Source organism: Citrobacter amalonaticus, assembly GCF_018323885.1.
GTDB classification, from domain to species: Bacteria; Pseudomonadota; Gammaproteobacteria; order Enterobacterales; family Enterobacteriaceae; genus Citrobacter_A; species Citrobacter_A amalonaticus.
Genome location: NZ_AP024585.1, coordinates 3626545 through 4087917 on the forward strand (window position 1 = coordinate 3626545; position 461373 = coordinate 4087917).

General features: G+C 53.0%; 419 protein-coding genes, 8 tRNA genes, 1 other RNA gene and 5 pseudogenes (2 of these 433 cut by a window edge). 195 read left to right on the top strand and 238 right to left on the bottom strand.

The window, feature by feature from the left end:
• From hycG to hycA, 7 genes are all read right to left on the bottom strand, one after another.
• On the bottom strand, window positions 1-124 hold the beginning of the coding sequence (gene hycG, locus KI228_RS17195) for a formate hydrogenlyase subunit HycG (RefSeq protein WP_042999592.1). The gene continues 644 nt to the left of window position 1, outside the view; the window shows 124 of its 768 coding nt (coding positions 1-124); it begins with the start codon at window positions 122-124; its stop codon lies off the left edge, out of view.
• Complete coding sequence (gene hycF, locus KI228_RS17200; protein WP_044255059.1) at window positions 124-666, bottom strand: formate hydrogenlyase subunit HycF; 543 nt, start codon at window positions 664-666, stop codon at window positions 124-126. Before hycF ends, hycG begins: the two co-directional genes overlap by 1 nt.
• Before the next feature lie 9 nt (window positions 667-675).
• Window positions 676-2385 (bottom strand): formate hydrogenlyase subunit HycE, encoded by a 1710-nt coding sequence (gene hycE / locus KI228_RS17205; RefSeq protein ID WP_042999590.1) that lies wholly within the window; start codon window positions 2383-2385, stop codon window positions 676-678.
• A 17-nt stretch (window positions 2386-2402) separates the two neighbouring features.
• A complete protein-coding gene (locus KI228_RS17210) occupies window positions 2403-3326 on the bottom strand; it encodes a respiratory chain complex I subunit 1 family protein (RefSeq protein WP_042999589.1) in 924 nt (307 codons plus the stop codon).
• A 2-nt stretch (window positions 3327-3328) separates the two neighbouring features.
• A complete protein-coding gene (gene hycC / locus KI228_RS17215; RefSeq protein WP_061069679.1) occupies window positions 3329-5155 on the bottom strand; it encodes a formate hydrogenlyase subunit 3 in 1827 nt (608 codons plus the stop codon).
• Window positions 5152-5763, bottom strand: coding sequence for a formate hydrogenlyase subunit HycB (gene hycB / locus KI228_RS17220; protein WP_061069678.1), 612 nt, complete (start codon window positions 5761-5763; stop codon window positions 5152-5154). The genes hycC and hycB overlap by 4 nt, the downstream gene beginning before the upstream one ends.
• A 136-nt stretch (window positions 5764-5899) precedes the next feature.
• Window positions 5900-6361, bottom strand: a complete 462-nt coding sequence (hycA, locus tag KI228_RS17225; protein ID WP_042999586.1) for a formate hydrogenlyase regulator HycA — start codon at window positions 6359-6361, stop codon at window positions 5900-5902.
• A 210-nt stretch (window positions 6362-6571) separates the two neighbouring features.
• Here hycA and hypA point away from each other — a divergent pair, with 210 nt between their 5' ends.
• From hypA to flhA, 6 genes are all read left to right on the top strand, one after another.
• Window positions 6572-6922 (top strand): hydrogenase maturation nickel metallochaperone HypA, encoded by a 351-nt coding sequence (hypA, locus tag KI228_RS17230; protein WP_042322631.1) that lies wholly within the window; start codon window positions 6572-6574, stop codon window positions 6920-6922.
• A gap of 3 nt (window positions 6923-6925) precedes the next feature.
• Complete coding sequence (gene hypB / locus KI228_RS17235; protein ID WP_042999585.1) at window positions 6926-7798, top strand: hydrogenase nickel incorporation protein HypB; 873 nt, start codon at window positions 6926-6928, stop codon at window positions 7796-7798.
• Window positions 7789-8061, top strand: a complete 273-nt coding sequence (hypC, locus tag KI228_RS17240; RefSeq protein WP_042999584.1) for a hydrogenase 3 maturation protein HypC — start codon at window positions 7789-7791, stop codon at window positions 8059-8061. Before hypB ends, hypC begins: the two co-directional genes overlap by 10 nt.
• The gene (hypD, locus tag KI228_RS17245; RefSeq protein WP_044266644.1) at window positions 8061-9182 is read left to right on the top strand and encodes a hydrogenase formation protein HypD; all 1122 of its coding nucleotides are present in this window, start codon (window positions 8061-8063) and stop codon (window positions 9180-9182) included. The genes hypC and hypD overlap by 1 nt, the downstream gene beginning before the upstream one ends.
• Window positions 9179-10189 carry a hydrogenase maturation carbamoyl dehydratase HypE gene (hypE, locus tag KI228_RS17250; protein WP_061069677.1) on the top strand — a complete coding sequence of 337 codons (1011 nt, stop codon included), beginning with the start codon at window positions 9179-9181 and terminating at the stop codon, window positions 10187-10189. Before hypD ends, hypE begins: the two co-directional genes overlap by 4 nt.
• A 225-nt stretch (window positions 10190-10414) precedes the next feature.
• Window positions 10415-12493, top strand: coding sequence for a formate hydrogenlyase transcriptional activator FlhA (gene flhA / locus KI228_RS17255; protein WP_044255048.1), 2079 nt, complete (start codon window positions 10415-10417; stop codon window positions 12491-12493).
• Window positions 12494-12570: 77 nt separating this feature from the next.
• Here the strand turns inward: flhA and KI228_RS17260 are convergent, their stop codons facing one another.
• Window positions 12571-12915 (bottom strand): nitrous oxide-stimulated promoter family protein, encoded by a 345-nt coding sequence (locus tag KI228_RS17260; RefSeq protein ID WP_042999580.1) that lies wholly within the window; start codon window positions 12913-12915, stop codon window positions 12571-12573.
• A 203-nt stretch (window positions 12916-13118) separates the two neighbouring features.
• Between KI228_RS17260 and KI228_RS17265 the strand changes: the two genes are divergently transcribed.
• From KI228_RS17265 to mutS, 5 genes are all read left to right on the top strand, one after another.
• Complete coding sequence (locus KI228_RS17265; protein WP_042999579.1) at window positions 13119-14036, top strand: metal ABC transporter substrate-binding protein; 918 nt, start codon at window positions 13119-13121, stop codon at window positions 14034-14036.
• Complete coding sequence (gene sitB, locus KI228_RS17270) at window positions 14033-14854, top strand: iron/manganese ABC transporter ATP-binding protein SitB (protein ID WP_042999578.1); 822 nt, start codon at window positions 14033-14035, stop codon at window positions 14852-14854. The genes KI228_RS17265 and sitB overlap by 4 nt, the downstream gene beginning before the upstream one ends.
• A complete protein-coding gene (sitC, locus tag KI228_RS17275; protein ID WP_042999577.1) occupies window positions 14851-15708 on the top strand; it encodes an iron/manganese ABC transporter permease subunit SitC in 858 nt (285 codons plus the stop codon). Before sitB ends, sitC begins: the two co-directional genes overlap by 4 nt.
• Window positions 15699-16547, top strand: coding sequence for an iron/manganese ABC transporter permease subunit SitD (sitD, locus tag KI228_RS17280; RefSeq protein ID WP_042999576.1), 849 nt, complete (start codon window positions 15699-15701; stop codon window positions 16545-16547). Before sitC ends, sitD begins: the two co-directional genes overlap by 10 nt.
• Before the next feature lie 147 nt (window positions 16548-16694).
• Window positions 16695-19256: a DNA mismatch repair protein MutS gene (gene mutS / locus KI228_RS17285; RefSeq protein WP_046401944.1), complete on the top strand. Its 2562-nt coding sequence runs from the start codon at window positions 16695-16697 to the stop codon at window positions 19254-19256.
• 93 nt (window positions 19257-19349) lie between these two features.
• On the opposite strand, the gene KI228_RS17290 is transcribed toward mutS, so the two are convergent.
• From KI228_RS17290 to KI228_RS17300, 3 genes are read right to left on the bottom strand one after another with little or no spacing between them, the layout of a single operon-like run.
• Window positions 19350-19586 carry a non-oxidative hydroxyarylic acid decarboxylases subunit D gene (locus KI228_RS17290; RefSeq protein ID WP_042999548.1) on the bottom strand — a complete coding sequence of 79 codons (237 nt, stop codon included), beginning with the start codon at window positions 19584-19586 and terminating at the stop codon, window positions 19350-19352.
• 10 nt (window positions 19587-19596) lie between these two features.
• Entirely contained in the window at window positions 19597-21024 is a 1428-nt protein-coding gene (locus KI228_RS17295; RefSeq protein WP_042999547.1) for a non-oxidative hydroxyarylic acid decarboxylases subunit C, read from the bottom strand.
• On the bottom strand, window positions 21024-21617 hold the full coding sequence (locus tag KI228_RS17300; protein WP_042999546.1) for a non-oxidative hydroxyarylic acid decarboxylases subunit B: 594 nt from the start codon (window positions 21615-21617) through the stop codon (window positions 21024-21026). Before KI228_RS17300 ends, KI228_RS17295 begins: the two co-directional genes overlap by 1 nt.
• Before the next feature lie 171 nt (window positions 21618-21788).
• Here KI228_RS17300 and KI228_RS17305 point away from each other — a divergent pair, with 171 nt between their 5' ends.
• Window positions 21789-22196 carry a MarR family winged helix-turn-helix transcriptional regulator gene (locus KI228_RS17305; protein WP_042999545.1) on the top strand — a complete coding sequence of 136 codons (408 nt, stop codon included), beginning with the start codon at window positions 21789-21791 and terminating at the stop codon, window positions 22194-22196.
• A gap of 119 nt (window positions 22197-22315) precedes the next feature.
• Here KI228_RS17305 and rpoS read toward each other — a convergent pair whose 3' ends face one another.
• Together rpoS and nlpD are read right to left on the bottom strand one after the other, a co-directional pair.
• A complete protein-coding gene (rpoS, locus tag KI228_RS17310) occupies window positions 22316-23308 on the bottom strand; it encodes an RNA polymerase sigma factor RpoS (RefSeq protein ID WP_000081550.1) in 993 nt (330 codons plus the stop codon).
• Between the two features lie 62 nt (window positions 23309-23370).
• Window positions 23371-24447: a murein hydrolase activator NlpD gene (gene nlpD / locus KI228_RS17315; protein ID WP_306683774.1), complete on the bottom strand. Its 1077-nt coding sequence runs from the start codon at window positions 24445-24447 to the stop codon at window positions 23371-23373.
• On the opposite strand from nlpD, the gene KI228_RS24530 reads away from it, so the two are divergent.
• Complete coding sequence (locus tag KI228_RS24530) at window positions 24380-24523, top strand: peptidase (RefSeq protein ID WP_306683750.1); 144 nt, start codon at window positions 24380-24382, stop codon at window positions 24521-24523. The genes nlpD and KI228_RS24530 overlap by 68 nt on opposite strands.
• Window positions 24524-24636: 113 nt before the next feature.
• On the opposite strand, the gene pcm is transcribed toward KI228_RS24530, so the two are convergent.
• From pcm to cysD, 10 genes are all read right to left on the bottom strand, one after another.
• Entirely contained in the window at window positions 24637-25263 is a 627-nt protein-coding gene (pcm, locus tag KI228_RS17320; RefSeq protein WP_042999543.1) for a protein-L-isoaspartate O-methyltransferase, read from the bottom strand.
• Window positions 25257-26018, bottom strand: a complete 762-nt coding sequence (surE, locus tag KI228_RS17325) for a 5'/3'-nucleotidase SurE (protein ID WP_042999542.1) — start codon at window positions 26016-26018, stop codon at window positions 25257-25259. Before surE ends, pcm begins: the two co-directional genes overlap by 7 nt.
• On the bottom strand, window positions 25999-27048 hold the full coding sequence (gene truD, locus KI228_RS17330; RefSeq protein ID WP_042999541.1) for a tRNA pseudouridine(13) synthase TruD: 1050 nt from the start codon (window positions 27046-27048) through the stop codon (window positions 25999-26001). The genes surE and truD overlap by 20 nt, the downstream gene beginning before the upstream one ends.
• On the bottom strand, window positions 27045-27524 hold the full coding sequence (gene ispF, locus KI228_RS17335; protein ID WP_042999540.1) for a 2-C-methyl-D-erythritol 2,4-cyclodiphosphate synthase: 480 nt from the start codon (window positions 27522-27524) through the stop codon (window positions 27045-27047). Before ispF ends, truD begins: the two co-directional genes overlap by 4 nt.
• Window positions 27524-28234, bottom strand: a complete 711-nt coding sequence (gene ispD / locus KI228_RS17340) for a 2-C-methyl-D-erythritol 4-phosphate cytidylyltransferase (protein ID WP_042999539.1) — start codon at window positions 28232-28234, stop codon at window positions 27524-27526. The genes ispF and ispD overlap by 1 nt, the downstream gene beginning before the upstream one ends.
• 18 nt (window positions 28235-28252) lie before the next feature.
• Complete coding sequence (gene ftsB / locus KI228_RS17345) at window positions 28253-28564, bottom strand: cell division protein FtsB (protein ID WP_042288707.1); 312 nt, start codon at window positions 28562-28564, stop codon at window positions 28253-28255.
• A gap of 183 nt (window positions 28565-28747) precedes the next feature.
• Window positions 28748-29071 (bottom strand): DUF3561 family protein, encoded by a 324-nt coding sequence (locus KI228_RS17350; protein WP_042999538.1) that lies wholly within the window; start codon window positions 29069-29071, stop codon window positions 28748-28750.
• A gap of 46 nt (window positions 29072-29117) precedes the next feature.
• Window positions 29118-29723 carry an adenylyl-sulfate kinase gene (gene cysC, locus KI228_RS17355; RefSeq protein WP_042999537.1) on the bottom strand — a complete coding sequence of 202 codons (606 nt, stop codon included), beginning with the start codon at window positions 29721-29723 and terminating at the stop codon, window positions 29118-29120.
• On the bottom strand, window positions 29723-31150 hold the full coding sequence (cysN, locus tag KI228_RS17360; protein WP_042999536.1) for a sulfate adenylyltransferase subunit CysN: 1428 nt from the start codon (window positions 31148-31150) through the stop codon (window positions 29723-29725). The genes cysC and cysN overlap by 1 nt, the downstream gene beginning before the upstream one ends.
• A gap of 9 nt (window positions 31151-31159) precedes the next feature.
• Window positions 31160-32068: a sulfate adenylyltransferase subunit CysD gene (cysD, locus tag KI228_RS17365; protein ID WP_042322572.1), complete on the bottom strand. Its 909-nt coding sequence runs from the start codon at window positions 32066-32068 to the stop codon at window positions 31160-31162.
• Window positions 32069-32341: 273 nt separating this feature from the next.
• On the opposite strand from cysD, the gene KI228_RS17370 reads away from it, so the two are divergent.
• Window positions 32342-33379: an aminopeptidase gene (locus KI228_RS17370; RefSeq protein WP_061069669.1), complete on the top strand. Its 1038-nt coding sequence runs from the start codon at window positions 32342-32344 to the stop codon at window positions 33377-33379.
• A 65-nt stretch (window positions 33380-33444) separates the two neighbouring features.
• Here the strand turns inward: KI228_RS17370 and cysH are convergent, their stop codons facing one another.
• Genes cysH through cysJ form a run of 3 tightly spaced genes read right to left on the bottom strand, consistent with a single transcriptional unit; the run spans window position 33445 to window position 37749 of the window.
• Complete coding sequence (cysH, locus tag KI228_RS17375) at window positions 33445-34179, bottom strand: phosphoadenosine phosphosulfate reductase (RefSeq protein ID WP_044255000.1); 735 nt, start codon at window positions 34177-34179, stop codon at window positions 33445-33447.
• Window positions 34180-34237: 58 nt separating this feature from the next.
• The gene (cysI, locus tag KI228_RS17380) at window positions 34238-35950 is read right to left on the bottom strand and encodes an assimilatory sulfite reductase (NADPH) hemoprotein subunit (protein WP_061069668.1); all 1713 of its coding nucleotides are present in this window, start codon (window positions 35948-35950) and stop codon (window positions 34238-34240) included.
• Window positions 35950-37749 (bottom strand): NADPH-dependent assimilatory sulfite reductase flavoprotein subunit, encoded by a 1800-nt coding sequence (gene cysJ, locus KI228_RS17385; RefSeq protein ID WP_061069667.1) that lies wholly within the window; start codon window positions 37747-37749, stop codon window positions 35950-35952. Before cysJ ends, cysI begins: the two co-directional genes overlap by 1 nt.
• 304 nt (window positions 37750-38053) lie before the next feature.
• On the opposite strand from cysJ, the gene queD reads away from it, so the two are divergent.
• The 4 genes from queD to KI228_RS17405 all read left to right on the top strand — a co-directional run bounded on the left by queD (window position 38054) and on the right by KI228_RS17405 (window position 40612).
• Complete coding sequence (queD, locus tag KI228_RS17390) at window positions 38054-38416, top strand: 6-carboxytetrahydropterin synthase QueD (RefSeq protein WP_044254982.1); 363 nt, start codon at window positions 38054-38056, stop codon at window positions 38414-38416.
• Window positions 38417-38497: 81 nt separating this feature from the next.
• The gene (locus KI228_RS17395) at window positions 38498-39769 is read left to right on the top strand and encodes an FAD-dependent oxidoreductase (protein ID WP_054176866.1); all 1272 of its coding nucleotides are present in this window, start codon (window positions 38498-38500) and stop codon (window positions 39767-39769) included.
• Entirely contained in the window at window positions 39760-40020 is a 261-nt protein-coding gene (locus KI228_RS17400) for a ferredoxin family protein (protein WP_071888367.1), read from the top strand. The genes KI228_RS17395 and KI228_RS17400 overlap by 10 nt, the downstream gene beginning before the upstream one ends.
• 16 nt (window positions 40021-40036) lie before the next feature.
• Window positions 40037-40612 (top strand): glycerol-3-phosphate responsive antiterminator, encoded by a 576-nt coding sequence (locus KI228_RS17405; RefSeq protein WP_042999529.1) that lies wholly within the window; start codon window positions 40037-40039, stop codon window positions 40610-40612.
• Here KI228_RS17405 and KI228_RS17410 read toward each other — a convergent pair.
• The 5 genes from KI228_RS17410 to KI228_RS17430 form a co-directional block, all read right to left on the bottom strand.
• Window positions 40609-41463, bottom strand: a complete 855-nt coding sequence (locus KI228_RS17410) for an electron transfer flavoprotein subunit alpha/FixB family protein (protein WP_061069666.1) — start codon at window positions 41461-41463, stop codon at window positions 40609-40611. The genes KI228_RS17405 and KI228_RS17410 overlap by 4 nt on opposite strands.
• Complete coding sequence (locus KI228_RS17415; RefSeq protein WP_058587033.1) at window positions 41460-42242, bottom strand: adenine nucleotide alpha hydrolase family protein; 783 nt, start codon at window positions 42240-42242, stop codon at window positions 41460-41462. Before KI228_RS17415 ends, KI228_RS17410 begins: the two co-directional genes overlap by 4 nt.
• Window positions 42220-43632, bottom strand: coding sequence for an MFS transporter (locus KI228_RS17420; RefSeq protein ID WP_071888366.1), 1413 nt, complete (start codon window positions 43630-43632; stop codon window positions 42220-42222). Before KI228_RS17420 ends, KI228_RS17415 begins: the two co-directional genes overlap by 23 nt.
• The gene (locus KI228_RS17425) at window positions 43629-45083 is read right to left on the bottom strand and encodes an FAD-binding oxidoreductase (RefSeq protein ID WP_044327663.1); all 1455 of its coding nucleotides are present in this window, start codon (window positions 45081-45083) and stop codon (window positions 43629-43631) included. The genes KI228_RS17420 and KI228_RS17425 overlap by 4 nt, the downstream gene beginning before the upstream one ends.
• Window positions 45084-45145: 62 nt before the next feature.
• On the bottom strand, window positions 45146-45931 hold the full coding sequence (locus KI228_RS17430; protein ID WP_042999524.1) for an SDR family oxidoreductase: 786 nt from the start codon (window positions 45929-45931) through the stop codon (window positions 45146-45148).
• 320 nt (window positions 45932-46251) lie between these two features.
• On the opposite strand from KI228_RS17430, the gene KI228_RS17435 reads away from it, so the two are divergent.
• Window positions 46252-47550 carry an MFS transporter gene (locus tag KI228_RS17435; protein ID WP_061069664.1) on the top strand — a complete coding sequence of 433 codons (1299 nt, stop codon included), beginning with the start codon at window positions 46252-46254 and terminating at the stop codon, window positions 47548-47550.
• 26 nt (window positions 47551-47576) lie between these two features.
• On the top strand, window positions 47577-49055 hold the full coding sequence (locus KI228_RS17440) for an FGGY-family carbohydrate kinase (RefSeq protein ID WP_061069663.1): 1479 nt from the start codon (window positions 47577-47579) through the stop codon (window positions 49053-49055).
• Between the two features lie 35 nt (window positions 49056-49090).
• Here the strand turns inward: KI228_RS17440 and queE are convergent, their stop codons facing one another.
• The 3 genes from queE to KI228_RS17455 form a co-directional block, all read right to left on the bottom strand.
• Window positions 49091-49762 carry a 7-carboxy-7-deazaguanine synthase QueE gene (queE, locus tag KI228_RS17445; protein ID WP_042999521.1) on the bottom strand — a complete coding sequence of 224 codons (672 nt, stop codon included), beginning with the start codon at window positions 49760-49762 and terminating at the stop codon, window positions 49091-49093.
• Between the two features lie 71 nt (window positions 49763-49833).
• Window positions 49834-50523, bottom strand: coding sequence for an N-acetylmannosamine-6-phosphate 2-epimerase (locus KI228_RS17450; protein WP_042999520.1), 690 nt, complete (start codon window positions 50521-50523; stop codon window positions 49834-49836).
• Window positions 50520-52079: a maltose/glucose-specific PTS transporter subunit IIC gene (locus KI228_RS17455; protein WP_061070656.1), complete on the bottom strand. Its 1560-nt coding sequence runs from the start codon at window positions 52077-52079 to the stop codon at window positions 50520-50522. The genes KI228_RS17450 and KI228_RS17455 overlap by 4 nt, the downstream gene beginning before the upstream one ends.
• A 165-nt stretch (window positions 52080-52244) precedes the next feature.
• On the opposite strand from KI228_RS17455, the gene KI228_RS17460 reads away from it, so the two are divergent.
• Complete coding sequence (locus KI228_RS17460; RefSeq protein ID WP_042999519.1) at window positions 52245-53069, top strand: MurR/RpiR family transcriptional regulator; 825 nt, start codon at window positions 52245-52247, stop codon at window positions 53067-53069.
• 656 nt (window positions 53070-53725) lie between these two features.
• Here KI228_RS17460 and KI228_RS17465 read toward each other — a convergent pair.
• From KI228_RS17465 to rlmD, 8 genes are all read right to left on the bottom strand, one after another.
• Window positions 53726-54073: a hypothetical protein gene (locus KI228_RS17465; protein ID WP_061069661.1), complete on the bottom strand. Its 348-nt coding sequence runs from the start codon at window positions 54071-54073 to the stop codon at window positions 53726-53728.
• Window positions 54074-54077: 4 nt separating this feature from the next.
• On the bottom strand, window positions 54078-54863 hold the full coding sequence (locus tag KI228_RS17470) for a DUF4225 domain-containing protein (RefSeq protein ID WP_054176857.1): 786 nt from the start codon (window positions 54861-54863) through the stop codon (window positions 54078-54080).
• A 12-nt stretch (window positions 54864-54875) separates the two neighbouring features.
• On the bottom strand, window positions 54876-55190 hold the full coding sequence (locus KI228_RS17475; protein ID WP_054176856.1) for a hypothetical protein: 315 nt from the start codon (window positions 55188-55190) through the stop codon (window positions 54876-54878).
• Window positions 55191-55389: 199 nt separating this feature from the next.
• Window positions 55390-56685, bottom strand: a complete 1296-nt coding sequence (gene eno / locus KI228_RS17480) for a phosphopyruvate hydratase (RefSeq protein WP_042999518.1) — start codon at window positions 56683-56685, stop codon at window positions 55390-55392.
• A gap of 89 nt (window positions 56686-56774) precedes the next feature.
• Entirely contained in the window at window positions 56775-58412 is a 1638-nt protein-coding gene (pyrG, locus tag KI228_RS17485; RefSeq protein WP_042999517.1) for a glutamine hydrolyzing CTP synthase, read from the bottom strand.
• A 350-nt stretch (window positions 58413-58762) separates the two neighbouring features.
• A complete protein-coding gene (mazG, locus tag KI228_RS17490) occupies window positions 58763-59554 on the bottom strand; it encodes a nucleoside triphosphate pyrophosphohydrolase (RefSeq protein WP_044264270.1) in 792 nt (263 codons plus the stop codon).
• Between the two features lie 60 nt (window positions 59555-59614).
• The gene (relA, locus tag KI228_RS17495) at window positions 59615-61849 is read right to left on the bottom strand and encodes a GTP diphosphokinase (protein ID WP_042999515.1); all 2235 of its coding nucleotides are present in this window, start codon (window positions 61847-61849) and stop codon (window positions 59615-59617) included.
• A gap of 51 nt (window positions 61850-61900) precedes the next feature.
• Complete coding sequence (rlmD, locus tag KI228_RS17500; RefSeq protein ID WP_044327279.1) at window positions 61901-63199, bottom strand: 23S rRNA (uracil(1939)-C(5))-methyltransferase RlmD; 1299 nt, start codon at window positions 63197-63199, stop codon at window positions 61901-61903.
• A 57-nt stretch (window positions 63200-63256) separates the two neighbouring features.
• On the opposite strand from rlmD, the gene barA reads away from it, so the two are divergent.
• A complete protein-coding gene (gene barA, locus KI228_RS17505; protein WP_042999513.1) occupies window positions 63257-66013 on the top strand; it encodes a two-component sensor histidine kinase BarA in 2757 nt (918 codons plus the stop codon).
• Between the two features lie 33 nt (window positions 66014-66046).
• Here barA and KI228_RS17510 read toward each other — a convergent pair whose 3' ends face one another.
• The 8 genes from KI228_RS17510 to syd form a co-directional block, all read right to left on the bottom strand.
• A complete protein-coding gene (locus tag KI228_RS17510) occupies window positions 66047-67189 on the bottom strand; it encodes a glycerate kinase (protein WP_061069660.1) in 1143 nt (380 codons plus the stop codon).
• An 88-nt stretch (window positions 67190-67277) separates the two neighbouring features.
• A complete protein-coding gene (gene gudD / locus KI228_RS17515; protein WP_061069659.1) occupies window positions 67278-68618 on the bottom strand; it encodes a glucarate dehydratase in 1341 nt (446 codons plus the stop codon).
• Window positions 68619-68637: 19 nt separating this feature from the next.
• Window positions 68638-69978 (bottom strand): enolase C-terminal domain-like protein, encoded by a 1341-nt coding sequence (locus tag KI228_RS17520; protein WP_141227637.1) that lies wholly within the window; start codon window positions 69976-69978, stop codon window positions 68638-68640.
• A complete protein-coding gene (gudP, locus tag KI228_RS17525) occupies window positions 69975-71333 on the bottom strand; it encodes a galactarate/glucarate/glycerate transporter GudP (protein ID WP_042999509.1) in 1359 nt (452 codons plus the stop codon). The genes KI228_RS17520 and gudP overlap by 4 nt, the downstream gene beginning before the upstream one ends.
• 482 nt (window positions 71334-71815) lie before the next feature.
• Complete coding sequence (locus KI228_RS17530; RefSeq protein WP_042999508.1) at window positions 71816-72265, bottom strand: flavodoxin; 450 nt, start codon at window positions 72263-72265, stop codon at window positions 71816-71818.
• A 6-nt stretch (window positions 72266-72271) separates the two neighbouring features.
• Window positions 72272-73066, bottom strand: a complete 795-nt coding sequence (truC, locus tag KI228_RS17535; protein WP_061069657.1) for a tRNA pseudouridine(65) synthase TruC — start codon at window positions 73064-73066, stop codon at window positions 72272-72274.
• On the bottom strand, window positions 73066-73395 hold the full coding sequence (locus KI228_RS17540) for a YqcC family protein (RefSeq protein ID WP_042999506.1): 330 nt from the start codon (window positions 73393-73395) through the stop codon (window positions 73066-73068). Before KI228_RS17540 ends, truC begins: the two co-directional genes overlap by 1 nt.
• A 637-nt stretch (window positions 73396-74032) precedes the next feature.
• Window positions 74033-74578 carry a SecY-interacting protein gene (gene syd / locus KI228_RS17545; protein WP_061069656.1) on the bottom strand — a complete coding sequence of 182 codons (546 nt, stop codon included), beginning with the start codon at window positions 74576-74578 and terminating at the stop codon, window positions 74033-74035.
• A 68-nt stretch (window positions 74579-74646) separates the two neighbouring features.
• Between syd and queF the strand changes: the two genes are divergently transcribed.
• The 5 genes from queF (at window position 74647) to xni (ending at window position 81065) form a co-directional block, all read left to right on the top strand.
• The gene (gene queF, locus KI228_RS17550) at window positions 74647-75495 is read left to right on the top strand and encodes an NADPH-dependent 7-cyano-7-deazaguanine reductase QueF (protein WP_044264277.1); all 849 of its coding nucleotides are present in this window, start codon (window positions 74647-74649) and stop codon (window positions 75493-75495) included.
• Window positions 75496-75607: 112 nt separating this feature from the next.
• Window positions 75608-76972 carry a nucleotide 5'-monophosphate nucleosidase PpnN gene (gene ppnN / locus KI228_RS17555; RefSeq protein WP_061069655.1) on the top strand — a complete coding sequence of 455 codons (1365 nt, stop codon included), beginning with the start codon at window positions 75608-75610 and terminating at the stop codon, window positions 76970-76972.
• Window positions 76973-77479: 507 nt separating this feature from the next.
• The gene (gene sdaC, locus KI228_RS17560) at window positions 77480-78769 is read left to right on the top strand and encodes an HAAAP family serine/threonine permease SdaC (RefSeq protein WP_042999502.1); all 1290 of its coding nucleotides are present in this window, start codon (window positions 77480-77482) and stop codon (window positions 78767-78769) included.
• A gap of 60 nt (window positions 78770-78829) precedes the next feature.
• Window positions 78830-80197, top strand: coding sequence for an L-serine ammonia-lyase II (gene sdaB, locus KI228_RS17565; protein WP_042999501.1), 1368 nt, complete (start codon window positions 78830-78832; stop codon window positions 80195-80197).
• A gap of 112 nt (window positions 80198-80309) precedes the next feature.
• A complete protein-coding gene (gene xni / locus KI228_RS17570; protein WP_061069654.1) occupies window positions 80310-81065 on the top strand; it encodes a flap endonuclease Xni in 756 nt (251 codons plus the stop codon).
• Window positions 81066-81129: 64 nt separating this feature from the next.
• Here xni and fucA read toward each other — a convergent pair whose 3' ends face one another.
• The 5 genes from fucA to KI228_RS17595 form a co-directional block, all read right to left on the bottom strand.
• Window positions 81130-81777, bottom strand: coding sequence for an L-fuculose-phosphate aldolase (gene fucA / locus KI228_RS17575; RefSeq protein ID WP_044264281.1), 648 nt, complete (start codon window positions 81775-81777; stop codon window positions 81130-81132).
• Window positions 81778-81834: 57 nt separating this feature from the next.
• Window positions 81835-82833, bottom strand: coding sequence for a LacI family DNA-binding transcriptional regulator (locus KI228_RS17580; protein ID WP_042999498.1), 999 nt, complete (start codon window positions 82831-82833; stop codon window positions 81835-81837).
• A gap of 142 nt (window positions 82834-82975) precedes the next feature.
• The gene (locus tag KI228_RS17585; RefSeq protein WP_042999497.1) at window positions 82976-83926 is read right to left on the bottom strand and encodes an ABC transporter substrate-binding protein; all 951 of its coding nucleotides are present in this window, start codon (window positions 83924-83926) and stop codon (window positions 82976-82978) included.
• Between the two features lie 73 nt (window positions 83927-83999).
• Complete coding sequence (locus tag KI228_RS17590; RefSeq protein WP_044254230.1) at window positions 84000-84983, bottom strand: ABC transporter permease; 984 nt, start codon at window positions 84981-84983, stop codon at window positions 84000-84002.
• A gap of 3 nt (window positions 84984-84986) precedes the next feature.
• Window positions 84987-86486 (bottom strand): sugar ABC transporter ATP-binding protein, encoded by a 1500-nt coding sequence (locus KI228_RS17595; protein ID WP_042999495.1) that lies wholly within the window; start codon window positions 86484-86486, stop codon window positions 84987-84989.
• 476 nt (window positions 86487-86962) lie between these two features.
• Here KI228_RS17595 and fucI point away from each other — a divergent pair, with 476 nt between their 5' ends.
• The 4 genes from fucI to fucR all read left to right on the top strand — a co-directional run bounded on the left by fucI (window position 86963) and on the right by fucR (window position 91428).
• Entirely contained in the window at window positions 86963-88738 is a 1776-nt protein-coding gene (gene fucI / locus KI228_RS17600) for an L-fucose isomerase (protein ID WP_061069653.1), read from the top strand.
• A gap of 105 nt (window positions 88739-88843) precedes the next feature.
• Window positions 88844-90241 (top strand): L-fuculokinase, encoded by a 1398-nt coding sequence (gene fucK / locus KI228_RS17605; RefSeq protein ID WP_061069652.1) that lies wholly within the window; start codon window positions 88844-88846, stop codon window positions 90239-90241.
• An 11-nt stretch (window positions 90242-90252) separates the two neighbouring features.
• Window positions 90253-90675, top strand: a complete 423-nt coding sequence (gene fucU, locus KI228_RS17610; RefSeq protein WP_042999492.1) for an L-fucose mutarotase — start codon at window positions 90253-90255, stop codon at window positions 90673-90675.
• A gap of 42 nt (window positions 90676-90717) precedes the next feature.
• Window positions 90718-91428, top strand: coding sequence for an L-fucose operon activator (fucR, locus tag KI228_RS17615; protein ID WP_061069651.1), 711 nt, complete (start codon window positions 90718-90720; stop codon window positions 91426-91428).
• A gap of 64 nt (window positions 91429-91492) precedes the next feature.
• Here fucR and rlmM read toward each other — a convergent pair whose 3' ends face one another.
• The 4 genes from rlmM to KI228_RS17635 all read right to left on the bottom strand — a co-directional run bounded on the left by rlmM (window position 91493) and on the right by KI228_RS17635 (window position 94495).
• Window positions 91493-92593 (bottom strand): 23S rRNA (cytidine(2498)-2'-O)-methyltransferase RlmM, encoded by a 1101-nt coding sequence (rlmM, locus tag KI228_RS17620; protein WP_042999490.1) that lies wholly within the window; start codon window positions 92591-92593, stop codon window positions 91493-91495.
• Window positions 92586-92981: a DUF423 domain-containing protein gene (locus tag KI228_RS17625; protein WP_042999489.1), complete on the bottom strand. Its 396-nt coding sequence runs from the start codon at window positions 92979-92981 to the stop codon at window positions 92586-92588. The genes rlmM and KI228_RS17625 overlap by 8 nt, the downstream gene beginning before the upstream one ends.
• 18 nt (window positions 92982-92999) lie before the next feature.
• Window positions 93000-93917, bottom strand: a complete 918-nt coding sequence (gcvA, locus tag KI228_RS17630) for a glycine cleavage system transcriptional regulator GcvA (protein WP_042999488.1) — start codon at window positions 93915-93917, stop codon at window positions 93000-93002.
• A 350-nt stretch (window positions 93918-94267) separates the two neighbouring features.
• Window positions 94268-94495: a YgdI/YgdR family lipoprotein gene (locus KI228_RS17635; RefSeq protein WP_042322452.1), complete on the bottom strand. Its 228-nt coding sequence runs from the start codon at window positions 94493-94495 to the stop codon at window positions 94268-94270.
• A 192-nt stretch (window positions 94496-94687) separates the two neighbouring features.
• Between KI228_RS17635 and csdA the strand changes: the two genes are divergently transcribed.
• Complete coding sequence (csdA, locus tag KI228_RS17640) at window positions 94688-95893, top strand: cysteine desulfurase CsdA (RefSeq protein ID WP_061069650.1); 1206 nt, start codon at window positions 94688-94690, stop codon at window positions 95891-95893.
• Window positions 95893-96339 (top strand): cysteine desulfurase sulfur acceptor subunit CsdE, encoded by a 447-nt coding sequence (gene csdE, locus KI228_RS17645; RefSeq protein WP_042999486.1) that lies wholly within the window; start codon window positions 95893-95895, stop codon window positions 96337-96339. The genes csdA and csdE overlap by 1 nt, the downstream gene beginning before the upstream one ends.
• 52 nt (window positions 96340-96391) lie before the next feature.
• Here the strand turns inward: csdE and tcdA are convergent, their stop codons facing one another.
• On the bottom strand, window positions 96392-97198 hold the full coding sequence (tcdA, locus tag KI228_RS17650) for a tRNA cyclic N6-threonylcarbamoyladenosine(37) synthase TcdA (RefSeq protein ID WP_042999485.1): 807 nt from the start codon (window positions 97196-97198) through the stop codon (window positions 96392-96394).
• 107 nt (window positions 97199-97305) lie between these two features.
• Window positions 97306-98403, bottom strand: coding sequence for a murein transglycosylase A (mltA, locus tag KI228_RS17655; protein ID WP_042999484.1), 1098 nt, complete (start codon window positions 98401-98403; stop codon window positions 97306-97308).
• Window positions 98404-98610: 207 nt separating this feature from the next.
• Between mltA and KI228_RS17660 the strand changes: the two genes are divergently transcribed.
• The 3 genes from KI228_RS17660 (at window position 98611) to KI228_RS17670 (ending at window position 98968) form a co-directional block, all read left to right on the top strand.
• Window positions 98611-98687, top strand: a tRNA-Met gene (locus tag KI228_RS17660).
• A 63-nt stretch (window positions 98688-98750) separates the two neighbouring features.
• Window positions 98751-98827: transfer RNA gene (locus KI228_RS17665), tRNA-Met, on the top strand.
• A 64-nt stretch (window positions 98828-98891) separates the two neighbouring features.
• A tRNA-Met gene (locus KI228_RS17670) sits at window positions 98892-98968 on the top strand.
• Between the two features lie 72 nt (window positions 98969-99040).
• On the opposite strand, the gene amiC is transcribed toward KI228_RS17670, so the two are convergent.
• On the bottom strand, window positions 99041-100294 hold the full coding sequence (gene amiC / locus KI228_RS17675) for an N-acetylmuramoyl-L-alanine amidase AmiC (RefSeq protein WP_042999483.1): 1254 nt from the start codon (window positions 100292-100294) through the stop codon (window positions 99041-99043).
• 234 nt (window positions 100295-100528) lie between these two features.
• Between amiC and argA the strand changes: the two genes are divergently transcribed.
• A complete protein-coding gene (argA, locus tag KI228_RS17680) occupies window positions 100529-101860 on the top strand; it encodes an amino-acid N-acetyltransferase (protein WP_042999482.1) in 1332 nt (443 codons plus the stop codon).
• Window positions 101861-101910: 50 nt separating this feature from the next.
• On the opposite strand, the gene recD is transcribed toward argA, so the two are convergent.
• The 12 genes from recD to rppH all read right to left on the bottom strand — a co-directional run bounded on the left by recD (window position 101911) and on the right by rppH (window position 120179).
• The gene (gene recD / locus KI228_RS17685; RefSeq protein ID WP_044254207.1) at window positions 101911-103728 is read right to left on the bottom strand and encodes an exodeoxyribonuclease V subunit alpha; all 1818 of its coding nucleotides are present in this window, start codon (window positions 103726-103728) and stop codon (window positions 101911-101913) included.
• Window positions 103725-107270, bottom strand: a complete 3546-nt coding sequence (gene recB / locus KI228_RS17690; RefSeq protein ID WP_104010298.1) for an exodeoxyribonuclease V subunit beta — start codon at window positions 107268-107270, stop codon at window positions 103725-103727. Before recB ends, recD begins: the two co-directional genes overlap by 4 nt.
• Entirely contained in the window at window positions 107263-110151 is a 2889-nt protein-coding gene (ptrA, locus tag KI228_RS17695) for a pitrilysin (RefSeq protein WP_141227638.1), read from the bottom strand. Before ptrA ends, recB begins: the two co-directional genes overlap by 8 nt.
• Before the next feature lie 113 nt (window positions 110152-110264).
• The gene (gene recC, locus KI228_RS17700) at window positions 110265-113633 is read right to left on the bottom strand and encodes an exodeoxyribonuclease V subunit gamma (protein WP_061069646.1); all 3369 of its coding nucleotides are present in this window, start codon (window positions 113631-113633) and stop codon (window positions 110265-110267) included.
• Between the two features lie 15 nt (window positions 113634-113648).
• Complete coding sequence (locus tag KI228_RS17705) at window positions 113649-113969, bottom strand: prepilin-type N-terminal cleavage/methylation domain-containing protein (protein ID WP_061069645.1); 321 nt, start codon at window positions 113967-113969, stop codon at window positions 113649-113651.
• Window positions 113954-114361 (bottom strand): DUF2509 family protein, encoded by a 408-nt coding sequence (locus tag KI228_RS17710; RefSeq protein WP_044264297.1) that lies wholly within the window; start codon window positions 114359-114361, stop codon window positions 113954-113956. Before KI228_RS17710 ends, KI228_RS17705 begins: the two co-directional genes overlap by 16 nt.
• A complete protein-coding gene (locus tag KI228_RS17715; protein WP_061069644.1) occupies window positions 114358-114921 on the bottom strand; it encodes a prepilin peptidase-dependent protein in 564 nt (187 codons plus the stop codon). The genes KI228_RS17710 and KI228_RS17715 overlap by 4 nt, the downstream gene beginning before the upstream one ends.
• Window positions 114912-115382 (bottom strand): prepilin peptidase-dependent protein, encoded by a 471-nt coding sequence (locus KI228_RS17720; RefSeq protein WP_044254186.1) that lies wholly within the window; start codon window positions 115380-115382, stop codon window positions 114912-114914. The genes KI228_RS17715 and KI228_RS17720 overlap by 10 nt, the downstream gene beginning before the upstream one ends.
• 182 nt (window positions 115383-115564) lie before the next feature.
• Window positions 115565-116359, bottom strand: a complete 795-nt coding sequence (gene thyA, locus KI228_RS17725) for a thymidylate synthase (protein WP_042999473.1) — start codon at window positions 116357-116359, stop codon at window positions 115565-115567.
• Window positions 116360-116365: 6 nt separating this feature from the next.
• Window positions 116366-117241, bottom strand: a complete 876-nt coding sequence (gene lgt / locus KI228_RS17730; protein ID WP_042322421.1) for a prolipoprotein diacylglyceryl transferase — start codon at window positions 117239-117241, stop codon at window positions 116366-116368.
• A 148-nt stretch (window positions 117242-117389) separates the two neighbouring features.
• Window positions 117390-119636: a phosphoenolpyruvate--protein phosphotransferase gene (ptsP, locus tag KI228_RS17735; RefSeq protein ID WP_042999472.1), complete on the bottom strand. Its 2247-nt coding sequence runs from the start codon at window positions 119634-119636 to the stop codon at window positions 117390-117392.
• Between the two features lie 12 nt (window positions 119637-119648).
• Window positions 119649-120179, bottom strand: a complete 531-nt coding sequence (rppH, locus tag KI228_RS17740; RefSeq protein WP_042999471.1) for an RNA pyrophosphohydrolase — start codon at window positions 120177-120179, stop codon at window positions 119649-119651.
• 684 nt (window positions 120180-120863) lie between these two features.
• Between rppH and mutH the strand changes: the two genes are divergently transcribed.
• The 4 genes from mutH (at window position 120864) to KI228_RS17760 (ending at window position 123840) form a co-directional block, all read left to right on the top strand.
• A complete protein-coding gene (gene mutH / locus KI228_RS17745; protein WP_061069643.1) occupies window positions 120864-121553 on the top strand; it encodes a DNA mismatch repair endonuclease MutH in 690 nt (229 codons plus the stop codon).
• A gap of 69 nt (window positions 121554-121622) precedes the next feature.
• Window positions 121623-122336 (top strand): TerC family protein, encoded by a 714-nt coding sequence (locus KI228_RS17750; protein WP_042999468.1) that lies wholly within the window; start codon window positions 121623-121625, stop codon window positions 122334-122336.
• A gap of 137 nt (window positions 122337-122473) precedes the next feature.
• The gene (ygdR, locus tag KI228_RS17755; protein ID WP_000758655.1) at window positions 122474-122692 is read left to right on the top strand and encodes a lipoprotein YgdR; all 219 of its coding nucleotides are present in this window, start codon (window positions 122474-122476) and stop codon (window positions 122690-122692) included.
• A gap of 107 nt (window positions 122693-122799) precedes the next feature.
• The gene (locus tag KI228_RS17760) at window positions 122800-123840 is read left to right on the top strand and encodes an NADP(H)-dependent aldo-keto reductase (RefSeq protein ID WP_061069642.1); all 1041 of its coding nucleotides are present in this window, start codon (window positions 122800-122802) and stop codon (window positions 123838-123840) included.
• A gap of 33 nt (window positions 123841-123873) precedes the next feature.
• On the opposite strand, the gene lplT is transcribed toward KI228_RS17760, so the two are convergent.
• Together lplT and aas are read right to left on the bottom strand one after the other, a co-directional pair.
• On the bottom strand, window positions 123874-125070 hold the full coding sequence (gene lplT, locus KI228_RS17765; RefSeq protein WP_044254177.1) for a lysophospholipid transporter LplT: 1197 nt from the start codon (window positions 125068-125070) through the stop codon (window positions 123874-123876).
• Window positions 125063-127222, bottom strand: a complete 2160-nt coding sequence (gene aas / locus KI228_RS17770; RefSeq protein WP_061069641.1) for a bifunctional acyl-ACP--phospholipid O-acyltransferase/long-chain-fatty-acid--ACP ligase — start codon at window positions 127220-127222, stop codon at window positions 125063-125065. The genes lplT and aas overlap by 8 nt, the downstream gene beginning before the upstream one ends.
• 589 nt (window positions 127223-127811) lie before the next feature.
• Here aas and galR point away from each other — a divergent pair.
• The gene (gene galR, locus KI228_RS17775) at window positions 127812-128840 is read left to right on the top strand and encodes an HTH-type transcriptional regulator GalR (RefSeq protein ID WP_042999464.1); all 1029 of its coding nucleotides are present in this window, start codon (window positions 127812-127814) and stop codon (window positions 128838-128840) included.
• A gap of 13 nt (window positions 128841-128853) precedes the next feature.
• Complete coding sequence (locus KI228_RS17780; RefSeq protein WP_044254291.1) at window positions 128854-129867, top strand: LacI family DNA-binding transcriptional regulator; 1014 nt, start codon at window positions 128854-128856, stop codon at window positions 129865-129867.
• Between the two features lie 105 nt (window positions 129868-129972).
• Here KI228_RS17780 and lysA read toward each other — a convergent pair whose 3' ends face one another.
• Entirely contained in the window at window positions 129973-131235 is a 1263-nt protein-coding gene (gene lysA / locus KI228_RS17785) for a diaminopimelate decarboxylase (RefSeq protein ID WP_061069640.1), read from the bottom strand.
• Window positions 131236-131352: 117 nt separating this feature from the next.
• Between lysA and KI228_RS17790 the strand changes: the two genes are divergently transcribed.
• Window positions 131353-132288, top strand: a complete 936-nt coding sequence (locus tag KI228_RS17790) for a LysR family transcriptional regulator (RefSeq protein ID WP_042999462.1) — start codon at window positions 131353-131355, stop codon at window positions 132286-132288.
• On the opposite strand, the gene KI228_RS17795 is transcribed toward KI228_RS17790, so the two are convergent.
• Complete coding sequence (locus KI228_RS17795; protein WP_061069639.1) at window positions 132275-132967, bottom strand: aspartate/glutamate racemase; 693 nt, start codon at window positions 132965-132967, stop codon at window positions 132275-132277. The genes KI228_RS17790 and KI228_RS17795 overlap by 14 nt on opposite strands.
• A gap of 138 nt (window positions 132968-133105) precedes the next feature.
• Here KI228_RS17795 and KI228_RS17800 point away from each other — a divergent pair, with 138 nt between their 5' ends.
• Complete coding sequence (locus KI228_RS17800) at window positions 133106-133432, top strand: cupin domain-containing protein (RefSeq protein WP_042999460.1); 327 nt, start codon at window positions 133106-133108, stop codon at window positions 133430-133432.
• Window positions 133433-133490: 58 nt separating this feature from the next.
• Here the strand turns inward: KI228_RS17800 and kduD are convergent, their stop codons facing one another.
• The 4 genes from kduD to KI228_RS17820 form a co-directional block, all read right to left on the bottom strand.
• Window positions 133491-134252 carry a 2-dehydro-3-deoxy-D-gluconate 5-dehydrogenase KduD gene (gene kduD / locus KI228_RS17805; protein WP_042288962.1) on the bottom strand — a complete coding sequence of 254 codons (762 nt, stop codon included), beginning with the start codon at window positions 134250-134252 and terminating at the stop codon, window positions 133491-133493.
• 55 nt (window positions 134253-134307) lie between these two features.
• On the bottom strand, window positions 134308-135144 hold the full coding sequence (kduI, locus tag KI228_RS17810) for a 5-dehydro-4-deoxy-D-glucuronate isomerase (RefSeq protein WP_042288966.1): 837 nt from the start codon (window positions 135142-135144) through the stop codon (window positions 134308-134310).
• A 390-nt stretch (window positions 135145-135534) separates the two neighbouring features.
• On the bottom strand, window positions 135535-136713 hold the full coding sequence (locus KI228_RS17815; RefSeq protein WP_042999458.1) for an acetyl-CoA C-acetyltransferase: 1179 nt from the start codon (window positions 136711-136713) through the stop codon (window positions 135535-135537).
• Between the two features lie 111 nt (window positions 136714-136824).
• On the bottom strand, window positions 136825-137700 hold the full coding sequence (locus KI228_RS17820) for a LysR family transcriptional regulator (RefSeq protein ID WP_044254164.1): 876 nt from the start codon (window positions 137698-137700) through the stop codon (window positions 136825-136827).
• A gap of 101 nt (window positions 137701-137801) precedes the next feature.
• Here KI228_RS17820 and KI228_RS17825 point away from each other — a divergent pair, with 101 nt between their 5' ends.
• Both KI228_RS17825 and KI228_RS17830 read left to right on the top strand, forming a co-directional pair.
• Window positions 137802-138257, top strand: coding sequence for a multidrug/biocide efflux PACE transporter (locus KI228_RS17825; protein ID WP_061069638.1), 456 nt, complete (start codon window positions 137802-137804; stop codon window positions 138255-138257).
• 141 nt (window positions 138258-138398) lie between these two features.
• Window positions 138399-139628, top strand: a complete 1230-nt coding sequence (locus tag KI228_RS17830; protein WP_044254163.1) for an amino acid permease — start codon at window positions 138399-138401, stop codon at window positions 139626-139628.
• Between the two features lie 29 nt (window positions 139629-139657).
• Here KI228_RS17830 and KI228_RS17835 read toward each other — a convergent pair whose 3' ends face one another.
• Window positions 139658-140128 (bottom strand): hypothetical protein, encoded by a 471-nt coding sequence (locus KI228_RS17835; RefSeq protein ID WP_141227640.1) that lies wholly within the window; start codon window positions 140126-140128, stop codon window positions 139658-139660.
• Window positions 140115-140909: a winged helix-turn-helix domain-containing protein gene (locus KI228_RS17840; protein WP_061069637.1), complete on the bottom strand. Its 795-nt coding sequence runs from the start codon at window positions 140907-140909 to the stop codon at window positions 140115-140117. Before KI228_RS17840 ends, KI228_RS17835 begins: the two co-directional genes overlap by 14 nt.
• A gap of 602 nt (window positions 140910-141511) precedes the next feature.
• On the opposite strand from KI228_RS17840, the gene KI228_RS17845 reads away from it, so the two are divergent.
• Window positions 141512-142213 carry a helix-turn-helix transcriptional regulator gene (locus KI228_RS17845; RefSeq protein ID WP_043001830.1) on the top strand — a complete coding sequence of 234 codons (702 nt, stop codon included), beginning with the start codon at window positions 141512-141514 and terminating at the stop codon, window positions 142211-142213.
• 20 nt (window positions 142214-142233) lie between these two features.
• On the top strand, window positions 142234-142545 hold the full coding sequence (locus KI228_RS17850; RefSeq protein WP_042999452.1) for a hypothetical protein: 312 nt from the start codon (window positions 142234-142236) through the stop codon (window positions 142543-142545).
• A gap of 27 nt (window positions 142546-142572) precedes the next feature.
• On the opposite strand, the gene rcnR is transcribed toward KI228_RS17850, so the two are convergent.
• Window positions 142573-142845 carry a Ni(II)/Co(II)-binding transcriptional repressor RcnR gene (gene rcnR, locus KI228_RS17855; protein WP_042999451.1) on the bottom strand — a complete coding sequence of 91 codons (273 nt, stop codon included), beginning with the start codon at window positions 142843-142845 and terminating at the stop codon, window positions 142573-142575.
• A 120-nt stretch (window positions 142846-142965) separates the two neighbouring features.
• Between rcnR and KI228_RS17860 the strand changes: the two genes are divergently transcribed.
• The 6 genes from KI228_RS17860 to KI228_RS17885 all read left to right on the top strand — a co-directional run bounded on the left by KI228_RS17860 (window position 142966) and on the right by KI228_RS17885 (window position 150597).
• Window positions 142966-143850 carry a nickel/cobalt efflux protein RcnA gene (locus tag KI228_RS17860; RefSeq protein ID WP_061069636.1) on the top strand — a complete coding sequence of 295 codons (885 nt, stop codon included), beginning with the start codon at window positions 142966-142968 and terminating at the stop codon, window positions 143848-143850.
• An 834-nt stretch (window positions 143851-144684) separates the two neighbouring features.
• Window positions 144685-145218 (top strand): fimbrial protein, encoded by a 534-nt coding sequence (locus tag KI228_RS17865; protein ID WP_043001829.1) that lies wholly within the window; start codon window positions 144685-144687, stop codon window positions 145216-145218.
• A gap of 52 nt (window positions 145219-145270) precedes the next feature.
• Window positions 145271-146023: a fimbria/pilus periplasmic chaperone gene (locus KI228_RS17870; protein WP_061069635.1), complete on the top strand. Its 753-nt coding sequence runs from the start codon at window positions 145271-145273 to the stop codon at window positions 146021-146023.
• On the top strand, window positions 146004-148559 hold the full coding sequence (locus KI228_RS17875; RefSeq protein WP_061069634.1) for a fimbrial outer membrane usher protein: 2556 nt from the start codon (window positions 146004-146006) through the stop codon (window positions 148557-148559). The genes KI228_RS17870 and KI228_RS17875 overlap by 20 nt, the downstream gene beginning before the upstream one ends.
• Before the next feature lie 6 nt (window positions 148560-148565).
• The gene (gene stbD / locus KI228_RS17880; RefSeq protein WP_042999447.1) at window positions 148566-149906 is read left to right on the top strand and encodes a fimbrial usher protein StbD; all 1341 of its coding nucleotides are present in this window, start codon (window positions 148566-148568) and stop codon (window positions 149904-149906) included.
• A complete protein-coding gene (locus KI228_RS17885; protein ID WP_044327785.1) occupies window positions 149872-150597 on the top strand; it encodes a fimbria/pilus periplasmic chaperone in 726 nt (241 codons plus the stop codon). Before stbD ends, KI228_RS17885 begins: the two co-directional genes overlap by 35 nt.
• A 31-nt stretch (window positions 150598-150628) precedes the next feature.
• On the opposite strand, the gene KI228_RS17890 is transcribed toward KI228_RS17885, so the two are convergent.
• Window positions 150629-150901: a GNAT family N-acetyltransferase gene (locus KI228_RS17890; protein WP_042999446.1), complete on the bottom strand. Its 273-nt coding sequence runs from the start codon at window positions 150899-150901 to the stop codon at window positions 150629-150631.
• 11 nt (window positions 150902-150912) lie between these two features.
• A complete protein-coding gene (yjdI, locus tag KI228_RS17895) occupies window positions 150913-151143 on the bottom strand; it encodes a 4Fe-4S mono-cluster protein YjdI (RefSeq protein WP_042999445.1) in 231 nt (76 codons plus the stop codon).
• Window positions 151144-151759: 616 nt separating this feature from the next.
• On the opposite strand from yjdI, the gene KI228_RS17900 reads away from it, so the two are divergent.
• Together KI228_RS17900 and KI228_RS17905 are read left to right on the top strand one after the other, a co-directional pair.
• Window positions 151760-152608, top strand: a complete 849-nt coding sequence (locus KI228_RS17900) for a winged helix-turn-helix domain-containing protein (RefSeq protein WP_061069633.1) — start codon at window positions 151760-151762, stop codon at window positions 152606-152608.
• A gap of 106 nt (window positions 152609-152714) precedes the next feature.
• Window positions 152715-153083 (top strand): hypothetical protein, encoded by a 369-nt coding sequence (locus tag KI228_RS17905; protein ID WP_224267557.1) that lies wholly within the window; start codon window positions 152715-152717, stop codon window positions 153081-153083.
• Between the two features lie 45 nt (window positions 153084-153128).
• Here KI228_RS17905 and KI228_RS17910 read toward each other — a convergent pair whose 3' ends face one another.
• Window positions 153129-153680, bottom strand: a complete 552-nt coding sequence (locus KI228_RS17910; protein WP_042999442.1) for a hypothetical protein — start codon at window positions 153678-153680, stop codon at window positions 153129-153131.
• 277 nt (window positions 153681-153957) lie between these two features.
• Here KI228_RS17910 and KI228_RS17915 point away from each other — a divergent pair, with 277 nt between their 5' ends.
• Window positions 153958-154581 (top strand): ECs1377 family protein, encoded by a 624-nt coding sequence (locus KI228_RS17915; RefSeq protein WP_042999441.1) that lies wholly within the window; start codon window positions 153958-153960, stop codon window positions 154579-154581.
• Here KI228_RS17915 and KI228_RS17920 read toward each other — a convergent pair.
• The 6 genes from KI228_RS17920 to KI228_RS17945 form a co-directional block, all read right to left on the bottom strand.
• Window positions 154578-155102, bottom strand: a complete 525-nt coding sequence (locus KI228_RS17920) for an HD domain-containing protein (RefSeq protein WP_042999440.1) — start codon at window positions 155100-155102, stop codon at window positions 154578-154580. The genes KI228_RS17915 and KI228_RS17920 overlap by 4 nt on opposite strands.
• A 123-nt stretch (window positions 155103-155225) precedes the next feature.
• Window positions 155226-156317 carry a fimbrial protein gene (locus KI228_RS17925; protein ID WP_043001827.1) on the bottom strand — a complete coding sequence of 364 codons (1092 nt, stop codon included), beginning with the start codon at window positions 156315-156317 and terminating at the stop codon, window positions 155226-155228.
• A 17-nt stretch (window positions 156318-156334) separates the two neighbouring features.
• On the bottom strand, window positions 156335-158791 hold the full coding sequence (locus KI228_RS17930; protein WP_224267597.1) for a fimbria/pilus outer membrane usher protein: 2457 nt from the start codon (window positions 158789-158791) through the stop codon (window positions 156335-156337).
• Between the two features lie 62 nt (window positions 158792-158853).
• Entirely contained in the window at window positions 158854-159519 is a 666-nt protein-coding gene (locus tag KI228_RS17935) for a fimbrial biogenesis chaperone (RefSeq protein ID WP_042999438.1), read from the bottom strand.
• A 67-nt stretch (window positions 159520-159586) separates the two neighbouring features.
• Window positions 159587-160129: a fimbrial protein gene (locus KI228_RS17940; RefSeq protein WP_042999437.1), complete on the bottom strand. Its 543-nt coding sequence runs from the start codon at window positions 160127-160129 to the stop codon at window positions 159587-159589.
• A gap of 566 nt (window positions 160130-160695) precedes the next feature.
• Window positions 160696-161271 carry an LOG family protein gene (locus tag KI228_RS17945; protein WP_061069631.1) on the bottom strand — a complete coding sequence of 192 codons (576 nt, stop codon included), beginning with the start codon at window positions 161269-161271 and terminating at the stop codon, window positions 160696-160698.
• A 788-nt stretch (window positions 161272-162059) separates the two neighbouring features.
• Between KI228_RS17945 and KI228_RS17950 the strand changes: the two genes are divergently transcribed.
• From KI228_RS17950 to KI228_RS17995, 10 genes and pseudogenes are all read left to right on the top strand, one after another.
• On the top strand, window positions 162060-162665 hold the full coding sequence (locus tag KI228_RS17950; protein WP_042999435.1) for a tyrosine-type DNA invertase: 606 nt from the start codon (window positions 162060-162062) through the stop codon (window positions 162663-162665).
• A gap of 457 nt (window positions 162666-163122) precedes the next feature.
• Window positions 163123-163732 (top strand): annotated as a pseudogene (locus tag KI228_RS17955) (tyrosine-type DNA invertase).
• Window positions 163733-164213: 481 nt separating this feature from the next.
• Entirely contained in the window at window positions 164214-164762 is a 549-nt protein-coding gene (fimA, locus tag KI228_RS17960) for a type 1 fimbrial major subunit FimA (protein ID WP_042999433.1), read from the top strand.
• Between the two features lie 68 nt (window positions 164763-164830).
• Window positions 164831-165370 (top strand): type 1 fimbrial minor subunit FimI, encoded by a 540-nt coding sequence (gene fimI, locus KI228_RS17965; protein ID WP_061069629.1) that lies wholly within the window; start codon window positions 164831-164833, stop codon window positions 165368-165370.
• Window positions 165371-165426: 56 nt separating this feature from the next.
• Complete coding sequence (locus tag KI228_RS17970) at window positions 165427-166131, top strand: fimbria/pilus periplasmic chaperone (RefSeq protein ID WP_371320509.1); 705 nt, start codon at window positions 165427-165429, stop codon at window positions 166129-166131.
• A 72-nt stretch (window positions 166132-166203) separates the two neighbouring features.
• Window positions 166204-168825 carry a fimbrial biogenesis usher protein gene (locus KI228_RS17975; protein ID WP_104010297.1) on the top strand — a complete coding sequence of 874 codons (2622 nt, stop codon included), beginning with the start codon at window positions 166204-166206 and terminating at the stop codon, window positions 168823-168825.
• A gap of 10 nt (window positions 168826-168835) precedes the next feature.
• Complete coding sequence (gene fimF / locus KI228_RS17980; protein WP_042999429.1) at window positions 168836-169363, top strand: type 1 fimbrial adaptor subunit FimF; 528 nt, start codon at window positions 168836-168838, stop codon at window positions 169361-169363.
• A gap of 12 nt (window positions 169364-169375) precedes the next feature.
• Complete coding sequence (gene fimG / locus KI228_RS17985) at window positions 169376-169876, top strand: type 1 fimbrial minor subunit FimG (protein ID WP_044254116.1); 501 nt, start codon at window positions 169376-169378, stop codon at window positions 169874-169876.
• A gap of 16 nt (window positions 169877-169892) precedes the next feature.
• The gene (locus tag KI228_RS17990) at window positions 169893-170798 is read left to right on the top strand and encodes a fimbrial protein (RefSeq protein WP_141227641.1); all 906 of its coding nucleotides are present in this window, start codon (window positions 169893-169895) and stop codon (window positions 170796-170798) included.
• A 16-nt stretch (window positions 170799-170814) separates the two neighbouring features.
• Window positions 170815-172236, top strand: coding sequence for an EAL domain-containing protein (locus tag KI228_RS17995; protein ID WP_061069627.1), 1422 nt, complete (start codon window positions 170815-170817; stop codon window positions 172234-172236).
• Here KI228_RS17995 and KI228_RS18000 read toward each other — a convergent pair.
• The 3 genes from KI228_RS18000 to KI228_RS18010 all read right to left on the bottom strand — a co-directional run bounded on the left by KI228_RS18000 (window position 172221) and on the right by KI228_RS18010 (window position 176425).
• Window positions 172221-173132: a LysR family transcriptional regulator gene (locus KI228_RS18000; protein ID WP_044327020.1), complete on the bottom strand. Its 912-nt coding sequence runs from the start codon at window positions 173130-173132 to the stop codon at window positions 172221-172223. The two genes, KI228_RS17995 and KI228_RS18000, sit on opposite strands and share 16 nt — an antisense overlap.
• A gap of 109 nt (window positions 173133-173241) precedes the next feature.
• The gene (locus KI228_RS18005; protein ID WP_061069626.1) at window positions 173242-175005 is read right to left on the bottom strand and encodes a sulfatase; all 1764 of its coding nucleotides are present in this window, start codon (window positions 175003-175005) and stop codon (window positions 173242-173244) included.
• 1 nt (window position 175006) lies between these two features.
• A complete protein-coding gene (locus KI228_RS18010) occupies window positions 175007-176425 on the bottom strand; it encodes an MFS transporter (protein ID WP_061069625.1) in 1419 nt (472 codons plus the stop codon).
• Window positions 176426-176942: 517 nt separating this feature from the next.
• On the opposite strand from KI228_RS18010, the gene KI228_RS18015 reads away from it, so the two are divergent.
• Entirely contained in the window at window positions 176943-177626 is a 684-nt protein-coding gene (locus tag KI228_RS18015; protein WP_192926969.1) for a helix-turn-helix transcriptional regulator, read from the top strand.
• A 13-nt stretch (window positions 177627-177639) separates the two neighbouring features.
• Here the strand turns inward: KI228_RS18015 and KI228_RS18020 are convergent, their stop codons facing one another.
• The 3 genes from KI228_RS18020 to KI228_RS18030 form a co-directional block, all read right to left on the bottom strand.
• Window positions 177640-178275 carry an acyl-homoserine-lactone synthase gene (locus KI228_RS18020; protein ID WP_042999420.1) on the bottom strand — a complete coding sequence of 212 codons (636 nt, stop codon included), beginning with the start codon at window positions 178273-178275 and terminating at the stop codon, window positions 177640-177642.
• 489 nt (window positions 178276-178764) lie between these two features.
• Window positions 178765-179070 carry an antibiotic biosynthesis monooxygenase family protein gene (locus KI228_RS18025; RefSeq protein WP_042999419.1) on the bottom strand — a complete coding sequence of 102 codons (306 nt, stop codon included), beginning with the start codon at window positions 179068-179070 and terminating at the stop codon, window positions 178765-178767.
• Between the two features lie 88 nt (window positions 179071-179158).
• The gene (locus KI228_RS18030; protein WP_042999418.1) at window positions 179159-180094 is read right to left on the bottom strand and encodes a LysR family transcriptional regulator; all 936 of its coding nucleotides are present in this window, start codon (window positions 180092-180094) and stop codon (window positions 179159-179161) included.
• A gap of 138 nt (window positions 180095-180232) precedes the next feature.
• On the opposite strand from KI228_RS18030, the gene KI228_RS18035 reads away from it, so the two are divergent.
• A complete protein-coding gene (locus tag KI228_RS18035) occupies window positions 180233-181663 on the top strand; it encodes an aspartate ammonia-lyase (protein WP_104010296.1) in 1431 nt (476 codons plus the stop codon).
• 111 nt (window positions 181664-181774) lie between these two features.
• Window positions 181775-183073 (top strand): anaerobic C4-dicarboxylate transporter, encoded by a 1299-nt coding sequence (locus tag KI228_RS18040; protein ID WP_061069624.1) that lies wholly within the window; start codon window positions 181775-181777, stop codon window positions 183071-183073.
• 150 nt (window positions 183074-183223) lie between these two features.
• On the opposite strand, the gene KI228_RS18045 is transcribed toward KI228_RS18040, so the two are convergent.
• From KI228_RS18045 to evgA, 7 genes are all read right to left on the bottom strand, one after another.
• Window positions 183224-184237, bottom strand: a complete 1014-nt coding sequence (locus KI228_RS18045) for a fimbrial protein (protein WP_044254094.1) — start codon at window positions 184235-184237, stop codon at window positions 183224-183226.
• 12 nt (window positions 184238-184249) lie between these two features.
• Window positions 184250-186697, bottom strand: coding sequence for a fimbria/pilus outer membrane usher protein (locus KI228_RS18050; protein ID WP_224267558.1), 2448 nt, complete (start codon window positions 186695-186697; stop codon window positions 184250-184252).
• A 65-nt stretch (window positions 186698-186762) separates the two neighbouring features.
• Window positions 186763-187440: a fimbrial biogenesis chaperone gene (locus KI228_RS18055; protein WP_042999414.1), complete on the bottom strand. Its 678-nt coding sequence runs from the start codon at window positions 187438-187440 to the stop codon at window positions 186763-186765.
• A 44-nt stretch (window positions 187441-187484) separates the two neighbouring features.
• Complete coding sequence (locus KI228_RS18060) at window positions 187485-188003, bottom strand: fimbrial protein (RefSeq protein WP_042999413.1); 519 nt, start codon at window positions 188001-188003, stop codon at window positions 187485-187487.
• Window positions 188004-188135: 132 nt separating this feature from the next.
• Complete coding sequence (locus KI228_RS18065; RefSeq protein WP_141227642.1) at window positions 188136-188645, bottom strand: helix-turn-helix transcriptional regulator; 510 nt, start codon at window positions 188643-188645, stop codon at window positions 188136-188138.
• A gap of 460 nt (window positions 188646-189105) precedes the next feature.
• Window positions 189106-192294 carry a transporter substrate-binding domain-containing protein gene (locus KI228_RS18070; protein ID WP_224267559.1) on the bottom strand — a complete coding sequence of 1063 codons (3189 nt, stop codon included), beginning with the start codon at window positions 192292-192294 and terminating at the stop codon, window positions 189106-189108.
• Entirely contained in the window at window positions 192291-192920 is a 630-nt protein-coding gene (evgA, locus tag KI228_RS18075; RefSeq protein WP_042999412.1) for an acid-sensing system DNA-binding response regulator EvgA, read from the bottom strand. The genes KI228_RS18070 and evgA overlap by 4 nt, the downstream gene beginning before the upstream one ends.
• Before the next feature lie 469 nt (window positions 192921-193389).
• On the opposite strand from evgA, the gene KI228_RS18080 reads away from it, so the two are divergent.
• The 4 genes from KI228_RS18080 to hypT all read left to right on the top strand — a co-directional run bounded on the left by KI228_RS18080 (window position 193390) and on the right by hypT (window position 196693).
• Window positions 193390-194076, top strand: coding sequence for a nucleoside recognition domain-containing protein (locus tag KI228_RS18080; RefSeq protein ID WP_042999411.1), 687 nt, complete (start codon window positions 193390-193392; stop codon window positions 194074-194076).
• Window positions 194073-194534: a YjiG family protein gene (locus KI228_RS18085; RefSeq protein ID WP_042999410.1), complete on the top strand. Its 462-nt coding sequence runs from the start codon at window positions 194073-194075 to the stop codon at window positions 194532-194534. The genes KI228_RS18080 and KI228_RS18085 overlap by 4 nt, the downstream gene beginning before the upstream one ends.
• A 13-nt stretch (window positions 194535-194547) precedes the next feature.
• Window positions 194548-195714: a beta-aspartyl-peptidase gene (iadA, locus tag KI228_RS18090; protein WP_044254084.1), complete on the top strand. Its 1167-nt coding sequence runs from the start codon at window positions 194548-194550 to the stop codon at window positions 195712-195714.
• A 70-nt stretch (window positions 195715-195784) separates the two neighbouring features.
• Entirely contained in the window at window positions 195785-196693 is a 909-nt protein-coding gene (hypT, locus tag KI228_RS18095; protein WP_042999408.1) for a hypochlorite stress DNA-binding transcriptional regulator HypT, read from the top strand.
• 7 nt (window positions 196694-196700) lie between these two features.
• Here hypT and cuyB read toward each other — a convergent pair whose 3' ends face one another.
• Window positions 196701-197435, bottom strand: coding sequence for a cysteate racemase (gene cuyB, locus KI228_RS18100; RefSeq protein ID WP_042999407.1), 735 nt, complete (start codon window positions 197433-197435; stop codon window positions 196701-196703).
• A gap of 450 nt (window positions 197436-197885) precedes the next feature.
• Between cuyB and KI228_RS18105 the strand changes: the two genes are divergently transcribed.
• The 4 genes from KI228_RS18105 to KI228_RS18120 all read left to right on the top strand — a co-directional run bounded on the left by KI228_RS18105 (window position 197886) and on the right by KI228_RS18120 (window position 202225).
• The gene (locus tag KI228_RS18105) at window positions 197886-198929 is read left to right on the top strand and encodes a TRAP transporter substrate-binding protein (protein ID WP_061069623.1); all 1044 of its coding nucleotides are present in this window, start codon (window positions 197886-197888) and stop codon (window positions 198927-198929) included.
• A 73-nt stretch (window positions 198930-199002) separates the two neighbouring features.
• Window positions 199003-200877, top strand: coding sequence for a TRAP transporter large permease (locus KI228_RS18110; RefSeq protein WP_042999405.1), 1875 nt, complete (start codon window positions 199003-199005; stop codon window positions 200875-200877).
• A gap of 117 nt (window positions 200878-200994) precedes the next feature.
• Window positions 200995-201759: an SDR family NAD(P)-dependent oxidoreductase gene (locus KI228_RS18115; protein WP_044254081.1), complete on the top strand. Its 765-nt coding sequence runs from the start codon at window positions 200995-200997 to the stop codon at window positions 201757-201759.
• A 46-nt stretch (window positions 201760-201805) separates the two neighbouring features.
• Window positions 201806-202225: an RbsD/FucU family protein gene (locus KI228_RS18120; RefSeq protein ID WP_044254078.1), complete on the top strand. Its 420-nt coding sequence runs from the start codon at window positions 201806-201808 to the stop codon at window positions 202223-202225.
• A 40-nt stretch (window positions 202226-202265) separates the two neighbouring features.
• Here the strand turns inward: KI228_RS18120 and KI228_RS18125 are convergent, their stop codons facing one another.
• Window positions 202266-203300, bottom strand: coding sequence for a LacI family DNA-binding transcriptional regulator (locus tag KI228_RS18125; RefSeq protein WP_042999402.1), 1035 nt, complete (start codon window positions 203298-203300; stop codon window positions 202266-202268).
• Between the two features lie 143 nt (window positions 203301-203443).
• Between KI228_RS18125 and KI228_RS18130 the strand changes: the two are divergent.
• The 4 genes and pseudogenes from KI228_RS18130 to KI228_RS18145 form a co-directional block, all read left to right on the top strand.
• A pseudogene (locus KI228_RS18130) lies at window positions 203444-203665 on the top strand (DDE-type integrase/transposase/recombinase); the annotation flags it as partial.
• An 804-nt stretch (window positions 203666-204469) separates the two neighbouring features.
• Entirely contained in the window at window positions 204470-204904 is a 435-nt protein-coding gene (locus KI228_RS18135; protein WP_042999400.1) for a VOC family protein, read from the top strand.
• A gap of 357 nt (window positions 204905-205261) precedes the next feature.
• Entirely contained in the window at window positions 205262-205834 is a 573-nt protein-coding gene (locus tag KI228_RS18140; protein WP_044254070.1) for a DUF1349 domain-containing protein, read from the top strand.
• A 98-nt stretch (window positions 205835-205932) separates the two neighbouring features.
• On the top strand, window positions 205933-207105 hold the full coding sequence (locus tag KI228_RS18145; RefSeq protein ID WP_061069622.1) for an MFS transporter: 1173 nt from the start codon (window positions 205933-205935) through the stop codon (window positions 207103-207105).
• Between the two features lie 235 nt (window positions 207106-207340).
• Here KI228_RS18145 and arsC read toward each other — a convergent pair whose 3' ends face one another.
• From arsC to actS, 7 genes are all read right to left on the bottom strand, one after another.
• The gene (gene arsC, locus KI228_RS18150) at window positions 207341-207766 is read right to left on the bottom strand and encodes a glutaredoxin-dependent arsenate reductase (RefSeq protein WP_042999397.1); all 426 of its coding nucleotides are present in this window, start codon (window positions 207764-207766) and stop codon (window positions 207341-207343) included.
• Between the two features lie 12 nt (window positions 207767-207778).
• Window positions 207779-209068 (bottom strand): arsenite efflux transporter membrane subunit ArsB, encoded by a 1290-nt coding sequence (gene arsB / locus KI228_RS18155; protein WP_061069621.1) that lies wholly within the window; start codon window positions 209066-209068, stop codon window positions 207779-207781.
• Window positions 209069-209115: 47 nt separating this feature from the next.
• On the bottom strand, window positions 209116-210867 hold the full coding sequence (arsA, locus tag KI228_RS18160; RefSeq protein ID WP_104010295.1) for an arsenite efflux transporter ATPase subunit ArsA: 1752 nt from the start codon (window positions 210865-210867) through the stop codon (window positions 209116-209118).
• A gap of 17 nt (window positions 210868-210884) precedes the next feature.
• Window positions 210885-211247, bottom strand: coding sequence for an arsenite efflux transporter metallochaperone ArsD (gene arsD / locus KI228_RS18165; protein WP_054176746.1), 363 nt, complete (start codon window positions 211245-211247; stop codon window positions 210885-210887).
• A gap of 47 nt (window positions 211248-211294) precedes the next feature.
• Window positions 211295-211648 (bottom strand): As(III)-sensing metalloregulatory transcriptional repressor ArsR, encoded by a 354-nt coding sequence (gene arsR / locus KI228_RS18170; RefSeq protein WP_042999394.1) that lies wholly within the window; start codon window positions 211646-211648, stop codon window positions 211295-211297.
• Between the two features lie 207 nt (window positions 211649-211855).
• A tRNA-Gly gene (locus KI228_RS18175) sits at window positions 211856-211929 on the bottom strand.
• A 79-nt stretch (window positions 211930-212008) separates the two neighbouring features.
• Window positions 212009-212746 carry an amidase activator ActS gene (gene actS, locus KI228_RS18180; protein ID WP_061069620.1) on the bottom strand — a complete coding sequence of 246 codons (738 nt, stop codon included), beginning with the start codon at window positions 212744-212746 and terminating at the stop codon, window positions 212009-212011.
• Window positions 212747-213067: 321 nt separating this feature from the next.
• Between actS and xdhA the strand changes: the two genes are divergently transcribed.
• From xdhA to xdhC, 3 genes are read left to right on the top strand one after another with little or no spacing between them, the layout of a single operon-like run.
• Window positions 213068-215365 (top strand): xanthine dehydrogenase molybdenum-binding subunit XdhA, encoded by a 2298-nt coding sequence (xdhA, locus tag KI228_RS18185; protein ID WP_061069619.1) that lies wholly within the window; start codon window positions 213068-213070, stop codon window positions 215363-215365.
• A 10-nt stretch (window positions 215366-215375) separates the two neighbouring features.
• Window positions 215376-216254, top strand: a complete 879-nt coding sequence (gene xdhB, locus KI228_RS18190) for a xanthine dehydrogenase FAD-binding subunit XdhB (protein ID WP_042999390.1) — start codon at window positions 215376-215378, stop codon at window positions 216252-216254.
• Window positions 216251-216730 carry a xanthine dehydrogenase iron sulfur-binding subunit XdhC gene (gene xdhC, locus KI228_RS18195; protein WP_042999389.1) on the top strand — a complete coding sequence of 160 codons (480 nt, stop codon included), beginning with the start codon at window positions 216251-216253 and terminating at the stop codon, window positions 216728-216730. The genes xdhB and xdhC overlap by 4 nt, the downstream gene beginning before the upstream one ends.
• A gap of 88 nt (window positions 216731-216818) precedes the next feature.
• Here xdhC and KI228_RS18200 read toward each other — a convergent pair whose 3' ends face one another.
• Entirely contained in the window at window positions 216819-218597 is a 1779-nt protein-coding gene (locus KI228_RS18200; protein WP_042999388.1) for a sigma-54 interaction domain-containing protein, read from the bottom strand.
• Between the two features lie 467 nt (window positions 218598-219064).
• On the opposite strand from KI228_RS18200, the gene ygeW reads away from it, so the two are divergent.
• From ygeW to arcC (KI228_RS18225), 5 genes are read left to right on the top strand one after another with little or no spacing between them, the layout of a single operon-like run.
• A complete protein-coding gene (gene ygeW / locus KI228_RS18205; RefSeq protein ID WP_042999387.1) occupies window positions 219065-220252 on the top strand; it encodes a knotted carbamoyltransferase YgeW in 1188 nt (395 codons plus the stop codon).
• Between the two features lie 56 nt (window positions 220253-220308).
• Entirely contained in the window at window positions 220309-221505 is a 1197-nt protein-coding gene (gene dpaL, locus KI228_RS18210) for a diaminopropionate ammonia-lyase (protein ID WP_061069618.1), read from the top strand.
• A 56-nt stretch (window positions 221506-221561) separates the two neighbouring features.
• Window positions 221562-222773 (top strand): YgeY family selenium metabolism-linked hydrolase, encoded by a 1212-nt coding sequence (locus KI228_RS18215; RefSeq protein ID WP_042999385.1) that lies wholly within the window; start codon window positions 221562-221564, stop codon window positions 222771-222773.
• Window positions 222774-222821: 48 nt separating this feature from the next.
• Window positions 222822-224228, top strand: a complete 1407-nt coding sequence (hydA, locus tag KI228_RS18220) for a dihydropyrimidinase (protein WP_044264387.1) — start codon at window positions 222822-222824, stop codon at window positions 224226-224228.
• A 13-nt stretch (window positions 224229-224241) separates the two neighbouring features.
• Window positions 224242-225174, top strand: coding sequence for a carbamate kinase (arcC, locus tag KI228_RS18225; RefSeq protein WP_042999383.1), 933 nt, complete (start codon window positions 224242-224244; stop codon window positions 225172-225174).
• Between the two features lie 90 nt (window positions 225175-225264).
• Here the strand turns inward: arcC (KI228_RS18225) and yqeB are convergent, their stop codons facing one another.
• Window positions 225265-226890: a selenium-dependent molybdenum cofactor biosynthesis protein YqeB gene (gene yqeB, locus KI228_RS18230; RefSeq protein ID WP_042999382.1), complete on the bottom strand. Its 1626-nt coding sequence runs from the start codon at window positions 226888-226890 to the stop codon at window positions 225265-225267.
• Between the two features lie 48 nt (window positions 226891-226938).
• On the bottom strand, window positions 226939-227706 hold the full coding sequence (gene yqeC / locus KI228_RS18235) for a selenium cofactor biosynthesis protein YqeC (protein ID WP_044327190.1): 768 nt from the start codon (window positions 227704-227706) through the stop codon (window positions 226939-226941).
• Between the two features lie 48 nt (window positions 227707-227754).
• Here yqeC and mocA point away from each other — a divergent pair, with 48 nt between their 5' ends.
• The 11 genes from mocA to idi all read left to right on the top strand — a co-directional run bounded on the left by mocA (window position 227755) and on the right by idi (window position 243452).
• Window positions 227755-228327, top strand: coding sequence for a molybdenum cofactor cytidylyltransferase (gene mocA / locus KI228_RS18240; RefSeq protein WP_061069617.1), 573 nt, complete (start codon window positions 227755-227757; stop codon window positions 228325-228327).
• A 378-nt stretch (window positions 228328-228705) separates the two neighbouring features.
• Window positions 228706-231810, top strand: coding sequence for a putative selenate reductase subunit YgfK (ygfK, locus tag KI228_RS18245; RefSeq protein ID WP_061069616.1), 3105 nt, complete (start codon window positions 228706-228708; stop codon window positions 231808-231810).
• Window positions 231811-231812: 2 nt separating this feature from the next.
• Window positions 231813-233141, top strand: coding sequence for a putative aminohydrolase SsnA (ssnA, locus tag KI228_RS18250; RefSeq protein ID WP_044264399.1), 1329 nt, complete (start codon window positions 231813-231815; stop codon window positions 233139-233141).
• A gap of 45 nt (window positions 233142-233186) precedes the next feature.
• A complete protein-coding gene (ygfM, locus tag KI228_RS18255) occupies window positions 233187-233966 on the top strand; it encodes a molybdopterin-dependent oxidoreductase FAD-binding subunit (RefSeq protein WP_042999377.1) in 780 nt (259 codons plus the stop codon).
• Complete coding sequence (locus tag KI228_RS18260; RefSeq protein ID WP_061069614.1) at window positions 233963-236833, top strand: molybdopterin-dependent oxidoreductase Mo/Fe-S-binding subunit; 2871 nt, start codon at window positions 233963-233965, stop codon at window positions 236831-236833. Before ygfM ends, KI228_RS18260 begins: the two co-directional genes overlap by 4 nt.
• Window positions 236834-236995: 162 nt before the next feature.
• Window positions 236996-238396 carry a nucleobase:cation symporter-2 family protein gene (locus KI228_RS18265; protein WP_042999375.1) on the top strand — a complete coding sequence of 467 codons (1401 nt, stop codon included), beginning with the start codon at window positions 236996-236998 and terminating at the stop codon, window positions 238394-238396.
• Window positions 238397-238413: 17 nt separating this feature from the next.
• Complete coding sequence (guaD, locus tag KI228_RS18270; protein WP_061069613.1) at window positions 238414-239730, top strand: guanine deaminase; 1317 nt, start codon at window positions 238414-238416, stop codon at window positions 239728-239730.
• 32 nt (window positions 239731-239762) lie between these two features.
• Window positions 239763-241130, top strand: a complete 1368-nt coding sequence (ghxQ, locus tag KI228_RS18275; protein WP_042999373.1) for a guanine/hypoxanthine transporter GhxQ — start codon at window positions 239763-239765, stop codon at window positions 241128-241130.
• 63 nt (window positions 241131-241193) lie between these two features.
• Window positions 241194-242642, top strand: a complete 1449-nt coding sequence (locus tag KI228_RS18280) for a nucleobase:cation symporter-2 family protein (protein ID WP_061069612.1) — start codon at window positions 241194-241196, stop codon at window positions 242640-242642.
• A 1-nt stretch (window position 242643) separates the two neighbouring features.
• Window positions 242644-242769 (top strand): hypothetical protein, encoded by a 126-nt coding sequence (locus KI228_RS24355; protein WP_099433739.1) that lies wholly within the window; start codon window positions 242644-242646, stop codon window positions 242767-242769.
• Between the two features lie 134 nt (window positions 242770-242903).
• Entirely contained in the window at window positions 242904-243452 is a 549-nt protein-coding gene (idi, locus tag KI228_RS18285) for an isopentenyl-diphosphate Delta-isomerase (protein WP_061069611.1), read from the top strand.
• Between the two features lie 52 nt (window positions 243453-243504).
• Here idi and lysS read toward each other — a convergent pair whose 3' ends face one another.
• The 5 genes from lysS to xerD all read right to left on the bottom strand — a co-directional run bounded on the left by lysS (window position 243505) and on the right by xerD (window position 249608).
• Complete coding sequence (gene lysS / locus KI228_RS18290) at window positions 243505-245022, bottom strand: lysine--tRNA ligase (RefSeq protein WP_042999370.1); 1518 nt, start codon at window positions 245020-245022, stop codon at window positions 243505-243507.
• A gap of 9 nt (window positions 245023-245031) precedes the next feature.
• A protein-coding gene (gene prfB / locus KI228_RS18295; protein ID WP_099433741.1) for a peptide chain release factor 2 occupies window positions 245032-246130 on the bottom strand; the annotation gives its coding sequence in 2 pieces (ribosomal slippage) (window positions 245032-246054 and window positions 246056-246130; 1098 coding nt in all).
• Window positions 246131-246235: 105 nt separating this feature from the next.
• Window positions 246236-247969, bottom strand: a complete 1734-nt coding sequence (gene recJ, locus KI228_RS18300) for a single-stranded-DNA-specific exonuclease RecJ (protein ID WP_042999369.1) — start codon at window positions 247967-247969, stop codon at window positions 246236-246238.
• 5 nt (window positions 247970-247974) lie between these two features.
• A complete protein-coding gene (gene dsbC, locus KI228_RS18305; RefSeq protein ID WP_042999368.1) occupies window positions 247975-248688 on the bottom strand; it encodes a bifunctional protein-disulfide isomerase/oxidoreductase DsbC in 714 nt (237 codons plus the stop codon).
• 23 nt (window positions 248689-248711) lie between these two features.
• Window positions 248712-249608, bottom strand: coding sequence for a site-specific tyrosine recombinase XerD (xerD, locus tag KI228_RS18310; protein ID WP_042999367.1), 897 nt, complete (start codon window positions 249606-249608; stop codon window positions 248712-248714).
• Window positions 249609-249708: 100 nt separating this feature from the next.
• Here xerD and fldB point away from each other — a divergent pair, with 100 nt between their 5' ends.
• Window positions 249709-250230, top strand: a complete 522-nt coding sequence (gene fldB, locus KI228_RS18315; RefSeq protein ID WP_042999366.1) for a flavodoxin FldB — start codon at window positions 249709-249711, stop codon at window positions 250228-250230.
• A 100-nt stretch (window positions 250231-250330) separates the two neighbouring features.
• Here fldB and KI228_RS18320 read toward each other — a convergent pair whose 3' ends face one another.
• Together KI228_RS18320 and sdhE are read right to left on the bottom strand one after the other, a co-directional pair.
• Window positions 250331-250738: a protein YgfX gene (locus KI228_RS18320; protein WP_044254016.1), complete on the bottom strand. Its 408-nt coding sequence runs from the start codon at window positions 250736-250738 to the stop codon at window positions 250331-250333.
• Window positions 250719-250985, bottom strand: coding sequence for an FAD assembly factor SdhE (gene sdhE / locus KI228_RS18325; protein WP_042322123.1), 267 nt, complete (start codon window positions 250983-250985; stop codon window positions 250719-250721). The genes KI228_RS18320 and sdhE overlap by 20 nt, the downstream gene beginning before the upstream one ends.
• 256 nt (window positions 250986-251241) lie before the next feature.
• Here sdhE and ygfZ point away from each other — a divergent pair, with 256 nt between their 5' ends.
• Window positions 251242-252222, top strand: a complete 981-nt coding sequence (gene ygfZ, locus KI228_RS18330; protein ID WP_061069610.1) for a tRNA-modifying protein YgfZ — start codon at window positions 251242-251244, stop codon at window positions 252220-252222.
• Window positions 252223-252302: 80 nt separating this feature from the next.
• Here the strand turns inward: ygfZ and trhA are convergent, their stop codons facing one another.
• On the bottom strand, window positions 252303-252962 hold the full coding sequence (gene trhA / locus KI228_RS18335) for a PAQR family membrane homeostasis protein TrhA (protein WP_044264418.1): 660 nt from the start codon (window positions 252960-252962) through the stop codon (window positions 252303-252305).
• Window positions 252963-253124: 162 nt separating this feature from the next.
• Window positions 253125-253436 carry a N(4)-acetylcytidine aminohydrolase gene (yqfB, locus tag KI228_RS18340; RefSeq protein WP_042999362.1) on the bottom strand — a complete coding sequence of 104 codons (312 nt, stop codon included), beginning with the start codon at window positions 253434-253436 and terminating at the stop codon, window positions 253125-253127.
• Between the two features lie 52 nt (window positions 253437-253488).
• Here yqfB and KI228_RS18345 point away from each other — a divergent pair, with 52 nt between their 5' ends.
• Entirely contained in the window at window positions 253489-254217 is a 729-nt protein-coding gene (locus KI228_RS18345; RefSeq protein ID WP_044264419.1) for a MurR/RpiR family transcriptional regulator, read from the top strand.
• A gap of 119 nt (window positions 254218-254336) precedes the next feature.
• Entirely contained in the window at window positions 254337-255770 is a 1434-nt protein-coding gene (gene bglA, locus KI228_RS18350; protein WP_141227643.1) for a 6-phospho-beta-glucosidase BglA, read from the top strand.
• A gap of 104 nt (window positions 255771-255874) precedes the next feature.
• Here bglA and KI228_RS18355 read toward each other — a convergent pair whose 3' ends face one another.
• The 4 genes from KI228_RS18355 to gcvT form a co-directional block, all read right to left on the bottom strand.
• A complete protein-coding gene (locus KI228_RS18355) occupies window positions 255875-256618 on the bottom strand; it encodes an SDR family oxidoreductase (protein ID WP_061069608.1) in 744 nt (247 codons plus the stop codon).
• A gap of 78 nt (window positions 256619-256696) precedes the next feature.
• Window positions 256697-259570 (bottom strand): aminomethyl-transferring glycine dehydrogenase, encoded by a 2874-nt coding sequence (gene gcvP, locus KI228_RS18360; protein ID WP_061069607.1) that lies wholly within the window; start codon window positions 259568-259570, stop codon window positions 256697-256699.
• A gap of 131 nt (window positions 259571-259701) precedes the next feature.
• Window positions 259702-260091, bottom strand: coding sequence for a glycine cleavage system protein GcvH (gene gcvH / locus KI228_RS18365; RefSeq protein WP_042999357.1), 390 nt, complete (start codon window positions 260089-260091; stop codon window positions 259702-259704).
• 25 nt (window positions 260092-260116) lie between these two features.
• The gene (gene gcvT, locus KI228_RS18370) at window positions 260117-261211 is read right to left on the bottom strand and encodes a glycine cleavage system aminomethyltransferase GcvT (protein ID WP_061069606.1); all 1095 of its coding nucleotides are present in this window, start codon (window positions 261209-261211) and stop codon (window positions 260117-260119) included.
• A 293-nt stretch (window positions 261212-261504) separates the two neighbouring features.
• On the opposite strand from gcvT, the gene KI228_RS24640 reads away from it, so the two are divergent.
• On the top strand, window positions 261505-261588 hold the full coding sequence (locus KI228_RS24640; RefSeq protein ID WP_418224869.1) for a hypothetical protein: 84 nt from the start codon (window positions 261505-261507) through the stop codon (window positions 261586-261588).
• Window positions 261589-261662: 74 nt separating this feature from the next.
• Here the strand turns inward: KI228_RS24640 and ubiI are convergent, their stop codons facing one another.
• The 4 genes from ubiI to KI228_RS18390 form a co-directional block, all read right to left on the bottom strand.
• Entirely contained in the window at window positions 261663-262865 is a 1203-nt protein-coding gene (gene ubiI, locus KI228_RS18375; protein ID WP_044253996.1) for an FAD-dependent 2-octaprenylphenol hydroxylase, read from the bottom strand.
• Window positions 262866-262953: 88 nt separating this feature from the next.
• Complete coding sequence (gene ubiH, locus KI228_RS18380) at window positions 262954-264132, bottom strand: 2-octaprenyl-6-methoxyphenyl hydroxylase (protein ID WP_042999354.1); 1179 nt, start codon at window positions 264130-264132, stop codon at window positions 262954-262956.
• Complete coding sequence (gene pepP, locus KI228_RS18385; protein ID WP_042999353.1) at window positions 264129-265445, bottom strand: Xaa-Pro aminopeptidase; 1317 nt, start codon at window positions 265443-265445, stop codon at window positions 264129-264131. Before pepP ends, ubiH begins: the two co-directional genes overlap by 4 nt.
• A 31-nt stretch (window positions 265446-265476) precedes the next feature.
• A complete protein-coding gene (locus KI228_RS18390; protein ID WP_125339144.1) occupies window positions 265477-266055 on the bottom strand; it encodes a YecA/YgfB family protein in 579 nt (192 codons plus the stop codon).
• A 166-nt stretch (window positions 266056-266221) separates the two neighbouring features.
• Between KI228_RS18390 and zapA the strand changes: the two genes are divergently transcribed.
• From zapA to KI228_RS18405, 3 genes are all read left to right on the top strand, one after another.
• Window positions 266222-266551, top strand: coding sequence for a cell division protein ZapA (zapA, locus tag KI228_RS18395; RefSeq protein ID WP_042999351.1), 330 nt, complete (start codon window positions 266222-266224; stop codon window positions 266549-266551).
• A 42-nt stretch (window positions 266552-266593) separates the two neighbouring features.
• Window positions 266594-266777, top strand: a non-coding RNA gene (ssrS, locus tag KI228_RS18400) — 6S RNA.
• A 20-nt stretch (window positions 266778-266797) separates the two neighbouring features.
• Window positions 266798-267394, top strand: a complete 597-nt coding sequence (locus KI228_RS18405) for a 5-formyltetrahydrofolate cyclo-ligase (RefSeq protein ID WP_044253985.1) — start codon at window positions 266798-266800, stop codon at window positions 267392-267394.
• Between the two features lie 395 nt (window positions 267395-267789).
• Here the strand turns inward: KI228_RS18405 and serA are convergent, their stop codons facing one another.
• A complete protein-coding gene (gene serA, locus KI228_RS18410; protein ID WP_042999349.1) occupies window positions 267790-269022 on the bottom strand; it encodes a phosphoglycerate dehydrogenase in 1233 nt (410 codons plus the stop codon).
• A 266-nt stretch (window positions 269023-269288) separates the two neighbouring features.
• The gene (gene rpiA / locus KI228_RS18415) at window positions 269289-269948 is read right to left on the bottom strand and encodes a ribose-5-phosphate isomerase RpiA (RefSeq protein WP_042322083.1); all 660 of its coding nucleotides are present in this window, start codon (window positions 269946-269948) and stop codon (window positions 269289-269291) included.
• Between the two features lie 159 nt (window positions 269949-270107).
• Here rpiA and argP point away from each other — a divergent pair, with 159 nt between their 5' ends.
• Complete coding sequence (gene argP / locus KI228_RS18420) at window positions 270108-271001, top strand: DNA-binding transcriptional regulator ArgP (protein ID WP_042322080.1); 894 nt, start codon at window positions 270108-270110, stop codon at window positions 270999-271001.
• 7 nt (window positions 271002-271008) lie between these two features.
• Here the strand turns inward: argP and KI228_RS18425 are convergent, their stop codons facing one another.
• The 4 genes from KI228_RS18425 to serB all read right to left on the bottom strand — a co-directional run bounded on the left by KI228_RS18425 (window position 271009) and on the right by serB (window position 275624).
• Complete coding sequence (locus KI228_RS18425) at window positions 271009-271908, bottom strand: LysR family transcriptional regulator (RefSeq protein WP_042999348.1); 900 nt, start codon at window positions 271906-271908, stop codon at window positions 271009-271011.
• 21 nt (window positions 271909-271929) lie between these two features.
• Window positions 271930-273162 (bottom strand): multifunctional transcriptional regulator/nicotinamide-nucleotide adenylyltransferase/ribosylnicotinamide kinase NadR, encoded by a 1233-nt coding sequence (gene nadR, locus KI228_RS18430; protein WP_042999347.1) that lies wholly within the window; start codon window positions 273160-273162, stop codon window positions 271930-271932.
• Window positions 273163-273183: 21 nt separating this feature from the next.
• Window positions 273184-274566: a DNA repair protein RadA gene (gene radA, locus KI228_RS18435; protein ID WP_044253979.1), complete on the bottom strand. Its 1383-nt coding sequence runs from the start codon at window positions 274564-274566 to the stop codon at window positions 273184-273186.
• An 89-nt stretch (window positions 274567-274655) separates the two neighbouring features.
• Complete coding sequence (gene serB / locus KI228_RS18440; protein WP_042999345.1) at window positions 274656-275624, bottom strand: phosphoserine phosphatase; 969 nt, start codon at window positions 275622-275624, stop codon at window positions 274656-274658.
• A 117-nt stretch (window positions 275625-275741) separates the two neighbouring features.
• Between serB and KI228_RS18445 the strand changes: the two genes are divergently transcribed.
• Window positions 275742-276410: a YtjB family periplasmic protein gene (locus KI228_RS18445; protein ID WP_042999344.1), complete on the top strand. Its 669-nt coding sequence runs from the start codon at window positions 275742-275744 to the stop codon at window positions 276408-276410.
• A 1-nt stretch (window position 276411) separates the two neighbouring features.
• Window positions 276412-277428 (top strand): lipoate--protein ligase, encoded by a 1017-nt coding sequence (gene lplA / locus KI228_RS18450; protein WP_061069605.1) that lies wholly within the window; start codon window positions 276412-276414, stop codon window positions 277426-277428.
• A gap of 82 nt (window positions 277429-277510) precedes the next feature.
• Here lplA and deoD read toward each other — a convergent pair whose 3' ends face one another.
• The 4 genes from deoD to deoC all read right to left on the bottom strand — a co-directional run bounded on the left by deoD (window position 277511) and on the right by deoC (window position 281912).
• Window positions 277511-278230: a purine-nucleoside phosphorylase gene (deoD, locus tag KI228_RS18455; protein ID WP_061069604.1), complete on the bottom strand. Its 720-nt coding sequence runs from the start codon at window positions 278228-278230 to the stop codon at window positions 277511-277513.
• A gap of 198 nt (window positions 278231-278428) precedes the next feature.
• Complete coding sequence (deoB, locus tag KI228_RS18460; protein ID WP_061069603.1) at window positions 278429-279652, bottom strand: phosphopentomutase; 1224 nt, start codon at window positions 279650-279652, stop codon at window positions 278429-278431.
• 51 nt (window positions 279653-279703) lie between these two features.
• Entirely contained in the window at window positions 279704-281026 is a 1323-nt protein-coding gene (gene deoA, locus KI228_RS18465; RefSeq protein ID WP_061069602.1) for a thymidine phosphorylase, read from the bottom strand.
• A gap of 106 nt (window positions 281027-281132) precedes the next feature.
• Window positions 281133-281912, bottom strand: coding sequence for a deoxyribose-phosphate aldolase (gene deoC / locus KI228_RS18470; RefSeq protein WP_042999340.1), 780 nt, complete (start codon window positions 281910-281912; stop codon window positions 281133-281135).
• 261 nt (window positions 281913-282173) lie between these two features.
• On the opposite strand from deoC, the gene KI228_RS18475 reads away from it, so the two are divergent.
• Together KI228_RS18475 and KI228_RS18480 are read left to right on the top strand one after the other, a co-directional pair.
• Complete coding sequence (locus tag KI228_RS18475; protein ID WP_061069601.1) at window positions 282174-283724, top strand: YjjI family glycine radical enzyme; 1551 nt, start codon at window positions 282174-282176, stop codon at window positions 283722-283724.
• Window positions 283696-284559 carry a YjjW family glycine radical enzyme activase gene (locus tag KI228_RS18480; protein ID WP_061069600.1) on the top strand — a complete coding sequence of 288 codons (864 nt, stop codon included), beginning with the start codon at window positions 283696-283698 and terminating at the stop codon, window positions 284557-284559. The genes KI228_RS18475 and KI228_RS18480 overlap by 29 nt, the downstream gene beginning before the upstream one ends.
• On the opposite strand, the gene KI228_RS18485 is transcribed toward KI228_RS18480, so the two are convergent.
• The 8 genes from KI228_RS18485 to KI228_RS18520 all read right to left on the bottom strand — a co-directional run bounded on the left by KI228_RS18485 (window position 284548) and on the right by KI228_RS18520 (window position 291049).
• Complete coding sequence (locus tag KI228_RS18485; protein WP_044264440.1) at window positions 284548-285330, bottom strand: metal-dependent hydrolase; 783 nt, start codon at window positions 285328-285330, stop codon at window positions 284548-284550. The two genes, KI228_RS18480 and KI228_RS18485, sit on opposite strands and share 12 nt — an antisense overlap.
• Window positions 285327-286400 carry a patatin-like phospholipase family protein gene (locus KI228_RS18490; protein ID WP_042999336.1) on the bottom strand — a complete coding sequence of 358 codons (1074 nt, stop codon included), beginning with the start codon at window positions 286398-286400 and terminating at the stop codon, window positions 285327-285329. Before KI228_RS18490 ends, KI228_RS18485 begins: the two co-directional genes overlap by 4 nt.
• A gap of 121 nt (window positions 286401-286521) precedes the next feature.
• Window positions 286522-286683 carry a DUF1328 domain-containing protein gene (locus KI228_RS18495; RefSeq protein WP_003019081.1) on the bottom strand — a complete coding sequence of 54 codons (162 nt, stop codon included), beginning with the start codon at window positions 286681-286683 and terminating at the stop codon, window positions 286522-286524.
• A gap of 131 nt (window positions 286684-286814) precedes the next feature.
• Window positions 286815-287432: a molecular chaperone OsmY gene (gene osmY / locus KI228_RS18500; RefSeq protein WP_042999335.1), complete on the bottom strand. Its 618-nt coding sequence runs from the start codon at window positions 287430-287432 to the stop codon at window positions 286815-286817.
• A gap of 414 nt (window positions 287433-287846) precedes the next feature.
• Complete coding sequence (gene prfC / locus KI228_RS18505) at window positions 287847-289436, bottom strand: peptide chain release factor 3 (RefSeq protein WP_044327055.1); 1590 nt, start codon at window positions 289434-289436, stop codon at window positions 287847-287849.
• A 92-nt stretch (window positions 289437-289528) separates the two neighbouring features.
• On the bottom strand, window positions 289529-290206 hold the full coding sequence (gene yjjG, locus KI228_RS18510; RefSeq protein ID WP_044264694.1) for a pyrimidine 5'-nucleotidase: 678 nt from the start codon (window positions 290204-290206) through the stop codon (window positions 289529-289531).
• 14 nt (window positions 290207-290220) lie between these two features.
• Window positions 290221-290667 (bottom strand): ribosomal protein S18-alanine N-acetyltransferase, encoded by a 447-nt coding sequence (gene rimI / locus KI228_RS18515; protein WP_042322031.1) that lies wholly within the window; start codon window positions 290665-290667, stop codon window positions 290221-290223.
• Window positions 290636-291049 (bottom strand): DNA polymerase III subunit psi, encoded by a 414-nt coding sequence (locus KI228_RS18520; RefSeq protein WP_042999333.1) that lies wholly within the window; start codon window positions 291047-291049, stop codon window positions 290636-290638. Before KI228_RS18520 ends, rimI begins: the two co-directional genes overlap by 32 nt.
• Window positions 291050-291151: 102 nt before the next feature.
• Between KI228_RS18520 and rsmC the strand changes: the two genes are divergently transcribed.
• The 4 genes from rsmC (at window position 291152) to KI228_RS18540 (ending at window position 292800) form a co-directional block, all read left to right on the top strand.
• A complete protein-coding gene (gene rsmC, locus KI228_RS18525) occupies window positions 291152-292183 on the top strand; it encodes a 16S rRNA (guanine(1207)-N(2))-methyltransferase RsmC (protein ID WP_061069599.1) in 1032 nt (343 codons plus the stop codon).
• Between the two features lie 297 nt (window positions 292184-292480).
• Window positions 292481-292567: transfer RNA gene (locus KI228_RS18530), tRNA-Leu, on the top strand.
• A 28-nt stretch (window positions 292568-292595) separates the two neighbouring features.
• Window positions 292596-292682: transfer RNA gene (locus KI228_RS18535), tRNA-Leu, on the top strand.
• Window positions 292683-292713: 31 nt separating this feature from the next.
• Window positions 292714-292800 (top strand) — tRNA-Leu (locus KI228_RS18540).
• A 25-nt stretch (window positions 292801-292825) separates the two neighbouring features.
• Here KI228_RS18540 and KI228_RS18545 read toward each other — a convergent pair.
• Entirely contained in the window at window positions 292826-293062 is a 237-nt protein-coding gene (locus tag KI228_RS18545) for a DUF1435 domain-containing protein (protein ID WP_081097260.1), read from the bottom strand.
• A gap of 244 nt (window positions 293063-293306) precedes the next feature.
• Here KI228_RS18545 and KI228_RS18550 point away from each other — a divergent pair, with 244 nt between their 5' ends.
• Window positions 293307-294371: a GGDEF domain-containing protein gene (locus KI228_RS18550; RefSeq protein ID WP_042999330.1), complete on the top strand. Its 1065-nt coding sequence runs from the start codon at window positions 293307-293309 to the stop codon at window positions 294369-294371.
• Between the two features lie 112 nt (window positions 294372-294483).
• Window positions 294484-295272: a siderophore-iron reductase FhuF gene (fhuF, locus tag KI228_RS18555; protein ID WP_042999329.1), complete on the top strand. Its 789-nt coding sequence runs from the start codon at window positions 294484-294486 to the stop codon at window positions 295270-295272.
• Between the two features lie 28 nt (window positions 295273-295300).
• On the opposite strand, the gene KI228_RS18560 is transcribed toward fhuF, so the two are convergent.
• Entirely contained in the window at window positions 295301-296647 is a 1347-nt protein-coding gene (locus tag KI228_RS18560) for a PTS sugar transporter subunit IIC (RefSeq protein ID WP_044264447.1), read from the bottom strand.
• A gap of 235 nt (window positions 296648-296882) precedes the next feature.
• Between KI228_RS18560 and KI228_RS18565 the strand changes: the two genes are divergently transcribed.
• Window positions 296883-297341, top strand: coding sequence for a YbaK/EbsC family protein (locus tag KI228_RS18565; protein ID WP_061069597.1), 459 nt, complete (start codon window positions 296883-296885; stop codon window positions 297339-297341).
• Between the two features lie 26 nt (window positions 297342-297367).
• Here the strand turns inward: KI228_RS18565 and bglJ are convergent, their stop codons facing one another.
• From bglJ to pobA, 4 genes are all read right to left on the bottom strand, one after another.
• Entirely contained in the window at window positions 297368-298000 is a 633-nt protein-coding gene (bglJ, locus tag KI228_RS18570; RefSeq protein ID WP_054176773.1) for a DNA-binding transcriptional activator BglJ, read from the bottom strand.
• Window positions 297961-298683, bottom strand: a complete 723-nt coding sequence (locus tag KI228_RS18575; protein WP_042999325.1) for a helix-turn-helix transcriptional regulator — start codon at window positions 298681-298683, stop codon at window positions 297961-297963. The genes bglJ and KI228_RS18575 overlap by 40 nt, the downstream gene beginning before the upstream one ends.
• 274 nt (window positions 298684-298957) lie before the next feature.
• Window positions 298958-299833 (bottom strand): helix-turn-helix domain-containing protein, encoded by an 876-nt coding sequence (locus tag KI228_RS18580; RefSeq protein ID WP_042999324.1) that lies wholly within the window; start codon window positions 299831-299833, stop codon window positions 298958-298960.
• 12 nt (window positions 299834-299845) lie between these two features.
• Entirely contained in the window at window positions 299846-301033 is a 1188-nt protein-coding gene (gene pobA / locus KI228_RS18585) for a 4-hydroxybenzoate 3-monooxygenase (RefSeq protein WP_044328939.1), read from the bottom strand.
• 295 nt (window positions 301034-301328) lie between these two features.
• On the opposite strand from pobA, the gene KI228_RS18590 reads away from it, so the two are divergent.
• The 6 genes from KI228_RS18590 (at window position 301329) to opgB (ending at window position 307061) form a co-directional block, all read left to right on the top strand.
• Window positions 301329-302105, top strand: coding sequence for a threonine/serine exporter family protein (locus tag KI228_RS18590; RefSeq protein WP_042999322.1), 777 nt, complete (start codon window positions 301329-301331; stop codon window positions 302103-302105).
• Window positions 302096-302569: a threonine/serine exporter gene (locus KI228_RS18595; protein WP_042999321.1), complete on the top strand. Its 474-nt coding sequence runs from the start codon at window positions 302096-302098 to the stop codon at window positions 302567-302569. Before KI228_RS18590 ends, KI228_RS18595 begins: the two co-directional genes overlap by 10 nt.
• Before the next feature lie 96 nt (window positions 302570-302665).
• Window positions 302666-303205, top strand: a complete 540-nt coding sequence (gene dnaT, locus KI228_RS18600; RefSeq protein ID WP_042999320.1) for a primosomal protein DnaT — start codon at window positions 302666-302668, stop codon at window positions 303203-303205.
• Between the two features lie 2 nt (window positions 303206-303207).
• Complete coding sequence (dnaC, locus tag KI228_RS18605) at window positions 303208-303945, top strand: replicative helicase loader DnaC (RefSeq protein ID WP_042321989.1); 738 nt, start codon at window positions 303208-303210, stop codon at window positions 303943-303945.
• 60 nt (window positions 303946-304005) lie between these two features.
• The gene (locus KI228_RS18610; protein WP_042999319.1) at window positions 304006-304497 is read left to right on the top strand and encodes a YjjA family protein; all 492 of its coding nucleotides are present in this window, start codon (window positions 304006-304008) and stop codon (window positions 304495-304497) included.
• Window positions 304498-304769: 272 nt separating this feature from the next.
• The gene (gene opgB, locus KI228_RS18615) at window positions 304770-307061 is read left to right on the top strand and encodes a phosphatidylglycerol--membrane-oligosaccharide glycerophosphotransferase (protein ID WP_061069596.1); all 2292 of its coding nucleotides are present in this window, start codon (window positions 304770-304772) and stop codon (window positions 307059-307061) included.
• 57 nt (window positions 307062-307118) lie between these two features.
• On the opposite strand, the gene KI228_RS18620 is transcribed toward opgB, so the two are convergent.
• A complete protein-coding gene (locus tag KI228_RS18620) occupies window positions 307119-308141 on the bottom strand; it encodes a zinc-binding alcohol dehydrogenase family protein (protein WP_061069595.1) in 1023 nt (340 codons plus the stop codon).
• A 139-nt stretch (window positions 308142-308280) separates the two neighbouring features.
• Between KI228_RS18620 and KI228_RS18625 the strand changes: the two genes are divergently transcribed.
• The 5 genes from KI228_RS18625 to KI228_RS18645 all read left to right on the top strand — a co-directional run bounded on the left by KI228_RS18625 (window position 308281) and on the right by KI228_RS18645 (window position 312751).
• Window positions 308281-309186 (top strand): GntR family transcriptional regulator, encoded by a 906-nt coding sequence (locus KI228_RS18625; RefSeq protein WP_042999316.1) that lies wholly within the window; start codon window positions 308281-308283, stop codon window positions 309184-309186.
• A 171-nt stretch (window positions 309187-309357) separates the two neighbouring features.
• Entirely contained in the window at window positions 309358-310329 is a 972-nt protein-coding gene (locus tag KI228_RS18630) for a C4-dicarboxylate TRAP transporter substrate-binding protein (RefSeq protein WP_042999315.1), read from the top strand.
• Between the two features lie 66 nt (window positions 310330-310395).
• Window positions 310396-310869 (top strand): TRAP transporter small permease, encoded by a 474-nt coding sequence (locus KI228_RS18635; RefSeq protein WP_042999314.1) that lies wholly within the window; start codon window positions 310396-310398, stop codon window positions 310867-310869.
• Complete coding sequence (locus KI228_RS18640; protein ID WP_044253891.1) at window positions 310866-312137, top strand: TRAP transporter large permease; 1272 nt, start codon at window positions 310866-310868, stop codon at window positions 312135-312137. Before KI228_RS18635 ends, KI228_RS18640 begins: the two co-directional genes overlap by 4 nt.
• 98 nt (window positions 312138-312235) lie before the next feature.
• Window positions 312236-312751, top strand: coding sequence for a GNAT family N-acetyltransferase (locus KI228_RS18645; RefSeq protein ID WP_042999312.1), 516 nt, complete (start codon window positions 312236-312238; stop codon window positions 312749-312751).
• Here KI228_RS18645 and tsr read toward each other — a convergent pair.
• Complete coding sequence (tsr, locus tag KI228_RS18650) at window positions 312748-314412, bottom strand: methyl-accepting chemotaxis protein (protein ID WP_042999311.1); 1665 nt, start codon at window positions 314410-314412, stop codon at window positions 312748-312750. The genes KI228_RS18645 and tsr overlap by 4 nt on opposite strands.
• 165 nt (window positions 314413-314577) lie before the next feature.
• Window positions 314578-315585 (bottom strand): Ldh family oxidoreductase, encoded by a 1008-nt coding sequence (locus tag KI228_RS18655; RefSeq protein WP_061069594.1) that lies wholly within the window; start codon window positions 315583-315585, stop codon window positions 314578-314580.
• Window positions 315586-315881: 296 nt separating this feature from the next.
• On the opposite strand from KI228_RS18655, the gene btsT reads away from it, so the two are divergent.
• From btsT to yjiA, 3 genes are all read left to right on the top strand, one after another.
• Window positions 315882-318032, top strand: a complete 2151-nt coding sequence (gene btsT / locus KI228_RS18660; protein ID WP_042321961.1) for a pyruvate/proton symporter BtsT — start codon at window positions 315882-315884, stop codon at window positions 318030-318032.
• Window positions 318033-318139: 107 nt separating this feature from the next.
• Entirely contained in the window at window positions 318140-318343 is a 204-nt protein-coding gene (locus KI228_RS18665; protein ID WP_024130742.1) for a YbdD/YjiX family protein, read from the top strand.
• Window positions 318344-318355: 12 nt separating this feature from the next.
• Window positions 318356-319315, top strand: a complete 960-nt coding sequence (gene yjiA / locus KI228_RS18670; protein WP_061069593.1) for a GTPase — start codon at window positions 318356-318358, stop codon at window positions 319313-319315.
• A 93-nt stretch (window positions 319316-319408) separates the two neighbouring features.
• On the opposite strand, the gene KI228_RS18675 is transcribed toward yjiA, so the two are convergent.
• From KI228_RS18675 to KI228_RS18690, 4 genes are all read right to left on the bottom strand, one after another.
• Entirely contained in the window at window positions 319409-320473 is a 1065-nt protein-coding gene (locus tag KI228_RS18675; RefSeq protein ID WP_061069592.1) for a DUF2955 domain-containing protein, read from the bottom strand.
• A complete protein-coding gene (locus KI228_RS18680; protein ID WP_042999306.1) occupies window positions 320463-321530 on the bottom strand; it encodes an HlyD family secretion protein in 1068 nt (355 codons plus the stop codon). Before KI228_RS18680 ends, KI228_RS18675 begins: the two co-directional genes overlap by 11 nt.
• A gap of 5 nt (window positions 321531-321535) precedes the next feature.
• On the bottom strand, window positions 321536-322000 hold the full coding sequence (locus tag KI228_RS18685; protein WP_042999305.1) for a MarR family winged helix-turn-helix transcriptional regulator: 465 nt from the start codon (window positions 321998-322000) through the stop codon (window positions 321536-321538).
• A 149-nt stretch (window positions 322001-322149) separates the two neighbouring features.
• Window positions 322150-322314 (bottom strand): DUF1127 domain-containing protein, encoded by a 165-nt coding sequence (locus tag KI228_RS18690; RefSeq protein ID WP_071888362.1) that lies wholly within the window; start codon window positions 322312-322314, stop codon window positions 322150-322152.
• A 176-nt stretch (window positions 322315-322490) separates the two neighbouring features.
• Between KI228_RS18690 and KI228_RS18695 the strand changes: the two genes are divergently transcribed.
• The 4 genes from KI228_RS18695 to mdtM all read left to right on the top strand — a co-directional run bounded on the left by KI228_RS18695 (window position 322491) and on the right by mdtM (window position 327102).
• Entirely contained in the window at window positions 322491-323903 is a 1413-nt protein-coding gene (locus tag KI228_RS18695) for an aminotransferase-like domain-containing protein (RefSeq protein ID WP_061069591.1), read from the top strand.
• Window positions 323904-324038: 135 nt separating this feature from the next.
• A complete protein-coding gene (locus tag KI228_RS18700) occupies window positions 324039-324854 on the top strand; it encodes an AraC family ligand binding domain-containing protein (protein ID WP_061069590.1) in 816 nt (271 codons plus the stop codon).
• A 48-nt stretch (window positions 324855-324902) separates the two neighbouring features.
• On the top strand, window positions 324903-325544 hold the full coding sequence (locus KI228_RS18705; RefSeq protein WP_054176780.1) for a LysE family translocator: 642 nt from the start codon (window positions 324903-324905) through the stop codon (window positions 325542-325544).
• Between the two features lie 325 nt (window positions 325545-325869).
• Window positions 325870-327102, top strand: a complete 1233-nt coding sequence (gene mdtM, locus KI228_RS18710) for a multidrug efflux MFS transporter MdtM (RefSeq protein ID WP_099433781.1) — start codon at window positions 325870-325872, stop codon at window positions 327100-327102.
• 30 nt (window positions 327103-327132) lie between these two features.
• Here the strand turns inward: mdtM and metC are convergent, their stop codons facing one another.
• Both metC and KI228_RS18720 read right to left on the bottom strand, forming a co-directional pair.
• On the bottom strand, window positions 327133-328323 hold the full coding sequence (gene metC / locus KI228_RS18715) for a cystathionine beta-lyase (protein ID WP_042999301.1): 1191 nt from the start codon (window positions 328321-328323) through the stop codon (window positions 327133-327135).
• Between the two features lie 25 nt (window positions 328324-328348).
• Window positions 328349-329587 carry a dicarboxylate/amino acid:cation symporter gene (locus tag KI228_RS18720; RefSeq protein WP_044253866.1) on the bottom strand — a complete coding sequence of 413 codons (1239 nt, stop codon included), beginning with the start codon at window positions 329585-329587 and terminating at the stop codon, window positions 328349-328351.
• A 224-nt stretch (window positions 329588-329811) separates the two neighbouring features.
• Between KI228_RS18720 and KI228_RS18725 the strand changes: the two genes are divergently transcribed.
• From KI228_RS18725 to KI228_RS18760, 8 genes are all read left to right on the top strand, one after another.
• Window positions 329812-330738, top strand: coding sequence for a LysR family transcriptional regulator (locus KI228_RS18725; RefSeq protein WP_044264488.1), 927 nt, complete (start codon window positions 329812-329814; stop codon window positions 330736-330738).
• Between the two features lie 50 nt (window positions 330739-330788).
• Window positions 330789-332072 carry a DUF445 domain-containing protein gene (locus KI228_RS18730; protein ID WP_061069589.1) on the top strand — a complete coding sequence of 428 codons (1284 nt, stop codon included), beginning with the start codon at window positions 330789-330791 and terminating at the stop codon, window positions 332070-332072.
• 9 nt (window positions 332073-332081) lie between these two features.
• Window positions 332082-332321 carry a DUF2164 domain-containing protein gene (locus KI228_RS18735; RefSeq protein WP_054176782.1) on the top strand — a complete coding sequence of 80 codons (240 nt, stop codon included), beginning with the start codon at window positions 332082-332084 and terminating at the stop codon, window positions 332319-332321.
• A gap of 96 nt (window positions 332322-332417) precedes the next feature.
• Window positions 332418-333569, top strand: a complete 1152-nt coding sequence (locus tag KI228_RS18740; protein WP_042999296.1) for a double-cubane-cluster-containing anaerobic reductase — start codon at window positions 332418-332420, stop codon at window positions 333567-333569.
• Between the two features lie 9 nt (window positions 333570-333578).
• On the top strand, window positions 333579-334346 hold the full coding sequence (gene yjiL, locus KI228_RS18745; RefSeq protein ID WP_042999295.1) for a putative 2-hydroxyacyl-CoA dehydratase activator YjiL: 768 nt from the start codon (window positions 333579-333581) through the stop codon (window positions 334344-334346).
• Window positions 334343-334618, top strand: coding sequence for a putative Se/S carrier protein (locus KI228_RS18750; protein WP_042999294.1), 276 nt, complete (start codon window positions 334343-334345; stop codon window positions 334616-334618). Before yjiL ends, KI228_RS18750 begins: the two co-directional genes overlap by 4 nt.
• Before the next feature lie 194 nt (window positions 334619-334812).
• Window positions 334813-335577: an SdiA-regulated domain-containing protein gene (locus KI228_RS18755; RefSeq protein ID WP_044264496.1), complete on the top strand. Its 765-nt coding sequence runs from the start codon at window positions 334813-334815 to the stop codon at window positions 335575-335577.
• A gap of 78 nt (window positions 335578-335655) precedes the next feature.
• Window positions 335656-336855 carry an MFS transporter gene (locus KI228_RS18760; protein ID WP_061069588.1) on the top strand — a complete coding sequence of 400 codons (1200 nt, stop codon included), beginning with the start codon at window positions 335656-335658 and terminating at the stop codon, window positions 336853-336855.
• On the opposite strand, the gene KI228_RS18765 is transcribed toward KI228_RS18760, so the two are convergent.
• From KI228_RS18765 to KI228_RS18790, 6 genes are all read right to left on the bottom strand, one after another.
• Entirely contained in the window at window positions 336839-337063 is a 225-nt protein-coding gene (locus KI228_RS18765; protein ID WP_042999291.1) for a hypothetical protein, read from the bottom strand. The two genes, KI228_RS18760 and KI228_RS18765, sit on opposite strands and share 17 nt — an antisense overlap.
• A gap of 20 nt (window positions 337064-337083) precedes the next feature.
• On the bottom strand, window positions 337084-337284 hold the full coding sequence (locus KI228_RS18770) for a hypothetical protein (RefSeq protein ID WP_042999290.1): 201 nt from the start codon (window positions 337282-337284) through the stop codon (window positions 337084-337086).
• A gap of 618 nt (window positions 337285-337902) precedes the next feature.
• On the bottom strand, window positions 337903-338322 hold the full coding sequence (locus KI228_RS18775; protein ID WP_042999289.1) for a hypothetical protein: 420 nt from the start codon (window positions 338320-338322) through the stop codon (window positions 337903-337905).
• Between the two features lie 235 nt (window positions 338323-338557).
• Window positions 338558-339907, bottom strand: a complete 1350-nt coding sequence (locus KI228_RS18780) for an MFS transporter (protein ID WP_044253848.1) — start codon at window positions 339905-339907, stop codon at window positions 338558-338560.
• Window positions 339908-339927: 20 nt separating this feature from the next.
• A complete protein-coding gene (locus KI228_RS18785) occupies window positions 339928-340845 on the bottom strand; it encodes a hydroxymethylglutaryl-CoA lyase (RefSeq protein ID WP_141227647.1) in 918 nt (305 codons plus the stop codon).
• 11 nt (window positions 340846-340856) lie between these two features.
• On the bottom strand, window positions 340857-342053 hold the full coding sequence (locus KI228_RS18790) for a CaiB/BaiF CoA transferase family protein (RefSeq protein WP_044253842.1): 1197 nt from the start codon (window positions 342051-342053) through the stop codon (window positions 340857-340859).
• A gap of 236 nt (window positions 342054-342289) precedes the next feature.
• On the opposite strand from KI228_RS18790, the gene KI228_RS18795 reads away from it, so the two are divergent.
• Window positions 342290-344203, top strand: coding sequence for a sigma-54-dependent Fis family transcriptional regulator (locus KI228_RS18795; protein WP_044253839.1), 1914 nt, complete (start codon window positions 342290-342292; stop codon window positions 344201-344203).
• Window positions 344204-344251: 48 nt separating this feature from the next.
• Here KI228_RS18795 and KI228_RS18800 read toward each other — a convergent pair whose 3' ends face one another.
• Window positions 344252-344887 carry an HNH endonuclease gene (locus KI228_RS18800; RefSeq protein WP_046401429.1) on the bottom strand — a complete coding sequence of 212 codons (636 nt, stop codon included), beginning with the start codon at window positions 344885-344887 and terminating at the stop codon, window positions 344252-344254.
• A 141-nt stretch (window positions 344888-345028) separates the two neighbouring features.
• On the opposite strand from KI228_RS18800, the gene KI228_RS18805 reads away from it, so the two are divergent.
• The 3 genes and pseudogenes from KI228_RS18805 to KI228_RS18815 form a co-directional block, all read left to right on the top strand.
• On the top strand, window positions 345029-345901 hold the full coding sequence (locus KI228_RS18805; RefSeq protein WP_061069586.1) for a phosphorothioated DNA-binding restriction endonuclease: 873 nt from the start codon (window positions 345029-345031) through the stop codon (window positions 345899-345901).
• 195 nt (window positions 345902-346096) lie between these two features.
• The gene (locus KI228_RS18810) at window positions 346097-346813 is read left to right on the top strand and encodes an SLATT domain-containing protein (RefSeq protein ID WP_052443875.1); all 717 of its coding nucleotides are present in this window, start codon (window positions 346097-346099) and stop codon (window positions 346811-346813) included.
• A 207-nt stretch (window positions 346814-347020) separates the two neighbouring features.
• Window positions 347021-347206, top strand: a pseudogene (locus KI228_RS18815) (helix-turn-helix domain-containing protein); the annotation flags it as partial.
• Between the two features lie 250 nt (window positions 347207-347456).
• Here KI228_RS18815 and KI228_RS18820 read toward each other — a convergent pair.
• A complete protein-coding gene (locus KI228_RS18820) occupies window positions 347457-348461 on the bottom strand; it encodes an IS110-like element IS5075 family transposase (RefSeq protein ID WP_000427614.1) in 1005 nt (334 codons plus the stop codon).
• A gap of 66 nt (window positions 348462-348527) precedes the next feature.
• On the opposite strand from KI228_RS18820, the pseudogene KI228_RS18825 reads away from it, so the two are divergent.
• Window positions 348528-349109, top strand: a pseudogene (locus KI228_RS18825) (IclR family transcriptional regulator); the annotation flags it as partial.
• 12 nt (window positions 349110-349121) lie between these two features.
• Here the strand turns inward: KI228_RS18825 and KI228_RS18830 are convergent.
• The 6 genes from KI228_RS18830 to lsrR form a co-directional block, all read right to left on the bottom strand.
• Complete coding sequence (locus KI228_RS18830; protein WP_141227649.1) at window positions 349122-350738, bottom strand: glycoside hydrolase family 43 protein; 1617 nt, start codon at window positions 350736-350738, stop codon at window positions 349122-349124.
• Between the two features lie 10 nt (window positions 350739-350748).
• A complete protein-coding gene (locus KI228_RS18835; RefSeq protein WP_042999279.1) occupies window positions 350749-352128 on the bottom strand; it encodes a glycoside-pentoside-hexuronide (GPH):cation symporter in 1380 nt (459 codons plus the stop codon).
• Between the two features lie 329 nt (window positions 352129-352457).
• Window positions 352458-354425 (bottom strand): YjhG/YagF family D-xylonate dehydratase, encoded by a 1968-nt coding sequence (locus tag KI228_RS18840; RefSeq protein WP_044256827.1) that lies wholly within the window; start codon window positions 354423-354425, stop codon window positions 352458-352460.
• Window positions 354426-354670: 245 nt separating this feature from the next.
• Window positions 354671-355021, bottom strand: a complete 351-nt coding sequence (locus tag KI228_RS18845) for a cupin domain-containing protein (RefSeq protein ID WP_042999277.1) — start codon at window positions 355019-355021, stop codon at window positions 354671-354673.
• A gap of 12 nt (window positions 355022-355033) precedes the next feature.
• Window positions 355034-356626 carry an autoinducer-2 kinase gene (gene lsrK / locus KI228_RS18850; protein ID WP_061069584.1) on the bottom strand — a complete coding sequence of 531 codons (1593 nt, stop codon included), beginning with the start codon at window positions 356624-356626 and terminating at the stop codon, window positions 355034-355036.
• 108 nt (window positions 356627-356734) lie between these two features.
• Entirely contained in the window at window positions 356735-357691 is a 957-nt protein-coding gene (gene lsrR / locus KI228_RS18855; RefSeq protein ID WP_043001820.1) for a transcriptional regulator LsrR, read from the bottom strand.
• A gap of 249 nt (window positions 357692-357940) precedes the next feature.
• Between lsrR and lsrA the strand changes: the two genes are divergently transcribed.
• The 7 genes from lsrA to KI228_RS18890 are packed head-to-tail and all read left to right on the top strand — an operon-like array spanning window position 357941 to window position 364581.
• Complete coding sequence (lsrA, locus tag KI228_RS18860) at window positions 357941-359494, top strand: autoinducer 2 ABC transporter ATP-binding protein LsrA (protein ID WP_042999275.1); 1554 nt, start codon at window positions 357941-357943, stop codon at window positions 359492-359494.
• Window positions 359488-360534 (top strand): autoinducer 2 ABC transporter permease LsrC, encoded by a 1047-nt coding sequence (lsrC, locus tag KI228_RS18865; RefSeq protein WP_044256831.1) that lies wholly within the window; start codon window positions 359488-359490, stop codon window positions 360532-360534. Before lsrA ends, lsrC begins: the two co-directional genes overlap by 7 nt.
• The gene (gene lsrD / locus KI228_RS18870) at window positions 360534-361532 is read left to right on the top strand and encodes an autoinducer 2 ABC transporter permease LsrD (protein WP_061069583.1); all 999 of its coding nucleotides are present in this window, start codon (window positions 360534-360536) and stop codon (window positions 361530-361532) included. The genes lsrC and lsrD overlap by 1 nt, the downstream gene beginning before the upstream one ends.
• Before the next feature lie 26 nt (window positions 361533-361558).
• Window positions 361559-362581, top strand: coding sequence for an autoinducer 2 ABC transporter substrate-binding protein LsrB (lsrB, locus tag KI228_RS18875; RefSeq protein WP_000155278.1), 1023 nt, complete (start codon window positions 361559-361561; stop codon window positions 362579-362581).
• A gap of 28 nt (window positions 362582-362609) precedes the next feature.
• Window positions 362610-363485: a 3-hydroxy-5-phosphonooxypentane-2,4-dione thiolase gene (lsrF, locus tag KI228_RS18880; protein ID WP_000774153.1), complete on the top strand. Its 876-nt coding sequence runs from the start codon at window positions 362610-362612 to the stop codon at window positions 363483-363485.
• Window positions 363486-363533: 48 nt separating this feature from the next.
• On the top strand, window positions 363534-363824 hold the full coding sequence (gene lsrG, locus KI228_RS18885) for a (4S)-4-hydroxy-5-phosphonooxypentane-2,3-dione isomerase (RefSeq protein WP_044264508.1): 291 nt from the start codon (window positions 363534-363536) through the stop codon (window positions 363822-363824).
• A gap of 10 nt (window positions 363825-363834) precedes the next feature.
• Window positions 363835-364581, top strand: coding sequence for a beta/alpha barrel domain-containing protein (locus tag KI228_RS18890; protein ID WP_061069582.1), 747 nt, complete (start codon window positions 363835-363837; stop codon window positions 364579-364581).
• Between the two features lie 535 nt (window positions 364582-365116).
• Here the strand turns inward: KI228_RS18890 and KI228_RS18895 are convergent.
• From KI228_RS18895 to KI228_RS18960, 14 genes are all read right to left on the bottom strand, one after another.
• Window positions 365117-365602 (bottom strand): GNAT family N-acetyltransferase, encoded by a 486-nt coding sequence (locus KI228_RS18895; RefSeq protein WP_097485888.1) that lies wholly within the window; start codon window positions 365600-365602, stop codon window positions 365117-365119.
• Between the two features lie 266 nt (window positions 365603-365868).
• The gene (locus KI228_RS18900; RefSeq protein WP_141227650.1) at window positions 365869-366201 is read right to left on the bottom strand and encodes a TA system toxin CbtA family protein; all 333 of its coding nucleotides are present in this window, start codon (window positions 366199-366201) and stop codon (window positions 365869-365871) included.
• Window positions 366202-366220: 19 nt separating this feature from the next.
• Window positions 366221-366538 carry a type IV toxin-antitoxin system YeeU family antitoxin gene (locus KI228_RS18905; RefSeq protein WP_097485886.1) on the bottom strand — a complete coding sequence of 106 codons (318 nt, stop codon included), beginning with the start codon at window positions 366536-366538 and terminating at the stop codon, window positions 366221-366223.
• An 18-nt stretch (window positions 366539-366556) separates the two neighbouring features.
• A complete protein-coding gene (locus tag KI228_RS18910) occupies window positions 366557-366778 on the bottom strand; it encodes a DUF987 domain-containing protein (RefSeq protein WP_097485885.1) in 222 nt (73 codons plus the stop codon).
• Between the two features lie 8 nt (window positions 366779-366786).
• Complete coding sequence (radC, locus tag KI228_RS18915) at window positions 366787-367269, bottom strand: RadC family protein (protein WP_141227651.1); 483 nt, start codon at window positions 367267-367269, stop codon at window positions 366787-366789.
• Between the two features lie 8 nt (window positions 367270-367277).
• Window positions 367278-367736, bottom strand: a complete 459-nt coding sequence (locus KI228_RS18920; RefSeq protein ID WP_097485883.1) for an antirestriction protein — start codon at window positions 367734-367736, stop codon at window positions 367278-367280.
• Window positions 367737-367821: 85 nt separating this feature from the next.
• Window positions 367822-368058 (bottom strand): DUF905 domain-containing protein, encoded by a 237-nt coding sequence (locus tag KI228_RS18925; protein ID WP_025760300.1) that lies wholly within the window; start codon window positions 368056-368058, stop codon window positions 367822-367824.
• A 77-nt stretch (window positions 368059-368135) separates the two neighbouring features.
• The gene (locus KI228_RS18930) at window positions 368136-368546 is read right to left on the bottom strand and encodes a hypothetical protein (RefSeq protein ID WP_039556163.1); all 411 of its coding nucleotides are present in this window, start codon (window positions 368544-368546) and stop codon (window positions 368136-368138) included.
• Between the two features lie 66 nt (window positions 368547-368612).
• Complete coding sequence (locus KI228_RS18935; protein WP_141227652.1) at window positions 368613-369050, bottom strand: hypothetical protein; 438 nt, start codon at window positions 369048-369050, stop codon at window positions 368613-368615.
• Window positions 369051-369091: 41 nt separating this feature from the next.
• Entirely contained in the window at window positions 369092-369628 is a 537-nt protein-coding gene (locus KI228_RS18940) for a DUF4339 domain-containing protein (protein ID WP_032686431.1), read from the bottom strand.
• A gap of 25 nt (window positions 369629-369653) precedes the next feature.
• Window positions 369654-370364 carry a DeoR family transcriptional regulator gene (locus KI228_RS18945; protein ID WP_025760296.1) on the bottom strand — a complete coding sequence of 237 codons (711 nt, stop codon included), beginning with the start codon at window positions 370362-370364 and terminating at the stop codon, window positions 369654-369656.
• Window positions 370365-370572: 208 nt separating this feature from the next.
• The gene (locus KI228_RS18950) at window positions 370573-371397 is read right to left on the bottom strand and encodes a DUF932 domain-containing protein (RefSeq protein WP_097485882.1); all 825 of its coding nucleotides are present in this window, start codon (window positions 371395-371397) and stop codon (window positions 370573-370575) included.
• A 95-nt stretch (window positions 371398-371492) separates the two neighbouring features.
• Entirely contained in the window at window positions 371493-372356 is an 864-nt protein-coding gene (locus KI228_RS18955) for a GTPase family protein (protein ID WP_212807508.1), read from the bottom strand.
• Window positions 372357-372454: 98 nt separating this feature from the next.
• Window positions 372455-373387: a hypothetical protein gene (locus KI228_RS18960; RefSeq protein ID WP_224267560.1), complete on the bottom strand. Its 933-nt coding sequence runs from the start codon at window positions 373385-373387 to the stop codon at window positions 372455-372457.
• Window positions 373388-373831: 444 nt separating this feature from the next.
• Between KI228_RS18960 and KI228_RS18965 the strand changes: the two genes are divergently transcribed.
• The 5 genes from KI228_RS18965 (at window position 373832) to KI228_RS18985 (ending at window position 380920) form a co-directional block, all read left to right on the top strand.
• A complete protein-coding gene (locus KI228_RS18965; RefSeq protein WP_141227654.1) occupies window positions 373832-374419 on the top strand; it encodes an inovirus-type Gp2 protein in 588 nt (195 codons plus the stop codon).
• A 98-nt stretch (window positions 374420-374517) separates the two neighbouring features.
• Window positions 374518-374724: a helix-turn-helix transcriptional regulator gene (locus KI228_RS18970; RefSeq protein ID WP_212807510.1), complete on the top strand. Its 207-nt coding sequence runs from the start codon at window positions 374518-374520 to the stop codon at window positions 374722-374724.
• A 1148-nt stretch (window positions 374725-375872) separates the two neighbouring features.
• Window positions 375873-376763 (top strand): DUF4007 family protein, encoded by an 891-nt coding sequence (locus KI228_RS18975; protein WP_000929962.1) that lies wholly within the window; start codon window positions 375873-375875, stop codon window positions 376761-376763.
• Window positions 376756-380088: an ATP-binding protein gene (locus tag KI228_RS18980; RefSeq protein WP_212807512.1), complete on the top strand. Its 3333-nt coding sequence runs from the start codon at window positions 376756-376758 to the stop codon at window positions 380086-380088. Before KI228_RS18975 ends, KI228_RS18980 begins: the two co-directional genes overlap by 8 nt.
• Window positions 380081-380920, top strand: coding sequence for a phosphoadenosine phosphosulfate reductase family protein (locus tag KI228_RS18985; protein WP_000136568.1), 840 nt, complete (start codon window positions 380081-380083; stop codon window positions 380918-380920). Before KI228_RS18980 ends, KI228_RS18985 begins: the two co-directional genes overlap by 8 nt.
• A gap of 148 nt (window positions 380921-381068) precedes the next feature.
• Here KI228_RS18985 and KI228_RS18990 read toward each other — a convergent pair whose 3' ends face one another.
• The 4 genes from KI228_RS18990 to KI228_RS19005 form a co-directional block, all read right to left on the bottom strand.
• A complete protein-coding gene (locus KI228_RS18990) occupies window positions 381069-382913 on the bottom strand; it encodes a hypothetical protein (RefSeq protein WP_212807514.1) in 1845 nt (614 codons plus the stop codon).
• A 2-nt stretch (window positions 382914-382915) separates the two neighbouring features.
• Window positions 382916-385300, bottom strand: a complete 2385-nt coding sequence (locus tag KI228_RS18995) for a sensor histidine kinase (protein ID WP_212807516.1) — start codon at window positions 385298-385300, stop codon at window positions 382916-382918.
• A 268-nt stretch (window positions 385301-385568) separates the two neighbouring features.
• The gene (locus KI228_RS19000) at window positions 385569-386822 is read right to left on the bottom strand and encodes a tyrosine-type recombinase/integrase (protein WP_212807519.1); all 1254 of its coding nucleotides are present in this window, start codon (window positions 386820-386822) and stop codon (window positions 385569-385571) included.
• A gap of 199 nt (window positions 386823-387021) precedes the next feature.
• Window positions 387022-387106, bottom strand: a tRNA-Leu gene (locus tag KI228_RS19005).
• A 201-nt stretch (window positions 387107-387307) separates the two neighbouring features.
• Between KI228_RS19005 and ahr the strand changes: the two genes are divergently transcribed.
• Window positions 387308-388327, top strand: coding sequence for an NADPH-dependent aldehyde reductase Ahr (gene ahr / locus KI228_RS19010; protein ID WP_042999265.1), 1020 nt, complete (start codon window positions 387308-387310; stop codon window positions 388325-388327).
• A gap of 24 nt (window positions 388328-388351) precedes the next feature.
• Here the strand turns inward: ahr and idnK are convergent, their stop codons facing one another.
• On the bottom strand, window positions 388352-388894 hold the full coding sequence (gene idnK / locus KI228_RS19015; protein ID WP_042999264.1) for a gluconokinase: 543 nt from the start codon (window positions 388892-388894) through the stop codon (window positions 388352-388354).
• Between the two features lie 217 nt (window positions 388895-389111).
• Here idnK and idnD point away from each other — a divergent pair, with 217 nt between their 5' ends.
• The 5 genes from idnD (at window position 389112) to KI228_RS19040 (ending at window position 394951) form a co-directional block, all read left to right on the top strand.
• Window positions 389112-390155 carry an L-idonate 5-dehydrogenase gene (gene idnD, locus KI228_RS19020; RefSeq protein ID WP_042999263.1) on the top strand — a complete coding sequence of 348 codons (1044 nt, stop codon included), beginning with the start codon at window positions 389112-389114 and terminating at the stop codon, window positions 390153-390155.
• 11 nt (window positions 390156-390166) lie between these two features.
• Window positions 390167-390931 (top strand): gluconate 5-dehydrogenase, encoded by a 765-nt coding sequence (gene idnO, locus KI228_RS19025; protein WP_044327256.1) that lies wholly within the window; start codon window positions 390167-390169, stop codon window positions 390929-390931.
• Between the two features lie 63 nt (window positions 390932-390994).
• Window positions 390995-392314 (top strand): gnt-II system L-idonate transporter, encoded by a 1320-nt coding sequence (gene idnT / locus KI228_RS19030; RefSeq protein ID WP_042999261.1) that lies wholly within the window; start codon window positions 390995-390997, stop codon window positions 392312-392314.
• A 57-nt stretch (window positions 392315-392371) separates the two neighbouring features.
• A complete protein-coding gene (gene idnR, locus KI228_RS19035) occupies window positions 392372-393370 on the top strand; it encodes a DNA-binding transcriptional regulator IdnR (protein ID WP_042999260.1) in 999 nt (332 codons plus the stop codon).
• Window positions 393371-393448: 78 nt separating this feature from the next.
• A complete protein-coding gene (locus KI228_RS19040; RefSeq protein WP_090048283.1) occupies window positions 393449-394951 on the top strand; it encodes a helicase HerA-like C-terminal domain-containing protein in 1503 nt (500 codons plus the stop codon).
• A 63-nt stretch (window positions 394952-395014) separates the two neighbouring features.
• On the opposite strand, the gene lptG is transcribed toward KI228_RS19040, so the two are convergent.
• The 3 genes from lptG to ytgA form a co-directional block, all read right to left on the bottom strand.
• Window positions 395015-396097 (bottom strand): LPS export ABC transporter permease LptG, encoded by a 1083-nt coding sequence (gene lptG, locus KI228_RS19045; protein ID WP_061069579.1) that lies wholly within the window; start codon window positions 396095-396097, stop codon window positions 395015-395017.
• Window positions 396097-397197: an LPS export ABC transporter permease LptF gene (gene lptF, locus KI228_RS19050; RefSeq protein ID WP_042999257.1), complete on the bottom strand. Its 1101-nt coding sequence runs from the start codon at window positions 397195-397197 to the stop codon at window positions 396097-396099. Before lptF ends, lptG begins: the two co-directional genes overlap by 1 nt.
• Before the next feature lie 62 nt (window positions 397198-397259).
• Window positions 397260-397310 carry a protein YtgA gene (ytgA, locus tag KI228_RS19055; protein WP_211180521.1) on the bottom strand — a complete coding sequence of 17 codons (51 nt, stop codon included), beginning with the start codon at window positions 397308-397310 and terminating at the stop codon, window positions 397260-397262.
• 153 nt (window positions 397311-397463) lie between these two features.
• Here ytgA and pepA point away from each other — a divergent pair, with 153 nt between their 5' ends.
• From pepA to KI228_RS19070, 3 genes are all read left to right on the top strand, one after another.
• The gene (gene pepA / locus KI228_RS19060) at window positions 397464-398975 is read left to right on the top strand and encodes a leucyl aminopeptidase (protein ID WP_044253264.1); all 1512 of its coding nucleotides are present in this window, start codon (window positions 397464-397466) and stop codon (window positions 398973-398975) included.
• A 99-nt stretch (window positions 398976-399074) separates the two neighbouring features.
• Complete coding sequence (gene holC / locus KI228_RS19065) at window positions 399075-399518, top strand: DNA polymerase III subunit chi (protein ID WP_042999255.1); 444 nt, start codon at window positions 399075-399077, stop codon at window positions 399516-399518.
• Complete coding sequence (locus KI228_RS19070; protein WP_042999254.1) at window positions 399518-402373, top strand: valine--tRNA ligase; 2856 nt, start codon at window positions 399518-399520, stop codon at window positions 402371-402373. The genes holC and KI228_RS19070 overlap by 1 nt, the downstream gene beginning before the upstream one ends.
• Window positions 402374-402427: 54 nt before the next feature.
• Here the strand turns inward: KI228_RS19070 and KI228_RS19075 are convergent, their stop codons facing one another.
• A complete protein-coding gene (locus KI228_RS19075) occupies window positions 402428-403627 on the bottom strand; it encodes a YjgN family protein (protein WP_061069578.1) in 1200 nt (399 codons plus the stop codon).
• A 190-nt stretch (window positions 403628-403817) separates the two neighbouring features.
• Here KI228_RS19075 and KI228_RS19080 point away from each other — a divergent pair, with 190 nt between their 5' ends.
• Entirely contained in the window at window positions 403818-404315 is a 498-nt protein-coding gene (locus KI228_RS19080; protein WP_044264657.1) for a GNAT family N-acetyltransferase, read from the top strand.
• Window positions 404316-404321: 6 nt separating this feature from the next.
• On the opposite strand, the gene KI228_RS19085 is transcribed toward KI228_RS19080, so the two are convergent.
• The 3 genes from KI228_RS19085 to rraB all read right to left on the bottom strand — a co-directional run bounded on the left by KI228_RS19085 (window position 404322) and on the right by rraB (window position 406491).
• On the bottom strand, window positions 404322-405152 hold the full coding sequence (locus tag KI228_RS19085; protein ID WP_044253257.1) for a hypothetical protein: 831 nt from the start codon (window positions 405150-405152) through the stop codon (window positions 404322-404324).
• 87 nt (window positions 405153-405239) lie between these two features.
• The gene (gene miaE / locus KI228_RS19090) at window positions 405240-406004 is read right to left on the bottom strand and encodes a tRNA isopentenyl-2-thiomethyl-A-37 hydroxylase MiaE (RefSeq protein ID WP_042999250.1); all 765 of its coding nucleotides are present in this window, start codon (window positions 406002-406004) and stop codon (window positions 405240-405242) included.
• Window positions 406005-406065: 61 nt separating this feature from the next.
• A complete protein-coding gene (gene rraB / locus KI228_RS19095; protein WP_042999249.1) occupies window positions 406066-406491 on the bottom strand; it encodes a ribonuclease E inhibitor RraB in 426 nt (141 codons plus the stop codon).
• Window positions 406492-406589: 98 nt separating this feature from the next.
• Between rraB and argL the strand changes: the two genes are divergently transcribed.
• Both argL and argF (KI228_RS19100) read left to right on the top strand, forming a co-directional pair.
• On the top strand, window positions 406590-406685 hold the full coding sequence (gene argL, locus KI228_RS24645; RefSeq protein ID WP_371192323.1) for a putative translational regulatory protein ArgL: 96 nt from the start codon (window positions 406590-406592) through the stop codon (window positions 406683-406685).
• A complete protein-coding gene (gene argF / locus KI228_RS19100; RefSeq protein ID WP_061069577.1) occupies window positions 406655-407659 on the top strand; it encodes an ornithine carbamoyltransferase in 1005 nt (334 codons plus the stop codon). Before argL ends, argF (KI228_RS19100) begins: the two co-directional genes overlap by 31 nt.
• 95 nt (window positions 407660-407754) lie before the next feature.
• Here the strand turns inward: argF (KI228_RS19100) and KI228_RS19105 are convergent, their stop codons facing one another.
• The 3 genes from KI228_RS19105 to KI228_RS19115 form a co-directional block, all read right to left on the bottom strand.
• Window positions 407755-410202, bottom strand: coding sequence for a molybdopterin guanine dinucleotide-containing S/N-oxide reductase (locus tag KI228_RS19105; RefSeq protein ID WP_046401402.1), 2448 nt, complete (start codon window positions 410200-410202; stop codon window positions 407755-407757).
• Between the two features lie 27 nt (window positions 410203-410229).
• Window positions 410230-411330, bottom strand: coding sequence for a NapC/NirT family cytochrome c (locus KI228_RS19110; protein ID WP_042999247.1), 1101 nt, complete (start codon window positions 411328-411330; stop codon window positions 410230-410232).
• A gap of 470 nt (window positions 411331-411800) precedes the next feature.
• Window positions 411801-412253 (bottom strand): YhcH/YjgK/YiaL family protein, encoded by a 453-nt coding sequence (locus tag KI228_RS19115; RefSeq protein ID WP_061069576.1) that lies wholly within the window; start codon window positions 412251-412253, stop codon window positions 411801-411803.
• 677 nt (window positions 412254-412930) lie between these two features.
• Here KI228_RS19115 and arcA point away from each other — a divergent pair.
• The 10 genes and pseudogenes from arcA (at window position 412931) to ridA (ending at window position 421718) form a co-directional block, all read left to right on the top strand.
• Entirely contained in the window at window positions 412931-414151 is a 1221-nt protein-coding gene (arcA, locus tag KI228_RS19120; protein WP_042999245.1) for an arginine deiminase, read from the top strand.
• A 10-nt stretch (window positions 414152-414161) separates the two neighbouring features.
• Window positions 414162-415094, top strand: coding sequence for a carbamate kinase (gene arcC, locus KI228_RS19125; protein WP_061069575.1), 933 nt, complete (start codon window positions 414162-414164; stop codon window positions 415092-415094).
• 110 nt (window positions 415095-415204) lie between these two features.
• Complete coding sequence (gene argF, locus KI228_RS19130; RefSeq protein ID WP_044264666.1) at window positions 415205-416221, top strand: ornithine carbamoyltransferase; 1017 nt, start codon at window positions 415205-415207, stop codon at window positions 416219-416221.
• A gap of 65 nt (window positions 416222-416286) precedes the next feature.
• Entirely contained in the window at window positions 416287-417366 is a 1080-nt protein-coding gene (locus tag KI228_RS19135) for an alanine/ornithine racemase family PLP-dependent enzyme (RefSeq protein WP_042999242.1), read from the top strand.
• 34 nt (window positions 417367-417400) lie between these two features.
• A complete protein-coding gene (arcD, locus tag KI228_RS19140; RefSeq protein WP_042999241.1) occupies window positions 417401-418876 on the top strand; it encodes an arginine-ornithine antiporter in 1476 nt (491 codons plus the stop codon).
• Between the two features lie 251 nt (window positions 418877-419127).
• Window positions 419128-419607 carry an arginine repressor gene (locus KI228_RS19145; protein WP_043001817.1) on the top strand — a complete coding sequence of 160 codons (480 nt, stop codon included), beginning with the start codon at window positions 419128-419130 and terminating at the stop codon, window positions 419605-419607.
• A gap of 98 nt (window positions 419608-419705) precedes the next feature.
• A pseudogene (gene pyrL / locus KI228_RS19150) lies at window positions 419706-419841 on the top strand (pyr operon leader peptide).
• Window positions 419842-419843: 2 nt separating this feature from the next.
• Window positions 419844-420779 carry an aspartate carbamoyltransferase gene (gene pyrB, locus KI228_RS19155; RefSeq protein ID WP_042999240.1) on the top strand — a complete coding sequence of 312 codons (936 nt, stop codon included), beginning with the start codon at window positions 419844-419846 and terminating at the stop codon, window positions 420777-420779.
• Between the two features lie 14 nt (window positions 420780-420793).
• Complete coding sequence (gene pyrI / locus KI228_RS19160) at window positions 420794-421255, top strand: aspartate carbamoyltransferase regulatory subunit (RefSeq protein ID WP_042999239.1); 462 nt, start codon at window positions 420794-420796, stop codon at window positions 421253-421255.
• A gap of 76 nt (window positions 421256-421331) precedes the next feature.
• On the top strand, window positions 421332-421718 hold the full coding sequence (ridA, locus tag KI228_RS19165) for a 2-iminobutanoate/2-iminopropanoate deaminase (protein ID WP_042999238.1): 387 nt from the start codon (window positions 421332-421334) through the stop codon (window positions 421716-421718).
• A 52-nt stretch (window positions 421719-421770) separates the two neighbouring features.
• Here the strand turns inward: ridA and KI228_RS19170 are convergent, their stop codons facing one another.
• From KI228_RS19170 to mgtA, 5 genes are all read right to left on the bottom strand, one after another.
• Window positions 421771-423057: a TRAP transporter large permease gene (locus KI228_RS19170; protein WP_042999236.1), complete on the bottom strand. Its 1287-nt coding sequence runs from the start codon at window positions 423055-423057 to the stop codon at window positions 421771-421773.
• A gap of 30 nt (window positions 423058-423087) precedes the next feature.
• Window positions 423088-423597 carry a TRAP transporter small permease gene (locus KI228_RS19175; RefSeq protein WP_042999235.1) on the bottom strand — a complete coding sequence of 170 codons (510 nt, stop codon included), beginning with the start codon at window positions 423595-423597 and terminating at the stop codon, window positions 423088-423090.
• A 61-nt stretch (window positions 423598-423658) separates the two neighbouring features.
• Window positions 423659-424636: a TRAP transporter substrate-binding protein gene (locus KI228_RS19180; RefSeq protein ID WP_042999234.1), complete on the bottom strand. Its 978-nt coding sequence runs from the start codon at window positions 424634-424636 to the stop codon at window positions 423659-423661.
• 183 nt (window positions 424637-424819) lie between these two features.
• Window positions 424820-424984, bottom strand: a complete 165-nt coding sequence (locus tag KI228_RS19185) for a hypothetical protein (protein WP_155985524.1) — start codon at window positions 424982-424984, stop codon at window positions 424820-424822.
• Between the two features lie 8 nt (window positions 424985-424992).
• Complete coding sequence (gene mgtA, locus KI228_RS19190) at window positions 424993-427701, bottom strand: magnesium-translocating P-type ATPase (protein ID WP_141227655.1); 2709 nt, start codon at window positions 427699-427701, stop codon at window positions 424993-424995.
• A 466-nt stretch (window positions 427702-428167) separates the two neighbouring features.
• On the opposite strand from mgtA, the gene treR reads away from it, so the two are divergent.
• The 5 genes from treR (at window position 428168) to nrdG (ending at window position 435651) form a co-directional block, all read left to right on the top strand.
• Entirely contained in the window at window positions 428168-429115 is a 948-nt protein-coding gene (gene treR / locus KI228_RS19195) for a trehalose operon repressor TreR (protein ID WP_042999232.1), read from the top strand.
• A gap of 144 nt (window positions 429116-429259) precedes the next feature.
• Entirely contained in the window at window positions 429260-430678 is a 1419-nt protein-coding gene (treB, locus tag KI228_RS19200) for a PTS trehalose transporter subunit IIBC (protein WP_061069573.1), read from the top strand.
• Window positions 430679-430725: 47 nt separating this feature from the next.
• Window positions 430726-432384, top strand: coding sequence for an alpha,alpha-phosphotrehalase (treC, locus tag KI228_RS19205; protein ID WP_061069572.1), 1659 nt, complete (start codon window positions 430726-430728; stop codon window positions 432382-432384).
• Between the two features lie 404 nt (window positions 432385-432788).
• On the top strand, window positions 432789-434927 hold the full coding sequence (nrdD, locus tag KI228_RS19210) for an anaerobic ribonucleoside-triphosphate reductase (protein WP_212807521.1): 2139 nt from the start codon (window positions 432789-432791) through the stop codon (window positions 434925-434927).
• A 259-nt stretch (window positions 434928-435186) separates the two neighbouring features.
• A complete protein-coding gene (nrdG, locus tag KI228_RS19215) occupies window positions 435187-435651 on the top strand; it encodes an anaerobic ribonucleoside-triphosphate reductase-activating protein (protein ID WP_054177073.1) in 465 nt (154 codons plus the stop codon).
• 47 nt (window positions 435652-435698) lie between these two features.
• On the opposite strand, the gene KI228_RS19220 is transcribed toward nrdG, so the two are convergent.
• The 12 genes from KI228_RS19220 to pmbA all read right to left on the bottom strand — a co-directional run bounded on the left by KI228_RS19220 (window position 435699) and on the right by pmbA (window position 445874).
• Window positions 435699-437609, bottom strand: coding sequence for a BglG family transcription antiterminator (locus KI228_RS19220; RefSeq protein ID WP_061069571.1), 1911 nt, complete (start codon window positions 437607-437609; stop codon window positions 435699-435701).
• 16 nt (window positions 437610-437625) lie between these two features.
• On the bottom strand, window positions 437626-438366 hold the full coding sequence (dagF, locus tag KI228_RS19225; protein WP_061069570.1) for a 2-dehydro-3-deoxy-phosphogluconate aldolase: 741 nt from the start codon (window positions 438364-438366) through the stop codon (window positions 437626-437628).
• Window positions 438363-439481, bottom strand: coding sequence for a DgaE family pyridoxal phosphate-dependent ammonia lyase (locus KI228_RS19230; protein WP_061069569.1), 1119 nt, complete (start codon window positions 439479-439481; stop codon window positions 438363-438365). The genes dagF and KI228_RS19230 overlap by 4 nt, the downstream gene beginning before the upstream one ends.
• A complete protein-coding gene (locus KI228_RS19235) occupies window positions 439465-440598 on the bottom strand; it encodes an amidohydrolase/deacetylase family metallohydrolase (RefSeq protein ID WP_061069568.1) in 1134 nt (377 codons plus the stop codon). The genes KI228_RS19230 and KI228_RS19235 overlap by 17 nt, the downstream gene beginning before the upstream one ends.
• A 97-nt stretch (window positions 440599-440695) precedes the next feature.
• Window positions 440696-441340: a DUF4310 family protein gene (locus KI228_RS19240; protein ID WP_042999222.1), complete on the bottom strand. Its 645-nt coding sequence runs from the start codon at window positions 441338-441340 to the stop codon at window positions 440696-440698.
• An 11-nt stretch (window positions 441341-441351) separates the two neighbouring features.
• Window positions 441352-442128 carry a DUF4311 domain-containing protein gene (locus KI228_RS19245; protein ID WP_042321636.1) on the bottom strand — a complete coding sequence of 259 codons (777 nt, stop codon included), beginning with the start codon at window positions 442126-442128 and terminating at the stop codon, window positions 441352-441354.
• A 22-nt stretch (window positions 442129-442150) separates the two neighbouring features.
• A complete protein-coding gene (locus KI228_RS19250; protein ID WP_042321633.1) occupies window positions 442151-442450 on the bottom strand; it encodes a DUF4312 family protein in 300 nt (99 codons plus the stop codon).
• Between the two features lie 2 nt (window positions 442451-442452).
• On the bottom strand, window positions 442453-442815 hold the full coding sequence (locus tag KI228_RS19255) for an SFCGS family glycine-rich protein (protein ID WP_012134368.1): 363 nt from the start codon (window positions 442813-442815) through the stop codon (window positions 442453-442455).
• Between the two features lie 11 nt (window positions 442816-442826).
• Complete coding sequence (locus KI228_RS19260) at window positions 442827-443165, bottom strand: glycine dehydrogenase (RefSeq protein ID WP_061069567.1); 339 nt, start codon at window positions 443163-443165, stop codon at window positions 442827-442829.
• Window positions 443166-443470: 305 nt separating this feature from the next.
• Window positions 443471-443971 (bottom strand): DUF2726 domain-containing protein, encoded by a 501-nt coding sequence (locus tag KI228_RS19265; RefSeq protein WP_141227656.1) that lies wholly within the window; start codon window positions 443969-443971, stop codon window positions 443471-443473.
• A gap of 110 nt (window positions 443972-444081) precedes the next feature.
• Window positions 444082-444468 (bottom strand): cytochrome b562, encoded by a 387-nt coding sequence (gene cybC, locus KI228_RS19270; protein ID WP_042999219.1) that lies wholly within the window; start codon window positions 444466-444468, stop codon window positions 444082-444084.
• A 53-nt stretch (window positions 444469-444521) separates the two neighbouring features.
• On the bottom strand, window positions 444522-445874 hold the full coding sequence (pmbA, locus tag KI228_RS19275; RefSeq protein WP_061069565.1) for a metalloprotease PmbA: 1353 nt from the start codon (window positions 445872-445874) through the stop codon (window positions 444522-444524).
• 95 nt (window positions 445875-445969) lie between these two features.
• On the opposite strand from pmbA, the gene yjgA reads away from it, so the two are divergent.
• Complete coding sequence (gene yjgA, locus KI228_RS19280) at window positions 445970-446521, top strand: ribosome biogenesis factor YjgA (protein WP_042999217.1); 552 nt, start codon at window positions 445970-445972, stop codon at window positions 446519-446521.
• A gap of 64 nt (window positions 446522-446585) precedes the next feature.
• On the opposite strand, the gene KI228_RS19285 is transcribed toward yjgA, so the two are convergent.
• Together KI228_RS19285 and mpl are read right to left on the bottom strand one after the other, a co-directional pair.
• Window positions 446586-447949, bottom strand: a protein-coding gene (locus tag KI228_RS19285) for an IS3 family transposase (protein WP_099433379.1) whose coding sequence is annotated in 2 segments (ribosomal slippage) — window positions 446586-447481 and window positions 447481-447949 — 1365 coding nt in all. Because the reading frame shifts where the segments join, the coding sequence is not laid out codon by codon here.
• A gap of 74 nt (window positions 447950-448023) precedes the next feature.
• Window positions 448024-449403: a UDP-N-acetylmuramate:L-alanyl-gamma-D-glutamyl-meso-diaminopimelate ligase gene (gene mpl, locus KI228_RS19290; RefSeq protein ID WP_042999216.1), complete on the bottom strand. Its 1380-nt coding sequence runs from the start codon at window positions 449401-449403 to the stop codon at window positions 448024-448026.
• 175 nt (window positions 449404-449578) lie between these two features.
• Between mpl and fbp the strand changes: the two genes are divergently transcribed.
• On the top strand, window positions 449579-450577 hold the full coding sequence (gene fbp / locus KI228_RS19295; protein ID WP_042999215.1) for a class 1 fructose-bisphosphatase: 999 nt from the start codon (window positions 449579-449581) through the stop codon (window positions 450575-450577).
• A gap of 74 nt (window positions 450578-450651) precedes the next feature.
• Here fbp and KI228_RS19300 read toward each other — a convergent pair whose 3' ends face one another.
• From KI228_RS19300 to ytfQ, 5 genes are all read right to left on the bottom strand, one after another.
• Window positions 450652-451764 carry a methyl-accepting chemotaxis protein gene (locus KI228_RS19300; protein ID WP_072200586.1) on the bottom strand — a complete coding sequence of 371 codons (1113 nt, stop codon included), beginning with the start codon at window positions 451762-451764 and terminating at the stop codon, window positions 450652-450654.
• 81 nt (window positions 451765-451845) lie between these two features.
• A complete protein-coding gene (yjfF, locus tag KI228_RS19305; protein WP_042999214.1) occupies window positions 451846-452847 on the bottom strand; it encodes a galactofuranose ABC transporter, permease protein YjfF in 1002 nt (333 codons plus the stop codon).
• Window positions 452834-453856, bottom strand: a complete 1023-nt coding sequence (gene ytfT, locus KI228_RS19310; RefSeq protein WP_042999213.1) for a galactofuranose ABC transporter, ATP-binding protein YtfT — start codon at window positions 453854-453856, stop codon at window positions 452834-452836. Before ytfT ends, yjfF begins: the two co-directional genes overlap by 14 nt.
• 13 nt (window positions 453857-453869) lie before the next feature.
• Window positions 453870-455372 carry a galactofuranose ABC transporter, ATP-binding protein YtfR gene (ytfR, locus tag KI228_RS19315; protein ID WP_042999212.1) on the bottom strand — a complete coding sequence of 501 codons (1503 nt, stop codon included), beginning with the start codon at window positions 455370-455372 and terminating at the stop codon, window positions 453870-453872.
• Window positions 455373-455517: 145 nt separating this feature from the next.
• Window positions 455518-456474 (bottom strand): galactofuranose ABC transporter substrate-binding protein YtfQ, encoded by a 957-nt coding sequence (gene ytfQ, locus KI228_RS19320; protein WP_042999211.1) that lies wholly within the window; start codon window positions 456472-456474, stop codon window positions 455518-455520.
• A gap of 307 nt (window positions 456475-456781) precedes the next feature.
• On the opposite strand from ytfQ, the gene ppa reads away from it, so the two are divergent.
• Window positions 456782-457312 carry an inorganic diphosphatase gene (ppa, locus tag KI228_RS19325; RefSeq protein ID WP_042999210.1) on the top strand — a complete coding sequence of 177 codons (531 nt, stop codon included), beginning with the start codon at window positions 456782-456784 and terminating at the stop codon, window positions 457310-457312.
• Window positions 457313-457477: 165 nt separating this feature from the next.
• Here ppa and KI228_RS19330 read toward each other — a convergent pair whose 3' ends face one another.
• Together KI228_RS19330 and tamB are read right to left on the bottom strand one after the other, a co-directional pair.
• Window positions 457478-457822 (bottom strand): gamma-glutamylcyclotransferase family protein, encoded by a 345-nt coding sequence (locus KI228_RS19330; protein WP_042999209.1) that lies wholly within the window; start codon window positions 457820-457822, stop codon window positions 457478-457480.
• Window positions 457823-457824: 2 nt separating this feature from the next.
• Window positions 457825-461373: the 3' portion of an autotransporter assembly complex protein TamB gene (gene tamB / locus KI228_RS19335; protein ID WP_061069564.1), read on the bottom strand. It continues 231 nt past the right edge of the window; only the last 3549 of its 3780 coding nucleotides appear in the window; the start codon falls outside the window, past its right edge — the gene reads right to left on this strand; it ends in the stop codon at window positions 457825-457827.

The window sequence follows — 461373 nt, forward strand, 5'->3', positions numbered from 1 at the left end:
GGTAAACATAGGCTGAACGCTTGATGTTTTTCAGTAATGACGCCTTCATGCTGGCGATGGACTCATCCACCGTCATCGGTACCGGAATACCGTTTGCGTCACGCGGACCTAATAAATGGCTCATCAGCTGGCCTCTTTCATATGGCGAGTCAGTTCAATTCGGTCGGACGGCACCAGGCACTTCTGACGTTTGCAGTCCGGGCAGGTCTCAAAGCTTTCGCGGTGATGCTCCGCGCGGCTGTCGCCGTTGTGCTTAAGCAGCGCAATGGCGTAATCAATCTCTTTCTGAACAGCGAAAGGACGATGGCATACGCGGCAGTTGCACAGCGCAAAACGGGACTGCTGGAGGAAATCCTCTTTCTTCCACACCGCCAGTTCATACTCCTGCGAAAGCTTGATCGCCGCCGTCGGGCACACTTCTTCGCAGCGGGCGCAGAAAATGCAGCGCCCGAGGTTGAACTGCCAGGCCAGTTCGCCGCTGGCCAGATCCGTTTCCACCGTCAACGCATTTGACGGGCAGGCATTCACGCAGGCCGCGCAGCCAATGCACTGCTGCGGATTGTGCTCCGGCTTACCGCGGAAGTTTTTATCAACCGCAATCGGCTCCAGCGGATAAGACGAAGTCGGCGCGCCGGTTTTGATGACTTTTTTGATAAAGGTAAACATGGCGATTCCTTATTTCAGCGGCGAGTTTTTACGCTCAATGCTGTAGCGCTCAAGTTCTTTGTATGGCACGACTTTGCTCTTCTTCTTACGCACATCCACCACGGTCATGCGGTCAGTACAGGAGTAGCAAGGGTCAAGGCTACCGATAATCAGCGGTGCATCAGAAACGGTGTTGCCGCGCAGCATGTAACGCAGGGTCGGCCAGTTAGCGTAAGTCGCCGCACGACAGCGCCAACGATACAGCTTCTGGTTGTCGCCGGTCATGCTCCAGTGAATATCGTCACCGCGTGGTGCTTCGGAAAAGCCCAGCGCAAAGCGATGCGGAATGTAGGTGAAGCCTTCCACCATCAGCGGACCGCCGGGCAGGTTGTCCAGACCGAAGTCGATCATATTCAGTGCGGTGTACACTTCGTTGATACGCACTTTCAGACGCGAGATCACATCGCAGCCCTGTTCGCTGTGAACCGTCATCGGCAGCAGACCGTAACCGACAAACGGGTGATCGGCGCGGGTGTCACGAGCGTGACCGCTGGCGCGAACCATCGGCCCAACGTTACTGAAATCACGCGCAATCTCTGGATCCAGACGACCAATTCCCACGGTGCGCTGTTCCATGTTCGGCGTACTGAGCAGCATATCCACCAGTTCCTGCACGTCGCGACGCATCTGCTGCGCCAGTTGACGGGTCTGGATCATGTCCTCTTTCAGCAGATCGCGACGAATCCCGCCGATCAGGTTCAGACCGTAAGTCTTACGCGCCCCGGTCAGGATCTCCGCCATCTTCATGGAGGTTTCGCGTACGCGGAAGAACTGCATAAAACCGGAGTCAAAACCGGTGAAGTGACAGGCCAGACCGAGGTTCAGCAGATGGGAGTGCAGACGCTCCACCTCCAGCAGAATGGCGCGGATCATCTGCGCGCGTTCCGGCACCACGATGCCCATCGCGTTTTCAACGGAGGTGGTATACGCGGTGCTGTGGGCGAAGCCGCAGATCCCGCAAACGCGATCCGACAGGAAGGTGACTTCGTTGTAGCCCATCCGGGTTTCCGCCAGTTTTTCCATGCCGCGATGGACATAGAACAGGCGGTAATCAGCGTCGATAATATTTTCGCCATCAACAAACAGGCGGAAGTGTCCCGGTTCATCCGAAGTGACGTGCAGCGGGCCAATCGGCACCACGTTATTTTTCTTGTCACCCAGTTCATTGATGAACTCGTAGGTTTCCGCATCGGTGGTCGGTGCCGGGCGCTGACGATAATCCATGCTGTCTTTACGCAACGGATAGAGTTCGTCCGGCCAGTCATCCGGCAGCACCAGACGGCGTTCGTCCGGCAGACCGACCGGGATCAGACCGTACATGTCGCGCACTTCGCGCTCGCCCCAGACGGCAGCCGGCACGCGCGGCGTAACGGACGGGAATTCCAGCTTATTGGCATCAACTTCAACACGTACCGTGATCCAGCATTTGGTACCCTGCTCCATCGACAGCACGTAGTACACCGCGTAATGACCACACAGCTGGCGTTCATCATTGCCAAACAGCACCGAGAGCCATCCGCCCTGCTTGTAGTAGAGGAATTCGACCACTTCCGGCAGATAGTTGACCTTCACGGTGATGGTCAGTTGATCCCGGGTCTGCCAGGCTTCGTCCAGCACCACGCCAGGAAACGCCTGGTGCAGTGCGGCAAGGTATTGTTGACCAACTTTTTCTTCAGACATGCTCAAACTCTCTTAAATCACGCCACCAGCAAGGAGACGAACGCTAAAAACGCAAACCCAAAACCGGCCCAGGTCACGCGTGAGGTGGCGCAAAAACGCAGACGCGCCATGCTGTTTTCAAACAGGGCAATAACCAGTACGCCGACAAGCAGCTTGATGATGGCGATCACCAGCGCAAGCAACAGTCCACCTGCGCTGAACGTTTCCATCTGTCCCCACGGCAGGAACACGCCGACAAACATTTGCAGTACTACCAGCTGTTTCAGGCTAATGCCCCACTTCAGCACCGCAAAACCGCTGCCGCTGTATTCGGTCAGCGGCCCTTCCTGCAATTCCTGCTCCGCTTCCGCCAAATCGAACGGCAGTTTGCCCATTTCGATAAATGTGGCGAACGCACAGGCGCACAGTGCCAAAATCAGCGGAATGCTGCGGGCTGCTGGCCAGTGATAGATCGTATCGGTGATATTGCTGATATGGGTGGAACCCGCAACCTGCGCAGCGACCCACAGTCCCAGCAGCAGGATCGGCTCCACCAGCACGCCGAGCATCGCTTCACGACTGGCACCGATCGCTGTGAACGGGCTGCCGGTATCAAGTCCCGCGATAGAAAAGAAGAAACGGGCAATAGCGAACAGATAAATCAACGTGATCAAATCGCCCAGTTGCGGCAGCGGTGAACCCACGGTTACCACCGGCAGCGCGGTAGCGATGGTCAGCATAACGCCCACCATCACAAACGGCGTCAGACGAAAGACCCAGCCAGCATCCGCTGGCGCGACGCTCTGACGGCCCAGCAGTTTGAGCAGGTCGCGATACTCCTGCAATACACCAGGACCGCGGCGATTGTGCAGACGGGCACGCGCCACGCGGGTCACGCCGGATAGCAGCGGCGCAGCGGCAAATAACACCAGCGCCTGAATTAACGGATATAAAACACTCATTCTCAGGCTCCTCGTGAAACCACAATCACCACCAGCACGGCCAGTTCGATCAGCGCCAGGCGGCGGAACAGCACCGGTACCGCCGCGCTTTGCCAACCCGGAACCCACGCTACCGGATTGAGCCACTTACGCAGTTTGAGAACCGGTGCAAAGGCTTCCTTCACTGGCATCGCGAAACCGTGCGCGGTAATGACCATCGACTGCTCGTGATCGTAACCGCAGACCCATGCCGTCCCGCGAGAACGCGATGGCAGACGGTTGCCTTTGAACATCGCCATGATGATGAATGGCAGCAGCGGACAGGCAATCAGCAACAGCGTGATCATGGGTTGCGATACGGTGGTATTGGCGGTTTCCAGCGGCAACGGTACGGCAGTCGCCAGCAGCGGCAACAGCCACGGCGCGGCAACCCCGCCGAGTACGCAACAAATCGCCAGCGCCACGACGCTGATGCCCATCAGGAGAGGCGCACAGCAGGCGTTTTCCGCCTCTTTCGTGCGCGGCGCGCCGAGGAAGGTCACGCCATACACTTTCGCCATACACATCACCGCCAGCGCACCGGTAATCGCCAGTCCGACCGCCAGTAGTGGCCCCAGCAGACGACCAATAAACGCGCCGCTGTTGCCCAGTTTGAAGAAGGACTGGTAGATCACCCACTCGCCAGCAAATCCGTTCAGCGGCGGCAGTGCAGCCATCGCCATCAGCCCCACCAGCATCGCAATGGAAATGACCGGCATGCGTTTACCGATGCCGCCCAGTTTTTCGATATCGCGATGTCCGGTACGAAACCAGATGCTGCCCGCGCCAAGAAACAGCACGCTTTTGAACAGGCTGTGGTTCACCAGGTGATAGAGACCACCGGTCAGGCCCAGCGCAATCAGCGTCGGTTGTTTGAGAGCAATCCCGGTCACGCCTGCGCCGAGACCGAGCAGGATAATGCCGATGTTTTCCAGCGTGTGATACGCCAGCAGGCGCTGAATATTGTGCTCCATCAACGCATACAGACCGCCGACAAACGCGGTGATCATGCCGAGAACCAGCAGTAACACACCCCACCACAACGGCGCATTACCGCCAATCAGCGATAACGAGAGAATGCCCAGTAGACCGACCTTCATCACCACGGTGGAGAACAGGGCCGCCGCTGGAGCGCTGGCGTTCGCGTGAGCCTGCGGCACCCATCCGTGCAGCGGAATAATCCCGGCCAGCAGACCAAAGCCCGCCACGCCAAGCAGCCAGATGTCAGCGCCCAGCGGCAGTTCCTGAGTGCGCAGATCGAGGAGACGCAACTCAAGGGTGCCATAGCGCTGCCACACCAGATAACAGGCGATCGCCAGCAGCAACGTACCGAGACGCCCCAGCGCAAACCACAGCTTGCCTTCTTTGCTGCATCCGGTCAGGAACACCGCACACAGCGCCATGATTTCCGCCATCACCACCAGCGTGCCGAGATTGCTGGCGGCAACTGCGCACACCGCCGCCGCCATCAGCAGATTCACCAGCAGACCGTTGGCCCTGACCTGCGGATGGCGATGCCAGTCGATGTTGTACAAACTGACAAACAGTCCGCACAGCCCCAGCGTAATCAGCCAGATGGCATTCAGTGGGGTGATTTGCACGCTGTGACCGATAAACGGCATCACGCCGCGCACCGCGACAGCGTTGATGAGCACGGAGAAACCCGCCGCGGCAGTACACAAGCACCCCACCGCGCCGCCCACGCCAGCAACCCAGCCGCTAAGCGCTTTATGAAAAGAGAACAGAAATGCCAGGACGGCGGCGGCGGCAAACCAGGCCACACCGCTGATGATCAGTGAAATTGCGCTCATTTTGCCTCCCCACTCTGAGCCTGCTGAAACAAGGAGAGATCGCCGAAGTCAGTATTGAAAGTCAGCTCACGTTTCCGTTTACTGGCGCGGGCGATGTCCATGTTGTTCACAAGATGCAGAGCTTTCGTCGGACACATCCGTACGCAGGCCGGGCCTTGTTCATCGAAACTGCACAGATCGCATTTCAACGCGATGGCACGCACGCCCGGAACCCAGTCCAGCAGCGTACTGATGCGAGCCGGTGCCGGTGGCGCTGGTGGTGCTTTAGGCGTATTGGCGTTGGCCGGGATATGCAGCGGACGGCTGCCGGAAAATTCGATCGCACCAAACGGACAGGCAATGCCGCACAGTTTGCAGCTCACGCACAGGCTTTCATTAAGCTGTACGGCGCCATCCACCCGGTTAATGGCGTTAACCGGACACACGGTGGCGCAAGGGGCATCTTCACAGTGGTGGCAAAGCTGCGGCGCAGATTCTTTTTCATTCAGCATCACTTTCAGGCGCGGCATAGACTGTAGGCCGTGCTGGCGATGCGTCTCTGAACAGGCGGCCTCGCAGGTGTGGCAGCCGATACAGAGCGTGGAGTCAGCAATTACAAAACGATTCACCAGGCATTCCTCAGGTGATAGTCATTTTTGACGAAAACATGCCGATGAAATGTCATTTTCGACACTGTTCGACACGTCTGTCCCTTAAAGCGTCGTGACAACCCATGAGACGACGTCACGACGTAAAACGCTGGGGTCAGGCCGCCGGATTTTGTCTCGCCACCAGTTGGCTCAGATTGATCGGCGACCCGCTTTCAACAGCGGCATACAGTCGGTCATAAACGCTGGCGATTTTATCGAGATAGTGTTCCAGCACCTGCTCACGCTCACGGTTGCTGACCCGCTCGTCCACTTTGCCATCAATGCTCAATTGCGCCTGTGCAATCAGTTGCTTATCTTCGCCATCTTTTGTTTCGACGTAATACTCAATGGTGTGGCTGTTGAAGCCTTCCGCCATCGTGACGGTGATGCGAAAGTGTTCGAACAGTACGAAACAGAGATCTTTATCCGGCGCGCAGCTCATCGCATGGTGCAGACGCGCTTTCGACAGGGTGATCCCCTGAACCAGCGAATTGCAGTAAATATGCCACTGGTCCTGTAGGCGACGATGCCGCTGCGCGATGTAATCGGCTTTTTCGCTTATTTCCCAAATAGTCATGTCAGGTTACCCGTTTAACAGAGATAGCCTGCCATAAGCATTTTCCATGCCAGTTTTTAACTATTTGTTTTTTCATGAATTTAATAATAAAAGACGGCTGTCGACGCCCGAATGACATGTCATTTCGTCATCATCGTCATCGACAAATGCCCCCAACTTTCAGGCTGGCATAGTTATTGCTTATCACTGCCCATCATATCGGGAGGCACTATGCACGAAATTACCCTTTGCCAGCGGGCACTGGAATTGATCGAACAACAGGCCGTCGCGCACGGCGCAAAACGGATAACTGGGGTCTGGCTCAAAATTGGCGCATTTTCTTGCGTAGAAACCAGCGCTCTCTCCTTTTGTTTTGATCTGGTATGCCGTGGCACCGTTGCGGAAGGTTGTAAACTGCACCTCGAGGAACAAGAAGCCGAATGCTGGTGTGAATCCTGTCAGCAATACGTCACCTTACTGACCCAACGCGTACGCCGTTGCCCGCAATGCAATAGCGACACGCTGCAAATCGTGGCCGATGACGGATTACAGATTCGACGAATAGAAATAGATCAGGAGTGAGCGATGTGTACAACATGCGGTTGCGCTGAAGGCAACCTTTATATAGAGGGTGATGAGCATAACCCTCATTCCGCGTTTCGCAGCGCGCCTTTTGCCCCGGCAGCTCGCCCGGCGCTGAATATTACCGGCATAAAAACGTCCGAATTCACCCCGAGCCAGACGGAAGAAGGCGATCTGCACTACGGTCACGGTGAAGCCGGCACCCACGCGCCAGGCATGAGCCAGCGGCGTATGCTGGAAGTAGAAATCGACGTGCTGGATAAAAACAACCGTCTGGCCGAGCGCAACCGCGCCCGCTTCGCCGCGCGCCAACAGTTGGTGCTCAACCTCGTCTCCAGCCCAGGATCCGGTAAAACCACTCTGCTTACCGAAACGCTGATGAAGCTGAAAGACAGCGTCCCGTGCGCCGTCATTGAAGGCGACCAGCAGACGGTCAACGACGCCGCGCGCATTCGCGCCACGGGCACTCCGGCCATTCAGGTCAACACCGGCAAAGGCTGTCACCTCGATGCGCAGATGATTGCCGATGCCGCGCCGCGTCTGCCGCTGGAAGACCACGGCATTCTGTTTATCGAAAACGTCGGCAACCTCGTCTGCCCGGCGAGTTTTGATCTCGGCGAACGCCATAAAGTGGCGGTGCTTTCTGTCACCGAAGGCGAAGACAAGCCGCTGAAATACCCGCATATGTTCGCCGCCGCCTCGCTGATGCTGCTCAACAAAGTCGACCTGCTACCGTACCTGAATTTCGACGTTGAGAAGTGCATTGCCAGTGCCCGGGAAGTTAATCCGGATATCGAGATCATCCTGATTTCCGCCACCAGCGGCGAAGGAATGGATCAGTGGCTGAACTGGCTGGAGGCACAGCGATGTGCATAGGCGTTCCCGGCCAAATCCGCACTATCGAAGGTAACCTGGCGAAAGTCGACGTTTGCGGCATTCAGCGCGACGTCGATCTGACGCTGGTCGGCAGTTGTGATGAGCACGGCGAACCTCGTCTGGGCCAGTGGGTACTGGTCCACGTCGGTTTTGCCATGAGCGTGATTAACGAAGCCGAAGCGCGCGACACGCTCGATGCGCTCCAGAACATGTTTGATGTTGAGCCGGACGTCGGCGCTTTGCTGTATGGCGAGGAAAAATAATGCGTTTTGTTGACGAATACCGCGCGCCGGAACAGGTGATGCAACTGATTGAACACCTGCGTGAACGTGCCGCGCATCTGCCGTATACCGCTGAACGTCCGCTGCGCATTATGGAAGTCTGCGGCGGCCATACGCATGCGATCTTCAAATTTGGTCTCGACCAGTTGCTCCCTGATAACGTGGAGTTTATCCACGGCCCGGGTTGTCCGGTCTGCGTACTGCCGATGGGACGTATCGACAGTTGCGTTGAAATTGCCAGCCATCCGGAGGTGATTTTCTGTACCTTTGGCGACGCCATGCGCGTGCCGGGGAAACAAGGTTCGCTGTTGCAGGCGAAAGCGCGCGGTGCGGACATTCGCATCGTCTACTCGCCGATGGATGCGCTCAAACTGGCGCAGGAAAACCCAACGCGTAAAGTCGTGTTTTTCGGCCTCGGCTTTGAAACGACCATGCCGACCACCGCCATTACCCTGCAACAGGCAAAACTGCGCGACGTGCAGAATTTTTACTTCTTCTGTCAGCACATCACGCTCATTCCGACCCTGCGCAGCCTGCTGGAACAGCCCGATAACGGCATCGACGCGTTTCTCGCGCCAGGTCACGTCAGTATGGTGATCGGTACCGACGCCTATCATTTTATTGCCAGTGAGTTTCATCGTCCGCTGGTGGTCGCTGGATTCGAACCCCTTGATCTACTGCAAGGCGTCGTGATGCTGGTTGAGCAGAAAATAGCGGCCCACAGCCAGGTCGAAAACCAGTATCGCCGCGTGGTGCCAGACGCCGGCAACCTGTTGGCGCAACAGGCTATTGCCGACGTATTTTGCGTCACCGGCGACAGCGAGTGGCGCGGCCTGGGGGTGATTGAATCCTCCGGCGTGCATCTGACGCCTGACTATCAGCGTTTTGATGCCGAAGCGCATTTCCGACCGGCACCTCAGCAGGTTTACGACGACCCGCGCGCCCGCTGCGGCGACGTGCTGACCGGGAAATGTAAACCGCATCAGTGCCCGTTGTTTGGCAAAACCTGTAATCCAGAGACCGCCTTCGGCGCACTGATGGTCTCTTCAGAAGGCGCATGCGCCGCCTGGTATCAGTATCGTCAGCAGGAGTGTGAAGCATGAACAGCGTACAACTCGCCCACGGTAGCGGCGGTCAGGTCATGCAGCAACTGATTAACAGTCTGTTTATGGAAGCCTTCGCTAACCCGTGGCTGGCGGAGCAGGAAGATCAGGCGCGGCTTGAACTGGCGCAACTGGTCGCTGAAGGCGATCGGCTGGCATTCTCCACCGACAGCTACGTCATTGACCCACTGTTTTTCCCCGGCGGCAACATCGGCAAGCTGGCGATCTGCGGTACCGCCAATGACGTCGCCGTCAGCGGCGCAATTCCACGCTATCTCTCCTGCGGCTTTATCCTCGAAGAAGGACTGCCGATGGAGACGCTGAAAAGCGTGGTAAACAGCATGGCCGCCACCGCGCGTGAGGCCAATATCGCGATTGTGACCGGCGATACAAAAGTTGTTCAACGTGGCGCAGCGGACAAATTGTTCATCAACACTGCAGGCATGGGGGCGATTCCAGCCAATATTCACTGGGGTGCACAAACCCTGGCAGCGGGCGACGTGCTGCTGGTCAGCGGTACGCTGGGCGATCACGGCGCCACTATTCTTAATCTGCGTGAACAGTTAGGGCTGGATGGCGAACTGGTCAGCGACTGCGCGGTATTAACGCCGCTAATTCAGTCGTTGCGCGATATTTCCGGCGTGAAAGCCCTGCGCGACGCGACGCGTGGCGGCGTGAACGCGGTCGCCCATGAGTTTGCCGCCGCCTGCGGTTTTGGCATTGAGCTGTCCGAATCCGCACTTCCCGTGAAACCTGCCGTTCGTGGAGTATGTGAACTACTGGGTCTGGATGCGCTTAACTTCGCAAACGAAGGCAAGCTGGTCATTGCCGTTGAACGTCAGGCGGCCGGGCAGGTGCTGGCGGCGTTGCATGCCCATCCGTTGGGGCGCGATGCGGCACTGATTGGCGAAGTGGTCGAACGTAAAGGTGTGCGTCTGGCCGGTCTTTACGGCGTGAAGCGCACGCTGGATTTACCGCATGCAGAACCGCTGCCGCGGATCTGTTAAGTCCGTCATTATGCCGGATGGCGGCGTCGCCTTATCCAGCCTACACAATCGGTTGAACCGTTGGTCGAATAAGGCGTTTTCGCCGTTATTCAACTCACACAAACTGTTCGAACCGTAGGCCGGATAAGGCGTTTTTTGTCGACACCCAGCGGAAGTCGAGTGTCTATACCTATAATTTAATTTCTTTTTTTGCACCGCGCAGCGGTACTTTCCTGGAAAAGCAATATGTCGTATACACCGATGAGCGATCTCGGGCAGCAAGGATTGTTCGACATCACTCGCACATTGTTACAGCAGCCCGACCTGCAATCGCTAAGCGAGGCGCTTTCGCAACTGGTAAAGCGCTCGGCGCTTGCCGACAGCGCGGCGATTGTGTTGTGGCAAGCGCAGACACAGCGGGCGTCCTGGTACGCCACGCGCGATAACGGCAAACCCGTCATCTACGAAGATGAAACCGTGCTGGCCCACGGCCCGATCCGCCGTATTCTCTCTCGCCCCGATGCCCTGCACTGCAATTATCACGAGTTTTCAGAAACCTGGCCGCAACTGGCTGCTGGCGGCCTTTACCCGCCATTCGGCCACTACTGCCTGCTGCCGCTGGCGGCGGATGGCCGCATTTTTGGCGGCTGCGAATTTATCCGCAACGACGATCGCCCCTGGAGCGAAAAAGAGTACGAGCGTCTGCAAACCTTCACCCAGATTGTCGGCGTGGTGGCAGAGCAAATTCAGTGCAGGGTCACGAACAACGTCGATTACGATCTCTTGTGCCGCGAACGCGACAACTTTCGTATTCTGGTCGCCATCACTAACGCCGTACTCTCCCGGCTCGACATGGATGAGCTGGTAAGTGAAGTCGCCAAAGAGATCCATCACTATTTCAACATCGACGACATCAGCATTGTCCTGCGTAGCCACCGTAAAAATAAGCTCAGCATTTACTCCACTCACTACCTCGATGAAAATCATCCCGCACACGAACAAAGCGAAGTCGATGAAGCTGGCACTCTGACGGAACGGGTGTTTAAAAGCAAAGAGATGCTGCTGATAAACCTGAACGAACGGGACGCGCTGGCCCCCTATGAACGCATGCTGTTCGATACGTGGGGCAACCAGATTCAGACGCTGTGCCTGCTACCGCTGATGTCGGGCAACACCATGCTCGGCGTACTCAAGCTGGCGCAGTGTGAAGAAAAAGTGTTTACCACCGCCAACCTGAACCTGCTGCGCCAGATTGCCGGGCGCGTCGCCATCGCCGTGGACAACGCCCTCGCCTATCAGGAAATCCATCGGCTGAAAGAGCGGCTGGTGGATGAAAACCTGGCGCTTACCGAACAGCTCAACAATGTCGACAGCGAGTTTGGTGAAATCATCGGGCGCAGCGATGCGATGTACAGCGTGCTCAAGCAGGTCGAGATGGTGGCCCAGAGCGACAGCACTGTGCTGATCCTCGGTGAAACCGGCACCGGGAAAGAGCTGATTGCCCGCGCAATCCACAATCTGAGTGGGCGTAACGCACGCCGGATGGTGAAGATGAACTGCGCCGCCATGCCCGCTGGCCTGCTGGAAAGTGACCTGTTCGGTCACGAACGCGGCGCCTTCACCGGTGCCAGTGCGCAGCGCATTGGCCGCTTTGAGCTGGCGGATAAAAGTTCTTTGTTCCTGGATGAAGTGGGCGACATGCCGCTGGAATTACAGCCTAAGCTTTTGCGCGTCTTACAGGAACAGGAATTTGAGCGTCTGGGCAGCAATAAGCTGATCCAGACCGACGTGCGTCTGATCGCCGCCACCAACCGTGACCTGAAAAAAATGGTCGAGGATCGCGAGTTTCGTAGCGATCTCTACTACCGCCTCAACGTTTTTCCGATCCGACTTCCGCCGCTGCGCGAACGCCCGGAAGATATCCCCCTGCTGGTGAAAGCATTCACCTTTAAAATCGCTCGCCGCCTGGGGCGTAACATCGACAGTATCCCAGCGGAAACCCTGCGCATCCTCAGCAATATGGAATGGCCGGGTAATGTGCGCGAACTGGAGAACGTGGTGGAGCGCGCCGTTCTGCTGACGCGAGGAAGCGTGCTGCAACTCTCGCTGCCGGATATCGGCATGCTCTCACCTGGTGAACCACCCGTCGCGACCGAAGTCGCCCAGGAAGGGGAAGACGAGTATCAGCTCATCCTGCGGGTGCTGAAAGAGACCAATGGTGTGGTTGCAGGCCCGAAAGGCGCAGCTCAGCGGCTGGGTCTTAAGCGTACCACGCTGCTTTCACGCATGAAGCGTTTAGGTATTGATAAAGACGCGCTGGTTTGAGGCACGCGTTGCTGGATGTCGGGTGGGCAATTATCCGTAGGCCGGATTAAGGCGAAGCCGCCATCCGGCATTTCGCTTCACTTCTTACGCGAGTATTTTTCCGGCAGTTCCGGCACGGGACGTTTATCGTCGATGAGATGACGAACGGTCAGGATGGGATGACGCCAGAGCATTCTCGGCCCCGCCCAGCGCATAATCTGCTTCATCTCTTCACGCTTCGCTGGCTGATAACAGTGTACGGGACACTGTTTACAGGCCGGTTTATCCTCGCCAAAGACGCACTTATCCAGACGTTTTTGCGCATAGGCAAACAGCGCGTCGTAGTGTTCCGGCTCATCAGATGCCTGCGGACACTGGCTCTCGTACAGCGCGATCATTTTTTTAATCGTCAGTTTTTCGCGAGCAATGCGCTTGCCGGACATGATGCGCCCTCCACTACATTAAGGTGTATTTATTCTACAACTTAAATTCTCGCAACACTATCATCCAAAGGTGACACTCCCCCGCCCACACCTCAAATAAGAATTATTTTCATTTAATACTATCTTTATACATGCCTTGTGCTATATAACATAGCAAAGGCTATATTCGATGAATAATTAACCACTTTTTTATAAGGGATACTATGTCGCACCTCTCCCGTCTGACCTCTTCTCTGCTGGCGGCTGTACTGGCCATCTGCATGCTGTCACCGGCTTATGCCAAAGAGAAGCTCAATGTCGTTACCACCTTCACGATCATTGCGGACATGGCGCAAAACGTGGCGGGTGAGGCGGCCAACGTCAGTTCGATCACCAAACCCGGCGCGGAAATTCATGAGTATCAACCCACTCCGGGCGACATTAAGCGAGCGCAGGGGGCGCAATTGATCCTCTCTAACGGTCTGAATCTGGAGCTGTGGTTTGCCCGCTTCTACCAGAATTTGTCGGGTGTGCCGGAAGTGACGGTGTCTGACGGGGTGAAACCCATGGGCATCAGCGAAGGACCGTATAACGGGAAACCCAACCCTCACGCCTGGATGTCGGCGGAAAACGCGATGATCTACGTCGACAATATTCGCGACGCGCTGACGAAATACGATCCGGATAACGCCGCGATTTACCAGAAAAATGCCGAACGTTATAAAGCGCAAATTCACCAGACGCTGGCCCCTCTCCATGCCGCGCTGGCAAAAATCCCTGCCGATAAACGCTGGCTGGTCACCAGCGAAGGAGCGTTCTCTTATCTTGCCCGCGATAACGATCTGCAAGAGCTGTATCTCTGGCCGATCAATGCCGATCAGCAGGGAACGCCCAAACAGGTACGTAAAGTGATCGATGCGATCAGAGCGCATCAGATCCCCACCGTATTCAGCGAAAGCACCGTATCAGATAAACCGGCCCGTCAGGTCGCGCGGGAATCCGGCGCACATTACGGCGGCGTGCTGTACGTCGATTCCCTGAGCGCCGCCGATGGCCCCGTTCCCACCTATCTCGATCTGCTACGCGTCACCACCGAGACCATCGTCAGTGGTATCAATGACGGTTTGAGGAGTCAGAAATGAGTCAATCTGCGATTACCGTGAATCAGGTGACGGTGACGTATCGCAATGGTCATACCGCACTACGCGATGCCACCTTTCAGGTACCGGGCGGTTCGATTGCCGCGCTGGTAGGAGTCAACGGGTCGGGAAAATCAACGTTGTTCAAAGCACTGATGGGTTTTGTCCGCCTGGCCGACGGCGACATTTCCATCCTGCAACAGCCGGTGAATCACGCGCTGAAGCAGAATCTGATTGCCTACGTCCCACAGTCCGAAGAGGTTGACTGGTCATTTCCGGTGCTGGTGGAAGACGTCGTGATGATGGGCCGCTACGGACATATGGGCTGGCTACGTCGTCCGAAGGCTCAGGATCATGCCAGTGTTGACGCTGCGCTGGCGCGGGTGGATATGCTGGAATACCGCCACCGGCAGATTGGCGAGCTTTCTGGCGGGCAGAAAAAACGCGTCTTCCTCGCCAGGGCCATTGCCCAGGATGGCCAGGTCATTCTGCTGGATGAGCCTTTTACCGGCGTCGATGTCAAAACCGAAGCGCGCATTATTGCGCTGCTACGCGAGTTGCGCGATGAGGGGCGCACGATGCTGGTCTCCACCCACAATCTCGGGTCAGTCACCGAATTCTGTGATTATACGGTGATGATCAAAGGCACCGTGCTGGCGAGCGGCCCGACCGAAACCACTTTTACCGCCGACAACCTTGAACTGGCGTTCAGCGGCGTCCTGCGTCACGTCGCGCTCAGCGGCGGCGAAGAACACATCATTACCGACGACGAACGCCCGTTTATCTCCCGACGAGCGGCAGGCTGCGGAGAGTCATCATGAACTGGCTGACAGAACCCTTTGGTTATCAGTACATGCTCAACGCGATGTGGGTATCGGCGATGGTTGGCGGACTGTGCGCCTTTCTCTCCTGCTATTTAATGCTTAAAGGCTGGTCGTTGATTGGCGATGCGCTGTCGCACTCCATCGTGCCAGGCGTTGCCGGTGCCTACATGCTCGGCTTGCCCTTCTCTCTCGGTGCCTTTCTCTCCGGTGGCCTGGCAGCAGGCAGTATGCTTTTTCTGAACCAGCGCTCACGGCTTAAAGAAGATGCCATTATTGGCCTGATCTTCTCGTCATTCTTTGGCATCGGGCTGTTTATGGTGTCGCTCAACCCGATGTCGGTGAATATTCAGACCATCATTCTCGGCAACGTACTGGCCATCGCGCCGGAAGACATTGTGCAACTGGCGATTATCGGCACGGTTTCCCTGCTCATCCTGCTGCTGAAGTGGAAGGATCTGATGGTCACTTTTTTCGATGAAAACCACGCCCGCTCCATTGGCCTGCACCCGGCCCGTCTGAAGCTGCTGTTTTTCACTCTGTTATCGGTGTCCACCGTCGCCGCGCTGCAAACCGTGGGGGCATTTCTGGTGATCTGCCTGGTCGTGACGCCCGGTGCCACCGCCTGGCTGCTGACTGACCGCTTTCCACGCCTTCTTATGATCGCCGTTGCGATCGGCAGTGTGACCAGTTTTTTCGGCGCCTGGCTCAGCTACTGGCTGGACGGGGCGACCGGCGGGATCATTGTGGTGCTACAAACCGTATTATTCCTGCTGGCGTTCGTTTTTGCCCCCAAACACGGCCTGCTGGCAAACCGCCGTCGCGCACGACGTAAGGAGTCATCATGTTTCTGAGCACTCTGCTGGAACCCTTTCAGTTCGACTTTATGGTCAACGCGCTGGCCGTCTCCGCTCTTGTGGCGATTCCCTGTGCGTTACTGTCGGTATTTCTGGTGCTCAAAGGCTGGGCGCTCATGGGCGATGCCATGAGTCATGCGGTTTTTCCGGGAATTGTGCTGGCTTATATCGTCGGTATTCCACTGGCTATTGGCGCGTTTATTGCGGGCCTATTCTGCGCAGTCGCGACCGGATATCTTGATGACAACAGCCGCATCAAACGCGACACCATCATGGGGATCGTCTTCTCCGGGATGTTTGGCGCCGGACTGGTACTCTATGTCTCTATCCAGTCAGAGGTTCACCTCGATCATATTCTGTTCGGCGACATGCTAGGGATTTCGCTGAGCGATATTGGGCAAACGGCCTTCATTGTACTGGGTATCGCCCTGATCATTGCATTCAAGTGGAAAGATTTGCTGCTGCACGCCTTCGATCCGCATCAGGCGAAAGCCTGCGGCCTTAACACGACTTTGCTGCATTACGGACTGCTGTGCATGATTGCGCTGACCATTGTGGCGACGCTGAAATCGGTGGGGATCATTTTGTCAATCTCCCTGCTGATCGCCCCAGGCGCGATTGCCATTTTACTCACCCGCCGGTTTGCTCATGCGCTGTTGCTGGCAACGGGTCTGTCGGTGGTTACCTCATTTTTAGGTGTGTATCTGTCATTCTTCCTCGACAGCGCACCCGCTCCCACGATCGTCGTGCTGTTCACCATTCTCTTTATCGCGGCGTTTGTTTTTGCCGCATTACGCGACCGACATTCGGAATTGCGACAACAACAATCGGTGTAAAATTCTGAAACGGAAGAAGGATCGAGAAGTCGGCGATCCTGACTTTCCCTGAAATGCGTATCTCCGCTATCATGTGTCCCTTATGTGATAACAACGAAAACTAAAAGTATCGCAACCCATTTACATTCAGGGACTGGACACAACTCCATGAGTACAATCGATAATCTCGACGCCCACACCCCCATGATGCAGCAGTATCTCAAGCTGAAGGCCCAACACCCGGAGATTCTGCTTTTCTATCGCATGGGCGACTTTTACGAACTCTTTTACGACGATGCAAAACGGGCGTCGCAGTTGCTCGACATTTCGCTGACGAAGCGCGGTGCGTCTGCGGGCGAGCCCATCCCGATGGCGGGTATTCCCCATCATGCGGTCGAAAACTACCTCGCCAAGCTGGTCAATCAGGGTGAATCCGTCGCCATTTGCGAGCAAATTGGCGACCCGGCCACCAGTAAAGGGCCGGTTGAGCGTAAAGTCGTGCGTATTGTCACGCCGGGCACCATCAGTGATGAAGCCCTGCTACAGGAGCGCCAGGACAATTTGCTCGCCGCCATCTGGCAGGACAGTAAAGGCTACGGTTATGCCACGCTGGACATCAGCTCCGGGCGTTTTCGTCTGAGCGAACCCGCCGATCGCGAAACAATGGCCGCCGAACTGCAACGGACCAACCCGGCGGAACTGCTGTACGCCGAAGATTTCGCGGAGATGGCTCTGATTGAAGGTCGTCGAGGATTACGTCGTCGCCCGCTGTGGGAATTTGAAATTGATACTGCACGTCAGCAGTTGAATTTGCAGTTTGGTACCCGCGATCTAATTGGCTTTGGCGTTGAAAACGCGCCGCGCGGACTTTGCGCCGCTGGCTGCCTGTTGCAGTACGTCAAGGATACCCAGCGCACTTCCCTGCCGCATATTCGCTCTATCACCATGGAGCGGCAGCAGGACAGCATCATCATGGATGCCGCGACGCGCCGCAATCTGGAGATCACCCAGAATCTGGCCGGGGGCATGGAGAACACGCTGGCCGCCGTGCTCGACTGCACCGTGACGCCGATGGGCAGCCGTATGCTCAAACGCTGGCTGCATATGCCGGTACGTGATACGAAAATCCTGACAGAACGTCAGCAAACCATTGGTTCATTACAGGATGCAACCAGTGAACTGCAGCCCGTGCTGCGCCAGGTGGGCGATCTGGAACGTATTCTTGCGCGTCTGGCACTGCGTACCGCGCGTCCGCGCGATCTCGCTCGCATGCGCCACGCTTTCCAGCAACTGCCGGAACTGCGTGCGCAACTGGAATCGGTGGACAGCGCCCCTGTACAAATGCTGCGCGAGAAAATGGGCGAATTCGCCGAACTGCGGGAACTGCTGGAACGTGCAGTCGTTGACGCTCCCCCGGTTCTCGTTCGTGATGGTGGTGTTATTGCGCCGGGCTACAACGAAGAGCTTGATGAGTGGCGCGCCCTGGCAGACGGTGCGACCGACTATCTCGACAGGCTGGAAATCCGTGAGCGCGAGCGTACCGGGCTGGACACGCTGAAAGTCGGCTTTAACGCGGTGCACGGTTATTACATCCAGATTAGCCGTGGGCAGAGCCACCTCGCACCAATCAACTACGTCCGTCGCCAGACGCTGAAAAACGCCGAGCGCTACATCATTCCGGAACTCAAAGAGTACGAAGATAAGGTTCTGACTTCCAAGGGCAAAGCGCTGGCGCTGGAAAAACAGCTCTATGACGAACTGTTCGACCTGCTGCTACCGCATCTGGCGGATCTACAACAGAGCGCCAGTGCACTGGCGGAACTCGATGTACTGGTGAATCTGGCCGAACGCGCGTACACGCTGAACTACACCTGCCCAACCTTCAGCGATAAACCGGGTATTCGTATTACCGAGGGCCGCCATCCGGTGGTGGAACAGGTCCTGAATGAGCCGTTTATCGCCAACCCGCTCGACCTCTCACCACAGCGCAGAATGCTGATCATTACCGGACCAAACATGGGCGGTAAAAGTACCTACATGCGCCAGACCGCGCTGATTGCCCTGCTGGCCTATATTGGCAGCTACGTACCGGCGCAGAAGGTGGAAATTGGTCCTGTCGATCGTATCTTTACCCGTGTAGGTGCAGCGGACGATCTGGCCTCCGGGCGCTCCACCTTCATGGTAGAGATGACCGAAACGGCCAACATTCTGCACAACGCCACTGAGAACAGCCTGGTGCTAATGGATGAGATTGGCCGCGGGACATCCACTTACGATGGCCTGTCGCTGGCGTGGGCATGTGCGGAAAATCTGGCGAATAAGATCAAAGCGCTGACGCTGTTCGCGACGCACTACTTCGAGCTGACACAGTTGCCGGAAAAAATGGAAGGCGTTGCCAACGTCCATCTCGACGCGTTAGAGCACGGCGATACCATTGCCTTTATGCATAGCGTGCAGGACGGTGCGGCCAGTAAGAGCTACGGCCTGGCGGTCGCAGCGCTGGCGGGCGTTCCGAAAGAGGTGATCAAACGTGCGCGACAGAAACTGCGCGAACTGGAGAGCATTTCACCCAACGCGGCGGCAACACAGGTGGATGGCACCCAGATGTCGCTGCTGTCCGTTCCCGAAGAGACCTCTCCTGCCGTTGAAGCACTGGAAAATCTCGACCCGGATTCGCTAACGCCCCGTCAGGCGCTGGAGTGGATCTATCGGCTGAAGAGTCTGGTGTAAGAAAAAGGCCCGATGCCGCTTTGCGTATCGGGCCACATATTAACGGTACTTTTCCCAGGTCGGATAAGGCCTCAGCCGCCATCCGGCACTCCGTCAGCGCTTATCTTCTGTCAGCAGCGGCGGAATAGTGGGTACCATCGGCGCCTCATCGATATCTTTCTGCGTCATACGAAACGCCTGCGGGTAGTGTTCGCGGCTGGTACGACGTAGCGGCTCCGTATCACGCCAGGTGTACAGGCAATGTTGGCACTGATACACCGTCCAGACGCCTTTCACTGGCGAGGTCGCCATCACTTCAATATGTTCATCAGCACAACGTGGGCAAATCATCTGAGGCTCCTTATTTACGGTTGGCCAGCATGGCAGTCAGCTTTTCAGCCCAGGCTTTGGTTTCCGGGAGATCGCACACCGGCTGGCTATAGTGACCACGGTTATCCGGCGCAACGGGCGTGGTGGCGTCGATAATCAGCTTATCGGTGATCCCCGCCGGACTTGAGCCCGGATCCAGTTCCAGTACTGACATATTCGGTAGCTGAACCAGATCCCCCGCCGGGTTGACTTTCGACGACAGCGCCCACATCACCTGCGGCAGGTTGAACGGATCGACATCTTCATCCACCATAATTACCATCTTCACGTAACCCAGCCCGTGTGGCGTGGTCATCGCACGCAATCCCACCGCTCGCGCAAAACCACCGTAGCGTTTTTTGGTCGAGATAATCGCCAGCAGGCCGTGGGTATACATGGCGTTAACCGCCTGCACTTCCGGGAACTCCGCTTTTAGTTGCTGATACAGCGGAACGCAGGTGGCCGGCCCCATCAAATAGTCGATTTCTGTCCACGGCATACCGAGATAAAGGGATTCAAAAATCGGTTTACTGCGATACGACACCTTATCAATACGCACAACCGTCATATTGCGACCACCGGAATAGTGGCCGGTAAACTCGCCAAACGGGCCTTCAATTTCACGTTTGCGGCTTTCAATCACCCCTTCCAGGATCACCTCCGATCCCCACGGCACATCAAACCCGGTCAACGGCGCAGTGGCGATGGGATACGGGCTTTCGCGCAGCGCCCCTGCCATTTCATATTCGGACTGATCGTACTTCAGCGGTGTCGCCCCCATCAGCGTGATGATCGGATCGTTACCCAGGGTGATGGCGATCGGCAGATCCTCGCCGCGCTCTTCCGCCTTATGCAGATGCAGCGCGATATCATGCATCGGTACCGGTTGCAGGCCCAGCTTACGCTTGCCCTTCACTTCCATTCGGTAGATACCGACGTTCTGCTTGCCGAAGTTGTCCGGGTCGAGCGGATCGCGGGAGACTACGCAGGCTTTATCCAGGTAAAATCCGCCATCGCCGTCGTTCAGGCGAAACAGCGGCAGAATATCGAACAGGTTAATCGCTTCGCCATCGACACTGTTTTCCGCCCATGCCGGATTCGCGCGGCGTTCCGGGGTGACCGGGAACTTATCCCAGCGACGAATAAACTCATCTATCTGCTTTTTCACTGGCGTATTCGGCGGTAAGCCCAATGAAATGGCATGATTTTGCCAGGAGCCGATGGTATTCATCGCCACACGCGCGTCGGTAAAACCACGAATATTATCGAACCATAGCGCCGGTGCGCCGTCGCCAATACGGCCAGTGGCGTTGGCAGCCGCGGCCAGATCCGGCTCCGCATTCACCTCTTCACTGATTTTCAGCAATTGTCCCTGGTCGTCGAGCGCCTGCAAAAAGCTGCGCAAATCATCAAATGCCATTATTCATTCTCCTGTGAAAAATTCTGTGCCTGCGCTAATCCCTGCCAGCGACGCGCATGCGGGTGCTCCAGCGCAAACTGGTCCAGTACGCGGGCCACGATGTGTTGCGTAATATCATCAACGGACTGTGGATGGTTATAGAAAGCAGGCATGGGCGGCACCATCGCCACGCCCATGTGTGAAAGCGCGAGCATGTTTTCGAGATGCACCGTACTGAGCGGCATTTCACGCGGCACCAGCACCAACTTGCGCCCTTCTTTCAGCACCACGTCGGCAGCGCGTCCCACCAGACCGTCGGCGTAGCCTGCGCGTATTCCAGCCAGGGTTTTCATGCTGCAAGGAATAACGATCATGCCGTCGGTACGAAACGAACCTGACGAGATGGTCGCCGCCTGATCCGCCGGGCTGTGGCAAAAATCGGCCAGTCCGGCAACGTCGCGCGCACGGTATGGCGTTTCCAGTTCAATGGTGGTTTTGGCCCATTTCGACATCACCAGATGCGTTTCCACATCCGGCATCTTCCGCAGCGCCTGCAACAGTGCTACACCCAGCGGCGCTCCCGTTGCCCCAGTCATCCCCACAATCAGTCTCATTCATCACTCCACAAATTGTTCGTATACGAACATTTAATATAAATTACCCCTGTAAAACAGCGACGACAATAGCGCCCGTTTTTTTCCGCACGTATTGCTTAAGATTTCCTCGTTAAAAAACGCGGTGTTACCCGTTATGATAGGAGACATGATTTTTAGCCTGGAGTTTTCATGGAGTTACGGAATAAAGCGTTTCACCTGTTACGCCAGCTGTTCCAACAACATACGGCGCGTTGGCAGCATGCGTTGCCGGATCTGACTAAACCACAGTACGCGGTGATGCGTGCCATTGCGGAACGTCCCGGCATTGAACAGGTTAATCTGATGGAGGCCGCCGTCAGTACCAAAGCGACGCTGGCAGAAATGCTAAGCCGAATGGAAAAACGTGGGCTGGTGAGGCGTGAAAACGATCCGCTGGATAAACGTCGCCGCTTCGTTTATCTGACCCCTGAAGGAGAAGCCTTGCTGAAGGTAAGCATGCCGTTGGGAAATCGGGTGGATGAGGAATTTCTGGGACGGTTGAATGACGAGGAACGCGCGCAATTCGCCCTGCTAATCAAGAAAATGATGCCTGATTAACAAACCTGAGTAAGCATGAAAATGCTCCCGTCTGCCTTCACCCGCAAAAACACAGCGTAGTCAGCCAGAAAGAAGAAGGCCAGCCTCAAAGAGGCTGGCCTTTCTTGTTAGAACGGTGCTTACTCGCGGAAGAGCGCTTCGATATTCAGCCCTTGAGTCTGCAGAATTTCACGCAGACGGCGAAGGCCTTCAACCTGAATCTGACGAACACGTTCACGAGTCAGACCGATTTCGCGGCCCACATCTTCCAGTGTTGCAGCTTCATAACCCAGCAGACCAAAACGACGTGCCAGCACTTCACGCTGTTTGGCGTTCAGTTCGAACAGCCATTTGACGATGCTCTGTTTCATATCATCATCTTGCGTGGTGTCTTCCGGACCGTTCTCTTTCTCATCGGCCAGGATATCCAGCAACGCTTTTTCGGAATCGCCACCCAACGGGGTGTCTACCGAGGTAATGCGCTCGTTTAGACGAAGCATACGGCTAACGTCATCAACCGGTTTATCCAGCTGTTCTGCAATTTCTTCCGCGCTCGGTTCGTGGTCCAGTTTATGGGACAACTCACGCGCGGTACGCAGATAAACGTTCAGCTCTTTAACGATGTGGATCGGCAGTCGAATGGTACGGGTTTGGTTCATGATAGCCCGTTCAATCGTCTGGCGAATCCACCAGGTTGCGTATGTGGAGAAGCGGAACCCACGTTCCGGGTCAAACTTCTCGACGGCACGGATAAGCCCCAGATTGCCCTCTTCAATCAGATCCAGCAACGCCAGACCACGATTGCCATAACGGCGGGCAATTTTCACCACCAGACGCAGGTTACTTTCAATCATCCGACGGCGTGAGGCGACATCTCCACGCAGTGCGCGACGCGCAAAATACACTTCTTCTTCGGCCGTTAACAGTGGCGAATAACCAATCTCACCAAGGTAAAGCTGAGTCGCGTCCAACACACGCTGTGTGGCCCCCTGCGATAACAGCTCTTCTTCAGCCAAATCGTTATCACTGGGTTCCTCTTCAACTAAGGCTTTTTCGTCAAAAACCTCAACTCCGTTCTCATCAAACTCCGCGTCTTCATTTAAATCATGAACTTTCAGCGTATTCTGACTCATAAGGTGGCTCCTACCCGTGATCCCTTGACGGAACTAGCAAGTGTCAGCCTGGTTCCGTCGCTTTATCGCTGCGGTAAATAACGCAGCGGGTTTACGGATTTCCCCTTGTAACGAATTTCAAAATGCAAACGTGTAGAACTGGTTCCGGTGCTACCCATCGTCGCTATTTTTTGTCCTGCCTTCACTTCTTGTTGTTCCCGGACCAGCATTGTATCGTTATGAGCGTAGGCACTCAGGTAATCATCGTTGTGTTTGATGATAATAAGATTACCGTAACCGCGCAGTGCGTTACCGGCATAGACCACGCGCCCATCGGCGGTCGCGATAATAGCCTGTCCCTTACTGCCTGCAATGTCGATCCCTTTATTGCCCCCCTCGGAAGCCCCAAAGTTCTCGATCACTTTGCCGTCAGTCGGCCAGCGCCATGTGGAGATTGGCGAACTGGTAGACGAACTGCTTGCTGTCGATTCGGTTGCGCTAACTGCTGGAGCCGTTACAGGTGCTGTGACCACAGTCCCAGCAGGCTTGTTGTTCGGCAACATTTTGTTAGCACTTTGTTCACCTGAATCCTCAGAATACGTAATTGTCGGTTTCGACGCAACAGCGATGGCGGAATTTTGTGCAGGTCTGGTCACAACTCCTTGCTCTGCCGCGTCGGCCTGAGTTATCGCATTACCGCCGGTAATTGGCGCACCCGATGCGTTACCCACCTGCAGCGTTTGTCCGACATTCAGAGCATACGGGGCCTGAACGTTGTTGCGTTGCGCCAGGTCACGAAAATCGTTCCCGGTGATCCAGGCGATATAAAAAAGCGTATCGCCTTTTTTAACGGTGTACGTACTGCCACCGCTGTAGCTACCTTTCGGAATATTCCCATACTGGCGATTGTAGACAATACGTCCGTTTTCCATCTGCACGGGTTGCTCGGCGACGGGCTGAACATGCGTCGGTTGTGTCGTCGGACGTTGCACCGGTTGAATTTGCGGTGTCTGCGGAGCGGACGTCGTCGTCCCCATCTTCGGCGGCGGCGTAATCAGCATGCCAGAACTGGTATTCGTCGGAGCATTACCATTGATTGAGCTTACCGGCGCCGGTGGATTCGATGAATTTGAACAACCCGCCAGCCATAGCGAAACCAGTGACAGTGCCGCAATGCGGCTAACGGTGAATTTTGGGCTTCCCGCGCTCATTTATCCCCCAGGAAAAATTGGTTAACAACCAGTGACGTATAATCGTGCAGACAGCAAATGGGCACTGGAAAATGTGACCACGATACGCTGACCAGTTCCAAAAACTCCAGGAAAATTCCAGGTATTCGGAACCGCTTTTTACGCGAGTTCCCCTTTAACTAAGGGAACGAAACGTACCGCCTCCACGGTGTCGATAATAAATTCGCCGCCCCGACGACGCACCCGTTTCAGAAACTGATGCTCGTCACCCACGGGCAAGACGAGAATGCCGCCTTCATCCAGTTGCGTCATCAACGCGGTCGGGATTTCCGGTGGTGCTGCCGTCACAATAATAGCGTCAAATGGCGCGCGTGCCTGCCAGCCTTGCCAGCCATCACCGTGACGAGTTGAAACATTGTGTAAATCGAGTTGTTTCAGACGGCGACGCGCCTGCCATTGCAAACTTTTAATACGTTCGACGGAACAAACCTGCTGTACCAGGTGCGCCAGTATCGCCGTCTGATACCCGGAACCCGTGCCAATTTCCAGCACACGCGACTGCGGCGTCAGTTCGAGGAGTTCGGTCATTCGCGCCACCATGTACGGCTGCGAAATCGTCTGCCCCTGACCTATCGGCAACGCGATATTGTCCCAGGCTTTATGTTCAAACGCTTCATCAATAAATTTCTCACGCGGCACCGCGGCCAGGGCATTAAGCACCTGCTCATCGCGAATCCCCTGTGCGCGCAGTTGATCAAGAAGCGTTTGTACGCGTCTGCTTACCATTGCGTGCCAACTCCCACGCTCTCTAACCAGTCGGAAACCACATCATGCGCGCTGTGCGCGGTTAAATCTACATGCAACGGCGTAATGGACACGTAACCGTCGTCCACTGCCGCAAAATCGGTATCAGGCCCGGCGTCGCATTTGTCGCCCGGTGGGCCAATCCAGTACAGCGTGTTGCCGCGCGGATCTTCCTGTGGGATCACTTTGTCTGCGGGATGACGACTGCCGCAACGCGTCACGCGAATGCCTTTGATCTGCTCCAACGGTAAATCGGGCACGTTGATATTGAGGATCCGCCCGGTACGCAGCGGTTCACGCCGCAGGGCGCGTAAGATCCGACAGGTGATGGCCGCTGCGGTCTCATAATGCTGGTGCCCGTCTAACGACACGGCAAGCGCCGGAAAGCCAAGATGTCGCCCTTCCATTGCCGCCGCGACGGTGCCGGAATAGATAACGTCATCCCCCAGGTTGGGGCCGGCATTAATTCCCGAGACCACGATGTCCGGACGCGGGCGCATGAGTGCATTGACGCCCAAGTATACGCAGTCAGTGGGTGTGCCCATCTGCACGGCGATATCGCCGTTCTCGAAAGTAAACGTCCGGAGAGAGGATTCAAGCGTCAGCGAATTTGACGCACCACTGCGGTTCCGATCCGGGGCGACGACCTGTACATCAGCAAACTCCCGCAGGGCTTTCGCCAGCGTTTGTATACCGGGCGCGTGAACCCCATCATCGTTACTCAGCAATATGCGCATAATCACCCATTGTGTTGATCAGTTCCCTCACAACGCTGGTGGCGAAGCTCCCCGCCGGCAGCCAAAAACGTAACTCGACGGTGACATCATCCCACCAGTTCCAGCTTAATTGCTGCGGATAGAGCAGCATCGCTCTTCGCGACGCCTCAACTTTTTCACGCAGCAGCAGCGACTGCAACGCGGTCTCCTCGGCAATCGCGGACTGTTCGAACGCCAGCGCATCCCGCTGGGTTCCCCACTCGCCGCTGCCGGGAAGCGAAGCCGTCACCATCAGTTCTTTTTCATCGACACGATGCTGTAATTCCGCCCGTTCTTCTTGCGTGGCGACAAACCAGCTTCCGCGTCCCGCTAATTGTAGCGCATCGCCGTCAACAACTTGATTAAAGTCTGTTTTTTTCAGACGCTCGCTGACAATTTGATTAAACAACGCACTGCGGGCCGCCGACAACCAAAAACTGCGTTTATTGCGATCCCTGACCGGTGCATCGCTTTGCGCCCAGCGCAGCGCACCTTGCAGATTGCTGCCGCCGATACCAAAACGCTGAGCGCCGAAATAGTTCGGTACGCCGCCAGCGTTTATCGCTTGCAGACGGGATTCCACTTCATCACGATGACTGATTTCCCGTAGCACCAGCGTGAACGCATTGCCTTTCAGCGCGCCTAAACGTAGCTTGCGTTTGTGACGCGCATATTCCAGCACCTTGCAGCCTTCAAGCTGGAAAGCGCTCAGGTTGGGCATCTCTTTGCCTGGTACACGCGCGCACAGCCACTGTTCGGTGACCGCATGCTTATCCTTTTGCCCGGCAAAACTCACTTCACGGGCATGAATTTTCAGAAACTTCGCCAGCGCGTCAGCCACAAAACGGGTGTTGCAGCCGTTTTTAAGAATACGCACCAGAATGTGTTCACCTTCGCCATCGGGTTCGAAACCTAAATCTTCGACCACCACAAAATCTTCCGGACTGGCTTTCAGCAGACCGAAGCCTTGCGGCTTACCGTGGAGATACGTGAGATTTTCAAACTCTGTCATTTCGCGGCCTTAATGAGTAACGCCACCGCTTCGCAGGCAATCCCTTCCCCACGCCCGGTAAAACCGAGTTTTTCCGTGGTGGTGGCCTTCACGTTCACATCATCCATGTGACAACCGAGGTCTTCAGCAATAAACACACGCATTTGCGGGATGTGCGGCAGCATCTTCGGCGCCTGAGCAATAATGGTCACATCGACGTTGCCCAGGGTGTAACCTTTTGCCTGGATCCGACGCCAGGCTTCACGCAACAGCTCACGGCTGTCTGCGCCTTTAAACGCCGGATCGGTATCCGGAAACAGCTTGCCAATGTCACCCAGTGCCGCCGCGCCAAGCAGCGCGTCGGTGAGCGCATGCAGCGCAACATCGCCATCAGAATGCGCCAGCAGCCCCTTTTCATAGGGAATACGCACACCACCAACGATAATGGGGCCTTCCCCGCCAAAGGCGTGTACGTCAAAACCGTGTCCGATTCGCATTATGCTTTCTCCTGGTGAATTATTTGGGTCAGGTAAAATTCAGCCAGCGCTAAATCTTCCGGACGGGTTACTTTGATATTATCAGCCCGTCCTTCAACAAGCTGTGGATGGAAGCCACAATATTCCAGCGCCGAGGCTTCATCGGTGATCGTCGCCCCTTCATTCAGTGCGCGTGTCAGGCAGTCATGCAGCAGCTCGCGAGGGAAAAATTGCGGCGTCAGCGCGTGCCATAAATCGTTACGTTCGACCGTATGGGCGATGGCGGTTTTGCCCGGCTCTGCGCGTTTCATCGTGTCGCGCACCGGTGCGGCAAGGATCCCGCCAGTGCGACTGGTTTCGCTAAGCGCCAGCAGACGTGCTAAATCATCCTGATGTAAGCAGGGACGCGCCGCATCATGCACCAGCACCCATTCGGCGTCTCCGGCGGTCTGCAATCCGGCCAGCACAGAGTCTGCACGTTCATTTCCCCCGTCCACGACGGTAATTTGCGGATGCTGCGCCAGAGGGAGCTGGGCAAAGCGGCTGTCGCCAGGGCTTATCGCGATGATCACGCGAGTCACCCGGGGATGCGCCAGCAGCGCAAAGACCGAGTGTTCGAGAATGGTTTTATTGCCGATCGAGAGATATTGCTTCGGACATTCCGTTTGCATACGGCGGCCAAATCCGGCCGCCGGCACCACGGCGCAAACATCCAATAAAGTGGCTGCCATGTGATTTCCTGGGCTGGTTTAACGAGTATTTTGCCCCGCAGTTTGCGCGCGTTTAGACGCGTCGGGCACCAGGCGATAAAACGTTTCGCCCGGCTTAGTCATGCTGAGTTCGTTGCGTGCACGCTCCTCGATAGCCTCCTGACCGCCATTGAGATCGTCAATTTCGGCAAACAGCTGATCGTTACGTGCTTTAAGTTTGGCGTTCGTCGCCTGCTGCGCCGCCACGTCATCATTGACGCGACTGTAATCATGTATGCCGTTCTTACCGAACCACAGTGAATACTGTAGCCAGACCAGTAAAGCCAGCAACAGCAGCGTTAGTTTACCCATCCTGCCCCCTGAAAAACGGCATCATCCTCCCATACTTCCGCAAACGACACGACGTTTGCAGACGGGAAAGCCGCAACAACGCGGGCAAATGTACCACAATTGCCCTTTATAACGTATACCCAGAACCCTGAGAACATCATCTCATTGTTAGTTACGGTTTGAATTATGGACAGCCGTCGCGCTTTAGCCCAGCAACCACATAAACAGTGCGCCGAACATTGCGCAAACGGTCAGCAGCGTTGCGACAATGCTGTAGCGCAATTTGCCGTTGAGCAGGGAATGCAGCGCGATACCCACAACCACCGCAACGGGCATCAACGCCAGGAAGAAAGGCCAGGTGTAGATAAAGAAAAATAACGTGTTTGGGCCATACACCAGAAAGGGGATCCCCAACGCCAGCAGCCATGACGCGAAGCCCACCACCGCGCCCGGCAGCGACCAGGTGGTTTCGTCATCAGTAGCAAACGCGTCTGTCGTTGTGAGTGTGATGTTCTGGCTATTGCGCATAGTGAATCCTGTAACCTTGACTGACCGTACACAGCGGTCAGGTGTCTCAGGATCTGATAATATCGCTCTGTCTGAGCAGGTCTAATAATTGGGCGACCAAATTTGTTACTAATTGTTCGCCATTGAGATGAACCTCTGGCGATTCAGGCGCTTCGTAAACGGAATCAATTCCGGTGAAGTTGCGCAATTCGCCAGCCCGCGCTTTTTTGTATAATCCTTTTGGATCGCGGGCTTCACAGATTTCCAGTGGCGTATCCACGAACACTTCAATAAAGCGCCCCTCACCGACGCGTTCGCGCACCATTTGCCGCTCTGCACGGTGCGGAGAAATAAACGCCGTCAGTACCACCAATCCCGCATCCACCATCAGGTTTGCGACTTCGCCCACGCGACGGATGTTCTCTTTCCGGTCGGCATCACTGAACCCCAGATCGCTACACAGGCCGTGGCGAACGTTATCGCCATCCAGCAAATAGGTACTGACGCCCAGTTGATGCAGCGCCTCTTCCAGCGCCCCGGCGACGGTCGACTTACCGGACCCGGAAAGCCCGGTAAACCACAGCACAACACCACGATGACCGTGGTGTTGCTCACGCTGTTGCGGCGTGACGGGATGAGCATGCCAGACGACGTTTTCGTCATGCAGCGCCATTATTTTCCTCCCAGCAGATCGCGAGCACCCCAGTGCGGGAAGTGACGACGTACCAGCGCATTCAGTTCCAGCTCAAAGGCGCTGAATTCTGATGGCGTAGCGGTCTCCTGCACAATCGGTTCGCGGACCATACCGGCACCGACGGTGACATTGCTCAGACGATCGATAAAGATCAGCCCGCCGGTCACCGGGTTTTGCTGATAGGTATCCAGCACCAGCGGCTCATCAAAGGTCAGATTCACCAGACCAATACCGTTCAGCGGCAGAGTGTCTACCTCACGCTGCGTCAGATTGTTGATATCTACCTGATACTGAACATGATCAACGCGCGCACGGGTCTTTTTACCAGCGATTTTGATTTCGTAACTCTGCCCCGGTGCCAGTGGCTGTTCCGCCATCCAGACAACGTCAACGGCGGCGCTCTGTACGGCAGGTAAACTCTCCTCCGCCGCCAGCAGCAGATCGCCGCGGCTGATATCAATCTCGTCTTTCAGGACGAGGGTAATGGCTTCTCCGGCAAAGGCTTCGTCCAGATCGCCATCAAAGGTGACGATCCGCGCCACGCTGGATTCCACACCGGACGGCAGCACCTTCACGCGCTGCCCTACCTTGACGCGCCCGGAAGCCAGCGTGCCGGAATAACCGCGGAAATCGAGGTTTGGACGGTTTACGTACTGCACCGGGAAGCGCATTGGCTGACTGTCGACCACGCGCTGGATCTCAACTGTCTCCAGCACTTCAAGTAAGGTCGGGCCGCTGTACCATGGCATGCTGACGCTCTGGGAGGCGACGTTGTCACCCTCCAGCGCGGAGAGCGGGACAAAGCGGATATCCAGATTCCCCGGCAACTGTTCGGCAAAGGTCAGATAATCTTCACGAATACGCGCAAAGGTTTCTTCGCTGTAATCGACCAGATCCATTTTGTTGATCGCCACCACCAGGTGTTTGATCCCCAGCAGTGTTGAAATAAAGCTGTGACGACGCGTCTGATCCAGCACGCCTTTACGGGCGTCGATCAGCAGGATCGCCAGATCGCAGGTAGACGCGCCGGTCGCCATATTGCGGGTATATTGCTCATGCCCAGGGGTATCGGCAATGATAAATTTGCGCTTCTCAGTGGAGAAATAACGATACGCCACGTCGATAGTAATCCCCTGCTCACGCTCGGCCTGCAGCCCATCCACCAGCAACGCCAGATCCAGTTTTTCACCCTGCGTACCGTGACGTTTGCTGTCGTTATGCAACGATGAAAGCTGATCCTCATAAATCTGCCGCGTGTCGTGCAACAGGCGACCGATCAGGGTGCTTTTGCCGTCATCCACGCTACCGCAGGTTAAAAAGCGCAGCAGACTTTTATGTTGTTGGGCAACCATCCAGGCTTCGACGCCGCCTTCATTAGCGATTTGTTGGGCAAGTGTGGTGTTCATGGCGGCTCCTTAGAAATACCCCTGACGTTTCTTCAGCTCCATAGAGCCCGCCTGGTCGCGGTCAATCACGCGGCCCTGACGTTCACTGGTGGTAGAGACCAGCATCTCTTCAATAATTTCCGGCAGCGTTTGTGCGTTTGACTCGACGGCGCCGGTCAGCGGCCAGCAGCCGAGGGTACGGAAACGCACCATCCGTTTTTTGATCATTTCGCCAGGCTGCAGGTCGATGCGATCGTCATCAATCATCATCAACATGCCGTCGCGCTCCAGCACCGGGCGCTCCGCCGCCAGATACAGTGGGACGATCTCGATGTTTTCCAGCCAGATGTACTGCCAGATATCCTGTTCCGTCCAGTTGGACAGGGGGAAGACGCGGATACTTTCGCCTTTGTTAATCTGCCCGTTGTAGTTGTGCCACAGTTCAGGACGCTGGTTTTTCGGGTCCCAGCGATGAAAGCGGTCGCGGAAGGAGTAAATGCGCTCTTTCGCCCGCGATTTTTCTTCATCGCGGCGCGCACCGCCAAAGGCGGCATCAAAACCGTATTTGTTCAGCGCCTGCTTCAACCCTTCGGTTTTCATAATGTCAGTGTGTTTGGCGCTGCCGTGGACAAAGGGATTGATACCCATCGCCACACCTTCCGGATTTTTATGTACCAGCAGCTCGCAGCCGTACGCTTTGGCAGTACGATCGCGGAATTCATACATCTCGCGGAACTTCCAGCCGGTATCGACATGCAGCAGCGGGAACGGCAGCGATCCCGGGTAGAACGCCTTACGGGCAAGATGCAGCATGACGCTGGAATCTTTACCGATGGAGTACAGCATTACCGGGTTCGAAAATTCTGCTGCCACCTCGCGAATGATGTGGATGCTTTCGGCCTCCAGCTGTCGCAGGTGGGTGAGTCGTTTTTGGTCCATAACCGTTCCTTTACAATACCGCGAATGTCGAGCGCGTCAGATAACCCGACTATAGGGAGCGCAAGAGAACGAATGAAATTACGAATTGGAATGAGTAGTTCCTCAAAGGAATAACGATCTGGCAAAGCAAATATCAAAAAGTGCTTAACCCACCGGAATTCGGGCATTTAAGAGCAAATGAAATTGTTTTAGCGAAGTCACCGTTTCATACTAGATGGGTTAAAATTTTTGCTTTGTATTCAGGGCTCCCCCGCTGGCTATTAAGGATTCACTATGTTTTCCGCAACGCGCCGTCTTTCCGCCCTCCTGGCGCTCGGCGTATGCTTTATTATCCCCGCTCAGGCGTCATCGCCAAAACCGGGCGAATTTGCAACAACGCAGACCCGTCATATTGCGACCGTTTTCCCGGGAAGGATGACCGGCTCGCCGGCAGAAATGTTATCTGCCGACTATTTACGCCAGCAGTTTGAGCAGATGGGCTATCGCAGTGATATTCGCACGTTCAACAGTCGCTATATTTATACCGCCAAAAATAACCGCAAAAACTGGCATAACGTCACCGGCAGTACCGTTATTGCCGCCCACGAAGGCAAAGCCCCGCAGCAGATTATTATCATGGCGCACCTGGATACCTACGCGCCGCAAAGTGATGCCGACACTGACGCGAATCTTGGCGGGCTCACTCTGCAAGGGGTGGATGATAACGCCGCTGGTCTGGGCGTTATGCTCGAACTGGCAGAACGCCTGAAAGATGTGCCGACGGAATACGGTATTCGCTTTATTGCAACCAGCGGCGAGGAAGAGGGAAAACTGGGGGCTGAAAACCTGCTGAAGCGCATGAGCGCGGCGGAGAAGAAAAACACGCTGCTGGTGATTAATCTCGATAACCTGATCGTCGGCGACAAACTGTATTTTAATAGCGGGCAGAGCACGCCGGAAGCGGTGCGTAAATTAACCCGCGACCGGGCATTAGCGATTGCGCGTCATCATGGCATTACCGCCACCACTAATCCAGGCCTGAATAAGGACTATCCCAAAGGCACCGGTTGCTGCAATGACGCAGAGGTTTTCGATAAAGCGGGAATTTCGGTGCTATCCGTTGAGGCAACGAACTGGAATCTTGGCAAGAAAGATGGTTACCAACAGCGCGCCAAAACCGCCTCTTTCCCGACAGGAAATAGCTGGCACGATGTACGTCTGGATAATCAACAACACATTGATAAAGCCCTGCCCGGACGCATTGAACATCGCAACCGCGACGTAATGCGCATTATGCTGCCGCTCATAAAAGAATTAGCGAAAGCGAGCTAATCATAAGGCCGGATAAGGCAATGCCCTTATCCGGCCATACTGTCGGACCGCTGAAGGGGGTTGTTTCACCCTTCGTGCAGCCCGCACTCGCGCTTCAGGCCAAAGAAGCGGGTCTCTTCTTCTGCCATGCCGGGTTCCCATTTCCGCGTGGTGTGCGTATCGCCGACGGAAAGATAGCCCTGATCCCACAGCGGATGGTATTTCAGCCCATGCTTTTGCAGGTATTGATAAACCGTTCGGTTATCCCAGTCGATAATCGGCAGCACTTTAAAGACCCCACGCTGGATAGCCAGCACGGGCAGATGCGCACGGCTGCCGGACTGTTCGCGCCGCAGTCCCGCAAACCAGGTTTGCGCGTTCAGTTCCTGCAACGCCCGGTTCATCGGTTCGACTTTGTTGATCTCATTGTATTTCTCAATGCCTTCAACGCCCTGCTCCCACAGCTTACCGTAGCGCGCTTCCTGCCAGGCGGGGCTTTCATTCGCCCGGTAGACCTTCAGGTTCAGCCTGAGTTTGTCCGTTAACTCATCAATAAACTGGTAAGTTTCCGGGAACAGATAGCCGGTATCGGTCAGGATCACCGGGATATCCGGGCGGATCTGATTGACCAGATGCAGGCTGACTGCCGCCTGAATCCCAAAGCTTGATGAGAGGACGTATTCGCCAGGCAAATTCTCCAGCGCCCACGCCACACGCCCCTCAGCGTCACGTTTTTCCAGTTGGCTGTTGGTTTCAGCCAGCGCCATCACGCGCTCTACCTTCGGCAATGCATTAAGCGCGTTTAGATCGAGTACGGACATAAGAACCTCGTTTGCCTGTTTTGCCGGGTGGCACTGCGTTTGCCCGGCAAAGGATGGGTTATTCCCAGAAATCCCGTGCGGGATCGAGCACCGGGCGAATAATGCCCGCACGCACCGTAAAGTCGCCGAAGCCTTCACCCGCTTCGCGCTCTTTCGCCCAGCGCCCAATCAGTTCGTCCAGCGAGTCGAGAATTTCTGGTTCGGTGATATTCTCTTTAAACATCCGCGGGATACGCGTGCCGATTCGGTTACCGCCGAGATGCAGGTTATAGCGGCCAGGCGCTTTCCCGACCAGACCGACTTCCGCCAGCATCGCGCGACCGCAGCCGTTCGGGCAGCCTGTTACACGCATAACGATGTGTTCATCGCTCACGTTATGCTTCGCCATCAGGCCATCAATCTTGTCGATAAACGTCGGCAGGAAACGTTCGGCCTCCGCCATCGCCAGCGGACAGGTCGGGAACGACACGCAGGCCATGGAGTTTTCACGCTGTGGCGTCACGGTGTTCATAAGACCGCTCTCTTGCGCGATCTTCTCTATCTTCGCTTTCTGGCTTTCCGGTACGCCAGCGATGATCAGATTCTGGTTCGCAGTAATACGGAACTCGCCTTTATGGATTTTCGAAATCTCCAGCAGGCCCGTTTTCAGCGGACGTCCCGGATAATCGAGAATACGGCCATTTTCGATAAACAGCGTCAGATGCCATTTATTGTCTATGCCTTTCACCCAGCCAATCCGATCGCCGCGCCCGGTGAATTCATACGGACGAATCGGCTCAAATTTAATGCCTGCACGACGTTCCACTTCCGCTTTGAACGTCTCAACCCCTACGCGTTCCAGCGTGTATTTGGTTTTCGCATTCTTACGATCGGTACGGTTGCCCCAGTCACGCTGGGTGGTGACCACCGCCTCCGCCACGGCCAGCGTATGCTCGAGCGGCAGATAACCAAATTCGCTGGCCGTACGGGCATAGGTTTTCTTGTTACCGTGCTCGATAGAAAGACCGCCACCCACCAGCAGGTTAAAGCCAATCAGCTTGCCGTTTTCGGCAATCGCCACGAAGTTCATGTCGTTGGCGTGCAGATCGATGTCGTTCTGCGGTGGGATCACGACCGTGGTTTTAAACTTACGCGGCAGATAAGTCTGACCGAGGATCGGCTCCTCGTCCGTGGTCGCGACTTTTTCCTGATCGAGCCAAATCTCCGCATAAGCGCGCGTGCGCGGCAGCAGGTGCTCGGAGATCTTCTTTGCCCACTCGTAGGCTTCGGCATGCAGCTCGGACTCATACGGGTTCGAGGTGCACAGCACGTTACGGTTCATATCATTGGCTGTCGCCAGCGCGTCCAGCCCCACGGAGTGCAGCATCTGGTGCACCGGCTTCACGTTCTTCTTCAGAATCCCGTGAAACTGAAACGTCTGACGGTTGGTCAGGCGAATGCTGCCGTAAATCGTGTTCTCGGCGGCAAATTTATCAATCGCCTGCCACTGTTTGGTGGTGATAACGCCCCCCGGCAGACGGCAGCGAAGTAACATCGCGTGACGCGGCTCCAGCTTCTGCTCGGCACGCTCGGCGCGGATATCGCGGTCATCCTGCTGGTACATCCCGTGAAAACGGATCAGCAGGAAGTTGTCACCTTTAAAACCGCCGGTGAGACCGTCATTTAAATCTTCAGCAATAGTGCCGCGCAGATAGTTGCTTTCCAGCTTCATACGCTCGGCGTCGGTCAGTTTACCTTCGACCACCAGGGGTCCTGGATGTTTATCGCTCATTAGTAGACATCTCGCTGATAACGGCGCTCAACGCGCAGCTCACTTAAAAATTCATCCGCTGATTCCGCGTCCATCGCGCCGAATTCAGCAATCACGTCCAGCAATGCCTGCTCAACGTCCTTCGCCATGCGATTGGCGTCGCCGCAGACATAAATGTGGGCACCGTCATTGATCCAGCGCCACAGCTCTGCGCCCTGTTCGCGCAGTTTGTCTTGTACGTAGACTTTTTCTTTTTGGTCTCGTGACCAGGCGAGATCGATACGGCTCAGTACGCCTTCTTTGACGTAACGCTGCCATTCCACCTGGTAGAGGAAATCTTCAGTAAAGTGCGGGTTGCCAAAGAACAGCCAGTTTTTACCGGATGCTCCCTCAGCAGCGCGCTGTTGCATAAAGGCGCGAAACGGCGCGATGCCTGTCCCTGGACCAATCATGATCACCGGGGTTTCAGGGTTCGTCGGCAGACGGAAGTTATCGTTATGTTCGATGAATACACGCACTTCGCCATCTTCTTCGACGCGATCGGCGAGGAAGCTGGATGCGCCACCAGCACGCGCGCGGCCTTCCACTTCATAACGCACCGCCCCTACGGTGATGTGCACTTCGCTCTCCACTTCGGCCTGTGAAGACGCAATGGAGTACAGACGCGGCGTTAGCGGACGCAACAGATCGACTAACGCTTGTGCATCCAGTTGTGCGGGCGAGAAGCGCAGCATATCGACAACAGGCGTCGTGGTGGCGTAATGCTGCAACTGTGCCTTATCACCGACCAGCGGCAACAACGATTCACTGCGCGTTAAGGTGGCATAGTTTTCAACGATATTGGCGGTATTTACGGTCAGTTCAACATGCCACTGTAGCGCTTCGGACAGCGGGAGAGATTTGCCATTGACCGTAACGGGCTCATCGCCTTTCAGCCAGACCAGTTCTACGATTTCTTTCACCAGCGCCGGATCGTTTTGATACCAGACACCCAGCGCATCGCCAGGCTGGTAGCGCAGACCCGAATCACCGAGATCGATTTCAATATGGCGAACATCTTTCTCTGAATCGCGTCCGGTGATTTTTTGATTCACGGACAACGTGGCGCTCAGCGGCGCTTCTTTGGTATACGGGCTGGTGTGGATCTCATTTACCGCTCCGCTGGCAACTGACTGAACCGGAGTCGCAACCGGCGCTCGTGATTTCAATACCTCAACCACACGAGCACGCCATTCGGCGGCGGCGGCCTGGTATTCCACATCGGCGTCAACGCGATCCAACAAACGCTCACCGCCGAGTTCCGCCAGCTTGCTGTCAAAATCTTTGCCCGACTGGCAGAAAAATTCATATGACGTGTCACCCAGACCAAAAATGGCAAAGGCGGTGTTTTCGAGCTTGGGGGCTTTTTTAGAGAACAGGAACTTATGCAGCGCGACCGCTTCTTCCGGGGGTTCGCCTTCTCCCTGCGTAGACGTGACGATAACCAGCAACTTTTCATTGGCGATTTGTTTGAATTTGTAGTCGCCTGCGTTAACCAGCGTGACGCTGAGTTTTGCTGCCAACAGATCATCACGCAGCGCTTCCGCCACACGACGCGCATTGCCCGTTTGTGATGCAGAGATTAGCGTGATGCCCGGCATTTCCGCCACGGGAGCGGGTGTTGCAACGGCTGCGCCAGGTTGCTGATTCAGCGTACCCCAGAAATAGCCAGAAACCCATGCAAGCTGCGTGGGCGTAAGATCGGTGGTGGCCGCCTGGAGGCGTGCCAGCTGCTCCGGGTTCAGCGGAAGCAAAGCGGAAGGTGGGGCCTGTGTCGTCATGCGTCGTTATGTTCCAGTAAGCAAAGCGGATTTAAGCAATAAAACCCAAACTGAAGATAAGGGTAACGGCGGTGATAGTAACAATTAAAGAAGGGATGGAAATAACAAATAACCAAATGAACTAACCTGTTTTAGCTATAGTTATTAACGACAAAAACGATTAAATAACCACATGATATATAAATAATTATTTAATATTTGCCATCAATATGTGGCATTCTGCTGCGCAGCGCCCTTTTAACTAATGCTAAAAATTGTACTTTACGGTACCCTACGGCGTTTTTTGCATTCTTGAGAGTCAATAATGTCCACCACCTTGTTTAAAGATTTCACCTTCGAAGCCGCTCACCGCCTGCCACACGTACCGGAAGGGCATAAATGTGGCCGCCTGCATGGTCACTCATTTATGGTGCGTCTTGAAATTACCGGTGAAGTCTGCCCGCATACCGGTTGGATCATGGATTTTGCCGAGTTAAAAGCCGCATTTAAGCCGACGTATGACAGGCTTGATCATTACTACCTGAACGATATTCCCGGTCTCGAAAACCCGACCAGCGAAGTACTGGCGAAATGGATTTGGGATCAGGTCAAACCGGCAGTTCCTCTGCTGAGCGCGGTGATGGTGAAAGAGACCTGTACGGCGGGCTGTGTCTATCGCGGCGAGTGATTCCAGCGGATGTGCTGAGGGTCAATATTCTTTAACTAACATTCTGTTAGGGTTATGTGCTCTGGATATCTGGAGCACGATATGTCTGACGATTTTGATATTATTATCATCGGTGCAGGAATAGCAGGCACCGCGTGTGCTTTACGCTGTGCACGCGCCGGGCTATCGGTTCTGCTTCTTGAACGCGGCGAGTTACCTGGCAGTAAAAACCTTTCGGGTGGACGTCTGTACTGTCATGCTCTTACCGAACTCCTTCCCGATGCCCATCTGTCAGCCCCACTTGAACGCCGCATTACCCAGGAAAATCTCACGCTGTTAACTCGTCACGGTGCGACAACCTACACCAGTCTTCGTCCGGAGGGAGATTCGTGGAGTTTACTACGTGCCCGTTTCGATCCGTGGTTCGTCGCCCAGGCGGAAGCGGAAGGTGTGCAATTTGTCAGCGGCATAACGGTTGATGCGTTACTTATTGAAGCGGGTAGAGTCTGCGGCGTCATTGCCGATGATGAAACGCTTCGCGGCCGTTATGTCGTTCTCGCGGAAGGGGCAAATAGTGTTCTGGCTGAACGCTATGGTTTTCAGCCACGACCATCAACAACCGCAATGGCGCTGGGAATGAAAGAGACCCTGGCGCTGGATCAACAGATTCTTGAAGAGCGTTTCCGGTTATCTGCACAAGAAGGCGCCGCAATGCTGTTCAGTGGAGAAGTGTGTGGCGCTCTGCCCGGCGGTGCGTTTCTTTACACCAATAAAGAAACGCTCTCTTTTGGTGTTGTATGTCCGCTCTCTACGCTTGCTCAAAGCGACATACCGGCAGTCGAACTGCTGGAAAGGCTCAAATTGCATCCGGCGCTACATCCGTTGCTCAAAGGGAGTGAAACGCTGGAGTATGGCGCTCATCTGGTGCCGGAAGGGGGATTACACAGCCTGCCCGTACAGTACGCGGGAGAAGGCTGGCTGTTAGTGGGAGATGCGCTGCGCAGTTGCGTCAATACGGGTTTCTCCGTACGCGGGATGGATATGGCACTCATCGGCGCGCAGGCCGCCTCCCAAACACTCATCAACGCTTGTCTGAAATGCGCGCCGCAAAACCTGTTTCCAGCCTATCATCACGCTATTCAGCGTAGTCTGTTGTGGGACGTTATGCACCGCTATCGCGAGATGCCCACGCTATTGCAGCGTCAGGGATGGTATAACCAGTGGCCCGCGCTGATGGACGATATTTCTCGTGAGATTTGGCACCAGGGCGAGCGCCCGGTCGCCCCTCTGCGCCAGATTGTCTGGCGTCATTTTCGTCGTCACGGCCTGCGTCACCTGGCAGGCGATATTATCAGGAGCTTACGATGCCTGTAGCCCACAACGTCTGGCACCCTCCCGGCATGTCTCCTATTGTTCCTGCTAACCGTGTCGATTGCGACGTTGCAGAACGGCTGATCACATCTTGCCCGGCAGGACTTTTTTCCCTTACGCCGGAAGGAGAACTGCGGGTCGATTTTCGTGGTTGTCTGGAATGCGGAACCTGTCGACTTCTGTGTGATGAAAAAACGCTACAACAGTGGCGCTACCCACCGTCGGGTTTTGGCATCATTTACCGCTTTGGTTAAATAATAAGGATAATCTATGCCTCTGTTACACCTGCTCCGACAGAATCCAGTAATTGCCGCCGTAAAAGACAACGCCAGTCTGCAACTCGCCATCGATTCTGAATGTCAGTTCATTTCTGTTCTGTACGGCAACATCTGTACTATCAGTAACATCGTGAAGAAAATTAAGAACGCCGGGAAATACGCATTTATCCACGTAGACCTGCTGGAAGGGGCATCAAATAAAGAGGTGGTCATTCAGTTTCTGAAACTGGTTACCGAAGCGGACGGAATCATCAGTACTAAAGCGGCAATGCTGAAAGCTGCACGGGCGGAGGGTTTTTTCTGCATCCATCGCCTGTTTATCGTTGACTCCATCTCTTTTCATAGCATCGATAAACAGGTGGCACAATCAAACCCGGACTGTATTGAAATTCTGCCGGGGTGCATGCCAAAAGTGCTGGGATGGGTAACGGAAAAAATACGCCAGCCGCTGATTGCCGGTGGCCTGGTATGTGATGAAGAAGATGCCCGCAATGCGATGAAAGCAGGAGTTGCGGCGCTTTCCACCACTAACACCGATGTCTGGACGTTAGCCAAAAAGCTGAATTAGGTTTCGACGAAGGCTGCCAACGCCTCCAGCACCGGTAGCCAGTCATCGACAACGCCGACATCAGCCTGGAAGAAAACCGGGGCATTGGGATCACTATTTATCGCCACGACAAACTGGCTGTGGCGAACTCCGGCCATCAACGCCGCCGCACCAGAGGCCCCCGAGATAATACAGACATCCGGTGAGAGTAAATGCCCGGAGATCCCAATCACACGTTCAGCGTCATACCCGCCATTCATCACCCGTGCGCGGCTGTACCCTACTTCGGCTTTCATCGACTGTGCCAGAGCGAAAATGGCCTTTTCGTTCACGTCACGGTTTCCCTGACCGACAACCAGCACGTATTGAGCCTGTAACAGAGGATGAGTGCTGACCTTTTCTATGGTTTCCACCGTTTCCAGCCAGCCCGGACGCGCCATAAGCTCAAGCTGGCGTTCAATCATTGTGGGCAGAGGATCATGCGAAACGCGCTCTTCAGCCTGTCGCGCCAGTGATAGACATAACGGGGATGCGGCAATTTTCAACGTAGCGTTTAACGCATTGCCCCAGTGGGATTTAGTGACCAGACCTTGTTGCGCATCCAGCGTTCTCACCTGACAAATACTGCCGCCACCCAGTCGCCAGGCCAGTCGTGTTGCCAACTCATCGCCAAGTGGACTGGCCGCAAAGACCAGGACATCGGCAGGTGTCAGTAACCACTGGGCTTCCAGTGTATCCAGTACCTGATCTGCGACATCCGGCACCGGATCGATAATCCAACGCTCTAGTTCTGCCGAACCTGGTCCATTTTCAATGATCCAGTCAGTCAATGCGCCGCATTCGCCAGACGCCGACACCATCACTATCTTCATGGTTTCATCCTTTGGCGTAAGTAGTCTTGCCACAAAATCCCTGCTTTTTCCTGTGCCGTTGCACCGTCAATAAGGGTAGCGCGACGGCATTGTTCCGGTCGCGTCAACAACTGACACTCCCTGACAGGTACTTCATCGCAAGAGATTGTCTGACGAATTATTTCGGCTTTTGCTGCCGCCAGACGCTGACGCATACCCGGTACGGGGAGCGCAACCTCACCACATTGTCTGACCGCAATCACCGCAGGAAGCCGTACCCGACATCGGCGAACGCGAGTCGCGGTTCTCTGCTCAAGGACGATAAAAGGTGGTTCAAACGTAAAACGCTCAACCATGGTAAAGCAAGGCCACGCCAGCATTTCAGCCACCAGAAACGGTGTCTGCCCGTTCTGCCCTTCACTACTCTGGCAGCCTGTCACGATCACGTCAGCATTGTGCTTACGCTGCCAGTCTGCAATCTGCCTGGCGATAAATTCCGGCGCAAAGCGCAAATCGCCTTTTGTCTCTAACAACACGGACCGGTCAAAACCCAGCGCGATAAAATAGCGCAACCAGTGTAGCGAACGTTCATCACCAATACTGAGTGCTGTCAACTTCATCTCACACCCTTTATGGCGTTGGGCTAACAACAACGCGGCAGCCGCCTGCTCATCTGCCCCCGGAGAACAACGCAACAACGACGTATCCGGCCCGCAGGTCTCTTTTGTCGCAGCCTGCCAGTCCTTTTCCGCCAGCATGCTGGGATCCGGTTCTGACTTAAACGCTAACAGAATGTTCATTCACACCTCCCTGTTTTTTGTCCCCGTTCCCCGCTGCCACCAACGGTAATGCTTTCGTTTCAGGCGCCCATAGCCAGGTCACGACAAACCCTGTCAGTAATACGCCAGCCAGCAGCAGCAACGTGACTTGCATTCCCCATTGAGCCAGCGTCCAGGGTAACAGTCCGGTACTGATTGCCGCACCAAGGCGGCTCATAGCCGTCGCAAATCCCACCCCCAGAGATCGAATATCCGTCGGGAAACTCTCTGCCGGCAGGATCCCCACCAGATTACTGACGGCCGATATGGCTGTACTGAACAGCACAAACAGCAACAGCGTCAGCGGGCTAGCAGACGGTAAAAAAGCCATCACAATAAGCGTTACGGCAAGCAGGAGAAAACTCCCGAGAAGGAACCGTCTGTGCGCCAGTAAATGCGTCAATACAAGCCCCAGCAATGCGCCGAAAATTAATAGCATGTTCAGTAACAAACTGGCTGTCAGTGCATTTTCAAGACCGAGGGTCTCAGCAATGGTCGGCAGCCAGGTATAAATAACAAACCACGGGATCACCAGACAGACAAAAAATACGCTGTTAAAAACGGTTCGCCGCCAATAGCGGGCACAAAAAAGGGTCTTAATATGCTTGCTGGATGCGGCGGCTATCTCATCACCGAGCAGCACATGTGGGCCAAAATAGCGATGTACCACAGCATGAGCTTCAGTAAAGCGCCCCTGGCGCAGCAGCCAACGCGGTGATTCCGGCGTTCCCCAACGTAACAGTGTAATCAAGAGCGCTGGCAGCGCCGCCGAGGCGAGCAGCCAACGCCAGGCTTCCGGACTGTCAGAAATAAAATGATGCCCCATCACACTTGCCAGCACGTAACCAATAGTCCATACCACGCTGAACGCGCCCAGCAAAACCCCCCGATGGCGACGTGGAGAAAACTCTGCCAGCAGGGTATGCCCCACGGAATAATCCCCCCCGAGTCCAATGCCTACCAGGATGCGTAATACGATGAGCTGCTCCGGCATCGTCGCAAAAAACTGTAAAAAAGAGGCAATGGTGATAAGGACAAAACTAAAGGTAAATATCTTTTGCCGCCCGATGTAATCAGACACCCAGCCCAACACCAGACTGCCAAGAAAAAGCCCAAGTAATGCCGAGCCACCGATCATCCCGGCCATAAGCGGCGTTAACTGCATGGCAGGAGTCAACTGGATAATGGCGTAACCCACGACGCCCAGAACATATCCGTCAGTCAGATGGGCGCCAAACGTGAGTGCAGCAATACGGCAGTGAAAACCATTAAGCGGTAAATCATCCATACGCACCGGTGAAGTGTTCATATCTACCCCTTCATTGTCCGGTAAAGTAACGGCTTCCCGAATGAGAAGCCGTTTATTCTTTATTTCTCAATCGGGTAGATCGTCCCCGCGTTCATAATGCCGTTTGGATCAAACTGGCGTTTGAGACCTTCCAGCAGCACCCATGCGCTCCCATGTTCCAGCTTGCTCCAGTGGACACGGTGCTTACCAATGCCGTGATGATGCACCATTGAGCCACCGAGACGGATCGTCTCCTCGCAGATGATCTTGTTAAGGGGGTTATGGTACTTATCAATCTCCTCTTCTGGCTTGCAGTCCACTACGTTGTAGTCATAAACGAAGTACATATTGGTACCGTTGATATAACTGTGGGAAGAGTGACCACCCAGCATGGTGATGTCATCCGAATGCGGGAACTCATCGCGGATACGATTAATCACATTTTCATAGATTTGATGGATACAGCTCCAACTGCCGGAAACCTCAGTCGTAAAGCCCATATTGCCCGTTTTTAAGATCTGTACACGTTCAGCCGCCACTTTTTCCGGGCCCCAGTTGAGATGATTAAACCAGTGCTCAATCAGCTTACTGTCCACGCGAGTACACTGCGGATAACGCGCTACAATCTCCGCTATACCTTCACCCGTTGCCTTTGCCATCCGAGGATTCCCCTCAGCCATAAAGATCAGCACGCATTTGCCGTCGGCAAAATGGGTAAAATGTTGAGTGCCATCCTCTGCGTCGTACAGACGCGCAATGGAGGGACGATAACCTTCGACCATCACTTCACGCAGGATGTTAAAACCGGTTTTCATGTCATCCAGAATGTAACCGTAGTAAAGGTTGTTCTCCGGCGTGAACTTAAATATTTTCACCGTAACTTCAGTGATATAGCACAACGCACCTTCATTACCGATGATAATGTGGCGGATATCCGGCCCAGCCGCCCGCCGCGGCACGTTCTTAATACGGGTTACCGTGCCATCCGCCAGCACAGCTTCCAGACCAACCACCATGTCCTCAATGGCACCATACAGTGTAGAGAACTGCCCGATACTACGGGTCGCCACCAGTCCCCCCATCTGTGCCAGCGGTTTAGACTGTGGAGAATGCCCGGTGGTATAACCCTTTTCACGCAGCGCGTTTTCCAGAATCTCAAGCGGAACGCCGCACTGTGCCGTCGCCTGCATGTTCTCAATGTCGATACTCAAGATTTGGTTCATGCCAGCACCGTCCAGCACCACGGAATTTTTAACTACGGTTTCCAGCCCTCCTTCCGTTGCCGAGGCACCAGTGCGAGGTACTCCGTTGATTTTATGTTGATTCATAAACGCCAGAACGCGGGAAACGTCTCCTGTGGACTCCAACTTCACCACGGCAGCAGGAATGGGTAGCGTATAAACACCGTGAATATCCGCATATTTACGAAAACGGTCAATACTGTTTTTCTTTAACACGGTTTCATCGGTGATTACGCGTTCGGACCCGACAATTTCTTTTAACTGGTCAACAATCGCTTCTCGAGATAAAGACATAGTCATACCTTCCTGATAATTAACTTGGAATAATTAATAAAAACAGAAACCACCTGACAAAATTAGCGAACTAAATAACCGCCATCGACAACAAGTAAATGACCGTTTACGTAATTTGAAGCCTGACTGGCAAGAAAAATCGCCGCCCCCATTAGGTCCTGGGTATCACCCCAACGATTGGCAGGGATATGATCCAGTACGCGCTGATTTGTTTCAGGATTACTCCGGGTCGCTAACGTAATATCTGTCGCATAATATCCAGGTGCGATACCGTTAACCTGAATATTATATTGACCCAGTTCATCGCAATACGCTTTAGTAAATCCAGCAAGGGCATGCTTGGTTGCCGCATAAGCCGGAGACCACTGACCACCAAGCCAGGAGAACAAAGAACAAATGTTAATAATTTTACCGCTATTTTGTGGAATCATAATTTTCGCGGCTTCATAACTCAGCTCAAACGCCGCCGTCAGGTTAACATCAATCATGGGATCCCAATCGGCACGACCAAAATCCAGGACCTTATTCAGCTTACAAATTCCCGCATTGTTTACCAAAATATCAACGGTACCAAAACGCTCGCAGCAGGCGGCGATAATCTTCTGAGGTGCTCCTTTTTCGGTAATATCCACCTGCATAAACTCCACTTCAACACCTTGTTTTTCAATTATTTCCTTCGTTTCACCGCTATCTTTTACAAAGCTTGGTATGAACAGGTTCGCGCCAGCTTTCGCCAGTGCCATTGCGAAAGCCTGACCCAAACCGCTGTTCCCGCCCGTTACAATCGCCGTTTTTCCTTTCAGAGAGAAAAAATCCATTGAAAATGCGTTGAGTGATTCGATCGACATAGGTAAGCTCCAAATTTCTTAAGGCAAAAAAAAAGAAAGGTAACTTCCCCCGCGTGAGGGAAGTTACCTTTCTCATTATCTCTGGTAACTGGAATGAATTTTTAGCACAGTGACAAAATACCTAATGTGATCATTCTCACAGAAGCCTCTTTCATTTTGTTATTATGGTTAAAAACAAGAACCGTGATTATTCTCACACTATATTACTCCCTTCCGTGCTATTCCTAATTGTAATTACTAGAGACCTGAGAAAAGTAATCCTCCTGCAAAGGCGGTTTACTTTTCTCTTTTTTTTTGTCTACGCAAAATGGGAATTCGATATGCAACATAACTCATATCGCCGTTGGATAACGCTCGCTATTATTAGTTTTAGCGGCGGCGTCAGTTTTGACCTGGCTTATTTACGCTATATATATCAAATCCCCATGGCAAAATTCATGGGATTTAGCAATACCGAGATTGGATTAATAATGAGTACATTTGGTATTGCCGCTATTATCCTATATGCCCCCAGCGGCGTCATTGCTGATAAATTCTCTCATCGTAAAATGATTACCTCCGCAATGATTATTACTGGATTGCTCGGTTTAGTGATGATGACGTACCCGCCATTGTGGGTCATGCTCTTTATCCAGGTCGCCTTTGCCGTCACCACAATTTTGATGCTGTGGTCAGTCTCGATCAAAGCCGCGTCATTGCTGGGAGATCACAGTGAACAAGGGAAAATTATGGGCTGGATGGAAGGACTGCGAGGGGTTGGCGTCATGTCTCTGGCAGTCTTTACCATGTGGGTCTTCTCCCGTTTTGCGCCGGATGACAGCAACAGCCTGAAAGCCGTGATCCTGATTTACAGCGTGGTTTATATCCTGTTAGGGATTCTGTGCTGGTTCTTTGTCAGCGACGGTCCCCAGCACATTGACAGCGTAAAAGAAGAAAAAAAGGCGTTCGAGTTCAGCGATATTCTGACGGTTCTGCGAATCAGTACAACCTGGTACTGCAGTATGGTCATTTTTGGCGTTTTTACTATCTATGCCATCCTCAGTTATTCCACAAATTATCTGACTGAAATGTATGGCATGTCACTGGTCGCTGCGAGCTATATGGGGATCGTCATCAACAAAATTTTCCGTGCTTTCTGCGGGCCTTTGGGTGGCATTATCACCACCTACAGCAAAATAAAGTCACCGACGCGCGTGATCCAATTGCTCTCAATAGTGGGCGCTCTCGCCCTGATAGCGTTGCTGATAACCAATTCAAACCCGCAATCTGTCGTTATGGGGATCGGTCTTATTCTATTACTGGGATTCACCTGCTATGCCTCACGTGGACTTTACTGGGCCTGTCCAGGGGAAGCCAGAACGCCGCCTTACATCATGGGAACCACTGTGGGCATCTGCTCGGTTATTGGTTTTCTTCCTGATGTCTTTGTCTATCCAATTGTGGGTCACTGGCAGGATACGCTTCCTGCAGCAGAGGCCTATCGCAATATGTGGTTGATGGGGCTGGCCGCCTTGTGCACGGTAATCCTCTTTACTTTCTTACTGTTTCGTAAAATTCGAACCACCCATACCAGACCGGAAAAAATGACATCACTGACCGCAGAAATCTCCGGCGAGTGAAAACGGAAAACGAAAGGAGCATGATAATGTCGAAAAAATACATCATTGGAATTGATGGGGGAAGCCAGAGTACCAAGGTGGTGATGTACGATCTGGAGGGAAACGTCGTTTGTGAAGGGAAAGGCGTTTTGCAACCGATGTATACTCCCGATGCTGATACCGCGGAACATCCGGATGATGATTTATGGACCTCTTTATGTCTTGCCGGCAAAGACTTAATGAATCAATTCTCGGGTGACAAAAAAGACATTGTCGGAATTGGTCTGGGGTCCATACGCTGCTGTCGCGCCCTACTCAAAGCCGATGGAACGCCAGCAGTCCCGCTGATTAGTTGGCAGGATGCACGCGTAACGCGCCCCTATGAGCATACCAACCCGGATGTCGCTTACGTCACCTCATTTTCAGGTTATCTGGCGCATCGCTTAACTGGCGAGTTTAAAGACAATATTGCCAACTACTTTGGGCAATGGCCGGTGGATTACACCACCTGGTCATGGAGTGATGATGATGAAGTGATTAAGAAATTCAATATTCCGCGCAAAATGCTATTTGATGTCCAGATGCCAGGCACTCTGCTTGGTCATCTGAAAACCGATACCGCACAGGTGACAGGATTTCCGGCTGGATTGCCCGTCATCTGTACGACCAGCGATAAACCAGTCGAAGCCCTTGGCGCAGGTTTACTGGACGATGAAACGGCAGTGATTTCGTTGGGTACCTATATTGCCCTCATGATGAATGGCAAGGCGCTTCCCAACGATCCGTCCGCCTATTGGCCGATTATGTCTTCCATTCCGGAAACCCTGCTCTATGAAGGTTATGGCATCCGCAAGGGGATGTGGACGGTCAGTTGGTTGCGCGACATGTTAGGTGAATCATTAATCCAGGATGCTAAAAATCAGGGGCTCTCACCTGAGGACCTTTTGAATAAGAAAGCCGCATGCGTGCCGCCAGGCTGTAATGGCCTGATGACCGTGCTGGACTGGCTGACTAATCCCTGGGAACCGTACAAACGCGGGATCATGATTGGCTTTGATTCCAGTATGGATTACGCGTGGATTTACCGATCTATTCTGGAGAGCATTGCGCTGACGCTTAAAAACAACTACGACAATATGTGCAATGAAATGAACCACTTTGCTAAACATGTGATCATCACCGGTGGCGGTTCAAACAGCGATCTGTTTATGCAGATCTTTGCTGATGTGTTCAACCTTCCTGCCCGCCGAAACGTCATTAACGGCTGTGCCAGCCTGGGAGCAGCCATTAACACGGCGGTGGGGCTTGATCTTTATCCGTCCTATCAGAAAGCGGTTGAGAATATGGTACGGGTGAAAGATGTGTTTATCCCGATTCCTGAACATGCAGCACGCTATGAAGCCATGAACAAAGGGATCTTCCGGGAATTAACAAAACATACCGATCCGATTCTGAAAAAATCGTATGAAGTGTTCCACGGCGATTTAAGTAAGGTGGACGCAATACAAAGCTGGTCAAACGCTTAAGGTCAAAAAAGCCGGATTATGTATCCGGCTTTTTATCAGGCAATATTCAGATACTTGTGCGTCTGCATCGACAGGCGCCAGTTGCGCGCGATACAGGTATCAATGCACAGGCGTGTGGCATCCTCTTTCTGGCTGATAGGTTGCAGCGCAATCACCCGCGGTTTGTCGTCGCTCAGCGTGGCGAGCAGTTCGTCCAGCGCTTCAATGTCACGCACGCGCCCGACCGGATGTTTAATCTCATTCGCGCGTTCCAGCGCCTGAGACAGAACGTCATAACCACCGCGCATGTTCACCTTCGGAGACACGGTCACCCAGGTATTTGGCGTGCAGCGCACTTCGTGTGTACCGCTGGTTTCTATCTGGCAGCTAAAACCGTTCTTTTCCAGCAAATCTGTGAGGGGCATCAGGTCATGAATACACGGTTCACCGCCGGTGATCACCACATGACGCGCGGTGTAGCCTTGTCGGCCAATCACCGCCAGCAGATCTTCACTGCTTGCCGCGCCCCATTTATCACTCTCTTTGGTTTTCGCCAGGATGCTGTACAGGGAGACTTCCCGATCCTCAAGCTTATCCCAGGTGTGTTTGGTATCGCACCAGGCACAGCCAACCGGGCATCCCTGTAAACGAATAAAAATGGCGGGGACGCCGGTAAAGTAACCCTCACCTTGCAGGGTCTGGAACATCTCGTTAATCGGGTACTGCATAGCGCTCTCAATATGGGGATAAACGATAATTATCGCAGATCCCCACCAAAGTATCATGCCCCATCGGTGCTTTACGAGGCGATCGCCGCGATAAAGCGTGCCGTTATCTGTTGCGGACGAGTGATTGCCCCGCCAACCACCACGGTGTGAGCGCCTAATGCCAGGCAGCGTGCGGCGCGTTCCGGGGTATCGACGTTCCCTTCCGCCACGACCGGAACGCTGACCGCAGCCAACACTTCACGTAAGAATCCGCAGTCATTTTCCACCAGCACATGCCCGGCGGTTTCTGCGGTATAGCCGTAAAGCGTAGTGCCCACACAGTCAAAACCCAGACGCTCGGCTGTCACTGCCTCGTCTACGGTGGCTATATCCGCCATCAGTAGTACGGACGGGTAGCGAGCACGGATCTGCGTGACCAACTCTTCCAGCGTTTGCCCACCGGGGCGCGGCCGCGCAGTGGCATCCAGAGCAATAATTTCCGGCTCAACGGTCATCAGCTCATCCACTTCCTGGAGAGTGGCCGTGATAAATACCTCACTGCCAGGGTAATCGCGTTTGATAATCCCAATCACCGGCAGGGAGACGCACTCTTTGATAGCACGAATGTCCACCACGCTGTTCGCACGGATACCTGCCGCACCGCCTTGTGCTGCCGCCAGCGCCATACGAGACATAATAAACGGACTGTGCAGAGGCTCATTTTCCAGCGCCTGACAGGAGACGATTAATTTACCTTTCAGGGGATCCAGTACAGTTTTCATGACGATAACATCTCTTCGACTTCGTTTTTAATGATGGTGACATGCGGGCCATAAATCACCTGAACACCGTTGCCGCGAATAATCACGCCACGGGCTCCGGTCGCTTTCAGCGCCGCTTCATCTACTTTGCTGCTCTCTTTCACCGTCACGCGTAAGCGCGTGGCGCAACAGTCCACCTCTTCCAAATTCTCTTTGCCTCCCAGCCCAGCGATGACTGCCACTGCGCGTTTACTTTGAGACAAGCCGGATTCAACCGGGGCTGCGTTCTCACGGCCCGGCGTCAGCCAGCCAAAGCGGGTGATCAAATAGCGGAAAGTGAAGTAGTAGAGGAAGAACCACGGTATTCCCACCATGGGGACATACATCCAGTTGGTTTTAGCTTCTCCCTGTAACACGCCGAAGAGGAGGAAATCGATAAGCCCACCTGAAAAGGTTTGCCCAATCGTGATATGTAAAATATGGGCGATCATAAACGCCAGACCATCGAAGAAGGCGTGAATGACATATAACACAGGCGCGACAAACAGGAAGGAGAACTCAATAGGCTCAGTGATTCCCGTCAGGAAAGAGGTCAGGGCGGCCGACAGAAGCAGTCCGGCGACAACCTTTCTGTTCTCCGGCTTTGCGGTGTGGTACATCGCCAGACATGCGCCAAGCAGACCAAACATCATGGTGATAAAGCGACCGGACATAAAGCGCGCGGTACCCGCATAGAACTGCTGCGTATTCGGATCGGCAAGTTGGGCAAAGAAAATCCGCTGCGTACCTTCCACCAACTGGCCGTTGACGATTTCGCTGCCGCCCAGCGCCGTCGTCCAGAACGGCAAATAAAAGATATGGTGTAAACCCAGTGGGCCAAGCATACGCAGGATGAAGCCGTACAATAGCGTCCCCAGATAGCCCGTCGCATCCACCAGACCGCCCAGTCCAAAAATGAGTTTCTGGAAATGCGGCCACACCACCGTCATAACCGCACCCACTACAATCGCGGCAAGGGAGCTGATAATCGGTACAAAACGCGAACCGCTAAAAAAACCGAGGAACTGAGGTAGTGAGACTTTATTGAAACGGCTATGCAACGCGCAGGTGACAAGACCCATCACCACACCACCAAACACGCCTGTTTCCAGCGTCTGAATACCAAGCGTCATCCCCTGGCCAACAGCACCGGGGTTCTCTTGCGCCAGCGTTCCGTTGAGCGTTAATAAGGCGTTGATGGTGGCGTTCATCACCAGAAATGCCAGCAATGCCGCAAGCCCGGCAGTGCCTTTATCTGTTTTCGCCAGCCCCACGGCGACACCGACCGCAAAGAGTACCGACAGATTGGCAAACACAATGGAACCTGCGCTGGTCATGATCGTGAAGATGGCCTGCAGCCAGTCGACATCTAAAAACGGATAAGCCGTCAATGTGTTTGGATTGGACAACGCGCCACCAATCCCTAACAACAGCCCTGCTGCGGGCAATACCGCAATCGGCAGCATGAAGGATTTGCCAAACCGCTGCGCTTTTTCAAACCATCCCCCGGATGAGGCGCCGCTAAACATTTGCATCATTTTTTCATCTCCTCGATTATTGATGAAAATTTTTACCATATTAATTTTTATAAATGAAAATTATCATCAAAATCCAGGAAGCCGATCATACTTTTTTAAAATGTCTGGCATCTCTCCCCTGCTTTCCGCCACACTATCAACAGATAAACGCATTAAGGATTTTGCATGTCTGAAAATGAAAACCTGCTGCTGAGATTGCGGCAGAGCGTTGATGGATACAGCCGAACACAACAGAAGCTAGGCGAGTTTGTACTCAGCGATCCGGCAAAAGTGGTCTACCTGACGATTACCGAACTGGCGCGTGAAAGCGGCACCAGCGAGGCTAGCGTCACACGTCTGTGTCGAACGCTAGGGTGTAAGGGCTATAACGAATTCAAAATGGCGCTGGCACTCGATCTCCGACAAGGACAGTCTGTCGAGCACAGCGGCGATGAGATTGACAATGTGGTCAATGAATCCGTCCAGGCGCTGCAGGACACAGCAAAATTACTCGACAGGACCTTACTGGAAGCCGCCGCGCTTGCACTGCATCAGGCTCAGTCAGTGCAGATTTATGGCGTAGCAGCCAGTGCCATTCTGGGGGAGTATTTACATTACAAACTCCTGCGTCTGGGTAAACCCGCACAATTGTTCAGCGATATGCACCGTGCTGCCATGAACGCCACAACGCTTAGTAAAAACACGCTCGTAGTGGCAATTTCCAGTTCAGGCTCCACGCGCGATCTGCTGCATGTTGTAAAGCTAGCGTGTAAACAAGGTGTGCGCGTAGTGGCGCTGAGTAATACGCCGCGCAGCCCGTTAGCATCGCTTAGTGATATTCAACTGGTCGCAGCCAAACCAGAAGGTCCGTTGAGTGCCGGCGCGCTAAACGCCAAGGTGGGTGTGATGCTGTTGATAGAACTGCTCACCACATCGCTAATCGCACTGGATGAAAAGTACAGCGATGTAAGCCAGAAAACAGCCAGCGCGACCCTGCCGCTACTGCTTTAAAGACATAAAAAACCCGCCGAAGCGGGTTTTTACGTTAAGAATTAAAGAACAGGCTTACAAATAATCATGGTGGGGACGCCGGTAAAATCCCCTCTTCTTGCAGAGGCTGGAACATCTCCTGAATGTATCCTGTTGGCGTTCTCAGTATGAAGATAAGCAATAATTTTCACAGATTCCGGAAACGGTCATGCACTGCGCTTGTGTAAGGTAAGATTTACCTGTTTGCCGCAAAACATATATCGAGCTTAGTTCCTCTACCGCTTACCCATTAGCTTAATCTGTAACTTGATGCTCCAAACCAGATTGATAAAGAAAGGGTTAAAAAAGACTGACATCAAGGCTAAGAGGAGGCAGCAAAGTATAAACACTATAAATAGCTCAACCCCTCCCATTGTTGCAGGAAAAAGCATGGAGAAAAATAACGCGCCACCCCATGCATAGTACTTCCAGGCATGGAGAAAAAAAGCGTGGCTTACGCTGATGTTTTTCTTTCTCGCTAACTTAAGCAAGAAACGAATGTTTTTTCTTTCATCCCAGCATTCACGAGTATTGTCTTTATGTCTTTATGTCGTTATTCATAACAACCATCAATTAAAATAATTAGAACATACAAAAATACTATCCAGTGTCTCATTAAAGTAACACCAGACAATCATTTAAAGCCCTCGTAATTTGATATAAACTTTCCAAATCTTAAAGTAATTTTTATGAAGCCGACAGGTTAACTCGATAACAAAAAATAACAACCCAAATATTAAAAAAAACGCCCATAACTCATTGAAATCTTTTTGTGCAATTGAAAAGGTAAAAAATGACATGACAAAAAGCAAGATAATATCAACTTTAATGACACTTGCATCAGTTAATAAATAAGCCTTTTGTAAGCTTATCTTATTTTCATTAGCAACGCGGATAAGTTTCTGTGTTTTATACTCACTTAAACCCGCAAGTCTAATACTCTCAGTTAAAGCCTTATCATTTTGATCATATATTTTGAAGAACATGGCTTTATTCCCTCAAATCGGACCAGTTAGTGCTTTCTCCACCAAGAAGTTGATAAATAGTGAATCCACTAGCTGCATCACCGGTTAACTCATTAGCCCCCCCAACAGCTCCAAGGGTTCTCCAGTTCCGAATATAGTCTTCCTGTATATAGCGGAATAATTTCCACGAATCTGTCCTCAGCGTCAGCGTTGAAACCGAGCCTAAAGAAAGAACAAGATCTCCCGTTGAAAAAGCAATATCACCAACCTTATCATCCCCACCCAATAGCTTTGCTGCCTGACGGTAGGCATACCGCAAAGGCATTTTCTTAGGGTCATCATGATATAATAAATAATAACCATTTTCCCAAACATTCTCGCTTCCCTGCATCATTAAAGGAATCCCATAACTTTTACAGGCAGCACCAAGGCTTGCTTTACATAAACCAAAACCACCGATTGTTTGCATTGCCCCACTAACAAATCCGATTTGTTTTAATGCTATAGTAAGAGTAGAATGCCTTTCTCTTTCACGCTCAGCTATTACATATAATTTAACACTCCCCATTCTCAAGTTCATATGATACTTAATTAAAGAATTATGATATTCACGTAGTCTATCCATTGTTCTACCGAAATCCAATTTCCCGTATCGATATTCATCAAGGCAACCTGATGTAAATCTACGTTCCTCTATCATATATTTTGTACGTATAGCTGAATCATGAATATATTGAAAGCCGATATCATAGACAAGCCGGTCAATCCTTTCTTTTTCACGTTGCAAATTCATTAATCCATAACTACTCAAAATAACCTCCTGTTATTTACCGAGCAACTTATATTGAATCTTAATACTCCAAAGTAAATTTATGACAAACGGTGTATAGAAGAGTGAAATGAAAGCTACAGCGATACAAAAGAGAACGTTTACTATAAAGAACTCTATTCCCTCAGAAAGTGATGCGAAAATTACTGACAATAGTAAGGCTATACTCCAGGCGTAATATGTCCAGGCATAAAGAAAAAATGCCCGACTTAAGCTGATATTTTTTACTTTCGCCTGTTTCATCAGGATAGTAGCATCTTTCCTTTTCATGCCCGCTTTCGCCAGCATCTCTTCCAATTCATTATCCATTCAATATTTCCATCATTTGTTGATGATAAATATAAAAAATATATACAAGCAATAATCACACCTTTAAATTACTCTTCGTAAAATAATAGCAAAGTGACAAAGATCAAATCGTTTATTAAAATATTCAATCAAGAATAAATTACAGACATAAAAAACCCGCCGAAGCGGGTTTCTTAGAGTGTAAAGCGACAGTAATAAATTACTGACCTTTGATCTCTTTACGACCGTTGTACGGTGCTTTTTCACCCAGCGCTTCTTCGATACGAATCAGCTGGTTGTATTTAGCAACGCGGTCAGAACGGCTCATAGAACCCGTTTTGATCTGGCCTGCAGCAGTACCCACAGCCAGGTCAGCGATGGTAGCATCTTCAGTTTCACCGGAACGGTGAGAGATCACAGCTGTGTAGCCAGCGTCTTTCGCCATCTTGATTGCAGCCAGCGTTTCGGTCAGAGAACCGATCTGGTTGAATTTGATCAGGATGGAGTTAACGATGCCTTTTTCGATACCTTCTTTCAGGATCTTGGTGTTGGTTACGAACAGGTCGTCACCAACCAGCTGGATTTTGTCGCCCAATACTTTGGTCTGGTATGCAAAACCATCCCAGTCAGACTCGTCCAGACCGTCTTCGATAGAAACGATCGGATACTGTTTGGTCAGGTCTTCCAGGAAGTGAGTGAATTCTTCAGAGGTGAACGCTTTGTTGCCTTCGCCAGCCAGAACGTATTTACCGTCTTTGTAGAATTCAGATGCTGCGCAGTCCATCGCCAGAGTGATGTCTTTGCCCAGCTCGTAGCCAGCAGCTTTAACCGCTTCAGCAATGACAGCCAGCGCTTCAGCGTTGGAGCCCAGGTTCGGCGCATAGCCACCTTCGTCACCCACAGCAGTGTTCATGCCTTTCGCTTTCAGCACTTTAGCCAGGTTGTGGAACACTTCAGAACCCATACGTACGGCTTCTTTCAGGGTTTTCGCGCCAACTGGCTGAATCATGAATTCCTGGATGTCGACGTTGTTGTCAGCGTGCTCACCACCGTTGATGATGTTCATCATCGGAACCGGCATGGAGTATTTGCCCGGAGTACCATTCAGCTCAGCGATGTGCTCGTACAGCGGCATGCCTTTAGCAGCAGCAGCAGCTTTGGCGTTAGCCAGAGACACAGCCAGGATGGCGTTCGCGCCGAAGTTGGATTTGTTTTCAGTACCGTCCAGATCGATCATGATCTTGTCGATGCCAGCCTGATCTTTGGCATCTTTGCCAAGGATAGCCTGAGCGATCGGGCCGTTAACCGCGCCAACAGCTTTCAGTACGCCTTTACCCATGAAGCGGGCTTTGTCGCCATCGCGCAGTTCCAGCGCTTCGCGGGAGCCTGTAGAAGCACCTGACGGAGCTGCTGCCATACCGACGAAACCACCTTCCAGGTGTACTTCGGCTTCAACAGTCGGGTTACCACGGGAGTCGATGATTTCACGACCGATGACTTTAACGATTTTGGACATTAGGTTTTCCTCAGTACAAGTTAAACTAAAACTCCAGACAAACAACGCGTACCTTTGGTACGCGTTGCCGTTCTAACTTTTTTTACTTCTTACTTCGCCTGACGCTTCTGATGCTCGCTGGCGGCTTTCACAAAGCCAGCAAACAGCGGATGTCCATCACGTGGCGTGGAAGTAAATTCCGGATGGAACTGACAGGCCACGAACCACGGATGATTCGGTACCTCAATGATCTCGACCAACTGATCATCACCGGAACGGCCTGCAACACGCAGACCCGCAGCTTCAATCTGTTTCAACAGCATATTGTTGACTTCGTAACGATGGCGATGACGTTCAACAATAGTCGGCGTGCCGTACAACTGACGGACCAGACTATCGTCGCCAAGCTGACACTGCTGCGCGCCAAGACGCATGGTGCCACCCAGATCGCTCTTCTCGGTACGGACTTCAACGTTACCGTCTTCGTCACGCCATTCGGTAATCAGCGCCACAACCGGGTACTTACAGTCTGGCACAAATTCCGTCGAGTTGGCGTTGTCCATACCGGCGACATTACGCGCAAACTCAATCAACGCAACCTGCATACCCAGGCAAATGCCCAGATAAGGAATATTGTTCTCACGCGCATAGCGTGCAGTCGCGATCTTGCCTTCTACGCCACGGTAGCCGAAGCCGCCAGGGATCAGGATAGCGTCCAAATCTTTCAGGATTTCGACACCGCGCGTTTCAACATCCTGCGAATCAATCAGCTTGATGTTGACGGTCACGCGATTTTTCAGACCGCCGTGTTTCAGCGCTTCAATCACGGATTTATAGGCATCCGGCAGTTCAATGTACTTGCCGACCATCCCAATCGTGACTTCGCCTGCCGGGTTCGCTTCTTCGTAAATTACCTGTTCCCATTCGGCCAGGTTAGCTTCCGGACACTCTAAGCTGAATCGTTTACAAATATAATCGTCCAGGCCCTGTGATTTCAACATGCCTGGAATTTTATAGATGGAATCGACATCTTTCAGAGAAATCACCGCTTTTTCCGGAACGTTACAGAACAATGCAATTTTCGCACGTTCGTTTGCCGGGACAGCGCGGTCAGAGCGGCAAATCAGGATATCTGGCTGGATACCGATAGAGAGCAGCTCTTTTACAGAGTGCTGCGTCGGTTTTGTTTTCACTTCACCTGCCGCTGCCATGTACGGAACCAGCGTCAGATGCATAAACAGTGTGTGTTCACGGCCAATTTCAACGGCCATCTGGCGAATCGCTTCAAGGAACGGCAGAGATTCGATATCACCAACGGTACCGCCGATTTCGACCAGCACAACGTCATGGCCTTCGCCGCCTTCCAGCACGCGTTCTTTAATGGCATTGGTGATGTGCGGGATAACCTGTACGGTCGCGCCCAGATAGTCGCCACGGCGCTCTTTGCGCAGAACGTCAGAGTAAATACGACCCGTGGTGAAGTTGTTGCGGCGGCTCATTTTGGTGCGAATGAAACGCTCGTAGTGACCCAGGTCCAGGTCGGTTTCAGCGCCGTCTTCAGTAACGAACACTTCCCCGTGTTGGATTGGGCTCATGGTGCCTGGATCGACGTTGATATACGGATCCAGTTTCATGATGGTCACGTTGAGGCCACGGGCTTCAAGAATGGCTGCGAGGGAGGCTGCGGCAATGCCTTTACCCAGAGAGGATACGACCCCGCCGGTCACAAAAATATAGTTCGTTGTCATGCTGAACCTGAGAAGTTAGGGTGAAACGATGGAATAACCAGGACGGGAAAGTAGTATACCCGAACATGACGTACGCCACAAACTTTCATTATCCCCTCTCCTTCGTTCTTCAAGCCGCACCGGTGTTGGCTTCCTTCACTCACCCCAGTCACATAGCATTTCTATGTTTCTGGGGATTCTTTCAGTCGCCGCCGTGTTGCGACTCGAATAACTCGAAGAAGCAGTATACACGGTGTCTCATCAACATAACGGGAAGAGAAAATAGCCTCTTTGAAGTAAATGTTTTTGACGCAAATCAAGCGCTTGTTATTTAAAAAATCACACAAAACGCCCTTGACCGCGCAATTCCCTTAGAGATCAATTTCCTGCCGTTTTACCTGTTGCCAGACTTCTTCCATCGTTTCCAGGTCAACACCGGTCATTTCCAGGCCGCGCGCCGCCACAATCCGTTCGACCTCACGAAAACGCCGCTCGAACTTTTCGTTGGCTTTTTGCAGAGCGGTCTCCGCTTTGGTGCCTAAATGACGGGCCATATTGACGGTGGCAAACAGCAAATCGCCCATTTCCTCTTCCAGTTTAGCCTGGTCGACAACGACCTGCCGGGCCTCGTGCATGACCTCGTCGATCTCTTCATACACCTTATCGACCACTGGTCCCAGCGTCGTCCAGTCAAAACCGACATTCGAACAGCGCTTCTGGATTTTCTGCGCCCGCATTAGCGCTGGTAAACTGCGCGGAATATCATCGAGGGCAGAATGCTGCGCTTTTTGCGCTCGTTCGCCGGTTTTGATTTGTTCCCAGCGGGCCAGCACTTCAGTGCTGTTGTTGACCTGGGCATCCGCAAAAACATGCGGGTGGCGACGCTCGAGTTTGTCACTGATGGCGGCACAAATATCATTGAAATCAAAGCGCCCTTCTTCCTGGGCTATTTGTGCGTAAAACACGACCTGAAACAGTAGATCGCCCAGCTCACCGCGCAGATCGTCAAAATCCTCACGGGAAATCGCGTCGAGCACTTCGTAGGTTTCTTCAAGGGTGTAAGGGGCGAGCGTGACGAAAGTCTGTTCGTTATCCCACGGACAGCCGGTTTTCGGGTCGCGCAGGCGTTGCATGATGCCAAGCAGGCGGTCAATTTGGGTCATTGGAACATCCTGAAAACACAGGCCCGATAAGCGAGGCGCCACCGGGCCTGGAAAGTAAAATTAATTGCCGTGCAAACGACGCGCGTCAATCACATCAGGTACCTGATTCAGCTTGCTGAGCACGCGTCCCAGCACCTGCAGGTTGTAGATTTCAATTGTCATATCGATAGTAGCAAGCTGTTGTTTGGTATCGCTACGACTGGCAACGCCGAGCACATTGACCTTCTCGTTCGCCAGAATCGTCGTGATATCACGCAATAAACCGCTGCGATCGTTGGCCTGTACGCGCACTACCAGCGAGTATCCCGCCGAATAGCTTTCACCCCACACGGCGTCCACAAGGCGTTCCGGCGCATGCGCACGCAGTTCGACCAGTTGCTCACAGTCCGCCCGATGGACGGAAATCCCGCGGCCCTGGGTAATAAACCCAACAATCTCATCGCCTGGAATCGGCTGGCAGCAACGGGCAATGTGATGCATCAAATTACCTACGCCTTCCACAACAACACGCCCATCGTCTTTACGCCGGTTCTGCGGCGCATGCGTTTTCTGCTGAAGCTGTTTCAGCGCGGCGGCGTCTTCTTCGGCGGCGCTCGGTTTGTTGAACTGCGATTGCAGGAAGTTCACCATCTGGTTCAGACGGATATCGCCCCCGCCAATCGCCGCCAGCAGTTCCTCCAGCTCGTTGAAGTTGTAGCGCGGCAGCAGATGCTTTTCCGCTTCTTTCAGGCTGATCCCTAAATGCGACAGCTCGTCATCCAGAATCTGCCGTCCGGCAAGGATGTTCTTATCGCGGTCCTGTTTACGGAACCAGGCGTGGATTTTCGAGCGCCCACGGCTGGTCGTCACATAGCCCAGATTCGGATTCAGCCAGTCGCGGCTCGGGTTCGGCTGTTTCTGGGTGATGATTTCGATCTGATCGCCCATCTGCAACTGATAGGTAAACGGCACGATGCGCCCACCGATTTTCGCCCCAATACAACGGTGCCCCACATCACTGTGAATGTGATACGCAAAGTCGAGCGGCGTAGAGCCCGCGGGCAGATCCACAACATCGCCTTTCGGCGTAAAGACGTAGACCCGATCGTCAAACACCTGACTGCGCACTTCGTCGAGCATTTCGCCAGAGTCCGCCATCTCTTCCTGCCAGGCGATCAGCTTACGCAGCCAGGCAATGCGGTCCTCATGGCCGGAACGCGCCCCGCCTGCGGCTGCGCCTTCTTTATACTTCCAGTGCGCGGCGACGCCCAGCTCAGCGTCCTCATGCATTTGTTTAGTACGAATCTGGATCTCTACCGTTTTGCCGCCGGGCCCCAACACCACGGTGTGAATCGACTGATAGCCATTCGGTTTCGGGTTGGCGACATAGTCGTCAAACTCATCCGGCAGATGGCGATAGTGCGTGTGGACAATGCCCAGCGCGGCGTAGCAGTCCTGCAAGCGCTCGGCGACGATACGCACGGCGCGCACGTCAAACAGCTCATCAAATGCCAGATGCTTTTTCTGCATTTTTCGCCAGATGCTGTAGATGTGTTTCGGGCGTCCATACACTTCCGCCTTTACGCCTTCCGTTTTCATCTCTGAGCGCAAATGACTCACGAACTCTTCAATGTAGTGCTCACGATCGATACGCCGTTCATGCAGCAGTTTGGCAATGCGTTTGTACTCGGCAGGATGCAGATAGCGGAAGCAATAATCTTCCAGCTCCCATTTCAGCTGACCGATACCTAATCGGTTCGCCAGCGGCGCATAGATGTTAGTGCACTCTTTTGCCGCCAACACGCGCTCATCTTCCGGCGCGTCTTTCACCTCGCGCAGATGGGCGATTCGTTCAGCAAGTTTGATGACCACACAGCGGAAATCGTCGACCATCGCCAGCAGCATGCGCCGCACGTTGTCGACCTGCTCGGAGGAGACGGAATCGGTATGGGTCGCTTTCAACTGGCGAATGGCCGCCATGTCACGCACGCCATGAATCAGATTGACGATAGACTTACCTACGCTTTCCTGCAGGGTATCTTCGCTAACGACATTGGCATCTGCCAGAGGGAACAGCAGCGCTGCCCGCAGCGTGTCGATATCCATACTGAGTGTCGAGAGGATTTCCACCATCTCCACGCCACGCCACAGCAGCAGTTCCGCATCCGGATGCCCCTGTGTCTGTTGCAGGCAATACGCCCAGGTTTCGGCTAAGCGTTCACATGACTGCTGGCTCGTGATCCCAAGACTTTCGATCCACTTTTTCGGGTCAAATTCCCCAGCTTTGTTTAGATGCGCACTTCTTACCGCAACCATTGTCCTCTCCTTAAGGGACGTGACCTGTCGAAGTCGACAAGTCGTGATTCATTATGAATGCTCAAACAATACCATCGATTCCAGGTGTCCCGTGTGGGGGAACATGTCAAGCATCGCCAGCCGTTGTATTTGATATCCTGCGCGTAATAACGCCTCACTATCCCGCGCCAGCGTGGCAGGATTACAGGATACATAAACAATGCGGCCAGGCTGCAATTTTATAATATGTTGCATCACGCCCGCAGCCCCTGCGCGCGCAGGGTCGAGCAAGATTTTATCAAAACCGTTTTTGGCCCACGGCTGTCGGGTAACATCCTCTTCAAGATTTTCATGAAAGAATGTCACATTGTGTAATCCATTTTGTTGTGCATTTTCGCGCCCTTTTTCCACCAGCGCAGGCACGCCTTCCACCCCGACAACGCTTGCCGCCCGGGTTGCCAACGGGAGTGTGAAATTGCCCATCCCGCAGAAGAGATCCAGCACGCGATCGCCAGGCTGTACGTCCAGCCATTCCAGCGCGCTGGCCACCATTTTCTGGTTCACCCCTGCATTGACCTGAATAAAATCACGCGGACTGAAGTTTAAGCGTAGCCCGTTTGATTCATACCAGGGCGTCTGACCAGAAACCGTTTCCAGTATCTCGCTTTGCGGTGCCAGATACAGAGACAGTCCCTTTGAATGCGAAAAGCGTTCCAGTTTTTCGTTATCCGCGCGACTTAACGGCGCGGTATGGCGCAGAATCATCAGCGTACCGCTGTCTGCCTGCACCAGTTCAACATGTCCCAGATGGCGAATTCCCTGCAGGCTGCCAAGGCATGCCCTGAGATCGGGCAGCAATGCTTCAAGTTGGGGCACCAGAATGGGGCACTGTCTGACATCAACGATGTCACTGGACGCTGACTTGCGAAATCCCATCTGGAACTGCTGGGTCTTGGGTTGGAAGTTGAGACTTAAACGTGCGCGACGGCGATAGCCCCACGGCGCATCGGCGATCACCTCGGTGACATCGTTATTCATCAGGCGTGACAGCGCGGCGCTTTTACTGCGCTGCTGCAGTTCGATACTCGCGTGCTGTTGCTGACAGCCGCCGCAAATGCCAAAGTGCGGACAGCGCGGCGTGACGCGATCCGGGCTATCATTCAAACGGCGCTTAACCTGAGCTTTCGCGTACTGTTTTTTATCTTCAGTGATCGCCACGTCCGCACTTTCCTGCGGCAACAATCCGGGGATAAACAACGTTTTTCCGTTGTGTCGCGCAACGCCCTGACCAAAAGAATCGAGGTCATTGACGGTAACGGTTATGATCTGGCGCGTCGTCACGCGCCGTTTTGCAGAGTAGAATTGCGCCATCGACGAGAATATTCTCAATTTAACAGTGTGACCCTAATTGTCCCATAACGGAACTCCATGACCAACTACAGCCTGCGCGCTCGCATGATGATTCTGATCCTGGCCCCGACCGTGCTTATCGGTTTACTGCTCAGTATCTTTTTCGTTGTGCATCGCTACCACGACTTGCAGCGTCAACTGGAAGATGCCGGTGCCAGTATCATCGAGCCTCTCGCGGTCTCTACCGAATACGGTATGAACCTGCAAAACCGCGAATCCATCGGCCAGCTCATTAGCGTTTTGCATCGCCGCCACTCAGAGATTGTGCGGGCGATTTCGGTCTACGACGAGAACAATCACCTCTTCGTCACCTCGAATTTCAATCTCAATCCGTCGGAAATGCAACTGCCTCCGGGCTCACCGTTTCCGCGCCGACTGAGCGTTGAGGGTCAGGGCGATATTTTAATCCTGCGCACGCCGATCATTTCAGAAAGCTATTCGCTTGACGAATCCCCGGCCACTGATGCAAAAAACGCGGGTAATATGTTGGGATATGTGGCGCTTGAACTCGATCTCAAGTCGGTCCGCTTACAACAGTATAAAGAAATCTTCATTTCTTCCGTCATGATGCTGTTTTGTATCGGCATTGCGCTGATCTTTGGCTGGCGTCTGATGCGCGATGTGACAGGGCCGATTCGCAACATGGTCAATACGGTTGACCGCATCCGCCGGGGGCAACTCGACAGCCGCGTGGAGGGCTTTATGCTCGGCGAGCTGGATGTGTTGAAAAACGGCATTAACTCAATGGCCATGTCGCTCGCAGCCTATCACGAAGAGATGCAGCACAATATCGATCAGGCGACCTCCGATTTGCGTGAAACGCTCGAGCAGATGGAGATCCAAAACGTCGAGCTGGATCTCGCGAAAAAGCGTGCGCAGGAAGCCGCCCGCATCAAGTCTGAATTTTTGGCCAACATGTCCCATGAGCTGCGTACCCCGCTGAACGGCGTGATCGGCTTTACGCGCCTGACGCTGAAAACCGAGCTGAATACCACCCAGCGCGACCACCTGAATACCATCGAGCGTTCGGCAAATAACCTGCTGGCAATCATCAACGACGTTCTCGATTTCTCTAAGCTGGAAGCGGGTAAACTTATTCTCGAAAGCATTCCCTTTGCCCTGCGCAATACGCTCGATGAAGTGGTGACGCTGCTGGCACATTCATCGCACGACAAAGGGCTGGAGCTGACGCTCAATATTAAGAATGACGTACCGGATAACGTGATTGGCGACCCGCTGCGTTTGCAGCAGGTCATCACTAATCTGGTCGGTAACGCGATTAAATTCACCGAGAGCGGCAACATCGACATTCTGGTGGAAAAGCGTTCGCTGAGTAACACCAAAGTGCAGATCGAAGTGCAGATCCGCGATACCGGCATCGGTATCCCCGAGCGCGACCAGTCACGCCTGTTCCAGGCTTTCCGTCAGGCCGATGCCAGTATTTCCCGTCGCCACGGCGGTACCGGACTGGGGCTGGTGATCACGCAGAAGCTGGTTAACGAGATGGGCGGCGATATCTCCTTCCACAGCCAGCCGAATCGCGGCTCAACCTTCTGGTTCCACATCAATCTCGATCTGAATCCGAATGTGATTAAGGATGGCCCGGCGACCACCTGCCTGGTGGGTAAACGTATTGCCTACATCGAGCCAAATGCCGCCGCCGCGCAGTGTACGCTGGATATTCTTAGCGAAACGCCGCTGGAGGTGATTTATAGCCCAACGTTTTCCGCACTGGCCGTTGAGCACTACGACTTTATGCTGCTTGGCGTTGCCGTCACCTTCAAAGAGCCGCTGACAATGCAGCACGAGCGGCTGATTCAGGCAACCAAAATGACCGAATTCCTGATGCTGGCGCTGCCGTGCCACGCTCAGGTGAACGCCGAGAAACTCAAACAGGACGGTGTGGCAAGTTGTCTGCTAAAACCCCTGACCTCCACGCGTCTGCTGCCCGCGCTGGTGGATTTGTGTCGTCAGAATCACCCCGAAAGCGCGCTGGTCTCAGACGAAAGCAAAATTGCCATGACGGTTATGGCGGTTGATGATAATCCAGCCAACCTGAAGCTGATTGGCGCACTGCTGGACGATCTGGTTCAACATGTTGAGCTGTGTGATAGCGGCCAACAGGCGGTCGATCGCGCGAAGCAGATGCAGTTTGATCTGATCCTGATGGATATTCAGATGCCGGACATGGATGGCATTCGGGCTTGCGAACTGATCCACCAGCTTCCTCATCAACAGCAAACCCCGGTGATCGCCGTCACCGCGCACGCGATGGCAGGCCAGAAAGAGAAATTGCTGAGTGCCGGAATGAATGACTATCTGGCAAAACCGATCGAAGAAGAGAAGTTGTTTAATCTGCTGCAACGCTACAAACCTGGCGCAAGTGTTCCGACACGCCGGCTTAGCGCTGAACCGATCGAACCGGTTTTCAACCCAAATGCCACGCTGGACTGGCAACTGGCGCTACGCCAGGCCGCCGGAAAACCCGATCTGGCACGCGATATGCTGCAAATGCTGATCGATTTTCTGCCGGAAGTGCGTAATAAAATCGAAGAGCAGTTGGTAGGGGAAAATCCACAAGGATTAATCGATTTGATTCATAAGCTGCATGGCAGTTGCGGTTATAGCGGCGTACCGCGCATGAAGAATTTGTGTCAATTGCTGGAAAGCCAGTTACGCGAAGGGACGCCAGAAGAAGATCTGGAACCCGAGTTTCTGGAACTGCTGGACGAGATGGATAACGTGGCGCGTGAAGCGCGAAAATGGCTGTTGTAGGCCGGACAGGCAGCGCGCCATCCGGCCTGTCGATCAGCGTAGCGTCTGTCCCATTTTGAGCGTCGCCGCGACGTTGCGCGCGGTCATGCGCACGTTCTCTGCGGCGTTCTTCAACGCATCGTCCAGCGTACAGATGGTATAAATCACGCTAAAGACGGCATCCAGCCCATGTTCATGGACGATGCCGACATCGGCCGTCAGGCTACCGGCAATACCGATCACCGGTTTGTGGTAGCGCTTTGCCACCTTCGCCACCCCTACCGGAACTTTACCGTGGATCGTCTGGCTATCCATGCGCCCTTCGCCGGTCACCACCAGATCGGCATCCGCAACGCATGCATCCAGTTGTAGCGCATCGGTGACTATCTCAATTCCGCGTCGCAGTTGCGCACCGCAAAACGCATACAGCGCCGCGCCCATCCCGCCTGCCGCACCGCCGCCAGCCAGTTCAAGGACATCCACCTCCAGATCGCGGGTGATAATCTGCGCATAATGCACCAGTGCTGTATCCAGACGATCGATCGTCTCTGCCGTAGCCCCTTTCTGTGGACCAAACACCGCTGACGCCCCCTCTTTACCGGTCAGCGGGTTAGTCACATCACACGCGACTTCAATACGGCATGCGGCAAGACGCGGATCCAACTGGCTGATATCGATCCGTGTAAGCGCATCGAGCGCTGCTCCGCCCTTACCAATTTCATTCTGCCGGGCATCGAGCAATTTTGCCCCCAACGCCTGCACCATGCCCGCACCGCCGTCGTTGGTCGCACTGCCGCCGAGCCCGATAATAATATGATCTACGCCAGCATCCAGCGCATGACGAATCAACTCCCCGGTTCCCCAGGAGGTTGTCTTTAATGGATCGCGTAACGCGACAGGCACCTGCTCCAGGCCGCTGGCTGCCGCCATCTCAATGAAAGCCGTGCGCTCGTCGCCGGATAAGCCGAAAAACGCGGTGACGGTTTTCCCCAGCGGACCCGTGACGTCGACATCAACAATGCGTCCCGCCGTCGCCGCCACCATGGCTTCAACCGTTCCTTCACCGCCATCAGCAACCGGAAGTTTTACATAATCCGCATCGGGCCAGATTTCACGAAAACCTTGCTCAATGGCGTTCGCCACCTCGAGAGCACTCAAACTTTCCTTATACGAGTCCGGTGCGATCACTATTTTCATAAGCCGTCCTTACGCATGTTGACTCAGCTAAGCATACACCCGGTTTACCAATAAAAAATAACCGGTCCTTTTGGGACCGGTCGACATCTTAACGAACCATGCACGGACGTTTGTTATCGAACGTCCAGTTCGGGATCAGATACTGCATCCCCATCGCGTCATCACGCGCGCCCAGACCATGCTTCTGATACAGCTCGTGAGCTTTCATTACCTGGTCCATATCCAGTTCAACGCCCAGACCCGGTTTCGCCGGTACCTGCACCATACCGCCTTTAATTTCAAACGGCGCTTTGGTCAGACGCTGGTTGCCTTCCTGCCAGATCCAGTGAGTGTCGATCGCCGTGATCTTGCCCGGTGCCGCCGCAGCCACATGGGTAAACATCGCCAACGAAATGTCAAAATGGTTATTGGAGTGTGAACCCCAGGTCAGACCGAACTCATGGCACATCTGCGCGACGCGCACAGAACCCTGCATCGTCCAGAAGTGCGGGTCAGCCAGCGGGATATCCACCGACTGTAATGACAGCGTATGGCCCATCTGACGCCAGTCGGTGGCGATCATATTGGTCGCGGTCGGCAGACCAGTGGCGCGACGGAACTCCGCCATCACCTCACGGCCCGAGAAGCCCTGCTCAGCACCACACGGATCTTCCGCGTAGGCCAGCGAACCTTTCAGGTATTTACCGATTTTGATCGCTTCATTCAGTGACCAGGCACCGTTAGGATCCAGCGTGACGCGCGCCTGTGGGAAGCGTTTTGCCAGCGCCACAATCGACTCCGCCTCTTCTTCCCCAGCCAGCACGCCGCCTTTCAGTTTGAAGTCATTGAAACCGTATTTTTCATACGCCGCTTCTGCCAGACGGACGACCGCATCGGGTGTCATCGCTTCTTCATGACGCAGACGATACCAGTCGCATTGCTCATCCGGTTGGCTCTGATACGGCAGCGGTGTGGCTTTGCGGTTACCGACGAAGAACAGATAGCCGAGCATTTCTACTTCGCTACGCTGTTGACCGTCCCCCAGCAAAGACGCCACGTTTACGCCCAGATGCTGTCCCAGCAGATCCAGCAGCGCAGCTTCAATGCCGGTGACTACGTGGATGGTGGTACGCAGGTCAAACGTTTGCAGACCGCGGCCGCCTGAGTCACGATCGGCAAAAGTATTGCGCACCGCATTCAGCACGTTTTTGTACTCACCAAGCTGTTTACCCACCACCAGCGGGATCGCGTCTTCCAGCGTCTTACGGATTTTTTCGCCACCGGGGATTTCACCCACGCCAGTATGACCGGAATTATCTTTGATAATCACAATATTACGCGTGAAGAACGGGGCATGCGCTCCGCTCAGGTTCATCAGCATACTGTCGTGGCCCGCAACCGGAATAACCTGTATTGCCGTTACAACAGGAGTAGTAAATTGTGCGTTCATTGTTGAGTCCTTATACAAGTCAGTGACGGCCGAAAACGGGACGTTTACGGTCAAAAGTCCAGCCGGGGATCAGATACTGCATCGGACCGGCGTCATTTCGCGCACCGCCTGGCAGTTTTTTGTAAGCGTCATGCGCCTTCTGCACCTGATCCCAATCCAGTTCAACACCCAGTCCAGGCGCGTGAGGGACAGCAATTTTTCCGTTTTTAATCTCAAGAGGATTTTTCGTCAGGCGGCAATCGCCCTCCTGCCAGATCCAGTGCGTGTCGATGGCGGTCGGTTTACCCGGCGCTGCCGCGCCAACGTGGGTAAACATCGCCAGTGAAATATCGAAGTGGTTGTTAGAGTGGCAGCCCCAGGTCAGCCCCCAGTCGTCGCACAACTGTGCCACACGTACCGCACCGGAAAGCGTCCAGAAATGCGGATCGGCAAGCGGGATATCGACGGCATTCAGCATCACCGCATGACCCATTTCGCGCCAGTTAGTGGCGATCATGTTCGTCGCCACCGGCAATCCCGTGGCGCGACGGAATTCGGCCATCACTTCGCGCCCGGAAAAGCCCTGCTCGGCGCCACACGGATCTTCTGCGTAAGTGAGCACATCGTTCAACCCTTTGCACAGCGTGATCGCCTCTTCAAGCAGCCAGGCACCGTTGGGATCAACGGTAATACGCGCATCCGGGAATCGCTTTTTCAGCGCGCGAGCGGTATCGATCTCTTGCTCACCTGGCAGCACGCCGCCTTTGAGTTTGAAATCTTTAAAACCGTAGCGATCCTGCGAGGCTTCCGCCAGACGCACCACGGCATCGCTGTTGAGTGCTTCCTGATGGCGCAGGTGATACCAGTCGTGGTTGCTCGGTGTGGTCTCCAGATAAGGCAGATCGGTTTTGGTTCTGTCGCCCACGTAGAAAAGATAACCCAGCACGGTCACTGCATCACGCTGCTTGCCTGGCCCTAACAGTTCGCAGACCGGCACGTTGAGCGCCTTGCCCAGCATATCAAGCAGCGCGGCTTCCAGCGCGGCCACCGCATTGACACGCAGTTCGAATGTCCAGGCACCTTTGCCAAAAGTATCAAAGTCAGCGGCCTGATTGCCTTTGTGGACCTGCTGGACCACTTTATTCAGTCGGGCCACTTCCTGACCGAGCACCATCGGAATGGCATCAACCAGCGTCTGGTAGATAACCTCTCCGCCCGGCGCTTCACCGACGCCGGTGTTCCCGGCGTTATCGGTTAGTACCACGATATTGCGGGTAAAATACGCGTTATGCGCACCGCCAATGTTGAGGAGCATACTGTCATGTCCGGCGACCGGAATGACCTTCATGTCCGTGATAACGGGGCTGGATTGTGTCGTCATGATAGTTGTCCTGCGACCGGTTTCAGTTCGATACGTTTAATATCCCCCACCAGCACCAGGTAGCTCAGTACCGCGATCAACGCATGCACGCCCACATAAATCAGCGCACCGTTGAAGGAGCCGGTCGTGCCAACGATGTAGCCAATGGCAATGGGTGTCACGATGCCAGAGATGTTGCCGAACATGTTGAACAGACCCCCGCTCAGGCCGCTGATCTCTTTCGGCGCTGTATCAGCCATCACCGCCCAGCCCAGGGCACCGATGCCCTTACCAAAGAACGCCAGCGCCATGAAACCGATGATCATCCACTCGACGTTGACGTAGTTACAGAACACCATCACCATCGACAACAACATCCCCATCACGATAGGCGTTTTACGCGCAATGTTCAGTGAGCCGGTCCGACGCATCAGCCAGTCGGAGATAATGCCGCCCAGCACCCCGCCGATAAATCCACACACCGCAGGAACCGAGGCCACAAAGCCCGCTTTCAGGATCGACATACCGCGAGCCTGTACCAGATAAACCGGGAACCAGGTGATAAAGAAGTAGGTCAGCGCGTTAATGCAGTACTGACCGATATACACACCGATCATCATGCGGGAACCCAGCAACTGCTTGACCTGTCCCCATTTCACGCTGAGCGGCACTTTGGCTTTGGTGTCTTTCTGATCCATGTTGATCAGCGCACCGCCTTCTGCAATGTATTCCAGCTCTTTCTTGTTCACGCCCGGATGCTGGTTTGGCTCGTGGATCACTTTCAGCCAGATAAAGCTGATGACAATCCCAAGGCCGCCCATAAAGAAGAACACATGCGACCAACCCACTTCGTGCGTCAGCCAGCCCATGATTGGGGCAAAAATAACGGTGGCAAAGTACTGCGCAGAGTTAAAGATTGCGACCGCCGTTCCCCTCTCCTGTGCCGGGAACCAGGCCGCGACGATGCGACTGTTGCCGGGGAAGGACGGCGCTTCCGCCAGACCGACGAGGAAGCGCAAGGTAAACAGCGCGACGATAATGCCGAATCCGCTGAAGATATCGACGAAGCCCTGTAACAGGGTAAACATGGACCAAATGAAGATGGACCAGAAGTAAACGCGTTTGGAACCAAAACGGTCCAGCAGCCAGCCGCCCGGGATCTGCCCGATAACGTAGGCCCATGAGAACGCAGAGAAAACGTAACCCATACCGACCGGATCCAGACCAATATCTTTGGCCATCTCCGAACCGGCAATGGATAAGGTGGCGCGGTCGCCATAGTTGAAGGAGGTGACGATAAACAACATCACCACTATCCAGTAGCGGGCATTGGTGCGTTTTTCCGCACCGCTCGCAGCCTGACTTAATGAACTCATTGTTGCACTCCTGAATTTTCGCGTTAGTCACGCTCACTCTGAACAGCACAACTGGTAGGGGATCAGAGGTGACGTTTCGTGTTTTTTATTGCAGCTTTTATTAGGTCGTTCACCTTGCTAACTGCATTTTTTATAACTGGCAGGAGAAGTATAAAAAGCACCCGGTTCTTGCTCACCGTGCAAGAACCCAACATTTAGGTGATGTATCACTTATGTTTATGGCAAAAGCCCAGGGTGATGGAAGCGACTTCACGGAATTGAAAACCTGTAACGGAAATCGCGTGGGACTTACGTGGAAAAGGCAGGAGTGTGAAACAGGTCGCTTGACCCTATGAAAACGCCCCTAAAAACCCTTCTATGTTGAGGGTATTTAGGGGCGTTTGCCCGAGGCTAACTCGATTCAGTATGGGTAGCATAGCATCAGGTTGTTCCCGTGCCTGGCACCATAAGAGAGCCCCTCCCGGTAGGGGGAGGGTTCACTCTCAGGATAAGAGTGTGCCCCAATGTTCAACCCAGGGATTGGATTCGCTTTCGGGCTCCGGGTGCTCACTGGCATCAATCAGCAACATTTCCCCCACGCGCTGCGCGCTTTGCTCCTGTAACAGGGCATCAAACTGTTTACCGCCATTACAGAAATTGACGTAGCTGCTGTCGCCTAACGCAATCACGCCGTAACGCAGATTTGGCTGGAAACCCAGTTGGTCTTTGATTCCCTGAAACAACGGCACAATGCTGTCAGGTAAATCGCCCTGCCCGGTCGTTGAGGTGACCACCAGCGCGATTTTATCCTGATATTTCTGCCAGTCCGTCAGTTCAGGATCTTCAAAAACAGTCGCATTGTGCCCCTGGGCCGTCAGGATCGCTTCGGCCTCTTCGGCCACCAGTAGCGCGTTACCGTACATTGTCCCGACAAAAATCCCGATTTCCGCCATGCTTAATTACTCCCTGAATGAAGAACGTATGCGTTCATCCTGACCTGCTGGCTCACTTAACTCAACCCTTTCATTATCAGGGAGAAGTCCCTGCCAGCCAAACTGTGATAGCGCCTGCATCCAGACCGTATCCAGCCCGGCATGAATCGTCAACGGTTCACCGGTAAACGGATGAGTCAGCGAAAGCTGGCTGGCATGCAGCATCAGTCGGTTGCAGCCAAAATGTTCCGCTGCACTGCGGTTCTGCCGCAAATCGCCATGCTTGCTGTCGCCAATAATCGGATGGCGCAGGTGCGCCAGATGACGTCTGAGCTGATGCTTGCGTCCCGTTTGCGGATCCAGTTCCACCAGTCCGTAACGAGTCGTCGGATAACGCCCGGTTGCCACGGGCATTTCAACGGTGGCGAGGCCATGGTAATGAGTTACCGCAGGCTGTGGGTCTTTGTTTTCGCGGGCAAACTTGTCGGCGATTTTATCCAGTTCCTCCACCAGCGGATAATCGAGTACCGCCTCTTCCATTAACCAACCACGGACAATGGCGTGATAGCGCTTATGGATCTGGTGTTGCTCAAACTGCTGCGCGAGACGGCGTCCGGCTTCACTGGATAAGCCCATCAGCAGGACGCCGGATGTTGGTCTGTCGAGGCGATGCGCGGTAAACACATGCTGACCAATCTGGTCACGCACGGTCTGCATCACCACCACTTTTTCGTCTCGATCCAGCCAGCTGCGGTGCACCAGCCAGCCGGAAGGCTTGTTGACCGCAACCAGCCATTCATCCTGATACAGAATTTCCAGCATCAGGATTTATCTTGCGCAAAAAGCGCATCCAGCGCCTGCAACGCCTCCAGCAGGATTTCGCGCTGCGGATGATCGGCGGTCAGCGCCATTTCGTAATAAGGTGCGACGGCAAACGCCTCGGGCAGCGGTTGCGCACTGTCCAGTAGCGCATGCATGCGGGGGATAAGGACCCATTGCAGCCACTCAATGGGTTCCATCGTATCCATACAAAACGGTTGGGTGCTGGTAAACAGGTGGGCTTCGGGTTCATCCATCCGCCAGTGTTGATGCTCACGCAGCAACGCTTCAAGTGCATGAAGCTGCTGACGCACACGGTCATGAGTCGTCATGAAAGTCACCTCAATGATGAAAAATCTGGCGCGAAGGATACCACCAGTAAAATGAGAAGCAAAAAAAGGGAGCACTGTAAAAACAGTGCTCCCGGTTCGTTTCGCAGCATTCCAGCTACTTTTTGTGCTCCCTGCTCATCCGTGACAACTTTTCCTCTGGTCTTGCGACCTGTTGTTCATCCTGAACATTTTGCATCCTGCTCACACCACCCCGATGTGATTACTTCATCCTGAAGCATCCTGGCCATCCTGACCCACCGACTATCCTGACCGGCTCTCGTTCTCCTTCCTGGAGGTGTCCTTTAACGCATTCCCGCGTTATCCTCTTCACTTCATCCTGAAGCCTTTCCCTGTAACACCGTCCTGGTGTGTCCTGCTGAAGTGTCATCATCCTGATGTTCACTTCGTTGTGCGACTCCCTGTCGACGTACATAGAATCGCCTTTTTCACGCCGTCTTACAAGATGCTTACAGGCAATGCCTTAAGGAAAATTTCATATGAAAGTTGACATAAAATCATTAACTCGATGATTTATTAGGTTATTAGCCATTTTTACTTCGTGATATCTTCATTTACTACCTGGCGATCTCCTACAGGGCTTGTAAGAGATCTCTCACATATTCATGAGTGAAATGGATTACAGAAGAGGATTAAGGTGCGTAAGGAAATCCGCAAGAGTAGGGGCCAGGACGGAACGATTACGGGTTCCCAGCGTTTCTTTGATCACTTCCCCCGACAGATTGCAGAGCGAAATGACCTCCAGTTCATTGTCCAGTGTGGCAATAAAAAGGGTCGGCGACAGTTTCAAACGTTTCTGCGTCACCAGATGACCAATCAGGTTCTCCTGAACCCGTCTGAAATCATCCACGCTCCAGGTTTGCAACAGCGTCAGCGTTTCGCTGCCTGACTGCGCGCGCATATCCCCGGCAAACTGCGTGGTATAAAATGCGTGAAGCGCAGGTTGTACCACAATATCGAAGGCGCGTTCAACCGCGTTTACATTCTGTTCACCTTCAAACGGCTGCGGTTGCCAGTACACAGCATCACGGGTAGTCGAGATAATGCAGGGAGAAGGCACGCCATACAGTTCTTCGCTCATCGGCCAACTGCCGTTTTTTGCATGCCATGCGTCACAGTAACGCGCCGTAAAATCCTTCAGGGCTAAAGCTGTCTGTTCGTCCACCGGTTTCTCTCTTCATAAAAGCCAGGATACACTTGGCGCATAGTGTATCTGGTTTATGACGGTGAAACATGTCTTCTTATGAAAACCATCAGGCTCTTGATGGCCTGACGCTCGGTAAATCAACGGATTACCGGGATATTTACGACCCCAGCCTGTTACAGGGCGTGCCTCGCAGTCTGAATCGCGACCCGCTGGGTCTAAAAGCTGACAGCCTGCCGTTTCACGGTGCCGATATCTGGACGCTGTATGAACTGTCATGGCTGAATGCCAGGGGATTACCACAGGTGGCGGTGGGTCATGTGGAACTGGATTACACCAGCCTCAATCTGATTGAATCCAAAAGCTTTAAGCTGTATCTGAACAGTTTTAACCAGACGCGGTTTGACTCCTGGGAAGCGGTACAACAGACGCTGGAAAACGATTTGCGCGCCTGTGCTGAAGGGAAAGTGACCGTTGCGCTATACCGTCTCGATGAGCTGGAAGGACAGCCGGTCGCGCATTTTCACGGCACCTGCATTGATGATCAGGACATTGACATCGATAACTACCAGTTCACTACCGATTATCTGCAGTCCGCCACCAGCGGTGAAAAAGTGGTAGAAGAGACGCTGGTGAGTCATCTGTTGAAATCAAACTGTCTGATCACCCATCAGCCGGACTGGGGCTCCATACAAATTCAGTATCGCGGACGCAAGATCGATCGCGAAAAACTACTCCGTTATCTGATCTCTTTCCGCCATCATAACGAGTTTCACGAGCAGTGCGTAGAACGCATTTTCAACGACCTGCTACGCTTCTGTCAGCCGGAAAAACTGAGCGTTTATGCACGCTATACGCGCCGTGGTGGTCTGGATATTAACCCATGGCGGAGCAACACCGACTTCGTTCCGGCAACCGGCAGATTAGTTCGACAGTGAATTATTTCACAATTTTGCGGGTCGGATTCCACGCGTAAGGTTGTGAAAGGTCATAAGCCAGGGCTATTGTACTCTACAGGGAATGACGTTTTGCGTCCCATAAGGAGTTTACTTGATTACACATATTAGCCCGCTTGGCTCAATGGACATGTTGTCGCAACTGGAAGTCGATATGCTTAAACGCACGGCCAGCAGCGACCTGTATCAACTGTTTCGTAACTGTTCGCTTGCCGTTTTAAACTCCGGCAGTCTGACTGACAACAGCAAAGAGCTGCTGTCCCGCTTTGAAAGTTTCGACATTAACGTGCTGCGTCGCGAACGCGGCGTGAAGCTGGAACTGATCAACCCGCCAGAAGATGCCTTCGTCGATGGCCGTATCATTCGCGCACTGCAGGCGAACTTGTTTGCCGTGCTGCGCGATATTCTGTTTGTTAACGGGCAGATTCATAACGCGGGCCGTTTCCAGCATCTGGATCTCGAAAGCTCCGTGCACATTACTAACCTGGTGTTCTCTATTTTGCGTAATGCCAGAGCGCTGCACGTGGGCGAAGCGCCAAACATGGTGGTTTGCTGGGGCGGCCACTCGATTAATGAAAACGAATACCTGTACGCCCGACGCGTCGGGACACAGTTAGGTCTGCGCGAACTGAACATCTGTACCGGTTGCGGGCCTGGCGCAATGGAAGCGCCGATGAAAGGTGCCGCGGTGGGCCATGCGCAACAGCGTTATAAAGACAGCCGTTTTATTGGGATGACTGAGCCGTCGATTATCGCCGCTGAACCACCGAACCCGCTGGTTAACGAACTGATCATTATGCCGGACATTGAAAAACGTCTGGAAGCCTTCGTGCGTATCGCCCACGGCATTATCATCTTCCCGGGCGGTGTCGGTACAGCGGAAGAGTTACTGTATCTGTTGGGGATCCTGATGAATCCGGCGAACAAAGATCAGGTTCTACCGCTCATCCTCACCGGCCCGAAAGAGAGCGCTGATTACTTCCGCGTGCTGGATGAGTTCATCGTGCATACGCTGGGAGAAGCCGCGCGCACGCATTACCGCATTATCATTGATGACGCAGCAGAAGTGGCGCGCCTGATGAAAAAAGCGATGCCGCTGGTGAAAGAGAACCGTCGTGATACCGGTGATGCCTACAGCTTCAACTGGTCGATTCGTATCACGCCGGATCTGCAAATGCCGTTCGAACCGTCCCACGAGAACATGGCCAACCTGAAGCTGTACCCTGACCAACCGGTTGAGGTACTGGCGGCAGACCTGCGTCGCGCCTTCTCCGGCATTGTAGCGGGTAACGTTAAGGAAGTGGGTATCCGCGCCATTGAAGAGTTTGGGCCATACAAAATCCACGGCGACAGTGAAATGATGCGTCGCATGGACGATCTCCTGCAAGGTTTTGTTGCGCAGCACCGTATGAAGCTGCCAGGCACCGCCTATATCCCCTGCTACGAAATTTGCGGCTGACGCGAAAAGCGTTTCATGGACCGGGAGCGGCGAATGGCCCTTCCGGTTTTTCTATAATTACCAATGAGATAATACGTTCACTTTATTAAGCCTGCTAATACATCATACAAAAAATATCGCTACGCAAACGATTACCTCGCTAATGCAACCGCGTTTTATCATCCATAATTTAAATTAGTCACCACAAACCACTATAAAGGTCGCTTTTTACAACGTAACCTCCGCATCTGTCTGGCAATCCTTTCTGTCAATATGTTGTTAATGCTAGCCTTCGCACGCGTAAATTCGCTGTGATGATTTTTTAACAGACCAATGATCCAAAAATATCCACATTAGAAGTGGATTATTGCATTTGAGATCGCGATCACTGATAGATTCATTAGTTAAATGTATCTTTCTGCCCGCAAATTACTACGGTTAAAAATTTTATAAAAATCGTCGCTGCAAGAATTTCGTTTTACGGTCAGGAACATTTTCCTGATTTTTAGCTTCCTCCAGGAGAAATAGATGGAAACCATTCAAACCAGCACAATTGCTTCGACTGAATCACGAAGCGCATGGCGCAAGACCGATACCATGTGGATGCTGGGCCTTTATGGCACGGCTATCGGTGCGGGCGTATTGTTCCTGCCAATCAACGCAGGTGTCGGTGGGATGATCCCACTGATCATCATGGCAATCCTCGCCTTCCCGATGACCTTCTTCGCCCACCGTGGTCTGACTCGCTTTGTGCTGTCCGGCAAAAATCCGGGTGAAGACATCACAGAAGTAGTTGAAGAGCACTTTGGTATCGGCGCGGGTAAACTGATTACCCTGCTGTACTTCTTCGCGATTTACCCGATTCTGTTGGTCTATAGTGTCGCGATCACCAACACGGTTGAGAGCTTCCTGACTCACCAGTTATCCATCACCCCGCCACCGCGTGCGATCCTGTCGCTGATCCTGATTGTCGGGATGATGACTATCGTTCGCTTCGGTGAGCAGATGATCGTGAAGGCAATGAGCATCCTGGTGTTCCCGTTTGTCGCTGCACTGATGCTGCTGGCACTGTACCTGATCCCACAGTGGAGCGGTGCTGCGCTGGAAACCCTGTCCTTTGATTCTGCGGCTACGACTGGCAACGGTCTGTGGATGACCCTGTGGCTGGCGATTCCGGTGATGGTGTTCTCTTTCAACCACTCTCCGATTATCTCTTCTTTCGCGGTAGCGAAGCGTGAAGAGTACGGCGACGCGGCAGAGAAAAAATGCTCGAAGATTCTGGCATTCGCTCACATCATGATGGTGCTGACGGTGATGTTCTTCGTCTTCAGTTGCGTACTGAGTCTGACTCCGGCGGATCTGGCGGCAGCGAAAGAGCAGAACATCTCGATTCTGTCTTACCTGGCAAACCACTTTAATGCGCCGATCATCGCCTGGATGGCACCGATCATCGCAATGATTGCTATCACCAAATCCTTCCTCGGCCACTACCTGGGCGCGCGTGAAGGTTTCAACGGGATGGTCATCAAATCTCTGCGTGGTAAAGGCAAGTCTATCGAAATCAACAAACTGAACCGCATCACTGCGCTGTTCATGCTGGTAACGACCTGGATTGTCGCCACCCTGAACCCGAGCATCCTCGGTATGATTGAAACCCTGGGTGGTCCAATCATCGCGATGATCCTGTTCCTGATGCCGATGTACGCAATCCAGAAAGTACCGGCAATGCGTAAATACAGCGGTCACATCAGCAACGTGTTTGTTGTCGTGATGGGTCTGATTGCTATCTCCGCGATTTTCTACTCCCTGTTCAGCTAAGTTGTTTAGCGCCGCTTTCGGGCGGCGCTTCCTCCCTGATATAACCGCAATGGATGCCCTATGATTAGCGTATTCGATATTTTCAAAATCGGCATTGGCCCTTCCAGTTCACACACCGTTGGACCAATGAAAGCTGGCAAACAATTCACGGATGATCTGATTGCCCGCCATATTCTGACGGATGTCACCCGCGTGGTGGTGGATGTGTATGGCTCCCTGTCGCTGACGGGTAAAGGCCACCACACCGATATCGCGATTATCATGGGTCTGGCGGGAAATCTGCCGGATACCGTCGACATCGACGCCATCCCGGGCTTCATCCAGGATGTGAACACCCACGGGCGACTGCTGCTGGCGAACGGTCAGCATGAAGTTGAATTCCCGGTTGATAAGTGCATGAATTTCCATGCCGATAACCTGTCTCTGCACGAGAACGGGATGCGCATTACCGCGCTGGCGGGCGATAACGTCCTCTACAGCCAGACTTATTACTCCATTGGCGGTGGTTTCATCGTTGATGAAGAACATTTCGGTTTACCGAACAGTGCGCCGGTCAACGTACCGTATCCGTACAAATCGGCTGCCGATTTGCAAAAACACTGTCAGGAAACCGGACTTTCCCTTTCCGGTCTGATGATGCAAAACGAACTGGCATTACACAGCAAAGAAGAGCTGGAACAGCACTTTGCTAACGTCTGGGAGGTAATGCGCAGCGGCATTGAGCGCGGCATCACCACCGAGGGCGTTCTGCCTGGAAAACTGCGCGTTCCCCGCCGTGCGGCTGCGCTGCGTCGTATGCTGGTGAGCAGCGACAAAACCACCACCGATCCGATGGCGGTCGTTGACTGGATCAACATGTTCGCTCTGGCGGTAAACGAAGAGAACGCCGCTGGCGGACGCGTGGTTACTGCACCGACGAACGGCGCCTGTGGTATCGTGCCAGCCGTGCTCGCCTACTACGACAAATTCATCCGCGAAGTGAACGCTAACTCGCTGGCTCGCTACATGCTGGTCGCCAGTGCGATTGGCTCACTGTACAAGATGAATGCCTCCATTTCCGGCGCGGAAGTGGGCTGTCAGGGCGAAGTCGGTGTGGCCTGCTCGATGGCGGCGGCCGGTCTGGCAGAACTGCTGGGCGGCAGTCCGATGCAGGTGTGTATTGCTGCGGAAATCGGTATGGAACACAACCTCGGTCTGACCTGCGATCCAGTTGCAGGACAGGTTCAGGTACCGTGCATTGAGCGTAACGCCATTGCATCCGTCAAGGCGGTCAACGCAGCACGTATGGCCCTGCGCCGTACCAGCGAACCTCGCGTTTGTCTCGATAAAGTCATCGAAACCATGTACGAAACCGGTAAAGACATGAACGCCAAGTACCGCGAAACCTCTCGCGGCGGCCTGGCCATGAAGATTGTCACCTGCGATTAATCGTGCACTCAGAGGCCTCATTTTGCGAGGCCTCCTCCCGTTTTAGCCTCCTGCAATAGCCTGCTTCCGTCCTGAATGTTACCCTACACGCTGACTGGTAAGGGAGAACACCGTGGCTGTCCATCTGCTCATCGTCGATGCACTCAATTTAATTCGCCGGATCCATGCCGTTCAGGGTTCGCCCTGTGTGGAGACCTGTCTGCACGCGCTTGACCAGCTGATTGTCCACAGCCAGCCCACCCACGCCGTGGCGGTGTTTGATGATGAAGCGCGTAACAGTGGATGGCGTCACCAGCGTCTTCCGGACTACAAAGCCGGTCGTCCACCGATGCCGGATGAACTGCACAATGAAATGCCCGCCCTGCGCACGGCCTTTGAACAGCGTGGCGTCGCGTGTTGGGTGTCGAGCGGCAATGAAGCCGATGATTTGGCGGCAACCCTGGCGGTAAAAGTCACACAAGCGGGCCACCAGGCGACTATCGTGTCGACTGACAAAGGCTATTGCCAGTTGCTCTCTCCGACGTTACGCATTCGCGATTACTTTCAGAAACGCTGGCTGGATGCGCCGTTCATTGAAAAAGAGTTTGGCGTTCAACCGCAGCAGTTGCCGGATTACTGGGGACTGGCGGGGATCAGCAGTTCAAAAGTACCCGGCGTCGCCGGTATTGGCCCGAAAAGCACCACCCAACTGTTGGTGCAGTTTCAGACGCTGGAAGGTCTCTACGCACATCTGGATGAAGTGCCGGTAAAATGGCGTAAGAAGCTGGAGGCTCACCGGGAGATGGCATTCTTATGCCGTGATATCGCACGGTTGCAAACCGATTTGCAGCTTGACGGAAACCTGCAACAGTTGCGTCTGGCACGATAGCATTGCGGGCCGGATGGCGCAGACCGTCCGACCCGGCACACAAACCACGACGACTCTGCACCGCTTATTCTTCGATACGTAATCCGTAGGTTTTAAACTTCTCGAGCACTACGGCGATTTCTTCATCGGATAACACCGGCACCGGATCCATCACCGCCAGCGTCTTCATATAGAGTTGCGCCAGCACTTCCACCTCGTGCGCCAGCCACAGTGCCTTTTGCAGGTTCTCCTCGCAGGCAATTAAACCGTGGTGTTGCAGCAGCGTGGCTTTGCGATTTTTCAGCGCCACGACCACATGTTCTGAGAGTTCGCGAGTGCCAAAAGTGGCGTAGGGCGCGCAGGGAATGGAATTCCCTCCCGCCGCCGCAATCATATAGTGGATGGCCGGGATCGGCCGGTTGAGAATAGACACTGCGGTACAATGAATGGCGTGGTTATGCACAACAGCATTCGCTTCCGGGCGAGTCTGATAAGCCGCCAGATGAAAGCGCCATTCGCTGGACGGTAATTTCCCCTCTTCGTATTTGCCGTCGTTATCCACGTAGACAATCATCTGTTCGGTCATTCGTTCATAAGGAATGCCGCTCGGGGTAATCAACATACCGTCCTGATAACGCGCGCTCACATTTCCCGCCGTCCCCTGGTTTAATCCCAGGCGCGTCATTTCAAGACAGGTTTCAATAATTTCTCGAGATAAACGAGTTCTTTCCATCTCAGTTCTCCGGGGTACTCGGTTCAATGACTGATAACACTCTTTTTGTCGCGCGTATTATTTTTGTCTTAAGCGCTTAATTAATTTCATTTCAACTTTTACCGTCTCATGAACAGGGCGATCTTCGATGGCGTTGAGCATCATTGTGAACGCTTTTTCCGCCCAGGCGTTCTCATCCTGCTGCATTGACCACACGTTATTGGACAAGAATCCCAGCATCGGGTGTTCGTCAAACGTACCGATATTGATCTCGGGCGGAATAACGCCAAAACGGTCACGAATGGCTCTTACTGCCCCTTCCAGCACCGGTAATGACGAGGCGATAAACGCCTGCGGACATCCTGCTTCGTCGATCAAAGCCTGCATGATCTGGTATCCCCCTTCCGGGGTGTTCACCGGCCCTTCGCGCACCCAGTCACGATGATGAATCCCTTTTTTACTGAGCGCATTCAGGTAACCCGTCAGACGGTCGCTGATACTGGGCAAACCGGTATCGCCCACCAGAAACCAGACCGGTAACTTTTCAGCATCCAGCAAACTTTGGGTTAAATGTTCACCGCCTGAAATATTGTGACTTTCCACCAGCGCGTTATCCGTGTATTTAAAATCACGGTCCAGCAATACCATCGGTTTTCTCACCTGACGTAAATGATGCTGCTGGTTTTCTAACGTTGACGGGACAATAAAAAGACCGTCCACATTACGGGCAATTAAAGCCTTGGTGATTTTGTTTTCGTAATCGACATCATCATAAGTACAGCTAATCATCAGCTGATAACCGGATCGGCGGCAGCGCTGCTCGAGTTTCTCTGCCAATGTGGCAAAGAAGACGTTAGAAATATTGGGAACAATCAGGCCAAGCGTATCCGTTTTATTCAGCTTCAGGCTGCGGGCGGAATGGTTAATCACATAACCATATCGCTCAACATATTCATTAATACGCGTTTGCGTTTTGAGGCTGATTCGATACTGTTCAGCTTTTCCGTTTAGCACCAGTCTCACGGTTGTCACCGATAAATTCAGGTCGCTGGCTATCTGTTCTACTGTTTTAGCCATGTATGTGCCCCAGTCACCGTCCAAGCGTCAATTGACAATCATAAAATCATTTTACACTTTTGTCTTACCGCATCAGTCGGTTAAGCGCACGCCGTTGATCTCACCTGGTAAGCGGGGGGCGAAGATACCGCCCCCTGCCGGTTTATTTCTTACCGAAAGGATGTAACAACTTGTCTATTTCCGGCGTATTGATGTTCTGGGCGCTCACAAATTTCACCGGGATATCGATCTCTTTCGCGACCGTTTGCCCGGACAGTGCCGCATTCAGGGTTTTAATCCCCTGGTAACCAATCTGATAAGCATCCTGGACGACAAAGCCCTGGATCACACCGGTGTTCAGGAAGTGAATAATCGCTTCGGTACTGTCAAAACCAATGACTTTCACTTTCCCTTTGAGATTCTGACTGTCGATAGCGTTGGCGACGCCCAGCGTTGAGCCTTCATTGGTGCCATAAATCCCGGCCAGATCGGGGTTGGCCTGAATCATATCAATGGTCTTATCCATCGCTTTTTGTGGATCGCCATCACTGTACTGTACGGGCAGCACCTTGATATCCGGATACTTTTCCTTCATGCGGGCAATGAACCCTTCCGAGCGTTCAATCGCTGACGACGTCCCGGCGACATGAGCGATAATGCCGACTTTACCTTTATTATTCACTTGCGCCGCCAGCGCGTCCGCCGCTTCAGCGCCCGCTTTGCGGTTATTGGTCGCCACGAAGCTAACCGGAATATCCGAGTTTACGCCGGAGTCAAAGGTGACAACCTTAATACCACGCGAATTCGCCGTTTCCACCAGAGGAGCAAGCGCATTGGCATCCAGCGCCGCCAGCAGCAGACCGTTCGGCTTTTGCGCCATGGCGTTTTCAACCAGCTGAATTTGTTCCGCAATCTGAGTTTCGTCCGCAGGTCCGACATAGCTGGTTTTATCGCCCAACTCTTTCGCTGCTGCTTCCGTGCCCATTTTCACGGTTTGCCAGAATTCATGCTGGAAGCCTTTACTGATGACCGGAAGGTTCAAATCTTTCGCTAACGCACTGGAAGTGATGCACGCCAGCAGGGATAACGCATAGACAAAATGCCTGGTTTTCATTGTTGTACTCCGTTGTGAGTGTGTCACCCTTAACGTCAGGGTCAGTGTTCCCCGTGACTGCCGGGAGCGTAAATCAACGAATCTTTTTGCGTAACGTATCGAGGTAGACAGCGGCGACGACCACAATGCCCATCGCGACCATTTGCCAGAACTGAGAGACCCCCATCAGGTTCAGGCCGTTTTTCAATACGCTCATAATGAATGCACCGATGATGGTGCCGCCGATAGTGCCAATTCCGCCCATCAGACTGGTGCCGCCGATCACGACTGCGGCAATGGCTTCCAGTTCATAACCGACGCCGACCGTTGGCTGACCGGAGTTTAGACGCGAGGCCAGAATCACCCCGGCAATGCCGGTCAGCAGGCCGCAGAAGGCATAGACAAAGATTTTGACGCGCTGAACGTTGATCCCGGAAAGGTGCGCCGCCACTTCATTACTGCCCACGGCATAGACATAGCGACCAATTACCGTTTTCTTGAGGATGTAGCCGGCGACCAGCGCCACAATCACCAGATAGAACACGGGATACGGCAGCACATCGAATAAACGCCCCTGCGCCAGCAATTTGAAGGTGGGATAATCGGCGAAATAGATAGCGCGCCCATCCGTCATCACCATGTTCATTCCCCGGACGGACATCATCAGACCCAGCGTGGCGATGAACGGGGGAATCGTCATTTTGGTCACCAGCAGACCATTCACGTAGCCACACAACCCTCCGGCCAGCACGCCTGCCAAAATACAGACCGGCAACGGCAATCCGAGCGTCGCGCAGATGCCGACCGCAACGCCGGAAAACGCCACCACCGATCCTAAAGAGAGGTCGATCCCTGCGGTGATAATCACAAACGTTACGCCAATGGCCATAATGCCGATAACCGACGTTTGCAGCGCAATTGTCATAATATTTTCGGTATTAAAGAAAAACGGCGAACTGAAACTGAAAAAGACAACCAGGATAATCAAACTAAAAAGCGGTGCAAGGCGCATTAAAAGTTCTTTATTAATTTTTATTTTCTTATTATTGCTGTCTGAAGAGGTTACAGAGATGGTCATGATTTAATCCTCTAACGTCGCATATTGCATGATTTTTTCTTGTGTGGCGTTATCAGCAGTTAATTCTCCGGTAATACGACCACTGCGCATAACTAAGATACGATCGCACATACCCAGCACCTCCGGTAATTCCGAAGAAATCATAATGATCGATTTCCCTTTTGCCACGAGGCGATTCATTAATTCATAGATTTCCAGCTTAGCGCCGACATCAATTCCACGTGTAGGTTCATCAAAAATAAGAATATCGGTATCTTTGCACACCCAACGGGCAATAATAATTTTTTGCTGATTTCCCCCACTCAAATTCAGGGCCGCCTGTTCAAGGTGTGGCGTTTTGATTCTGAGCGTCCTGACCTGCTCTTCACTCGTTTGCTGGCAGCGTTTCGAATCAACGTGACCAAAACGGTCGGCATATTCAGGGTAATTTCCCAACATAATATTGCGCTCAACGGACAGATTAAGCGCCAGTCCCTCTTTTTTACGGTCTTCGGTTAAATAGCTAATGCCTTGCGCAATGGCGTCAGAAATCCCCTTTATCACAATGGTCTTACCGTTCAACTTAATGGTTCCACTGTCGATGGGGTCGGCGCCAAAAATGGCGCGCGCCAGCTCCGTACGCCCGGCGCCCATCAACCCGGCAAAACCCAGTATCTCGCCCCGGTTCAACGTAAAGTCGATGTTATTGAGCACGCCTTTGCGCGTGAGGCCGTTAACCTCCAGCACCGGTTCCTGATGCGTCCGCGCTTCCCGGCGAGGATAGATATTCCCCAGTTCGCGCCCGACCATCATCGCAATCAGCTCACTGATCTTCACGGTTTCATAATCAACGGTATCAATGTATTGACCGTCGCGCATAACCGTCGCTCGATCGGCAATCAGCGCTAACTCTTCCAGGCGATGCGAGATGTAGACAATCCCGGTCCCCTGCGCTTTAAGCAGGCGGGTCACCTGGAATAAGCTTTCTATTTCTGTTTCCGTCAGCGCCGCGGTGGGTTCGTCCATAATCAGGATTTTGGCATTGACGGATATCGCTTTCGCGATCTCCACCATCTGCTGTTGCGCCACGGTCAGGTCTGACACCAACGTTTCTGGCGAAATATTCAGGTTTAATTTCTGCAAAATCTCGGTTGCCGCCTGTCGCTGCTGTTTTTCATCCAGCCGCCAACGGTTATTTTTACAAAACTCTCTGCCGATAAAGATATTCTCTTCCACGGTTAATTCAGGAAAGAGATTAAATTCCTGATGAATAATGGTAATCCCGGCATTCTGCGCGCTGAGCGGATCGCTGAATGACACAGGCTTCCCCTCAAATATAATATCCCCTTCATCCGGTTGATAAACACCGGACAAAATTTTCATCAGCGTGGATTTGCCTGCACCATTTTCACCTAATAGCGCATGCACTTCGCCCTTGCGAAGAGTAAAGTTCACATTACTCAACGCTAATACGCCGGGAAAGCGTTTGGTAATATGATTCATCTGTAAAAATGTTTCGGACATTGCTGCTTTCCTCAATAATCAGAAACTGCAGGCAGTGAATCAGGCGAAGTGCATTCTCAGGGAGCGAGTGTCACCATGAATGTGAATACTTCCTGAAAACACGTTTACGTCACGTCGATATGTTGCCAGATATTGCTAACTCGAGTTAGCGAATTGCCCTTTAAAGCTATTTTAGCCACCAAAAATAGCCAAATCATTTGGGTTAAAACTGTGATACCGCACAGACATTTATTTATAAGCATCTGATTTTAAATATTTTACTAAATTTGACTGTCATTTAATTATTTGATGCAGATCGAATTTTAACCACTTCTCGTGAAGCCCCTCACAATCCCATCAGAAAAAAGTTGTGTAAAAAACACGCCAATACCTAAGCTAACTCGAGTTAGCAAATTTACCTGTTTCAGCCGACTGCTGCGGTGGTGCCCTGTCATCCACCTGAGCAGCACGCCTATACGTGAAATGAGGAACCCCGAATGAAGAAGATCAGCCTGCCGAAAATTGGTATTCGTCCGGTTATTGATGGACGCCGAATGGGCGTTCGTGAATCTCTGGAAGCACAGACGATGAATATGGCAAAGGCCACTGCCGCCCTGCTGACAGAAAAACTGCGCTACGCCTGTGGCACCCCGGTTGACTGCGTTATTGCCGACACCTGTATTGCCGGAATGGCAGAATCCGCCGCCTGTGAGGAAAAGTTCAGTAGTCAAAACGTCGGCCTGACAATCACCGTAACACCGTGCTGGTGCTACGGTAGCGAAACCATCGATATGGATCCCCTGCGCCCGAAAGCCATCTGGGGCTTTAACGGTACCGAACGTCCGGGCGCGGTCTACCTGGCTGCCGCGCTGGCAGCGCATAGCCAAAAAGGGATCCCAGCGTTCTCCATCTACGGCCAGGATGTACAGGATGCCGGAGATACATCGATCCCAGCCGACGTTGAGGAAAAACTGCTGCGATTCGCCCGGGCAGGGCTCGCCGTCGCCAGCATGAAGGGAAAAAGCTACCTTTCGCTGGGCGGGGTGTCGATGGGGATCGCTGGTTCCATCGTCGATCATCATTTCTTTGAGTCCTGGCTGGGGATGAAGGTCCAGTCCGTCGATATGACCGAACTGCGCCGCCGCATCGATCAAAAAATCTATGACGAAGCCGAGCTGGAAATGGCGTTGGCGTGGGCGGATAAACACTTCCGCTACGGTGAAGATAAAAACGCGAAGCAATATCAACGCAACGCCGAACAGAGCCGGGCCATCCTGCGGGAAAGCCTGCTGATGGCAATGTGCATTCGCGACATGATGCAAGGAAATCCTAAGCTCGCGGAGATGGGACGCGTGGAGGAGTCACTCGGTTATAACGCGATTGCCGCAGGCTTCCAGGGACAGCGTCACTGGACCGATCAATATCCCAACGGTGATACCGCCGAAGCGCTACTGAACAGTTCTTTTGACTGGAACGGTGTACGCGAACCGTTTGTTGTCGCCACCGAAAACGACAGTCTGAACGGCGTAGCCATGCTGCTGGGACATCAGTTGACCGGCACCGCGCAGGTCTTTGCCGATGTGCGTACCTACTGGTCACCAGAAGCGGTTGAACGCGTGACCGGTCAGCCGCTGACCGGACGGGCAGAACACGGCATTATCCATCTGATCAACTCCGGTTCCGCCGCGCTGGATGGCACCTGTAAACAGCGTGACAGCGAAGGAAAACCGACGATGAAACCACACTGGGAGATCACGCAGCAGGAGGCTGACGCCTGCCTCGCGGCAACCGAGTGGTGTCCGGCAATCCATGAATATTTTCGCGGCGGCGGTTATTCATCACGCTTCCTGACCGAAGGCGGCGTGCCGTTCACTATGACCCGCGTGAACATCATCAACGGCCTGGGACCAGTGCTGCAAATTGCGGAAGGCTGGAGCGTCGAGCTACCAAAAGAGGTCCATGACACCCTCGACAAACGCACCGACTCCAGTTGGCCTACCACCTGGTTTGCGCCACGTCTTACCAGCAAAGGACCGTTCTCCGACGTCTATTCCGTGATGGCGAACTGGGGGGCAAACCACGGCGTGCTGACCGTCGGCCACGTCGGCGCAGACTTCATCACCCTCGCCGCGATGCTGCGCATTCCAGTCTGCATGCACAATGTGGAAGAGGCGAAAATTTACCGCCCTTCCGCCTGGGCCGCACACGGGATGGATACAGAAGGCCAGGACTACCGCGCCTGTCAGAACTACGGGCCACTGTATAAACGTTAAGGATCGCGCAACTGCCTGATGGCGACGCTGGCACATCTTATCTGGTCTACGGGGAATGACTCGTGGGCCGGATAAGCACAGCGCCATCCGGCAACGGGAGTCATTATGAAAAATGAAATCATCCTGGTTCTCGACTGTGGCGCGACCAACGTGCGGGCCATTGCCGTAGATCGTCAGGGACACATCGTTGCTCGTGCGGCGGTTGCTAATGCCAGCGAGGTAGCCACGGAAAACACCGCCTGGCATCAGTGGTCGCTGGACGCCATCCTGCAACGTTTCGCACAGTGCTGCCGGACACTGTCGGCTGAACTTTCGGCCTTTCAGATCCGCGCTATCACCGTCACCACCTTTGGCGTTGACGGCGCGCTGGTCGATGAAGACGGCGAATTGCTCTACCCAATCATCAGTTGGAAATGCCCGCGCACTGCCGCGATAATGGAAAATATCAGCCGCTTTATGCCGCCGCGTCAGTTGCAGACGCTTTCCGGCGTCGGCGCATTCAGCTTCAACACCTTATATAAGCTGATTTGGCTTAAAGAAAATCACCCGCAACGGCTGGATCAAGCGCACGCCTGGCTGTTTATCTCCTCACTCATTACTCATCGCCTGACCGGCGAATTCACCACTGACATCACCATGGCGGGCACCAGCCAAATGCTGGATATTCAGCAGCGGGATTTCAGCGCCGATATCTTGCAGGCCGCAGGGTTGCCGAGACGGCTCTTCCCGCGACTCGTGGAAGCCGGTGAACTGGTAGGTTCGTTGCGGCCCGCAATGGCAACGATGCTCGGTCTCCCACCGGGAATTCCCGTGATCTCTGCCGGACACGATACCCAGTTCGCGCTGTTTGGCGCCGGTGCGGGGCAAGATGAGCCAGTTCTCTCTTCCGGCACGTGGGAAATCCTGATGGTGCGTAGCGCCAGAGTCAATACAGCGTTACTGAGCAGTCATGCCGGTTCAACCTGTGAACTGGACAGCCAGCCGGGGCTTTACAATCCAGGGATGCAATGGCTTGCCTCCGGCATCCTTGAATGGGTGCGCAAGCTGCTGTGGACACCCGAAACCCCGTGGCAAACCTTGATTGCGGAAGCGAAAGCGGTTCCCGCCGGGGCCGATGGCGTGCGGATGCAGTGCGAGCTGCTTTCCTCTGTGGATGCAGGCTGGCGTGGCGTCACCCTGAATACCACCCGCGGTCATTTCTATCGCGCGGCGCTGGAAGGATTAACGGACCAGTTGCGACATAACCTGCATACGCTGGAAAAAATTGGCCAGTTCAACGCCACAGAACTGCTGCTGGTCGGAGGTGGGAGTCGCAATACGCTATGGAATCAGATTAAGGCCAACACCCTGGAGATCCCCATCAAAGTGCTGGATGACGCAGAAACCACCGTTGCCGGCGCGGCGATGTACGGCTGGTACGGTATCGGTGCGTTTTCCAGCCCGCAACAGGCCAGAGAACAAGTGCGCTACCAGTACCGTTATTTCTATCCCGAAACACTGTAAAGGAATCTCGCATGCTTAAAACGATTTCTCCCCTCATTTCGCCGGAGTTACTTAAAGTACTGGCGCAAATGGGACACGGCGATGAGATTATTTTCTCAGACGCGCACTTCCCGGCGCACAGCATGGGACCGCAGGTGATCCGTGCGGATGGTCTCAGCGTCAGCGACTTACTGCGAGCCGTGATCCCGCTGTTTGAACTCGACAGCTATGCGCCACCGCTGGTGATGATGGCTGCCGTCGAGGGCGATACCCTTGACCCGCACGTTGAAACACGCTATCGCGAAGCGCTTTCCCTACAGGCGCCATGCCCGGAGATCGCGCGAATCGATCGTTTCGCCTTCTACGCCCGTGCACAAAAGGCCTTTGCCATTGTTATCACCGGCGAGTGCGCAAAGTACGGGAATATTCTTTTAAAAAAAGGGGTAACCCCGTAATCTCAATCGCGGTCAGGGCATTTGATTGAGAGGTGAGAAGAGATGAAAGCGGCACGCCAGCAGACGATTGTGGATCTGCTCAGTCAGCATAAAAGCCTGACCACCGAAGCACTGGCCGTTCAGCTCAACGTCAGTAAAGAGACGATCCGCCGCGATCTCAGTGAACTACAGGAACAAGGGAAGGTTCTGCGCAACCACGGGCGCGTTAAAAGAATCGCCCGGGAAAACCCGGACAGTGGCGATCCCTTCCATATACGGCTGAAGAGCCATTACGCGCACAAAGCCGATATTGCCCGAAAGGCGCTGAGCTGGATTGAAGAAGGGATGGTGATTGCGCTGGATGCCAGCTCCACCTGCTGGTATCTGGCGCGGCAACTACCGGATATCAATATACAGGTTTTCACCAACAGCCAGCCGATTTGTCAGGAGCTCGGCAAACGCCAACAACTTCAGCTCATCAGTTCTGGTGGCCGGCTGGAGCGCAAACACGGCTGCTACGTCAACCCCGCACTCATTTCACAACTCAAATTTCTTGATATCGATCTGTTCATTTTTTCCTGCGAAGGGATCGACCGTCACGGCGCACTGTGGGATTCCAGCACCTTCAACGCGGATTTCAAATCAGTCCTGCTGAAACGCGCGTCACAGTCGTTATTGCTGATCGACAAAAGCAAATTCAATCGTTCCGGAGAAGCCCGACTCGGTCATCTGGATGACGTAACGCATATTGTGTCGGACACGCCGCAGTCATAACCACTAACGGGAATGGGTTGCAGACCTGATGAACATCAGTGCATCAGATCTGCAACGGCGCGAGCTAGCGCTCGTCGCGACGTCCGCCTACGGCGGCCCACAGGCGACGCACGTGCACCGTCACTTCTTCACGGTCGTGGTACAACTGCCGCGCCTGAATTTGCGCATTCACGCCATGCTCATCAAGCTGCGCCTGGAGATAGGCCAGATTCTGCGAGACCTCTTCGTAGCGTTTTTTCATTGGCAACTTGAGGTTAAAGATAGTTTCCCGGCACCAGCCGTTGACCAACCACTGCGCCATCAACGCCGCCACTTTCGCCGGCTTCTCAACCATATCGCACACCATCCACGAGATGTTGTTGCGGTTGGGGCGATACTTAAAGCCGTCTTCGCGCAGCCAGGTAACCTGTCCGGTATCCATCAGACTTTGCGCCATCGGGCCGTTATCGACCGAATACACCCACATATTGCGTTTGACCAGTTGATAGGTCCAGCCGCCGGGGCAGGCACCTAAATCCACCGCGTACATCCCGTTTGCCAGACGCTCATCCCACTCATCTTGCGGAATAAACACGTGCAACGCTTCTTCCAGCTTCAGCGTCGAGCGGCTGGGCGCATCGGCCGGGAACTTCAGGCGCGGAATGCCCATATAGTACGGCGAGTTATTACTGGCATACGAGTAACCGGTATAGCAGCAGCCTGGCGCGATAAAAAAGACGTGCACCACCGGGCGCTTCGGCGTCTCATAATTCGTCAGCACGCCAGCCTCGCGCAGGGCGGCTCGCAGCGGCACCGTGAATTTGCGACAGAACTTCATCAGCTCTTTACTTTCGTTCGTATCCGCCACTTCCACGCGCAGATCGCCACCCTTTTCCACCACGCCCTGCAACATGCCGACAATCGGCGTAATGCGATCTTCCGGCGGCAAGTGCTGGAGCAACTCGCCGACCACAAACCACTGGCGGGCAAAAATCAGCGAACTGAATGGCAGCTCGCTGATAATTTTTTCGGCGTCTTCGGCCTGATAGCACTCATAGATGACATAGCCTGCATTTTCTTTGACGCGGGCAAAACCGAAATACTCCCGACGCCCTGCTTTATCGGTGATTTCTGCGGCACACTCTTTTTCAAAGCCCGGGCGACACAACAACACAACCTTATTCATGAACTACGCCCTTACGCTTCAAACGGATAGCGCCGATTAACATCAGCACCCAACCTGCCAGGAAGCTGACGCCGCCGACAGGGGTAACAAACGCCCACAGGCGCAGATGAGACAGTGCCAGGCAATACAGGCTGCCGCTAAACAGCACCGTTCCTAGCGCGAGGAAAACGCTACTCCAGTAAAACCAGATGCTGATCCGGCGTTGCATCGCAACCGACAGCCCGAATATCGCCAGCGTATGAAACGCCTGATATTGCAGGCCGGTCTGGATCCAGCTCATTTCAACCACACCGAGGGTTTTGCTCAGGACATGCGCACCGAAAGCCCCCAGAGCGACATAAATAAAGCCGCTGATAGCGGCAAAAATCAGCATAAAACGGCTGGTCATGGTAATACCCTACGTAAGTTATTGTTCGTAACGAAAGCGGAATTTCTCTTGTTCCGTGGCCGCTTTCGCCAGTATCCACTGACGGAAGGCGGCTATTTTACCCAGTTCTGCCTGACTGTCATGACAAACCAGATAAAATGCGTTTTTACTGACCAGTACATCATTAAACGGGCAGACCAGTCGCCCCGCTTCAATTTCTGACTGCGCCATCACGTTATTCGCCAGCGCTACGCCCTGTCCGTGGATAGCGGCCTGCAGCACCATCGCGCTGTGGCTAAAGATAGGGCCCTGCTGGACGTTGATGTGATTTAACCCTAGCTGTCGCGTGTAAGTTTGCCAGTCACGACGTGAGGCATCATGTAGCAAAGTATGCGAAGCCAAATCCTCTGGCGATTTCAGGGGCTTATCGCCCGTCAACAGCAACGGCGAACACACCGGCAACAGATATTCGGCGTACAATTTCTCTACGCGCAGTCCAGGCCAGTTACCGCGACCATAAAAAATCGCCACGTCAACATCGTCCGCCAGTTTGTCTTCCTGACGGTCCACGGCCTGGATTCTGACGTCAATTCCCGGATAAGCTGAGTTAAAGCTAGAGAGTCGGGGCACCAGCCACTGAATCGCAAAACTGGGCAATAAACTGACCGTCAACGCCCCCTTTGCACTTCGCGCCTGAAGTTTACGCGTCGCTTCGGTTAATTGCGAAAAAATCTCTTTTATGTCGAGAAAGTAGCTCTGTCCTTCTTCAGTAAGAAGAAGAGAACGGTTGCGTCGGCGAAACAGCTTAAGCCCCAAAAAATCCTCAAGTGACTTGATTTGGTGGCTTACTGCGGCCTGCGTCACAAAAAGCTCTTCTGCTGCGCGGGTGAAGCTCAGATGCCGTGCGGCGGCATCAAAAACACGTAATGCGTTCAGAGGTGGAAGTCGTTTTGACATGGCTTTTAAACTTTGATGTTAAAAGAATTTAATAATTAAGCTACACTGTGTAACCTATTAGTTTTTTTAATCTGAGCCATTATAATTTGTCCGTTGAGGAACTACCAGCAAATACCTATAGTGGCGGCACTTCCTGAGCCGGAACGAAAAGTTTTATCGGAATGCGTGTTCTGGTGGGCTTTTGGCTTACGGTTGTGATGTTGTGTTGTTGTGTTTGCAATTGGTCTGCGATTCAGACCACGGTAGCAACGCTACCCTTTTTCACTTCCTGTACATTTACCCTGTCTGTCCATAGTGATTAATGTAGCACCGCCAATTTGCGGTGCTTTTTTTTACCTACTCTCTACCGACTACTGATCCAACTCGACCATCTCTTTCACATCAGTACGATTGATCTGCTGTTTGTTGCCATTAGCGTCCTTGTACGAAATCATCCCGGTTTCATCATCGGTTTTCGGCTTACCGTCCGCAACGATGCTACGCCCGTCATTGGTGTGCATCACGTAGTTCGGACCGGAACAGGCGCTCAGGGCAAAAGTCAGCATACATGCGGAAATAATTGCGGCAGTCTTTTTCATCTTCTTCTCCTTAAAGCTGTTTATGCTATTAAAAACGTACTCCGTAACAGGCAAAAAGATTTGCCTAACATAATTCAGCATAAGCTACTGGTCTGATTTCGCCACAACATCCAGAAGATTCCTGGTGACCGTACACTTCTTGAATCAACGACCAATTTGCGCCACGATCGGATTACTGAACCGAGGAATACCATGAACGCTTTCAATCCCGCGCAGTTTCGCGCGCAATTTCCGGCACTCGCTGACGCGGGCGTCTATCTGGATAGCGCCGCGACGGCCCTTAAACCGCAGGCCGTCATCGAGGCGACCCGGCAGTTCTATAGCCTGAGCGCTGGCAACGTCCATCGCAGCCAGTTCGCCGAAGCCCAGCGCCTGACCGCGCGCTATGAGGCCGCACGGGAAAAAGTGGCGCATTTGCTGAATGCGCCAGATGACAAAACCATCGTCTGGACCCGGGGCACGACGGAGGCCATCAATATGGTGGCGCAGAGTTATGCCCGCCCTCGCCTGCAACCGGGCGATGAAATCATCGTCAGCGTCGCGGAGCATCACGCGAATCTCGTGCCGTGGCTGATGCTCGCAGAGCAAACTGGGGCGAAAGTGGTCAAGCTGCCGCTCAATGCCCAGCACCTGCCTGACGTTGAACGTCTGCAGACAATCATCACCCCGCGCAGCCGAATTCTCGCGCTGGGGCAGATGTCGAACGTGACCGGCGGCTGCCCGGACTTAGCCCGTGCCATTACCCTCGCCCATGCCGCGGGCATGGTAGTGATGGTGGATGGCGCGCAAGGAGCCGTCCATTTCCCGGTGGATGTCCAGGCGCTCGACATCGATTTCTACGCCTTCTCAGGCCATAAGCTGTACGGTCCAACCGGTATCGGCGTGCTTTACGGCAAACCGGCGCTGCTGGAGGCCATGTCGCCATGGCTCGGTGGCGGTAAGATGATCAACGACGTCAGTTTCGAGGGCTTCACTACCCTGGCCGCACCGTGGAAGCTCGAAGCAGGTACCCCTAACGTCGCTGGCGTGATTGGCATGAGCGCCGCGCTGGAATGGCTAGCCGATGTTGATATCGCCCAGGCGGAAAGCTGGAGTCGGGGGCTAGCTACACTGGCGGAAGAGGCGCTGGCCCAGCGTCCGGGATTTCGCTCATTTCGCTGTCAGGACTCCAGTCTGCTGGCCTTTGATTTTGCTGGCGTTCATCATAGCGATATGGTCACCCTGCTGGCGGAATATGGTATTGCGCTACGTGCCGGTCAGCACTGCGCGCAGCCGCTGCTGGCTGAACTTGGCGTCTCGGGTACGCTACGTGCCTCATTCGCACCGTATAATACCCAAAGTGATGTGGATGCGTTGATCAACGCCGTTGATCGCGCCCTGGAAATACTGGTGGATTAATGACTAGCCCAATGTTTGCCGGACACCCGTTTGGCACAACCGTAACCGAAGAGACGTTGCGTCATACCTTTATCCCGCTGACCCAGTGGGAAGACAAATATCGACAGCTGATTTTGCTCGGTAAACAGCTGCCGGCACTGCCCGACGATCTCAAAGCGCAGGCTAAAGAGATCGCGGGCTGCGAAAATCGCGTCTGGCTGGGATATACGCGCTCTGAAAAGGGCACTTTACACTTTTTCGGCGACAGTGAAGGTCGCATCGTGCGCGGACTGCTGGCGGTATTACTGACCGCCGCAGAAGGGAAAACCGCAGCGGAACTGCTGGCCCATTCGCCGCTGGCCTTGTTTGATGAACTGGGATTACGCACGCAGCTCAGCGCGTCGCGCAGTCAGGGGCTGGAGGCACTCAATGAAGCGATCGTCGAAGCGGCTCACGCTGCCGGATGACGACGCAGGCTCGTCTTCCGGCCTGCGACGCATTGCCCCGCGCAAGAGAATCTCAGCCCTGACGCGCCGCTTTTGCCATCATCTTTTTTAACGCATGGGATACTGCTACAAAACCGAACGTGGCGGTAACCATCGTTGCCGCACCGAACCCCGACGCACAGTCCATTCGTTTGGGTCCTTCCGCCGTCGCCTTCATGGCGCACACACTGCCATCAGACTGCGGATACACCAGCGCTTCCGTTGAAAACACGCAGTCGACGCCGAGTTTGCCTTTGCTGTTTTTCACGACGCCAAAATCGCTTTTCAATCGTTCGCGCAGTTTCGCCGCCAGCGGATCCTGAATCGTTTTCGCCAGGTCAACAACCTGAATCTGCGTCGGGTCAATCTGCCCACCCGCGCCGCCGGTGGTCACCAGCGGGATCTTATTGCGCCGACAGTACGCAATCAGCGCCGCTTTTGGCCGCACGCTGTCAATGGCGTCAATCACATAGCTAAAGCCTGCGCTCATGTATTCTGTGACGTTATCCGGCGTCACAAAATCATCGACTACCGTCACCCGGCACTCGGGGTTAATCTGGCGGATACGCTCAGCCATCACCTCGGCTTTCGCCAGCCCAACAGTGTCGCGCAGAGCATGGATCTGGCGGTTGGTGTTGGTCACGCACACGTCATCCATATCGATGAGCGTAATCGCGCCAATCCCGGTTCGCGCCAGAGCTTCTGCCGCCCAGGAACCGACGCCGCCGATCCCAACCACGCAGACATGCGCATCGGCAAACAATTGCAGGGCTTTTTCACCATACAGACGCGCGGTGCCGCCAAAACGCTGACGCCAGGCATCACTGATAACCACAGACATAACACCTCAAATTCATTAATATCGAACGGTATGACTGCCTGATGGCGGCTGCGCCTTATCAGGCCTACCCGATGATGTAGACGGATAAGCGAAGCGCCATCCGACAACTAGCCGCTGAACACGTTACCTGCGCCCGGTGCGCTCTTCAGCACCCACACGCGACCATAGTGATTGTACCAGCCTGCGCGGTGTCCGGCGTCTGGCCCGATGCCCTGGTAAATGTCAAAGTGCTGGCCTTTAATTGCCCCGCCGACATCCAGCGCCACCATCAGGCGCAGTTCATACTGCCCGTTAAATTTCCCGTTGTTGTCCAGCAGCGGGACTTCGGCGAGCAGCGTGGTGCCTGCCGGAATAATACTGCGGTCAGACGCCACCGACGCGCGACCAATCAGCGGTACAGCACTGGCACCTTTCACCGGGGCAAAAGATTGCGGTTTAAAGAAGACGAATGACGGATTCTGCTCCAGCAGCTCACGCACTTCTGCTTCGCTGTGGGTTTCGCCCCAGTGGCGAATCGCCTGCATCGACATATCTTCTTTCTTCACTTCGCCTCGATCGATCAGTACTTTGCCGATGCTGCGATAGGCATGCCCGTTTTTCCCGGCATAGCTAAAGAAGTTCAACGGGGAGCCGTCGCCAAAATCGATATAGCCGCTACCCTGGACGTCCATGATGAAGTTATCCATCAGAGAGTTGCTGTACGCCAGAATGTAGTTCTCGCTCAGTGCGCCCGCGTAAATCTCCGCGCGAGACGGCAAGCGTCCCCGTTTCGGCGGCATGCGATAGATTGGGTACTGGAATTCGCCCTGACGCGTATGGCGCGCCTGAATCACCGGCGTGTAGTAACCGGTAAACTGCACGTTGCCGTAGTTATCGGCACCTTCCATCTGCCAGGCGTCGAGACCAAACTGGCGCATGGTGCGCGTATCGCCGCCAGAGCGCAGCCAGTCCTGCACCGCGTTATAAACGTTGCTTTGATTGCCGTACAGACGCGGAGAAGCACTGCGGATCTGATTGACCTGCTCGGCAAAATCGCCGGCGTTGATCGGTGCGCCGATGGCATCCGGCTGGTTCACCAGTGAGAAAGGCTGGGTAAACTTCCCGTCTTTATACTGCTGTCCGCGATCGGTTGGTTTAGAGGAACAGGCAGCCAGCATTGCAACCACCGCGCCCATGAGAAGGTAACTTACCCAACGTCCTTTCATTGTTCTCTTCTTTTAGCTGTAAATCATGCGTCATGAAGATAACAAACCCGGCCCGCTAATGAAACGAGCACCGCTGCCCAGACGCAAATTTTGCACATTATTTAAACTGAAATGCCTTGTTTTTGTTCATTTTCATCCCGAAACCGTGATCCAGGTGAAAAAAGGGTTGCATGAAAATGTTAGCAGAGTATAGTGCGCATCCACGGACGCGGGGTGGAGCAGCCTGGTAGCTCGTCGGGCTCATAACCCGAAGGTCGTCGGTTCAAATCCGGCCCCCGCAACCAATTAAAATTTGATGCAGTACATGCTTCTGCAAAGCAGCTTAAAATGCGCAGCAGAATGGCGGACGCGGGGTGGAGCAGCCTGGTAGCTCGTCGGGCTCATAACCCGAAGGTCGTCGGTTCAAATCCGGCCCCCGCAACCAATCAAATTTTGATGCAGTATCTAATTCTGCAAAGCAGTTTAAAAATGCGAAGCAGGAAGACGGACGCGGGGTGGAGCAGCCTGGTAGCTCGTCGGGCTCATAACCCGAAGGTCGTCGGTTCAAATCCGGCCCCCGCAACCAATACTAAACACCTTAACGGGTGTTTTTTTGTATCTGCGGTTCGTAAAAAAAGCGCTTTTCAGCGCTTTTTTATTATCCCCTTCTCGCCAGCGTCGCCCCATCGGCGAAGTACGCTTTGATCCCAGCCAGAATCGACTCTGCCACTTCCTGCTGGAAGGTGGCTGTTTTCAGCTTTCGCTCTTCTTCGATGTTACTGATAAACGCCGTTTCAACGAGAATCGACGGGATATCCGGCGCTTTCAGCACCGCAAACCCGGCCTGTTCCACCTGATTTTTATGCAGATTGTTAATCCTGCCGAGTTTGTTAAGCACCGCTTTACCAAACTTCAGGCTGTCGGCGATGGTCAGCGATTGCACCATATCGAACATGGTGTGGTCGACGTAGCGGTCGCCGCTTTTGCTCACGCCGCCGATCAAATCCGAGGCGTTCTGCGTTTGCGCCAGATATTTCGCCGCCGTACTGGTCGCCCCTTTGGTCGACAGCGCAAACACGGACGAACCGCTGGGCTGGCGACTGGTGAACGCATCCGCATGAATCGAGACAAACAGGTCGGCCCGCTGCTTCTGGGCTTTCGCCACTCGCACCTTGAGCGGAATGAAAATATCTTCATTTCGCGTCATATAAACCTTCATATTGCCTTCTTTCTCGATTAACGCGCGCAGCCGACGGGCAATCTGCAACACCACATCTTTCTCACGCGTCTTGTATTTACCGACAGCGCCTGAATCCTCACCGCCATGCCCTGGATCGAGCATGATCACGATCGGGCGATCGCGTCCCGCTTTACCCGGCTGAGGCCCACTCTGCGCGGGCGGTACCTGCTTATCAAGATCGCCTTTGTTGTAATCTTCCAGCAGCGCCAGCAGCGGATCCTGCATATCCTGCGCATTGGCCGGATAGAGATCCATAACCAGACGCTCTTTAAAACCCGCCACCGGTGCCAGCGCGAACAGCTGTGGTTTCACATTTTGCTTCAGTTCGAACACCATACGCACGGTCTGCGGATCGAACTGTCCCACGCGTGCCGACTTAATGTAAGGATCGTCGGGGCGAATTTGCGCCGCCATGCCTTTCAGCACGGAATTCAGGTTCACACCTTCAATATCCACCACCACGCGTTCAGGATTGCTCAGCGCAAACTGCTTGTACTTCAGCTGTTGATTCGATTCCACCGTCACACGGGTGTAACTGGATGCTGGCCAAATACGAACCGCAATGACCTGACTGACCGCAGCCAGACCGACCTGACTGACGCTCAATAGCCACATGGCGCCCGCCCCTTGCAGTAAACGACGGCGGCTAATAGGTGGATTGGATCCTGACATGCTTCTCCCGAGCAAAATAAAACGTATTGGTGATGAGATAGTAAACGTCTAAATTGACCGGAAACTTTAACGAATGACGCATAATCTGTCATCTATAAAAGGGTAAACATTCTTATTGTATTCACGGTATTACTGAGAAAAAACTTTGTCAGGGTCAAAATTTGCACTTGCGCGCGGCGGAAAAACAGAATAAAAATACACTAATTACGAATAATCATGCAATGAGGATATGCCGTGGTGAAGGAGCGTAGAACCGAACTGGTACAGGGATTCCGCCACTCTGTTCCCTATATCAATACCCATCGGGGAAAAACGTTTGTCATTATGCTCGGCGGCGAAGCCATTGAGCATGAAAACTTTTCCAGCATCGTCAATGACATTGGGCTTCTTCACAGCCTCGGCATTCGCCTGGTCGTGGTTTATGGCGCGCGTCCGCAAATTGACGCCAACCTCGCCACTCATCACCATGAGCCGATGTATCACAAAAATACCCGCGTCACCGACGCCAAAACGCTGGAGCTGGTAAAGCAGGCGGCGGGAACGTTGCAACTGGATATCACCGCTCGCCTGTCGATGAGCCTGAACAATACGCCGCTACAGGGGGCGCATATCAACGTGGTCAGCGGCAACTTTATCATTGCGCAGCCGCTGGGCGTCGATGACGGCGTAGATTACTGCCACAGCGGACGTATCCGTCGCATCGATGAAGAGGCGATCCATCGTCAACTGGACAGCGGCGCCATTGTGCTGATGGGCCCCGTTGCGGTGTCTGTCACTGGCGAAAGCTTTAACCTGACTTCAGAAGAGATCGCCACGCAACTGGCGATTAAACTGAAAGCCGAAAAGATGATCGGGTTCTGTTCTTCGCAAGGGGTGACCAACGACGACGGTGATATCGTCTCCGAACTGTTCCCGAACGAGGCCCAGGCGCGCGTAGAAGCACAAGAAGAAAAAGGCGATTACAACTCGGGTACCGTACGCTTTCTGCGTGGCGCGGTGAAAGCCTGTCGCAGCGGCGTCCGTCGTTGTCACCTGATCAGTTATCAGGAAGATGGCGCACTGTTGCAGGAGCTGTTTTCGCGCGACGGTATCGGGACACAAATTGTGATGGAAAGCGCCGAGCAGATCCGCCGCGCCACCATTAACGATATCGGCGGGATCCTGGAGCTGATCCGCCCGCTGGAACAGCAGGGCATTCTGGTGCGTCGTTCACGCGAACAACTGGAAATGGAGATCGACAAGTTCACCATTATCCAGCGCGATAATATGACCATTGCCTGTGCCGCACTGTACCCCTTCCCGGAAGAAAAAATCGGCGAAATGGCCTGCGTGGCTGTCCATCCGGACTACCGCAGTTCTTCTAGGGGAGAAGTGCTACTGGAGCGGATCGCCGCCCAGGCGAAGCAGATTGGCCTGAGCAAGCTGTTCGTCCTGACGACCCGCAGCATTCACTGGTTCCAGGAACGCGGCTTCACGCCGGTGGATATCGACCTGCTGCCCGAAAGCAAGAAAGAGATGTACAACTATCAGCGGAAATCCAAAGTCCTGATGGCGGATCTGGGGTAGTGGTTATCGCATTGCCGGATAGCGACGCAAACGGCTTATCCGGCAACCTCTCATTTAAACAACGTCGACAGCCCACTGCGTCGTTCGGTTCGGGTGGCAATCGCACTGCCAAGTATGCGTTCATCGGCATATAACGACAGGCGGCGACGTGCGCGGGTCACGGCGGTATACACCAGTTCCCGTGTCACCACCGGCGCGCGCTGCGTGGGTAACACCAGCGCGGCATGATCGAACTCCGAGCCCTGAGATTTGTGCACCGTCATTGCCCAGGTCGTTTCATGCTCCGGCAGGCGGCTGGGCTGCACAGACTTAATACTGCCATCCGGCATCGCAAACCAGACCCTTAATCCTTGCCCACGATCGAGCGCCACACCGATATCGCCGTTAAACAAGCCCAGCGCGCTGTCGTTACGGGCAATCATCACTGGCCGTCCTTCATACCAGCGGGAATGTGGCAGGCGATGAATTTTGCGCTTTTGCTGCATAGCCAGTTCGATACGTTCATTCAGTCCGCTCACGCCAAACGGCCCTTCGCGCAGCGCGCACAGCAGTTGGAACTCATTGAATGCCTGAATGATTAATGCAGGCTCCGCGCGCGCCTGAAGCAGTTGCAGATAGTGTCCATAACCTGCCAGTGCGTTTTCAAGCATGGCGGTGTAATCTTCACTGCTCTCCAGCGTCCGTTTATCGATATCGCTGAAGCCTTGCAGGAAAATGTCGTTTATCGCCGCCTTATCGCCACGGTTAATCGCCGCCGCCAGTTGCCCGATGCCGGAATCGCTGCCAAAACGGTAGCTCTTTTGCAGCAGACAGAGGCTGTCCCGTAGCGTGGCGGCGTCTTCTCCAGCACCTGCCGGAACGGGCATCCCCGTCAGGCGAGCCAGTTGCTGTGCCCGTTCAGGGGTATAGCCCGCATTCACCCAGGCACAGATATCCCCCAGCACCGCCCCCGCCTCGACCGAAGCAAGCTGATCGCGATCGCCAAGGAAAATGATACGCCCGTGCGACGGCAATGCGTCGATCAAGCGCGACATCATCGGCAGGTCGATCATAGACGCCTCATCCACCACCAGCACATCCAGATGTAGCGGGTTGCCCGCGTGATGGCGTAAACGCTGACTGCCGGGTTGCGCGCCCAGCAACCGGTGCAGCGTGCTGGCATCATCCGGGATACGTTTCTTTTGTTCATCCGTCAGCGGCAACTGACGCAGCGCCTTGCCTAAGGACTCCGTCAAACGCGCCGCTGCTTTACCCGTCGGCGCCGCCAGGCGAATACGGCAACGCTCGCCTTCCGCCATCTGGATCAGCGCCGCCAACAGCCTGGCCACGGTGGTTGTTTTCCCCGTTCCCGGCCCGCCTGAAATCACCGAAATACGGCGGGTCAGCGCGACCGCCGCGGCGACTTTTTGCCAGTTGATTTCGTTTGTCGTCGGGAACAGCGCTTCCAGCGTTTGCGTCAGCAAGGTTTCATCCACCTCAATGGGTCGATTCACCTCGCTAAAGAAATGAGCAACGGTACGTTCGTTGCACCACATCCGGTTCAGATACAAACGGTCGCCATAAAGGACCATCGGCGATGGCCGCTCTCCATGACTGACGGCGTCGGAAGCGAGCAGGCATTCTTCCCAGTTCTCGGGTTCGCCAATGTCGCTAAGGCATGAAGAATAGAAAGGGGGATTATCCGCGTTCAGCGCCAGTTGAGAAAGCGGTAAACAGACGTGCCCTTCTCCGGCATCCCGGCTGAGTAACGCCGCTGCCAGCGTCACGGCAGGTTCATGTTCGCCGGTCACCGCCAGCGCGAATTGCACATCCAGCGGGCGCAGTTGCTTCTGCCCGACGGCCTCAAGTAATCGCTTCTGTAGCGTCATGATGCCTCCTCCAGCGCCACCCCGGCAAACATCTCGTCCATCCGGGTAATCAACTCACCCGCCGGGCGTGTGGTGTAAATCCCCTGCTGCGGCTGTTTGCTGTCCACGCCGCGCAGGAACAGATAAATCACGCCGCCAAAATGGCGCTCGTAGTCGTAATCTGCGATGCGATGGCGCAGATACCGGTGCAGCGCGAGGGTATAGAGCTGATACTGCAAATCATAGCGATGCGCCTGCATGGCCGCCGCCATCGCCTCTGGGGTGTAAGCGGCGCTGTTTTCTCCCAGCCAGTTCGATTTGTAATCCAGCAGGTAATAGCGCCCGTTGTGACGAAATACCAGATCGATAAAGCCCTTCATCATCCCGCGAACCTGGGTGAACTCCAGTGGCGGACAGCCCGCCGAGAGCGGGTCAAACTGGCGGATCAGCGCATCCAGGTTTTCCGCAATAAGCGGTTGGCTAATGGGCAGATAAAACTCCATCTCGACCTGTTTTTCACGCGCAGAAAGCTGGCTCAGACTGACGCCAGTCTCATTGAGTGGCGCATGGAGAATCGCCGTCACCCACGCGGTGATGACCGGTTCCCAGTCGGCATCGTAGCCACCAAGCTCCAGTTTTTCCTGCACCCAGGCAGCCTCAACCGGCTGGATAAAATCGAGATCTTCAAACAGGCTGTGTAAAAATGTTCCTGGCGATGCGCCGCGTGGGAACTGGTGCGGCGTCAGTTCCGGCTCCTCAACCACTTCACCCACGCCTGTCGCATCGATATCCAGTCGCGGCATCAGATCCTGTGCAATGCCGTGACCACGCTGTTGCAGGCCGGAATAGCTGGTCACCCGCCAGTTGTCGCCCGGCGTTCGTTGTACCCGTCGGGCATTCAGAGACGCCTCGCTCGCAACGGTGCCAGGCAACGGCTCCATACTGACCGCGTCCGGGATACGACAGACGATGTTCTCATCGCAAACTGCGTCTATCGCCGAGCGTAGCCCGACGGCATCCATCGGTTCGCCTTTTTGCAGCAGACGCCCCAGCGCGCTCTGATGCACATCGGTATCGCCCTTTTTATCGCCCCGACGACGAACCAGAGGTGCGACACCCAGACTGCAGTGCCAGACTGAACGCGTCAGCGCCACGTACAGTAAACGCAAATCTTCCGCCAGCCTTTCGGCTTCCGCCAGCGCCACGCTTTCGTCCGCCTCGCTCAGATCCAGAACTGCTTCAAACGAGTTGCGGTCGTGATAAAACGCCTGATCCTGCACGCGGAAATTAGTGATAAACGGCAGCCAGACCAGCGGATACTCCAGCCCTTTTGACTTGTGGATGGTGACGATCTGCACCAGATGGCTGTCGCTTTCCAGACGCATTTGCTGGCTGGAAGCATTGCTGTCAGGCTCAAGAATATGCTGCGAGAGCCAGCGCACCAGCGCATGCTCGCTTTCCAGTTGCGAAGCGGCCTCCTGCAATAGCTCACTGATGTGCAAAATATCGGTCAGGCGACGCTCACCTCCCGCCGTTGCCAGCAGGTTCTCCGCAATCTGTCGCGCTGACATCAGCGCACGCAGCATCGGCATCACGCCACGTTTTTGCCAGATTTGACGGTAGCCGACAAACTCGTCAACCACCCGATCCCAGGCGTTTTCATTGCCATTGAGCATGTCAATGTCGCGCGCGTTCAACCCCATCATTGAGGCCGCCAGCGCGCTGCGTAGCGTATTTTCTTTTTCCGGCGCCATCACCGCCTGTAATAGCCAGAGCATCTCCTGCGCTTCCAGCGTTTCAAACACGCTGTCGCGGTTGGAAAGATAGACGGACGGAATCGCCAGTTGTGTCAGAGCATCGCGTACCTGCGCCGCTTCCTGGCGGCTACGCACCAGCACGCTGATATCCGCCGCGCTCACCGGACGCGCGTCGTGGCCGCTGATAAGCATCGCCTCTCCGCGCAACCCGGCCTTCAGCCAGTCGCGGATCTGCGCAGCACACACCTGCGCCATATAGCTTTGATAATCGCCTATTCCGCAGCTTTCTCCTTCCATCAACCACATCGTCATTGCGGGCTGAGTTTCGCCGTAAAATTCAAAACGCAGCGACTGGTTTTTTTCAGCGTATTTCACCGGCTGGAACGGGATCTCGCGGAACATGAAGGCGTCATCCATCAGGCCGAACAGCCTGTTGACGCTGTTCACCATGCCTGGCGCGGAACGCCAGTTGGTGTCGAGGGTATAGTGCGCGCTGACCTCACTGCGGGCCTTCATATAGGTAAAAATATCCGCGCCGCGAAACGCATAAATCGCCTGCTTCGGGTCGCCAATCAGTAGCAGCGCGGTGTCTGGCTGATGCTGCCAGATGCGGCGGAAAATACGGTATTGCTGCGGATCGGTATCCTGGAACTCATCGATCATTGCTACCGGGAAGCGGGTACGGATCGCCGCCGCCAGCGCATCGCCGCTTTCACTGCGCAGCGCGCTATCCAGTCGGCTGAGCATATCGTCAAACCCCAGCTCACCCCGGCGGCGTTTTTCTTTCGCCACCGTTTCACGGATCTCCACCAGCGCGCGGGTGATCATCAGATCTCTGAGCGTCAGCGGTTCCGCCAGTAATTCATCAATCGCGACAAACAGCGGATGCTGCGGCACAACGCCGCCTTCTTTGGTTCTGTCCTCAAGGAAACGCTGAGAGAATTTCTCCAGTGCCTCTGGCAACTGGTAGCTTTGCGTTGCGGACTGCGCCCAGGCGCTGATCTTCTCAATCCATTTGCCCTGGTTGCCACGGTTAAATTTACGCCGGTCGATGCCTGAGGCTTCCATCAATCCCTCAAGTTCACCCACCGCATCACACCATTGTTGCTTAAGCGCATTGATTCGCTGCACGATCTGCTGATGACGGGACGCCAGCGTTTCGTCATCCGGCGGTGGCGCTTTGATAACCGGCGCTTCCCCTTGCAGGTAACGGTTAATATCCGCCAGCAGCGCCTGCGGCCCTTTCCACGTTTCAAACACCACCTGGGCAATTTCACGCGGCAGGGGGTAACAGTGACGGCGCCAGAAGTCCGCACAGGCCTGATAGCGCAGCAGCGATTCATCCTCGATCAGCTGTTGTTCAAATAACATGCCGGATTCGAAGGCATTCAGGCTCAGCATGCGCTGACAAAAACCGTGGATGGTGAATACCGCCGCCTCATCCATCTGTCTTTCGGCGAGCAGCAGCCACTGCGCCGCCTGCTTTTTATCGTCGATTTCATCCAGCAGACGGGCATAAAGGGGGTTGTCAGTCGATTCGCGCAGGCAGGCGATACGCAGCTCATGAATATTACTGCGGATACGCCCGCGCAACTCTTCGGTGGCGGCCTCAGTAAAGGTTACCACCAGCAGTTCTTCAACGGTCAGGGGACGGGGAAAGGCGGAAGACCCGCCGAGCCCGAGGAGCAGGCGCAGATAGAGCGCCGCGATAGTAAAGGTTTTGCCGGTGCCCGCAGAGGCTTCAATCAGGCGCTCGCCCGTGAGGGGCAAGCGCAGGGGATCAAGGGACTCGGCGACATCATTCATTCTGTTCTCTCACCAGGGGCAAAGTTTGCTGCAACGCGCTGACGTTGTCCCACACTTTCCAGCCTTCCGGGTGCACATAGTGCGGCTTCCCGTTTTGGCCGCCGGAAATCTGCGACAGTACCGCCATGCCTTGCGGCTCGACCACCGCCTGATGGAAGAAATCAGCAAGCTTTTGCGGCGTCAGCTGTTTTATCTGAGCCACAATTTTATCACGTGAATCGAAACGCATATTGCCGCGATCGAAATCTTTGCTTAATTTCGACGCTTCTTCGCCCAGCGTTTGCGGTGCCTGCAACATCTGCGCGACGATCGCCTGTTTAATCTGGGCGAACTCTTCCGGTTTCATGGCCCGCAGTTTTGCTTCCGCCGTGGGGAAAAACGCCTTGTAGCGTTCCCAGAGATACGGCGGCTGTTTATCGCTGCTTTGCAGCAGGAAACCCATTCCCCACTGGCGTCCGACGCTCATCGGGAAGGCAAACACCGCATACCCTAACTGCTCTTCCGTTCGCAGTTGATTGTAGAACCACGGCTGGACAATCTGGCCCAGCATGGCGCTGTAGGCCGAGCTGGCATACTCGTCATAACCGGCAGGGACAAAGACTGCCGCCAGCGCAGAGTCGGTACTGCTGCCCGCTTTTTCAAAAATGACAGACTGCTTCTTATCCACCAGCACATCTTTGTTGCGACACCATTCGGAACCGTTCGCCCCCAGCTGTTTCTGGATATCCCGCGCCATCGTCGTGACCTGCGCTTCGCTCATGTTGCCAACCGCCAGAAACTCCGGACGAGCGCCCGTTTTCAATGCATCACGGTAGGCCATCACCTCTTTCAGGGTGATCGACGGCAGCAGTGCACGCCGTTCGTCACGGGAGAAATAAGGCACCTGAGAGATCATCTGCACCGGCATAATTGCCTGCTCGTAGGCTTTCCCCTTTTCGGCAGAATCCATCATCTGGCTATACCAGGATTTCGCCTGCTCAAGCTGTTCTTCAGTTGCGGTATAGCTGAAATAACCTGCAAGCAATGCCTGGAAAAGTTGCGGCAGACGCTGCGTATAGCCATCAGCATTGAGCATTAAGCCATTGTTGGCGTTGGTTGAGATACCGATGCCGCCCACCGCCGCCTGGTTACTTAACTGATCGAGCGCAATTCCCGCCAGATAATCGTTCAGCGCAAACATGACCTGGTTTCTGGCGCTGTCCATCGCCTGCGGATTACGCAGAATGACGCTCACGTCCGCTTTCGGTTCGCTGGCGAAATACTGGCTCGGGGTGTATACCACGCGCAAATTAGGCTCATCGACAATCAGCGCCGGACGGTCGTATTTCTTTTCCGGCTTGATCAGCGTGAAATCGTCAGGAATGTAAGGGTTCAGTTCCGGCAGAGACAGGGCTATCTCCTGCGCTTTCGTCTGCCAGTCGCTGAACGTCTGCTCGCTGATTTTATTGACCTGATAAGGAGCATCAACAAAGTAAGCGGTCTTGTTGTGCGGTTCTTTTGGGCTGATGTACCAGATTCGCGCATTTTGCGGCGTCATCATCTCCAGACGCGCCTGAATGGCTTTCGCATCGTATTGATCAGCAATGTTCACTGCGTCCAGAGTATGCGCCACCGGCACGCGGATCATGGTATCCGCCAGCCATTCGACGTAATCCATATCACGGGTGATCGACGGGTAACGGAAGTCCAGATCAAGCACATGCGACAGCTCGTCAAAGTAGCGTTTATCGACGCCCTTTTCGCGTAACAGATTGAGATAGCTGAAAATAGCCGCAACCACTTCTTCGCGGTTCGCCAGCCCTTTGTCGGTCAGGGTAGCGGAAATGGCTAACACACCGCTGTTGCCGTTGACTACCGGATCGGAGTCCGCGCGAATACCTTCCACCAGCCCTTGTTTTTGCAGCCAGTCAGAAAGCGTACCCGGGCTACGGTTACCGATCAGATAGGTGATCAGTTCATCGGTTTTACTACGAAACTGCGCACTATTGTTGTCGATTCGGAACTCAACGCGCAGCACTTTACGCGGCAGCGCAGGTACGTAATGGATGATAACGCCCTTCTGCGCATCAGTGACGACCGGAACGGTAATTTCCGGCTTCTCGATATTCTTGTTGGGCACTCGCCCAAAGGTCTCTGCAGCAATCTTTGCCAGTTCCGGCAATGGCTTATTGCTGTAGATAACCGCTTTCATCAGATTGGCGGAGTAATACTTGCTGTGAAAATCGCGCAACGCCTGTTGCACCGGATTACCCGGTTTGTCGCTTAAGGTTTCCAGGTTGCCGCCGGAAAAACGTGAACCGGGGTGAGCCGGGTTGATGGTTTCCGCGCTCACCTGCGCCATTCGCATCCCGTCACGGGTACGCGCCATCGTCAGCTCAGCGTTTACTGCATTGCGCTCACGCTCGGCATATTTTTTATCCAGTAACGGTTCAGCAATGGCATCGGCCAGGCGGTCAACGGCACCAGTAAGCGCGTCGTTTTCCACTTCCAGATAGAACGCCGTGCGGTACGGCGCAGTGCTGGCATTGTGGCTGCCGCCATGCAATTTGAGGTATTCCGCAAGGCTATCGGCCTGTGGGTACTTTTTCGATCCCATCAGACACATGTGTTCAAGATAATGTGCCAGCCCCTGATGCGCATCGGGATCTTCCAGAGACCCCACGGGCACCACCAGCGCAGAAAGCGATTTCACCGCCTGCGGGTCGGATACCAGTAATACCACCAAACCATTATCGAGACGGACGGCCAGATACTGGCGGGTATCTTTGTCGCTTTTACGGATGGTTTCCGCAATGGGCTGCCAACCGGTATCTGCCTGACTTAAAGGCGCCCAAAAGGCGACCAACAACAGTAACGCTTTGAACCAGGTGCTGCGGGGCATTCAAGAACCTCATCATTAACTTTCTTTCTGCGCAAAGACACATTGGATGCTTCTCTGAGCAGGGCAACGCATCATAAAGGAAGCATCAAAATTGCGCAATTTTTATACAACCATCACGACTGATTAAATCTGAAAAGCGGAAGCAGGTAACGTTGTGACTGCAAAATAATGGCCTCAAAGGTTTCAGAGTCCAGTTGTCGCCACAGGCGCTGATACCAGATATCCTCGCCTTCGCCACGCACAACCATGTTGCCTTCGTAAGCCTGCATAAACTTCACGCGGGCTTTTTGACGCGTATCATCGTCATCTAACATGGCATCATTTGCCGCGTCATAACAGGTTTTTATCCACGCGCCGCCGCTTTCCGGTAGCACCAGCAGCGGTGTGGACATCCCTTCGCGATATCCGTCAATCAGTTGCGCCAGATACCCCAATGCCTGCTCTTGCTCCAGCGGTGGGAAGCGCCACTCTCCGTCTTTTCGCAAAAACAGCCGGCTTTCACCTTTTCCTCCGCAGGCACAATAGACAAGGTGTTCGAGCCAAAGTTGCACGCCTTGTGAAATGCTGATTAACGAAGGCCGCCAGCGCAACAGACCATCTTCTTGCACCTGCGGCAGCCAGCCCGTCAACTGTACGCCATTGCAGTGCAGATCAACCTCCAGGCTTTGGCTCGGCTGACGACAAGCCACGATCCTGTCCGCCAGCGTCTGCATTTCCTGATGCTGAGCTTCCCAGAGGATATCGCCATAGGCCCCATACGGCAGATCCCCCGCCGCACGGAAGCGACGGAACAGACGTTCGGCATCATCCTGTTCAACCAGCGTATTCAGTAACTGCTGGTTGAGCTGATAACGGGTCAGCCCTTCCAGGGTAAACGGTTCGGTGTCCGGGATCTCACGCTCTTCGGAGCGGAAATTAACCTGCAGACGCTGCTGGAAAAACGCCCGCACCGGATGCGCCCAGAAGCGCTGCAGCGTTTCCAGACTCAGCGTCTCTGGCATATCAAAGGCTAACGGCTGCACAAAATCGCTATGGGCTTCTCCACGACGGCTTGCCGCCGGTAGCCATTCGCTGGCGTAGCTCTGCTGTTCACCGGGCAGGAAGTTTTGCGCATCGAACGGCATACGGGTATGCAGGCGGGCGATATGCGCTTTCACCCGTTTCTCGCTCTCATCGCTGGTTAACGCGTCGTCACCCGGCAGGTAGTGGCTTTGTCCGATGTAATCGAGCAGCTCCTGCACCAGCACGGAAGGAAACCGTTCGCTGTTATCCTGGATCGAGCGCCCGATATAGCTGATGTAAAGCGACTGCTGGGCAGAAATTAAGGCTTCAAGGAACAGATAACGATCATCATCACGACGACTGCGATCCCCACGCATTGGTTTCTGGCTCATGAGATCAAAACCGAGCGGCGCAAGCTGGCGCGGATAAACACCGTCGTTCATTCCCAGCAGACAGACCACTTTGAAAGGAATGGAGCGCATCGGCATCAGCGTACAGATGTTTACCGGCCCGGCTAAAAAGCGCTGACTAATTCGCTCCTGATCCAACCGCTTCGCCAGTTCATCGCGCAACAGGGATAGCGGAACCGCATCACCATACTTAGCCTCTATACCTTCGGCGATGATCGCCTGCCACTGCTGCTCAATCAGCGTCATGGCCGCCTCGGTTTCAGCGTCAGGCAGGAAGAAATCGTTGAGCATCTCGCGGCACACTGGCAGCCACTCTTCCAGTGGACGTTCCTGTGCCAGGCCACGACGCCAGAGATTAAGCTGCATCAGTAACGACGCCAGATGCCCTACCAGTTCGGCGATGAGTCCGCTGGACTCATCGTAAGGCAGAACGGACTGCCACTCGCCCTGCGCACTTTCCATGGCATAGCCCAGCAGCATGCGCGTCAGGCCAAACTGCCACGTATGCTGTCCCGTTGTCGGAAGTTCCAGTTCGCGCACGTTGTCGTCATCAATACCCCAGCGAATGCCCGATTCATTGACCCACAACCGCAAGTAACGCAATCCTTCTTCGCTGATATTGAAGCGTGCCGCCAGCACCGGGACATCCAGCAGCGCCAGCACGTCCTCAGAAACAAAACGGCTGTCAGGCAATGACAGCAGGCTGATGAACGCCTGCAACACCGGATGTGACTGACGCGCCCGACGATCGGAAATCGCATAAGGTAGATAACGCTCCGCAGGGGCGCTGCCAAAGACGGCCTGAATAAACGGGCTATAGCTGTCGATATCCGCCACCATCACGATGATGTCACGCGGGGTGAGCGTTGGGTCTGCCTCCAGCATTGCCAGAAGACGATCGTGGAGGGCTTCAACTTCACGCTGGGGGCTATGACAGACATGGAAGGTGACGCTGGTGTCGTTTGGATCAAGGCGTCGCTTATTGTCACTGCGGGAATACTCTTCCAGACTCACGCCCGCCACTGCGCGGTTTTCCAGCTCAAGGATATCGGCCTGGATGTTATGCAGCAGGTTATCCGGCGTAATGTCGACAAACGCATCCAGCTCCTGGCTGTTTTCCAGTTCGGAGAGCAGATAAATATAGTCGCGCCCCAGTTTCCCCCACGAGGCCAACATCGGGTTACCGACATCCTGTTCGCCATCGCCGTTAAACAAACTTTCGGCATTCGAATTGTCACGAAACAGCGGTAAATGACGGTCTTCAAAACTGTGTCGCCGCTGACGTGCCAGCAGTTTTGCCAGATACGCCGGATCTTTAATATCGCCCCAGTAGTAGCGGCAGGGATTGGTGAAGAGCAGATGAATCTCGATATGTTTACCGAGCGCCTGCAGTGCCTGTAGGTATACCGGTGGCAGCGCGGAGATCCCGCAGATAAACACACGAGAAGGAAGTCCTGGCGGGCAGCGTTCAGCATTTTCGAGAGTCTGGATAAACCGTTGATAGAGATTGGCACGATGCCAACGCGGTTGTCCCAGCGCATCGGTATATTCCACCAACGCTTTCCATAGCGGCGCCTGCCAGCTTTGCGCCTCTCCTAACCCGTCGACCATTCGCCCCGCTTCCCACTGGGTTAGCCATTCCGGTCGGTACACCAGATACTGATCGAAAAGATCCGCCGCGCGCGACGACAACTGAAACAACTTACGTTTATCCGTATCGTCCGTCAGATAGTGGCGTAGTAACGCGAAATCATCATGATCCAGCAGTTGCGGGAGCAGCGTCATCAACTTCCAGCTCATGCTTTGTTTGCTGAAAGCACTCTCTTTGGGGATCTCCGGCAGTACGCGGACGAACATTTCCCAGATAAAACTTGCCGGGAGTGGGAATTCTATGTTGGCGGCGATACCAAATTTCTGCGAAAGGGTCATCTGTAGCCACTGCGCCATCCCGGTACTCTGTACCAGAATCATTTCCGGCTCAAAAGGATCGTCCAGCCGCTCGCGCTCGACGATGAACTCCATCAATGCTTCCAGCACATCCAGACGATTTGAGTGGTAGACCCTTAACATAGAGACTCCTGGCAACTAACGGTTTGGGCAGTGCAGGCGCGTCATTTTCCCCTGCCTGCCCTGAGGTGAAGATAGCGTAACGCTGATGCTGACACATCCCGCCTGCATTGTCTGCATCCGGTTAACCTGCCAGTTAACAGGTGGCGAAAACGAACGCAGTTGCGTCTGCTGCCAGCCCTGACGCCAGAGTTGCAGGTACTGGCTCCTGATGAAAAAACCGTTCATTAGCGCGCGCTGGTATCCGGAAAGCGCCGTCACCACCATCACCATAAGAACCATTGCCAGTATCACCTCTGGCAGGCTAAATCCGCACTGGCGGCTCAGGGGAGCTGGCATAGCGCGACCTCCCGTAGCGGACAGAAATCGCTCCAGCCATGAAGAGAAAAGACGACGTTTTCCTCCTGTTGCTCGCCTTCTCGCCATAGGGAGGTTCCCTGATAGCTGGCAATAAGCAAAGCGCGACTGTTGGCGAGTCTGCGCAGGCAGACGGGGACATTGGCCTCCCCGTAGTACCGACACGGTTTATCCGAGCTTATCGACCATGGCTGCATCCTGCCCCACTCCATGGCTGACTGTACGACAGCCTGGCGTTGCAGAGCCTGACTTTCTATCGTCACCCGTGAAGCAAAACTGCTCTGCTGCTGGTTAACGCCCTGCAACAGTAAGCTGCCGAGGACCAACAGCAGCAGAACCAGCGCCAGAGAGGAGACGCCCCGTTCGTGGTTCATAAATTAAACCCGGTAACGCTGTAGCGTGCATCGACCACGGTTTGCGGATCCCTCCGGCTAATGCCGCGCAGATGTATGGTCAATTCGGGCGTAAAGCCCGCGATATCCTGAGGCACAACCTCAAATGCCGTAATGTGTACGACGTCAGGATCGGTCATTTTATCCCATCCTTTTCCACTGCACGTTTTCGCGCCGCGCTGCGTCTCCAGCACGTTATCATTCAGGCGAAACCCGGTTTGTTCAGCTTCCTTTACCGGCTCGCTTTCCCAGACGCCATTCGCGTTGGCGTCCCACTGAACGATGACACACTGTCCCGCGTTGGTAATGTTTACTCCATCACCACTACAGCTACCGTGGCAATATCCTGCGCGTTGGAGGTGTTTCGCAATGGTGTACACCCGCTGCCACATGTCATCCTCCAGCGCGAGTCTGCGGGTCTGCTGCAAAATATCGCGCTGTAATGCCGGTAAAAAACGGGCGGCTCCCAGCAACAGTACGCTGCTGATCGCCATTGCAATCAGCACCTCAAGCAGAGAGAAACCGCGTTCACTCACCGACAACCCTGGGTATCGTCGCGCTCGCACAAGCGGATGCGTCCCCACGGTGAAACCACTACCCGCCATTCGCCTGTCGCATTTTTCAGACGGATATTCCCCGGCCACGCGGTATTGCGCTGACCATAAAACGTCAGTGAAGCCGTAATCCCGACGAGCTCGACATCGTGCCAGAGCGGCACAAAAACGAGCGCCGAGCGCGGCGTACAGGTATTTCGTGAGGCTGTCGAACTGACAAGACACCATGACGCGTCCTCCCTGATGGCGGTAATGATGTGATCGCGGTTATGCCAGTTGGCATCTTCCCGTAGCTGCAGCAAGAAATCGCGCAACTGACAGGCGGTCTGCCAGAGATGTTGCTGTTGCTGCCACTGCTGCCAACCATAGAGTCCTGTTGCACTCAGGCTGATAATAATAAGCATCGCGACCAGCGTTTCAATGAGCGTATAGCCCTGCTGTGTATTCATGGCGGCAGTATGACGCGTCGGGAGGTTAACACGAGGCGAGAATTCAGGTTTTTCGGCGCGTTACGAAAGAAATTTACTCTGTTACAGCAGGTTGCATCATTTCAGGAACCTGCGCCGAAAAACCAAAATTTGGGTAAAAAAAACCGACGCGCAAAGGCGTCGGTTATGACAGGATAAAGCCGTCAGATAGCAACCGGCGCTTTTATCCCCGGATGCGGGTCGTAACCCTCGATTTCAAAATCTTCGAAGCGATAATCGAAGAGGGAATCAGGTTTACGTTTAATCACCAGTTTCGGCAGTGCGCGCGGTTCGCGAGTCAGTTGCAGATGCGTCTGCTCCATGTGGTTGCTGTACAGATGCGTGTCACCACCGGTCCAGACGAAATCGCCGACCTCCAGATCGCACTGCTGCGCCATCATATGCACCAGCAACGCATAGCTGGCGATGTTAAACGGCAGGCCGAGGAACACATCGCAGGAGCGCTGATACAGCTGGCAAGAGAGTTTGCCATCCGCGACATAGAACTGGAAGAACGCGTGGCATGGTGCCAGCGCCATTTTGTCCAGTTCGCCGACGTTCCACGCCGAAACGATAATACGGCGCGAATCAGGATCATTTTTCAACTGGTTCAGTACCGTCGTGATCTGATCAATGTGGCGACCGTCCGGCGTTGGCCAGGCGCGCCACTGTTTGCCATACACCGGGCCCAGGTTGCCATTTTCATCCGCCCATTCGTCCCAGATGGTGACGTTATTGTCGTGCAGATAGGCCACGTTGGTGTCACCTTGCAGAAACCACAGCAGCTCGTGGATGATGGAGCGCAAGTGGCAACGTTTTGTCGTCACCAGCGGGAATCCTTCCTGCAGGTTAAAACGCATCTGATGACCAAAAATGGAAAGCGTTCCGGTTCCGGTACGGTCGTTTTTCTGTGTGCCTTCATCCAGCACTTTTTGCATCAGTTCTAAATACTGTTTCATGGTTCCTCAGGAAACGTGTTGCTGTGGGCGACGGCGATAGGCCCAAACCATCATGATCACACCAGCGACAATCATCGGAATCGAGAGGATCTGTCCCATGCTGATGTACTGTACCCATTCACCGGTGAACTGCTGATCCGGCTGACGGAAGAATTCAACAATGATACGAAACGCGCCGTAACCAATCAAAAACAGCCCGGAGACTGACCCCATCGGACGCGGTTTACGAATAAACAGGTTAAGAATGATAAACAGCACTACGCCTTCCAGCGCCATCTCATAGAGCTGAGACGCATGGCGCGGTAAAGAGCCGTAGGTATCAAAAATAGATTGCCATTGCGGGTTGGTTTGCAGCAGCAGAATGTCTTCAGTGCGCGACCCGGGAAACAGCATGGCGTAAGAGAAATTCGGGTCGACACGGCCCCACAGTTCGCCATTGATAAAGTTGCCCAGACGCCCGGCCCCCAGCCCAAAGGGGATCAGCGGCGCAATAAAATCAGAGACCTGGAAGAAACTGCGCTTCGTGCGTTTGGCGAAGATAATCATCACCAGAATCACACCAATCAGCCCACCGTGGAAGGACATACCTCCGTCCCAGACGCGGAACAGGTACAGCGGATTATCCAGGAACAGCGGGAAGTTATAGAACAGTACATAGCCAATACGCCCCCCGAGGAAGACCCCGAGGAAACCTGCATAAAGTAAGTTTTCGACTTCATTTTTGGTCCAGCCACTGCCCGGACGGTTGGCTCGGCGCGTCGCCAGCCACATCGCGAAAATAAAGCCGACCAGATACATTAAACCGTACCAGTGAAGTGCGACGGGTCCAATTGAGAAAATGACCGGATCGAATTCCGGAAAATGCAGATAGCTACTGGTCATCTGTCACCACAAGTTCTTGTTATTTCGCTGAAAAATTTCAGCAAGCGATATGCGCACCCACTACTTACAGGCGCTCCAAAGGAGCGAATGATAGCATACGAGGTTCTGTGAGGCTGTCGGGAAGATGTAAAAGATCTGTATAGCGCTTTTACAACCCCCCTCGAATCAGGCCGCCCATGCCGCGACGCTCCATAAACGCTGCCACCTGATGGCGCACTTCCGTTGCCAGTTGTGCCTCAAGGCTGCGTTGGGCAAGGATTTTTGCCTCTTCGTAATCAATGCGACGCAGCAGGTATTTTACGCGCGCCACAGAACGACCGTTCATTGAAAGATGGCGAAAACCCAGTCCAATCAGGATGGTGACGCACATCGGATCGCCCGCCATTTCGCCACATACGCGCAGGTCGATATCGCTACGCTCAGCTTCCTGCGCAATCATCGACAGCGCGCGTAGCATTCCTGGATGCAAACTGTCATAAATGCTGGCAACGCGCGTATTGTTGCGATCCACCGCCAGCACGTACTGGGTCAGATCGTTAGTCCCGACGGAGACAAAATCGATACGACTCGCCAGATTCGGCAGCATAAAGACCATCGACGGTACTTCCAGCATGATGCCGATACGCGGTTTCGGGATCGCGTACCCAATCATCTCTTCCACTTCGCGGCCCGCACGTTCAATCAGGCGGCGCGCTTCATCCACCTCATCGATACTGGTTACCATCGGCAGCAGAATACTCAGGTTGCCCGTCGCCGCATTGGCGCGCAGCATCGCCCGCACCTGGACAAGGAAGATTTCCGGCTGATCGAGCGTAATGCGGATGCCTCGCCAGCCCAGGCAGGGATTCTCCTCGCTGATTGGCATGTACGGCAGCTGTTTGTCCGCGCCAACGTCCAGCGTTCGTAACGTCACCGGCTTGTCATTAAACATCTGCAACATGCCCTGGTACTGCGCCACCTGCTCTTCTTCCGAAGGGAAACCGCTTTGCAGCATGAAGGGAATTTCGGTGCGATACAGGCCAATGCCGTCGATACGACTGCCCAGCTTTTCTTCATGTTCCGGGCTGAGTCCCGCGTTCAGCATTACTTTGATCCGCTCACCGCTTTTCAGCTGTGCGGGTAAATTGACGTCATCTTCCGCCAGTCGGCTGAGCTCGTTCTCTTCGCTGATAAGCCGCTGATATTCCTGGATCAATACCGGTTCAGGATCGACCAGCAGCTCACCGCGGTAGCCATCCACCACCAACGTACGCCGGTGCAGCACCGATGGCTGAATATCGGCGCCCATCACGGTGGGAATCCCCATGGCACGGACCATGATCGCGGCATGGGAGTTGGCCGCCCCGTCGCGGACAACAACGCCCGCCAGCCGGTCCTGCGGCATTTCCGCCAGCGTGGTGGCCGAGAGTTCATCAGCCACCAGCACGAAGCGTTCTGGCCAGGCATTTGGCCCTTGTATGGAATCATCGAGATGGAACAGCAGGCGTTGGCCCAGCGCACGCAGGTCGCCTGCACGTTCTTTGAGATAGTTGTCGCTCAGCGCGGCAAACTGTTCGGCAAACTTTTCGATGATCGTTTTGACCGCCCATTCGGCCACAGACCCTTTATCCACTTCGGCAAACAGCTCGCGTCGCAGGCGGGCATCGGAAAGCAGGTGCGAATAGAGATCGAATATCGCGGCGGTCTCTTTCTGCGCCCCAGCGGCAAACCGCTTGCTGTAACGGCGAAACTCATTTGCCGCCTCTTCCAGCGCACCGGTCAGGCGCTCACGCTCCAGAGCGGGATCCAGCGTCGAGGCCTGATACACCTGCTCCATCAGCGGTAGCGTCGCATCCTGCCAGCCTTCGGCAATCGCCACGCCCGGCGCCGCCGGTAGCGCACGAATTCGCGTCTGGCGATACTGGCCGAACAGGGCGGTAAGCTGAGATTGTGACAGAATCGCTGCCATCTGCGTGGCAAGTGTCACCAGGAAAGATTCTTCGCTTTCATCGTACTGGCGCAGTTCGCGCTGCTGTACAACGAGGACGCCCAGCAGTTGACGACGCTGAATGATCGGCACCCCGAGGAAGGCACGGAAGCGTTCTTCTTTTACCGAGGGGATGTATTTAAAACTGGGGTGTTTTTGCGCATCAGCGAGGTTGATAGGTTCCGCCAGCCTGCCAACCAGGCCGACGATACCTTCATCAAATGCGAGTGCGACAGTACGACCGCGCGGTTTTTTAAGCCCCCGCGTCGCCATGAGGTAATAACAACGCCGGTCATGATCGGCCAGATAAACCGAGCAGACCTCTGTATCCATCGCAAGACAGATGTCAGTAACCAGAATATTCAGCGCTTCATTAAGACGCGGAGCACTGGCCACCTTTTCGACTATTTCGCGCAGGCGGGTGAGCATAATTTGCGTGGCTTAACCTCTTTTACGTCGATAAGCAGGTGTATTTTGCGGTTTTGGCGTCGCTTCCTGAAGCGCCATCACAACACTTGCGAACTCTTTCATCACCCTGCGGTAGACATCGCGTTTAAATGAAACCACTTGCCGGACCGGATACCAGTAACTTACCCAACGCCAGCCGTCAAACTCAGGAGTGCTGCTGGTTTGCATATTGATTTCCGCGTCCCCGCTCATCAACTGCAAAAGAAACCACTTTTGTTTCTGGCCGATACACACCGGCTTTGTATCCCAACGCACCAAACGTTTCGGTAACTTGTAACGCAACCAGTTGCGAGTAGAGGCAAGGATTCGCACATCTTTACGGCTTAACCCTACTTCTTCAAACAGTTCCCGGTACATCGCCTGTTCTGCTGATTCTCCTGGATTTATCCCACCCTGTGGGAACTGCCAGGAGTGCTGACCAAACCGCCGGGCCCACATCACTTGCCCCTGACGATTACAAATTACGATACCTACATTTGGGCGGTAGCCATCGTCATCAATCACCGGACTACCTCAACATAAACCTTATATGAGAATGATTGTTTCACACTCCTGACAGACGGTAAACCACTGAGTTACGGCGGTGTGCATCTAATAACAATTGAATAACTCACAGTTAATGACAAAGTTATGAACAGACACTCACCCATTCGGGCGATTTTATTCACCTTTTCTGTGGATAGAGTTGTGAAGAAGTACGGAATTACTCCGGGAAAACCCGGAACAGTCTGAATAAACGGACAAGAGGGTGAAAAAAATATTTTCTTTTATTCATGGGGTTACTGGCTCGTTTTAGCGATAACCAGGCAAAAAGGTGATAGCCATCACACTGACGATCCTCAGGCTGATGAAAGATCGAACAGCGCCGACTTTATCCACAGATTGTGCCAATAAGTTAAACACAAATTGTGTGAAAATTCGATTTTTGTCGCACGTCAAGGCTGTAAATGGAAACAGTAGTCGGGGTTTTTCACAGTTATCCCATCTTTCTGTGGATAACATGGTGTAAGATCCTGTTTAAATTCAGTGACCAGAAATGGAAAACCTATTTTTATGTTGCGCAACACGTGACGTCAGAAACTAAAAACCAATATAAATCATGACATTGAATATGACATGTGGAAAACGATAAACTTCTTTCTCACGGTATAAAATCCTTGTTCATTTTTTCACCTAAGGTGTAACGCCATGTCCGGACTCCATCCTTTACGCTTTCCACCGGAATCTGAAGCCCTTCTGCTCCAGCAAGCGCAGCAGCTTTCGGGCTATTCGCTGGGCGAACTGGCGGCGATGGCAGGTATTGTTGCGCCGAAAGATCTCAAGCGGGACAAAGGCTGGATCGGCGTATTACTGGAACTCTGGTTGGGGGCCAGCGCCGGAAGTAAGCCTGAACAGGATTTCGCCGCATTAGGCGTCGAATTGAAAACCATTCCTGTGGATAGCCTCGGCCGGCCGCTTGAAACCACCTTTGTCTGCGTTGCACCGCTGACCGGAAACAGCGGCGTGACGTGGGAAACCAGTCACGTACGACACAAACTGAAGCGGGTACTGTGGATCCCGGTAGAAGGCGAACGCAGCATTCCCCTCTCGCAGCGGCGGGTGGGATCGCCAGTACTGTGGAGCCCTGATGAAGAAGAAGACCGTCAGTTACGGCTCGACTGGGAAGAATTAATGGACATGATTGTGCTCGGTCAGGTTGAACGTATCACTGCCCGCCATGGCGAATTTTTACAACTACGACCGAAGGCGGCAAACGCCAAAGCGCTCACCGAGGCGATCGGCGCCCAGGGCGAGCCAATACTGACGTTGCCGCGTGGTTTTTACCTGAAAAAGAACTTCACGCGCGCCCTGCTGGAACGCCACTTTTTGTTACAGTAGCGTTAGACTTTCGCCTTGTGTCCGGGAAGCATATAATTAGCGTTTCTTTTTTTGGCAGGACTTTGTTCAATGTTATTTGCATGGATAACCGATCCTAACGCCTGGCTTGCGCTCGGTACGCTGACGCTGCTGGAGATCGTGCTTGGGATCGATAATATTATTTTCCTCTCACTGGTGGTTGCAAAACTCCCGACTGCGCAACGTGCGCACGCCCGTCGTCTCGGTCTCGCAGCGGCGATGATCATGCGACTGGCGCTGCTGGCCTCCATCGCCTGGGTGACCCGGCTGACCAATCCGCTGTTCGAGGTGTTTGGTGAAGCCATTTCCGCCCGCGACCTGATCCTTCTGCTCGGCGGATTGTTCCTGATCTGGAAAGCGAGTAAGGAGATCCACGAATCCATTGAAGGTGAAGAAGAAGGGGTGAACATGCGCGTCAGCTCCTTTCTGGGGGCCATCGTGCAGATCATGCTGCTCGACATTATCTTCAGTCTGGACTCGGTGATCACGGCGGTTGGCTTGTCCGATCATCTGTTCATCATGATGGCGGCGGTGGTAATTGCCGTTGGCGTAATGATGTTTGCGGCGCGTCCTATAGGCGAGTTTGTCGACAGGCACCCGTCCGTGAAGATGCTGGCGCTGTCGTTTCTGATTCTGGTGGGCTTCACCCTGATCCTGGAAAGCTTCGACGTTCACGTGCCGAAGGGTTACATCTATTTCGCCATGTTCTTCTCGATTGCGGTTGAGAGCCTGAACTTGTTGCGAAACAAAAAGAACCCGCTGTAATTGTCCTTTTCGCTCCCTGCGGGGAGCGAACCTCTCCCCTTTTCTCCTCTCAGATTAAGATTTTCCTGCTTTTCCTGCCCACAACTTCAGGTTATTACTAGACTGTTATCAGACGCAGGCCACGTGAGGATAAATGGATGAAAAAATGGGCAGTGATAATTTCCGCAGTAGGACTGGCTTTTGCTGTTTCCGGTTGTAGCAGCGATTATGTCATGGCGACCAAAGATGGTCGGATGATCCTGACCGACGGGAAACCCGAAATTGATGACGATACCGGTCTGGTGAGCTACCACGACCAGCAGGGCAACGCCATGCAAATTAACCGCGACGACGTTTCTCAAATCATTGAACGTTGAAGATTGAGGTCAGCCGCGCTGCTGGCCTTAACAATTTTTCTTCCCTTTTTCCCTTCCCTCAGCCATTTTTATAATCCTTATGTCGTGATTATAAAAAGGAAACGGCTATGCAATATCACCGTATACCCCACAGCTCGCTTGAAGTCAGTACACTGGGGCTGGGCACAATGACGTTTGGTGAACAAAATAGCGAAGCCGACGCACATGCACAGCTCAACTATGCCGTCGCCAACGGCATTAACCTGATCGACGTGGCCGAAATGTACCCGGTCCCGCCACGCCCGGAAACCCAGGGGCTTACCGAAACTTACATCGGAAACTGGCTGGCCAAATATGGCAATCGAGAAAAGCTGATTGTCGCCTCCAAAGTGAGCGGCCCGTCGCGCAATAATGACAACAGTATTCGCCCGAATCAGGCACTGGATCGTAAAAACATTCGTGAAGCGCTGCACGACAGCCTGAAACGTCTGCAAACCGATTATCTGGACCTTTACCAGGTTCACTGGCCGCAGCGCCCTACCAACTGTTTTGGCAAACTCGGCTATAGCTGGAGCGACGCCGCGCCGGTGGTGTCGCTACTGGATACGCTGGATGCGCTGGCCGAGTTCCAGCGGGCGGGCAAAATCCGCTACATTGGCGTCTCGAATGAAACGGCCTTTGGCGTGATGCGTTATCTGCATCTGGCGGATAAGCATGATCTGCCGCGCATTGTCACCATCCAGAACCCTTACAGCCTGGTCAACCGCAGCTTTGAAGTGGGGCTGGCGGAAGTGAGCCAGTATGAAGGCGTCGAACTGCTGGCCTATTCCTGCCTGGGATTTGGCACGCTGACCGGTAAATACCTGAATGGCGCGAAACCTGCCGGTGCGCGCAATACACTGTTTAGCCGCTTTACCCGCTACAGCGGCGAGCAGACGCAAAAAGCCGTGGCGGCGTATGTCGATATCGCCAGACGGCATAACCTTGATCCGGCGCAGATGGCGCTGGCATTCGTTCGTCGTCAACCGTTTGTTGCCAGTACACTGCTGGGCGCCACCACCATGGAACAGCTGAAAACCAACGTCGAGAGTCTGCATCTCGAATTAAGCGAAGAGGTGTTGGCAGAGATTGAAGCGGTGCATCAGGTTTACACCTATCCTGCACCGTAACAGAAGCGCGCCGGAGGAATTCCGGCGCGTTGATTATGCCTGGCGGCGCTGCCAGATCCACAGCGCCGCTATTGCCAGCGCAAACAGACCGCCAAAACCGATACCCACGGCGACAACCGGAATTCCTACCCACACCGCCAGCGAGTAGAGCCCCAGCATCAACAGCATCGCGCTGTTCTCACCGAGGTTCTGTACCGCGATCGCATTACCCGCCCCGACGCTCTTTTTACCGCGCTCCTGCAACAATGCATTCAGCGGCACGACAAAGAAACCGCCCAGCACACCGATCAGCATCAGTAGCGCATAGGCAGGCAACAGCGCGTGTTGCAGAGAGAAAATCAGCACCACGACGCCAATCAGGATCCCTGCTGGCATACAACGCACCACGGTATCCAGCGTGACCAGTCTGGCAGCAGCTCCGGCCCCGGCCACAATACCGATCGCGACCATCGCGTTCAGGTAGGTTGGCGTGGCGTTATCGGTAATGCCTAACGCCACCGGTACCCACAGGACCAGCAGAAAACGCAGCGTGACTCCCGCCCCCCAGAACAGACTGGTGCCCACCAGCGAAAAACGCGTTTCGCCGTTGCGCCACAGTGAAACGCAGGCACAAAAGAAACTGCGTGTCATTTTCATCAGATGCCAGGACTGCCCAGGACGAGCAGCAGCCAGCTTGGGAATAGACAGATTCGCCACCACCGCTCCGGCGTAGGCCAGCGCACAGACAACCAGCGCGGCAATAACATGCCAGTCGGCCAGCACGCCGCCCGCCACCGAGCCAAGCAGGATCGCCGCAATCGTGGATGCTTCCATCAGGCCGTTCGCTTTCACCAGCTTATCGCCGGTCGTCAGTTCCCCCAGAATGCCGTATTTGGCCGGCGAGTAAGCCGCCGCGCCAATCCCCACCAGCGTATAGCCGATAAACGGATTGAAGCCAAAACAGATCGTTGCCGCCCCCAGCAGTTTCAGGCCGTTGGCGAACATCATCACCCGGCCTTTGGCAAAGCTGTCAGCGATCTGCCCCACAAACGGCGCAAACAGGATGTACGCGCCCACAAACACCATTTGCAGAATCGGCTGACTCCAGTCCGGATAGAACTGTTCCTTCAGCAGCGCCAGCGTGGCAAACAACAGGGCGTTATCGCCAAACGCAGAGAGAAACTGCGCCGCGATAACCGACATCATTCCTTTCGACCAGACAGAGGTATTGGTATGTACTGACTCAGGCATTTTGTTTTTCCGGATCATCAACCCAACTTTTCAGCATCACGAAATCCGGCTTACCGCTGCCGAGTAACGGGAGTTGCTTCAGGTAACGGATATCGCGCGGCACCGCCAGTTCTGGCACGCCGTGCGAACGGGCATACTGCTGTAATACATCACGCGTCAGCTCGCTATCGGTGGTAAAGAGCACCAGTGCTTCGCCTTTGCTGGCATCGCTCTTGATCGCCGTCGCGTGCATTTTTTCCGGCGACACGCCGAGCGCCAGTTGCTCAACCATCTCCAGAGAGACCATTTCACCGGCAATTTTCGCAAAGCGTTTGGCGCGTCCCTGAATTTGCACGAATCCTTGCTCATCAAAGCGCACGATATCGCCGGTGTCATACCAGCCGCGCTCCAGTTCCCCGGCGGCGTTTTCCGCCACCGGCACCTCCAGTACGCCCGGTTTTTCCACGCGCAGATAACCGTTCATGATGTTTGGCCCTTTCAACTGCAAACGACCGCCCTCTTCAATACCCGGGATCGCCAGCAGACGCGCGTCCATGCCGGGCAGGATCCGCCCGACGGTACCAGGCTTCGCCGCCATCGGGACGTTAATCGAAACCACGGGCGCACACTCCGTTACGCCATAGCCTTCGAGAATCCGCAGACCAAACTTATCCTGCCAGAGCTGTTTTGTACTCTCCTGGAGTTTCTCCGCTCCCGCCACCACATAGCGCAGACGATAGAAATCATACGGATTGGCAAAACGCGCATAGTTGCCGAGGAACGTGGAGGTACCGAACAGCACCGTGCAGTTCCGGTCATAAACCAGTTCCGGCACAATGCGGTAATGCAGCGGGCTGGGATAGAGGAACACGTCAGCGCCGGTGAGCAGCGGCGTAAAAAGCCCTACCGTCAGACCGAACGAGTGAAACAGCGGCAGTGCCGACATAAAACGGTCATTGGCGGTGAAGTCAGCAATGGTTTTTATCTGCTCGACGTTAGCCAGCAGGCTTTTGTGGCTATGCACCACCCCCTTGGGATGACCTTCGGAACCCGAGGTAAAGAGGATCACCGCCGCCTCTTCCGGCTGCTGCTTGACCTGCGCCCGATGCGGCATCAGCAGGTGCGCAAAGATCCACAGTTTGTCCGCCGTGGTCACATCGGCTTTGAGATCTTCCAGATAGACCCAGCGAACCTGCGTCAGTTGCTCCGGCAGGTGCCAGAGTTTGCCTTTATCCAGGAACTGGCGGGAGGTAAAAATGGTTTTGATTTCCGCAGCGGTGATAGCGCTGGTCAGCCCTTTGACGCCCGCCGTGTAGTTCATCATTGCCGGGATACGACGGCGAGACACCGCGCCGAAAATCACCGCCGCGCTGATCGCGGCATTGGGCAACATCAGGCCAATTTTTTCGCCTTCCGCGCTATATTTTTCCAGAATACGCCCGACAAAAAGCGTCTTAGTGAGCAACTGTCGGTAGCTGTCCGGCTTGAAGTTGATGTCTTCGATACAGTGCTTGCCCGCGCCATAACGGTACATCGCCGCCAGCAGCGATTCATACAGCGTTTCGCGCGGACGCACCGCCATCCGTGCTTCCATCATTTTCTGATGCAGCATTTCACCGGCGATTTTACGGCGATCGCGCGCGCGCGGCGCATCGGGCATAGGCAGATGGGTTGGTGGTAAAACATGCAGGTGGATCCGCGGGAAGAAGCGGCGTTTCACCAGCCCTTTCAGGCGGCTGAAATGGGTGAGTTCTGCACCTTCAATCCGTACCGGTACCAGCGTCGCGCCAGATTTCGCGGCGACAAATCCGGCGCCGTCGTAGATTTTCATCAGCGAGCCGCTCACCGAAATGCGCCCCTCCGGGAAAATCACCACCGGGCGACCCTGCTCAATCAGTCGAACCAGATGTTTAATCGCCATCGGCTTCGTTGGGTCGAGCGGCACAAAATCGATCAGCGAGGTTAACCAGCGCATGTACCACTGTTGACTAATCGAGGTGTAAACCGCAAACACCGGACGTACCGGTAGAAATAGCGCCAGCAGAATGCCGTCGATAAACGAGACATGGTTGGGGGTGATTAAGACGCGTTCTCCCCGCAACGCCTGCATATCCCCCGTCACGCGTACCCGATAGAGCACGCGGCACAGGTTACGGAAAAAGCTAAATAACATTTCAACTCCCTTTGCGCACGATTCGGTAAAATAATGGTGGCAGATTACACGAACAAGGCAACAGGAGCGACAGTAAACTCGGGGCGAAAAAAAACCTGCGCATCCGCGCAGGTTGGTGCAAGAGACAAGGTACGAAGAGCGTACCGAATAATCTCACCAATCAATACCTCTGGGATCTTGATTGTGGTCTGTGCATGACCGCTTCGCCAGCGCGAAAACGCAAAGGAATGAAGGGAAATGCAACCAGTTGTGTAAATTCTCGCTTACTGTTACAGATTGCCGAAATAGTAAAAAAAAACCTGCGCGACTGCGCAGGTTGGTGTAATTCGTGTGCTCAACCCGAAAGTTGACTTCACCTATCAATACCTCTGGGATCTCAACTTTATCAAGCTGCCAGGAAGCGTCGCCAGCGAACAATCGCAACAGCCCTTCGCAAAGTGTAACTAATGGTTTGCATCATTCGATTTTTGGCGTAATTCCAAGGATTTTGCTCACATTTGCCGCGTCGCAACAGGCAATCTGCTTGAACCAGCAGCCGTTTTCCGTAACACTGACAGAATGTAAGCGTTTACCCACAATAGGTACTGTCATGGCGACCATAAAGGATGTAGCCCGACTGGCTGGTGTATCAGTCGCCACCGTTTCCCGCGTCATCAATGATTCCCCCAAAGCCAGCGAGGCGTCGCGCCTGGCGGTGGCCAGTGCGATGGAGTCGCTCAGCTACCATCCCAATGCGAATGCGCGCGCGCTCGCACAGCAGTCCACCGAAACGATTGGTCTGGTGGTTGGCGATGTTTCTGACCCTTTTTTCGGCGCGATGGTGAAAGCCGTCGAACAGGTCTCCTATAACACCGGCAATTTTTTACTGATTGGCAACGGCTACCATAATGAAAAAAAAGAGCGTCAGGCAATCGAGCAGCTTATTCGTCACCGCTGCGCGGCGCTCGTCGTTCACGCCAAGATGATCCCGGATGCCGACCTGGCATCATTAATGAAGCAAATGCCCGGCATGGTGCTAATCAACCGGATCCTGCCCGGTTTCGAACAGCGCTGTGTGGCGCTGGATGACCGCTACGGCGCCTGGCTGGCGACCCGTCATCTGATCCAACAGGGCCACACGCGCATTGGCTACCTTTGCTCGAATCACTCTATTTCGGATGCGGAAGATCGTCTCAAAGGCTATTACGATGCTCTGGAAGAGAGCCATCTCCCGGTCAACGATCGCCTTGTGACGTTTGGCGAACCGGACGAAAGCGGCGGTGAGCAGGCGATGACCGAACTGTTAGGCCGCGGCAGAAACTTCACCGCGGTGGCCTGTTATAACGACTCCATGGCCGCTGGCGCGATGGGCGTGCTAAATGATAATGGTGTGGACGTCCCGGCAGAGATCTCGCTGATAGGCTTTGATGACGTGCTGGTTTCGCGCTACGTTCGTCCGCGCCTGACTACCGTGCGTTATCCTGTCGTGACGATGGCGACACAGGCCGCAGAACTGGCGCTCGCGCTGGCGGAAAAGCGCCCGCTGCCGGATGTCACCCATGTTTTCAGCCCTACCCTGGTCCGTCGCCATTCCGTGACGACGCCAGCGGAGCCGGGCAATGCGTCATCAAACGAGTAATCAGGATCGCGTCATGATAACAATGCTGGATGTTTCCCGTCGTGCCGGTGTCTCGAAAGCCACCGTTTCTCGTGTGCTGAACGGCACCGGTCAGGTCAAAGAAAGTACGCGTCAGAAAGTGTTTAAGGCGATGCAGGCGCTGGATTATCGTCCGAACTTTCTGGCCCGCTCGCTGGCGAACCGAACCAGCAACAGCATTGGGCTGGTTGTGTCGACCTTTGATGGCTTCTACTTTGGCCGCCTGCTACAGCAGGCCTCGCGGCAGACTGAATCTCACGGCAAGCAGTTGATTGTGACCGATGGTCACGATACGCCGGAGCGCGAACAAGAAGCGGTGCAGATGCTGGCCGATCGGCAGTGCGACGCCATCATTCTCTACACCCGTTACATGAGCGAAAAAGCGATCCTCGCGCTGGCGGATTCGATCACGATGCCGTTGATTATCATTAACCGCGATGTCAGCCTGGCCCGCGAACGCGCCATCTTTTTTGAACAGGAAGACGCGGCATTTCAGGCGGTGGATTACCTGATTTCGCAAGGACATCGCGAGATAGCCTGTATTACCGTACCGGGACACACCCCGACCGGGAAGTCGCGTCTGATGGGCTATCGCAAGGCACTGGAAAAAAACGGTATCGACTGGGATCCGGCGAAGGTGAAATATGGTGATTCCAGCATGACGCGCGGCTATGACGCCTGTAATGAACTGTTGCAGGAAGGGGTAACGTTCAGCGCCCTGTTTGCCTGTAACGACGACATGGCGCTGGGTGCGTCGAAAGCCCTGCACCAGGCCGGGCTTAACATTCCGCAAGATGTGTCGCTGTTTGGGTTTGACGATGCGCCGAGTGCAAAATGGCTTGAACCGGGATTGTCGACGGTTTATCTCCCCATCGACACGATGATCACCACAGCCATCGATCAGGCGATCCGCATGGTCAATGGCGAAGAAATTGAACCGATCCCGCCCTTTACCGGCACGCTGGTGTTGCGTGATTCGGTCACCACCGGGCCGTATTTTAAGGCATAAATCGTAACGCTATCTGCGCGACGCAAGGCCTGATGGCACTTCGCTTATCAGGCCTGCAGACGACGGTAACTCCGCAGCTCGGATAAGCCGCCGCCCGACAAGAAATCAAAACACTTCCAGCGCCAACAGCTCTTCAATGGTCTGGCGACGGCGAATCAGTCGCGCCTGACCGTTGTCAAATAATACTTCCGGCAGCAGCGGACGGCTATTGTAGTTCGACGACATTGAGGCGCCGTAGGCGCCGGTATCATGCAACACCAGATAATCGCCCGGCACCACCGCTGGCAGCGCGCGGGTTTCCACCTTGCCGCCCTCCTGCTGGGTAAAGACGTCGCCGGATTCACACAGCGGTCCTGCGACGACCGTGTCGACCCGCGGCGCGTTCTCCAGTGAACGACCATCCGCCGCCAGCGCGGTAATATGGTGATAACTGCCATACATTGCCGGGCGTATCAGATCGTTAAAGCCCGCATCCACCAGCACAAAATGACGACTGCCCATCTGCTTCACGCTGCGTACCTGAGTGACCAGCACGCCTGACTGAGCGACGAGAAAACGTCCTGGCTCAATTTCCAGCTTTACGTGATGCCCCAGATGACGGGCGATATGCTCGCGCGCGGCATTCCACAGACCAAAGTAATGCCGGGTATCCACCGCCTCTTCGTCATCGTGATAAGGGATCGACAGACCGCCGCCGGCGGAGATCGCCTCCAGATCCTGGCCGAAATCCACCACCTGACGCACCATCGCGCCGCACACTTGCTCCAGATGACCATAGTCAACACCTGAACCAATATGCATGTGGATACCCACCAGCTTCAGTTGATGGCGCTGCATCACCGCCAGCGCCTGCGGCAAATCGGTATGCCAGATACCGTGTTTGCTGTTTTCGCCGCCGGTATTGGTTTTCTGGCTGTGGCCGTGACCAAAGCCCGGATTAACGCGCAGCCAGACGCGATGGCCCGGAGAGACCTGTCCAAGCTGATCGAGCATATCAACGGAACCGGCGTTGACCGGAATGCGTAATTCGCTGACGCGGGCCAGGGTGGCGTTATCAATCACATCGGCAGTAAATACGATGTCATCCGGATGCGTTTGCGGATCATATCCCGCCGCCAGCGCACGCTCAATTTCGCCTAACGATACGGAGTCCACTTTGACGCCCTGTTCACGCATTAAGCGCAGAATATGAATATTGGAACAGGCCTTCTGCGCGAAGCGCACCACATCAAACTGTTGCAGTGCCGCAATCTGACGACGGATGATCTGCGCGTCGTAAACCCAGACCGGGCAACCAAATTCGGCTGGCAACCTGAGCAGGTTTTCCGCGGTGAGATCGGTATCGGTGCAATACAGTGAATGAGGCATAACAGGCTCCGGACATGACGTTTTTTATGATTACGCCACAGTACGAAGAGAATAAAAAATATCGTTTTATACCGACTCTATGCAAAAATGATATGGTTTTAATCCTGCGAGGTGATGATGGCTGCCGTTAACTTACGTCATATTGAAATCTTTCATGCGGTCATGACCGCCGGAAACCTGACCGAAGCCGCGCGGTTGCTGCATACGTCACAGCCCACCGTCAGCCGTGAACTGGCGCGCTTTGAAAAAGTGCTGGGATTAACCTTGTTCGAACGTACGCGCGGTCGCCTGCATCCGACGGTTCAGGGATTGCGTCTGTTCGAAGAAGTCCAGCGATCCTGGTACGGGCTGGACAGGATCGTCAGCGCAGCGGAAAGCCTGCGGGAGTTTCGCCAGGGGGAACTGTCGATAGTCTGCCTGCCGGTCTTTTCGCAGTCGCTGCTGCCCACGTTGATTCAGCCGTTTCTCGCCCGCTATCCGGACGTCAGCCTGAATATTGTCCCGCAGGAGTCACCCCTGCTTGAAGAGTGGCTTTCTGCCCAGCGCCACGATCTGGGGTTGACGGAAACACTGCACACGCCTGCCGGTACTGAACGTACGGAGCTCTTCTCGCTTGATGAAGTCTGCGTGCTGCCGCCGGGGCATCCGCTGGCGGAAAAGTCAGTATTAACGCCGCAGGATTTTCAGGGGGAGAATTACATCAGCCTGTCGCGCACGGACAGTTATCGGCAACTACTGGACACCCTGTTTAATGAGCACGACGTTAAACGGCGGATGGTGGTGGAGACTCACAGCGCGGCGTCAGTGTGCGCCATGGTGCGCGCCGGAGCCGGTCTTTCGGTGGTAAACCCGTTCACCGCTCTGGATTATGCGGCGAGCGGCGTAGTAGTGCGCCGTTTCAGTATTTCCGTGCCGTTTACCGTCAGCCTGGTGCGTCCCATCCATCGACCCGCCTCCGCGCTGGTCGAGGCCTTCAGCCATCATCTGCAAACCCGCCATCACCTCCTGGTGACAGCGCTGGAGCAGATCCTCGGGCCGGTTACGACAGCATAAACGTCACGGCGTCTGCGGCATGGATCGCGGCGGTGTCAAACACCGGGATCGGGCTACGCTCCACCGGCACCAACAGACCAATCTCCGTGCAGCCAAAAATGACGCCCTCAGCCCCCTGTGCCGCCAGGGCTTCAATCACTTCCACATAGTACTGACGTGACGCTTCGGTAAACTGTCCGAGGCAAAGCTCATCAAAGATGACCCGGTTGATCATCGCCCGCGCATCCGCATCGGGTATCAGGCACTCAATGGCAAACTGCTGTTCCAGGCGGCCGCGATAAAAATCCTGCTCCATCGTGTAACGCGTTCCCAACAGCGCAACCCGGCGCATTCCCTGCGCGGAGATGACGCGCCCGGTCGCATCAGCAATGTGTAAAAAAGGCAGCGAGCAGCGCGATTCAATGGCCTCCGCCACTTTGTGCATCGTGTTGGTACATAAGACGATCCCTTCCGCCCCCGCCTGCTGCAGCCCGATCGCGGCCTGCGCAAGAATGTCTCCGGCTTTATCCCACTCACCGCGACTCTGGCACGCTTCGATCTCGTGGAAGTCAACGCTGTGCAACAGCAGACTCGCAGAATGAAGCCCACCCAGTTGTTGTTTGATCCCTTCGTTAATTAACCGGTAGTACGGGATGGTCGATTCCCAACTCATCCCGCCTAACAAGCCGATCGTCTTCATTACCTGCTCCTTCATCAGTGATTTACAGCAGTGAAGCAAACTTGTGATCAAGTTTCCAGTTCATTTGATCTCCCATTTTCTTTGCCACGCACCTGAGTTAGCTTTAATGAAACATTGTTTCAAACAATAGGATCCCACATGTTTGTTTTCCATAACGAGACGACGCTTGACGATCTGGGTAATGGCGTCACTCGCCGTATCCTCGCGCATAACGGCAAACTGATGGCTGTCGAGGTTAACTTTGAGCAAGGGGCGATTGGCCCGCTGCATCACCATCCACATGAACAACTGACCTACGTGTTATCCGGTGAATTTGAATTTACTATCGGTGACGAGAAGCAGGTGGTACGCGCGGGGGATACGTTGTATAAGCAGCCAAATATTGTTCACGGCTGTGTCTGCCTGAAGCCGGGAACACTGCTGGATACCTTTACGCCGGTTCGCGAAGATTTTCTCAACGCCTGATTTCATCAATAAAAAAACCCTGCGCGAAGGCAGGGTTTTGTCAGCAAGCGGGCGCGAATTAACGTGCCAGCCAGCCACCGTCAACCGCCACGGTATAGCCGTTGATGTAATCAGATGCGCTGGAGGCCAGGAAGACCACCGGCCCCATCAGATCGCTCGGCAGACCCCAACGTCCTGCCGGGATACGGTCGAGGATTTCAGCGCTACGCTGCTCATCGGCGCGCAGTTGCTGGGTATTGTTGGTCGCCATGTAACCCGGTGCGATCGCGTTGACGTTGATGTTGTGCTTCGCCCACTCGTTCGCCATCAGACGGGTCACCCCCATTACGCCACTTTTGGAAGCCGTGTAAGACGGGACGCGGATACCGCCCTGGAAGGAGAGCATGGAGGCGATATTGATGATTTTGCCGCCGTTACCCTGTGCGATGAAGTGTTTGGCCGCCGCCTGCGACATAAAGAACACGCTCTTGATGTTCAGGTTCATCACGTCATCCCAGTCTTTTTCGCTGAAATTGATCGCGTCTTCGCGGCGGATCAGACCCGCGTTGTTGACCAGAATATCGATATGGCCGAACTCAGCAACCGCACGCTCCAGCAGTGCCGGGATCCCGTCGATCTGACGCAGATCGGCGGTCAGACTCAAAAAACGACGGCCCAGAGCGGTCACACGCTCAATGGTTTCGGTCGGTTCAACGATGTTAATCCCGACGATATCGCAGCCCGCTTCCGCCAGACCGAGCGCCATGCCCTGGCCCAGACCGGTATCACAACCGGTCACGACAGCGACTTTACCTTCGAGAGAGAATGCATTCAAAATCATTGTAAATCCTTAGTTTTTCATACCTGTCACGGACAGGCGTTATGAGCGCCCGCGACTAACGCAGATCTTTCACCGCAACGTGGTCCATATCATCAAAGACCTGGTTTTCACCGACCATGCCCCAGATGAAGGTATAGGCTTTGGTGCCCACCCCGGAATGGATCGACCAGCTTGGCGAAATGACGGCCTGCTCGTTATGCATAACGATATGACGCGTTTCCTGAGGCTGCCCCATCATATGGAAGACACAGGTGTCTTCTTCCATATTGAAATAGAAGTACACTTCCATACGGCGTTCATGGGTGTGGCACGGCATGGTGTTCCACAGGTTGCCCGGTGCCAGTTCGGTAAGGCCCATACTCAGTTGGCAGGTTTCCAGTACATCCGGCACGAAATATTTATTGATGGTGCGACGGTTGCTGGTGAGATTGTCACCTAATGTCACAGGCGCGACATCAGCAGGCGTCACTTTTTTGGTGGGATACGTGGTATGCGCCGGTGCGCAGTTATAATAGAACTTGGCTGGCGTTGCGCTATCGACGCTGGCGAAAACCACTTCTTTCGCCCCTTTGCCAACATACAGCGCATCGCGGTGGCCGATCTCATAACATTGACCGTCGACGGTGATAGTGCCCGCGCCGCCGATGTTGATCACACCCAGTTCTCGACGTTCCAGAAAATAGGTTACGCCAAGCTGTTTACCGACTTCACCGCCAACGGAGACCGTTTTTGCCACCGGCATAATGCCACCGACGATGATGCGGTCAATGTGGCTGTAAACCATCGTGTATTCGTCAGCCACGAACACTTTCTCAACCAAAAACTCCTTGCGTAGCCCCTGGGTATCCAGTGTTTTGGCGTGCGCGCTGTGAATACTTTGTCTTACGTCCACATTTACCTCCAGTGATGTACTGAGCGGGAATCCCTCAACGGAGAGCGAAACGCTGTTCCGTTTTACGTTATGCGCCCATGATAGTCTTCCGGGGATTCGTTTTCAATTACAAATAAAACATCGTTTCACTTTTTCTGCATCTTATTATCAAAAGTGTAATTCCGATCACGATCGATTCATTCCGTGATTAAGAGCAGGAGGAAAATGGTATAGAAAAACAATGAAATAGGCGTTATCCCTGAGTTTTCGACGCCCTGACTTGCGGGTAAACGGCTGTCAGTTCATTCGCTTAACGCGAAAATAAGAAGGAAGGAGAAACAAAACGCAGCCATGCCGCCACGATTATCGTGCGGCATAACGGGGGGAGTGAAGAGGAGAGAAAAAGAGGCGTTAATCGCGCTCAATGGCTAACGCCACGCCTTGCCCGCCGCCAATGCACAGCGTTGCCAGACCTTTGCGGGCATTACGTTTGACCATTTCGTGAACCAGAGAAACCAGAATACGACAGCCGGACGCGCCAATCGGGTGACCAAGGGCAATCGCGCCGCCGTTGACGTTCACCCGTCGCTCGTCCCATTCCAGCATTTTGCCGACCGAAAGCGCCTGGGCGGCAAACGCCTCATTTGCTTCAATGAGATCCACATCGGCCAGTTGCCAGCCGACCCGCTCCAGACAACGGCGAGTGGCATACACAGGGGCGATCCCCATCAACGCAGGATCCACGCCGACGCTGGCAAAGGCGCGGATGCGCGCCAGCACAGGCAGGTTCAACTCCAGCGCTTTGGACTCGCTCATCATCATTACCGCTGCCGCGCCATCATTTATAGAAGAGGCATTGCCGGCGGTTACCGACCCCTGCAGTTCAAACGCCGGATCCAGACGCGCCAGGCCTTCTGCGCTGGCATCCGTACGCGGCTGCTCATCGGTATCAATGATCACGGTTTGCCCATTACGCTGGGTGGTGACCGGGACGATTTCCGCTTTAAAGCGACCAGCATCGATGGCCGCGCGTGCCTTTTGCTGTGAACTGAGCGCATACGCATCCTGCAGTTCCCGACTGATGCCATATTCACGCGCCAGATTCTCTGCGGTCACACCCATATGGTAATCATTGAAGGCATCCCACAGGCCGTCGTGTACCAGGCTGTCGACGAGCTGGCTGTTGCCCAGTTGCGCGCCGGTTCGGCTGTCGGTGAGTACATGTGGCGCACGGCTCATGTTCTCTTGCCCACCGGCAATCACAATATCCGCTTCACCGCACTGGATCGCCTGCGTGGCAAGATGCAGCGCTTTCAGCCCCGAGCCGCAGACGTCGTTAATGGTGATAGCAGAAACCGTGTTCGGTAATCCCCCTTTGATCGCTGACTGACGCGCCGGGTTTTGTCCCGCCCCCGCCGTCAACACCTGTCCGAGGATCACTTCATCAACGGCATGCGCATTCACGCCGCTGCCTTCAATCAACGCTTTGACCACCATACTGCCCAGTTCAACGGCAGAATGACGCGCCAGCGTCCCCTGAAAACAACCAATTGGCGTACGCAACGCCCCGACGATCACCACCTCTTTCATTACGACCTCAGCGCAAAATAACACCGCAATAGTAGAGGATTGTTAAAAATAGTTATCCTGATTGTTTAAGAAAGGTGAGTTTTATCACAAAGGAAATCGTTATCACGCCTCTCAGCCCGGGACACTGCCTTGCTGTAAATGGTATCTCAGCCAACTCCCTGCCACACCGGGCGGGGATTTTTTGTTCCAGAGCAGATCGATGGCGATCGCTTTCGGCCATCCCGGGACAGCCAGTTGCACCAGCGGTTTTTCCGCCGCAAACTCCTCCACCAGTGCACACGGAAGCGCGCACCAGCCAAACCCCTGTACCGCCATACTCAACAACAACAAATAGTTCGGCGCAGACCAGACCGGGCCGCGGGCAAGCTGGGCACCATGGTCGATATAGGTGTTAAGGCGCAATTCACGCCAGGTATGCAGTTGATCCCATTGCAGTTTCTTCTCTTTCGCCAGCGGATGGGACGCGGCAACGTAAAGTCCCATCCACGTTTGCATCGGCAAGCGCGTCGCACCGATATCGGTGGGATAGTGGTCTCTGGCTTCAATCAAACCAACCTGCGCCCGCTCTTTTTGCAGCAGATCGATAACGTCCACATCCTCACCAATCAGACATTCAAATTCGGTATGTGGAAACTGGCGATCAAACTGCACCATCAGTTCCTCCAGCACGTCGGGGTGTAACGTGTCGGAGAGCACAAACGTCAGACGCGCTTCGGTTTCGCCAGCCAGCGAAAGCGCCACCTCATCGAGACGTTCGCTGGCCGACAGAATCGCCTGAACGTAACCAAGTACTTTCTTGCCTTCTTCCGTTAGCACCGGCTGACGCGAAGAGCGGTCAAAAAGCGAAACGCCAAGATCGGCTTCAAGGTGAGCGATCGCCGTGCTAATGGTGGACTGACTTTTCCGCAGTCTGCGTGCCGCCGCCGAGAACGAGCCACAGGAAACGGTCTCGACAAATGCGGTTAAGGCTTCAGGTGAGTAACGCATGAACTATCTACTTTATCGATGGATACTATCTTTTAGATATCACATAAAACGATAAAATTCCCCCTATTCCGTTATCCGGGCGTTTTCAAGAAAGGTAAGTTATGCAACACAATGCAGTTCAACGTCGTTCATTACTGGAGCGTGTCTTTCACGCCGTCTGTTTTGAAGGGATCGCTACGGCGATCCTGGCTCCCACCACGGCCTGGTTGATGCAACGATCGGTGCTGGAAATGGGCGGACTGACAATCCTGCTGGCGACCACGGCGATGATCTGGAACATCATCTACAACGCGCTGTTTGACCGTTTCTGGCCTTCACATCTGGTGACACGAACGGCGAAAGTGCGTGCGTTTCACGCGCTGGGGTTTGAAAGCGGCTTTATCGTCATCGGCGTGAGTATCGTGGCGTATGTACTGAACGTTAGCCTGATACAGGCCTTTACGCTGGAGATCGGCTTCTTCCTGTTCTTCCTGCCCTACACCATGTTCTATAACTGGGCTTATGACACGTTGCGCGTACGCTTTGTGAGGCGTCGCGAACCGCGCGTGACTGCCTGATAACTCACATTTTTGCCGGAATCCGCGCGGTTCCGGCAAGACCTGTTGCCCCCCTTCTCCCGTTCAGTCCTCACGCCCACCCGCTCATTTATGGTAAATTGCGCTTCTTTTTGTTTATTTTATAGTTGATACGTTCAAGAAATGTCGAAAATTTGGTCAAAAGAAGAGACGCTCTGGAGCTTTGCGTTATATGGAACTGCCGTGGGCGCAGGAACCCTGTTTCTCCCCATCCAGCTTGGCTCCGCGGGCGCGATTGTCCTGTTTGTCACCGCTCTGGTCGCCTGGCCTCTCACATACTGGCCGCATAAAGCGTTATGTCAGTTCATTCTCTCGTCGAAAACCTCTGCGGGAGAAGGGATCACCGGTGCAGTGACGCACTATTACGGTAAGAAGATCGGCAGCCTGATTACCACGCTGTACTTTATTGCCTTTTTCGTGGTGGTTCTGATTTATGCCGTCGCCATCACCAACTCCCTGACAGAACAGCTCGCCCGCTATCTTGAGATTAGCCTCGGCATCCGCATGGGAGTCAGCCTTGGCGTGGTATTGATCCTGAACCTGATTTTCCTGATGGGCCGCCATGCGACCATACGAGTGATGGGCTTTTTGGTGTTCCCGCTGATCGCTTACTTCCTGTTTCTCTCGCTATATCTGACCGGCAGTTGGCAACCCTCTTTGCTTACCGGACAAATGGCGTTCGATCAGCACACGCTGCATCAGGTATGGATATCAATTCCGGTGATGGTTTTTGCTTTTAGCCATACGCCTATTATCTCTACGTTTGCCATCGACAGACGTGAGAAATATGGTGAGCTGGCCATGGGTAAATGCAAAAAAATCATGAAGGTAGCGTATCTTATCATCTGCTTAAGCGTGCTGTTCTTCGTCTTTAGCTGCCTGCTGTCGATTCCGACATCGTACATCGAAGCCGCTAAAAATGAAGGTGTCACCATTCTTTCGGCCTTATCCATGATGCCTGCCGCCCCGGCGTGGCTCTCGATTTCAGGTATCATCGTCGCCGTGGTGGCGATGTCGAAATCCTTTCTCGGCACCTACTTTGGCGTCATCGAAGGGGCAACCGAGGTGGTCAAAACTGGTCTGCAACAGGTTGGGGTGAAGAAAAGCCGGGCCTTTAACCGCGCCCTGTCGATCATGATGGTATCGACCATCACCTTTATTATCTGCTGCATCAATCCGAATGCGATCTCGATGATTTACGCCATCAGCGGGCCGCTCATTGCCATGATTTTGTTCATTATGCCGACCCTGTCGACATACCTGATCCCGGCGTTAAAACCGCACCGTTCGTTCGGCAATCTGGTCACCCTGATTGTCGGCCTGCTGTGCGTGTCCGTGATGTTCCTTGGCTAATACTGGCGTAAACGGCTCGTCCGGGCCGTTTACTCACTACTGCGGCATAACAACGAGGGGGCGCCTACCGTCGTAAAGGCCCACCCTTCCCGATAGCGTTTAATCGATAGCGAGAAAGAAGCGCGCTCAGTGAGATAAAGCGCAGGCAACGAACGGTATCCTTTGTTCACCTCTAAATTGTCGCTCGGAAACCGCACGAGGTTATTGGTGCTGATAATATAGTTGTCACGAACCTTATAATAGGTGAAATACACAATCCGGCTAATTTTAAATTTTTTATTTTGCGGCGTATGCAAATCACCGGTAATCGTGGCGATCCCCTGATTATTTTGCATTTGATAGGCTACATCTCCCCGAAACTCCTCATTATTAATTTCCCATACCACACGCCCCTCGCAATCAATATTATTTTTGCTTTTATGTGCATACCAGAACCCCACACCGGCCAGGGTTACTATTACCACCAATACAATGAAGATAACTATTTTAGTTTTTATCATTAATTGAATACCAGGTCGTACATTTTGTTAGAGGATGTTCCCTTATATCCAACTGACAAGCAATTGCCGCAATATTCTTCGCGCTGCTCATTCCCGAGAGATAGACATAGTTATGATTCTGACAGATATCCGGGTGTCTCGTCAGGAATACCGTATAGCGAGTATTAAAGGTACTTTTGCTTTTCATTAACAGGGTACAGGATGAAAAGGAGACAGAGTCAACAATGGCATAGGAAGAGAACAGCGATTCGGCCGTCGGATATAAAAAGCCAAAAGAAACGCTGACACCGATCAGCAACGCCGACAGTAAAATAGCCCCCATCTTTAGCGTTGTTCTTGAAGGCCGTAATTTAAGCGCTACCGCTGTCAGAGCAGGCCATACAGGCTCCTCCCTGCTCTCGCTCTCTTCCACATTTTCAACCGATTCCGTCTCCGTACGTTGAATCTCTGCGGTGATCATCATACCCCGCCGGGCGACGGTTCTAATCAGGTCGCGCGGCAACCCAACCTCCGATAATGCATTTCTGAGCATGAGCACCGTCTGATATAACGTATTGACGGAGGTGATAGTGTTTTTATCACCCCAGCCAATCTTTACGAGCTGGGCTTGCGGAATAACAACCCCACAATTTGTAAGGAGATATAAAAGGATGAAACTCGCAGGGTTTTGAAGAATGACAGTTTTTTGCGTATTTTTATTCGTCAGACTTCTGTCACCCGGGTGAAAGTCAACCAGGTTATTAATTGTGTATACTGTAGTGTGTGTGTACTTCTCAAACACTGTGTGCGTTCTCGCATTTACATGATGAATGTCATGCTACAAAAATCTTATACAGAGATCACTAAATATATAATAGATATGTTTGGACGCTCATAACCTACAAACAAAAATTCTTATAAATCAATACACTTCAATCTGAAAAAGATCAGGTGTTCTTAATTAAGACCATTTTAGGTGCGTTATCACTCAGCACTCATTATTATAGTTTCACGTTTAAAAAGCGGACAAACAGATAAATAGCATTACTTAATAAAAGACAATAGCATTGTTACAATTTTTTCAGAGAATTTAACATAAGATCAACTTTTTGCCATTAATGCCATTTAGCGATAAAACTTAAACATTTTTGCAATATAGATTTTCCTGGTGGTTGTTACAAAATTCCTGGAGGCTTTTTTTCATGCTTCCTCAACGGAACAATGACCCCGCCAGAAACCTGAATTGATACAGAGGGAAAACCCTTAAAAAATTCGTGATTAAGAATAATAGCAATAAATAAAATTTCGGATTTCCTCTCTATCAAAGTTGCATTTTGTAGAGTATTGACATGTTTTAAAACGGATGAAATTATGAAATCATCTACGGATAGGGAGGCTCTCAATATGGGGCTGGACGTTAAATTAAAGAATTTGACATGCAGCAGTTGCACCTTGCATTGTAAAATAATGCCCGAAAAATCACCCCGCTTACAGTATTGCGCCAATGCCTGTTTTTGCATGTGGCCAGAAGAAAGCATTTATTTTAATAAAGGGGTCATTGAAGGTATTTTAAATCACAATCACAACGCCAGACTTAGTGGTTATATTTTTGTGGATTTCTCTATTAGCTTTTTACGCCTGTTTTTGGATAAAGAGTGGATAGAATATCTCGCAAGCACTCGCATGGGCATTATTTTGATTAGCGATCGCAACATGCAGTCGCTCGCCAACTACTGGCGCAAAAATCATCCTGCTGTTTCCGCTATCATTTACCATGATGACGGACTGGATGTCGCCAATGAGAAGATCAGGCAGGTGTTTATCGGACGGCATTTGTCGTTCACCAAGGGGAATACGTTGACGCAGATGGAGTTCACCATTCTGGGCCACATGGTTGCAGGCAGTAATCCGCACCAGATCGCTCAACTGTTGAACATGGATATCCGCAGCATCTACGCCTACAAGCAACGAATTGAAAAAAGAATGGGTGGACGAATCAATTCGTTGTTTATTCACTCTCATGCGGTTTCTGGCGATAAGTCGTCTTATCCGCTGTTGCTCAAAGAGATGGATGGTACAGCAGTGCATTTGCAAAGACGCAGATGAGTCCGACAACAGGGAACGAAATGGACAAGGATTATAAAGTGGGATACTACGAAGAAGAAACGCGCGCGCTGAGTGCAGTACTGTTATCACTGTTTACGGCCCGTGCCGAGATAGCTTTCGGTGAGCTGGAGTGCTCTCTGCAAAAACTCGCCTTCCCGCCTGCTGTTCGCAGGTTGTGTGAAGAGGCGTTGCAAAGTCATAGTGAAGACGAAGCCGATCGGACGAATGCCCGGGCAGTTTGCTGCCTGCTGCATGCACTGGAATCGATCAGTGGCTATAAGCACGTTGAGCGCTATATCGCCCAGCGGAATCAGGCGGTCGTATATTGCTAAGACACCGAGTCGGGACAGCGTTCCCGACTATTTTATATAGGAGTCCAGAACTTTCAGTACCACGTCCAGATCTTCTTCCCGCTTCTCTTCATCACTCTGATGGACGATATGCTCGGTCAGATGCCCTTTAATCACTTCTCGCATTAAACCATTCACGGCTCCGCGTATTGCGGCGATCTGTTGCAACACAGCGGCGCACTCATGGGGTTCATCGAGCATTTTTTTCAGCGCAACCACCTGCCCCTGAATTTTGCTGGTTCGGGCTTTAAGCTTCTGTTTATCCCGGATTGTGTGTGACATCGCAACACCTCCTTAACATAAAACGTGGTGAATTATAGCATTACGCATCTACTGGGGGGTAGTATTTAGTACTGGGGGGGAGTAGAATCGGGCGAAGACAAGCAACTAAGAATCATTATCATGGGTGAATTTTCAACACTTCTTCAGCAAGGCAACGCGTGGTTTTTCATTCCCAGCGCGATTCTTCTCGGCGTGCTGCATGGACTGGAACCCGGTCACTCGAAAACGATGATGGCAGCATTTATCATCGCCATTAAAGGAACCATTAAGCAGGCGGTGATGCTGGGACTGGCGGCAACGCTCTCCCATACCGCCGTGGTCTGGCTGATCGCCCTCGGTGGCATGTACATCAGTCGGGCGTTTACCGCAGAATCTGTGGAGCCCTGGCTGCAACTGATTTCCGCGTTTATTATTCTGGGCACCGCAACCTGGATGTTCTGGCGGACATGGCAGGGTGAGCGAAACTGGCTCACCGCCACGCAGCATGATCACCACCATGACCACCATGATCATGCGCATCACGATCATCATGACCACCACGAACACCACGAACACCACGATCACGACCATCATCATGACCACTGCGATCTGGCGGGACTGACTGAGGGGTCGAAAGCATATCAGGATGCCCATGAACGCGCGCATGCCAGCGATATTCAACGCCGCTTTCACGACAAAGAGGTGACCAATGGGCAAATCTTATTGTTCGGTCTGACCGGCGGACTGATCCCCTGTCCAGCCGCGATTACCGTACTGCTGATTTGTATCCAGTTAAAGGCCTTCACGCTCGGCGCAACAATGGTGCTCTGCTTTAGCCTGGGGCTGGCGATTACGCTGGTGGCCGTCGGCGTGGGCGCAGCAGTCAGCGTCCATCAGGTCGCTAAACGCTGGAGTGGATTCAATGCTCTGGCAAGAAAAGCGCCTTATTTTTCCAGCCTGCTGATCGGTCTGGTCGGTCTGTATATGGGAATTCATGGCTACATGGGGATTGCTCACACCTCCTGAACACATATTTCTGACGCACAGCGCCTGCCGCTGTGCTCACTTCCCTTTCCAAAAAACCATCCATTTAGTTGCGAGCTGTAACTATTTGCTCGATAAATATTTCCTTGCATCACCATAAGGCACACCACGTTGGGCTGAAAATCCCTTGTCAGTGACCATTTTCAGGGCTGGTTCTTCCTGTTTATTGCGATGAAAATGAGGAAAGCATCTCAATATCAATTACAGAGCAAAAATTTTTTTCCCATTTTTTGATGTCAAACAACCCGCTATTATTGGAACCCATCTTACTTAGCTTCCAAAAGAAGACAGGTAATCACATAAAATTCTTATCCCGGCATAGCATCATAAAAATGGTTAGCACGGTTAATCATTCATTTTTCCTTATGCATTAAATGTGAATTATCTTAACCTGGCAATCAATTAAGTCGTAATACGTTTTACGTCCGGCTCAACACTTCAATATTAATCATCTAATAATCTAAAATTCCTAAAGAAGTTAACGCCGATCTATTTCCAAATTTCAATAGCCCCAACCTATCACCGGTATTCCATCTGTTCGTTTTAAACGATTTTCCTCTCCAGGAATTTTCCGGCTAATATTCTCACAGACAAATTAATTTATTCATTCGGGTGAAATGAATCTCGCTACGAGAATAAAATCATGGTGTTGAAGATATTCTCAGCACAAAAAAACTCACCTTTAAGAAAATTACCAATAATTTTATTTTGTCTTCATTCCCGCACAGAGCCATCACGATAAATGTCCCTGCGCATGGAAGAACCCTGACTCACAGGGTAAATCAACACGACTGATAAAAAATGGAGTTTTATATTATGACCTTAAATCGTGCCTTCCTTTCGGCGCTGATGGCTTCTGCGCTTTTTTCCACGAATGCACTGGCCTCTGACAATACCATTACGTTTATGGGCGAAGTGAGTGATGAGACCTGTTCAATATCGGTAAACGGCTCTGATGCTTCTCCGGTGGTATTACTGCCGACCGTGACGGCTACCGAACTGAATGCCAATCAGGTGGCTGGCGCAACGACATTTGATGTCGGTGTGAGCAACTGTACCGGCTCGTCTTCTGGCGTGCAGATCTCGACGGTCTTCGTGGGTAACAACATCAGTTCTGCTACCGGAAACCTTGGCAGCACAGGTTCTGCGACGAATGTAGAGATCCAAATTCTCGATACCAGTGATGCCGAAATTGATTTCCGCAGCGCCTTTACCGGCACCGGCGACCTCTCTCTCGCGGCTAACCAGACCTCAGCGAGCGCGACCTATAAAGCCCAGTATTACAGCGCCGGCGCGGCCACGACCGGTACAGTACTGGCTTCACTGCAATACGCCGTTTCTTATCAGTAAACGTCGTTCTGGCGGGAATGTACTCCCGCCATCCACATTCAGGGAAAATACTATGCGAACCTCTCATCGTCATCGCACGCTTATTTCAGGCTGCCTGTTTCTTTTTTTAGCCGCATGCTGTAGCCATGCCAATGCCAGTATTACGATGACAGGAACGCGTATCATTTATGATGGTGCGGCGAAATCGACTGATGTGCATCTAAAAAATAAAGATGCCATTCCTTATGTTGTCCAGAGCTGGTTCGATAACGGTAATATGGCCGATGGCCCGGAAAAGTCTGCGCAGGTTCCGTTTATTGCCACGCCTCCGGCATTTCGCATTCAGCCAGGCGAAGGACAAATCATTCGTATTGTTTACACTCAAGGAAAAAAATTACCACAGGACCGGGAGTCACTGGTCTATTTTAATTTCATGCAAATTCCTCCCGCCAATGCCGGACAATCAGCGAGCCAAACCGAAAAACAAAATAGCCTGCTGATTATGTTGCGCAATCGGGTCAAACTTTTTTATCGCCCGGCAGGACTGGTCGGCGATCCGCAAAAAATGCTGGAGAATCTGCAGGTCAAACGGATTAACGGAAATAAAGAACTGGCGATAAGTATTAAGAACAATCAGCCTTATTTCGTTACGGTCGCGGCCCTGCAACCTGGCGGGTCGTCGCAAATCCAGCACCCTAAAAATGACATGATCTCGCCTTTTGCCAGCGAAACGTTTCACTTTCCGCGAACCGCTGACGCGCAGCGCGTACGCATTACCTTGATCAACGATCAGGGAGCACGCATCAGTGCCGACTATCCGCTGTAACACCGTCGTCGCGCCCCTGATCGGCCTGGCGTTAGTTCCGGCGACGGCGTGTGCGGAATACTACTTTGACCCGGCGCTTTTGCAGGGTTCTGATTTTGGTAAGTCACTGGATCTGGATCGTTTTAATCAGCGGGACAACGCCCTTCCGACAGGCGACTATGTGCTCGACGTATATCTTAACAACCAGTTGATTCGTCGCCAGGCATCGATCGCCCTGGTCAAACCCGAAGGCGACAAAACTGATGTGCAACCCTGCCTGTCACCGGAACTGATTGCCCTCAGCGCCATACGTACGACGCAAAATGTAACCCCTAACATCTGTCTGCCGATCGACGCTCTGGGCCCGAAAATCAGCTGGGAGGTGGATTTAAGCTCGCTGCGCCTGAACATGGTGGTTCCCCAGGCGGGGCTGTTACATTCGCCACGAGGATTCATCCCGGTCTCCGAATGGGACGCCGGGGAAACCGCGCTGTTTCTGCGCCACAATACCAACTTTTACCACACCGAAAACACAGACAGCCATCTGCGCTATGACTATCTGTGGAGCAACATCAATGCTGGCTTCAACCTTGGCCTGTGGCAGGTTCGCCATCAGGGCAACCTGCGCTACGCCGATGACAATCAGACGGGAAGACACTACAAATACAATGCGGTTGCCACCTCGGTACAACGGCCTTTGCCGCAACTGGACAGCATCATTGCCTTCGGCGACAACTACACCAACAGCAGTCTGTTTGGCAATCTCTCATTCAATGGCGTCAAGCTCAGCACTGACCAACGCATGTGGCCACAGGGTAAACGAGGCTATGCCCCGGAAGTGCGCGGCGTCGCCACCACGACGGCCCGTGTGGTTGTACGCCAGCAGGGAAAAGTGATTTACGAAACTACCGTCGCGCCCGGCGCCTTCGTGATTAACGATCTGTACAACACCCGCGGCCAGGGCGATCTGACGGTGGATGTCGTTGAAGCAAACGGACAAGTTTCGCGCTTCACCGTCCCCTATTCCGCCGTACCGGACTCGATTCGTCCCGGTAACTGGAATTACGAACTGGCGATGGGTTACGTTCGTCAGTACTACAGTGTAGAAAATAAGTTTATTGAAGGTGTACTGCAGCGCGGGATGAGCAACGTGCTGACGGCCAACATGGGTTCACGACTGGCAGATAATTATCAGGCCTTCCTCGCCGGCGGCGTGCTGGCAACCTCCGTCGGCGCATTCGGTTTGAACACGGTTTTTTCCAGCGCTCATGTAGAAAATAACGAAAAACAACAAGGCTGGCGCGTCGAGGCAAGCTACAGTAAAACCTTCACCACCGGCACCAACCTGGTCCTCGCGGCCTATCGCTATTCCACCAGCGGCTATCGCGATCTGCAGGACGTACTCGGCGTACGTCGCCAGGAGAAAAACGGCACCCTCTACTACTCTGATACGCTCAATCAGCGGAACAACTTCTCGGCGACCGTCAGCCAGCCGATGGGTGACTGGGGCATGCTGAGCTTTACCGGCAGCACCTCGGATTACTATAACAACGCCTCACGTATCACCCAGTTGCAACTCGGTTACAGTAATAGCTGGCGTGACATCAGCTTCAATATCAGCGCCGCACGCCAGCGGAGTACCTACTCCAGCCGCTACTTCAACAGCGTCAACGATCGCGATTTTGATAACGAAAACCAGCGAAAATACACGGAAAACACCGTATCGCTAGGGATTTCGATTCCATTCGACTTTGGTTCCAGCCGCTCGCAAATCAACTTCGACATGAACCGCAGTCGCGACAGCCGGACGGCCACGGTTGGGATGAGCGGGACGACGGGTGAAAAGAGTTCTACCTCGTGGGCGCTCTACAGCGGCATTGAGCACAACAACGACAGTGGCGACAGCTCGACCTGGGGCGGAAATATTGAACATCGCACCTCCGTCGGCGCCTTTCGCGCTTATGCCTCCCGGGGCGACAGTTATCAGCAGTATGGACTGGGGATGTCCGGTACGCTGGTCGCCCATCGCGGTGGGATTACCGCCGGTCCGTATACCAGCGACACCTTCGCACTGGTGGAGGCTCCCGGTGCACGCGGAGCCGAGATTCGTAATGGGCAGGGCGCGACGGTGGACCGTTTCGGTTACGCGATCCTCCCGTCATTAACGCCCTACCGCTATAACACCATTAGTCTCGACAGCCAGAATATGGCCGATGACGTCGAACTTCAGGGCGGCAGCAAGCGGCTGGTCCCCTATGCGGGCGCAATTTCTCGCGTAACGTTTAAGACCACTCACGGGAAAGCAACGTTGATTAACACCACTCTGCCCGATAGCAGCCAGCCACCGATGGGCGCGGACGTCACGGACAGCAATGGCGAAGCCGTGGGCATCATGGGCCAGGGCGGGCAAATCTACGCCCGACTCGCCGCTCAGTCCGGCGTGCTGTTCGTTAAGTGGGGTAAAACCGCCGCCCAGCAGTGCCAGGTCTGGTATCAATTGCCAACGACGCGCGACGCGCCGCTGTACCAACTTACGCTACCTTGTCGCCAGGAGTGATGGCTGATGAAATTATCCTCTTTTTTCCCGCTGCTGTTAGTTGGCGTCGTACTGGCACAGCCGGCATGGTCTGCCTGTAAAAGGGTAACCTCTGCCAACGATCTGTCTCAGACAGCGAAAGATGCCGGTTACATCGGCGCCAGCTGGGGAGGCGTTGGCGATAGCGAAGTCAAAGGCAAACTGGGGTTGCCTGGCGTTATCACCTTAAGCAGCGGCACCGGATTTCAAACGGAAGGCACACTGCTCGCCAGTTCGACGGCCAGCTTTGTGCCTAATGGCCGCACCCAGGGCGTCAACGCCAATCAGATCTATTTTCGCTGCGACGTCGCCGAAATCGGCAAGGTGTATGAGTATTACGCCACCAACGGCGATGATGCCTGGGGCGGCAGAGAAGCGGTTGCCGGGATTGAAGGCGCTTACTACACCTACGTCAAAAACGTGGCGCTCAGACTGACGAACCTGAAAACCGGGCAATACTATTCGCGCTACTGGCAAACACGCCTCATCCCTGAAAGCGAGATGTTCAATGACGGGACCTACATTTACATCCCGGGCAGCGCCTTCAGCGATGTTTTCGTTGAGCTGTTTCGGGTTGATGACGCATCAAAAGGGGTGAACGGTTCAAACCGCTATGGTTATACCTACGCCGGGCCGGCTGGCTATATCGCCTTCCACGGCGGCGGCATGAGCTCCGGGCTGTTTGACGGTGCTGACAGCAGAACCAACTACGACGGCTGGGGCGCCATGCAGTGGCCTGGCGGCTGGACGCTCACCAGCCAGAGTTACTTTGTGCGCGGCGCCGCCTGTCGAATCGATGACTATCCCGCTATTGTTCGTCTGCCGCCGATCAGCGTCGGTGAGCTGAGCGGCGGCGGCACAGCGCAGACCCCGTTTAACATTACCGTCGAATGCGAAACCGGCGCGATTTCCGGCACCGCGGTCTCGACAACCAGCAAAGCGAACGTGGCGATGGGTTTTCTGGTGAATAATCAGACGGCAGCGAATGCGGCAAATCAGTTAGGGCTTAAGACCGGATCGGGAGCCTGGACCTGGCTGCTCGATAACCACTATGGCGTCAGCGGCGTGGCGTCCGGCGTGGGCATTCGCATCTACAGCGAAAAACTGGGCGGTAGCGCTATCAACCTGCTGCCAAATCTGACGTCAACCGCCACGGGCAACGCCGGGGGATGGTACGGCTATGCCGATTTAACCAGTAAAACTTCAACAAGCGGTTCGACCGAATTGTATAACGGGGAATTCACCGCCTCGCTGGAAGCCATTCCAGGCGAAGCCATAACAGCAGGATCGGTTTATGCACAACTTCAGGTGGTGGTTAGTTTTCAGTAGCGCGTTGCTGTTGAACGTTCTGCCGTTCTCCGCTCATGCGGTGGTGAATAGCGAAGTGACCCGGGTAATTTTTAATGCTGGTGACAAAAGCGCTTCGCTGGCGCTGATCAATTCCCCGCAGCAGCCAGCCCTGGTTCAGGTCTGGACCGATACGGGTAATCCCTCGAGCCAGCCCAATGAGGAGACGACGCCCGTCATCGTACTACCGCCGGTATTTAAAATGCAGCCCGGCGAACTGCGCAGCATTACGCTGCAACTGACCGACACCTCGGTACTGCCGCGCGATCGCGAAGCGCTTTACTGGCTGAACGTGTATCAGATCCCGCCCATGACGCAGACCGACGCCCAGGTGGCGCAGAAAGTGGTTCTGCCGTTACGCATCCGTATGAAGGTGTTCATTCGCCCGAAAGGCGTCGGTGCGCTTAAGGAAAGCGATGCGGAGAAGCTGCACGTGATATACGCCGGGGCGCAAAATCAGTTGCAGTTAACCAACCCCACCCCGTGGCATATCACGCTGGCCGGAATAAGCTGTGAGTCCGGCAGTGCAAGCGGCATCATGATTGCGCCGCTGACGACGGTATCGGTCCCGCTACAGGGACAAGGAGCACCATGTTCATCGGTCCGCTATGACGTCATTAACGACCAGGGTACCCTGTGGCATTACAATAAAGCCGTCTCGCGTCTCCCGTAGCGGACGGCTTACGCGCCTTGCCCGGCATATTTCAGGCCCGAATATCGTCATACTCGCGAGTTTTATCAAACTCGTGTTTGGCAAACGGGCAAAGAGGAATAACTTTACGTTTTTCGCGGCGCATTTTCTCCACGACTTTCGCCACCAGCTGTTTTCCCACCCCCTGACCTTTCAGGCTGGCATCGACATCGGTATGCTCAATAATGCTTAAATGCTCACCGGTTGGAACAAAAACAATTTCAGCGACCTGATTCCCCTGATCATTATTGACATAGAATTTATTGTGACCTTCCAGTATTTCCATTTTCCCCTCGCTTATTTACGACGATATTGTAGCGCCCCGCTTGGGCAAGTATCGATAACGTTGATCACCGTTGAGACATCTACTTCATCAGGCATAATCCACGGCTTACGTTTCAGATTGAAAAGTCTGGCGCTACCGCGTACACAATTCCCAGAGTGCTGACAAATTGCTGTATTGAAGTAGACATCGATTTTCTCACCGGTATAGACGCGATAACCCGCATCCTCAAGTTGCTTATCCATGACATTGCCTCATTTTTTGTTTATCCCTTAAGCATAGCGCGTGAATATCACCCGCCACCACTTTAATGTTAGATGAGTAAATACTCATCCGTTCCTTATGTTTAAGCATAAAAAACCAATTATAGTGGCATTTAAGATTTTATATTATGCATTTAATGATATTTAAGGTTATTCGCTCTAATTGACTATTTAACATCAGGTCGGCATAATAAATCTTTCAAATGACTCATTAAAAAAATCTGTTTTTATTCAAGAATACTCATTAAAAATAGTGAGTTACAGAAAAGTATACCTGTCTGATACCGAATCTTAAATCACGACGTTGAAACAGATTTCAACGCCACTTTGTTGATAATCAGGCCATAATTTCTCCGGAATGCGGCATTGGGATGTTTAAATGATTACAGTAGCTGATTATTCATTGCGGCAGAATCCACCGACCTTGTTAATAAATTGCTTTGTTTTATATGCACTTATGTGAAACTTCAGAACAAAAACATTAGTTTCATAAATTAAACGACTTACTGAACTCATTTATACTATACGTAATAGTATGTTCAGAATTTTCTACAATTAAGTCTCTACTGTTTATAACTTTCGAACACCGTGAACCCATATGTACTGGATTATTAACGATAATATTGAATTCAGACCAGACAGTAAAAAGTTAATTTCTGTCACTAACCCAGAAATTAACGTGGTTTTGACAACGCCTGCCAGTCGTTGTCTGCTTTTGCTGCTTGACGCTTCACCGGACGTCGTCACTCAGCAGGAATTTTTTAAAAAGGTATGGGAAGATGAAGGCATGCTGGTGCCTGCCAACACCCTTTACCAAAATATTTCTATTGTCCGTCGAGGCTTACGCGCCGTTGGCGAGACTGACCGGATCCTCGTCGCCACAGTCCCGCGCAAAGGTTTCCAAATCGACAAAAGCGTTAAAATTACTCGCGTTGCTGCGGTTCAGGAGGCTGAAGTGGCCCCTGATTCTCTGCAGGGTGAAGATGAACTGGATGTGGAGTACCGCACTGAGGCGGATCCCGCGCTTACGCCAGAAGAAATCGCCCCTCCTGCCCGTGCGATGACGGTAAGTAAGAGCAGCAGATTGCCGCTCTTCGTTGGCATTCTCGGCATGGTAGCGGCATTTTTTATTGGCGCTATCGGCATGAACTATTTCTGGCACTTTAGCGATACGAAGCCATTCTTCGCTGATTACACCTTCGTCGAGCAAGACAAAGGCTGTCGTTTCTATACCAAAGATGACAGCCACGATAACAAAAACAGCTTTGCACACTTTAAGGCGCTGATTCTGGGTTCTGGACTCGATTGCGAAAAGTACCCCTGGGTGTACTTCCCGCTATCACAAACGTCGCCAGGCTTAGCGGTTCTTGTCTGCCGCCAGAACTACCTGAAATCAGCCATTCCAGGTTGTATTACACTCTCTTTTCGTGGAGTAGGAAGTGAGTAAAAGAACAGTCATAACGATGAGTGCCATATTTTTACTCGCGGGTGTGCTCATCAGCGCGTTATACAATTTTTTAATGTCAAAACATTACGATAAACAGGAATGTTCGATGTCGCTGGTGGTGTTTCATAAAAACGCCCGCGCAAATATCACGCTGAACTACATGTATTCGCTGAAAAACCAGAACGGCATCGTGGCCGTCAGCGGAACCTATATTGAAGATAACAAATTGAAAGGGCGCATCAGACGAGATGTGGCCTATAACTGGACAGAAAATCAGGATTCGTATCACTTACATTCAAGCAGAATCAACAAGTTCGAAATTATCGAAACGTTGCCGGATGATCTGTTAGCCGATATTCTGCCTGATTTTTACGTCTACCCCGATAAAGATGTGAGTTACTCCATTCTCAATCAGGGTGTTCACGGGTTCCTGTTCACCATCGGGAAACGTCCCCTGCTCTATTGCGCCCGATAAACGGGAGAAAACCGTCAGCTCTGTGCTCAACAGGGCTGACGCGTTTTAAAGAAACATACTCTCTTCGAGTAAATTCTCTTTGATCAGCAGTAGATCGTGAACCCGGTGCCCACCTAATTTCTTACACGCAAGGTTGCGATAGGTGTATACCCGTTTCGGCGGTAGCGCCAATGATTCGGCAATCAGGTTAATATCTTTACCCAACAGCGATTCACAAATAATCCTTTTTTCAACACGATTGAGAACATGATTCCTGATAGCCTGGCGTTTTTCCATACCGACCAGACGCGTAATGATCATCATCAGCGATAGCAGAGACTGCTGTGCGCTGACAATCACATCGGCATCCAGGACCAATGCACTCCGCTCTGAGTCCAGTATAACCAGCAACTTACATTTTTTGTTGAGTCTGGAGATTTCTTTAGCACAACATTTGTTGAACAAATTAAGATGCAAAATCACGGTATCGTCGAATGTGAGTCTTTCAACAGGTAAATGAGGCATGGTTTCTTTCACGATTTCCAGGTTGGCCTCTTTTGCCAATAAGACAATACCCTCCTGCAAATAGTTATCATTACTTATAATATATATCGCCATCGCTTTATTTCCGTATTAATAATTTAACTCACAGGTCGTTTCCGTTCTTCTATATCCAGCTTTAGCGAGACATGTAAAAAATTATATTGATAAGCTTACGAATAATACAATTAAATAGTCTTAACTGGTGTGACATTTATAACTTATTGATAATGTGCATTTTAATTAAATTTCTTAAACACTCTTAAGTAGACAATTATTCGTTTGTCTCTGTATTCTGTCTCTTTCTCTATGTTATGTTGTGCCATTAGCGAACGGGCGGATGGGATGGAAAAAAATGACCAGGCGTATCGATTACCTGATTGAAAAATATCATTTCACTGAAATCAACGAGTCGCCGCGCATTGCCAGCCAATGGAAAGAGGTTCTGGCGGAGTGCCAACAAGAGAATGCCGGTGTTGAAGAACGACTGCGTATTGCGCTGCTTAATGTCGATTACGTAACCAGCTTTGAACTGCCCTTCCGTTTGCTCCTCACCCGTACTCCGCAACTGATCGACAAGCTGCGGAAAGAATTTGCCCTCACCCAGAAAAATGTGCTGATTAATGATAAACGCCGTGGCCAGGTTTACAGCATCAATGCCGATCTCAGTCGCGTCCCCGATGCCTTTCGCTATCGTCTGTCGTCGCGTATCCGCCGTATGGATGAGGAAACCATTACCACGGCACCCTATCAGCAGGTTGCCAGTCAGACAAAGCATCCCGAGGAACGGCTTCGCCTGGCACTGGAGAGTGGTTTGCAGGTTAACGCCCTGGATGGACTGTTCTGGCTGGGGATCCAGCGTATTGCCGCCGATATTCAGCGACTCCGCGCGTCAGGCATGCCGATTCTGGCGTCAGATGTCGAGGTGTTCGATTCACTGACCGGCACGCGCCGAACCGTGACGGCATACCATCTTTAACCGGTTGTCAGTTCCTGAAAGCGGGATAAAAAAAGCGCGCGCGCCTCTCGTGGCATCAGTGGCGTGACGGTCAACCGCGTCGTGGGCGAGATCCCTGCCAGCATCGGCCAGTCATTACCGGGATCCAGATTGAGATCGCGCCGCTCGGTTGCCAGCATCATCAGGTCCACCTGTTTAATCACCTTGCTCGGGGTGAGAGGAAGATCGAAACGCTGACGAATGGCGTTATCCAGCCGCGCTTCAATCTCTTTGTACGCGGGAAGCAAGCGCTTTAACGGTGAGGGAAGATCCAGACAATAGGCCTCAGCGGCATCGTGCAGCAGCGCTTCAAGCGCGAACTCAGGTGGCGTTAACTGGCTGCACAGAACCCCGTGTTGGGCGACACTGTAAAATTCAGGCACATGTCCGGCAAAGCGACAGAGGTGCGAAAGGGCGACCGCAATATCTTCAATCACAATATGCTCCGGTCGAATATCACCGTAATCGATGTGTTGCCCGGTAATGGTGGCGATAAATTTCATCCGTTCTCCTGCTTCCTTGCCGTTCTTGCCCACGTCGGGCGCCTGGGTAGCCATAAAGAAACTACGTTTTTATATTCACTACGTAAATATTTTTCACCCCTTACCGCACGCTTTTATGGCTTCTTAGTTATATTCCAGCACAAAGGTGGCAGTGCCATTTGCCCGTCCCGCGGTGACCGTCGATCCTGTCTGCACCATCTGTGCCATAAAATTGACCGGCACTGCCGTTGCGGCGCTGGAAGCGGGAACTTTCTGTACCACTGGCAGATTTGCGGGCTCATTCAGCGTCACCGATGTTCCCTTTACCGGCCCGTTACCGCCATTATCGCCATAGCGGATCCGGATCCCGACGCCGTCCGCACCACCGGGAAAGTGCGTAATATCCAGCGTATCCGTCGCCCCGGTCGTCGCCGGGGTCGCGAAGAAACCAATACGGATATCCGTGGGTGTAGCGCAATACACAGGGATGCTAAACGGCACCGCCGAACCGCCAGAGGTACCCGGGCCTTTGAAATCGCTCCGGTTCGCTTTGCCCAGATCGACAAAAATACTGGCGCGGGTGACGCTACAGCTACCGCGACTGCCGATGTCCACGTTCATCGCCGCAAGATCGAGAATCACCGGCCTGCTGACCTGATCGCCATTTCCCCCCGCATTCGGGTACGTCATCGACAGGTTCCCGACATTTGCCAGCGTGTTGGCGAAAGCATGATTATTACTTACCAGTTGAATATCAGCGGTTTTATAGAAGGTCACCCACGCTTTCACCTCCACTTCCCGTTGCGTCAGCATTGACGGGCTCTCTGTGCTGTCGCAAACCGTAACCGACCGACTGCCCACTGACTCCAGGAAATGGATCGGCCCCCCGTCGCACTGGAAACTGAGTGAGTAGCCGATCCCGGGCAAGGCCGAATTGAACACCGCATGTCCGTCAATTATCTGCCCACCCTGGGTATTCAACTGCTGATAGACGATTTTTTTCCACGACGATGTCGTCCCTTGCCGATCGCAGGTAAAGCGAATCCCCCCACCGTTCACCGGCATAATACTGCTCATCTGAGTATTGACCCGCAGCGTCGGCAGATATTTGATGTTTTGAAAGTTCAGGGTCATTTGTCCGGTATTACCCTGACAGGTTTCGGCCTGAACGTACTGGCTAAACAGGCTCGCTACCAGCAGCATTAACCCGCAAATAAGACGAAAAACCCCTGACATCGTCAGTTCCTCATGATTCATAAACATTGTCCCGCCACCTCTTTCACCGGGTTCCGGTCCTGTGCATCCGCTATCCGGAAATGCAGTACGCACTGGCGGCTCACGCCCGCGTCGTCCCATTTCACCGCAAGAGTGCCTGCCGTCGGCACCCCGCTCAGGTAGACCTGCCCGCGTTCGGCCACCATCGCGCTGGCGGTACCGCCATCACCGACCAGCCGGGCGCTGGCACCAAAAGGCACCACATCCTGATTGCGGCGAAGCGTGAACAGTACGCGGTTGCCGATATGCGTCTGGTAATGTGCTTCCACCACTGCGCCGCCGCCAGGGATCACCGTCGCCCCCTGCAACTCGACATCCGCATCATCCGGTAACGTTTGGGCATCCAGCGCGATCACGTTTTTGTGATAGGGCGTAAGCGTGGGCACCACGGCATAACCACGCCAGTCGGTATGAACATTGTTTGCGTTCTGAATCGCGACGTTCGCCGCGCCCGGCGCGCGAACAATGGCGAAGCTGTCACCGACGTTCTGTCCGAGCGTGATGCCGTGCGGATGTACCACCAGAGCGCCAGACGCCCCCCAGGTCATCTGGCTGCTGTCGCGATCGCGGCGATACCCCAGTTGCGTCGTCCCATATCCACCGTGATAGTCCAGCGATGCGCTGCTGTTGCTACCCTGCCCCTGATTTGCAATCCCCTGCTGTACCGAATAGTAGAGGTTTTGGTTCTGCGGCAGCGCACCGTATATCCCCACCTGTTGCGAGGTGTAGCCGTGATTATCGGAAGAGGTGTTGTAGCTTACGGTGCTGTCTGACCACGCGCCGCCCAGCGGCAGCGTGACGTTCAATGACCATGAGCGATCCGGCGTGCTGTGTCCTGTCGTTTTGGTGTAGAAATAGCCGACGCTCCAGGCAACACGCTTCCAGGTACTGTAAAATCCGGCGTGCAGGGTTTGATCGCGATCCGCGTTATGCCAGTAGTCCTGCGAATACGCTGACAGCGAAAGCGTACCCACCCCTCCCAGCGCCTGATTAACGGAAATCTCTTCGCGACTGCGTTTGCTCCATGTCTGACCGTAGCGGCTTTCCAGCATCGCGGCTTCGCTAAAATCGTAATATCCGCTGGAAGAGTAACGATAGCTGGCCAGACTGAACGAGGTCCCCGTTTGCGCAACGCTTTTCTGGTACTGCGCGCGCAGCGAATGACCGGTATAACGCTTACCTGAAGGCGTCGTGGTCGCCGCCCAGGTCGTATCCAACCCCAGCGCGCCCAGCAGGCCAAAACCACGCCCCAGCCCTGCCGCGACGGCATGATAATCTTCAGCCAGCTGCGAACCGCCATAGAAGGTGAACTCAGCGGGCAGACCATAAAAAAGCGTTCCCTGCATAAACGTCGGCGAACGACTGCGTTGCGAGGTCGAGTGGTAGCGCCCGGCGCTCAGGCTGAATCTGGCGCGTCCTTCACGCAGCATAAATGGCACCGCAGCAAACGGCTGTGTCCAGCGCCGCTCAGAACCATCGCTCTCTTTAACAGTGACCTCCAGGTCGCCGCTCTGGGCGGTGGGATAGAGATCCTGAATGGCAAATGCCCCCGGCGACACGTAGGTTTCATAAATCACATAGCCGTGCTGCGCGATGGTTAATTTCGCATTACTGTGCGCCACGCCGCGCACAATCGGAGCAAAGCCGTTCATGCTGTCCGGTTGCATTTCGTCATCAGACATCAGCTGCACACCGCGAAATTGCACGCTGTCAAAGACGTCGCCACGGGTGTAAGTATCCCCCATTCGCAGCTGACTTTTCAGTGAGACAATATCGCGCTGCAGGTAAGTACTTTGCGAGTCCCAGCGTCGGGTTTTATCGTACTGCATCGACGAGATGTTACGCAGGCGCCATGCGCCGAGGTTAACGCCACTGCGCAGGTTCAGATAACTGGAACGCCCGTCATCCGTTGACTGCCGGGTCTGTGAGCCGGAAAAAGTGTAATCGACGAAGGCGGCCGGAATGCCGTCATCCCAACGCGCGGGATCGACATAACCGTGGCTTTGCACGTTCATCGCCGCCTGCGGAATGCTCAGATTCAGACGCTGAGTGGAGAAATCAAACTGGCTGCGGGCATCGGGAATGTAGCGTTCGATATCGGTGAAAGTGCCTCCATCAGGCAACTGACTGAAGGTGGTAAACGCGCTGACGTTAACCCCGTATTCCGCCAGTTGCGAAGGGGTGAGCACCGGTTTCAGTTGTCCATTCTCCTCGACAAACGTCACATTCTGCTGTGTGACCTCCTGTTCGTTGAGCCAGACACTGACCGGGTACGTTCCGGGCTGCTGTCCGCCCGCTTTGGCAAAATAGCGCAGGTCCGCCAGTTTCTGTTGCGGATCGCGTAATTCCAGCGCGGCAGGATCAAAATAGTCATCCGCCCACGCCTGACGCTGATCGCAAAACAGCAGTAAAACGCCAGGGATGATCGTCAGCAGTAGCGTCGCGCTATCCGCCGATAACAGGACGGTTCTCTTTTTCACGGGAAGGTTGCCTGACATCACTGTTGCGCGGAGTCGGTCACGCCGCCAAAATCATTGATTGCCCGCCATGTCACCGGGCCGCTGCCGTTGATCGTCCAGCGACGCGTGCTCAGCGGGGCGATCATCCCCGGCTCGGCAAGCGCTTTGCCGCCCACGGTCAGGGAGAACAAGGAGATGTGATACGGCGTCGGGTTGTTCGCCACCAGTTGGTTTCCCTGCACGGTAAAGGTCAACTGCGTCCAGGCGTCTTTTGCCTCGCCTTTCAGCCCCTGCGGGCGATAAAAAAGTTTGAAGCGAGACTTCACGTTAATCTGCAGTTTATTGGCGTCCTCTTTTTGCGTCGGGGCGATACTTTTAATGTTCAGCCAGAACATGGACTCCCGATCGGCAGGCAATGCGCCCCCCGTAAACGTAATACGCAGGACGTTTTGCTGTTCCGGCTCAAGACGAAACAGCGGCGGCGTGACCACGAACGGCACTGGCCGCTTATCCTCTGCGTTCGCGTTTTCCACCCATGATTGCACCAGATACGGCGTCTGCGTGTCGGCATTCGTCACCGTCATGGTGGCTTCGCGCTTCCCTTCCTGATAAACAACACGGGTTCCACCCATGACAATGCCTGCCTGCGCGGTAGCGCTCAGCAGAATTAACGATGCCGTCATTGCGGCGATAAACTGTTTCATGAAGTGTGACCATCAGGAAAAGAAGAAAAAAGCGTTGAGCAGACCGGAAGCCTGCTCAGAGTGTCGATCAGTTGTATACCATCAGGAAGTCAGCAGTGCCGTTAGCGCTGCCCGCTGTCACATTCGTGGTCGTGGAAACATAATCGGCCATAAATTTCAGGTCGGCTTTATTTGATACCACATTCGCAGCGGCAGACACTGAGCCCAGCGTAATTGGCGTAGGCGCGCTACCGGCGTTATATAATTTGATACCGACACCTGTTGCGATGGAGCTGGAATTCAATGCCAGCAGTGCGGGATTATTCGCATCTGTCACCCCCGTAAATAACACGGCCACCGTTTTCACCGACGCCGGACAATTATCTACGCTGATGGTAAAAGGCGTTTTCGTGGTTTCCACCCCTGTACCGGTAAAAAAGGTTTTTGCCCATCGACCTAAATCCACGGTGGGATGTTTTGACCCCGTAGTGACATTACAGGAACTGTCGACAATCTCACCGGAAAATTCCACTGTACCACCGGTCCCCTGCACCCCAGAAACCGCTGACAGCGCGACACCAGACGCCATTGCGCTGACCAGAAACGCGGCTATACGAATTTGACTCTTCATTATCTCGCTCATTTAAACGTATTATTAATGTTTACTTTCGCCAATACAAAAATTGTTCTGGCGTTTCTCCCTTCGCATGCTCCTGCTGATAATATTCACAATCCCGTCGTGATAATACGAGGTTTTACTTGCTGTGGTAATGCGGCAAAGACAAAACATGGCCTTTTAATAAAAACTTGCATCGCTGCCATGTTAGCCGTGATTAAAATAATATTTTTCTATGTTACCAATTGCAATACCACTGAATTTTCTCCAACACCGTAAGATAAAAGTCTACATTAATATTCGCGGCCATTTTTTTATTAACTGTATCAACATCCCCTGGGGCAACGGTTAAAATAAACATAATGGCAACATATAGAGAGAAAAGAGATCATTTTCTGGGCTTTTTTTTGCCCGACGGGCATCTGGCCTAAGTGAAATTAAGAATATTCCTGGGGGGAAGGCGCCCTTTTAACCATCGATATGAATCCGGCGTAAAAATGCCCCCGGAAGGCCATAGCCTGGGCGGGGGCATGTCAGTGACAGGTGTCATCCTCTGCTCTTCAGGAGCACAATGAGTCGTCTTATTTCTGGGTCACGGTCCACTTGGAGGTCGGCGGCGTATATGTCGAAAAATATTCAACAATTTCCGACAACGAATCGGAGAAAAACAGCATATCCACGTAGCTCTGCTTCATAAAACCTTCATCGGCCATTTTCTGTACCATGACCTGCAGCGGTTGATAAAAATTGTTCATGTTATAAAACGCACAGGGCTTGTGGTGGATGCCTAATTGTCCCCACGTCCACTGCTCAAAAATCTCTTCCAACGTGCCTGCCCCGCCGGGTAAGGCGATGAAAGCAGAAGACAATGCCGCCATGCGATCTTTACGCTGGTGCATGTTCTCAACGACCTGCAAATCAGTCAGCCCGGTATGCGCAATTTCACGTTCAACCAAAGACACGGGCATCACCCCCGTCACGTGCCCGCCGTGTCGCAGGGCGGAATCCGCCACGGCCCCCATCAATCCGACCCGGCCACCGCCATAAACAATGCCCAGCCCGGCCTGAGCCAGATAGGTTCCGGCTTCGCGCGCGGCCTGCATATAAACCGAAGAATGGCCTTCAGATGAACCGCAAAAAATACCGATAGACTTCATATAATTTCCTTTGGGAATTACTTAATCCGTAAATCTTCATTCACTCAATGTCGAAACAGCATAATGCAAAGGGGCTCAATACACTATGTGAGATCGGCCAGATGAAAGTACTGACCAGGTGATTTCCAGTAATTACCAGAACGATACGCATAAACGCCTTAGATGAATAAGAGTAGTTTCAGGCGTTATTATTCCCTCGCTCGCATTTTATTTGTCGCAAAACATTTCATCACTTAAAGACAGGCTAATTTCAGCCACACGCCCTCATCCGCCAAATATACCCGTACTAATGCAATTTCTGCGGGTTAACGGGAATCAATCTGCTCACGGCTAAATACCAGATCCCGCCTCTAAAGCGGTTATATGACTTATTATTGCTATTCTCACCGTGTTTTTTGCAGTATTGTTTACTCATTGTTGTAGTTCTACAGTGAATGCTAGCGAGGTTGCCATGTCGTTTTTCGTCCTTAGCAAAGCCTTTTGCTCATCATTCGGGGTATTCCGGAATGGGCTCGATCGTAGAACAGCAATAACGTTTATTGATTCAGTAAGATAAGCAAAAACACAAGACCAGAGGAGGCACCCAGTCGATAATGTCACGACGTTATGACGAAACAACATACAGCCATTTTCATTATCCGCTCACGTCCTTCTGTAGCGAAGCAACGTTGCATACGATTAGCGCCTACCGTGCAGTACAAATAAATCATGAGTTAAAACCGGATAAGACCATTGGATTAATGGAAATCAGCAGAACGCTTGCGCACCTGCAATCAAAAGGGAACCTAATGAAAAATAACGCCGATAATAAGAAGAGGAATTTCCTGACTCAAAATGAAATAGAGTCACTTCTCAAAGCAGCAAACACGGGACCACACGCTGCCCGCAATTACTGTCTGACCTTATTGTGTTTTATTCATGGATTTCGTGCCAGTGAAATCTGTCGCCTGCAAATATCAGATATTGATATTAAATCTCGATGTATTTATATTCACCGCCTGAAAAAAGGTTTTTCGACAACACATCCATTATTAAGAGAAGAAATTCAGGCGTTAAAAAACTGGCTGACTATACGAACTGACTATCCTCATGCCAACAGTGAGTGGCTATTTTTATCAAGAAAAGGAAACCCTCTTTCTCGCCAACAGTTTTATCAAATCATTTCAGCCTCGGGCGATCACGCTGGGCTCCCGCTTGAAATTCATCCGCATATGCTTCGTCACTCATGCGGTTTTGCATTAGCCAATATGGGGATCGACACCCGTCTCATCCAGGATTACCTGGGACACCGTAACATTCGCCATACCGTCTGGTACACCGCCAGTAACGCTGGTCGATTTTACGGTATCTGGGATGACGCTAAACTCAAACAGCATAATGCTATTTCACTGTGACAGATACAACACCATGGATGGTGTTAAAACCACGATAAACAAAGCATTAATAATATTTAACCATATATTTATTATGCTTATTGTTCACTTCCATCCTTATTTGCAGCAGAATTAAACAGTTTTATTATATCCATGTAATGAATCAGGATACTTTTTTCAACATGACCTTTTCGTCAAACAAACCTTCGCCACCTTCTCACCCTCTGTAACTATTTTTCGTTTAAATTTATACACCTGACTTTGTCTACAACAGCCGCTATTGTCGCACCTGATAAAATCAATAAAAATAAGACTTATCACGTGGTAATAATAGCTACGTATGTAAAAGTGATGTAATCACCAACGGTGATTAATCCCTCAAATATAATATGCCTTTAACATCGTGGATTATTTTTTAATCGCATGATGTTTTCTACAGGTGTTCATTAACAGAAACATATTTCAGGAGTAATGCATTGTGAATCGACGTCGTTATCTTACTGGCAAAGAAGTACAAGCCATGATGCAGGCTGCCCGACATGGCGCAACCGGAGAGCGAGATTATTGTCTTATTTTGCTGGCGTTCCGTCACGGCATGCGCATCAGTGAACTCCTCGATTTGCATTATCGCGACCTCGATCTCAACGAGGGACGAATCAATGTCCGTCGACTGAAAAACGGGTTTTCCACCATTCATCCACTGCGTTTTGATGAGCGTGAGGCCGTTGAACGCTGGAGTCAGGAACGCGCAGGCTGGAGAGGCGCAGGCCGCACTGACGCCGTGTTTATCTCCCGCCGGGGGACACCGCTTTCTCGCCAGCAGGCATATCGCATTATTCGGGCTGCGGGGGTTGATGCTGGAACCGTTACCCATACTCACCCCCATATGCTCCGTCACGCCTGCGGTTATGAACTTGCCGAACGGGGGGCCGATACGCGACTGATTCAGGATTATCTTGGCCATCGAAATATTCGCCATACCGTCCGTTATACCGCCAGCAACGCCGCACGTTTCGCCGGATTATGGGAGAGAAGCAGCCTGTTAGAGGTCATTTCGCAGGAGAAAAAGAAATAAGCTAACGGATTGATATAAAAAGGAAAGTCTTTACCTGAACAGGTCAATTGGGGCCAAACTGTTTATATCATAAAAAGAATTAGTAAAGCTTTGCAACTAACAAGTTAGGAATTATCGATAAACACTCTTTATCTCATTGATTAGAATAGTATTACCTCCAACATTTTTTCACATTTACCACCGCCGTTTACGCGCTTTCACCATTTCTCCACCTGACTCCTGCACCATTTCAGTCATCTACATAAAACTATTTTTCAGTTTTTTATATCAAAAAATTGCAACAATAAGAAACAAAAAACCAATAAGAAAGAAATAATATGCCATTTAAAGCCGTTTATACCAACGAGTCAAAATGGCCCCAATTGACTCATTCATTGGGTAAAAACTGTGCAGAACCGGCAGTCGCCCCATTCGGCTGAAATATGGAATGCCTGGTAGGCACAACGACTGGCCATTTCGGTTCGTGATATCGACATTGTTTAAAGGAAAACAGCATGAAAATTAAAACACTGGCTATCGTTGCTATGTCAGCCCTGTCCCTGACCTCCGCGGCGGCTCTGGCCGATACCACCACGGTAAACGGCGGTACAGTGCATTTTAAAGGAGAAGTCGTTAACGCAGCCTGCGCCGTCGACGCCGGTTCAGTCGAACAAACCGTTCAGCTTGGTCAGGTTCGTTCGGCAAAACTGGCTACTGCGGGCAGCACCAGTTCTGCGGTCGGTTTCAACATTCAGCTTGATGATTGTGATACCAGCGTGTCAACCAAAGCCTCTGTCGCGTTTTCTGGCACGGCCGTTGATACCACCAACAACACCGTACTGGCACTGCAGGGCTCTGCTGCCGGTAGTGCCACTAACGTTGGCGTCCAGATCCTCGACAACAAAGGCACCCCACTGGCGCTGGACGGCGCAACCTTTAGCGCAGCAACAACCCTGAACGATGGCACGAATATCATCCCGTTCCAGGCACGTTACTACGCCACGGGCGCCGCAACTGCCGGTACCGCTAACGCAGACGCCACCTTCAAAGTTCAATACGAGTAATTCATCACGCATGGATGCACCAGGGGCCAGGAAGGCCTGTTATCCGTAATGGGACTGAGGTGATAACGATGCAAAGGATGAAATCAGGTCTGCTGATGCTTTTACTTCCCGCCTGCGCGCTGGCCGGCAACAAGTGGAACGTGACGTTACCTGGCGGAAACATGCGTTTCCAGGGGGTCATTATTGCCGAATCTTGCCGCGTTGAAGCTGGCGATCGCCAGATGACCGTGCAAATGGGTCAGATCAGCAGCAATCGATTTCATGCGCCAGGGGAGGATATCAATCCGGTTTCTTTCGATATTCAGCTTCAGGAGTGCAGTACCGCCGTAAGTCAACGCGTCGGCGTGGCATTTCATGGCGTCGCGGATGGTAAAAACCCTGACGTTCTCTCCGTAGGAGAAGGTCCGGGGATCGCCAGCGGTATCGGGATAGCGTTATTTGATAAAGAGGGTAGCCAATTCCCACTTAACGGCCCACCGACGAGCTGGGCACGGCTTTACTCCGGGCCAACCACACTGCATTTCGTTGCGAAATACCGTTCTACCGGACGTCAGGTCACCGGTGGGGTCGCGAATGCACAAGCCTGGTTCTCTTTGACCTACCAGTAACAACCCCGCAGAGATAGCAAATACAGGAAACGACGGTGAATACAGCAAGGATAAACATGAAAAAAACACGCACCATGATGCGCAACCTGCTGGGCGGGATGCTGATGATAGCCGTCATGGGATTATTCACACCGGCTGAAGCTGGCGTTGCGCTGGGGGCAATACGGGTGATTTATCCGGCGGGTCAAAAACAGGTTCAACTGGCGGTCACCAATAATGATGACAGCAGCACGTATCTGATCCAGTCCTGGGTAGAAAATGCCGAGGGCGTCAAAGACGGACGTTTTGTGGTCACACCACCGCTGTTTGCCATGCAGGGAAAAAAGGAGAACACCTTACGCATCCTTGATGCAACCAACAATCAGTTACCACAGGACCGCGAGAGTCTGTTCTGGATGAACGTCAAAGCCATTCCGTCGATGGACAAATCCAGGCTCAGCGATAACACCCTGCAACTGGCCATTATTAGCCGTATCAAGCTGTATTACCGTCCAGCCGGTCTCGCGCTGCCGCCAGATCAGGCCGCAGAAAAACTCACTTTCCGCCGCAGCGCAGGCACGCTCACATTGATCAACCCAACGCCGTACTACCTGACGGTGACCGAACTCAATGCCGGCACCCGGGTACTGGAAAATGCCCTCGTGCCTCCCCTGGGTGAGGCCCGCGTGAAGTTGCCAGCCGATGCGGGCAGCGAGATTACTTATAAAACCATTAATGACTATGGCGCACTCACGCCGCGCATGAAAGGCGCACTGCGATAACGAACAGGGAATCCGCGTGATCCCTGAATAAAAAAAGAACTGACAGCCGGGCGATTTTGAACCGGAGGGACTATGTCATATCTGAAACCTGGACTCGTCCACAGGCGGCGTTATGCACCACTTTTGTCAGGCGCAATGGCGCAGATCCCCTTTGCCTTTTTGCTTGCCTCACACACATTTTCCGCGCAGGCAGAACTCTATTTTAACCCGCGCTTTCTGGCGGACGATCCGGCTGCCGTCGCGGATCTTTCCGGTTTTGAAAAGGGACATGAGCTCCCCCCCGGCACGTATCGCGTCGATATTTATCTGAACGAGGGGTTTATGACCACCCGCGACGTCACTTTTCATGCCAGCGACAACCACCGCGAACTAACCCCGTGCCTGACGCGTGAACAGCTCGCCACAATGGGGCTGAACACCGCTGCCGTCAGTGGAATGAACGTGTTGGCAGCGGATGCCTGTGTCCCGTTAACGGAAATGATCCCTGACGCCACCACCCGTTTAGATGTGGGTCAGCAGCGGTTGTATTTGACGATTCCTCAGGCCTTTATGGGAAATCAGGCTCGCGGTTATATCCCGCCGGAACGCTGGGATCATGGGATTACCGCCGGGCTACTGAATTACAACTTCACCGGCAACAATGTCCAGAACGACGTCGGCGGCAGCAGCAACTACGCCTACTTAAACCTGCAAAGTGGCCTTAATCTGGGCGCGTGGCGTCTGCGCGACAATACCACCTGGAGCTACAGCAGCGGCGGGAGTGCCTCGAGCAATGAAAACAAATGGCAGCACGTTAATACCTGGCTGGAAAGAGACATCACGCCGTTGCGCTCACGCCTGACACTCGGCGACAGCTATACCAACGGCGATGTCTTTGACGGCATTAACTTCCGCGGCGCGCAACTCGCATCTGATGACAATATGCTGCCGGACAGCCAGAAAGGCTTTGCCCCGGTGATCCATGGGATTGCGCGCGGGACGGCACAGGTCTCCATCAAACAGAATGGCTATGAGATCTATCACAGCACGGTACCGCCTGGCCCCTTCAGCATTAGCGACCTGTATGCCGCGGGTAACGGCGGCGATCTACAGGTTACCATCAAGGAAGCCGACGGGAGCAGCCAGAACTTCACCGTTCCTTACTCCTCAGTCCCGGTATTGCAACGTGAAGGCCATACCCGCTATGCCGTCTCCGCCGGAGAGTACCGTAGCGGTAACGATCAGCAGGAAGAACCGACCTTTTTTCAGAGCACCATACTCCACGGCCTCCCGGCTGGCTGGACCTTGTACGGCGGTACACAACTGGCAGACCGCTACCGCGCCTTCAATCTGGGGGTGGGGAAAAACATGGGGGTGCTGGGGGCGCTGTCGGTGGACATCACTCAGGCCAATGCCACTCTGCCCGATGACAGCAAACATCAGGGACAGTCGGTGCGTTTCCTCTATAACAAATCACTCAGCGACGTTGGCACGAATATCCAACTGGTGGGCTATCGCTACTCCACACGCGGATATTTTAGCTTTGCCGATACCACTTACCGTCGGATGAGCGGCCATGACGTCGAAACGCAGGATGGCGTGATTCAGGTTCAGCCGAAATTCACGGACTACTACAACCTCGCCTATAACAAGCGCGGCAAAGTGCAGGTGAGCCTGACCCAGCAGTTAGGCCGCACCGCCACGCTCTATCTGAGCGGAAGCCACCAGACTTACTGGGGCACCGACAGCGCTGATGAACAATTGCAGGCCGGTCTGAATACCGCCATCGGCGATATCAACTGGACGCTGAGCTACAGCCTGACCAAAAACGCCTGGCAGGATGGTCGCGACCAGATGCTGGCTATTAACGTCAATATTCCTTTCAGCCACTGGCTGCGCTCGGACAGTCAGTCCGTCTGGCGACACGCCAGCGCCAGCTACAGCATGTCGAATGACCTCAACGGTCGAATGACCAACCTGGCGGGGCTGTATGGCACCGTGCTGGAAGACAATAACCTCAGCTACAGCGTGCAAACCGGCTATGCGGGCGGTGGTGAAGGTAACAGCAGCAGCACTGGCTATGCCACGCTGAACTATCGCGGCGGTTCTGGCAATGCCAACGTCGGTTACAGCCGTAGCGACGGACTCAAACAGTTCTATTACGGGATGAGCGGCGGCGTGCTGGCACATGCTAATGGCGTCACGCTGAGCCAACCACTCAATGACACGGTTGTGCTGATTAAGGCTCCCGGCGCTGAGGGCGCGAAAGTGGAAAACCAGACCGGAGTACGCACTGACTGGCGTGGCTATGCGGTGCTGCCTTACGCCACCGAGTACCGGGAAAACCGGGTGGCGCTGGATACCAATACGCTCGCCGATAACGTTGATCTGGATGAGGCAGTGGTCAACGTCGTCCCCACGCACGGCGCGATCGTCCGGGCGGAATTTAACGCCTACGTCGGGATGAAACTGCTGATGACGCTCATCCATAACGGCAAGCCGGTGCCGTTCGGCGCAATGGTAACCGCCGACAGCAGCCAAAGCAGCAGCATCGTCGCCGATAACGGTCAGGTTTATCTGAGCGGTATGCCGCTGGCAGGCAAGGTTCGGGTGAAATGGGGTGACGGCGCAAACGCCAGCTGTGTGGCGGAGTACCGCTTATCCGCAGAAAACCAACAACAGTTGCTCAGCCAGCTCACGGCGCAATGCCGCTAAGGACAAGATGATGAACAAACGTCTTTATCTGCTGGGTGCCATCTTCTCGCTGGTCAGCGCCAGTGCGTTCGCCGCCGACAGCACAATCACGATCAGCGGATATGTCAGGGATAACGCCTGCGCCGTGGCGGGCGAATCGAAAGATTTTACCGTCGATTTGCTGGATAACGCCGCTAAACAGTTCAGCCATATCGGCGCCACCACGCCTGTCGTCCCGTTTCGTATTGTGCTTTCTCCCTGCGGCACGTCGGTCACGGCGGTAAAAGTCGGTTTTATCGGTATTGCCGACAACGATAACACCCGCTTATTGAAACTCGACAGCGGAACATCGGCGGCGGCAGGAATGGGAATCGAGATCCTCAACGGCCAGCAAACGACACTGCCGCTGAATGCCGGGTCCGCCACCCTTCCGTGGACGACCCTGACGCCCGGTCAGACCAATACGCTTAACTTTTATGCCCGCCTGATGGCAACGCAGCTCCCCGTCACGCCGGGACACGTCAATGCAACAGCGACATTCACTCTTGAATTTCAGTAAGCGGAGGCTTTGATGAAATGGTTTCAACCCCGGTGGCTACTGACAGTCATCCTTGCCGCTTCTGCTGTTGTGCAGGCGGCTGACGTGACCATTACCGTGAACGGGAAAGTGGTCGCCAAGCCGTGCACGGTGTCGACCACCACTGCCACCGTCGAACTGGGCGATCTCTACACCTTCAGTCTGGTCAATGCCGGTTCCTCCTCCGCGTGGCACAGCGTGGCGCTTGAGCTAAGCAATTGTCCGGTGGGCACCTCGCGCGTCACCGCCAGCTTCAGCGGTACCGCCGACAGCACGGGCTACTACAAAAACCAGGGGACTGCCGGAAATATCCAGCTTGAACTCCAGGATGACAGCGGTAACAGACTGAACACCGGCGCGACAAAATCAGTGGTGGTGGATGACGCCTCGCAATCCGCCCGTTTTCCTTTGCAGGTCAGGGCGTTATCGGTCAACGGCGGCGCAACCCAGGGCACGATCCAGGCGGTGATTAACGTGACCTATACCTATGCATGACCAGGAGAGTATGTTGATGAAAAGAGTCGTAACCCTGTTGACGACACTGTTGCTGATGGGCTGGTCAATCAATGCCTGGTCCTTTGCGTGCAAAACCGCCAGCGGCGCGACCATTCCCATTGGCGGTGGTAGCGCGAACGTCTACGTTGATCTCTCGCCTGCGGTTAACGTCGGGCAAAACCTGGTGGTCGACCTCTCAACGCAGATTTTTTGTCATAACGATTATCCCGAAACCATCACTGACTATGTCACCCTTCAGCAGGGGTCCGCTTACGGCGGCGTGTTATCGAGTTTTTCCGGCTCCGTAAGATACAACGGCTCCAGCTACCCGTTTCCGACCACCAGCGAAACCGCACGGATGATCTATGACTCGAGAGTCGATAAGCCGTGGCCGACCGTCCTGTATCTGACGCCAATCAGCTCTGCGGGCGGCGTCGCAATCAGTGCAGGAACGCTTATTGCTAAACTCATTCTCCGCCAGACCAACAACAAAAGCAGCGATGACTTTCAGTTCGTCTGGAGCATTTATGCGAACAATAGTGTGGTCATTCCGACTGGCGGCTGCGATGTCTCCTCCCGCAACGTCACGGTTACGCTGCCGGACTATCCGGGCTCCGCCCCCGTTCCGCTGACGGTCTACTGCGCGCAGAGCCAAAATCTGACGTATTACCTCTCCGGCACCACCGCAGATTCCGCCAATTCGATCTTTACCAATACCGCGTCGTCTTCGCCCGCGAAGGGCATCGGTGTTCAGCTCACGCGCAACGGTACCATCGTCCCCGCCAACAGCACCGTGTCATTAGGCACGGTCGGCACCTCTGCCGTGAGCCTCGGCTTAACGGCTAACTACGCGCGAACCAGCGGACAAGTGACGGCAGGCAATGTTCAGTCAATCATTGGGGTGACGTTTGTTTATCAGTGATGTGGGAAAGCCGGGGATGGACTACATTTTGTCCCCCTGCCCCTGTGCCGCCGAAGGTCTCGCGAGGATGATGACGCCAGACCGCCAGCGTCTGGTGCTGCTTAATTCGCCGTCGCTGGATATCTCAACGCTTCCTGCACTGGCGTCAGCACGCCGGATCGTGGTGTTTCTTCCTGACGATCCCCTTTGGCTGCTCACCACGTTGCAGCAGGCGGCGCTTCTGCTGGAACAGGCCGCTGTCCCCCTGCCGATGCTTATCCTCAGCCGCTGTCCTGACCGTTGGTTGTGGCACACGCTGGAGCATCTTGTGACGCGTCGCCGTCTGCTGACGGAAATCCGGGCCGTCGCCTCGGATTTACCGACACGTTGCATTGCCGCGCTATTGCGCGGGCACGGGTTGCAGGATGTCCCTCCTTTGGGCCAATGCGCAGATAACCAGACGTTGATTTATGGCAAGCCGACAATCGGCCTCAGCAAACCGGAGCTCAACGCCATTGTGGATTTGCTGCACGGATACAACATCCCTGAACGGGCGCAACAGCGAGGCATAAGCCAAAAAACCCTTTATAATCAGAGAACTTCAGGACTTAAAAAAATGGCGGAACATTTCCCGCAACTGGCGACACACTTTCCCGGCAACCCAGAAACGCGGCTGAACAGAAGCGGTAGCGATGCGTTATCCGCCTTCGAACGTGAATTCGTCCATGCCATCCGTTGCCGGCAACTCTTTCCGGTGTTTCAACCGATTGTGGATAGCCACCACCGTTTACAAGGGATGGAAATACTCTCACGCTGGCGGCGCGAGGGTACGGTCCTGCAACCCGGCGCATTTTTGCCACAAATACGTGCTGAATACGCCTGGCAGGTGCTGACCGCATTTGTTTTGCAGGAAGCGATACAGAAAATCAACCAGCATCCCGGGGAGTTTTATTTCTCACTTAATGTCCCTGCCGCCCTCGCCAGCCATGAATGCCTTCCACGAATGCTGGAAGCGGCGAAACAGCAACTGGTGTCGCCACAGCAAACGGACAGACTGGTGCTGGAATTTGCTGAGACCATCGAGTTCAGTCAAAGGGGAAAAACCGCCGCGAACATCGACAAATTAAAACGGCTCGGCTTTCGGATTATGCTCGATGACTGTTTCTCACAAGGTAGCGTGATGTTTCCGGTCAGGCAGATCCAGTTTAACGAATATAAGCTGGATATGTGTATTATCAATGAGATGCAACGCGATCCACACGCGCTGGCGCTGATAAAAAGCCTGAACTATTACTGTATGCTGACCGGTAGTCGCTGCGTTGCCGAAGGGGTCGACAGTGAAGAGAAATTTACGATATTGAAAGCATTAGGTATCGATCGCTTTCAGGGATATCTCATCTCCCCGCCGGTAGGCGGGAATATGCTTGAACGGTTTGTGGACCGCTACATATCATTCTGATCAAACATGCTTTTTGACGAAATGATGGTCTCAATAAATTTTTTCTTATGGTCATACTTCAGCACATCGTCTATGTACATGATGCCGGTATCAAAAGAGGGAATGTTCTTCGCCAGATTGAGGCGACGCAGACCACGGTGACGCGCTTCGGCTTCCAGATGTATGGAAAGCGCCAGAATGCATTGCGTCTGTTTCGCCAGCGCAATAGCATTCGATACCGAACAGACTTCAAATCTGACCTTTTCTGGCGAAATAGGACAAAGCAAAGGATCGTTAAACTCTTCGTTTTCCGATTCATGCTTAAGAATGACCCACTCACAGTGATTAAGCTGCGCTTCGGTAATCTGCGGCACATACGCAAGCGGATGATCGCTCGCGCAATACAGGACAAACCGGGTCGTGAAGATGGGAAGGTAATTTATTGCCGCAATTCTGTTTTCCGCAGCGGGTATCGCCCCTAACGCAAGATCGCATTCGCCTTTCAGTAAATGCTGTTGCCCCAGTGCAGTATTACTGTTTTTGATCACCATCCGGATTTGCGGATACAGCCTCACATAGTCCTTCATCAGATGAAATAAGACGCCATGACTCCACGCGTGCCCGCACTCGATCACCAGTTGCTGTCTGTGGCTATGCTTTATCGCATCAATACTGAGTAAAGCCTGCTGGTAATTGCGATCCAGCAGGCAGGCATGCTGATACAGGCTTTCGCCATAAACCGTTAAGGAAATCTTTTTCCCCTCACGGAACAACAAAGGGATCCCCAACTCCGACTCGAGTCGTTGCATATTTTGGGTTAGGGTCGGTTGAGAGATAAACAGACTTTCCGCCGCCGAGGTAAAGGTCTTTTTATCCACCAGCACTTTGAACTGAAAAATTAATTTGTGTAAATACATTCGCCTCACCACGGTTTCCGGGATTGATAATGCCTGCCTGATGCGTAGCGATGAAAATAGACGGGAGCCCCGGCAAAATCGGGCTCCCGGATGAGTGAGGCATGCAGACTCAGTAGGGTTTATTGAACAGTCCGTATAGTGCCGACTCATAATCACCGCTGTCATACAGCGCTTTCACCGCCTGCTTGGTGATGCTACGCTGCCCGGAGATCGTTGCCAGATCCTGAAGGAATTTATCCCCTCCGGGGCAGGCCGCTATCTCAAGGAGCAATGCCCGGGTATCCGGATGCATATCAAGGCAGGCAAGAGAGCCTAAATACTGCTGCATCACCCGTTTGCGCATTTCATGTTCCTGTCGCACGAACTCCGCGTCAATACGCGCGTCGTCGACGGGGATCCCCAGACGCCGCCATTCATCTTCCGGAGCCTGCGCCTCACGCATTGCCTGCGACAGTTTGCGGATAAACAGCGCTTCACGTTCAGGATCGCAGAGCGGATGCTCCTGCTTCGCATCGTGAGCTAAATCGAACAGCAAATTGCCGTGCGCATAAGAACTGTAAAAACCGGCGGAACCCGGGATTTTCAGCACCGGCGTCTGGTGGGTGAAGACAAAACCAGGATGCAGAGTGGCTTCCTGCAATTCAGCGAGATTAAACATCCTGCGCATGCGCATCGGCATCAGCGTGTACTCGTATAGCGGGGTATTTTCCGGCGACTGGCTCCCTCTCATATAGACATAGCGACCATCGGTGATCGACACATGCGCGCCGAAATAGCCAAAAATAGCCTCTGATTTAATCGGCATTTGTCGCGCTATGACCGGAGACAATGCCTTGCCTGTCATGTTGTGCGTTTTCTCAATGCCAAACGCCTCCAGCAACGTCACCGCCAGATCGTGCATCTGCGCCAGTTGGGTTCGCGACTCGCCAGCCCGTCGACTTCTGGGATCCCAAATAAAGAAGGGGACATGCGCAATCTCGTTATACACCGGCATAACGCTTTTCCCCGACCACTCTTTTTCACCAAACATAAAACCGTGGTCGGTATTCACAATAAGCATTGTGTCCTGCCACAGATGATGTGCGTCGAAAAAGTCCAGCACCTGGCCAAGATATTCATCGCACATCAACATCAGCGCCTGATAATGCTTTTCACCGTTCACCACTTTCTGCGGATTATTGATCCTCTCTGTCGAACTGTATTCCGGCCAGTCGTCAGGGTTATTGACCAGTTCAGGATCGACCATGCGCTTGAAGCGATCCGGCACATAAAAGGGCTCATGCGGATCAAAACTCTCTATTTGCAATAACCAGTTATCCTGCTGATAGTTTTCCGCCAGGAAAGCCAGCCCGGCCTGATAACAGCGCGCCTGCGGGAAATCTTTCTCTTCACGAATATAACTGCGGTTAATCTGATCGTGCTCGATCATATTACGGCGCAGCGGTTCGGCGTTTTTCCATGAATCCAGTTCACGGGCGCCGTCGAAGCCAATCTTCGCTTTCCAGAGATCCCCCTCCTGTCCGCGCATAAACTCATAACTGCTGTAGCGATTATGGTAGGTCGCCCCGCCATCTTCCCAGTAGTGCTGATGGTCGGTAATTAAATGGCAATAGACGCCGTGCTTTTTAATGATTTCAAAAATAGAGTCATCAAAGGGTTCCAGCGGCCCCCAACTGCGATGCAGGAAATTCAACCGTCCGGTATGCAAATCGCGTCGGGCTGGCATGCAGGGCATTGAGCCAACATAGAAATTATCAAAACGAACGGTTTTCCCCTCCAGTCGTTTAAAATTAGGCAGAGGAAATGCGTCGGCCTGATAAGCCGGGAGCTTATTACGACGCAGGGTATCAAACATCAGCATAACAACTTTCATATTACTCTCCATCCCCGAGCAGTTTCATGCAGATCGCCTGATGTTTTTTTTTGTTCAGGGTATAAAAAATCATCGAAAACAGTGACAGGAGTTGCCCGCAAACCGGCGTCAGGACCATCAAAATAAGCAATCCATGTAATGTTCCCGCCGTTTGCGCCTGCGCGCCGGGTAGATAACCAATAAGATCAAGGACGCCGCCCAGCACAAAGGCACCCAGCGCAGAACCAAATTTGTTGGAGAACGTTAATGTGGAGGAGGCAATTCCGGCGGCATTCTTTTTCGTTTTCCAGCGTAATTCATCCGCGCAATCAGTGACCATCATCCAGGTAATCAGCGACCCGCCCTGACAAAACGCCATCACGCAGGCGAGAAGTATCAAAGTAAAGGTGACATTTTCAGGCGAGAAGGTGAGCCAGAGTATCAGCGAGGGAACCATGGCAATAAAACAGATGATCACAAATGCCGTTTTATTTCCATAGCGAGATACTAACCACTTAACCAGCAGATATATTGATGCGCCAAACAGCATATTCAGTAATGCTCCCGTCGCAACCAGCTTTGTATTGTGGAGAACCCACGTATAAAACTGAACGGTCACCCCGGCGGTAATCGCTAAGGACAGCGTGTTCGCCGAAGAGGCCAACGCCAGGCATCCCAGTGAACGACTACGAAAAGCCAGCGACAGCTGTTTGAAAACGGCCACCACAATATTCTGCTGTTCGCCCGACGGGTCGGTCTGTAATCCCTTTTCATCGTGCACAATACGTTGCCAGTTATCCTGTCTGCGGGCGCCGTAAGCGCAAATCCAGAATCCCAGCGTGGTCACAACCCCAAATAAAATGCCGAGGTAGTGATAGCTATGAAAATCAACCACCACATTGCCCGTCGCATCCCGGGTCTGGCTGAATGCAGATAAAATATAAATGCCGCCCGCGCTGACGATAAACTGGGCGATAATCCCGGTAAATTGCTTGAATAACACAATATTACTGCGTTCATTGACCTTGTCTGTAATGTAGGCCGTTAATGAGTGGTACGGGATATTCGACACGGTAGAGACAAGGGAGTAGAGCATATAAACGCAGGCGATATAAACCACCCTGCCCGTCGCGGAGAAATCCGGAGAGGCAAAAACCATCCAGGTTGTAAAACCCAGTACCGGTGCTGATGTGATTATCCAGAAGCGGTATTTACCCAGTCGCGTCCGGGTTCTGTCACCCATCGCGCCCATCACCGGATCGATAAACGCATCAATCCCCCGTGCGGCAAGCGTGATGGCGCCCACCGTGGCCGGATTCACACCATAGACATCAGAAGCATAGGTAATAAAGAAAACCAGCATCGCGTAAAAACTGAGGTTGGAGGCAAATCCGCCCCCCATCGCGTAGCAGAGTTTGTCAGAGACCGTCAGACGTTCCATTTTATTGTCCTTGTATTTTGTATGGCCTCCTTATTGTTAAAAAAGAGAGACTCGGGACGACAATTGTTTGCATCCTGAACCTATAGTAAAAACCTATAATCCCCCGCGCCTGCGCATCGCGTGGGTAAATAATATTTTGTAATTATTCAGTTTTTATTCCGCAGCCGTAACCGGCATTGATTAAACGCGCCGCTGGACAATATTCATATTTGTGACCCTGGTTCAATTTCCGCCACCGACAGTACGGGTGGCGCAATGGCCTGACATTGGCCCACACTCTGTTTTTACGCTCCTCTGTTCGTGATGTCTGGCATCCGATTGTGCCGCTCGGCTCAACGAACCTTCGGGGCCAACTTGACGGTCATGCCGTGAACCTCAGTCCTGGCGTTTTTATACACAATTTGACATAAGGGCAGGAAATATCGACTGTTGTGGGGTAAGTCCATTTTGTCAGGTAACGAGGCAGGCTATACTCTTTCAAACACTCATCTCAGAGGCAGCAACTGGCGTGAAGGATATGTATTACAACGATGAAGGGATCAATGCGTTAATCCAGAATGAACTGAATGCGTTCATTAAGGACTACAAAAATACGATCTACGCATATGCGATTATGAACAAGAAAGATCCCTCGCAAATGCAGATTATCAATAATAATCCTGAGTGGTTTAACATCTATCTTGAAAGAAAATACCAGTTTATTGACCCTGTTATTATTAGGGCTTTAAGCAGTGTTGAAGATTTTTTCTGGGAGAACAAGGTGCTGCTGGCGAACGGTTATAACCTGACGCGCATTTTCAGTGAAAGTTCTGAACACAATATTTATCAGGGTCAGACGTTTCCCCTGCATGACTATCTGAATAATCTTGTCGTATTATCCATCATCAGCCAGAAGGATTCGGGGATAGAGATGGAAGCCTGCCGCGCGCACTTCATGCATTTTCTCATTCAGTTACATCAAAAGACCCTTAATCTTTACAGTAAAGTGCATCAGAAAAAGAACGTTTTTTTGTCACCGCGCGAACGACAAATTTTGAAGTGGGTTAGTGCGGGTAAAACCTATGCCGAAGTCTCGGTTATATTGTCAATTGCAGAGCGAACCGTGAAATTTCATATGAGCAATGCAATGAAAAAGCTGGGCGTAAACAACGCCAGGCATGCGGTAAAACTTGGAATGGAGCTCAGATTACTGGATAACTGAACTCCGTGCGGGATTACAGACGGCGAAGTTGTTGAAGTATCTCGCGGAGCCAGTGGCTGGCCTTATCTTTGCTGATGATGCTCTCAATTGCGCTCTCACTCGCCGGCATAAAAATATAGTAGATAGTTTCACCTTTCTCAGAAAGTCCTTTCTGAATCACGTCAATTTTCCAGTTCGCATGACGGAAAATGGCATACATACCGCGACTGGCAACGGCGAACATGCCCCGATACTGTTTCTTCATGCAATAGACGATCATTGCCAGAAACAGTGCCTTACTGGCGGGCATCCCACGAAGGTTTCCGCAATCACGTCTCTCTTTATCTAAAAACAGGCGGCTCACTTCACAGCAGGGAATATCCGTAGGGAGCGTAATATTATCGAAGTACTCATGGAATATTTCGCTGATCATCGTCGGTTGCGTGGCATCGATAAATCGGGCGCCGCACAGGATTTCTCCCTCATGCATCCCTAACAGGTAAGTCGTGTTTTCGTTATCAAATTGATCCTTTTCCAGGCCATCAGTACATTCTACTTTCCAGTTGAGCCGCTCACGAAATGTTCGGTTTCTCAGGCGGTAGAGTTCAGTGGCAAAACCTGACGGCAACTCATCGCGATCAAGCAAAAAAAACTCAACAAAAGAGTTCATTTATTCATTCCTGATAATAACATTCCGAAATTATTATCCCCTGTCTTTTAGGACAGCTTTTTTTCAGGTCGGGTCTTCCTTATACTTAAAAAATACCTGACTAATAGCGCTCGCGGCACATACTAGTCAGGCGGTCAAAGACCAACGTAACACCAGGGATAAATCCACCCGAGATTATCTAACATTTAGACTCCCGGGTACAGAATGCAATAAGCACTTAATCAATAAAAAACTATTAAAACACGACAAATATCAAATATTTTACCTTATTATATTGCCCCTTGTATTTTCAAGGGGTAATATTTAAGGTTGAGTTAACTATTAAGCTCAATGCTGTTCCTCGCTCGATCACATCCTTTTACATCACGCGCCATTTTCTCTTTCTGTCCCTCTACCTCCATCCTTATTTCTCTCTTGTAAGAAAATAGTCCTGTTTGCAAAGATTGCGTGAGATCAGCGGAAGTTACGCTTCCGTAAGATGGTCGAATTTTATCCTTCCGATGAATAATCTCGCAGAACGTGCGCAACGCGGATGCGGTAAAAAGAGAATATCGACTCCCGGCCTTCCCTTTGCGCTGCCCGGTGTTTCATGTTGCTCTTCCACACCGCGACGGCGTCTTCACTCTCCCACCAGGAAAGCGATAAAATCTTCCCTTCCGTACTCAGGCTTTTGAAACGCTCAATCGAAATGAAGCCCTCAATATTAACAAGTTCGTTCCTGAGTTCAGCGGCAAGCTGTAAATATCGCTCCTGCTGAGTCGGTACTGCATCCGCTTCAAAAATCACCGCTATCATAACAATCTCCTGGGTTAGCATTTCCGCTACTTTAGCGGTAAGTACCGGGCAATACTTCGCTGAAGACCGAATCATGCCTGGTTAGGGATCATGACGGCACATCCGCATTGAGCTTACTGTAGAACCCCTGTTCCAGTTTCGTTTCCAGTATTGACTGGACCTCAATCGCCAGGTTTTTATAGAACTCAGACAGTTCATCATCCTTACAGAGCAGGACAATTTTGCGGCGTTCTTTGCGATTGTTGATCCGGATGATCTTCAGCGAGTCAGTAAAGGCGGGAAGTGTGGTAATAAACAGCGGCGTGGTCAGCGTCCATCCGTAGCCGCAGGAAATTAATTTCAGAATGTCATCAGCATTATCCATTTCAAACTGGATAGACGGAGACAGGTTATTCCATTTCAGCCAGTTGAGCGTCTGGATGCCGGTCGGCGTATTGCGGGTATAGGCGATGTAGTCCCTGTTTTTACACAACTCTTCCAGCCGCGTTTCCGGCCAGGCTTTGGGACAAACGCACAGAAACTCCTCTTCAATCAGCGGGTACATTCTGACATTAGGCGGCATCTCGGTATGCAGCATCGTGATGGCCAGGTTAATGCTGCCCGTATTCAGCGCGGAAAGCAGCCCCGATGCTGTACCGGTAACCTGGAAAATATGTTTCACCTGCGGTTGCAGGAAGGTCAGGATATCCAGGCCGATAGATTTACCGATCGAATCCACAAAGCCGATTTTCAAATGTGAAATATGCCCGTGACTGATCGCGTTGATATGTTCCTGCAGATAAACACCGCTATCGATAATCTTTTTTCCCAGCGGGTACAGCGCCTGCCCGGCTATCGTCATCTGAATGGGTCGCTGTGAACGGTTAATCACTTCAGTCTTTAAGCCATTTTCCAGATTCGCGATCTGCTGAGAAATCGAGGATTGAGTCAGGTTGAGTTTCTTTGCCGCAGCGGTAAATGACCCCGTCTCAATGACTGCTAAAAACGCCTGTAACTGCTTAAAATCGAAGTTAATATCCTTCATTACCGCCTCTACTATTACATTTTTTAATAATGAGTATTTATCTTTTCAATGCTTTTTTTTCTTTGAGCCACTTCAAATTATCTGTACTGCCAGCCAATTAAGGTAGCGATACACCTTAATACAGGAAGAGACATAACGATGCGTGAAGAAAAGGATCTATTAGGAACGTTAATGGTGCCGGAGGAAGCCTACTACGGTATTCAAACGCAACGGGCGGTACTGAATTTTTCAGTTTCGGGGAAAACGGCCGGGGACATTCCGCATTTCCTGTGGTCAATCGCCGCGATAAAACAGGCGGCTGCTCAGGCCAACGCGCAAATTGGCGCGTTGGATCAGCAGAAAGCCGCCGTCATCGTGACGGCGTCGCAGGAGGTGATGAACGGCGATTTTGACGCCCATTTCCCGATTGATATTTTTCAGGGCGGCGGCGGCACCTCGACCAATATGAACATGAATGAAGTGGTGGCTAACCGCGCGAATGAACTGCTCACCGGCGTACGGGGATATGATGCGATTCACCCAAATACGCACGTTAATATGGGACAGTCGACCAACGACGTCATTCCTGCGGCGATGAAAATGACCAGTCGCACGAATATCAGGCATTTGCTGGTGCAACTGGAAAAACTGGAAGCCGTACTGGCGGCTAAAAGCCGTGAGTTTGCCGACAAAGTGAAATTAGGCCGCACCTGCTTACAGGATGCGGTGCCAATGACGTTTGGCCAACAGTTTGGCGCCTATCGCACACAGGTCAACCGGCTTAGGGAAAAACTGGCCGAGGTCAACGAGGAGGCGCTGTATTTACCCCTGGGAGCGACGGCGATTGGTACGGGGTTGTCCACCCATGAGGGATATCTTCCGGCGGTGTATCAATGGCTGGAGACCCTCACTGGCGAGCCATATCGCCCGGAAGCGGATTTTTTCGATGGTCTGCAACACGGTGACTTCTATATTGAATTCTCCGCACAGCTCAAGAAAATCGCCGCCTTTCTCTCTAAAATGGCGACCGATTTTCGTATTCAGGGTTCAGGGCCGCGCGCTGGTTTTAATGAAATTTTAGTCCCTGCCGTGCAACCGGGTTCGTCCATCATGCCGGGCAAAATTAACCCGGTCATGCCCGAACTGATGAATCAAATTGCGTATCAGGTTATCGGTAATGACGTCACGGTAACCATGGCGGTTGAGGGCGGCGAGCTTGACCTGAACGTGTGGGAACCGGTGTTGCTAAAGGCGCTCTTCGAATCCTGCTCGTTACTGAGCCGGGGGATACCGCTGTTCATCGATAAATGTCTGAAAGATATCGCGATAAATGAAGAAGTGAGTGCTCGCTACGCAGAGGAGAGTACGGCGCTGGCCACCGTCGTGGCAACCCTGTTTGGCTATCAGATGGGATCGCGAATTGCAAAAACCGCGTATCAACAGCAGTGCAGCGTAAAGCAGGTCGTGCTGGCAGAAAAACTGCTGACACCGGAACAGGCGGATTATCTGCTTGATCCGATGAATATGACCGATCCGCAAAAGAGTACGGCAGCGATTAAACGTTATCAAACAGAAATGAATATGTCGTAATCATCTGTTATCGAGAAATAAGCGTTAACTGTAGGTAATGAATATTCCCTATTCATTACCTCACCCTCTCGTTGCCGATAAATAAAATATAACAAAGAGCAGGTTAATTATATGGTGATATTACATGTCGTTTTATTACTGGGAACCATCATGCTTGCCGCCCGCTGGGGCGGAATTGGCGTCGGGTTTGCCGGCGGGATCGGATTAGCGATTTCGGTATTTATTTTTGGCGTTCCGGCAGGTTCTCCACCTGTCGACGTAATGCTGATTATTCTGTCTACCATTGTGGCGCTCTCAGCCATGCAACAGGCCGGCGGAATGGATTATCTCGTCACCCTGACCGAAAAATTACTGCGCCATAATCCCGGCTATCTTAATATTCTTGCCCCCACCGTAACGTTTATTCTGACGGTACTGTCCGGTACTGGTTATACCGCCATGTCGGTGATGAACGTGATTCAGGAAGTGGCGAAAGACAACGGTATCCGACCCAGCCAGCCGTTAAGCTCTGCGGTTGTGGCTTCGCAACTCGGGATTACCGCCTCCCCGATCTCTGCCGCCACGGCGATTATGTACGGCACCGTTGAGGTGATGGGCGTGAGCTTCGGCGACGCAATGCTGATTATCCTGCCCACCGCGTTATTTGCCATGCTGATCGCGGCGTACATTGCCAGCAGACAAGGTGCCAAACTGGCCGACGATCCTGTGTGTCAAAAAATCATGCAGGAAAATAAAATTGTGCTGAATAAACAGGCCAGCCGCCCTATTCCCGCCGGAGCAAAATCCTCAGTCGCCATATTCCTGGTGGGAGTGGTCTTCGTGGTCTGTATGCTGCTGTTTAAATCCCTGATTGGGCATACCATTAATTCCCGCGACTTAATCATTATTACGATGTTTGTCGTGTCCACGATCATTATTTTCACCTGCAAGCTGGACATGAAAGAGCTGAAGAACTCACCGATATTTAAATCCGGCGCGGAATCACTGGTGGTTGTATTAGGGATTGTCTGGCTTAGCAGCACGCTGATCGGTGCCCATATCGATGAGATCAAAATGGAAGCCAGCGACATATTACGCGCCTGGCCGTTCTTACTGGCGGCGATATTTTTCTGTACCAGCGCCATGCTGTTTAGCCAGGGGGCAACCAGCGCATTGCTGATGCCTATCGCCGCCTCCATCGGAATTAGCCCGGAGGCAATATTAGCCAGTTTTGTCGCGGTCAGCGCACTTTATATCACGAATATTTACCCGACAACCGCGTTTGCGATAGCCACTGATGATACGGGTTCATTTCTCAGTTCGCGCTGGAATGGCTCAAAGATCGTTAATCACCCCTTCTTCCTGCCGGGATGTTTATCGATTATCTTCTCGGTACCATTTGGCTTTTTACTGGCACAGATGATTTTGTAATGGCGAAGACAGAACAGACCTGCCGTTGGCGGCTTTCTCTATCCCCCACGACATCACCAACGTAACCGTATTAAATATGTCGTGATGAACAGCAGAACAGGTTGAGGTTAATCTGTTCTGCTATTCATCCATATGTTAGTTATTCGGCAACTACTGGTATGTCATCGTAAAAGACAGTACGCCATTAGCCGTCCCTGTGGTGATGTGATCGCCCGTCTGGTAGTAACGCGCCTTAAGCGGGACCGTGAAACCGCCCCCTGTGCTCGATGTCCCAGCCGCCACATCGGAGCCCAACCTCATTGGCTGGTTGTTATAAAGCAGTTGGATCCCGACCCCTGTGGCGGCGTTACTCCCGCTGGTCGTATTGATGACGCCTTTCGTTGCGTCATTAATATCGCCTTCCATCCTGACGCTGACGGCGGTTCCGGCATTGCAGGTCATCGGCAAATTGAATGACTGGGTATATGTCTCTCCCGGCGTCGTTCCTTTGCCATTAAAGGCGTTTTTATCAACCTCTTTCATATCGACAGGGATGGATGCCGTGGTCAGTTTGCAGGCTGGCGTGGTCACCGTGAACGCATTGATATTGACTGCGGCTTCTGGGGATTGCCAGAGCAGCGAGTTATTCAGCAATATCAACGACCCCACCATTCTTGCCGATATCGTACCAGAACCGGTCTCCGTCGCCGTTTTATAAAATGTCACCGTGACCGAACCATTCAATCCGGGACTTATCATTCCCGTGGTATTTTGACAAAGCCTGGCGGTGTTAATATCGCCCCGAATCGTATTCGCCCCCGTTACGGCGGCATTCCCTCCGGCACACTTTGCCGTCGAGCCGGAAATCGCATAGCCAATACCGTCAACGTTGGTTTTATAGACCCGTACCCCATTGACCATCGAATCGAAGGTACCTATCGCCTTTACGCCAAATGTTTGATTGGAAATAACCCCGTCCGCTGAATCAAAACAACTGAACGCATTCACTGTCGGCGTCATCATCTGCGTACCAATAACGGCCCCCACCGGCAGATCCCTGGAGATAGTGATATTCTGCGGCGATAAGGTTGTTGATGGCGTGACCGTCGAACAATCCCACGCCAGCGTAGTCCGTGAAAACAGTCCCAGAGCTACCCACAATAAACTCACTATAATTCGATTCATCTTACTCTCCACTTACCTGCACTCCGCGGTGACGTTATGCGTTTTGTCAGAAGCCTGCGCAATCTGATAATGTGCCAGACAACTTTCCCCAGCCCAGTTCACCACCACGGAGCCTTTTTCCGGTGCGCCGCTAAACCAGACTCGCTGACGATCGTCAACAATCCCTTCTGGTGTATTGTCGCGATGGTTAATTGTGGCCGTCGCCCCAAACGGAATCGTTTTGCCCGTCAATTGCAGCAGGATTCGGTAGCCGGTAACGGTCGGGAAATCGGCCAGGGTCAGCGCGCCTTTTGTTGGTACGACGGTCTGCGTGTCATTCAACACATCCGTATTGTTGTTCAACCTGTCGGTATTTAGCGTCAGACTGTTCTGTCGATATGGCGCAACGTACGGCACAACGGCAAAACCTTTACTGTCTGTGTAAATGCCGCTGTTATTCGCCACTTTCACATCAGCGGCATTCTCGGCCTTCACCAACGCCATTGTCTCGCCAAGAGGTTGAGTCGCGGAGACGCCATACGGATGAACCACCAGTCCCCCCATTGCGCCAACCGAGACCTGACGATTATCGCGAGAGTAGTTATAACCAAGCTGATATTCACCATGCCGGCCCTTAGAATTCGCCGACGCACTGCCCGTCACATCTGCACCCTTACTGTTGTATCCCTGCTGTACGTTCCAGTTCAGATTGTTGTCTTCCAGCGCGGTACCGGACAGCCCAACCTGTGAAGTGGCGTCGCCTTTTTTATTCGCGTTTGCCGATAGCGTCATCCAACTGTTTGGCAAGAAACGTGAGAACGGAATCTGCATCGTAAAAGAGACGATATGATCGTTGTCGTTGTGCCAGGGACCACGGGAATAGCTATAGTTCAGGCCATAATTAATATTGTTAATACTGGTGTTGTAACCCAGACTGACGTTACGCTCGGTATCACCGCCCCAATAGTCCTGGTGCCAGGCCGAAAGGTTGATATTCCCGAAATCGCCAAGCTGCTGGTTCAATGTCACCTGTGCCTTACTGCGTTTGTTACGCTGATAACGCCAGTCATTGCCTTCCAGAACGTTATCGCTCGCCATCCGGTATTTATTGACATCACCATTCGCTTCCTGAAAATCATGAAAGCCGGAAGAGGAATACCGATATCCCATCAGACTCAGCGAGGTGCCCGTTGATGAAAAATCTTTGGCATACTGCGCGCGAAGCGAGATACCACCTTCCGTTTTGCCTGGCATCTGCGTATGAGCAAAGGTAGTGTCAAAAGAGAACGAACCGAAATCGCCCAATCCTTTGCCGATACCAATAGCCCCGGCCTGGTAATCTCTCGACGCCAGCGTGCCGCCATATATTGTGGTGTCCCACGGCAACCCGTAGCTCATTGTGGTCTGAAGAAAATCCGGTTCTTTATCTGTACTGTTTGATGCACGATATTTTCCCACTGCCAGAGCATATTTAAACTGGCCCTCACGCTGCATGATCGGCACAGCCGAAAATGGCTGAATAAACTGATGCACCGAACCATCTGCCTCACGCATAACCACGGTAAGATCACCGCTGGCAGCAGTAGGATAGAGATCATCAATCACAAACGGGCCTGGCGGAACATAAGACTGCCAGATAATATTCCCGCCCTGACGAATGGTGACTTGTGCGTTACTTTGCGCAATGCCACGGACTACAGGCGCAAACCCCCGAACGCTTTCCGGCAACATGGTGTCATCCGAATAAATTTGCGCGCCACGGAAGTGAACACTGTCGAATACACCAGACTGCGTATAACCATCCCCCATACTGAACTGGCTTTTCAGCACTTTAATATCACGCTCCAGTGACGTGCTGAGGGTATTCCAGCGCCCGTCCCCTTCGTTATTGTTATATGTCGAGTAATTACGCAACCGCCAGGGACCGACGTTAATCCCACTACGCAGGTTTAGATAGCTGTCATTACGCGAATCTCCCTTGCCATGGCTGTTGGCAGCAGAGAAGTTATAATTCAGGAACAGCATATTCAGTCCATCGTCCCACTGTTCCGGTGCAACGGAGCCGCGTGGATCGCGCTGCATATATTCTTGCGGCACCGAAATATCCAGACGCATCCCATCAAACTGAAAATTGAGTTGGCTCCCGGGGAGTAACGCACCAATATTATCGATGGTCGCGGAATCCTCCATACTCATCCAATCAGGCTGTGCGTTACGCTTCACACCCCATTTCACGAAATCGGCGTAGGTTAAGGATGGTGCCAATTCACTCTCTTTACCCAGAAAGCTGATATCACGAGATTCGATATAATTTCCGTTCAGATAGACATCAATGTGATAAATACCGGGAACCTGTCCGTCAGTTTTGCTGAAACGGGAGATATCAATATCACGTGGAATATTCCCTCGGGTTTCAATGAGATCGGGTGAAAAATAATCCTCAGCCAACACGGTTGATGCTTGTGTAAACAGATAGACCATGACTGATAATTTCGTTAACGTTGCAAAACCTGAAACCGTATTGAGCTGGAGCATAAGCATTTAACCTACATTTTAACTTTTTGTTCAGTCGTGACGCCTCCAAAATCATTAATCGCACGCCACGATACGTCACCGCCGTTTATCCCCGATAGGGGTAGCGTGACGGTTTGAAATGGTAATACCATTGGAGGCTTAGTGATCGTCTTGCCGTTCACCTTTATTTCATTGAGCGACACGCTATAAGGCGTTGGATTATTTACAGTTAATTTCCCACCCTCACGTGAAAAAATTAACTGCTGGTATGCCAATGACGGATCGCCTTTTAACCCGGTGGGACGATAAAACAGCTTCATTTTGCTTTTTACCGCGATCAACAATTCATTTTTCGCATCCGGTGAGGATGAGGGAATCGCTTTGATATTCAGCCAGTAAACGCTTTCTCTGTCGGTTGGTAAGTTATTTTCAGCCAACATGACGCGAACAGAGTTCTGCGCATTTGGATTTAATTTAAACAAAGGTGGTGTAGTAGTGAATTCGCTACCACTCTCATCACCATTTTCACTTTTACTCACCCATGACTGAATTAAATACGGTTTATTGTCCGGATTTTTAACACTGATTGCAGCCTGACTGGCATTACCATTATAAATAAGACGAGTACCGCCTATTTCAACACCACTAATTGCCGCTGTTGAGATAAATATCATCCCTATAGCAACCGTGTTATATAATTGCTGAAACATGAGAATTCCTGCTTAATTACTCAGGGCCACGAGTGGCCCTGCTTTTACTGATAAGTTACGGTGAAAGAGGTTGACGACTTGGCCGACCCTGCTCCGACAACGCCTGTGGCCATATATTTCGCGAAATAGGTCAACGTATTGTCGATGTCTTCCTGCAATGCCACGCTAGCCGAAGAAGTACCGACCGGGATCAATGTCGCGCTGTCCTGTTCATAAATAGCGACGCCAACATTTGTCGCAGTCTGACCTGTGGTCAACGCCAGAATCGAAGGGTTAGTCGTATTGGTGGTACCGTCAAATCGAACACTGGCGCTGGTTACACTTGCCGGACAGGATTTCAGCACAATGTTGAAGCGCTTAGCGGCAGCTGTTGCACCACTTCCACCAGAAAATGCCGCCGTTGAAACGGTTCCAAGCTCAACGGGTTGTGAAATCGCGGAAGGATCCACCACACACGCCGTTCCCGTAATGGTTCCGTTAAAGTTAATTACGCCATCGGCTGCATATGTCGCCTGTAGAGCAGACAGCGATAAAATCGCAGAAATCAGTGCTAATTTTTTCATATCGTAAAATCCTGATAATTAAGTTAATATTTAATTAAAAGCGTTGATGTTAAAAACAATTATTTCTGCACTCACCTCCTCTGCATATTCTCGTTTCCCGACATTAACGCAACAATTTATGTAAGGTCAGGCTCATGAACACATGGGTTTGCACATTCTTATTCGCGCGATATTTCGATACAGAGATACACGATTACCGAGTTGAAGTTTAAATATCAGACTGCGACGGTGTGCATAGAATGTCTTCATCGACATGCCCAATAACTCACCAATCTCATTCGCCTCCATTCCTTTTTGTATACAATCAAGAACTTCACTTTCCCGGAATGAAAGCGTGTATTTCACCCGATAAGCATACCTGGAGTCATTGACAAACAGGCATGAGAGGATTTCATTTATCCGGCGTCTCTTATCAATGAAAGTTATATCTCTCAAATGGCATAACGCGTAGTAGTCGAGATCATTGGTGATAAATGCAATGATCTTCCTGCCAGGAAACAAATACTCTGTACTCCGTTGAAGGAGCGACTCATCGACATCGACTATAGTGTAATTTTCATCAATTAACTCCGGCGTTAACAACGCACTTATGCCGACAATAAAAAAATAATCATCAGAAAAAACGGAGTCTGACAATTTCATAGAACTTCCCTTTTCGACACTTCCTGCTTGCTGTTTTAACGTCTGTAAGTCGCCACATGTTTCGCTGTAAAATTTACAGAAAATAATTCAGCATGACATCACAAAAGTCGTGGATTTCGTAAGAAAACATAAAAACGATCGTTTCTACTAACTTTTTACTTTCAAAAGAACAACGATCCACACCTGGCTATTTTTATCAAAACAAAAACCCAGAATATGCAACAAAAAACAGAATTAAACACTAGCTATATGGATAGGTTTAGTTTAATGATTCAGGCAGGTTTGATAGTTGAAACTTGTAATAAACCAAAACATGGATTTTTCTTAGGAAATATACCAGGTTTAATTAACTAATTTTATTCTGTTGGAACAGGGCTTATTTTACCTGGTTAACACAGGAGCAACATCAGCGGTGCCTTATTATTCTGTCAGGCACCACCTACACGTGTAGGAAGGGAAATTAAGGTGTGAATTTCTCGATTGCCTGCTCCAGCTCGTCCAGTAGTGTCTGGATATACTCAAGCTCAGCAGGCAGTTCGGTGACAGTCATTGCGTCCGGGAGTTTATCCTCCAGAGACTGTGAAGCCTTCATTAAAGTCTCAACCCCCAATAACTGAGCAGTCCCGTTAATGCGATGAATATGATGTTTAACCAGACGATAATCACCAGACTCACTGGCGTTATAAGCCGCCGTTAAATCACAGCGATTTTCTTCCTGCGCATCTTTTAATGCGCGAAGCATCAATGCCCGATTCCCTTGCGCCAGCATCGCCAGTCTTTCGAGATCAAATGCCGTGTCGTGGGTATCACTGACGCCGGAGAGTAAATGAGAGAGTTGTGACAACGTGATGGGTTTGAAAAGACAAGCATTCATGCCCGCCGACAGACAACGTTCGCGCTCGTGCTCCTGCGCCGTTGCCGTGAGCCCCCAGATGACAAGCGTCGTATTACTTTTTCTGACCTGGCGGGCAAGCTCAATACCATCCATAACCGGCATATTGAGATCGGTAATCAACAAGTCATAATTTCCTTGCTGAAGATAATGCAATGCAATCTCGCCATTGTCGGCTTCATCAGCGATGATACCCAGCGTCATAAGCTGACGTTTCAAAAGTAATCGGCTGAAAGGAAGGTCATCCGCGATTAATACCCGGAGTGTTGTTCCTTGCAATACTGGCAGAGGCGCGTCAACGTCCGCAACGGTAGGCGTGATATCAAACGACGTCTGGACTGGCAGGCTCAACGTAACGGTCGTCCCCCGATTCACCTCACTTTGCAGTTCGATTGTCCCTCCCATTTGCCTCATTAATCCCCGACTAATGGCTAATCCGAGCCCCGAACCGCGGTGATGTTCTCCCGCTATTCCCTGGCTAAAGGCGGTGAATAAACGACGTTGTTCTTCTTCGCTCATTCCCGGCCCAGAATCACGCACCGAGATCACCAGCGTTTGCTCATGCTTGACCGCAGAAATTCGCACATCACCACGTTCGGTAAATTTCACCGCGTTACCGATAATATTGGTGAGAACCTGCCCCAGTAATTGGGGATCCAGTCGCATCGCCTCGCGTGCCTCTAAACGAGAATCGTAACGTAGCGCGATCCCTTTTTGCGCCGCCAGCGCGCTGAATAATGCAATGCTGTCTTGTATCAGGCTGTCCGGATATTTCCACTGGGGAACGGTCTCTAATAAGCCCGATTCGATCTTCTCCAGATCGAGGATCTCGCCAATAAGTTTTAATAACGAACGTGAGGCCTGGGCCGCCTGGTCCACTGATGCTTTATCTTCCGGGCTAAACTTCGCAGGAGAAAATTGCAGGAGTTCAAGAAATCCCATAATGGCACTTACCGGGGTTCGTATCTCATGGCTCATGTGAGAAAGAAATTCCCGCTTCTCTTCATTGGCCCTGAGAGCCCGGTTTCGTTCCTCTTGCAGTAAGCGTTGAGAACGTTTTCTGATACGAACTTCCCGCACCAGATAGACTGCCCATAACAAGGTGCTGAGTACCAGTAACGACGCTAAGGTAGCCACCAGATAAAAAGGCCTGTTATATAATTCCCAGGTATCTATTTTGACATCCGGCAGACGAATCCATTTACTGACGATCTGCAGGACCTCTTTTTGCGGAATATCATCTAACGCTTTATCCAGAATTTGCCGTAACTCCGGCTCAGAGCGGGGCACCGCGAAACTGATTGCCGCGGGTTCTTCTCCGGTAAGCGGTATCCAGGAAAGCTGATCGGGATAGTAATGCTCGCTCAGATAACGCGCGGTCAGCTGATTCGAAATGGCGGCATCCACTTTTCCTGTTGCGACCAGATTCAATGCCACGCTGGAATTTTCCACCTCTTCCCACACAATGCCTGAATATTTCGCCTTCAGTGTGGCCAGTAAAGTGTGATCGGCGCTGATTGCAACATGGTTACCGGGCCGCAGCGCATGCTCTTTACTTTCCTCTTTTCTGATCACGGCCACGAACTGTGTGGTGATAAATGGATGCGTAAAAGAGAGATAATCTTCTCGGCTGAGATCATAGGTAGCTGCCTGCACAATATGCCAGTTACCTTTCTTCATCTCTGCGACCATCTCTTTATTCGATTTGACGACCACCGTCTCAAACTGAATACCCGTTTGTAAGCCAATCAAATTAAGGACATCGCCAACAATACCCCGCGTTTGCTGGCTTCCATCAACCATCGTGTAAGGGGCAAACCAGGGATTGATAATCACACGGAGTGTTTTGTGATTATTTAACCACTGCTTTTCGCGTGGCGTCAGGTCCAGAGGTTCAATCAGGAAGGAGAGATTGCCTTTATCAATCATCGACTGGGCAATTTGCCCATGGATGTTTTCATCAATTGCGCTAAGGGTATTGTTCACAATTTCCCGCAGCCGTTGCTGTGCGGGCAAAAATAAAAAGTAGCTCTTTCTCTGTGGCGCAGGCCAATACTTCACCGTTGTCAGCGCAAGACTGAACTCCTGGGAAAGCCAGGTGCTGGTCGTGAGTGAATCGCCGAAAAACCAGGCATTGCGCCCATTATTAACAGAATTCAGCGCTTCCTGGTAACTGCCATAGTTATCGATCTCGGCATCGGGAAAGGACTGGCGGATAAAATCGACATCTGGATAGTGATTAACAATCGCTACCCCCGTACGTTGTGCGCTCTGCAATGGCGCCATAACGTTGCCAAGAGAGGTGACTAAATTGGGCCAGGAATGAATCAGTGGCAGAGAAACCTGAACACTTGCTTCACGCCAGGATTGACTCTCCAGCCCGGTCAATACCATATCGACCTCTCCCTTTTTTAACGCCTCAACAGCGTCAGCCTGATCCGGATACGCCATCACACTTATTCGTGTATTAAGGGAATGTTGAATCAATGCCAGATAATCAGCATTCATTCCCCGATAACGTCCAGTCAGCGTTGTCATAACAAGCGGCGGCTGAACGGGCTCATAAACGGCGACTCTGAGACTTTTTTTCTGCTGCAACCAGCGTTTGTCATCCTCACTCAAATAAACCGGTACAGGCGATATATAATTGAATCCTGATAGTTCCAGCTCAACGGGAAGTCTTAGTTGTGCGTAAACAGCACGCCCGCCGATGGATAAAATAATGAGCACCGCCATCAGCCATTTATTTATCATCATGTCAGCTTATTCTGATGAGCAAACGAGAGCAGTTCGATTAATGATTTACAGCCGAGTTTTTCCATGAGCCGCGTTTTATAAGTACTGACGGTTTTACCACTAATATGCATCGCCTCACCAATTTGCGAATTGTCCAGACCGTTAAGCACATGCCCCATAACTTTCATCTCTTGTGTCGAAAGGGATTCCAGACGCTGCGCATCGGTGAGGATTTCGGAGGCTTCTTCGGAGAAAAATGGAAAATAGGTATACCCATTCTGTGCGGCATTAATGGCCGCCAGGATATTATCCATGTTCTGCTTTTTACTGATAAACGCGTTCGCTCCCGCCTGTGCACAGCGCTTGCTGAAGTAACGATCGTTTTTCGCTGAGACGACCACTAACACGCCGTGATAGTGATTCGCTCTGAGTTTCTCCACCAGCTCTACCCCATTGACGCCGGGGATCTCAACGTCAATAACCACAATATCCGCAGTCGTTTTTAGCAAACTCTTCAGCGCAATCGCCCCGTCCTCATACTCTCCGAGAACCGTAACGCGATCTTTCTCCAGTACACCACGAATAGCCATACGCGCCAGAGGATGGTCGTCCACGATAATTGCCGTGCGGGAACGCATTCCACTCATAATTCCCCCAAAGATCGTGATGTTCTAAACACGCTATGTCATTAATAATAGCGTAAACGATACGGTAGATTACCCTCTACATTAACCTTTGTCGTGCGGAGTACTTCACTGTTCTCATCACTTCCCCCACCCTGGCTGTATATATTTCACTGGATACTCACTCATATGCGATCGTGATGACTGAGGCTATTGCACATCATGAAGCGATGTTCTGAATGTTTAAAACCATGCCGTTGAATCCACTATCCTTACAAAAATGGAAAAGAAATTATCTGGCAATGTTAAAACGAGGCAGAAATTGGCGGGTCGTTTTAATCCTGATATTTCTGTCACCCTATGCAAGAAACGCATAGCGCGAAACATTCTGGCATTTTCCCCATATCCCTATGGCTGGTAAGGTCATTGAGTTCGGGCCACTTCTGGCCTGTCGCAACAAACACACATTATCAAAAAAATAACGGGGTTCGCTATGGCGCAACAAGGGGAACAGGCGGCGCTGCCGCTTGCAACAGAAAAGGTCGGACTTAAGGGATATCTGGCATTTTTTCTGACCATCATTTTCTTTTCCGGCGTATTTTCCGGAACGGAAGGTTGGTGGCGTGTTTTTGATTTTAGCGTGCTGAACGGTTCGTTTGGCCAGATCGCGAATGGCGCGGCACAAACGACCGTCACCTTCCGGGGCGCGGGCGGTACGGGCGCAAAAGATGGTTTTCTTTTCGCGCTCGAACTTGCGCCGTCAGTCATTTTGTCACTGGGCATTATTTCTATCACCGACGGTCTTGGCGGATTGCGTGCGGCGCAACAACTGATGACGCCGATCCTGAAGCCGCTGTTGGGCATTCCGGGCATCTGCTCGCTGGCGCTTATCGCTAACTTACAAAATACCGATGCGGCTGCAGGTATGACGAAAGAACTGGCGCAGGATGGTGAAATCACCGAGCGCGATAAAGTCATTTTTGCCGCATACCAGACCAGCGGCAGCGCGATTATTACCAACTATTTTTCCTCAGGCGTTGCCGTCTTCGCGTTTCTGGGAACGTCTGTTATCGTCCCGCTGGCCGTGATTCTGGTGTTTAAATTTGTCGGCGCCAACCTGCTACGTATCTGGATCAACTTTGAAGAACGCCGTAACCCAACGCAAGGAGCACAAGCATGACCACTCAGGTACGCAAAAATGTCATGGACATGTTTATCGACGGTGCCCGCCGCGGCTTTACAATTGCCACCACTAACCTGCTGCCAAACGTGGTGATGGCGTTCGTCATTATTCAGGCGCTGAAAATCACCGGTTTACTTGACTGGGTTGGACACATTTGTCAGCCCGTCATGGCACTTTGGGGACTTCCTGGTGAAGCCGCCACCGTGCTGTTAGCGTCGCTGATGAGTATGGGCGGCGCGGTAGGCGTTTCCGCCAGTCTGCTCACTGCAGGAGCATTAAATGGTCACGACGTCACGGTTCTGCTCCCGGCGATATACCTGATGGGTAACCCGGTACAAAACGTGGGTCGCTGCCTCGGTACCGCCGAAGTGAACGCCAAATATTACCCCCACATCATTGCGGTATGTGCCATCAACGCATTACTGTCGATCTGGGTTATGCAGCTTATTGTTTAAAAAGGGAATTATCATGCCTGATTTATCCTTCGCAGAATTTACGTTACTGCAAGGTGCGCACCTTTATACCCCTGAAGATCAGGGGATTTGCGACGTGTTTCTCGCCAACGGCAAGATTATTGCCGTTGCACGCGATATCTCGCCTCACATTGTGCCGGATTGTAAGGTTATCAATCTCCAGGGACGGATCCTGTGTCCTGGCTTTATCGATCAGCATGTACACCTGATTGGTGGCGGTGGTGAAGCGGGCCCCACGACCCGAACACCAGAAGTCAGACTGAGCAGACTGACCGAAGCCGGGGTCACGACCGTCATTGGTTTGCTCGGCACCGACTCCGTAACCCGTCATCCGGAATCACTGCTGGCGAAAACCCGGGCGCTGAATGAAGAAGGGATCACCGCCTGGATGCTAACCGGCGCTTATCATGTCCCTTCACCGACGATCACCGGTTCCGTCGAAAAAGATGTGGCGCTGATCGATCGCGTTATCGGCGTAAAATGCGCCGTCTCTGACCACCGCTCTGCCGCGCCTGGCGATTATCAACTGGCAAACATGGCAGCAGAATCTCGTGTGGGTGGCCTGCTGGGCGGCAAACCGGGTGTCAGCGTGTTCCATATGGGCGACAGTAAAAAGGGGCTCAAACCGCTGTACGACATTCTCGAAAATAGCGATGTGCCGATGAGTAAGCTGCTTCCCACCCACGTAAACCGCAATGAGGCGTTGTTCGAAGAAGCACTGGCCTTTGCGCTCAAGGGCGGCACCATCGACATCACCAGCGGTATCCCCGATCCGGTTGCACCGGCTGAGGGGGTTGCTCGCGCAGTCAAAGCCGGTGTACCGCTTGCCCGGATAACGGTCAGTTCTGATGGTAATGGTAGTCAGCCGTTGTTTGATGATGCCGGAAAACTCACCGGAATTGGCGTGGCGGGCTTCGAGAGCTTGCTTGAAACCGTACAATCGCTAATCAACGATTACGGATTTACCCTGACCGACGCACTGCGTCCGCTGACGACCAGTGTGGCTACCTTTCTTAACCTGTCCACTAAAGGCGAAATCGCCCCCGGTAAGGATGCCGACCTGCTGGTGATGACGCCGGAATTGTGTATTGAGCAGGTTTATGCTCACGGCAAACGCATGGTGGTTGACGGGAAAGCCTGCGTGAAGGGTACTTTCGAGTAAGCGCAATCGGTTGTCAGCCGTGTGAATGCCCGTAAAATGGCGCAGACAGACGGCTGACAGGTGATGATAAATGGATGTGAGTGGTGCAGGTTTGTATAACATTGAAACGAAATGGCTTTATGACTTTCTGACGCTGGAAAAGTGCCGAAACTTCTCCCAGGCCGCGATTATTCGTAATGTCTCGCAACCCGCCTTCAGCCGTCGTATTCGCGCCCTGGAAAACGCGGTCGGGGTTGAATTGTTCAATCGTCAGGTCTCGCCGCTGCAACTCTCCGAACAGGGCAAAATCTTTCACTCTCAGATACGTCATCTGCTACAACAGCTGGAAAGTAACCTGGCTGAACTCCGTGGCGGCAGCGATTTCACACTGCGTAAAATTAAGATTGCCGCTGCGCACTCCCTTTCACTGGGGCTGTTACCCGGTATCGTCAGCCAGATGCCAACCCAGTTTACCTGGTCGGTTGAGGCGATCGATGTCGATCAGGCGGTCGATATGTTGCGGGAGGGGCAAAGTGACTTTATCTTCTCTTATTATGACGAAAACCTGCTCCAGCCACCGTTTGCCAATATTCACTTGTTTGAGTCACAACTGTTTCCCGTCTGTGCAAGCGATGAAAACGGAAAACCGCGATACACACTCGACCAACCCGCGTTCCCGTTGCTCAACTATAGCCAGAACTCCTATATGGGGCGGCTTATCAACCGAACGTTAACCCGCTATACCGAGCTGAGTTTCAGTACATTTTTTGTCTCTTCGATGAGTGAATTGCTTAAGCAGGTTGCGCTGGACGGTTGTGGAATCGCCTGGCTCCCGGAGTATGCGATTCGTCAGGAGATTCGTAATCGACAGCTCATTGTGCTGAACCAGGACGAGCTGATTATTCCTATTCAGGCTTATGCTTACCGGATGGATACGCGGATGACGCCCCTGGCGGAGCGGTTCTGGAAAGAACTGCACCATCTGCATACTGTCCCCTGAGCGCAATTTAAACGCAGGCAACCTGCTGCACAGGCTCATCCATCTGCGTATCTGGCCATGACTCATACCAGCGAATGGCGGCGTGTACCAGAGACGCGGTTGAGTCAATAAACCGGCACCCAAAATTGCTCTCATGCCCGGCCACAATTAACGGGATCTCAGTGCAGCCCATAATAATGATCTGCGCGCCATGGGAAATCAGTCGCTCAATTTGTGGAAACAGCAACCTTTGCGCGGTGGCTTTATCTCCGCTCTTCAATGCGTAAATTGCCTGCATCACCTGCGCCTGCCCCGCCTCTTCCGGCTGAATCAGTGAGAGCCCCTGCGCAGTCATTTTTTTCTGGTATAACCCTGTCGCAAGCGTGGCGTTTGTTGCCAGCAGGCCGACGCGAGTCACGCCGGGAGGAATCTCACTCAGCGTGGCATCCAGAATGCTGATCATTTCCGCCTTTGCCACTGCCCGTAAATCATCAAACCAGTAGTGTGCAGTGTTACAGGGTATGACGATACACTCAGCCCCTGCATCTTCCAGCATATGCAGATAACGCTCCAGATAGTGCAAGGGAGAGGGGCCGCCAGAAAGCAGACAGGCTGTACGATCGGGAATGTCCGGAATTGAGCTAACGATGAGCGGGATATGCTGCTGATCGCAGTTGGCGCTGCGCAATTCAACAAATTTTTCCAGCATGTCCGCCGTTGCTGCGGGCCCCATGCCGCCCAGAATCCCAATGGTATGTTTCATCATCTGCACCGTGCTTTCTCTGTCATTTCAATTGACACTATCACCTTGATGCTTATGTAAAAAATGCCATTTTCTAAGCAGCTATGCGTAAAAGTTATCACCTGACAGACGCGAATCGGTTTACACAGACTGCTGTCTGCGCTCCCGGGCACCAACGACGTACCGGTTTCTGGAGCCTGCCTCACTAAACAGTGACTAAACAGCGAACACCCCGTTTCGGTTTTGTAACACGCGCCCGGAAATTAGCGATACCCGCCACAAAATTCACATATCACTCATCTTGATGAAAGGAAGCATATTGCATTTGCACAGTGAGTCGGATAGCGTCTGTAACGTTACACTAAAACGTTACAGAAAACAGAATCAGTGACTTTTTCGTTAAACCAACTGGCTGCGTCCACCTTGCCAGATGGCGTTATCACGACCTCTACACTGTGAGAAAGGATAATCATGATGAAAACAACCCCGTTTCGTTCAGCCAGACGTTTTCTGGCACTCGCTTGCCTCAGTAGCGCCCTGATTGCAGGCAGTGTGCTGAGCGCTTCAGCACAGGCAGCAATCAATTTTCGTGTTTACTCGTCTCTGCCAGGAGATGACTCCTCTGCGCACTATATTTGGTTCAACCGCTTCCAGGAAAACCTTAATAAAAACGAGAAGTTAAAAGGACAGATTAAGCTTAATTACTTTGCCAACGCTATGCTGGGAAAAGAAGCCGATGCAACACAGCAGGTCCGTATCGGCGCCATTAACATGATGATTTCAGGGACCTCAATCTGGGCCACGCTGGTGCCGGAAGTCGGTGTGCTGGATCTGGGGTATCTGTTTAAAGACTATGACCAGGTCGGGAAAGCGCTGGACGGCAAAGCCGGTGAGCAGCTTTCTAAACTGATGATGGATAAAGCAAACGTAATGGTGCTGGGCTATGGCTATAACCTTGGCGCGCGCAACGTGTACACCAAAAAGGCAATTGAAAAGCCGGAGGATTTAAAGAATCTGAAAATCCGCGTACTGCCGGTGCCTAACTTTATCGCCACGCTGAATCACATGGGGGCGGTGGCCATTCCCATGCCGGGCGGGGAAGTCTATTCCAGCCTGCAAATGGGCGTGATCGATGGTGTCGAACATGATGCCCCCACCATCTATGCCAGCAAATATTATGAAATCATCAAAAATGGCACGCTGACCCGCCATAGCTATAACCCGCTGATGATTGCCATGAACAAGAAGAGCTTCGAGCAGATCCCAGAGTCATTACGTGCCGACGTGCTGGCCGCAGCGAAAGAGGCCACGGAATACGAACGCCAGCAGGCCAGCCAGAAAGAACTGGAAGCGATTAAAAACCTGGAGGCGAAAGGCGTCACTTTCCTGGAAACCGATCGCGCGTTCTTCGCACAGGCCGTACAGCCTGTCTGGAAAGCCTTCCTGGATAAATACCCGGATCTGAAACCGATGGTGGACGAGATCAGCGCCGCCGCGCCGAGCGACAAACCATAAGCCGAGCATCGTCGGCCTGTGGCGTTTAGCGGGTCGGCGATGTTGCCCACACAAACCATGAAAGGAGTTCATCATGGCTGATATCCCGATGAAAACAAAGGATGAAAAGTCTTTGTTGACGCTGTTGGGGCGGCTGAGTCGATTTCTGACCACGTTAACGTCCTGGGCCGGAGCGCTGGTGCTGTTTATCAACGTGCTGGTGGTATTTGCTTCGGTGATCTGGCGCTACGCCCTGCATTCACCGATCCACTGGGCGGAAGAAGTGGCGCGAGCGTTGATGATTGCGCTGGTCTTTTTTGGCGTCGCCACCTCAACCGGCCGAGGCGGACACATTGGCGTCGATCTGTTCTTACGCTTCCTGCCTGAAAGCGTTCGCCCTTACGTTGTTCATGCCAGCCGCTGGATCCTGTTTCTGGTCTCCGTTGGACTGGTCGTTTCCAGTTACGATCTGGTGCAGGCCGCGCGACTGCAAACCACCGAGACGGGCCTGCCGCAGACCATTTACGTGATTCCGGTATTAATCGGTTCCGTGGTGATGATGGTGGCTGCGCTGGAACATGCGCTGCATGAACGCGCAAAAGTGGTGTTGCTTAGCGGCGCAGGGATCATTGTGCTGGCGGCGCTGGGTTATCTGAAACTGTCGCTGATGGCCGATCCGGCCAGCGCGGCGGCGGGCCTGATGCTGATTTGCTTCGTGCTTGGCATTCTGGCCGGTGTGCCAATCGCCTTCACACTCGGCATGTCGGCAATGGTCTTTTTTATCTGCGACCCTTCCCTGCCGTTTGTCTTTTTCTCCCAGCAGGTAGCGGCGGGCGTTGACCACTTTGTTCTGTTGGCGATTCCGTTCTTCTTGCTCGCCGGTGCGGCAATGGAAATCAACGGCATGTCCACGCGTCTGGTCGAACTGATTGTGCGTGGTATGGGACGCTTTCGCGGCGGTCTGAACATGACCACCGTACTGTCGATGGCCTTTTTCTCAGGCATCTCCGGTTCCAAACTGGCGGATGTGGCCGCCGTCGGCGGAGTGTTAATGCCTGCGGTACGTCGCGCGAAGCAGGACAGCGAAGAAGCCGCCGGGGTATTTGCCGCCTCCGCGGTAATGGCGGAAACCATTCCACCCTGCGTGAACCTGATCGTGATGGGCTTTGTCGCCAATATTTCCATCGGCGCGTTGTTTATCGCAGGCCTCATCCCTGCAGCTTGCCTGTTGGTGCTGTTAATGGTCGCCGCCAACCGTTTCGGCGGGAAAATTAACGTCAGCGAAGCCTATCCGGTATTACGCCCGCGGACTCAGCTTTACCTCGGTGCCGCTGTCGGTCTGGTCATGATCTTCATGATTGGCCGCGGGGTCATGATGGGGATCGCCACCTCCACGGAAATTTCCGCCTTCGCAGTGATCTACGCCATTGTGGTGGGTCGCCTGGCGTTTGGTGAGCTGACGCTGAAAGCCACAGTGAAAATGTTCGTTGATATTGCGGCAATGTCCGGCGTCTTGCTGTTCATCGTGGCCTGTGCGACCAGCCTTTCTTATGCCCTGACCATTCAAATGATCCCACAACAGATCGCTGAACTGCTGGTTGGCATTGGCATGGAGCAAGGGGCCTGGCTGTTCCTGATATTGACCATTGTTATTCTGATCATCTTTGGCGCGGTTCTCGAAGGTGCGCCTGCGCTGATCATTTTCGCCCCGATTCTGGTGCCAATAGCCATTCAGCTTGGCTTTAACCCGCTGCACTTTGGCATTGTGATGATCATGGCGATGGGCTTTGGTCTGTTCTCACCGCCGATCGGCCTGGGTCTCTATACCACCTGCGCCATTTGTGGCGTGGAGATGAAGCACGTCATCAAACCGATGGCGAAATATCTGGCGGTGGTTTTTGTCGGCATCATTATTGTCGCCATGGCGCCACCATTAACCACCTGGCTGCCCGGACTGGCCGGCTACTGATAATGAAGTCCTGTATTTGCCACGCTCAGGTGGCAGGGATATCCACGCACAAAAAACGGTAAAACGATGTCACGTCATTACCTGATGCCGTTTAAATATGAATAATGGGAGTATGAAATGGGATTATTAACGGGTAAAAAAGCGTTTATTACAGGTGCAGAACAAGGCATTGGTAAAGAGAGCGCGAAAAAACTGATTGAGGCGGGATGCGATATTTATATTCATTATTTCAGTGGCGAAGAAGGCCCACGGGAATTAATGGCGCTCGCCGAACAGCAAGGCTGTCGCGCGGCCTGTGGTTTCGCCGATTTAACCGATGAAGAAGACGCAGCCCGCTGTGTGGCACAGGCAGCGGAATTCCTCGGCGGTATCGATATTCTGATCAATAACGTTGGCGGCATTATTGCCCGCAAATGGCTGGGTGAGATTGAGCCACATTTCTGGCGCACGGTGATCGACGTCAATATGACGACGATGCTGAATGTCACTCAGCAGGCATTACCGTGGCTGAAGGCCGCGCCAGACGGCGCCAGTATTGTTAACCTGGCCTCCCTGGCCGGGCGCTCTGGCGGCCATGCGGGTTCTCTGGTCTACTCCACCACCAAAGGCGCGGTGCTGACCTGGACTCGCTCGCTTGCCGCGGAGCTCGGTGAACACGGCATCCGCGTCAATGCCGTTGCGCCGGGACTGATTCTCGGCACGCGTTTTCATAATCAGCATACCACACAGGCCTCTGCCGACCAGACAATCCAGGCCATTCCTCTGGGACGCGCGGGCACCCCGGAAGATGTGGCAAGGGTCATCTGTTTCCTCGCTTCTGAATATGATGGCTTCGTTTCCGGTGCCACCATCGATATTAACGGCGGTATTTACCGGGCATAAAAATGCGGCGGGCGATAATGCCCGCCAGTTTTAAAAGGTATGACATATGATCAAGTCAGATATTATTCATCCTGATTTATTACAGGCGCTGGCACAGTGCGGACACAAGGCGAATATTTTAATCACCGATGCCAATTACTCTTTTCTAACCAATACTTCTGCGCAGGCACGGATTATCTGGCTTAATTTCACTCCAGGGATGATCGGGAGCGTCGTCATTCTGGAGAAAATCCTTGGCTATATTAATGTGGAAAAAGCCACGTTAATGGCAAGCCCGGCGGATTTTGATAATACGGTCGAGCGTGAATACCGTGGCATGCTTTCTGAGGCGATCGAGGTTGAACATGTTGAACGTAACGCGTTTTATTCGCTGGCCAAATCGTCTGACACGCTCCTGGTCATCGCCTCCGGCGAAACCCGCCGCTTCGCCAATATTCTGCTGACCGTAGCCCCAACGCTGGTATGACAGAGCGAGAAGAACGTATCGTTCTTCTCGTGCCTCGCCGCTACTGTACCGATTGTCGGGAAACCAGCGACGGAGGGAACAGAAACTCCTCTGGCGGAATGGCCGGATTTTCAGTCCGCTCGATCAACCGCTCCACCATCACTTCTGCCATCTCCCGAAGCGGCGGCATGATGGACGTCAGGCCAGGGAAAACCAGTCCGGAGAGTGGAATATTGTCGATGCCCACAATAGAGATCTGTTCCGGCACATGGATCCCGGCCTGATGCAGACCAGCCATCAGCCCAATGCCCAACGCATCGTTGATCGCGACAATACCATCCGGGAACACCGGCTGCTGGCTGATTTTTAACGCCAGCGCCCGCCCGAGTTCTGTCATTTCTGTGTCGCCATAGGCCGCCATGGCCTGGCCTTCAACGATCATTCCTTCCCGATAAAGCCCGTGGTCTTGCACCGCGCGGAGAAAGCCCTCAATTTTGTGCGCACGGCTGGGGGTCATCCCTTCCACCGTGGCAAACGCGAGGCGACGGCACCCCTGTGCAATCAGGTGTTCTGCTGCCATTCGACCGGCCTCAATGTTATCCATTGATACACTGTCCAGCGCAAAATGACCCGACTGAGCACGCACAGGCATACGGCCATCATAGTTCACCATCACCATGCCCTGCTCTGCCGCTTGCGCAAAATGCGCTTTTTCAATATCGCAGGCGGCAACGATAATCCCGCGGACGCCGTGGGAAAACATGTCGTCCAGAAAGGCTTCTTCTTCTTCAATTTGTCGGTAGGTATTTCCAATCAGCACCCGCAGTTGGCGCTTTTTGGCGGCCAGATCGACTTCACGGGCCAGGGCAGCAAAGCTGGGATTCACAATGGACGGCACCAGCAAACCAATCATTTTGGCCTGACCGGTCTTGAGCTGTTGCGCCACCCGGTTTGGAAAGTAATTCAGCGTCTGCATGCTCTGCTGGATACGCGCCAGGGTTTCAGCCCGCATTTGATCGGTCCGACCGTTGAGCACATTGGATACCGTACTGACGGAAACGCCAGCATGCTTTGCGACATCACGAATATTCGCCATACATCTCCTTTGCGGCAATCGATGAATGGCGGAAGACACTCATACCCGGCATCGCCATCCTCTCAGGAATTATGAACTACAACGGTTTAGTGTAACGTTACAGACGGAGCTGTCAATGCAATGTATCAGGCATAATTAAGCAAGTGAACCACTCGCTGGCACTGGATGCGCTGCTGATTGCAGTCTGGCGACATAAACCTGACGACGAGGTTATCGTGCACTCAGACCAGGGCAGCCAGTACGACAGTGGCGACTGGCGGCGGTTCTGTTGGACCAATAACCTGGCCTCCAGTATGAGCCGACGTAGTAACTGCTGGGATAATGCGGTGTTCAAATCGTTCTTCAGTACGCTGAAAAAAGAACGCCGTTATTCGTTAAGTGATAACTTTCAGATACAGTGCCGGTTAATCACGCTACTTAAACCCGGGAATCCCCTGACCGGGGTGTGATTGCATTGTGGCACATCAGAAGGAATTATTTCTCCAGTTCTCATGAACGCATGTCAATTAGCAGGACTGGATAGTCCTGCTCGGTTTATTATTTGAGTACGTATTATTTGATCGGCATTGTTTAAATAAACGCTAAACAACCACTCATTTAACATGGAGATACTGCTTTTATCCGTTAAGCTGTTCTGGCTAACAAACGAACAGCACTCCTGGAGGAAGCTGTCGACTCGAAATGGAAAACTTTTGACCACCCGTGGCCTTTTTTCCTACCGTCCCAACCGTTATGTTAGCCCCATGACAACTGGCCTTGCTCACAGTGACCTGGTTTGTGGAATAACTCTTGTTTTCATTGCTTAGCCGCCTGCGCAGGCGGCTCTTTTTCAAGGAGGTAGCATGCCACTCAATAAAATGAAGCGTCATGCCATACTCCATACGCTCTCTATACCTGAACGTAAACTGCGCCCCCTAAAATGGCTTGCTCTCATCTCATCTCTGCTATTTATTTTACAACTGGCAATTGAGAGCCTGCTCTTAAGCGAATAGCAGAATAGTAATTCCTGTCCAAAGACTCAATCTGGAATGATTTTCTGATACCTGTCGGGTACAGAGCACAAATATTAACGTATTTTTTCAGCAATATAAGTTATACGTAGGGTTGTACCTTTGTTCAATTTCACAGATACAGGCCTGACTGACAGAGTGTGAATAAGGAAATGAGCCGTGGAAAACTATACGCTTCATCGTGGCAGACTTATCGACCATATCCAGCTCGTGGTAAACAACTTTGACGCAAGCAAAGCATTTTACACTGCTGTGCTGGCGGAACTTAAGATCCCCCTGGTTATCACAGATGACGATTATATCTGGGCTGACGAACTGGTCATTTCATCGGTAAAAAGTTCGGGGGCTGGAGGGGTGCCTACAGGACGGCACCATCTGGCCTTTCAGGCCACAGACCGTGAATCGGTGGACGCATTTTACCGCGCAGCGCTAAATCATGGCGGACGTGATAACGGCGCCCCCGCCGAACGAACCTACCATCCCGGATACTATGCCGCTTTTGTTCTGGATCCGGACGGTAACAATATTGAAGCTGTTTACCATGGTGAGGGCGATCGCAGTGCCCGCTCTGTAGAAATCAGCTTCACTGTCTGAGAAAACAGGGAGCATATTTTCCCCCTGTAGCTCCCGAAAACCGCAATGTAGAGCTTTATCTATGACCGTTATTCCGGTATCAGCTAAAGACTCGTTTGTCTGACTGATCAATGATAACCCGGTGGCAATAGCCATCGTAACCCACAGAATGGACAAAGCGCGTCTGACCGAATTTGGTGTGCTGCCCGAGTACCGGAGCCAGGGACTGGCAAAACAATGCTGATGTATCTATGCCAGAAATGCTGGCACCATTATTTACTGCGGCGGGTTATCAGGCTGAACCGTTATGCCAGTTTGAGATGGAACTGACATTTTAAACTATCGTTATGCTGCATTCCGGATGACAGGAGAACAATGATGAGTTGCAAGTTTGAATGGATCAATGAGCCCGCTAAATGGCACTACGGGAATAATACCCTGTCGGTAATCACTGATGATCACACCGATTTCTGGCGTCATACCTGGTACGGGTTTGAGCGTTTTTCAGGTCATATCTACGCCACTGACGTAACAGATGATTTTACTTTTCAGGTCAGGATCCGCGCAGACTTCACCACACTCTATGACCAGGCCGGAATTATGATTCTCTCTGACGAACAGCACTGGCTCAAAGCTGGCATCGAATTTAACGATGGAGCACCTGCAATCGGGAGTGTACTCACGCAGGGATATTCCGACTGGGCTACAGGACTCTTTCCCGGGGATCCGAAGGAATTCTGGCTGCGTCTGACCCGTAAAAAAGATGCGTTACGATTGCAGTACTCGTCAGATGGACAACACTGGCCATTACTTCGCTTATGTTATTTTCCCATGGGCCCAGTAAGAACGGGCGTCATGTGTTGTACACCTCAGCGCCAGGGGTTGGAGGTAGAATTTCTTGATCTCAGACTGACTCCTGCGATGGATAAAGAACTGCACGATCTGAGCTGATAAATATCAAGGAATTATAGAAAACGGAGAACCCGTTCGTGAAGCCATTTTCGGGACGCCTTAGCAGGTATGGCAGCGTTCTATTATTTCCACTGGCGATGGTCATCTACGATTTTTCAGCCTATCTGACCACGGATCTCATCCAGCCGGGCATCATCCACATCATCCGTGAGCTTCAGGCTGATATCACTCTCGCGCCTGCCTCTGTCAGTCTTTATATGGCCGGAGGTCTGGCGCTCCAGTGGCTCCTCGGTCCTCTCTCTGACCGGATTGGTCGCCGTCCCGTCCTGCTCACTGGTGCAATGATCTTTGCCCTGGCCTGTCTGGGCATGATGTTTGTCACCACGATCGAGCAATATTTTATTGCCCGTTTTATACAGGGAACCAGTATTTGCTTCATCTCCACCGTTGGTTATGTGTCAATACAGGAGGCCTTTGATGAAAAGGATTCCATCCGTATCATGGCTGCTCTGGCCTCAATCGTATTGCTTGCGCCTGTCATCGGCCCACTGGCTGGAGCAGCTCTGATGTCCTTTATGCACTGGAAGCTGTTATTTGCGATCATCGGAGGGATGAGTCTGATGGCCTGGGTCATGTTGATGATTAAAATGCCGGAGACAGTCAAACGTCAGGGCCAGGGGTTTCATCCTGGAGATGTATTATCCGATTTTATCAGCGCCTTCAGACATCCGGTGGTACTGACGGGTGCCCTGGCCCTGTCGTTCGGTAACCTGCCGATGATTACCTGGGTCGCGCTCTCTCCGGTGATCCTGATTGAGGATGGCGGGATGTCACCCGGTATGTATGCCTGGACTCAGGTACCTGTATTTGGCGGGGTGATTATTGCCAGCATCATCGTCGCGAATTTTATCAAAGACCCCACTTCACCGCGCTTTATCTGGCGTACCGTTCCAATTCTACTAAGCGGGCTGTGTATCCTTCTGCTTGGTAATCTGGGTTGGCCGCATGTCTGGTTATGGTCGGTGATGGGAATAAGTATTTATGCCCTCGGGATAGGAATGCTGTATCCCGTCCTGTTCCGTTTTGCGCTTTTTTCTCATTCCCTGCCTAAAGGCACCGTATCAGCAACCATTAACATTATTGCATTAAGTTTTATGGCGACCTCAGTAGAGCTGGCCCGCTGGTTCTATTTTCAGGCTGGTGGCAGGATAGCTTTCCATTTTCTGGCGATGGTGGCAGGAATTATCGTCATGATACTGGTTTTTCGTTTGTTAAAACTACGCCAGCAACATCTGAATCAGACCGTCTGAGAATATGAGTTACGGCTCTGCCAGCAAAATTGGCAGGCTAATGATGGGGCTACGGCCCCATGTCCTGCATGGTACAGGTCGCTTCGAAACCGAACCTCCGGATGGTTTCAAACATGGCCACAGACTTGACACTGTTTTGCTGCAAATGAAACTTGGTGAAGGAATAGTGCTCTGCCAGAAGATTCGGGTCTTATGCTCTGAGGCAGGAATAAGGGAGCATCTGCCCCCTTCATCTTTATTTCAATCGCTTACCTGTTTCATCAACGACTTTCTCGCCATCTTCCTTAGCGAAAGCCGCTTTCTGAGCATCTGGAAGGATATCCAGAACCACCTCGGAAGGACGACACAGTTTAGTTCCCAGTGGCGTCACCACAATCGGACGGTTAATCAGGATCGGATGCTGCAACATAAAGTCTATTATCTGGTTGTCAGTAAACTTATCTTCGGCAAGCCCCAGTTCTTCATAAGGCTCGACGTTTTTACGCAGCAAAGCCCGGACGGAAATGCCCATATCCGCAATGAGTTTGACCAGCTCATCGCGAGACGGTGGAGTTTCAAGGTAATGAATAACGGTCGGTTCATTACCGCTGTTGCGGATCATCTCAAGCGTGTTACGCGACGTACCGCAGGCCGGGTTGTGATATATGGTGATGTTGCTCATATAAGTATCTCATTACAAAGTGAAAGAGAGACGTAGCGCCAGCGCCGCCAGCGTTACAAACAGCACAGGCAGAGTCATAATAATCCCGGTGCGGAAATAGTATCCCCACGTGATGGTCATATTCTTCTGTGAAAGTACATGCAGCCAGAGCAGCGTTGCAAGGCTACCAATAGGTGTAATTTTCGGCCCCAGATCGCAGCCAATCACGTTAGCGTAGATCATCGCCTCTTTAATAACGCCGGTTGCAGTGCTTCCCTCGATAGAGAGCGCGCCAACCAGCACCGTAGGCATGTTGTTCATAATGGAAGACAGGATTGCTGTCAGGAAGCCAGTCCCCAGCGTCGCGACCCAGAGTCCTTTATCCGCCAGTACGTTCAGCACACCTGAAAGGTATTCGGTTAGTCCGGCGTTGCGCAGACCGTAGACCACCAGGTACATCCCCAGTGAGAAGATGACGATCTGCCAGGGTGCGCCACGCAGCACTTTGCCGGTGTTAATGGCATGGCCTCGTTTCGCCACAGTAAACAGTATTACCGCCCCAACTGCAGCAATGGTGCTAACGGGAATCCCGAGTGGCTCGAGGACAAAGAACCCAACCAGCAGAAGAATCAACACTATCCAGCCAGTTCTGAAGGTTGCCAGATCTTTAATCGCCTTTGTCGGTGCCTTAAGGAGAGCCCGATCGTAAGTCGGCGGGATATCCTTGCGGAAGAACAGATGCAGCATCACCAGCGTGGCAACAATGGCGGCAATATCCACCGGCACCATCACCGATGCATATTCAGTGAAGCCCAGACCAAAGAAGTCCGCCGAGACGATATTCACCAGGTTCGACACGATAAGCGGCAGGCTGGCAGTATCGGCAATAAACCCGGCAGCCATGACGAATGCCAGTGTCGTACCTTTACTGAACCCTAATGCAAGCAGCATGGCAATGACTATCGGCGTCAGAATCAGTGCCGCGCCATCGTTGGCAAACAGTGCCGCCACCGCTGCGCCGAGCAGGACGATATAAGTAAAGAGCAAACGGCCACGACCATTACCCCAACGTGAAACATGCAGTGCCGCCCATTCGAAAAAACCAGATTCATCGAGCAGCAGGCTGATAATAATTACGGCAATAAAGGTTGCCGTCGCGTTCCAGACGATATTCCACACCACCGGAATATCGCTTACATGCACAACGCCAGAAATCAAAGCCAGTCCTGCGCCCAGCGTCGCGCTCCAGCCGATCCCTAAACCCTTAGGCTGCCAGATAACCAAAACAATGGTCAGGACAAAAATAACGCCTGCCAGTAACATACATCCTCCTGACAGGGCGACTTTGCCGCCCTGTATATGCAAAAAAATTAACTCATCAACTCTCTGAGCTTTTCAATACCGGCGGGCTCTGACGCCAATACTGGAACGAGCGCTATACGGTCAGTGTGCTGATTCTTAACAGCCTCAATCTGAGGCAGTTCCTGATGAGCGCGCTGGCAAAGCAACGGAGAACGCGTATCCGCAATGGAAAGGCTGTTATTGATAATCCAGCCCCACGGATGAATTCCCGCTCTTTCAAGATCAGCCTGCAGGTTTGCCGCTTCCAGCACCGGTGTGGTTTCAGGAAGCGTAACCAGCAGAACTTTGGTTCTATCCGGGTCCTGAAGCTGCATCATGGGGGTAGTAAAATGACCTTTACTCCCCATTTTTTTGGCAATCTCTCGGTGGTAAGCCCCGGTCGCATCCAGCAGTAACAGCGTGTGTCCGGTAGGGGCGGTATCCATAACAACAAAGCGCTTACCCGCTTCACGAATCACGCGGGAGAAGGCCTGAAACACGGCAATTTCTTCAGTACAGGGAGAGCGTAAATCCTCTTCCAGTAGCCGTTTCCCTGCTTCGTCCAGATCTCTTCCCTTCGTCTCAAGAACATGCTGGCGATAGCGTTCGGTTTCATCGTGAGGGTTGATGCGGCTGACCTGCAGGTTTTTGAGGCTGCCGTTCAGCGTTGTACTCAGGTGCGCAGCAGGATCAGAGGTCGTGAGATGCACGTCAAATCCCATGTCTGCCAGCCTGACGGCGATGGCAGCAGCCATCGTGGTTTTCCCTACGCCACCTTTGCCCATCAGCATAATCAGGCCGTGTTCACTGCGAGCGATATCATCGACCAGGCCAGAGAGCGATAAGTTTTCAGGCGTGTACAGGACGTTCGTTACCGGGAGCGGTAATGCCTCAGAACGGGTATCCAGCAGTCCCTTCAATGCTGAAACACCAACCATATTGACTGGCTGTAGTAATAGGGTATCTGTCGGTAGCTCAGATAAACCGGCAGGAAGATTTGCCAGTGCCTCCTGCTCACGTTGCCATATCGCAGCGGCCAGGGCGTCATATTCAGTTTCGGCTTTAGGCAGCACACCATTAATCACCAGATACTGGTTTTTCAGGCCAATTGCAGCCAGTTCTTCATGGGTGCGTGCGACTTCCTGCAGCGTAGATTTTTGCAGTCGTGCAACCAGAACCAGGCGGGTACGTTCAGGATCGGATAACGCGTCTACCGCATGAGCATACTGCTCACGCTGCTTTTCCAGCCCGGCCATTGGGCCAAGACAGGAAGCACCATCCGGGTTGCTTTCAATAAAGCTACTCCAGGCTCCGGGAAGCTGGAGAAGGCGAATCGTGTGGCCCGTCGGCGCTGTATCAAAAATAATGTGATCGAAGCGGGTCAGCAGGGAAGCGTCTGTCAATAAGCCGGTGAACTCATCAAACGCCGCAATCTCAGTGGTACAGGCTCCTGAAAGCTGCTCGCTGATACTGTTAACAACGTCATCAGGCAGAAGACCTTTGATAGGATCAACAATTCTGGCGCGGTATTGTTGGGCGGCTTCCTGCGGGTCGATCTCCAGAGCGGAAAGTCCAGGAACTGCTGCCACAGGGCGAATGGTGTTACCGATAGCCTGATCGAATACCTGACCGACATTGGAAGCCGGATCGGTACTGACCAGCAAAACCCGCTTCCCCTGTTCGGCAAGGCGGATTGCCGTCGCGCAGGAAATGGACGTTTTTCCTACACCTCCCTTACCGGTAAAAAACAGGTAAGGCGGGATATTCTGTAAGAATTTCATATGTCCTCCTGACATACTCAGCAACAGGAAGTTTTACCACCACAGCAGCTGGTGGGCGCTAACCCAACCTTCTCCAGCGGAATGCCTAACCAGCGAGCCAGCTCAGCGCGTTTTGGGTATCGCCCTGCCATCACCGTTTCGCCGTCCAACAGCAGTAGCGGAAGCCCTTCTGCTCCAGATGCTTCGAGGAATGCTTTCGCTTTCTCGTTCTGAACAAAGCTCATGGGCTGCTGCGCCAGGTTGTAACGTTCAACCTGTACGCCACGTCCTTTCAGCCACTGCACATCCGCAGAGAAATCAACCAGAACTTGATCAACATCTGAACCACAAACGCCGGTACTGCAGCACATCGCAGGATCAAACACGGTTAACGTTTTCATCTTTAACACCTCACATCCGTAAAAACATATATGTACAGGCAAATTTTTTAGATACAAACAGCCTTACCACTGCCAGAGCAGTTTGCTGATGCCAGCTTACGGGCGATGGCCTGTACGTCGTCCTGTTGGCTTAACCAGGCCTGCTCAATCACCTGAGCGGCCCAGGAAGGAATATGCGGGGATAAACGGTAGTGAACCCACTTGCCCTGTTTGCGATCCAGCAATAGTCCACTTTCCCGGAGCATTGCCAGATGGCGGGAGATCTTGGGCTGTGACTGTTCCAGCGCCGTACAGAGATCGCACACGCACAGCTCTCCCATCTCTCTGAGCAGCAACACAATGCCCAAGCGGGTTTCATCGGAGAGGTTTTTGAAGAGTTGTAGAGATGATAATTGTGGCATAAGTCCCCCCGGCTATTGTTTCGCAATATCTCGCTGTAACCGTACAGTGTCAAATTATATTTGAATTTCCATATATGAATAAAGCAAGACTTCTCACTGACCCTGTGAGGGTTATACCGTCGGTTACAGTAAGGAACTCAGCAAGGAGGCTTTAAGCTATTTCCCTTTGGATTCAGTAAACTGGAGAGTTTTAAGTATGAAGTGTCATGGAGCGGGCGAAGGGAATCGAACCCTCGTATAGAGCTTGGGAAGCTCTCGTTCTACCATTGAACTACGCCCGCTTTGGAGTGCGTAAGGCATTATAAACCTTACGCTCTTATTGGCAAGGGACAGACCAGCTGACTGGCGATTAATTCACCGTCAGCACTTCGGTTTGCTGCCCTGCGGCGGCAGGTAACGCAGCGGGTCGATGGCCGTCGCACGGTAGCGAATCTGGAAGTGCAACCGCACCGAAGCCGCATCAGTACTGCCCATCGTGGCGATTTTCTGTCCCGCCTTCACGCTTTGCCCGTTATTCACCAGCATCGTGTCGTTGTGAGCGTAGGCGGTAATGTAATCTTCACTGTGTTTGATCATAATGAGATTACCGTAGCCCCGCAGTTGGTTGCCCACGTAGACCACCTTCCCTGCCCCGGCGGCATAAACCGGCGTACCGCGGGCAGCGGAAATGTCGATCCCCTTATTCCCTCCATCCGCAGTGGAATAAGGCAGGATCACCTTACCGCTGGCAGGCCACTGCCAACAACGTTGCCCTACCGGTGGCCAGGACGATTGCGGCACGGAAGAAGACGGTCTCGCGGAGGCTGTTTTGGTAGACGCCTTTTTAGTGGATTTCGATGAGGCCGTTTTCGAACCACCGAGCTTCAGCTTTTGCCCAACTTCAATGGTGTACGGCGGCGAAATGCCGTTCAGACGCGCAAGGTCTTTGACGCTGGTGCCTGTCGTGCGTGAAATACGGTAAAGGGTATCTCCCCGTTTGACGGTATAAACGGCGCCAGAATCAGACGATTTGCTCCCCGAGCAGCCCACGACAAGCAATCCCGCACAAAGCAGCATGGCAATACCCAGGCTATTTTTCTTCAGGCGTCCTGCGCTCAAAACCGTTCCTCGCAATATTCACAGACGCCATATGATAGCAGCCATAATCCGGATGCCAAATTTATTGAATCGGTAAGTCCCCTCATGGACCGCCTGATAAACGCTATCACCGCCACTTACCGTGTATCACAATGAGTTGATTAAACTCATAATGATACGCAAAGTGCTCATCGTCAAAGGTCGGATCCCTCTCCCGACAGACCATATTATTATCTCCGTCACACTTCCCTTTTCTCACGGCGCAACTTTGCGCTTCTGGCGTAATTCTTGCCTGATTTAACGGTTGTTCAGGAACCGAATTGTTAAATCAAGGGGACGTTTATGGATGCGCGGGAAGCAACCGCTACCGGAGAGTCATGCATGCGCGTGGATGCCATCGCTAAAGTGACCGGGCGGGCTCGATATACTGATGATTACATGATGGCGGGCATGTGTTATGCCAAATACGTTCGCAGTCCGATTGCCCACGGTTACGCCACCAGCATCAACTGTGATGAGGCGAAAAGCCTGCCCGGTGTACTGGCCGTGTTTACCTGGGAAGATGTACCGGATATTCCCTTCGCCACGGCAGGGCACGCCTGGACGCTGGATGAGAACAAACGTGACACCGCCGACCGTTTTCTGTTGACCCGCCACGTACGCCATCATGGCGATGCGGTCGCGATTGTTGTGGCAAGGGACGCGTTAACCGCAGAGAAAGCGGCCTTACTGGTGAATGTGGAATGGGAAAAACTCCCGGTGATCACCACGCCAGAAGCAGCTCTGGCGGATGATGCTGTCTCTATTCACCCAGGCGGTAATTTGCTCAATCGCAGTGAAATGACCACCGGGAATGTCCAGCAGACCATTGATGCCGCTGATTACCAACTCCAGGGACATTACCAGACGCCGGTGATTCAACATTGCCATATGGAAAGCGTCACTTCATTGGCCTGGATGGAAGATGACTCGCGAATCTCCATCGTCTCCAGCACGCAGATCCCACACATCGTACGCCGGGTCGTGGGCCAGGCATTGGGCATTCCGTGGTCATGCGTGCGGGTTATCAAACCTTACGTCGGCGGCGGATTTGGAAACAAGCAGGATGTGCTGGAAGAACCCATGGCCGCTTTCCTGACGCGCAAACTGGGCGGTATTCCAGTGAAAGTCTCTCTCAGCCGTGAAGAATGTTTTCTCGCTTCCCGTACCCGCCATGCGTTCACGATGGATGGACAGATAGGGCTCAATCGCGACGGCACGTTGCAAGGCTATCGTCTGGATGTTCTGTCAAATACTGGCGCTTACGCCTCACACGGGCACTCCATCGCCTCGGCGGGCGGCAACAAAGTGGCCTATCTCTATCCCCGTAGCGCATACGCTTACCGTTCCACCACCTGCTATACCAATCTTCCTTCCGCTGGCGCGATGCGCGGCTACGGCGCGCCGCAGGTGATCTTTGCCGTAGAATCGATGCTGGATGACGCCGCAACGGCGCTGGGTCTCGATCCGGTCGAGGTTCGGTTGCGCAATGCGGCCTGCGAAGGCGACACGAACCCGATTACCGGCAAACGCATCTACAGCGCGGGGCTCCCGGAATGCCTGCAAAAAGGCCGCGCGCTGTTTGAGTGGGACGCCCGTCGCGCTGAATGTCTGCACCAGCAAGGCAACATCCGCCGGGGCGTCGGCGTCGCCTGTTTTAGTTATACCTCCAACACCTGGCCGGTCGGCGTGGAGATCGCTGGTGCCCGTCTGCTGATGAATCAGGACGGAACGATCAACGTGCAGAGCGGAGCCACGGAAATCGGTCAGGGGGCGGATACCGTTTTCTCACAGATGGTGGCGGAAACTCTCGGCGTACCGGTCAGCGATGTGCACGTTATTTCCACCCAGGATACCGACATTACCCCCTTCGACCCTGGCGCCTTCGCCTCTCGCCAAAGCTATGTCACCGCACCGGCACTGCGCAAGGCAGCACTTCAACTGCGCGATAAGATCCTTCTTCACGCTGCCGACATGCTGCATCAGTCCGTCATGAGCCTGACGCTGACGGCAGGCCACATCGTCCTTATCGATCGCCCGGACTCACCGTTACTGTCCTTAAAAGAGCTGGCGATGGATGCGTTTTATCATCCGGAGCGCGGCGGTCAGTTGTCTGCGGAATGCTCGGTGAAAACCACCACTAACCCACCGGCGTTTGGCTGCACGTTTGTCGATCTGAGCGTCGATATCGCCCTGTGCAAGGTCACCATCAACCGCATCCTCAATGTCCACGATTCCGGCCATATTCTGAACCCTCAACTGGCGGAAGGTCAGGTGCATGGCGGGATGGGAATGGGCATTGGCTGGTCGCTGTTTGAAGAGATGATCATCGATGGGGAAAGTGGTCTGGTGCGTAACCCGAATCTCCTTGATTACAAAATGCCGACCATGCCTGACCTGCCGCAACTGGAGAGCGCATTCGTTGAAACGCAGGAGCCGCAGTCGGCGTATGGACATAAATCCCTCGGCGAGCCGCCCATTATTCCTGTTGCTGCCGCCATTCGTAACGCAGTGAAAATGGCCACAGGCGTTGCAATTGATACGTTGCCACTGACGCCAAAACGGTTATATGCGGAGTTCCACCAGGCTGGCTTGATTTGAGGATATGATCATGTTTGACTTTGCTTCTTATCATCGCGCTTCAGACATTGCCGAGGCTGTCAGCCTGCTGGCGCGCTATCCGCAGGCGAAACTGCTCGCCGGCGGAACCGACGTACTGATCCAACTTCATCATCACAATGCGCGTTACCGTCATATCGTCGATATCCATGATCTGCCCGAATTACGAGGCATTACCCTGTCGAAGGAAGAAAGGCTGCGTATCGGTTCCGCCACCACCTTTAGCGAGATTATCGAGCATCCCGTCGCGCAACGACATCTGCCAGCCCTGTGTGCGGCAGCTACCTCCATCGCCGGACCGCAAATCCGTAATGTCGCGACCTACGGCGGGAATATCTGTAATGGCGCAACCAGCGCAGACTCGGCGACGCCAACGCTGATTTATGACGCCACGCTTGAGATCGCCTCGCCAAAAGGGGTGCGTTTTACCAGCATCAACGGTTTTCACACCGGCCCCGGAAAAGTTGCTCTCGAGCAAGATGAAATCCTTGTCGCCTTTCATTTCCCGCCGCAGCCGAGAGCACATACCGGCAGCGCGCATTTTAAATATGCCATGCGCGATGCGATGGACATCTCGACCATTGGTTGTGCGGCACGATGCCAACTGGATAACGGCGGTTTTAAAGAACTTCGTCTGGCATTCGGCGTTGCGGCTCCGACGCCAGTTCGCTGTCAGCATGCGGAGAGCGTGGCGCAAAATGCGCCATTGACCCACCAGACGCTGGACGCGATCGCCGAATCCGTTCTGCAGGACGTCGCCCCGCGATCTTCCTGGCGGGCAAGTAAGGAATTTCGTCTGCATCTCATCCAGACGATGACCCGGAAAGTGGTTACTGAAGCCGTTGTCGCGGCGGGAGGAAAGCTGCAATGAATGACACTAACCGAATCACGCTGGAATGCGTCATTAATGATCACCCTTTTCAGCTCAGCATCATGCCGGGGATGCCGCTCTCTGAACTCCTGCGCGAACAAGGGTTGTTGAGCGTCAAACAGGGATGCTGTGTCGGTGAATGCGGAGCCTGTACGGTGCTGGTTGACGGTACGGCCATCGACAGTTGCCTGTACCTTGCCGCGTGGGCAGCAGGAAAACAGATCCGTACCCTGGAAGGTGAATCGGCTGGCAGTCAGCTCTCGCGTGTTCAGATGGCTTATGCGACATCCGGTGCCGTGCAGTGTGGTTTTTGCACGCCGGGTCTGATTATGGCGACCACCGCATTGCTGGCAAAACCGCGTGAAAAACCATTAACCATTCTGGAGATCCGTCGTGGTCTGGCGGGGAATTTGTGCCGTTGTACTGGCTATCAGATGATTGTCGATACCGTCCAGCGCTGCACTGAGCCTGAATAATTAACACCGCATCCTTCAGGCTGCCTCCGGGTCAGTAGCGTTCACATACTCGCCCCCTGATGCAACCTGAACGCGGTTGTGCGTTGAGTTATGCGTTCAGCAGCTCGTACTTTTTAATTTTGCGATAAAGCGTGGCAATCCCAATGCCTAACTCATCCGCCACCTGTTTTTTGTTGGAGTGGCGAGATAGCGCTTCGCGAATCATCTGCTTTTCCATCTCTTCCAGCGCGGTTCCGCCGGTATCCTCAGACAGCAACTGCGCCGCATGAGCGACCGCTCCAACGGATTCCGGCGCTTTACCGTTGTTGATCAGATTTGGCGGTAAAAGCGTACTGTCGATCACCTCGCCTGAAGGGACCACGTTGACCAGATATTCCATCAGGTTGCTTAATTCACGCAGATTTCCTGGCCACTGATGGTGTCTGAGCAGGGTCACTACATCCGGTGCAATCCCCGGATAGACCAGCCCTAAACGGCGAGTATGCAGATGCAGGAAATAGTGCACCAGTAGCTCAATATCGTCCTGTCGTTCACGTAGCGGGGGCAGAGTCAGTGGGATGACGTTCAGTCGATAGAACAGATCTTCGCGGAATTTGCCTTCGGCGATAAACTGCCCGAGGTTCTGATTGGTAGCTGAAATAATGCGGATGTCGACCTGAACCGGACTGCTCGCGCCAAGCGGCAACACTTCCCTCGCTTCAATCGCCCTGAGCAGTTTAGCCTGTAGCATCAAGGGCATATCGCCAATTTCATCGAGAAACAGCGTTCCACTGTTTGCCGCCTGTATCAGGCCCGTTTTCCCATTGGCGGAGGCGCCGGTGAATGCGCCTTTAACATAGCCAAACAGTTCACTTTCCAGCAACTGCTCCGGTATCGCCGCGCAGTTGATGGCGATAAACGGTTTATTGCGTCGATCGCTGAGTTTGTGAATGGCGCGCGCGACCACCTCTTTTCCGGTGCCGCTCTCCCCCACAATCATGACGCTGGACGGACTGGGGGCAATACGGCCGATCAGCCGCTTAAGCTGGCGCATAACCCGGCATTCACCCACCAGTTGTTCAATATGCGGTTCATCGGTGGCAATCGATACAGAGGAACTGGTATGCGACTGATGGAAGGCCATCAGGAATAACTGCCGTCCCTGCACATGATGCAACTGACCAATGATCAGTTCACTTTTATCATCCCAGGAGACGATATGCTGCATATGCCCGTGCGTGAAATTACTTTCAAACGTTAATGGCCGAAACCTGACCGACTTTCCCACCATATTATTCTGCACCGCACCAAGAATTTTTAACGCGGTTTGATTCGCGAACTGTACGCGGTTGTCTTCATCAATGACCAATACACCTTGATCCATATTCTCGATCATTGTCGAAAATATTTTACTGATGTTGTCACTCCCACTCTGATCTTCAAGAAGTTTTGAAACAAAAATAGTGGATATATGGCGAACATAGTCTGAAAACTCGCGCAGGTTGTCATTGATATGTTCCTGCTGTTCATGCGTTACGGCAATCAAACTGATCACTCCTACACAGCGGTCCTGCAGAATGACGGGGGTTCCCAGAAAAGCCTTCTCGCGACAGTTATCTTTGCTATCGCAGCCTTCACAGAGCGGGTCAAAGCGGGAATGCGTCACAACCTTTTCTTTTTTACTTTCCAGTACATAGCGCAACAGTCTGGAGTTACCGCTCAACGGGCGTCCGAGGTATTTCCCGTAAGCGCCGGTTCCCGCGACGCGGCAGAGGTTATCATCGACGATCTCAACTTCGAGTTGCAAAACGCTGGCAAGCATTCTGGCGAAACGCTGAATGGTAGGTTGAATCTGCATCAAAATGGACTGCGTTGTTGCAAGCACCATAGTCTTACCTTCCGGAATCACTTAAATGATTGATCATTGAAGACATTGATGGTTCGTAGAATATAAGGATACTAACTCAGACAAAATTTGCTTTGATAAAAACACAGGCTCTTTATCATTTTATAATGAAAATATGCAAGAGAAATCACATTTCTATATCAATATGAGAATCAGCGCAGTGAGTTTATCAAACTGACGGTATTTACTCTTCTTCCGGGTATTATTCTGTCAGTCAGTTCATTGACACATTGCGTTATTTATTAAGCCAAACGTTTTCGTATATTCATGACGAATTACAGATAGCTTTATTTTGTGATCAGTGCCACATATTGCCTGATGATTTCCTATTTATCCGCCGTCGGATTCATTTTGGCACGCTTATTGTTAGTCCCTGGTATATCGGTGATGCCGCTTGTCATTACCGCGAATAAGCCACCTTGCCGTCATTCCACTACCAGGACCTTACCATGAAAACTGTTAATGAGCTGATAAAGGATATCAATTCGCTGACCTCACACCTTCACGAGAAGGATTTTTTGCTTACGTGGGAACAGACGCCGGATGAACTGAAACAAGTCCTGGACGTCGCTGCTGCGCTGAAGATGCTGCGTGCCGAAAACATCGCGACCAAAGTCTTCAATAGTGGATTAGGGATTTCCGTTTTCCGCGATAACTCCACCCGTACCCGCTTTTCTTACGCGTCCGCCCTTAACCTGCTCGGCCTGGCTCAGCAGGATCTGGACGAAGGAAAATCACAAATCGCACACGGCGAAACCGTCCGCGAAACGGCCAATATGATCTCCTTCTGCGCCGACGCCATTGGTATTCGCGACGACATGTATCTTGGTGCGGGCAACGCCTATATGCGTGAAGTCGGCGCCGCGCTGGATGACGGCTACAAACAGGGCGTGCTGCCGCAGCGTCCGGCGTTAGTTAACCTGCAATGCGATATCGACCATCCAACACAGGCGATGGCGGATTTGGCCTGGCTACGTGAACATTTTGGTTCGCTGGAAAACCTTAAGGGTAAAAAAATCGCCATGACCTGGGCCTACTCACCCAGCTACGGCAAACCCCTCTCTGTGCCACAAGGCATTATCGGTCTGATGACCCGCTTCGGTATGGACGTCACCCTGGCGCATCCGGAAGGATATGACCTGATCCCGGACGTGATTGAAGTGGCGAAAAACAACGCGAACGCGTCCGGCGGCAGCTTCCGCCAGGTCACCAGCATGGAAGAAGCCTTCAAAGATGCCGACATCGTCTATCCGAAATCATGGGCGCCTTACAAAGTGATGGAAGAACGTACCGAACTTCTGCGCGCCAACGATCACGCGGCCCTGAAAGAGCTGGAAAGACAGTGTCTTGAGCAAAACGCAAAGCATAAAAACTGGCACTGCACTGAAGAAATGATGCAACTCACCCGCGACGGCGAAGCGCTGTATATGCACTGCCTGCCCGCGGATATCAGCGGCGTCTCCTGCAAAGAAGGGGAAGTCACCGACGCCGTATTCGAAAAATACCGCATCGCAACGTACAAAGAAGCCAGTTGGAAGCCCTACATCATCGCCGCGATGATCCTCTCCCGCAAATATCCGAAGCCTGGCGTACTGCTGGAGCAGTTGTTGAAAGAAGCGCAACCACGCGTGAAATAACCCCCTGAGCCGACCTGCCGGTCGGCTCTCCTTTCCGGAGGCCAAAAGGATAGGATATGTCCGTTTTCTCACTGAAGATCGATATTGCCGATAACCGCTTTTACAACGGTGAAACATCGCCCCTTTTTTCGCAAAAACAGGCCAAAGTGGCTCGCCAGTTCCATCAAAAGATCGCGGGCTACCACCCAACGCCGCTCTGTGCGCTGGATGACCTCGCCCAACTGTTTGGCGTGAAAAAAATCCTCGTCAAAGATGAGTCAAAACGCTTTGGACTGAACGCGTTCAAGATGCTCGGCGGGGCTTTTGCCATCGCCTGCCTGTTGTGTGAGAAATATCATCTTGATATTGAGACGCTCTCTTTCGAACAGCTCAAAAACGCCATCGGCGAAAAAATGACGTTTGCCACCACCACCGACGGTAACCACGGTCGCGGTATTGCCTGGGCGGCACAACAACTCGGACAACATGCGGTGGTTTACATGCCGAAAGGCTCAGCGCAAGAACGCGTGGACGCCATTCTCAACCTCGGCGCGGAGTGCATTGTCACCGACATGAACTATGACGATACCGTTCGTCTGACCATGCAGCACGCCCAACAAAACGGCTGGGAAGTGGTGCAGGACACCGCCTGGGAAGGTTACACCAAAATCCCCACCTGGATTATGCAGGGCTACGCCACGCTGGCCGATGAGGCCGTTGAGCAAATGCGCTCCCTGGACGTCACACCGACCCACGTGCTGTTACAGGCTGGCGTTGGCGCCATGGCGGGCGGCGTGCTGGGCTATCTGGTCGACGTCTATGGCCCGCAAAACCTGCACAGCATTATCGTCGAACCGGACAAAGCGGACTGTATTTATCGTTCCGGCGTGAAAGGCGACATCGTCAACGTTGGGGGAGATATGGCAACCATCATGGCCGGTCTGGCCTGTGGTGAACCTAACCCGCTCGGCTGGGAAATTCTGCGCAACTGCGCCACCCAATTTATCTCCTGCCAGGACAGCGTCGCCGCGCTGGGCATGCGCGTGCTGGGTAATCCTTTTGGCAGCGACCCACGGGTGATCTCCGGCGAGTCCGGCGCCGTAGGATTGGGCGTTCTGGCTGCCGTCCATCATCACCCACAGCGCCAGGCCCTGATGGACAAACTGGCGTTAGATAAAGATGCCGTTGTGCTGGTCATCAGTACCGAAGGCGATACCGATGTGAAGCACTACCGGGAAGTGGTCTGGGAAGGCAAACATCCGGTCGCACTGTAACCCCCTATTGGAAAACGCTCCCCAGGAGATTCGGGAGCGAACACTGGAGAAAAGTCATGGCTAAGCACATTCCTTTTAAACTGATTCTTGAAAAAGCAAACGACTACAAAGAAGACATGACGCGTTTCCTGCGCGACATGGTCGCCATTCCCAGCGAAAGCTGCGATGAAAAACGGGTTATCCATCGCATCAAACAAGAAATGGAGAAAGTCGGTTTCGATAAAGTCGAGATCGACCCGATGGGCAACATTCTGGGATACATCGGCCATGGCCCGCGCCTGGTCGCAATGGACGCGCATATCGACACGGTCGGTATCGGCAACATCAACAACTGGAATTTTGATCCCTATGAAGGGATGGAGACCGATGAACTGATCGGTGGACGCGGCACATCTGACCAGGAAGGCGGCATGGCGTCCATGGTTTACGCCGGGAAGATCATTAAAGATCTCGGTCTGGAAGATGAGTACACGCTGCTGGTCACCGGCACGGTACAGGAAGAGGACTGCGATGGTCTGTGCTGGCAGTACATCATTGAGCAATCCGGTATCCGTCCGGAGTTTGTTGTCAGTACCGAGCCGACTGATTGCCAGGTTTATCGTGGACAGCGCGGGCGCATGGAAATACGCATTGATGTGCAGGGAGTCAGTTGTCACGGTTCCGCCCCGGAACGCGGCGATAACGCCATTTTTAAAATGGGACCAATCCTCAACGAGTTACAGGAATTGTCACAACATCTGGCTTATGACGAATTCCTCGGTAAAGGGACCTTAACCGTTTCCGAAATCTTCTTCACCTCGCCAAGCCGCTGCGCCGTGGCGGACAGTTGCGCCGTCTCCATCGACCGTCGTCTGACCTGGGGTGAAACCTGGGAAGGCGCGCTGGAAGAGATTCGCGCCCTGCCGGCTGTAAAAAAAGCCAATGCGGTGGTCTCGATGTACAACTATGACCGCCCTTCCTGGACCGGGCTGGTTTACCCGACCGAATGCTACTTCCCAACCTGGAAAGTGGAAGAAGATCACTTCACCGTCAAAGCGCTGGTCAATGCCTATGAAGGTCTGTTCGGCAAAGCACCGGTGGTCGACAAGTGGACGTTCTCCACCAACGGCGTATCGATTATGGGACGTCACGGTATTCCGGTGATCGGTTTTGGTCCGGGTAAAGAACCCGAAGCCCACGCGCCAAATGAAAAAACCTGGAAATCACATCTGGTGACCTGCGCCGCGATGTACGCTGCCATTCCACTGTCCTGGCTGGCAACGAAATAACGATCCATCTGTCTCCCCCGGTTTACCGGGGGATTTCTGGAGTGTGCTATGCGCGTATTGATTAAAAATGGCATTGTCGTTAACGCCGACGGACAGGCTAAACAGGACCTGCTGATTGAGAACGGTATCGTTCGTCAACGGGATGCGGAGATTACGCCGCCCCCTTCGTGTGAAGTGATTGATGCTGCGGGATGTTACGTTTTTCCCGGCGGCGTGGATGTACATACGCATTTCAATATCGACACCGGCCTCGCCCGTAGCTGTGATGATTTTTTTACCGGCACCCGCGCCGCGGCGTGTGGCGGTACAACAACCATTATTGACCATATGGGATTTGGCCCGTCAGGCTGTCGCCTGCGCCATCAACTGGAAGTCTACCAGGGGTACGCCGCGCACAAAGCGGCGATCGACTACAGTTTCCATGGCGTCATTCAGCACGTCAATCATGCCATCCTCGACGAGATCCCGATGATGGTGGAAGAAGGCATCAGCAGCTTCAAGCTCTATCTGACCTACCAGTACAAACTCAACGATGATGAAACCTTGCAGGTGCTGCGCCGTTTGCACAAGTCCGGCGCGCTGACCACCGTCCACCCGGAAAACGACGCCGCCATCGCCAGTAAACGGGCCGAATTCATTGCCGCTGGCTTAACGTCGCCACGCTATCACGCCCTGAGCAGACCGCTGGAATGTGAAGCCGAAGCCATCGCCCGGATGATTAACCTTGCGCAGTTAGCGGGAAACGCGCCGTTGTATATCGTCCACCTGTCCAATGGCCTGGGATTGGACTATTTACGCCTGGCGAAAGCGAATCATCAGCCCGTGTGGATAGAGACCTGTCCGCAATATCTGCTGCTGGATGAACGCCGTTATGACGGGGAAGACGGCCTGAACTTCATTCTCAGCCCGCCGTTACGCAATGTACGCGAGCAGGACAAGCTCTGGTGCGGCATCAGTGACGGCGCCATTGACGTGGTGGCGACTGACCACTGCACCTTCTCAATGGCGCAGCGCCAGCAGATCTCAGGCGGCGATTTCAGCCGCTGCCCGAATGGTTTGCCCGGCGTGGAAAACCGCCTGCAACTGCTCTTTTCTGAAGGTGTGATGAGCGGGCGAATTACCCCTGAACGCTTTGTCGCGTTAACCAGCGCGACGCCTGCCAGGCTGTTCGGCGTGTGGCCGCAGAAGGGGCAACTGGCACCTGGCGCTGATGGCGATGTGGTGATTATCGATCCCCGCCAGAGCCAGACGATCCATCATGCTCACCTGCACGATAACGCTGATTATTCGCCCTGGGAGGGGTTCCGCTGTCAGGGTGCGATTGTCAGAACGCTGTCGCGTGGCGAAACGATCTTCTGCGATGGCGTCTTTACAGGGAAAGCAGGCCGGGGCCGCTTCTTACGACGTAAGCCGTTTACCCCGCCCGGCGTGGGTGAAACAGATAACTGTGTATGATAAGTGAGGAAAAATGAGGAAGAAAATTGTTCTCGCGCTGGGTGGTAACGCGTTGGGTGAGGATCTGGCCGGACAGATGCAGGCCGTCAAAATCACCGCGCAGGCCATTGTGGATCTCATTGCGCAGGGTCATGAGGTTATCGTGACTCATGGTAACGGGCCGCAGGTGGGTATGATCAACCAGGCATTCGAAGCCGCGGCAAAAACAGAGGCGCACTCGCCAATGCTACCGATGTCCGTCTGCGTGGCATTGAGCCAGGGCTATATCGGTTACGATCTGCAAAACGCGCTGCGCGAAGAATTGCTCTCACGCGGGATGCACAAACCTGTCGCCACACTGGTGACGCAGGTAGAAGTCGACGCCCACGATCCTGCGTTTCTGAACCCCACCAAACCCATCGGTTCATTCTTCACACAGCAGGAAGCGGAACAGCTGGAAAAACAAGGTTATACGCTTAGAGAAGATGCCGGACGTGGTTATCGTCGTGTCGTGGCCTCGCCTAAGCCGGTGGACATCATTGAGAAAGAAACCGTTAAGGCGCTGGTTGAGGCCGGACAGGTGGTTATTACCGTGGGCGGAGGCGGTATTCCGGTGATTCGCGAAGGCAACCATCTGCGGGGGGCCAGCGCGGTGATCGATAAGGACTGGGCCAGTGCCCGCCTGGCAGAGATGATCGACGCGGATATGCTCATCATCCTGACGGCGGTCGAAAAAGTGGCTATTAACTTCGGTAAAGAAAATGAGCAATGGCTGGATCGCCTGTCGTTGAGCGATGCGGAACGCTTTATCAGCGAAGGGCATTTCGCTAAAGGTTCTATGTTGCCGAAAGTGGAGGCCGCAGCGTCGTTCGCCCGCTCCCGCCCCGGTCGGGAAGCCTTGATCACGGTGCTCAGTAAAGCGAAAGAAGGGATTGAGGGAAAAACCGGAACGGTTATCTGCCAGTAATATGATGCGTTTTATTCGCCGGGGGCGCTTTGCGTACCCGGCCTGGCGCCTCCCAGGCCGGATAAACATAGCGCCATGTGGCCATTCGCATTACGCCACTTCAAGCACCTCATTTGTTGACTTCACTCCCTGATGCATCAGCATCATGAGCGCTTCCAGCACTCCGCCGCCTATCGCTCTCGCTTTATCAGAGACGCTGGTAAAATCCGCCGTCTCGCCGCGCGGGTCGATATCGCCGATTTTAAAACCGCCCACCACCGCCAGCCCGTCACTTAACAGGCCGCGCACCATCCCCGACAGCGGTGCCATGATTTCGTTTTCGCCAATCCAGGCAATCACCTCGCCCTCTTCTACCAGATCGCCTAATTTCACTCTGGCGCGCATGATGCCTGCGGCGGGTGCACGAATCACCCGTCGTGCGGTATGCCCCATGATATTGCCGGGTATCCCGGTATTTTCCTGTGCACAACCGGCGTAAATCACCTGACCCAGCCAGTGTCCACGATTTGTTTCAATCACCGCATGGCAGTCTTCACCCGCAGTAAACCCAGGCCCCAACGCAATGGTCACAGGAGCCATATCTTTTCGCGTACCCAGATTTTGTTTTGCCAGAATCGCATCCACTACGCAGACGGGTTTCAGTGCGTCAATCAGCGAACCGGCTGGATCGACCAGAATCGGGATAAAACCACGCTCGGCTAACGCCGCCGCTTCTGCTGACGAGGTGGCCAGTCTTGCCGTCACGCCTTCCACGATCATTTCACCATCAAAGACGGCCTGCGCGAACGCAACGCTGCGGCGAATGACGGTCGGTTTCTCCACTTCCAGCATGATCACTTTGAAACCGGCATGGAACAATCGCAGCGCCACGCCGCTGGCGATATCTCCCGCGCCACGAATCACCACCCGCTGATGGCCGGACGGATGCGCGGTGCGCATCATCAGTCCACCAGGCGCATTATTTTTAACCTGTAAGATCTCCGCCAACACGCTGACCGCAATCTCCTGCGGCGTTTCAGCACCAATGTTGTAACCCACCGGCGCATGCAGGCGGGCAATGTGCTCTTCACCGACGCCCTTCTCCCGTAACTGACGCATAAACAACTGCACTTTACGACGGCTTGCCAGCAAACCCAGCCACGCGACGGGTTGCTCGATCAATTTGTCCAGCGCTTCCCGATCCTGATTGTTCGTCGCGATAAGCACAAAGTTGTCCGGACGGATCTCCAGCGCATCCACTGCCGCGGTAAAAGAATCGGCATGTAACAACTGTACCGAGGGAGGAAAAGCGTCCGGGTTAACGCTTTCGCGATAAACATCCGCTACGGCAATATCAAACCCTAACAGCGCTGCCCCCTGGGCAATCGCCCGGTTGACATGCCCGCCGCCGATTAACACCAGTCGCGGGCGCAGGCCGTGCACGCTAATAAAAACCGACATCGCGCCGCCGCAGTCCGAGCCAACGGCATCGGCGCCGTTGCGGGCCATCCGGCCATGAAACATACGCGGCTTTCTTTCCTGTAACGCCAGCAGCGCTTCGTCGATCACCTTGCGCTCCACCATGCCTCCGCCGATAGTCCCGACGATAGACCCATCCTGATGTACCAGCATCTGTGCCGAATGGCGGGGCGTGGACCCCCGGCTATCGACAATCTGCGCCAGCGCAAATGGGCGGTTTTGCTCTTCAAGTTTTGCAGCCTCTGTGAAAATATTCATACAGACCTCAATGGATATCTTTTCAGGAACCCGGTGTTCCCGGCGTCGCTATCTCACAAATCTGCGCGTGATTGCAGGCGTTTCCTGTGCATTCCCCAGCCAGATAGCCTGCACATCACCGTCTGACAACAGTTGGATGAGCTCGCGTTCATCAATGGCATTCTCAGATTGAGAAAAACGATTGAGAAACCAGACGCGTCGACTGGCTGGCGGGGCATTTTTGAATGCTCCCTGTGGATGCTGAACCAGGCGAACCAGCGCCTTCAGCGATAAGGGGGATCCCTCCGTCAGGCCTGTCATCCCGGCGAACGGCGACCAACGATGCACCTGCTCTGCCCCCACGCGTTTCCCCAGCAGGTGTCCACCCATCACGGCAATCACGCAGCAACTGCTTTCAGGTATGCAAGGTTCGTGCTCATCTGGCGCTTTAAGCGGCATTCCGCGTGCGCCGTCTGCCTCGACGAGAACCACGTCACATTCCGATCGTCTGGCTAAGGCATCGATGGCGTCGGGTGAGAAACCACGTGCTTTTCCCAATGGCGCTTTCCACGACCGAAAGCAGGTGATGATGGGTTGCATTAACACGTGATACGGCAACCCGGCGGGCTCCCGACAGAAAAGGGTCGGCCAGGAGTGGTCAGGCAGAAACATATGCGTCGTCGTGGTGATGAATACCCGTCGACCTGATAACTGAAAGAGATGAGCGAGCCAGAAAAGCGTACTGGTTTTCCCACCCGCACCGACAATTGAAATAACCGTTGGCCGTTTCTGTGCACCTAAATCAAAGAATAAAGAAGCATGCCCCGGTATACTCATAAGCCTCTCTGAAGTGACATAACATCTAATAGACATTATGGAATCGCCATGCCTGTCGTCGACTGTATAATTACTGCTGCTGGGTTATCATCCAGAATGGGAAAATGGAAAATGATGTTACCCTGGCACGCAGGAACAATTCTTGATGCAAGTATCAAAAACGCGCTGCAATTTTGTAACCGGGTGATATTAGTTTCCGGTTACCGCGCCACGGAGATACATAATCGCTATGCGAATCAGCCTAATATTATTATTACGTACAATCCGGATTATGCTCAGGGTTTATTTACGTCAATTAAGGTTGGCGCTGCCGCCGTGAACAGCGGGCACTGCTTCATCACGCACGGTGACATGCCTGAACTGAATAACGATATTTTCCGTAAAATCTGGGCGTTACGTAACGATAACGCACTTATCCCTTGCTATCAGGGCCAGCCCGGCCATCCTGTATTACTTTCCAAAAAATGCCTGTTGCAGGCCATCTCACAACCGGATGTCAGCAATATGCGTCAGGCATTGCTGCGCGGAAAACATAATCTTATTGAAATAAACGATGCCCGAATCACTCTGGATATTGATACACCAGAGGATTTTATCAATGCGCAGAATCGACACAGATAAATAGGAAATACGGAGTTAAACGATTGCGTTCAAATATTTCCCGATTCATTTTTCACTTATCATAATGATAAGCGATCGCCATTTTTGAGAAAACAGAATGCGATGATGAAATACCTTATCGCCATACCTCTCCCGGCTGATTTTCATTCTCATTTAGCGTTTGTGAGATATTTCACAAAGCAGACTTAAGATTAGAAGCGCCTCACAAAATTATATTTTTATGGCTCTGCTTTGTGAGTAGTGGTGCGAATGTTGCTCTATTTCTCCAAACCGCCGGCTTTATCAGTCCCGGTCAACCAATGACATCTATGAACACGCGCACCTTCCGGTTGTCTTGCCACGACCTGAAGAAAGCCGAGTAAAGCTAAGGAGAGGGGTATGGGGGATATAATGCGTCCGATTCCGTTTGAGGAACTTTTGACGCGCCTATTTGATGAATATCAGCAGCAGCGCTCGATCTTTGGTATTCCTGAGCAGCAGTTCTATTCACCGGAAAAAGGCAAATCGATAAGCGTATTTGGTGAAACCTGTGCCACCCCCGTCGGCCCCGCCGCCGGCCCGCACACCCAGCTCGCACAAAATATCATCACCTCCTGGCTGACTGGCGGTCGGTTTATTGAACTCAAAACAGTGCAAATTCTCGATCGGCTCGAACTGGAAAAACCCTGTATTGATGCGGAAGATGAGTGCTTCAATACCGAATGGTCGACGGAATTTACCCTGCTGAAAGCATGGGATGAGTATCTTAAAGCCTGGTTCGCCCTGCATTTACTGGAGCAACTGCTGCAACCTTCAGGTAGCGATACCGGTAAATCGTTCATTTTTAATATGAGCGTCGGCTATAACCTCGACGGCATCAAGCAACCGCCCATGCAGGCGTTCATCGACAGCATGATGGACGCATCCGCGCACCCTAAATTTGTGCAGTACCGCGACACGCTACAGCGATGGCTGCATGATGAAACATTCCTCGCGCGCCACGGGTTGAACGCACATCGGGAACGTCTACAGGCGCTGCCGGGACGCATTCCCACAAAACTGGTGCAGGGCGTCACGCTGTCCACGATGCACGGCTGCCCACCGCACGAAATCGAAGCCATCTGCCGCTATATGCTGGAAGAAAAAGGGCTGAATACCTTTGTGAAGCTGAATCCGACGCTGCTGGGCTATTCACGCGTACGTGAAATTCTGGACAGCTGTGGCTTCGGTTATATCGGCTTAAAAGAAGAGTCATTTGAGCACGATCTGAAGCTCACCCAGGCGCTGGAAATGTTGCAGCGCCTGATGGCGCTGGCAAAAGAAAAGTCGCTGGGTTTTGGCGTAAAACTCACCAACACCCTGGGCACCGTCAATAATAAAGGTGCGCTTCCCGGCGAAGAGATGTATATGTCTGGCCGGGCGCTGTTCCCGCTCTCAATCAACGTGGCGGCCGTGCTTTCCCGGGCCTTCGACGGCCAATTGCCCATCTCCTATTCCGGCGGCGCCAGCCAGTTGACCATCCGCGATATCTTTGACACCGGCATTCGTCCGATCACCATGGCGACCGACCTGTTAAAGCCAGGCGGTTACCTCCGACTCAGCGCCTGTATGCGTGAGCTGGAGTCTTCAGATGCGTGGGGAATGGAACATGTCGATGTCGAACGACTGAATCGACTGGCGGAAGAGGCCGTCACGATGGCCTATACCCAAAAACACTGGAAACCTGAAGAGCGCATTGACGTGGCCGGCGGCTTGCCGCTGACCGACTGCTACGTCGCCCCGTGTATTACGGCCTGCGCCATCAAACAGGACATTCCGGAGTATATTCGCCTGCTGGGCGAGCAGCGTTATGCCGACGCGCTGGAACTGATTTATCAGCGAAACGCCCTCCCGGCAATCACCGGTCATATCTGCGATCATCAGTGTCAGTACAACTGTACCCGTCTGGACTATGACAGCGCTTTGAACATCCGTGAACTGAAAAAAGTGGCGCTGGAAAAGGGGTGGGATGAATACAAACAGCGCTGGCACAAACCCGCAGGCTCAGGCTCTCGTCATCCGGTTGCAGTCATCGGTGCGGGCCCGGCCGGGCTTGCGGCCGGTTACTTCCTTGCCCGGGCAGGACACCCGGTGACGCTATTTGAACGCGAAGCCAACGCGGGCGGCGTGGTGAAAAATATCATTCCTCAGTTCCGTATTCCGGCAGAACTCATCCAGCACGATATCGATTTTGTCGCCGATCACGGCGTGAAGTTCGAATATGGCTGTGCGCCTGATCTGACCGTACAGAGCCTGAAAGAAAAGGGGTTCCACTACGTTCTGATCGCAACCGGTACGGATAAAAACAGCGGCGTGAAGCTCGACGGCGATAACCCCAACATCTGGAAATCGCTTCCCTTCCTGCGTGAATACAATCAGGGAACTGCGTTGACGCTCGGTAAGCATGTGGCGATCGTCGGCGCGGGCAACACGGCGATGGACTGTGCCCGTGCGGCACTGCGCGTGCCGGGTGTGGAGAAAGTCACCGTGGTCTACCGCCGTTCGTTGCAGGAGATGCCCGCCTGGCGTGAAGAGTATGAAGAAGCCCTGCACGATGGGGTTGAGTTCCGTTTTCTCAACAACCCTGAACGTTTTGATGCGGATGGTACACTCACCCTGCGCGTCATGACGCTCGGAGAGCCGGATGAGAAAGGACGGCGCCGCCCGGTTGAAACCGACGAAACGCTGACGCTGCACATCGATAGTCTGATTACCGCCATTGGTGAACAGCAGGATACCGAAGCACTGAATGCAATGGGTGTTCCGCTTGACAGCAAAGGCTGGCCAGAGGTGAATCACAACGGCGAAACCCGCCTCACCGACGTGTTCATGATTGGCGACGTCCAGCGTGGTCCATCATCCATTGTTGCCGCCATCGGCTCTGCGCGTCGGGCCACGGATACCATCCTCTGGCGGGAAAATATCCGCTCCCACCATGGCGATAAACGCTGGAATAACGTCAGCCCCGCTGAAATCTATCAGCGTAAAGGCGAGATCGCGGTCGCGAAGGTCGATAAAGATGACCGTGACGCCTTTGTCGCCCAGGAAGCGGCCCGCTGCCTTGAATGCAACTATGTCTGCAGCAAATGCGTGGATGTCTGTCCGAACCGCGCCAATGTGTCAATTCCCGTGCCGGGATTCCAGAATCGCTTCCAGACGCTACATCTGGATGCTTACTGCAACGAATGCGGTAACTGCGCTCAATTCTGTCCGTGGCAGGGCAAGCCGTATAAAGACAAAGTCACGCTCTTTAGCCTGCCGCAGGATTTCGACAACAGCAGTAACCCGGGCTTCCTGGTGGAAGACGATCGGGTCAGGGTCCGGCTGAATGACCAAAGCTGGGTATTAAACATCAGCCATGATGGGCAGTTCGCCAGCATCCCGCCGGAACTGGATGACATGTGCCGCGTCATTAGCTATGTCCACCAGCATCACCATTACCTGTTAGGCCGCGTGGAGGTGTAATCATGTTGATTCTGAAAAATGTCACCGCCGTACAACTTCATCCGGCCAGCGTGCGTGAAGGGGTGGATATTGCAATCGACAAAGACGTTATTGTTGAGGTGGGTGACGCCCTGACGCAGCGCTATCCGCAAGCGCAATGGAAAGAGATGCATGGGCGAATCGTGATGCCAGGCCTGGTCTGTGCGCATAACCACTTCTACTCCGGTTTATCGCGCGGGATCCAGGCCAATATCGCCCCCAGCCCGGACTTTATCTCAACGTTGAAAAACCTGTGGTGGCGCCTGGACCGGGCGCTGGACGAAGAGTCGCTCTACTACAGCGGACTAATTTGCTCGCTGGAGGCGATTAAGAGCGGATGCTCTGCGGTTATCGATCACCATGCTTCACCAGGCTACATCCAGGGCTCGCTCTCTACGCTGCGTTCAGCCTTTTTAAAAGTCGGTCTGCGGGCAATGACCTGCTTTGAAACCACCGACCGTAACGAAGGTATCAAAGAGCTACAGGCAGGCGTCGAAGAGAATATTCGCTTCGCCCGTCAGATAGACCATGCGCGAGAGAGCGGTAGCGAGCCGTACCTGGTGGAAGCGCACATTGGCGCGCATGCCCCCTTTACCGTGCCCGATGCCGGTCTGGAGATGCTACGCGAGGCCATCAACGCGACCGGGCGCGGGCTGCACATCCATGCGGCGGAAGACCGCTACGATGTCTCCCACAGTCATCATCTGTACGGTAAAGACCTGCTGGTCAGGTTGGCGGAATATGGGCTCATTGACCGTAAAACGCTGGTCGCACACGGCTTGTACTTGTCTGCGGAAGATATCGCCCTGCTGAATCAGCAAGATGCCTTCCTGGTACACAATGCCCGCTCCAACATGAACAACCATGTGGGCTATAACCACCATCTTACCCATATTCGCAATTTGGCGCTGGGGACGGACGGTATCGGCTCCGACATGCTTGAAGAGATGAAATTTGCCTTCTTCAAACATCGCGACGCGGGCGGTCCTCTGTGGCCTGACAGCTTTGCGAAAGCTCTGGCGAACGGCAACGAACTGTTGCACCGCAACTTCGGAGAAAACTTTGGCCAACTGGAAGCCGGTTATAAAGCCGATTTAACCCTCCTCGACTATTCGTCGCCGACGCCGCTGATTGCTGAAAACGTTGCCGGGCATATCGCTTTCGGTCTCGGTTCAGGCAGCGTGCACAGCGTGATGGTGAATGGCGTGATGGTGTATGAAGACCGTCAGTTTACTTTCGATACCGATTCCATTTATGCGCAGGCCCGAAAAGCCGCCGCCAACATGTGGCGGCGAATGGATGCGCTGGCATAGCCCATACCCTCTCCTGAACGGGAGAGGGAGTGATGAGGAATGATGATGATTGAACAATTTTTCAGGCCCGACTCCGTTGACCAGGCGCTGGAACTCAAGCGCCGCTATCAGGAGGACGCCGTCTGGTTTGCCGGGGGCAGCAAACTTAACGCCACGCCAACGCGTACCGATAAGCGGATTGCCATTTCATTGCAGGATCTGGAACTGGAGTGGATTGACTGGGACAATGGCGCATTGCGTATTGGGGCGATGACTCGCCTGCAACCGTTGCATGACGCCCGCTATCTCCCGGCGGCACTGCGTGAGGCGATAGGCTTTATCTACTCCCGCCATCTTCGCAACCAGTCGACCCTCGGCGGCGAGATTGCCGCGCAACAGCAAGAGTCCGTGTTACTCCCCGTCCTGCTGGCGCTGGACGCCCAGTTGGTGTGTGGTGATGGCGAAACTCTGTCGCTGGAAAGCTATCTCGCCGATCCACGCGATCGCCTGCTCACCGAAATTATCATTAAAGATCCCTTCCGCCCTTGCGCCACGCGCAAAGTGAGCCGTTCACAGGCCGGATTAACCGTCGTGACGGCGGCGGTCGCGTTGACTGAGCACGGTGGCATGTGCATCGCGCTGGACGGCGTGGCGGACAAAGCACTGCGCCTGCGTGACGTGGAAACACAAACGCGAGAAGGTACGGAACTGGAACAGGCGGTCGCAAACGCCCTGTTCCCACAGGATGATATTCGGGGCAGCGCGGCCTATAAGCGCTATATCACCGGCGTGGTTGTCGCCGATCTGTATGCCGACTGTCTGATGGCCGGGGAGGACGTTGTATGATGATTCACTTCACATTGAACGGCATGGCCCGTGAAATGAAGATTAACCCGGGCGAAAACGTACAGAAGCTGCTGTTTAGCCTCGGCATGCACTCCGTGCGCAACAGTGATGACGGATTCGGTTTCGCCGGTTCGGACGCGATTCTCTACAACGGTCGCATCGTCAATGCCTCATTACTGATTGCCGCGCAGTTGGATCACGCGGAGATTCGCACCAGCGAATCACTCGGTCAATGGAATGCGTTGAGCCTGGTACAACAGGCGATGGTGGATGTCGGCGTCGTGCAGTCCGGTTATAACGATCCGGCCGCCGCATTGATCATCACCGATCTGCTGGAACGAATCGCGAATCCTACCCGTGAAGAGATTGACGATGCGTTGTCCGGCCTGTTCAGTCGTGATGCGGGTTGGCAGCAATATTATCAGGTGATCGAACTGGCGGTGGCGCGTAAAAACGATCCGCAAGCCCGTATGACTGTCGCCCCCACTTTCCGCGACGATCTCGCGGTGATTGGTAAACCCTGGCCAAAAACCGATGCGGCCAAAATGGTCCAGGCCAAACCCTGCTATGTGGAAGACCGTATCACCCCAGACGCCTGCGTAATTAAAATGCTGCGCAGTCCGCACGCCCATGCGTTGATCACTCATCTCGACGTCAGCAAAGCCGAAGCATTGCCCGGCGTGGTTCACGTGATCACCCACCGCAACTGCCCGGATATCTATTATACGCCCGGCGGGCAGAGCGCGCCTGAACCCTCCCCGCTTGACCGCCGCATGTTCGGCAAAAAAATGCGCCATGTCGGCGATCGTGTTGCCGCCGTGGTTGCAGAGAGCGAAGAGATTGCGCTGGCCGCGCTCGAACTCATTGATGTGAAATATGATGTGCTTAAGCCGGTATTGTCGATAGACGAAGCCATGGCAGACGATGCACCCGTCGTACACGATGAACCGGTAGTGTACGTTGCAGGCGCGCCACAGACACTGGAAGAAGATAACCGCCATGCCGCCCAACGTGGCGAGCACATGGTCATCAACTTCCCGATTGGTTCACGCCCGCGGAAAAATATCGCCGCCAGCATTCATGGTCATATCGGCGATATGGAGAAAGGGTTTGCCGAAGCGGATGTGGTCATCGAGCGCACTTATCACTCCACACAGGCGCAGCAGTGTCCGGCAGAGCCTCACATCTGTTTTACGCGCATGGACGGCGATCGCCTGATCATTCACGCCTCAACTCAGGTACCGTGGCACCTTCGCCGCCAGGTTGCCCGTCTCGTTGGCATGAAGCAGCACAAAGTCCACGTCATTAAGGAACGCGTCGGCGGCGGCTTTGGTTCTAAACAGGACATCCTGCTGGAAGAAGTCTGCGCATGGGCGACCTGCGTGACCGGACGCCCGGTCTATTTCCGCTATACCCGTGAAGAGGAGTTTATTGCCAATACCTCCCGTCACGTTGCAAAAGTCACGGTCAAACTTGGCGCGAAGAAAGATGGTCGCCTGACGGCGGTCAAAATGGACTTCCGCGCCAATACTGGCCCATATGGCAACCATTCGTTGACCGTGCCGAGCAACGGCCCGGCGCTCTCGTTACCGCTGTACCCCTGCGACAACGTCGATTTCCAGGTCACCACCTACTACAGCAATATCTGTCCGACGGGGGCGTATCAGGGCTATGGCGCGCCGAAAGGCACCTTTGCGATGACGATGGCGTTAGCCGAACTTGCCGAACAACTGCACATTGATCAACTGGAGATCATCGAACGCAATCGGGTTCACGAGGGACAGGAACTGAAAATTCTCGGCGCGATCGGTGAAGGGAAAGCGCCAACCTCCGTTCCTTCCGCCGCCAGTTGCGCACTGGAAGCGATCCTGCGTCAGGGACGGAAGATGATCGACTGGTCGTCGCCCAAACCACAGGACGGTGACTGGCGTACCGGTCGCGGGGTCGCCATTATTATGCAGAAATCAGGGATCCCGGACATCGATCAGGCGAACTGCATGATCAAACTGGAGTCCGATGGCACTTTCATCGTCCACTCCGGCGGCGCAGATATTGGCACCGGGCTGGATACGGTTGTCACTAAACTGACGGCGGAAGTGCTGCACTGTGCGCCAGAGGAAGTGCATGTCATTTCCGGCGATACTGACCATGCACTCTTCGACAAAGGCGCTTACGCCTCATCCGGCACCTGCTTCTCGGGGAACGCGGCGCGTAAGGCAGCAGAAAACCTGCGTGAGAAAATCCTCTTTCATGGAGCGCAGATGCTGGGTGAACCCGTTGCTGACGTTCAACTGGTAGCACCTGGCGTTGTACGCGGCAAGCAGGGCGAAGTGAGTTACGCTGAGATCGCGCACAAAGCGGAGACGGGAACTGGTTTTGGCACGCTGGTCGCCACGGCCAGTTACATCACCGCAGACTTCGCATTTCCGTATGGGGCGAACTTCGCCGAAGTCGCGGTGAATACCCGAACCGGCGAAATCCGTCTCGACAAGTTCTACGCACTGCTGGACTGTGGCACACCGGTCAACCCGGAACTCGCACTCGGGCAAATCTACGGGGCGTCAATGCGGGCCATTGGCCATAGTCTGAGCGAAGAGATCCTCTATGATGCCGAAGGCCATCCGCTGACCCGCGATCTGCGCAGTTACGGTGCGCCAAAAATTGGCGACATCCCTCGGGATTTTCGTGCCGTTCTGGTGCCAAGCGACGATAAGGTTGGCCCCTTTGGTGCCAAATCGATCTCTGAAATTGGCGTTAACGGCGCGGCACCGGCCATTGCCACCGCTATTCATGATGCCTGTGGCGTATGGTTACGCGAATGGCATTTCACACCGGAGAAAATACTGACCGCGCTGGAAAAAATGTAACAACGTGGGCCGCTCAGGCGGCCCGCTCACATGACTCAATAACGATTAAATGCCGTCTGCGGAAATGAGATAAGCCGTTCTCAGGGCAACCTGCGCCTCAAATTCGCAGAATTTAATTCTGCTGATTCAGATGATCAAATTTACTTATTAAGGAGTGAAGGGATGTCTGATATATCACGTGCAGGCTCAGATCTGATTTACGAACTGGAGGATCGCCCTCCCTTTCATCAGTCTATTATCGGCGCGATCACCCACCTGCTGGCCATCTTTGTCCCCATGGTCACGCCCGCATTAATTGTTGGCACCGCGCTACAGCTCTCAACGGAAACCACCGCCTATCTGGTCTCAATGGCGATGATTGCATCTGGCATCGGCACCTGGCTGCAGGTCAATCGCTATGGCATGGTCGGTTCCGGCTTACTCTCGATTCAGTCGGTCAACTTTTCGTTTGTCACGGTAATGATTGCACTGGGCAGCGGGATGAAAAACGATGGATTCCACGAAGAGTTGATCATGTCATCGCTGCTTGGCGTTTCATTTGTCGGGGCATTTCTGGTGGTGGGATCGTCTTTCATTTTGCCTTACTTGCGCAGGGTCATCACGCCGACCGTCAGCGGCATTGTGGTGCTGATGATTGGCCTGAGCCTGATTAAAGTCGGGATTATCGATTTTGGCGGCGGCTTTGCGGCGAAAAGCAGCGGCACCTACGGAAATTACGAGAATATCGGCGTCGGGTTGCTGGTGCTGATCGTGGTGATCGGTTTTAACTGCTGCCGCAGTCCGTTACTGAGAATGGGCGGCATCGCGATCGGGCTGTGCGTGGGTTATATCGTCTCTTTGTGCCTGGGCATGGTGGATTTCAGCAGTATGCGCAATCTGCCGTGGGTCACCATCCCGACCCCTTTTAAGTACGGTTTCCAGTTCAACTTTCATCACTTTCTGGTGGTGGGGACCATTTATCTGCTCAGCGTGCTGGAAGCCGTCGGCGACATTACCGCGACCGCGATGGTGTCCAGACGCCCCATTCAGGGAGATGAATACCAGTCACGCCTGAAGGGCGGCGTGCTGGCCGATGGGCTGGTCTCCGTTATTGCCTCTGCGGTAGGTTCACTGCCATTGACGACCTTTGCGCAAAACAACGGCGTTATCCAGATGACCGGCGTCGCCTCTCGCTATATCGGCCGCACCATCGCCGTCATGCTGGTGCTGCTTGGACTGTTTCCCATGATTGGCGGCTTCTTTACCACTATTCCTTCGGCGGTGCTGGGGGGGGCGATGACGCTAATGTTCTCGATGATCGCAATCGCCGGGATCCGCATCATCATCACGAACGGGCTTAAGCGCCGTGAAACGCTGATTGTTGCCACCTCGTTGGGACTGGGGCTGGGCGTCTCCTATGACCCGGAAATATTCAAAATCCTGCCGGCCTCAATTTATGTGTTGGTGGAAAACCCCATCTGCGCGGGCGGTCTGACCGCCATTCTACTGAATATCATTCTCCCAGGAGGCTACCGGCCTGAAGAAGTGCTGCCGGGCATCGTCTCCCCGGAGGAAACGGATTAACGGTAAAGGAGTTTACGATGTCTGGAGAACACACGTTGAAAGCGGTACGCGGCAGCTTTATTGATGTCATCCGCACCGTTGAAAACCCGGAAGAGATCGCCTCAGCGCTGCGATTTTTGGAAGACGGATTGCTGCTGATTCGCCAGGGAAAAGTCGAATGGTTTGGTGAGTGGGAAGCAGGAAAACAGCGGATCCCTGATGCCATCCGTGTCCGTGACTATCGCGGAAAACTGGTCGTGCCGGGATTCGTTGATACGCATATCCACTACCCCCAGAGCGAAATGGTCGGTGCCTATGGCGAGCAGTTGCTGGAATGGCTGAATAAGCACACCTTCCCGACCGAAAGACGCTATGAGGATCTGGAATACGCGCGCGAGATGTCAGCTTTTTTCATCAAGCAACTGTTGCGTAACGGCACCACCAGCGCGTTGGTTTTTGGCACGGTGCATCCGCAGTCCGTGGATGCGCTATTTGAAGCCGCCAGCCATATCAATATGCGCATGATCGCCGGCAAAGTGATGATGGATCGTAACGCGCCGGATTACCTTCTGGACGACGCCGAGAGCAGCTACCTGCAAAGTAAGGCGTTGATTGAGCGCTGGCATAAAAATGGCCGCCTGCTGTATGCCATCACGCCGCGCTTCGCCCCGACCTCGTCACCGCAACAGATGGCGATGGCGCAGCGTCTGCGGGAAGAATATCCCGATACCTGGGTACATACCCATCTCTCTGAAAACAAAGACGAAATTGCCTGGGTTAAAGAACTCTATCCTGAACATGACGGCTATCTGGATGTGTACCACCAGTACGGGCTGACCGGCAAAAATTGCGTCTTCGCCCACTGTGTCCATCTGGAAGAGAAAGAGTGGGATCGCCTGAGCGAAACCCACTCCAGCATCGCCTTTTGTCCGACCTCAAACCTCTACCTCGGCAGCGGTTTGTTCAATCTGCAAAAAGCCTGGAGGAAGAAGATCAACGTCGGTATGGGAACCGATATCGGCGCCGGTACCACCTTCAACATGCTGCAAACGCTGAACGAAGCCTACAAAGTGGTGCAACTACAGGGGTACCGACTCTCGGCATACGAAGCCTTTTACCTGGCGACGCTCGGCGGCGCGAAAGCGCTGGGCCTCGACGATCTGATTGGTAACTTTATGCCGGGCAAAGAGGCGGACTTTGTGGTGCTGGAACCGACAGCGACGCCGCTGCAACAACTGCGCTATGACAACTCAACATCCCTGGTCGACAAATTGTTCGTGATGATGACGCTGGGCGACGATCGCTCAATTTACCGCACTTACGTCGACGGACGTCTGGTGTACGAACGGACCTGACAGAACGCTAACATCCTGCTGAGGACATCATTATGTCTGGAGATATTCTGCAAACCCCCGGCGCGTCGAAACCACGCAGCGCGCTGGATAATTACTTCAAGATTACGGCGCGTGGCAGTACCGTGCGTCAGGAAATACTGGCCGGGTTGACCACCTTTCTGGCGATGGTCTATTCGGTCATAGTCGTGCCCGGAATGCTGGGGAAAGCGGGATTCCCACCCGCCGCCGTCTTTGTCGCCACCTGCCTCGTCGCAGGCTTCGGCTCGCTGTTGATGGGCCTGTGGGCCAACCTGCCGATGGCGATTGGCTGTGCTATTTCGCTGACCGCCTTCACCGCATTCAGCCTGGTGCTGGGACAACACATTTCGATTCCTGTCGCCCTCGGCGCGGTTTTCCTGATGGGGGTCATTTTTACCGCTATCTCGGTCACCGGCGTCCGGACCTGGATCTTACGAAACTTACCCATGGGTATCGCGCATGGCACAGGGATTGGCATCGGGTTGTTCCTGTTGCTGATCGCGGCGAACGGCGTCGGTATGGTGATTAAAAACCCGTTGGAAGGGCTTCCGGTGGCACTCGGCGCATTTACCTCTTTTCCGGTTCTGATGAGTCTGCTGGGTCTGGCGGTCATCTTCGGGCTGGAGAAATGCCGCGTCCCTGGCGGGATCCTGCTGGTGATTATCGCCATCTCGATTATCGGATTGATATTTGACCCTGCCGTTAAATATCACGGCCTGGTCGCCATGCCCAGCCTGAGCGGTGAAGACGGTAAGTCTCTGATTTTCAGTCTTGATATCATGGGCGCCTTACAGCCTGCGGTGCTGCCCAGCGTACTGGCGCTGGTGATGACGGCGGTATTTGATGCTACCGGCACCATCCGCGCCGTCGCCGGACAAGCGAATCTGCTGGATAAAGACAACCAAATCATCAACGGCGGTAAAGCGTTGACCAGCGACTCCATCAGCTCCGTATTCTCCGGTCTGGTGGGCGCAGCGCCAGCCGCCGTCTATATTGAATCCGCTGCGGGAACCGCCGCCGGTGGAAAAACAGGACTGACCGCCGCCATCGTCGGCTGTTTGTTCTTGCTTATCCTGTTCTTATCGCCTCTCTCTTACCTCATACCCGGCTATGCGACGGCGCCTGCGCTGATGTACGTCGGCTTACTGATGCTCAGTAATGTCTCAAAACTGGATTTCAATGACTTCATCGATGCGATGGCTGGTCTGGTCTGCGCGGTCTTTATCGTCCTGACCTGCAATATCGTCACCGGCATTATGCTCGGTTTCGTGACGCTGGTTGTCGGTCGCGTTTTTGCCCGGGAATGGCAGAAGCTGAACATCGGTACCGTCATTATTACCGTCGCGCTGGTGGCGTTCTACGCCGGCGGATGGGCTATTTAAGCGAGGCTCCGCGCCAACGCGCGCGGAGCTGTTCTATCGGCCTCGCCATTCAGGAGAAAACGCATGAGCGCCATAGATTCCCAACTTCCCTCACCGTCGGGGCAAGGCCGCGCCACCGATGAGGTCGACCGTATATTATCGCCTGGCAAGCTGGTCGTACTCGGTCTGCAACATGTGCTGGTCATGTACGCAGGCGCGGTCGCTGTACCGCTGATGATTGGCGACAGACTCGGCCTCAGCAAAGAAGCTATTGCGCTGTTAATCAGCTCGGATCTCTTCTGCTGCGGGATCGTGACCCTGCTGCAATGTATTGGCATCGGTCGCTTTATGGGGATTCGCCTGCCCGTGATTATGTCGGTGACGTTTGCCGCGGTGACGCCGATGATTGCGATTGGCATCAATCCGGATATCGGTCTGTTGGGCATTTTTGGCTCAACCATTGCCGCTGGCGCGATCACCACACTCTTAGCGCCGCTTGTCGGTCGCCTGATGCCCTTATTTCCACCGCTGGTAACGGGCGTGGTGATCACCTCGATTGGTCTGAGCATTATTCAGGTGGGCGTTGACTGGGCTGCAGGCGGAAAAGGTAATCCTGAGTATGGGAATCCGGTCTATTTAGGGATTTCATTTGCGGTCTTAATCTTTATTTTATTAATCACCCGATTTGCCAAAGGCTTCATGTCCAACGTCGCGGTCCTGCTGGGGATCATCTTTGGCTTTGCGTTGTCATGGATGATGAATGAAGTGAATTTGTCAGGCCTGCACGATGCCTCGTGGTTCGCGATTGTCACCCCCATGGCCTTCGGCACCCCTGTCTTTGATCCGGTGTCGATTCTGACCATGACGGCTGTGTTAATCATTGTGTTTATTGAATCGATGGGGATGTTCCTGGCGCTCGGCGAAATCGTCGGTCGCAAACTCTCATCGCAGGATATCATTCGCGGCCTGCGCGTGGATGGCGTCGGGACAATGATTGGCGGAGTATTTAACAGCTTTCCCCACACCTCATTTTCCCAAAACGTTGGCCTGGTCAGCGTCACGCGCGTGCACAGTCGATGGGTCTGCATCGCTTCCGGCGTCATCTTAATTTTGTTTGGCATGGTGCCGAAAATGGCGGTTCTGGTCGCCTCCATTCCGCAGTTCGTCCTCGGCGGCGCGGGTCTGGTGATGTTTGGTATGGTACTGGCAACCGGGATCCGCATTCTCTCGCGCTGCAATTACACCACAAACCGTTACAACCTCTACATTGTGGCCATCAGCCTGGGCGTCGGCATGACGCCGACGTTATCGCATGACTTTTTTTCTCGCCTGCCTGCCGTTCTCCAGCCGCTCCTGCATAGCGGCATTATGCTGGCCACCTTCAGTGCTGTCGTACTGAATCTGTTTTTCAATGGCTACCACCACCATACCGGGCTGGTGCAGGAATCCGTCTCGGATAAAAACCTGAAGGTCAGAACGGTTCGAATGTGGTTACTGATGCGCAAGTTGAAAAAAAATCAGCAGGATGAATAGTATGAATCTCTTTTGGCGCTGCCTGATTACCTTGCTGTTGCTCATGCTGATGTCGATACCCGCCATTTCTGACGGCATTGCGCTGGGTATCGAAAGTCGCTTCCGGTTTATGCTGCTGTTTTTCTAAAATCACGCCCCGCTCCCGACATCCGTACCGCAAGATGCGGATGTCACATTCCTGTGTTAAACGCTCCCGGCGTTAATCATTTCATCGTGAGATCTCATATACTGGTGTGCGCTTGAGATTGACAGTGAGACATTATGCGACAGGAACACGTCATTTTACTGGATGCACAGGACACCCCTTCCGGCACGCTGGAAAAATATACCGCCCACACCGTTAACACACCATTGCATCTCGCCTTCTCCTCCTGGCTGTTCAATACAGAGGGACAGCTGTTGGTGACTCGCCGTTCGCTGGAAAAAAAAGCGTGGCCAGGCGTCTGGACTAACTCGGTCTGCGGCCACCCTCAACAAGGTGAAAGTCACGAAGAGGCTGTTATCCGCCGCTGTCGTTATGAGCTGGGCGTAGAGATTGCCAGTCTGACTCCCGTCTACCCGGCATTTCGCTATCGCGCGACCGATCCCAGTGGGATCGTCGAGAATGAGGTCTGCCCGGTCTATGCAGCACGGGTGACCAGTGAACTGCAGGTCAATCGCGATGAGGTGATGGATTATCAGTGGAGCGATCTGGAGGCGGTTTTACGCGGAATTGACGCGACGCCGTGGGCTTTCAGTCCGTGGATGGTGATGCAGGCGTCAAACGATACGGCGCGAGCGTCACTCCTTAACTTTAGCCGTCAGCAATAAAAAACCCCGGCATGTCAGCCGGGGATTTTTTTATTAGCCGTCGCCGTGAAGCTTATTTGACCGGACGCATCGCCGGGAACAGGATCACGTCGCGGATGGTGTGGCTGTTGGTGAACAGCATCACCATACGGTCGATACCAATACCCAGACCCGCGGTCGGCGGCAGACCATGCTCCAGCGCGGTAACGTAGTCTTCGTCGAAGAACATCGCTTCGTCGTCGCCCGCCGCTTTCGCGTCAACCTGATCCTGGAAGCGCTGCGCCTGATCTTCCGCATCGTTCAGCTCGCTAAAGCCGTTACCGATCTCACGACCGCCGATGAAGAACTCAAAGCGATCGGTGATTTCCGGGTTCTCGTCATTACGACGCGCCAGCGGAGACACTTCTGCCGGGTATTCGGTAATGAACGTCGGCTGAATCAGATGCGCTTCGGCCACTTCTTCGAAAATTTCCGTCACGATACGGCCCAGACCCCAGCTCTTCTCGACCTTGATACCAATGGATTCAGCAATCGCTTTGGCGGAGTCGAAGTTATCCAGTTCAGCCATTTCCGTTTCCGGACGGTATTTCTTAATAGCCTCGCGCATAGTCAGTTTTTCGAACGGTTTGCCGAAGTCGAACACTTCATCGCCGTAAGGCACTTCCGTTTTACCCAACACGTCCTGCGCCAGCGTACGGAACAGAGACTCGGTCAGTTCGATCAGATCTTTATAGTCCGCATAGGCCATGTAGAGTTCCATCATGGTGAACTCTGGGTTATGACGCACGGAGATCCCTTCGTTACGGAAGTTACGGTTGATTTCGAATACGCGCTCGAAGCCGCCAACCACCAGACGCTTCAGGTACAGTTCCGGCGCAATACGCAGGTACATGTCCAGATCCAGCGCATTGTGATGGGTGATAAACGGACGCGCAGACGCACCGCCTGGGATCACCTGCATCATCGGGGTCTCAACTTCCATAAAGCCGCGACCGACCATGAACTGGCGGATGCCTGCCAGGATCTGAGAACGCACTTTAAAGGTGTTGCGGGATTCATCGTTAGAGATGAGATCCAGATAGCGCTGACGATAACGCGCTTCCTGATCCTGCAAACCGTGGAATTTATCCGGCAGCGGACGCAGCGCTTTGGTCAACAGACGCAATTCGGTGCAGTGGATAGACAGTTCGCCGGTTTTGGTTTTGAACAGCTTTCCTTTGGCGCCGAGGATGTCGCCGAGATCCCATTTTTTGAACTGCTCGTTGTAAACACCTTCCGGCAGATCGTCACGGGCAACGTACAGCTGAATGCGGCCACCCACGTCCTGCAACGTCACAAAGGACGCTTTCCCCATGATACGACGGGTCATCATGCGGCCTGCAACGGACACCTCGATGTTCAGCGCTTCCAGCTCTTCGTTCTCTTTCGCATCGAAGTCAGTATGCAGTTGGTCTGAGGTGTGATCGCGACGGAAATCGTTCGGGAAGGCGATACCCTGCTCACGCAGGCCAGCCAGTTTCTCACGACGCGTTTTCAGTTCGTTATTAAGATCGGCTACCGCGTCAGCGCCCTGTGCGTGTTGTTCAGACATGTTGGTTCCTCATAACCCTGCTTTCAAACTTGCTTCGATAAATTGATCCAGGCTGCCATCCAGCACCGCCTGCGTGTTGCGGGTTTCAACCCCGGTACGCAAGTCTTTAATGCGGGAGTCATCAAGGACGTAAGAACGGATCTGGCTTCCCCAGCCGATGTCGGATTTAGTGTCTTCCATCGCCTGCTTCTCAGCGTTTTTCTTCTGCATTTCCAGTTCATAAAGCTTCGCTTTCATCTGCTTCATGGCCTGGTCTTTATTCTTGTGCTGGGAGCGGTCGTTCTGGCACTGCGTCACAATCCCGGTCGGGATGTGGGTAATACGCACCGCGGATTCCGTACGGTTAACGTGCTGACCGCCCGCACCAGATGCGCGATACACGTCGATACGCAGGTCCGCCGGGTTGATTTCGATATCAATATCGTCATCCACTTCCGGGTAAACGAACGCGGAGCTAAACGAGGTATGGCGACGACCACCGGAGTCGAACGGGCTCTTACGCACCAGACGGTGAACGCCGGTTTCCGTACGCAGCCAGCCGTAGGCATATTCGCCAGAAATCTTAATGGTCACGGACTTGATCCCGGCCACTTCCCCTTCTGACTCTTCAATAATTTCGGTCTTGAAGCCGCGTGCTTCTGCCCAGCGCAAATACATACGCTCCAGCATGCTTGCCCAGTCCTGCGCTTCAGTACCGCCGGAACCGGCCTGGATATCGAGGTAGCAATCGGCGCTGTCATATTCGCCGGAGAACATACGGCGGAACTCCAGTTGCGCTAGTTTTTCGTCAAGCGTATCGAGTTCAGCAACGGCTTCGTTAAAGGTTTCTTCGTCGTCGGCTTCTACAGCCAAATCCAGCAGGCCGGAAACATCTTCCAGACCCTGAGACATTTGGTCGAGGGTGTCGACAATCGCTTCAAGCGAGGAACGTTCCTTACCCAGCGCCTGTGCGCGTTCGGGTTCGTTCCAGACGTCAGGCTGTTCCAGCTCGGCGTTTACTTCTTCCAGACGCTCTTTCTTGGCATCATAGTCAAAGATACCCCCTAAGAACGTCAGAGCGCTCCGTGAGGTCCTGAATGCGGTTTTTTACCGGATTAATTTCAAACATGGTCTGATTTCTTTTATTGGACTTGTCAAAATGCGGTGATAAGAGCGGGATTGTACCCAATCCACGCGCTTATTTATAGAGAATAGTGACGGGAAATTGGTCAGATTACACGGGCCAGATATTATCGATGATGATCTGCAAACTGCGGTTGCCGCGAAATTCGTTAATATCCAGTTTGTAGGCCAGCTCGACTTCGCGCACGCCGTTATCCGGCCAGCAGGCAGTGTCGACGTTAAAGGCGATGCCGTCTAACAGCGGTCCTCCGCCAACGGGTTCGACCATCACTTTCAAATGTCGCTCGCCAACCAGACGCTGCTGAAGCAGGCGAAAACGCCCGTCAAACAGCGGTTCCGGGAACATTTGCCCCCACGGACCGGCATCACGCAGCAGTTGCGCAACCTCCATCGTCATCTCCGCGGCGCTGAGCGGGCCGTCAGAGACCACTTCCCCCTGTAACAGCGAGGGATCCAGCCATTCCGTGACCAGCTCGCCAAAACGCTGCTGGAACAGGTCGAATTTTGCCTCTTCCAGCGACAGTCCCGCCGCCATCGCATGGCCGCCGAATTTAATCATCAACCCCGGATGCAACGTATCCAGCCGCTCCAGCGCATCACGCATGTGCAGTCCCTGAATGGAACGTCCGGAGCCTTTTAGCGTGCCATCGCCAGCCGGTGCGAAAGCGATCACCGGGCGGTGAAAACGCTCTTTAATGCGCGAGGCGAGGATCCCGACCACCCCCTGATGCCACTCAGGATGATACATCGCCAGACCTCCGGGCAGCGTTTCGCGACTGCGTTCCAGCTTCTCGCACAGGGTCAGCGCTTCCGCCTGCATTCCCTGTTCAATCTCTTTACGGGTCTGGTTTAACGCATCCAGTTCGTTAGCCAGTACCCGCGCTTCGCCAATGTTATCGCACAACAGCAGCGCCACGCCGACGGACATATCATCCAGCCGACCCGCCGCATTCAGACGCGGGCCAAGCGCAAACCCTAAATCGCTGGCGGCGAGTTTTTGCGCATCACGGTTGGACACTTCCAGCAACGCTTTGATCCCCGGACGGCATTTCCCGGCACGAATGCGGCTTAAGCCCTGCCAGGTGAGGATTCGGTTGTTGGCATCCAGCGGCACCACGTCCGCCACAGTGCCCAGCGCGACCAGATCGAGCAGATCCGCCAGGTTTGGCGGCGCAATGCCGCGTTCGTCAAACCAGCCTTTGTCGCGCAGGAAGGTACGCAGGGCGAGCATCAGGTAAAACGCCACGCCCACACCGGCCAGCGATTTCGAGGGGAAATCACAATCGGGCAGATTCGGGTTGATGATGGCTTCGGCGGCGGGCAGCGTCTCGCCCGGCAGGTGGTGATCGGTGACCACGACCGGGATCCCCAGCGCCCTGGCGTGATCCACACCGGCATGGGAAGAGATACCGTTATCGACGGTGACGATCAGCTGCGCGCCACGCGCATGGGCCTGATCGACCACTTCCGGACTTAAGCCGTAACCATCCTCAAAGCGGTTTGGCACGAGGTAGCTGATGTTATCGCAGCCCAGAGCGCGCATACCCAGCACGCTCAGGGCGGTACTGGTCGCCCCATCCGCATCGAAATCGCCGACAACAATGATGCGCGTCCCCTCGCGAAAGGCGTTATAGAGAATTTCGACCGCTTTTTCGACGCCGCTCAGTTGCTGCCATGGCAGCATGCCTTTGACGCTGCGCTCAAGATCCTGAGCACTGCGTACGCCACGACTGGCATACAGGCGACGTAGCAGCGGCGAAAGGTCGGCAGGCAGTTCTACCGACTCATCGACTTCCCGCCGACGAAGTTGTATCTGTTGTTTCACGCGAATTACTTACCACTGGTCTGTTTTTGGTGCTCGTCAAGAAACGCTTTCATCTCTTTCGGTCCCTGATAGCCTGGCACGACATAGCCGTTGCTCAGCACAATCGCCGGTGTACCGCTTACGCCAAACTGTACGCCCAGCGCATAGTGATCCGCGATGTTCACCTCGCAGGTCGCCGCTTTCACGCCTTTGCCTGCCATCGCGTCGTCAAACGCTTTGGCTTTGTCTTGCGCGCACCAGATTGACTTCATATCCTGCTCGGCCTGACTATCCAGTCCCTGACGCGGGAAGGCGAGATAGCGCACGGTAATGCCCAGCGCATTGTAGTCCTTCATCTCTTCATGCAGCTTGTGGCAGTAGCCGCAGGTGATATCGGTAAAGACGGTAATGACGTGTTTTTCCTGCGGCGCCTTATAGACGATCATTTCGTTTTCCAGCGCGTTCAGATGCTTCATCAGCAGCTGGTTGGTCACGTTGACTGGCGTCGCGCCGCTGACATCGTACATTGGCCCCTGAATGATGTGTTTACCGTCTTCTGTCACATACAGCACGCCGCTGTTGGTCAGCACCGTTTTCATCCCGGCAACCGGGGCGGGTTGAATATCCGTGCTCTGCACGCCCAGTTTCGTCAGAGACTGACGGATCGCGGCGTCGTCGGCGTGTGCCAGGCCGGAAAACGCAGTGGTCAGCAGGGTAAACAGCATTAAACCTTTTTTCATAACCTTTCCTGTTCGCTCAGCATTCACGCTCTTGGGTGATGCTGTTGATGAAGTTGACGCAGGCGCGCTGTCGCAACATGAGTATAAATCTGCGTGGTGGAGAGATCGCTGTGACCCAGCAACATCTGCACCACGCGTAAATCGGCGCCATGATTGAGCAAATGCGTGGCAAATGCGTGGCGTAAAACGTGCGGCGACAGCTTTTCACTGTCGATTCCCGCTAAGACGGCATAGTGCTTAATGCGGTGCCAGAAGGTCTGGCGCGTCATCTGCTGCGCGCGCTGGCTGGGAAACAGCACGTCAATCGATACGCCGTTCAGCAGCCACGGACGCCCATGTTCCAGATACGTCTCCAGCCAGTACACCGCCTCTTCGCCCAATGGCACGAGACGCTCTTTATTGCCTTTACCAATCACCCGCACTACGCCCTGACGCAAGCTGACATCGCTCATCGTCAGTCCGACCAGTTCAGACACGCGCAGTCCAGTGGCATATAAAATCTCAAGCATGGCTTTATCGCGTAACTCCAGCGGTTGGTCAACCACGGGAGCTTGTAATAACCGTTCTACTTGCGCTTCACTGAGATCCTTCGGCAGACGCTGCGGGAGCTTGGGCGATGCCAGCGTCGCGCTTGGATCGTCGGTGCGAATTTTCTCGCGGTAAAGATGCTGGAATAGCCGCCGCACCGCGCTCAGCAGTCGTGCGGTACTGGTAGCTTTATACCCACCGTCCATCCGCTCGGCCAGCAAGGCCTGCAGATCGTCACTTTGCGCGGTTTCCAGCGACACCTGACGGTGCGCGAGCCACTCCACCAGCATGGTCAGATCGCGGCGATAGGCGCTCAGCGTATTTTCCGCCAGATTTTTCTCCAGCCAGAGCGCATCAAGGAATTGTTCGATGCGCGCAAGATCCTGTTCCACATCTGCTCCTTTGATTCTGCAGTCTGCCATTATGACTCAATGATACGGGTTTCTGGTACACTACGCGCAAAGTCATAGCAAGTATTGAGACGTTTACGCGATGAATATTGGTCTTTTTTACGGTTCCAGCACCTGCTACACCGAGATGGCTGCGGAGAAAATTCGTGACATCATCGGCCCGGAACTGGTGACGCTGCATAATCTGAAAGATGATGCCCCGGCCCTGATGGAGCAGTACGATGTGCTGATCTTAGGCATTCCCACCTGGGATTTCGGTGAAATTCAGGAGGACTGGGAAGCCGTCTGGGATCAACTGGACGAACTCAACCTCGAAGGCAAAATTGTCGCGCTTTACGGTATGGGCGACCAGTTAGGCTACGGCGAGTGGTTCCTTGACGCGTTGGGCATGTTGCATGACAAACTGTCGACCAAAGGCGTCAAATTCGTCGGTTACTGGCCTACCGAAGGCTACGAGTTCACCAGCCCTAAACCGGTCATTGCCGATGGGCAGTTGTTCGTCGGTCTCGCACTGGATGAAACCAATCAATACGATCTCAGCGATGAGCGTATTCAGGCGTGGTGCGAGCAGATTCTCGGTGAAATGGCCGAGCACTATTCCTGATAACCGTTTTGCCGGATGATGGCGTGAACGCCTTATCCGGCCTACATGACACACCGCATAGTAGACCTTAAAGCTGCCCGCCATCAGGCATTCGTCGGCGCTACCCTTGCGTCGACGGTTGCATCATCAGGCGGCGTAAATCCCGCCATTCCGCCTTATCCATACTGTCAGCCGCGAGCCACAAATGCTGGCGTTTACCGGTTTCAGAGCGCAAGCGCAGCATCATGCCGGTTTTGATCATCCACGGTGCACTGACGATAAGCCAGTCCTGCCCCTGCCAGCGGAGTCGTCCATCCATCAGAAGTTTGACCTCTCCCTGACGGGCGTTAATTCGCCGCTGGCTGCGGACACAGTCAAACACCACCAGCGAAAGCAGTATCAACCACAGCGGCGTGTAGCTCAGCGGCCATGGCATTAATAGAATCGCCGCGGCCACCAGCCCATGCAGAAGGAGTGATAGCCACTGTGCGCGCCATGAGACGCGGAGATCAGATTGCCACAGGACCACGATCCCGATTCCGTGTCTGGATGAGTCGTACCATCTGCTCCAGTTCAGCATCTGCCGGTTTACCGTGATTCATCAACCAGTTGAATAAATCCGGGTCATCACACTCCAGCAGGCGGATAAAAATACGTTTTTCATCATCACTCAACGTGTCGTATTCATGTTCGAAAAACGGCATGATGGAAATATCGAGTTCACGCATACCGCGTCGGCATGCCCAGTGAATACGTGCTTTATTGTTAATATCCATGTTCTTCTTCCTGTCTCACTCAAATGAACTACCCGGCTATTGTAACGTGTTTTTCATCCTGTTTTGCGGGAATATCCATAACCACAAGCGCGATCGCTAATTAAATCCCCAATAAGTCAATGGGTTCATGTTTTCTGGATGCCGCCTCGCAATCTGTAAGATAAGGCACAAATGGGACTATCAAAGCGCTTGCATTGGGCCATAGCTCTTTTACCATTAGTCATTATCACTGCGTTAAGCAAATCAGGACATTTTTATGGCATTTACTCCATTTCCACCTCGTCAACCCTCAGCTTCAGCGCGTTTGCCCTTGACGCTGATGACGTTAGATGACTGGGCGCTGGCCACGATTACCGGGGCTGACAGCGAGAAGTATATCCAGGGTCAGGTGACAGCTGACGTGAGTCAACTGACTGAACACCAACACGTCCTGGCCGCCCACTGCGACGCTAAAGGAAAAATGTGGAGCAACCTGCGGCTGTTCCGCGACGGCGACGGTTTTGCCTGGATTGAACGCCGTAGTCTGCGTGATGCGCAGGTGGGCGAACTGAAAAAATACGCTGTGTTCTCGAAAGTGACGATTGCCCCAGACGACGAACGCGTACTGCTCGGGGTGGCAGGTTTCCAGGCGCGTGCCGCACTGGTGAATCTGTTCAGCGAACTGCCCGACAGCGAAAAGCCTGTCACGCATGAAGGAGCGACGACCCTGCTGTGGTTTGAACATCCGGTAGAACGCTTCCTGTTGGTTACCGATGTGGCAACCGCGGAAACCGTAACCGAAAAACTGCGTGGTGAAGCCGAACTGAATAACAGTCAGCAATGGCTGGCGCTGGATATCGAGGCCGGTCTGCCGGTGATTGATTCAGCAAACAGCGCGCAGTTTATCCCGCAGGCGACTAATCTCCAGGCGCTGGGCGGTATCAGCTTTAAGAAAGGCTGTTATACCGGTCAGGAGATGGTGGCACGAGCGAAATTCCGCGGGGCGAACAAACGCGCGTTATGGTCTCTGGCGGGTAAGGCCAGTCGTGTACCGGAAGCGGGTGACGATCTTGAAATGAAAATGGGTGAGAACTGGCGTCGTACTGGCACCGTCCTCGCGGCAGTGCAACTGGATGACGGTCAGCTACGGGTACAGGTGGTGATGAACAACGATATGGAGGCCGACAGCGTATTCCGCGTGCGCGACGATGCCAACACGTTGCACATCGAACCGCTGCCCTATTCACTGGAAGAGTAATTCATCAGCACTTGATGTCGCTTCGCTTATCCGGTCTACGGGGAAAAGTCGTAGTCCGGATAAGACGGTAAAGCATCACATCACGCCTGTCCTACGTACAAATAGATGGCCAGAAAGTGGCATACGCTGCCGCCCAGCACAAACCCGTGCCAGATAGCATGGTTGTAGGGAATACGCTTACTGACGTAGAAAATCACTCCCAGCGAATAGACCACGCCGCCTACGGCCAGTAGCGTTACGCCGCCCGCCGCCAGTTTGATCGCCAGTTGATACACCACAATCAGTGACAGCCACCCCATCGTCAGATAGGTCACCAGCGACAGCACTTTAAACCGGTGGGCTATCGTCAGTTTGAATAAAATGCCGAGCAGCGCCAGACTCCAGATAACGATCATTAGCCCACGCGCCAGCGGTGAATTTAGCCCAACCAGCAGAAACGGCGTATAGGTCCCGGCAATGAGCAGGTAAATCGCACAGTGGTCGAATTTTTTCAGCCAGATCTTCGCCCGCTGATGTGGTATCGCGTGATACAGGGTCGACGCCAGAAACAGCAAAATCATGCTGCCGCCGTACAGGCTGTAACTGGTAATCGCTGTCGCACTGGCATTCATGTCCACCGCCTGCACCAGCAACAACACCAGACCGACGATACCAAACACCAGCCCAATACCATGACTGATGCTGTTGGCGATTTCCTCTGCCAGTGAATATCCTTGCGCGATTAATGGCTTCTGGACCATAACTTACTCCGGAGAAACGAACTTGTTCGTGATTGCGCCTCTAGCGTAACTGAGAATGGTTCCAGTGAACACCTGTTAGCTAAAATAAATATCATTTTAAAACTAATCGTTATAAATCAAAATGTTGAAACGAATTTTTCAACTAACAGTTGTTCATTTAATTCAAAGGCATTTAAAATCAATCACATAAAACTGTGACTGATTCGGGTAAATCTCGCCAATCACCCGCTTCAGTTCCTCCAGCGTCATGTTTTCCTGTTGTGCATGTTTTTCCGTCAACGTGTCGAGCGTGACGGTTGACGTTCCCAGCACCTCAATTGTGCAAAAATAGCCATCGTCCTCGAAACGCCCTACCCGCAGAATGTCACCGGTCCTGAAGTGAGATTCTGACTCATCACGAATAGTGATCGTTTTACGCCCTGCCAGAATGTCGTCCTGGAAACGCTGAAAAAAAGTGATGTCATTTGGCTGCATGTTATTATTCCCTTTAGGTAAAATCTGATGAGTGAGTATTGCCATAGTGAGTATGTTCTCCCACGCTGCCATCGCCAGTCTCAACAACATTGAGATGTTGGTCTACAACTATGTCATCAAGAACCGTGACAAAGTCATGTACATGACCATTCGGGAGCTGGCTGAAGCGGCGGGTGTATCGACCACCACCGTGTTGCGTTTCTGTCGCAAGCTTAACTGTGAAGGCTACTCTGAATTTCGCGTACGCTTTAAATTATATTTAGAGCAGAACGAACCGCAACAGGCTAATTTTGGCGCCAGCGAAATTATCAGTTTCTTTAAAGGCGTAAATAACGATGAATTTGATCAATTACTCGATCAGGCTGTAGAGATTATTTTATCGTCCGAGCGCATTATATTTGTCGGTGCCGGTACCTCAGGTGCCCTGGCGAAATATGGCGCGCGTTTTTTCTCAAACGTCGGGAAATTCAGCAACCACATTGATGATCCTTATTTCCCGGTGACGAACGATATGGCACGTAATGCGCTGGCGATTGTGTTATCGGTCTCTGGCGAAACCGAAGAGATCCTGCGCTTTGCCAGCCAGTTCAGCCTGCATAACTGCAAAGTGCTTTCGATTACCAGCCATGAACACTCGCGCCTCGCCAAACTGGCGGACTTTAATCTCTCCTGGCATGTGCCGCAAACCCGCATTGCTGGCGTGTACGATATCACCACGCAAATTCCCGTTATTTATATTCTCGAATCCCTTGGCCGAAAGCTGGCGAAAAAAATAGCGTAAAAAAACAGACTGTTTTTTGGCGGTAACAAATTACCGTTTCGCTATTTTGTTATATCGTGACATTTACCTTCCCTTTGTTAGACTCAAATCAGTTTGTATTAATTTGAGATGACGCAACGATGAAAAAACTCACCTTACCAAAAGATTTTCTCTGGGGCGGCGCGGTTGCTGCACATCAGGTTGAAGGCGGCTGGAACAAAGGCGGTAAAGGACCGAGCATTTGTGACGTTCTGACCGGCGGCGCGCATGGCGTACCCCGTGAAATCACTCAGCAGGTGGTGCCGGATAAATATTACCCAAACCACGAAGCGGTCGATTTTTATGGTCACTATAAAGAAGACATCAAGCTGTTTGCCGAAATGGGCTTTAAATGCTTCCGCACGTCCATCGCCTGGACCCGAATCTTCCCACAAGGTGACGAAACACAGCCAAATGAAGAAGGGCTGAAATTCTACGACGACATGTTTGATGAATTGCTCAAGTACAATATCGAACCGGTCATTACCCTTTCTCACTTTGAAATGCCGTTGCACCTGGTTCAGCAGTACGGCGGCTGGACTCACCGCAAGGTCGTTGATTTCTTTGTTCGTTTTGCCGAAGTGGTGTTTGAACGCTATAAGCATAAGGTCAAATACTGGATGACCTTCAACGAAATCAACAACCAGCGCAACTGGCGTGCGCCGCTGTTTGGCTATTGCTGCTCTGGCGTTGTTTATACCGAGCACGAAAACCCGGAAGAGACCATGTACCAGGTGCTGCACCACCAGTTTGTTGCCAGCGCGTTAGCCGTGAAGGCGGCGCGTCGCATCAATCCGGAGATGAAGGTGGGCTGTATGCTGGCGATGGTCGCGCTGTATCCGTTCTCCTGCAAGCCAGAAGACGTCATGTTCGCCCAGGAATCCATGCGCGAGCGTTATGTTTTCACTGACGTTCAGTTGCGCGGTTACTACCCGTCCTATGTCCTCAACGAGTGGGAGCGTCGCGGCTTTAACATTAAAATGGAAGACGGCGATACCACGATTCTGCGTGAAGGTACCTGCGATTACCTCGGCTTCAGTTACTACATGACCAACGCAGTGAAGGCCGAAGGCGGCAGTGGCGATGCCATTTCGGGGTTCGAAGGCAGCGTACCGAATCCGCACGTCAAAGCCTCCGACTGGGGCTGGCAGATTGACCCGGTGGGTCTACGCTACTCGCTGTGCGAACTGTATGAACGTTACCAGAAACCGTTGTTCATCGTTGAAAACGGCTTTGGCGCTTACGATAAAGTAGAAGACGATGGCAGCATTAACGACGACTACCGCATTGACTATCTGCGCGCCCATATCGAAGAGATGATGAAGGCGGTCACGTATGACGGTGTGGATCTGATGGGTTACACGCCATGGGGCTGTATCGACTGCGTCTCTTTCACCACCGGCCAGTACAGCAAACGTTATGGCTTTATCTATGTGAACAAGCACGACGACGGCACGGGTGACATGTCCCGTTCACGCAAGAAGAGTTTCGACTGGTACAAAGCCGTGATCGCCAGCAACGGCGAGGTGCTGTGAGCTTTTGCCGGATGACGGTGTAAACGCCTTATCCGGCCTACATGCTCTTTCGGGAAAGGGAATATAAGCCGGATATCGCGCAGCGTTATCCGGCAAACATTACATTACTTCCCGCCCGCCAGTTCCAGAAAACTGCCCGTGACATACGACGCTTTCTCGCTCAGCAGCCAGGCTATGGCCTGCGCCACCTCTTCCGGCTGTCCGCCGCGCTGCATAGGTAACATCGACTTCACGCGATCCACCCGTCCAGGCTCGCCACCGGAGGCGTGGATTTCGGTGTAAATTAACCCCGGACGTACACCGTTGACCCGTATACCCTGCGCCGCCACCTCCAGCGCCAGTCCCGTCGTCAGAGAATCGACAGCCCCTTTCGACGCCGCATAGTCAACATATTCCCCCGGCGCGCCCAGCCGCGACGCCGCTGACGACACGTTCACAATCGCCCCGCCGTGACCGCCGTGTTTGTGCGACATCCGCTTGACCGCTTCGCGACAGCAGAGGAAATACCCCGTCACGTTGGTCGCTAACACGCGGTTAATCCGCTCGGCAGAGAGGTTTTCGATTGTACTTTGTTCAAACAAAATTCCGGCATTATTGACCAGCGCCACCAGCGGCTCATTTTCACGGTCGATCGATTCGAACATCGCCACGACCTGCGCTTCGTCACTGATATCTGCACGCAGGGTAAACGCGTTCCCGCCGGCGGCGACTATCTTATTCACCACCTCGGTGGCAGCCCGAATATTATGATGAAAATTAACGGCAATCGTGTAACCCTCATCTGCCAGCTGCAACGCGGTCGCGCGCCCAATGCCACGACTGCCGCCGGTAACCAGTGCGATTCCCATAGCGTTCTCCCGATATGAAAAAGCCGGGTGGCGGCTTCGCCTTACCCGGCCTACAAATGATTTACTACCGTGGCAAAATTACTGGTATTCGCTCATCGGCACGCAGGAGCAGAACAGGTTACGGTCGCCATAAACGTCATCAAGACGCTTCACGGTTGGCCAGTACTTGTTCGCTACACCCGCCGGGAAGACCGCCACTTCACGGCTGTAACCGTGATTCCACTCTGCTACCAGCTCGTTTTGGGTATGCGGCGCGTTAACCAGTGGGTTATCTTCCAGCGTCCATTCACCGCTCTGCACGCGATCGATTTCCGCACGAATCGCCAGCATCGCGTTGATAAAGCGATCCAGTTCCACTTTGCTTTCTGATTCCGTTGGCTCAACCATCAGCGTACCCGCGACCGGGAACGACATGGTCGGCGCATGGAAGCCGTAGTCGATCAGGCGTTTGGCAATATCCAGTTCACTGATACCGGTCGCTTCTTTCAGCGGACGGATGTCGAGAATACACTCGTGCGCCACGCGACCATCGCGGCCGGTATACAGAACCGGGAATGCGTCTTTCAGACGGCTGGCAATGTAGTTGGCATTCAGAATTGCCACCTGACTTGCCTGCTTCAGTCCTTCGGCGCCCATCATGCGGATGTACATCCAACTGATTGGCAGAATTGATGCGCTGCCGAACGGTGCGGCAGACACCGCGCCCTGACGGGTCAGCATCCCTTCAATCTGCACCACACTGTGGCCTGGTACAAACGGCGCAAGGTGCGATTTCACGCCAATCGGTCCCATGCCTGGGCCACCGCCGCCGTGCGGAATGCAGAAGGTTTTGTGCAGGTTCAGGTGCGAAACGTCAGCGCCGATAAATCCCGGCGAGGTGATACCCACCTGAGCATTCATATTTGCGCCGTCGAGATAAACCTGACCACCGAATTGATGCACGATCTCGCACACTTCGCGGATCGTCTCTTCGTAAACGCCGTGGGTAGACGGATAGGTCACCATGATGCAAGAGAGATTTTCGCCCGCCTGAGCGGCTTTTTCACGCAGATCGCCAAGATCGATATTCCCGTTCTTATCACAGGCCACGACCACTACCTGCATCCCCGCCATCTGTGCGGAAGCCGGGTTAGTCCCGTGCGCAGAGGCCGGGATCAGGCAGATATCGCGATGCCCTTCATTGCGGCTTTCGTGATAATGGCGGATCGCCAGCAGACCGGCGTATTCCCCTTGTGCACCAGAGTTCGGCTGCATACAGACGGCGTCGTAACCGGTCAGTTTGACCAGCCAGTCAGAAAGCTGACCAATCATCTGATGGTAGCCTTCCGCCTGTTCTGGCGGGCAGAACGGATGCAGTTCGGCAAATTCCGGCCAGGTAATTGGGATCATTTCCGCTGCCGCATTCAGCTTCATGGTGCAGGAACCCAGCGGGATCATCGCCTGATTCAGCGCCAGATCTTTGCGCTCCAGCGAGTGCATGTAGCGCATCATCTCAGTTTCACTGTGATAGCGATTGAATACCGGGTGGCTCAGGATGGCGTCATCACGCAGCATACTTTCCTGAATTGAACGACTGTCGTGCGCCACCTCTTTGTCCAGGGTGTCGATGTTCAGACCGTGGCCGTCACCCAGCAGAACCGTAAACAACTGCAAGACATTTTCACGGGTGGTGGTTTCGTCAAGCGTAATGCCGACTGCGTTATGGATATCACTGCGCAGGTTGATTTCTGCCGCTTGCGCACGCGCCAGCACTGCGGCTTTGTCCGCCACTTCCACGCACAGTGTGTCAAAATAGTGGGCATGACGCAGTTTCAGCCCTTTTTGTTGCATGCCCACGGCCAGGATATCGGTCAGACGGTGGATACGATTCGCAATGCGTTTCAGGCCAACCGGGCCATGATACACGGCATACAGACTGGCGATGTTTGCCAGCAGTACCTGTGAGGTACAAATGTTGGAGTTCGCTTTCTCGCGGCGAATATGCTGCTCACGCGTCTGCATCGCCATACGCAGCGCGGTATTGCCCGCCGCATCTTTCGATACGCCGATAATACGACCCGGCATGGAGCGTTTGAATTCATCTTTTGCTGCAAAAAATGCCGCGTGTGGACCGCCATAGCCCATCGGTACGCCAAAGCGTTGCGCAGAGCCGAAAACAATGTCCGCGCCCTGTTTGCCCGGCGCGGTCAGCAGCACCAGCGCCATAAAATCGGCAGCAACGCTGACGATCACTTTGCGTGATTTCAGTTCGCTAATCAGCGTGCTGTAGTCGTGGACTTCACCGGTGGTACCCACCTGCTGTAACAGCACGCCGAACACATCCTGGTGATCCAGTACTTTCGCCGCATCATCCACAATCACGTCAAAACCAAAAGTTTCCGCACGCGTACGCACAACGTCCAGCGTTTGTGGATGCACATCTGCGGCAACAAAGAAACGGTTCGCGTTTTTCAGTTTGCTGACGCGCTTCGCCATTGCCATCGCTTCTGCAGCCGCAGTGGCTTCATCGAGCAGCGAAGCGGAAGCCATGTCCAGACCGGTCAGATCCAGTGTCACCTGTTGGAAGTTCAGCAGTGCTTCCAGGCGGCCCTGAGACACTTCCGGCTGATAAGGCGTATAGGCGGTGTACCAGCCCGGGTTTTCCAGCATGTTACGCAGGATAACCGGTGGCAGTTGCACGGCGGTATAACCCATGCCGATGTATGACGTGAAGCGCTTGTTACGCCCGGCGATGGCCTTTAATTCTGCCAGCGCGGCGTATTCGGTCGCCGCCTCGCCCACCTGCGGCGGGGTTGCGAGCTGAATGTCTTTCGGCACAATCTGGCCGATCAGCGCGTTTAACGACCCGGCACCAACGGCATTCAGCATCTCTTGCTGTTGCGTGGCGTCCGGTCCGATGTGGCGTTCAATGAAAGCGCCGCTGTTTTCAAGCTGGCTTAACGTCTGTGTCATGGGCGATGGTTCCTGAAACGTGCAGTGAATCGTGATTGTCTCTGTCTGCGAGCCCGGTGGCGCTAACGCTTACCGGGCCTACGCATGCCTTCCAGGCCGGATAAGCGCAGCGCCATCCGGCAAAGGCAGATTTACTCGTCTTCTAACAATGCTTCGTACGCAGTGGCATCCAGCAGCGAGTCCAGTTCGCTCTCATCACTGGCTTTGATTTTGAAAATCCAGCCATCGGCGTACGGCTCGCTGTTCACCAGTTCCGGGGAGTCGCTCAGGGCATCGTTAACGGCCACGATCTCACCGCCGATCGGCGCATAGATATCAGAAGCGGCTTTGACCGATTCGGCAACCGCGCAGTCATCACCCGCACTCACGGTCGTGCCGACTTCCGGCAGGTCAACAAAAACCATGTCGCCCAACAGTTCCTGAGCGTGTTCGGTAATGCCAACGGTGTAAGAGCCGTCAGCTTCTTTGCGCAGCCATTCGTGTTCTTTACTGTATTTCAGTTCTGCTGGTACGTTGCTCATCAATCAATCTCCAGAAAAGGATGAATCACGCGACGGCTTTGCCGTTACGCACAAAAACAGGTTTAGTGACTTTTACCGGCATTTCGCGGTTGCGAATCTGCACAATGGCCGTTTCGCCAATGCCCGCTGGTACGCGCGCCAACGCAATACTGTAGCCCAGCGTCGGAGAGAAGGTACCGCTCGTGATAACGCCTTCCAGTTGATTACCCTGGGCGTCAGTGAAACGTACCGGCAGTTCGTTACGCAGCACACCTTTTTCGGTCATGACCAGGCCAACCAACTGTTCGTGGCCTTTTTCACGCTGCGCTTCCAGTGCTTCACGACCGATAAAGTCGCGATCGGCGGGTTCCCAGGCAACAGTCCAGCCCATATTAGCCGCCAGTGGAGTGATCCCCTCATCCATCTCCTGGCCATACAGGTTCATACCCGCTTCCAGACGCAGCGTATCGCGCGCGCCCAGACCACACGGTTTCACCCCCGCTTCCACCAGCGCACGCCAGAAATCCGCCGCCTTTTCATTCGGCATCGCAATCTCATAGCCCACTTCACCGGTATAACCGGTCGTGGCGATAAACAGGTCGCCGGCCTGCACGCCGAAGAACGGTTTCATGCCTTCAACGGCTTTGCGCTGCTCATCAGTAAACAGAGATGCCGCCTTCGCCTGCGCGTCAGGCCCCTGCACCGCGATCAGCGACAGGTCATCACGCACGGTAATGTCGATGGCATAAGGTTCAGCGTGTTGGGTAATCCAGGAGAGGTCTTTTTCGCGAGTGGCGGAGTTAACAACGAGGCGGAAGAAGTCTTCGGTAAAGTAATAGACAATCAGGTCATCTATCACGCCGCCCGAGGCGTTAAGCATACCGGAATAAAGCGCCTTGCCGGTTTTCGTGAGCTTTGCCACATCGTTCGCCAGCAGATAACGCAAGAACTCCCGAGTGCGACTGCCGCGTAGATCGACGATGGTCATGTGCGACACATCAAACATTCCGGCATCGGTGCGAACCGCATGGTGTTCATCGAGCTGAGAACCATAATGCAGCGGCATCATCCAGCCGTGGAAATCGACCATGCGTGCGCCGCATAGCGTGTGTTGTTCGTACAAAGGCGTCTGTTGAGCCATCTTGTCCTCATTGAATAAGCGGGGCTGACCACCCTTTCGCAGCGAAAATTGTCGCCACGAAACCCGGCATCGACGTCACTCCTGGACTCCGACGCAAACGTTCTCTTTGCCCCTGAACTTACCACCGAAATCCACGCTAAACCATAAAACAAAATTAACCATCACATTAGCTTATGACCAAAAACCGCCAAAACACCATCAGCATAAAAAACCATTGAAAAGGCCATTAATACAGATAAATGATAAGCACTCATCCATAACAGCCGCACATATCAATATTAAACGCTAAAAAAATGTCAAAACTGGCGTTGCGAGAAAATCATGACATTAGAAAATATAATGCGAAAAGAAGAGTGAAATTAGTTTATTTCAAATGAGGGAAGCCTCCCGGCGAAGACGCCGGGAGAAGGAAATGTGACGGGTTTCAAATTCTTTAAAAAGAGGGGAATGCTTAGCGAAGCCACTCAGGCAGATCGTTTAATCCCATTGCCTGACGGAGAAGTTGCGGTTTAACGCCAGGGAGCGTATCAGCCAGTTTCAGCCCTATATCACGCAGCAGTTTTTTCGCCGGATTCGTCCCCGCAAACAGCTCGCGGAATCCCTGCATGCCCGCGAGCATCATCGCGGCGCTGTGCTTACGGCTACGCTCATAGCGACGCAAATAAAGGTACTGACCGATATCTTTACCCTGACGATGCAGACGTTTGAGTTCATCCACCAGTTCTGCTGCATCCATAAAACCGAGATTTACGCCCTGTCCGGCCAGCGGATGGATAGTATGCGCAGCGTCGCCCACCAGCGCCAGACGATGCGCGGCAAACTGACGCGCATAGCGTCCTGTCAGTGGAAACACCTGGCGGTCGCTTTCCACCTGACACAGCCCCAGACGATTATCAAACGCGATGTTCAGCGCCTGATTAAATTGCTCATCGCTAAGCTGCTGCATCCGTTCAGCCGCTTCCGGCGCAAGCGACCAGACGATGGAGCACAAATGCGGATCGCTGAGCGGCAAAAACGCCAGAATGCCTTCACCGTGAAACGCCTGACGGGCAACAGCACCGTGCGCTTCTTCGGTGCGAATAGTCGCGACCAGCGCATGATGGCGGTAATCCCAGAAGGTCAGCGGAATGTCTGCCTTATTGCGTAGCCACGAATTCGCCCCATCGGCGCCAATCACCAGACGCGCGGTGAGCATTGCGCCATCTTTCAGCGTCAGGAAGGCTTCGTTTTCCCCCCACGCCACCTGCTGCAATTCGGCAGGCGCCATCAGCGTGATATCGGAGGATTGCTGCGCTTTTTGCCACAGCGCGTAATGGATCACGGCGTTCTCTACGATATGGCCCAGATGGCTGTAGCCCATGCTTTGGTCATCAAATTCAATGCGGCCAAAGCTGTCCTTATCCCACACTTCCATCCCGTGATAACAACTGGCGCGACGAGCCACAATGTCTGACCAGACGCCCAGACGGGTAAGCAGTTTTTCACTGGCGGCATTGATTGCCGACACGCGAAGCGCAGGATCGGCATCCATCGCCAACGGCTGCGGTTCGCGCTGTTCGAGCACAGCGACACGTAAACCGCTGCCCTGTAACCCGCACGCGACAGCCAGGCCAACCATGCCTCCACCCACGATTGCTACATCAACACTTTGCACTGTTTACTCCTGGAAATCGGAAACCGCCATCGGGCGTCATGTTCGTATAAATACCGGATGGCGCTTCGCTTATCCGGTCTGGAGATGTTTACCGCGCCACCCAGCCTAACGTCCGCTGCGCAAACGCATTGCGGGCGGGAGGGCATAATTCCATGGTCATCAGTCCCATGTTGCGCCCAACAACCAGCGGCGCCCAGCGGTTGGCAAACAGATGGACCAGACTGTCCGTCACGCCGACCGTAGCCTGGCGATCCTCCTGACGACGCTGTTGATAGTGCGAGAGCACGGCGTAATCACCGACGTCCCTGCCCGTTGCCTGCGCTTCAGTCAGCGTTTCGGCGAGGCTCATGACATCGCGCAGTCCGAGGTTGAACCCCTGCCCTGCAATCGGATGCAGCGTCTGCGCGGCGTTACCCACCAGCACGGTACGGTGCGTGAATGCCTTCGCCGCCGTGGTGAGCGACAGCGGATACGCGCTCCGTTTGCCTGCGTGCGTGATTTTCCCCAACCGCCAGCCAAATGCCGTCTGGAGTTCGCGACAGAAACGTTCATCTGACCAGCTCAGAATCTCCTCACGGTGTTCCAGCGGATGGCACCACACCAGCGAACTGCGCCCTTCAGACATCGGCAGCATCGCCAATGGTCCATGCGCCGTAAACCGTTCAAACGCGCGGCCATTATGTGCAACGGCGGTTGAGACGTTAGCGATCACCGCCAACTGCTCATAGGGTTCCTGTTGCCAGTCAACGCCGCAGGCGGTGGCCAGCGCTGAACGGGTACCATCCGCTGCCACCAGAACGCGTCCGACGATCGTTTCGCCCGTCTCCAGCGTGACATTCACCTGGTCTTCGGTACGCGACACGCTGGCAACCCGATCCGGGCAGTGCAACGTGACGCCAGGCGCTTTTCGCAGCAGAGCAAACAGGCGTAACCCCACGTCATGCAGCTCAACCACCTGACCCAGCGCCGGAATGCGATAGTCCTCAGCGTGGAGCGTCACAAAACCGGCATGACCCCGATCGCTGACGTGGACGGTATTGATCGCGGTGGCGCAGTCGGCAATTGCCTGCCAGACGCCAATGCGTGCCAGTTGTTGGCAGGTCCCCGCCGCGAGCGCAATCGCCCGGGCATCAAACCCGGGATGACTGTCCGCTTCGGGGGCAGTCGCTTCAATCAGATGAACCGGCAGCATCCCCTGACTCAACCGGGAAATCGCCAGCGCCAGCGTCGCGCCCACCATGCCACCGCCAACAATGATCACGCTCATGCCTTTTTCGCCGCCGCCATTAACGCTTCAATCTCATCCGCCTTTTTGACGACGCCAGCGGTCAGATTTTCGTTGCCGTTTTCGGTGATCAGAATGTCATCCTCAATACGGATCCCGATCCCCCGATACGCTTCCGGGACATCGGCATCAGGCGCAATATACAGCCCTGGTTCAACGGTAATCACCATTCCTGGCTTCAGGATGCGGGAACGATCCTGCTCATATTCGCCGACATCATGGACATCCAGCCCCAGCCAGTGGCTCAAACCGTGCATAAAGAACGGACGATGCGCATTATCGGCGATCAGTTGATCCACTTCGCCCTGCAAAATACCCAGCTTCACCAGCCCGGTAATCATAATGCGCACGACTTCGCCGGTGACTTCCTGAATCGAGGTGCCCGGACGGTACAGACGCAGGCTGGTTTCCAGTGATTCCAGGACGATGTCGTAGATTTCACGTTGCGCCGGGGTAAATTTGCCATTCACCGGGAACGTTCGGGTGATATCCCCGGCATAGCCCTGGTATTCACAACCTGCATCAATCAGCACCAAATCGCCGTCGCGCAGTTCACTTTCATTTTCGGTGTAATGCAGAATACAGCCATTTTCACCGCTGCCCACAATGGTGTTGTAGGACGGATAGCGTGCGCCGTGGCGAGTAAATTCGTGGTGAATTTCGCCTTCCAGGTGATACTCAAACATCCCCGGACGGCATTTCTCCATCGCCCGGGTATGCGCGAGTGCCGTAATTTCTCCGGCGCGACGCATCACCGCAATCTCTTCAGGCGACTTAAACAGGCGCATTTCATGCACCATCGGCCGCCAGTCGATCAGGGTCGACGGCGCTTTCAGGTTCTGGCGTGAGCCTTTGCGCAGTTTTTCCAGCGCGGTGAAGACAATCTCATCCGCATACGCATATTCGCCCTGCGCGTGATACACCACGTCCAGACCGTTAAGTAGTTGAAAAAGCTGTTGATTAATTTCGCTGAAGGCCAGCGCGCGATCCACCGCCAGTTTTTCCGGCGCGGCATCTTGCCCCAGACGTCGACCAAACCAGATTTCTGCAGTCAGATCGCGAACGCGGTTGAACAACACGCTGTGGTTATGGGTATCGTCGCTTTTAATCAGTACCAGAACGGCCTCCGGTTCGTTAAAACCGGTGAAATACCAGAAATCGCTGCTCTGGCGATACGGGTATTCACTGTCCGCGCTGCGCGTTACTTCCGGCGCGGCAAAAATCAGCGCGGCGCTGCCTGGCTGCATTTGCGCAAGCAGTGCCTGGCGACGACGTTGGTATTCCTGCGGTGTCATGACGTGGTGGCCTCCATTATCGTTTTACTTTTTAGTGTAGGGTCGGTTTACGCACTTCCGGTGCGGTCGGCGGCTGACGAGTGAAGGTATCGTGGCACAGCAGCGCCGCGACACGCACATACTCGATGATCTCTTCGAGCGACATCTCCAGCTCTTCCTGATCTTCCTCTTCGTCATAGCCGAGCTGCGCGATGTTGCGCAAATCGTCGATAGCTTCGCCCGTTTCTCCGGTCACTTTATCAAGCTTCGGCTGCGTGACGCCGAGGCCAAGCAGGAAGTGATTAACCCATCCCGCCAGTGCGTCTGCACGATCGAAAACGCTCACGTCATCGCCTTCAGGCAGATAAAGCTGAAAAAGGAAACCATCATCTTCCAGCGCGTCGCTGGTCGCGGAGTGCATTTTACGCAGCGCCTGAGCCAGTTCATGACCGAAGGCCAGCCCTTCGTTCGTCAGGTCGTGAAGCAGCGGCTGCCAGGAGCTGTCGTTATTACCACCGCAAATCATCCCGCTGATCAAACCGTGCATTTCCGCTGGGGTCAGTCCGGCCCCTTGTTGGTTCAAATACTGGTTCATTTCACTGTAACCAGGCATTTCGTTCTGTATAGACATAAGCATTCGTCATCAAAGGGAGGATATTCATGGTATGCTACCACTTTGGACCCTGGTGAACCAGAATAGGGCTTGTATCTTCACACCAGGGTAGCTATAGTGTCGCCCCTTCGCGGACCCAGGGTCTGGAGACGAAGGCAGCACAGTCAATCAGCAGGAAGGTGGCATGTCTGCACAACCCGTCGATATCCAAATATTTGGCCGTTCACTGCGAGTGAATTGCCCGCCTGAACAAAGGGATGCGTTGAATCAGGCTGCGGACGATCTGAATCAGCGGTTGCAAGATCTGAAAGTTCGCACTAGAGTCACAAATACTGAGCAACTGGTATTCATTGCTGCACTGAATATTAGCTACGAACTGGCTCAGGAAAAAGCGAAGACCCGCGACTACGCGGCGAGCATGGAACAACGTATTCGGATGCTCCAACAGACCATTGAACAGGCACTGCTTGATCAGGGTCGCATAACCGAAAAAACGAACCAAAACTTTGAATAACACTTTTCGGTTTACTATGGTAGAGTGACCGTGAAGACAAAAATTTCTCTGAGATGTTTGCAAGCGGGCCAGTCCCCTGAGCCGATATTTCATACCACAAGAATGTGGCGATCCATGGTTGGTGAGCATGCTCGGTCCGTCCGAGAAGCCTTAAAACTGTGACGACGCATTCACCTTGAACCAAGGGTTCAAGGGTTACAGCCTGCGGCGGCATCTCGGAGATTCTCCTTCTACCTGGCGACAGCCATGACATTACTTTCTGAACTCCCTTTATCACGACAAACCATTCGCCAGATGATTAGGCAACGTCGTCGTGCGCTCACACTTTCGCAGCAAATCACCTTCGGTCAGCAGGCCGCAACACGCATGCTTGCATACCCTCCCGTAGTGATGGCGCACACGGTCGCCGTGTTTTTGTCATTTGATGGCGAACTCGATACTCAGCCCCTAATCGAACAACTCTGGCACGCGGGAAAACGCGTCTATCTCCCGGTCCTGCACCCTTTCAGCCCCGGTAATTTGCTGTTTCTGCACTATCACCCGCACAGTGAACTGATCACTAATCGGCTGAAGATTCAGGAACCTAAACTCGACGTTCGTGATGTTCTGCCGCTTTCGCAACTGGACGTGCTGGTCACGCCACTGGTGGCGTTTGATGAGTACGGTCAGCGTTTAGGGATGGGTGGCGGATTCTACGATCGCACCTTGCAAAACTGGCAACAGCATGGTCTGACGCCCGTAGGGTATGCCCACGACTGTCAGCGTGTGGAGAAATTGCCGGCAGAAGAGTGGGATGTCCCCTTACCGGCCGTCGTAACGCCGTCAAAAGTGTGGGAATGGTAAGCGCTTCTTTGCTGATTGACACCGCCGTTTTTTTGACCTAAATTTCCTCGGTAAGGGTGAGGGAGGCGAACCTCCCTCCTGCGTTTTCGCTGTTAATATGCTGGCCAGGCGATGATTAACAGGATAAGCAGCATGATGACATAACTCATCATCGTCCCTTTCCTTTTTAGAGCCCCTGCTTCGGTAGGGGCTTTCCCGTTTCAGCGCTGTGCTGCGCCTCTATCGTAAATTCCTTTTGTTGATGTACAACGCGTAGCGAAGCCTTTAATCATCAATTGCGGCAAGGCTCGAAAACAGGATGTATGCGTTACAACAAGGGATGACGATGTCGGGAAAACGAAGGGAGAAAGGAAGAAATGACGGGCAGACTCAGCGCCTGCCCGCATCGGTAAGAATCAGTACAACAGGCGCGCGCGAATAGTGCCCGGAATGGCCTTCATCGCCAACAGCGCTTTCTCGGCGACTGCTTCATCCGCTTCAATGTCGATAACGACATAACCCATTTGCGCCGACGTTTGCAGATACTGCGCGGCAATGTTGACGCCCTGCTCGGCAAAAATCTGGTTCAGGGAAGTCAGCACGCCAGGACGGTTTTCATGGATGTGCATCAGACGACGCCCGCCGTGGAGCGGCAGCGACACTTCCGGGAAGTTAACCGCAGAAAGCGTAGAGCCGTTATCAGAATACTTCGCCAGTTTACCTGCCACTTCCAGACCAATGTTTTCTTGCGCTTCCTGAGTGGAACCTCCGATATGCGGCGTCAGAATCACGTTATCAAAGTCGCAAAGCGGTGAAGTGAACGGATCGCTGTTGGTTGCCGGCTCGGTCGGGAACACGTCGATTGCCGCCCCTGCCAGGTGTTTGGTCGCCAGCGCATCGCACAGCGCGGGAATATCTACCACGGTGCCACGTGCGGCGTTGATCAGCAGCGAGCCAGGCTTCATCAGCGCGATCTCTTTCGCGCCCATCATGTTCTTCGTTGAGGCGTTTTCCGGCACGTGCAGGCTGACCACGTCGCTCATGTTGAGCAGTTCAGACAGATGCTGAACCTGAGTGGCGTTACCCAGCGGCAGCTTGTTTTCAATATCGTAGAAGTAAACGTGCATCCCCAGCGATTCCGCCAGAATACCCAACTGAGTCCCGATGTGGCCATAGCCAATAATGCCGAGTCTTTTACCACGTGCTTCAAACGAACCGGCAGCCAGTTTATTCCACACACCGCGGTGCGCTTTGGCGTTTGCTTCCGGTACGCCGCGCAGCAGCAGTAGCAGCTCACCAATCACCAACTCCGCCACGGAACGGGTGTTAGAGAACGGCGCGTTAAACACCGGAATACCGCGCTTTGCTGCCGCCTTCAGGTCTACCTGGTTGGTGCCGATACAGAAACAACCGATAGCGACCAGTTTTTCCGCCGCGTTGATCACCTCTTCTGTCAGATGGGTACGGGATCGCAGGCCAATGAAGTGGGCATCACGGATGGACTCTTTCAGCTCTTCAGCATCCAGTGCCCCTTTGTGAAATTCGATGTTGGTATAACCTGCTGCCCGAAGGCTATCCAGCGCCTTTTGATGCACGCCTTCAACCAGCAGAAATTTAATCTTGTCTTTCTCCAGCGATACCTTTGCCATTTCCCGACCCTGTCTTTTTATGCAATCTGATATTGTGTGTGTGGATTTGATCCGCCTTTCAACATATCAAAAATAATTATTGCGGCAATATGAACGTTTGCGTCGCTCTGTTGAGGAACGTTCATTCAGTGGCAAATGCCAGAGGAAAATGCTGGGGATAAGTTTTTCTTTGGAGAAATCAGCAGGGCAAGATTCAAAACGTGATACATGTCACCAAATTTGCCCTGCAAAAAAATTTTAACCGGGGAAGCGCTCCCCTGGTCAGATCATTTCACGATGGTTTTGACGCCGTCAGCGGTCCCGATTAACGCCACATCCGCGCCACGGTTAGCAAACAGGCCGACAGTCACCACGCCGGGAATAGCGTTAATGGCATTTTCCATCGCCACCGGATCGAGGATCTCCATGCCGTGCACATCAAGGATCACGTTACCGTTGTCAGTCACCACGCCCTGACGGTATTCCGGACGACCGCCCAGTTTGACTAACTGGCGGGCCACTGCGCTGCGCGCCATTGGGATAACCTCAACCGGCAGCGGGAAGTTACCCAGAATATCCACTTCCTTGGACGCGTCGGCGATACAGATAAATTTCTTCGCCACGGAGGCAATGATTTTTTCACGGGTCAGCGCCGCGCCGCCGCCTTTAATCATCTGCATGTGACCGTTAATTTCGTCCGCGCCATCAACGTAAACGCCAAGGCTGTCCACTTCGTTGAGATCAAACACAGGGATGCCGAGGCTTTTGAGTTTTTCGGTTGAGGCATCCGAGCTGGAAACCGCGCCTTCAATCTGACCTTTCATGGTGCCCAGCGCGTCAATAAAGTGCGCGGCTGTTGAACCGGTACCTACCCCTACAATGGTGCCGGGCTGTACATACTGAAGTGCCGCCCATCCTACTGCTTTTTTCAGTTCATCCTGCGTCATGATTGTCTCGCCTTTGTGGAGAAAAATTCACGCGCATTATAGACCATTGCGCGGAAAAATCTTCCCGACCCGCTCGCAGGCTGCGGATTTCGTCTTTACCCAATGCAAATTTATGTCATAGTGCAGAACAAGCAAAAATTTCAGGAGTGTGTCAGATCAATGAAACGTCCGGACTACAGAACACTACAAGCACTGGATGCCGTTATACGTGAACGCGGGTTTGAGCGCGCGGCGCAAAAGCTGTGCATCACCCAATCTGCCGTTTCGCAACGCATCAAGCAGCTTGAGAATATGTTCGGACAACCGCTGCTGGTCCGCACCGTTCCGCCGCGTCCGACCGAGCAGGGGCAAAAACTGTTGGCGCTGCTTCGTCAGGTCGAACTGCTGGAAGAGGAATGGCTGGGCGATGAGCAGACCGGCTCCACGCCGTTGCTGCTGTCGCTGGCGGTTAACGCCGACAGTCTGGCGACCTGGCTGTTACCGGCTCTGGCGCCGGTACTGGCTGACTCCCCTATTCGTCTTAACCTGCAGGTGGAAGATGAAACCCGCACCCAGGAACGTCTGCGTCGCGGCGAAGTGGTAGGCGCGGTGAGTATTCAGCATCAGGCGCTGCCCAGTTGTCTGGTGGATAAACTCGGCGCGCTCGACTATCTGTTTGTGGGTTCCAAAGCGTTTGCTGAACGCTACTTCCCGAACGGTGTCACCCGCTCCGCGCTGCTGAAAGCGCCTGCGGTGGCGTTTGACCATCTGGACGATATGCACCAGGCCTTCCTGCAACAGAACTTTGATCTGCCGCCGGGCAGCGTTCCATGCCACATCGTCAACTCTTCGGAAGCCTTTGTGCAACTGGCGCGTCAGGGCACCACCTGCTGTATGATCCCGCACCTGCAGATTGAAAAAGAGCTGCAAAGCGGTGAACTGATCGATCTCACGCCAGGCCTGTTTCAGCGCCGGATGCTCTACTGGCATCGGTTTGCGCCTGAAAGCCGCATGATGCGCAACGTCACCGACGCGCTGCTGGCCTACGGTCACAAGGTGCTGCGTCAGGACTGAGCCGGTCTCATTCTGCGGTGTAGAAGTGTCTGAGCTCATCGAACTGCATGGCAAATTCGATGTAGCTCATCAGCGCGGGAGAGTTCAGCTTACGGCTGGGATACACCAGCCAGAGATCGTTTCCCGCCACTGTCCATGGCGCCAGTACCGGTATCAGAGCGCCCTTTTCGATTTTATCTTCCAGCATAAACGCCGGCAGCAGTGTGATCCCCGCCCCTGCGATGGCGCTTTCGCGGGCATAGACCAAATTATCCGTCAGATGCACCCGCTCAGGCATGTACTGATAGTCTTCATCACCGCGATGAAATAACCACTCAGCCCAGGCTTTGTGCGCGATGCAATGGTGTTCGACCAGTTGACGGGGATGGTTCAACGGCGCATAACGTGACAGATAATCGGGCGAGGCCAGCAAATAGCGCGGGCAATGGCCAATCATACGTCCGATCAGCGAGGAATCCTGCGGCTTACCAGTGCGCAACGCGACGTCAAAACCGCTGTCCACCAAATCCAGCAGTTCATCGGAGATACTGACCTCAAGATAAACATCGGGGTAGCGTTGCTGGAACTGCGTGTTCAGGCGCGCGAGCAGTGTCGCGCCAATGCCTGCCGGCGACGTGATGCGCAATCGTCCGCTGGGGTTGTCGCGCAGGCGCTGAACCGCATAATCGGCGCGTTCGCTGGCAGCGAGTATTTCCCGGCAGTGCACCAGATAGTGTTCACCGGCGTAGGTCAGGTTCAGTTTGCGGGTGGTACGGTTGATCAGGCGAATGCCAACGTGCTGCTCAAGCTGGCTGATACGCTGACTGACGCTCGACTTCGGCAGCCCCGCCTTTTGCGCGGCGACGGTAAAGCTGCCGTGTTCGGCGACCAGGGCAAACAGCGCCATATCCTGCAAGTGCTTAAACATCGCGTTCACCCCTGGCGAGGATCACCCCTGCTCACCCATCATCTCTTTGACCAGCTCGACGCAACGCAGGAAACGGCCATCGTAATCCGCCTCTTCGACATGCACGAAGTCGATATTGTTTTCGCGCAACATCTCCACCAGCAGCGTCTGAAATTCTTTGCGATCCACTGAACTACCGAGGCTGCGCAGACCGTCCGCCACCCACGGCGTGTTATTTTCCAGCAGGATCACCAGGTCAAAGCGGTATTCATCGATCAACGCCTGCACAAACGGATGTTCTCGCCCTTCGTACTTTTTGCAGAAGGCCTGAGTCGTGACGAAGTCGGTGTCGACAAACGCCACTTTATTGGCGTACTTCACTGCAAAATCAATGTACTGCGCGTGGCCCAGCGCGATTTTATCGTAGTCAGAATATTGTAGCGCCATCTCATCCCCCCCGAGGTGAGAGAAGACATAATCCCGGCCATACTCCCACGCACTGGTGGTATTGAAGATATTCGCCAGCTTATTGACCAGCGTCGATTTCCCACTCGATTCTCCGCCCAGCACCGCCACGGTACGCACGAAGAACGGCTTCACTTCGGTAGGAATATATTCCCAGTAGCGGAAGGGGTTTTCACGGATTTGCGCGCCGCTGATGCTCATAAAGGTCCGTTTCGGGTCGATAAGCACCGTTTCGATACCCAGATGTTCCAGGTACTGCGGGGCATCGGCTTCCTCTGAGGTATAGATCCAGTTTGGCGCAATCCCCTTCTCCGCCATAAACGCTTTGATGCCCTTACTCCAGACGTCCCAGCCGTGCGGATACGGCTCCATCCCCTCTTCGTTGAAGGCATGAATGCGGATATTTTTCTGATATTTGAACGTTTGTAACAGCCAGCGCAGACGATCCGGCACGGTCGGTTGCTGGGACATGGCGCTGTCTTCAAACAGCGCGCGGTCGCGCGTATCGTCATAGCCCATGATGATATGCAACTCGTCCACCTGGCTACAGGCGCGCTGAATCAGATAGATATGACCGGTGTGCAGCGGATAAAATTTGCCGAACACCACACCGATATTTTTCTGCTGCCGGGGAAACTCCAGCCCCAGAAAACGGTGCAACGCCTCCAGCTTTTGCGCGCTGGGGCTTTTGATCTTGGCATTGAGAAGTTGGCTGAGATAGCCCTTGGTCATTCCACTGGCATCCGCCACTTGTTGCAGGGTACAGCCCTTTTGCTTGATCGCGGTTTTCAGATAATCAAATGACGACATGGGTAACCTCCGTTTCACTCATTATAAGTCGTCAAACACGTTTAACGCATCCGCCAGCTTCTTGACACCAAAAACCTGCATCCCTTCCGGCGGTTTTTTCGGCACGTTAGCTGCCGGAACAATTGCGCGACGGAAACCATGTTTTGCGGCCTCGGAAATACGCTCCTGACCGCTGGGCACCGGGCGAATCTCTCCTGCCAGCCCCACTTCGCCAAACACTACCAGGTCCTGCGGCAGCGGCCTGTCGCGCAGGCTGGAGACCATCGCCAGCAGCAGCGCCAGATCCGCGCTGGTCTCTGTGACTTTGACGCCGCCCACCACGTTAACGAACACGTCCTGATCGGCCATTTGCAGACCGCCGTGACGGTGCAACACCGCCAGCAGAATCGCCAGACGGTTCTGCTCCAGCCCCACCGCGACGCGACGCGGGTTGGCCATCATCGAGTGATCGACCAGCGCCTGGATCTCCACCAGCAGCGGTCGCGTCCCTTCCCAGACCACCATCACCGAACTGCCGGAGGTGACTTCATCGCCACGACTCAGGAAGATCGCCGAAGGGTTGCTCACTTCGCGTAGTCCCTGTTCGGTCATCGCGAAGACCCCTAACTCATTCACCGCGCCAAAACGGTTTTTGTGGCTGCGCAGGGTACGAAAACGGGAATCGGCATCGCCATCCAGCAATACCGAGCAGTCGATGCAGTGCTCAAGCACTTTTGGCCCGGCCAGCGAGCCGTCTTTGGTCACGTGGCCCACCATCACAATCGCCACGCCGCGCGTCTTGGCAAAGCGCGTCAGGTAGGCCGCCGTCTCACGCACCTGCGCCACGCTGCCGGGTGATGACTGGATATCCGCCATGTGCATAACCTGAATGGAGTCGATCACCATCAGCTTCGGCTGCTCTTCTTCTGCAATCAGGCAAATCTGCTCAATACTGGTTTCCGAAAGCATGTTGAGATTGTTGGTCGGCAAACCGAGACGGTGCGCGCGCATTGCCACCTGCTGCAGGGACTCTTCCCCGGTGACGTACAGGGTTTTCATCTGCTCCGCGAGCTTGCACAGCGTCTGCAATAACAGCGTGGATTTACCCGCGCCGGGGTTACCGCCAATCAGAATCGCACTGCCGGGAACGACGCCGCCGCCCAGCACGCGGTCAAACTCTTTAAAACCGGTGGAAAAACGCGGCAGCTCTTCCAGGCTGATATCGGAAAGCTTCTGAACCTTTGCAACGCCAGCGCTCCCGGCATAACCACTCAGTCGCTCATTACGCGCCACCGTCGGCGATGCAGCCAGGCGCACCTCGGTGATGGTGTTCCAGGCATGACAGGCGCTGCATTGCCCCTGCCAGCGCGGATAATCCGCCCCGCATTCATTACATACAAAGGCGCGTTTTGGAGCTTTTGCCACGGTTTACCTCGTTATCTCTGTACCGCCTGTGTGCCGGATGGCGGCGGCGCCTTACCCGGCCTACACCTTAATACCAGCCGGTATCTCAATTATTTCTGGTTCATGCTGCCGGAGAGAATGCAGAACACCCCCATCAGGTCAGCGTGACGGATAGTAATCTCCGTCTTTTCATTCACTTTCGGCTTGGCATGGTACGCAATCCCCAGCCCCGCCGTTTTGATCATCGGCAGATCGTTGGCGCCATCGCCAATCGCCACGGTCTGCGCGATCGGGATTTCATATTCCTGCGCCAGTCGGGTCAGCGTTTTGGCCTTATACTGCGCATCGACGATATCGCCAATCACGTTGCCGGTAAATTTACCGTCCATGATCTCCAGTTCATTCGCCACTGCCGCCGTTAGCCGCAGTTTCTCACGCAGATATTCGGCAAAGAAGGTAAAGCCGCCGGAGGCGATTGCCACCTTCCAGCCCAGTGTTTCCAGCTTCAGCACCAGTTGCGTCAGGCCTGGCATCAGCGGCAGACTTTCACGTACCTGATGCAAAATATTGGCATCCGCGCCTTTCAGCGTCGCCACACGACTGCGCAGGCTGGCGGTGAAGTCGAGTTCGCCGCGCATCGCCCGTTCGGTCACTTCCGCGACCCTTTCGCCGGTACCGGCCAGTTTGGCGATCTCATCAATGCACTCGATCTGAATCGCGGTGGAGTCCATGTCCATCACCAACAGGCCAGGAGTACGCAAATGCGGGATTTTCCCCAACGGCGCAACGTCTAATTGCGCATCATGCGCCAGTTTCGTCGCGCGAGGCGTGAGCGAACCGGCAAGGCGAATGACCTGATAGTCCTCGACACACCACGCCGCGACAATCACCATCGCCGCGCCCAGTTTGCTCTGGTACTGAGTGAGACGTTGTTTATCCAGCCCGCGTCCGTACAGCAGCCAGCCGCTACGTCCAGCGTGGTAATCCAGTGGCATCACCTCGTCACCACTCAAAGAAAGGGGCAAACCTGGCCATAAAGAGACATCTTCAGGCAAATCGCACCAGGTAATGTTAGGCATTAAAGCTCCTGTAAAATCGTTCGGGCCGGGAAGGTTCACGGGGAAAATAACGCATGAGGCTACCCTGTAACCATCGCTTCTGGCAACATTAAGCCTCAAATTTTCAGCAGGTGGAATATGGCTCGCGCAAAACTGAAATTCCGACTTCATCGTGCAGTGATTGTATTGTTCTGTCTCGCACTGCTTGTTGCGCTCATGCAGGGCGCCTCCTGGTTCAGTCAAAATCACCAGAGACAGCGTAATCCGCAGCTTGAAGAGTTGGCGCGCACGCTGGCGCACCAGGTCACGCTGAACATCGCGCCGCTGATGCGTACCGAAACGCCTGACGAAAAACGCATCAAGACGATTCTGCAGCAGTTAACGAAGGAAAGCCGCATACTTGATGCCGGCGTTTATGATGAACAAGGCGATATGATTGCCCGCGCAGGCGAAAGCGTAAATGTGCGCGACCGTCTGGCGCTGGACGGTAAAAAAGCCGGCGGCTACTTCAACCAGCAGATTGTTGAACCCATCCAGGGGAAAAATGGCCCACTGGGCTATCTGCGCCTGACGCTGGATACGCATACCTTAGCCACTGAAGCCCGGCAGGTGGACAACACTACTAACATTTTACGCCTGATGCTGCTGCTTTCACTGGCCATCGGCGTGGTGCTGACCCGCACTCTGCTGCAGGGTAAACGAACCCGCTGGCAGCAATCGCCCTTCCTGCTCACCGCCAACAAGTCGGTGCCGGAAGAGGAAGAGAGCGAGAAAAAAGAGTCATTCGTTACAGGAAAGGAAAACTGACATGTCGACACTTCGCCTGCTTATTTCTGACTCTTATGACCCCTGGTTTAACCTGGCGGTCGAAGAGTGTATTTTTCGTCAGATGCCCGCCACTCAGCGCGTGCTGTTTTTGTGGCGCAATGCCGATACGGTCGTCATTGGGCGTGCGCAAAACCCGTGGAAAGAGTGCAATACGCGGCGGATGGAAGAGGACAACGTGCGCCTGGCGCGCCGCAGCAGCGGCGGTGGCGCGGTCTTCCACGATCTCGGCAATACCTGTTTCACCTTTATGGCCGGGAAGCCGGAATACGATAAGACCATCTCGACGTCAATTGTCCTGAATGCGCTTAACGCACTGGGCGTGACGGCTGAAGCTTCAGGACGTAACGATCTGGTGGTGAAAACGGCGGATGGCGACCGTAAGGTTTCTGGCTCAGCCTACCGCGAAACCAAAGATCGCGGTTTTCATCACGGCACACTATTGTTGAACGCCGATCTCAGCCGACTGGCAAACTACCTGAATCCAGACAAAAAGAAACTGGCGGCCAAAGGCATTACCTCTGTACGCTCGCGCGTGGCGAATCTCACCGAACTGTTGCCGGCCATCACCCATGACCAGGTGTGTGCGGCGGTAACCGAGGCCTTTTTTGCCCACTACGGCGAACGCGTTGAAGCGGAGGTAATCTCCCCGGACAACACGCCCGATCTGCCGAACTTTGCCGAAACCTTCGCCCGCCAGAGCAGTTGGGAGTGGAACTTCGGGCAGGCACCAGCCTTCTCGCATCTGCTGGATGAACGTTTTACCTGGGGAGGCGTCGAACTGCACTTTGACGTTGAGAAAGGGCATATCACCCGTGCGCAGGTGTTTACGGACAGTCTCAATCCGGCACCGCTAGAAGCGCTGGCCGCACGTCTTGAGGGCTGCCTGTATCGTGCCACTGTCGTACAGCAGGAGTGCGAATCTTTGCCGAGGGATTTTCCGGAGCAGGAAAAAGAGTTGCGGGAATTGTCAGCGTGGATTGCACAGGCGGTGCGCTAATAAAAAGCCCGCTGGCACTGCTCAGCGGGCCTGGAAAACCGTAGGCCGGGTAAGGCGAAGCCGCCCCCCGGCACACCAGGTCTTACGCTTTATCGCCCAGCAGAACGGATTCCAGCGCGATTTTAATCATGTCGTTGAACGTGGTTTGACGTTCAGCCGCCGTCGTCTGCTCGTGCGTACGGATGTGGTCAGACACGGTGCAGATAGTCAGTGCTTTCGCGCCAAATTCTGCCGCCACGCCGTAGATACCCGCCGCTTCCATTTCCACGCCCAGGATGCCGTATTTTTCCATCACGTCGAACATTTCGCCGTCCGGAGAGTAGAACAGATCCGCAGAGAACAGGTTGCCAACGCGTGCGTCCACACCCAGTGCTTTTGCCGCGTCAACCGCGTCACGTACCATGCTGAAATCAGCAATCGCGGCAAAATCATGGTCTTTGAAACGAATGCGGTTCACTTTGGAATCGGTGCAGGCACCCATACCAATTACCACGTCACGCAGTTTTACGTCCGGACGCACAGCACCACAGGACCCTACGCGAATGATTTTCTTCACGCCGAAATCGGTGATCAGCTCTTTGGTGTAGATGGAGCAGGACGGGATACCCATACCGTGACCCATGACGGAGATCTTACGGCCTTTGTAAGTCCCGGTGAAACCTAACATGCCGCGAACGTTGTTTACTTCGCGTACATCTTCAAGGAAAGTTTCCGCAATGTGTTTTGCGCGCAGCGGGTCGCCCGGCATCAAAACGACGTCAGCGAAATCACCCATTTCTGCATTAATGTGAGGAGTTGCCATCTTCAGTTCCTTTTGTATTGTTGTTTTTGCCTGATGCCGGCTATGCCTTATCAGGCCTACAAAACGTATTCAAATACCCTAAGGATTTCGCGTTGTAGGAAGGCGACGAATTCGTGAATCCCCGGGAGCATAGATTAACTATGTGACCGGGGTGAGCGAATGAAGTCAACGCATCTACAGCGCGAAAGACAACGGGTATTACAGCATGTTTTTACCGTATTCCATTGGCGACGTGCCAAAGTACGAAGCGAGAGTCTGACCTATATCCGCAAAAGTTTCGCGGTGGCCTAACGAGCCCGGTGTTACTTTCGGGCCGTACACCAGCACCGGAATGTGTTCACGGGTGTGATCGGTACCGGTCCAGCTCGGATCGCAGCCATGGTCAGCGGTCAGGATCAGAATGTCATCTTCACCCACCAGCTCCATCAGCTCCGGCAGACGGCGGTCGAACAATTCCAGACCGGCCGCATAACCGGCGATATCACGGCGGTGGCCCCAGGAGGAGTCGAAGTCAACGAAGTTAGTGAAGACAATCGTCTTGTCACCCGCTTCTTTCATCTCTTTAATAGTGGCGTCAAACAGCGCGTCCAGGCCGGTGGCTTTCACTTTTTTAGTGATGCCGCAGTTGGCGTAGATGTCCGCGATTTTACCGACGGAAACTACGTGGCCGTCTTTCTCATCAACCAGTTTCTGCAACACGGTCGGCGCTGGCGGTTCAACGGCCAGATCGTGACGGTTGCCGGTACGCTGGAAGTTACCCGCTTTGTCGCCAATGAACGGACGCGCGATGACGCGACCGATGTTGTAACCGCCTTCGGTCAGCTCTTCACGGGCGATCTCGCACAGCTCGTAAAGTTTATCCAGGCCAAACGTCTCTTCATGGCAGGCAATCTGGAACACGGAATCCGCGGAGGTATAGAAAATCGGTTTGCCGGTTTTCATATGCTCTTCGCCCAACTGGTCCAGAATCACCGTACCGGAAGAGTGGCAGTTACCGAGATAGCCCGGCAGGTTCGCACGTTTGACCAGTTTATCCAGCAGTTCCTGCGGGAAGCTGTTTTCGTGGTCGCTGAAATAACCCCAGTCAAACAGAACCGGCACACCGGCGATTTCCCAGTGGCCAGACGGCGTATCTTTACCGGAAGAGAGCTCATGCGCCCAGGCGTATGCGCCAATCACTTGTGCGTTAGCGTCCATACCGGCTGCGATTTTACCGGTAGACCCTTCATGCGCTTTCACCAGACCCAGGCGGGTCAGATTTGGCAGATTCAGTGGGCCTTTACGCCCTTTGTCAGCCTCGCCTTTGGCACAGGCTTCAGCGATATGCCCCATGGTGTCGGAACCGACGTCGCCAAAGCGATCCGCGTCTTCCGTCGCACCAATACCAAAGGAGTCCAGCACCATAATAAATGCACGTTTCATCTTGTTCTCCATTCATCTGCGCTGCAAAAAAGCGATCAGATCAGTATATAGCTATTCGGTGATACGACGATAGACCGTTGGTGTGCTTTCAGGCGCTTTATCGTCAAGGATAATTGCCGCTTTGACGGCTTTCGCCGCGTCCTGCCAGCTGGCTTCATCTTTCGCGTGGATCACCGCCAGCGGACGCTGCCCGTCTACGCTGTCGCCAAGACGCGCCACATCGGTAAAGCCGACGCTGTAATCAATGGTATCCGACGCCTGGCGACGACCGCCACCCATCGACACCACCGCCATACCCAGCGCACGCGTATCCATCGCGCTGACGAACCCTTCGCTATCAGCGTAAACCGCTTTACTGAGCATTGCCGTCGGCAGGTATTTCGCGTAGTTCTCCACGAAGTCGGTCGGGCCTTTCTGGGCGGCAACCATCCGACCAAAGATCTCAGCGGCTTTACCGTTATCCAGCACCGCCTGCAATTTCGCCCGCGCGTCAGCGTCGTCTTTCGCCAGATTGCCGGAGATCAGCATTTCAACACACAGCGCCATCGTCACATCGAACAGGCGTGGGTTGCGGTATTCGCCGGTCAGGAACTGCACCGCTTCGCGTACTTCCACCGCGTTACCCGCGCTGGACGCCAGTACCTGGTTCATGTCGGTCAGCAGCGCGGTGGTGCGCACGCCAGCACCGTTCGCCACGCCCACAATCGCTTCCGCCAGCGCTTCAGAGAGCTCATAGGTCGGCATAAACGCGCCGCTGCCGACTTTCACATCCATAACCAGCGCATCCAGCCCTTCCGCCAGTTTTTTCGCCAGAATGGAGCCGGTGATAAGCGGAATGGAATCCACCGTTGCAGTAATATCGCGGGTGGCATAAAAACGTTTGTCCGCCGGTGCGAGCGAGCTGGTTTGCCCGATGATCGCCACACCCACGTCCTTAATGATTTCGCGGAAACGGTTGTCGTCCGGGAAGATGTCGAATCCCGGAATAGCTTCCAGTTTATCGAGCGTACCGCCGGTATGACCCAGCCCGCGACCTGAAATCATCGGAATGTAGCCGCCACAGGCTGCGACCATTGGGCCGAGCATCAGCGACGTCACGTCGCCCACACCGCCGGTGGAGTGTTTATCCACGATCGGGCCGTTCAGATTCAGGCTCTTCCAGTCCAGGACGGTTCCTGAATCCCGCATTGCCATGGTCAGCGAAACGCGTTCTGGCATCGTCATATCGTGGAAGAAAATGGTCATCGCCAGGGCGGCGATCTGCCCTTCTGAAATGGTATTGTCACGAATACCATTGATAAAGAAACGAATTTCTTCATCGCTCAACGCATGACCATCACGTTTTTTACGAATAATTTCTTGTGCGAGAAACACGATAACCTCCCGATTAGGGCCGGGTAAGCCATGTGCTCCCCGGCGAGTCGTATTGATGCCGGATGGCGGCTAACGCCTTATCCGGCCTACGATGGGCAATTCAAATTTAGTAACTGCTTGCGCTCTTACCATCGCCGTGACCCAGCGCTTTCAGCAGGCTTGCCAGCAAGCTGGATGCCCCAAAGCGATAGTGACGAGAATCCGCCCAGTCCGCGCCGAACAGTTCATCAGCGATAGCCAGGAACTGCTGAGCATCTTCGGCGGTGCGCACGCCGCCCGCAGGTTTGAAGCCCACGGTTTTGGATACGCCCATATCGCGGATCACTTCCATCATGATGCGAGCACTTTCCGGCGTGGCGTTTACGGGTACCTTACCGGTAGAGGTTTTAATGAAATCCGCACCTGCTTTGATAGAGATTTCAGAGGCCTTACGAATAAGCTGCTCTTCTTTCAGCTCACCGGTTTCGATGATCACTTTCAGCAGCACGTTTGCCGTCGCGCACGCGTCTTTACAGGCTTTCACCAGATCGAAGCCGACCTGCTCGTTACCAGCCATCAGCGCACGGTACGGGAAGACCACGTCCACTTCATCCGCCCCGTAAGCAATCGCCGCGCGGGTTTCCGCCAGCGCGATCTCAATATCGTCGTTGCCATGCGGGAAGTTAGTCACCGTCGCAATACGGATATCCGGGGTGCCCTGCTCTTTCAGCGTTTTACGCGCAATCGGGATAAAACGCGGATAGATGCAGACTGCTGCCGTGTTGCCAACCGGAGTTTTCGCCTGATGACACAGGGCGATCACTTTTTCATTGGTGTCGTCGTCATTCAGGGTGGTCAGGTCCATCAGTTTCAGTGCGCGCAGGCTGCTTGCAGTTAAATCGCTCATAACATTCTCCAACGGCGTCGCCGTATAAAATTCTCACCTTGCGAGTCTGTTAGTATTCTAACATCGACTCACCGTTACACTTCGATATACATCACAGTTAATGAAAACTACGTACAAATTTGCATTACTGTAATGAGATCAGCTTCAAAAAATAGTCCTTTTCTGTCGATTTCTTCTCCACTCAGGCGCATCAGGATCAAAGTGCTGACAGCACATCTTTCTACAATGACGTTATGATCTTCGGCCTATAAAGGAATTACGATGCCTACGACCCATGAAACCGCGCTGCAACAACGTTGCCAGCAAATCGTCACCAGCTCACTCCTCAGTCCGGAACAGAAACGTCATTTTCTCGCGCTGGAAGCAGAGAACAACCTGCCTTACCCTTCACTGCCCGCCGGGGCGCGCCAGGCGCTGGACGACGGGGTTATCTGCGATATGTTCGAAGGTCACGCACCGTATAAACCGCGCTATGTGCTTCCCGATTACGCGCGTTTTCTGGCCAACGGTTCAGCCTGGCTGGAACTGGAAGGGGCGAAAGATCTGGACGATGCACTGTCTCTGTTGACCATTCTGTATCACCACGTGCCTTCCGTCACATCGATGCCGGTTTACCTGGGGCAACTGGATACGCTGCTGCAACCATATGTGAAAATTCTAACACAAGAAGCGATCGATATTCGAATAAAACGTTTCTGGCGGTATCTCGACAGAACGCTGCCTGACGCTTTTATGCACGCCAACATTGGCCCGGCAGATACCCCCATCACCCGGGCTATTTTACGCGCCGACGCAGAGTTAAAGCAGGTTGCGCCTAATCTGACGTTCATCTACGACCCGGAAATCACCCCCGATGATCTGCTGCTGGAAGTGGCAAAAAACATCTGTGAATGCAGCAAGCCGCATATTTCCAATGGGCCGGTAAATGATAAAATTTTCACAAAAGGTCACTATGGTATCGTCAGCTGTTACAACTCTCTGCCGCTTGCCGGTGGCGGCAGCACGCTGGTTCGTCTCAATCTGAAAGCCATTGCCGAGCGCAGCACTTCTGTCTATGACTTCTTTAACCGCACACTGCCGTACTATTGTCAGCAGCAAATTGCCATCATCGATGCGCGATGTGAGTTCCTCTATGAAAAATCACATTTCTTTGAGAATAGCTTCCTGGTGCAGGAAGGTCTGATCGATCCACAACGTTTTGTGCCGATGTTCGGTATGTACGGCCTGGCGGAGGCGGTTAACCTGTTGTGCGAAAAAGCGGGTATGAATGCGCGCTACGGCAAAGATGAGACGGCGAACGATCTGGGCTATCGCATCAGCGCCCAGCTTGCGGATTTTGTCGAGAACACGCCGGTGAAATATGGCTGGCAGCAGCGCGCCATGCTGCATGCCCAGTCGGGGATCAGTTCAGATATTGGCACTACGCCGGGCGCACGTTTGCCCTATGGCGATGAACCGGATCCGATCACCCACCTGCAAACCGTCGCACCGCACCACTCGCATTATCAGTCCGGTATCAGCGACATTCTGACGCTCGATGAGACCATCAAGCGTAACCCGCAGGCGCTGGTGCAACTCTGTCTGGGCGCGTTCAAAGCGGGAATGCGCGAGTTTACCGCCAACGTCAGCGGCAACGATCTGGTCCGCGTTACCGGGTACATGGTGCGCCTGTCGGATCTGGAAAAATACCGCGCCGAAGGATCGCGGACCAATACCACCTGGCTGGGGGAAGAGGCCGCACGCAATACGCATATTCTGGAACGCCAACCTCGTGTCGTCAGTCATGAACAGCAGATGCGCTTCAGTCAGTAAGGTTATCCCGTTCTCCTGCGTGGATGGGCCGGGCAGTCGTCTGGCCCTCTTTCTGCAAGGGTGCAATCTGCGCTGTAAGAATTGCCATAACCCGTGGACCATGGGACGCTGCAACGACTGCGGCGAATGCGTTCCGCAGTGCCCGCACCAGGCGCTGAGTTTCAGTGACGGGAATGTTGTCTGGCATGCCGAGGCCTGCAAACAGTGTGATACCTGTTTGCAGATGTGCCCGCAGCAGGCAACGCCGATGGCGCAAACAATGAGCGTGGACGAGGTATTGCGCCAGATCCGCAAAGCATCATTGTTCATTGAGGGTGTCACCGTCAGCGGCGGCGAAGCCACGACGCAGTTGCCTTTCGTTGTGGATTTGTTTACGGCGATTAAGGCCGACCCGCAGCTCCGGTCTCTGACTTGTCTGGTCGACAGCAATGGGCTGTTGAGCGAAACCGGCTGGCAGAAACTGCTACCGGTTTGCGATGGTGTGATGCTCGATCTCAAAGCCTGGGATAGTGAGTGCCACATCGCACTCACCGGTCGGGATAACGCGCAGATCAAGCGCAGTATTACGCTGTTGGCGCAGCGAGGAAAGCTGGCAGAACTGCGCCTGCTGGTCATCCCCGGGCAGGTGGATTATCTGCTGCACATTGATTCACTCGCCGCATTCATCGGACAACTGGGAAATGTCCCGCTACGACTGAATGCCTTTCATGCGCACGGGGTATACGGTGAGGCAAAATCCTGGCCAAGCGCGACGCCACAAGAGGTGGAGACGCTGGCGCAGGCATTACGGGAACGCGGCGTGACTGAGCTTATCTTCCCTGCGCTATATCTCTAGAGTAAATAATGCTGTCGTATTGCGATACAGCGCCTCAGCGATCGCCTCTGCGGGTTCCGGGCGCAGTTCGCATAACACATCGAACACTCTCGCAGCCTGTTCCGGGCGATTTGGCTGCCCCTGAAAACCATTCAACGGCATATCCGGCGCGTCGGTCTCCAGCAGCAGCGCCTCCAGCGGCAATCGTGCCATCACGTCACGGGTTTTACTGGCGCGCGGATAGGTAATCGTCCCGCCCACCCCGATTTTGTAGCCCAGTTGCACAAAACGTTCTGCCTGCTGCAGGCTGCCAGCAAAACCATGTACCACCCCGGTACGCGGCAAATCCTGGCGCTTAAGGTGCATCGCCAGCGTGTCATGCGTACGTCGGGAATGCAGGATCACCGGTAAATCGTAGCGTTTTGCTAACCGCAACTGGGCTTCCAGAAACCGTTCCTGCTTCGCGAACTGCGGATCGTCGCGATACCGATCCAGGCCTATCTCACCAACAGCGACCACCTTTGCCGGACGCTGTTCCAGCGCCTGTCGCAGCCGTTCGAGATGCTCTTCCGTATGCTGTTCAATCACAATCGGATGTAAACCGAGCGCGGCATAGAGAGGCGAAAAGCGTTCCGCCAGCGCCTGCACGCGGGCAAAGTTTTCCGCTGCGGTGGCCGGAATGATGATCTTCTCAATGCCCGCCTCACCCGCGAGTTGCAGGCTGTGGGTTTCATCCCCGGTAAAAGGCGGAAAATCAAAGTGACAGTGGGTATCGATAAAGCGAAAACTCACGCCAGATCCTCATTGCTGAATGTCGTATCGTTAGCCTGCGGCGCATCGCTCACCACCGCCGCATGGGTATCGTTGGCCACCGGTGCTGGTGGAACCACCACTGGCGTCGGCGTGACGATTTGCGGCAGATGGCGTGATAACGGCGGTTCCGCTGCCAGTAGTTTTCCCACGGTCGCCAGGAAGTAGCGCCCACACAGCCGCCCGGTTTTATAATCTTCCCGCAATGCCGGAATCCGGCTTCCCAGCGCCATACTTTTTAGCGGCTTCGGCGGGTAGATTTCAAAGATCTTCAGCTTGCCCGGCGGTTTTTCAATGAATCGCTGAATTTCCGTATAGCTGGCTTCGTGGTGTTGAACCAGATTGAGCAGCGGCTGCAGGCTGCTTTCGCCCAGCCAGCGCTCCATCCGCTTGAACCACTGCGGGGTGTAATACATTTGCGAAGGCACCGTTCGAATCACCACCAGCGTTTTCGCCCCCTGCTTCACAGCCTCACGCACCGGAATGGCATCGCTGATCCCACCATCCAGGTAATTGATCCCCTCCAGCGATACGCCACTACGATAGAACCCAGGGATCGCGCTGGACGCCCGGATCAGATCGAGCCAGTTTTGCGTATTGGGAGAGAAATAGTACGGCGTGTAGTCATCACCCCGACAGGCGCACATGTAAAACGATTTCCCGGTTTCGAACAGGCGCGAGGCGGTATCCATCTGTAACGGCATCTGACTGGCCGTAGATTCCACCAGCCAGTCGAGATCGATCAGATTCCCACCGCGCACGAAGCGTACCGGGTCAAAGAATTCCCGTCTGGTGGTATAGCGCATGATGACTTTGCGCCCGTAGCCGGGTTGGTTGCACAGATAGGCCGACAGGTTTTGCGCCCCCGCCGAGGTGCCGTAATAGAGATCGAACGGATTAAACTGCGCGCGCATGAACTCGTCCAGTACACCTGCGGTAAAGATGCCACGCTGCCCGCCGCCCTCGCAGACCAACGCCAGGCGACCCGGTTTGAACCTTCTTAATGACAACGGCGCAATATTGCCGAGCGTGACGGGTATACGCTGCCCCACCTCTGCCTTCCTGTTTCTTATTACGTAATGTGCCAAAATAACGCAAATAGACGGCGGCTAAAACCGAAAAAGCCAGTCCACTGGACTGGCTTGACAGCAAAATCATTGTACGCCTTACGCGCTAGGGCCGCTTACGCCCTGTAAACAGGCTGACCAGGAAGAGAATAATCCCGACGACGAAGACAATTTTCGCCGCGCCCGCTGCCGTACCGGCCAGTCCACCAAATCCCAGAGCGGCGGCAATTAACGCGATAACCAGAAATATAATGCCCCAACGAAACATACGCTTCTCCTTTACCATAGTTAATGTCGACCGCTTGATATGAGCGCTCAGGCTGCTCATTCACGCTATTGTTTGTGTAGTGCTAGTGCTCATGACGTCCTCCGACCGGGGCCGGAGGAGAAAACGAAGACTTACTGCGCTTTCAGATCGTTTTTGACGCTTTTTACGCCATCAACGGCTTTCGCGATGCTCTCAGCGCGCTCGATTTGCGCCTGGGAATCCACGGTGCCGGAAAGCTGGACCACACCATCGGTCGTTTCTACTTTCACTTTGCGAGAAGGAACGATGTCATCCGCCAGCAGTTTCGCTTTGATCTCACTGGTGGTTGCCGTATCGCCGGCATAGCCTTTCACGGAGTCTGATTTGCTGTCGCGCACGTGGAGTTTGTCGCTGACGGAGGTTACGCCTTCAACACCTTTCGCCACGGTCACGGCCGCTTCCGCCTGCGCCTGGCTTTCGACGAAGCCGCTCAGCGTCACGACTTTCTGCTCGGTTTTGACGGAAATATCGGTGCTCTTAATGTTTTCATGATCCACCAGTGCCGCTTTCACTTTGGCGGTAATGGCGCTGTCATCCATGAAATTACCGACTTTATTCATAGAGCTATCGACTTTCTGCCCTGCGCTTTCTACACCGGATTGCGCTTTATCCATTGTGGTGTTTTCTGCATACGCAGAACCCGTTGCCACAGCGGAGGTCAACATCACGGCCAGCAGAGTTTTAGAAATCTTCAGTCTTGTCATAGTCATCGATTTTTTCCTGTATGGTTTGCTCATAATTTGAGCTCAGGCAACATAAGGTTGCATTGCTGAATGTGGTGAAAAATTCACCCAGCTCAGAAGTCAATGGCGGCGGTCACAATCACGCAACAGAAAAGGTGATGATGATACGCTGACAGGTGCTCCTCTGAGTCAGTTATTAATATCGTGACCACACCAGACATTAGCTTTAACTACTTAGATTCACGAGTTGAACGGTATTTAAAGCCAATGTTTATGTCATCACTTTGTTAAATATAGATCACAATTTTGAAAAAGCGCGGAGGATTGCATAAAAAACAGGCAGTCATAAGCAAAACAGAGGGATTTAAGAACATTCCGCAAGGGGATAATAAGGCTGGAAAAGTCGCAGGGCGCAGCGGTAGCCGCGCCCTGAAGGGGTAATTAGTGTTCGCGCGTCTTACGGAACTGAACGTCTGGATAACGCTCTTGCGTCAGGTTGAGGTTCACCATCGTCGGTGCGATGTAGGTCAGGTTATCACCGCCATCCAGAGCCAGTTGAACTTCATTCTTACGTTTAAACTCTTCGAATTTCTTCGCATCAGCGCATTCCACCCAGCGTGCCGTCGCCACGTTGACAGATTCATAAATGGCTTCAACGTTGTACTCGCTCTTCAGACGGGCAACAACCACGTCGAACTGCAGTACCCCGACCGCGCCCACAATCAGATCGTTATTGGCGATCGGGCGGAACACCTGTACCGCACCTTCTTCGGAAAGCTGTACCAGCCCCTTCAGCAACTGTTTCTGCTTCAGCGGATCTTTCAGGCGAATACGACGGAACAGTTCCGGCGCGAAGTTCGGTATACCGGTGAACTTCATCATTTCACCCTGGGTGAAAGTATCGCCAATCTGGATTGTACCGTGGTTGTGCAGACCGAGGATATCGCCCGGGTAAGCCTCTTCTACATGCGAACGGTCACCGGCCATAAAGGTCAGCGCGTCAGAGATCACCACGTCTTTGCCGATACGGACCTGACGCATCTTCATGCCTTTTTCGTACTTGCCGGAAACAACGCGCATGAATGCCACGCGGTCACGGTGTTTCGGATCCATGTTGGCCTGAATTTTAAAGACAAAGCCAGTGAACTTCTCTTCTTCCGCTTCCACCACGCGCGTATCGGTCTTGCGTGGCATTGGCGCTGGCGCCCACTCCACCAGACCATCCAGCATGTGGTCAACGCCGAAGTTACCCAGTGCGGTACCAAAGAAGACCGGGGTAATTTCGCCCGCCAGGAACAGCTCTTTATCAAACTCGTTAGAGGCGCCCTTCACCAGTTCCAGTTCGTCACGCAACTGCTGCGCCAGATCCTCGCCAACGGCCGCGTCGAGATCCGGGTTATCCAGACCTTTAACGATGCGCACTTCCTGAATGGTATGGCCTTTACCCGTCTGATACAGATAGGTTTCATCTTTATAGAGGTGATAAACCCCTTTGAACAGCTTGCCGCAGCCAATCGGCCAGGTGATCGGCGCACAGCCGATTTTCAGCTCGTTCTCAACTTCGTCCAGCAACTCCATCGGGTCACGGATGTCGCGGTCGAGTTTGTTCATAAAAGTCAGGATAGGCGTATCGCGCAGACGGGTGACTTCCATCAGCTTACGGGTACGATCCTCGACGCCTTTCGCGGCGTCGATCACCATCAGACAGCAGTCCACTGCCGTCAGGGTACGATAGGTATCTTCGGAGAAGTCTTCGTGCCCCGGGGTGTCCAGCAGGTTAACCAGGCAGTTGTGATACGGAAATTGCATCACGGAGGTGGTAATGGAGATCCCACGCTGCTTTTCCATTTCCATCCAGTCTGATTTCGCATGCTGGCTGGAACCACGGCCTTTTACCGTACCGGCAGTCTGGATCGCCTGTCCGAACAGCAACACCTTCTCAGTGATAGTCGTTTTACCCGCATCCGGGTGAGAAATAATGGCAAAAGTGCGGCGCTTGGCCACCTCCTGCAAATAAGGAGACAACGTCATAGTTCATTCTTCTTGAGTAAACGCGGCATCGCACCGCGCATGTTGAATACGAAAAATTGCGGCTATTTTACCCATCAGCGGGGGGGAGGCAATCAGTGTTTACACAGGAGCAGCTCCAGTTCGTGTAATGACGATACGGTCCAGGTCGGCTCGATGCCTTCGGGCTGCTCGCGATGATGCGCATTCAGCCAGCAGGTAGAAAGCCCGGCGTTGATGCCGCCAAGAATATCGGACGCGGCGGTATCTCCAACCATCAGCACCCGATCACGATCGGGATTGCCCGCCTGCGCCAGGGCGTAATCAAAAATCTTCGGATCCGGCTTCGCCACGCCTACTTCTTCAGAAATGACCAGCAAATCAAAGTAGTCGCGTAGTCCCGTGCGCTCCAGGCGGATCTGCTGTAAGGAGGTGAAACCGTTGGTAATAATGCCAATTTTGGCTTTGCCGCGTATCGCATTGAGCAGCGAAACGGCCCCTGGCAGCGGCGCGCAAATTTCGGCCATCGCGTTCATAAAGGCATCGTTAAGCGAGCCCGGTTCCACCTTTAACCGTTCTGCCCAGCTCTGGAAGCGAGCATGCTGAAGCTGTAATGAGGTGATCGCGCCGTTCTGATAATCCACCCATAGCGGTTTATTCACGGCCTGGTAGTCCTGAAAATCCTCAGCGGTAAAGGTGATGCTGTAGTCGAGAAACATCCGCTGTAAGCCAGTAAACGAGTCAAACGTGAACAGCGTTTCGTCGGCATCAAAGAAAATCCAGTCCCACTTCATCATTACACCTTCTTTTACATACTGATTGGCAGTGCCATTATGATGGCGTCCTCACGACCGTCAGCGGTCGGATAATAATTGCGGCGAATCGTTGCCTCGTTGAAGCCTAAGCTTTCATACAGTGCGATGGCGGCAACGTTGGAAGCGCGAACCTCCAGCCACAGCGTCAGGACGCCGCGTTTTTCTAATTCATCAATGAGATGTTCCAGCAGCGCTTTCCCTAATCCCCGGCGCTGAAAATCGGGATCAACGGCAATGTTGAACAGCGTAGCTTCATCCAGCACTACCTGCGTAATGGCAAACGCCGCCATTCTCCCCTCTACCGTCAATTGATAGTTGAGATAACGCTCCCCCTGATTACTGGCAAACGTGTGCTCACTCCAGGGAAACGCATGGGCGCGCTTTTCAATCTGAAACGCGGCGGGTAAATCACTCTGACTGAGGGAAGAAATCGTGTTCATGTGTGCAGATTTGTTGCCATAGTGCGGCGCGTGCCGTTGGGTTTACCCGCAATTCATCAAATGCCGGCGTTGCAATCTGCGCGCCTTCCAGCGTCAGCGGCGCATCTGTACCCAGTCGCCAGCTGTTGCAGCGGCTGCCCTGCGGCAGCATCGCGACGCGTTCGGGCGTCACCTGCAATACCTGATCGGGGCTCAGCGTTAAGGCTCGCAGAATGTCACTGACCAGAGGTTCTGTCAGCGGCGGCAGTGTTTCACCGACCATCACCAGACGGACGTGCGCAGGAATGGAAATCGCGATCTCTCCCTGCAACGCGCCGGGGCGACGCAGCGACCACTGGGTAATGCCCAGTTGCTGTAACTGCCAGTCTCGTCGGGTTGTCATAGCGAATCGCTCCTGTATTCAGGGGCGCAAATATAGCAAATTAGTCGAATAGACGCCATCAAACGTCTATAATCGCCCGCTGTATGAATTAAGGAGTTTTCCATGTCTGCTTTTACCCCGGCAAGTGAAGTCTTGCTGCGCCACAGTGATGATTTCGAACAAAGCCGTATTCTGTTTGCCGGAGACTTGCAGGATGACCTGCCCGCGCGCTTTGAAAGCGCAGACCGCCGCGTGCATACCCAACAGTTCCACCACTGGCAGGTGCTGAGCCGCCAGATGGGCGACAACGCACGTTTCAGCCTTGTCGCACAAGCGCAAGACGTTGCCGACTGTGACACCTTTATCTATTACTGGCCGAAAAACAAGCCGGAAGCCCAGTTCCAGTTGATGAATATTCTGTCGCTGCTTTCTGTGGGAACCGACATTTTCGTAGTCGGTGAAAACCGCAGTGGCGTACGTAGCGCCGAGCAAATGCTGGCGGAATATGCCCCGCTGAACAAAATTGACAGCGCGCGTCGTTGCGGCCTGTATCATGGTCGTCTGGAAACGCAGCCGATGTTTGATGCCGATAAATTCTGGGGCGAGTACCACGTTGATGGGCTGACGATCAAAACCTTGCCTGGCGTCTTCAGCCGCGATGGTCTGGATGTCGGCAGCCAGTTACTGCTCTCCACGCTGACACCACACACTAAAGGTAAAGTGCTGGACGTCGGCTGTGGCGCAGGTGTACTTTCTGTCGCGCTGGCCAGTCACTCGCCGAAAGTGCGTTTAACGCTCTGCGACGTCGCCGCGCCGGCGGTGGAAGCCAGTCGCGCCACCCTGGCGGCGAACGGCATTGAGGGTGAAGTCTTTGCCAGCAACGTCTTCTCTGAAGTGACGGGACGCTTTGATATGATCATCTCTAACCCACCGTTCCATGACGGCATGCAAACCAGCCTTGATGCCGCACAATCTCTGATTCGCGGTGCCGTACGTCATCTGAACAGTGGCGGTGAACTGCGCATAGTTGCTAACGCCTTCCTGCCGTATCCGCAGGTACTGGATGAGACCTTTGGCTTCCACGAGGTCATCGCCCAGACCGGACGCTTCAAAGTGTATCGTACGGTCATGACCCGCCAGGCGAAAAAAGCCTAGTCGCGATAACGGCCATGCGAATGGCCGTTGAGAGGGATGACAAACCTCATCCCGATACCGGACAAGCAGAGAACACCTCATTAAAAACAAGGAAAATCAACTCATTGATTTTCGGCTGATAACCACAAAGAAGGAAAAACCACGTTTTTTCCTTCTTTGTCAGCAGTCTGAACGGCCATGTGAATGGCCGTTTTTGCAGCAATCACCGCTATCCTACGTAATTAACTATTGACGAAAAACTGAAAACCACTAGAATGCGCCTCCGTGGTAGCGATTCTTTTTAAGAATCGATGGTATGCGAAGGTGGCGGAATTGGTAGACGCGCTAGCTTCAGGTGTTAGTGTCCTTACGGACGTGGGGGTTCAAGTCCCCCCCCTCGCACCATAAACCACGTTGATATTGCTCGCACTGGGCGAAGGTGGCGGAATTGGTAGACGCGCTAGCTTCAGGTGTTAGTGTTCTTACGGACGTGGGGGTTCAAGTCCCCCCCCTCGCACCAACGAGGCGATATCAAAAAGTAAGATAACTGTGCGAAGGTGGCGGAATTGGTAGACGCGCTAGCTTCAGGTGTTAGTGTCCTTACGGACGTGGGGGTTCAAGTCCCCCCCCTCGCACCAATTATCTTACCTTCCTCTCCAAAATTCATCCCTGATTCCAGTTCATCATCACCAGCATCATTCCGCCGATCAACACAACACATGATGGTAACAATACAAAGTGCCGCAAATGTTTGTGATAAAGCATAGCTGGTGTCAGCAGTAACCCGAATACAATAATGGTCTTCCATGCCCCGAGAGAAAGATCGGCAAACGCCAGCCCGGCAATCAAGATCCCCGGCAGCAAGACTCCCCATCCACTGCCCAGCGCCCGTTGCAACATGGTTTCACCTCTCATACCAATAATGATAACCAATATCATATGATAAATTTTCTCATTTGTCAGTAATCCATAGACCACTTACATGAGCTTTACTTAAGTAATGATGACACGAATTATTTAAGGTGATAAATTGCACAGCGGTAAACATAGAGACACAATAATCTGAACTTAAGCGAGCATCTTCTCGCCCATTATTTGTGTGACCTGAACAGTGTAATTGTTAGATAAATAATGACGTTAAGATATGACTGCACAATCCTGGCAAACTCTGCGCACGAAAAAATACCAACTCTCTCTGCGACTCTTTTTGTTTCTCAACGCTGTTTCCGCGTTGTTTGCCGTAGCCTTTCCGATCTTTCCCAGTAAAACCATCTCCACACCAGGATCTCTCATCCTTGTGCTGAGCACTGCGTTACTGACATGGCATGTAAAGTATGCGAAGAAGCGGATTAATCTCCATGCTATCTCGCTACTCTTTGGTGGGTTATGGGCAGCGCACATTACGCTGAAATACCTGGCTCAGCAGAATCCTGACTATTCTTTTTTACTGGTTGCACTGCTAACGGTGTTATTTATTGGCTCAATTGCTTTTGCCAATAATATCATCGCTTTCACCCTTCATTCGCTGCCATCCTTATTCGTCTGTTTATGGCTAAACGGCCACGAACATGGCCTGCAGTTACTCTTTTTTATGGCCCTGCCCATGGCCGGTATCGCGATTCAGCATGTGATTCAAAAGCGCTATGACGACTTCGCCCAGCAACTGATGTTCAAACTGCTCGCCGAAAAAGAGACACTGACTGACCTGAGCATGCTTGACCCATTAACGGGTCTGTACAATCGGCGGGGACTCCAGCATAAGCTGAAAGCCGTGCTGGAACTCGACACGCATGAACATTACGTTTTACTGATCGACATCGACCATTTCAAAGCCTACAACGATCACTATGGGCATATGATGGGCGATCAGGCGCTGATCCGCGTTTCTGCTGCGATCCGCAACGCTGTGCGTTCACGTGATGTCGTCGCCCGGTTTGGGGGGGAAGAGTTTATGGTGTTATTGACGGCGATCGACCCACAAACCGCCCGCACGGTAGCGGAACGTATCCGACAGAATGTTTACGATCTCAAAATTCCCCATATGTTCAATGAAAGCGTCGCAACTCACGTCACGATCAGTATCGGTATTGCGCCTCTGGTGGGGAGCGATGTCGAAGGAGCCATTCTTCATGCCGATCAGGCGCTCTATAAAGCTAAGGATTTGGGCCGTAACCATATTTTAGTCAGTGACGATCCGGGTATCGCCTGACGCACGATGACGCATTCGTGCGCCGTTAAACGTCAGCTGACAAAGATCTTGCTATCGGTTATCGCTATCGTTAGGATTGGCAATCATTATCATTTAGATTACTATCCAGACTATGGCCTATCGTTCCGCACCGATCATTGACGATGTCATCTGGCGAACGCATCTCCAGCCACAGATGCCCTCGCTGGCCGAAGCCGTACGCGCAACCATAGCCCAGACGCGTGAGCATCTGCTGGATTTTATCCGTCTGGATGAACCCGCACCACAAAGTGCGATGACGCTGGCACAATGGTGTCGCCCCAGCGAGCTTCAGTCTCTGCTGGCAATTTACTCCGATCATATTTATCGCAACCATCCCACGCAGTCGCGCGAAAATAAGCCGCTAATCTCGCTGTGGGCGCAGTGGTACATCGGTCTGATGGTACCTCCCCTCATGCTAGCCCTGCTCACGCAGGAAACAGCCATTGATGTCTCGCCCGAACATATCCACGTTGAGTTTCACGAAACCGGGCGTGCTGCGTGCTTCTGGATCGACGTACATCAGGATCAACTGGCGACAACGCAATCCCCGCAGGCACGCATGGAAACGCTGGTTAAGCAGGCGCTGACGCCGGTCATCCAGGCACTAGAGGCGACCGGAGAGATCAACGGCAAACTTATCTGGAGCAATACCGGCTATCTGATTAACTGGTATCTCACTGAAATGAAACCGCTGCTGGGTGAAACATTGTTGAATACGCTGCGCCAGACCTGCTTCTTTGAAAAGCAGTTGTCCTGTGGGGCTGACAACCCGCTCTGGCGTACGGTCGTCCCTCGTGAAGGCGTCTTGGTACGCAGAACATGCTGTCAGCGTTATCGTCTGCCGGACGTTCAGCAGTGTGGTGACTGTACGCTGAAGTAGTCAGGGAGCGTTCGCCCCCTGATGATAACTACGCAATCTGCTCGTTTTCCGCGTCTGAACGTTGTGCCTCTTCCGCCTCTTGTTCCAGCAGTTGCTTCTCGTACACTTTAAAGAACGGGAAGTAGATGACGGCTGAAACGATTGCCAGAAGCACCACCAGAATTGCAGCACGATAATCCCAGCCTAATGCCCACGCGGCTCCGACTGGCGCTGGCGCAGTCCATGGCACAACCGAAATTACACGACCAATCAGATCCAGTTTCATCGCCGCCCATGCCAGCACGGCGTTCACCATCGGCGCTAACAGGAAAGGAATAAAGAACACCGGATTCATAACAATTGGCGTACCGAAAATCACCGGCTCGTTGATGTTAAAGATACTGGGTACTACGCTCAGCCGGCCAATTGAGCGCAGATGTACGGAACGACTGCGCAGATAGCAAATCACCAGCCCCATCGTCGCACCCGACCCGCCAATCACGATGAAGAACGTCCAGAACGCCTCCATGAAAATATGCGGTAACGCTGCCCCCTGCGCCAGCGCTGTCTGGTTCATACCCAGGTTGGTCAGCCAGAACATTTGCAGCATCCCGGAGACGATCGCCGCACCATGAATACCGGCAAACCACAACAGATGACCAATCAGTACCGCCAGTAAAATCGCTGGCAGAGAATCGGCAGCGGATACCAGCGGTTTGAAGATGGACATAATGGCTTGTGGGATGAGCATGTCAAACTGTGCCTGAATCAGCAGGCTGAGTGGGTACAATGTCAACACCACCACCAGCACCGGGATCAGCAGATCGAATGAGTTTTTGATCATCGGCGGGACCTGATCGGGTAAACGAATGCCGATGTTATGCGCTTTCAGAAAGCGCATCATTTCTACGCAGTAAAGCGCCACCAGAATCGCCGTAAAAATCCCCGTTCCGCCGAGGCTGTCCACCGGCAGAGTGCCTTTTGTTTTAGGCGCGGCGACCAGTAAGAACGCCATGATAGAGAGCATGGCGCACATGAACGGGTCCAACTGATATGACTTGACGTAATGTTTGCCCAGGTTATAGGCAATGGCGGCACAGATGTAGATCGACATGATCCCCATGGTCATATCAAAGGGGGTCAGGATCTGCCCTTCAAACTGCTTCGCCAGATCCAGCCAGGTCCGGGCAAAGCCCCAGGTGGTATCGGGTGAAAACGGAGGATAGGCAAATACCAACAGAAACGATCCGACAATCATAAATGGCATCGCAGAGATAAAGCCGTCACGGATAGCCATAACATGACGCTGTGAAGAAATGCGCCCGGCAATCGGGCTGACATAGTTTTCAACAAACCGGAAAATCACATTAAAGACTGCATGGTTGGTAGATTTCATAAGTGGCTCTTTTTATGTGATACAGAGGAAGTGACAGCTCCAGTATTAATCGCTCTTTCGAGGACTGCAACCGGTTACGGTAACCGGTTTCCGTGAATGTGAAGAGGATCGAAAAATCGCCCATGTTGCTGGTTTGTTACATTAAAATATTTACAGTACTGGAAGACTTATGCCAAATTACGCCAGCAGTTTTCTGAAGCGTTGAGGACTGTAGAAATGGTGTCAGGAGAATCAAATGAGTCTGCAATCGGTACGGCAATTTTTAGCCGAACATGCCCAGGATATTGAAATCATTGAATTAAATCAAAGCACCGCGACGGTTGAGCTGGCGGCAAAAGCGCATAACGTACAGCCCGGACAGATAGCGAAGACCCTTTCGTTGAAGGTTAAGGACGCCATCATCCTGGTCGTCGCCAAAGGCGATGCAAGACTGGACAATAAAAAACTCAAAAGCACTTTCGGTGCCAAAGCCCGTATGCTGAGCAGTGATGAAGTCGTCAACGCGACGGGACATCCCATTGGCGGGGTTTGTCCTTTCGGGCTGGAAACCCCGTTGCCTGTTTATTGTGACGTCTCTTTACGATCGTTCACCGAAGTCCTTCCGGCCGCCGGTGCCACTCATAGCGCAGTGCGTATTACGCCAGAGCGCATGGCTGAGCTGACTTCCGCCACCTGGGTTGATGTGTGCCAGTAAACATCAACCCTTTGCTTTCGCGGCGATTAAAGCAGAATATCCGCCGCATGCAGTAAACTGGCGTCAGAATTGACGCCCAGTTTCGACATCACATTAAACTTGTGCGCCCGGATGGTTTTAATATTTCGCGCCAGTTCTGTCGCGATTTGCGGCATTGAATAACCGCAGGACATGAAGCGCAAAATCTCACGCTCTGTCGGGCTCAGCATACGACTCTGATTGAGATACCAGAGATTGCTGTTACTTTCGCTGATCCGCCGCGTACCGCCTAGCGCAGTAAATAACGCCTCCTGCAGCGCGGGGAGCGAAGCGGCTTTGCTCAGTACGCCATCCAACGGTAAGGGCGACAGTGCGTTGATTAAACGCGCTTCAACATCATCATCCGCGATCACCAGGCGACGCATGCCGGGATAATTTTCAGCCAGTTCGATCAGACTCATCAACCCCACCCGCCTGTCTTTTCTGATCGAGGAGAGAGAGAAAATAATGGCAGAAAAAGCAGTCGTACCCATCGCCTGTTGAAAATCATCCAGCGTCAAATAGAGGTGTAATTTATATTGGCTATCAAACGTTGCGTTAAATAAACTCTGAATACCAATACCACTCATAACACATTTTTCTATGAGTGCGACATTTCGCGTACAGTTTCTATTTTCCATTCTGCTGTCTCTCCATATACTGAAGGTAAATTCAGCTCCCTGGCTCCCTGAGAACTGTTAATCCATGCGTACATTTCCGCATTGCTGTGTATTGATAATCGGCGCATCGCGCTATTTTTTTGGGCGCTGATGGTTTTGTTACTTTTTTTAAGTAATGCCGCAATCTGATTAATCCCCCAACCTTTCCCCAGCAGGCGCAGTACTTTTCGCTCTGATAGCGTTAAAAGAATGGCGTGAGAACCAAATTCCAGAGGTTCTAATTCTGGGGGTGACAACAGCATTTTGCTGATTCGGTCAGGGCTGCTGTGTCCCGAGCGGATAGTACTTACCAGACTCTCAATCGGTTCGACATCAGACAGCAGCGTACTGGAGGGGCGCATCAACAATTCGACCGCCTGCGCGTAATACGCGCGCGACACCATGAAAACCCAGTGGATATCACGGTATTGAGAAAGAAGTGCGTAGAATCGCTCGCAGACAGTGCGCGGGTGATGGCAGTCACCGGTTAAATCCACGATCACCAATTCCGTCCGACGCAGTTGTAGTGGCGTGAGTTCTTCTACGACACTACAGATGGTGAGTTCATACTCCGGGAAATGCAGTTGCATAACCCCGTGGAGTCCCGCTTGTATCACGGGAACTTTACTGATGACAATTCCGTTTTTGCAGCATCCTGGCAACATATATCCTCCATATTCATATGCTTTTATCTTTCTGTTATTAATGAATCGCATTTGAATTAACACATACAATTATGCAATACAAAAAACAAAACAATAGACAATATGAATTGTTTATCCCTGGTGTTTTAACGTTAATTCCGTAAAATGCGGTTATACAACTATCACGGGGTATAATACAAGTCGATATTGTCGATAGATACGTCGCATTCCAGAACAGGATATTAAACATTCTTATTTTATATATGAATTTTTTATTTATCCAAATTTGGACAAGCTATTTATTCTTAATATATTCCCGGTATGCCTTCGGAGACAACGCGGCGTGTTTTTTAAAGAAGCGGGAAAAATAGGTAACATCGCTGAATCCCAGATAGTCGGAGATCTGGCTTACCGTCATGCTGGTATATTGCAGGCTACGTTTGGCTTCGAGCATCAACCGCTGATGCAAAACGCTTAATGCACTGCAATGATGAAATTCACGGCATAACTGATTCAGGTAATTTGCGGAAAGCCCGATTCGATGCGCGTATTCTGCCAGGGGAAGATGTTCGCGATAGTGGCTCTCAATCTGCCGGGCAAAAAGGCGTATTGCGCTACGCCGGCGCGCCAGGGTGTCATTCGGTGGCTGAACCGGCAGACGCTGCCGACGAAGCCAGACCAGCAGCGCGCTCAGCAATGAAAACAGCATCATTTCCCGCGCCTCGTTATCCGTCTGATACTCCCTCTGCAAGGCGGAAAACAACGTGCGGATGTGGCTGCGAGACTGAGCCACCGGCACGCACTGAGGGGTAGTGAGCAATGACAACGGCTGTGGGAACTGAGACTCCAGGCGGCCAATCAGCGGTAACGCCAGAGAAAGAACGTAACCTTGCGTCCCGGGGGAAAAGCGAAAACCGTGGACACAAAGCGCAGGGACGACCTGAATACAGGCATCACGCATCACCGTCGTCTGCCCCTCGATTTCAATCGTTGCCTCCCCCCGATGCAAGTAGAGCAACTGGACGATCTCCGCATGCTGATGCACCCGAATATGCCACTCATATAAACTGCTGCGCTGATGAATTGATTCGCAGTGCAGCAGGTCGGGAGTGGGCCATCCCTGGTGTTCACCATACAATTTAAAAACAGGGACAATGTCAGCCGGTGGCATCATTTTTCCTCATTACTCACCAATCTTTTCGTAAGGCAGTCCGACATAGTTCTCCGCGATTGTCGTCAGTCCCGCTTGCGAGCCCAGATAGTACTGACGGTCCGCCTCCTGCATCTTGCGATCAAAATCGCTCTTTCCCTGAAAATCATGCAGCAGATGGGTCATAAACCAGCTGAAACGCTCCCCCTTCCATACCCGGTTCAGGGCCAGTCGGGAATAGGTCGCCAGCAGGTCGTTACGCCCGTACTGATAGTACTGCGTCAAAATACGCCATAAATAATTCACATCGGACGCAGCCAGATTCAGTCCCTTTGCACCGGTCGGCGGCACGATATGCGCCGCATCACCAACCAGAAAGAGCTTGCCATATTGCATCGGTTCCACCACGTAGCTACGTAATGGTGCGATACTCTTTTCAAGTGAGTGACCAGTCACTAACTTCATGGCCAGTTCATCAGGCAGACGCCGTTTCAGCTCGCCCCAGAAACGCTCATCGCTCCAGGAGTCCACCTGCTCGCTGAGCGGGACCTGCAAATAGTAGCGACTTCGTGTTAGTGAGCGCTGACTACAAAGTACAAATCCGCGCTCATGATGCGCATAAATCAACTCCGGATTGACTGGCGGCGTATCGGCCAGCAGCCCCAGCCAACCAAACGGCCAGATGCTTTCGTATTCGCGAATGACATCACGCGGAATACTTTGTCGGGAAACGCCGTGGAATCCATCACACCCGGCAATGAAGTCGCACTCAATGCGGCACTTCTCCCCTTCTTTCTCAAACGTGACAAAAGGACGGTCACTTTTAGCATCGTGAATGTCTACCTGCTGAACGCCATAAATCGTAGGCGCACCACAGTCGCTACGCGCTTGCATCAGGTCCCGTGTGACTTCCGTTTGTCCGTAGACCATCACGCTTTTGCCGCCGGTCAATTCACTCAGCGCGACGGGAATGCGTTTGCCATCAAAAATAAACTCAACGCCATGATGTACGAGACCTTCGCTGTCCATGCGCTGCGCCACACCAGCTTCCCGCAAAAGCGAAACCGTCCCACTCTCGAGGATCCCCGCCCGGATGCGCCCCAGCACATACTCCGGCGTCTGACGTTCAATGATGAGTGTGCGGATCCCCACCTTATGCAGTAATTGTCCCAGTAGCAGGCCGGAAGGTCCTGCCCCAATAATTGCGACCTGAGTTTTCATCACATTCCTCATCTGCATCGTTGATTATTTGTTTAATCAATGTTGAATAAAAGTTTCAAATTGCATTTTTGATAAGCAGACACAGAAAAAGAAGGGCTAAATGCGGTTAAAAATTGCACTTTTCACCGATTTAGCAAAACTGTGGCGCAGTTCAAATTCCGACCGCCGTAGAGCGGGTTCTTTTTTCAACAGAAAGATTGATCTCAGCCGGAGCCAAAAAACGCGCACTTCGTGATACAAAGATGTCTTTCGTCATTCGACAGTACGTAACGCGTCTTTTCAGCCAGGGCGAGTCATGCAAGAAGAGCAGTCATTACAGCGAACGGTTACACGGTTATGCATTCAGTGTGGGCTTTTTTTACTGCAACACGGCGCGGAGAGCGCGTTGGTTGATGAACTCTCTACCCGACTTGGGCTGGCATTGGGGATGGACAGCGTCGAAAGCGCTATCTCCTCCAATGCTATCGTTCTGACCACTATTAAAGATGGGCAATGCCTGACCTCCACGCGAAAAAACCAGGATCGCGGCATTAATATGCATGTGGTCACTGAGGTTCAGCACATCGTCATTCTCGCCGAACATAAGCTGCTGGATTACAAAGGCGTCGAGAAACGTTTCAGCCAGGTCAGGCCCCTGCGCTATCCGCGCTGGCTGGTCGCGTTGATGGTCGGTCTCTCCTGCGCCTGCTTCTGTAAGCTGAATAACGGCGGTTGGGACGGCGCGGTGATTACCTTTTTTGCCAGCATGGTGGCGATGTATATTCGTCAAATCCTGGCGCATCGCCATTTGCATCCACAGATCAACTTTTGCGTCACGGCTTTTGTCGCGACCACCATTTCCGGTCTGATGTTACACCTTCCCGCCTTTAGCCAGACGCCCACGGTGGCGATGGCCGCCAGCGTCCTGCTGCTGGTTCCCGGTTTTCCGCTGATCAACGCGGTGGCGGATATGTTTAAAGGACACATCAATACCGGCCTGGCGCGCTGGGCGATCGCCAGCTTGCTGACGCTCGCAACCTGCGTGGGCGTGGTCATGGCGCTGACACTTTGGGGGCTTCGCGGATGGGTATAATCGATTTCATTCTCGCGCTGATGCAGGACATGCTGCTTTCCGCGATCCCGGCACTGGGGTTTGCGATGGTCTTTAACGTCCCCCACCGCGCCCTGCCCTGGTGCGCGCTGCTCGGTGCGCTCGGTCACGGTTCGCGTATGGTGATGATGACCGCCGGGTTTAATATTGAATGGTCAACGTTTGTTGCCTCGCTGCTTGTCGGCAGCATCGGCATCCAATGGTCGCGCTGGTATCTGGCGCATCCCAAAGTGTTTACCGTTGCGGCGGTGATCCCGATGTTCCCCGGAATTTCAGCCTACACGGCAATGATCTCTGCGGTGAAAATCGGCCACTTCGGCTACAGCGAACCGTTGATGATTACGCTGCTGACCAATTTCCTGAAAGCCTCGTCGATTGTGGGCGCGCTTTCGATCGGACTCTCCGTGCCCGGCCTGTGGCTCTACCGAAAACGCCCACGCGTTTAATCGCCGCGGCAGGCGCATCCCTGCCGCTCCTCCTCATCGGTGTGTTACTATAGAAGCAGTGTCCCTTCTCGGTTGTAGTCGGTATTGAGAAACGTTATGTCATCCAGAATTTTGACCCCGGACGTCATTGGTATTGACGCCTTATTACACGATCACCAGACGGTGCTGGCGAAGTCTGAAGCTGGTGCGGTGGCGGTGTTTGCCAATAACGCTCCGGCCTTTTATGCGCTGACCCCCGCACGCCTGGCGCAACTGCTGGCGCTCGAAGAAAAGCTCGCCCGTCCTGGGAGCGATGTGACGCTGGATGCACAATTTTATGAAGAACCGCAACCGGTGCCGGTCGCCGTACCGCTGGGGAAATTCGCCATGTATCCCGCCTGGCAGCCGGATGCCGACTTTCAGCGTCAGGCCGCACTGTGGGGCGTGGCGTTAAGAGAGCCGGTCACCACCGAAGAGCTGGCCTCGTTCGTCGCCTACTGGCAAGCGGAAGGCAAAGTGTTTCATCACGTGCAGTGGCAACAAAAACTGGCGCGCAGCGTCCAGATCGGCCGCGCGAGCAACGGCGGTTTGCCGAAACGTGATGTGAATACGGTCAGCGAACCAGATAACCAAATTCCACCGGGCTTTAGAGGTTAACCATGAAAAACGTTGGCGATCTGATGAAACGTCTGCAAAAAATGATGCCCGCCCATATCGAACCGGCGTTTAAAACGGGTGAAGAACTACTGGCATGGCAGAAAGAGCAAGGCGAAATTCGCGCCGCCGCACTGGCTCGCGAAAATCGGGCGATGAAAATGCAGCGCACTTTCAACCGTTCCGGCATCCGTCCGTTACATCAAAACTGCTCGTTCGATAACTATCATGTGGAATGCGAAGGCCAGATGAATGCGCTAAGCAAAGCTCGTCAGTACGTGGAAGAGTTCGATGGCAACATCGCCAGTTTTATCTTCTCCGGCAAACCGGGGACGGGGAAAAACCACCTCGCCGCGGCAATCTGCAACGAGCTGCTGCTGCGCGGAAAGTCGGTACTGATAATCACCGTGGCGGACATCATGTCGGCGATGAAAGAGACGTTCAGCAATCGCCAAACCAGTGAAGAGCAGTTGCTCAACGATTTGAGCAATGTTGATCTGCTGGTCATTGATGAGATCGGCGTGCAAACCGAATCGCGCTATGAAAAGGTGATCATCAACCAGATCGTCGATCGTCGTTCCTCTTCAAAACGCCCGACCGGCATGCTCACTAACAGTAACATGGAAGAAATGACCAAACTGCTGGGTGAACGCGTGATGGATCGCATGCGACTGGGCAATAGCCTGTGGGTGATCTTCAACTGGGACAGTTTTCGCAGTCGGGTAACCGGCAAAGAGTATTAAGACCATTCTTAGACTGAGCGGCGCTATACTCCGACCAGGGTTTATACACGAGTAATCACAATGAAAACGACAAAACGTTTGCTGTGCTGCGTAATCGCGGCCAGTGCCTGCTTCGCCGCCAATACTTTCGCCGCCTCCTGGCAAGACTCGCTCTCCAGCGCCGCCAGCGAACTGAGCAAGCAGAGTACCACCTCATCGCAAAGCGGCACCTCGCTCTCTTCCCTGACCAGCCTGCTGAACGGCGGCAACCAGGCGCTGAGTGCGAACAATATGAATAACGCCGCCGGGATTTTGCAATACTGCGCGAAGCAGAAGCTGGCGTCCGTTACCGATGCGGAAAATGTGAAAAATCAGGTACTGGATAAGCTTGGCCTCGGCGCTACCGAGCAAAAGCAGGACACCAACTATCTGGACGGCATTCAGGGTCTGCTCAATACCAAAGACGGTCAGCAGCTTAACCTGAACAATATCGGCAGCACGCCGCTCGCAGAAAAGGTGAAAACCAAAGCCTGCGACCTGGTACTCAAACAGGGTATGAACTTTATTTCCTGATCCCCGACGCCGCGTTTTGGTCGTTTTCCGCCAGTCGCGGCGCTTCTCCCCCCTTTTCGCCCTTCTTTCATGCTCATCCCAGGCATGGCGGGAAGTGACGGCGATCAAAAAAGCCTCTTTCTAAACCAATTCTGAATAACAAGGTAATTAAATGTCACTAGAATTGCAGCTAAGTGACAACCCCATTACATTGTACTTTCTGTAAACGCTAATCTGCCAGTCGAAGGCCTGGTTTAAAGCCTAATCACAAGGCTATTTGTGAGGATCGTCCGTTGTCTGAGTTACTCTCCATCGCGCTGTTTCTTGCCTCTGTATTGATTTATGCCTGCAAAGCGGGTCGCAACACCTGGTGGTTTATCGCTACCCTGACGGTGCTGGGACTTTTTGTGATTCTGAATATCACGCTTTTCGCCAGCGACTATTTCACCGGTGATGGAATTAACGATGCCGTACTCTACACGTTGACGAACAGTCTGACAGGGGCCGGTGTCGGCAAATACATTCTGCCGGGCATCGGCATTGCATTAGCGCTCGTGGCGGTCTTTGGCACGCTGGGCTGGGTGCTGCGTCGTCGTCGCCATCATCCCCACCATTTTGGTTACAGCCTGCTGGCACTGCTGTTGGCGCTGGGCTCCGTCGATGCCAGCCCGGCATTTCGTCAGATCAGCGAACTGGTTAAATCCCAGACCCGAGAGGGCGATCCCGATTTCGCGGCCTACTATAAAGAACCGGCGAAAAGCATCCCCAACCCGAAACTGAATCTGGTGTACATCTACGGTGAAAGCCTAGAGCGTACCTATTTCGACAATGAGGCCTTCCCGGAACTCACCCCGGAACTCGGCGCGTTGAAAAACGAAGGTATGGATTTCAGCCACACCCAGCAGTTACCGGGTACAGACTACACCATCGCCGGAATGGTCGCTTCCCAGTGCGGTATTCCCCTGTTCGCGCCGTTTGAAGGCAACGCGTCAGCGTCAGTCTCCAGCTTCTTCCCGCAAAATATCTGCCTCGGGGATATCCTGAAAAACTCCGGCTATCAAAACCACTTTGTGCAAGGGGCAAACCTGCGTTTTGCCGGGAAAGACGTGTTCCTGAAGTCCCACGGCTTCGATTATCTGTATGGCGCCGAAGAGTTAAAAAGCGTCGTCGCCGATCCGAATTACCGCAATGACTGGGGCTTCTATGACGATACGGTACTGGATGAAGCGTGGAAGAAGTTCGAAGAGCTCTCCCGTTCCGGCCAGCGTTTTTCGTTGTTTACCCTGACCGTTGATACCCATCATCCGGATGGCTTTATCTCACGTGCCTGTCAGCGAAAACGCTATGATTTCGACGGTAAACCTAACCAGTCTTTTAGCGCCGTCAGCTGTAGCCAGGAAAATATCGCGGCATTTATCAATAAAATCAAAGCATCACCGTGGTTTAAAGATACGGTGATCGTGGTCTCTTCGGACCATCTGGCGATGAACAACAGCGCATGGAAATACCTGAACAAACAGGACCGCAACAATCTGTTTTTCGTGATTCGTGGCGACAAGCCTCAGCAGGAGACGCTGGCGGTCAAACGTAACACCATGGATAACGGCGCCACGGTGCTGGATATTCTCGGCGGCGATAACTTTATTGGCCTGGGGCGTAGTAGCCTGTCAGGTCAGTCGATGTCGGAAGTGTTCCTCAACAGCAAAGAAAAGATCCTCGCCATGAAGCCGGACATCATTCGCCTGTGGAACTTCCCGAAAGAGATGAAAGATTTCACCGTCGACCGGGATAAAAATATGATCGCCTTCTCCGGCAGCCATTTCCGTCTGCCGCTGCTGCTGCGGGTGTCGGATAAGCGCGTCGAGCCACTGCCGGAAAGTGAATACTCCGCTCCGCTGCGCTACCAGCTTGCCGACTTTGCCCCACGCGATAACTTCGTCTGGGTCGATCGCTGCTACAAGATGGGCCAGTTGTGGTCACCGGAACTGGCGCTCTCAACCGACTGGTGTGTCTCGCAGGGGCAGCTTGGCGGCGAGCAAATCGTCCAGCATGTTGATAAAGCGCAGTGGAAAGGTAGGACGGCCTTTAAAGACACAATGATCGACATGGAACGCTATAAAGGCAACGTCGATACCCTGAAAATTGTCGACAACGACATCCGCTATAAAGCCGACAGCTTTATCTTCAACGTGGCAGGCGCGCCGGAAGAGGTGAAGCAGTTCAGCGGGATTTCTCGTCCGGAATCCTGGGGACGCTGGTCTAACGCGCAACTGGCAGAAGAAGTGAAGATCGAGTACAAACAGCCGCTGCCGAAAAAATTCGATCTGGTGATCACCGCGAAAGCCTTCGGCGACAATGCGAATCGCCCCATTCCGGTGCGCGTAGGCAAGGAAGAGCAGACGCTGGTGCTAGGTCACGATGTCACCACCACCACGCTGCATTTCGACAACCCGACAGAGGCCGATACGCTGGTGATTGTCCCGCCCGATCCGGTCCCGACCAACGAAGGCAACATCCTCGGTCACTCACCGCGTAAGCTGGGGATCGGAATGGTTGAAATCAAAGTGGTCAGCGCTCAGGGCTGACCACTGACAATAAAAAAAACAGCGCCCAACACCACTCCGGGCGCTGCATGGCAATCGTCAGAACGTAATCACTCCTTTGATCAACGTCCGGTTGTTAATCACATCCTGTTCGAAGATCTCCGCAAGCTGGCTGAACGGATAGCGATGCGTAAGCATCATTTCAGCGCTCAGTTTGCCTTCTGCCATCAGTCGTCCCACTTTCGCAAAATCCTCCGGCGTGGCGTTACGACTGCCCATCATGGTGGTCTCTTTCTTGTGAAATTCCGGGTCAGAGAACTGCAAGTCGCCTTTAAACAGCCCGACAAAAACGATGGTGCCGCCGTGGCGGATCAAGTTAACGCTATTGTTCATGGCATGCGGGTTCCCCGTCGCATCGAGCACTTTCTGCGCCAGTGAACCGCCAAACAGCGCGCGCAGTTGAGCCTCAAAATCTGCCGCAGAGGGATCCACTACCGGCAGGTCAAGACGAGAAGCAACGTGTTCGCGACGTGCAGCGCTGGTATCGGCCACCACCACCTGCGCCCCTTCTGCTTTGGCAATGGCCGCCGCGCCGATCCCAATCGGTCCGGCTCCAACGACCAATACCTGCTCACCGGGGGCGATAGCGGCACGGCGTACCGCATGCGCGCTAATCGCGTAAGGCTCGATCAACGCCGCAGCCTGAGGATCAATCCCCTCCGCCAACAGCAGATTGGTCGCCGGCACGCTGAGATACTCGCTAAACCCCCCGTCCTGATGCACGCCGATCACCGAGATCTTCTCGCAGCAGTTCGTTCGTCCTCCCAGGCACGCCGGACACTGCTGACAGGCGACATACGGGATCACCGCTACCTGTTGACCCACTTTAAACTGCGTCACCTTCTCGCCGAGCGTCACAATATCCCCACATATTTCATGGCCTAGCACGCGCGGATAACTAAAAAAAGGTTGATTACCTCCCCAGGCATGAATATCGGTTCCGCAAATACCGACAGACTTAATTTTAATTAGCGCTTCCTGTTTATCCGGAATTGGAATTTCGCGTTTCTCATGAATTAATTTTTTGGGTTCCTGGCAAATCAACATATTCATTGTGGACATCGTTATGCGCTCCTGTTTCTTTGTTGCTTCAGATATTGATGAAAATAGAAATAGCCGCGTAACGAGAAAGCTAATTTGTGAAACTCTGCGCATTAAAATGTTTTAAATCGGGTTTTAATGCAGTCAAAAGGAGATCCCGATGAGCCGTTCGCAAAATTTACGTCACAATGTTATTAACCAGGTGATCGATGATATGGCGCGCGGCCACCTTCCTTCACCGTTGCCGTCGCAAAGCGCCTTAGCTGAGATGTACAACATCAGCCGTACCACCGTGCGCCACATGCTGAACCACCTCAGCGAGTGCGGCGTGCTGACTCTGGTCGGCAACGACCACGTCATTACCCGAAGCCCCGAACATGATGATGGTTTTGCCTGTACCACCGCCTCCATGGCCGAGCAGAACCGTATTTTTGAGCAGGCGTTTTATACGATGATTAACCAACGCCAGCTTCGCGCTGGCGAGACGTTCTCTGAACTTCAACTGGCCAGAGCGGCTGGGGTCAGCCCGGTGGTGGTACGAGAATACCTTTTAAAATTTGGACGTTACGATCTCATCCAGAGCGAGAAACGCGGCCAATGGAGCATGAAAAAGTTCGATCAGTCCTATGCAGAACAGCTTTTTGAGCTGCGTGAGATGCTGGAAACCCATGCGCTACAGCATTTTCTCAATCTGCCGGATGACGATCCGCGCTGGCTGCAGGCCAAAATGCTGCTGGAACGCCACCGTACGCTGCGCGACAGCGTCGGCAGCGACTTCCGTATGTTCTCCCTGCTGGACCGTGATTTTCACGCACTGCTGCTCTCCGCTGCCGATAATATATTTTTCAATCAATCACTTGAGATTATTTCAGTAATCTTCCATTTCCATTACCAGTGGGATGAGCGCGATCTTAAACAACGCAATATCATCGCCATTGATGAGCACATGACCATCCTCAGCGCGCTGATTTGCCGCAGCGATCTCGATGCGCTCCTTGCACTGCGTAACCACCTGAATACGGCGAAGCAATCGATGATTCGCTCTATTCGACAAGAAAACGAGTAAATTAAAAACACATTAAAAACAACAAACCTTTAGCAAGAGCACGATTTCATACAACACATACAGCACCATGATGACTTTCTGCTTACTTTCTGATTAGGCAGGATTCACTCTGAATTTTTTCGCCAGTAAAAAAGTTGGTTTTATTCGTTGACCCCTGGGAGCAAGTAGAAAATGAACAAGATAATAGCCGTGCTGATTACTGTTTGTACTTTTTTTCTGCCATTCACCATTCAGGCTAAACCGCTTTCTATTAAAGTCGCATATGAGAATAATCCAGGTGAGCCATTAGATGTGGTGATGCGCTACTGGGCTGACATTCTGAATAAAAAAAGTAATGGAGAAATAACCCTGGTTCTCTATCCCAGCTCACAGCTAGGGTCAAAACAAGATGTGACTGAACAAGCCATGATGGGAATGAACGTCATCACGCTCACCGACGTGGCTTTCCTTGCCGATTATGAACCTGATTTAGGTATTTTGTTTGGACCTTATCTGACTGACGATCCGCAAAAACTCTTCAAAATCTATGAGAGCGACTGGTTCCGTCAAAAAAATGAAGACCTGAAGAAAAAAGGGATTCATGTGGTGATGAACAATTATCTGTACGGCACCCGTCAGATTATTTCTAAAAAACCGATTCGCAAAGTGGAAGATCTGGCGGGGATGAAAATCCGCGTACCAAATAACGTCATGCAAATTAAAGCCATTCAGGCAATGGGCGCCACGCCAACCCCTATGCCGCTGGGTGAAGTTTACCCTGCACTGACTCAGGGCGTTATTGATGGCGTTGAAAACCCGATTTCTGTTCTGCAAGGGCAAAAATTGTTTGAGCAGGCGAAATATCTGTCGATGGTCAATTACCTGACCAACACCTCGGTATGGATTGGTGGCGAAGCCTTTTTCAGTACGCTCTCTCCTGAGCAGCTGGAATTGATTCACTCAACGGGTTATGAAGCGGGTCTCTATAGCCAAAAATTAACGATTGAACGCGACGCCGAAATGCTGAAGGCCATGGAAGCGGAAGGCGTCGAAGTAATTTACCCGGATACTGAAGCATTCCGCCAGAAAGCTCGCGACGTGTACACGCAATTCCCTGAGTGGACGCCGGGTTTGTATGAAACCATTCAACAGCAACTGCAATAAATACAGGCCCAGATCGCCCTAAACCTTTTTCTCTCAAGGCCAGGGCGACTCTCTGAAGGAGGATTAATGCGTTTCTTTGGCAAGCTTGTAGAACTGAGCGCAGCACTGGCACTGTTTATCCTGGTGATAATGACCATTGCCGCCGTATTCATGCGCTATTTTGTCGGACAGCCCATTCAATGGACCGAGGAAATGTCCGGACTGCTGATGATTTGGGTAGTGATGTTGGGGGGCGTGGTGGCTGAGCGCGACCGGGCGCATCTGACGATTCCTTTTGTCGTCGATATGCTCCCGCATAAAATCAAACGCATTATTGCCTCGCTGGTTGCCGTGCTGTCCATCGGATTGCTGGTTTATATGGCCTGGCTGGGTTATCGACTGGCGGAAATGGCGCAGTACAAGGTCACGCAAATCTTAAAAGTGTCCTGGTTCTGGATTGATGTCGCCGTTCCGGTCGGTACCCTGGCAACGGCAGCGTACACGCTCTACTGGTTAATTAATGACGTTAAACAGGCCGATGTCGGTGAGGAAAAACAATGAGCTGGTTATTAATTATTCCACTAATGATCGTGTGCTTATTTCTGAATATTCGTGTTTATCTGGCAATGTTTATCGGCATTATTGCCTATTTCCTCTTCTTTTCCACGGTTCCGATTGAAATTGCGGTTCAGCGGTTGATTGCGCCAACCCAAAGCCCATCCCTGCTGGCAATACCCTTCTTTATCTTGTTGGGTACGCTGATGAGTTATACCGGTATTGCAGAACGTATCCTGCAGGTGGCGAATATTCTGGTCGGTAAAATGCGGGGTGGACTCGGTGTCGCTAATATTCTGGTCAGTACCATGATGGGAGGGGTCAGCGCCTCAAACCTGGCCGACGCAGCGATGCTGTCACGCATGATGGTCCCCGAGATGGAGCGTAAAGGCTACAACCGCGCCTTTGCAGCGGCGATCACCGCCGGGGGATCGCTTGTCACCCCGATTATCCCACCGGGAATTGCCCTGATTATTTATGGGCTGGTGGCAGACGTCTCCATCGGGAAAATGTTCATGGCTGGTCTGATTCCGGGCCTGCTCTGTGCGGTGTTGTTAATGTTTACGGTTTATCTGGTTGCCCGTAAAACCAACGCTAAGCCCTCACGCGACACCTGGCCTACCGGTAAGGAAGCGCTCTTCTCGCTTGGGCAGGCATGGCCCGCTCTGTTTTTGATTTTTGCCGTCGTCGGGGGGATTCGCGCCAACATCTTCACCCCAACAGAAGCCGGTGCGGCAGCGGTACTCATTGTGTTGATTATCGGTTTCTTCATTTATCGTCAAATGACTCTCGGCCATGTCGTGAAAGCGCTGGGAGAAACGGCACGGGCAACGGCATCGGTCATGTTAGTCATCATGGCAAGTGCCGCGCTCGGTTGGATCTTCTCAATGGAACATGCTGGCGTCGCGGTGGCGAACTTTGTCACGACGCTGACAGAAAACAAATACATATTCCTGTTAATTATCAATATTCTTTTGCTAACACTGGGGATGTTTCTTGAAGGGAATGCCATTCTGCTGATTCTGGTTCCCTTGCTTAAACCTGTCGTGGCGCATTTTGGAATCGACCCGGTACACTTCGGTATCATCATGATTTTCAACCTTTCTATTGGCGCCTTCACGCCGCCGGTTGGCACCGTCATGTTACTGGTCTGCAATATTACGCAGGTTTCCGTCGGTCAGTTTTTCCGCCAGTCTCTACCGTTACTGGGTACCTTGTTACTCATGCTGATGTTGGTGACCTACATACCGGCTATTTCGTTATTTCTCGTCTAACCTGTTAATCCCATAGTGTCCCCGCTCGCGGGGACTTTTCCCTGTGACCGGACAGCGCGTTATACTGCCCTCATTGTCACCTTATTCCCGGTATCGTTATGCACATTACGGTTCGCCCCACTACACTGGCAGACGCTGCCGTTCTGCCTGCGATTGAACGCTCAGCAGGACAGCGTTTTTTAACGGTGCCTGCGCTGGCATGGATCGCGGACGATCACATTGTTAGTGCGGAACTGCACCGTGAATATGCCGCTAAAGGATTGAGTTGGCTGGCGCTGGTTGACGATCGGCCCGTTGGATTTCTGCTGGGCGAAGCGATGGAGACGTCGCTGTATATTGCCGAATTTTCGCTGCATCTGGCGTGGCAGGGTAAAGGCATTGGCCGCCAGTTAATCAACACCGTCGCGCAATGGGCGTGTGAGCAGGGCTTTACCTCCCTGACGCTCACCACGTTTCGCCATGTTGCCTGGAACGCACCGCTGTATCAACATCTGGGATTTGAAATACTGGAAGAGAACGCGTTGCCGGCGGCATTACGCCAGAAGCGAGAGGAAGAAACGGCGCATGGCATCCCTTTTGAATCGCGTTGTGCCATGCGCCTGATGCTTAATTAAAACGTTTCCCAGTTATCCCCGGTTTCCGCTACAGCGGCTTTACGCGGTTGAACCGTTGTGGAAACGGACTTCACGCTGGCAACGTCACGCGCACGCTGCTGTTCCTGCTGGATACGAAACACGGCGACGGCCTGCGTCAGACGGCTGGCCTGCTCTTCCAGCGCCGCAGCGGCGGCGGCTGACTCTTCCACCAGCGAGGCGTTCTGCTGAGTTACGCGATCCATTTCCGCCACGGCCAGACCGACCTGGTCAATCCCACGGCTTTGCTCATCGGAAGCCGACGCGATTTCGCCCATGATGTCGGTCACGCGGGTTACCGCATTCACAATCTCATCCATGGTTTCACCGGCGCTTTCTACCAGCGTAGAACCGACGTCAACACGGCTCACGGAGTCTTCAATCAGGCTCTTGATCTCGCGCGCTGCCTGCGCACTGCGCTGCGCGAGGTTACGTACTTCACCGGCAACCACCGCAAAGCCGCGTCCCTGTTCACCTGCACGTGCCGCTTCGACCGCTGCGTTCAGCGCCAGAATGTTGGTCTGGAAGGCAATGCCGTCGATCACGCTGATAATGTCAGCAATTTTCTGTGAACTGGAGGCGATATCGCGCATGGTTTGCACCACGTTATCCACCACTTTTCCGCCTTTTTGCGCCGTTTCGGACGCGCTCAGCGCCAGATGGCTGGCCTGACGGGCGTTTTCGGCGTTCTGCTTAACGGTCGCCGTCAACTCTTCCATGCTCGCCGCCGTCTCTTCCAGAGAGGCCGCCTGCTGCTCGGTACGGGAAGAGAGATCGTTGTTACCCATCGCGATTTCGCTGGCGCCGCTGTAAATGGCGTTCGCGCCGTTACGCACATCGCCCACGGTACGCACCAGTTCACCCTGCATGTGGCGCAGGCTTTCCGCCAGTTGGCCCATTTCATTGGTGCCTTCTACATCAATCCGCTTCACCAGATCGCCGCTGGCAATGTGACGAATGCTCGCGATCAGGCGGTTCATTGGCGCGATCAGCGACAGTTTGATGCCAAACCAGACGGCAATAATGACCACCAGCACCGCTAACAACACGCTGCCCAGAACCCACATCGCCTGGCTGTAAGAGCTGTTGTTGTCCTCTACCGCCAGGTCATACAGACGGTCGTTCTGTTGCAAGTAGTTCACATACTGCTTCTCAAAACCATCCTGATACCCCTGGGTTGGCTGATCGAAAAACTCGTTGATTTTCCCGGCCCCCAGCAACTGGATCAGTTCGGCTAACGCGTTGTGATAGATATCGTAATTGCGTTTAATTTCCGCCGATGCCGCTTCACTTTGACGTGGGTCACGCGGTAACGCTTCATAGTCCGCCCAGTTTTTCTCCGCCTGTTTCAAAGAGGCGCTGGCAATCTGCATCAGCTCCGCAACGGTCGCGCCGCTGCCGATATTGTTCTGATCCATCATGTAGCGGATACCCGCACGGTTAAGGGTGTTACGCGTTTGCAGCAGAGCCACCCAACTGCCGTTCAGCGTAGACTGCTGCTGGCGAATAGTTTGCAGAACGGTGAAATTCTCTTTGTCATTTTTCAATGCGTTAAAGAACAAACCGCCCGAAGTGAGTTGTAAAAGGCCAAATAAAGCCAGAACCAGCAATAAGCTGGTCACAATCTTGATACGTTTTAACATGTTTTCTCTTTCCGCTAGACAGATACTCTGGTTGTCGGCCTGGAACGAGAAAACTTTATGCAATCGCGAGGGGTATCACAGGAAATTTGTTCAATTAACTGGCAAAAAATGCGATTACCCTCTACCCGAACGGGAATCAGGCGAGGATGCCTCGCCCGTTCTGCCTTATCTCAGTGCGGAAATGTCCTCAAACAGGGAACGGGTAATCGTCACCCCTTCCAGCAACGATTTCTCACGCGAACTGAAGCGTCTTTCTCCTGGTAAGCGTGCGCCTTGCTCTTGCATTGCGGCAAACAGGGTTTCGGCGCGATCCAGATGATGATGCGCCTCATCCCCGAGGAACCGGGACGGGTCAAGTGCCAGAATCAGCTCGCCGCCGTATGGCAGACCGCCTGCCCCCTCATCCCAGGCCAGCGATTCCGCACTGGTCATATCACCGATGAGCGGCCCTGCCAGCAGTTCAACCATTGCCGCAAACGCCGAGCCCTTGTGTCCGCCAAAGGTCAGCATCGCGCCATTTAATACCGCCTGCGGATCGGTTGACGGTCGCCCTTCGCTGTCGATACCCCACCCTTCCGGAATCGCTTTTCCAGCTCGCAGATGCAACTGGATCTCGCCGCGCGCCGCCGCGCTGGTCGCCATATCAAAAATGTAAGGCGGTTTGCCTTTGCGCGGCCAGCCAAACGCGATGGGATTAGTGCCAAACAGCGGACGCGTACCGCCTGACGGTGCGACCCAGGCGTGACTTGGCGTACAGGCGTAGCCCACCAGTCCGGCGTCCGTCAGAGGTTCAATATCTGCAAATAATGCGGAAAAGTGAACGCAGCGGTTGATCGCCAGCGCCGCAATTCCGCATGCGCTGGCTTTACTGATGAGCAACGGCAGCGCCTGTTCATAGGCCACCAGCGAGAACGCGCCGCCAGCATCTGCTTTGACGATAGCGGGCGCCTGATCGAAAATCTGCGGACGGGCATCAGCGGAGACTTTTCCTTTACGCAGGGTCTCGACGATCCCCAGCAAGCGCCATAACCCGTGAGACACGCAGCCGTCGCGCTCGCCCGCCGTCACATTGCGCGCGATAGCATCCGCATGTTCCGCGCTAAAGCCGTTGCTGCTCAGCACCTCACGCGCCAGCGTGTAAGCCTCAGATAAAGTGAGGTTTACTGTTTCCATGTTGTTCTCCTTATGATGTTGTCGGCAATAAGCGTAGTCGGTATTCACCCTTCGTTGGCGGATTTTTCTTTGTGATCTCAGTCACATAATATTTACCGCCCGGCGATCCTCTTTACCGCTTACTGACACTTCTGACCGCTTAACTCACCATTTGACCGCTCACTTATTTACCTTACTTTACACGCGCGACTCTCTGGCAAGATCGTCACCAACATAGCAGTCAAATTACCTCTTCAAACGCAACCCAAACCAAACGGCTTCGGCCAATTATTCATCTTATAAAACCAGGTTTTACTATGGATACGAAAAAGATATTCAAGCACATACCCTGGGTGATCCTCGGGATCATCGGGGCATTCTGCCTCTCGGTTGTCGCCTTACGCCGGGGTGAACACGTCAGCGCCCTGTGGATCGTGGTCGCTTCCGTGTCGGTATATCTGGTGGCTTACCGCTACTACAGCCTGTACATCGCCCAGAAGGTGATGAAGCTCGACCCTACACGTTCGACACCTGCGGTCATCAATAACGATGGCCTGAACTACGTTCCGACCAACCGCTATGTCCTGTTCGGACACCACTTTGCCGCAATCGCGGGCGCTGGTCCGCTGGTCGGTCCGGTTCTGGCAGCGCAGATGGGTTACCTGCCTGGTACCCTGTGGCTGTTGGCGGGTGTGGTGCTGGCGGGTGCGGTCCAGGACTTCATGGTGCTGTTTATCTCTTCTCGCCGTAACGGCGCGTCGCTTGGCGAGATGATTAAAGAAGAGATGGGCTCCGTGCCGGGGACCATTGCCCTGTTTGGCTGCTTCTTAATTATGATCATCATCCTCGCGGTACTGGCGCTGATCGTCGTAAAAGCGCTGGCAGAAAGCCCGTGGGGGGTCTTCACCGTTTGCTCCACCGTACCTATCGCGCTGTTCATGGGGATCTACATGCGCTTCCTGCGTCCGGGGCGTGTGGGTGAAGTGTCGGTGATTGGTATTGTTCTGCTGGTCGCGTCTATTTACTTCGGCGGCGTGATTGCTCACGACCCGTACTGGGGCCCGGCGCTGACCTTTAAAGACACCACCATTACCTTTGCACTGATCGGCTATGCGTTCGTTTCTGCACTGCTGCCAGTATGGCTGATCCTCGCTCCACGCGACTATCTGGCCACCTTCCTGAAAATCGGCGTGATCGTCGGCCTGGCGCTGGGTATCGTGATCCTCAACCCAGAGCTGAAAATGCCGGCCATGACCCAGTACATCGATGGTACCGGTCCGCTGTGGAAAGGTGCGCTGTTCCCGTTCCTGTTCATTACCATCGCCTGTGGTGCGGTCTCTGGCTTCCACGCCCTGATCTCTTCCGGTACCACGCCGAAACTGCTGGCCTGTGAAACAGACGCCCGCTTCATCGGTTACGGCGCGATGCTGATGGAATCCTTCGTGGCGATCATGGCGCTGGTTGCGGCGTCCATTATCGAACCGGGCCTCTACTTTGCGATGAACACCCCGCCGGCAGGCCTGGGCATTACCATGCCGAACCTGCATGAAATGGGGGGTGAGAACGCGCCGCTGATTATGGCACAGTTGAAAGACGTGACCGCGCATGCGGCGGCAACCGTCAGTTCCTGGGGCTTCGTGATTTCGCCAGAGCAGATCCTGCAAACGGCGAAAGACATCGGCGAACCGTCCGTTCTGAACCGTGCTGGTGGTGCACCGACGCTGGCGGTAGGTATCGCGCACGTGTTCCACAAAGTGTTGCCGATGGCGGACATGGGCTTCTGGTACCACTTCGGTATTCTGTTTGAAGCGCTGTTCATCCTGACCGCGCTGGATGCCGGTACCCGTTCTGGTCGCTTTATGTTGCAAGACCTGCTGGGTAACTTCGTTCCGTTCCTGAAGAAAACCGACTCTCTGGTTGCCGGTATCATCGGTACGGCGGGCTGCGTGGGTCTGTGGGGTTACCTGCTGTATCAGGGCGTGGTCGATCCGCTGGGCGGCGTGAAGAGCCTGTGGCCTCTGTTCGGTATCTCTAACCAGATGCTGGCAGCCGTGGCGCTGGTTCTGGGTACCGTGGTACTGATTAAAATGCAGCGCACCAAATACATCTGGGTGACCGTTATCCCGGCAGTATGGCTGCTGATCTGCACCACCTGGGCGCTGGGCCTGAAACTGTTCAGCTCCAACCCGCAGATGGAAGGCTTCTTCTACATGGCTAACCAGTACAAAGAGAAGATTGCCAACGGCGGCGAACTGACCGCACAACAGATTGCTAACATGAATCACATCGTTGTGAACAACTACACCAACGCCGGCCTGAGTATTCTGTTCCTGGTGGTGGTGTACAGCATCATCTTCTATGGTTTCAAAACCTGGATGAATGTGCGCAACGTCGACAAGCGTACCGATAAAGAAACACCGTACGTTCCGATTCCTGAAGGCGGCGTGAAGACCTCTTCACATCACTAAGCTGATGCCGGGTAACGCTTCGCGTACCCGGCCTACAAAATGCTTTAAGCGTAGGCCGGATAAGGCGAAAGCCGTCATCCGGCTTTAATCATTCACGAGGCGGCACAATGTTTGGTAACTTAGGTCAGGCAAAAAAATATCTCGGCCAGGCGGCAAAGATGTTGATTGGTATTCCAGACTACGACAACTATGTCGAGCATATGCAAACCAACCATCCGGACAAGCCGTACATGAGCTATGAAGAATTCTTCCGCGAGCGCCAGCAGGCGCGCTACGGCGGCGACGGTAAAGGCGGCATGCGCTGCTGTTAGAAGGAGAAGTGAATGACCCCGATTGCAGTCACCCTACTCACCGGTTTTCTTGGCGCAGGTAAAACCACCCTGCTACGCCACATCCTCAACGAAGAACACGGCTACAAGATTGCCGTTATCGAAAACGAATTCGGCGAAGTGTCCGTGGACGATCAGCTAATTGGCGATCGCGCCACGCAGATCAAAACCCTGACCAACGGCTGTATTTGCTGTACACGCTCCAACGAGCTGGAAGACGCGCTGTTAGACCTGCTCGATAACCTCGATAAGGGCGCCATCAATTTTGATCGTCTGGTGATCGAGTGCACCGGCATGGCCGACCCCGGCCCGATTATTCAAACCTTTTTCTCCCACGACGTGATTTGTCAGCGCTATCTGCTGGACGGCGTGATTGCGCTGGTTGATTCGGTCCATGCCGATGAGCAAATGAACCAGTTCACCATTGCGCAGTCGCAGGTCGGCTATGCTGATCGCATTCTGCTGACTAAAACCGACGTCGCTGGCGAAAGTGAAAAGCTTCGCGAACGTCTGGCGCGCATCAACGCCCGCGCCCCGGTGTATACCGTTACGCACGGCGATATCGATCTTTCTCTGCTATTCGACACCAATGGCTTTATGCTGGAAGAGAACGTCGTCAGCGCCAAACCGCGCTTTCACTTTATCGCCGACAAGCAGAACGATATCTCTTCCATTGTGGTGGAACTGGATTACCCTGTGGATATCGGCGACGTCTCCCGCGTGATGGAAAACCTGCTGCTGGAATCCGCCGAAAAACTGCTGCGTTACAAAGGTATGCTGTGGATTGAAGGCGAACCGAACCGTCTGCTGTTCCAGGGGGTGCAACGCCTGTACAGTGCCGACTGGGACCGCCCGTGGGGCGACGAACAACCGCACAGCACGCTGGTGTTTATCGGCATTCAGTTGCCGGAAGACGACATCAGAGCCGCCTTTGCGGGGCTGAAGAAGTCGTGATTCCCGTGCCCGATGGCGCTACGCTTATCGGGCGCCCTACCCCGTAGGCCGGATAAGGCAAAGCCGCCATCCGGCATTGGCTCGATAATCCCCTTATCCCTCCACCACAAATCGCGTCGCCGCAAAGCAGTTCAGTATTCGGTGGACCAGAAAGACCATCGTCAGCGTTGCCAGCAGCGCGACGGTGACTGAGGTGATGCGGTACAAATCGCTGAACACCAGGTCGCTGTTCGGGTGCAGGTTCTGGCCGAACATAATACCGATTGTGGTGATGCTGGCGAACCCCACGCCTGCGCCCACTTTTTCCATGACGTGCAGACGGGCGCTAAAAGCCAATCCGAGACCGATCAGCGGCATCATTAACAGCATGTGATTACTGAAATCATAAATCAGCAACTGCACCACCAGAATATAGAGACAGGCCAGTACCACACCGACGACGCGCCAGAGGGAACTCAGGACCGCGCCGCGATAGTGCATCGGAAAGAGGATCAAAATCCCCGCCATCAGCGCTGACAGCGAATCGCTCAGATCGCAAATCTGGAAGATCACAAAGATCATCGTCGCCACGGTGCCGGAAAGCAGCGATTCGTGGCGAATGCGGGCGTCGTCTTTCTCAATGCGCGGCGGCGAGTTACGCGGTTCCACATCGGGGATCAAATAGTGCAGCAGCGCACTCAGCGCTACCGCCATCACGCAGGCTTCCATGTTGGAAAACATCAGCGTGTGCCAGTCTGTGGTGGGATAGCTCATAAAATTGAGCATCGTACTCTGGCAGACCACACCCATTGACCCCAGCAGAAACAGCGGCCCCTTGCTCATAAAGCGAAAGCGCATCACGTAAAGGCCAAACACCACCAGCGTCATGATCACTGGCCATTGCGAGAGATAACCGACAATCAATACCATTTCGACGCAGTTCACCGCCGCACTGAACACAAACTGCCGCGCTACGTGGCGGTTAAACACCGGTACCAGCGACATCAGCATCAACGGATAGACCACGAAGAAAACGCCGTACTGGACGTTGTAAAAGGTCGAAATACTGAGCGCGATCGTCCCGGCAACGGCTATCCGCAGAGTCTGGCGAAAGTCGTTGGCTGTATAGACGATGTTGTCATGTGGCGTGAATACGCGCGCCAGGGTGTTAATAGACATAATGCAGCCAACTGACCAGGCGGATTTGCGCGCCAGCAAAAGTTCGGGCAAAGGGGCCTTCGCTGTTATACAACTGCACCGTGGCGCGGGCACCGGTCGGTAACGGTTTGTCCAGTGGTTCACTCAGCGTCACGTGAATACGCATCCGCTGCGCATCGCGCACCCAACGGGTGGATTGCTCTGGCTGCGACAGTTGACCGTTGACCTCTTCCTGTCCGGCGAGGATCCCCGCATCGCTGCTGGTCACACGCGCACGGAACACTTTACCCGGCATGGCATCAAACACCACGGCGGCATCGGTATTGACGCGGGTATGGCGCAGGCTCTTCTCGCGGAAATCGGCCACGATATCCGTCTGATTACTGACCAGCGCCAGCAGTGGCGTGGCGGCGGTAGCGTAAAGCCCGGCGTTAAGCTGGAGATTACTCACCGTTCCGTCCGTCTCTGCGCGCACTTTTGTCCATGCCAGATTCAACTGCGCCTCTTCCAGCGCGTTGCGATACTTTTGCAGCGTCACGTTATGGCTGTCTTCGCGCTCGCCGCGTTGGATCAGCAGATTCTGGATGTTGGCATGCAGCGCGGTTACCGACTGTTCGCTGGTCTGCCAGGTCGTCCGCACCCTGTCGAGATCCGCCTGCGAGACGTTTTGCATCGCGCTTAGCCGCTGATAACGATCGAACGTCAGTTTGTCATTACGCGCCGTATATTCAGCAGTACGCAGGTTGGCGCGGGCAGAAGCAATCTGTGCATCCAGTTGCTGATTGCTCAGTCTGGCCTGCGCAAAGGCGATTTGCGCGGCCTCGACTTTGTTGATAAATGGCGTGGGATCCAGCTCGTAAAGCAGATCGCCTTTTTTTACCGTGCTGTTGTTCTGCACGTAGACGTGCGAAACATACCCGGAAACGCGTGCTGAAACCGGCGTAACTGTACGCATCACCGTGGAATCTGGCGTCAGCGGGATCCAAATATCGGCAACGATAAACCAGGCGAATATGGCAAGGAAAGCGGCAATACTCACCCTTACCCAACGGGCAAATTTTTGTTCTGGGGTCATCATAGTTTTTAGTGTTGATTATCTTCTTCGCGGATTGTCCGCAGATTGCAGGCGATTACATTTAAGGTGGCGCTGAAGGAAGCGAGATCTGCTTCAGGAATGGTACGCGTGACGCGACATTGATAGGCTTCAATCATCCGGTTCAACTCTACCAGCCGGGCACGGCCTTCCGCAGTTAGCATTAGCAGACGGATGCGTTTGTCATAAGGCGATGTGGAACGCACCAGATAGCCCTGATTTTCCAGTTGTGTGAGCGTGCGCATCAGCGGTGGCAGTTCAATACCCTGCACCTGTGCCAGTTCACTGACCGAAACGTTATCGCCCAGTTGATACAGTTGCATCAGCACCGTCCAGCTGGACTGGGTCAGGCCGGTATCGGTAATAGCCGCATCAATAATGGCCCGCCATTGACGCACGACCATCGCCATACGCATCCCCAACGGGCGGCGGGCAAACAGCTCATCTTCAGTCATGTCTCTTTCCTCTCTAAGCGAAAGGAAAATAATACTTATCAGGATAAGTATCAAGAAACACACTGTCTGTAAGCATGAATTGATAAATTTTATGAATGTAACAAAGGCCGGACGGGTTCAACCTCCAGCCTCTGACTGCTACAGTCACGCTATTCAATCTGATCCCGGCGTAATCCCAGATCCTTGAGTCGCTCATCACTCATCTGTTGCAGGATCCGTCGGGTTTGCGCCTGCAGATGCCATTTTTTAAACGCTCGCCAGATCAGGACAAAACCAATAAACGGCTGCTTTGCTTTGTTTTCATGAAATTCCATACTCCACCCCCTCTCATACCAGAGCCTGTATTCTGGCGGTTTTCGAGTGGATCGATACAGATTCAAAAACAGCTTTTATTTAACATACAGATTCGCTAATACTGTCTCTGCATCGCACATTTTGCACCTGTCTGTACTGGTTTTTACATCTGTATGGCATCTTCGAGGGATACAGCATGACGCGTTACCAACATCTGGCCAACCTGCTGACCGAGCGTATTGAACAAGGGCTGTATCGTCACGGAGAGAAATTGCCGTCAGTACGCAGTCTGAGTCAGGAGCACGGTGTCAGTATCAGCACCGTACAGCAGGCGTATCAGGTACTGGAATCATTGCAGCTCATTACGCCGCAGCCCCGTTCAGGCTACTTCGTCGCGCCTCAGAAAGCGCTGCCGCCGGTCCCGCCGATGTCGCGTCCGGTACAGCGTCCGGTTGAGATTACCCAATGGGAGCAGGTACTGAACATGCTGGAAGGCCATCACGACCAATCGGTTATCCCGCTTAGCAGCGGTATTCCGGATGTTAGCCAACCCAGCCTGAAACCGCTCTGGCGCGAACTCAGTCGCGTAGCACAACACAATCTGAGTGCGGTTCTGGGCTACGATGAACTGGCTGGCAGCCTCGCACTACGCCAGCAAATCGCCCGGCTGATGCTGGATGGCGGATCGGTGGTTAACGCCGACGATCTGGTGATCACCAGCGGCAGTCAAAGCGGCATGTCACTGGCCCTGCTGGCCGTCTGCCAGCCAGGAGACATTGTCGCTGTGGAATCCCCGGCTTATTACGGCACCATGCAATTGCTGCGCGGTTTAGGGATCAAAGTGATTGAGATCCCGACCGATCCGGATACCGGCATCAGTATTGAAGCGCTGGAGCTGGCGCTTGAACAGTGGCCGATCAAAGGCGTTATCCTGGTGCCCAATTGCAATAACCCGCTCGGTTTTATCATGCCGGACACCCGTAAGCGGGCGGTGCTGGCGCTCGCTCAACGCTACGACATTGTGATTTTCGAGGATGATGTTTACGGTGAACTGGCGACAGAGTATCCCCGCCCCAGAACCATTCACTCCAGGGATATCGACGGTCGGGTTATCCTTTGCAGTTCATTCACCAAATCGGTCGCCCCTGGCCTGCGCGTCGGCTGGGTCGCTCCGGGTCGTTATCACGACAAATTACTGCATATGAAGTATGCGGTTATTGGCACCAACGTTCCCGCCACACAACTGGCGGCTGCGACGTTTGTCCAGGAAGGACACTATCACCGCCACGTCCGGCGAATGCGGCAGATTTATCAGCGTAATATGGAGATTTATACCTGCTGGGCGCGGGAATACTTTCCTTGTGGGATCTGCGTAACGCGACCAAAAGGCGGTTTTATGCTGTGGGTCGAATTGCCGGAACAAGTGGATATGGTTTGCGTTGCCAAACAGCTTTGCCGCCTGAAAATTCAGGTCGCGCCGGGCTCACTGTTTTCCGCATCAGGGAAATACCGCAACTGCGTGCGCATAAACTGTGCGCTTCCGCCCAACGAGAAGCACCGGGACGTGATGCAGAAGCTGGGCGAGGCGATCAAAGTCGCGATGGAGTAAACATTCGACTTACCGGACGGCCTGAACGCGACACAGCGTATTCAGTGAATCACACTCTGCAGCTCTTCTGCGGAAAGTCCGGTAAGTCTTTGTACCGTGATATAACAAAGCATGACTATGCCGGAGGCACTAATTGTGACCCACACCCGAGATATTCCACAATCGTTCTGGCGCGATGAGCGACTTGCATGGCTGGAGCTGCGCAGCACCTGGCGCAGCCATCAGGCCTATAAGCGCCATCATCATCCGCAGCTCTCCATTGGGGCCATTCTGGAAGGTGAAACCTGCTGTGTCAGCGATGGCAAAGAATACCGTTTGCAGGCAGGCGATCTGATTGTGATCCCACCGCATGTGCCGCACAGCTGTAATCCGGTCGATGGACAGTGTCGCAGCTACCATATGCTCTACCTGGACGCGGACTGGTGTGTTGCCCAGTTGCCCGAACAGACAATCCCTGCACCGTTTTTCGCCCCGAACCCGGTGATCCGCGATCCACAACGCTTTCAGCGCTTTCTCGACCTTGTGGCGTTAATGGAGAAACAACAAACCGCGCCGCTTATCGATGCCGTCCGTCTCCTGCTGCGCGCACTCCCCTTGCAGTCAGGAAATCCGCCGCGCACGCGAGCGACCAGTCAGTCTCTGAAAGCGCGGCTGCACAACAATTTGCTCTCTCCACCGTCGCTAGATGATATCGCGCAAGAGTTCGGCATGCGCAAAGAGACGCTGATTCGCACCTTTAAGCAGGACACCGGTCTGACGCCGGGCAGCTATCTGAACATCGCGCGGATCGATTTTGCCAGGACGCGACTGCGCGCCGGAGACGATATCGCCGACGTCGGTTATCAGAGTGGTTTTGCCGACCAGAGCCATTTCCACCGCACCTTTGTCAGCTATACCGCCGCCACACCGCGTCAGTATGCGCGGGGGCGATCAATATCAGACAATAATTAGCGTTTCACCGGGCGTAGCGTGAACTCAGGTTTGCACACTGAGGTCACTATGGAACCGTTGTCTGTACTCTTTCCCCCTGCCTTTCCCGCCCTGGCGCTGGCTCACTTTGTGGCGCTGCTCAGCCCCGGACCGGATTTCTTTTTACTGGTGGGCTACGCCGTTCGCTATCGACTGCGCGGCAGTGCCGGGCTGTGCCTGGGGATCGCCACCGGTAACGGCATTTATATCCTTCTGGCGATTGCCGGCTGGGGGATCCTCCGTCAGCTTCCCCAGCTCTTCACGTTGATCGCACTGTTGGGCGCACTTTATTTACTGTGGATCGGCAGCCTGCTGCTACGCAGTCGTCCGCAAACGCTGACGGGCGCAGATGCCCAGTCCACGCGTCCGGGATTGGGCAAACAAGTGCTGCTGGGGCTGGGTTCGTCGCTGCTCAACCCGAAAAATGCCTTGTTCTATCTGGCGCTGATGACCGCCCTGCTTGGCCCGTCAGTGACGCTGGTGCAGCAGGCCGTCAGCGGGATCTGGATGACCAGCGTCGTACTGTGCTGGGATCTGTTGATTGTGATGGGGATTGGCCTGCCGTTTATCCAGCGACGGCTAAGCCACGGGATCGTGTGGATCGAACGTCTCGCCGGGGTCGTGTTGATCGCCTTTGGCTGCGGGATCGTCTGGCGCTTTCTCTTCCCGTAGCTCATTGAGATACTGAATGAATTCAGCCCATTCTATTGACTAACATCAAATTATAATGACACTTAAGGTGTATATTTTCCGTTCAACTTACTTTTCTCGAGGTGTGATGTGCTGATAACCATCTGTAATCGCTACACATTCTGACAAGCGTCAGAATGTGTTCCCCTGTCTTTGATTCTCATGGGCAGTGCTTTTGATTACATGAAATTCAGTACATCCGCAGTCTGCTGTTCTCTCTTTTCTGCCTGATGTCCCTGTGACAGTATTGAATTTCGTTGTTCCCGTTAAGGGGTTCTCCACATGGAGTTCGTTTTGTATGCAATGGATTATTGAGTTTTTCAAGCGGCACGCCACGACGCTGTTCTTTCCGATGGCGCTGATTCTGTACGATTTTGCCGCCTATCTGTCGACGGACCTGATTCAACCGGGCATCATCAACGTCGTGCGGGAGTTTGATGCCGATGTCAGTCTGGCGCCGGCGGCGGTCAGTCTCTATCTCGCCGGAGGGATGGCGCTGCAATGGCTGCTGGGGCCGCTTTCCGACCGGATCGGTCGTCGTCCGGTATTGGTCACGGGGGCGCTCATTTTTTCCCTCGCCTGTACCGCCACGCTGTTCACCACTTCAATGACACAGTTTCTGATCGCGCGCGTGGTGCAGGGCACCAGCATCTGCTTTATCGCGACGGTCGGCTACGTCACGGTGCAGGAAGCGTTCGGACAAACGAAAGCTATCAAGCTGATGGCAATCATCACCTCTATCGTGCTGGTAGCGCCGATCATTGGCCCGCTTTCCGGCGCGGCGCTGATGCACTTCGTCCACTGGAAGGTGCTGTTCGCCATTATTGCGGTAATGGGTTTTATCGCCTTTATGGGCCTGTTGCTGGCGATGCCGGAGACGGTCCAGCGCGGCGCGGTGCCGTTTAGTGCGATCAGCGTCGTACGCGATTTTCGCGATGTCTTTCGCAACCGCGTGTTCCTCTTTGGCGTCGCCACGATCTCGCTAAGTTACATCCCAATGATGAGTTGGGTCGCCGTTTCCCCGGTGATCCTGATCGACGCGGGTGGCATGACGTCCTCCCAGTTCGCCTGGGTGCAGGTTCCGGTGTTCGGTGCGGTCATCGTCGCCAACATGGTCGTTGCTCGTTTTGTAAAAGATCCGACCAACCCGCGCTTTATCTGGCGTGCGGTGCCCATTCAGCTCAGCGGCCTGTTTGTACTGATCGCCGGGAACCTGCTCTGGCCTCACGTGTGGCTGTGGTCGGTGTTGGGCACCAGTCTGTATGCGTTTGGCATTGGGCTAATCTTCCCGACGCTGTTCCGCTTCACGCTGTTTACCAACAACCTGCCGAAAGGAACCGTGTCGGCCTCGCTGAACATGGTCATTCTGGCGGTGATGGCCGTTTCCGTCGAAATCGGTCGCGGACTGTGGTTTAACGGCGGCCGGATCCCGTTTCACCTGCTGGCAGTCATTGCGGGAGTGGCGGTGGTATTCACGTTGAAAGGGTTGTTAACGCGGGTACGCCAGTATCACGCAACGGAACTGGCAACAGAGAAGTAAAATCAGGCCCCGCCATGCGGGGCCGTTTTTTTAAGCAATGCGGGCAAATCCGGCTTCAAGGTCGGCAATCAAATCGCCGACATCTTCCAGGCCGATATGCACCCTCACCAGCGTCCCGCTGAAATCAACCTCACCGGCCGGGCGAATGCTGTTCAACTCTTCCGGTTGGTTCGCCAGAATCAACGACTCAAATCCGCCCCATGAGTAAGCCATGTGGAACAGCGAGAAGTTATCGAGGAAGTTCGCTAACTGTTCATCCGTCAGTCGCTTTTTCAGCACGAACGAGAACAAACCAGAACTGCCGCTGAAATCACGCGTGAAGTATTCGTGGCCCGGACATTCCGGCAGTGCCGGATGATTCACCCGCGCCACTTCTGCGCGTGCCGACAGCCAACGGGCAATCTGAATGCTACTCTCCTGATGCTGCTTCAGACGCACCGACAGCGTACGCAGGCCGCGACTGCCGTTATACGCGGTATCGGCATCCAGCGTTTGCCCCATCAGATACGAGTTTTCACGCAATTGGTCCCAGCAACGGGCGTTGGATACCGCCGTTCCCAGCATGCCGTCAGAGTGACCAATCGTGTATTTGGTGCCTGCCTGAATCGAGATATCCACGCCGTAGTCCAGCGCCTTAAACAACACACCAGCCGCCCAGGTGTTGTCGATCATAATGACGATCTCCGGGTTCACCGCACGAATAGCCTTCACCATTCCCGGCACATCCTGTACTTCCATGGTGATCGAGCTCGGTGATTCAAGGAACACCACTTTGGTTTCTGGGCGGATCAGATCGACAATTCCGGCGCCGATCATCGGATCGTAGTATGTCGTTTCGACGTTGAATTTGCTCAGGATCTTATTGCAGAAATCCTGTGTTGGTTCATATGCCGCCCCGGTCATCAGCAGATGATCGCCACGTTGTACAAACGCGAGGATCGCGTTTGTCACCGCCGCCGCACCGCACGGATAGAGCGCACAGCCGACGCCGCCTTCCAGTTCGCTCATCGCTTTCTGAAACGCGAAGTGGGTATAAGTGCCGCGACGACCATAAAACAACTCACCGTTTGCGCGATTGGCGGTGGCGAATTTTTTGTCCTTCACGGTATCAAACACCAGCGAAGAGGCGCGCTGGATAACCGGGTTTACCGCGCCCTGGGTATAGCGTTTATCGCGTCCGGCGATGACCAACTGGGTTTCGAGTTTCACTGAATCTTTCATAACCTTCTTATCCTTAATCCGTGCGTTAAACCTCGGCGGCCGTCGCCGTCGCATTCATCTCTGCATTCACCGACTTTTTCCCGGAGAAGCGTTCTACAATTTGTGCCGCATTCAAATCATGAATCACGTTAATTAGCGTCGCCGGGGCATCGGTAATGGTGCCCAGCACCACCAACATCGGAATGGTTTCCATCGGCAGTCCCAGCGTGGTGACGATAAAGATCTCCCCAAGGAACGCCCCGCCCGGTACGCCGCCGACGATAATCGCGGAAAGCACGGCGATCAGCATGGTCAGGAAGAAGGTTTCCGTGGTGAATGGGATCCCCAGCACCGAGTAAATAAAGACGATCTTCAGCGCCGCAATCATCGCCACGCCGCCTTTGTTCAGGTTGACCAGCAGTGGGATCGAGACATCCACAATTTCCGGGTTAATCCCCATCGCTTTGCCCGCGCGCAGCGTCACCGGCAGCGTGCCCAGCGAAGAACAGGTACCCAGCGCCGTGACAGAAGGCTCAATGGCGTGACGCCAGAAGGCCTTCACCGCCGGTACGCCGCCGCCAATGTAAGAGTAGAGAATAGAGCCGAAAATGTAGTAAGCCAGCGTGGCAACCATGAACAGACCAATTGCCCGGGCAAAGGTGAGCAGCAGTCCGGAATCCTGGCTGGCCATCGTCGCCGCAAAGTAGCAACCGAGCCCCAGCGGCGCGACCTTCATGATGATCGACACGATCTTCATAATGACGGTGTTGGCATCGTCCAGCAGCGAGGCAATACGTTTACCCGCCTGTTCTGACTGACCAATCGCGATCCCGGCAATGATCGCCATCACGATCAGCGCGAGAATATTCGACTTAGAAAACAGACCAATAAAGTCGTTGGTGGTGATCATGCTGACAAAATCCATCTTGCCGCTGCCCGCCTGCACGGACTGCGAGAGATCGATAGTGACCCCCTGCGCCGGGTTGTACCACAGGGCTAACGCCACGATACCGGCCGCCGGAATAAACGCCATCGCGATGGAAACGATAAAGATAATCGCCATAATTCGCCCTAAGCGTTTCAGGTCGGTCATACTGGCGATAGAGGACATTACGCTGATTCCCACCAGCGGAACGATAATCATAAATAACAGGTTCAGGAAAATCTGACCTATCGGCTGGAGTTTACTGGCAAACGCGGGGGCTAAAATCCCTAATAAACCACCTGCCACCAGAGCAAGTAATAAAATAATTGACGATTTGTAGGGTTCGAGTCGTGTCCACATAATCGGTACCTTTTATAAGAATGGAATTAAATGAGAGTAAATTCACAATTTGGCGACGTTCTGTTTTTGCCTCCTTACTATTTGTGACGCACCTCACTTAAGTTGTTATTTTTTCATTTTGTGCGTATGTCGTTTCCTGTGATTCAATAGTTACATGTTTCAAAACCCAATGTAACGGCCTATTCGTACCGTTTTTGCAAATCACTTGTGAGCAAAAGGAAACAATGAGCGCACCCATTTCTCTCAAGCACTTAGAGTTTTTTGTCCGGATTGTGGACTGCGGAGGTTTATCTGAAGCCGCGGTGCAACTTAACGTGTCACCGTCCGCGGTCAGTAAAAGTCTGGCGGCAATGGAAGATACGCTGGGGACAACATTAATTAAGCGCACGACCCGCAGTATTACGCTGACCGACGCCGGGCAATATTTGTTTAACCGGGCCAATAAATTACTGAAAGAATTTGATGAAACGCTTAATACTACCTCTGGTTATTATCATAATCCGCAAGGTGAATTACGCATTACCTGTTCGATTGCCTTCGGCTATTCCCGACTGGTCAATCTGGTGGACAAATATCGCACCCAATACCCGGATGTGAACCTGTATATCGATCTCAACGATAACTTCGTCAATCTGAACGACACGGATTTCGATATCGCCCTGCGCATCTCCACCGCCCCGCCGCAAAACTATGCCACGCGTAAACTGGTGCCGATCCGCTGGGCGTACTGCGCCTCCCCCGGTTACCTCGCGAAGAAAGGGATGCCGCTGCGTCGTACCGATCTGGTCGATCACGATTGTCTGGTTTATCCTGGCCTGACCCCGGTTCTGAAGGTTGCCGACGAGCAGGATCGCCTGCATCAGCTAAAACTGCATATGCCGATCCAGGCCAACAGCAGCCTGGTCCTGCTGAAGTCGGTGCTGGAAGATCAGGGCGTGGCCTATCTGCCGACCTATCTGATTGGCGATCATATCCAGAAAGAGGAGATCACCCCGCTGATGCTCGACGGCACGATCGCCTGCGAAACGCACACCCTTTACGCGCTCTATTTCCCCAGCAAATACAGCAATCCGAAGGTGCGTTCGTTTATTGATTTTTTGGTCGCGGAGTTAGGGACACTGCCAGCGTGGGACAACTGGATCCCCGGCTGATCCCCGGTTGTTTTTGCACGATCCCTCCGTCTGGCTCTATCCTTAAGCGTATGAATAAAATTGCTGAACTCAAACGCGCCAAACTGCTGGCGCTTTCGTTACTGCTGATCGCGGCCACTACGTTCGTCATCACCCTCTTCCTGCCGCCTGGTTTTTGGGTCAGCGGGATCAAAGCCATTGCCGAGGCGGCGATGGTCGGTGCCCTGGCGGACTGGTTCGCGGTGGTGGCGCTGTTTCGCCGCGTCCCTCTCCCGTTCATTTCGCGGCACACGGCGATTATTCCCCGCAATAAGGACCGCATCGGCGAGAATCTGGGGCAGTTTGTGCAGGAGAAATTCCTCGACACCCAGTCCCTGGTTGCGCTGATCCGCCGCCATGAACCCGCGCTGCTGATTGGCAACTGGTTCAGCCAGCCGGAAAACGCCCAGCGGGTCGGACAGCATCTGTTGCAGATCATGAGCGGCTTTCTGGAACTGACCGACGATGCCCGTATCCAGCGCCTGCTAAAACGGGCGGTGCATAAGGCGATTGATAAGGTCGATCTCTCCGGCACCAGCGCCCTGATGCTGGAAAGCATGACCAAAAACGATCGCCATCAGGTTCTGCTCGATACGCTGATCGCCCAGTTGATATCCCTCCTCCAGCGCGACAGTTCGAGGACCTTTATCGCCCGGCAAATCGTCCACTGGCTGGAGACCGAGCATCCGCTGAAGGCTAAAATTCTGCCTACCGAATGGTTGGGCGAGCACAGCGCGGAGCTGGTATCGGAAGCGGTGAACTCGCTGCTCGACGACATCAGCCACGATCGCGCGCATCAAATCCGCCACGCCTTCGATCGCGCCACGTTCAGGCTTATCGACAAACTGAAAAACGATCCGGAGATGGCGAACCGGGCGGAAAGCATCAAAGATTACCTGAAAGAAGATGAAGCCTTTAACCGCTACCTCGGCGAGCTGTGGGCGGATTTACGTCAGTGGCTGAAGCAGGATATCAACGCCGACGATTCCAGGGTGAAGCAGCGAATCGCCCATGCCGGACAGTGGTTTGGCGAAACGCTGATCGCCGACGATGCGCTGCGCGCTTCGCTCAACGGCCATCTGGAGCAGGCCGCCCATCGGGTGGCGCCGGAGTTTGCCGCCTTCCTGACCCGCCACATCAGCGATACGGTGAAAAGCTGGGATGCCCGCGATATGTCGCGGCAGATTGAACTTAACATCGGGAAAGATTTACAGTTTATCCGCGTCAACGGCACGCTGGTGGGCGGGACGATCGGGCTGGTCTTATACCTGTTATCGCAACTTCCCTCACTGCTGCCCGCACTGTCCACTTTTTAAGGAGAAAAAATGGCTGACATTACCCTTTCCCCGACGCAGCGCGACGGTCTGCGCGATGCGCTCAGAGACTACTGCCGCGATCATTTCGAACTGGAGCTGGAACAGTTCGACGCTGAGTTTTTTATTGATTTCATTAGCGAAAAACTAGGGCCTGTGTACTACAACGCGGGCATTGAGGAGGCGATTCGCACGCATCTGGCCTGGAGCGAGCGCATCCAGGAAGAGATGGATCTGAAGAAGATTTTATAATGCCTTACCTGGCGGGAGATCAATAAACCCATAACATTGACATGGTTATAATGCGAGCACTTTTAACATCTCCCGTGTCACGGGGAAGGAAAATCCATGTCGCTTATCACCGATCTGCCCGCCATTTTCGACCAGTTCTCTGAAGCCCGCCAGAAAGGCTTTCTCACCGTGATGGATCTCAAAGAGCAGGGTATCCCGCTGGTGGGAACCTATTGCACCTTCATGCCGCAGGAGATCCCGATGGCGGCGGGTGCGGTGGTGGTCTCGCTGTGCTCAACGTCGGATGAAACCATCGAAGAAGCCGAAAAAGATCTACCGCGCAACCTCTGCCCGCTGATCAAAAGCAGCTACGGCTTCGGCAAAACCGACAAATGCCCCTATTTCTACTTTTCCGACCTGGTAGTGGGTGAAACCACCTGCGATGGCAAAAAGAAAATGTATGAATATATGGCGGAGTTCAAAGCCGTTCACGTCATGCAGTTGCCAAACAGCAGCCAGGATGCCGCCTCACGCGCGCTGTGGAAAGCAGAAATTCTGCGTCTGCAACAGGCTGTGGAAGCACGCTTTGGGACGCCGGTTACCGAAGCGGCACTGCGTGACGCCATTGTCCTCAAAAACCGTGAGCGTCGTGCACTGGCGAATTTCTATCGTCTCGGGCAGCTTAATCCCCCTGCATTGAGCGGCAGCGATATCCTGAAAGTGGTGTACGGCGCGACCTTCCGCTTTGATAAAGAAGCCCTTATCGACGAACTGAACAGCATGGCTGAACGCGTGCGCCAGGCATGGCAGGATGGTAAACGACTGGACGCCCGTCCGCGTATTCTGATCACCGGCTGTCCGATCGGCGGCGCGGCAGAAAAAGTGGTGCGCGCCATTGAGGAAAACGGCGGTTGGGTGGTGGGATACGAAAACTGTACCGGCGCGAAGGCGACCGAGCAGTGCGTCGCGGAAACTGGTGACGTATACGAGGCGCTCACCGACAAATATCTCGCCATCGGCTGTTCGTGCATCTCTCCAAACGATCAGCGCCTGACGCTGCTCAGCCAGATGGTGGAAGAGTACCATGCAGACGGCGTGGTGGACGTGATTTTGCAGGCCTGTCATACCTATGCCGTTGAATCACTGGCAATTAAGCGCCATGTTCGCCAGCAACACAACATTCCTTATATCGCCATTGAAACCGACTACTCTACCTCGGATGTCGGCCAGCTCAGCACCCGCGTCGCGGCCTTTATTGAAATGCTGTGAGGAGCAGGCGTGACGTATTCGATAGGAATTGATTCCGGCTCGACGGCGACCAAAGGCATTTTACTCACCGGCGGTGTGATTGAGCGCCGTTTCCTGTGCCCGACGCCATTCCGCCCTGCCGATGCCATCCGCGAGGCCTGGGAGGTTCTCGCGGAAGGTCTGGAAACGCGCCCCTACCTGACCTTAACCGGCTATGGCCGCCAGCTGGTTGATTTTGCCGACAAGCAGGTGACGGAAATCTCCTGTCACGGACTGGGTGCGCGGCTGCTCGCACCTGCCACCCGCACGGTCATTGACATCGGTGGACAGGATAGCAAGGTGATCCAACTGGATGACGATGGTAACCTCACCGACTTTCTGATGAATGACAAATGCGCGGCGGGCACCGGGCGCTTTCTGGAGGTCATTTCACGCACCCTGGGCGCCAGCGTGGAGCAACTCGATACCATTACCGCTGGCGTTGCGCCGCACGCCATCAGCAGTATGTGCACCGTTTTTGCCGAATCCGAAGTGATTAGCCTACGCTCTGCGGGTATCGCCCCGGAAGCGATCCTCGCGGGGGTGATCAATGCCATGGCGCGACGCAGCGCCAATTTCATTGGTCGACTCTCTTCAGAAGGGCCACTGCTGTTTACCGGCGGCGTCAGCCACTGCGCAGCGTTTGCCCGGATGCTGGAAGGCCATGTCGGTATCCCGGTAAACACCCACCCGGACGCGCAGTTTGCCGGCGCCATCGGCGCGGCGCTGATCGGCCAGCGGCAGAGAACGCGCGGATGACGGAATACCTGTTTTTATTTCATTCGACGGTTGGCGTGATCCAGACCCGCAAAGCGTTGCAGGCCGCAGGCGTGACCTTTCGGGTCGCCGACATACCCCGCCAGTTGCGCGGGGGCTGCGGACTGTGCGTCTACCTGCATTGCCAGCCTGGTGAACAAGATCGGTGGGTGATCCCCGGTCACACCGAATCAATCTACCGCCTTGAGCAGGGCGACTGGCAATGTGTGGCAACCTTCGACGCGCCAGCACGTTGCCCCGCGAAACCACGATAAATGTCACTATGCAATTATCACCCGTTTAAGGATTCATTAAGATTAATCTTTATACTTTCTCCCTTAATGTCTTTGATTTTATTTAAGGAAGAATAATGAGATTGTCCGCCCGATATCTGAATTCACCTCTGCGAATCATGCTTCTTCTTACTTTACTCATTGCGGGGGCGAGTTATGTCATATCGGGTAACGCCATGCCCGACAATGACAATAACTCCCTTGCCGATTATCGCGCGACGATAGACGCTAAACAGATCGCGGGCGTGAAAAAAAATGTCTCCTCACTCACCTGGTCCGATAAAACGAATACGTTGTTCAGCACAATCAATAAACCCGCCGCGATTATTGAATTAACCCGCCAGGGTCAACTGCTGCGTACCATCCCACTCGATTTTATTCGCGATCTGGAGACGATCGAGTTCATTGGTAACGACACATTTGTCATCAGCGATGAAAGTGACTATTCCATCTACGTGATTACCCTCAATGCGCAGTCACAGGTCAACATCATCAAAAAGTTAACGCTTAATCTGTATGAAACCCCGACCAACGACGGTTTTGAGGGCCTCGCCTGGTCACGTGAAAAAGAGACATTCTGGTTTTTTAAAGAAAAGAGACCGATTGGGATCTATAAAGTGACGGGGCTGCTCAATAATGACAATCTGACCATCAGTAAAGACCATGCGCTGCAACAACAGCTAGGTGTGCAGGATATTTCAGGCGCGGAGTTTAATCCGCAGCGGAACAGCCTGCTGATCCTATCTCACGAATCACGAGTGCTCAAAGAGGTCAGAACCGACGGCAACGTTCTCGGCGTCATGCCGCTAACCGAAGGTCACCACGGGTTGGCGCACACCATACAGCAGGCTGAAGGGATCGCGATGGATAACCAGGGGACGCTGTTTATCGTGGCAGAGCCCAACCTGTTTTACCGCTTCACGTCTAAGAGCGCACAATAATACCGCCATCGCCTTACCCATTTGTTATAAATTTGTTACTCTCGCATTTCGCTCACGACAAATAACAATGGGTACGGCATGAGCCAGCAACCGCATATCGCAGACCGGTATTCACTGCGCACCGCCCTTTTCGGGATGATGGTCCTCGCGCTGGGCATGGGAATTGGCCGTTTTCTCTATACCCCAATGCTGCCCGTACTGCTGGCTGAGGGGCGCTTCACGTTTTCCGAACTGTCGTGGATAGCCAGCGTCAACTATGCGGGATACCTGGTCGGCAGCCTGTTGTTCTCGTTCGGGCTTTTTCATCTGCCGGGACGTTTACGCCCTATGCTGTTGAGTTCAGCGGTGGCGACCGGCGCACTGATCCTCGCGATGGCGCTATTCTCCAATCCCATGGTGGTGATGCTGGTGCGCTTTTTGGCGGGAGTCGCCAGCGCCGGGATGCTGATCTTTGGCTCCACGCTGGTGCTACAACATACCCGCAATCCTTTTGTCATTGCCTCGCTGTTTTCTGGCGTCGGCGTCGGGATTGCGCTGGGTAACGAGTACGTGATTGCTGGTCTGCACTTTGCGCTCTCCTCCCACGCGCTGTGGATCGGGGCGGTGGCCTTCTCGGCCGTCCTGGCGATGTTGCTGGTGCTGCTGCTTCCGTCCCACGCCCACACGCTGCCTGCCGCCACCCAGGCAAAAAGTGACCCACAGCCGATGCGCTGGTGGCTATTGGCGCTGCTCTACGGACTGGCAGGATTCGGTTACATCATCGTTGCCACCTATTTACCGCTTATGGCGAAAGGGGCGGGTTCTCCACTGCTGACGGTTCATCTGTGGACGTTGGTCGGTGTCTCAATTGTGCCGGGCTGCTTCGCCTGGCTGTGGGCCGCGAAACGCTGGGGAGTGCTGCAATGCCTGACGGCAAACCTGGTGATTCAGGGGGCCTGTGTGATCCTGACGCTGGCCAGCGGCTCTCCGCTGTTGCTGGTGCTGAGCAGCGTGGGGTTCGGCGCAACGTTTATGGGCACCACCTCGCTGGTCATGACCCTCGCGCGACAGCTTATTGTGCCGGGAAACCTCAACCTGCTCGGGTTTGTGACGCTGACCTACGGTATCGGCCAGATTCTGGGTCCGCTGTTAACCACGCTGTTAGGCAGTGGCACGCAGGCGATTACCGATGCCACGCTGTGCGGCGCGCTGGCGTTATTTATCGCCGCGACGATCAGCGCCCTGCAATTCTATAAACAAAAGCGTTTGTTGGCGTGCCGCATCAAAGACATGCGCTGACCATAATGCGGGGGACCTGGTGGATCCACTCCAGTAATTCGTAAAGCAGCGAAGCCGTGACGATTTTACTGGTTGTCGCGGTTGACCAGGGAAAGAGCGTTACGCTGAGTTCCCACGTCATGAGCGAGACGGTTGTCACGACCAGGGTCAGTCCTAATGCGGTGACGGTAATACACGCCATGGCGCGCCAGAGAGGTAAAAACATCATCCTGTAAAATCCGCCCGCACTTATTCACGGCCGCCTTCATTGGCGGTGCGATGCAGCATGAGCGCTTCGGCAATAATGTCCTGTTTGCTTTTACGCGTTTCTAACGCCAACGCCCGAACGTAGTCCCATAGCGTCGTCTCAACACGGGCGCTTAACAGCACCATATCTTTAGAACGGGTTCCCCTGGCTTTACGGGTATCGGGATAATCGCGGGAAGGCATCGTCGGCTCCTGAAGGCTATGTCGTCTTAACTGGGGAGGAATATGCAGTTGGTCGAATAACAAGTCAACGTACAAAATTTCAGCAGCCGGGTGATAGAAATGTTAAGAAAACGCCTTAAAATGGAACGCTGTTTCAAGTGAAAGATAGCCCGTAGCAGGCTAATGATGTCAGGGTTTATTTACATGTTCTGATTAATTCAGTGCATTTCAGCCCCTGCGCTTCCGGCAAAACATTCACCACGATTATTGAAAATTCCTATGCGCCAATAAGTTACTTCCAGAATAAATGTTTACTTTGAAGGCAATAACTGGCTTTTTTAGAGAGAGTTACGACGATCTCTTTCAATAATTTTCGCTAACGTCACTTCTTTTCTTTGTTATCAGACGTCTTACCACCGCCACCATAAACGCAATAAAGGTAAACAAGTCGTAAATAAGGACATTTTTTAACGACGCAAATTAAGTGCGTATCAATTGACATGGATCAATTTTAAAAGCTGAATTTTGCCAGCTTTTGGTAAGAATCTGATGAAGCGCACAAATACCGACTGCTTTTGTACACTAAATTTTACGCCACCAGACATGCCTGTCATCCGCGGGTGATATTGACTTTACTTTTCATCGCCACACTTCCAGCACGACGGAACCAAAGTTATTCCAGTACATCCCCGACATATCATTTGCAAACACCACTAACTCACCGCTGCGGGGCGCAATCCAGCCATTATTGAGCCGGGTGCCGTCGCCAATCACAAACATGGTATCGGTTGATTTATCAATAGTACCAATCAGGGTAAACCAGGTCGCAGATTCGTGGCGGCAACGCAGCCAGAGTCGGGCAAAATTCAAATAGCCGACGGTGTAACCGTTCGCGTCACAATAATGCCCCATATCGCACCACTTTCCGGTGACATGAAAGAAATACCTGACGCCCTGCTCAACAAACAGCTCCGTTTCAACCCATTTATCGCGTGAGCGAATTTGAGTTCGCTTCACCCGTCGTGAAGCCAGTGGCGGAACGCACATTCGATCAACCATACATCATCACCTTTGCGCAAACACAGTTATGCAGGCCGCCCGGATAAAACGATGACGAACAGGAGGGGTAACACTAATTTTTATGAACTCTGCGGCCGCGCTCCATAACAGGAAAGTTGTAATCAGCGCGTGCCGTTTCATACCTTTCATTGACCTGACGCGATAGCGCCTACAGATGCGCCGTTCAACGTGCGGGTAAGCAGTCCACGCGCTTACCCGCACAGTATCCTACGGGTTACCGGTAGTTGACCTTCATATTTTTCGACAACGGTTCAATGACCGTGGAGACCAGAATAAAGCACAGAACACAGAACCCGGTCATCGCCATGAATACCGCATCCCAGTTGTAAGCATCCAGAATAATACCCACGATCAGCGGCATACACATGCCACCCAGTTGCCCGCCCATGTTGATCACGCTGTAAGCGATCGGATAAATGTCTTTATTCGCCCGCCCCATCGCGTAGACCGAGTAAGCCGAATAGCCCAGCGACAGCATCAGCCCCAGCAGGAACAGCATCAGCGACAGAACGATTTTGCTTTCTGGCGCATAAACCAGCGAGTACATGGTGAAGATCGTCGCCCCGGCACTGAGCAACATCAGCGGTTTACGACGCTTGTTCAGCACCCGGTCAGAAAGCACGCCGCCGATAAAGTTGCCCATGACCGTCCCGAGGAACGGCGCCGCCGCCAGTGCGGCAGAACTCGTCAGATCGAATCCGCGTTCGGTGATCAGATACTTGGGCAGCCATGACATCAGCACGCTGACAATCCCCACCATCGAGAAGTATCCCAGCGCGACGCCATAAATATCCCAGCAGCGGAAGACCTGTTTTGAACAGGAGAGTTCTTCAACCTGCTTTGTGCGAATTAGCTTGTCGAGCCAGCAGTAATTGAACTCAGGAACGGCCGGTGCGGCGGCTTCCTGAGTCGTCGCCGGAAGCTGTTCTTCGCGGATGTAAGCGACCTCTTGCTCATTCACGAAGCGGCTCTCTTCCGGCTTATTGCGAACCATCAGATACCAGAAGATCGCCAACAGCAAGCCCGGAATGGCAAAGAAGACAAAGATATAGCGCCATCCCCAGACGGTGATGATCCAGGCGCACAGCGGCGGGACGATCAGTGGACCAAACTTGGATCCTGCCAGAAACAGCCCGGTTGCCGTCCCTTTTTCCTTCGGGGGAAACCACTGGTTGATAGTCACCGTCGAGCCAATAACCACCGGTGACTCACAGACGCCCACCATAAAACGCAGGATCTTCAGCAGGAAAATGTTATTCACCATTCCCATCAACCCCGTAAATACGGAGGTTAATAACATCCCCATCGCAAATGCATTACGCATGCCGAACTTCTTAATCAAGTACCCGGCAGGAATTTGAAAAAACGCATAGCCGGCAAAGAACAGGCTGATTAACAGTCCTGCCATGGTATTTGAGATTTGAAATTCTTCCTGAATAAACGGAATAGCAAAGCCGATATTTGCGCGATCGGCGTTAGCTACGGTGTAGGTTACAAAAATAAAACTCATGACCCACCATCTGTAATGGGTCATCTTCGGCTTCCCGATATTATTATTCATCATGTCTGTTTCCGTATCAGAGGTCAGATTTTTTCGCTGCAAAAATCAAATTCACTGTAGGTTCTGGCTCGCGAAAGACTGCTCAACAACGTCGGTTCAATCGTGCTGCGGATCAGGTTTGCGATATCCAGCAGGTCAGGCAGTGAGATACCGGTATCGAACCCCATTCGGTTAAACATATTCACCGCATCCTCGGTGGCGGCATTACCGGCGGCCCCAGGCGCAAACGGGCACCCGCCCAGTCCACCGACAGCGGTCTCAAAGCGCGTTATGCCCGACTGAACGCCAGCAAACATACAGGCCAGTGCCATACCGTGGGTGTTATGCAGATGCAAACCAATGTCCATTTTGGGGAATTTCTGCTGGATCCCGCGCAGTACAGATAATGTCTGAGTCGGATTGGCGACGCCGATGGTGTCGCACAGGGTTACCGCCGAAATCCCGAGATCATCGGCAAACTTGATCATATCCATCAGCGTTTCACGACTGGTCTCGCCAATAAACGGGCAGCCAAATACCGTCGCCAGCGACAGCGTAATAGTCATATTCGGGAACGTGTGGCGAATTTTATAAAGATCCTCCAGCGACTCGGCATGCGTCCGGTTAATGTTGGCCTTGTTATGCGCCGGACTGACCGAAACCACATAGTTAATATTTTTAATACCGGCCTCACTGGCGAGACTGGCCCCCTTCACGTTCGGTACTAACACTGACGGAATAATATGCGGATGCGTGTTCAGAACATGCTGAATAACCTCACGGGCATCACTCATTTGTGGAATCGCCTTAGGACTAACCATCGAGGTGATTTCCATCGCGCCGATCCCCGACTCGACCAGACGATCGATAATTTTTATTTTTAAATCGGTAGGAATAAACGCTTTGATGTTCTGAAAACCATCTCTTGGCCCGACTTCAGTAATCTGGATAAATGTCGACATGGCAGAACCCCTTACAGAATGCCGGAACGAATAAGCTGCTCAATTTTTTCATCTGAATAGCCCAGACGTTCTTTAAGCACTTCGTAATTATGTTGACCAAGCGTGGGCGCAGGCATTCTGATGGTCGCCTTGTTGTTCGTGAATTTAACCTGATTGCCGGTCATGGTAATTTTCCCGGCGACGGGGTGTTCAATATCGACAAACATTTCGCGGGCACCAGCAATATGCGGATCCTGAGTCACGCGGTCGATGGTATTGATCGGCGCAGAAGGTATACCGGCATCCAGTAGCATCGACACGATGGTGTCGATATCTAAATCGCGGGTCCAGCATTCGATAATGTCTTTCAGCTCGGCGTGATGAGCAACGCGGTCGAGGTTAGATTTAAATTTCTCATCTTCCAGCGCGCTGATTTGCAGAACGTTTTTCAGCAGGCCATATAATTTGTCGTTGCCGCAGGCAATAATGACGTAACCGTCACGCGCCTGGAAAGAGTCATACGGATAAATCGCTTCATAGCGGTTACCAATACGTGTCGGAATACGTCCTGTATTAAGGTAAATAATGTTGATAATTTCCAGCGACGACACCATCGAATCGACCAGCGCAATATCCACTTTTTCGCCGACACCGGTTTTCAGGCGGTTGACGTAAGCGGCAAGCACGCCAATAGCGCAACTCATCCCCCCGACCACATCCGCAATAGCAGTCCCGGTGCGCGTAGGCGGCGTATCAGGCCAACCGGTGGTGCTCATCAGTCCGCTCATGGCCTGGCCGATGATGTCGTAACCCGCGCGTTTCGAATACGGGCCGGTATGACCAAAGCCGGAAACGGCGCCGTAAATAATCGCCGGATTCACCTTACGCAAATCCTCATAGCCAAGTCCCAGTTTTTCCATCACACCCGGACGGTAGTTTTCCAGAACCACATCGCTGTCGCGAACTAAATCGAGAAATATCTGCCGACCTTCTTCAGATTTAAGATTCAGCGTCATTCCGCGCTTATTGCGGTTTAAATTCATAAAGTAGGCGCTTTCGCCATTAATTTGCGGCGCGTTGGCCCGCGAATCATCCCCTTTCCCCGGCAATTCGATTTTAATCACATCCGCGCCGAAATCCGCCAGCATCATTCCGCAATAAGGGCCAGCCAGCACCCGGGTTAAATCCAGCACACGAACACCGCTTAAAACACCAGACTGTTTGTTCATTCCTTCCCTCACTTTTTTATTAGATAGAGCACAAGGCCGCTTGCCTTATAGATTGTCTAATCCAATATGTGTGCCAGGAATGAATAAATCGGAAGTATTTAATCTAACCAAATGAAACAAATAGATTTATTGCATTTTGCTATTTATCTGAGAGAAAGAAAAATGGCTTTCAATTTTGAAATTCATAACAGTTGTGATATTGGTTTGTGATAGCCACAAATTTTCCATGGTGATTTATGTCACATAAAACGTTACCGAATCTGGCCTTAATAACCCCCTATCCGGCACTGGCAGCCGTGGTGACTGAGCAGTGCGCCGGTATTTTTAACTGCCATGTTTTTCACGGAAGCCTGGAAAAAGCCGCGGGGATTGCGCGAAATCTCGACCCTGATTTTTATGACATCATTATCAGCCGTGGCGGTACGGCGGACTATATCGATCGCGTAACCAAAATTCCGGTAGTACGTATTCTCACGTCCGCGCTGGATTTGCTTAAATCGCTCACACCACTGAAAAAACATCCGCATAAAATCGCCTTTTTCAATTATCAGAACTATTTATCTGACGTAAATCTGGTGGCAACCGCACTGGAAGTGGAGATAGAAGAATTTATCTTTTTATCGCATGCCGATATGGTGGATAAACTCAAAAAATGCCGTGCACGTAATTTCCAGACGGTGGCGGGAGGATTACCGGTTTCAGACACGGCGGAACACTATGAGATGCACGGGATTCTGATCGAAAATGGTCTGGAATCGGTGAACAGCGCGCTGCGCGAAGCGATGGCAATCGTGGAGACGACCCGCCGCAAGCAACAGGATATGGCGCGACTGGAGATCATTCTCTCCTCAATTACGGAAGGGATCATCGTCACCAACGAAAATAACGAGATCCAGATCTTCAATAAATCCGCCGAGAACATATTTGGCCTGATGGCCTCGCAGGTGATTGGCAAACCGGTGGATACGGTCATTAAAAATACGCGGATTAACCAGGTATTGCTGACAAAATCCCCCGAGATCCGGGAGATTATGGATCTGGACAATACCTCCATCATTACCAGCCGGGTGCCAATATTTCGTGGTACGCAGTGTATTGGGGTGGTGTGTTCGTTTACCGATACGCCGCAAATCCAAAAAGTGGAGCGGATTATTCGCGGCAAGCTGATGAAAAAAGGCTTCACTGCCCGTTACCGGTTTGAGCATATCCTCACGCAAAATAAACACATGGAGTCGGTCATTCATCTGGCAAAAATTTATGCCAATACCCACTCCCCGGTGATGATTTATGGGGAATCCGGCACCGGTAAAGAGCTATTCGCGCAGAGTATTCATAACCAGAGTAAACGCCACCGGGGTCCATTTGTCGCCATTAACTGCGCCGCCATTCCGGAAACCCTGCTGGAAAGCGAACTGTTTGGCTATGAAGGGGGCTCTTTTACCGGCGCGCGGCGCGAAGGAAAAGAAGGTCTGATAGAACTGGCGCATCAGGGAACCTTATTTCTCGATGAAATTGGTGAACTGCCACTGCCTATTCAGAGCCGCCTGTTACGCGTCTTACAGGAATACGAAATTATGCGTGTGGGGGGAAAGGATATTATTCCTGTCGATGTGCGGATTATCGGCGCCACTAACCGATCGCTGGAAAAAATGGCGGAGGAAGGCTCGTTTCGCGGCGATCTCTACTACCGGTTGAACGTCTTACCGCTAATGGTGCCTCCGCTACGGGAAAGAGACGGCGACGTCCGTTTTCTGGCTGAGCACTTCCTCGAAAAATCGGGCTGCGGGCATAAACTGGCGCAGTTCATCGCCCTGTTTTCCACTTACAACTGGCCGGGAAACGTGCGTGAACTGAATTTTATCATTGAACGACTGGCACTATTATCGGCCGGATTTCCGGACGCTTCGCTGTTTGAGATATTAAATCTGACCGGTTTTAACGCGCTTAAATCCTGCAACGCGTCACAGACAAATGGGAGGATCGTCGCGGATCTGAGTAAAGGACAACTGAAAGTCATCATTAAAGATCTCGAGCGACAGATTATTGCGTTCTACATGGATCTTTTTGAACAGGATCAAGAGAAAGTCGCCGCCCATCTGGGGATCAGCAAAATGAGTTTATGGCGAAAATATAATCAGATGGACCGCTAAGGGAGGGCAACGACGCAATGCCGGTCGCCTGCTGAGTCCAATATTATTTCAACTCATTCGTTGCTTTAATTCTTCTGGGGTCAATGGCGGATTATGTCGGTGTAACATCGCATGGCAATTCGGGCAAACTGGTATCAGATCGTCAATGGGATCCAGATGATAATCCTCTTTAATCGCCGAAAGCGGTACCAGATGGTGAATATGGATAAACCCCTTGCCGATTTCGCCGTATACCTTTGACATGTCGAGGCCGCACACCTTGCATTGATAGCCATGATACTCAAGCGCTTTCTGCCGAGCATTGCGATCGCGTTCATAACGATTCACCACCACCTGCGTAGCCGCTCCTTCCACATAGTCGATTTGCGATGTTAGCTCATCGGGGAAAAGGGTATCGCTGACAGTTGCAGCCCCCTTTTCTCCCTGCACGATGTGAAATCCTTGCTCAATCAACAAACGCACGCATTTCGATTTGATACCTCCCGAGAAATCCTGCGGCGTGAATGTTTTCCCGGTCATCAACGTTGCCGCGATCCCCACGATCGCTTTTGAAGGATAGCGGCGGCCATCAAACACTACCTCATAGCGTCGAGCCTCTTTGAAAAGATGAGGGAACCCGTCATCGTAGGCTCGAATGGCTTTAATAATGTATTTCCGTGGCAATCGATCGGGTAATTCATTCATTTGATATGATCCATGTAATCCGGGGCTTTGCTTGTCTCATTGGCAAGACTCCGTGACCCCACCAGTGTATCCCTCCTTCACCGCTTGATCAGGCCGTATTTTGCGAGCATCATCGCAATTATTTCTCGAGTAATGAAATCAATGGGTTCCATTCAGATGCTGCAACAGGCAATTGCCGACATGACGATCTGGCGCAAAGGCGAGCAGCGCGCGCCGCATAAGCCATTACTGCTGTTATACGTACTGGCGGGTTATCAGCAAGGTCATGGGCGTCTGTTTGATTATGCTTCGGAAGTTCGCGATAACCTACGTAGCCTATTGGAGCGATTTGGCCCCCAACGCGCCCAGTACCGACCGGACATGCCCTTCTGGCGTTTACAGGGAGACGGTTTCTGGCAACTGCAAAACGCGGAGCGCTGTTCCACATTTGGCAGTAGCCGACAACCTCCCGCTGGTGAACTGGTTGAATTTAACGTTGCTGGCGGCTTTGATAAGCAACATTACGACCATCTGATAAAAAGTAAGAAACTGATTAATTCACTCGCCCGACAAATCCTCGAAGCCCATTTTACCGAAAGTATTCAGGAAGAACTCGCCGATGAACTGGGATTTGAACTCCAGTTGCTTCGTAAACAGCGCGATCCCCTGTTCCGCCAGCAGGTACTGCGAGCCTACAACTATGAATGCGCCATTTGCGGCTACAACATGCGGCACGACAATACCTCTGTCGCGCTGGAAGCTGCCCATATCAAATGGAAGCAGTACGGTGGTCCTTGCGAAATTCCGAATGGTCTGGCCCTCTGCGCAATCCATCATAAAGCTTTTGATAAGGGATCCATTGGATTAGATGAGAATATGCGAGTACAGGTTTCAGAAGCGGTTAACGGTAGCGGGATCGTCGGCAGGCTGTTTTGGGATTTTCAGGGGAAGATCATTTCTCTACCGCAGGTAAAAGCATACTACCCGCAGGACGAATTCGTGGATTGGCATAGGAGAGAGGTGTTCAGGAGATGATAAAGATCAGGCTTGCTCAGGCAACATTAGAACTTTCAGTAGCCATGACAAAAAATAGGGTATGATACTTTCGTTTAACTAGCGTTAGATTAGGTCAAACTCTTTTATCATATATCTCACAAGTGGTCTTTCTATAAGGCTAACATCATTGAAAAGCACAAAAATTACCCTTTTCACAGCATAGAGTTAATATTTATGAATGAGAAAAAAATCATTGAAATTGCGAATCTGGAAAATGATTGTAAAATTGGCAAGGACAGGCACTTTATTGCTGCCGACAGAAAAAACAAATGGCGAATCTATCTGGGTTTATTTGCCGTCGTAGGCTCCGCTGTAATATCATCTGGAATAGGCAAGAGCATATTAGAATTACTAAATTCTTATCTTCAAATAGAACATTGGGCCTCCTGGGATACGGCTTTGAGTCATATTCTTCCATTATTAGTTGGTATTTCAACTGCAATTATCGGTTTTCTTGGTTTAGAGAAACAAACGGCACAACATCGATATGTCGGCAATGCCTATATTGAAATATCCAGGAAAGCAAGATCTCTTTTAAATGAAATCAATAAAAACAATTATAATGAGAAAATAAAAGAATACGAACCTTTATTAGAAAAATATCTGGAGATAAACAAAGAGGGTGAGTCATGTCCGACGAATAATAGCGACTCATTCAAAGCGATGAGTATGAATGCTTACCGACGCAATGCCATCAAAGGAAAACTAGCCGAGATGGAAAAGGATATTATAAAATTTAGCACCAAGAAAAAACGTACGACATTAAAGCTAAGTACTATTGTAAGTGTGAATATAAAGATAAAAATCGCCTACGTATTATGGTCATTAAAAATCATCAGGAAAAGAGATTATTTACGCTATGTGAAATGCTATCTGACATTATCCTGTTAATCTCATCGTACAACGGGCGATTAAGCCCGTTCTCAATCAAACCGGTGCAGGTCGCCCACACAGAACGATTCATCAACTCAGCGTGCCCTGTAACACCTGCACTTATCTGCCCTGAAACTGCATCATGCCAGCGTGTCCGGCATTGCTTTTCACCCTCGAAAATAGTACGGTCACACAAGAAGAATTCTTCGTGGACGGTGGAAAATTATGCCAATAATTCAGTCTGTTGAACGTGCTTTGCAGATCCTCGACTTGTTTAATGAACAGGCTACGGAACTCAAAATCACCGAGATAAGCAAACTGATGGGATTGAGCAAAAGTACCCTCCACTCTCTTCTTAAAACGCTTCAGTTGCATGGCTATATCGATCAGAACCCGGAAAACGGAATCTATGGTCACTCCCGTTTTTGCAACACCGATTTTGACGACAAGTTGGCTTGCTTGAATCTATCCGGCGTCTGAATGGGATTTTATTCCCGCGCCTCGATGAGTTCCGCGCCTGATGAACCTCCAGAAAATATACGGCTTCAATGAGCCTTTCCGTTTTACAGGTTCCTCAACAGGCCGGTGGGCCGTTAGTATCATCAATATCAGTATTCGCAAAACCAGATGAATGATTGTTTAAACTGGTGTATTTCTGCCTTTATGCTTCGTAAGTTTGCTGTCGCGCCGTCAGTGCCCAGGCTATTCTGGCCAGCTTGTTTGCCAGAGCACAGGTGACGACAAAGTTGCTTTTCCGACACAACAACTCCCTGACCCAGTCGGCCAACTTGCCAGACTGGTGTTCCAGTTTTTGTATGAATACCCTGGCACACTGAACCAACAAAGTTCGGATCTTTTTGTTGCCCCGCTTGCTAATCCCTAACAATGTCGTCCGACCTCCCGTGCTGTACTGTCGGGGTACCAGCCCTGTTGCCGCCGCAAAGTCACGGCTGCTGGCGTACTGCTTCCCGTCGCCAATCTCAGTTGAAATAGTACTGGCAGTCAGCGTTCCAACGCAGGGAATACTCAGCAAGCGCTGTCCAACCTCATCTTCGTCCAACTTTCGTTTCAACTGAGATTCCAGATCTTTAATCTGCTCAACAAGATAGTGATAATGCTGTTGTAATTTCAGCAGTAACTGGCTGAGATAAAGAGGCAAACTACTGTCCTCAAGAAGGGTACTCAGTCGACTAATAACGGCAGCACCTCGCGGAACGCTGATACCAAATTCCAGCAGAAAAGCATGCATCTGATTAGTTGTTTTCACCTTATCCTGAACCAGGGATTCACGGACACGATGCAGAGCTCGCATTGCCTGCTGAGATTCGGTTCTGGGCTGCACGAAACGCATAGATGGACGTGATGCTGCTTCACAGATAGCTTCAGCATCAACGAAGTCATTTTTGTTGCTTTTAACGAATGGGCGGACAAATTGCGGTGATATCAGCTTTGGAAAATGCCCTAACTCTGCCAGCTTGCGTGCCATAAAGTGAGAACCGCCACAGGCTTCCATCGCGATGGTTGTTGCCGGGCATGTCGCCAGAAATTCGATTAGCTTTGGTCGGGTGAATTTTTTACGGTAAACGGCCTTCCCACGATGATCCTGACAATGAATATGGAAAGAGTTCTTACCCAGATCGATACCAATAAGCGCAATGTTTTCCATGATGGTTCTCCGAATGAAAGCCTGTCCTCAGCATAGTACTGGGAAGGAGGGAGTGACCATCTCATTAAATACCGTCTGGGAATGAAACTGGTCGAGCGTGGCCACTTTGTCGTTGGCACAATGGATATTCGCCAGAAGGCAAAAAGCTGGTTGATCCGGCTCTCGCAGGAAACGGGACAAACCACCCATTTGGGTATTCTGGACGGCAACGAAGGCGTCTATATTGAGAAAATAGAAGGTAAGCAGGCTGCCATCGCTTATTCACGAATTGGTCGCCGCTTGCCTGTTCACGCCACGGCTATCGGTAAGGTATTGCTTGCCTGGCTGGATGAGGAAGAACTTGCTGCGGTGTTGGAGGGGTATCAGTTCAATGGCTTTACCCCCGCCACCCTTACCGATCGCGCCTCGCTACTTGCCGCGCTGAAAGAAACCCGCCATAACCAGTATGCGATGGATAACGAAGAGAATGAGCCCGGCGTGCGCTGCGTCGCGGTACCGGTCTGGAATCATGAATCACGGGTTATCGCAGCCCTTAGCCTCTCCACTCTCACTTCTCGCGTAAACGACGCCGAGCTGGCCGCCTGGCGTCAGAAACTGATGGATGCCGGGCTGGGGCTGTCGATAACGCTGGGCTATCGTCAACCCTGACCCTGTGTCTCGCTAAACTTTCGGTTGATAAGAGAAGGTGGCGAAATCGGCGTAGCAGCCGTCGCCGCTAATATCCTCACAGTGCAAACCAACAAATGCCCCGGTAAAGAAGCCTCTGCCGCCAATATAGTCATCCGACAGTTTCCACGCCTCAAACGTTAGCGGAATGGTCTGCCACTGGCCACCGTCAAATGAATAGCTATAGCGGTATTCCAGATTGTCCACATCCACTCGCAGCCAGACGTTTTCCGCATTCTCCGGCACCAGAATCGGATTATCGTAAAGATGCCAGTGCGCCACGTTGTGATCGAGTTGAATAATCTTCAACGTTCGTCCGCGCCCCTCTTCCCAGTCCATAAAGCAGTACGTCCAGTTTTTACTGTTGTAGTAACAGGTTAGCCCCGCACTTTGTTGGAAGTAGCGCGGGGAAAAGGCCATCTGCGTTTCAGCACGAAAACAGAAATGCTGCCAACGGCGAGCGACCGTTGACTGGGTAAAGGTGGAGTTCAGCGAATCATTGCCATACAGACGTAAAAATCCAGGTCGGGCGGTCAGCGAGCCAAGCTGGTCATCAAACGGAATACGTAGGGTCTGCAATTCCGGATCGAGCCTTTCACTGTCAAAATCCGTTCGCCACGCTCCCGTTCCAACGCTAGCCTGCTCTGTCATACGTGGCCCCGGCACCGTCAGCGCCGCGTGTTTGCCCCCTTCAACATAGGGCCAACCGTCACGCCACTCGATACGCGCAATCCCTGTCTCACGCCCGAGCGGACAGTATCCCCGCCCGCCTGCCGCTAATCGCGGAATTCCCGGAAGATGTAACGGACGGCTGGTCAAATACGCCAGATACCATTCGCCGGTATGGGTCTCCAGCAGTGAACCGTGACCACTCTTCTGTAGGGGGTTTTCCGGCAGATGCCAACTGGTCATCATCGTCACATCGGGATGCAGTTCGTACGGCCCATCAATATTTTTTGCCCGCAATACCACCACGGCATGTTCGTAACTGGTTCCCCCTTCCGCCACCATCAGATAGTAATAGCCCTCGCGACGATAAATATGCGCCCCTTCGGTATAGCCCAATGGAGTACCCGTAAAGAGCGTTGAACGCTGCGGCGAAAGGGTTTGCGTGTCAGCAAAAAACTCCTGCAACACAATGGTGTTATGAGGATTACTGTGATGACGCGGCCCCCACGGGCGATAGATGTAATACTTTCGTCCATCCGCATCGTGAAAGAGTGAAGGGTCAAACCCGCCGTTGCCCATTGGCACAGGCGCGCTCCACGGCCCTTCAATAGATGGCGCGGTAACTAGGAAGTTACGGCCATTTTTCCACGGCGAATCAACGATTTTTACGTCGGTATACAGCAACCAGAATTTGCCATCGGCATAGCTCAGGCAAGGCGCCCAGATGCCGCCAGAATCCGGATTGCCTTTCATATCCAGCAGCGCCACGCTGTCGAGCGGAGTACTGACCAGAGACCAGTGTTTCAGGTCGCGAGAATGATAAATTCGCACACCGGGAAACCATTCAAAGGTTGAGGTGGCGATATAGTAATCCTCGCCCACACGACACAGAGACGGGTCCGGGTTGAAGCCGGTCAGGATCGGGTTTTCAATCTGATACATGGTTCTCTCCTCAGTTCACTGCCACAGCGGCATCGGCAGGTTTGCTCTCAGGCTGCGCGGTGCGCTGACGTTGCAGCTGCTGGCTGATCTCTTCCACACGCTTGCTGCTCAGTTTGTAGAACGAAAGCAGTGTGAACATACCGACGTAAAGCACGACCGGTACGATGCAGAAGAGGATTTTGATGGTCATCAGGACGTTATCTGGCTGCACGGCGTTGCTTGCCGAGTAGCTGGAGAAGGCAAGGATCCAGCCCACCAGCGCGCCGCCAATGGCCAGACCGATTTTCAGGCTGAAAAGATAGGTAGAGAATACCAGGCCATCAAGGCGACGCCCACTTCGGCTCTCTTCATAATCCACCACATCGGAGGCCATCAACCATTGCAGCGGTGTGGTGGTATTGAAGACAAACAGGAACACAATATTCAGCGCAAATATCAGCGCGATATTGTCTGACGGAATAAAGAAAATACTCAGGCTGATCAGTGAATAAATGCCGATGATCCACTTAAACGACGTCACGCGATCGAATCGGCCAAGCAGACGAGACGAACAAAGAGAACCAAACATCGTCGCCAGGCTGCCATAGAGCAGAAATTGCGTTGCCAGCTCAGGATGGTCCATCACGTATTTGACAAAATAGAGCGTTGCGCCGCCGCGAACCACGTTCGAACCGGTTGCCATCATTTTAAAGGCGCACATAATTCGCCACTGGCTATTCCCCATCAGCAATTTAAGGTCTTTCTTAACCGATGATTCAGGTTGAATCTCGAACGTATAACGCTCTTTCGTTGTAAAGAAACACACGAACAGCAGCACTACGCCACAAATACCCAATACACACATCGCGCCGAAATAGCCGACCTGTTCATCCCCCTGGCCAATAATTTTTACCAACGGCAGGGCAATGCCGCTAATGGCTAATGAACCGGCAGCGGCCAGGAAAAAACGCCACGATTGTAAAGCATGACGCTCTTTTGGATCAGCGGTAATGGCGCCGGGCATGGCACAATAAGGGACATTCACAAAGGTATAAACCAGCGTCAATAAAATATAGGTGACGCAGGCATAAATGATTTTGCCCTGAGCGGAGAAATCAGGCGTATAAAACGTTAATACGCAGACAATACCAAACGGGATCGCTCCCCACAACAAATAGGGACGAAACTGGCCGTAGCGGGTACGCGTTCGGTCAACCATTAACCCCATTAATGGATCGGTTATCGCATCCAGCACGCGTGAAATCAGGAATAATGTGCCCATTACGCCTGCCGACAAACCAAAAACATCGGTATAAAAGTAGGCCAGTAAAAACATCGTGGCCTGCCAGACGAAACCGCAGGCGGTGTCCCCCAGTCCATAACCAATTTTATCTTTCATTGTTAACTGCATTTCTACCTCCAGAGAATATGAGAGAAATACGTTCCGAATGACCGGGACCTACAAAATTAAATATCTGAACGTGAACTTTGTGAGGAATACACCCTTTATCCGTATGCTTACCAGATGATGCTTACGAGGAAGATTGTAGAGAGGGATTCGATGAGACAACAATTGTCATATTTGCTTTAGCGGTTATGTATTTTAACTTCTGTGATAACGATGCACTTTTCAAGAAAATAAAAAAAAGACATCCTCCCGTGAAGGATAATATATTTCAGGACAATATTATTCGTCGCCGAAAATAGTGTTCCGGCGACTGATTAATTAATTTTAATTATTCAAAGCCCAAGTGCTTTTTTCCCGGCGTTAATCACCTCAATAATTTTATCCGTATCGTAGATGCATCCTTTCCAGGTTCCACCGCTTACCGCCTGCAATGCAGCCCACAGTCGGGTGTCGTCAGGCAGATAGTCATGGGGCTTCAGGTCGGGATGTAACTCGCGCTCCGCCAGAACTGTCGCGCCCTCTTCCGGCGTCAGTCGTGCTTGTGCGCTGCCGATAAAGTTCACGCTTCCTTTCAATGACAAGCGATCGACCACAATTTCAATCACATCCCCCGTGCGCAATTTGCCGATCGGCCCTCCCGCGAGCGCTTCCGGCGCAACGTGCCCCAGGCAAGCGCCGGTGGATACGCCGGAAAAACGGGCATCGGTAATGAGCGATACGGTTTTTCCCCATGAGATATGCTTCAGCGCCGAAGTGAGCTGGTAAGTCTCCTCCATGCCAGTGCCGGATGGCCCACCGCCGATAATCACCATGATATCGCCCTGCTGGATCTGCCCCTGTTTGATGGCTTTGATCGCCGCCTCTTCCGAGACAAATACGCGCGCCTTGCCCGTATGGCGATAAACACCGTCATCATCCACCACAGACGAGTCGATCGCCGTCGCTTTGATCACTGACCCTTCTGGCGCGATATTACCCACCGGGAACGCCACTGTGGAGGTCATCCCTTTCGCTTTTGCCCCTTCCGGCGACAGGATCACGTCATCAGGATCCACACCGTCCTGATCGCGCAGGCACTGACGGAATTTCGCCCGACGTTCGGCGTGCTCCCACCAGTCGAGGTTTTCACCGAGTGTTTGCCCGGTTACCGTCATCACATCTTCATGCAGTAGTCCCAGTCGACGCAGGTGCAGCATCACCTCCGGCACGCCCCCCGCCAGGAATGCACGCACCGTCGGGTGATAATCCGGGCCGTTGGGCAACACGCTGACCAGGCGCGGCACTTTGCGGTTGATCGCGCTCCACTGCGCCACATCCGGCAGGCGGCATCTGGCGGCATGGGCGATCGCCGGTATATGCAGCAGCAGATTCGTCGAGCCTCCGAAGGCCGCATGCACCACCATCGCATTCTCTATCGCTTTGTCGGTGAGGATGTCGCGGGCAGTAATCCCTTTTTCATCCAGCGCCATCACTGCCCGCGCCGATTGACGCGCAATCTCCAGCCACACGTCCTGGCCCGACGGCGCCAGCGCTGAGTGCGGCAGCGCCAGTCCTAACGCTTCCGCCACTACCTGTGATGTCCCTGCGGTCCCCAGGAACTGGCATCCACCGCCGGGCGACGCGCAGGCGCGACACCCCAGTTCGGATGCCTCTTTCAAACTCAACTCATTATTAGCGTAACGAGCACCGATGGTTTGTACCTTTCCGGCATCTTCGCCGAAGGTGGGCGGTAATGTCGCCCCGCCCGGTACGAGGATCACCGGCAGATCGTGCATTGACGCCAGCGCAATCATCGTTGCGGGCAACCCCTTATCACAGGTCGCCACGCCAATGACCGCCCGCCGTGTCGGTAGCGAACGAATCAAACGGCGAAAGACAATCGCCGCGTCGTTACGATAAGGCAGCGAATCAAACATGCCGTGCGTCCCCTGCGAACGACCGTCACACGGATCGCTGACAAATGCCGCGAAAGGAATGCCACTGAGACGGGTAATTTCCTTTGCCGCCGCCGACATTTGCAGGCCAATCTCCCAGTGCCCGGTGTGATAACCGAGAGCAATAGGGCGGCCATCTGAGTGGCGAATACCACCCTGCGTACCAATCAATAACACTTCTCTGCCCGTGAGTTTGTTAGCATCCCAGCCCATTCCGGCATTTTGCGTCATGCCGAAAAGGTTACCGCTGGGAGACTCCAGTAACATTTGCGGCGTCAGCGGCAATGCCCCCTGGGGGCCGGCAGCGTGGGTTTTCACCGCATAGAACGGTTCATCCTGCGGCGTAAAAATGGTGTTGATAGACATTGTCACACTCTCCCGAGCGTCGGGGTTCAGGTCGCTCCATTATTGTTCTACATTATAGAACAACGTTCTTATTTATAGATTAACTGTAATGCAGGCCATGCGTAGAGGTAAATCAGAGAGAGGAGCAGGCTGTGCGTTTTTTAGCCTTGATCACAAAACGGTAAGCAACGAAATGTAACGAGAAGGTTACGCTAACGAAATGGTCGGACAGCCACTGACTATCCGACCGTTGATGATCCCGAAAGCTAATACCCGGCAGGCTCAACCGGATGACTGTCACCCGGTATATGAGGCGATTTCACAAAGACCCCTTTCCACGGCACTTCCCCTTTGTTCACCAGAAAATGCGCTTCACCGGGATCGCAGTGCATCACATCCCCGGAGCCTAATGTGTAGGGTTCACCGTTCAGGTACAGCGTCACTTCGCCTGCCAGGGTATAAAAAATTTCACAGGCTTCGATGTGGCGATGGTTGGGAAAAGACTGACCGGGCTGGAGCATGACGACGCCCATATCACACACCGGGCCACGAATGAGGTATTTCGGGCCACTGTCGCCAAAACGGTACTCATGCTGCGCTTCATTCGATTTAATCATGACGATCTCCTGTTATAAACCCGGCGCTTTCCACAAAGAGGTCGTCAACCCGTGATCGACCAGACCTAACTGTTCCTGATATACCGCCTGCCATTTCTCGCGCGATTCCCGATAAAGCGCATGTTTCTCCTTGTCCGGAACATGCTCCCGCTCCCAGCGCACCAGTCGTTCGCCCGTTTCAGCCATGGATGACCAGATCCCGGCCCCCACGCCAGCGGCAATCGCACAGCCCAGCGCCGTCGCCTCTTTGACGACCGGAACGTTGACCGTCAGCCCTGACACATCCGCCAGAATCTGGCTCCAGAGTTTGCCCTTCGAGCCTCCCCCGGCAAACACCAGCGACGTGGGGTGGATCCCGGTGAAATCGGCGATCTGCTGCAAATTGCAGGTCGAGACAATGGCCGCATTCTCTTCCAGCGCGCGAAACAGCGTGGCCTTATTGCATTTTTCCGGGTCGATGGACAGATTGATGAATGAGGGGGCCGCGTGATACCAGCTCTTGAAACGCATCCGGTCGGAGAAAATCGGCATCACGCCCCATGCCCCTGCCGGTACCCGGGAAGCCATCTCCTCCAGCAGTGTGTAAGTGTCGACGCCCAGGCGCTCGGCGATCAGCTTTTCTTCGGCACAGAAGGCATCACGGAACCAGCGCATCGTCAGGCCGGTAAAAAAGCTGATCGATTCGGTTTGTACCATTCCCGGAATGACGTGTGGATTAACCCGCACGTTCATATCAGGATCAACAATCGGCGCAGGTAAATTCACGACCTGCTGCCAGAATGTGCCGCCCAGTACGGCGGTTTGCGCCGGACGGACAACCCCAAGGCCGAGACAGCCCAACTGCACATCACCACCGCCCACCACCACCGGCGTGCCGGCTTTCAGCCCGCACAGGGTAGCGGCCTGAGCCGTCACCCTACCCAGCAGCGTGCCGGTCTCTTTGACCGGCGAGAGAATATCCGACCGCAGTCCGGCCATTTGCAGTAGTGAGGGTTTCCAGTCGCGCGTTTTGAGATCCAGCAGGCCCGTGGTTCCGGCATTGGAAGGATCGACCGCCAGCTCGCCGCTGAGCATATAGGCCATCCAGTCGCTGATCATCGTGACCGTCGAGGCGCGACGATAGATGTCCGAACGATGGTGCGCCAGCCAGAGCAGACGCGGAATGGCACTCAACGCCAGCGTCTGGCCGGTGCTGCGATAGACTTCGCTTTCGAAGGTGTAGTCGTGGATCTCTTTAAGCTCGCTGACTTCCCGTGCCGCTCTGGCATCCACGTTGGCACAGGCCCAGACCGGCGTTCCCTCTGCGTCATAGACCACAATGCCTTCGCGCATCGAACAGGCGGAAACGGCAGCTATTGCTTCCGGCGCAATACCGGCGATATGCAGTGCCTGGCGAATGCAATCACAGGCCAGTTGCCAGTTTTTTCCCAGATCAAATTCCATCGAGCCGGGCACATCCGGTACGGCAAGGTGTCGCCATTCCGCTTGTCCCACCGCAATTTGTTTGCCTTCCAGGTCGAAAATCACGGCGCGGACGCTGCCAGTTCCGGCGTCCAGTGCCATCAGGTAATGTTCTGAGTCAGAGAGGGTACAGAGTCGGGCCATCGTTTTAGTCCTCGGCTTATTATATCTGTCAGGTCGTCAATGCTTTCTCCACGGTACAAACGGAAATTCTGTTACTCCCCTGCCGTACGCCTGCACGACAGATACGCATTACTGTCCGCTGACAATGGCGGCGGCAGTTTCCTGGTCGGTGACCAATGCGTTGATATAGCCCCCTTTCATCGCGGCGGCGATCGCTTCCGCTTTATTCACGCCCCCGGCGACGCCAATCACGGTCGGGATCGTCTTCAGGGTATTGAGGGTTAACCCAATCAGTTCATCGTGAATCTTCATCTCCGGGATCACCTGCCCTTCACCATCGAAGAAGTAACCCAGAATGTCGCCCACCGCGCCTTTGCGGCCAATCATCAGTTGTTCACCCTTCGTGATATAGCCTGAGCGAATAATGGTGGCCTCATCTTTCTGGTTGATAGCGCCGATACCGACAATGGCCGCATCGGCTGCCTGGGCGGCCAGCAGGACATCCTGGACGCTATTTTCATTTTTTAACGTCCGGGCAATCTCCGCAGAAGAGGCGCGAAGCGGCGCCGGAATAATACTGACCGGACAGGCCGCGTTGAGTTGTCCAATCCCGGTCATGTAAGGCCCCACGCCACCCGACAGCGTCACCAGGCGAATTTGCTGAGCAGAAATAAACCCGCTGAGCCGTTTTAAGGTATTCATGGTCGCTTCGCCGAAGCCCGCCGCCAGAATCTGCTGTGGCTGGAGTGACTCCATCAACATATGCGCAGCGCCGATCCCCAGGCGAACACATGCATCCGCGCCGGGAAGTCCCGGGATGACCCGCACATTATTCAGGTCAAAGCGACGACGTAATTCGGTTTCATATTCCAGACAGCCTTCAAAGCGAGAATTAATCTGTACGCGAATAATCCCGGACTGATGCCCCTTTTCCAGCAGGCGCGACACCTTAAGCCGCGTCAACCCCAGTCTGTTGCTGATGTCGCTTTGCGTCATACCGTCGTGGTAATAGAACCACGCAATACGTGCCACCAGCTCTTCTTCACACATCCCTTGCTCGGAAATCATCGGGTCATTAATAGTCATCATTCTGTCTTCACTTTGAACATATCGAATTTCTGAACACAATTGTTCATTCATTGGTCGTTAATAACTGTGATTAAACCCACAATTCAGTGGCTTTCGTTTGAACAAATTTAATATTGACGATCATTTTAGCATGAAACGTGATCTATTCGTCGGTTTTATGAGCAGTTAGGTCATAAGGTTATGAACAATTCGAATCGCACAATACATTTGTTCAACCTGATTCTACCCAGGCCGAACGGAGGTGGCATGCAAATGAGTCAAGAAAAGATCGCCCCACTACTCAGCGCGCAGTCTGTCTGCAAGCAGTATTCCGGCGTCAACGTCCTGAAAGGGATTGATTTTGTCTTACGCAAAGGCGAAGTCCATGCGCTCCTGGGCGGGAATGGCGCCGGGAAATCCACGCTGATGAAAATCATCGCCGGCATTACCCCTGCGGATAGCGGAATCATTGAGATTGAGGGAGCCCGCTGTACAAAACTGACGCCCATTCTGGCGCATCAGTTAGGCATCTACCTTGTCCCGCAAGAGCCTCTGCTCTTCCCCAGCCTGACGGTAAAGGAGAATATTCTCTTTGGTCTGCCCAAACACCAGAGCTCGGCGCAAAAAATGGCGGCGATGCTGACCGCGCTGGGCTGCCAGTTTGATATCAACAGCCCGGCGGGTTCACTGGATGTGGCCGACCGGCAAATGGTCGAAATCATGCGCGGACTGATGCGCGATTCACGAATTTTGATCCTCGATGAACCCACCGCCTCACTGACGCCTGCGGAAACCGATCGTTTATTCAGCCGCCTGCGTGAATTGCTGAGCACTGGCGTAGGGATCGTCTTTATCTCCCACAAGCTGCCAGAGATACGCCAGATAGCGGATTACATTAGCGTGATGCGGGACGGCATCATTGCGCTATCCGGAAAAACAGCGGATCTAACCACGGACGAGATTATCCAGGCCATCACGCCTGCCTCACGCACCAACGCGCTGAGCGCGACGCAAAAACTGTGGCTGGAATTGCCCGGCAACCGTCCGCAGCACGAGGCGGGCACGCCGGTGTTGAGTCTTGAGAATGTGACCGGCGAAGGGTTTATGAACGTCAGTTTCGAGGTCCGCGCCGGGGAAATTTTAGGGCTGGCCGGTCTGGTCGGCGCCGGACGTACCGAACTTGCCGAAACGCTTTACGGGCTACGACCGCTACGGGCCGGAAGCATCGTACTCGGCGGCAAGGATATCTCCTCACTTTCCACCCGCGAACGTCTACAGCACGGTCTGGTGTATTTGCCGGAGGACCGGCAATCGTCAGGGCTGAATCTGGATGCCTCGCTGGCGTGGAATGTTTGCGCATTAACCCACAACCACAGCGGTTTCTGGGCTAATCCGGCCAAAGACAGCGCCACGCTCGAACGCTATCGCCGCGCGCTTAATATCAAGCTCAACGATCCTGAACAGCCTGCCCGCACGCTCTCTGGCGGTAATCAGCAAAAAATCCTGATCGCCAAATGCCTTGAAGCCTCGCCGCAGGTGCTGATCGTGGATGAGCCGACGCGCGGTGTGGACGTCTCGGCGCGTAATGACATCTATCAGTTGCTCCGCAGTATTGCCGCCCAGAACGTCGCGGTGCTGTTCATCTCTTCTGATCTGGAGGAGATAGAACAGATGGCCGATCGCGTTTACGTCATGCACCAGGGAGAAACGGGCAACGATGCTCTGCAAGGCGACGAGATTAATGTCGACACCATCATGCACGTGGCGTTCGGCGACCGCACGTCAGGGGCTACACCACATTCCGGGGAGGCACCATGCTGAAATTTATCCAGAATAACCGCGAGGCCACCGCCCTGTTAGCCGTGCTGCTGCTGTTCGTGCTGCCAGGGATGCTGGACAGCCAGTACCTCAGCGTTCAGACGCTGACAATGATTTTCAGCAGCGCCCAAATCCTCATGCTGCTGGCGATGGGCGCCACGCTGGTGATGCTGACCCGCAACATCGACGTGTCGGTCGGCTCAATCACCGGGATGTGCGCGGTACTGCTGGGGCTGTTGCTGAACGCGGGATATCCCTTGCCGGTGGCCTGCGTGGCGACGCTACTGCTGGGACTGCTGGCAGGATTTATCAACGGCGTGCTGGTCGCCTGGCTGAAGATCCCGGCGATTGTCGCCACGCTGGGCACGCTTGGCTTGTATCGCGGCGTCATGCTGCTGTGGACGGGCGGTAAATGGATTGAAGGATTACCGGCACAACTTAAGCAACTCTCCGCCCCGGTTTTCCTCGGTATCTCCGCCATTGGCTGGCTGACCCTGCTGCTGATGTTGCTGATGGCCTGGCTGCTGGCAAAAACCGCTTTTGGTCGCTGTTTTTATGCCACCGGGGATAATTTACAGGGCGCGCGGCAACTGGGCGTGCGTACCGAAGCCATTCGGATTCTGGCCTTTTCGCTCAATGGCTGCATGGCAGCGCTGGCCGGGATCGTCTTTGCCTCACAGATTGGCTTTATCCCGAATCAGACGGGAACCGGGCTGGAAATGAAAGCCATTGCCGCCTGCGTGCTGGGGGGCATCAGCCTGCTGGGCGGTTCCGGGACGATCATTGGTGCCGTGCTCGGTGCCTATTTCCTGACGCAAATCGACAGCGTACTGGTCCTGCTGCGCATTCCGGCGTGGTGGAATGACTTTATTGCCGGTCTGGTCCTGCTGGCGGTGCTGGTATTTGACGGCCGGTTGCGCTGCGCGCTGGAACGCAATATCCGTCGGCAAAAATATGCCCGCTTCACGCCGCCGCCCCAACCGCGTCCGTCGGCAAAAAACACCGACTCTGTGCGCACTGCCAAAAAACGTGAGGTTGCCTGATGACTCGTTTACATCGTTACGGCTGGGAACTGGCGCTCGCCGCGCTACTGGTGATTGAAATTCTGGGATTCGGCGCCCTGAACCCACGCCTGTTGGATCTGAACGTCCTGCTGTTCAGCACCAGCGACTTTATCTGCATTGGCATTGTCGCCCTGCCTTTAACCATGGTGATCGTCAGCGGCGGGATCGACATCTCCTTTGGCTCGACGATGGGGTTGTGCGCCATCGCGCTGGGCGTGATGTTCCAGGGCGGCGTACCGCTGCCGCTGGCCATTCTTCTGACGCTCGCGCTGGGCACGCTGTGCGGACTGATCAACGCCGGACTGATTATCTACACCGGTGTGAACCCGCTGGTCATCACCCTGGGAACGTTATACCTGTTCGGCGGCAGCGCACTGCTGTTGTCGGGGATGGCGGGAGCGACCGGTTATGAAGGTATCGGCGGCTTCCCGCAGGGCTTCACCGATTTTGCCAATCTCGATGTGCTGGGTCTGCCCGTCCCCCTGATCTTCTTTCTCGTCAGCGTGATCTTTTTCTGGTTGCTGATGCACCGGACCCACGCCGGACGCAATGTCTTCCTGATTGGGCAGAGCCCCCGCGTGGCGCTGTATAGCGCTATCCCGGTGAACCGGACGCTGTACGCGCTGTACGCGATGACCGGCTTTGCGTCGGCGGTCGCGGCGGTGCTGCTGGTCTCTTACTTTGGCTCTGCACGTTCCGATCTGGGTGCCTCTTTCCTGATGCCAGCTATTACAGCGGTCGTCCTGGGCGGCGCCAATATCTACGGCGGCTCCGGGTCAATTCTCGGTACCGCCATCGCCGCGCTGTTGGTGGGCTATCTGCAGCAGGGATTGCAGATGGCTGGCGTGCCCAATCAGGTATCCAGCGCCCTCTCCGGCGCATTGCTAATTGTCGTTGTCGTAGGTCGTTCTGTCAGCCTGCATCGTCAGCAAATCAAAGACTGGCTGGCGCGTCGTCGCGCTATCCGGCAGGCCTAAAACCCATTGCCATAAAGGAAAAGTACATGACTATTCAGAGCATTAAAAAAATTGCCGTAATCAGTACCCTTAGCCTGGCGGCGTTCACTCTCAACGCTTATGCCGCAGAGCGAATCGCGTTTATCCCAAAACTGGTTGGCGTGGGATTCTTTACCAGCGGCGGTAACGGCGCCCTCGAGGCAGGCAAAGAGCTGGGCGTCGATGTCACCTACGATGGCCCGACGGAGCCCAGCGTGTCCGGCCAGGTTCAGCTCATCAATAACTTCGTCAACCAAGGGTATAACGCCATTGTGGTGTCCGCCGTATCGCCTGATGGCTTATGCCCGGCGTTAAAGCGTGCCATGCAGCGAGGCGTGAAGGTGCTGACCTGGGATTCTGACACCAAACCGGAATGCCGGTCGTACTACATCAACCAGGGCACTCCTGCCCAGTTAGGCGGCATGCTGGTCGATATGGCCGCAAATCAGGTCAAAAAAGAGAAAGCCAAAGTGGCCTTCTTCTACTCCAGTCCGACCGTGACCGATCAAAACCAGTGGGTAAAAGAAGCGAAAGACAAGATCGCCAAAGATCATCCTGGCTGGGAAGTCGTCACCACGCAGTTTGGTTATAACGACGCCACCAAATCGCTGCAAACCGCAGAAGGCATTATTAAGGCTTATGCCGATCTCGACGCCATCATCGCGCCGGATGCCAACGCCCTTCCCGCCGCCGCTCAGGCTGCTGAAAACCTGAAAAACACCAGCGTGGCGATTGTCGGCTTCAGCACGCCAAACGTGATGCGCCCTTATGTTGAGCGCGGCACGGTGAAAGAGTTTGGCCTCTGGGACGTGGTCCAGCAGGGCAAGATCTCCGTGTACGTGGCTGACGCGCTGCTGAAAAAAGGCGACATGAATACCGGCGACAAGCTGGACATTCCGGGCGTGGGCCAGGTTGAAGTCTCGCCGAACAGCGTACAGGGCTACAGCTATGAGGCGAAAGGCAACGGCATTGTGCTGCTGCCTGAGCGCGTGGTGTTCACCAAAGAGAATATCGATAAGTACGATTTTTGAGTTTCATTCCTTAACCGTGGAGTAAAAAATGGCTGATTTAGATGACATCAAAGATGGTAAGGATTTCCATACCGATACGCCGCAACGCAATACCCCATTCACATTAAAGGGGTGCGGCGCACTTGACTGGGGGATGCAGTCCCGACTGTCACGCATTTTTAATCCTGAGACGGGAAGAACGGTCATGCTCGCGTTTGACCACGGCTATTTTCAGGGGCCGACGACGGGACTGGAACGTATCGATATCAATATCGCCCCTCTGTTCCCGCTCGCCGATGTGCTGATGTGCACACGCGGTATCCTGCGCAGTGTGGTACCGCCCGCCACCAACAAACCGGTAGTCCTGCGCGCCTCGGGCGCTAACTCGATTCTCACCGAGTTAAGCAATGAGGCGGTTGCGCTCTCCATCGATGACGCGGTTCGTCTCAACAGCTGCGCCGTGGCGGCACAGGTGTATATCGGCAGTGAGTATGAGCACCAGTCGATCAAAAATATCATTCAGTTGATTGATGCCGGTATCAAGGTCGGCATGCCGACGATGGCGGTAACTGGCGTGGGGAAAGACATGGTGCGCGATCAGCGCTACTTCTCGCTCGCCACGCGTATCGCCGCAGAGATGGGCGCGCAGATCATCAAAACCTACTACGTCGATAAAGGTTTTGAGCGCATCGCCGCAGGCTGCCCGGTTCCGATTGTTATCGCCGGTGGTAAAAAATTACCGGAACGCGAAGCGCTTGAGATGTGCTGGCAGGCCATCGACCAGGGCGCATCCGGTGTCGATATGGGACGTAACATCTTCCAGTCCGAACACCCTGTCGCCATGATGAAGGCCGTCCACGCGGTGGTACATCGTAATGAAACCGCAGACCGCGCGTATGAACTCTATCTGAGCGAGAAAAACTAAGAAGTCATGGGCCTGCCAGGCAGGCCCATGCGTTTCAAGGAGAACAGTATGCATGTCACTCTGGTGGAAATTAACGTCCACGACGATAAAGTCGATGAATTTATCGACGTCTTTCGCCTCAATCATCTGGGATCGGTGCGTGAAGAGGGAAATCTCCGCTTCGACGTGTTACAGGATCCGGAAGTGAAGAGCCGCTTTTATATTTATGAAGCCTATAAGGATGAAGCCGCCGTTGCGTTCCATAAAACCACGCCCCACTACCTTGCCTGCGTGGAAAAACTGGAATCGCTGATGAGCTGCCCCCGAAAAAAACGCGTCTTCAACGGATTGATGCCATAAGGATCTCAAAATGAACCGTCCCTTTTCCGGGTTGAATCGCGCAGAGTGCGTCTCGTTAATGAAGCGTTACCCGTTAAGCATCGGTATTCTTGCCGGCCAGTGGCTCAAACTCGGTGAGTACCTGCAAACGCTTCGCGCGCTTGAACAACCCGTTCTTCACCTGGATCTGATGGACGGGCATTTTTGCCCTCAGTTCACCGTCGGTCCCTGGGCTATCACGCAATTACCAGCGCAGATAATTAAGGATGTTCACCTGATGGTGGATAATCCCTGGCCCGTCGTGCAGGCAAGCGTAAAGGCGGGAGCACACTGCGTCACGTTGCAGGTAGAAAACTCGCCGCATCTGCACCATATGCTCCACTGGCTGGGTGAGCAAAATGCGGAAGTCTCCGGCGGCACAATGCCGGTGTTGCGAGGGGTCAGTCTGTGCCCGGCGACACCGCTGGAACACATTCTGCCGGTCATTGAAGACGTTGAAATCGTACAAATTCTGGCGGTCAATCCGGGCTACGGGAGCAAGCTCAGCAAGCCTGCCTTACTCAGGCGCATCGCTCAGGTTGTCGCATTACTCAATGCGTCCGGGAAGCGGGATTCCATTCTGCTGGCCGTCGACGGTTCGCTAGCACTGGAAGAACTGCCGGAGATAATCGCCAGCGGCGTCGATCGCGTAGTATCCGGCAGCGCCCTCTTCAAAAACGATGCGTTGAATGAAAACATCACTCACTGGCTAACGACGATACATTCAGCAAAGGGGTGATGAGGGGGTCTGCTGGATGGGGCGTTTTTGGGCAGTACCTTGATGAATTCGGTGAAGTTCGTAGACATGGATGAGGATGGTTATGATTGAAAGAGAAATCTTGCGTGGCGCGGATTTAAGGTACAAAAACTGCTTTTGAGGGCTTTATATTTAGATTTGGTGCGAAGGCCGGACTCGAATTTCAACGTTAACCAACTGAAATATAGATAATTAATCATTAAAAAATAATTTACATATACTCATTTATATACTCATCGTTTTTGCTATAAAAATTAATGAAGTAATAAATCAGCGTTTTCTCCTCAAGGTCTGTAACGATAACACCTAAAGGTCTTAACTCAACCCGTTAGCTCGCTTCCCTTCCAGTAAAGTATACTCTTTTAATAAAATTACCTTATTTTATAATAAGTTATATTTGATGGCATTTGAAATGCCTACCATAACGACATGTCAGAATCAAATCTCGAATTAATGAGATTTGATTCTGATTGCTACTCAATAGAACAAACTTATTTCAGCCTTATGATTAATATCATCATTTGAATTTAAGATAAAGCCCTAAATAATTTCCGTGTATTGCGCTTTTCCATGGTTTTCCATATAGCTTAAAACCATTTCTTTCTAATATATGTACCATTCCTGGGTTTTCAGTGATCTCAGTTGATGCCATTAAATTTCCCTTTCCAAAAGATTCTAGCAAAATCGCGACTACATTCCGAGCCAGTCCTTTACCTTCAAATTTTGGGACGGTGTAGATATAACCCAGCTCCCAATCAAATTCTGGCTCAAGTGAAATTAAATCAGCTTTATTAGCCGAAAAATCCGATACAGTTTTACATTTAATTGCACCAATAGCAGCAAGCTCATCATTGTAGAAAGCAAAACATATCGCCATGCACCGATCCGCTTTTGTAGCCAGATCACCTTGAACCTTTCCTTGAGCTTTTAGCATTTCTGCAAAAGCCTCTCTATGGGAGTTAGTGATTCTGTCCTTTACAACAACCTGGTATACAACTTCCATTTAACGCCTCCTTTATCAGTTTTTAAAAATGTGTTTCTTCCGAGCGTAATCTGATACCTGTGTAATGCTGATAATGCCACCCGCATCCCGCATCCCGCATCCCGCATCCCGCATCCCGCATCCCGCGTTGAAAGATGTCTAATTTTGTTTATAAAAAGCAAGTACACCAGCTATGTCGGTGACAACGCATGATGGACTAAGAAACAAGGAGTAGGGATATGGTGAGTCAAGTGAAGTTAGAAAGATAGTTGATAATATTTAATGAACTAGGTTATTACGATTTCATTACAATAATCCAGTTCTCTTTTCGCTCGGAGTATATCGATACCCCGAAGGTATGGTGATTGTTCATGACAACTAAACCCCTTACGATCGATGCGAACCAGTTCGTACTTTTCCACCAGAAAATTGACCGCATCGGCCAGAGTGATACCAGCATCGATATGTCCCTTAATAACAGTTTCATCACTGAATGGCGTGTCGTTTAGCGTCAGGCCATAGTGTTGATCCAACAGGCGTGTCAGTAACATTTGCCAGACAGCCACGGGCGACAGACAGGGCTTCGTCGCCCGCGAAATTGTAGCAGGTAGAGTTTTCATGCTTGCTCTCGTGAATTAGTTAGCGTTGAGTGGGATAAACAGCGATGTATACGTAGCCGCAACTGCCAAGGGTATCGGCTTCGCAGGTAAAACCGTCGAGGTACAGGGTGACTCTGTGGGCATGACGAGGATTCAGTTCACCAGTGGTCAGCATCGATTCCATCTGGCTGATAAAGTGCGGGAATGTTTCATCCAGCTTCCGGCATTCAGCGTCACTGAATTTACCAGTAATACTGGCCCGGTCAGCCAGATAGTACAGCCGGTTGCCCTCCTGTACCAGACGGGCTCCCAGACGCGGCGTGGTATCCCGCTGCAGGCCCCATGTAATGTTGCTCATTTTTAACCACCTTTATTGTCAGTTCAGAGTGATACTCATCAGACAGGCATATAGCCCGTTGCGGTCCTGGCGGCGTTCGGCGTATACCGCCAGCACGCCGGGAATGTCAGGAACGACCTTACCGGTGTAATGACAGACACTGCCGTACCACTCGTATCTGCCGGTGCAGTATCGAAAAATGCGGGAGGCCGGATGCTGACGGTAAATCGTCATCGCCCGGCGTTTACTGATAATTTTCATGTCATACCTCAAAGCAGACCATGTTCAGCGAACGACAATATCTGCGTACCACCGACGATGAGGTGGTCAGGCACTCGGATATCAACGAGCTGAAGCGCCTGCACCAGACGCTGCGTTATGATCTTATCTGCCCGGCTGGGCATGGTGTCGCCGGAGGGGTGGTTATGCGCCAGAATCACGGCTGCTGCATTGAAATACAGGGCGCGTTTGACCACCTCACGGGGATGAACCTCGGTGCTGCTGATGGAACCGGCAAACAGGGTTTCGTGGGCAATTAACTGGTTCTGCTGGTTAAGATACAGCACCATAAACTCTTCGCGCTCCAGTCCCGCCATTTTCAGTTTCAGCCAGTCACGGGCAGCCTGAGTGGAAGTGAATGCCACGCCTGTTTCGCGCAGGTGTCGGTCAAGCAGCGTTAAGGCGCGTTTTACCGTGCGTTGTGCGGTTAGTGGTAGTGCCGGAGTCAGTGGGATAAGTGACTGTTCCATCATGAGTATCCTTAATCAATAATGCGCAGAATGGCGCTGGATTCAGGGTGCTGCAGGGCATAGTCCCGCAAGCGATAATAGTGTGCGGTCATTGCGTCACATTCTGTACGACAGGCGTGATGGCTGTATTCAATCAGGCAAACAGCGATACCTGCGGCTTCTGCGCTCATTTCCGCACCATTGCCGTTCATGCCGTTGAGCAGATGCCATTTATCGTCACTGTCAGCATCAGGGGCCATAAACGCGCCGCCATTACTGAGCGTGTAAAAGGACCAGATACCGCCGTTGTACTCATCACAGAAGCGGTCCATCCAGGTGAAAATACGGGGTTCCAGCGATATCCACTGCGGGATATCGCCAAAGTACAGCGGCCAGAAATCGAGACGCTGTTCGTCAGGCACTGGTGTTGCAGTGAGGTCAAATTGAGGTTCATTAGCGGACATCAATTCGCATTGAGTTAGTGTCGTCATGGATATTCTCCGTCAATAAAAACGCCAGCAACGATGGCTGGCGTATGGGAAATACAGGATATGCAGGGATGGTGAATGGGTGTGATCAGCAGGAGGATGCTCTGAGCATGCCTGACTTGCGGATATAGCGATTAAGCCCTTCACCGGCATCCGGTTCAAAGCACCACGCCCGCCAGATCATTCGACCTTCAGGGTCGCGAACCACCAGACGGAAGTGGCTACCCTGGTCGTCTTCAATGCTGATGTTGTGATACCGGCGGGTAACCGCTTCGGCCTGCTGTCGGGTAAAAGGTCCCGGTGGCAGCATGTGAGATTCAGGCATTCGGTGTACCTTAAAAGCAAAAGCCCCTGACGCAGACGCGTCAGGGGCTATGGGAGTATTCAGGTATGGGGTGATTATCAGTAACCGGTTTGTACCTTATACAGCCGCAGGGTTTTACTGCCCCGGACAATTTTCACATACAGGGCATTATCTTTTGTGCCGCGCACAAACCCGGCCTGCACATCGCCCTTACAGTCACCACCGTCGTAAGGAATATTGACGCCGGTCTGGCGCACCAGGTCGATAATCCCAAAGCTTAAGTCCTCACAGGCCGGGCCCGGCAGGTCCTGAATCAGGGCAAATTTATGGTCATCGCTGACACCGGTCAGTGAGCACATGGAGGTGTTGATGTCGTTTCCCTGGCACCAGTATTCCTGGCCGGGATTGTCTTTATCCATAAGGCTTGCCGGAAGCTGAGCGGCACCGGCACTGAATGCGGCAAGTGACAGAATGAGGGCGGGTACAGCAGAGGTCAGTATTTTCAGCATGGTCTTCGTCCTGAATTAATCCAGCCCGCAGTTGGGCAAAATAAGAGTGGCTGATATCGGGTGTTATCAGAAGCGCCGGTAGCGAAACAGCTCTTTGCCCTGGTAAAGTGCCACCAGGTCGTCATATTCCGGCTTCTTCTGGTTGGGCTTAAAGGTCACTACCGTGCCCGGACGGCACAGATCTTTTACGGTGAGACCGAATTTCTTATCCGGAGTAATGGTGAATCCCTTCGACACATCGTTGCGCATGATAGTTATCCAGCCCCACAGGCCGCCTTCGCAGTCTTTAAAAGGTGCTGAACGCACCGTGACCATCCCGCCCTGACGGTCAACAGACATGGCTTCGCATTTTCCGGTAACCTGACGATGCGCATCACACCAGAAAATATTCCCGTTGTTGTCATTGACGACTGCAGGTAGCGTCCGGTTATAGGGCTGGGCCTGAGCCCCTACACAAAGCAGAAGGCTGCCGGAAATGCCCAGTATTTTAATCAGCGTTTTCATTACGTTTGTCCTTAACAGAGAAAGTATCAGGTAGCGGTGATTCAGGCCCATACGGTCAGGGCCAGCATCACAAGCCATACCCAGAAGTAAGCCGGTTTCTGACCGAGAGTTTTCGCCCGACGCCACAAATAGAACGGCACCAGCCAGGCCAGTTTGCCGAACATGGTTGTATCCACTCCGGCCTTACGCAGGCGTCGTTCATCGAGATACCCCAGAGCGATATTGAGCAGCAGCGTGATAAACCAGTACTGCCCGCCCGAGACAGCCTCATATGCCTCGTCAAAAGACATTCCGTTCAGCCCTGCAGTCCACAGCTCGAGCGCATAACCAATGAAGGGAGCAAATGCCAGCGTCCACACAACGCCACCCGGAATGCGGTTGCCCGGCAGCGCTGGTGGTGTGGTGCTGTGGAGCAGCGCAGAAGCCAGCGGGGTGGCGGAGACCGGCTGCCAGTCCGGCATGCCCTGTCGCCACACCAGCGTGGCAGCAGTGAGTTCACCGCGTGCAATCAGGCCAGTGATGTCGTCTTCGGTCACATTGTCGTGACGTATGCCATTTTTCTCGTAATGCCAGGTCATTGTTTTTCCTTCTTAACAGAGGTAATTAAATCAGTGTATTGCCCTGCTCCTCCTCAGAGGGCCCATGAGACAGGACTTCGCGAATACAGCTGAAGTGCGGAAGAGCCCGAATAAAGCCCGCCTGTGTGGTTAACTGGCTGAGACGTTTTCGCGGGGTAAAAGTGGTGTTCAGGACTGTCACCGCATGGATGGTCGCCAGAGGGTGCACAGTGATATGCCCGTTAAGTTCACCGGTGAGGTACCAGCAGCCGTCGAGTGATATCAGGCGGTACGGAGCCAGCCCGTCACAGCGCTCTCCCTCGGCCAGCAGGAGTACCCGCTGGCAGGCGGTAATGGCACTGACGAGACGGTAGAACACCAGTGAGATGGCCGGTGACACAGACTGTGGCGGCTGCCATACCAGACACGGCATCCCTCCTGCAGTGAGCAGCATGCCCGCCAGACGCCGGTCCAGTCCCGGAAAAATATCGGCCAGTCCTGCCCGGTGAGCAAAGGTCAGCGCATCCAGCTCGCCCTGTACGCCTCCACCGGTACTGCGCAGGCGGCATTGCCCCCGTCGATACTCAAGGTCGAGGTACATCAGCCGTTCGCGAAAATCCCGTCGCAGGGTACGGACTGACACACCAAACTCTGCAGCCAGCCGCGCCATGTTCAGCGTTTCACCGGCAACCAGGCGGCTGATTATCAGTGACAGCCTGACAGCCAGCCGGTCATGACGGCGATCTGCCTGTGTCATCTTAAATCTCCGTAATAATTAACTGACTGAATATGAAATGATTCTAAAGAGGGGGGCGGACAGGGTATGGACACAGAATGAACTATTTTTCATCAGCCACCGGAGGCAGGGCCGACGCGGCACACCGTGAAATGCGGTGATAAAACACTCAATCCAATGGGGGTAAAACGGACAGGGAGTGTCCTTTCTCAACATACTGATAACAAGCTCAGGACTGAAACCCACTCAACATCGCTTCTGCCATCACCCAGAGAGCCCGGTTGAGCTTCACATCTCCGTCGATACCACGCACGGCGCGGGTATGCGTTCGCCCACCTTTTGCACTCCGGCCAGTGAGCCCGCCCTTAATCAGGTTCTCCTGAATACGCTGGTATGTGGTCCACAGATCATTGCTCTCATCCAGCCAGCGGCGCGGGGAGAGTATCTGAGATGCTGTCACCGGCTGGTGGTCCTCTCCGAAACGGTACGTCAGTGCAGCCTGTGCCAGAGCCCGTTGTGCAGGTGGCGGCAACATCAGCGACTGCATGGCATCCCGCTTCTCTTCCACACGGTCAAAAATCCCCAGCACTTCATACGCCCCCTCAATCACCTGACTAACCACATCTCCTTTGTGCGGCACCCGCACCTCGCCAAACGACTCACCGCAGACGAGTCCGTTCTGGCATACCGCACGGAATAATCCCGGCAGCATCTGATACGAGCTGGTGCCGTCATGAGAGTTGAGCAGAATGATTTCCGGGACTTGCTTGCCGGTAATTTGCCCCACCCGACGCAAGCGCAGCATGTGCTTTGTGTGCTCGCGGCGACCTGGATCACGCACTCTGGTCTGACAGGCAAAGAAGGGCTGGAAGCCTTCGCGCTGCAGGTTTTCAAGAACGGTAATGGTTGGTATCCAGGTATACCGTGCGCTGCGTGACGCGTGCTTATCCTCACTGAACACACTGGGCACCACCCGAAACAACTCTTCATGAGTTAACGGACGGTCACGACGAATAAGGTTTGCTGCGCCAAAGCGCGAAGCCAGACGGGTCATAAGCAGACTCCTCATGATGGAAAAAGAAAGACAAAAAAGCCCCGTCGCATAGTCGCGGCAGGGCTAAGGAAACAACGAGTTAAGGGGTTAAGTATTCAGAAGAAAAAACTCCAGACAGCACGGGCGACCGATACCACGATGTCGCGTACAGACTGGATGACTGTCCGAACCGGGGCCGGTATCAGGGACATGGAACTTACTGTATCCAATACCGAGCCGACCGTTTCACCAAAATCGTCACGGGCTTTTTTATTTACAACAACGGTACGAAGTGGAGCACTAAGCTGTACTGCCACCGGACTACTGGCCTCCCGTGGCAGGCAACGAATCATCCGTTCAGCCATCACCTGCAGCCCCCACTGCAAACGTATCGACACCGCACAGACAGGGTTTACAGGTTGGAATAACTCATGCAATAAACAGATTTTGCGGCTGATATTTTGTTTCTGCTCTGTAGACAACTTTTCACCACCGCAGGTGGGTTCAACCTTGTCGGACTGACTGATAACAAACAACACCTTACGCCGGTATGTCTCACCAATCACCTCCCGGTAAAAATGTTCATCCACCGCCAGCGCTCGATCATCGGCCTTGATCAACCACAGCACCAGGTCGAGCCGAGGAAGTTGTTCACGGTAGAGTGCGGCATATTCAGCATCCCGTAGTTCGGACTCCCCAACACCGGGTAGGTCCATAATAGTCATAGTGCGTTTGCCGAGCTGCAGGCGAAACTGCAGTGGTTTTCGAGTACATGCCGCCACATTACTGACCGGTGATATATCCCCAGCAAACAGGGTATTGCACAGGCTACTCTTTCCTGTCCCGGTTTTGCCCATAATGCCTATCACCGGCTCATAGTGAGTAAGCTGATTTATCTGCTGCAGAATGCGTTCAGTGACCCATTGGGGCAGGCCGGAAAGCGGTTGCTGCAGTGAGTGCAGACCGTCAAATTGTTTCATTACTGCTCCTCTGAAAAAGAATACAAAAACGGCAGAACCTCGTGGTTCTGCCGTTAATGGGGTGTGTTCAGAGTGATAATATATATCTGTGATCTTTTTTAATTTTCCCAACTTTTCAGTTTAGCTTTTGCGTATGCATCATTGATCAGCATCTCAATCAATTCATTGATTTTCATTTCATTTTGACTTGCCAGATAATCAAGTTGTCTCTTACTGCCTTTGCTAATATAGGTATTGAGAACCTTTTTGTTTGCAACACTATCTCTGAATTTTTTCTGACCCCATGCTTTTTTTGTTTTTATAATAAACAATTCACCTTCAGCATCGGATTTATTCTCAACCCATTGGTCAAATATTGAGTGAACTTTCAGATTCAAATTTTTTTCAAACCAAAAATCCACATTACCATTAATCATTTTGTTCTTATCGAAGTAAGACATCACCCACTGATAATCTGCCAGGTATTTAGCATCATATCTGGTTGATGAGAACCAGAACGGATTGCCAAATTTTTTCTGGATACGGAGCCAAGAATTCCTCAAACGCTCTAAGGTGGAACGGATATTATTAAAGCTTGATACACGACATTGATAGTCTATCAAAAGAATTAACCCGTCATAATTTACGCCAGTCTTATCAGAATCAAGGCTCCATTCAGGTAAAGTGATATCAAGAAGAGAGGGGGTGTTATTATTTGTATATATCCTATATTCAGCATAAATATAATTAGCAACAAATGATAACGAACGCTCACAATCAATCCATTCAAGTTCACTAAAAGGTATTAACTTACCCTCAATCTCTCGTTTACTCTTTTCAAAGAAATCCTCCTCGCAACTATATTTTACCATTTCTTTTTTATTCATGTAGTTAATGCAAGACTCTTTGAAAAGATTGGCATCATTTATTCTTTCCATTAATTCACGAGACTCATCAACATGCATTAATGCTGAGCTAAAGATTTCCCAATAAAGCCATAAATTTACTCTTTTCGTCCAGAGACTGGTCACTCGCCTTTCTGCACTCATCATAACCTCAAACGTAACAATAATCGTAGAAAAAATCGTAGCACTCTACGTAGTAGAGTACGTTATTTTTTTGTTATCACAAGCCTTTCAACGTGTACCTCATGACTGGATGTTAATGACACCGGAGAAACTTTGACGTACATCATGTAGAACGTTTACTTGAAACACAAAAAATTGGCTATGTGACACTCCCTGACGGCTGTCACGGATAGCAGGCAATATAAATGTAAAAGCCAAAGGGAAACTGTGGAGTGCCATCAGGTTAAAAAATAATTAAGGTTAATTGGTATTATAGAGAGTAGATCTCAATTTATAACCATCTAACATCCCAACCACAGGATGATAAATATGCGTCAAAAGTGATTAAAACCTGCTTTACAAGTATCCTTTAAGAGACAAAAAAACAGATGTGCCAATTCCTTTGAACTCATCCAAAGGAACAGAGCAATGCAAAAACATTACCCACATCTAAAGAAAATCACCCCTAATGACTTTCTGCTGAATATGATCAATCACCATCTTAATCAGATTCTGGCATGTCACTCCAAAATACTGGCGTTCCGAATGGATTTTGATTACCAGCGAGGTACTAACAGATTTATTCGTAATTCATCATTTGAGATACAGGATGACCTCAGAGAACTCACTCAGGCGATGATGAACCTTCCAGGCGTCACTGGTATTTTTTGGGTACTGGAATGGACATCAGAAGGAGTAGTTCATGCCCATGCGATTTTCTATCTTAATGCTCAGGAACATCAGAAGTCATTCCCATTCATTTTACAGGCCGAAGAAATGTGGCTAGAGATTACCCATGGTGAAGGCAAGTCTCAGCGATGCAAGCCAAATGAATATCATCGTGACAATATTAACAACGTTGTTGAATATCACAATAGTGAAGCCTTAAACAGCTTGAGACGTATAGCGAGTTATCTGACAAAAGAAGACCAGAAATATGGCTATCCGATCTGGGGATGCAATGAGGTTCCACCACCTGCAAGACAGGGAAGGCCCAGAAAATATATACCAGGCTAATACTATTTTTTACGGCACTACCGGTACCTATGCCGGAGCGGGAAGTAACAATAATAAGACCTTCTCCGGTTTCCATTCAGATACCGGAGAATAAAATCATGACTATTCAAATTTCCCTTCTCGAAGACCAATTCATCGATATGGCATTCATTACGCAACTCACCCAATTGACCGATAAATGGTTTTATAAACTGATTAAAGACGGTAAATTTCCAAAACCGACCAAGTTTGGCCGCAGTTCCCGTTGGCGTAAAAGTGAAGTCGAAGCCTGGCTGCAGGCTCGAATCGACGAATCGCACATCTAGAAAACTTATCTTCTAAATATACTTTCCTGACTGACAGCCCCTTTTTCTACTAATAGCATAGATATGCACCAATCTGCCATTCAGCATTTAGGGATCATTCACTATGAAAGAAACTAAGACGCGACATGGCAGTTTACTGAACTATTATCAGCGTCAGCTAAATGGGTTCACAAAACTCTCAATCGTAAATGGAATATGCAACCTAAACATCCAGGCAATCTTCAACTTCGAAATCCACTGCGTAAAACACAAACATTCATTTGAAAATTAAGGATAATTCCCTCATTTTCATCCGATGCTGGAAGGGGCTCGCTAAGCGAATGTCAATGTTGGATCAGCGCTCAACGTTGAAAGCATTTATCATAATTTTTCGCCTATTTTATTTACCTACAACATGGCGCAAGATAATCAAGCTCTGTTGTTACGATTTAATGCTGAGGCTCCACTGGGAAGTGGCTTACGGACAAAAGTATAAAATCATATTCTTAGGTAAGTGGACTTTAGGAGGAGAAGCTACTACTGAGAAGTTTAATGAACAAATACGAGTCTTTTGCTGCTGGGAGCTAATATGAACAAAAAATAGCTGTTCCCACTTACATTAAATATTTAGTAATTGTAAACTCCAAACGTATCATTTGAGACAGATAAGTTATGAAAGGAACATTGTTCATAAAATATTCACGCAAAAAAGTATGGAAATGGCTAAAAAATGAGCTAAAATTCGGAATGGCAATACACTTCATTCATTGCCGCATAGTACATCAACATTAACTCATTGATAAAAATCAGATTTTAAGATTAGCTCATGGTTAAAAACTGGTCACTAAGAAATCATAAACTTAAGTGCGTTTCCCACTCTTAGCATTTCTCACACCACTGATTGATAAGTATCCGTTTGAAACTAACTGTTCCTTTCTGTGTGAAACGGTAGAACATGCCAGCTCAGGCCTGTTAAAAATCCCGATGCATGAGAAGATATAGACAGTTCCCCTCCGCAATAAAAAACAATTAACAATATGTATTTTAACGAAAAAAATAAAAAAAAACCGCTACGCCACCCCAATGATGTCCAAAAGCCGCCACTGGTGAAACTCTCCAGTTCCTGTACAATCAGCTTATACAAAGTTGTTATCGCATTAGGATAAGTCATGGCTCACTTTTCAGGTCACGAGACCTTCCCACTAAGACAAATGTGGTTAAAAAAAACCTGCAGTTATGCAGCGCCGGATGGTTCTATTGACAAATCGGTTTTTTCGAATGATGAGGCCATTGCCAAATTTGGTGTAGGCAAAAACATGGTCGCATCAATCAAGCATTGGGCACTCGCCTGTGAAGTAATGCGAGAAGAGGATGGTAAATTCAAACTTACAGAATTTGCTATTAAAATATTTAGCGAACATGGGCTTGATCCTTATTCAGAGCATCCCTCGACAGCATGGCTTAGCCATTGGAAGCTTTCAGGAAAAGGAGAACGCTCGACAACTTGGTACTGGTTATTTAACCATGTTGTTTCTTCATCTTTTACACAAGAAGACCTCCGGGCTCTTTTAGCTGACTATGCTACGCAATGTTGTCCTGGGAGAAAACTATCACCAATGACACTTTCTCGAGATATTGAGACATGTTTGCGTAGTTATGCACCGCGGTCGAGTGGAACCACTCCTGAAGACTTTGCCGAACCTATGCTTGGTGAATTAGGTTTACTAGCTGAAGAAAAAAAAGGACACTTTTCATTTCGTCGAGGTCCAAAGATTACTTTGTCTGATGGTGTATTTGCTTATGCTCTGATCGATTATTGGGAGCGTAAGGCCCTAAATCTCAGCTCATTATCCTTCGAAACAATTGCATATGGGGACGGTTCTCCGGGTAGAGTATTTAAGCTCGATGAAGACTCTATTGCAGAACGATTATTCGCATTAGAAGAGTTAACTGAAGGTTCATTTATATGGACTGATACAGCTGGTTTACGCCAGGTTCATCGTAAAACATCAGAAACAGAAGTAATTAAATTGAACATGCTTGGAAAGGCTTATGACTAAACATAATAAAAACCTTCTTTCAGAACAGGTTCGCATTGCGAGACAATACCAACGTTCCATCCGTATTGATGCTGATCTTGGCCGCGAAGATGCGCTTGATGGATATGTATGCAATGGCACGGCACAAAGCGTTCTTGAAAACATGTCCAAGCAGGTTCTGAATAGCCAACAGCGAGCTTTCACATGGACTGGTCCGTATGGAAGTGGGAAATCATCATTAGCGTTAGTTCTTGCAAGTTCATTATCACCTAACAAAGCTCTACGTGAAAAAGCAAGGTCATTGTTAAATGTCGATTCACAAAGTGATTTTGATAAAGCATTCCAAGTTAAAAAAGGATGGTTAATACTTCCAGTTATTGGCCGCAGAGGTAGCATAATCCAACAAATTTCGCAAACTCTCAATAATGTTTGTGGTAGTGATAAAGATTATAAAAAATCAGCATCATTACTTATTAAACACATATGCAGTGCTGCAGATGAAGCGAAGTTAGATGGTACCTTGCTTATCATTGACGAGCTAGGTAAGTTCCTTGAAGCATCAGCTTTAGGAAATGGCGATGATATTTATTTTTACCAAGAGCTTGCTGAATCTGCAGCACGTACAAATGGTAAAGTCATTATCTTAGGTATATTACATCAATCTTTTGGACAATATGCTGTTCGACTTGGACTTGAAACTCGTGAAGAGTGGACTAAAATCCAAGGCCGTTATGCTGATATTCCCTTAGTTGCAGGGAGTGATGAAGTTGTTGAACTTATAGGTAAAGCGCTAGATGTTAAAAAAAGACCCAAATACACTCAAAAAGTAGCGCAAGTAGTCGCGGATGCTATTTATGATCGACGCCCAATGGTTGGAAAGCAATATGATTATGCATTATCCAAGTGTTGGCCTTTACACCCGGTAATGGCTGCTTTATTAGGACCTATATCAAAACGTCAGTTTGGACAGAACGAGCGTTCAACTTTTGGTTTTCTCTCGTCCTCTGAACCTTTCGGGTTTCAAAACTATCTCAATCTAACCACATTTGAAGAGGCTACTTGGTATCTTCCCTCAAACTATTTCGATTACTTAAGAGCAAATCTTGAACAATTAATTTTGGCCTCTAATGATGGACATCGTTGGGCACAAGCGGTAGACGCTGTAGAACGTGCGGAGGCAAAATCTGATAATATATTGCATATTGATTTAATTAAATGTATTGCAATACTTGACCTTTTCAAAGATGGTTCAGGATTGACCGCTGAAACAAGCATACTAGAATCATTATTCTTGAATACTTCTATTGAAAATATTAGATCCGCACTCGAAGATCTTTCTAAATGGCGTGTTATCATATTCAAAAAACATACCGGGGCATGGTCTGTTTTTGAAGGAAGTGATTTTAATATTGACCAAGCCGTTGCACAATCACGTGCAACCATGCTTGGAACAGATTTTAGTCAACTGAATAAAATTGCTAATCTTTATCCTGTAATTGCAAAAAGGCATTACCATCAAACTGGTACTTTTCGCTGGATGAATATTGCACTTTGTCACCTTAACGAGGTAAAAAAATATTCAGAAGAGTTCCAGCCACGTAACGGAGAGTTTGGATTATTTCTTCTGGCACTTCCTGAAAGAAATGTAAATGAAGAACAAGCTAAAATAATTTGTGCTGATGCTTCTCGTTCAAAGCCATGGCCCATTGTTGCCGGGATTCCACATAACTACCTGCGCATAGAAGATTTAGGTGCCGAACTCCTAGCACTTCAAATAGTCCAAACTAAACGTGGACATGAATTACAAGGTGATGCTGTTGCACGAAGAGAAGTCCAAGCAAGGATAAGTGCAACGCAATCAACATTAGAAGAACAGTTAGCAGAGGCATTAGCGACTGCGGAATGGTGTATAGATACTGCTCAGGCGGAACCTAAAGGTACTTTATCATCAATTGCATCCTCTCTTGCAGATAATATTTACTACAAAGCTCCAAGGTTATGGAGTGAATTAGTTAATCGTGATAATTTATCCAGCAATAGCGTAAAAGCCAGGAAAGAATTGTTATATCGAATGCTAGAAAATGAGGGTGAACTCCATCTTGGAATTGAGGGATATCCTGCCTCACGCGGCCTATATGAAACGATTCTCCATCGTACCGGCTTGTATGCGAAGCATCATGATGGGTATTATCATTTTCTTCCTGCGGTCAGCGACAAGCATTCGTCGTTTTATGGTCTTTGGAAGAAAACGCATGATTTCATTAAAAATAAAAATCAAATGATATCAGTATCTGATATTCATACCCTTTGGGCTAAACCTCCATTTGGTTTAAAAAAAGGTGTTATACCGATAATATTTATGGCCTTCCTTCTGGCATCTAAAAGTAATATTGCCATTTATAAAGATGGATTATTTATTCCTACTTTTACTGATGCAGATATTGATGAATACTTGCAGGATGAAAAACGTTTTTCCTTGCGGTGGATTGTAATTGATGATGAAAAACAAAAGATTCTAGTAGGAATTGGTAAACTTCTTGATTCTATTGGTCTCATGTCTAATTCAGCTGAACCGTTAGAAGCTGCCAGAAGTTTAGTTGCCATGATTGTTGGACTCCCAAATTGGACACAAAGGACGGCGAGACTTTCATCTAATGCGAAGAAGGTACGAGATACACTATTAAAAGCTAGCGATCCTCATAAAGTTTTATTTATTGATTTAGCCGCGGCTCTAAATGTAGAAAGTGGGAAAAATTATGTTGATGCATTACAGGCTCCAGTAAAAGAACTTTGGAGTGCCTATGACAAACTCTTAGACCAATTTGCATCAAGAATGCTAAAAGCTCTGAATGCTAATAAAGATGACTTATCTACACTACGAAAACGTGCTGAAACGTTATCCGGTATCACTGGCGAACTTCGGCAAGATGCCTTTTCAACACGTTTAGCTACGTACGATGGTAGTCATTATTCTATAGAAGGTATACTCAGCCTAGCTGCAAACAAGCCTCCAAGAGACTGGAATGATCGAGATATTGATTTAGCACTTATGGAAATAGCCAATTTTGCACTGCGGTTTCGCCAATCCGAAGCATTAGTATCGATCCAAGGACGAAAACCATCAAGCGAGGCATTTGCAGTGGTTATTGGAGCTGGTTCAGAAATGAAAACATTCAAACACGAATTCAGTATACCTGAGCAATTCAACCATCAGATTGACAACCTCGCCGGTGAGTTAATTAGAACATTATCTGGAAAAGGATTAAACCCAGATATTATAATGGCTGCATTAGGTAAAGCTTGTATTAAAATCGCTCAGCATGATGTTGAGGTTAAGAATGACTGAAAAGCATGTACTTGGTATTTCTGGGGGTAAAGACAGTGCTGCACTTGCTGTTTTCATGCGCCAGACACGCCCCGAGTTAGATATCGACTATTTCTTTACTGATACAGGTAAAGAATTACCTGAAGTCTATGAGTTTTTGGGGCGATTAGAAGGATTTTTAGGCAAACCGATTGCCAGACTAAACCCTAGACGTGGTTTTGATTTCTGGTTACGTGAATATAATCATTTTCTACCCTCGCCGCAGACTCGTTGGTGTACTCGTCAGTTAAAACTCGCGCCCTTCGAACAGTGGGTTCGTCCGATGCTTAATGCTGGTGATAAAGTTACAAGCTATGTAGCAATAAGAGCAGACGAAGATTACCGTGAAGGATATAGTTCGAAAAATGCGAATTTAACTATTAGTTTACCATTTAGAGATGCCGGAATAGATCGGAAAGGTGTTATGGATATTCTTGACTCATCAGGAGTTGGTCTTCCAAAATATTATGAATGGCGATCACGTAGCGGCTGTACTTTTTGCTTCTTCCAACAAAAGATTGAGTGGGTAAGATTAAAAGAGCGTCACCCAGAGGCATTTGAAGAAGCTAAACGATATGAAAAAAATGCAATTGAACATGGTTCTCCCTTTACCTGGACTAAAGGTGAATCACTAGAGTCACTTGAGGAGCCTGAAAGAATTGCTCAAATTGTCACTGATTTTGAAAAGCGGCAAGCCAGACTCAAAGCGAAAAAAATCATTAACCCACTACGCCCTGGTGAGACTCTCATTGATATTGATGAAATTTATGGGGAAGATGAAGGCGGAGGCTCATGCGCAATTTGCCATAAATAAAAAGAAGGGGTAAATTAATCTGGTCTATATTTTATAGTACAATTTCCCCTTATCATTTAACATAAATGGATATCAATGTGAGCTAATAAAAAAATAATTAGCTCACATTGAGAAAATAATACACCTGATAAATTAGCAATAAATCAAATCACTTATGCCATAGAGCTATTACCACTTTATTTTGATTAACATCACGATTTAAAAAATCATTATCATTAATAGCCCTACGAAGTGATTCTATATTCTCCGGCTTTTCAGCACAATAAATCAAAATACCTTCTTCTTGGTTTTTTGAACCAGGCTTTAGCTGCATTCCCATATATAATTTCAGAGATATTTTATTAATACTATTAGGAAAATCTCTTTGAAGCTTTATCATGCTATCTTTATCGATATGTACTTCGTCAGGTTTACCACGATTCATCGCATGACCAGAAATAGTCGTACCCCCGATTTTATCACTTGGAGCGCTGTTATTTAATTTGTTTATGAATAAAGCTTTACCATCAAGACACCAGCTACTTAGCCTTTTTTGAAGACCAACCCTTAAAGTTCGAGAACTATATAAAGCAGCTATACTTTGAGCTTGGTCTAGACGAAGCTCTCCAGTAATTGACCAGCCATTATAAAACGTTTGAGCAAAATCAAATATTGAGGGCGTTTGAACATTACGTACATCCCAACACAAAACCTCACTACCTGCATCAGATAATGATGTGTTCAAATACACTAATGATTGCCCATTCTCACGTCCAACTGGCCGAGCATAGGAACCACTAATAAGCAAGAGAGATACCGAATTTAAATTATCCTCTTTTGTTTGTGCAAGATCACACGCTTGAGTTAAATTAAGCCATCTTTTATCATCTGGTGATTTTAGTACCATTCCAAATCTCAGATTTTTCTGAATCCACTTTGCTCTGTCTTTAGGGTCTTTAAACTCTGTCATGCTAGGGGTATTTCCCCCACGCCATTCCATACTCCTCATTAGTGTTCTAATTGCCGCCCTCGAATCACCAATTTCAGTAACAGGCGCAATTACGTTGTTAGCTCTATGTTTTATTAATGATTCACCTAAAACACCTAATGATTTTCTTATACCAGAGCATTCTTCTAGAGCCGTTAATAATTGTCTACTTAGGCATTCTTCAACATAGCGGCAAAAATCATCATTATCAGATGTTGCAGCTTCATGGAGAATATCCATTGCCTGAAGATCAAGCTCCCATAATCTTTTAGCTTGTTCTTGTGCAGCATGTTGAAAACCACTTATTGTTTCAGTAACAAATTTTTCTACTGCATCGACAAATTGTCGATCTGAAGATAACTGGAACAAAGCAGAGCGCCAGTATACTAAATCATCATCAGACATTGGTTTGCTCATGATTCTCATTCTTGAGCTTGAAGTTCTTATCTCGGGACGAATATTCCTGAATTCTGCTTTTAACTCTGCCTCATAAGTCGACATCAGAATAACTTGTAAAGGCTTTGGTGCCTTTTCATGAGTTGAGAGTATTTTTTTGATAAAAGGTAAAGTATGCTTGGAGGAATTTTTTACCAAGAAGTAATCTATCACTAAAAGATCATAAAACTCTTCATTAGGTATTTCAGGGCTAAAATAATAATGAATATTATCCTCTAAAATGCCAGCTTCCAGTAGTAATTGTTTAACACGTCTAATTGGCTTGGCGTTATCATAACGAAATTCGATAATTTTATTTGCCGCATTTTTTAGACGCTCAGGAGCTTTTTCTCTAATTGATTTATTTGAAAGAGGTTGAGCAAGATCTTCTATTTCGTCAAGATCATAGCCTTCAGATGCTAGTAGTTCATGGTAACTTTCACAATCAGGATCGGATGGATCACCAAGCAAACTGGCAATATCATTGTCTATAGTATTCAGATCGTCCATAGTAATTAAATCGGACAAATCGTCGTCAACGATCGCTACTTTTAAAATTTTTGATTCAGTAAATGACTTTTGAATATCCATAATCATTCCTTTGGAAGCTCCAAGACAAAACCTCTATATCGGCCATCCTCATCAGCAGAGTCCAACAAAAGCCTCGCATCATGATAGGTAGCCACTTCAGCTGCAATGAAAAGACCCAAACCCTGCCCTTTAGGTCGCATTGTAAATCCTGCAGTGAAAATTCTGTCTTTATCTGCAGGAGAAATACCTGGCCCATTATCACGCAAAGTTAATGTCCTAGATTCTGCATCTAGTTCTAAAGTAATACGACGATCACTTCTCCCCCCCTGCTGAACCCAATAAACCGAGTTTGTAATTAAATTCTCAATTGCAAGGCTAACAAAACCACGTACCATATTTACTTCGACAGGTTGAGTATCATCAGCTCCAGAGATTTTGAATTCTGGAATTATATTATGCCGTTCAAAGCGAGCTCCATACCCTTCTAATATAGTATTCAGCAATGCTGACAAATTAAATATTTCTTTGCGATGCCTTCCAGAAGGTGTTAAAGGATCTAACTGTCGAAGTCGCGTATTGATCGCTTTAATTTCCGAATCTAGCTTCGTTAATAAAGCTTTAGTACCAGGAGACTCATCTTTAGATAACTTTTGTAACAGCTGTCGAGTGTGGCCTGTTGTCCTAGTGAGCTCATGTAGTACACCAGACATTACGGTTCCAACACCAGCAAGTTCAAGAATATCCTCACGTCTCTCTGTTGCTAGTTTGCTAGCCTCTTCAAAACGAGTTACTTCATTTTTTATAAAGTGTAAATTATTTGCGATTGATTGTACTGATTCTTGAACATCTGCGGGAACCTTAGACCTTATAGATGTGAGTCCTTGCTCAGCTTGCAGTATCCGAGCGCGTATAGTTGCAGGAGCGCTTTCAACTATATCATTTAGACGTGCTTTCTTCTCTTCTTGCCCTTCATGACCGATGTAGCGACGAAGTTCATCAATAGCAAATTTCGACAGCATATCTCTTACAAGATTGGATTCTGGTGATTCAATCAATCCTTCTCTATTAGATCTATCAACCAAACCGGGATTTTCTTTTCTTGAAATCTCTAACGCACCGACAGTCTGAATACGGTTTACAGCAAAACCTCCTCTCTTAAGAGCAGAACTATCTAGTCCCAGCCAGTCTTCGCCGGTTGATTGTCCAGAAAATCCAATGCGAAAACCATCTCGATATATTGCTATTCCTCCACACCATAAATCTAATTCGGCCTTCGCTGCTTTCCAGTTACCATGCAAAGTAGCTTGCTGGCGTAACCGTTCTCTATTAAACCATCTAATAGTAGCTCTTACGGGGCCAATTTTCTTAAGTGCTTCAAAATTAACATTTAAAACATGTGTTACTTCTTCTATTGTTCTATTAGTATTTTCAGGTTCATTTCCACGTTGGTAGTCAGTCAAACTCGTACGGAGAATAACTTCAGGTGTATCACCAATCCCGTTTGGGTCAAACCAGAGCTCCATATCAGCCTGAACTAAATCTGTTAACACTTTCTTCATACCTTCGATAGGTATTCGAGTTCCTCCATTAATATGAACATCTATTGGAAAGCCTACAGTTCTATTCTTTTTATTTTTTTTTGTGTTATCGGAGCTACCTTCATCCAATGACATCACAAATGGGTTTTGTAACCTTCTAAAAAAATCACCCACGAGCTTTTCGCGAACTTTTTCTTCAGTCCAAGAGCTTTTAAGTGCTGTTATCTTTATTACAGTCCCTGAAGGTGTTGGCCTTGGACAAGTGGTCGGTTTTATTTCAAATTCAATATCGGTGATTATTTTTTCAGGATCGTCAAACATTCGCCAGTCGAATTCAATTTCATGGGCACTACCTTGTTCAACCCAAGATGTAACGTTGGCAATATCCCCAAGTCTCATCATTGCTAAACGTCCAATACCTTTATTGCCTAGGATTTTTCTATTTAAGTCTTTTGTACTTTCAGAGTTTACTTTAGAGGGAGTGCCTATTGCCAAAAATACCGTTTCAAGTGTCGCTAAATCCATTCCACAACCAGAATCTTCGATTGTTATATAGTTTATCGACTCGACTATTTTTTTTGCTTCATCCTTGCTAGAATCTGAAGTTAAGTTTAGCAACAACTCTTCTACTTGGGCTGCAATAGAAGGTTCAGAAACACTTTCAATTAACATTTTCTTTATATGAAAAATATCATCTTGAAGAGCTTCCTCTTTTTTACTATTGTCGAGTATTGCAAGGCAGTCATCTATTAACGAATGCGAAATAGGTATGAATACATTTATCCTAACCCGTTTAGATTCGGCATCAAAAGCATTCTTAACAAGTTCATTTATAGCAACTTCATCTGAGGTAATCAGTTCCGCCCCTAAATGAATTAATGTTCTCGCAGCTACCGAAAAATTTGCCATTATCTCTTATCCTTGAATAAAATTTATGGGTGCTACTTAATATCAATGAGAGAGAAAACCTATGGATTCAGGACTTATGGAACAAACTCGCCAACGATTAGGACGGTTATCATTCCAGTAAGCATCAAAGCAGGACCTTTTAAAAGGCCCCATCTTTAAGTCGAGTGAGTGTAGATTACTTGAATTTTCTACTCATCTAGACCTGCCAGCCACTAAAAACCCGCGATAAAGTAGTATTCTCTCTTATCTATAACCTCATTACCATAGCTCATTTCTCCTTGGCAAAATCAAATGGGCTGACGCCCTTCACCCGATTTACATCAAGAAAATCTGCCCACCACTGCAGCATCATTTTACGCTCATCCAAGTGTTGAGCCTTATGAATGTAAGCAGCACGTACAGAGTTATGCTCCATATGGCTCATCTGCCTTTCAACAGCGTCCCTAGACCACAGCCCTGATTCAATCAACGAGCTACATGCCATGGTCCTGAAGCCATGACCGCAAACCTCAATCTTAGTGTCATATCCCATCACGCGCAGCGCCTTGTTCACTGTATTTTCACTCATCGGTTTACAAGGATTGTGATCTCCAACGAAAACAAAATCGCGCTCGCCACTAAGCTTATGAACCTGTTTAAGGATTGCCAGTGCCTGACGAGAAAGCGGCACTAAATGAGGAGTACGCATTTTCGAGCCACGTTCCGAATACTTCACTCCTTCAATAGCTTCTCGTTCTGCCGGGATTGTCCACATTGCCCTTTCAAAATCGATCTCTGGCCAACGGGCAAAGCGCAACTCACTGGAACGAATAAAGATTAATAACGTGAGCTCAACAGCCAGACGGGTTAAAGGTCGTCCGGAGTAGCTATCAATTCGCTGGAGTAGTTCAGGTAAGCGTTTCAGTTCAAGTGCTGGTCGATGGACACGATTACTTGAAGCAACTGCCCCAGCCATCTCCTGAGCAGGATTGTAATCGATCAAACCGCTTTGCACTGCATAACGCATAATCGCATTGGTACGCTGCTGAAGACGCGAAGCCACTTCAAGACGCCCTGTAGCCTCAACTACTTTGATAGGGACAAGGAGATCGCGCGTACTAAAACTATCAATACTCCGCTTCCCAATTGCTGGGAACAAATTATCTTCCAGGCTCTTCAGCACCCGTCGGCTATGTTCTTCTGTCCATTTTTTATTTACTGCGTGCCACTCTCTGGCAACTGACTCAAAGGTAATAGCCTCTTTCGTCTGCTCTTCTTTCACTGCACGTTTGTGTTCACGGGGATCGATGCCTGCAGCAACAAGTTTTCTGGCCTCTTCCCTTTTTTGACGAGCATCAGCCAGTGACGTTTCAGGATAAACCCCAAATGCCATCAGGTGCTGCTTACCACCAAAGCGAAAGCGGAACCGCCAGTATTTTGAGCCGTTAGGGTGAATGAGCAAAAACATGCCATCCCCATCGGCAAGGGTATACTCCTTTTCCTGTGGTTTTGCAGAACGCACTTTGATATCTGTCAGAGCCATAAAAGTTCTCCTTCCATGTGCCGCTGTGAGTATACAACCATTATCGAACCAGCATATATACTCGGTTCTATACTCACAAGCGACTTGATGTGGGTTGACTCAGATTGACTTCTGTTGAAAGGAAAATCGAGGAAAGCCTTGCGGATACTGGATTTCAGGCACAAAAAAAGACGTCCGTTGACGTCTATTGATGTTCCGATGGTGCCGAAGGCCGGACTCGAACCGGCACGTATTTCTACGGTTGATTTTGAATCAACTGCGTCTACCGATTTCGCCACTTCGGCACTGAAGAGGTATGCGGAAAACGTTGTGGATTATACCTGTAGCACGCAACCATGCAAGCGCTAGCGTGTGTCTTCTCCGTTAAGTGTCGAAAAAATCAGCATACATCCATCCCGCGCTCTTCTTAATCCCCCCTTCTGCAAAGCGACGCCGTTTCCCATGCTCTACACTTTTCTGTTCAACACCACACTGAGGGAAACACGATGTCGATGATTAAAAGCTATGCCGCAAAAGAGGCGGGTAGCGAACTCGAACTCTTTGAATACGATGCAGGCGAACTCAAGCCGGAGGATGTCGAGGTGCAGGTCGATTACTGCGGTATCTGCCATTCCGATTTGTCGATGATCGACAACGAGTGGGGATTCTCTCAGTATCCACTGGTTGCCGGACATGAGGTGATTGGTCGCGTGGCCGCCCTCGGTAGCGCGGCGCAGGCGAAAGGCCTGAAGATCGGCCAGCGCGTGGGGATTGGCTGGACGGCGCGCAGCTGTGGTCACTGCGATGCTTGTATCAGCGGTAATCAGATCAACTGCCTGGAAGGAGCGGTGCCCACCATTCTTAATCGTGGCGGCTTTGCCGAGAAGCTGCGCGCAGACTGGCAGTGGGTGATCCCGCTTCCAGAAAGCATCGATAGTGAATCCGCCGGTCCGCTGCTGTGCGGCGGTATCACGGTGTTTAAACCGCTGCTAATGCACCACGTCACTGCCACGAGCCGCGTTGGGGTGATCGGTATTGGCGGACTGGGACATATCGCTATCAAGCTGTTGCATGCAATGGGATGTGAAGTCACCGCGTTCAGCTCTAACCCGGCGAAAGAGAAAGAAGTGCTGGCGATGGGTGCCGATAAAGTGGTGAACAGCCGCGATCCGCAGGCATTAACGGCGCTGGCAGGCCAGTTCGATCTCATTATCAACACCGTCAATGTCGATCTCGACTGGCAACCCTACTTCGAAGCGCTGGCTTACGGCGGCAACTTCCATACCGTCGGCGCGGTACTGAAGCCGCTGCCGGTCCCTGCCTTCACGCTGATTGCCGGCGATCGCAGCGTCTCCGGTTCGGCGACTGGTACACCGTATGAACTGCGTAAGCTGATGAAGTTTGCCGGACGCAGCAAAGTCTCGCCAACCACCGAACTGTTCCCGATGTCGAAAATCAACGAGGCAATCCAGCACGTGCGCGACGGTAAAGCCCGCTACCGTGTGGTGCTGAAAGCCGATTTCTGACAGTCTGACTCAGTGCCTCTCAACTCAGAGTGAGGTGCTGAGTCGCTCTCGTGCCTGGCGAAACGCCAGAACCGCCTGTTGGCACTGCGCCGTCACATTCTCAATGTCATGATTAATGTCGATACGCGCAATATCGGCTTCCTCCGCCAATGGACACTCCAGCGCCTCAAACTGACTTTTCAGCAAACCGACCGGCATAAAATGCCCTGCCCGACGTTGCATCCGTTCCAGGATAATATCGTAGTCGCCATCCAGCCAGAGAAAATGCACGTTAGGACTGCCCTTACGTAAAAAATCGCGATACTGCTTTTTTAATGATGAGCACACAATAAACCCGGTCTCATTCTTTTTATACAGACTATAAGATGCATCATTTAAGCGTTCTAACCACGGCAGTCTGTCTTCGTCGGTTAATGGTATTCCCTGGGACATTTTATCAATGTTTTTGGCAGGATGGAGATCGTCACCATCAATAAACTTCGCCGATAATAATGCCGCCACCTTACTACCAATTAACGATTTACCACTTCCTGAAACGCCCATCAAAATATAGCTTTCCCCGGCCATGTAAAACCCTCTGCGTCATATTTCATGGCGCGATATTACGCCTGCACAATCGGCAATTTCACGCTTTTTTGTTTCCATAGATGAGAATTATAAAGCGCATCACGTTATGCGTAACATTGTAGTGTAACAATTTTCCAGTGTGATCTAACTCACAAATAAGGACAATTAAAACCGCTTAAATGCACCGGAGATGAAGACCTGACCCAGTGAGGCATTTATGGAAGTGAAAACTCAATCCTGCGTTGTCGCGGGTAAGCGCTCTGTTGCCGTAACACAACAGAATATCGAATGGAATAATAAAGGCACGCTCGTAAAAATAACCCGCGGAGGAATTTGCGGCTCCGACTTACATTATTATCAGGAAGGTAAAGTCGGTAATTTTACCGTCAAAGCACCGATGATTTTAGGCCATGAAGTTATTGGTAAAGTGGTCCATAGCGATTCAGAAACATTACGCGAAGGGCAGTCGATTGCCATTAATCCGTCTAAACCATGCGGTCATTGTAAATACTGTCTTCAACATGAAGAAAACCAGTGCACTGAAATGCGCTTTTTTGGCAGTGCGATGTATTTTCCGCACGTCGACGGCGGCTTTACCCAGTTTAAAACGGTCGATACCGCCCAGTGTATTCCTTACCCGGAACAGGCGGACGAAAAGGTCATGGCCTTTGCTGAACCGCTGGCCGTTGCCATCCATGCTGCGCATGAGGCTGGCGATCTCCAGGGTAAGAAAGTGTTTATCTCCGGCGTCGGCCCCATCGGTTGCCTGATCGTCAGCGCGGTGAAAACGCTGGGTGCAGCGGAAGTGGTCTGTGCCGATGTCAGCCCCCGTTCGCTATCGCTGGCTCAACAAATGGGCGCGGATACGCTGGTTAATCCCCAGCATGACGCGCTCGACCAGTGGAAAACGGAGAAGGGCTATTTCGATATCAGTTTCGAGGTCTCCGGTCATCCCTCCTCCATTACCACCTGTCTGGAAGTCACCCGCGCAAAAGGGGTGATGGTGCAGGTTGGTATGGGTGGTGCCGTTCCGGACTTCCCGATGATGATGCTGATCGGCAAAGAGATCGCCCTGAAAGGCTCGTTCCGCTTTACCACTGAATTTAACACCGCAGTCTCCTGGCTGGCGCATAACGTTATCGATCCGCTGCCGCTACTGAGTGCGGAATATCCGTTTACCGACCTGGAACAGGCGCTGATTTTCGCCAGCGACAAAACCCAGGCGGCGAAAGTTCAGCTCGTCTTTGAGAATGAAAAATAAGGAATAACATCATGAACGATCTTTTTTCACTGGCAGGTAAAAATATTCTGATCACCGGTTCCGCCCAGGGGATCGGTTATTTGCTGGCAACGGGTCTTGGCAAGTATGGCGCGCAGATTATCGTTAACGATATTACGTCAGAACGGGCTGAGGCTGCCGTCGCAAAGCTACAGCAAGAAGGGATCCGCGCCGTTGCCGCTCCTTTTAACGTGACGCATAAACAGGATATTGACGCCGCAATTGATCATATCGAAAAAGATATTGGCCCGATTGATGTGCTGGTCAATAACGCCGGGATCCAGCGCCGTCACCCATTTACCGAATTCCCTGAGCAGGAATGGAACGACGTGATCGCCGTTAACCAGACCGCCGTGTTCCTCGTCTCCCAGGCGGTAACCCGCCGAATGGTGGAGCGCCAGGCCGGGAAAGTGATCAACATCTGCTCAATGCAAAGTGAACTGGGTCGCGACACCATCACCCCGTACGCCGCCTCGAAAGGTGCGGTGAAGATGCTGACTCGCGGTATGTGCGTTGAACTGGCGCGCCATAACATCCAGGTTAACGGCATCGCACCGGGGTACTTCAAAACGGAAATGACCAAAGCGCTGGTGGAAGATGAAGCCTTCACCTCATGGTTATGCAAACGTACCCCTGCCGCCCGCTGGGGCGATCCGCAGGAGCTGATTGGCGCGGCGGTATTCCTCTCCTCCAAAGCCTCGGACTTCGTCAACGGACACCTGCTGTTCGTCGACGGCGGCATGCTGGTCGCAGTGTAACCACTGAACAACCCTACGCAGCGCGCCAGCGCTGCCTTTTTGGCACACATAAGAGATAAGATTATGCCATTAATCATAATTGCGGCAGGCGTCGCGCTGCTTCTGGTCCTGATGATTGGCTTTAAAGTCAATGGCTTCATCGCCCTGGTCCTGGTCGCAGCCGTCGTGGGATTCGCCGAAGGGATGGACGCACAGGCCGTTTTACATTCCATTCAAAACGGGATCGGCGGCACGCTCGGCGGGCTGGCGATGATCCTCGGTTTTGGCGCAATGTTGGGAAAATTGATTTCTGATACGGGGGCCGCGCAGCGCATCGCGACCACCCTGATCGGGACGTTTGGTAAAAAGCGCGTACAGTGGGCGCTGGTCGTCACCGGACTGGTCGTTGGGCTGGCGATGTTCTTCGAAGTCGGCTTTGTACTGCTGCTGCCGTTGGTATTTACGGTGGTGGCCTCATCCGGTTTGCCGCTGCTGTATGTCGGCGTGCCGATGGTCGCTGCCCTTTCGGTCACCCACTGCTTCCTGCCGCCGCATCCGGGACCGACAGCCATTGCGACGATTTTTGAAGCCAGCCTCGGCACTACGTTGCTGTACGGGTTTATTATCACCATTCCTACGGTGATTGTCGCAGGTCCACTGTTTTCAAAACTGCTGACCCGCTTTGAAAAAGCGCCGCCGGAAGGGTTGTTTAACCCGCACCTGTTCACCGAAGAGGAGATGCCGTCCTTCTGGAACAGTATCTTTGCGGCGGTGATCCCCGTCATACTGATGGCCGTTGCCGCCGTGTGCGAAATTACACTGCCCAAAACCAACTCGGTACGGGTATTCTTTGAGTTTATCGGGAACCCTGCCGTCGCGCTGTTTATCGCCATCGTGCTGGCGATTTTCACTCTCGGCCGACGCAATGGCAGGACGATTGAACAGATCATGGATATCGTCGGTGACTCTATCGGTGCCATCGCCATGATTGTGTTTATCATCGCCGGTGGCGGCGCGTTTAAACAGGTTCTGGTGGACAGCGGCGTGGGTCAGTATATCTCACACCTGATGACCGGCACCTCGTTGTCGCCACTGCTGATGTGCTGGACAGTGGCCGCGTTACTGCGTATTGCACTGGGATCGGCGACCGTCGCCGCGATCACGACCGCTGGCGTGGTATTGCCGATCATTAACGTCACCCATGCCGATCCGGCGTTGATGGTGTTGGCGACCGGGGCCGGTAGCGTAATCGCTTCGCACGTAAACGATCCGGGATTCTGGCTGTTCAAGGGCTACTTTAACCTCAGCGTCGGTGAAACGCTGCGGACGTGGACCGTGATGGAAACGCTGATTTCAATCATGGGACTGCTGGGCGTGCTGGCACTGAATGCGGTTCTGCATTAAGGCGTGATTAACCACCGGGGGGCGATGTCGCCGCCGCTCCCCGGTACCGGAGAGAAGATGAGGAACCACAGAATTTCTTTGCAGGACATCGCCACGCTCGCGGGCGTAACCAAAATGACGGTGAGCCGCTATATCCGCTCGCCGAAAAAGGTCGCAAAGGAAACTGGCGAGCGTATCGCGCAGATCATGGAGGAGATCAACTACATCCCGAACCGTGCGCCAGCCATGTTGCTGAACGCGCAAAGCTACACGCTTGGCGTGCTCATTCCCTCCTTTCAGAACCAGCTCTTCGCCGACATTCTTGCCGGTATCGAATCGGTGACATCCGACCATAACTACCAGACGCTGATTGCCAACTACAACTACGATCGTGAGTCGGAAGAAGAGTCGGTGATCAATCTGCTCTCCTACAATATCGACGGCATCATTCTTTCCGAGAAGTATCACACCCTGCGCACGGTGAAATTCCTGCGCTCGGCGGCCATTCCCATTATCGAGCTAATGGATATTCAGGGCGATCGGCTGGATATGGAAGTCGGGTTTGATAACCGCCAGGCGGCATTTGATATGGTCAGCACCATGCTGGATAAACGCCAGCGGCGCAAAATTCTTTATCTCGGCTCGAAAGACGATATCCGTGATGAACAGCGTTTTCGCGGTTACTGCGATGCGATGACGCGGCGAGGCCTGACGCCGCTGCGCGTGAACCCGAAAGCGATCTCGTCGATTCGTCTGGGCATGCAACTGATGCGCGACGCGCTGATTGCCCACCCGGATTTAGACGGTGTGTTTTGCACCAATGATGATATTGCGATGGGCGCGCTGCTGTTTTGCCGGGAACGCGACCTGTCCGTGCCGGAACAGGTCTCCATTGCCGGTTTCCACGGTCTGGAGATGGGCCGACAGATGATCCCAAGTCTTGCCAGCGTCATCACCCCCCGCTTTGACATTGGCCGCATGGCGGCGCAGATGTTGCTGAGCAAAATCAAGAACAACGACCACAACCACAATACGATCGATTTGGGATACCAGATTTACCACGGCAATACGCTATAAGTGATTTTCTCTCCCCGGCGCATATTCTCTTGCACTCACATTGCCTATACTCGACGCAGGATAAATGGAGGAAATCTCATGAGCTCACCCCTGCTGATTGCCCGCACGCCAGACACTGAACTGTTTTTACTCCCCGGGATGGCGAACCGCCACGGGCTGATTACCGGGGCGACCGGGACCGGGAAAACCGTCACGCTACAGAAGCTGGCCGAGTCGCTGTCGGAAATTGGCGTACCGGTTTTTATGGCCGATGTAAAAGGTGACTTAACGGGCATCGCTGCCGAAGGCCAGGCTTCCGAAAAACTGCTCGCCAGACTGAAAAATATCGGCATTACCGACTGGCAACCGCACAGCAATCCGGTGGTACTGTGGGACATCTTCGGCGAAAAAGGTCATCCGGTTCGCGCCACGGTCTCAGACCTCGGGCCGCTGCTGCTGGCGCGTCTGCTGAACCTCAACGAGGTGCAGTCCGGCGTGCTGAACATTATCTTCCGTATTGCCGATGACCAGGGTCTGTTGCTGCTGGATTTCAAAGATCTGCGGGCCATCACGCAATACATCGGCGATAACGCTAAATCCTTCCAGAATCAGTATGGCAACATCAGCAGCGCTTCAGTCGGAGCGATCCAGCGTGGGCTGCTGACGCTTGAACAGCAAGGTGCGACGCACTTCTTTGGCGAGCCGATGCTCGACATCAAAGACTGGATGCGGACCGATGCCAGTGGCAAAGGGATCATCAATATTCTCAGCGCCGAGAAGCTCTACCAGATGCCAAAACTCTACGCAGCCAGCCTGCTGTGGATGCTCTCCGAGCTTTACGAGCAACTGCCGGAAGCAGGCGATCTGGAAAAACCGAAGCTGGTCTTCTTTTTCGACGAAGCGCATCTGCTGTTCAACGACGCCCCGCAGGTGCTGTTGGATAAAATTGAACAGGTGATCCGTCTGATCCGCTCGAAAGGGGTTGGCGTCTGGTTTGTTTCGCAAAACCCGGCGGATATTCCGGATAACGTCCTCGGTCAGTTGGGCAACCGCGTTCAGCATGCCCTGCGCGCCTTTACGCCGAAAGATCAGAAGGCGGTGAAAACCGCCGCGCAGACCATGCGCGCCAATCCGGCGTTTGATACAGAGAAAGCGATTCAGGAACTGGGCACCGGTGAAGCACTGGTTTCATTCCTCGATGCCAAAGGCAGTCCATCGGTCGTCGAGCGGGCAATGGTGATCGCCCCGTGCTCACGGATGGGACCGGTGACGGATGATGAGCGCAATGGGCTTATCAACCACTCTCCGGTTTATGGCAAATATGAAGACGACCTGGATCGTGAATCCGCGTTTGAAATGCTGCAAAAAAGTGTCAAGGCGACGACCGAAGCGCAAAGTAACCCGACGGCGAAAGGCAAAGAGGTGGCGGTTGACGACGGGATCCTCGGCGGGCTGAAGGATATCCTCTTCGGCAGTACCGGACCGCGCGGTGGCAAGCGCGATGGCGTAGTGCAGAGCGTGGCAAAAAGCGCAGCGCGTCAGGTCACCAATCAGCTCATTCGCGGGATGTTAGGCAGCCTGATGGGCGGCAGAAAACGCTAGTACCAAGGATAAGCGCAGCGCCATCAGGCACTGCGCTTTACGTTGCCGGATGGCGGCGAACGATTATGACTTACGCATCATCAGCCAGAGACTGATCAAGAAGAACGAGGCGCTCGGCAGCAGGGCGCCGATAATCGGCGGAATACCGTACACCAGCGTCAACGGGCCAAAGATCTGGTCCAGCACGTAGAAAACAAAACCAAAGCTTATCCCCGTCACCACCCGCACACCCATTGGCACGCTACGCAGCGGACCAAAGATGAACGACAGCGCCATCAGCATCATCACCGCAACGGACAGCGGCTGGAAGACTTTGCTCCACATATTGAGCTGGTAGCGCCCGGCCTCCTGGCCGCTCGACTTCAGGTATTTCACATAGTTGTGCAGACCGCTGATAGAGAGCGCATCCGGGTCCAGCGCCACCACGCCCAGTTTGTCTGGCGTGAGGTTGGTTTTCCAGGTACTGCTCACCATTTGCGAACCGGTGATCTGCTTCGGATCGGTCAGATTCGACTCATCCACCTGCGACAGACGCCAGACCTTCTGTTCCGGGTCAAACTTCGCCAACGCAGCATAGCGCACGGATTGCAGACGACGCTGATCGTTGAAGGCATAAATGCTGATGCCGCCTAACTCTTCGTCACCTTTCACTCGTTCGATGTAAACAAAGTTATTGCCGTCTTTCGCCCACAGCCCCTGCTGGGTGGAAAGCAGCGAACCGCCGTACATCGCCTGCGCACGGTAATTACGCGCCATCTGCTCGCCCTGCGGCGCAACCCACTCGCCGATGGCCATGGTCAGCAGCACCAGTGGGATCGCGGTTTTCATCACCGAGAACGCAACCTGCATACGGGTAAAACCCGACGCCTGCATCACGACCAGCTCGCTGCGCTGCGCCAGCATCCCGAGTCCCAATAGCGCACCAAGCAATGCCGCCATCGGGAAGAAAATCTGCACATCTTTCGGCACGCTGAGCAGGGTGTACATCCCCGCGCCCAACGCGTCGTAGCTCCCCTGCCCGGCTTTTTTCAGCTGGTCGACGAACTTGATGATGCCGGAAAGCGACACCAGCATGAATAACGTCATCATGATGGTGGTGAAAATGGTTTTACCGATATAGCGGTCAAGGACACCAAATGGCTGCATCACACCGCTCCTTTACGCGAAAAACGGGCGCGCAGACGGCGCACCGGCACTGTATCCCACAGGTTAAGACCCACCGCCAGCGCCAGATACAGCAGGTTGACCACCCACATCCAGATAACCGGGTCCAACTTTCCTTTCCCGCCATTGGATTTCAGGGAGGTCTGGATCAGGAAGAACATCAAATAGAGCAGCATCGCGGGCAGCATCGACAGCACGCGGCCCTGACGCGGGTTGACCACGCTCAGCGGGACGACCATCAGCGCCATCATAAATACGGTGAATACCAACGTGATACGCCAGTGCAGTTCCGCACGGGCGCGATCGGTATCAGTGGACCACAGCGTGCGCATGTCCATCTGGTCGGTGTCGTTCGGATCCAGCGCCACCGCCTGGTGACCGATAATCGCCTGATAGTCCTGGAAGTCGGTAATACGGAAATCACGCAGCAGTGCGGTGCCTTCAAAGCGGGTGCCTTTGTTCAGCGTGACCACCTGCGAACCGTCGCGCATCTGCGACAGATGTCCGGAATCGGCGACCACCACAGAAGGACGGGCGTTACCTTTCGGGCGAATTTGTGCGAGGAACACATCCTTGAAATCGCTACCGTCAACGCTTTCAATAAACAGTACCGAGCTGCCATTGGTGGCCTGCTGGAACTGCCCCTGCGCCAGTGCGGCCATACCGGGGTTGGCTTTCGCTTCGGCCAGCACTTCATCCTGATGTTTTGACGACCACGGCCCCGCCCACATGACGTTAACGGCGGCGATGATCCCGGTGAACAACGCCAGGATCATGGCGGCTTTCACCAGCACGGCCTTGCTCAGACCGCAGGCGTGCATCACCGTAATTTCACTTTCGGTATACAGTTTGCCCAGCGTCATCAACAGTCCGAGGAACAGGCTGAGCGGCAGGATAAGCTGCGCCATTTCAGGCACGCCGAGGCCCAGCAGCGAGAGCACCAGATTTGCCGGAATGTCACCGTCAACCGCTGCGCCGAGGATCCTCACTAACTTTTGACAAAAGAAGATCAAAAGCAGAATGAAGAGGATGGCAAGCTGGCTTTTGAGCGTCTCCCGCACCAGATATCTTATGATTATCACTTTAAATACGCCCGTAAAAACTCGTCTTTTGCAGGAATTTAGCTTGTTTCATGGCTTAAACGTCATTTATTCTCTTGAGTCGTCGAAATCGTCGCTAAAATTATTATACTCAGCGGATTCGCCACTCAGAACGCGTTCTGATGTGCCAATGCCGTAATAACGTTAAGATTAACACGAAGTCACCGCAACTGCGGATATGAGTTACGAAAGCTTGCAATTCTAACCGCAGGCGCCGCCGTTGTCTTTAAGATTCAGGAGCGTAGTGCATGGAGTTTAGTGTAAAAAGCGGTAGCCCGGAGAAACAGCGGAGTGCCTGCATCGTCGTGGGCGTCTTTGAACCACGCCGCCTTTCTCCGGTTGCAGAACAGCTCGATAAAATCAGCGACGGGTACATCAGTGCCCTGTTGCGTCGTGGCGAACTGGAAGGCAAACCGGGTCAGACCCTGTTGTTACACCATGTCCCCAACGTACTTTCCGAGCGTATCCTCCTCATCGGTTGTGGCAAAGAACGCGAGCTGGATGAACGTCAGTATAAGCAGGTGATTCAGAAAACTATCAACACTCTGAATGATACCGGCTCAATGGAAGCCGTCTGCTTCCTGACCGAACTGCACGTCAAAGGCCGCAACAACTACTGGAAAGTGCGTCAGGCTGTCGAGACGGCCAAAGAGACGCTGTACAGCTTCGATCAACTGAAAACCACCAAAAGCGAGCCGCGCCGCCCGCTGCGTAAAATGGTCTTCAATGTGCCGACCCGCCGTGAGCTGACCAGCGGCGAGCGTGCGATTCAGCACGGTCTGGCCATTGCTGCCGGCATTAAGGCCGCGAAAGATCTCGGCAACATGCCGCCGAACATCTGTAACGCCGCCTATTTAGCCTCTCAGGCGCGCCAGTTAGCTGACAGCTACAGCAAGAATGTGGTCACCCGCGTCATCGGCGAACAGCAGATGAAAGAGCTGGGAATGCACGCATACCTCGCCGTCGGTCACGGTTCGCAGAATGAATCGCTGATGTCAGTGATTGAGTACAAAGGCAGTCCGTCCGAAGACGTGCGTCCGATTGTGTTGGTCGGTAAAGGGCTCACCTTTGACTCCGGCGGTATCTCCATCAAGCCAGCTGAAGGCATGGACGAGATGAAGTACGACATGTGCGGTGCGGCGGCAGTGTATGGCGTAATGCGCATGGTGGCGGAGCTTCAGTTGCCAATCAACGTCATCGGCGTGCTGGCAGGCTGTGAAAACATGCCAGGTGGTCGCGCCTATCGTCCGGGCGACGTACTGACGACCATGTCCGGTCAGACGGTTGAAGTGCTGAACACCGATGCCGAAGGCCGTCTGGTACTCTGCGACGTCTTAACCTACGTTGAGCGTTTCGAGCCAGAAGCGGTAATCGACGTGGCGACCCTGACGGGCGCCTGCGTGATTGCGCTGGGCCACCACATTACCGGTCTGATGTCGAACCATAACCCGCTGGCGCACGAGCTGATCGGCGCGTCCGAACAAGCGGGCGACCGCGCATGGCGTCTGCCGCTGGGTGATGAGTATCAGGAACAGCTGGAATCCAACTTCGCGGATATGGCGAATATCGGCGGCCGTCCTGGCGGCGCAATCACCGCAGGCTGTTTCCTGTCGCGCTTTACTCGCAAGTACAACTGGGCGCACCTCGACATCGCCGGTACCGCATGGCGTTCCGGGAAAGCCAAAGGCGCAACCGGTCGTCCGGTGGCGCTGTTGTCGCAGTTCCTGCTCAATCGTGCCGGTTTTTCTGGCGAAGAGTAAGTTTGAAATTGCCCCGTAGGCCGGATAAGCGCAGCGCCATCCGGCCTACGGTGTGCAATAAGACAACGCATTTAAATCCACCACAAGAAGCCCCATATCATGAGAAACGCAACGTTCTATCTTCTGGACAACGACACACAACACGATGGCCTTAGCGCCGTCGAGCAACTGGTGTGTGAGATTGCCGCAGAACGTTGGCGCAGCGGCAAACGCGTGTTGATTGCCTGCGAAGACGAAAAACAGGCGATTCGCCTGGATGAGGCGCTATGGGCCAGACCGGCTGACCGTTTCGTCCCGCACAATCTGGCCGGTGAAGGGCCGCGTGGCGGTGCGCCGGTAGAAATCGCCTGGCCGGAAAAACGCAACAGCAGTCCGCGCGATCTGCTCATCAGCCTGCGCGTTGGCTTTGCAGATTTTGCCACCGCTTTCACAGAAGTGATAGACTTCGTCCCTTACGAAGATTCTCTGAAACAATCGGCACGCGAACGCTACAAAGCCTACCGCGTGGCTGGTTTTAACCTGAATACGGCAACCTGGAAATAATGGAAAAGACATACAACCCCCAAGATATCGAACAGCCGCTTTACGAGCACTGGGAAAAGCAGGGCTATTTCAAGCCTAACGGCGATGAAAGCAAAGAGTCCTTCTGCATCATGATCCCGCCGCCGAACGTCACCGGCAGTTTGCATATGGGTCATGCTTTCCAGCAAACCATCATGGATACGCTGATCCGCTATCAGCGCATGCAGGGGAAAAATACCCTGTGGCAGGTCGGGACCGACCACGCCGGTATCGCGACCCAGATGGTGGTTGAGCGTAAAATTGCCGCTGAAGAAGGAAAAACCCGCCACGACTACGGTCGCGATGCCTTTATCGATAAAATCTGGCAGTGGAAAGCGGAATCCGGTGGCACCATCACCCGTCAGATGCGTCGGCTCGGCAACTCCGTGGACTGGGAGCGCGAGCGCTTCACCATGGACGAAGGTCTTTCCAATGCCGTGAAAGAAGTCTTTGTCCGCCTGTACAAAGAAGATCTGATTTACCGTGGCAAACGCCTGGTGAACTGGGATCCAAAACTGCGCACCGCCATTTCCGATCTGGAAGTGGAAAACCGCGAGTCTAAAGGCTCGATGTGGCACATCCGCTACCCGCTGGCCGACGGCGCAAAAACGGCTGACGGCAAAGATTACCTGGTGGTGGCGACCACCCGTCCGGAAACCCTGCTGGGCGATACCGGCGTGGCCGTTAACCCGGAAGATCCGCGTTATAAAGATCTGATTGGCAAATTCGTGGTGTTGCCGCTGGTGAACCGCCGCATTCCGATCGTCGGTGATGAACACGCCGACATGGAAAAAGGCACCGGCTGCGTGAAAATCACCCCGGCGCACGACTTTAACGACTACGAAGTCGGTCGTCGTCATGCCCTGCCAATGATCAACATCTTCACCTTTGATGGAGATATCCGCGAAACGGCGGAAGTGTACGACACCAAAGGCAATGAGTCCGACGTCTACTCCAACGAAATTCCGGCGGAATTCCAGAAACTGGAGCGCTTCGCCGCACGTAAAGCGGTGGTTGCGGCGATCGACGCGCTGGGCCTGCTGGAAGAAATTAAACCGCACGACCTGACCGTCCCGTACGGCGACCGTGGCGGCGTGGTCATCGAACCGATGCTGACCGACCAGTGGTACGTCCGTGCCGATGTACTGGCAAAACCGGCGGTAGAAGCCGTTGAGAACGGCGACATTCAGTTCGTGCCGAAGCAGTACGAAAACATGTATTTCTCCTGGATGCGCGATATTCAGGACTGGTGTATTTCCCGTCAGCTGTGGTGGGGTCACCGTATTCCGGCATGGTACGACAACGACGGTAACGTCTATGTGGGTCGCAACGAAGACGAAGTGCGTAAGGAAAACAACCTGAGCGCAGACGTTGCCCTGCGTCAGGACGACGACGTGCTGGATACCTGGTTCTCCTCCGCGCTGTGGACCTTCTCCACCCTCGGCTGGCCGGAAAACACCGACGCGCTGCGTCAGTTCCACCCAACCAGCGTGATGGTTTCCGGCTTTGACATCATCTTCTTCTGGATTGCCCGCATGATCATGATGACCATGCACTTCATCAAAGATGAAAATGGCAAGCCGCAGGTTCCGTTCAAAACCGTCTACATGACCGGTCTGATCCGCGACGACGAGGGCCAGAAGATGTCCAAGTCCAAGGGTAACGTAATTGACCCGCTGGATATGGTCGACGGTATTTCGTTACCGGAACTGCTGGAAAAACGTACCGGCAACATGATGCAGCCACAACTGGCTGAAAAAATTGCCAAACGTACCGAAAAACAGTTCCCGGACGGCATTGAACCGCACGGCACCGATGCCCTGCGTTTCACCCTCGCCGCGCTGGCTTCGACCGGTCGCGACATCAACTGGGACATGAAGCGCCTGGAAGGTTACCGTAACTTCTGTAACAAGCTGTGGAACGCCAGCCGTTTTGTGCTGATGAACACCGAAGAACAGGATTGCGGATTCAACGGCGGCGAGATGACACTGTCGCTGGCGGACCGCTGGATCCTCGCGGAATTCAACCAGACCACCAAAGCGTACCGTGAAGCACTGGATAACTTCCGCTTCGATATCGCCGCGGGCATTTTGTATGAGTTTACCTGGAACCAGTTCTGTGACTGGTACCTGGAGCTGACCAAACCGGTCATGACCGGCGGAACGGAAGCTGAACTGCGTGGCACCCGCCATACGCTGGTGACCGTGCTGGAAGGTCTGCTGCGCCTGGCGCACCCGATCATCCCGTTTATCACTGAAACCATCTGGCAGCGTGTGAAAGTGATTGCCGGCATTACCGCTGACACCATCATGCTGCAGCCGTTCCCGGAATATAACGCCGCACAGGTTGATGAAGCCGCACTCGCGGACACCGAATGGCTGAAGCAGGCGATCGTTGCCGTACGTAACATCCGTGCGGAAATGAACATTGCGCCGGGCAAACCGCTTGAGCTGCTGCTGCGGGGTTGCAGCGATGACGCGATGCGTCGCGTAAACGACAACCGCAGCTTCCTGCTGAACCTGGCGCGTCTGGAAAGCATCACCGTACTGCCTGCTGATGACAAGGGTCCGGTCTCCGTGACTAAAATCATCGACGGCGCCGAACTGCTGATCCCGATGGCGGGTCTCATCAATAAAGACGATGAACTGGCGCGTCTGGCGAAAGAAGTGGCGAAAATCGAAGGCGAAATTAGCCGTATCGAAAACAAACTCGCTAACGAAGGCTTTGTGGCGCGTGCGCCGGAAGCGGTGATCGCCAAAGAGCGTGAGAAGCTGGAAGGTTATGCCGAGGCGAAAGCGAAACTGATTGAGCAGCAGGCGGTTATCGCCGCGCTGTAATCGCGGAAAGCGATAATGTATAAAGGCCGGAGCTTGCTCCGGCCTTTTTTATCACTACATAAAATTGAGCGTCGGCATCACGCCGCGTGAGAGTCGCGATACCAGACCGTTATCCACGCGCTCATCGCTGTCAGCAAGTGGTAACGTATCGAGATCGCCCACCACGTACGTATTTTTCGCCAGCCAGGTAATCAGCCACATGCGCAGCAGTGGATACGCCAGCCCACCAGTGATAGCAGAAATCACATATAACCCCCCCAGGCGATAAACCATGCCATGGAAAGTCAGCGTGGAACGAAAACGAATGTGTCCGTCGGCGAGTTGCAGGTTATTCAGAAAGTGATTACGAAACGCCACAATCAAATAACTCATTGAAATGGCAATGCCCAGATAATAGATAATCTGGCTTATCACAATCTGTCGTTGATATTCGATGAGGATTAACGCTTCAATTTCCTCTTCCGCCATCCCCGTCACATCGAGTTCGTATATCGATTTAAACAGAGCAATCGCGATAAAACCGACCACGGCGAGAAAAGGCAGCAGCGCTGCCATGGCCAGAATCGCGGATTTAATACAATGCCAGACATTTATCTGCACAGAGAATGCGTGGACACCAAAGCGGCCGCCATCCCCCACCATCCTCATCAACCGACTGTACGTCACCCCGCTGACCACTCCCACGCCGGCAAGGCCCGTCAGCCCCAGCACGATTACCGTGAAAATCACTTCTCCCGGGCTTTCTGTTGGACACACCTGTAGCAGGCAAAATATCACCACCCCCAGCGCCATAAGCAACAGCATGGGCAGACACAGAATATTCCAGAATGCCTTAAGCGCAGAGAAACGAAAACCAAAACGGATACTATTTAACGAGGTCTTCACTGCCTGATATTGCAGATTTTTCATCACCAGGACAGGTATTGCTAAGATCAGTGCTACCAGTAAGGCCGCGCCAATGAAAAAATATTCCATGCTTATCAATGTCATGCCTGCAATATAAATCACCAGCAGCATAAACCAGCTCAGGAACACATCGCCACCTGTCACCTTCCAGCTAAACGGCTGTCCATTTAAGGTCATATTGGAATAAATATAGCGACGGCATTTCATTAATGCCCACGGCAGGTAAATTCCTAATGTCACCAGTACCAGCAACGAATTGACCAGACAAATAAGAAAATAACTTCCGCCATCGCCACGAAATTCAAAAGCGTGTGATGGTGCCTCTTCTTTTATAAGATATTCCTGCATAATAAATCCCTGTCGTTAATCATCCTTAAAAATACACATTATTAGCAGGCAATAGAAATACCAGCCAATAGAGATATTACCTTATTATCTGCATAAATAACATCCACCCGCTATGTTATAAGGTGCTTGCATCACCTGGCCGGGGATGCTATTAGTTCAAATTATTAGTATTGTTTAACCGGGTAGTAAAATGAATGTTTTTGACGCGCTCACGTTACGTCGCCTGACGGCCGGGGATAACCAGGTCATCGCTGCCGTTATCCGTCAGGTTTCCGCCGAATATGGCCTTACCGCTGATAAAGGCTATACCGTTGCCGATCCAAATCTTGATGAGCTGTATCAGCTCTACTCGCAACCAGGACATGCATATTGGGTGGTGGAGCGTAATGGCGAAGTGGTGGGGGGCGGCGGAATTGCGCCGTTAACCTGTAGCGAACCCGATATTTGCGAACTGCAAAAAATGTACTTTTTGCCCGTGGCGCGCGGACAAGGCATGGCGAAAAAGCTGGCGCTGATGGCGATGGATCACGCCCGCGCGCTGGGATTTAAACATTGCTATCTGGAAACGACCGCCTTTTTACGCGAGGCGATTGGTCTATACGAACATTTAGGGTTTGAGCATATCAGCGAACCGCTGGGCTGCACCGGGCACGTCGATTGCGAAGTGCGGATGCTCAAACCCCTGTAATACCGGCTATTGCATCTCAGGCGATACCGAAAGTCGAATCACGCCAGCGGCCTGCGCGGCTGGCAATTTCAGCACTTCCGTCCACATATCCTGCACCAGATTGCAGACGACCTTTTCTTTCCCGATCCCCTTCTCCGGCTCAGCCATAAGCTGAACATCCTGCCCGTAGCGCTGCACCAGTACTGGTACGACGCTTTGCAGATCCTGCATGGCCTGCTGCTTCTCGGTGTCGGTTACCGTGTGTTTATTAGGACCGTATGCCGCTCGCATCATCGCCGCATCGCCTTCCATACGCCGTTTCAGAATATCCGGTGAGATCAGACGCGTCGGGTTAATGCCGCCTTTGACCTGCGGGAAGAGAAAGCGGAAACACTCATCGTCGCCTTTTTTCTGCACCGCCGCAGTCTGTTCGAGATTGATCTTCATATAGTCAATGACATTACTGTCCGGCGCCTGCTGTAAACGCGACATCTGAATTTGCAGCACCTGCGGTTGAATGGTATCGATTATTTGTTGTTCGGTTTTGCCTTCATTTTTCAGCTGCAGCGCCTGGGTGCGAAGATGGACCCAAAATGCCGGCTCCTGTTCCTTCAGTACCTGAAACGTCGGCATTTGCAGTAGCGCGGCATCAAACTGCTGCTCTTCCGTCTGACCGGACGCCGCTTTTTCTCGCGGGATCAGGTAGTGCACGTCAAACAGGTTCCACGCGACGATCGCCACAATCATCAGCACCGCGCCAGAAGCCTTCCCTACCCAGCCTTTTTTACGCATGAGCCCTATCACCGCGGCGATGACCGCGCCGACGTAGCCTGCGAGAAGTACATGTGTCCAGTTCATCGGTATTGGTATTCCTTGCCCTGAAAAAGAGACATTTTTCACTGCCCACGTCGGGATGTCACCTTGCGGCGGGCAGAACTACCGAAATTAAGAGGCGACGGGGACACCGCTGTGAAAGCGAAACTCGTTGTCCGGCGAGACGATCAGCGCCGCTTCCACGTCGCCAAAATAGCGGACGCGGGGAGAAATATCTTCCTGCGAAACCTGTTGCGCCAGCGCCAGATAGTCCTGATAGTGGCGCGCTTCGGATCGCAGCAGCGACAGATAGAACTTTTGCAGATCGTCATCGAGAAACGGAGCCAGCGCGGCGAAGCGTTCACAGGAGCGCGCTTCGATGTAAGCACCGCAAATCAGCTTATCAATCAGCGTCAGCGGCTCGTGCGTGCGCACCGCTTTCAGCATCCCTTTCGCGTAGCGACTGGCGGTGATCTTCACGTAAGGAATGTTGCGGGCCTGCATCGCTTCGCGCACCTGCCAGAAATGGTGCAATTCTTCCTTTATCAACAACACCATGCTGTCGATAAGCTGGCGGCCCCACGGATCGTCCGTTTCCGGCATTACGCTTTTACCAATCTGTTTATGGAGCGCAACAAAGTCCGGTTCCGGCCCTTCCCGGAAGGCAAAGGCTTCATACGGCTGTAACCAGGCGAGCAGCGCATCCGCACCCGGTTTATCCGCTACATACTTACGCACCAATAGCATCGCCGTTTGCGCCGCCTTGAGTTCGCATATCAGATGATCGGTGAGCAGCAGAGGGAGGTTTTGCGGATCGCGCGCCTGGTCAATCCATGCCTGCGGGGTCGGACAGTGCAGAAAGTTAAGCACCGGAGAAAGTATTTGCGGGTAGTTCATGAGTAACCTGTTGGAAGAGTACGACAGCAGGCGCTGCCGTACTTTTTAACGCCTGGTAATCTTAGTGACGCACGCCGTCGTCATCTTCGTCGACGTAGTCTTCGTCGTCGCCCTCTTCACCGTCTTCACCGTTCGGATCTTCAAAGTAGGTGCCCCAGCCATCGTATTCGACGTCATATTTCTCGGCCAGGTTCATCAACTGTTCAACCTGCGCGTCGATAAGGTCAGCTTTCAGCGCACATTCACTGAGGATATCGCAGCAAATCACAGTGTCGCCTTCTTCGACTTCCAGCTCTTCTGGCTCAGTGACTTCGTAGCCGAGTTTAAACGCTTCTACCGCCGCTTTTTCCAGGGTTTCGAAATCGTCTGCGGAAAGGTGGTGTTCGATGGTGTACAGTGCGTCCGGGTCGCTACCATCATCCAGTAATTCTTCAATAATCAGGCGCGTCTCTTCACGCTGCTCTTCCAGTAGTTCCGGGTTTGCCATGGCTCGTTCCTCATAATGTCCTGCCGATACTCTTATTGTCACATACCGCCGTCATTGCCTCCACCTTTCCAGAAAAGATTTGTGAAACGGGGTTGCAAATGCATAACCATCCATATAAATTGAATTTTAATTCAATAGATGGCATTCGCCATAGGAGGGAACTATGTCAGGTTTTTATCAGAAGCATTTTTTAAAGTTACTCGATTTCACCCCTGCTGAACTCACCGCACTCGTCCAACTTGCCGCAAAACTGAAAGCTGATAAGAAAAATGGCAAAGAAGAACAAAAGCTTACTGGCAAAAACATCGCGCTCATCTTCGAAAAAGACTCGACCCGTACACGATGCTCTTTCGAAGTTGCCGCTTACGACCAGGGGGCTCGCGTCACTTATCTCGGTTCCAGCGGCAGCCAGATTGGGCATAAAGAGTCAATTAAAGACACCGCTCGCGTGCTGGGCCGGATGTATGACGGCATTCAGTATCGCGGTTACGGTCAGGAAGTAGTCGAAACGCTGGCCGAATATGCCGGTGTACCGGTATGGAATGGGTTGACCAACGAGTTCCATCCTACGCAATTACTGGCTGACCTGCTGACAATGCAGGAACATCTACCAGGTAAGGCGTTTAACGAGATGACGCTGGTTTACGCGGGCGATGCGCGCAATAACATGGGTAACTCAATGCTGGAAGCCGCCGCGCTCACCGGGCTGGACCTGCGTCTGGTGGCCCCCAAAAGCTGCTGGCCGGAAGCGTCGCTGGTCGCAGAATGCAGCGCAATGGCGAAGAAAAATGGCGGTAACATTACGCTCACCGAAGATATCGCGGCTGGCGTGAAAGGGGCGGACTTTATCTACACCGATGTCTGGGTGTCGATGGGCGAACCGAAAGAGATGTGGGCGGAACGTATCGCCATGCTGCGCGACTATCAGGTCAACAGCCAGATGATGGCGCTTTCCGGGAATCCGCAGGTGAAGTTTCTGCACTGCCTGCCCGCATTTCATGACGATCAGACCTCGCTCGGTAAAAAAATGGCGGAGGAATTTGGTCTGCACGGCGGAATGGAAGTCACCGATGAGGTGTTTGAATCCCCGGCCAGTATTGTGTTTGACCAGGCTGAAAACCGGATGCACACCATTAAAGCAGTGATGGTGGCGACGCTGGCGCAGTAATATTGTTCGCAAAGAAAAACCCCACATAACACTGTGGGGTTCATCACCAGTCTGAGGCGAAAATCACCATTTTCGCCCAGTATTACAACCGTGAATTATGCGCCCATTGGCGGCGTAAACGCGGTAAGTTCCAGCTCCGGTCCGGTGTATTTCTCCGCCATCACCAGCGCAGTGTTGCCCGCGCAGCCATTCGCCAGACGCGAGGTCGGGATGTCTTTGGTAAGCACGTTAGCTCCACCGTTTTTACAGATCCCGGTACCTGCGTAATCCAGATCCGGCCATGCGCCTTCATGGATACATACCACACCTTGCTTGATGCCATCAGTAACCTTCGCGCCGGTTAACACCTGTCCACGCGTGTTCCAGACACGCACCAAATCGCCGTCGGCAATGCCACGTTTTTTCGCATCTTCTGGATGGATGTATAACGGCTCGCGGTTGGCCACCGCATACTGTTTGCGCAGCGACGCATAGTTAAGCTGACTGTGTAAACGGTGCGCCGGGTGCGCGGTCAACAGCTGCAGTTCACCCTCTTTAGCGTTGCCAGCCCATTCGTCTGGTTCCAGCCAGGTCGGATGCGCCGGGCAATCCTTATAGTTGAAACCTTCGATGGTTTTCGAGTAAATCTCGATTTTACCGCTCGGCGTACCCAGTGGGTTCATCACCGGGTCCTTGCGGAAATCGGCATAGCGCACGAAAACTTCTTCTTTCGGGTTCTTACGCATTTCGATCAGCTTGTTCGCTTCCCAGAAGGCGGTGAACTGCGGCATATTGACGCGCTGCTGGCGCGCGCCTTTCTGCGCCACGTCGTAGAACTCGCGCAGCCAGTCCATTTCGCTCTTGCCTTCGGTATAAACAGCTTTACCGCCTGGTTTCAGCAGCTCAGCCATATCCGCGAACACGTCAAAATCATTGCGGGCTTCGAACTGTGGGGGGATGGCTTGTTTCATCGGCACCAGATGCTGGTTGCTGTAGTCGCCGGTCATGGTCAGATCGTTACGTTCAAACGATGTGGTGATCGGCAGAACAATATCCGCGTGCTTGGCGGCAGCCGTCCAGTAGCACTCGGAGATCACCACCAGTTCCGGTTTTTGCCAGGCTTTTACCAGGCGGTTGGTATCCTGATGATGAGTGAAGTTGCCACCGCCGGCCCACCAGATCATGCGCAGATCGGGGAAGGTTTGTTCCTTACCGTTATGTTGATATTTGCCGCCGGGGTTTTCCAGGGCTTCAACGATACGCGCAACCGGGAACGCTTCCACCGCATCGGAGGTTGCCCAGTCGTTGCCAGCAGACGAGCCGCCTGCGATTGTCGCTGAAATGGCCGACAGCACTCCGCCACTGCGAGTTGGGTTGCCGCCGTTAGAGTAATGGTAAGAGAAACCAAAACCGCCGCCCTCGGTACCAATCTGGCCGAGCATCGCCGCCAGGGTAACCAGCATCCAGTGGCGCTGTTCACCATACTGCTGACGCTGAATGCCCCAACCCGCCATCAGCATGGTTTTATTCTTGGCAAAGATTTCCGCCAGAATTTCCATTTGCTTCGCCGGAACGCCGCAAATCTTCTCGGCCCAGGCCGGATTTTTCGGCGTGTTGTCGTTTTTACCCGTCAGATACGCTTCGAATTCGCCATAGCCAGTGGTGTATTTATCGAGGAAGGCTTTGTCATGCAGTCCTTTTTCTACCAGCGCGGACGCAATACCTAACATCAGCGCCACGTCGGTACCCATATTCGGCGCAATCCACTGTGCTTTATCACCGAAGAAATCGATAGTTTCTGAGCGTTGCGGATCGATGGCGATAACAGTTTTGCCGGACGCTTTCAGTTTATTGAAGTACTCGAGGCCTTGCTCATCCGTACTGGTCCAGGCAATTTTCAGGGTGTTCAGTGGGTTAAGACCCCACAGGACCACCACCTGACTATGTTCGAGGATCAGCGGCCATGCCGTTTGCTGTTCGTAAACTTCTACCGAGCCGACGACGTGCGGCATGATCACCTGCGCCGCGCCAGTGGAGTAGTCGCCGGTATGCCCGGTATAGCCGCCCGCCATGCTCATGTAACGCTGCAGCAGCGTCTGCGCTTTATGCAGCACACCACTGGAGCGCCAGCCATAAGATCCCGCAAAAATGGAAGATGGGCCATGCTCGGCACGGATACGGGCGTGCTGCTCGTGGATGAGCTTCAGAGCGTCTTCCCATGACACTTTGACGAATTCGTCTTTACCACGATTGCCATCCGGTTTGCCCGGCGCATTGAGGAAGCCTTTACGCACCATCGGAGATTGAATACGGCACGGGGTATGCGCCTGATCGGGTGCGGTAGTTTGCAGATCGTTGGGAATCGTTTTCGCCAGCGCACCGCGCGACGACACAATTTTGCCGTCTTTAACGTCGATGTACATCGCCCCCCAACGTCCTGCGGTCAGGATGGCATTACCCGGCGCGTCTGCGGCCCACGCTGGCATCGGGATTGCCGAGGTAATCATCATCGCGCCAGCGGAACCGCCAGCATACTTAATAAAGTTACGTCGTGTAAGGTTCATAGGTTTTCCTTTAATCGTAATTGTTAGTTATTCCTTAGAGGTAAAATCTTTGGCGTGATACTGGAACCAGCGAGTCAGGATGTCTAAATCCTCGGCGCTAATATCCGTTCTCGCGCCCATCCCTTTTGCTACGGAAGGCCAGGCATTTAAGGTGTAATGTTCGGAGGAAATCGGCGCATGACATCCGGAACAATACGTTTTGTCGAGAGTTTTGGCGTAATCCCAGATCACGTCGGGTTTACTCAGTGCGGGTTCAGCCAGAGGTGCGCGTAGAGACACATTGCGCCATGCGTTTCCGTAGGGATCCTTTTCCCAGTCGCTGGAGATTTTGAGCGCTTTTTGACCTTCGTCGGTAAGTGTGGCAAGGACCAAACGCTGACCCGCCGCGAAGTAAATCACCTGTTCAGCGCCTTGCATTTGGCTACCGATAATCTCCACTTCCCGCGCATCGCCGGAATGTCCCACCACGTTCAGTTTGGTGGCCGGATAAACTGTGCCCAGGTTACCCAGTGCGGCAGGCGCGACGGGGTACACTTCTTTCGCATCAACCGGCGTCTGGCGTGCGTTTTCCATCAGCGCATCATGCGCTTTGGTGTCAATGGTGATTTCAGGCGGGAAGTGCGCGATACCTTTATGGCAATCAATACAGGTTTGTTTTTCTTTAATACCCAGCGCATGCATTTTCTGTGCATCGGCACTCTGCTTTTGAAGATCCATGGCGTCAAACTGATGGCACGAGCGGCAGGTCGCCGAATCGTTAGCTTTCATCTGCTCCCAGACGGTCTCCGCCATCTCAAGGCGATGCGCCTCATATTTTTCCGGTGTATCAATTTTGCCGGTGACAAACTCATGCCAGATATCCTTACTGGCCCGAACTTTGGTGATCAGGTAATCCATACCCGATTGCGGAATGTGGCAATCACGGCACTCCGCACGGATACCTTTTTGGTTCATAAAGTGCGCAGATCCCTGGTACTCTTCATAGGGTGCTTGCATTGTGTGGCAGGAGAGACAAAACGAGGTGTCTGACGTTTTATGCATCATCCACATAGATGACAGCACGAGTGCTCCCCCCAGCAGAATGCCCACGAATACAAGACCCGCTATCCACTTCCATTTTTTATTCATACCTTGCCCTGAAATTAATTCAAAAGTTAATATTTAATTTTGTGTAATGTATTTTGCTGGATGATTTTTCAACAAGAATTGATGTAACACAAAAGTGTTATTAACCAGAAAGAGTTAAACGTGCTTTTGATCGAGTTTTTGAAAGTTAACAGGAAAGGTTACAGCTAACGGTATGTTGTGACTGAAGTTATGGCGATAGCGATATGAAATTAAATATATAACGACTAACTAAAATCAAGCCACCGTTATATATTTAAATATATAAGTAAATAATGTGATCGCGGTGCACTATTAATGCCTGAAATAAACCGTTTTTACCGTTCGGTTAACATCTGAATGAAGATAAATGCAGTTTATTATTTTTACCGCATGCGCAGACGCAAGGATCGTTACGGACGAATGCAGGATAAATCATAAAAAGGACAGCCGCTCCGATTCACGGAGCGGCTGAGCAATGCCTGCCTTTCTGTTTAAGCCACCAGCAGTTTAACCACCGCTTTACGCACCGGCGCAGGCGTGCCGACGGCGCACAGCGGTTTGTGCACTTCTTGCGGATAAAAGACGACAAAGTCACCTTCATTCAGGATCAATGTTTTCTCCTGCTCCCATTCCGCTAAAAAGGCGATGTCTTTATCAGCCAGCCAGTCGGTATCCGGTTTACCGGCAGGCAGTACGCTGAAGGTCATTCCTTCCTGCCCTTTCAGCACGATCTGAATATCCAGATAGCGCGCGTGATACTCCGCACGACGCTTCTCGAACGGTTCGGTCATATCTTCAGAAATCAGGTAGAACAGACGGCTACCGTCAATCTCATGTTTCCCCTTCTCCGTCGCCTCGGTGACGTTTGCCTTAATGTACTCAATCGCCTGGCGGAGTTCTTCAGGAAGCCAGGATTGCAGATGGTGAATATTACCAACGATCATCTCATACCCCTCATTCAAAACAGCGTTTCAATTTTAGTTGTTATACGGAAAAAAACCCGAGCGTGCCATCGCTATCATGCAAAGTTTTGCGTCAGCGCATGTTTATCGCTGAAGTTGTTGACTGTCTGTTAACGCTAAACAGCGATCTATGCATCTTTAATGCATAAAATGTAAACACACCCAATAGACAATGCTATCAAGCTATTGTTATATAATGGTTTACAAGAAAAACCATTAGTCGATCACAATTCATTTCCACTGCTTAATCAATGACAATCGCCATATTTATTGCTCAATTTACTTTATAGCGAAAATAATATAATTCACAATACGCATATCTATGCAGTAAATTATTATTAGTCTATAAAAATCATGATGTTACATTGACATCATTCTTTGCTTTAGCCAACAAACAATTAACACAAAAGAATAATCTGACGTATAAATGCGTAGTAATTCAGGTAAAGACTTTTTATTTTTGTTATTTCTCAGACCTCCGTCATATATTAATTAAGAAAAAACAAATAACCGAATGGATGTGAAATTCATCACATTCCTGACTTCTAAATAATTCAATGATGCCTCTCTAAAAATATCGGAACAGTTATGACTGCGAGCATTTTCATTATTCGCAGCCACCCCCTTTTTATTCCTTAAATAGAGTGAAAGGTATCGTAATGGAAAAACATTATGTCGGTTCTGAAATCGGCCAACTACGCAGTGTGATGTTGCATCGCCCTAATCTCAGCCTGAAACGCCTCACGCCGTCTAACTGCCAGGAGCTGCTGTTTGATGACGTACTGTCCGTCGAACGTGCAGGTGAAGAGCATGATATTTTCGCCAACACGTTACGCGAGCAGGGTATCGAAGTTCTGTTACTGACTGATTTACTGACACAAACTCTGGATATCGCGGATGCCAAAAGCTGGCTACTGGAAACGCAAATCTCGGATTACCGACTTGGCCCGACTTTCGCCACCGACATCCGCGCCTGGCTGGCCGATATGCCGCACCGGGAACTGGCCCGTCATTTAAGCGGCGGACTCACCTACGGTGAAATTCCCGCCTCAATTAAAAATATGGTGGTGGATACCCACGATATTAATGACTTTATTATGAAGCCATTGCCAAACCATTTATTTACCCGCGATACCTCCTGCTGGATATATAACGGCGTATCCATTAACCCAATGGCCAAACCGGCTCGCCAGCGTGAAACGAATAATCTGCGGGCCATCTATCGCTGGCATCCGCAATTTGCTGACGGCGATTTTATTAAATATTTCGGCGACGAGAATATCAATTACGACCATGCCACCTTAGAAGGCGGCGATGTGCTGGTCATCGGGCGCGGTGCGGTGCTAATCGGCATGTCTGAACGCACGACGCCGCAGGGAATTGAGTTCCTTGCCCAGTCGCTTTTTAACCATCGTCAGGCCGAACGGGTGATTGCCGTTGAGCTTCCCAAACACCGCTCCTGTATGCACCTCGACACCGTCATGACCCACATCGATATCGACACCTTCTCCGTCTACCCGGAAGTGGTGCGCCAGGACGTGCAGTGCTGGACCTTAACGCCAGACGGGCGCGGTGGCCTGAAACGTACCGAAGAACGCACGTTGATTAACGCCATTGAGAAAGCGCTCGACATCGATCAGGTGCGTCTGATTACCACCGGCGGCGACGCCTTTGAAGCCGAGCGTGAGCAGTGGAACGACGCCAACAACGTCCTCACGCTGCGCCCCGGCGTCGTCGTGGGCTACGAGCGCAACATCTGGACCAACGAGAAATATGACAAAGCCGGCATCACCGTGCTGCCAATCCCTGGCGATGAACTGGGGCGCGGACGCGGCGGCGCACGCTGCATGAGTTGCCCACTGGAACGCGATGGCATTTAAGGAACCCACCATGCAAAACAAACCGACTCTGGTTGTTGCCCTCGGCGGCAATGCGTTGCTCAAGCGCGGCGAACCGCTGGAAGCCAACATCCAGCGCAAGAACATCGTCCTGGCGGCGAAAACCATCGCCCAACTCACACAGCAATGGCGGGTGGTGCTGGTTCACGGCAACGGGCCGCAGGTGGGCCTGCTGGCATTGCAAAACAGCGCCTACGACGGCGTCACCCCCTACCCGCTGGACATTCTCGGGGCAGAAAGCCAGGGAATGATCGGCTACATGCTGCAACAGGCGCTGAAGAACCAACTGCCGCAGCGCGAAATCAGTGTCCTGCTCACGCAGGTGGAAGTGGACCCTGACGATCCGGCCTTTCATAACCCGACCAAGTATATCGGTCCGGTTTATGACCCTGCCCAGGCCGACGCGTTGCAGGCTGAAAAAGGTTGGGTCTTCAAAGCGGATGGCAAAGCGTTCCGCCGTGTGGTGCCTTCACCACAGCCAAAACGCATCGTAGAGAGCGACGCCATCCAGGCGCTGATCGCCCGCGATCATCTGGTCATCTGTAACGGTGGCGGCGGTGTGCCGGTCGTCGAGAAAGCAGACGGTTACCACGGCCTGGAAGCGGTGATCGACAAAGACCTTTCCGCCGCGCTGCTCGCCAGCCAGATCCACGCTGACGCGCTGCTGATCCTGACCGACGCCGACGCGGTGTACCTCGACTGGGGCAAACCGACCCAGCGTCCGCTGGCACAGGTGACGCCGGAACGCTTAAGCGAAATGCAATTTGACGCCGGTTCGATGGGGCCAAAAGTCAGCGCCTGCGCCAACTTTGTCAGCCGCTGCCACGGCATTGCGGGCATCGGTTCGCTGGCCGATGGCCCGGCCATTCTCGCCGGCGATAAAGGCACCCTGATTCGGCGCGAAACCGCCGATGTTGACGCTTAAGGCTTTTTTGCCGGATGGCGGCCTCGCCTTATCCGGCCTACACCGATTCACGTCCGTAGGCCTGATAAGCGCAGCGTCATCAGGCAGTTCATTTTAACAAGGATACATTGATGGCTATTTCACTGAAAAATAGAAACTTTTTGAAACTTCTCGACTTTACGCCAGCGGAGATCCAGTTCCTTATCGATCTGGCGATTGAACTGAAAGCGGCGAAAAAAGCCGGTCGCGAACAGCAAACGCTGATCGGGAAAAACATTGCGCTGATATTCGAAAAAACCTCCACCCGCACCCGCTGTGCCTTTGAAGTTGGGGCATTCGACCAGGGCGCGCAGGTCACTTACCTCGGCCCAAGCGGCTCGCAGATCGGTCATAAAGAGTCGATGAAAGATACCGCTCGTGTACTGGGCCGGATGTACGACGGCATCGAATACCGCGGGTTCGGTCAGCAGATCGTTGAGGAACTGGGGCAATACGCCGGAGTGCCGGTGTGGAACGGTCTGACCGACGAATTCCATCCCACGCAGATCCTCGCGGATCTGATGACCATGCTGGAGCACGCGCCGGGGAAAACGCTGCCCGAACTGAGCTTCGCCTACCTTGGTGATGCGCGCAACAACATGGGCAATTCCCTGATGGTCGGCGCCGCGAAGATGGGCATGGATATTCGCCTCGTCGCGCCAAAATCCTTCTGGCCAGATGAAGCGCTGGTTGCGCAATGCCGCAGCATCGCCAGCACCACCGGGGCACGCATCACGCTGACGGACGATGTGGAAGAAGGCGTCTACGACGTTGATTTTCTGTACACCGACGTCTGGGTCTCCATGGGTGAACCGAAAGAGGCCTGGGCTGAGCGCGTCAGCCTGATGACGCCGTACCAGATCAACCAGAAGGTCATCGACGCCACCGGCAACCCCAACGTGAAGTTCATGCACTGCCTGCCCGCCTTCCATAACGAACACACCAAAGTGGGTCGTGAAATTGAAGCCGCCTACGGCCTGAAAGGGCTAGAAGTGACGGAAGACGTTTTCGAATCCGCACACTCCATCGTGTTCGACGAAGCGGAAAACCGCATGCACACCATCAAAGCGGTGATGGTGGCGACGCTCGGCGACTCACTCACACGATAGCGACTGGACCGAATGCACCGGGTGCGGGTGCCTTCCTGACCCGCGCCCACGTTAGGAGACCCATTATGCGAAATCAGGACTTTCCCTGCCTCTTCGTTAATCTTTCGGTCATTCGTGACAACACCCGGACGCTGATTGCGCTATGTCGCCAGCACGGGGTAGAGCCTGTCGGTGTCAATAAGCTGAGCTGCGAAGCGGCAAATGTCGCCAGAGCCATGATTGATGCAGGAATCAGCACGATTGCAGATTCCCGCATCCAGAATCTCAAAAAAATCGCCGATCTGCCCGTCGACAAACTGCTGCTGCGTCTGCCGCAGATAAGCCTTGCGCACGACATCGTGGCCTATGCGGATATCTCGCTGAACTCCGAAGAACATACGTTGCAGGCGCTCTCTGCGGCAGCCATAGCGCAGAACAAAACGCACCGGGTCATTCTGATGCATGACCTGGGCGATCTGCGCGAAGGCTGCGTGGATCCGCTGGAGACACGACGCCTTGCGCGTCTGGTACACAAAGAACTGCCGGGGCTGACGCTGGAAGGACTGGGCGCCAATCTTGCCTGCTACGGCGGAGTGGAACCCACCACCGAAAACCAACAGGCGCTGGTCGATCTCGCCCATCAGATCGAAGACGAGTTGGGTATTGCACTGCGCACGATTTCCGGCGCCAGCTCCGCCGCCCTGTTCCTGCTGATCAACGGTGGGCTGCCGACGGGCGTCAACCAGTTGCGACTTGGCGCGTCGCTGATCATGGGGTTCGGCCTGAATGACGAGCCAATCCCCGACACCCGCCAGGACGCTATCAAGCTCGGCGTGGAGATCATCGAGCTGAAAGACAAGCCCTCCGTTCCGCAACACTCCACGGCGCTGGATGCCATGGGGAGAAAGCCGGTATTCGAAGATCTTGGCGTACACCACCGGGCGCTGGCCGCGCTCGGCGAACAGGACGTCTCCTTCTCCCAGCTCCGGCCATTTGATCCCGGCGTCAAAGTGCTCGGCGCCAGTTCCGATCACCTGATCCTCGACGTCACCCACGCCGCATCGGGATATCAGGTGGGCGACATCGTCTATTTCTCCCTGGGATACAGCGGCGTCTTGCAGTGCATGACCTCCGAATACGTCGGCAAACAATACAGCTACTTCTAAAAAATCACTTTCTGTCAGATTGAGGACTCTCTTCATGACTACTCTTGATACCAGCAAACCGGCTGCGGACGCTTCGACCTCCCAGTCCGAAGGTAAGCTCAAACTTCCGGCGCTAACGGCGCTTGTGGTCAGCGCGCTGATCGCCGCCGGGGTATTCTCTCTGCCGCAGAACATGGCGGCCAAAGCAGGCGCTGGCGCGATCCTGATCGGCTGGGGAATTACCTTTATCGGCATGTTAACCCTCGCCTTTGTCTTCCAGACCCTGGCGCACCGTAAAAGCGAAGTGGAAGGCGGCGTGTATGGTTATGCCCGCGCGGGTTTTGGCGAGTACATCGGTTTTAACTCCGCCTGGGGTTACTGGATCTCGGCGTGGATCGGCAACGTTTCATACTATGTGGTGATCTGTTCCGCACTCGGCTCCTTCAGCGCGCTCGGTTTCTTTGGCGACGGCACCACCCTTTCTGCGCTGATTGTGGGATCAATTCTGCTCTGGAGTCTGCATTTCCTGATCTGTCGCGGCGTACAGGGTGCCGCCCTGCTCAATCTGATCGGCACGGTCGCGAAAGTGGTTCCTCTGATCATGTTTGTTGTGCTGGTCAGCGTCGCCTTTCAGGTTCGCACCTTTAAGATTGAATTCTGGGGCAATGAACAGCTTGGCTCTGTTATGGACCAGGTGAAAAACATCATGCTGGTCACCACCTGGGTTTTCATCGGTATTGAAGGCGCCGCCATGTACTCGGGCCGGGCGATGAAAAAATCAGACGTGGGTAAAGCCACCATGATTGGATTTTTCATCTCAATCCTGCTGTTTGTCGCCGTCTCGGTGCTGTCGCTCGGCGTTCTGTCTCAGCCAGAACTCGCACAGTTGAAGAACCCTTCTACTGCAGGCGTACTGGCAGCGGCGGTCGGGCCGTGGGGCGCAGCCCTGATGAATATCGGTCTTATCGTTTCCGTCGGCGCCGCGCTGCTGGCCTGGACGTTATTGTCTGCGGAAACGGCGTATATGGCCGGTAAAGACGGCACCATGCCCAAATTCCTGGGCAAAGAAAACGCCAACAAAGCGCCGGTCAATGCGCTGCTGCTGACCAATGGGCTGACCCAACTGTTCCTGATCATCGCCCATTTTCAACAGGCGGGGTATCTTGCGCTGCTGCTGCTGGCCACCTCAATGATCCTGATCCCCTATTTTCTCAGCGGTTTGTATGCCCTGAAAGTGGCGTGGCAGAAGGACGGTTATAACCGTGATGAACAGCATTCCATCACCCGCGACATCATCATCGGCGCGCTGGCAACACTCTATGGTGCCTGGCTGGTCTATGCCGCCGGGATGGAATATCTGCTGCTGTCGATGATCCTCTACGCCCTCGGTATCGTTTTTTATGTCTGGGCGCGGAAGGAGAAAAATGGAAGACTTTTCAATCCAATAGAGATCGTTCTGGCTATTATGGTGGTGGTCGCAGGGATCTACGCGGTCTATCTGTTGGCGACCGGCGTGCTCACGCTCAGTTGATGCACGTCAACACAGGGAAGACGAAGCGGCAAAACTCCGCCTTCCCTTAGACGACTAAGTGGAATATTTTTTCATGCAGATGCCATCCGTCAGGATGCTGAAGCGCGCTCCAGTCAAATTTCAATAAGCCGATCAAATACATCCCGGTTGAAATGGAGAACATTTGCTTAGTGCGTCATCAAATAAAAATAGAAACATTGGGCAGATCTACTGGTTGTTATCTTCGGCTGATTACACTGGACTAACTGATGATGAAACTTTACCAACCCGCTTCAGAAAAAGAAGAACTACAACTCTCTGTTTGTCAGCGCCTGATTGGCGAAAAAAGCTATCTCTCACAGGAGGAGATCCGCCGCGATCTGCAAAACTACGGCTTTGAAACCATCAGCCAGTCAACGGTTTCCCGCCTGCTGAAAATTCTTGGCGTCATAAAAATTAGAAATACGAAAGGACAAAAAATTTATTCCGTCAATCCGCAATTGCGTCCAGCCCCCGACGCCGCCCGTTCCATTTCTGAAATGGTGGTGAGCGTGGAGCATAACAGCGAATTTATCCTTATCCATACGGCGGCAGGCTATGGCCGCGCCGTCGCCCGGATCCTCGATTATCATGCCCTGCCGGAAATCCTGGGTGTGGTAGCGGGTAGCAGTATTGTCTGGGTTGCGCCACGGGTGGTGCAGCGCACTGGCCTTGTCCACAAACAGATTAACTACTTACTAAAAATGAATTAATATTCATTAAAACCGTTTGCGTTGAATAAAAACGGCATTTTTTGCTTGATCCACAAACGGAGCTGAGTATAATCGCGGACAATTTGCCGGGAGGAAGTATGGTCCAGTGTGTACGACATTCTGTCTTACCGCGTCTGAAAACAGACGCTGGCCTGCCGTTTTTCTTTCCGTTGCTCACCTATTCCCAGCCCCTCAAATGAGGGGCTTTTTTTTTGCCCTGGCGTCAGGAGATAAACATGGCTAACCCGCTATATCAAAAACACATCATTTCCATAAACGACCTCAGTCGCGACGACCTCAATCTGGTGCTGGCGACGGCGGCGAAATTAAAAGCGAACCCTCAACCGGAGCTGCTCAAACACAAGGTCATCGCCAGTTGCTTCTTTGAAGCCTCGACCCGTACCCGCCTGTCGTTTGAAACCTCAATGCACCGCCTGGGCGCCAGCGTGGTCGGCTTTTCCGACAGCGCCAACACGTCGCTGGGTAAGAAAGGTGAGACGCTGGCAGATACCATCTCGGTGATCAGCACCTATGTTGATGCGATCGTGATGCGTCACCCGCAGGAAGGCGCGGCGCGTCTGGCGACCGAATTCTCCGGTAAGGTGCCGGTACTGAACGCGGGTGACGGTTCAAATCAACATCCGACACAAACGCTGCTGGATCTGTTCACCATTCAGGAAACGCAGGGGCGTCTGAACAACCTGCATGTGGCGATGGTCGGCGACCTGAAATATGGCCGTACCGTGCATTCCCTGACGCAGGCGCTGGCGAAGTTTGATGGCAACCGCTTCTACTTCATCGCCCCGGATGCGCTGGCAATGCCGCAGTACATTCTTGATATGCTGGACGAAAAAGGCATTGCCTGGAGCCTGCACGCCTCTATCGAAGAGGTGATGGCGGAGGTGGATATTCTGTACATGACCCGCGTACAGAAAGAGCGTCTGGACCCTTCAGAATACGCCAACGTGAAGGCCCAGTTTGTCCTGCGCGCCAGCGACCTGGTGGGAGCACGGGAAAACATGAAGGTACTGCATCCGCTGCCGCGTATAGATGAAATCGCCACGGACGTGGATAAAACGCCTCACGCCTGGTATTTCCAGCAGGCAGGCAACGGGATTTTCGCGCGCCAGGCGTTACTGGCACTGGTTCTGACTAGCGATTTGGCACTGTAAGGGGAGATAACGAGATGACACACGATAATAAACTGCAGGTTGAAGCGATCAAATGCGGCACCGTAATCGACCATATTCCCGCGCAAATCGGCTTTAAATTGCTGACTCTGTTCAAGCTGACCGAAACCGACCAGCGCATCACTATCGGCCTTAATCTGCCTTCCGGTGAAATGGGACGTAAAGACCTGATTAAGATCGAGAACACCTTCCTGACCGCCGAACAGGTTAATCAACTGTCACTGTATGCGCCACAGGCCACTGTCAACCGTATCGACAACTACGACGTGGTGGGTAAATCACGTCCAAGCCTGCCGGACCACATCGACAGCGTGCTGGTCTGCCCGAACAGTAACTGCATCAGCCACGCTGAACCGGTTTCTTCCAGTTTTTCAGTGAAAAAACGCGCGGATGACATCGCACTTAAATGCAAATACTGCGAAAAAGAGTTTTCTCATTATGTGGTGCTGGCCAACTAATTGCAGTTGGTTAAAAATTCGTGGCTCCCTATAATGCCAGAGAAATTTCATTAACCGCTGTACTTCAGGAGAAATCATGAGCAAAACTATCGCGACGGAAAATGCACCCGCAGCAATCGGTCCATATGTTCAGGGCGTAGATCTGGGCAGCATGATCATCACTTCCGGTCAGATCCCGGTTGACCCGAAAACCGGCAGCGTGTCGGACGACGTCTCCGCGCAGGCGCGTCAGTCGCTGGAAAACGTGAAAGCTATCGTTGAAGCCGCTGGCCTGAAAGTAGGCGACATCGTGAAAACAACCGTATTTGTCAAAGATCTGAACGATTTCGCGACCGTCAACGCCACTTACGAAGCGTTCTTCACCGAGCACAACGCCACCTTCCCGGCACGTTCCTGCGTGGAAGTCGCGCGTCTGCCAAAAGACGTGAAGATCGAGATCGAAGCGATCGCCGTTCGTCGTTAAGCGATAAAAAAATCCGGGCATACCCGCCCGGATTTTCGTTACTGCACCACTATCACATCACGCCAAAGAATTTCGGCAGGAACAGCGAAATCGCCGGAATATAGGTCACCAGCAAGAGCACCAGGAACAGTACCGCGTAGAACGGTAGCATCGCCTTCACCACCTGCTCGATCTTCTGTTTACTCACCGCACTGGCAACAAACAGCACCGACCCTACCGGCGGTGTGATCAGGCCAATCCCCAGGTTCACCAGCATAATCATCCCGAAATGTACCGGATCAATGCCGAGGGCGTTGGTGACCGGCAGCAGCACAGGGGTCAGGATCAGGATTAGCGGCGCCATGTCCATCAACGTACCAATCAGCAGTAGCATGATGTTAATGCACATCAGGATGACATACTTGTTATCCGAGATACTGGTAAACGCTTCGGTAATGCGCATCGGCAGTTGCATATAGGTCATGATGGCGCCAAACGCCGCAGCGAAACCGATCAGGATCATCACGATGGTCACGGTCTTCACAGTGCGATACATCAGTTTCGGCAGTTCGGACCACTTATAGTCGCGATAGATAAACATGGTGACAAAGAATGCCCACAGGCAGGCGATCGCCGCCGATTCCGTCGCGGTAAAAATACCGGAAAGGATCCCGCCCATAATGATGACGACCGTCATCAGCCCCCACAGCGTATCGAGAAAGATCTTCAATGCCTGTCGGAACGGCACGCGCTCCCCTTTCGGGTAGCCGCGCTTATGCGCAAAGCCCACGCACATTACCATCAGGGTAAAACTCAGCAATAGCCCAGGCAGGATCCCGGCAATAAACAGCGCGGCAATCGACACCGTACCGCCCGTCGCCAGCGAGTAGATCACCGAGTTATGGCTGGGCGGCGTCAGGATTGCCTGCACGGAACCGCTGGCGGTGACCGCTGCGGCAAAGTCTCGCGGATAACCTTTCTTATCCATTTCAGGGATCATCACTGAACCGATCGATGCGGTATCCGCCACCGACGATCCTGAGATCGCGCCAAAAAAGGTTGATGCGACAATGTTCACCAGCGACAGACCACCGCGAATGAAGCCAACAAAGATATAGGCAAAGTTGACTAACCGGCGCGCAATGCCCCCTTCCGCCATAATGGCCCCGGCCAGAATAAAGAACGGGATCGCCAACAATGAGAATTTGTTCACGCCGTTGGTCAACTGGATCATCACCGCTTCCAGCGGGATATCGATATACCACGCCCCGACGATCGCGCTGATCCCCACCGCGTACGCCACCGGCACCCCAATCGCCAGCATGATGCCGAGCGTAAAAACGAGAATAAATGCATCCATTTGCTTTCCCCTATGAAGTCGGTTCGGTCATCAACTGGTTGAACCCAGCATGACCACAGGACGTTGATACTGAGCGCCACGGCAGATCTTCTCGATGATGAAAAGCAGCATGATCGCCGAACCGATAGGGAGCGGAAGATAGTTTTCCCCGGCAGTCAAAATTGGGAATTCTGCCACGGGTTGTTGCCACAACTCATAACAGAGCGTCGAACCGTACCAAAGAATAAAAATACTGATCGCCAGCAACATCAGATCGGCACCGATAAAACAGATCCGGCGCCCCATTTCACCAAGACGATCGGTTACCATGCTGACCGCAATATGCGAACCCGCACGATAGCTGACCGCCGCACCAATAAAAGTGAACGTCACCATGCACAATATGGCGATCGGCTCGGGCCAGGACAGCGCGCTGTTCATCACGTAGCGCGCGAATATCCCCACGGGAATAACCGCCACCATCACCAATAAAGCCAGCCCGGCAATCCACATTGAAATTCGATACAGCACATCCATTACCGATGAATAACCTTCACCCATAATCATCACCTCGAACGAATAACCGATTCAGGCAGATGACCTCCGTCATCCGCCTGATGAATTACTTCACATCCTGAATTCGCTTGATCAAATCCTGGTGGTCTTTACCGTATTGATCCCGGACGGGCTGTGTGGCTTTATAAAAATAATCCGTATCGATGTCATGGAAATTCACCCCATTTGCTTTCATGGTTTCCAGTGATTTCGCATTATAGGCTTCCCAGAGTTGGCGTTGTTCTATTTGCGCTTCTTTTGCCAGTTTAATAATTAATTCCTGATCTTCTTTTTTCAGCTTGTCCCACTTGGCTTTTGAAAACAGGAACAGTTCAGGAATAATGAAATGCTTACTCCAGGTGTAATTTTTGGCGACCGGCAGATAGTTATGCGCGACAAAGGTCGGCGGGTTATTTTCTGTGCCATCAATAACCCCGGTCTGCATCCCGCTGAACACCTCACTGGTTCCCATAGCGATCGCATTCGCGCCCATCGCTTTTAAGGTATCGAGCGAGACCGGGCTGGTCTGAACACGGATTTTCATCCCTTTCAGGTCTTCCGGTTTCACCACCGGAGCCTTGGTAATCAGGTTACGCGTTCCGGCATCCATCCAGCCGAGAAACACCAGTCGGGACTGGCTGTTGGCGGTCAGCCGGTCACCAATTTCCTGACCAATTGCCCCATCCAGAACCTTATGCAGGTGATCTTCATCGCGGAAGATATAGGGCAGCGTAAAGACGTTAATCTCAGGCAATATGGCAGCAACCGGAGACATCGACACGCGAATAATATCAATCGCACCCAGTTGCGCCTGTTCAATCATCTGCTTTTCATCCCCCAGTACGCCGCCCGGGAAGGTTTTAATATCCAGACGTCCGTCGGTCGCAGCGCTGAGTTTTTCGCCCATATGCTTCACAGCAACTACGTTCGGATAATCCGCCGGATGGACATCTGCCGCACGCAGCGTTTGCGCAGACGCCGCCTGCGCTGCCAATACTAAAGCAGTCCCCACGCACAGGTTTAACAAGGTTTTGGTCAGTTTCATTTTTCCATCTCCAGAGGTTTATAATTTTCATTAATACAAACGACTTGCAGGATAGAGGGCCGCCTTAATTAAAAGGGACAGTAAGGAATGACATTGCCCAGGCAGACTCGTCGGTGTAACAAAGTATTACGATGATTATGTTCATAAAATGACGATGGATGGAATTTTTTTTAGCACGCTGTTTCATTTTTGCAATGAAGGTCTTTTTCCTGGAAAAAAGATGTCATGAAGCGGGCTTAAATTGTGATCGACCACACCTCTTTGGTTTTTCAAAAAAAATAAAACACGACGAAGGGAAAGAATATATTCTTGCGCGATAAAAAAGAGAATGGCTGCCGAAGCAGCCATTATTTTGTTTACTGCCAGCCGTAGCGGCGGCTATAGAAGCCTTTAACCCATTGCGTTAACGTCATATATCCCACCAGAATCGCCACTAACCAGGGGAAATAACTCAGCGGTAACGCCTGCAATTGCAGATAACCTGCCAGCGGTGAGAACGGTAGCGCAATTCCCACAATCATTACCACCAGCGTCATCAGCATCAGCGGCCAGGCAGCGCGACTCTGAATAAACGGCACGCGGCGCGTACGAATCATATGCACAATCAGCGTTTGCGACAGCAGCCCCACCACAAACCAGCCAGACTGGAACAGCGTTTGCGCTTCCGGCACATTGGCGTGGAATACCCACCACATCAGGCAGAATGTCAGAATGTCGAAGATGGAGCTGATCGGGCCAAAAAAGAGCATAAAACGGCCCAGATCCGCCGGATTCCAGCGCTGCGGTTTCTGGATCTGCTCATCATCAACGTTATCAAACGGGATCGCCACCTGAGATACATCGTACAGCAGGTTCTGAATCAGCAAGTGCAGCGGCAACATGGGCAGGAACGGTAAAAAGGCGCTCGCCACCAGCACGCTAAAGACGTTACCAAAGTTAGAACTGGCGGTCATTTTGATATACTTCAGCATATTGGAGAACGTACGACGCCCTTCAATTACGCCTTCTTCCAGCACCATCAGGCTCTTTTCCAGCAGAATAATATCGGCCGCTTCACGGGCGATATCGACCGCGCCATCCACCGAAATGCCAATATCCGCCGCACGTAGCGCTGGCGCGTCGTTAATTCCATCGCCCATAAAGCCCACCACGTGCCCTTCACGTCTGAGGAGGCGGACGATCCGCTCTTTATGCATCGGCGTCAGGCGTGCGAACAGCGTTGTATGCTGAGCCAACGCGGCCAGCACGTCGTCGCTCATGTCTTCGATATCATTTCCGACAATCACCTCTCCGGCATCCAGACCTACCTCATGGCATACCTTCGCGGCGACCAGTTCGCTGTCGCCGGTCAGGATCTTCACGGTAATGCCACTGGCTTTCAGCGCTTTCAGCGCCGGTGCGGTCGTTTCCTTCGGCGGATCGAGGAAGGCGATGTAACCTTCAAGGATCAGATCGGATTCATCAATACGCTGGTAATCCCCTTCCCGCGCTGGCAGGTATTTGGTCGCCACGGCGACCACGCGCAGCCCCTGACGGTTCAGCGTATCAGTCACGCGCTTCACTCGACGCAGCATGTTGTCATCCAGCGGCACAATTTCGCCGTTATGACGTACTTGCGTACAGACGCTGACGATCTCCTGCAACGCGCCTTTGCACACCAGTTGATGCACATCCGTCTCTTCTGCCACCACCACCGACATCCGGCGGCGCTCAAAATCAAACGGAATCTCATCAATTTTCTGCCAGCGGGTAGACAACGTGCGCGCAGCGCCTTCATCCACACCTTCCAGCACGGCGGTATCCAGCAGATTTTTCAGTCCGGTCTGGTAATGGCTGTTCAGCCATGCCGCGTGCAGAACGCGTTCACTGGGCTTACCGGAGATATCCGTATGATTCTCCAGCACGATTTTATCCTGGGTCAGCGTGCCGGTTTTATCGGTGCACAGAACGTCCATCGCGCCGAAGTTCTGAATGGCATCCAGATGTTTGACGATCACTTTTTGCTTCGACAGTTTCACCGCGCCGCGTGCCAGCGTCGAAGTAACAATCATCGGCAGCATTTCCGGCGTCAGGCCTACGGCGACGGAGAGCGCAAACAGCGCCGCTTCCCACCAGTCACCTTTGGTATAACCGTTAATGAGCAGCACCACTGGCGCCATCACCAGCATAAAGCGAATCAACAGCATACTGACGCGACTGATCCCCTTCTGGAACGCGTTTTGCTCGCTTTCCTGTTCGCTGACGCGCCCCGCCAGTTGACCAAACCAGGTATGGGTGCCGGTGGCGATAACCATCGCCTGCGCCGTGCCGCTCACCACGTTAGTGCCCATAAAGCACAGGGTATCGCGCTCAAGCGGGTTGCTTTGGCTGGCGTCGCGGGTGTGCGCCACTTTCTCCACTGGCAGCGATTCGCCGGTTAATGACGCCTGAGCAACAAACAGGTCTCGCGCCTGAATCACCCGCAGATCGGCCGGGATCATGTCCCCCGCCGACAGCTTGATGATGTCGCCGGGCACCAGTTGATCGCCAGGCAGCTCCACCCAGCCGTTTTCCCCTTTCTCATTGATGACCCGCAGCACCGTCGCGGTGTTGCTGACCATCGCTTTCAGCGCGTCTACCGCTTTGGTGGAGCGCGCTTCCTGGACAAAGTTAAGCAGCGTGGAAATCACCACCATCAGAGCGATCACCCCGGCGGCGAACAGATCTTCCGTGGCATACGAGATCGCGCCCAGAAGAGTCAGCAACATATTGAACGGGTTGCGATAACAGGTCCACAGATGCTTCCACCACGGTGACGGTTTCTGGGTCGGCAGAAGGTTTTCACCGTGTTGTTCGCGGGCGGCGTTCACCTCTGCCACATTGAGTCCTTCCGGATGCGCATGAAACGTTTTCCATAGCGTCTTTTCATCCATCACGGCCACTTTCAGGCAGTGTTCACTCAGTGAAGAAGGTATCGGGGTGCTGGCAATCGACTGTGCATTAGGTAATGGATCGCGGTGCACCAGGCGATCGGGCAAATGGCGGCCAAGCCGGGCAAACAGCTGGCGAGTGATATTTTTAAACATAGGAAGCCCCTCCGCGCCAATAAGACAGGCGCAGAAATATCCTTCAGGCGTGGCAAAACCTTACCTGACAGGTAACATCATTTTTAAACAGGGACGTTAATGCGTCACTGTCTTACATCACCGGTAAGACAGCGAAAGGCAGGCTTACCGGAAAGCGCGTGTTCTCCAGGTCGGGAGAGGGGTGGGATCGGGATCCATAAAGCCTCCGGTAATTGAATGAGTTAGCTCACAGATAATAAGTTGTAGATCATAATATTTGTGGCATTTATGGCGTTATAATAACCCCCGGCAATTAAACAAAACATATACACAAAAACATTCAGTTCGCATCCCGGCAGAAAATGAACGACGCCAACGCAAAAGCAGCGTGAAGGATGACGTGTATAAACCAGACTTTGCCCATTGTGGTTTCTATAAGTAAAGTTACCCTCTTATCATCTTTTGTTGCGTACCACGGGAAAACAGGATGCAAAATCGGCTGACTATCAAAGACATCGCCCGCTTAAGCGGCGTGGGGAAATCCACCGTTTCCCGTGTGCTGAACAACGAAAGCGGCGTCAGTGAACGGACTCGCGAGCGTGTCGAAGCCGTGATGAATCAGCACGGATTTTCTCCTTCCCGTTCAGCCCGCGCCATGCGGGGCCAGAGCGATAAAGTCGTCGCCATCATTGTGACCCGTCTCGACTCCCTGTCGGAAAACCTTGCCGTACAGACGATGCTGCCGGTGTTTTATGAGCAGGGTTACGATCCGATCATGATGGAAAGTCAGTTTTCCCCGGAAAAAGTGGAAGAACACTTAGGTATGCTGAAACGCCGCAATATCGACGGCGTGGTGCTGTTCGGTTTTACCGGCATCACGGACACGATGATCGCCCCGTGGCAGGCATCGCTGGTGCTGCTGGCTCGTGATGCGAAAGGCTTTGCCTCCGTCTGCTACGACGACGACGGGGCGATTAAAATCCTGATGCAACGCCTGTACGATCAGGGGCATCGCCACATCAGCTTTCTCGGTGTGCCGCACAGCGACGTCACCACCGGGAAGCGCCGCCATGACGCCTATCTCGCGTTTTGCAAACAACATAAGTTACATCCCGTCGCGGCCCTGCCGGGTCTGGCGATGAAGCAAGGCTATGAGCATGCCGCGAGCGTCATTACACCAGACACTACCGCGCTGGTCTGTGCCACGGATACTCTCGCGCTCGGTGCCAGTAAGTATTTGCAAGAACAGCGGGTCGATAATCTGCAACTGGCGAGCGTCGGTAATACGCCGCTGATGAAATTCCTGCATCCGGAGATCGTCACGGTCGATCCCGGTTATGCCGAAGCCGGACGCCAGGCGGCTTCCCAGTTGATCGAGCAGATCAACGGACGCAGCGAGCTGCGCCAGATCGTCATTCCTTCCACCCTTTCCTGAAGCATTGCTGATCGCTTTCTGAACGATAATTTGTGATCTTCGCTGCGTTTCGGGAACGTTCCCATTTTTAATTTTTTATCCCGGATATACTCTGTGGCCATCGCATAACCCCCTTTTTCACTGTCATCGCCACGAGGCTTCATGATGAGCAAAGTTAAACAAGCGGATATTGACCGGCTGATAGAGCTGGTAGGCGGGCGAGAGAATATCGCCACCGTGAGTCACTGTATTACGCGCCTGCGCTTTGTGCTGAATCAGCCAGCAAACGCCAGACCGAAAGAAATTGAAGCCTTACCGATGGTCAAAGGCTGCTTTACCAACGCCGGTCAGTTCCAGGTGGTGATTGGCACCGAGGTTGGCGATTATTACAAGGCGCTGCTGGCCACCACCGGGCAGTCGCACGCCGATAAAGAGCAGGCGAAAAAAGCGGCTCGTCAGAACATGAAATGGCATGAACAACTCATCTCCCATTTCGCTGAAATCTTCTTCCCGCTACTGCCGGCGCTGATTAGCGGAGGCTTGATCTTAGGTTTCCGCAACGTCATTGGCGACCTGCCAATGAGCAACGGCCAGACGCTGGCGCAGATGTATCCGGCGCTGAAAACGATTTATGACTTCCTGTGGCTGATTGGCGAAGCCATCTTTTTCTATCTGCCAGTGGGCATCTGCTGGTCGGCGGTGAAAAAAATGGGCGGTACGCCGATCCTTGGCATCGTGCTTGGCGTTACGCTGGTATCGCCACAGTTGATGAACGCGTATCTGCTGGGGCAACAGGTACCGGAAGTATGGAACTTCGGGCTGTTCACCATCGCGAAAGTAGGCTATCAGGCGCAGGTCATTCCGGCGCTGCTGGCTGGCCTGGCGCTGGGCGTGATTGAAACGCGCCTGAAACGCATCGTGCCGGATTATCTGTATCTCGTGGTGGTGCCGGTGTGTTCATTGATCCTCGCGGTCTTCCTCGCTCATGCGCTGATCGGTCCGTTTGGCCGCTTGATTGGCGACGGTGTGGCCTTTGCGGTTCGCCATCTGATGACCGGCAGCTTCGCGCCGATTGGTGCCGCGCTGTTTGGCTTCCTGTACGCCCCACTGGTGATTACCGGCGTGCACCAGACCACGCTCGCCATCGACATGCAGATGATCCAGAGCATGGGAGGAACGCCGGTATGGCCGCTGATTGCCCTTTCCAACATCGCGCAGGCGTCTGCGGTGGTCGGCATTATTATCGCCAGCCGTAAACAGAACGAACGCGAGATCTCCGTTCCTGCCGCGATCTCCGCTTATCTCGGGGTCACTGAACCAGCAATGTACGGTATCAACCTGAAATACCGCTTCCCGATGCTCTGCGCAATGATCGGCTCCGGTCTCGCCGGTCTGCTCTGCGGCCTGTTCGGGGTGATGGCGAACGGTATCGGCGTTGGCGGCCTGCCGGGCATCCTTTCTATCCAACCGACTTACTGGCAGGTCTACGCCGTCGCGATAGCCATCGCCATTGTCATCCCGATCGTGCTGACTTCTATGGTTTACCAGCGCAAATACCGTCAGGGCACGTTACAAATTGTCTGATTTTATTCGGGGCGCACTTGCGCCCCTCGCATAACCAGGAATTGACTATGAATACTCTTCCCCACTGGTGGCAAAACGGCGTCATCTACCAGATCTATCCCAAAAGCTTTCAGGATACGACCGGCAGCGGCACCGGCGATTTACGCGGCGTGACTCAGCGCCTCGATTACCTGCATAAACTGGGCGTAGATGCCCTCTGGCTGACCCCGTTCTATATCTCACCGCAAGTGGATAATGGCTACGATGTCGCTAACTACACCGCTATCGATCCCGCTTACGGTACGCTGGATGACTTCGATGAACTGGTCGCCCAGGCAAAAGCACGCGGCATCCGCATTATTCTCGACATGGTGTTTAACCACACCTCCACGCAGCACGCCTGGTTTCGTGAAGCGCTCGACAAAGACAGCCCGTATCGCGAGTTTTACATCTGGCGCGACGGCACGCCTGATGCGCTGCCCAATAACTGGCACTCCAAGTTTGGCGGCAACGCCTGGCAATGGCATGCCCAGAGCGAACAGTATTATCTGCACCTCTTCGCCCCGGAACAGGCGGACCTGAACTGGGAAAACCCTGCCGTCCGCGCCGAGCTGAAAAAAGTCTGCGAATTCTGGGCCGATCGCGGCGTGGATGGCCTGCGCCTGGACGTCGTCAACCTGATCTCCAAAGATCAGCGCTTCCCCAATGACCTGGACGGCGACGGTCGCCGTTTTTATACCGATGGGCCGCGAGCGCATGAATTTTTGCATGAGATGAACCGCGACGTCTTTACGCCGCGCAAGTTGATGACGGTCGGTGAAATGTCCTCCACCACGCTGGAACATTGCCAGCGCTACGCCGCGCTGGACGGTAGCGAACTGTCGATGACCTTCAATTTTCATCACCTGAAGGTCGATTATCCCAATGGAGAGAAATGGACGCTGGCGAAGCCCGATTTTGTCGCACTGAAGACCCTGTTCCGCCACTGGCAGCAAGGAATGCACAACGTCGCGTGGAATGCGCTGTTCTGGTGTAACCACGATCAGCCGCGCATTGTGTCGCGCTTTGGTGACGAAGGCGAATATCGGGTGCCGGCCGCGAAAATGCTGGCGATGGTGCTGCACGGTATGCAGGGCACACCGTACATCTATCAAGGGGAAGAGATCGGCATGACCAATCCTCACTTCACCCGGATCACCGACTACCGCGATGTGGAAAGCCATAACATGTTTGCCGGGCTGCGGGCGGAGGGTCGCGATGCCAATGAACTGCTGGCAATCCTGGCCAGTAAATCCCGTGACAACAGCCGTACGCCAATGCAGTGGAATAACCGCAAGAACGCGGGTTTCAGCCAGGGTGAACCGTGGATCTCCCTGTGCGATAACTACGCGGACATCAACGTGGAGAACGCGCTCGGCGATAATTCGTCGGTGTTTTATACCTATCAACGGCTGATTGCGCTGCGTAAATCCGAACCTGTGTTGACCTGGGGTGACTATCAGGATCTGTTACCAGACAGCCCACACGTATGGTGTTATCAGCGCGAGTGGCAAGGACAGCGGCTGCTGGTCATTGCCAATCTGAGCGGTGAATGTCAGGCCTGGTTCCCGGAATCGTACCGGGGTAACTGGCAGGTGTTGATGCACAACTATGATGAAGTTTCACCACTGCCAATGGCGATGACGCTGCGTCCTTTCGAAGCGATCTGGTGGTTGCAGAAGTCATAAACTGAACACATTTTGCCCGGCAAACTCTCGATGCCGGGCAAAAAGGTCGCCCCGCGTTAGCTTACTGTTTTTGTTGAATAAATAATCAGATTTTTCTATATCACAATTTACAATCGCTATAACGCCCGCCAACTGTACGCTCTGCTTTTTACCTTGCGCTACATCAAAAAAATCGTAAACATCCTTGATGCAAATCACTATATATAGAACTTAAAATGCAATCCGCCCCAACATGTTGTATTAATCAACTACATTTACAACAACAATGATGTCCACAGTCAAGGTGACTTTGTGGATAACATGGGACTGGATTGCGGGAAGTGATTGGATAGAGAGATGAATAACCATATCAACGCCTCCCGAGCCTCTGTGGATAACCTGTTCTTATACATTATGGAGTGATCATGACACCGCATGTGATGAAACGAGATGGCTGTAAAGTGCCGTTTAAATCAGAGCGCATCAAAGAAGCCATTCTGCGTGCAGCTAAAGCAGCGGGAGTCGATGACGCAGATTACTGCGCCACCGTCGCAGAAGTCGTTAGCAGTCAGATGGACGCGCGTAGCCAGGTCGATATTAATGAGATCCAGACGGCGGTTGAAAACCAACTGATGTCAGGCCCTTACAAGCAGCTGGCGCGCGCCTACATTGAATATCGCCATGACCGTGATATTCAGCGAGAGAAACGCGGTCGTCTGAACCAGGAAATTCGCGGCCTGGTAGAACAGACCAATTCCGCGTTGCTCAATGAAAACGCCAATAAAGACAGTAAAGTCATCCCGACCCAGCGCGACCTGCTGGCCGGTATCGTCGCCAAACACTACGCCCGTCAGCATCTGCTGCCGCGTGATGTGGTACAGGCGCACGAGCGCGGTGATATTCACTACCATGATCTTGACTATTCCCCGTTCTTCCCGATGTTCAACTGCATGCTTATCGATCTCAAAGGGATGCTGACGCAGGGCTTTAAGATGGGTAACGCAGAAATCGAGCCGCCAAAATCCATCTCTACCGCCACCGCCGTGACCGCGCAAATCATCGCGCAGGTCGCCAGCCATATTTACGGCGGCACCACCATTAACCGTATTGATGAAGTACTGGCGCCATTCGTGACTGCCAGCTTTAACAAGCACCGTAAGACGGCGGAAGAGTGGCAAATTCCGGATACCGACGGCTACGCGCATTCCCGTACCGAGAAAGAGTGCTACGACGCCTTCCAGTCTCTGGAATATGAGGTCAATACGCTGCATACCGCCAACGGCCAGACGCCATTTGTGACCTTTGGTTTCGGCCTGGGTACCAGTTGGGAATCGCGCCTGATTCAGCAGTCCATTCTGCGTAACCGTATCGCCGGTCTGGGCAAAAATCGCAAAACCGCCGTGTTCCCGAAACTGGTGTTTGCGATTCGTGACGGCCTGAACCACAAATTTGGCGATCCGAACTACGACATCAAACAACTGGCGCTGGAGTGTGCCAGCAAGCGCATGTATCCGGACATCCTGAACTACGATCAGGTCGTGAAAGTCACCGGTTCGTTCAAAACCCCGATGGGCTGCCGCAGCTTCCTCGGCGTGTGGGAAAACGAGAAAGGCGAACAGGTTCACGATGGGCGTAACAACCTCGGCGTGATCAGCCTTAACCTGCCGCGTATCGCGCTGGAAGCAGGTGGTGATGAGCCGACGTTCTGGAAACTGCTGGACGATCGTCTGACGCTGGCGCGTAAAGCGCTAATGACCCGTATTGCCCGTCTGGAAGGCGTTAAGGCTCGCGTCGCGCCGATCCTCTATATGGAAGGCGCCTGCGGCGTACGTCTGAAAGCCGATGATGATATCGCGGAAATCTTCAAAAACGGTCGTGCATCGATTTCACTGGGCTACATTGGTATCCACGAAACCATCAACGCGCTGTTTGGTGATACGCATGTCTACGACAGCGAAGCGCTGCGCGCGAAAGCGGTTGCCATTGTTGAGCATCTGCGTCAGGCCGTCGATAAATGGAAAGAAGAGACCGGCTACGGCTTTAGCCTGTACAGCACGCCGAGTGAAAACCTGTGTGACCGCTTCTGCCGTCTGGATACCGCCGAGTTTGGCGTCGTGCCGGGCGTCACCGATAAAGGATACTACACCAACAGTTTCCACCTCGATGTGGAGAAGAAGGTGAACCCGTACGACAAAATCGATTTTGAAGCGCCTTACCCGCCGTTGGCGAGCGGTGGCTTCATTTGCTATGGCGAATACCCGAACATCCAGCACAACCTGAAAGCGCTGGAAGATGTCTGGGACTACAGCTATCAGCATGTGCCGTATTACGGCACCAATACGCCAATCGATGAATGCTACGAGTGCGGCTTTACCGGTGAGTTCGAATGCACCAGCAAAGGCTTCACCTGTCCGAAATGCGGTAATCACGACGCGGCACGCGTGTCGGTAACCCGCCGCGTCTGCGGTTATTTAGGCAGCCCGGACGCACGTCCGTTTAACGCCGGTAAACAAGAAGAAGTGAAGCGTCGCGTTAAACATTTAGGGAATGGGCAGATCGGTTAATTTCCGTTTGCAAAGGCCGTAGGCCTGATAAGACGCCATCGCGTCGCCATCAGGCATCACAATGTTGCCGGATGGCGGTGCAAGCACCTTATCCGGCCTACTACCGCTAACTACAGTTCCAATGTCGTGGTTTTCCTCTAAGCAGTTGGTGTTGTAGCAAGGCGGCAAACGAACGAATCCCGGGGAGCTTACATCAGTAAGTGACCCGGGTGAGTGAGAGCGGCCAACACAGCTACAGCGCCAAATGCAACGAGGAAAAATGAATTATCACCAGTATTATCCCGTCGATATCGTTAACGGCCCCGGTACCCGCTGCACCCTGTTTGTTTCAGGGTGCGTACACGAATGCCCCGGCTGCTATAACAAAAGCACCTGGCGGCTGAACTCCGGTCAGCCGTTCACGAAAGCAATGGAAGACCAGATCATCCGCGATCTGAACGATACGCGGATCCACCGCCAGGGGATCTCCCTTTCCGGCGGCGATCCGCTTCATCCGCAGAACGTACCGGATATCCTGAAGCTGGTGCAGCGCATTCGTGCTGAATGTGCAGGTAAAGATATCTGGGTGTGGACCGGCTATAAGCTGGATGAACTCAACGCCGCGCAAATGCAGGTTGTGGACCTCATTAACGTGCTGGTGGACGGCAAATTTGTGCAGGATCTGAAAGACCCGGCGCTGATCTGGCGCGGCAGCAGCAACCAGGTTGTCCATCATTTACGGTAAACACTATGGCGGACAGCATCTGCTTTCCGTCTTTCCTGCCCCTCCCATCAAAAACGACTCACACACTCCATTGCCACCGCTTTAAACTCGGCGAAGTTTTGGCTGCCGCACAGTCGCGTCATAGCGCGTTCACGCAGGAAAGTGACAAAGATATCGTAGATGGCCATTGCCTCTTCGTACTCGCTTTTACTGATAGCGAGTAAAAAGATCACATGTGCGGTTTCGTCCCCCCAGGCGATACCCTGCGGGGCGAGCACCGTGTAGACCACCGTTTTTTTCGCCAGCAGTCCGAGGGCGTGCGGCAGCGCAATGCTGTCACCGAGCATCGTGCTGACAATCGCCTCACGTTCCACCACCGAATCGAGGAATTCCGCGTCGACAAATCCTTCACGCTGCAACTGATCGCACAAGGTTTTAAACAGCGTCTGCTGGTCCATCTCGCCTTCGATAATACGAAAATGCGCGGCATCGAAGTATTTGTTCAGCATCCACGGACGGGTTCTGTCTACCAGCACTAACTTACCGATCTGCTCCAGTTGATAGTCGGTAGGAAACGGAGCGATCTGCACGACCGGCTTGTCTTTCTCACCGATCCGCGCCGTGGCGATCACAAAGTCCTCCGCGATACTCTCGCGCTGTTCGTAATCACGCAGCGTCAGCGTGTTTACAATCTCGATCTGCGGATATTTGCGCGCCAGTACCGCTTCAATCATCCGCACCATCGCATTTCCCGTGTCGCAGACCAGCAGAACTTTTGGCTGCCGCTGGTAACCGATGTTGTAACTACGTTCAAGCCCAACGCCGATGTGTAACACCAGAAAGCCGATCTCGTTTTCGCTGATGGCGTAAGGGGTGTATTTACCCCAACTGGAGACTGCCGCCAGGGTCATATCCCATGCCATGGGATAGTGTTGCTTGATGTTCTCCAGCAGCGGGTTCGGGATCATGATCTGATAGCGCACCCGGGTGATCATCGTTTTGATGTGAGTGAGTAAATCCGCATGAAGCTGGTTATCATTCAACAGGTTATAGTTGTACTGGCTGTTGATAAACCGCAGGATGTAATTGACCAGCGCTTCCTCGTCGTCGGCATTGATCGCACTGGGCGCAATCTCCTGCACCTGCCGCGCCGCGATATGTACCTTCAGCCAGTTCTCTTCCGACACCGACAGCGGATGATTTGCCAGATGCTGCACGACAGCGGCAATCTCACGCGCCGCCAGGCACACGTTCTCTTCCACCTCTTCGTTGGTGAATTCCGACAACGGATACCCTTCGCTGATACGGCGTACCGCGACCGCGCAGTACAGACGTAAAAACAACTCGCCTTCGTCAGTAAGGCGAATATGGAAGCGATTGAAAATCTCCTCAAGCAGCGGTTGAAGCTGCGATGGCACCCCGGCATACAGCGCCTCTTCGGTCACCAGCGGATTAGCGGGATCCTGCTGCGCCAGCGTCCAGAGAAGGTCGGTCAGGCAGGCGCGGATCGCCATCTCGCTGCCGAACAGTTTCATGCCATGGCGCGGACGCGTTTCCAGCGTCAAATGATAGCGTTGCAGCCATTCACGCACTTCTGCCATGTCGTTTTGTAGCGTCGCCCGACTGACAAACCATTCATCAGCTAAATCTTCGAGTTTGAGAGAAAAGGCGGATGTCAGAAAACGTACCATCAGGTAATGTACGCGTTCCTGACTGGTGCGCGGAATTCGCAGCGCGCTGGGCTGCTGCGATTGCAGGGACTGATAGCTTGCCGGGTCATCGATCCTGAGCTGATAACCGTTGCCCCGGCTGAGGATAAACTGCGCGCCGTGCTGAGTCAGCAGGGCGTTGAGCGCTGTAATATCAGCACGAACAGTTCGTGTGGAAACCGACAACCGCTGCGCCAGCTCATCCTGCGGCAGCGTCTCGTTTTGCAACATCGTAAACAGTTGCGCCAAACGTTGGTTGGGGAATCGCACATCACTCTCCTCGTTTTTAACCTACACACGCCCTGGTCAGCGCCAGCAACTGGCGCACATCGTCCGGACGGGTGTTTCCGCTTACCTTATCAATAATAGAACTATAAATGTGAGGAATGATTTTACTGACGCCCGCGTCGAGGGCAATTTGCAGAATCTCAGCGTAGTTTTCCAGATCGATCCCGCCGGTTGGCTCCAGCCAGAAATCATGACACGCACAGGCTTCAGCCACCGCGTTAAACTCGTCACGGCATTTCAGACCGCCCATCGGGAAGTATTTGATCGAGCTACCGCCCATATCTTTCAGCAGCGCGATAGCCGTTTCGACCGGGACAATGCCGTCCGCCGCTTTGCTACTCAGCGGCCCGGTGGAAATTTTGACCAGACCAGGCGTACCAGTCGGCGATACCAGACCGTTGACCACCGTCTCACTCTGCCCGAGCAGGGCGCGGCTGGTTGCCACGCCGGTGAACACCTGGTTGACGTGTTGCGGCTGAACCTGGCGAGAGATTTCACTGACCATCGCCGACTGGTTCGGATCGCCCGCCCCCAGCCCTACGGAGAGCGCATTGTGGATAAGTGCCGCGTAGTCACGCATATCCGCCACCGCGCTTTCGACATCCGGGTAATTTTTGGAGAGTACACCCACCAGCACATGACCTTCCGCCGCGTCGTAAATGTCACGCGCGTTCTCTTTCGAGCCGGCCAGTACATTCAGGCAGACGCGATCGCGATAAAAGTTCGGGGTCAATTTCATGCTTGTTTCTCCTGATTAATCACGTCGCCAATCCGGTGCGCCACAATGTCCAACTGTGCACGATCAACACTGCGCACATCTGCTTCAATAATTCCTTCGTTGGCTTTGTAACCACGGAAGTAAATCGCGTATTCACCCTGCTTGAGGGCTTCCACCAGTTCGCCTGTCGCGATGCCGGTAACAGCTTCATCAAACTTAATTTCTGCGCGGGCGATATCCCGTCCCGCGCTGTCCCACACCACGCGAGCGGTCACACCGTTGAGCGCATTCAGCGCATCAATAAACGGCGACATTTTTTCCACCATCTCCGCGCCGCTCTCTTTCTGCGCATTCAAATAGAGTTCAATGGCACAGGTCAGGCCGAGAATCCCCTCTTTGCCGACCTTCATCGCCCGACCAATACCCGCCGTCTGGCGTTTCACCCACTCGACGTACTGGGTTTTGCCGATGACCAGTCCGCTGGTAGGGCCTTCGATCGCCTTCGCGCCGCTGTAGATCACCAGATCGGCCCCCGAACGGTAGTAGCACTGCAGATCTTCTTCCGCCGCCGCATCAACAATCAGCGGCAGATTGTGTTTACGCGCCACGACGACGGCCTGCTCAACGCTGAGCATGCTTTTTTGTACGCAGTGGTGGGATTTGATGTAAAGAATCGCCGCCGTGCGTGGGGTGATTGCCGCCGCCAGCTGTGCGGCAGAGCATTCATTGGCATATCCGGCTTCCACCAGCTTGCCACCGCCCAGCGCCACCATCGTGCCAACCGGCGCACCAAAGTTAACGTTGTGCCCTTTCGGCAACACGATTTCGTTATTCTCAATCGGTGTGACGTGCAGGTTCTCCAGCAACCAGTCGCTGTCCTGGACCAGCACGGCGGCCACCGACTGAGCAATGCCCGCAGACGCACAGGAAACCACCGTCGCCCCTTCCACATCCAGCAGCTTCGCAATGTATTCCCCGGTTTTATTCACCAGATCTTTCATCTCAAAGTACTGGTTCATACCGGCCATCGCCGCTTCCACCACTTCCGGGCGCGGCGTGGACACGCCCAGCGCCGTCATTCGTCCGGAGGTATTAATTACCTGCTTTAAATGGTATTTCTCAAAAATCGAAGGCATGTTCCGCGCTCCCTTGTTCGGTCATATAGCCCTTGCCCGCACGTATTGCGGCAAGCGGCACCAGCAGTTTTTCAGCCTGTAAGCTGTCATTTTCGGCATCGATCAGCACGGTTGGCTGACGCTTCAGCGTAAAGAGGGTTAAGTCAGCGTCCAGACCTGGCTGGAGGCGACCTTTGGATTTCAGACGCAAGCCGTCGGCGGCATTCGCCGTCACACAGTTGATGACTTGCGGCAGCGACATCCCGATGGCGAGGAATTTCGACATCACATTCGCCAGCGAATGCACCGGGCCGTTAATACGGTTGCGGCAATAGATATCAGAACTGATGGTGTGCGGCAGAATGCCTAAGCTGATGGCACGTTTCGCCACCGCAAAACTCAGGCTGGCCGTGCCGTGCCCGACGTCCAGACGCACGCCGCGCTGAATCGCCCGGGTGACCGAGGCGCGCAGTTCACCCTCCGGCGTCAGAATGCGATTGGGTTTTCCGTTGTAGCAGTGGGTGATGATATCGCCCGCCGTCAGGCGCTCCGCGATCTCATCCAGATCCGGCGGGTTATTGCCAATGTGGACCATCAGGGGCAAATCACCGTTCGCTTGCTGCATCGCTTTGGCACGTTCCAGCGGCGTGATGCCATTTTCACCCACCACGCTGCTGCTCATACGCGCTTTCAGGCCGACGATGAAATCAGGGTAGCGTTTCACCGCCTGCTGTACCGCGTCGGCATCGATGTTGGCCATATTCGCCAGTTCGTTTTGTGCAATCAGCCCGACGCGGGAGATATTCAGAAGTGCATAGACTTCCGTCGCGGCGTCGCGCGTGAGGGTATAGAAATCATCAATATCATCGGCACCGGTACTGCCCGCATCCACCACGGTCGTCACGCCGGTGGCAATGCCTACGCTGTCCGGTTCGTCGTGATAAATCGGGGAATTTGGATAACAGTGAACGTGGGAATCAATCCATCCGGCGCTGACGTAGTACTCGCCGTTGAGCTCAACGGTTTTCACCGCCGGGTCGTTTATCTCGCCTAACGCGGCGATTTTGCCGTCCTTCAGGGCGATATCACAGACCGTATCGTCAACCAGACGCGCACGGCGAAGGAGTAAATCAAACATGTCTCTCTCCTTTTGCCGGATAGCGGCGTAACCACCCTATCCGGCCAACAAAGACGCGCTTATCCGTAGGCCTGATAAGCGCTTTGCCATCAGGTAATTAGCTAATCGCAATCGGGAAGATTGAACCTAAAATCATGGCGCCAAGGATAGCGCCCCCGGTGATCGGTTTCTGCCAGATGTAAAACAGCAGTGCGCCGACCAAAGAACCCACGCCGATAGGGATCGACGCCGTCATCGCGCTGAGGATGATCAAGGGGCCGAGGAAACGCCCCGAGGCGTTACCGGCCCCCATCATCACGTCCGCCCCGTAGGTCGAGTCACTCTGATTGATGGTGAACTTACGCGCCAGGATAATGACGTAACCAATCGCCAGGCCAATCGCCAGCCCCGTAGCGAGAGAAGCGATAAAGTTCTCAACCGGGAACACAATGCCTGCGCCCAACAACAGCGCCGGAACCCCCAGACCAACGCCGGTCTGAATCGCACCGCCGATATCCAGAATCCCCACCAGGGAGCCTTCGATAATGCGGGCGAACAGGAAGCTGGCACCAAACGCGGCCACTGCGCCGTACGATCCGGTATCAATCCCCGCTTTCAGCATCGCCACGAACGCCACTTCGTTAAACGCGCCAATCCCGTACAGGTAGTACATGTGCGTCCCGGCAAACACGCCGGAGGAGAGCAAGCCAACGAAGATCGGGAACGACCAGTCGGCAAACCAAAAACCTTTATTCTGTTCCATTGTGGCCTCCGTTATTTGCCGCTAAGCGAGTTGTGGATCAGTTCGAGCCAGTTCGGCACGGTCATGTGGAAGGATTCGATCATCTTCATGTCGAAGCCACGGAAGAAGCCGCTCAGGACGAACAGCAGAACGATGGCCGCCATCATCACTTTGGTCACATGGTTCCAGCCGCTCTCTTCAACGCCTTTACCAATCAGGATGCCGAGGACCAGACCCGGTACGGCGTTACCCATGATCAACTGTGCCGCGCCGCCGAAAACGGTTGCCCAGAAGCCTGATTTCTTACCCGCGTCGATCGCCGCCAGCCAGAAGATCACCGGCATCACGGTGTTGACCAGCAGGTTTGCCGCAGGGACCAGCACCTTAACGGCGGTCACCTGCAACGCTTCCGGTACGGAAGAGGCTGTGAGGTTCAGGAAGGTCACGACGATCATGCCGATGATGCCGCAGGCAATCGCCATCTTTTTCGGGTCATGCAGCGTTTCACCGACATTGCGGTTTTTAATCATCAGCGCTGCCGCGCCCCAGTTAGGAATGATGCGGTGATCCACGTCCTGTGTGAACGAGCCCGCCGCAACGGATGAGGCCCAGGCGTTGAAGAAAAAGCCCAGACCAAACGAGAAGTGAGAAGCCGGATCCCCTTCGCAGGAATTCAGTTCCCCCAGAGTTCGAAACGCACCCATCCCCTGTGTGGTAGGCGCATGAAACATGCGTGCAGCCCCGGCCCCCACACCCACGCCGACGAGGGCACCGATGATGAGCGATTTTATTAAAATTATCAGGAACATAATTATGCCTTCTTAACAAGAATCAGCGTTGCGAGACAAAATCCACCTTGTCCAGATTGATGGCTGTCACGTTGACGGTCACATCCAGCTCCACGCTGTAAGTGCGTCGTTCCCGGCGCAGAAAGAAGAACAAAAACGCTTCTTTGCGCACCGCTTCACGCGCTTGAACAACCTGCACATCCTGTGGCTCAATACGCAGTAAAATGTGCGGCGATGCCTTCATGACCGCGGCCTGAACGTGGTTCAGGGCATCGGCAAAGGCGCGCGCTTTGGCTTCGCCTTTACCGGTGACTCTCACCGTTGTGGTGAATTGTTCTTTCATACTTACGCGCCGTATTTTTTCTGCCACGCCTGGACCAGGCGCTCGCCAAGCTCTTCTTTATCCATAAAGCCGAACCCCAGCACGTTGCAGCCTTCGTTAATCGCCGTTACGCCTTCATCCACAGAGCGCATCCCGTATTTGGCTTTGTAACCGTATTTGTTCTGTGCAGTGATGGCGCCCGCGCCGCCGCTGCCGCAAAAAGAGATGCCGAACGTGGCGTTTTCCGCTTTCATCACGTCCCCCAGTTTCATATCCGCGGCAACGCCCGGTACTACCACCGCACGACCACCGGCTTTCTCGACGCCTGCCGCCACTTTCTGGCCTTTACCCAGACGATCGCCAATCACGACTGTAATCTGTTCCATGTTGTTGCTCCTTAAAGGTTGTCTTTCGCGACTTCAAAGTGGACGGACAGCAGCCAGGCTTCTTCCTCGGGAAGGTTGCCAAACGCTGCGACCACGTCGCGGGCAAGCGCCATTGAGTCGGCTGAAATTTCATCAAACAAACTGGCTTCCACTTGCGGCAAAGGCTCGCCGGTCACCGACCGGTGCGCCATGGCGCGAACGTGAGACGTCAGCATTTGTTCCTGTACGGCGTTGGGAATGATGTGATGTTCACGCAGCAAGGCATACACTTGCGCCAGCATGCGATCGGCCAGTTCACCAATCTGCGCCACCTGTTCCCCCATGTCGTTCATTACTGCTCCGTTATTCACTCGTCTTACCCCGTTAATGGCTCTGAGTTAAAACTAGCGGTGGGGGTAAAAAGTTTGTAGCGAGTTGTTTTCCACTTCGAAGTGGAAAGGCGAGTGGCAATAGTGATGTGTTTCACAGAAAAGGGGGTTTTGATGATTTATCGCTGGAAAAGTGTGATTTTATTCACAGATTATTAGCTCTGACTACGAATTTACGAGCGTTAAAAAAAAAGCAAAATTGTGACTTCAGGAGGGGATTGAGGTTCTTGATAAGAATGCCTTATGACCCAGAACATTTTTGAGTGTCTGGGACATAAGTTAAGGTATTAAACCGTGATACGTTTCAAACATATATCAATATCACTGTCACTATATCCAGGCGTAATTTCAAAATAGGCGATACCAGCTTTACGGCAAGCTTCTTTTTTAACTGCATCACGTTGAATGGCATTTCCCTGATAATGAGCACCGCCCTGATATTCAAAAACCGCAAGAGGATCGCCATATCGCGTAACGATAACGAAGTCAGCACGTTTGCTGTTAATACAACCATAGGCCGCTTTATCTTTCGAGCCTATAATTTCTCCAAAACTTACCTGAGCAAAAACCATATGTTCTAATTTGTTTCTCTTTATCGTGTTTTCAAGCTTTCTGTAAAGGTATGATTCCTCTTTATTCATAAGCTTACGCTTATAAAAGTCACCCTGAGCAACAATGGATAACTGATTCGTCGGATCGATATAATTTAAATATTTCTTCTTGGCGGTTTTTTTATTCACGAAGAAAATAACAAACAATGCTACAACGATAAATATCGCATATTCCATTATACTTTTCCTTAGTAAAGTCGTTTACCTATAAATTTTTTGAATAATAGAAAAGGGATTTAAATAAAGAATAAACGAATAAGGCGGTGAAATCACCGCCTTATTACTAATTAACGATACTTCTTGTGATACGCGTTGCGGGTGGTTTTGAATTGTTCCGCCGCGGCCTGCGCTTCTTTGACCTTCCCTTCGTTTGCCAGCTTCAGCGCACCGTCGATCTGGCCGACCAGAATGTCGAAACCATGACGGAAATCTTTCATTTCCGGGCTATCTGAGGCCTTGCTTTCCAGTTTTGGCGGCGTCGCTTTTTGCGCGTCCAGCGCAGCGGCGCGCATTTTGGTTAACGCATCGGTCACTTGCGTCGCGTTATCCGCTTTTTCGATTACCTTCAGGTTATCGTTAAGCGTTTCCATATTATCTTCCAGATCAGCGGCGAACACGGAAGAGCCCAAAACTAACGTTGAAGCTGCGATGATTGCTAACAGATGTTTACGCATTGCTCACTTCCTTTTTTTTATTGTTATGGCGCGGCAGGTCGCGCCATGGATGTTTACTGCCCGGCGATTTTCATCTCCGGCAACAGTACTGAACCACACTGTATATTGCTACGTGTTTCAATATCGTTACCAATCGTCACAATATTGCGCCACATCTCTTTTAAATTTCCGGCGATGGTAATTTCGCTCACAGGGTATTGAATTTCCCCGTTTTCAACCCAGAAACCGGCTGCGCCGCGGGAATAATCCCCGGTAATGCCGCTCACGCCCTGGCCCATCAGTTCAGTGACCACCAGACCGGTGCCCATCTCTTTAAGCATCTGCTCAAAGTTCAGTCCTTGTCCGGCAATACGCCAGTTATGAATGCCGCCCGCATGACCGGTGCTTTTCAGCCCCAGCTTACGTGCGGAGTAGTTGGTCAGCAGCCATTGAGTCAGAACGCCGTCTTTCACAATGTCACGACGTTCCGTGCGCACGCCTTCGCTGTCAAACGGTGAGGAGGCCAGTCCTTTCAGCAGGTGCGGATGCTCCTCAATGGTCAGCCATTCAGGCAGAATTTGTTTGCCCAGCGAATCCAGCAAGAACGTGGATTTGCGGTACACCGAACCGCCCGCAATTGCGCCAACCAGATGTCCAATCAGCCCGGTCGCCACTTCGTTAGCAAAAATCACCGGCGCTTTCATGGTCGAGAGTTTACGCGGAGACAGGCGGGATAACGTGCGGCGAGCACAGTCTGCGCCTACCCATTCCGGCGTTTGTAGATCGCCCATCGCGCGACCAATGGTGTAGGCGTAATCGCGCTCCATATCGCCGTTTTCTTCGGCAATTACGCAACTGGACAGTGAATGGCGGGTGGAGCAATAGCCCTGCAACATACCGTGGCTGTTGCCGAACACTTTAATGCCATAGTGGCTGTTAAAACTGCCGCCTTCCGTATTGGTGATGCGTTTGTCGGCCTGCAAAGAGGCCTGTTCAGCACGCGCTGCCAGTTCGATGGCTTCGTCCGGGGAAATGTCAGCCGGGTGGAACAGGTCCAGATCCGGCGCGTCAAAAGCCAGCAGTTCTTTGTCGGCCACACCGGCGCACGGATCCGGTGAAGTGTAGCGCGCGATATCCAGCGCCGCCTGGACGGTACGGGCAATCGCCTGTGGGCTTAAATCGGTCGATGAGGCGCTGCCTTTACGGTTCTGATGGTAGATGGTAATCCCCAGCGCACCATCGCTATTGAATTCGACATTCTCCACTTCACCATAACGGGTGCTGACACTGATGCCGGTCGTTTTGCTTACGGCGACTTCCGCCCCGTCCGATTTGCCTGAGGCTAACTCCAGCGCTGTCGAAACTGCTTCTTCCAGAATCTTACGCTGCGCTTCAACTTGTGAGATTACTTTCATCGCAAATGCCATAATGTAGAGAGAGTTTCTTTGAAGTCTAACAGAGAACCGTTTTTCAGTGCGCATCTTAACTGGTAACATTAGCCTCTTTTTTTAAGGAGCCTGACATGACAAAGCAGCCCGAAGACTGGCTCGACGACGTTCCCGGTGATGACATCGAAGACGAAGACGATGAAATTATCTGGGTCAGCAAAAGTGAAATTAAACGCGACGCCGAGGAGCTAAAACGCCTGGGCGCGGAACTGGTGGATCTGGGGAAAAACGCGCTGGACAAAATCCCGCTTGATGCGGACCTGCGTGCCGCCATTGAGCTGGCCCAGCGTATCAAGATGGAAGGTCGCCGCCGTCAGTTGCAGTTGATTGGTAAATTGCTGCGCCAACGCGAGGTGGATCCTATCCGTCAGGCGCTGGATAAGTTGAAAAACCGCCACAACCAGCAAGTGGTGTTGTTTCACAAGCTTGAGCATCTGCGCGATCGTCTGATCGATGAAGGCGATGACGCGGTAGAAGAGGTGCTGAATCTGTGGCCGCACGCCGATCGTCAGCAGTTACGCTCGCTGATCCGCAATGCGAAGAAAGAGAAAGAAGGGAATAAGCCGCCGAAGTCCGCACGTCAGATCTTCCAGTATCTGCGCGAACTGGCGGAAAACGAAGAGTAATCCCGTACGCTAAATAGGCCCGGTAAGCGTCATGGACTGACCCCATAAATCTGGACAGTTTATATTAAGCGGCCTTCAGAGCCTGGGCCCGGTACTCTACCGGACTCAGGCCTTTTAGTTTCAGGCTTATCCGCTCGTTGTTGTAGTAACGGATATAATCCTCTATCGCCTTCCTCAGTTCGCTGATATTGCTGAACTGACTCAGGTAAAAACACTCCGATTTCAGCGTCCCGAAGAAGTTTTCCATCACGGCATTATCCAGACAGTTTCCTTTTCGGGACATACTTTGCGTCATGCCCTGCGCCTTTAACTTTGCCTGATAGCCTGCCATCCGATATTGCCAGCCCTGATCTGTGTGCAGCAAGGGGGCGTCGTCTGGTCCGAGCTTTAAGAACGCATCCCGCAGCATGGTATTAACCATCTCCATCACCGGCCTTTCCGACAGGCTGTAGGAGATTATTTCCCGGTTAAAAAGATCGAGTACCGGCGACAGGTACAGCTTTTTACCCTGCAGCGAGAACTCTGTAACATCCGTAACCCATTTTTCATTGGCTTTTGATGCACTGAAGTTCCTGCTCAGGATATTGGGGGCTGCCTTGCCTGTTTCCCCCTTCCATGAGCGGTATTTCTTCGCCCTTATCAGAGACCGGAGCGACAGCTCTGTCATCAGCCGCTGCACGGTTTTATGGTTCACCAGCAGACCCTGCTTTCTCAGCGAAAGCGTGATCCTGCGGTAGCCATAACGGCCTTTGTGCCAGGCGTATATCTCACGGATTTTATCTTTCAGCCCGGCATGCCTGTCCACCTGCTTCAGGGCATTCATATTGTAATACCATGTACTGCGGGACATGCCTGCCGCGCGCAGGAGGTCTCGCAGAGCGTGCTTATGCCTCAGTTCACTGATTATCAGGGCTTGCTGCCGTTTTTTTCGCTCTGAACCAAGGCCTTCAACTTTTTTAGATAGGCATTCTCTGCCCGCAGGTAACGGAGTTCAGCCCGGAGTTCTTCGGGGGAGAGTTTTTCCAGTTCTTTATCTGTAGGGGATGGGGGGATTTTTTGTTTTGTCATTTTTCCAGGCCGCCCGCGTTGAATGTTTAGCAGTCCTTCCGCTCCGGCATCGTTGTACACGCAGACCCAGTGTCGGACAAGCGTTTCTGCAGAGAGATTAAACCGGGCAGCTGCTTCACGCATCGTCAGGTGGTCACGGATAACCGCCCGGACGACGACGAGTTTAAATTCAGCTGAATGATGTTTATTTTTCCCTGACAGCCCTTCCATACCGTGGAGTTGCCACGCCCTGACCCAGCGACGGACGGAAGTTCTTTCAACACCAAAACGGTCGGCTGTACGCTCTTCTCCGTCTTTTCCGGACAAATAATGATTAACCACAGCCAGTTTTGTTTCAGGGGAATATTTTGGCTTTGCCATAAAAAACTGCACCTTACTCAGTTGAGTGTCCAACTTTTGGGGTGCAGTCCAGTCAGCGCCACCGGGCATTTTTATTACTCTTCAGCTTCCGCTTCGGCTTTCTTCGCCAGACCATCCAGCAGTTTCTGGTGAATTCCACCAAATCCGCCGTTACTCATCACCAGAATGTGATCGCCCGGCTGCGCCGTTTTCACGATCATCTCTGCCAGCGTATCCACATCCCCGCTCCAGTGAGCAGGCTGAATGCAGGCGTCCGCCACTTCCGCGACTTGCCACGGAATATGCGGTGGTTGCAGCAGATACACTTCATCTGCGCGGCCCAATGACGGTGCCAGGTCGTCTTTGCACAGCCCCATCTTCATGGTGTTGGAACGCGGTTCCAGCACGGCGATAATGCGCGCCGTGCCGCCTACTTTTCCGCGCAGCGCCGCCAGCGTTGCCAGAATCGCCGTTGGGTGATGAGCAAAATCGTCGTACACCGTGACGCCGTTTGCTTCACCGCGCAGTTCCAGGCGGCGACGGGCATTAATAAATGATCCCAGCGCCTGAGCCGCATCCGCCGGTTGGACGCCAACATGACGGGCTGCGGCGATTGCCATCAGACCGTTGTGCATGTTGTGCTCACCGACCAGCGACCACTTCACGTCGCCGACCTTTTCACCGTCCAGCCACACTTCCCATTCAGAAGCATCGACGTTCAGCTTTTTCGCCTGCCAGTGGCCCTGCTCGCCCACCAGCTCCTGTTCGCTCCAGCAGCCCATCGCCATCGTCTGCTTCAGGTTAATGTCGTGCTCAGGATAGATGATCCGCCCCTGCCCAGGCACAATGCGGACCAGATGGTGGAACTGCTTCTGGATCGCTTTCAGATCGTCAAAGATATCCGCATGATCAAACTCAAGGTTATTGAGGATCAGCGTACGCGGGCAGTAATGTACGAATTTGGATCGTTTATCAAAGAAGGCGCAGTCGTACTCATCCGCTTCAATCACGAAAAAGTTGCTTTCGCCCAGACGCGCAGAAACGTCAAAGTTCCCCGGCACGCCGCCAATCACAAAACCGGGTTTGTAACCGCAAGCGTCCAGAATCCAGGTCGCCATGCCGGCGGTCGTGGTTTTACCGTGCGTTCCCGCAACGGCCAGCACCCAACGATCGCGCAACACAAAATCATGCAGCCACTGCGGGCCGGACATGAACGGAATGTTTTTCTCCAGCACCGCCTCAACGCACGGATTCCCACGGGTCATGGCATTGCCGATGATCACCAAATCCGGCTGCGGGTCGAGTTGACTGGGGTCATAACCCTGAATCAAATCAATGCCCTGATTCTCAAGCAAGGTACTCATCGGCGGATACACATTGGCGTCCGAACCCGTTACTTCATGACCGAGCGAGCGCGCCAGCATCGCCAGACCGCCCATGAACGTGCCACAAATTCCCAAAATATGAATGCGCATACGTCACTATCCTAATTTAACCCAGGGGGCATTTTACGCATATGTCAGCCAAGTGAGAAACGCATTTCAGGATAATCCGTAGTTTGCTGGCGCGATTCACCTGAGCGCAGCCACTGAAATATTTGTTAAGATTGTTACGGTCGCTTTACTCCATATTAATTGCAGGGAAAGTGTTATGAAAACGTTAGGTGAATTTATTGTCGAGAAGCAGCACGAGTTCTCTCATGCTACAGGTGAGCTCACTGCGTTGTTGTCGGCAATAAAGCTGGGCGCCAAGATCATCCACCGCGATATCAACAAGGCCGGTCTGGTCGATATCCTGGGTGCCAGCGGTGCTGAGAACGTACAGGGTGAGGTTCAGCAGAAACTCGACCTGTTCGCGAACGAAAAACTGAAAGCTGCACTCAAGGCGCGTGATATTGTCGCGGGTATTGCCTCTGAAGAAGAAGATGAAATCGTCGTTTTCGAAGGCTGTGAACACGCGAAATACGTGGTGCTGATGGATCCGCTGGATGGATCGTCCAACATCGATGTTAACGTCTCTGTCGGGACCATTTTCTCTATCTACCGCCGCGTGACGCCTGTCGGCACGCCGGTCACGGAAGAAGATTTCCTGCAACCAGGCAACAAGCAGGTTGCTGCGGGTTACGTGGTTTACGGCTCTTCCACCATGCTGGTTTACACCACCGGCTGCGGCGTCCACGCCTTTACCTACGATCCGTCGCTGGGTGTGTTCTGCCTGTGTCAGGAGCGGATGCGCTTCCCGGAGAAAGGCAACACCTACTCCATTAACGAAGGCAACTACATCAAATTCCCGAACGGCGTGAAGAAGTACATCAAGTTCTGCCAGGAAGAGGATAAATCCACGCAGCGCCCGTATACCTCGCGCTACATCGGCTCACTGGTTGCTGACTTCCATCGTAACCTGCTGAAAGGCGGGATCTACCTTTACCCAAGCACCGCCAGCCACCCGGACGGTAAACTGCGTCTGCTGTACGAGTGCAACCCAATGGCATTCCTTGCGGAGCAAGCGGGCGGCAAGGCGAGCGACGGGAAAGAGCGTATTCTGGATATCACGCCGGAAAGCCTGCACCAGCGTCGTTCGTTCTTCGTCGGCAACAACCATATGGTTGAAGATGTAGAACGCTTTATCCGGGAATTCCCGGACGCGTAAAACTCTTGCCGGATGGAGCTGACGCTTATCCAGCCTACACGCTAAACGCCTCTCCCCGGAGAGGCGTTTTTCTGTCAGGCGGTCTGCAATTTAAACGACGCCATCGCTTCAATCAGCGCATGCGATTGCTCTTCCAGGGAACGGGTTGCCGCAGAAGACTGTTGTACCAGCGCCGCATTCTGCTGCGCCGTTTCATCCATCTGACTCACCGCGATATTCACCTGTTCGATACCGCGACTCTGCTCCTGCGACGCACTGGCGATTTCCCGCATCAGTTTGGTCATCCGCATGACTTCGCTGGCAATCTCATCCATCGTTTCGCCTGCCTGCATCGCCAGATCGCTGCCCTCTCCCACCTGTGACTGCGAGTCGCCAATCAGCGTACGAATCTCTTTTGCGGCCTCCGCGCTACGGCTGGCCAGATTGCGCACTTCGCCCGCCACCACGGCAAAACCGCGTCCCTGCTCTCCCGCGCGCGCCGCTTCAACCGAGGCGTTCAGCGCCAGAATATTGGTCTGGAACGCAATCCCGTCGATCACGCCAAGAATATCGGCGATACGATTAGCACTCCCGGAAATGTCGCGCATTTTTTCAATGACATAACAGACCATTTCACTGCCGCGATCGGCGGTATCAGAAACCGATTTCGCCAGTTGATGCGCCTGATCGGCGTTTTCCGCATTCTGTTTCACCGTTGCGGTAAGCTCCTCCATGCTGGCGGCAGTTTGTTCCAGCGAGGTCGCCGTCGATTCGGTGCGTGTCGCCAGATGAATATTGCCCGCCGTCAGTTCACGACTGCCGGTGTCTATCTGCGAACTGGCATCGCGAACGCGTCTGACAGATTCACTCAGCGCCATGCGCATCCCTTCAAGCGCGGCCTGCAGGCGATTAAACTCGGCGCTGGCATAACGGCTTTCTGCCGCCGACAAATCTCCCGTCGCCAGGCGTTCCAGTTGTTCAACCACATTATCGAGCGGTTTCAGCAGTTTATTACGCAATAACAGCCAGACCACCGCCAACAGGGCGATGGCCGTCAGCGTCGTCGCGGTCATCACTCCGTAATAAATCCATGAGGTAATGATTCGCGTGGAGGCGTAAATCCCCATGCTGCCTGTTAGCAGCAATAACAGGGTAATAAGCGACAATAAAACCAACAGGGTATTTCGTAGGGAGAGGGATTTTGGCATCGTTATTTTCCGGTTGTAAGATATACAGAAACTATCGACAACAACCGGAAAAAGTTTAGGTGTTTAAGTAAAATCTGTGTCTCACTTCGGCGTCGCGGCCGGGCCGACTCGTGTTACCGGCGAGCTCTGTCGATTTTCCCAAAGCACCGTCAGACCGCGCTGCAACGCAATGAAAATAAATAACAAAACGCCAATGGCAATTTTCGTCCACCATGAACTGAGCGTGCCGTCGAAGTTAATGTAGGTCTGGATCAGCCCCTGAATCGCCACGCCAAACAGCGTTCCAAGAACCGTACCGACCCCACCGCTCAGCAACGTACCACCGATCACCACCGAAGCGATCGCATCCAGCTCTACGCCCACTCCCGCCAGCGCGTAGCCAGCCTGGGTGTAAACAGAAAAGACAATCCCGGCCAGCGTCGCCAGCCCGGTTGACAGCATATAAATGCGGATCGTGGTGCTACGGGTGGAAATCCCCATCAGGTTCGCCGATGTCGCATTCCCGCCAATGGCATACACCTGATTGCCAAACCGGGTGCGATGCGCGAGGAAAATCCCAATGACCACCACCGCCAGCATCAGCAGGCCCATCGCGCTCAGACGCCCACCGCCGGGGATTTTCCACGCCAGGCTGGAAAGCGTGTCATAGATGGGATGGTTAATCGGGATCGACTCTTCCGATACCAGGTAACTGACCCCGCGCAGGAAAAACATACCGGCAAGCGTGATGATAAACGCCGGGATCTTCAGCGCATCAATCAGCAACCCCATGAACGCGCCAAACGCGCAGCCCATCGCCAACACCAGCGGAAACGCCAGTAACGGCGAGATCCCCCAGTAGCCGATGGCCTTCGCCAGGAATACGCCGGTGAAGGCGATCACCGATCCCACGGAGAGATCGATCCCACCGGAGAGGATCACAAAGGTCATCCCCACGGCGATGATCCCCAGGAAGGCATTATCGGTCAGAATGTTGCAGATCACGCGCGTGGAGGCAAAGCCTGGAAACTGCGTCAGACAATAGAGATAGCCCAGCACGAAAACCCCGAGGGTGATCATTAACGGTAAATTACGTTTTATCACGACCACGCACTCCTTTTAGCAAACTGATAAAGCGCTGTGACTGCACAATCAGTACGCACAGCACCACAATAGCTTTGACCACCTGGTTCATCTCCGGCGGAAACCCGGACAGCAGGATCCCGGTGTTCATCCCCTGAATGATCAGCGCACCCACCACCGATAACAGCAGATTAAAGCGCCCGCCCATCAGGGAACCGCCGCCGATCACCACCGCCAGAATGGCGTCCAGCTCCAGCCACAATCCGGCGTTGTTGGCATCCGCACCGCGAATATCCGCCGTGACGATAATCCCGGCGATTGCCGCGCACAGCCCACTCAACACATAGGTGAGCATAACGATGACTCGTGTGTTGACGCCGGCATTTTTCGCTGCCCGGATGTTAATCCCCACCGCTTCAATAAACATCCCGAGCGCCGTTCGCCGGGTCAACAGCCAGAACAACAGCAGCGTGATCAGCGCGATAATCACCGGCGTGGGAAACAGCAGCAGCGAGCCGCTGCCGAACCAGGAGAGCGTGGGCGAATTGAAGGTGACAATCTGTCCAGAGGTGATCAGTTGCGCCACGCCGCGACCCGCCACCATCAGGATTAGCGTGGCGACAAACGGCTGAATTTTGAGGATCGCCACCAGGACGCCGTTCCACAGGCCAGCCAGCACGCCGGTCCCCAATGCGGCAAGCAGGACCACTGGCAGGCTGTGACCGGCGACGGTCATCGCCGCGGTCGTGGCGCCGGCAATCGCCATCACCGCGCCAACGGAAAGGTCAATGCCGCCGGTGGCAATAACCAGCGTCATCCCTATCGCCAACAGCGCGACGGGAGCGGCGCGATTCAGGATATCGATCGGGCTGCCGAACAGACGACCGTCCTGCAAGATAATCTGGTAAAAGTGGGGGGCGACGAGGCTGTCCACCAACAGCACCAGCAGCAGCGCAATCAGCTGCGGCATACCGGTCGGCCAGCGAAAGCGTCGCTTTGGCGGCGTGGTTTGCGGGAGAGATTGGGGCATCACAAGAGTCTCCTTACGCCGCGATGGCGTTCATGATCGCCGGAACGGACAGTTCAGCCAGCGGGATCTCCGCCACCTGTTTGCGGTCACGCATGATGATCACCCGATCCGCATAGCCTACCAGTTCCTCCAGCTCCGAGGAGATCACCAGCAGCGCCAGACCATCGGCGCACAGCGTTTCGATCAGGCGGATGATCTCGGCATGCGCGCCTACGTCGATCCCTCGCGTCGGTTCATCGAGGATCAGAAACTGTGGTTTAGTCAGCAGCCAGCGCGATAGCAGCACTTTTTGCTGGTTGCCGCCGGAGAGAAACTCGATCGGCTGTTCTGCGCTGGGGGTGCGAATGCCAAGCTGACGGATAAACCGCTCGGCAATGTCGTTTTGTTCTTTGCGCGCAATCGGCCGCAACCAGCCGCGCTGGGCCTGCAATGCCAGGATGATGTTTTCGCGCACCGAGGCGGCGGCAATAATACCGTCCGTTTTGCGATCCTCCGGACAAAAACCGATCCCCAGGCATGATGCCTGATGAGGGGATCGCAGCGTCTGCGGTTTTCCTCTGATCAGCGCGCTGCCGCTGTCCGCCGGTTTGATACCGAAAATCACCTCGGCCGTTTCGGTGCGCCCGGATCCAAGCAGTCCCGCCAGACCGACGATCTCACCAGGTCGTACTTCGAGATCGAACGGGGAGATCGTCCCTTTCTTACCGAAACCTTTGAACGCGGCCACCGGTTTATCACTCAACAAGGTACGCCCCGCACGCTGTAACGCATGAGTGTCCAGCTCGCGTCCCAGCATCATTTTGACCAGTTCAATCTGCGGCAGCTCGCGGGTTTCCCGGCAGCCGACAAAACTGCCGTTACGCAGGACGGTGATCCGATCGCTGACCTGATAAACCTGATCAAGAAAATGGGTGACGAAGATCAGACTCACGCCGCGATCGCGCAGATGCCGCATTAAGCCGAACAGCATCTCAACCTCTTGCGTATCGAGACTGGCGGTAGGTTCATCAAGGATCAGAACTTTGGCGGAAAGATCGATCGCCCGGCAGATCGCGACGATCTGTTGCATCGCCACCGAATAGCGGTTCAGCGGTTCGCGCACGTCGAGGGAAAAACCGTAAGACGCCATTAGCGCCGTAGCGCGCTTTTCCATCTCTTTGCGCCGTAGCAGGCCAAATCGACGCGGTTCACGACCAATAAACAGGTTATCCGCCACCGACATATTCGGCAGCAGGTTCACTTCCTGATACACCGTGCCAATGCCCAGCTGTTGGGCATGTGCGGTATTTCTGGGGGAGATGGCACTGCCTTCCAGCCAGATACTACCGCGATCGGCATGATAGACGCCGGTCAGCGCTTTGATGAGCGTGGATTTTCCGGCCCCGTTCTCGCCGAGCAGCGCCATAATTTCGCCGCGACGCAGACTGAAATCGACGTTATCCAGCGCTTTGACGCCAGGAAAGAATTTACTTAATCCCTCTGTACGGAGGATCTCCTGGTGTTGTTCCGCGATCATAATAGCCCTCCGCGACAAGAGTGTGGCTCTGGAGGCCCGTAGGCCGGATAATGCGGTTACGTTGCCATCCGGCAGAACCTTTTCCTGATGGCGCTTCGCTTATCAGGCCTACGGTGTTAGGTATGCCCCCAGAAAGGGTCTGAACTTAGTAGCCCATGTTTTTCTTCTTCTCTAACTCTTCTTTCGCGGTATCCGGCAGATACAGCGTCGACTTGGTGATCGTGACCTTCTCAGGCATCGTGCCATCTTTCTTGAACTTCTCGAGCGCGTCGAAGGCCGGGCCTGCCATGTTCGGCGTCAGTTCAACGCTGGCATTCGCTTCACCGTCGATCATCGCTTTGTAGATGTCCGGTACGCCGTCAATAGAACCGGTCAGAATATCTTTGCCCGGTTTCAGCCCCGCTTCTTTGATCGCCTGGATAGCCCCGATCACCATGTCATCGTTATGGGCATAAACCATGCAGATGTTCTTGCCGTTGTTCTCGGCTTTGATAAAGCTCTCCATCACCTCTTTACCTTTACTACGGGTAAAGTCGCCGGACTGAGAGCGAATAATTTTGATGTTTGGTGCTTTGGCGATGGCTTCAGCAAACCCTTTCTTACGGTCAATCGCCACGCTGGCCCCGACGGTACCCTGCAGCTCAACCACATTACACGGCTTGCCGTTCACCTCTTTGATCAGCCAGTCGCCGATCAGTTGACCTTCCAGCACGTTGTTAGCAGTGACGGTGGTCATATAGAGAGATTTGTCTTTGACATCGATGGAACGATCGAGCAAGAAGACCGGGATCTCAGCATCTTTCGCTTCCTTCAACACCGGCTCCCACCCTGTTGCCACTACCGGCGCAATAAAGATGGCATCGACGCCCTGAGCGACAAAGGAACGCACGGCTTTAATCTGGTTTTCCTGCTTTTGCTGACCGTCAGCGATTTTCAGCGTGATGCCGCGCTTCTCGGCCTCGCTTTTCGCCACGTTGGTCTCTGCGGCGCGCCAGCCGGACTCAGAGCCGACCTGCGAAAATCCTACGGTTAATGGGGCGGCCATGGCCATAGACGACATGGCTGCCGAAACTGCTGTGACGATAAGTAAGCGCTTCCACATAACTGTGTCCTCGTAGGGTAGGTTATTGTTGGTTAAGAAACAGTCGCGAAAAAACTATAGACAATCGAACATGTAACGGATTGCGTTACATCACACTTCAAAAAAGTAAATAGAACGTTAATCACAAGTTTGTAATCGCTTTCATTTACCTATGAAAAAAGCGGCTGAAGATATGGATTTTTCTGTCATGCGAGTGGTCTGAAAAGACCAGCGGGAGACGAGTGAAAACGAAATCAGGCGGAGACATTCAGCGCGAGATAGCTATAATACTCGCCACTTGTTTACGACACAGTTAAAGGAAACAGACATGAGCTTACTCAACGTCCCTGCGGGCAAAGACCTGCCGGAAGATATCTACGTTGTTATCGAGATCCCGGCTAACGCCGATCCGATCAAATACGAAGTCGACAAAGAGAGCGGCGCACTGTTCGTTGACCGCTTCATGTCCACCGCGATGTTCTATCCGTGCAACTACGGTTACATCAACCACACCCTGTCCCTGGACGGTGACCCGGTTGACGTACTGGTCCCGACCCCGTATCCGCTGCAGCCAGGCTCCGTTATCCGTTGCCGTCCGGTTGGCGTACTGAAAATGACCGACGAATCCGGTGAAGATGCGAAACTGGTTGCTGTACCGCACACCAAGCTGAGCAAAGAGTACGATCACATCAACGATGTGAACGACCTGCCGGAACTGCTGAAAGCGCAGATCACGCACTTCTTCGAGCACTATAAAGATCTCGAAAAAGGCAAATGGGTGAAAGTCGACGGTTGGGACAACGCTGAAGCGGCGAAAGCTGAAATCGTTGCCTCCTTCGAGCGTGCGGCGAAGAAGTAATTCGTCCTGTCGAGCGAAGCCCCGCATGTCGGGGCTTTTTTGTGTCCGTAAACGCGAGTCACCGACACAAAAAACTACGCCACCCGAAGGTGGCGTGGTAAAAGTGCTGGCAAACAAGGAAATGCCTGATGACGCTACGCTTATCAGGCCTACCCTGCGCGCTACTCAGTACTGGTCTCTGTCTAACCAGTTACCGCTTTCGATCAGTGTTAATCCCTCCACCGGGCGCTGGTACACGTACATCCATGCACTGCCATACGGCGTCTGGATCAACTGGCGCGCGTATTCACCGCCGCGGGTGCGCAGCGCATCCAGTTCGGCCAGAGTGGCGTTATCAATACGATAAACCTCACCGTGTACCGTTCCGTTCCCCGGAACTGCGCCTGGATAGTGGCCCAGGCTATACAACTGGTAGTTATCGATACTGTAATCGCCCAGCAACTGGGCGTTGGTCATCCAGTGGCTGTTGCCTTGTTTGGTTCGTAAACTGCCGTAGACAAATATTCGCATTGCTAAAACTCAAACTGATAGAGCAAATCCAGTGCCTGATCTACGCCAGACACGGCTTCCAGATATAGCTTAGGCATCAGGCGATAACGTAACGTGAGTGTCGCCAGTGAGTCAAATATACCCACACCATATTTCACCTGCAGACCTGGCAGTACGTATCCGCTGACGACCACCTGGGAGGAGTCGCCCACCCCCTGAGTATCCAGTGCCAGATTGCTTACGCCAAATGTCTCCCCGATTTTACCCACAACCTGACCACTTTGTGCAACCCCCAGGCCAATAAGCATGGAGGTCATCGCCGCACTGTCGCTCTGATCGCTGCTCAGACCCTGGCCGCGCAACAGATAAGAGAGCGCTTCCTGCTGCGACATTGCCGGGTCAGAGAAGATCTCAGCCTTCGGTTCATCTGCCGTTCCGGTGACGCGAACACCCGCGATCACGTCATCTTCGGTGGCTTCCGGGTTACGAATAGCTTCGATATTCAGCAACGGTTGGTCCGGCGGTCCAGAGAACAACAGTTCGCCTTTCCGCACAATCAGATCCTGACCGTAGGCGTGGAAACGGCCTTCCGGAATGTTGATCTGCCCGTTCAGCCCCAGCCCTTGCTTATCCTGCACCACGTTCAGATCGCCTGTCAGACGAGCTTTCAGACCAAACGCATTCATCCGCACGTTGTTACCCACATGCACAATCAGATTGCTGTTGATCGGGATCCCGGCGCTCTGCGGCTTCTCAGGTTGCAGGTCGTTATTGAGCATCACTTCATCGCTGGAGACGCCCACCGCGCTCTCTGGCAAGTCATGAACCACAATACGCGCCCACGGCACGTCCACCCTGCCATCGAGAGTGAACAGACTCGGCGTCGCTTCAAACACGACATCCGGAGAAACATCCAGTCGCACCATCGGCGGTACGGTGATACGTACCCTGCTGCCTTTCGCCGCCACACGCGCACGCCAGTTGTCGATCTGACTCCAGTCCGCGTCGCCGCTTAAGTTGATCTGCCCCTGCTGGGTTCGTATCACCCCGGCAAGCGTCGAGCGGGTACCGTTGAAATTCATCGCCAGTTGGCTCGGCTGCATATCAAACGGCATAAAGTTGCCGTCGATATCCAGCCCGCTTAGTTGCAGTTGCCCAAACATTTGCGGGCTCTGTACATCGCCGCCCAGACGCAGATTGGCGCTCAGCATCCCCGCCGCCTTTTCGCCGCGCGCGAAGATCGGGTTGACCATCGCCAGATTCACGTTGCGAATGTTGACGTTGCCGCCCAGGTTACGACGCCCTTGCGGATCGGTCACCTGTACCTGTCCGTCAAGCTGACCATTATTGGTCAGGCGGATCAGCCAGCCCAGTTCTGCACGATTGTTGCGCAGATCGGCTGTCACGTTCAGGGTATCGAACGCCAGCGGCAGCGGCGCATCGTTCACCGTCTGCGTCACCTTCACGTTACGCCCGGAGAGCGTAACATTACCCTGAGGCAGCCCTTCTTTGGTGGTGTCCCACGAAACGTCCGCTTTGCCAGTAAATACGCCACTGGCCTGCGTCGCCTCCGGCATAAACGGTTTCAGCATCGCCAGATCAAAGCGGTTAAGATTCACTACCGCCCGCCCTTCGGCACCCGCATCGATGGTTTGCGGCACGCACAGTTCAGCATTCGGATTTGCCCAGCAGTGCGGCCCGATACTGATTTTCTGCTCTTTGTTACGATAGTCCAGCGCGATGGCGCGAGTCAGGGTCAATGGCCCGACCGGCGTCTGGAAGCGGGTATTGCTCAGCGAGCCTTTCCAGCGCTCTTCTTTACGATCAAAACTCCCCGCCAGATCGAGCTGGCCGGAGACCGGCTCGCCCTGAACACGTAATTGCAACTCGTGCTGCTTCTCGCTGCCTTTGGCGTTCAGGGTCACAAGGTTGATGTTCACGTCGGGCTGCGAAATACGTTCAACCCGTACACTGAGGTTACCGGCAATCTGATCCGTCGATTTGATATCGCCTTCCACGCGCACCTGCGCCACGGACAGTTCCTGCCAGCGCAGCCCGCGGGCGGTGATATCCGCCAGCAGTTGCGGAGCGTCGACGGTACCACGCACCTTGACCAACCCTTTTGCCGTCCCGCCGAGTCCCGGCAGCGCGTTATCCAGTCCCGGCGCGTCGATGGTCGCATCCAGATTGAGATCTTTTACGCCCAGCTCGCCTTTCACATCGGCGCTGTTTGGTCCCAGTTCCAAATGCAGGCCCGGAATGGTCCACTGCAAATAGCTGTTGCCTTTCAGCGATCCGTTGACGTTAACCTTGTTCTGCTTAACGTTCCCGGTCAGTTTCAGCTCCGGCACGTCCATCTGCCAGGTGCCGCCATACAGGCTGCCCCGGGTTTTGATCAGGCCATTGAGCTTCGACGGCCAGTCCGGGATCTCTTTCGCGGTGTTGATGCCGTCCAGCGTCAACTCGCCTCGCCAGCTGATCGCCTGTTGCCAGTCCACCAGCGCTTTCAGCTCGGTTTTCCCTTCCAGCGCCGCCACGCTGAGTTTATCGAGATTAATTTGCTGTTCGTTGCCTTTCGCATCAAGGGTAATGGTCGCCGGCGGGATATCCTGCCCTTTCACCGCCGTACGCATCGACAGCGTGTAGTCCGTCATCTTGCCGGTGAGCTTGAGCTTGATATCGTCGGCCTGGAACTGTTTGTCGCCGGTAAAGGGCCAGTAAATCTGCTTACTGACCACCTCCAGATTCAGCGGTAGCCCGGCTTCCGCCAGACGCGTCTGGGCACGCAGAACCATGTCCACCGGCCCGGAAAGGTTCACACCCACTTCCAGTTGTTCACGCAGCGCCCCACCCACCTTCAGCTTCACCTTCTCGCCTTTCAGCGGATCGACGTTCAGCGTGCTGTTCAGGGTGATGTCTACCGGCCAGTTATTGGTCAACTGGGCCGTACCGCTGGCATTCACCGTACCCTGACTGGAGTCGATATCGAGCGCATCGAGCTTCATGTTGCCGTCGATGCTGCTTACTTTCAGCAGCAGGTTATACACCGTCAGGTCAGTATCGCCGGTGATACGCAGTTGTTCGCCTTTAAACGCTTCAATATTGAGATTGAGCGGCAGATGAACGTCCGTCATCTCCGGCAGAACCGGCTGCGAAAACAGATCTTTCAGCGTTTCACCAAGCGGTTTTTCATCCGGCTGCGGGTTCTGGATCTTCGGCTCGACCACCTCTTCCTGAGCAACCTCCGCCACTTTCGGCAGCGCGATCAGCAATCCCTGTAACGACGTGGGTTTCAGGGTCAGATCCTTCTCTTGCCAGTGCAAGCCGGAGGTAAAATCCATCACCGACACGATGGTGTCATCGATTTTAATATTGACGTTATTGAGCGCCACGCGAGAAAGCGTGATCGGATACGGCGTGGAGAGATTCAGTGGCCCGCTATCCTCTTCTTCCTCTACCTGCTCAGAAGGCGGCATTTTTTTACTGTCGATCGCCACATTAATGTCTTTGAGCGACAGATCGTTCACGCACAGGCTGCTGTTCCACAGGCAATTCAGCCCGACCGCCAGACG

Excerpts from the sequence above, each read along its gene's own strand:
- hycF (WP_044255059.1), bottom strand. The coding sequence starts at position 666 with ATGTTTACCTTTATCAAAAAAGTCATCAAAACCGGCGCGCCGACTTCG.
- hycE (WP_042999590.1), bottom strand. The coding sequence starts at position 2,385 with ATGTCTGAAGAAAAAGTTGGTCAACAATACCTTGCCGCACTGCACCAG.
- KI228_RS17210 (WP_042999589.1), bottom strand. The coding sequence starts at position 3,326 with ATGAGTGTTTTATATCCGTTAATTCAGGCGCTGGTGTTATTTGCCGCT.
- hycC (WP_061069679.1), bottom strand. The coding sequence starts at position 5,155 with ATGAGCGCAATTTCACTGATCATCAGCGGTGTGGCCTGGTTTGCCGCC.
- hycA (WP_042999586.1), bottom strand. The coding sequence starts at position 6,361 with ATGACTATTTGGGAAATAAGCGAAAAAGCCGATTACATCGCGCAGCGG.
- hypA (WP_042322631.1), top strand. The coding sequence starts at position 6,572 with ATGCACGAAATTACCCTTTGCCAGCGGGCACTGGAATTGATCGAACAA.
- hypB (WP_042999585.1), top strand. The coding sequence starts at position 6,926 with ATGTGTACAACATGCGGTTGCGCTGAAGGCAACCTTTATATAGAGGGT.
- hypC (WP_042999584.1), top strand. The coding sequence starts at position 7,789 with ATGTGCATAGGCGTTCCCGGCCAAATCCGCACTATCGAAGGTAACCTG.
- hypD (WP_044266644.1), top strand. The coding sequence starts at position 8,061 with ATGCGTTTTGTTGACGAATACCGCGCGCCGGAACAGGTGATGCAACTG.
- hypE (WP_061069677.1), top strand. The coding sequence starts at position 9,179 with ATGAACAGCGTACAACTCGCCCACGGTAGCGGCGGTCAGGTCATGCAG.
- flhA (WP_044255048.1), top strand. The coding sequence starts at position 10,415 with ATGTCGTATACACCGATGAGCGATCTCGGGCAGCAAGGATTGTTCGAC.
- KI228_RS17260 (WP_042999580.1), bottom strand. The coding sequence starts at position 12,915 with ATGTCCGGCAAGCGCATTGCTCGCGAAAAACTGACGATTAAAAAAATG.
- KI228_RS17265 (WP_042999579.1), top strand. The coding sequence starts at position 13,119 with ATGTCGCACCTCTCCCGTCTGACCTCTTCTCTGCTGGCGGCTGTACTG.
- sitB (WP_042999578.1), top strand. The coding sequence starts at position 14,033 with ATGAGTCAATCTGCGATTACCGTGAATCAGGTGACGGTGACGTATCGC.
- sitC (WP_042999577.1), top strand. The coding sequence starts at position 14,851 with ATGAACTGGCTGACAGAACCCTTTGGTTATCAGTACATGCTCAACGCG.
- sitD (WP_042999576.1), top strand. The coding sequence starts at position 15,699 with ATGTTTCTGAGCACTCTGCTGGAACCCTTTCAGTTCGACTTTATGGTC.
- mutS (WP_046401944.1), top strand. The coding sequence starts at position 16,695 with ATGAGTACAATCGATAATCTCGACGCCCACACCCCCATGATGCAGCAG.
- KI228_RS17290 (WP_042999548.1), bottom strand. The coding sequence starts at position 19,586 with ATGATTTGCCCACGTTGTGCTGATGAACATATTGAAGTGATGGCGACC.
- KI228_RS17295 (WP_042999547.1), bottom strand. The coding sequence starts at position 21,024 with ATGGCATTTGATGATTTGCGCAGCTTTTTGCAGGCGCTCGACGACCAG.
- KI228_RS17300 (WP_042999546.1), bottom strand. The coding sequence starts at position 21,617 with ATGAGACTGATTGTGGGGATGACTGGGGCAACGGGAGCGCCGCTGGGT.
- KI228_RS17305 (WP_042999545.1), top strand. The coding sequence starts at position 21,789 with ATGGAGTTACGGAATAAAGCGTTTCACCTGTTACGCCAGCTGTTCCAA.
- rpoS (WP_000081550.1), bottom strand. The coding sequence starts at position 23,308 with ATGAGTCAGAATACGCTGAAAGTTCATGATTTAAATGAAGACGCGGAG.
- pcm (WP_042999543.1), bottom strand. The coding sequence starts at position 25,263 with ATGGTAAGCAGACGCGTACAAACGCTTCTTGATCAACTGCGCGCACAG.
- surE (WP_042999542.1), bottom strand. The coding sequence starts at position 26,018 with ATGCGCATATTGCTGAGTAACGATGATGGGGTTCACGCGCCCGGTATA.
- truD (WP_042999541.1), bottom strand. The coding sequence starts at position 27,048 with ATGACAGAGTTTGAAAATCTCACGTATCTCCACGGTAAGCCGCAAGGC.
- ispF (WP_042999540.1), bottom strand. The coding sequence starts at position 27,524 with ATGCGAATCGGACACGGTTTTGACGTACACGCCTTTGGCGGGGAAGGC.
- ispD (WP_042999539.1), bottom strand. The coding sequence starts at position 28,234 with ATGGCAGCCACTTTATTGGATGTTTGCGCCGTGGTGCCGGCGGCCGGA.
- ftsB (WP_042288707.1), bottom strand. The coding sequence starts at position 28,564 with ATGGGTAAACTAACGCTGCTGTTGCTGGCTTTACTGGTCTGGCTACAG.
- KI228_RS17350 (WP_042999538.1), bottom strand. The coding sequence starts at position 29,071 with ATGCGCAATAGCCAGAACATCACACTCACAACGACAGACGCGTTTGCT.
- cysC (WP_042999537.1), bottom strand. The coding sequence starts at position 29,723 with ATGGCGCTGCATGACGAAAACGTCGTCTGGCATGCTCATCCCGTCACG.
- cysN (WP_042999536.1), bottom strand. The coding sequence starts at position 31,150 with ATGAACACCACACTTGCCCAACAAATCGCTAATGAAGGCGGCGTCGAA.
- cysD (WP_042322572.1), bottom strand. The coding sequence starts at position 32,068 with ATGGACCAAAAACGACTCACCCACCTGCGACAGCTGGAGGCCGAAAGC.
- KI228_RS17370 (WP_061069669.1), top strand. The coding sequence starts at position 32,342 with ATGTTTTCCGCAACGCGCCGTCTTTCCGCCCTCCTGGCGCTCGGCGTA.
- cysH (WP_044255000.1), bottom strand. The coding sequence starts at position 34,179 with ATGTCCGTACTCGATCTAAACGCGCTTAATGCATTGCCGAAGGTAGAG.
- cysI (WP_061069668.1), bottom strand. The coding sequence starts at position 35,950 with ATGAGCGATAAACATCCAGGACCCCTGGTGGTCGAAGGTAAACTGACC.
- cysJ (WP_061069667.1), bottom strand. The coding sequence starts at position 37,749 with ATGACGACACAGGCCCCACCTTCCGCTTTGCTTCCGCTGAACCCGGAG.
- queD (WP_044254982.1), top strand. The coding sequence starts at position 38,054 with ATGTCCACCACCTTGTTTAAAGATTTCACCTTCGAAGCCGCTCACCGC.
- KI228_RS17395 (WP_054176866.1), top strand. The coding sequence starts at position 38,498 with ATGTCTGACGATTTTGATATTATTATCATCGGTGCAGGAATAGCAGGC.
- KI228_RS17400 (WP_071888367.1), top strand. The coding sequence starts at position 39,760 with ATGCCTGTAGCCCACAACGTCTGGCACCCTCCCGGCATGTCTCCTATT.
- KI228_RS17405 (WP_042999529.1), top strand. The coding sequence starts at position 40,037 with ATGCCTCTGTTACACCTGCTCCGACAGAATCCAGTAATTGCCGCCGTA.
- KI228_RS17410 (WP_061069666.1), bottom strand. The coding sequence starts at position 41,463 with ATGAAGATAGTGATGGTGTCGGCGTCTGGCGAATGCGGCGCATTGACT.
- KI228_RS17415 (WP_058587033.1), bottom strand. The coding sequence starts at position 42,242 with ATGAACATTCTGTTAGCGTTTAAGTCAGAACCGGATCCCAGCATGCTG.
- KI228_RS17425 (WP_044327663.1), bottom strand. The coding sequence starts at position 45,083 with ATGTCTTTATCTCGAGAAGCGATTGTTGACCAGTTAAAAGAAATTGTC.
- KI228_RS17430 (WP_042999524.1), bottom strand. The coding sequence starts at position 45,931 with ATGTCGATCGAATCACTCAACGCATTTTCAATGGATTTTTTCTCTCTG.
- KI228_RS17435 (WP_061069664.1), top strand. The coding sequence starts at position 46,252 with ATGCAACATAACTCATATCGCCGTTGGATAACGCTCGCTATTATTAGT.
- KI228_RS17440 (WP_061069663.1), top strand. The coding sequence starts at position 47,577 with ATGTCGAAAAAATACATCATTGGAATTGATGGGGGAAGCCAGAGTACC.
- queE (WP_042999521.1), bottom strand. The coding sequence starts at position 49,762 with ATGCAGTACCCGATTAACGAGATGTTCCAGACCCTGCAAGGTGAGGGT.
- KI228_RS17450 (WP_042999520.1), bottom strand. The coding sequence starts at position 50,523 with ATGAAAACTGTACTGGATCCCCTGAAAGGTAAATTAATCGTCTCCTGT.
- KI228_RS17455 (WP_061070656.1), bottom strand. The coding sequence starts at position 52,079 with ATGATGCAAATGTTTAGCGGCGCCTCATCCGGGGGATGGTTTGAAAAA.
- KI228_RS17460 (WP_042999519.1), top strand. The coding sequence starts at position 52,245 with ATGTCTGAAAATGAAAACCTGCTGCTGAGATTGCGGCAGAGCGTTGAT.
- KI228_RS17465 (WP_061069661.1), bottom strand. The coding sequence starts at position 54,073 with ATGTTCTTCAAAATATATGATCAAAATGATAAGGCTTTAACTGAGAGT.
- KI228_RS17475 (WP_054176856.1), bottom strand. The coding sequence starts at position 55,190 with ATGGATAATGAATTGGAAGAGATGCTGGCGAAAGCGGGCATGAAAAGG.
- eno (WP_042999518.1), bottom strand. The coding sequence starts at position 56,685 with ATGTCCAAAATCGTTAAAGTCATCGGTCGTGAAATCATCGACTCCCGT.
- pyrG (WP_042999517.1), bottom strand. The coding sequence starts at position 58,412 with ATGACAACGAACTATATTTTTGTGACCGGCGGGGTCGTATCCTCTCTG.
- mazG (WP_044264270.1), bottom strand. The coding sequence starts at position 59,554 with ATGACCCAAATTGACCGCCTGCTTGGCATCATGCAACGCCTGCGCGAC.
- relA (WP_042999515.1), bottom strand. The coding sequence starts at position 61,849 with ATGGTTGCGGTAAGAAGTGCGCATCTAAACAAAGCTGGGGAATTTGAC.
- rlmD (WP_044327279.1), bottom strand. The coding sequence starts at position 63,199 with ATGGCGCAATTCTACTCTGCAAAACGGCGCGTGACGACGCGCCAGATC.
- barA (WP_042999513.1), top strand. The coding sequence starts at position 63,257 with ATGACCAACTACAGCCTGCGCGCTCGCATGATGATTCTGATCCTGGCC.
- KI228_RS17510 (WP_061069660.1), bottom strand. The coding sequence starts at position 67,189 with ATGAAAATAGTGATCGCACCGGACTCGTATAAGGAAAGTTTGAGTGCT.
- gudD (WP_061069659.1), bottom strand. The coding sequence starts at position 68,618 with ATGAACGCACAATTTACTACTCCTGTTGTAACGGCAATACAGGTTATT.
- KI228_RS17520 (WP_141227637.1), bottom strand. The coding sequence starts at position 69,978 with ATGACGACACAATCCAGCCCCGTTATCACGGACATGAAGGTCATTCCG.
- gudP (WP_042999509.1), bottom strand. The coding sequence starts at position 71,333 with ATGAGTTCATTAAGTCAGGCTGCGAGCGGTGCGGAAAAACGCACCAAT.
- KI228_RS17530 (WP_042999508.1), bottom strand. The coding sequence starts at position 72,265 with ATGGCGGAAATCGGGATTTTTGTCGGGACAATGTACGGTAACGCGCTA.
- truC (WP_061069657.1), bottom strand. The coding sequence starts at position 73,066 with ATGCTGGAAATTCTGTATCAGGATGAATGGCTGGTTGCGGTCAACAAG.
- KI228_RS17540 (WP_042999506.1), bottom strand. The coding sequence starts at position 73,395 with ATGACGACTCATGACCGTGTGCGTCAGCAGCTTCATGCACTTGAAGCG.
- queF (WP_044264277.1), top strand. The coding sequence starts at position 74,647 with ATGTCTTCTTATGAAAACCATCAGGCTCTTGATGGCCTGACGCTCGGT.
- sdaC (WP_042999502.1), top strand. The coding sequence starts at position 77,480 with ATGGAAACCATTCAAACCAGCACAATTGCTTCGACTGAATCACGAAGC.
- sdaB (WP_042999501.1), top strand. The coding sequence starts at position 78,830 with ATGATTAGCGTATTCGATATTTTCAAAATCGGCATTGGCCCTTCCAGT.
- fucA (WP_044264281.1), bottom strand. The coding sequence starts at position 81,777 with ATGGAAAGAACTCGTTTATCTCGAGAAATTATTGAAACCTGTCTTGAA.
- KI228_RS17580 (WP_042999498.1), bottom strand. The coding sequence starts at position 82,833 with ATGGCTAAAACAGTAGAACAGATAGCCAGCGACCTGAATTTATCGGTG.
- KI228_RS17585 (WP_042999497.1), bottom strand. The coding sequence starts at position 83,926 with ATGAAAACCAGGCATTTTGTCTATGCGTTATCCCTGCTGGCGTGCATC.
- KI228_RS17590 (WP_044254230.1), bottom strand. The coding sequence starts at position 84,983 with ATGACCATCTCTGTAACCTCTTCAGACAGCAATAATAAGAAAATAAAA.
- KI228_RS17595 (WP_042999495.1), bottom strand. The coding sequence starts at position 86,486 with ATGTCCGAAACATTTTTACAGATGAATCATATTACCAAACGCTTTCCC.
- fucI (WP_061069653.1), top strand. The coding sequence starts at position 86,963 with ATGAAGAAGATCAGCCTGCCGAAAATTGGTATTCGTCCGGTTATTGAT.
- fucK (WP_061069652.1), top strand. The coding sequence starts at position 88,844 with ATGAAAAATGAAATCATCCTGGTTCTCGACTGTGGCGCGACCAACGTG.
- fucU (WP_042999492.1), top strand. The coding sequence starts at position 90,253 with ATGCTTAAAACGATTTCTCCCCTCATTTCGCCGGAGTTACTTAAAGTA.
- fucR (WP_061069651.1), top strand. The coding sequence starts at position 90,718 with ATGAAAGCGGCACGCCAGCAGACGATTGTGGATCTGCTCAGTCAGCAT.
- rlmM (WP_042999490.1), bottom strand. The coding sequence starts at position 92,593 with ATGAATAAGGTTGTGTTGTTGTGTCGCCCGGGCTTTGAAAAAGAGTGT.
- KI228_RS17625 (WP_042999489.1), bottom strand. The coding sequence starts at position 92,981 with ATGACCAGCCGTTTTATGCTGATTTTTGCCGCTATCAGCGGCTTTATT.
- gcvA (WP_042999488.1), bottom strand. The coding sequence starts at position 93,917 with ATGTCAAAACGACTTCCACCTCTGAACGCATTACGTGTTTTTGATGCC.
- KI228_RS17635 (WP_042322452.1), bottom strand. The coding sequence starts at position 94,495 with ATGAAAAAGACTGCCGCAATTATTTCCGCATGTATGCTGACTTTTGCC.
- csdA (WP_061069650.1), top strand. The coding sequence starts at position 94,688 with ATGAACGCTTTCAATCCCGCGCAGTTTCGCGCGCAATTTCCGGCACTC.
- csdE (WP_042999486.1), top strand. The coding sequence starts at position 95,893 with ATGACTAGCCCAATGTTTGCCGGACACCCGTTTGGCACAACCGTAACC.
- tcdA (WP_042999485.1), bottom strand. The coding sequence starts at position 97,198 with ATGTCTGTGGTTATCAGTGATGCCTGGCGTCAGCGTTTTGGCGGCACC.
- mltA (WP_042999484.1), bottom strand. The coding sequence starts at position 98,403 with ATGAAAGGACGTTGGGTAAGTTACCTTCTCATGGGCGCGGTGGTTGCA.
- amiC (WP_042999483.1), bottom strand. The coding sequence starts at position 100,294 with ATGTCAGGATCCAATCCACCTATTAGCCGCCGTCGTTTACTGCAAGGG.
- recD (WP_044254207.1), bottom strand. The coding sequence starts at position 103,728 with ATGACGCTACAGAAGCGATTACTTGAGGCCGTCGGGCAGAAGCAACTG.
- recB (WP_104010298.1), bottom strand. The coding sequence starts at position 107,270 with ATGAATGATGTCGCCGAGTCCCTTGATCCCCTGCGCTTGCCCCTCACG.
- ptrA (WP_141227638.1), bottom strand. The coding sequence starts at position 110,151 with ATGCCCCGCAGCACCTGGTTCAAAGCGTTACTGTTGTTGGTCGCCTTT.
- recC (WP_061069646.1), bottom strand. The coding sequence starts at position 113,633 with ATGTTAAGGGTCTACCACTCAAATCGTCTGGATGTGCTGGAAGCATTG.
- KI228_RS17705 (WP_061069645.1), bottom strand. The coding sequence starts at position 113,969 with ATGCCAGCTCCCCTGAGCCGCCAGTGCGGATTTAGCCTGCCAGAGGTG.
- KI228_RS17710 (WP_044264297.1), bottom strand. The coding sequence starts at position 114,361 with ATGAACCACGAACGGGGCGTCTCCTCTCTGGCGCTGGTTCTGCTGCTG.
- KI228_RS17720 (WP_044254186.1), bottom strand. The coding sequence starts at position 115,382 with ATGAATACACAGCAGGGCTATACGCTCATTGAAACGCTGGTCGCGATG.
- thyA (WP_042999473.1), bottom strand. The coding sequence starts at position 116,359 with ATGAAACAGTATTTAGAACTGATGCAAAAAGTGCTGGATGAAGGCACA.
- lgt (WP_042322421.1), bottom strand. The coding sequence starts at position 117,241 with ATGACCAGTAGCTATCTGCATTTTCCGGAATTCGATCCGGTCATTTTC.
- ptsP (WP_042999472.1), bottom strand. The coding sequence starts at position 119,636 with ATGCTCACCCGCCTGCGCGAAATAGTCGAAAAGGTGGCCAGTGCTCCG.
- mutH (WP_061069643.1), top strand. The coding sequence starts at position 120,864 with ATGTCCGGACTCCATCCTTTACGCTTTCCACCGGAATCTGAAGCCCTT.
- KI228_RS17750 (WP_042999468.1), top strand. The coding sequence starts at position 121,623 with ATGTTATTTGCATGGATAACCGATCCTAACGCCTGGCTTGCGCTCGGT.
- ygdR (WP_000758655.1), top strand. The coding sequence starts at position 122,474 with ATGAAAAAATGGGCAGTGATAATTTCCGCAGTAGGACTGGCTTTTGCT.
- KI228_RS17760 (WP_061069642.1), top strand. The coding sequence starts at position 122,800 with ATGCAATATCACCGTATACCCCACAGCTCGCTTGAAGTCAGTACACTG.
- lplT (WP_044254177.1), bottom strand. The coding sequence starts at position 125,070 with ATGCCTGAGTCAGTACATACCAATACCTCTGTCTGGTCGAAAGGAATG.
- aas (WP_061069641.1), bottom strand. The coding sequence starts at position 127,222 with ATGTTATTTAGCTTTTTCCGTAACCTGTGCCGCGTGCTCTATCGGGTA.
- galR (WP_042999464.1), top strand. The coding sequence starts at position 127,812 with ATGGCGACCATAAAGGATGTAGCCCGACTGGCTGGTGTATCAGTCGCC.
- KI228_RS17780 (WP_044254291.1), top strand. The coding sequence starts at position 128,854 with ATGATAACAATGCTGGATGTTTCCCGTCGTGCCGGTGTCTCGAAAGCC.
- lysA (WP_061069640.1), bottom strand. The coding sequence starts at position 131,235 with ATGCCTCATTCACTGTATTGCACCGATACCGATCTCACCGCGGAAAAC.
- KI228_RS17790 (WP_042999462.1), top strand. The coding sequence starts at position 131,353 with ATGGCTGCCGTTAACTTACGTCATATTGAAATCTTTCATGCGGTCATG.
- KI228_RS17795 (WP_061069639.1), bottom strand. The coding sequence starts at position 132,967 with ATGAAGACGATCGGCTTGTTAGGCGGGATGAGTTGGGAATCGACCATC.
- KI228_RS17800 (WP_042999460.1), top strand. The coding sequence starts at position 133,106 with ATGTTTGTTTTCCATAACGAGACGACGCTTGACGATCTGGGTAATGGC.
- kduD (WP_042288962.1), bottom strand. The coding sequence starts at position 134,252 with ATGATTTTGAATGCATTCTCTCTCGAAGGTAAAGTCGCTGTCGTGACC.
- KI228_RS17815 (WP_042999458.1), bottom strand. The coding sequence starts at position 136,713 with ATGAAAGAGGTGGTGATCGTCGGGGCGTTGCGTACGCCAATTGGTTGT.
- KI228_RS17820 (WP_044254164.1), bottom strand. The coding sequence starts at position 137,700 with ATGCGTTACTCACCTGAAGCCTTAACCGCATTTGTCGAGACCGTTTCC.
- KI228_RS17825 (WP_061069638.1), top strand. The coding sequence starts at position 137,802 with ATGCAACACAATGCAGTTCAACGTCGTTCATTACTGGAGCGTGTCTTT.
- KI228_RS17830 (WP_044254163.1), top strand. The coding sequence starts at position 138,399 with ATGTCGAAAATTTGGTCAAAAGAAGAGACGCTCTGGAGCTTTGCGTTA.
- KI228_RS17835 (WP_141227640.1), bottom strand. The coding sequence starts at position 140,128 with ATGATAAAAACTAAAATAGTTATCTTCATTGTATTGGTGGTAATAGTA.
- KI228_RS17845 (WP_043001830.1), top strand. The coding sequence starts at position 141,512 with ATGGGGCTGGACGTTAAATTAAAGAATTTGACATGCAGCAGTTGCACC.
- KI228_RS17850 (WP_042999452.1), top strand. The coding sequence starts at position 142,234 with ATGGACAAGGATTATAAAGTGGGATACTACGAAGAAGAAACGCGCGCG.
- rcnR (WP_042999451.1), bottom strand. The coding sequence starts at position 142,845 with ATGTCACACACAATCCGGGATAAACAGAAGCTTAAAGCCCGAACCAGC.
- KI228_RS17860 (WP_061069636.1), top strand. The coding sequence starts at position 142,966 with ATGGGTGAATTTTCAACACTTCTTCAGCAAGGCAACGCGTGGTTTTTC.
- KI228_RS17865 (WP_043001829.1), top strand. The coding sequence starts at position 144,685 with ATGACCTTAAATCGTGCCTTCCTTTCGGCGCTGATGGCTTCTGCGCTT.
- KI228_RS17870 (WP_061069635.1), top strand. The coding sequence starts at position 145,271 with ATGCGAACCTCTCATCGTCATCGCACGCTTATTTCAGGCTGCCTGTTT.
- stbD (WP_042999447.1), top strand. The coding sequence starts at position 148,566 with ATGAAATTATCCTCTTTTTTCCCGCTGCTGTTAGTTGGCGTCGTACTG.
- KI228_RS17885 (WP_044327785.1), top strand. The coding sequence starts at position 149,872 with ATGCACAACTTCAGGTGGTGGTTAGTTTTCAGTAGCGCGTTGCTGTTG.
- KI228_RS17890 (WP_042999446.1), bottom strand. The coding sequence starts at position 150,901 with ATGGAAATACTGGAAGGTCACAATAAATTCTATGTCAATAATGATCAG.
- yjdI (WP_042999445.1), bottom strand. The coding sequence starts at position 151,143 with ATGGATAAGCAACTTGAGGATGCGGGTTATCGCGTCTATACCGGTGAG.
- KI228_RS17900 (WP_061069633.1), top strand. The coding sequence starts at position 151,760 with ATGTACTGGATTATTAACGATAATATTGAATTCAGACCAGACAGTAAA.
- KI228_RS17905 (WP_224267557.1), top strand. The coding sequence starts at position 152,715 with ATGTCGCTGGTGGTGTTTCATAAAAACGCCCGCGCAAATATCACGCTG.
- KI228_RS17910 (WP_042999442.1), bottom strand. The coding sequence starts at position 153,680 with ATGGCGATATATATTATAAGTAATGATAACTATTTGCAGGAGGGTATT.
- KI228_RS17915 (WP_042999441.1), top strand. The coding sequence starts at position 153,958 with ATGACCAGGCGTATCGATTACCTGATTGAAAAATATCATTTCACTGAA.
- KI228_RS17920 (WP_042999440.1), bottom strand. The coding sequence starts at position 155,102 with ATGAAATTTATCGCCACCATTACCGGGCAACACATCGATTACGGTGAT.
- KI228_RS17925 (WP_043001827.1), bottom strand. The coding sequence starts at position 156,317 with ATGTCAGGGGTTTTTCGTCTTATTTGCGGGTTAATGCTGCTGGTAGCG.
- KI228_RS17935 (WP_042999438.1), bottom strand. The coding sequence starts at position 159,519 with ATGAAACAGTTTATCGCCGCAATGACGGCATCGTTAATTCTGCTGAGC.
- KI228_RS17940 (WP_042999437.1), bottom strand. The coding sequence starts at position 160,129 with ATGAAGAGTCAAATTCGTATAGCCGCGTTTCTGGTCAGCGCAATGGCG.
- KI228_RS17945 (WP_061069631.1), bottom strand. The coding sequence starts at position 161,271 with ATGAAGTCTATCGGTATTTTTTGCGGTTCATCTGAAGGCCATTCTTCG.
- KI228_RS17950 (WP_042999435.1), top strand. The coding sequence starts at position 162,060 with ATGAAAAATAACGCCGATAATAAGAAGAGGAATTTCCTGACTCAAAAT.
- fimA (WP_042999433.1), top strand. The coding sequence starts at position 164,214 with ATGAAAATTAAAACACTGGCTATCGTTGCTATGTCAGCCCTGTCCCTG.
- fimI (WP_061069629.1), top strand. The coding sequence starts at position 164,831 with ATGCAAAGGATGAAATCAGGTCTGCTGATGCTTTTACTTCCCGCCTGC.
- KI228_RS17970 (WP_371320509.1), top strand. The coding sequence starts at position 165,427 with ATGAAAAAAACACGCACCATGATGCGCAACCTGCTGGGCGGGATGCTG.
- KI228_RS17975 (WP_104010297.1), top strand. The coding sequence starts at position 166,204 with ATGTCATATCTGAAACCTGGACTCGTCCACAGGCGGCGTTATGCACCA.
- fimF (WP_042999429.1), top strand. The coding sequence starts at position 168,836 with ATGAACAAACGTCTTTATCTGCTGGGTGCCATCTTCTCGCTGGTCAGC.
- fimG (WP_044254116.1), top strand. The coding sequence starts at position 169,376 with ATGAAATGGTTTCAACCCCGGTGGCTACTGACAGTCATCCTTGCCGCT.
- KI228_RS17990 (WP_141227641.1), top strand. The coding sequence starts at position 169,893 with ATGAAAAGAGTCGTAACCCTGTTGACGACACTGTTGCTGATGGGCTGG.
- KI228_RS17995 (WP_061069627.1), top strand. The coding sequence starts at position 170,815 with ATGGACTACATTTTGTCCCCCTGCCCCTGTGCCGCCGAAGGTCTCGCG.
- KI228_RS18000 (WP_044327020.1), bottom strand. The coding sequence starts at position 173,132 with ATGTATTTACACAAATTAATTTTTCAGTTCAAAGTGCTGGTGGATAAA.
- KI228_RS18005 (WP_061069626.1), bottom strand. The coding sequence starts at position 175,005 with ATGAAAGTTGTTATGCTGATGTTTGATACCCTGCGTCGTAATAAGCTC.
- KI228_RS18010 (WP_061069625.1), bottom strand. The coding sequence starts at position 176,425 with ATGGAACGTCTGACGGTCTCTGACAAACTCTGCTACGCGATGGGGGGC.
- KI228_RS18015 (WP_192926969.1), top strand. The coding sequence starts at position 176,943 with ATGTATTACAACGATGAAGGGATCAATGCGTTAATCCAGAATGAACTG.
- KI228_RS18020 (WP_042999420.1), bottom strand. The coding sequence starts at position 178,275 with ATGAACTCTTTTGTTGAGTTTTTTTTGCTTGATCGCGATGAGTTGCCG.
- KI228_RS18025 (WP_042999419.1), bottom strand. The coding sequence starts at position 179,070 with ATGATAGCGGTGATTTTTGAAGCGGATGCAGTACCGACTCAGCAGGAG.
- KI228_RS18030 (WP_042999418.1), bottom strand. The coding sequence starts at position 180,094 with ATGAAGGATATTAACTTCGATTTTAAGCAGTTACAGGCGTTTTTAGCA.
- KI228_RS18035 (WP_104010296.1), top strand. The coding sequence starts at position 180,233 with ATGCGTGAAGAAAAGGATCTATTAGGAACGTTAATGGTGCCGGAGGAA.
- KI228_RS18040 (WP_061069624.1), top strand. The coding sequence starts at position 181,775 with ATGGTGATATTACATGTCGTTTTATTACTGGGAACCATCATGCTTGCC.
- KI228_RS18045 (WP_044254094.1), bottom strand. The coding sequence starts at position 184,237 with ATGAATCGAATTATAGTGAGTTTATTGTGGGTAGCTCTGGGACTGTTT.
- KI228_RS18050 (WP_224267558.1), bottom strand. The coding sequence starts at position 186,697 with ATGGTCTATCTGTTTACACAAGCATCAACCGTGTTGGCTGAGGATTAT.
- KI228_RS18055 (WP_042999414.1), bottom strand. The coding sequence starts at position 187,440 with ATGTTTCAGCAATTATATAACACGGTTGCTATAGGGATGATATTTATC.
- KI228_RS18060 (WP_042999413.1), bottom strand. The coding sequence starts at position 188,003 with ATGAAAAAATTAGCACTGATTTCTGCGATTTTATCGCTGTCTGCTCTA.
- KI228_RS18065 (WP_141227642.1), bottom strand. The coding sequence starts at position 188,645 with ATGAAATTGTCAGACTCCGTTTTTTCTGATGATTATTTTTTTATTGTC.
- KI228_RS18070 (WP_224267559.1), bottom strand. The coding sequence starts at position 192,294 with ATGATGATAAATAAATGGCTGATGGCGGTGCTCATTATTTTATCCATC.
- evgA (WP_042999412.1), bottom strand. The coding sequence starts at position 192,920 with ATGAGTGGAATGCGTTCCCGCACGGCAATTATCGTGGACGACCATCCT.
- KI228_RS18080 (WP_042999411.1), top strand. The coding sequence starts at position 193,390 with ATGGCGCAACAAGGGGAACAGGCGGCGCTGCCGCTTGCAACAGAAAAG.
- KI228_RS18085 (WP_042999410.1), top strand. The coding sequence starts at position 194,073 with ATGACCACTCAGGTACGCAAAAATGTCATGGACATGTTTATCGACGGT.
- iadA (WP_044254084.1), top strand. The coding sequence starts at position 194,548 with ATGCCTGATTTATCCTTCGCAGAATTTACGTTACTGCAAGGTGCGCAC.
- hypT (WP_042999408.1), top strand. The coding sequence starts at position 195,785 with ATGGATGTGAGTGGTGCAGGTTTGTATAACATTGAAACGAAATGGCTT.
- cuyB (WP_042999407.1), bottom strand. The coding sequence starts at position 197,435 with ATGAAACATACCATTGGGATTCTGGGCGGCATGGGGCCCGCAGCAACG.
- KI228_RS18105 (WP_061069623.1), top strand. The coding sequence starts at position 197,886 with ATGATGAAAACAACCCCGTTTCGTTCAGCCAGACGTTTTCTGGCACTC.
- KI228_RS18110 (WP_042999405.1), top strand. The coding sequence starts at position 199,003 with ATGGCTGATATCCCGATGAAAACAAAGGATGAAAAGTCTTTGTTGACG.
- KI228_RS18115 (WP_044254081.1), top strand. The coding sequence starts at position 200,995 with ATGGGATTATTAACGGGTAAAAAAGCGTTTATTACAGGTGCAGAACAA.
- KI228_RS18120 (WP_044254078.1), top strand. The coding sequence starts at position 201,806 with ATGATCAAGTCAGATATTATTCATCCTGATTTATTACAGGCGCTGGCA.
- KI228_RS18125 (WP_042999402.1), bottom strand. The coding sequence starts at position 203,300 with ATGGCGAATATTCGTGATGTCGCAAAGCATGCTGGCGTTTCCGTCAGT.
- KI228_RS18140 (WP_044254070.1), top strand. The coding sequence starts at position 205,262 with ATGAGTTGCAAGTTTGAATGGATCAATGAGCCCGCTAAATGGCACTAC.
- KI228_RS18145 (WP_061069622.1), top strand. The coding sequence starts at position 205,933 with ATGGTCATCTACGATTTTTCAGCCTATCTGACCACGGATCTCATCCAG.
- arsC (WP_042999397.1), bottom strand. The coding sequence starts at position 207,766 with ATGAGCAACATCACCATATATCACAACCCGGCCTGCGGTACGTCGCGT.
- arsB (WP_061069621.1), bottom strand. The coding sequence starts at position 209,068 with ATGTTACTGGCAGGCGTTATTTTTGTCCTGACCATTGTTTTGGTTATC.
- arsA (WP_104010295.1), bottom strand. The coding sequence starts at position 210,867 with ATGAAATTCTTACAGAATATCCCGCCTTACCTGTTTTTTACCGGTAAG.
- arsD (WP_054176746.1), bottom strand. The coding sequence starts at position 211,247 with ATGAAAACGTTAACCGTGTTTGATCCTGCGATGTGCTGCAGTACCGGC.
- arsR (WP_042999394.1), bottom strand. The coding sequence starts at position 211,648 with ATGCCACAATTATCATCTCTACAACTCTTCAAAAACCTCTCCGATGAA.
- xdhA (WP_061069619.1), top strand. The coding sequence starts at position 213,068 with ATGGATGCGCGGGAAGCAACCGCTACCGGAGAGTCATGCATGCGCGTG.
- xdhB (WP_042999390.1), top strand. The coding sequence starts at position 215,376 with ATGTTTGACTTTGCTTCTTATCATCGCGCTTCAGACATTGCCGAGGCT.
- xdhC (WP_042999389.1), top strand. The coding sequence starts at position 216,251 with ATGAATGACACTAACCGAATCACGCTGGAATGCGTCATTAATGATCAC.
- KI228_RS18200 (WP_042999388.1), bottom strand. The coding sequence starts at position 218,597 with ATGGTGCTTGCAACAACGCAGTCCATTTTGATGCAGATTCAACCTACC.
- ygeW (WP_042999387.1), top strand. The coding sequence starts at position 219,065 with ATGAAAACTGTTAATGAGCTGATAAAGGATATCAATTCGCTGACCTCA.
- dpaL (WP_061069618.1), top strand. The coding sequence starts at position 220,309 with ATGTCCGTTTTCTCACTGAAGATCGATATTGCCGATAACCGCTTTTAC.
- KI228_RS18215 (WP_042999385.1), top strand. The coding sequence starts at position 221,562 with ATGGCTAAGCACATTCCTTTTAAACTGATTCTTGAAAAAGCAAACGAC.
- hydA (WP_044264387.1), top strand. The coding sequence starts at position 222,822 with ATGCGCGTATTGATTAAAAATGGCATTGTCGTTAACGCCGACGGACAG.
- arcC (WP_042999383.1), top strand. The coding sequence starts at position 224,242 with ATGAGGAAGAAAATTGTTCTCGCGCTGGGTGGTAACGCGTTGGGTGAG.
- yqeB (WP_042999382.1), bottom strand. The coding sequence starts at position 226,890 with ATGAATATTTTCACAGAGGCTGCAAAACTTGAAGAGCAAAACCGCCCA.
- yqeC (WP_044327190.1), bottom strand. The coding sequence starts at position 227,706 with ATGAGTATACCGGGGCATGCTTCTTTATTCTTTGATTTAGGTGCACAG.
- mocA (WP_061069617.1), top strand. The coding sequence starts at position 227,755 with ATGCCTGTCGTCGACTGTATAATTACTGCTGCTGGGTTATCATCCAGA.
- ygfK (WP_061069616.1), top strand. The coding sequence starts at position 228,706 with ATGGGGGATATAATGCGTCCGATTCCGTTTGAGGAACTTTTGACGCGC.
- ssnA (WP_044264399.1), top strand. The coding sequence starts at position 231,813 with ATGTTGATTCTGAAAAATGTCACCGCCGTACAACTTCATCCGGCCAGC.
- ygfM (WP_042999377.1), top strand. The coding sequence starts at position 233,187 with ATGATTGAACAATTTTTCAGGCCCGACTCCGTTGACCAGGCGCTGGAA.
- KI228_RS18260 (WP_061069614.1), top strand. The coding sequence starts at position 233,963 with ATGATGATTCACTTCACATTGAACGGCATGGCCCGTGAAATGAAGATT.
- KI228_RS18265 (WP_042999375.1), top strand. The coding sequence starts at position 236,996 with ATGTCTGATATATCACGTGCAGGCTCAGATCTGATTTACGAACTGGAG.
- guaD (WP_061069613.1), top strand. The coding sequence starts at position 238,414 with ATGTCTGGAGAACACACGTTGAAAGCGGTACGCGGCAGCTTTATTGAT.
- ghxQ (WP_042999373.1), top strand. The coding sequence starts at position 239,763 with ATGTCTGGAGATATTCTGCAAACCCCCGGCGCGTCGAAACCACGCAGC.
- KI228_RS18280 (WP_061069612.1), top strand. The coding sequence starts at position 241,194 with ATGAGCGCCATAGATTCCCAACTTCCCTCACCGTCGGGGCAAGGCCGC.
- KI228_RS24355 (WP_099433739.1), top strand. The coding sequence starts at position 242,644 with ATGAATCTCTTTTGGCGCTGCCTGATTACCTTGCTGTTGCTCATGCTG.
- idi (WP_061069611.1), top strand. The coding sequence starts at position 242,904 with ATGCGACAGGAACACGTCATTTTACTGGATGCACAGGACACCCCTTCC.
- lysS (WP_042999370.1), bottom strand. The coding sequence starts at position 245,022 with ATGTCTGAACAACACGCACAGGGCGCTGACGCGGTAGCCGATCTTAAT.
- dsbC (WP_042999368.1), bottom strand. The coding sequence starts at position 248,688 with ATGAAAAAAGGTTTAATGCTGTTTACCCTGCTGACCACTGCGTTTTCC.
- fldB (WP_042999366.1), top strand. The coding sequence starts at position 249,709 with ATGAATATTGGTCTTTTTTACGGTTCCAGCACCTGCTACACCGAGATG.
- sdhE (WP_042322123.1), bottom strand. The coding sequence starts at position 250,985 with ATGGATATTAACAATAAAGCACGTATTCACTGGGCATGCCGACGCGGT.
- ygfZ (WP_061069610.1), top strand. The coding sequence starts at position 251,242 with ATGGCATTTACTCCATTTCCACCTCGTCAACCCTCAGCTTCAGCGCGT.
- trhA (WP_044264418.1), bottom strand. The coding sequence starts at position 252,962 with ATGGTCCAGAAGCCATTAATCGCGCAAGGATATTCACTGGCAGAGGAA.
- yqfB (WP_042999362.1), bottom strand. The coding sequence starts at position 253,436 with ATGCAGCCAAATGACATCACTTTTTTTCAGCGTTTCCAGGACGACATT.
- KI228_RS18345 (WP_044264419.1), top strand. The coding sequence starts at position 253,489 with ATGTTCTCCCACGCTGCCATCGCCAGTCTCAACAACATTGAGATGTTG.
- bglA (WP_141227643.1), top strand. The coding sequence starts at position 254,337 with ATGAAAAAACTCACCTTACCAAAAGATTTTCTCTGGGGCGGCGCGGTT.
- KI228_RS18355 (WP_061069608.1), bottom strand. The coding sequence starts at position 256,618 with ATGGGAATCGCACTGGTTACCGGCGGCAGTCGTGGCATTGGGCGCGCG.
- gcvP (WP_061069607.1), bottom strand. The coding sequence starts at position 259,570 with ATGACACAGACGTTAAGCCAGCTTGAAAACAGCGGCGCTTTCATTGAA.
- gcvH (WP_042999357.1), bottom strand. The coding sequence starts at position 260,091 with ATGAGCAACGTACCAGCAGAACTGAAATACAGTAAAGAACACGAATGG.
- gcvT (WP_061069606.1), bottom strand. The coding sequence starts at position 261,211 with ATGGCTCAACAGACGCCTTTGTACGAACAACACACGCTATGCGGCGCA.
- KI228_RS24640 (WP_418224869.1), top strand. The coding sequence starts at position 261,505 with ATGTCAAAACTGGCGTTGCGAGAAAATCATGACATTAGAAAATATAAT.
- ubiH (WP_042999354.1), bottom strand. The coding sequence starts at position 264,132 with ATGAGCGTGATCATTGTTGGCGGTGGCATGGTGGGCGCGACGCTGGCG.
- pepP (WP_042999353.1), bottom strand. The coding sequence starts at position 265,445 with ATGACACCGCAGGAATACCAACGTCGTCGCCAGGCACTGCTTGCGCAA.
- KI228_RS18390 (WP_125339144.1), bottom strand. The coding sequence starts at position 266,055 with ATGTCTATACAGAACGAAATGCCTGGTTACAGTGAAATGAACCAGTAT.
- zapA (WP_042999351.1), top strand. The coding sequence starts at position 266,222 with ATGTCTGCACAACCCGTCGATATCCAAATATTTGGCCGTTCACTGCGA.
- KI228_RS18405 (WP_044253985.1), top strand. The coding sequence starts at position 266,798 with ATGACATTACTTTCTGAACTCCCTTTATCACGACAAACCATTCGCCAG.
- serA (WP_042999349.1), bottom strand. The coding sequence starts at position 269,022 with ATGGCAAAGGTATCGCTGGAGAAAGACAAGATTAAATTTCTGCTGGTT.
- rpiA (WP_042322083.1), bottom strand. The coding sequence starts at position 269,948 with ATGACGCAGGATGAACTGAAAAAAGCAGTAGGATGGGCGGCACTTCAG.
- argP (WP_042322080.1), top strand. The coding sequence starts at position 270,108 with ATGAAACGTCCGGACTACAGAACACTACAAGCACTGGATGCCGTTATA.
- KI228_RS18425 (WP_042999348.1), bottom strand. The coding sequence starts at position 271,908 with ATGTTTAAGCACTTGCAGGATATGGCGCTGTTTGCCCTGGTCGCCGAA.
- nadR (WP_042999347.1), bottom strand. The coding sequence starts at position 273,162 with ATGTCGTCATTTGATTATCTGAAAACCGCGATCAAGCAAAAGGGCTGT.
- serB (WP_042999345.1), bottom strand. The coding sequence starts at position 275,624 with ATGCCTAACATTACCTGGTGCGATTTGCCTGAAGATGTCTCTTTATGG.
- KI228_RS18445 (WP_042999344.1), top strand. The coding sequence starts at position 275,742 with ATGGCTCGCGCAAAACTGAAATTCCGACTTCATCGTGCAGTGATTGTA.
- lplA (WP_061069605.1), top strand. The coding sequence starts at position 276,412 with ATGTCGACACTTCGCCTGCTTATTTCTGACTCTTATGACCCCTGGTTT.
- deoD (WP_061069604.1), bottom strand. The coding sequence starts at position 278,230 with ATGGCAACTCCTCACATTAATGCAGAAATGGGTGATTTCGCTGACGTC.
- deoB (WP_061069603.1), bottom strand. The coding sequence starts at position 279,652 with ATGAAACGTGCATTTATTATGGTGCTGGACTCCTTTGGTATTGGTGCG.
- deoC (WP_042999340.1), bottom strand. The coding sequence starts at position 281,912 with ATGAGCGATTTAACTGCAAGCAGCCTGCGCGCACTGAAACTGATGGAC.
- KI228_RS18475 (WP_061069601.1), top strand. The coding sequence starts at position 282,174 with ATGCCTACGACCCATGAAACCGCGCTGCAACAACGTTGCCAGCAAATC.
- KI228_RS18480 (WP_061069600.1), top strand. The coding sequence starts at position 283,696 with ATGAACAGCAGATGCGCTTCAGTCAGTAAGGTTATCCCGTTCTCCTGC.
- KI228_RS18495 (WP_003019081.1), bottom strand. The coding sequence starts at position 286,683 with ATGTTTCGTTGGGGCATTATATTTCTGGTTATCGCGTTAATTGCCGCC.
- osmY (WP_042999335.1), bottom strand. The coding sequence starts at position 287,432 with ATGACTATGACAAGACTGAAGATTTCTAAAACTCTGCTGGCCGTGATG.
- prfC (WP_044327055.1), bottom strand. The coding sequence starts at position 289,436 with ATGACGTTGTCTCCTTATTTGCAGGAGGTGGCCAAGCGCCGCACTTTT.
- yjjG (WP_044264694.1), bottom strand. The coding sequence starts at position 290,206 with ATGAAGTGGGACTGGATTTTCTTTGATGCCGACGAAACGCTGTTCACG.
- rimI (WP_042322031.1), bottom strand. The coding sequence starts at position 290,667 with ATGAACACGATTTCTTCCCTCAGTCAGAGTGATTTACCCGCCGCGTTT.
- KI228_RS18520 (WP_042999333.1), bottom strand. The coding sequence starts at position 291,049 with ATGACAACCCGACGAGACTGGCAGTTACAGCAACTGGGCATTACCCAG.
- rsmC (WP_061069599.1), top strand. The coding sequence starts at position 291,152 with ATGTCTGCTTTTACCCCGGCAAGTGAAGTCTTGCTGCGCCACAGTGAT.
- KI228_RS18545 (WP_081097260.1), bottom strand. The coding sequence starts at position 293,062 with ATGTTGCAACGGGCGCTGGGCAGTGGATGGGGAGTCTTGCTGCCGGGG.
- KI228_RS18550 (WP_042999330.1), top strand. The coding sequence starts at position 293,307 with ATGACTGCACAATCCTGGCAAACTCTGCGCACGAAAAAATACCAACTC.
- fhuF (WP_042999329.1), top strand. The coding sequence starts at position 294,484 with ATGGCCTATCGTTCCGCACCGATCATTGACGATGTCATCTGGCGAACG.
- KI228_RS18560 (WP_044264447.1), bottom strand. The coding sequence starts at position 296,647 with ATGAAATCTACCAACCATGCAGTCTTTAATGTGATTTTCCGGTTTGTT.
- KI228_RS18565 (WP_061069597.1), top strand. The coding sequence starts at position 296,883 with ATGAGTCTGCAATCGGTACGGCAATTTTTAGCCGAACATGCCCAGGAT.
- bglJ (WP_054176773.1), bottom strand. The coding sequence starts at position 298,000 with ATGGAAAATAGAAACTGTACGCGAAATGTCGCACTCATAGAAAAATGT.
- KI228_RS18575 (WP_042999325.1), bottom strand. The coding sequence starts at position 298,683 with ATGTTGCCAGGATGCTGCAAAAACGGAATTGTCATCAGTAAAGTTCCC.
- KI228_RS18580 (WP_042999324.1), bottom strand. The coding sequence starts at position 299,833 with ATGCCACCGGCTGACATTGTCCCTGTTTTTAAATTGTATGGTGAACAC.
- pobA (WP_044328939.1), bottom strand. The coding sequence starts at position 301,033 with ATGAAAACTCAGGTCGCAATTATTGGGGCAGGACCTTCCGGCCTGCTA.
- KI228_RS18590 (WP_042999322.1), top strand. The coding sequence starts at position 301,329 with ATGCAAGAAGAGCAGTCATTACAGCGAACGGTTACACGGTTATGCATT.
- KI228_RS18595 (WP_042999321.1), top strand. The coding sequence starts at position 302,096 with ATGGGTATAATCGATTTCATTCTCGCGCTGATGCAGGACATGCTGCTT.
- dnaT (WP_042999320.1), top strand. The coding sequence starts at position 302,666 with ATGTCATCCAGAATTTTGACCCCGGACGTCATTGGTATTGACGCCTTA.
- dnaC (WP_042321989.1), top strand. The coding sequence starts at position 303,208 with ATGAAAAACGTTGGCGATCTGATGAAACGTCTGCAAAAAATGATGCCC.
- KI228_RS18610 (WP_042999319.1), top strand. The coding sequence starts at position 304,006 with ATGAAAACGACAAAACGTTTGCTGTGCTGCGTAATCGCGGCCAGTGCC.
- KI228_RS18620 (WP_061069595.1), bottom strand. The coding sequence starts at position 308,141 with ATGTCCACAATGAATATGTTGATTTGCCAGGAACCCAAAAAATTAATT.
- KI228_RS18625 (WP_042999316.1), top strand. The coding sequence starts at position 308,281 with ATGAGCCGTTCGCAAAATTTACGTCACAATGTTATTAACCAGGTGATC.
- KI228_RS18630 (WP_042999315.1), top strand. The coding sequence starts at position 309,358 with ATGAACAAGATAATAGCCGTGCTGATTACTGTTTGTACTTTTTTTCTG.
- KI228_RS18635 (WP_042999314.1), top strand. The coding sequence starts at position 310,396 with ATGCGTTTCTTTGGCAAGCTTGTAGAACTGAGCGCAGCACTGGCACTG.
- KI228_RS18640 (WP_044253891.1), top strand. The coding sequence starts at position 310,866 with ATGAGCTGGTTATTAATTATTCCACTAATGATCGTGTGCTTATTTCTG.
- KI228_RS18645 (WP_042999312.1), top strand. The coding sequence starts at position 312,236 with ATGCACATTACGGTTCGCCCCACTACACTGGCAGACGCTGCCGTTCTG.
- tsr (WP_042999311.1), bottom strand. The coding sequence starts at position 314,412 with ATGTTAAAACGTATCAAGATTGTGACCAGCTTATTGCTGGTTCTGGCT.
- KI228_RS18655 (WP_061069594.1), bottom strand. The coding sequence starts at position 315,585 with ATGGAAACAGTAAACCTCACTTTATCTGAGGCTTACACGCTGGCGCGT.
- btsT (WP_042321961.1), top strand. The coding sequence starts at position 315,882 with ATGGATACGAAAAAGATATTCAAGCACATACCCTGGGTGATCCTCGGG.
- KI228_RS18665 (WP_024130742.1), top strand. The coding sequence starts at position 318,140 with ATGTTTGGTAACTTAGGTCAGGCAAAAAAATATCTCGGCCAGGCGGCA.
- yjiA (WP_061069593.1), top strand. The coding sequence starts at position 318,356 with ATGACCCCGATTGCAGTCACCCTACTCACCGGTTTTCTTGGCGCAGGT.
- KI228_RS18675 (WP_061069592.1), bottom strand. The coding sequence starts at position 320,473 with ATGTCTATTAACACCCTGGCGCGCGTATTCACGCCACATGACAACATC.
- KI228_RS18680 (WP_042999306.1), bottom strand. The coding sequence starts at position 321,530 with ATGATGACCCCAGAACAAAAATTTGCCCGTTGGGTAAGGGTGAGTATT.
- KI228_RS18685 (WP_042999305.1), bottom strand. The coding sequence starts at position 322,000 with ATGACTGAAGATGAGCTGTTTGCCCGCCGCCCGTTGGGGATGCGTATG.
- KI228_RS18690 (WP_071888362.1), bottom strand. The coding sequence starts at position 322,314 with ATGGAATTTCATGAAAACAAAGCAAAGCAGCCGTTTATTGGTTTTGTC.
- KI228_RS18695 (WP_061069591.1), top strand. The coding sequence starts at position 322,491 with ATGACGCGTTACCAACATCTGGCCAACCTGCTGACCGAGCGTATTGAA.
- KI228_RS18705 (WP_054176780.1), top strand. The coding sequence starts at position 324,903 with ATGGAACCGTTGTCTGTACTCTTTCCCCCTGCCTTTCCCGCCCTGGCG.
- metC (WP_042999301.1), bottom strand. The coding sequence starts at position 328,323 with ATGAAAGATTCAGTGAAACTCGAAACCCAGTTGGTCATCGCCGGACGC.
- KI228_RS18720 (WP_044253866.1), bottom strand. The coding sequence starts at position 329,587 with ATGTGGACACGACTCGAACCCTACAAATCGTCAATTATTTTATTACTT.
- KI228_RS18725 (WP_044264488.1), top strand. The coding sequence starts at position 329,812 with ATGAGCGCACCCATTTCTCTCAAGCACTTAGAGTTTTTTGTCCGGATT.
- KI228_RS18730 (WP_061069589.1), top strand. The coding sequence starts at position 330,789 with ATGAATAAAATTGCTGAACTCAAACGCGCCAAACTGCTGGCGCTTTCG.
- KI228_RS18735 (WP_054176782.1), top strand. The coding sequence starts at position 332,082 with ATGGCTGACATTACCCTTTCCCCGACGCAGCGCGACGGTCTGCGCGAT.
- KI228_RS18740 (WP_042999296.1), top strand. The coding sequence starts at position 332,418 with ATGTCGCTTATCACCGATCTGCCCGCCATTTTCGACCAGTTCTCTGAA.
- KI228_RS18750 (WP_042999294.1), top strand. The coding sequence starts at position 334,343 with ATGACGGAATACCTGTTTTTATTTCATTCGACGGTTGGCGTGATCCAG.
- KI228_RS18755 (WP_044264496.1), top strand. The coding sequence starts at position 334,813 with ATGCCCGACAATGACAATAACTCCCTTGCCGATTATCGCGCGACGATA.
- KI228_RS18760 (WP_061069588.1), top strand. The coding sequence starts at position 335,656 with ATGAGCCAGCAACCGCATATCGCAGACCGGTATTCACTGCGCACCGCC.
- KI228_RS18765 (WP_042999291.1), bottom strand. The coding sequence starts at position 337,063 with ATGATGTTTTTACCTCTCTGGCGCGCCATGGCGTGTATTACCGTCACC.
- KI228_RS18770 (WP_042999290.1), bottom strand. The coding sequence starts at position 337,284 with ATGCCTTCCCGCGATTATCCCGATACCCGTAAAGCCAGGGGAACCCGT.
- KI228_RS18775 (WP_042999289.1), bottom strand. The coding sequence starts at position 338,322 with ATGGTTGATCGAATGTGCGTTCCGCCACTGGCTTCACGACGGGTGAAG.
- KI228_RS18780 (WP_044253848.1), bottom strand. The coding sequence starts at position 339,907 with ATGATGAATAATAATATCGGGAAGCCGAAGATGACCCATTACAGATGG.
- KI228_RS18785 (WP_141227647.1), bottom strand. The coding sequence starts at position 340,845 with ATGTCGACATTTATCCAGATTACTGAAGTCGGGCCAAGAGATGGTTTT.
- KI228_RS18790 (WP_044253842.1), bottom strand. The coding sequence starts at position 342,053 with ATGAACAAACAGTCTGGTGTTTTAAGCGGTGTTCGTGTGCTGGATTTA.
- KI228_RS18795 (WP_044253839.1), top strand. The coding sequence starts at position 342,290 with ATGTCACATAAAACGTTACCGAATCTGGCCTTAATAACCCCCTATCCG.
- KI228_RS18800 (WP_046401429.1), bottom strand. The coding sequence starts at position 344,887 with ATGAATGAATTACCCGATCGATTGCCACGGAAATACATTATTAAAGCC.
- KI228_RS18805 (WP_061069586.1), top strand. The coding sequence starts at position 345,029 with ATGGGTTCCATTCAGATGCTGCAACAGGCAATTGCCGACATGACGATC.
- KI228_RS18810 (WP_052443875.1), top strand. The coding sequence starts at position 346,097 with ATGAATGAGAAAAAAATCATTGAAATTGCGAATCTGGAAAATGATTGT.
- KI228_RS18820 (WP_000427614.1), bottom strand. The coding sequence starts at position 348,461 with ATGGAAAACATTGCGCTTATTGGTATCGATCTGGGTAAGAACTCTTTC.
- KI228_RS18830 (WP_141227649.1), bottom strand. The coding sequence starts at position 350,738 with ATGTATCAGATTGAAAACCCGATCCTGACCGGCTTCAACCCGGACCCG.
- KI228_RS18835 (WP_042999279.1), bottom strand. The coding sequence starts at position 352,128 with ATGCAGTTAACAATGAAAGATAAAATTGGTTATGGACTGGGGGACACC.
- KI228_RS18840 (WP_044256827.1), bottom strand. The coding sequence starts at position 354,425 with ATGTCTATCAACACCATTTTTACGCCGCAGGATGAACCGTTCTATGCG.
- KI228_RS18845 (WP_042999277.1), bottom strand. The coding sequence starts at position 355,021 with ATGATTAAATCGAATGAAGCGCAGCATGAGTACCGTTTTGGCGACAGT.
- lsrK (WP_061069584.1), bottom strand. The coding sequence starts at position 356,626 with ATGGCCCGACTCTGTACCCTCTCTGACTCAGAACATTACCTGATGGCA.
- lsrR (WP_043001820.1), bottom strand. The coding sequence starts at position 357,691 with ATGACTATTAATGACCCGATGATTTCCGAGCAAGGGATGTGTGAAGAA.
- lsrA (WP_042999275.1), top strand. The coding sequence starts at position 357,941 with ATGCAAATGAGTCAAGAAAAGATCGCCCCACTACTCAGCGCGCAGTCT.
- lsrC (WP_044256831.1), top strand. The coding sequence starts at position 359,488 with ATGCTGAAATTTATCCAGAATAACCGCGAGGCCACCGCCCTGTTAGCC.
- lsrD (WP_061069583.1), top strand. The coding sequence starts at position 360,534 with ATGACTCGTTTACATCGTTACGGCTGGGAACTGGCGCTCGCCGCGCTA.
- lsrB (WP_000155278.1), top strand. The coding sequence starts at position 361,559 with ATGACTATTCAGAGCATTAAAAAAATTGCCGTAATCAGTACCCTTAGC.
- lsrF (WP_000774153.1), top strand. The coding sequence starts at position 362,610 with ATGGCTGATTTAGATGACATCAAAGATGGTAAGGATTTCCATACCGAT.
- lsrG (WP_044264508.1), top strand. The coding sequence starts at position 363,534 with ATGCATGTCACTCTGGTGGAAATTAACGTCCACGACGATAAAGTCGAT.
- KI228_RS18890 (WP_061069582.1), top strand. The coding sequence starts at position 363,835 with ATGAACCGTCCCTTTTCCGGGTTGAATCGCGCAGAGTGCGTCTCGTTA.
- KI228_RS18895 (WP_097485888.1), bottom strand. The coding sequence starts at position 365,602 with ATGGAAGTTGTATACCAGGTTGTTGTAAAGGACAGAATCACTAACTCC.
- KI228_RS18900 (WP_141227650.1), bottom strand. The coding sequence starts at position 366,201 with ATGAAAACTCTACCTGCTACAATTTCGCGGGCGACGAAGCCCTGTCTG.
- KI228_RS18905 (WP_097485886.1), bottom strand. The coding sequence starts at position 366,538 with ATGAGCAACATTACATGGGGCCTGCAGCGGGATACCACGCCGCGTCTG.
- KI228_RS18910 (WP_097485885.1), bottom strand. The coding sequence starts at position 366,778 with ATGAAAATTATCAGTAAACGCCGGGCGATGACGATTTACCGTCAGCAT.
- radC (WP_141227651.1), bottom strand. The coding sequence starts at position 367,269 with ATGATGGAACAGTCACTTATCCCACTGACTCCGGCACTACCACTAACC.
- KI228_RS18920 (WP_097485883.1), bottom strand. The coding sequence starts at position 367,736 with ATGACGACACTAACTCAATGCGAATTGATGTCCGCTAATGAACCTCAA.
- KI228_RS18925 (WP_025760300.1), bottom strand. The coding sequence starts at position 368,058 with ATGCCTGAATCTCACATGCTGCCACCGGGACCTTTTACCCGACAGCAG.
- KI228_RS18930 (WP_039556163.1), bottom strand. The coding sequence starts at position 368,546 with ATGCTGAAAATACTGACCTCTGCTGTACCCGCCCTCATTCTGTCACTT.
- KI228_RS18935 (WP_141227652.1), bottom strand. The coding sequence starts at position 369,050 with ATGAAAACGCTGATTAAAATACTGGGCATTTCCGGCAGCCTTCTGCTT.
- KI228_RS18940 (WP_032686431.1), bottom strand. The coding sequence starts at position 369,628 with ATGACCTGGCATTACGAGAAAAATGGCATACGTCACGACAATGTGACC.
- KI228_RS18945 (WP_025760296.1), bottom strand. The coding sequence starts at position 370,364 with ATGACACAGGCAGATCGCCGTCATGACCGGCTGGCTGTCAGGCTGTCA.
- KI228_RS18950 (WP_097485882.1), bottom strand. The coding sequence starts at position 371,397 with ATGACCCGTCTGGCTTCGCGCTTTGGCGCAGCAAACCTTATTCGTCGT.
- KI228_RS18955 (WP_212807508.1), bottom strand. The coding sequence starts at position 372,356 with ATGAAACAATTTGACGGTCTGCACTCACTGCAGCAACCGCTTTCCGGC.
- KI228_RS18960 (WP_224267560.1), bottom strand. The coding sequence starts at position 373,387 with ATGATGAGTGCAGAAAGGCGAGTGACCAGTCTCTGGACGAAAAGAGTA.
- KI228_RS18965 (WP_141227654.1), top strand. The coding sequence starts at position 373,832 with ATGCAAAAACATTACCCACATCTAAAGAAAATCACCCCTAATGACTTT.
- KI228_RS18970 (WP_212807510.1), top strand. The coding sequence starts at position 374,518 with ATGACTATTCAAATTTCCCTTCTCGAAGACCAATTCATCGATATGGCA.
- KI228_RS18975 (WP_000929962.1), top strand. The coding sequence starts at position 375,873 with ATGGCTCACTTTTCAGGTCACGAGACCTTCCCACTAAGACAAATGTGG.
- KI228_RS18980 (WP_212807512.1), top strand. The coding sequence starts at position 376,756 with ATGACTAAACATAATAAAAACCTTCTTTCAGAACAGGTTCGCATTGCG.
- KI228_RS18985 (WP_000136568.1), top strand. The coding sequence starts at position 380,081 with ATGACTGAAAAGCATGTACTTGGTATTTCTGGGGGTAAAGACAGTGCT.
- KI228_RS18990 (WP_212807514.1), bottom strand. The coding sequence starts at position 382,913 with ATGGATATTCAAAAGTCATTTACTGAATCAAAAATTTTAAAAGTAGCG.
- KI228_RS18995 (WP_212807516.1), bottom strand. The coding sequence starts at position 385,300 with ATGGCAAATTTTTCGGTAGCTGCGAGAACATTAATTCATTTAGGGGCG.
- KI228_RS19000 (WP_212807519.1), bottom strand. The coding sequence starts at position 386,822 with ATGGCTCTGACAGATATCAAAGTGCGTTCTGCAAAACCACAGGAAAAG.
- ahr (WP_042999265.1), top strand. The coding sequence starts at position 387,308 with ATGTCGATGATTAAAAGCTATGCCGCAAAAGAGGCGGGTAGCGAACTC.
- idnK (WP_042999264.1), bottom strand. The coding sequence starts at position 388,894 with ATGGCCGGGGAAAGCTATATTTTGATGGGCGTTTCAGGAAGTGGTAAA.
- idnD (WP_042999263.1), top strand. The coding sequence starts at position 389,112 with ATGGAAGTGAAAACTCAATCCTGCGTTGTCGCGGGTAAGCGCTCTGTT.
- idnO (WP_044327256.1), top strand. The coding sequence starts at position 390,167 with ATGAACGATCTTTTTTCACTGGCAGGTAAAAATATTCTGATCACCGGT.
- idnT (WP_042999261.1), top strand. The coding sequence starts at position 390,995 with ATGCCATTAATCATAATTGCGGCAGGCGTCGCGCTGCTTCTGGTCCTG.
- idnR (WP_042999260.1), top strand. The coding sequence starts at position 392,372 with ATGAGGAACCACAGAATTTCTTTGCAGGACATCGCCACGCTCGCGGGC.
- KI228_RS19040 (WP_090048283.1), top strand. The coding sequence starts at position 393,449 with ATGAGCTCACCCCTGCTGATTGCCCGCACGCCAGACACTGAACTGTTT.
- lptG (WP_061069579.1), bottom strand. The coding sequence starts at position 396,097 with ATGCAGCCATTTGGTGTCCTTGACCGCTATATCGGTAAAACCATTTTC.
- pepA (WP_044253264.1), top strand. The coding sequence starts at position 397,464 with ATGGAGTTTAGTGTAAAAAGCGGTAGCCCGGAGAAACAGCGGAGTGCC.
- holC (WP_042999255.1), top strand. The coding sequence starts at position 399,075 with ATGAGAAACGCAACGTTCTATCTTCTGGACAACGACACACAACACGAT.
- KI228_RS19070 (WP_042999254.1), top strand. The coding sequence starts at position 399,518 with ATGGAAAAGACATACAACCCCCAAGATATCGAACAGCCGCTTTACGAG.
- KI228_RS19075 (WP_061069578.1), bottom strand. The coding sequence starts at position 403,627 with ATGCAGGAATATCTTATAAAAGAAGAGGCACCATCACACGCTTTTGAA.
- KI228_RS19080 (WP_044264657.1), top strand. The coding sequence starts at position 403,818 with ATGAATGTTTTTGACGCGCTCACGTTACGTCGCCTGACGGCCGGGGAT.
- KI228_RS19085 (WP_044253257.1), bottom strand. The coding sequence starts at position 405,152 with ATGAACTGGACACATGTACTTCTCGCAGGCTACGTCGGCGCGGTCATC.
- miaE (WP_042999250.1), bottom strand. The coding sequence starts at position 406,004 with ATGAACTACCCGCAAATACTTTCTCCGGTGCTTAACTTTCTGCACTGT.
- rraB (WP_042999249.1), bottom strand. The coding sequence starts at position 406,491 with ATGGCAAACCCGGAACTACTGGAAGAGCAGCGTGAAGAGACGCGCCTG.
- argL (WP_371192323.1), top strand. The coding sequence starts at position 406,590 with ATGCATAACCATCCATATAAATTGAATTTTAATTCAATAGATGGCATT.
- argF (WP_061069577.1), top strand. The coding sequence starts at position 406,655 with ATGTCAGGTTTTTATCAGAAGCATTTTTTAAAGTTACTCGATTTCACC.
- KI228_RS19105 (WP_046401402.1), bottom strand. The coding sequence starts at position 410,202 with ATGAACCTTACACGACGTAACTTTATTAAGTATGCTGGCGGTTCCGCT.
- KI228_RS19110 (WP_042999247.1), bottom strand. The coding sequence starts at position 411,330 with ATGAATAAAAAATGGAAGTGGATAGCGGGTCTTGTATTCGTGGGCATT.
- KI228_RS19115 (WP_061069576.1), bottom strand. The coding sequence starts at position 412,253 with ATGATCGTTGGTAATATTCACCATCTGCAATCCTGGCTTCCTGAAGAA.
- arcA (WP_042999245.1), top strand. The coding sequence starts at position 412,931 with ATGGAAAAACATTATGTCGGTTCTGAAATCGGCCAACTACGCAGTGTG.
- arcC (WP_061069575.1), top strand. The coding sequence starts at position 414,162 with ATGCAAAACAAACCGACTCTGGTTGTTGCCCTCGGCGGCAATGCGTTG.
- argF (WP_044264666.1), top strand. The coding sequence starts at position 415,205 with ATGGCTATTTCACTGAAAAATAGAAACTTTTTGAAACTTCTCGACTTT.
- KI228_RS19135 (WP_042999242.1), top strand. The coding sequence starts at position 416,287 with ATGCGAAATCAGGACTTTCCCTGCCTCTTCGTTAATCTTTCGGTCATT.
- arcD (WP_042999241.1), top strand. The coding sequence starts at position 417,401 with ATGACTACTCTTGATACCAGCAAACCGGCTGCGGACGCTTCGACCTCC.
- KI228_RS19145 (WP_043001817.1), top strand. The coding sequence starts at position 419,128 with ATGAAACTTTACCAACCCGCTTCAGAAAAAGAAGAACTACAACTCTCT.
- pyrB (WP_042999240.1), top strand. The coding sequence starts at position 419,844 with ATGGCTAACCCGCTATATCAAAAACACATCATTTCCATAAACGACCTC.
- pyrI (WP_042999239.1), top strand. The coding sequence starts at position 420,794 with ATGACACACGATAATAAACTGCAGGTTGAAGCGATCAAATGCGGCACC.
- ridA (WP_042999238.1), top strand. The coding sequence starts at position 421,332 with ATGAGCAAAACTATCGCGACGGAAAATGCACCCGCAGCAATCGGTCCA.
- KI228_RS19170 (WP_042999236.1), bottom strand. The coding sequence starts at position 423,057 with ATGGATGCATTTATTCTCGTTTTTACGCTCGGCATCATGCTGGCGATT.
- KI228_RS19175 (WP_042999235.1), bottom strand. The coding sequence starts at position 423,597 with ATGGGTGAAGGTTATTCATCGGTAATGGATGTGCTGTATCGAATTTCA.
- KI228_RS19180 (WP_042999234.1), bottom strand. The coding sequence starts at position 424,636 with ATGAAACTGACCAAAACCTTGTTAAACCTGTGCGTGGGGACTGCTTTA.
- KI228_RS19185 (WP_155985524.1), bottom strand. The coding sequence starts at position 424,984 with ATGGCTGCTTCGGCAGCCATTCTCTTTTTTATCGCGCAAGAATATATT.
- mgtA (WP_141227655.1), bottom strand. The coding sequence starts at position 427,701 with ATGTTTAAAAATATCACTCGCCAGCTGTTTGCCCGGCTTGGCCGCCAT.
- treR (WP_042999232.1), top strand. The coding sequence starts at position 428,168 with ATGCAAAATCGGCTGACTATCAAAGACATCGCCCGCTTAAGCGGCGTG.
- treB (WP_061069573.1), top strand. The coding sequence starts at position 429,260 with ATGAGCAAAGTTAAACAAGCGGATATTGACCGGCTGATAGAGCTGGTA.
- treC (WP_061069572.1), top strand. The coding sequence starts at position 430,726 with ATGAATACTCTTCCCCACTGGTGGCAAAACGGCGTCATCTACCAGATC.
- nrdD (WP_212807521.1), top strand. The coding sequence starts at position 432,789 with ATGACACCGCATGTGATGAAACGAGATGGCTGTAAAGTGCCGTTTAAA.
- nrdG (WP_054177073.1), top strand. The coding sequence starts at position 435,187 with ATGAATTATCACCAGTATTATCCCGTCGATATCGTTAACGGCCCCGGT.
- dagF (WP_061069570.1), bottom strand. The coding sequence starts at position 438,366 with ATGAAATTGACCCCGAACTTTTATCGCGATCGCGTCTGCCTGAATGTA.
- KI228_RS19230 (WP_061069569.1), bottom strand. The coding sequence starts at position 439,481 with ATGCCTTCGATTTTTGAGAAATACCATTTAAAGCAGGTAATTAATACC.
- KI228_RS19235 (WP_061069568.1), bottom strand. The coding sequence starts at position 440,598 with ATGTTTGATTTACTCCTTCGCCGTGCGCGTCTGGTTGACGATACGGTC.
- KI228_RS19240 (WP_042999222.1), bottom strand. The coding sequence starts at position 441,340 with ATGGAACAGAATAAAGGTTTTTGGTTTGCCGACTGGTCGTTCCCGATC.
- KI228_RS19245 (WP_042321636.1), bottom strand. The coding sequence starts at position 442,128 with ATGTTCCTGATAATTTTAATAAAATCGCTCATCATCGGTGCCCTCGTC.
- KI228_RS19250 (WP_042321633.1), bottom strand. The coding sequence starts at position 442,450 with ATGAAAGAACAATTCACCACAACGGTGAGAGTCACCGGTAAAGGCGAA.
- KI228_RS19255 (WP_012134368.1), bottom strand. The coding sequence starts at position 442,815 with ATGGAACAGATTACAGTCGTGATTGGCGATCGTCTGGGTAAAGGCCAG.
- KI228_RS19265 (WP_141227656.1), bottom strand. The coding sequence starts at position 443,971 with ATGGAATATGCGATATTTATCGTTGTAGCATTGTTTGTTATTTTCTTC.
- cybC (WP_042999219.1), bottom strand. The coding sequence starts at position 444,468 with ATGCGTAAACATCTGTTAGCAATCATCGCAGCTTCAACGTTAGTTTTG.
- pmbA (WP_061069565.1), bottom strand. The coding sequence starts at position 445,874 with ATGGCATTTGCGATGAAAGTAATCTCACAAGTTGAAGCGCAGCGTAAG.
- yjgA (WP_042999217.1), top strand. The coding sequence starts at position 445,970 with ATGACAAAGCAGCCCGAAGACTGGCTCGACGACGTTCCCGGTGATGAC.
- mpl (WP_042999216.1), bottom strand. The coding sequence starts at position 449,403 with ATGCGCATTCATATTTTGGGAATTTGTGGCACGTTCATGGGCGGTCTG.
- fbp (WP_042999215.1), top strand. The coding sequence starts at position 449,579 with ATGAAAACGTTAGGTGAATTTATTGTCGAGAAGCAGCACGAGTTCTCT.
- KI228_RS19300 (WP_072200586.1), bottom strand. The coding sequence starts at position 451,764 with ATGCCAAAATCCCTCTCCCTACGAAATACCCTGTTGGTTTTATTGTCG.
- ytfT (WP_042999213.1), bottom strand. The coding sequence starts at position 453,856 with ATGCCCCAATCTCTCCCGCAAACCACGCCGCCAAAGCGACGCTTTCGC.
- ytfR (WP_042999212.1), bottom strand. The coding sequence starts at position 455,372 with ATGATCGCGGAACAACACCAGGAGATCCTCCGTACAGAGGGATTAAGT.
- ytfQ (WP_042999211.1), bottom strand. The coding sequence starts at position 456,474 with ATGTGGAAGCGCTTACTTATCGTCACAGCAGTTTCGGCAGCCATGTCG.
- ppa (WP_042999210.1), top strand. The coding sequence starts at position 456,782 with ATGAGCTTACTCAACGTCCCTGCGGGCAAAGACCTGCCGGAAGATATC.
- KI228_RS19330 (WP_042999209.1), bottom strand. The coding sequence starts at position 457,822 with ATGCGAATATTTGTCTACGGCAGTTTACGAACCAAACAAGGCAACAGC.